The sequence below is a fragment of the Pseudenhygromyxa sp. WMMC2535 genome, from assembly GCF_011083025.2.
In genome coordinates this window covers 920717-1382089 of the sequence record NZ_JABJWV010000001.1, presented here as the reverse complement: position 1 = coordinate 1382089, position 461373 = coordinate 920717, and the positions used below count along the sequence as shown (strand labels likewise).

313 protein-coding genes, 1 tRNA gene, 2 pseudogenes and 1 CRISPR repeat array (2 of these 317 only partly in view) are annotated in these 461373 nt (G+C 70.4%); of the genes and pseudogenes, 166 read left to right on the top strand and 150 right to left on the bottom strand.

Annotation, left to right across the window (positions count from 1 at the left end):
- Both G6O69_RS05020 and G6O69_RS05015 read left to right on the top strand, forming a co-directional pair.
- On the top strand, positions 1–290 hold the 3' portion of the coding sequence (locus G6O69_RS05020) for a hypothetical protein (RefSeq protein WP_172302390.1). The gene continues 40 nt to the left of window position 1, outside the view; only the last 290 of its 330 coding nucleotides appear in the window; its start codon lies beyond the left edge, outside the window; its stop codon occupies positions 288–290.
- A gap of 112 nt (positions 291–402) precedes the next feature.
- Positions 403–771, top strand: a complete 369-nt coding sequence (locus G6O69_RS05015; RefSeq protein WP_346017004.1) for an arsenate reductase family protein — start codon at positions 403–405, stop codon at positions 769–771.
- Positions 772–852: 81 nt separating this feature from the next.
- Here G6O69_RS05015 and G6O69_RS05010 read toward each other — a convergent pair whose 3' ends face one another.
- The 5 genes from G6O69_RS05010 to G6O69_RS04990 form a co-directional block, all read right to left on the bottom strand.
- On the bottom strand, positions 853–1842 hold the full coding sequence (locus G6O69_RS05010; RefSeq protein ID WP_172302389.1) for an LLM class flavin-dependent oxidoreductase: 990 nt from the start codon (positions 1840–1842) through the stop codon (positions 853–855).
- Positions 1839–2630 carry an SDR family oxidoreductase gene (locus G6O69_RS05005; RefSeq protein WP_172302388.1) on the bottom strand — a complete coding sequence of 264 codons (792 nt, stop codon included), beginning with the start codon at positions 2628–2630 and terminating at the stop codon, positions 1839–1841. The genes G6O69_RS05010 and G6O69_RS05005 overlap by 4 nt, the downstream gene beginning before the upstream one ends.
- A gap of 44 nt (positions 2631–2674) precedes the next feature.
- Entirely contained in the window at positions 2675–4699 is a 2025-nt protein-coding gene (locus G6O69_RS05000) for a hypothetical protein (protein WP_172302387.1), read from the bottom strand.
- Positions 4700–4860: 161 nt separating this feature from the next.
- Positions 4861–5703, bottom strand: a complete 843-nt coding sequence (locus G6O69_RS04995; protein WP_172302386.1) for a hypothetical protein — start codon at positions 5701–5703, stop codon at positions 4861–4863.
- 335 nt (positions 5704–6038) lie between these two features.
- Complete coding sequence (locus tag G6O69_RS04990) at positions 6039–8075, bottom strand: hypothetical protein (RefSeq protein WP_176396635.1); 2037 nt, start codon at positions 8073–8075, stop codon at positions 6039–6041.
- A 203-nt stretch (positions 8076–8278) separates the two neighbouring features.
- Between G6O69_RS04990 and G6O69_RS04985 the strand changes: the two genes are divergently transcribed.
- Positions 8279–9562 carry a hypothetical protein gene (locus G6O69_RS04985; RefSeq protein ID WP_172302384.1) on the top strand — a complete coding sequence of 428 codons (1284 nt, stop codon included), beginning with the start codon at positions 8279–8281 and terminating at the stop codon, positions 9560–9562.
- Entirely contained in the window at positions 9555–14795 is a 5241-nt protein-coding gene (locus G6O69_RS04980) for a CHAT domain-containing protein (protein WP_172302383.1), read from the top strand. Before G6O69_RS04985 ends, G6O69_RS04980 begins: the two co-directional genes overlap by 8 nt.
- Positions 14796–14869: 74 nt before the next feature.
- On the opposite strand, the gene G6O69_RS04975 is transcribed toward G6O69_RS04980, so the two are convergent.
- The 4 genes from G6O69_RS04975 to G6O69_RS04960 all read right to left on the bottom strand — a co-directional run bounded on the left by G6O69_RS04975 (position 14870) and on the right by G6O69_RS04960 (position 19970).
- On the bottom strand, positions 14870–15838 hold the full coding sequence (locus G6O69_RS04975; RefSeq protein WP_172302382.1) for an isopenicillin N synthase family oxygenase: 969 nt from the start codon (positions 15836–15838) through the stop codon (positions 14870–14872).
- 174 nt (positions 15839–16012) lie between these two features.
- Complete coding sequence (locus tag G6O69_RS04970; protein ID WP_172302381.1) at positions 16013–16453, bottom strand: hypothetical protein; 441 nt, start codon at positions 16451–16453, stop codon at positions 16013–16015.
- A 119-nt stretch (positions 16454–16572) separates the two neighbouring features.
- Positions 16573–18312 carry a hypothetical protein gene (locus tag G6O69_RS04965; RefSeq protein ID WP_172302380.1) on the bottom strand — a complete coding sequence of 580 codons (1740 nt, stop codon included), beginning with the start codon at positions 18310–18312 and terminating at the stop codon, positions 16573–16575.
- Positions 18313–18710: 398 nt separating this feature from the next.
- The gene (locus G6O69_RS04960) at positions 18711–19970 is read right to left on the bottom strand and encodes a hypothetical protein (protein WP_172302379.1); all 1260 of its coding nucleotides are present in this window, start codon (positions 19968–19970) and stop codon (positions 18711–18713) included.
- Between the two features lie 32 nt (positions 19971–20002).
- On the opposite strand from G6O69_RS04960, the gene G6O69_RS04955 reads away from it, so the two are divergent.
- The 3 genes from G6O69_RS04955 to G6O69_RS04945 all read left to right on the top strand — a co-directional run bounded on the left by G6O69_RS04955 (position 20003) and on the right by G6O69_RS04945 (position 22238).
- Positions 20003–20503, top strand: a complete 501-nt coding sequence (locus G6O69_RS04955) for a hypothetical protein (RefSeq protein WP_172302378.1) — start codon at positions 20003–20005, stop codon at positions 20501–20503.
- An 82-nt stretch (positions 20504–20585) separates the two neighbouring features.
- Positions 20586–21263 (top strand): hypothetical protein, encoded by a 678-nt coding sequence (locus G6O69_RS04950; RefSeq protein WP_172302377.1) that lies wholly within the window; start codon positions 20586–20588, stop codon positions 21261–21263.
- A gap of 111 nt (positions 21264–21374) precedes the next feature.
- A complete protein-coding gene (locus G6O69_RS04945; RefSeq protein ID WP_255216085.1) occupies positions 21375–22238 on the top strand; it encodes a DNRLRE domain-containing protein in 864 nt (287 codons plus the stop codon).
- Positions 22239–22248: 10 nt separating this feature from the next.
- On the opposite strand, the gene lysA is transcribed toward G6O69_RS04945, so the two are convergent.
- The 6 genes and pseudogenes from lysA to G6O69_RS04915 form a co-directional block, all read right to left on the bottom strand.
- Positions 22249–23529 (bottom strand): diaminopimelate decarboxylase, encoded by a 1281-nt coding sequence (gene lysA / locus G6O69_RS04940; protein WP_172302375.1) that lies wholly within the window; start codon positions 23527–23529, stop codon positions 22249–22251.
- 31 nt (positions 23530–23560) lie between these two features.
- A pseudogene (locus G6O69_RS04935) lies at positions 23561–24100 on the bottom strand (hypothetical protein); the annotation flags it as partial.
- A gap of 31 nt (positions 24101–24131) precedes the next feature.
- Entirely contained in the window at positions 24132–25037 is a 906-nt protein-coding gene (locus G6O69_RS04930) for an alpha/beta hydrolase (RefSeq protein ID WP_172302374.1), read from the bottom strand.
- A 109-nt stretch (positions 25038–25146) separates the two neighbouring features.
- Entirely contained in the window at positions 25147–25542 is a 396-nt protein-coding gene (locus G6O69_RS04925; RefSeq protein WP_172302373.1) for a hypothetical protein, read from the bottom strand.
- A gap of 2 nt (positions 25543–25544) precedes the next feature.
- Positions 25545–26447, bottom strand: a complete 903-nt coding sequence (locus G6O69_RS04920) for a hypothetical protein (protein WP_172302372.1) — start codon at positions 26445–26447, stop codon at positions 25545–25547.
- A 78-nt stretch (positions 26448–26525) separates the two neighbouring features.
- Positions 26526–28055 (bottom strand): hypothetical protein, encoded by a 1530-nt coding sequence (locus G6O69_RS04915; RefSeq protein WP_172302371.1) that lies wholly within the window; start codon positions 28053–28055, stop codon positions 26526–26528.
- 202 nt (positions 28056–28257) lie between these two features.
- Between G6O69_RS04915 and G6O69_RS04910 the strand changes: the two genes are divergently transcribed.
- From G6O69_RS04910 to G6O69_RS04890, 5 genes are all read left to right on the top strand, one after another.
- On the top strand, positions 28258–29364 hold the full coding sequence (locus G6O69_RS04910; protein WP_172302370.1) for a hypothetical protein: 1107 nt from the start codon (positions 28258–28260) through the stop codon (positions 29362–29364).
- Positions 29365–29462: 98 nt separating this feature from the next.
- Positions 29463–31190, top strand: a complete 1728-nt coding sequence (locus tag G6O69_RS04905) for a carbon starvation protein A (RefSeq protein WP_172302369.1) — start codon at positions 29463–29465, stop codon at positions 31188–31190.
- A gap of 24 nt (positions 31191–31214) precedes the next feature.
- The gene (locus tag G6O69_RS41915; protein ID WP_172302368.1) at positions 31215–32021 is read left to right on the top strand and encodes an SseB family protein; all 807 of its coding nucleotides are present in this window, start codon (positions 31215–31217) and stop codon (positions 32019–32021) included.
- 191 nt (positions 32022–32212) lie between these two features.
- Entirely contained in the window at positions 32213–32683 is a 471-nt protein-coding gene (locus tag G6O69_RS04895) for a hypothetical protein (RefSeq protein WP_172302367.1), read from the top strand.
- Between the two features lie 179 nt (positions 32684–32862).
- Positions 32863–33270: a CBS domain-containing protein gene (locus G6O69_RS04890; RefSeq protein WP_172302366.1), complete on the top strand. Its 408-nt coding sequence runs from the start codon at positions 32863–32865 to the stop codon at positions 33268–33270.
- Between the two features lie 5 nt (positions 33271–33275).
- Here the strand turns inward: G6O69_RS04890 and G6O69_RS04885 are convergent, their stop codons facing one another.
- Positions 33276–34145, bottom strand: coding sequence for a mechanosensitive ion channel domain-containing protein (locus G6O69_RS04885; RefSeq protein WP_172302365.1), 870 nt, complete (start codon positions 34143–34145; stop codon positions 33276–33278).
- A gap of 162 nt (positions 34146–34307) precedes the next feature.
- Here G6O69_RS04885 and G6O69_RS04880 point away from each other — a divergent pair, with 162 nt between their 5' ends.
- Positions 34308–35159, top strand: a complete 852-nt coding sequence (locus G6O69_RS04880; protein ID WP_172302364.1) for a hypothetical protein — start codon at positions 34308–34310, stop codon at positions 35157–35159.
- Positions 35160–35185: 26 nt separating this feature from the next.
- On the opposite strand, the gene G6O69_RS04875 is transcribed toward G6O69_RS04880, so the two are convergent.
- On the bottom strand, positions 35186–35767 hold the full coding sequence (locus G6O69_RS04875) for a hypothetical protein (protein ID WP_172302363.1): 582 nt from the start codon (positions 35765–35767) through the stop codon (positions 35186–35188).
- A complete protein-coding gene (locus tag G6O69_RS04870; RefSeq protein ID WP_172302362.1) occupies positions 35764–38061 on the bottom strand; it encodes an RCC1 repeat-containing protein in 2298 nt (765 codons plus the stop codon). Before G6O69_RS04870 ends, G6O69_RS04875 begins: the two co-directional genes overlap by 4 nt.
- 217 nt (positions 38062–38278) lie before the next feature.
- On the opposite strand from G6O69_RS04870, the gene G6O69_RS04865 reads away from it, so the two are divergent.
- Together G6O69_RS04865 and G6O69_RS04860 are read left to right on the top strand one after the other, a co-directional pair.
- Positions 38279–39034: a hypothetical protein gene (locus G6O69_RS04865; protein WP_172302361.1), complete on the top strand. Its 756-nt coding sequence runs from the start codon at positions 38279–38281 to the stop codon at positions 39032–39034.
- A gap of 116 nt (positions 39035–39150) precedes the next feature.
- Entirely contained in the window at positions 39151–39447 is a 297-nt protein-coding gene (locus G6O69_RS04860) for an SCP2 sterol-binding domain-containing protein (RefSeq protein WP_172302360.1), read from the top strand.
- Between the two features lie 100 nt (positions 39448–39547).
- Here G6O69_RS04860 and G6O69_RS04855 read toward each other — a convergent pair whose 3' ends face one another.
- The 5 genes and pseudogenes from G6O69_RS04855 to G6O69_RS04835 form a co-directional block, all read right to left on the bottom strand.
- On the bottom strand, positions 39548–41263 hold the full coding sequence (locus G6O69_RS04855; protein WP_346017003.1) for a peptide chain release factor 3: 1716 nt from the start codon (positions 41261–41263) through the stop codon (positions 39548–39550).
- The gene (locus tag G6O69_RS41910) at positions 41161–41859 is read right to left on the bottom strand and encodes a hypothetical protein (RefSeq protein ID WP_172302359.1); all 699 of its coding nucleotides are present in this window, start codon (positions 41857–41859) and stop codon (positions 41161–41163) included. The genes G6O69_RS04855 and G6O69_RS41910 overlap by 103 nt, the downstream gene beginning before the upstream one ends.
- A complete protein-coding gene (locus G6O69_RS04845; RefSeq protein ID WP_172302358.1) occupies positions 41856–42353 on the bottom strand; it encodes a hypothetical protein in 498 nt (165 codons plus the stop codon). Before G6O69_RS04845 ends, G6O69_RS41910 begins: the two co-directional genes overlap by 4 nt.
- A gap of 263 nt (positions 42354–42616) precedes the next feature.
- A pseudogene (nth, locus tag G6O69_RS04840) lies at positions 42617–43240 on the bottom strand (endonuclease III); the annotation flags it as partial.
- Positions 43241–43249: 9 nt separating this feature from the next.
- Positions 43250–44173, bottom strand: coding sequence for a sulfite exporter TauE/SafE family protein (locus tag G6O69_RS04835; protein ID WP_172302356.1), 924 nt, complete (start codon positions 44171–44173; stop codon positions 43250–43252).
- A 95-nt stretch (positions 44174–44268) separates the two neighbouring features.
- Here G6O69_RS04835 and G6O69_RS04830 point away from each other — a divergent pair, with 95 nt between their 5' ends.
- Both G6O69_RS04830 and G6O69_RS04825 read left to right on the top strand, forming a co-directional pair.
- Positions 44269–45480 carry a PLP-dependent aspartate aminotransferase family protein gene (locus G6O69_RS04830; protein WP_172302355.1) on the top strand — a complete coding sequence of 404 codons (1212 nt, stop codon included), beginning with the start codon at positions 44269–44271 and terminating at the stop codon, positions 45478–45480.
- A gap of 104 nt (positions 45481–45584) precedes the next feature.
- Complete coding sequence (locus tag G6O69_RS04825; RefSeq protein ID WP_172302354.1) at positions 45585–46745, top strand: acyl-CoA dehydrogenase family protein; 1161 nt, start codon at positions 45585–45587, stop codon at positions 46743–46745.
- 59 nt (positions 46746–46804) lie between these two features.
- On the opposite strand, the gene G6O69_RS04820 is transcribed toward G6O69_RS04825, so the two are convergent.
- The 3 genes from G6O69_RS04820 to G6O69_RS04810 are packed head-to-tail and all read right to left on the bottom strand — an operon-like array spanning position 46805 to position 50087.
- Positions 46805–47782, bottom strand: coding sequence for a hypothetical protein (locus G6O69_RS04820; RefSeq protein WP_172302353.1), 978 nt, complete (start codon positions 47780–47782; stop codon positions 46805–46807).
- Positions 47779–48939, bottom strand: a complete 1161-nt coding sequence (locus G6O69_RS04815) for a DUF3696 domain-containing protein (protein WP_172302352.1) — start codon at positions 48937–48939, stop codon at positions 47779–47781. Before G6O69_RS04815 ends, G6O69_RS04820 begins: the two co-directional genes overlap by 4 nt.
- Positions 48936–50087, bottom strand: coding sequence for a DUF262 domain-containing protein (locus G6O69_RS04810; protein WP_172308136.1), 1152 nt, complete (start codon positions 50085–50087; stop codon positions 48936–48938). The genes G6O69_RS04815 and G6O69_RS04810 overlap by 4 nt, the downstream gene beginning before the upstream one ends.
- 160 nt (positions 50088–50247) lie before the next feature.
- Between G6O69_RS04810 and G6O69_RS04805 the strand changes: the two genes are divergently transcribed.
- Positions 50248–51561: a glycosyltransferase gene (locus tag G6O69_RS04805; protein WP_176396633.1), complete on the top strand. Its 1314-nt coding sequence runs from the start codon at positions 50248–50250 to the stop codon at positions 51559–51561.
- Positions 51562–51596: 35 nt separating this feature from the next.
- Positions 51597–53258, top strand: a complete 1662-nt coding sequence (locus tag G6O69_RS04800) for an oligosaccharide flippase family protein (RefSeq protein WP_172302350.1) — start codon at positions 51597–51599, stop codon at positions 53256–53258.
- Positions 53259–53266: 8 nt separating this feature from the next.
- Here the strand turns inward: G6O69_RS04800 and G6O69_RS04795 are convergent, their stop codons facing one another.
- Positions 53267–54691 carry a peroxidase family protein gene (locus tag G6O69_RS04795; RefSeq protein WP_172302349.1) on the bottom strand — a complete coding sequence of 475 codons (1425 nt, stop codon included), beginning with the start codon at positions 54689–54691 and terminating at the stop codon, positions 53267–53269.
- 128 nt (positions 54692–54819) lie between these two features.
- Positions 54820–54951 carry a hypothetical protein gene (locus G6O69_RS39780; RefSeq protein ID WP_255215696.1) on the bottom strand — a complete coding sequence of 44 codons (132 nt, stop codon included), beginning with the start codon at positions 54949–54951 and terminating at the stop codon, positions 54820–54822.
- Positions 54952–55131: 180 nt separating this feature from the next.
- Between G6O69_RS39780 and G6O69_RS04790 the strand changes: the two genes are divergently transcribed.
- The gene (locus tag G6O69_RS04790) at positions 55132–55947 is read left to right on the top strand and encodes a M23 family metallopeptidase (RefSeq protein ID WP_176396632.1); all 816 of its coding nucleotides are present in this window, start codon (positions 55132–55134) and stop codon (positions 55945–55947) included.
- A gap of 9 nt (positions 55948–55956) precedes the next feature.
- On the opposite strand, the gene G6O69_RS04785 is transcribed toward G6O69_RS04790, so the two are convergent.
- The 9 genes from G6O69_RS04785 to G6O69_RS04745 all read right to left on the bottom strand — a co-directional run bounded on the left by G6O69_RS04785 (position 55957) and on the right by G6O69_RS04745 (position 67625).
- Complete coding sequence (locus G6O69_RS04785; protein WP_172302347.1) at positions 55957–57702, bottom strand: thiamine pyrophosphate-binding protein; 1746 nt, start codon at positions 57700–57702, stop codon at positions 55957–55959.
- Positions 57703–57739: 37 nt separating this feature from the next.
- Entirely contained in the window at positions 57740–58144 is a 405-nt protein-coding gene (locus G6O69_RS04780; protein WP_172302346.1) for a MaoC/PaaZ C-terminal domain-containing protein, read from the bottom strand.
- A gap of 175 nt (positions 58145–58319) precedes the next feature.
- Positions 58320–59879 (bottom strand): VWA domain-containing protein, encoded by a 1560-nt coding sequence (locus tag G6O69_RS04775; RefSeq protein ID WP_255215695.1) that lies wholly within the window; start codon positions 59877–59879, stop codon positions 58320–58322.
- A gap of 63 nt (positions 59880–59942) precedes the next feature.
- A complete protein-coding gene (locus tag G6O69_RS04770) occupies positions 59943–61643 on the bottom strand; it encodes a hypothetical protein (protein ID WP_176396631.1) in 1701 nt (566 codons plus the stop codon).
- 97 nt (positions 61644–61740) lie between these two features.
- The gene (locus G6O69_RS04765) at positions 61741–62901 is read right to left on the bottom strand and encodes a 4-phosphoerythronate dehydrogenase (protein WP_172302345.1); all 1161 of its coding nucleotides are present in this window, start codon (positions 62899–62901) and stop codon (positions 61741–61743) included.
- Positions 62898–63614, bottom strand: a complete 717-nt coding sequence (locus G6O69_RS04760) for a CAP domain-containing protein (protein ID WP_172302344.1) — start codon at positions 63612–63614, stop codon at positions 62898–62900. Before G6O69_RS04760 ends, G6O69_RS04765 begins: the two co-directional genes overlap by 4 nt.
- 98 nt (positions 63615–63712) lie before the next feature.
- Positions 63713–64264, bottom strand: coding sequence for a CAP domain-containing protein (locus G6O69_RS04755; RefSeq protein ID WP_172302343.1), 552 nt, complete (start codon positions 64262–64264; stop codon positions 63713–63715).
- Positions 64265–64300: 36 nt separating this feature from the next.
- Positions 64301–65581: a cation:proton antiporter gene (locus G6O69_RS04750; protein WP_172302342.1), complete on the bottom strand. Its 1281-nt coding sequence runs from the start codon at positions 65579–65581 to the stop codon at positions 64301–64303.
- A 10-nt stretch (positions 65582–65591) separates the two neighbouring features.
- The gene (locus G6O69_RS04745) at positions 65592–67625 is read right to left on the bottom strand and encodes a serine hydrolase domain-containing protein (protein WP_172302341.1); all 2034 of its coding nucleotides are present in this window, start codon (positions 67623–67625) and stop codon (positions 65592–65594) included.
- Positions 67626–67705: 80 nt separating this feature from the next.
- On the opposite strand from G6O69_RS04745, the gene G6O69_RS04740 reads away from it, so the two are divergent.
- Positions 67706–70315 carry a VIT and VWA domain-containing protein gene (locus G6O69_RS04740; protein ID WP_172302340.1) on the top strand — a complete coding sequence of 870 codons (2610 nt, stop codon included), beginning with the start codon at positions 67706–67708 and terminating at the stop codon, positions 70313–70315.
- 57 nt (positions 70316–70372) lie between these two features.
- Here G6O69_RS04740 and G6O69_RS41470 read toward each other — a convergent pair whose 3' ends face one another.
- Positions 70373–72157, bottom strand: a complete 1785-nt coding sequence (locus tag G6O69_RS41470) for a DUF898 family protein (RefSeq protein ID WP_172302339.1) — start codon at positions 72155–72157, stop codon at positions 70373–70375.
- 275 nt (positions 72158–72432) lie between these two features.
- Positions 72433–75198, bottom strand: a complete 2766-nt coding sequence (locus G6O69_RS04730; RefSeq protein ID WP_172302338.1) for a hypothetical protein — start codon at positions 75196–75198, stop codon at positions 72433–72435.
- Positions 75199–75682: 484 nt separating this feature from the next.
- On the opposite strand from G6O69_RS04730, the gene G6O69_RS04725 reads away from it, so the two are divergent.
- Positions 75683–78193 (top strand): hypothetical protein, encoded by a 2511-nt coding sequence (locus G6O69_RS04725; RefSeq protein WP_172302337.1) that lies wholly within the window; start codon positions 75683–75685, stop codon positions 78191–78193.
- Between the two features lie 120 nt (positions 78194–78313).
- On the opposite strand, the gene G6O69_RS04720 is transcribed toward G6O69_RS04725, so the two are convergent.
- From G6O69_RS04720 to ileS, 3 genes are all read right to left on the bottom strand, one after another.
- Positions 78314–80614 (bottom strand): bifunctional salicylyl-CoA 5-hydroxylase/oxidoreductase, encoded by a 2301-nt coding sequence (locus G6O69_RS04720; RefSeq protein ID WP_172302336.1) that lies wholly within the window; start codon positions 80612–80614, stop codon positions 78314–78316.
- A 294-nt stretch (positions 80615–80908) separates the two neighbouring features.
- A complete protein-coding gene (locus tag G6O69_RS04715; protein WP_172302335.1) occupies positions 80909–81874 on the bottom strand; it encodes a hypothetical protein in 966 nt (321 codons plus the stop codon).
- 139 nt (positions 81875–82013) lie between these two features.
- Positions 82014–85367: an isoleucine--tRNA ligase gene (gene ileS / locus G6O69_RS04710; RefSeq protein WP_172302334.1), complete on the bottom strand. Its 3354-nt coding sequence runs from the start codon at positions 85365–85367 to the stop codon at positions 82014–82016.
- A gap of 174 nt (positions 85368–85541) precedes the next feature.
- Here ileS and G6O69_RS04705 point away from each other — a divergent pair, with 174 nt between their 5' ends.
- Positions 85542–86639, top strand: a complete 1098-nt coding sequence (locus G6O69_RS04705) for a purine-nucleoside phosphorylase (protein WP_172302333.1) — start codon at positions 85542–85544, stop codon at positions 86637–86639.
- 101 nt (positions 86640–86740) lie between these two features.
- On the opposite strand, the gene G6O69_RS04700 is transcribed toward G6O69_RS04705, so the two are convergent.
- Positions 86741–88207, bottom strand: a complete 1467-nt coding sequence (locus G6O69_RS04700; RefSeq protein ID WP_172302332.1) for a cytochrome P450 — start codon at positions 88205–88207, stop codon at positions 86741–86743.
- 39 nt (positions 88208–88246) lie between these two features.
- Here G6O69_RS04700 and G6O69_RS04695 point away from each other — a divergent pair, with 39 nt between their 5' ends.
- Positions 88247–88894 (top strand): TetR/AcrR family transcriptional regulator, encoded by a 648-nt coding sequence (locus tag G6O69_RS04695; RefSeq protein WP_172302331.1) that lies wholly within the window; start codon positions 88247–88249, stop codon positions 88892–88894.
- Between the two features lie 165 nt (positions 88895–89059).
- Positions 89060–90337, top strand: coding sequence for a hypothetical protein (locus G6O69_RS04690; RefSeq protein ID WP_172302330.1), 1278 nt, complete (start codon positions 89060–89062; stop codon positions 90335–90337).
- A 76-nt stretch (positions 90338–90413) separates the two neighbouring features.
- Here G6O69_RS04690 and G6O69_RS04685 read toward each other — a convergent pair whose 3' ends face one another.
- The gene (locus G6O69_RS04685) at positions 90414–92318 is read right to left on the bottom strand and encodes a serine/threonine-protein kinase (RefSeq protein ID WP_172302329.1); all 1905 of its coding nucleotides are present in this window, start codon (positions 92316–92318) and stop codon (positions 90414–90416) included.
- 342 nt (positions 92319–92660) lie between these two features.
- Here G6O69_RS04685 and G6O69_RS04680 point away from each other — a divergent pair, with 342 nt between their 5' ends.
- The 8 genes from G6O69_RS04680 (at position 92661) to G6O69_RS04645 (ending at position 101878) form a co-directional block, all read left to right on the top strand.
- Positions 92661–92840 (top strand): hypothetical protein, encoded by a 180-nt coding sequence (locus G6O69_RS04680; RefSeq protein WP_176396630.1) that lies wholly within the window; start codon positions 92661–92663, stop codon positions 92838–92840.
- Between the two features lie 509 nt (positions 92841–93349).
- Positions 93350–94219, top strand: coding sequence for a hypothetical protein (locus G6O69_RS04675; protein ID WP_172302328.1), 870 nt, complete (start codon positions 93350–93352; stop codon positions 94217–94219).
- Positions 94220–94356: 137 nt separating this feature from the next.
- Positions 94357–96207: an ABC transporter transmembrane domain-containing protein gene (locus G6O69_RS04670; protein WP_172302327.1), complete on the top strand. Its 1851-nt coding sequence runs from the start codon at positions 94357–94359 to the stop codon at positions 96205–96207.
- Positions 96208–96330: 123 nt separating this feature from the next.
- Complete coding sequence (locus G6O69_RS04665) at positions 96331–97323, top strand: MDR family oxidoreductase (RefSeq protein WP_172302326.1); 993 nt, start codon at positions 96331–96333, stop codon at positions 97321–97323.
- 648 nt (positions 97324–97971) lie between these two features.
- On the top strand, positions 97972–98922 hold the full coding sequence (locus G6O69_RS04660) for a triacylglycerol lipase (RefSeq protein WP_172302325.1): 951 nt from the start codon (positions 97972–97974) through the stop codon (positions 98920–98922).
- A gap of 2 nt (positions 98923–98924) precedes the next feature.
- Positions 98925–99827, top strand: coding sequence for a lipase secretion chaperone (locus tag G6O69_RS04655; RefSeq protein ID WP_176396629.1), 903 nt, complete (start codon positions 98925–98927; stop codon positions 99825–99827).
- A gap of 247 nt (positions 99828–100074) precedes the next feature.
- Positions 100075–101088 carry an SDR family oxidoreductase gene (locus G6O69_RS04650; RefSeq protein WP_176396628.1) on the top strand — a complete coding sequence of 338 codons (1014 nt, stop codon included), beginning with the start codon at positions 100075–100077 and terminating at the stop codon, positions 101086–101088.
- 31 nt (positions 101089–101119) lie between these two features.
- Complete coding sequence (locus G6O69_RS04645) at positions 101120–101878, top strand: DUF1295 domain-containing protein (protein WP_172302322.1); 759 nt, start codon at positions 101120–101122, stop codon at positions 101876–101878.
- On the opposite strand, the gene G6O69_RS41905 is transcribed toward G6O69_RS04645, so the two are convergent.
- A complete protein-coding gene (locus tag G6O69_RS41905) occupies positions 101866–103458 on the bottom strand; it encodes a M66 family metalloprotease (protein ID WP_172302321.1) in 1593 nt (530 codons plus the stop codon). The two genes, G6O69_RS04645 and G6O69_RS41905, sit on opposite strands and share 13 nt — an antisense overlap.
- A 324-nt stretch (positions 103459–103782) precedes the next feature.
- Between G6O69_RS41905 and G6O69_RS04635 the strand changes: the two genes are divergently transcribed.
- A complete protein-coding gene (locus tag G6O69_RS04635; RefSeq protein ID WP_172302320.1) occupies positions 103783–104061 on the top strand; it encodes a hypothetical protein in 279 nt (92 codons plus the stop codon).
- The gene (locus G6O69_RS04630) at positions 104058–105875 is read left to right on the top strand and encodes an ATP-binding protein (RefSeq protein WP_172302319.1); all 1818 of its coding nucleotides are present in this window, start codon (positions 104058–104060) and stop codon (positions 105873–105875) included. Before G6O69_RS04635 ends, G6O69_RS04630 begins: the two co-directional genes overlap by 4 nt.
- A 224-nt stretch (positions 105876–106099) precedes the next feature.
- Here the strand turns inward: G6O69_RS04630 and G6O69_RS04625 are convergent, their stop codons facing one another.
- From G6O69_RS04625 to amt, 5 genes are all read right to left on the bottom strand, one after another.
- Entirely contained in the window at positions 106100–109603 is a 3504-nt protein-coding gene (locus G6O69_RS04625) for a hypothetical protein (RefSeq protein WP_172302318.1), read from the bottom strand.
- Positions 109600–112272 carry a methyltransferase domain-containing protein gene (locus G6O69_RS04620; RefSeq protein WP_172302317.1) on the bottom strand — a complete coding sequence of 891 codons (2673 nt, stop codon included), beginning with the start codon at positions 112270–112272 and terminating at the stop codon, positions 109600–109602. The genes G6O69_RS04625 and G6O69_RS04620 overlap by 4 nt, the downstream gene beginning before the upstream one ends.
- 77 nt (positions 112273–112349) lie before the next feature.
- Positions 112350–114053: an aminotransferase class V-fold PLP-dependent enzyme gene (locus G6O69_RS04615; protein ID WP_172302316.1), complete on the bottom strand. Its 1704-nt coding sequence runs from the start codon at positions 114051–114053 to the stop codon at positions 112350–112352.
- A gap of 213 nt (positions 114054–114266) precedes the next feature.
- A complete protein-coding gene (locus tag G6O69_RS04610; RefSeq protein WP_172302315.1) occupies positions 114267–118862 on the bottom strand; it encodes a glutamate synthase-related protein in 4596 nt (1531 codons plus the stop codon).
- Positions 118859–120085: an ammonium transporter gene (gene amt, locus G6O69_RS04605; RefSeq protein ID WP_172308134.1), complete on the bottom strand. Its 1227-nt coding sequence runs from the start codon at positions 120083–120085 to the stop codon at positions 118859–118861. Before amt ends, G6O69_RS04610 begins: the two co-directional genes overlap by 4 nt.
- Positions 120086–120295: 210 nt before the next feature.
- Between amt and G6O69_RS04600 the strand changes: the two genes are divergently transcribed.
- Both G6O69_RS04600 and G6O69_RS04595 read left to right on the top strand, forming a co-directional pair.
- Positions 120296–121810, top strand: coding sequence for a sigma 54-interacting transcriptional regulator (locus tag G6O69_RS04600; RefSeq protein WP_172302314.1), 1515 nt, complete (start codon positions 120296–120298; stop codon positions 121808–121810).
- 122 nt (positions 121811–121932) lie between these two features.
- Positions 121933–122970 carry an STAS domain-containing protein gene (locus G6O69_RS04595; RefSeq protein WP_172302313.1) on the top strand — a complete coding sequence of 346 codons (1038 nt, stop codon included), beginning with the start codon at positions 121933–121935 and terminating at the stop codon, positions 122968–122970.
- Positions 122971–123082: 112 nt separating this feature from the next.
- Here G6O69_RS04595 and G6O69_RS04590 read toward each other — a convergent pair whose 3' ends face one another.
- Positions 123083–124396 carry a trypsin-like peptidase domain-containing protein gene (locus G6O69_RS04590; RefSeq protein WP_346017002.1) on the bottom strand — a complete coding sequence of 438 codons (1314 nt, stop codon included), beginning with the start codon at positions 124394–124396 and terminating at the stop codon, positions 123083–123085.
- A gap of 178 nt (positions 124397–124574) precedes the next feature.
- Between G6O69_RS04590 and G6O69_RS04585 the strand changes: the two genes are divergently transcribed.
- The 4 genes from G6O69_RS04585 to G6O69_RS04570 all read left to right on the top strand — a co-directional run bounded on the left by G6O69_RS04585 (position 124575) and on the right by G6O69_RS04570 (position 129964).
- A complete protein-coding gene (locus G6O69_RS04585; RefSeq protein WP_176396627.1) occupies positions 124575–126815 on the top strand; it encodes a serine/threonine-protein kinase in 2241 nt (746 codons plus the stop codon).
- Positions 126816–126895: 80 nt separating this feature from the next.
- Complete coding sequence (locus tag G6O69_RS04580) at positions 126896–128293, top strand: PQQ-dependent sugar dehydrogenase (RefSeq protein ID WP_172302311.1); 1398 nt, start codon at positions 126896–126898, stop codon at positions 128291–128293.
- 158 nt (positions 128294–128451) lie between these two features.
- Complete coding sequence (locus tag G6O69_RS04575; RefSeq protein ID WP_176396626.1) at positions 128452–129015, top strand: hypothetical protein; 564 nt, start codon at positions 128452–128454, stop codon at positions 129013–129015.
- Between the two features lie 166 nt (positions 129016–129181).
- On the top strand, positions 129182–129964 hold the full coding sequence (locus G6O69_RS04570; RefSeq protein ID WP_172302310.1) for a class I SAM-dependent methyltransferase: 783 nt from the start codon (positions 129182–129184) through the stop codon (positions 129962–129964).
- Positions 129965–130319: 355 nt separating this feature from the next.
- Here the strand turns inward: G6O69_RS04570 and G6O69_RS04565 are convergent, their stop codons facing one another.
- Positions 130320–130757, bottom strand: coding sequence for a hypothetical protein (locus G6O69_RS04565; protein ID WP_176396625.1), 438 nt, complete (start codon positions 130755–130757; stop codon positions 130320–130322).
- Positions 130758–130807: 50 nt separating this feature from the next.
- On the opposite strand from G6O69_RS04565, the gene G6O69_RS04560 reads away from it, so the two are divergent.
- The 3 genes from G6O69_RS04560 to G6O69_RS04550 all read left to right on the top strand — a co-directional run bounded on the left by G6O69_RS04560 (position 130808) and on the right by G6O69_RS04550 (position 134389).
- Positions 130808–130984: a hypothetical protein gene (locus G6O69_RS04560; RefSeq protein ID WP_176396624.1), complete on the top strand. Its 177-nt coding sequence runs from the start codon at positions 130808–130810 to the stop codon at positions 130982–130984.
- A gap of 142 nt (positions 130985–131126) precedes the next feature.
- Positions 131127–133292 carry a polysaccharide biosynthesis tyrosine autokinase gene (locus G6O69_RS04555; protein ID WP_217909768.1) on the top strand — a complete coding sequence of 722 codons (2166 nt, stop codon included), beginning with the start codon at positions 131127–131129 and terminating at the stop codon, positions 133290–133292.
- Positions 133289–134389 carry an NAD-dependent epimerase/dehydratase family protein gene (locus tag G6O69_RS04550; RefSeq protein ID WP_346017001.1) on the top strand — a complete coding sequence of 367 codons (1101 nt, stop codon included), beginning with the start codon at positions 133289–133291 and terminating at the stop codon, positions 134387–134389. Before G6O69_RS04555 ends, G6O69_RS04550 begins: the two co-directional genes overlap by 4 nt.
- Here the strand turns inward: G6O69_RS04550 and G6O69_RS04545 are convergent.
- Together G6O69_RS04545 and G6O69_RS04540 are read right to left on the bottom strand one after the other, a co-directional pair.
- Entirely contained in the window at positions 134305–136293 is a 1989-nt protein-coding gene (locus G6O69_RS04545; protein WP_172302307.1) for a methyl-accepting chemotaxis protein, read from the bottom strand. The genes G6O69_RS04550 and G6O69_RS04545 overlap by 85 nt on opposite strands.
- Positions 136294–136387: 94 nt before the next feature.
- Positions 136388–137746: an RtcB family protein gene (locus tag G6O69_RS04540; protein WP_255215693.1), complete on the bottom strand. Its 1359-nt coding sequence runs from the start codon at positions 137744–137746 to the stop codon at positions 136388–136390.
- A gap of 881 nt (positions 137747–138627) precedes the next feature.
- Between G6O69_RS04540 and G6O69_RS04535 the strand changes: the two genes are divergently transcribed.
- The 6 genes from G6O69_RS04535 (at position 138628) to G6O69_RS04510 (ending at position 147212) form a co-directional block, all read left to right on the top strand.
- A complete protein-coding gene (locus G6O69_RS04535) occupies positions 138628–139236 on the top strand; it encodes a thioredoxin family protein (protein WP_172302305.1) in 609 nt (202 codons plus the stop codon).
- Positions 139220–141208 (top strand): SpoIVB peptidase S55 domain-containing protein, encoded by a 1989-nt coding sequence (locus G6O69_RS04530; protein ID WP_172302304.1) that lies wholly within the window; start codon positions 139220–139222, stop codon positions 141206–141208. Before G6O69_RS04535 ends, G6O69_RS04530 begins: the two co-directional genes overlap by 17 nt.
- Complete coding sequence (locus tag G6O69_RS04525; RefSeq protein ID WP_172302303.1) at positions 141205–143343, top strand: hypothetical protein; 2139 nt, start codon at positions 141205–141207, stop codon at positions 143341–143343. Before G6O69_RS04530 ends, G6O69_RS04525 begins: the two co-directional genes overlap by 4 nt.
- Before the next feature lie 9 nt (positions 143344–143352).
- Complete coding sequence (locus G6O69_RS04520) at positions 143353–143934, top strand: NUDIX hydrolase (protein ID WP_217909767.1); 582 nt, start codon at positions 143353–143355, stop codon at positions 143932–143934.
- Between the two features lie 96 nt (positions 143935–144030).
- Complete coding sequence (locus tag G6O69_RS04515) at positions 144031–145395, top strand: hypothetical protein (protein WP_172302302.1); 1365 nt, start codon at positions 144031–144033, stop codon at positions 145393–145395.
- Positions 145338–147212, top strand: a complete 1875-nt coding sequence (locus G6O69_RS04510; RefSeq protein ID WP_176396622.1) for a hypothetical protein — start codon at positions 145338–145340, stop codon at positions 147210–147212. Before G6O69_RS04515 ends, G6O69_RS04510 begins: the two co-directional genes overlap by 58 nt.
- On the opposite strand, the gene G6O69_RS04505 is transcribed toward G6O69_RS04510, so the two are convergent.
- A complete protein-coding gene (locus G6O69_RS04505) occupies positions 147203–148657 on the bottom strand; it encodes a hypothetical protein (RefSeq protein WP_172302300.1) in 1455 nt (484 codons plus the stop codon). The genes G6O69_RS04510 and G6O69_RS04505 overlap by 10 nt on opposite strands.
- Before the next feature lie 111 nt (positions 148658–148768).
- On the opposite strand from G6O69_RS04505, the gene G6O69_RS04500 reads away from it, so the two are divergent.
- Both G6O69_RS04500 and G6O69_RS04495 read left to right on the top strand, forming a co-directional pair.
- Positions 148769–150868 carry a RecQ family ATP-dependent DNA helicase gene (locus G6O69_RS04500; protein ID WP_172302299.1) on the top strand — a complete coding sequence of 700 codons (2100 nt, stop codon included), beginning with the start codon at positions 148769–148771 and terminating at the stop codon, positions 150866–150868.
- 8 nt (positions 150869–150876) lie between these two features.
- Complete coding sequence (locus tag G6O69_RS04495; protein ID WP_172302298.1) at positions 150877–151713, top strand: enoyl-CoA hydratase/isomerase family protein; 837 nt, start codon at positions 150877–150879, stop codon at positions 151711–151713.
- 355 nt (positions 151714–152068) lie between these two features.
- On the opposite strand, the gene G6O69_RS39755 is transcribed toward G6O69_RS04495, so the two are convergent.
- Complete coding sequence (locus G6O69_RS39755) at positions 152069–152623, bottom strand: hypothetical protein (protein ID WP_255215692.1); 555 nt, start codon at positions 152621–152623, stop codon at positions 152069–152071.
- Positions 152596–152832 (bottom strand): hypothetical protein, encoded by a 237-nt coding sequence (locus G6O69_RS39750; protein WP_255215691.1) that lies wholly within the window; start codon positions 152830–152832, stop codon positions 152596–152598. The genes G6O69_RS39755 and G6O69_RS39750 overlap by 28 nt, the downstream gene beginning before the upstream one ends.
- Before the next feature lie 11 nt (positions 152833–152843).
- On the opposite strand from G6O69_RS39750, the gene G6O69_RS04485 reads away from it, so the two are divergent.
- The 3 genes from G6O69_RS04485 (at position 152844) to G6O69_RS04475 (ending at position 158532) form a co-directional block, all read left to right on the top strand.
- On the top strand, positions 152844–155573 hold the full coding sequence (locus tag G6O69_RS04485) for a hypothetical protein (RefSeq protein ID WP_172302297.1): 2730 nt from the start codon (positions 152844–152846) through the stop codon (positions 155571–155573).
- Between the two features lie 209 nt (positions 155574–155782).
- Positions 155783–157915, top strand: coding sequence for a serine/threonine-protein kinase (locus G6O69_RS04480; RefSeq protein WP_172302296.1), 2133 nt, complete (start codon positions 155783–155785; stop codon positions 157913–157915).
- The gene (locus G6O69_RS04475) at positions 157912–158532 is read left to right on the top strand and encodes a nucleoside triphosphate pyrophosphatase (RefSeq protein WP_172302295.1); all 621 of its coding nucleotides are present in this window, start codon (positions 157912–157914) and stop codon (positions 158530–158532) included. The genes G6O69_RS04480 and G6O69_RS04475 overlap by 4 nt, the downstream gene beginning before the upstream one ends.
- Before the next feature lie 81 nt (positions 158533–158613).
- On the opposite strand, the gene G6O69_RS04470 is transcribed toward G6O69_RS04475, so the two are convergent.
- A complete protein-coding gene (locus G6O69_RS04470) occupies positions 158614–159114 on the bottom strand; it encodes an MYXO-CTERM sorting domain-containing protein (protein WP_172302294.1) in 501 nt (166 codons plus the stop codon).
- Complete coding sequence (locus G6O69_RS04465; protein WP_172302293.1) at positions 159111–159941, bottom strand: hypothetical protein; 831 nt, start codon at positions 159939–159941, stop codon at positions 159111–159113. The genes G6O69_RS04470 and G6O69_RS04465 overlap by 4 nt, the downstream gene beginning before the upstream one ends.
- 281 nt (positions 159942–160222) lie before the next feature.
- On the opposite strand from G6O69_RS04465, the gene G6O69_RS04460 reads away from it, so the two are divergent.
- From G6O69_RS04460 to G6O69_RS04445, 4 genes are read left to right on the top strand one after another with little or no spacing between them, the layout of a single operon-like run.
- On the top strand, positions 160223–161707 hold the full coding sequence (locus G6O69_RS04460; protein ID WP_172302292.1) for a hypothetical protein: 1485 nt from the start codon (positions 160223–160225) through the stop codon (positions 161705–161707).
- Positions 161708–161731: 24 nt separating this feature from the next.
- Positions 161732–163465 carry a urocanate hydratase gene (gene hutU / locus G6O69_RS04455; RefSeq protein WP_172302291.1) on the top strand — a complete coding sequence of 578 codons (1734 nt, stop codon included), beginning with the start codon at positions 161732–161734 and terminating at the stop codon, positions 163463–163465.
- A complete protein-coding gene (hutI, locus tag G6O69_RS04450) occupies positions 163462–164745 on the top strand; it encodes an imidazolonepropionase (RefSeq protein WP_172302290.1) in 1284 nt (427 codons plus the stop codon). Before hutU ends, hutI begins: the two co-directional genes overlap by 4 nt.
- Positions 164745–165185: a hypothetical protein gene (locus tag G6O69_RS04445; protein WP_172302289.1), complete on the top strand. Its 441-nt coding sequence runs from the start codon at positions 164745–164747 to the stop codon at positions 165183–165185. The genes hutI and G6O69_RS04445 overlap by 1 nt, the downstream gene beginning before the upstream one ends.
- Positions 165186–165242: 57 nt before the next feature.
- Here G6O69_RS04445 and selB read toward each other — a convergent pair whose 3' ends face one another.
- Together selB and G6O69_RS04435 are read right to left on the bottom strand one after the other, a co-directional pair.
- Positions 165243–167270 (bottom strand): selenocysteine-specific translation elongation factor, encoded by a 2028-nt coding sequence (gene selB, locus G6O69_RS04440; protein ID WP_172302288.1) that lies wholly within the window; start codon positions 167268–167270, stop codon positions 165243–165245.
- A gap of 51 nt (positions 167271–167321) precedes the next feature.
- Positions 167322–167987 carry a hypothetical protein gene (locus G6O69_RS04435; protein WP_172302287.1) on the bottom strand — a complete coding sequence of 222 codons (666 nt, stop codon included), beginning with the start codon at positions 167985–167987 and terminating at the stop codon, positions 167322–167324.
- A 46-nt stretch (positions 167988–168033) separates the two neighbouring features.
- Between G6O69_RS04435 and G6O69_RS04430 the strand changes: the two genes are divergently transcribed.
- Positions 168034–169038 (top strand): mechanosensitive ion channel family protein, encoded by a 1005-nt coding sequence (locus G6O69_RS04430; RefSeq protein ID WP_172302286.1) that lies wholly within the window; start codon positions 168034–168036, stop codon positions 169036–169038.
- A 72-nt stretch (positions 169039–169110) separates the two neighbouring features.
- Here G6O69_RS04430 and G6O69_RS04425 read toward each other — a convergent pair whose 3' ends face one another.
- Genes G6O69_RS04425 through G6O69_RS41900 form a run of 4 tightly spaced genes read right to left on the bottom strand, consistent with a single transcriptional unit; the run spans position 169111 to position 173394 of the window.
- Entirely contained in the window at positions 169111–170313 is a 1203-nt protein-coding gene (locus G6O69_RS04425) for a hybrid sensor histidine kinase/response regulator (protein WP_172302285.1), read from the bottom strand.
- Positions 170310–170735, bottom strand: coding sequence for a response regulator (locus G6O69_RS04420; RefSeq protein ID WP_172302284.1), 426 nt, complete (start codon positions 170733–170735; stop codon positions 170310–170312). The genes G6O69_RS04425 and G6O69_RS04420 overlap by 4 nt, the downstream gene beginning before the upstream one ends.
- Positions 170736–170740: 5 nt before the next feature.
- Positions 170741–172000: an ATP-binding protein gene (locus G6O69_RS04415; protein ID WP_172302283.1), complete on the bottom strand. Its 1260-nt coding sequence runs from the start codon at positions 171998–172000 to the stop codon at positions 170741–170743.
- Entirely contained in the window at positions 171997–173394 is a 1398-nt protein-coding gene (locus G6O69_RS41900; RefSeq protein WP_172302282.1) for a sigma-54 dependent transcriptional regulator, read from the bottom strand. Before G6O69_RS41900 ends, G6O69_RS04415 begins: the two co-directional genes overlap by 4 nt.
- 322 nt (positions 173395–173716) lie before the next feature.
- Between G6O69_RS41900 and G6O69_RS04405 the strand changes: the two genes are divergently transcribed.
- The 3 genes from G6O69_RS04405 (at position 173717) to G6O69_RS04395 (ending at position 175928) form a co-directional block, all read left to right on the top strand.
- Positions 173717–174037, top strand: a complete 321-nt coding sequence (locus tag G6O69_RS04405) for a hypothetical protein (RefSeq protein ID WP_172302281.1) — start codon at positions 173717–173719, stop codon at positions 174035–174037.
- Complete coding sequence (locus G6O69_RS04400; protein WP_172302280.1) at positions 174034–174399, top strand: YtxH domain-containing protein; 366 nt, start codon at positions 174034–174036, stop codon at positions 174397–174399. Before G6O69_RS04405 ends, G6O69_RS04400 begins: the two co-directional genes overlap by 4 nt.
- Before the next feature lie 146 nt (positions 174400–174545).
- On the top strand, positions 174546–175928 hold the full coding sequence (locus G6O69_RS04395) for a lysophospholipid acyltransferase family protein (RefSeq protein ID WP_172302279.1): 1383 nt from the start codon (positions 174546–174548) through the stop codon (positions 175926–175928).
- A 90-nt stretch (positions 175929–176018) separates the two neighbouring features.
- Here the strand turns inward: G6O69_RS04395 and G6O69_RS04390 are convergent, their stop codons facing one another.
- The 5 genes from G6O69_RS04390 to G6O69_RS04370 form a co-directional block, all read right to left on the bottom strand.
- On the bottom strand, positions 176019–177224 hold the full coding sequence (locus tag G6O69_RS04390) for a hypothetical protein (protein WP_172302278.1): 1206 nt from the start codon (positions 177222–177224) through the stop codon (positions 176019–176021).
- A 76-nt stretch (positions 177225–177300) separates the two neighbouring features.
- Complete coding sequence (locus G6O69_RS04385; protein WP_346017135.1) at positions 177301–178032, bottom strand: polymorphic toxin-type HINT domain-containing protein; 732 nt, start codon at positions 178030–178032, stop codon at positions 177301–177303.
- A gap of 215 nt (positions 178033–178247) precedes the next feature.
- Positions 178248–179396: a hypothetical protein gene (locus G6O69_RS04380; RefSeq protein WP_176396621.1), complete on the bottom strand. Its 1149-nt coding sequence runs from the start codon at positions 179394–179396 to the stop codon at positions 178248–178250.
- A 137-nt stretch (positions 179397–179533) separates the two neighbouring features.
- Positions 179534–186757, bottom strand: a complete 7224-nt coding sequence (locus G6O69_RS04375) for an RHS repeat-associated core domain-containing protein (protein ID WP_176396620.1) — start codon at positions 186755–186757, stop codon at positions 179534–179536.
- Positions 186758–187231: 474 nt separating this feature from the next.
- Positions 187232–187741 carry a DUF2505 family protein gene (locus G6O69_RS04370; RefSeq protein ID WP_172302274.1) on the bottom strand — a complete coding sequence of 170 codons (510 nt, stop codon included), beginning with the start codon at positions 187739–187741 and terminating at the stop codon, positions 187232–187234.
- A 440-nt stretch (positions 187742–188181) separates the two neighbouring features.
- On the opposite strand from G6O69_RS04370, the gene G6O69_RS04365 reads away from it, so the two are divergent.
- The 3 genes from G6O69_RS04365 (at position 188182) to G6O69_RS04355 (ending at position 191210) form a co-directional block, all read left to right on the top strand.
- Positions 188182–189078, top strand: a complete 897-nt coding sequence (locus G6O69_RS04365) for a hypothetical protein (RefSeq protein WP_172302273.1) — start codon at positions 188182–188184, stop codon at positions 189076–189078.
- 29 nt (positions 189079–189107) lie between these two features.
- Positions 189108–189923, top strand: coding sequence for an alpha/beta hydrolase (locus G6O69_RS04360; RefSeq protein ID WP_172302272.1), 816 nt, complete (start codon positions 189108–189110; stop codon positions 189921–189923).
- Positions 189924–190076: 153 nt separating this feature from the next.
- Entirely contained in the window at positions 190077–191210 is a 1134-nt protein-coding gene (locus G6O69_RS04355) for a DUF3524 domain-containing protein (RefSeq protein WP_172302271.1), read from the top strand.
- Positions 191211–191226: 16 nt separating this feature from the next.
- Here G6O69_RS04355 and G6O69_RS04350 read toward each other — a convergent pair whose 3' ends face one another.
- Positions 191227–192444 (bottom strand): radical SAM protein, encoded by a 1218-nt coding sequence (locus G6O69_RS04350; RefSeq protein WP_172302270.1) that lies wholly within the window; start codon positions 192442–192444, stop codon positions 191227–191229.
- 113 nt (positions 192445–192557) lie between these two features.
- On the opposite strand from G6O69_RS04350, the gene G6O69_RS04345 reads away from it, so the two are divergent.
- Positions 192558–194594 carry a VCBS repeat-containing protein gene (locus tag G6O69_RS04345; RefSeq protein ID WP_172302269.1) on the top strand — a complete coding sequence of 679 codons (2037 nt, stop codon included), beginning with the start codon at positions 192558–192560 and terminating at the stop codon, positions 194592–194594.
- 87 nt (positions 194595–194681) lie between these two features.
- Here the strand turns inward: G6O69_RS04345 and G6O69_RS04340 are convergent, their stop codons facing one another.
- Positions 194682–196367 carry an ATP-binding protein gene (locus G6O69_RS04340; RefSeq protein ID WP_172302268.1) on the bottom strand — a complete coding sequence of 562 codons (1686 nt, stop codon included), beginning with the start codon at positions 196365–196367 and terminating at the stop codon, positions 194682–194684.
- 229 nt (positions 196368–196596) lie between these two features.
- Here G6O69_RS04340 and G6O69_RS04335 point away from each other — a divergent pair, with 229 nt between their 5' ends.
- The 23 genes from G6O69_RS04335 (at position 196597) to G6O69_RS41895 (ending at position 230750) form a co-directional block, all read left to right on the top strand.
- Positions 196597–197292, top strand: coding sequence for a HAMP domain-containing sensor histidine kinase (locus tag G6O69_RS04335; protein WP_172302267.1), 696 nt, complete (start codon positions 196597–196599; stop codon positions 197290–197292).
- A gap of 178 nt (positions 197293–197470) precedes the next feature.
- Entirely contained in the window at positions 197471–198745 is a 1275-nt protein-coding gene (locus tag G6O69_RS04330) for a response regulator (RefSeq protein ID WP_172302266.1), read from the top strand.
- A gap of 2 nt (positions 198746–198747) precedes the next feature.
- The gene (locus G6O69_RS04325; protein ID WP_172302265.1) at positions 198748–200463 is read left to right on the top strand and encodes a metallophosphoesterase family protein; all 1716 of its coding nucleotides are present in this window, start codon (positions 198748–198750) and stop codon (positions 200461–200463) included.
- 408 nt (positions 200464–200871) lie between these two features.
- Positions 200872–202476, top strand: a complete 1605-nt coding sequence (locus tag G6O69_RS04320) for a phage tail sheath subtilisin-like domain-containing protein (protein ID WP_172302264.1) — start codon at positions 200872–200874, stop codon at positions 202474–202476.
- A gap of 32 nt (positions 202477–202508) precedes the next feature.
- Positions 202509–203009 (top strand): phage tail protein, encoded by a 501-nt coding sequence (locus G6O69_RS04315; RefSeq protein WP_172302263.1) that lies wholly within the window; start codon positions 202509–202511, stop codon positions 203007–203009.
- Between the two features lie 19 nt (positions 203010–203028).
- The gene (locus G6O69_RS04310) at positions 203029–203880 is read left to right on the top strand and encodes a hypothetical protein (RefSeq protein WP_172302262.1); all 852 of its coding nucleotides are present in this window, start codon (positions 203029–203031) and stop codon (positions 203878–203880) included.
- Complete coding sequence (locus G6O69_RS04305) at positions 203811–204044, top strand: hypothetical protein (RefSeq protein ID WP_176396619.1); 234 nt, start codon at positions 203811–203813, stop codon at positions 204042–204044. Before G6O69_RS04310 ends, G6O69_RS04305 begins: the two co-directional genes overlap by 70 nt.
- A 5-nt stretch (positions 204045–204049) precedes the next feature.
- Positions 204050–205282 carry a hypothetical protein gene (locus G6O69_RS04300; protein ID WP_172302261.1) on the top strand — a complete coding sequence of 411 codons (1233 nt, stop codon included), beginning with the start codon at positions 204050–204052 and terminating at the stop codon, positions 205280–205282.
- On the top strand, positions 205282–206448 hold the full coding sequence (locus G6O69_RS04295) for a Pvc16 family protein (protein WP_172302260.1): 1167 nt from the start codon (positions 205282–205284) through the stop codon (positions 206446–206448). The genes G6O69_RS04300 and G6O69_RS04295 overlap by 1 nt, the downstream gene beginning before the upstream one ends.
- The gene (locus G6O69_RS39310) at positions 206448–208601 is read left to right on the top strand and encodes an ATP-binding protein (protein ID WP_217909766.1); all 2154 of its coding nucleotides are present in this window, start codon (positions 206448–206450) and stop codon (positions 208599–208601) included. Before G6O69_RS04295 ends, G6O69_RS39310 begins: the two co-directional genes overlap by 1 nt.
- A complete protein-coding gene (locus G6O69_RS04285; RefSeq protein WP_172302259.1) occupies positions 208598–208897 on the top strand; it encodes a hypothetical protein in 300 nt (99 codons plus the stop codon). Before G6O69_RS39310 ends, G6O69_RS04285 begins: the two co-directional genes overlap by 4 nt.
- Positions 208894–209580 (top strand): hypothetical protein, encoded by a 687-nt coding sequence (locus tag G6O69_RS04280; RefSeq protein ID WP_172302258.1) that lies wholly within the window; start codon positions 208894–208896, stop codon positions 209578–209580. The genes G6O69_RS04285 and G6O69_RS04280 overlap by 4 nt, the downstream gene beginning before the upstream one ends.
- Positions 209581–209595: 15 nt before the next feature.
- Entirely contained in the window at positions 209596–209871 is a 276-nt protein-coding gene (locus tag G6O69_RS04275) for a hypothetical protein (RefSeq protein ID WP_172302257.1), read from the top strand.
- Positions 209872–209903: 32 nt separating this feature from the next.
- Positions 209904–211052: a contractile injection system protein, VgrG/Pvc8 family gene (locus tag G6O69_RS04270; protein WP_172302256.1), complete on the top strand. Its 1149-nt coding sequence runs from the start codon at positions 209904–209906 to the stop codon at positions 211050–211052.
- Positions 211049–211702, top strand: coding sequence for a phage baseplate assembly protein V (locus G6O69_RS04265; protein WP_172302255.1), 654 nt, complete (start codon positions 211049–211051; stop codon positions 211700–211702). Before G6O69_RS04270 ends, G6O69_RS04265 begins: the two co-directional genes overlap by 4 nt.
- Positions 211703–211709: 7 nt before the next feature.
- Positions 211710–212177 carry a hypothetical protein gene (locus tag G6O69_RS04260; RefSeq protein WP_172302254.1) on the top strand — a complete coding sequence of 156 codons (468 nt, stop codon included), beginning with the start codon at positions 211710–211712 and terminating at the stop codon, positions 212175–212177.
- Positions 212178–212189: 12 nt separating this feature from the next.
- A complete protein-coding gene (locus G6O69_RS04255; protein WP_172302253.1) occupies positions 212190–212558 on the top strand; it encodes a GPW/gp25 family protein in 369 nt (122 codons plus the stop codon).
- Positions 212555–214954, top strand: a complete 2400-nt coding sequence (locus G6O69_RS04250; protein WP_172302252.1) for a baseplate J/gp47 family protein — start codon at positions 212555–212557, stop codon at positions 214952–214954. Before G6O69_RS04255 ends, G6O69_RS04250 begins: the two co-directional genes overlap by 4 nt.
- Entirely contained in the window at positions 214951–217458 is a 2508-nt protein-coding gene (locus G6O69_RS04245) for a hypothetical protein (RefSeq protein WP_172302251.1), read from the top strand. The genes G6O69_RS04250 and G6O69_RS04245 overlap by 4 nt, the downstream gene beginning before the upstream one ends.
- Positions 217458–220760: a hypothetical protein gene (locus tag G6O69_RS04240; RefSeq protein WP_172302250.1), complete on the top strand. Its 3303-nt coding sequence runs from the start codon at positions 217458–217460 to the stop codon at positions 220758–220760. The genes G6O69_RS04245 and G6O69_RS04240 overlap by 1 nt, the downstream gene beginning before the upstream one ends.
- A gap of 31 nt (positions 220761–220791) precedes the next feature.
- A complete protein-coding gene (locus tag G6O69_RS04235; protein ID WP_172302249.1) occupies positions 220792–224721 on the top strand; it encodes a hypothetical protein in 3930 nt (1309 codons plus the stop codon).
- 6 nt (positions 224722–224727) lie between these two features.
- Positions 224728–229398, top strand: coding sequence for a DUF4157 domain-containing protein (locus G6O69_RS04230; protein ID WP_172302248.1), 4671 nt, complete (start codon positions 224728–224730; stop codon positions 229396–229398).
- Between the two features lie 197 nt (positions 229399–229595).
- Positions 229596–230750 carry a HEAT repeat domain-containing protein gene (locus G6O69_RS41895; protein WP_172302247.1) on the top strand — a complete coding sequence of 385 codons (1155 nt, stop codon included), beginning with the start codon at positions 229596–229598 and terminating at the stop codon, positions 230748–230750.
- A gap of 9 nt (positions 230751–230759) precedes the next feature.
- On the opposite strand, the gene G6O69_RS04220 is transcribed toward G6O69_RS41895, so the two are convergent.
- Entirely contained in the window at positions 230760–231467 is a 708-nt protein-coding gene (locus G6O69_RS04220; RefSeq protein WP_172302246.1) for a PilZ domain-containing protein, read from the bottom strand.
- Between the two features lie 120 nt (positions 231468–231587).
- Between G6O69_RS04220 and G6O69_RS41890 the strand changes: the two genes are divergently transcribed.
- A complete protein-coding gene (locus G6O69_RS41890) occupies positions 231588–231980 on the top strand; it encodes a TraR/DksA family transcriptional regulator (protein WP_172302245.1) in 393 nt (130 codons plus the stop codon).
- A 59-nt stretch (positions 231981–232039) separates the two neighbouring features.
- Here G6O69_RS41890 and G6O69_RS04210 read toward each other — a convergent pair whose 3' ends face one another.
- A complete protein-coding gene (locus G6O69_RS04210; RefSeq protein ID WP_172302244.1) occupies positions 232040–232909 on the bottom strand; it encodes an MBL fold metallo-hydrolase in 870 nt (289 codons plus the stop codon).
- 444 nt (positions 232910–233353) lie between these two features.
- Between G6O69_RS04210 and G6O69_RS04205 the strand changes: the two genes are divergently transcribed.
- Together G6O69_RS04205 and G6O69_RS04200 are read left to right on the top strand one after the other, a co-directional pair.
- The gene (locus G6O69_RS04205) at positions 233354–234142 is read left to right on the top strand and encodes a 1-acyl-sn-glycerol-3-phosphate acyltransferase (protein WP_217909765.1); all 789 of its coding nucleotides are present in this window, start codon (positions 233354–233356) and stop codon (positions 234140–234142) included.
- A 110-nt stretch (positions 234143–234252) separates the two neighbouring features.
- Positions 234253–235473 (top strand): serine/threonine-protein kinase, encoded by a 1221-nt coding sequence (locus G6O69_RS04200; RefSeq protein WP_172302242.1) that lies wholly within the window; start codon positions 234253–234255, stop codon positions 235471–235473.
- 88 nt (positions 235474–235561) lie between these two features.
- Here the strand turns inward: G6O69_RS04200 and G6O69_RS04195 are convergent, their stop codons facing one another.
- From G6O69_RS04195 to zigA, 3 genes are read right to left on the bottom strand one after another with little or no spacing between them, the layout of a single operon-like run.
- Complete coding sequence (locus G6O69_RS04195; protein ID WP_172302241.1) at positions 235562–236800, bottom strand: FAD/NAD(P)-binding protein; 1239 nt, start codon at positions 236798–236800, stop codon at positions 235562–235564.
- Positions 236797–237201, bottom strand: a complete 405-nt coding sequence (locus G6O69_RS04190; RefSeq protein ID WP_172302240.1) for a MerC domain-containing protein — start codon at positions 237199–237201, stop codon at positions 236797–236799. Before G6O69_RS04190 ends, G6O69_RS04195 begins: the two co-directional genes overlap by 4 nt.
- The gene (gene zigA / locus G6O69_RS04185; protein WP_172302239.1) at positions 237198–238445 is read right to left on the bottom strand and encodes a zinc metallochaperone GTPase ZigA; all 1248 of its coding nucleotides are present in this window, start codon (positions 238443–238445) and stop codon (positions 237198–237200) included. Before zigA ends, G6O69_RS04190 begins: the two co-directional genes overlap by 4 nt.
- Positions 238446–238547: 102 nt before the next feature.
- Here zigA and G6O69_RS04180 point away from each other — a divergent pair, with 102 nt between their 5' ends.
- Positions 238548–239054 (top strand): Fur family transcriptional regulator, encoded by a 507-nt coding sequence (locus G6O69_RS04180; RefSeq protein ID WP_176396618.1) that lies wholly within the window; start codon positions 238548–238550, stop codon positions 239052–239054.
- A 42-nt stretch (positions 239055–239096) separates the two neighbouring features.
- Here the strand turns inward: G6O69_RS04180 and G6O69_RS04175 are convergent, their stop codons facing one another.
- The 6 genes from G6O69_RS04175 to G6O69_RS04150 all read right to left on the bottom strand — a co-directional run bounded on the left by G6O69_RS04175 (position 239097) and on the right by G6O69_RS04150 (position 251020).
- Complete coding sequence (locus G6O69_RS04175) at positions 239097–240026, bottom strand: hypothetical protein (protein WP_172302237.1); 930 nt, start codon at positions 240024–240026, stop codon at positions 239097–239099.
- Positions 240027–240039: 13 nt separating this feature from the next.
- On the bottom strand, positions 240040–244155 hold the full coding sequence (locus G6O69_RS04170; protein WP_172302236.1) for a DUF6531 domain-containing protein: 4116 nt from the start codon (positions 244153–244155) through the stop codon (positions 240040–240042).
- Positions 244152–245576, bottom strand: a complete 1425-nt coding sequence (locus G6O69_RS04165; RefSeq protein ID WP_172302235.1) for a hypothetical protein — start codon at positions 245574–245576, stop codon at positions 244152–244154. The genes G6O69_RS04170 and G6O69_RS04165 overlap by 4 nt, the downstream gene beginning before the upstream one ends.
- An 18-nt stretch (positions 245577–245594) precedes the next feature.
- Positions 245595–247949: a type VI secretion system tip protein TssI/VgrG gene (gene tssI / locus G6O69_RS04160; RefSeq protein WP_172302234.1), complete on the bottom strand. Its 2355-nt coding sequence runs from the start codon at positions 247947–247949 to the stop codon at positions 245595–245597.
- 404 nt (positions 247950–248353) lie between these two features.
- A complete protein-coding gene (locus G6O69_RS04155; RefSeq protein ID WP_172302233.1) occupies positions 248354–249274 on the bottom strand; it encodes a DUF6544 family protein in 921 nt (306 codons plus the stop codon).
- A 144-nt stretch (positions 249275–249418) separates the two neighbouring features.
- Positions 249419–251020, bottom strand: coding sequence for a vWA domain-containing protein (locus G6O69_RS04150; RefSeq protein WP_172302232.1), 1602 nt, complete (start codon positions 251018–251020; stop codon positions 249419–249421).
- Positions 251021–251242: 222 nt separating this feature from the next.
- On the opposite strand from G6O69_RS04150, the gene G6O69_RS04145 reads away from it, so the two are divergent.
- The 4 genes from G6O69_RS04145 to G6O69_RS04130 all read left to right on the top strand — a co-directional run bounded on the left by G6O69_RS04145 (position 251243) and on the right by G6O69_RS04130 (position 255527).
- Positions 251243–252202 carry a hypothetical protein gene (locus G6O69_RS04145; RefSeq protein ID WP_176396617.1) on the top strand — a complete coding sequence of 320 codons (960 nt, stop codon included), beginning with the start codon at positions 251243–251245 and terminating at the stop codon, positions 252200–252202.
- A 72-nt stretch (positions 252203–252274) separates the two neighbouring features.
- The gene (locus tag G6O69_RS04140; protein WP_172302230.1) at positions 252275–254044 is read left to right on the top strand and encodes a serine/threonine-protein kinase; all 1770 of its coding nucleotides are present in this window, start codon (positions 252275–252277) and stop codon (positions 254042–254044) included.
- Between the two features lie 91 nt (positions 254045–254135).
- Positions 254136–254834, top strand: a complete 699-nt coding sequence (locus tag G6O69_RS04135; RefSeq protein ID WP_172302229.1) for a hypothetical protein — start codon at positions 254136–254138, stop codon at positions 254832–254834.
- Positions 254835–254936: 102 nt separating this feature from the next.
- Positions 254937–255527 (top strand): class I SAM-dependent methyltransferase, encoded by a 591-nt coding sequence (locus G6O69_RS04130; RefSeq protein WP_172302228.1) that lies wholly within the window; start codon positions 254937–254939, stop codon positions 255525–255527.
- Positions 255528–255586: 59 nt separating this feature from the next.
- Here G6O69_RS04130 and G6O69_RS04125 read toward each other — a convergent pair whose 3' ends face one another.
- From G6O69_RS04125 to G6O69_RS04110, 4 genes are all read right to left on the bottom strand, one after another.
- Positions 255587–257833, bottom strand: a complete 2247-nt coding sequence (locus G6O69_RS04125) for a hypothetical protein (RefSeq protein ID WP_172302227.1) — start codon at positions 257831–257833, stop codon at positions 255587–255589.
- Positions 257834–258156: 323 nt separating this feature from the next.
- Complete coding sequence (locus tag G6O69_RS04120; RefSeq protein ID WP_176396616.1) at positions 258157–260379, bottom strand: hypothetical protein; 2223 nt, start codon at positions 260377–260379, stop codon at positions 258157–258159.
- Between the two features lie 244 nt (positions 260380–260623).
- The gene (locus G6O69_RS04115; RefSeq protein WP_172302225.1) at positions 260624–262993 is read right to left on the bottom strand and encodes a glycosyltransferase family 39 protein; all 2370 of its coding nucleotides are present in this window, start codon (positions 262991–262993) and stop codon (positions 260624–260626) included.
- Complete coding sequence (locus tag G6O69_RS04110) at positions 262990–264759, bottom strand: hypothetical protein (protein ID WP_172302224.1); 1770 nt, start codon at positions 264757–264759, stop codon at positions 262990–262992. The genes G6O69_RS04115 and G6O69_RS04110 overlap by 4 nt, the downstream gene beginning before the upstream one ends.
- Positions 264760–264817: 58 nt before the next feature.
- On the opposite strand from G6O69_RS04110, the gene G6O69_RS04105 reads away from it, so the two are divergent.
- The 5 genes from G6O69_RS04105 to G6O69_RS04085 are packed head-to-tail and all read left to right on the top strand — an operon-like array spanning position 264818 to position 272453.
- Positions 264818–265921, top strand: a complete 1104-nt coding sequence (locus G6O69_RS04105) for a glycosyltransferase family 2 protein (RefSeq protein ID WP_172302223.1) — start codon at positions 264818–264820, stop codon at positions 265919–265921.
- Positions 265918–266532: a class I SAM-dependent methyltransferase gene (locus tag G6O69_RS04100; protein WP_172302222.1), complete on the top strand. Its 615-nt coding sequence runs from the start codon at positions 265918–265920 to the stop codon at positions 266530–266532. The genes G6O69_RS04105 and G6O69_RS04100 overlap by 4 nt, the downstream gene beginning before the upstream one ends.
- Positions 266516–269542: a hypothetical protein gene (locus G6O69_RS04095; RefSeq protein WP_172302221.1), complete on the top strand. Its 3027-nt coding sequence runs from the start codon at positions 266516–266518 to the stop codon at positions 269540–269542. The genes G6O69_RS04100 and G6O69_RS04095 overlap by 17 nt, the downstream gene beginning before the upstream one ends.
- Positions 269539–270519: a hypothetical protein gene (locus G6O69_RS04090; protein WP_172302220.1), complete on the top strand. Its 981-nt coding sequence runs from the start codon at positions 269539–269541 to the stop codon at positions 270517–270519. The genes G6O69_RS04095 and G6O69_RS04090 overlap by 4 nt, the downstream gene beginning before the upstream one ends.
- Positions 270516–272453 carry a phospholipid carrier-dependent glycosyltransferase gene (locus G6O69_RS04085; RefSeq protein ID WP_172302219.1) on the top strand — a complete coding sequence of 646 codons (1938 nt, stop codon included), beginning with the start codon at positions 270516–270518 and terminating at the stop codon, positions 272451–272453. The genes G6O69_RS04090 and G6O69_RS04085 overlap by 4 nt, the downstream gene beginning before the upstream one ends.
- Positions 272454–272529: 76 nt before the next feature.
- Here G6O69_RS04085 and speA read toward each other — a convergent pair whose 3' ends face one another.
- Positions 272530–274500, bottom strand: coding sequence for a biosynthetic arginine decarboxylase (gene speA / locus G6O69_RS04080; RefSeq protein ID WP_172302218.1), 1971 nt, complete (start codon positions 274498–274500; stop codon positions 272530–272532).
- Positions 274501–274601: 101 nt separating this feature from the next.
- On the opposite strand from speA, the gene G6O69_RS04075 reads away from it, so the two are divergent.
- The 3 genes from G6O69_RS04075 (at position 274602) to G6O69_RS04065 (ending at position 277278) form a co-directional block, all read left to right on the top strand.
- Positions 274602–275660: a fibrinogen-like YCDxxxxGGGW domain-containing protein gene (locus G6O69_RS04075; protein ID WP_176396615.1), complete on the top strand. Its 1059-nt coding sequence runs from the start codon at positions 274602–274604 to the stop codon at positions 275658–275660.
- 151 nt (positions 275661–275811) lie between these two features.
- Entirely contained in the window at positions 275812–276231 is a 420-nt protein-coding gene (locus tag G6O69_RS04070; RefSeq protein WP_172302217.1) for a 2,4'-dihydroxyacetophenone dioxygenase family protein, read from the top strand.
- 63 nt (positions 276232–276294) lie between these two features.
- On the top strand, positions 276295–277278 hold the full coding sequence (locus G6O69_RS04065; protein ID WP_176396614.1) for a helix-turn-helix domain-containing protein: 984 nt from the start codon (positions 276295–276297) through the stop codon (positions 277276–277278).
- Between the two features lie 277 nt (positions 277279–277555).
- Here the strand turns inward: G6O69_RS04065 and trxA are convergent, their stop codons facing one another.
- Positions 277556–277951 (bottom strand): thioredoxin, encoded by a 396-nt coding sequence (gene trxA, locus G6O69_RS04060; RefSeq protein ID WP_172302215.1) that lies wholly within the window; start codon positions 277949–277951, stop codon positions 277556–277558.
- A 180-nt stretch (positions 277952–278131) separates the two neighbouring features.
- On the opposite strand from trxA, the gene G6O69_RS04055 reads away from it, so the two are divergent.
- The gene (locus G6O69_RS04055; RefSeq protein WP_172302214.1) at positions 278132–279802 is read left to right on the top strand and encodes an acyl-CoA dehydrogenase family protein; all 1671 of its coding nucleotides are present in this window, start codon (positions 278132–278134) and stop codon (positions 279800–279802) included.
- A gap of 83 nt (positions 279803–279885) precedes the next feature.
- Here the strand turns inward: G6O69_RS04055 and G6O69_RS04050 are convergent, their stop codons facing one another.
- Positions 279886–280812, bottom strand: a complete 927-nt coding sequence (locus G6O69_RS04050) for a radical SAM protein (protein WP_172302213.1) — start codon at positions 280810–280812, stop codon at positions 279886–279888.
- Positions 280813–281084: 272 nt separating this feature from the next.
- Here G6O69_RS04050 and G6O69_RS04045 point away from each other — a divergent pair, with 272 nt between their 5' ends.
- Positions 281085–282443, top strand: a complete 1359-nt coding sequence (locus G6O69_RS04045; RefSeq protein ID WP_176396612.1) for a hypothetical protein — start codon at positions 281085–281087, stop codon at positions 282441–282443.
- 239 nt (positions 282444–282682) lie between these two features.
- Here G6O69_RS04045 and G6O69_RS04040 read toward each other — a convergent pair whose 3' ends face one another.
- The 3 genes from G6O69_RS04040 to G6O69_RS04030 all read right to left on the bottom strand — a co-directional run bounded on the left by G6O69_RS04040 (position 282683) and on the right by G6O69_RS04030 (position 285557).
- A complete protein-coding gene (locus G6O69_RS04040; protein ID WP_172302210.1) occupies positions 282683–283891 on the bottom strand; it encodes an HEXXH motif-containing putative peptide modification protein in 1209 nt (402 codons plus the stop codon).
- A 9-nt stretch (positions 283892–283900) separates the two neighbouring features.
- Entirely contained in the window at positions 283901–284887 is a 987-nt protein-coding gene (locus G6O69_RS04035; protein ID WP_172302209.1) for a radical SAM protein, read from the bottom strand.
- A 76-nt stretch (positions 284888–284963) separates the two neighbouring features.
- Positions 284964–285557 carry a hypothetical protein gene (locus G6O69_RS04030; protein WP_172302208.1) on the bottom strand — a complete coding sequence of 198 codons (594 nt, stop codon included), beginning with the start codon at positions 285555–285557 and terminating at the stop codon, positions 284964–284966.
- A gap of 267 nt (positions 285558–285824) precedes the next feature.
- On the opposite strand from G6O69_RS04030, the gene G6O69_RS04025 reads away from it, so the two are divergent.
- The 7 genes from G6O69_RS04025 to G6O69_RS03995 all read left to right on the top strand — a co-directional run bounded on the left by G6O69_RS04025 (position 285825) and on the right by G6O69_RS03995 (position 292450).
- A complete protein-coding gene (locus tag G6O69_RS04025; protein ID WP_172302207.1) occupies positions 285825–287690 on the top strand; it encodes a radical SAM protein in 1866 nt (621 codons plus the stop codon).
- 98 nt (positions 287691–287788) lie between these two features.
- On the top strand, positions 287789–288292 hold the full coding sequence (gene hxsD, locus G6O69_RS04020) for a His-Xaa-Ser system protein HxsD (protein WP_172302206.1): 504 nt from the start codon (positions 287789–287791) through the stop codon (positions 288290–288292).
- Positions 288289–288516: an HxsD-like protein gene (locus G6O69_RS04015; RefSeq protein ID WP_172302205.1), complete on the top strand. Its 228-nt coding sequence runs from the start codon at positions 288289–288291 to the stop codon at positions 288514–288516. Before hxsD ends, G6O69_RS04015 begins: the two co-directional genes overlap by 4 nt.
- Before the next feature lie 13 nt (positions 288517–288529).
- Positions 288530–290041, top strand: a complete 1512-nt coding sequence (gene hxsB, locus G6O69_RS04010) for a His-Xaa-Ser system radical SAM maturase HxsB (protein WP_172302204.1) — start codon at positions 288530–288532, stop codon at positions 290039–290041.
- A gap of 344 nt (positions 290042–290385) precedes the next feature.
- Entirely contained in the window at positions 290386–290706 is a 321-nt protein-coding gene (hxsA4, locus tag G6O69_RS04005) for a His-Xaa-Ser repeat protein HxsA4 (RefSeq protein ID WP_172302203.1), read from the top strand.
- Positions 290707–290791: 85 nt separating this feature from the next.
- Complete coding sequence (gene hxsC4, locus G6O69_RS04000; RefSeq protein WP_176396611.1) at positions 290792–291859, top strand: radical SAM protein HxsC4; 1068 nt, start codon at positions 290792–290794, stop codon at positions 291857–291859.
- Between the two features lie 30 nt (positions 291860–291889).
- Positions 291890–292450, top strand: a complete 561-nt coding sequence (locus G6O69_RS03995; protein ID WP_172302201.1) for a hypothetical protein — start codon at positions 291890–291892, stop codon at positions 292448–292450.
- Positions 292451–292458: 8 nt separating this feature from the next.
- Here the strand turns inward: G6O69_RS03995 and G6O69_RS03990 are convergent, their stop codons facing one another.
- Positions 292459–293670, bottom strand: coding sequence for a peptide-N-glycosidase F-related protein (locus tag G6O69_RS03990; RefSeq protein ID WP_176396610.1), 1212 nt, complete (start codon positions 293668–293670; stop codon positions 292459–292461).
- 27 nt (positions 293671–293697) lie between these two features.
- Here G6O69_RS03990 and G6O69_RS03985 point away from each other — a divergent pair, with 27 nt between their 5' ends.
- Positions 293698–296181, top strand: coding sequence for a serine/threonine-protein kinase (locus tag G6O69_RS03985; RefSeq protein WP_172302199.1), 2484 nt, complete (start codon positions 293698–293700; stop codon positions 296179–296181).
- A gap of 15 nt (positions 296182–296196) precedes the next feature.
- Here the strand turns inward: G6O69_RS03985 and G6O69_RS03980 are convergent, their stop codons facing one another.
- Positions 296197–297333 carry a hypothetical protein gene (locus G6O69_RS03980; RefSeq protein WP_172302198.1) on the bottom strand — a complete coding sequence of 379 codons (1137 nt, stop codon included), beginning with the start codon at positions 297331–297333 and terminating at the stop codon, positions 296197–296199.
- Between the two features lie 267 nt (positions 297334–297600).
- Between G6O69_RS03980 and G6O69_RS03975 the strand changes: the two genes are divergently transcribed.
- Entirely contained in the window at positions 297601–298548 is a 948-nt protein-coding gene (locus tag G6O69_RS03975) for a hydrogen peroxide-inducible genes activator (protein ID WP_172302197.1), read from the top strand.
- 252 nt (positions 298549–298800) lie between these two features.
- Positions 298801–301113 carry a catalase/peroxidase HPI gene (katG, locus tag G6O69_RS03970; RefSeq protein ID WP_275943069.1) on the top strand — a complete coding sequence of 771 codons (2313 nt, stop codon included), beginning with the start codon at positions 298801–298803 and terminating at the stop codon, positions 301111–301113.
- Positions 301114–301164: 51 nt separating this feature from the next.
- Here the strand turns inward: katG and G6O69_RS41885 are convergent, their stop codons facing one another.
- The 3 genes from G6O69_RS41885 to G6O69_RS03955 all read right to left on the bottom strand — a co-directional run bounded on the left by G6O69_RS41885 (position 301165) and on the right by G6O69_RS03955 (position 305657).
- Complete coding sequence (locus G6O69_RS41885; RefSeq protein ID WP_172302196.1) at positions 301165–303027, bottom strand: GDSL-type esterase/lipase family protein; 1863 nt, start codon at positions 303025–303027, stop codon at positions 301165–301167.
- A gap of 9 nt (positions 303028–303036) precedes the next feature.
- Entirely contained in the window at positions 303037–304818 is a 1782-nt protein-coding gene (locus tag G6O69_RS03960) for an MBOAT family protein (RefSeq protein WP_172302195.1), read from the bottom strand.
- Positions 304819–304958: 140 nt separating this feature from the next.
- Positions 304959–305657 carry a Coq4 family protein gene (locus G6O69_RS03955; protein ID WP_172302194.1) on the bottom strand — a complete coding sequence of 233 codons (699 nt, stop codon included), beginning with the start codon at positions 305655–305657 and terminating at the stop codon, positions 304959–304961.
- 129 nt (positions 305658–305786) lie between these two features.
- Here G6O69_RS03955 and G6O69_RS03950 point away from each other — a divergent pair, with 129 nt between their 5' ends.
- The 12 genes from G6O69_RS03950 (at position 305787) to G6O69_RS03895 (ending at position 317788) form a co-directional block, all read left to right on the top strand.
- Positions 305787–306359 carry a TetR/AcrR family transcriptional regulator gene (locus G6O69_RS03950; protein WP_172302193.1) on the top strand — a complete coding sequence of 191 codons (573 nt, stop codon included), beginning with the start codon at positions 305787–305789 and terminating at the stop codon, positions 306357–306359.
- Positions 306360–306392: 33 nt separating this feature from the next.
- Positions 306393–307058, top strand: a complete 666-nt coding sequence (locus G6O69_RS03945) for a TetR/AcrR family transcriptional regulator (RefSeq protein WP_172302192.1) — start codon at positions 306393–306395, stop codon at positions 307056–307058.
- Positions 307055–307951 carry an SDR family oxidoreductase gene (locus G6O69_RS03940; protein WP_172302191.1) on the top strand — a complete coding sequence of 299 codons (897 nt, stop codon included), beginning with the start codon at positions 307055–307057 and terminating at the stop codon, positions 307949–307951. Before G6O69_RS03945 ends, G6O69_RS03940 begins: the two co-directional genes overlap by 4 nt.
- Before the next feature lie 5 nt (positions 307952–307956).
- Entirely contained in the window at positions 307957–309609 is a 1653-nt protein-coding gene (locus G6O69_RS03935) for an acyl-CoA carboxylase subunit beta (protein WP_172302190.1), read from the top strand.
- A 94-nt stretch (positions 309610–309703) separates the two neighbouring features.
- On the top strand, positions 309704–310864 hold the full coding sequence (locus tag G6O69_RS03930; RefSeq protein WP_172302189.1) for an acyl-CoA dehydrogenase family protein: 1161 nt from the start codon (positions 309704–309706) through the stop codon (positions 310862–310864).
- Positions 310861–311706, top strand: a complete 846-nt coding sequence (locus tag G6O69_RS03925; RefSeq protein ID WP_172302188.1) for an enoyl-CoA hydratase-related protein — start codon at positions 310861–310863, stop codon at positions 311704–311706. The genes G6O69_RS03930 and G6O69_RS03925 overlap by 4 nt, the downstream gene beginning before the upstream one ends.
- Before the next feature lie 25 nt (positions 311707–311731).
- The gene (locus G6O69_RS03920; protein ID WP_172302187.1) at positions 311732–313186 is read left to right on the top strand and encodes an AAA family ATPase; all 1455 of its coding nucleotides are present in this window, start codon (positions 311732–311734) and stop codon (positions 313184–313186) included.
- Positions 313183–313797, top strand: a complete 615-nt coding sequence (locus tag G6O69_RS03915) for a hypothetical protein (protein WP_172302186.1) — start codon at positions 313183–313185, stop codon at positions 313795–313797. Before G6O69_RS03920 ends, G6O69_RS03915 begins: the two co-directional genes overlap by 4 nt.
- Positions 313798–313819: 22 nt before the next feature.
- Entirely contained in the window at positions 313820–315946 is a 2127-nt protein-coding gene (locus G6O69_RS03910; RefSeq protein WP_172302185.1) for a biotin carboxylase N-terminal domain-containing protein, read from the top strand.
- An 8-nt stretch (positions 315947–315954) separates the two neighbouring features.
- The gene (locus tag G6O69_RS03905; RefSeq protein WP_172302184.1) at positions 315955–316833 is read left to right on the top strand and encodes a 3-keto-5-aminohexanoate cleavage protein; all 879 of its coding nucleotides are present in this window, start codon (positions 315955–315957) and stop codon (positions 316831–316833) included.
- Positions 316830–317399, top strand: coding sequence for a DUF1415 domain-containing protein (locus G6O69_RS03900; RefSeq protein WP_172302183.1), 570 nt, complete (start codon positions 316830–316832; stop codon positions 317397–317399). Before G6O69_RS03905 ends, G6O69_RS03900 begins: the two co-directional genes overlap by 4 nt.
- Positions 317400–317425: 26 nt before the next feature.
- Positions 317426–317788, top strand: a complete 363-nt coding sequence (locus G6O69_RS03895; RefSeq protein WP_172302182.1) for a VOC family protein — start codon at positions 317426–317428, stop codon at positions 317786–317788.
- Between the two features lie 74 nt (positions 317789–317862).
- On the opposite strand, the gene G6O69_RS03890 is transcribed toward G6O69_RS03895, so the two are convergent.
- The 3 genes from G6O69_RS03890 to G6O69_RS03880 form a co-directional block, all read right to left on the bottom strand.
- A complete protein-coding gene (locus tag G6O69_RS03890) occupies positions 317863–319005 on the bottom strand; it encodes a hypothetical protein (protein WP_172302181.1) in 1143 nt (380 codons plus the stop codon).
- 304 nt (positions 319006–319309) lie between these two features.
- On the bottom strand, positions 319310–320425 hold the full coding sequence (locus G6O69_RS03885) for a hypothetical protein (protein ID WP_172301224.1): 1116 nt from the start codon (positions 320423–320425) through the stop codon (positions 319310–319312).
- 160 nt (positions 320426–320585) lie between these two features.
- A complete protein-coding gene (locus G6O69_RS03880; protein WP_217909763.1) occupies positions 320586–321773 on the bottom strand; it encodes a hypothetical protein in 1188 nt (395 codons plus the stop codon).
- 262 nt (positions 321774–322035) lie between these two features.
- On the opposite strand from G6O69_RS03880, the gene greB reads away from it, so the two are divergent.
- A complete protein-coding gene (gene greB / locus G6O69_RS03875) occupies positions 322036–322530 on the top strand; it encodes a transcription elongation factor GreB (protein WP_172302178.1) in 495 nt (164 codons plus the stop codon).
- Between the two features lies 1 nt (position 322531).
- On the opposite strand, the gene G6O69_RS03870 is transcribed toward greB, so the two are convergent.
- The 8 genes from G6O69_RS03870 to G6O69_RS03835 form a co-directional block, all read right to left on the bottom strand.
- Positions 322532–323110, bottom strand: a complete 579-nt coding sequence (locus G6O69_RS03870) for a helix-turn-helix domain-containing protein (protein ID WP_172302177.1) — start codon at positions 323108–323110, stop codon at positions 322532–322534.
- Positions 323111–323330: 220 nt separating this feature from the next.
- Positions 323331–324365 (bottom strand): hypothetical protein, encoded by a 1035-nt coding sequence (locus G6O69_RS03865; protein ID WP_172302176.1) that lies wholly within the window; start codon positions 324363–324365, stop codon positions 323331–323333.
- Between the two features lie 311 nt (positions 324366–324676).
- Positions 324677–325915 carry a hypothetical protein gene (locus tag G6O69_RS03860; protein ID WP_172302175.1) on the bottom strand — a complete coding sequence of 413 codons (1239 nt, stop codon included), beginning with the start codon at positions 325913–325915 and terminating at the stop codon, positions 324677–324679.
- A gap of 251 nt (positions 325916–326166) precedes the next feature.
- Positions 326167–327582, bottom strand: coding sequence for a hypothetical protein (locus tag G6O69_RS03855; RefSeq protein ID WP_172302174.1), 1416 nt, complete (start codon positions 327580–327582; stop codon positions 326167–326169).
- 916 nt (positions 327583–328498) lie between these two features.
- Positions 328499–329785, bottom strand: coding sequence for a hypothetical protein (locus G6O69_RS03850; protein WP_172302173.1), 1287 nt, complete (start codon positions 329783–329785; stop codon positions 328499–328501).
- A gap of 340 nt (positions 329786–330125) precedes the next feature.
- Positions 330126–330198, bottom strand: a tRNA-Ala gene (locus tag G6O69_RS03845).
- Between the two features lie 122 nt (positions 330199–330320).
- Positions 330321–331154, bottom strand: a complete 834-nt coding sequence (locus tag G6O69_RS03840; RefSeq protein ID WP_172302172.1) for an amidohydrolase family protein — start codon at positions 331152–331154, stop codon at positions 330321–330323.
- Between the two features lie 126 nt (positions 331155–331280).
- Positions 331281–333329: a bifunctional aldolase/short-chain dehydrogenase gene (locus G6O69_RS03835; RefSeq protein ID WP_172302171.1), complete on the bottom strand. Its 2049-nt coding sequence runs from the start codon at positions 333327–333329 to the stop codon at positions 331281–331283.
- 153 nt (positions 333330–333482) lie between these two features.
- Between G6O69_RS03835 and G6O69_RS03830 the strand changes: the two genes are divergently transcribed.
- Positions 333483–333815, top strand: coding sequence for a septum formation initiator family protein (locus G6O69_RS03830; protein WP_172302170.1), 333 nt, complete (start codon positions 333483–333485; stop codon positions 333813–333815).
- On the top strand, positions 333812–336112 hold the full coding sequence (locus tag G6O69_RS03825) for a sensor domain-containing diguanylate cyclase (RefSeq protein WP_172302169.1): 2301 nt from the start codon (positions 333812–333814) through the stop codon (positions 336110–336112). Before G6O69_RS03830 ends, G6O69_RS03825 begins: the two co-directional genes overlap by 4 nt.
- A 409-nt stretch (positions 336113–336521) precedes the next feature.
- Here G6O69_RS03825 and G6O69_RS03820 read toward each other — a convergent pair whose 3' ends face one another.
- Entirely contained in the window at positions 336522–337787 is a 1266-nt protein-coding gene (locus tag G6O69_RS03820) for a VWA domain-containing protein (protein ID WP_172302168.1), read from the bottom strand.
- A gap of 209 nt (positions 337788–337996) precedes the next feature.
- The gene (locus G6O69_RS03815) at positions 337997–338527 is read right to left on the bottom strand and encodes a hypothetical protein (protein WP_176396608.1); all 531 of its coding nucleotides are present in this window, start codon (positions 338525–338527) and stop codon (positions 337997–337999) included.
- A 224-nt stretch (positions 338528–338751) separates the two neighbouring features.
- Between G6O69_RS03815 and clpB the strand changes: the two genes are divergently transcribed.
- Positions 338752–341463, top strand: coding sequence for an ATP-dependent chaperone ClpB (gene clpB / locus G6O69_RS03810; RefSeq protein WP_172302166.1), 2712 nt, complete (start codon positions 338752–338754; stop codon positions 341461–341463).
- Positions 341464–341562: 99 nt separating this feature from the next.
- Positions 341563–342375 carry a PASTA domain-containing protein gene (locus tag G6O69_RS03805; protein ID WP_172302165.1) on the top strand — a complete coding sequence of 271 codons (813 nt, stop codon included), beginning with the start codon at positions 341563–341565 and terminating at the stop codon, positions 342373–342375.
- Positions 342376–342412: 37 nt separating this feature from the next.
- Here the strand turns inward: G6O69_RS03805 and G6O69_RS03800 are convergent, their stop codons facing one another.
- Positions 342413–342643: a hypothetical protein gene (locus G6O69_RS03800; RefSeq protein ID WP_172302164.1), complete on the bottom strand. Its 231-nt coding sequence runs from the start codon at positions 342641–342643 to the stop codon at positions 342413–342415.
- Between the two features lie 129 nt (positions 342644–342772).
- Here G6O69_RS03800 and G6O69_RS03795 point away from each other — a divergent pair, with 129 nt between their 5' ends.
- Positions 342773–343258 carry a VOC family protein gene (locus G6O69_RS03795; RefSeq protein ID WP_172302163.1) on the top strand — a complete coding sequence of 162 codons (486 nt, stop codon included), beginning with the start codon at positions 342773–342775 and terminating at the stop codon, positions 343256–343258.
- 54 nt (positions 343259–343312) lie between these two features.
- Here the strand turns inward: G6O69_RS03795 and G6O69_RS03790 are convergent, their stop codons facing one another.
- From G6O69_RS03790 to G6O69_RS03745, 10 genes are all read right to left on the bottom strand, one after another.
- Positions 343313–343900, bottom strand: a complete 588-nt coding sequence (locus G6O69_RS03790; RefSeq protein ID WP_172302162.1) for an RNA methyltransferase — start codon at positions 343898–343900, stop codon at positions 343313–343315.
- A 240-nt stretch (positions 343901–344140) separates the two neighbouring features.
- Positions 344141–345310, bottom strand: coding sequence for an isocitrate/isopropylmalate family dehydrogenase (locus tag G6O69_RS03785; RefSeq protein WP_172302161.1), 1170 nt, complete (start codon positions 345308–345310; stop codon positions 344141–344143).
- A 57-nt stretch (positions 345311–345367) separates the two neighbouring features.
- On the bottom strand, positions 345368–346000 hold the full coding sequence (locus G6O69_RS03780; RefSeq protein WP_172302160.1) for a hypothetical protein: 633 nt from the start codon (positions 345998–346000) through the stop codon (positions 345368–345370).
- Positions 346001–346173: 173 nt separating this feature from the next.
- A complete protein-coding gene (locus G6O69_RS03775; RefSeq protein ID WP_172302159.1) occupies positions 346174–346461 on the bottom strand; it encodes an oxidative damage protection protein in 288 nt (95 codons plus the stop codon).
- A 90-nt stretch (positions 346462–346551) separates the two neighbouring features.
- Positions 346552–348138, bottom strand: a complete 1587-nt coding sequence (locus tag G6O69_RS03770; protein WP_255215686.1) for a glycine--tRNA ligase — start codon at positions 348136–348138, stop codon at positions 346552–346554.
- 78 nt (positions 348139–348216) lie between these two features.
- Entirely contained in the window at positions 348217–349077 is an 861-nt protein-coding gene (locus tag G6O69_RS03765) for a hypothetical protein (protein ID WP_176396607.1), read from the bottom strand.
- Positions 349074–350273, bottom strand: a complete 1200-nt coding sequence (locus G6O69_RS03760; protein ID WP_172302156.1) for a phosphatidylinositol transfer protein — start codon at positions 350271–350273, stop codon at positions 349074–349076. Before G6O69_RS03760 ends, G6O69_RS03765 begins: the two co-directional genes overlap by 4 nt.
- A 134-nt stretch (positions 350274–350407) precedes the next feature.
- On the bottom strand, positions 350408–351877 hold the full coding sequence (locus G6O69_RS03755) for an NADH:flavin oxidoreductase (protein ID WP_172302155.1): 1470 nt from the start codon (positions 351875–351877) through the stop codon (positions 350408–350410).
- A 49-nt stretch (positions 351878–351926) separates the two neighbouring features.
- Positions 351927–353288 (bottom strand): pentapeptide repeat-containing protein, encoded by a 1362-nt coding sequence (locus tag G6O69_RS41880; protein WP_217909762.1) that lies wholly within the window; start codon positions 353286–353288, stop codon positions 351927–351929.
- Between the two features lie 10 nt (positions 353289–353298).
- Positions 353299–354054: a DUF4178 domain-containing protein gene (locus G6O69_RS03745; protein WP_172302154.1), complete on the bottom strand. Its 756-nt coding sequence runs from the start codon at positions 354052–354054 to the stop codon at positions 353299–353301.
- A 238-nt stretch (positions 354055–354292) separates the two neighbouring features.
- Here G6O69_RS03745 and G6O69_RS03740 point away from each other — a divergent pair, with 238 nt between their 5' ends.
- The 7 genes from G6O69_RS03740 (at position 354293) to G6O69_RS03710 (ending at position 361542) form a co-directional block, all read left to right on the top strand.
- Positions 354293–355219 carry a thiamine pyrophosphate-dependent enzyme gene (locus G6O69_RS03740; RefSeq protein WP_172302153.1) on the top strand — a complete coding sequence of 309 codons (927 nt, stop codon included), beginning with the start codon at positions 354293–354295 and terminating at the stop codon, positions 355217–355219.
- Positions 355216–356220, top strand: coding sequence for a transketolase C-terminal domain-containing protein (locus G6O69_RS03735; RefSeq protein WP_172302152.1), 1005 nt, complete (start codon positions 355216–355218; stop codon positions 356218–356220). The genes G6O69_RS03740 and G6O69_RS03735 overlap by 4 nt, the downstream gene beginning before the upstream one ends.
- A 20-nt stretch (positions 356221–356240) precedes the next feature.
- Positions 356241–357566, top strand: a complete 1326-nt coding sequence (locus G6O69_RS03730) for a dihydrolipoamide acetyltransferase family protein (protein ID WP_217909761.1) — start codon at positions 356241–356243, stop codon at positions 357564–357566.
- 45 nt (positions 357567–357611) lie between these two features.
- On the top strand, positions 357612–359042 hold the full coding sequence (gene lpdA, locus G6O69_RS03725; protein ID WP_172302151.1) for a dihydrolipoyl dehydrogenase: 1431 nt from the start codon (positions 357612–357614) through the stop codon (positions 359040–359042).
- 668 nt (positions 359043–359710) lie between these two features.
- Complete coding sequence (locus G6O69_RS03720) at positions 359711–360184, top strand: hypothetical protein (RefSeq protein ID WP_172302150.1); 474 nt, start codon at positions 359711–359713, stop codon at positions 360182–360184.
- A 305-nt stretch (positions 360185–360489) separates the two neighbouring features.
- Positions 360490–360729, top strand: coding sequence for a hypothetical protein (locus tag G6O69_RS03715; protein ID WP_176396606.1), 240 nt, complete (start codon positions 360490–360492; stop codon positions 360727–360729).
- A gap of 378 nt (positions 360730–361107) precedes the next feature.
- On the top strand, positions 361108–361542 hold the full coding sequence (locus G6O69_RS03710; RefSeq protein WP_172302149.1) for a hypothetical protein: 435 nt from the start codon (positions 361108–361110) through the stop codon (positions 361540–361542).
- A 1-nt stretch (position 361543) separates the two neighbouring features.
- Here the strand turns inward: G6O69_RS03710 and aat are convergent, their stop codons facing one another.
- From aat to G6O69_RS03690, 4 genes are read right to left on the bottom strand one after another with little or no spacing between them, the layout of a single operon-like run.
- Complete coding sequence (gene aat / locus G6O69_RS03705) at positions 361544–362251, bottom strand: leucyl/phenylalanyl-tRNA--protein transferase (RefSeq protein ID WP_172302148.1); 708 nt, start codon at positions 362249–362251, stop codon at positions 361544–361546.
- A 10-nt stretch (positions 362252–362261) separates the two neighbouring features.
- The gene (locus G6O69_RS03700) at positions 362262–363260 is read right to left on the bottom strand and encodes an HTTM domain-containing protein (protein ID WP_172302147.1); all 999 of its coding nucleotides are present in this window, start codon (positions 363258–363260) and stop codon (positions 362262–362264) included.
- Positions 363257–363781, bottom strand: coding sequence for a hypothetical protein (locus G6O69_RS03695; protein WP_172302146.1), 525 nt, complete (start codon positions 363779–363781; stop codon positions 363257–363259). Before G6O69_RS03695 ends, G6O69_RS03700 begins: the two co-directional genes overlap by 4 nt.
- Positions 363778–366309, bottom strand: a complete 2532-nt coding sequence (locus G6O69_RS03690; RefSeq protein WP_172302145.1) for a hypothetical protein — start codon at positions 366307–366309, stop codon at positions 363778–363780. Before G6O69_RS03690 ends, G6O69_RS03695 begins: the two co-directional genes overlap by 4 nt.
- 60 nt (positions 366310–366369) lie before the next feature.
- Between G6O69_RS03690 and G6O69_RS03685 the strand changes: the two genes are divergently transcribed.
- Together G6O69_RS03685 and G6O69_RS03680 are read left to right on the top strand one after the other, a co-directional pair.
- Positions 366370–366972, top strand: coding sequence for a hypothetical protein (locus tag G6O69_RS03685; RefSeq protein ID WP_172302144.1), 603 nt, complete (start codon positions 366370–366372; stop codon positions 366970–366972).
- A 10-nt stretch (positions 366973–366982) separates the two neighbouring features.
- Entirely contained in the window at positions 366983–367831 is an 849-nt protein-coding gene (locus tag G6O69_RS03680) for a class II glutamine amidotransferase (RefSeq protein WP_172302143.1), read from the top strand.
- 57 nt (positions 367832–367888) lie between these two features.
- Here G6O69_RS03680 and G6O69_RS03675 read toward each other — a convergent pair whose 3' ends face one another.
- The 4 genes from G6O69_RS03675 to G6O69_RS41875 all read right to left on the bottom strand — a co-directional run bounded on the left by G6O69_RS03675 (position 367889) and on the right by G6O69_RS41875 (position 378361).
- Complete coding sequence (locus G6O69_RS03675) at positions 367889–372466, bottom strand: VIT domain-containing protein (protein ID WP_172302142.1); 4578 nt, start codon at positions 372464–372466, stop codon at positions 367889–367891.
- Positions 372467–372603: 137 nt separating this feature from the next.
- Entirely contained in the window at positions 372604–374844 is a 2241-nt protein-coding gene (locus tag G6O69_RS03670) for a CapA family protein (RefSeq protein ID WP_172302141.1), read from the bottom strand.
- A gap of 227 nt (positions 374845–375071) precedes the next feature.
- Positions 375072–377732 (bottom strand): primosomal protein N', encoded by a 2661-nt coding sequence (priA, locus tag G6O69_RS03665; protein WP_172302140.1) that lies wholly within the window; start codon positions 377730–377732, stop codon positions 375072–375074.
- Positions 377729–378361, bottom strand: coding sequence for a hypothetical protein (locus G6O69_RS41875; RefSeq protein ID WP_172302139.1), 633 nt, complete (start codon positions 378359–378361; stop codon positions 377729–377731). The genes priA and G6O69_RS41875 overlap by 4 nt, the downstream gene beginning before the upstream one ends.
- 386 nt (positions 378362–378747) lie before the next feature.
- On the opposite strand from G6O69_RS41875, the gene G6O69_RS41455 reads away from it, so the two are divergent.
- Entirely contained in the window at positions 378748–383139 is a 4392-nt protein-coding gene (locus G6O69_RS41455; protein ID WP_172302138.1) for an FHA domain-containing protein, read from the top strand.
- A 149-nt stretch (positions 383140–383288) separates the two neighbouring features.
- On the opposite strand, the gene G6O69_RS03650 is transcribed toward G6O69_RS41455, so the two are convergent.
- From G6O69_RS03650 to G6O69_RS03630, 5 genes are all read right to left on the bottom strand, one after another.
- On the bottom strand, positions 383289–384440 hold the full coding sequence (locus G6O69_RS03650) for a hypothetical protein (protein WP_172302137.1): 1152 nt from the start codon (positions 384438–384440) through the stop codon (positions 383289–383291).
- Positions 384441–384697: 257 nt separating this feature from the next.
- Entirely contained in the window at positions 384698–384955 is a 258-nt protein-coding gene (locus tag G6O69_RS03645; protein WP_172302136.1) for a dodecin domain-containing protein, read from the bottom strand.
- Positions 384956–385176: 221 nt separating this feature from the next.
- Entirely contained in the window at positions 385177–386232 is a 1056-nt protein-coding gene (locus tag G6O69_RS03640; RefSeq protein ID WP_172302135.1) for an ATP-binding protein, read from the bottom strand.
- A gap of 90 nt (positions 386233–386322) precedes the next feature.
- Positions 386323–387126: a hypothetical protein gene (locus tag G6O69_RS03635; protein ID WP_172302134.1), complete on the bottom strand. Its 804-nt coding sequence runs from the start codon at positions 387124–387126 to the stop codon at positions 386323–386325.
- Between the two features lie 2 nt (positions 387127–387128).
- Complete coding sequence (locus tag G6O69_RS03630; protein ID WP_172302133.1) at positions 387129–388415, bottom strand: DUF5777 family beta-barrel protein; 1287 nt, start codon at positions 388413–388415, stop codon at positions 387129–387131.
- 86 nt (positions 388416–388501) lie between these two features.
- Here G6O69_RS03630 and G6O69_RS03625 point away from each other — a divergent pair, with 86 nt between their 5' ends.
- From G6O69_RS03625 to G6O69_RS03615, 3 genes are all read left to right on the top strand, one after another.
- On the top strand, positions 388502–389239 hold the full coding sequence (locus G6O69_RS03625) for a hypothetical protein (protein ID WP_172301222.1): 738 nt from the start codon (positions 388502–388504) through the stop codon (positions 389237–389239).
- Positions 389236–389757 (top strand): low molecular weight protein-tyrosine-phosphatase, encoded by a 522-nt coding sequence (locus tag G6O69_RS03620; RefSeq protein WP_217909760.1) that lies wholly within the window; start codon positions 389236–389238, stop codon positions 389755–389757. Before G6O69_RS03625 ends, G6O69_RS03620 begins: the two co-directional genes overlap by 4 nt.
- Before the next feature lie 181 nt (positions 389758–389938).
- Positions 389939–391234, top strand: a complete 1296-nt coding sequence (locus G6O69_RS03615; protein WP_172302132.1) for a hypothetical protein — start codon at positions 389939–389941, stop codon at positions 391232–391234.
- Between the two features lie 366 nt (positions 391235–391600).
- Here the strand turns inward: G6O69_RS03615 and G6O69_RS41450 are convergent, their stop codons facing one another.
- The 3 genes from G6O69_RS41450 to G6O69_RS03600 form a co-directional block, all read right to left on the bottom strand.
- The gene (locus G6O69_RS41450; protein ID WP_172302131.1) at positions 391601–394576 is read right to left on the bottom strand and encodes a DNA topoisomerase; all 2976 of its coding nucleotides are present in this window, start codon (positions 394574–394576) and stop codon (positions 391601–391603) included.
- A 425-nt stretch (positions 394577–395001) separates the two neighbouring features.
- Positions 395002–395790: a hypothetical protein gene (locus G6O69_RS03605; protein WP_172302130.1), complete on the bottom strand. Its 789-nt coding sequence runs from the start codon at positions 395788–395790 to the stop codon at positions 395002–395004.
- A 198-nt stretch (positions 395791–395988) separates the two neighbouring features.
- The gene (locus G6O69_RS03600; RefSeq protein ID WP_172302129.1) at positions 395989–396807 is read right to left on the bottom strand and encodes a hypothetical protein; all 819 of its coding nucleotides are present in this window, start codon (positions 396805–396807) and stop codon (positions 395989–395991) included.
- Positions 396808–396925: 118 nt separating this feature from the next.
- Between G6O69_RS03600 and G6O69_RS03595 the strand changes: the two genes are divergently transcribed.
- Positions 396926–399178 carry a hypothetical protein gene (locus G6O69_RS03595; RefSeq protein WP_172302128.1) on the top strand — a complete coding sequence of 751 codons (2253 nt, stop codon included), beginning with the start codon at positions 396926–396928 and terminating at the stop codon, positions 399176–399178.
- Positions 399179–399789: 611 nt separating this feature from the next.
- Positions 399790–400028: direct repeats of the CRISPR family, unit length 26 nt; unit sequence GCGAAGAAGAAGTCGACGACCAAGAA.
- Between the two features lie 282 nt (positions 400029–400310).
- Here the strand turns inward: G6O69_RS03595 and mutY are convergent.
- A complete protein-coding gene (gene mutY / locus G6O69_RS03590; RefSeq protein WP_172302127.1) occupies positions 400311–401399 on the bottom strand; it encodes an A/G-specific adenine glycosylase in 1089 nt (362 codons plus the stop codon).
- A gap of 191 nt (positions 401400–401590) precedes the next feature.
- On the opposite strand from mutY, the gene murC reads away from it, so the two are divergent.
- From murC to G6O69_RS03565, 5 genes are all read left to right on the top strand, one after another.
- Positions 401591–402991, top strand: coding sequence for a UDP-N-acetylmuramate--L-alanine ligase (gene murC, locus G6O69_RS03585; protein ID WP_172302126.1), 1401 nt, complete (start codon positions 401591–401593; stop codon positions 402989–402991).
- 2 nt (positions 402992–402993) lie between these two features.
- Complete coding sequence (gene murB, locus G6O69_RS03580; RefSeq protein WP_346017000.1) at positions 402994–403971, top strand: UDP-N-acetylmuramate dehydrogenase; 978 nt, start codon at positions 402994–402996, stop codon at positions 403969–403971.
- 605 nt (positions 403972–404576) lie between these two features.
- Complete coding sequence (locus G6O69_RS03575) at positions 404577–404948, top strand: hypothetical protein (protein ID WP_176396605.1); 372 nt, start codon at positions 404577–404579, stop codon at positions 404946–404948.
- Complete coding sequence (locus G6O69_RS03570) at positions 404945–405907, top strand: terpene synthase family protein (RefSeq protein WP_172302124.1); 963 nt, start codon at positions 404945–404947, stop codon at positions 405905–405907. Before G6O69_RS03575 ends, G6O69_RS03570 begins: the two co-directional genes overlap by 4 nt.
- Before the next feature lie 70 nt (positions 405908–405977).
- Positions 405978–406913, top strand: a complete 936-nt coding sequence (locus tag G6O69_RS03565; RefSeq protein ID WP_172302123.1) for a hypothetical protein — start codon at positions 405978–405980, stop codon at positions 406911–406913.
- Here the strand turns inward: G6O69_RS03565 and G6O69_RS03560 are convergent.
- Positions 406910–408625: a phytanoyl-CoA dioxygenase family protein gene (locus G6O69_RS03560; RefSeq protein WP_172302122.1), complete on the bottom strand. Its 1716-nt coding sequence runs from the start codon at positions 408623–408625 to the stop codon at positions 406910–406912. The genes G6O69_RS03565 and G6O69_RS03560 overlap by 4 nt on opposite strands.
- A 39-nt stretch (positions 408626–408664) precedes the next feature.
- On the opposite strand from G6O69_RS03560, the gene G6O69_RS03555 reads away from it, so the two are divergent.
- Positions 408665–408976, top strand: coding sequence for a BolA/IbaG family iron-sulfur metabolism protein (locus G6O69_RS03555; RefSeq protein ID WP_346016999.1), 312 nt, complete (start codon positions 408665–408667; stop codon positions 408974–408976).
- A 127-nt stretch (positions 408977–409103) separates the two neighbouring features.
- Here the strand turns inward: G6O69_RS03555 and G6O69_RS03550 are convergent, their stop codons facing one another.
- From G6O69_RS03550 to G6O69_RS03535, 4 genes are all read right to left on the bottom strand, one after another.
- Positions 409104–410084 carry an SUMF1/EgtB/PvdO family nonheme iron enzyme gene (locus G6O69_RS03550; protein WP_172302120.1) on the bottom strand — a complete coding sequence of 327 codons (981 nt, stop codon included), beginning with the start codon at positions 410082–410084 and terminating at the stop codon, positions 409104–409106.
- Between the two features lie 163 nt (positions 410085–410247).
- On the bottom strand, positions 410248–410664 hold the full coding sequence (locus G6O69_RS03545) for a hypothetical protein (protein ID WP_172302119.1): 417 nt from the start codon (positions 410662–410664) through the stop codon (positions 410248–410250).
- Positions 410664–416198: an amino acid permease gene (locus G6O69_RS03540; RefSeq protein ID WP_172302118.1), complete on the bottom strand. Its 5535-nt coding sequence runs from the start codon at positions 416196–416198 to the stop codon at positions 410664–410666. Before G6O69_RS03540 ends, G6O69_RS03545 begins: the two co-directional genes overlap by 1 nt.
- Before the next feature lie 101 nt (positions 416199–416299).
- Positions 416300–417772, bottom strand: a complete 1473-nt coding sequence (locus G6O69_RS03535) for an ATP-binding protein (RefSeq protein ID WP_172302117.1) — start codon at positions 417770–417772, stop codon at positions 416300–416302.
- A gap of 224 nt (positions 417773–417996) precedes the next feature.
- Between G6O69_RS03535 and G6O69_RS03530 the strand changes: the two genes are divergently transcribed.
- Complete coding sequence (locus G6O69_RS03530) at positions 417997–419637, top strand: AMP-binding protein (protein ID WP_172308123.1); 1641 nt, start codon at positions 417997–417999, stop codon at positions 419635–419637.
- Positions 419638–419665: 28 nt separating this feature from the next.
- Here the strand turns inward: G6O69_RS03530 and G6O69_RS03525 are convergent, their stop codons facing one another.
- From G6O69_RS03525 to G6O69_RS03510, 4 genes are read right to left on the bottom strand one after another with little or no spacing between them, the layout of a single operon-like run.
- The gene (locus G6O69_RS03525) at positions 419666–420751 is read right to left on the bottom strand and encodes a hypothetical protein (RefSeq protein WP_172302116.1); all 1086 of its coding nucleotides are present in this window, start codon (positions 420749–420751) and stop codon (positions 419666–419668) included.
- Positions 420752–420764: 13 nt separating this feature from the next.
- The gene (locus tag G6O69_RS03520) at positions 420765–421640 is read right to left on the bottom strand and encodes a purine-nucleoside phosphorylase (RefSeq protein WP_172302115.1); all 876 of its coding nucleotides are present in this window, start codon (positions 421638–421640) and stop codon (positions 420765–420767) included.
- 5 nt (positions 421641–421645) lie between these two features.
- On the bottom strand, positions 421646–422491 hold the full coding sequence (locus G6O69_RS03515; protein WP_172302114.1) for a serine/threonine-protein kinase: 846 nt from the start codon (positions 422489–422491) through the stop codon (positions 421646–421648).
- Complete coding sequence (locus G6O69_RS03510) at positions 422451–422690, bottom strand: hypothetical protein (RefSeq protein ID WP_172302113.1); 240 nt, start codon at positions 422688–422690, stop codon at positions 422451–422453. Before G6O69_RS03510 ends, G6O69_RS03515 begins: the two co-directional genes overlap by 41 nt.
- 289 nt (positions 422691–422979) lie before the next feature.
- Here G6O69_RS03510 and dnaB point away from each other — a divergent pair, with 289 nt between their 5' ends.
- From dnaB to G6O69_RS03490, 4 genes are all read left to right on the top strand, one after another.
- Positions 422980–424437 carry a replicative DNA helicase gene (gene dnaB, locus G6O69_RS03505; protein WP_172302112.1) on the top strand — a complete coding sequence of 486 codons (1458 nt, stop codon included), beginning with the start codon at positions 422980–422982 and terminating at the stop codon, positions 424435–424437.
- Between the two features lie 407 nt (positions 424438–424844).
- On the top strand, positions 424845–427754 hold the full coding sequence (locus tag G6O69_RS03500; protein WP_172302111.1) for a tetratricopeptide repeat protein: 2910 nt from the start codon (positions 424845–424847) through the stop codon (positions 427752–427754).
- On the top strand, positions 427751–428722 hold the full coding sequence (locus tag G6O69_RS03495; protein ID WP_176396604.1) for a hypothetical protein: 972 nt from the start codon (positions 427751–427753) through the stop codon (positions 428720–428722). The genes G6O69_RS03500 and G6O69_RS03495 overlap by 4 nt, the downstream gene beginning before the upstream one ends.
- Positions 428723–428857: 135 nt before the next feature.
- The gene (locus G6O69_RS03490; protein ID WP_176396603.1) at positions 428858–430024 is read left to right on the top strand and encodes a hypothetical protein; all 1167 of its coding nucleotides are present in this window, start codon (positions 428858–428860) and stop codon (positions 430022–430024) included.
- A 74-nt stretch (positions 430025–430098) separates the two neighbouring features.
- On the opposite strand, the gene G6O69_RS03485 is transcribed toward G6O69_RS03490, so the two are convergent.
- Complete coding sequence (locus tag G6O69_RS03485) at positions 430099–431739, bottom strand: acyl-CoA carboxylase subunit beta (RefSeq protein WP_255215685.1); 1641 nt, start codon at positions 431737–431739, stop codon at positions 430099–430101.
- Positions 431740–431843: 104 nt separating this feature from the next.
- Here G6O69_RS03485 and G6O69_RS03480 point away from each other — a divergent pair, with 104 nt between their 5' ends.
- From G6O69_RS03480 to G6O69_RS03470, 3 genes are read left to right on the top strand one after another with little or no spacing between them, the layout of a single operon-like run.
- On the top strand, positions 431844–433121 hold the full coding sequence (locus tag G6O69_RS03480; RefSeq protein ID WP_172302108.1) for a hypothetical protein: 1278 nt from the start codon (positions 431844–431846) through the stop codon (positions 433119–433121).
- Positions 433122–433128: 7 nt separating this feature from the next.
- Complete coding sequence (locus G6O69_RS03475) at positions 433129–433641, top strand: hypothetical protein (RefSeq protein WP_172302107.1); 513 nt, start codon at positions 433129–433131, stop codon at positions 433639–433641.
- Positions 433634–434182, top strand: a complete 549-nt coding sequence (locus tag G6O69_RS03470; RefSeq protein WP_172302106.1) for a TlpA disulfide reductase family protein — start codon at positions 433634–433636, stop codon at positions 434180–434182. Before G6O69_RS03475 ends, G6O69_RS03470 begins: the two co-directional genes overlap by 8 nt.
- Positions 434183–434216: 34 nt before the next feature.
- Here G6O69_RS03470 and G6O69_RS03465 read toward each other — a convergent pair whose 3' ends face one another.
- A complete protein-coding gene (locus G6O69_RS03465; protein WP_172302105.1) occupies positions 434217–440105 on the bottom strand; it encodes an AAA family ATPase in 5889 nt (1962 codons plus the stop codon).
- Positions 440106–440585: 480 nt separating this feature from the next.
- Here G6O69_RS03465 and G6O69_RS03460 point away from each other — a divergent pair, with 480 nt between their 5' ends.
- Complete coding sequence (locus G6O69_RS03460; RefSeq protein ID WP_172302104.1) at positions 440586–457667, top strand: type I polyketide synthase; 17082 nt, start codon at positions 440586–440588, stop codon at positions 457665–457667.
- Positions 457668–457824: 157 nt separating this feature from the next.
- On the top strand, positions 457825–461373 hold the 5' portion of the coding sequence (locus G6O69_RS03455; RefSeq protein WP_172302103.1) for a type I polyketide synthase. The gene runs 795 nt beyond the window's last position; the window shows 3549 of its 4344 coding nt (coding positions 1–3549); the start codon lies at positions 457825–457827; its stop codon lies beyond the right edge, outside the window.

Below are 461373 nucleotides of genomic sequence, written 5' to 3'. Positions count from 1 at the left end.
TCGTCGACCAAGAAAACACGGGCGACCGGGGCGTCGAGATCCGCACGCGAGAACACGAGCGGAGCTGGCCGTGGAGTGGCGCTCGACTCCGCCACCTCGAAGCCGAAGAGATCACCGACAGCAGCGAGATCTCGTGCTCGGACGAGGGCGAGGACTGCTGCACGACCGAGCTTCATCGAGAGCTCCAACTCGAGACCTGGTCGCTGATCTCCGAGTCCGGCGACATCGCCTTCGAGCTCGATCTCAGCCCGGTCGATCCAGCCCCCGAGCAGGACTCGGACTGCGACTGACTGTCACCGATCGTGGGCGAGCCCAGCTCGGCGGGCCAGTACCCTCACCGGGGTCGAAAGTCGGGGAGGCGATCCACTGGACGCGGGGGGGAGGATCGGCGACAAGTCGCCCGTGAGCGCCGACAAGCCCATCGAGGTCTACCAGTACCCCAAGTGCTCGACCTGCAAGAAGGCCTTGAAATGGCTCGACGCTCAGGGCGTGGCCTACCGCAGCATCGACATCGTCGAGAAGCCGCCGAGCAAGTCCAAGCTGAAGACGGCCATGCGCCTGGCCGGGGTCGAGCTGCGCAAGCTCTTCAACACCTCGGGGCAGAGCTACCGGGGCGGGGGCTGGAAGGACAAGCTGAAGACGGCCAGCGAGGACGAGGCCCTCGCCGGCCTGGCCGCGGACGGCAAGCTGATCAAGCGTCCGCTGGTGGTCGGCGAGGACTTCGCGCTGATCGGCTTCAGGGAAGCCGAGTGGTCCGAGCAGCTGGGCTGAGCTGCGGGCTCGGGTGAGTGGGCCGAGCGATTCGGCGTCGAGCGAAGCTCGCTCGGGTCGAGTCGGGTGAGTGGGCCGAGCTCAGAGCGTGGCGCCGACCTCGGCGAGGAGCTCGTAGGAGCGCCGCCGGGCGCTGTGGTCGAAGATCGAAGAGGTGACGATGAGCTCGTCGGCCTTGGTCTCGTCGATGAAGGCGCGCATGGTCTCGCGGACGCGCTCGGGGCTGCCGACGGCGGTGCACGAGAGCACGTGCTCGAGGATCGCCTGGGCCCGCGGGGGCAAGGCGTCGAGGTAGCCGCGCTTGGGCGGCTGGAGCTCGCCGGCCTCGCCGGTGGTCCGCAGGGCCACGAAGGTCTGCTGCATGGAGGTCGCCAAGAACTCGGCCTCGGCGTCGCTGTCGGCGGCGAAGACGTTGTAGCCGAGCATGACGTAGGGCGCGTCGAGGTGGATCGAGGGCCGGAAGCGCTCCCGGTAGAGGGCGACGGCCTCCATCATCTGCTGGGGCGCGAAGTGGGAGGCGAAGGCGTAGGGCAGGCCGAGGGCCGCGGCGAGCTGGGCCCCGAACAGGCTCGAGCCGAGGATCCAGACGGGGACCTTCAGGCCCTCGCCGGGGATCGCCCGCACGCGGCGGCCGGGCTCGGGCGGCGCGAAGTAGTCCATGAGCTCGACGACGTCGCGGGGGAACTGATCCACGTCGGCGTTGAGGTTGCGGCGCATGGCCATGGCGGCGGCGCGGTCGGTCCCGGGGGCGCGGCCGAGGCCGAGGTCGATGCGCCCGGGGTAGAGCGCGGCGAGGGTGCCGAACTGCTCGGCGACCTGCAGCGGCGAGTGGTTGGGGAGCATGATCCCCCCGGCGCCGACTCGGATCTCGCGCGTGCCCTCGGCGACGAAGCCGAGGGCCACGGCCGTCGCCGCGCTGGCGATGCCGGGCATCGAGTGATGCTCGGCCATCCAAAACCGTTCGAAGCCGAGGGCCTCGGCGTGCTGGGCGAGGTCCCGGGCGTTGCGCAGGGCTGTGCCCGCGTCGCCGCCCTGGACGATCGGGGCGAGGTCGAGGACGGAGAGCTTCATAGGCTGTCGAGCACGCCGCCGTCGACGCGCAGGGCCGCGCCGGTGGTCGCGGAGGCTTGGGTGGAGCAGGTGTAGACGACCATGTTGGCGACCTCTTCGACCGTGGCCGGGCGGCGGAGGATCGACGAGGGCCGCTCGTTGACGACGAAGTCGACGGCGACCTCCTCGACGCGCTTGCCGGTGGCCGCGACCTGCTCGGCGAGCATGTCCTCGACGCCCTTGGTCAGGGTCGGGCCGGGGAGCACGGAGTTGACGGTCACGCCGGTGCCGGCGAGGCGCTTGGCGAGGCCGCGGGCGATCGAGACCACGGCGGTCTTGGTGAAGCCGTAGTGGATCATGTCGGCGGGGATGTTGAAGGCCGACTCGGACGACAAGAACACGACGCGACCCCAGCCGCGCTCGGCCATGGCCTTGGTGTAGGCGCGGGCCAGGCGGACGCCGGACATCACGTTGACCTCGAAAAAGCGCGTCCACTCCTCGTCGGGGATGTCGTAGAAGTCGTGCGGCCCGAAGATGCCGAGGTTGTTGACGACGATGTCGTAGTCGGGGTGCGCCGCGACGAGGGCGGCACAGCCGGCGGCGTCGCCGAGGTCGATGGCCGCGGCGTCGAGCTTGGCCCCGGGGACGGCGGCTTTGATCTCGGCGATGGCCGCGTCGACGCTCTCGCGGCGCCGACCGTTGACGGTGACCTGGGCGCCGGCAGCCGCCAGGCCCTGAGCGACGCCGAAGCCGATGCCCTGGGTGGAGCCGGTGACCAGCGCGCGTTTTCCGGATAGATCGATCTGCATGCGTTCGTTCTCGCGGCGCTTGATTCGTTGGTGACGCGCCACAGTTACGGGCTCGCGCGCAGGTGGATCCGCGTCCATGGCCCGCTGGTGGCGAAGCCGCCCTCGACGCTCAGCGTGCGCGCGTCGAGCCAGGCATGCAGGTGCGGATCCTCGGCGTGGCCGAGCTCGGCGTCGGCGGCGAGGGCCCCCAGGGCGCGGGCACGCATGGACCACAGGCGCTGCGCGTCCGCAGTCTCGTCTGCGTCGGACTCGTACGTGCCGCTGCTGGATGGGGCAGGGTCGAGCTTCAACAGCCAGCGCACGCGGGCGTCGCTGTCGGCGCTGAGCAGCCAGCCGCCGGGGCGCCGCGTGTGCGTGCGCTGGTCGACCAGGTAGATCGCGTCGCCTTCGAATTCGCCGCGCTCGATCTCTCCCGTGATCCCGGAGATCTCGACGGGCTTCATGCGCGCGAGGCTGGCGAGGGGGTGGACGGCGGCGGTGGCCTCGGGGCCGACGCGCGCGAAGACGACCCACTCCCAGGGCGGGGCGGCGCGGGTCTGGGCGCCGAGGCTGGTCAACGCGAAGCCGATGCCGAGGGTGTCGCGGATCAGCGCCGCGCTCGCGGTCTTGATCAGCCCGCTGGTGTCGCCGCGGGCGAGGGCGCCAAAGGTCCCCATGAGGTTTGGCCAGCTGCCCAGGACGAGCAGCAGCTGGCCGCGCTCGCCGGCCTGGCGGAGCACGCGGCTCACGGTGGTGGTGTCGGCGAAGCCGCCGCGGGCGAGGGAGGCGAAGCGGGGGAAGGCGGACGAGCCGGTGACGCGGGCGCAGGCCGGCGCCTGGTCGGCGCACAGCTGCTCGAGGCTGGGCAAGGCGTCGAGGCCGAGGTCGTCGATGGGGGCGAAGTGGGCGGCCGCGTCTGCGCTCGCGAGGCGCCAGCGCAGCGCGAGCTCGAGCTCGAGCTCGTCCTCGTCGACGCGCAGTTCGAGGTCGAGGCCGTCGAGGTCGCGCTCGGGCGGGAGCAGCTGGGTGAGGGCGCGCTCTCGCTGGAGATAGGCGCCATAGTCGAGGCGAGCTTCGTGGGCGGCCACGGCCGCGTCGGCCACGGCCTCGGTCTGGATCAGCGCGAGGGTCTCGGCGGCGAGCAGGTGGAGCGCGAGCTCGGGGGTGGTGTTTGTGGGCGTCGCGTCGCTGGCGCTCGGCTGCGCAGGCGTTCGCTGACCGCGGCGCTCGGCTGCGCGCAAGGTCTCGCCGAGCTCGTCGACGCTCGCCCCCGGATGGAACAGATAGACCGCGTCGAAGCGCAGCCGCCCATGCTGGGGATCGTCGGCGCCGCCCCAGATGATCAGCCGCGGGCCGCCGATGCACAGCGGCGGGTGGTCGAGGGCGGCGCACAGCGCTGGGTCGAGCGCTCCGTCGCGGTCTCCCGCGCCTCGAGCTGGGCTGGGGATCTTCGCCAGGGCCGCGAGCAGTCGTCGGTGGTCGGTGGCTGGCAGCTCGGCGCGCAGGTGCACGCCCAAGGTCCCCGCCCAGCTGCGCAGCTGGGCGAGGGCGGCCTCGCGCTCGGGGTCGTCTGGGCCGTGGTCTGCGGGCGCCCCGGCGAGCTCGCCCAGGCGCTTGCGGATCGCCGCGCGGCGGTGGTCGAGGGGGCGCATGGACAGGTAGATGCGGGCGTTGGCGTCGAGGCCGAGGTCGGCGAGGCGGGCCTCGGCCGCGGCGACCTCGTTGGCGCCGAGCAGCTCGACGACGCCGGTGAAGGCCGAGATCAGAGGCGAGCGCGCGCGCTCGAGCGTGGCCCCGCGGAGCTGACGACCGAGGCGGACGAGGGCGCGGGGGTCGAGGCTGGCGTGGGCGAAGGCGCCAGCCATCGGCGCGCTGGGGTCGTGGCTGTCCGGGGAGGGGAGGGGGGACGTGGCAGCGGGCGAGGCCGAGGCGGCGCGCGCGGGCTCGTGGGCCTCGCTGGTCGAGCCTGACTCGTCTCGACAGGCGAGCGCACCGGCGAGCAGTCCGGTCAGCGCGAGGATGCGGATGCGGATGCCGATGGCCGATGTTCGGCGCGGGGGCGTCCGATGCTGGTGGGGCTCGCTCGTCATGGCAGGCGAGGGATCAGCATGGTCGTCGCTCGCAGCCTTGTCGAGGTGGCCCCGCGCGGACCCGGGCGCGCGCGCGCGTCGGCGGGGCCCACACCGAGGTGTGCGGCCTCACCGACGCGCGGCTCTTCGCCCGCGGCCCCGAGGGCGACGGCCGCCCTCGTTCAGGGCCCGACGTGAAGCTGGTAGGTCGCCGACGTCGAGAACGGAGAGTCGCCGCAGATCTCACCGCCGAGCTCGATCACGTGATCGCCGGGGGGCAGCGGGTTGATCACCGCGTAGTAGCCGGCGCCGATCGACGGCATCAGCCCGCCCACGGTCCAGTCGAGCTCCCAGGCCACGTCGACCTCGAAGGGCTCGTCGACGACGAGGTAGAAGTCGTCGTCGTAGTCCTCGATGCTGTCGCGGACGTCATGCCCGTCGATGCGCAGGGTCAGCGAGCAGGTGTTGGCCCGAGCCTCGGCCCAGCTGTCGAGGAAGTAGGGAATCACAGCCGCGACCGACTCCTCGTCCGGGTAGTACTCGGGCGCGGCGATCCACCATTGGTTGACGAGGGGGAGCACGATCTTCTTGCCCGCCGGCATGTCGCACTCGCGGGTCACGGCCCCGCCGAAGGTCCCCGCGAGGTACCAGTACGGACCCGACTGGCCCATCGCGCAGTCCTCTCCGGTCAAGTCGGCGATCGGGCCGTCCTGGGGCTGTGACATCGCCCAGCGGACCCAGCCGATCAGGTGCTCGGCGTGGGGCGACTTGGCCTTGTTGGTGATCCCGCAGGCCGACGTCTGCTCGGGGATCGCCGCGCTGGACGGGGCGATGTCGAGGCCGGCCACGGCCGCGCTCGGCTGGGGCGAGGCCGTCCGCACCGGCCACTCCCCGAGTTCGGCGATCTCGGCGATCTCGGCGAGCGCCTCGGCCTCGTCGAGATCCGCGAAGTCGTCGACCTGATCGCAGGCGAAGAGCGCGAGGCAGGGGCAGAGCAGGAGCGAGAACTTGATTCGGTTGGTCATCGGTTGGGTCTTTCTTCGCGCTGCGCGAGGCCGGCATCGGCCAGTTCGGCGCGCTTCATCTCCGTGGTTCCGCGCCGCTGCCCCGGGATCACGAGAACCGCAAAAAAATCAGCGGCGAAAAGGACATCCAGTGCAGGGTCGGTCTGCTGCCCGAGTCCTGTGCACCGCACCCCCTAGGAGCCCGTGGTGGAACCCAGCGCGGCTCCTGGCGCTGGGATTTTCGTCGAGGGCGCGAAGCCAAAACGCAGCTGTACCGGGCGTACTGCAAGTTTTGGCGACAACGCACTCGGCGAAAAGACCAAGCGAGGTGTCGTGTTGGGTTTCACCACGGGCTCCTAGAGCTTGCCCAGGGCCACGCGCAAGCTCGGCCCGAGGGCGGCGCCCGAGCTCGACAGCTGGGCGCGGATCCAGCGTTGGCTCAGCCAGCGCTGGGCGAAGCCAAATTCCTCGCGGAAGTTCTCCGACACGCTGAGCAGCCGCCACAGATCCGGGATCTCCACGTAGGCCAGGGGGGTGGCGCCGTCGTCACGTGGCAGGCCGCTGAGCCAGCGCACGCGGTCGTCGCTGTCGGCGAGCATCGCCCAGCCCCAGCTGCCGGTGTCCGCCTGGGGGTCGAAGATCGCGTAGTAGTTGCCGGCGACGTCGCGATTGGGGAGCACGGTGGTCTCGACGCGGCCGGGCACGTCGGGGATCTGCGCCGGGCTCAGGCGCACGTCGATCAGCTGCAAGAAGCCCGAGAGCGCGTTGAGGTCGACGGCCGAGCTGCGCACGTAGCCGACCCAGTCGCCGGTCAGGCTCCCGCGGGTCTCCTGGAGGCTGCGCACGGACACGCCAAAGCCCAGGGCGCGGTCGGCCACGCCGAGGGCGTTTTCGATGAAGAAAGACTCGGGCGGCTCCGCGAGCTGACCGGGGAGCAGGCCGAGGGTGCCCAGGGCGTTGGGCCAGGTCTCGAGCAGCAGGATCAGCGTGCTCTCGTCGTCGTAGCGCTCGAGGGTGTCGAAGAGGGTCTCGGGGTCGGCGTAGACGCCCGTGGTCAGGGGGATGAAGCGATGGCGGGCCGGCAGCCCGCGGCTGCGGCCGCAGACCAGCGCGCCCTCGCAAAGCGCGGCCGCGCTGGGGACGTCGGCGTCGATCTCGGCCAGGGTGAACAGCTCCGCGGCGCTGGCGGGGGCGCTGCGAGCTGGGAGCCAGGCGAGCTCGGCGAAGGTCTGGCCGTCGTCGACGCGCAGCTCGAGCTTGGCGCCCTCGAAGAGCCGGCTGGTGTCGTGGAGCGAGGCGAGCGCGGCGTCGGCCTTGGCGTAGCGCTCGCCCGCGCTGGGGCCAGCCGCGATCCAGCGCGAGAGCTGGCTGGCGAGCTGCTTGGCGCGCATGGTCTCGACCATGGCCGGCGCGTGGATCAGCGCGTTGCAGTCGCCGCGCAGGGCAGCGGCCTCCGGGTCGGCGCTGGCTCGGGGGGTGCTCGAGACCGACTCGAGCGCGGCGAGGTATTCGGCGCTCTCGGGCATCCGCTCGCTGGCGAAGGTCAGGTAGAGGTCGAAGCGCACGCCACCCTCGACGTCGCGGGCGATCAGCGTGCCCTCGCCCTGGCTGCCGCACAGGCGCAGCGGCCCGTGGGTCTGGGCCAGCGCGGCGCAGACGCTCGGGTGGCCGGGGGCCTTCGAGGGGACGCGCGAGAAGGCCTGACGCAGCCCTGCGAACAGTGGCTCGAGGCGAGCGGGGTCCGTGGTCGGGAGGTGGGCGCGGACGTGGAGCCCCAAGGTCCCGAGCTGGCGCATGACCGCCTGCTGCTCGGGGCTGGGCGGTTCGGCGAGGGCTGGGTCCTCGGGGGGCGGCGTGTCGAGCTGGGTCCAGCTCTGTGGGCGCGCGGCGCTCGGCTTGGGGTCGGGGTCTGGGCGCGCGCCCGCGTCGAAGCCGAGCTCCTTGGAGGTCGCGCGCTCGCGCAGCGTGGGCAGGTGAGCGAGGACCGGGCGGATCGAGATGCTCAGCCGGGCGTCGGCTGGGATCGCAAAGTGGGCGAGGAGGTCGTCGACGCGTGGGTCCGCCCCGATCACCTCGCCGAGCTCCGCGAAGTCGCGGGCCTCCGCGGGCCCGAGGGGCAGGCTGTGGAGCAGGTCCTGGGCCAGCGCGAGCTCGCAGCTGCCGCTGGCGATGGCGCCGTCCATGAAGGCCGGCTGGATCCCCGCGGCCGGGGCCTGGAGGGCGGGGACGCGATCGCTGGTCGAGGCGTCGTGCTCGCTGTGCTCGCCGCCATGGGCGTCGCCGGCTTCGGCGTCGCCGGCTTTGTCGCCGTGCTTTTGGCAGCCGAGGGCGAGCAGGGCGGTGAGGGCCGATGCCGTGGCGAGGGCGCGCATGGGGCATGCTAGCAGGCTCATGGTGTGAGGCCGCGGCGGCGACGATAGACCGGTCATGGGACGAGGGGGATCGGCGCGCGGCACTACGAATATAGGTCGTCCTCGACTTCCGGGGGCGCCTGGTGTCGTACTCGAGCGGCCTCGCATGTGCAGGGGTCTCGCCGCAGGCGCAAGTCCGGGACTCGGTCGCGCGAAAATCAGCTCTGGGCTAGAATTACTCGCCCATGGAGCTCGACCTCAAGAGGAAGATTGTCGCCGCTTGCAAGCCGGAGGAGCCGATCCCCCCTGAGGATCCCCGCTACTACGACTTCGACCGTGCTCATCTGCGAGGTCAGCCGTGGCGAGAGTGGTTGGCCAACGAGATCCGCTTTGCCTCGGAGCCGCGCGCACAGCTCGTCACCGGGCTTCGTGGTAGCGGCAAGACCACCGAGCTCGAGCAACTCGCAACGATCCTGGGCGAGGGCTACGAGGTCGTCATGGCTGACGTCGGCGCCTGGCTGCGAGACGATGAGCCGATCACCAGTGAAGATCTGATGCTCGCCATGGTCCTCGCCATCTTCCCCGCCGGCGGCCCGCAGGGCACGGGCTGGGTCCGAGAGTATGTTCAGCGTGCCTGGAAGCTGCTCAATTCCGAGGTCGAGATCGAAGGTGGCATCGACAGCGCCAAGGCCAAGCTGACCACAGACGACACCCTCTTTCAGCGGGTCGCCAGGGCCTTGCGTCAGCGCGACGGTCTGCGTGAAGAGGTCTTCGCCGTGCTCGAGCGCGCCGCCGAAGATTCGCGCCGTGACGGTTGTGAGTTGGTGCTCGTCCTCGACGGCGCCGAAAAGCGTGCCACCGGTGAGACCTTCACCGCAGCGCGCAGGACCGAGTTCCACAACAAGTGGTTCGGTGCATTCATTCTCCGTGGCCGCGATCTCCGTCCGCCAGTGCACACGATCTACACAGTTCCTCCATTCATGGTCCGTCGCTCGGCCGAGATTCACGCGAGCTTCGGCTCTGAGCTGCAGTTCCTGCCCATGGTTCGGGTCTTCGACAAAAAGGGAGGCTTGCACGCGCCGGGGGTCCAGGCCGTGGTCGAGGCTCTGCTGCGTCGAGTCTCGTGCGAGCACTTCGAGGACCCCGCGATCCCGGCGTTCTTGGTGGCTCACAGCGGCGGATACCTTCGAGATCTGCTGCGCTTCGTCCACCACATGGTCCACAACGTCGGTGACGCGCCTCGCTTTCGCCGCAAGGACGCCGAGTTCGCGGTCAACCGTGTGCGCAACGCCTACGGCCAAGCGCTCGTCCGCGAGGACAAGCAGGTCTTGCACCACCTGCACCCCGACAAGCGCTTTCCCGACGACGAGGCCTCGCTGCTGCGGATGGACACGCTGTTGCAGGGCTTCAAGATGTTCCGCTACCACAACGATCAGGAGTGGTACGACGCGCATCCGCTGTTTTGGCCGCTGCTCGACTTTGACGAGCCGATCACCTGGGAGCAGGCCGAGGCGTTCGCGCGTGACTGAGGCCCTCGACCCGGAGTTTGCCCGCCGGGGTCACAACGCGCGCGAGTGGTCCCTACTCGCCAATGCCCTCGAGCTCGAGACCGGCTTTGCTCTCTTCATCGTGCTGGTCGCGGACAGCGAGGTCGAAGGGCGGCTAGGCGCGTTGCTCGACGCCAGGGCCAGCGCGCTCGGGCGCCGCAGCGTCGTCGTCGATGCCTCGAGCCAGGGCTCCCTGGCGCCGATACAGGTCCTGCGCCGTCTCGAGCCCACGGCGCAGGTGCTGGCGCGGATCGAGACCACGACAGCGAGTCGCCGCAGCGTCGAGGCGCTCGAGCGCTGCTTTGCCCAGCTCAATCAGTCGCGCGACTCGCTGGTCCGACGAGTTCCCGGGCCCCTACTGATCCTCCTGCGCCCCGACGCGCTGCGTCATCTGCAAGATGTCGCGCCGGACCTGTATAGCGTGCACCGTGACCAGCTGGACTTTCTCGGCTTCGCCGGGCCCGCGGTCACGCCGCACTGGTTGTTACCCTCGTATGAGCTGTCGAGGCTGCTCGCGCTCGAAGATCTGCCCCTCGTCGAGGCGCTCGCCGACATCGATCGCCCCGAGCCCGCGGGCACCCGCGCCGCCAAAATTCGAGCTGCGGCAGATGCCCTGAGGCGCGCGGCGCTGCCAGATGACGATCGTGCGCTGCTTTGCTACGCGCTGAAGCAGGGGCCTGCTCCGACGCCAGCTGACGATCGGCGGCGCCTCATCCTCGCGCTCCTCGCCGTGATCCACGGGGACTTCGACCTGTCTCGTGCGATGCTCTTGACCGCTGGCGGGGCCCTCGATGCGCCCCTCGTGGAGCTCGACGCGATCACCCGCGCTTGGCTGGGCTTGGTCGACGGTGATCACGACGCCGTCACACGAGCCTGCGCGAAGCTGGAGGGGCTGAAGCTACTGTCGATCCGTCACGAGCAGCTCCGTCTGCGCGGAGATCTGGAGGCCTGCCTAGGAGCCCGTGGTGAAACCCAGCGCGACACCTCGCTTGGTCTTTTCGCCGAGGGCTTTGTCGCCAAAACTGGCAGTACACCCGGTACAGCGGCGTCTTGGCTTCGCGCCCTCGACGAAAATCCCGGCGCCAGGGGCCGCGCTGGGTTCCACCACGGGCTCCTGGACCCTGGTCGTAGCGTCGCGGAGGCCCTGGCTCGACGACTGGGGCCCACACACCCGGCGACGGCGGCCTTCGCTGTCATTCGCGCGAAGATCTTCATGGATACTGGTCGAGGGGCCGAAGCAGAGGAGGCCGCCGAGCAGATCTGGCGAGGCTTCGAGCGCTCGTCGGATGCCCCCGAGGCGCTACTACACGCTCTCGCGCTGCTCTTCGAGCAGTTTGAACGCCCAGCGCGCGCGCGCGCGGTGCTTGGCCGCGCAAAGAGCTCGTTGGCCAGCCTTCCACCCTGGGTCCTCGAGCTCGAGCGACGCCTGCCGGTGAAGGCGCCAAAGGTCTACTTGATCTATCGCAGCAAGGACGGGCCGGCCGCGGGCGAGCTCGCCCGCGCGCTGCGAGTAGAGTGGGGCATCGATGTCTGGTTCGACCAATGGGAGATCCGCGCCGGCGACAACGTCATCGCCATGATGGAGGAAGGCCTGGCTGCCGCCGATGGCGGGCTGGTCTTCGTGAGTAGGGAAGGCCTCGAGGCTGGTTGGGCCGCCGAGGAGTACGCCGCCATCCTCACGCGCGTCATCGACGGCAAGGGCTTTATCATGCCGGTGCTCGCCGATTTCTCTGCCACGGAGGCGTTGCCACCCTTCCTCGCCGCACGCCGCCGGGTCGATCACCGCGATGTCGAGACGATCGCCAGGGAAATCTACGCCCAAGTGGGCCGCGAGTCCGGCAGTAAGCCGGCGCTCGGCGCTGCGCCAGCGCGCTTTGAGCTGCACTGTCGACTGGACCTGCGCGGTGAAGGCGATGAGCTGCTCGTCCACTACGACGGGCACGAGGTCCGCATTCCTGCGCAGAGTCTCAGTGACGCGTTCACTGGCCCCCTGGGAGAGGCCTTGGCAGCGAAACTCCACAACCATCCAGGGGACGCGGTGCTGAGCATCTGCGCCGACGATTTCGGGCTTCTGGCGCTGCCCTGGGAGGCCGCTCGACTTCCCCATGGCGCCCGCTACCGTCCGCTGGCCCTGATCCCCCGGCTCACCGTCGCTCGCACCCTCGAGTGCTCGTCACGGGTCGCTGCGCTGCCTGGTATCGACGGCCCCCTGCGTGTGCTCTTCGTGGTCGCCTCGCCACGAGATGACCACGACTGGGAGCGCGAGCAAGAGCGCATCCTCGACGGCCTCGAGCGCGCGCGCCTGGCCCGACCGCGCGTGGTCTTCGTCGAAGCGCTCCCGACCCTCGAGGGGGTGCGATGGCAGCTCGACGCCGAGCCTTTTCATGTCGTCCACTTCGTCGCTCACGGTGGGCCTGGCGAGCTCCTGCTCGAGGACGAGCGGGGACAGCCGGAGGTGGTCGACGGTCCGCGGCTCGCAGCGTCGCTCACCGACGCCGCCCACCCGCCGCTGGCCGTCGTGTTCTCGGTGAGCGCGAGCGCCGATGGGGGGGATCAATCGGCGATGGCCGGTGAGCTGCTGCGTGCTGGCGTCCCTCGAGTCATCGCGATGCGGGGATCTGTCAGCGAGGGCTACGCGAGCGAGCTCGCCGGCTACTTCTACGCCGCGCTCGCAGCGAGGCCGAGCGTGGCCCGAGCGCTCGCCGAATCGCGCCGCCAGCTCGAGGCTGCGCGCGCGCAGCGAGCACAGACATCCTCGACCGCAGCGAGCGAGCCCGAGTATGCCAAGGTCATGGCTTTCTCCCGCGCCGAAGACCTCGACGCGCCACTATACGACGTCACTCGGCCCTGGGACCCTCCCCCCGAGCCGCGCTCGCTGGTCCCCGTGCGTGGGATGGTCTCTCGCCCCGTGGGCTGGGTCGTCGGGCGTCGCGCCGAGGGGCAGACGCTATTTGCTGCGCTCACGGACCCTGGCCACGCAGGAGCGCTCGTCTGGGGCGTGGGCGGCAGCGGCAAGTCGACGTTGGCGACGAGCCTGGCTCAGCGCCTGGTCCGCATGGGCTGGGCCGTGGTCGCCGTCGTCGGGCGCTTCACCGTCGCCGACCTCGTTCGCCACGCGCGTCGACAGCTCACGGGCCAGCTGGTCGATTCCGCGGCCATTCGCGAGCTCGTCGCCATCGACGATCGGCAGCGCGCGGAGGAGTCCCTCGACGAGCAGGAGCTGCTCGCGCCGCTGGCTCGGCTGCTCTACGCCGAGCGAGTCTTGCTGCTCTTGGATAACTTCGAGGACAACCTCCCCGGCGATGCTTTGCCCGCAGATCTCTCTGGCGCAGGTGAGCGGCCCTACAGGGCGACTCCGTCTCGCGAGTCTCTGGCGCTGTTCGAGACCTTGCTACCAGCGGCCAGGGGGGCCGGCGCGGTGCTGATCACTTGTCGCTTTGATCTGCAAGAGGCTGATGAGCTCTCGCGTCTCGGCCTTGGCCCCGTCTCCCCCGCGGCCATGCGTCGCCTGCAGTGGCGCCTGCCTGGCCTGATGAACCTCAGCCCACGCGAGCGCGAGCGGACGCTGGCGCTCCTTGGCGGACATCCCCGGGCGCTCGAGTTCGCCGACGCGTTGCTGCGCACGACCTCCGGCAGGCCCGAGGCGGCATTCGTCGACATCCTGCGGCGTCTCGAAGCGCTCGCACGAGGCAGCAACGAGCAGCTGCCTGATGTGGTCGACGCGAGTCCTCGAGAGCGGGTCGAGCAAGCGTCACGACTGGTCGCCGAAGATGTCCTGCTCGAGGCGCTGCTTGCGACCCTCGACGAGGAGAGCCGTCGCTTGCTCGACGCGGCGGCGGTCTATCGCCGCGCCGTTCCTCTGGGGGCGATGAAGGCTGTGGCGGACGCGGTCGGCCTGGACTGGGACGAGCGGCGACTCCGGGAGGGGATCGAGGTCCTGGTCTCGCGTACGCTGCTGGCCGTGGCCGGGCCAGGAGCGCGCGGTAGCGGGCAGAGCTGGGTGGTGCATCGGTGGATCGCCGCTCGGTTGCAACATGAAGATGAGCGCTCGAAGTCCGCCCACCTCGCCGCTGCAAAGTGGTGGGGGGACACGTTCAGGAATGTCGATGCCATCCTGGAGAGGATCGAACATCTGATCGCAGCGCGGCGGCTCGAGTTGGCCGATGAGTTGGCGGAGCGGCTTCGGTTCTCCACATCTCGGCGCGGCCTGTCTCGTTTCGCGTACTCTCTGAGCGAGCGCATGCTGGAGGTCTTCACGGAGCCCGACCGTCGCCGAGCGCGGTGGCTGGCCAATCTCGCCGAACACACGGAGGCTCTCGTCGGCAACGATGAGGCGCTGGCGCTCTATCTGGATTCATTTCAGTTGTTCGAAGACGCGCTCGCTCGAGACCCCGAAAACAAAGAACGATTGCATGATGTGCTTGTTGGCTCGGGCAGGCTCGCAGACCTGTATCGGTCAATGGGAAAAAACGAGGATGCTCGTTCATGCTACGAGCGTGCTCGTTCATGCTACGATCGTGCTCTTTCATACTACGAGCGTGGCTTCGAGATCGCCGAGTCACTCGTTCGAGTTGCATCATCCATCGAGCAGGATGATGCCAAGCTCAACCTGGTGAAAATTCAATCCAGCCTGGGCATGCAGCTCCTGCAGTTCGGCGCGTCCGACAGGGCAGAGCAGCATTTGCAGGCGAGCCTCGACCTCGCCAACGCTCTTGCCAGGGCTCACCCTGACGAGGTCGAATTCCAACTCACGCTCGCACAGACCTACGGCAGGTTCGGAGACCTCTCTCTCGAACTGAACCGACACCAGCAGGCTCTCGAGTCATACCAGTCTTGTCGAGAGATTCTCGAGCCCCTGGCTTCGCGCAGCCCCATGCGGCTCGATATCCGGGACGGCCTTGCAGCAGCATATGAAAACTTGGGCCTTTGCCAGAAAGACATCACGCTGATCGACAAGGCAATCGAGATCTATCGCGAATGGTTCGAGCGCGAGCCCGATCGCAAAAAACTCCTCGACCAGTTGGCCCGCGCCTCGCTCTTGAAGGCCGAAATGGCCAAGCGGCTCTGCGATGAGCAGAGCCTCGTCAACGCCAGGCGCGACGCTCTCCCGCTTCTCCACCATTTCCGCGAGCTCGATCAACGCGGTGGGCTCGCAGAAGACTCGAGGGTGTACTATGAGGCCCTCGAAGGAGAATTCGGCGAAGCGCCCTCCTGACTCGTGAAACCCCCGCCAACCTCCATGGTCTCGACGACTGACGGGGGGCGCGGGAGCCGGCTACGCCCCCGCGCTCACAGCCCGAGCTCGCGCAGGCGCTGCTGCAAGAAGTCGTCGGCCAAGATCGGCTCCGGGTAGCGGTCCGGGTTGTCCGGGGTCACGCAGCCCTTGAGCGTGGCGATCTCGAACTCCGAGTTGGGGTGCATGAAGAAGGGCAGCGAGTAGCGCGGCTTGCTGCGCCACGGCTCGGGCGGGTTGACGACGCGGTGGATCGTCGAGGGCAGCACGTGGTTGGTCAGGCGCTCGAGCATGTCGCCGACGTTGCAGACGACCACGCCCTCGATGGTCGAGACCGGGATCCACTCCTTGGTGCGCGAGAGGATCTCGAGGCCGGGCTCGCCGGAGCCGACCAGCAAGGTGATCAGGTTGATGTCGCCGTGGGCTGCGGCGCGCACGGCCCCGTCGGCGCCGGCGGCCCCCTCGAGGGGCGGGTAGTGGATCGGGCGGAGGATCGAGTTGCCGTGGTCGACCTTGTCGTTGAACCAGTCGTCGGGCAGGCCGAGGTGCAAGGCGATGGCCGAGAGCATGCGCCGGCTCAGGGCGTCGAGCTCGCGGTAGAGGGTGGAGAGCGTGGTGTAGAAGCCGGGGACGAGCTCGTCGCTCGGCCAGATGTTGGGCTCCATGATCTCGCCCCAGGAGTCCCCGGCGTCGAACATGCGGCCGACGTGCCAGAACTCCTTGAGGTCGGGGACCTCGGCGCCCACGGCCTGCTCGCGGCCGAAGGCGGTGTAGCCCCGGGCGCCGCGACCACCCTCGATGAAAAAGCGCATCTTGGTCTCGGTCGGCAGCCGGAAGAAGGCGGCCAGGACCTCGTAAGCCTTGGCGATGAGGGCGTCGTCGAGGCCGTGCTCGCGGATGCCGACGAAGCCGAAGCGGCGCAGGGACTCGCCGAGGTCGGCGACGAAGCCCTCGCGGTCTGCGTCGCTGCCCTGGTCGAAGCGGCGAATGTCGAGCTGGGGGATCCGATCCGTGGAGGCGCTCACGGGGCGCTCGTTAGCACGGAGCCGGGGCCGGTGGCAGGCCCCGGGGCCGGTCGACGCAGAGCTTGCGGGCAGCGCCTGCGGGCTGCGCTCATTGCTCGGCCTCGCCCAGCCCTGTCCAGCTGCGATTTGGCCACGAAGGGCCGCTGCGGGGCGCTAGCTGGCGCTAGCCGGCGCTCACTCGGGGAGGTCCGGGAGCTCTCCGAGCTCTTCGTCCTCGCCGTCCTCGAGCTCGTCGTCCTCGCCCTCGTCGTCCTCGCCCTCGGGCGGGTCGGGCATCAGCATCCGCAGGCGCGCGGCGAGCGTCTCGTCGTCGGCCGAGAGCTCGCCGACCTCCTCCTCCTCGAGGAGCCACTCGGCGAAGATCGCTGCGCGCTCTTCGTGGGTCGTGCCGCGGTTGAGAGCGCGAGCTGCGCCCTTGGTCAGCGCGCGCGCGCCGTAGGAGCTCACGGTCTCGAGCAGCTCCTCGGCGATCAGCCCTTCGAGGAGGATGCGCGCGATGTCGAGGAGCTTCTCGTACATCGTGAAGTCAGGGTCGTGCCACGAAGGCGGTGGCTCGTACTGCGCCCCGCCCCCGCCGAGGGCTGCCTTGATCAACGCGAGCGAATCGTCGGACACCGGCGGAGCCTAACAGATTGAGGCCCGTGGTCACGGGGCTTCGGGTTTTCGTTCGAAAGGCGCCGCGCTTGCAAAGCGCGCTCCACAGCGAGGCCGCCGGGGTGCGCCTGCAAAGCGCTCTAGTCACTCGTGGGCAGGGTCGCCCACAAGATGGCGCCCCAGATCAGCGGGGCCAAGTTGATGCTCAGGCCCAGGCGCAGGTCTGTGAGCGAGCCCCGGTTGCTGCCTAGATACTGGTGGCTGAACTCGAGCCCGACGATGCCCCACAGGGCCTCGAGGGCGAGGCCGTGGCGCAGACCGTAGACGCCGGGCTCGCCGTCCTCGAGGCCCTGGTCGATGCCGCCGAGGACGAGGCGCGGGCGGTAGAAGCCCGCGATCAGGTGGGTGCCAAAGCCCAGGCCGACGCCGACGTCGAAGAGATGGCCGCCGCGGATGGGGTGGGTCTCGAAGCGATAGGCGAGCTCGGGCCAGACCCACAGCGTCGGGCCGCGATCTTTGGCCAGGGGGGCGAGCAGGGCCCCCGCGCCGACCTCGAGGGAGTAGCCGGCGACCGGATCCGCGCCGAGCGGGAAGACCACGCCGTTGTCGATGCGCGCCGTGGGCATCCAGAAGATCTGCGGGAGGTCGGCGTTGCGCTCGTGCCACTGCTCGCGGCGGAGCAGCCGGTCGAGGAGCCGGCGGTCGGAGTCGTGCAGCGGCTCGTCGTTGGTGGACTCGCCGATGGCGCGCAGCTGGTAGGAGCGCAGGTCGCGTTGGCTGGCCACCCATGCCAGATCTTCGCCCTCGTCGAGGACGATGTCGTGGACCAGGCCGACGTCGTTGGCGATCGGTACGAAACGCTCGCGCTCGAACAGCCACAGCTGTCCGCCGGCGCTGGTGATCACCCGGTCGCCTGCGGCCACGGACACGCCGGTGATCGCGGTGAAGCCCGCCGGCGGCTCGCCCTCGGCCGGGGGGCCCACGGGGATCGGGTGCTCGCGGGTGGGGACGGAGCCCGAGAGGCGCAGGTTGATCTTGGGGCCCTCGACCGGCGGCTCGCCCTCCTCGCCCTCTTCACCCTGGGCTGCGTCGGGCTTGGGCTTCTTGCTGCGCTTGCCGAGCTCGAGGCTCTGCTCTTGGGGCTCGGGGTCGGAGCGCTGCTCGCCCATCTCGACCTCGAGCAGGCGGTCGCGGCCGGCACGGATCCACAGGGTCTGGGTGACGCCGCTGTACCAGGCCTCGTACCAGGGCGCGCGCAGGGTCTCGGGCGAGAGGCCGGGGAGCAGCGGGCGGTCCCACTGGCCGTCGTCGAAGCGGACCATCATGCCGTCGCGGCCGACGACGTAGACCTGCCCGCCGGGGCTGGTCGCGGCGCCGAGGGGGTGGACGTTCTCGGGGTAGGGGTAGGCGCGCCAGCGCAGGCTGCCGCGCAGGTAGAGCGCGCGCTCGCGGCCGATGGCGTAGACGACCCCGCTGGCATCGACGGCCACGGCGACGATCTCGTCGCCCTCGAGCAGGGGGACCTGATCCGTCTCGATGCCCTGGGCGGTCCAGCGGACCATGGCGCCGTCTGCGGCGATGAACACGGCCTGCTGGCCGCCCACGGCCCGGGTGCCATCGGCGTCGACGAAGACCTCGATGTCGACGGCCTCCCGGGTCGGCTCACCCTGGCGACCGATGCGATAGAGCGAGCGGTTGGAGCCGGCGAGGAGCAGCTGGTCGCCGTCGGACCACAGCGCGCGCACGCTCTGCTCGAGGATCACCTCACCGCTCCCGGCCTCGCTCTCGGGCGACTGGGCGCGGCCGGTCTTCGGGGCGAAGAGGGCGAGGGCGAGGCCGAGGGCCGAGGCGACGCCGAAGCGGGGGCGGGAGGCGAGCATGGGCTGCCGTCGCGTAGGATTTCAGGCCGCGGGCGGCTCTGCAAGCGCTGGCCGGGGGAGGTGGCGGGCGGCGTGCTGCGAGCGCCGAGCGGGTCGTGGCGGACAGGGCTCTGACGCGGGTGTCATGGGGGAGCGGGCGGGCGCGTCTCGGTGGCCAGCGATATGGCTGTCGAGGCGCTCGCGCACCGAGGATGCAGAGCCCTTCGCGGGGGGAGCCTGTGATCCGCGTCGAAAGGGCCGAGGGAAGTCCCCGATGTGGCGGTGGCTCGCTCCTGGAAATTTTGCCCGCGCGCATCCCCCCGCGCCCGGCGATTCACGCGCGCTTTGCCCCCGGCGCTTGCAGTGTCCCAAACCAGTCGCGCCCCCCAAAAAAGCGAGGGCGAGCGAGGGGCTCGGGCTCAGCCCTGCTCGCAGATCTCGTCGGTGTCGAATTCCTGGCTGTAGTCCACGCCTTCCACGCCAAAGCCCCGGGTCCGCGCGTAGCCGGCCATGAAGCGCTCGTAGAGCCCGAGGTCGAAGTCGGCGCCCTCGTGCAGCGCGGCGAAGCGCTCGCCCAGGGCGGCCTGGACGTCGTCGGCGAGCTCGCGGTCGTCCATGCGGATCAGCCCCTCGGCGTCGGGCTCGGCCGCGCCGCCAAAAAAGTAGTCGCGGAACATGCGGCGCATGCTGTCGAGGGGGTCCTCGTGGCGATCACCCATGACCGCCAGGAGCAGGGCCATGTAGAGGGGCACGCCGGGGATGCCCCCGGAGGCCTCGGTGATCACGGCGGGGCCCTCGACGGCGAAGGCCTTCCCGCCCACGGCGCGGTCGAGCACGGCCGAGAGCGCCTGGGTGGTGTACTCGAGGTCGGCCTTGGCCAGGCCGATCAGCCCGTCGCGGTAGAGCGGGGCGTTGAGCGGGCCGCCGCGGTAGGAGATCGTCAGCAGGGTGTGGCCGTCGTCGATGAGCTCGGCCTCGAGCAGGGCGTCGATCCAGCCCTCGATCACGCGCCCGCCCATGACCCAGACGGTGCCGACGGCCTCCTCGGGGGTGCCGGGCTCGACCGCGAGCTCGAGGATCTTGGGGCCCTCGTCGCCCTCGGGGCCGGTGAAGGTCTGGATCGTCGCGGGCTTGCCCACGGGCTTGAGGGTGCTCGACACGGTCTTGCCCGTGCGCGGGTCCAGGCCGCGGGGGGCGGCCAGGGCCCAGACGATGCCGGCGAGCTTCTGCCCGGGGAAGCGCCGGCGCAGCTCCTCGATGGCCGCCGCGCGGGCGACGGGATCGAAGGCGTCGACCTTCTCGCTGTGGGCCGCGAGGCCCATGGCCCGCAGGCGGCGCTCGATGGCCAGGTTGCGGTGCCAGGCGGGCGAGCCGATCTTGCGGATCTTGTTGTTGCTCTCGGGGTTGGGCTCGGCGTCGAAGCTGAAGTTGACAGTGTGCGCGCCGTGGTCGACGGCCAGGGCCACGCGGGCGGCGCTGCCGAAGCCACCGGAGCCGCCGACGATCAGCCACAGGCCGCCCTCGCCGGGCTCGGGGGTGTGGGCGCGGGTGGCCAGGGCGCGCTCGATCATGCCCTCGGCGTCGCGCTGGGTGCCGACCGGGTGGAAATTGCCGGGGAAGATCACGTTGCCGGCGCGGCGCATGAAACGGAACTGGAACTCGGGGATGGCGAGCTTCATAGCGAGACCTCGCCGGCGTGTACCATGGAGCGGTGGCAAGGCGCTTGCGCACCGCCCTCGCGCGGCTGGGGCGACTCTCGGTCGCGGTCGCGGCCCTGAGCTCGGCGGCCGCCTGCGCCGACGAGCTCCGCGCCGTCGAGCTGCGCTGGCCGACGACCTTGCTCGGCGCGCCGACGCAGCCGGTCGGTCAGGCATCCGGGCTGCAGGCGCGGCTCGAGGCCATGCGCTGGGAGCCCGAGGGGGTCGTGGTCGAGCTCGGCCTCGACAACCTCGGGCCGGGGACGCTGCGTGTCGACCTCGACGCCTTGATGCTCGCCTGGGACGGGCTCGAGTACTCGCGGGCCGAGCGGGGGTCCTCGCGTGAGCTCGCCCTCGACGAGGGCGCGGGACAGATCGTGCGTCTGCGCTACCGCCTGGGTCGCGGGCTGATCGGCTCCGACGCGTGGCTCGTCGTGCGCGGCCTGGAGCGCGAGGGCGTGGCCGCGGTCGAGCTGCCCACGCTGGCGCTCCCGGCCAAGCCGGCGGGGCTGTGAGCGACAGGCCAGCGCGCGACAGGCCAGCGCGCCACGCATGGGCGCTGCGCTCCCGGCCACGGCGCGGGTAAGCTCGGGCATCATGACGCGCCGCCGCCCCGCCTCGCTCGCCTCGCTCGTTTCGTTGCTCGCTTGCGTCGCCTGCTCCGAGGGTCCGGTCGGCTATGGGGATCGCCAGGGCGACATGGTCTCCAACGCCCGGCCGGTGGTTGGCGGCGGGCCGATCCAGTGGCCGCGGCGCCCCGAGCCCGCGCCCGCGGCCAAGCCGGAGCCCACCCCGGCGCCCGAGCCCGAGCCCGGGCCCGAGCTCGATCCCAAGCAGGCCGCGCTGGCCGACGTCGGGCGCCAGGCCTTCGACGCCCTGCGTGAAGACGACCTCGACGCGCTCATGGCCCTGACCCACCTCGAGGGCGGGGCGCTGGCCGAGCGCTGCCCCGACAAGCCGAGCCCCGCGACCAAGCAGGAGATCGCGGCGCGCTTTCGTTTTTGCCACGACGAGATCGACTGGGAGGCCGTCGAGGAGGCGCAGATCTTCGCCGACAAGCGCAGCGGCGGGGCGGCCGTGGGCTGCGAGGCGGGCCTCGAGGAGCTCGGTCGGCTCCAGCTCTTCTTGCACATGCGCGGCGGCGCGTACTGGCGGGTCGACTTTCATGGTGCGGTGGGCGTCGACGGGAAGGCCGTGGGCATCGACGGTGGGATTTCCTGCCGCGAGGTCGATGAGGTTCCCAAGCTGCGCAAAATGCGTGATTCCGAGCCCTGACGCGCGAGATGTCGCGGATGCGCGCACGACTGGGCCCCCACTTTCGTGTTGGGTGGTGCCTGGCGAAGACGAGCTCGTCTGCGTCGCTACGTTCGAGACCTCGACGTGGCGATGCGCGCGGTCGGCCGGGATCTTTCGATACTCTCGAGTCTGATCGTGGTCATGGTCTTCGAACTCGAGCGTCGCGCCCTCGCCTCGTCTGATCGACGAGCGTGGCCTGTGCTCGTCGGTCTGGTCGCCGGCGGGGTCGCCCTCGGCGGCTGCGTGCTCGGCGAGAACCCGGACTTCGACGGCCCCGCGCTGACGAGCGAGGACAGCGTGGAGACCGGGGGCGAAGCCGACACCATGCAAGAGGGCCTGACCTGCATGGGCGGGACCCTGGACTGTGACGACATGCCGGGCTGCGAGGTCTCTGGCGACGATCCGTTGAACTGCGGGTCCTGTGGCCGCGCCTGCGAGGTCGGTGGGACGCTGATGGCCTGCTCGGCGGGCGAGTGCGAGGGCAGCCTCGAGATCGTCCTCACCGAGGACACCTACGCGCGCGAGGACCAGTCGATGAGCAACTTTGGCGGCGAGCCGTGGCTCTTCGCCGTCAACGGCCCGAGCGACGAGCGGACCTTCATCGACCTGGAGCTCGCGTCGACGCTCCCTCCGGGCGCCGAGATCGTCGGGCTCGAGCTGAGGATCGTCGCGGACTCGGCCATGGGCCCCCTCGATCTCTTCGAGGTGATGTCACCGTGGTCGGAGGACACGCTCACCTGGGCGTCGATGCCGGCGATGAGCTACGAGTTCTCGACGATGCCCTTGTCTCAGGGCGTGAACACCATCGACCTCGGCCAGCTGATCCCGAAGTGGAACGACAGCAGCTTCCGCGGCCTCGCGCTGCTGGCTCCCTCGGGCAGCGAGGCGACGATCCACAGCAGCGAGCACATGAGCCAGGACGGGCCGGTCGCCGTCGTCGAGCTGCGCTGGTAGGCGCGCGGGCTCAGAGGTCGAGGCGCAGGAGGTCGTCCCAGGTCTCGCGGCGCACGACCTCGCGGACCTGTCCGTCGCGCACGAAGACCACCGCCGGGCGCGGGACCTTGTTGTAGTTCGAGCCCAGGGAGTAGCCGTAGGCGCCGGTCACCGGGGTCGAGATGACGTCGCCGACGGCGATGTCGGCGGGGACCTTGCCCTCGCGCACGAGCAGGTCGCCGGACTCGCAGTGCTTGCCGACCAGGCGGATCGTCCGCGTGCGCTCGGCGTCGGCGCTGCGGGCCAGGAAGGTCTCGTAGCCGCTGCCGTAGAGCACCGGGCGCGGGTTGTCGCTCATGCCGCCGTTGACGGACACGTAGGTGCGGACCCCGGGGATCTCCTTGATGGTGCCGATGCGGTAGAGGGTCAGCGCGGCCGCGGCGACGATCGAGCGCCCGGGCTCGGCGGTGATCCGCGCGCGCAGGCCCTGGGCCTCGCAGGCCCGACGGATCGCCGCGCCCCACTCGCGGATGCTGCCCGAGGTCTCGCCCTCGACGTAGGCCACGCCCAGGCCGCCGCCGATGCACAGCTCCTCGAGGCCGAGGGGTGCGAAGATCGGCGTGAGCACCTCGATGACCTTCTCGAAGGAGCCGACCTCGAACACCTGGCTGCCGACGTGGGCGTGGAGGCCGACGAGGCGCAGGGCGCCCTCGGCCTCGAGGGCCCGGGCGCGCTCGATGGCCGCCTTTGCGTGGCCGACCCGCACGCCGAAGCCGAACTTGGAGTCGTCCTGGCCAGTCTGCACGAACTCGTGGGTGTGGGCCTCGACCCCGGGGGTGATGCGCAGGAGGATCTTGGGCGCGGGCAGGCCCTCGTCGCGGGCCAGGCCGGCGATCCGGTCGAGCTCGTCGAAGGAGTCGACGACCACGCGGTGGATGCCCTCGCGCATGGCGTAGCGCAGCTCGACGAGGCTCTTGTTGTTGCCGTGGAGGACCAGGCGATCCGCGGGCACGCCGGCCTGGCGGGCGACGTACATCTCGCCGCCGGAGGCCACGTCCAAGAGCATTCCCTCCTCGTGGGCGAGGCGGGCCATGGACTTGCACAAGAAGGCCTTGCTCGCGTAGGCGACCCCGTCGGGGAAGGCCTCCCGGGCCTCGCGGCAGCGCGCGCGCACGTGGTCCTCGTCGTAGACGAAGAGCGGGGTGCCAAAGCGATCGGCGAGCTCGATCGCGTCGACGCCGGCGATCTTCAGGCGGCCGTCGGGGGCGATGGTGGCGTTGTCGGGGAGCAGGTTCGCCGGCAGGGAGCTCATGGCTGGGGCACTGTACCGGAGCGCGACCCGATCAGCGCAGGCCGACGCGCGCGCGCAGCTGCGAGAGGCTCAGGCGCTCGCCGGGGCCCTCGGGGCTCGTGACGTCGATGAAGCGATCGAGGTTGTTGCGCGCGCCCTCGCCGAGGATCGCCGGCCAGGGCGGCGGCGGGCGCAGGAAGCTGCCGCTGGCGTCGCGCATGTGCCGGCGGTCGCTGTGCAGGCGGCGGCGGTACTCGGCCGCGGGGATCAGTCGAAAGCTCGGGCTGTACTTGGGCGGGTGCTGGCCGCTGCGCCCAAAGGCGAGCTCGAGCCAGCGGACCGCCGGCAGCGGCGCGCCCGCGCGGGCGTCGAGGTCCCAGGTGGTCCACGCCTCGCCGGGGCCGTGGACCAGCAAGACCACGTGATAGTCCCAGAGGATCGCCGCCTCGTCGTCCTCGGCGACGCGCTGCCCCCACATCAGGACGCGGCGCTCGGCGTTGGAGATGAAGGTGGCGTAGGCCCGCGCGTCGCCGCTGCCGTCGGGGTCGACGGCGCGCGGGTCGGCGCACAGGTGCCAGATGTTCTCCTCGCAGAAGTAGGGCCAGTGCTTCGGCCGGGGGTGGTCACGGGTCGCTCTGCTCGTTCGAGGGGTTGCTTGAAGAGGGGCGGCTCAGGAAGGGGAGCGCGACGGCGGCCACGGCCTCGGGCTCGTCGAGGTGGACGTGGTGGTGGCCGTCGAGGGTCACGAGCTCGAGCGCGGGGATGCAGGCGACGCGCGCCCGGGCGAGCGCGGCGTCGTGCGGCCAGCCCTCGCTGGCGCGGACCAAGAGCGTGGGGCAGGCGATCGCGCGCAGGAACACGTGGACCTGGGCCTCGCTCAGGCGCAGGCGCGAGTCGAGGCGCAGCTTGGCGTCGGCGCGCCAGGTCCAGCCCTCGGGGGCGGCCTCGGGCACGCCGACCATGCCGCGCGCGACCAGGGTCATGGCCGAGGCGGGGCGCATCGCGGTCGACTCCATCAGCCGCTCGGCGGCCTCCTCGATCGAGGGGTAGAGCCGGCGGCGATCCTCGAGGGCGCGCTTGCGGGCCTCGACGCGCAGGGACCGGGCGAGGCGCTTGGCGACCTGCTCGGGGGCCTCGCTCAGCGGGCCCATGCCCTCGAGCAGGATCAGCCGCTCGACCCGCTCGGGGAAGGTGCCAGCGAAGAGCACGCTGATCCCCGCGCCCATGGAGTGGCCGACGAGCATGAAGCGCTGCCAGCCCAGGGCCTCGACCACGGCGAGGATGTCGGCGACCCAGTCGACGAAGTGGTAGCTGCCGGGCTTGTGCTGCGAGTAGCCGTGGCCCGGGAGGTCGAGGCAGACCAGGCGCAGGCCGGCGGCGGCGAGCCGCGGGCCGAGGCCGTCGTAGCTCGCCGCGTTGTCGAGCCAGCCGTGCAGGGCGAGGACCGGGCGCCCGTCCGCGGGGCCCCAGGCCCTGGCCGCGACGCGCAGCTCGGGGGTCTCGATGGTCAGCTCTTCGGCTGCGGACACGGGGCCCTCATGGCGCGAAAGCTCGGGCAGCGCAAGCGCGGCGTCAGCGACGGACTCGAAGCTCGCGGGTCGGCTGCGCACGACCCGCGAGACCCGCGCCATATCGCGCTCAGTCGCGCTCGGGGTGGACCTCGACGCTGAGCGAGTCGAGGTTGCGTGGCACCGTGAGCACGCCGAGGGCCAGGGAGGTCTCGCCGTCGCGGACCTCGACCTCGTGGCGCCCCGGCTTGATCTCGAGGCCGGCGCTCGGCCAGTAGCGCCCGTCGACGAACACGCTGGCCCGGTGATCGTGGACCACGAAGCTCAGGTCCACGGTCTTGCGCTTGCGGTTCTTCTTGGCGTCCTTGCGTCGCTTGCCCCGGCTCATGCGTCCGTCGGCCTGCCACTTGGCGGCCTTGTCCGCGTCGCTGGGGTAGAGGCAGACCCGCTCGCCGCAGTCGTCCGCGCTGACGTTGGCGTTGGCGGTCAGCAGGTTGAAGAGCGTCGAAAAAATTAGCGCGTGCATGCTCAGAAGCTCCCCTGGATGGTCAGCCCGGCGCCGTGGCCGGTGTAGTAGGGCCCGACGTCGAGGCGCCTGGCCTCGGCCCCGGGGCCGGCCTGCTTGCGCTTCTTGACCCCGAGCACGATCAGGGCGACGCCGGTGGCCAAGCCCACGCCGCCGACCACTCCGCCGACGATCGCCAAGGTGTTGGCCTGCTTGCCGCGGCGGTCGAGGTCGTCGAGCTGGTCTTGCTCGGCGGGCAGGTCGAGGGTCTCGGCCTCGCGCTGCAAGGACCCGCCCTGGGCCAGGCCGACGCCGAGCACGGCCAGGCCGCCGACGCCGACGACGAGGCCCACGGAGCCCCCGGCGATCAGCCCCGTGCCGGGCTTCTTGTCGCGCTTGGGCTTCTCGGCCTTGGCTTCGCCGCCCTCGCCACCGGCGGCCAGGCGCGCGGCCTCCTCGGCCTTGCGGCGCTCCTCCTCGATCTCGGCGATCAGCGTGTCGATCTCGCGCAGGGCCTGATCCGCCTCGCCGACCAGGGCCTGGGCACGCTCGCGCTCGACGGGGTGCCAGTCGGTGGCGTCGTAGTTGCGCTCGTCGGCGAGGTAGATGGCGACGTCGCGGGCGGTCTGCGCGTGGGGCCGCGCGGCCTCGGCGAGGTCCTGGTCGCGGGTGCTCGCGGCCTCGAAGCGCAGCTTGTCGGCGGCGGCCAAGAAGAGCTCGGGATCGCCGAGCGCTTCGGCGGCGGCGTGCAGGGCCTCGGCGGCCGCCTCGGCGTCCTCGGGCAGGCTCGCGCTGACCTCGTCACGCTTGGCGGCGGCGTCCTCGGGTTCGAGGCGCCCAGACGCCGAAGCGGTCGTCGAGATCAGCAGCGCGGCCGAGAGCGCGAGGCTGGTCGCGGCGCGGGAGAAGCTTGGGTGAAGGGGCACCTGCGAATGATACGCGCAGGGCCGGGTCCGATTCTCAGCCAAAGGTGTTGGCTGAGCTACTCGATCGCCAAGTGGTGATCACAAAGCCGCGAGCCATGCCTCGATCTCGGCGACCTCGTCGGCGTACTCGGGGCCGAGATCTCGGTAGCGCTCGAGTGCCTTCTTGGCGGTCTCGGGCGCCCTGTCCTCTCGGCCTTTCGCCGCGCCGGCGCCGAGCTGGGCCCGGGCCAGCGCCCAGGCGAGCTCGGCGAGGACCTCGGGTGAGGCCGCGGAGGAGGTCGAGGTGGCGCGCTCGAGCCAGAGCACCGCGCCCCTGGGCTCGTCGCGGGCGAGCAGGACCTTGCCCTTGCCGAGCACGGTGTCGAAGAGCGCCTCACTGTCGGCGCGCGAGGACTCGAGGATGCTCAGGCCGAGGTCGAAGTCGGCCTCGGCGTCGTCGAGGCGGCCGAGGCCGAGCAGGGCCTCGCCGTGGCGGGTGTAGAGCACGCCCAGGGGGGCACCGCGCTCGCCGTAGAGCCCCTTTGCCTCGATGATCGCCGCGCGCAGGGTCTGCTCGGCGAGGGCGTGGTCGGACATCGCGAAGGCGGCCGCGGCGAGGCGCTCGTGGGCGTGCAGGCAGGCGAAGATCGGCGGATCGTCGCGGGTGTCGCATTGCTCGAGGGCGGCCTCGGCCTGGGCCTTGGCCGCCGGGGCGTCGCCGCGGGCGAGGAGCAGCCGCGCCCGGGCCAGCGCGGCGCCGACGGTGAGCGCCGGGGGGGCGTCGGGCCCGAGCGCCGCGAGTGCAGCGTCGAGGGCGTCGAGCTCGGTCTTTGCGGGCTCGAGCTGCTCGCGCTCGAGGGCGAGCTCCGCCTGGGCCAAGGTGATGTCCGCGCCCTCGAGTTTGGCGTCGGCGAGGGTCTTGGCGGCGAGCTCGAGGTCGTCCGCGGCCCGCTGGAGATCACCCGGCTCGCGGCGGCGGACCAGGGCCTGGGCGCGGGTCCTCGCGAGGGCGGCGAGGGCAGGCGCGCCCTCGGTCTCCTCGGCGCCGCGGGCACGCTCGAGCCCCGCGTCGAGCACGGCCATGGCGTCCTCGTCACGACCGAGCATGCTCGCGGTGTCCCCTCGCAGGCGGGCGCGCTCGAGCTGCTTGGTCAGGGGAACGCTCGCGCTCGTTTCGATGGCGGCCTCGGCCTGGGCGAGCAGCCGCGAGGCTCGCTCGGCGCTCGGGTCGAAGCGGGCGATCTCGTGGGCGAGGGCCAGGCGGGCGTCGATGAGCAGCTCGGGGTGCTCGGCGGCGATCGCTGCGTCCACGGCGGCCTGGAGGTGCTCGCTGGCGTCGGCGTGTCCGCGGGCGAGGGCCAGGCGGGCGCGGGTCATGGCGATCTCGGCGCGCAGCTCCGGGCCCTTCTCCTCGTCGGCGAGCGTGGCCTGGACCTCGGCGTTGGCGTCGAGGGCGTCGAGCTTGGCCGCGGCGCCGCGCGGGTCACCCTCGCGGGCCAGGGCCTCCGCGGCGGCGAGCTGCTCGCGGACCGATCGCAGCTGCGGGTCTCCAGCTTGGGTCTGACCGTCGGCGTCGGCCGGGGCTTCGGGCTTGCGACAACCCACCCCAGGCAGGCTGGTGGCGAGCACGGTGAGGGAGAGGACCCATCGACGCAGCGTCGAGCCTTTGGCTGCCTCGGGCTCAGCGAGCGCGTCGATTCGAGAGGGGGGGACAGCTTGGGGCGGCATGTCGGCGGGGAGTGGATAGCAGGGCGCTGGGCCCAGGCAAAGTGTCGTATGCTCGCGCGCACGGAGCTAGACAATGCTTGATCTAAACCGACACCACCCCCACTTGCTCACGCTCTGCTTGACGACGGGCCTGGCGGCGCTCACCGCTTGCTCCGACGACGGCACGGACGCTGGAACCACGGACGACGAGGTCGGCGAGACCGCCGAGACGAGCGCCACGGAGGAGAGCACCGACACCACCGAGGAGAGCACGGAGGAGAGCACCGACACCACCGAAGAGAGCACGGAGGAGAGCACCGAAGAGAGCACGGAGGAGAGCACCGAAGAGAGCACGGAGGAGAGCACCGAAGAGAGCACGGACACGGACTCCACGGAGGAGAGCACCGAAGAGAGCACGGACACCTCCGACGAGACCACGGACACGACCGAGACCGGTGACCCGCCGATCCTCGACAGCGACGACGACGGCGTCCCGGACCCCGACGATCCCTTCCCCGACGATCCCGACCTCCCGGGCACCGCCCAGCCCAACTTGGTCTACGCCCACACCAGCTCGCGGCTGTACACCATGGACCCCTTCACCTACGACGTGGCGGAGATCGGGCAGTTCAGCTTCGACCAGAGCTCGGGCTCGGTCACGGACATCGCCATCGATCGCTGGGGTGTGGTCTACGCGGTGACCTTCAACGACCTCTTCGTCTGCGACCCGGGCAACGGCGCGTGCATCTACCTGGCCGACCTGCCCTCGAGCTTCAACGGCCTGACGATGGTCCCGCCCGGGACCATCGACGAGGACGACGACACGCTGATCGGCATCGCCAACAGCGGCAGCTGGTACAAGATCACCGTCGAGGGTCAAAACGCGGTGCTCGAGCTGCTCGGCGAGTACGGCAACAGCATGACCTCCTCGGGCGACGTGTTCTCGATCCAGGGCACGGGCACCTACGGCGCGGTCAACAAGCCCGGGGTCAGCAACGGCGACGTGATCGTCGAGTGCGATCCGACCACGGGCATGGCCATCGACGAGCTCGCGACCACCGTGGGCTACACCTCGCTCTACGGCCTCGCTGGCTGGTCCGGGAAGATCTTCGGCTTCAACGCCGGCGGTCAGGTGATCGAGATTGACCCCGAGACTGGGACAGTCACCGAGGTCGCCGACACGGCGTTCTCGTGGTGGGGCGCTGGGGTGTTCACGATCCTGCCCCAGTGATTTTGGCCCCGTAATTGGGGCCGCGCTCGGATGCTCGGATGCTCGGATAGCCGAGCGCGGGCTTCCCTCGACAGGAGGACCAGTGTGACAATGGGCGGATGGCCGCCCTCGTCACTGCGCTGGTCCTCCTGGTCTTTGTGGCCGGCTACCGCTTCTACGCCCGCTTCATCGGCGAGCGGATCTTCCAGGATCGAGACCCGGACTTCGTGACGCCGGCCCACGCCCTCGAGGACGGCCACGACTTCGTCCCGACCAAGCGGGGGGTGCTCTTTGGTCACCACTTCACCTCGATCGCCGGGGCCGCGCCGATCATCGGCCCGTGCGTGGCGGCCTACTGGGGCTGGCTGCCGGCGCTGCTGTGGGTGGTGCTGGGCACGGTGTTCATGGGCGCGGTCCACGACTACGGCGCGCTGGTCGTCAGCGCCCGCGAGCAGGGCCGCTCGATCGCCGACGTCGCCGCCAAGGTGATCAGCCCGCGGGTCCGGCTGATGTTCCTGTTCTTCATCCTCGTGCTCAGCTGGCTGGTGCTCGCGGTGTTCGCGATGGCGATCGCCGGGCTGTTCACCTCGATCCCCAGCTCGGTGCTCCCGGTCAACGCCTCGATCCTCGTCGCGCTGGTCATGGGCTGGCTGCTCTACAAGCGCGGGATCCCGGCGCTGATCCCCTCGCTGATCGCCCTCGCGGCGCTCTACGCCTTCGTCTACCTCGGCACCAAGGTCCCGCTCTCGCTGGCCGACGTGGGCATGGCCCCCGAGCAGGCCAACTTGACGTGGATCCTCGCGCTCTTCGCCTACTCGGCCGTGGCCAGCTTGCTGCCGGTGTGGCTGCTGCTCCAGCCGCGCGACTATGTGAACAGCCACCAGCTCTTCGTCGGCCTCGGCCTGCTCTTCATCGGCCTGTTCGTCGCCCACCCGGACTTCGACGCCCCGGCCGTCCGCTGGTCCGAGGAGGGCGCGCCCTCGATGATCCCCTTCTTGTTCGTGACCATCGCCTGCGGGGCGATCTCGGGCTTTCACGGCCTCGTGGCCTCGGGCACCACCTCCAAGCAGCTCGACAAGATCGAGGACGCGCGGCCGATCGGCTACGGGAGCATGCTCGGCGAGGGCGCGCTGGCCCTGGCCAGCACCATGGCGGCGGTCGCAGGGATCTCGCTGGTCGGCTTTTGCGAGCTCGGCGGCCAGGAGATCCCCGACCTGAGCTGGGCGGTCTACTACGACACCTGGGCCCACGCCTCGGGCAACAAGGCGGCCGCCTTCGTGTTGGGGGGCGCGGCCTTCTTGCAGGAGCTCGGGCTCTCGGCGGTCCTGGCCCAGACGCTGATGGCCGTGCTCGTGATCTCCTTCGCGTCGACCACCCTCGACACGGCGACGCGGATCGAGCGGCTGATCGTCGCGGAGATCGGCGAGGCCCTGAAGATCGAGGCGCTGACCAACCCCTACGTGGCCACGCTGGTCGCGATCATCCCGGCGATCTTGCTGGCGACCCTGCGCGTCAGCGACGCCTCGGGCCAGGTGCGCGAGGCCGGCTGGGCGCTGTGGCCGATGTTCGGCGCCGGCAACCAGATGATCGCCTCGCTGACCTTGCTGGTGGTCGCGCTCTACTTTTGGCAGCGCAAGCGCCCGGTGCTCCCGCTGGTCATCCCCATGGTCTTCGTGATGATCGTGACCTTGATCTCGCTGGTCTTGCACCTGCTCGACTTCTGGGCCCACCAAAGCTGGCTGCTCTTTGGCCTGAGCGTGGTCCTGACCAGCTTGATCCTGTGGATGGGCGGCGAGTCGGTGGCGCTCTTGCTCCGGCGTCTGCGCGAGGGCTCCGCCGAGCCCTGAGCTCATTGGTGCTATCTTCGGGGGGTGCGTGACACCCCGCGACCCCCGCGCGAGCGCTTCTTGGCAGCCCTTCAGCGCCTCGCGGCCAGCCGCAGCGACGAAGCCCGGCTGGTGGTGCAGGTCGGGCCGATCTACCTGATGTCGATCGCCCGCGGCGGTCGAGGGGCGATCGTGCAGGAGGCCGTCGCCAGCGCGAGCTTGCCCCCGGCGCACAAGCTCAGCGCCGAGCGTGGCGCGCTGCTGCGTGACAAGGGCTTCGACAAGCGCGGCGGCGGTCGCCGCAACTGGCGGCGCGAGCACGGCCGCGACCTCGCCAGCCTCGAGCGCGTCGCCGACGAGATGGTCGACGTCCTCGCGCGGGTCTACGGCGTCGAAGGCGAGCCCGAGATCCAGCTCACGGAGGACGACACGGCGCACCCCCAAAACCCCGACTTGGTCACCGCGATGCGCGAGGTCGCCAAGGGCTGGGACGAGGACAAGCGCCGGGCGATGTACACCGAGCTGCTCAACGCCACCTTCCTCGTGCCCCTCGACCCCGAGGTCGGGGACGAGGTCGACGGCGGCGACGCCTTCTTGAACTTCGAGACCCACGCCAGCGGTCGCCCGACCCTCGGGGCCTTCAGTGACTGGGCCTCGCTGCGCCTGTGGGAGCCGCGGGGTTGGCCTTATGTGCCGATGCACGGCAGCGAGGTGTTCGAGCTCGCCCATGAGCGTCAGCCCGTTAGTTTCCGCATCAACCCCAACGGCGACGTGGGCGGAGAGCTCTACGGCCACGAGGTCGAGATGCTCGTTCAGGTCGTGCGTGACTTTCGGGCGCGGCGCTCGAACTAGCTGTCAGCGCTGCGATACAGCGGTTCTGGGCGTCACCTCGGCGCATCGCGGCAATGCGCATCGCGGCCTCGAACAGGCGTGTGCTGGCTCGCGCGCAGGCTTTACGCCGCGTTCGCGTCGCCGCCGGCAACCCTCGCGCTTGTTCGCTGAAAAGTCGCAGCGCAGATTGATCGCCGGAGAGGAAGACAGCCATGAGCGGGATCATCTTTGGAGTGTTCGAGAGCCGCCGCGACGCCGATGCAGCCGTCGAGGCCGTCAGCCGCGAGACCGGCCTGGAAGAGATCAACGCCGTCGTGCACGAGGAGCACCTGCGCGACGAGGACGTGCAGATGACCGGCACCGAGGCGCTCGAGGGCGCGATCAAGGGCGCGCTCTTGGTCGGCATCGCTGGCGCGTTGATCGGCGGGCTGCTGATGATCCCCCGCGCCGACCTGAGCGTCGGCTGGGCCGAGTGGGGCTTCTTGGCCCTGGCTGGCACGATCTTCGGCGTGACCGCGGGCGCGGTCGCAGGCGCCTCGGAGTCCCGCGAGGAGATCCGGGCCATGGCGGAGCACCTCGAAGCGGGAAACGTACTGGTGACGATGGATGCCGATGAGCTGCCCGCCGCGACCGTCGTCGAGATCTTCGCGGCGAACGGCGCCCTGGACGTCAAGGCCGCCTGAGAACACAGACCCCGCGCGAGCGAGCGGGACGCGTCGGCGCTGAACCGACGAGACGGCTCGCCGCGCAACACGGACCAGCAACCGACCACCGCCGTGCCAGCGCACGGACGCGAGAGGCCGCGAAGCCTGCACGGGCAGCTCGCGGCCTCGATCTCTTGGGGCTGCTACCATCGCGCTCGATGAGCGCGCAGCGCAGCGAGAGGGCGAAGACGGTCGGGGCGGTGATGACCCGGGATCCCGTGACCATCTCCTCGGATACGAGCCTCGCGGACGCGGCGGCGTGCATGGACGACCATGGCATCCGCCACCTCCCGGTGCTCGAGGGCGATGAGGTCGTCGGCCTGGTCAGCGAGCGCGACCTCGCGTTGATCTCGGGGATCCCCGGCGTCGACAAGGATGCCGTCGAGGTCAGCGAGGCGATGACCGCCCAGCCCTACGTGGTCGCGCCCGAGGCCGCGCTGGCCGACGTGGTCCGGACCATGCGCGACCGCAAGATCGGCTCGGCGGTGGTCATGGACGCGGGCGAGGTCGTGGGCATCTTCAGCGTGATCGATGCCCTCGGCGTGCTGCTGACCAAGCTCGACTAGCCCGGCTAGCCCGTCGCGCGCTCGCCCTGGTCGCTGCTGGTGTTGGCCGGGCTCGCCTGGATCTCCGCCGCGTCGGCCTGATGGAGGACGATCTGGTTAAAAGGGATGTCGATCCCGGCCTTGTCGAGGGCGTTGTAGATCGCCCGGCGGACCTGGTGCTGCATGTCGCCAAAGTCGGCGTTCTTCGACCACACGCGGACCACGAAGTCGAGCGAGCTGGCGCCGAAGGACATGAACACCGCGGCGGGGGCGGGGTCTTCGAGCACGACCTCGACGGAGCGCGCGGCGTCGAGCAGCAGCTCGGTGACCTGGTCGATGTCGCTGCCGTAGGCCACGCCGATGTCGATCACCGCGCGCCGGCGGCCGAGCACGGAGTAGTTGGTGATCGCGCCGCTGGTGATCGACGAGTTGGGGATGGTGACCCGCAGGTTGTCGAAGGTGATCACCGTGGTCGCAAACAGGCCGATCTCGTCCACCGTGCCCAGCTTGCCGCCGATCTCGACGACGTCGCCGACGGTGAAGGGGCGGAAGCTCAGCAGCATCACGCCGCTGGCGAAGTGCGAGAGGTTGCCCTGGAGGGCCAGGCCGATGGCGACGCCCGCGGCGCCGAGCATGGCGACGAGGCTGGTGGTCTCGATGCCGACGGTGCCGAGGGCGGCGATCACCGTGGCCGCGAGCACGCCGAACTGCGCGAGCGAGCCGAGGAAGCGGGCCATGGACTCGTCGAGCTTGCTCTTGCGCAGGACCTTGACGGTGAGCGAGTGCGCCCACTTGGCGACGAACCAGCCGAGCACGAAGATCAAGATCGCGACCACTGCCCCCTTGATGATGGGCATGTAGGGCTCGATTAAGGGCGGGACGGTAATCTCGGCCATCGGGGGCGGTGTAGCCCCGTGTCACCACGATGCAAGCGTTCCACGCGCCCGAGCCCGCAGGTGGGCAGGGATTCCCCCCGCGGCCGCGCAGCGGAGAACCCTCGCTGTGTTGGGGTGCATGGCCCATTTGCTCGCGGACCGAGCTTCGCTAGCCTCGACGTCATGCGCGCGCCAAAGCTCGCCGCGGTCGGCTCGTGCCTGGCCCTGGTCCTGCTCCCGGGTTGCCTCAATTGCTTCGATGAGGGCGAGCTCGAGGCGGCCTACGAGGCGGGCAAGGCCGACGCCGAGGCTGCGAACGTGGCCGAGTTCACCCGCGGCCGCGGCGACGCCTCGCGGCTGACCTACGCGGACGGCGAGGCGGATGGCGAGGTCGAGGGCTACGCCGACGGCTACTACGACGGCTACTACGGGGCGCTCGGCTACGCGCGCGGCTACGATGACGGCTGGGTCGAGGGCTACGCCGAGGGCGGCTTCGATCCCCTCGCGTGCTCCGCCGGCGCCGGCGAGGGCTACGCCGACGGCCAGGCCGAGGGGAGCGATATCGGGTGGAGCGAGGGCTACGTCGAGGGCTGGGACGAGGGCTGGTACGAGGGCTACGCCGACGGCAGCCAGGGCTGCGCGCTGCGGCGAGAAGCAAAGGCCGACCCGGAGGACCTGAGCACCTGCGAGCGCCGCGGCTACGATCGCAACGTGGATCGCGGGGCCTACGATCGCGGCTACACCCAAGGCAAGCGCGACAACCCCGAGTATCAGGCCGGCTACACCCACGCCTACGAGCTCGCCTACCTCGCCGGGCGCGTCGACGGTCAGGTCCAGGGCTACGCCGAGGGCCTCGCGGACGGCTACGCGCAGGGCTACGCGGGCGGCTACGATCTGGCCTACGCCCAGTGCTACGACCAGGCCTGGCCGCAGGGCTTCGACGCTGGCTACACGCCGGGCTGGACGCAGGGCTACGACTTTGGCTGGTACGAGGGCTACGACGTCGGCTACGGCGACGCCCTCGACGAGTGTTGAGCGCGCGCTGGCATTGGCGCGGGCGCTCACTCGCTGCGCACGGCGAAGAAGAGCGCGCGCAGGGGTCGGCCGGGCGGGCCGTAGAGGGCGAAGGTGCCGGCGCGATCGAGGTCGACGAGCCCGCCGCGGGGCGAGGCGTCGGGGGCCGGGGCGTCGCCGCCGGCCTCGGCGAGGGGCGTGAGCATGCAAGGGACCTGCTCGCGCGGAGCCTCGAGCACGGCGCGGAGCATGTCGACGTCGTCGCGCAGGGCGGGGTCGAGGGCGACGATGCGCCCGGAGTCGACGCGCAGCAAGGCGAGGGCGTCGGCCTGATCCAGGGGCAGCGCGTCGTCGAGCTCGCGCTCGTGGGTGAGCAGCACGAAGTCGGGGCTGGCGTCCTCGTCTTTGTCGCCGGCGTAGGCCAAGAGCAGCTCCCAGGTCCCCGCCTCGACCTCGAGCTCAAGGTCGAGGCCCGCGCGATCGCTGCGCATGCCCGCGAAGCGCCGGGGCAGGTACTCGACGTCGCACAAGAGCAGCGCGCCGGCGAGGGTCATGGAGCCGACGTGCTCGAACTCGAGCTCGCCGCCGAGCTCGAACAGGCCCTCGTCGCGGGGGGGCTGGGCGCTCACAGCTCGACCTCGAGGGGGCGGGCCGAGACCATGCGCCCGCCGTCGCCGAGCTGGCCGTGGGCGTTGTCTCCCCAGCAGGCGACCTCGCCGTCGCGCAGCCGGGCGCAGGCGTGGTCCTTGCCCAGGGCGAAGCTCGCGACGTCGAGGCCGCTGAGCCCGGGCCGGGGCGTGGTCGCGCTCGCGCCCGTGAACCCGCACTGACCGGCGGCGTTGTCTCCCCAGCAGGACATGCGCTGCCCCGAGGCCGCGCAGGCGTTGACCGGGCCGACGCCGATGGCCGTGAGCCCGGCGAGGTCGCGGACCGGCACGCGGCTGGTCCACACCGAGCTCGCGGTCCCGCTGCCGAGCTGGCCGAGGTCGTTGCGACCCCAGCACACCGCCTTGCCGTCGCGCTTGCGCGCGCAGCCGTGCTCGGGGCCCATGGCGATCTCCGAGGCGTCGCTGAGCTTGGCCACGGCCGCGGGCACGTTGACCGGCTGCTTGAGCTGGGCGGCCCCGGCCCCGTTGCCGATCTGGCCCTGGTTGTTGGCGCCCCAGCAGTAGACGCTGCCGGAGCGGCGCAGGGCGCAGGTGTGGGCGCGGCCGGCCGAGAGCGCGGTGGCGTCGGACAGGGCGACGACCTTGCCGCCGCGCTCGCCCGCGCCGTCGCCGAGCTGGCCCTCGGCGTCGCTGCCCCAGCACTGGACCTCGCCGGAGCGGCGCAGGGCGCAGGCGTGCTCGTAGCCCATGGCCAAGGCGACCGCGTCGCTGACCTGGGGGACCTTGGTGGCCCGGCGCAGCGGCGCGCCCTTGCTGCGCCCGAGCTGGCCGGCGTCGTTGCTGCCCCAGCAGTAGACCGCGCCGGTCTTGCTGACGGCGCAGGCCTGGGCCAGGCCGACGCCCACGGCCACGGCGTCGTCGATGCCGCTGACGGCCTTGGCCTCGGGGCGGGCGTCCTCGCCCCCCACGTCGCCGAGCTGACCTTGGTCGTTGCGCCCCCAGCAGAGCACGGCGCCGGTCTTGCTGACGGCGCAGGAGAAGCCGTCGCCGGAGCCGAGGTCGACGGCGTCGCGGACCCCGAGCACCCGGCGGGCGCCGCTGCGATCGTCGGCGCCGTCTTGCTCGCTCTCGCCCTGGCCCAGGGCCCCCTTGGCGTCGCTGCCCCAGCAGACCACCGCGCCGCTGGTCCGCAGCGCGCAGCTGTGTTGCTCGCCCAGGGCGAGATCCTTGGCGTCGCCGAGGCCGACCACGGACACGGGCTGGCTGCGGCTTTGAAAGCTCCCGTCGCCCAGGCGGCCGTCACGGTTGTCGCCCCAGCAGCGCGCGAGGCCGCTGCGGTGGCGCATGCAGCCGTGGCTGTCGCCGAGCGCGACCTCGGCGATGGGATCGTTTTGGCTGCCCGCGGCGAGCTTGACCGGCCGCGAGCTGGTCTTGCCGGCGCCGTCGTCTCCCCAGCACAGCAGCGCCTGGCTGTTGAAGGCGCAGGTCCGCGAGCCGGCCGCGGCCAGGCCGATGACCGCCGGGAGGTTGACCACCGACGAGGGCCGCTCGTGGCCCTTGGTGGTCCCGTCGCCGAGCTGGCCGCTGTCGTTGGCGCCCCAGCAGATCACGCCGCCGTTGCTGCGTCGGGCGCAGGAGTGGCGGGCGCCGGCGGCCAGGCCGACGGCGTCGGCGAGGCCACGGATCGGCGCCGGCTCGGTCCACGACTTGCGCGTGAGGTTGCCGAGCTGCCCGTCGGCGTTGGCGCCCCAGCAGACCACCGCGCCGCCCTTGCGCAGGGCGCAGCTGTGCTTGTCGCCGCTGGCGATGGCGACGGCGTCCTCGAGGCCGCGCACGCTCACGGGCTTGCGGGTGTCGGTGTCGTGGCCGCTGCCGAGCTGGCCGCTGTCGTTGGCGCCCCAGCAGACCACCGCGCCGCCGCGCCGGCGGGCGCAGGAGTGGCGCTCACCCAGGGCGAGCTCGACGGCGTCGCTGAGGCCCTGGACCGTCACGGGCTTGCTGCGGTCGTCGAGGCTGCCGTCGCCGAGCTGGCCGCTGCCGTTGGCGCCCCAGCAGGCGACTGTCCCGTTCCCGCGCAGCACGCAGCTGTGGTTGCGGCCGGCAGTGAGCGCCATCGCTGCCGACGAGCCTCCGGCCTCGCTCGCGCCGCCTTCGCCTCCCCCCGGCTGCTTGCCGCCCTTGGAGCCGCCGCCGGCGTGGGTCGAGCAGCCCGCGAGGAGCAGGGTCGAGAACGTGGCCAGGCCCAGGCCCGAGGCCTGGCGCGCCCGCTTCCCGCGAGCTCCTTTGCGCGTCTGTGGGCGCAGCTGTGGGCGCATCGGCGCGCAGGATAGCAGGCTCACGCGCGCCCTGGCCACCACGGTGCAGCGCGCTGCACAGCTGGCCCCGGCCCGCGCGGGCCACCACGGTGCAGCGGCGCTGCGTCACGCCGGCGCCGGCCGAGCCCCGTGGCCGCGCGGGGCCGATGGCCGAGACCGGTCAGGGTGTGCGCTGCTGGGCAGACGCGGCCCCGCGCGTCGCTTATGCTCCGGGGCGATGCGACCTGGCGACGCTCTGTCCGCTGCGCGGCAATACCTTCGGCGCAACCCCGAGGAACTGAGCCGCATCCTCCGCAACGCCATCGGCATGCGCCTGGGCGTGCCCCTCGGGGCCTTCCGCTGGCTCGCCGGAGAGCTCGCCGACAGCGACAAGGTCGAGGACCTCGAGATCGGGGCCGTGGCCCCGGGGCTGCGCATGGCCGCGACCTTCGACCTGATGGACACGCGGGTCCGCGCCGGGGCGGTGCTCTATATCGACCGCATCGCCCTGACCGGCGACGAGATGCGCCTCGAGCTGCGCCTCGAGGACGTGTCGCTGATCCCCGTGGAGACCAAGAAGAGCCAGATCTCCGCGCTGCTGGTCACGCGCTCCCTCGACCTCTCGCGCCCCGGCGACCTCATGCAGCACCTGCCGGACATGCCCAGCTTCATCGTCGACGCCCACGCCAACCGCGTGGTCATCGATCTGATGCGCGTGCCCAAGCTCGCCAAGGATCCGCTGATCCGCCACGCCCTGGGCCTGATGACCGCGCTGCTGACCCTCGATGGCATCGAGACCGAGGGCGATCACCTCGATCTGATGTTCAAGCCGCTGCCCCAGGGCTTCGTGGCCGCGGCCGACGCGATCGGGGATCACCTGGTCGCGCCGGTCTTGCGCCGCGCTCGCAAGGCCCTGCCTGCGCCCCTGCGCGGCGGGATGAAGCGCATGCTCAGCTTGATCGCTGGCAGCGATCCCGCGCGCTCCCGGGTTTGATCGGCCGGTTTGACCGGCCGGTTTGACCGGCCGGTTTGACCGGTTGGGGCGAACCGGGTTTACTGACGCTGCATCGTCCAGCATGGAGCTGGGCCAGGACACAGGAATTCAACGCGATGAGCCTCGAGACTGTCACCACCACCATCCGCGAGCGCGTCGGCGACGACGCTGGCCTGGGCGCCACCCTCAAGTTCAAGACCGGCGACGGCGTCGTCTTCATCGACGGCAAGTCGACCCCCAACTCCGTCAGCAACGAGGACAAGGACGCCGACTGCACCGTGGGCGTCGAGCTCTCCGACCTCGAGGCGATGATGGCCGGTGACCTGGCCCCGACCACGGCCTTCATGGGCGGCAAGCTCAAGGTCGAGGGCGACATGGGCGTCGCCATGAAGCTCCAGGGCCTGATGGGCTGAGACGCTCCGGGAGCGGGCCGACTCGGCCCGCACGAGCGACACGCTGGGCCCTTCGGGGCCCAAGCTGTTTAACGGGCCGACGGCGACGGGGCGCCGGCGCTCAGCTGTGCTCGCGCGTGGCCTCGAAGCGGATCTCGGGGAAGCGCTCCTCGGTCTTGCTCAGGTTCCAGCGGTTGGGCGCGAGGTAGACCAGGTCGTCGTGGCCGTCGACGAACAGGTTCTCCTCGCACTTGCGCTTGAAGTTGCTCATCAGCTTGTCGATGTCCTGCTTCTTGCGGCCCTCGACGATCGGCGTGACCCAGCGGGCGGTGGAGAAGTCCACGGCCTCGTAGATCGCGACCACCGAGTACTCGTCCTCGAGGCGGTGCTTCATGACCTCGAGCTGGAGCTGACCGACGGCGCCGACGACCCAGGTCGCGCCGAGCAGCGGCTTGAACACCTGGATCGCGCCCTCCTCGGACAGCTGGCGCAGGCCCTTGGCCAGCTGCTTGGCCTTGAGCGGGGTCTTGAGGATCACCCGGCGAAAGAGCTCCGGGGCGAAGCTGGGGATGCCGGTGAAGCGCAGCTTGCTGCCGCTGCTGAAGGTGTCGCCGATCTTGATCGTGCCGTGGTTGGGCACGCCGATGATGTCCCCGGGCCAGGCCTCGTCGACGAGCTCGCGGCTGCGGGCGAGGAAGGCCTGGGCGTTGCTCATGGCCACGTCGCGGCCGAGGCGGACGTGATAGGTCTTCATCCCGCGGCTGAAGCAGCCCGAGCACACGCGCATGAAGGCCATGCGGTCGCGGTGCTTGGGGTCCATGTTCGCCTGGATCTTGAACACGAAGCCGGTGAACTCGTCTTCGGTGGCCGCGACCTCGCGGGTCTCGACGGGCTCGCCGGGCTTGGGCGGGGCCGTGGCCGCGTCGCCGACGATCGCCGCGCGCTGCTGGGGCGGGGGCGCCAGGGCCACGAAGGTGCGCAGCAGCTCGCGGACGCCGAAGTTGTTCATGGCCGAGCCGAAGAGCAGCGGGGTCTGCTTGCCGGCCAAGAACAGCTCGCGGTCGAACTCGACCCCGGCGCCCTCGAGCAGCTCGATCTCCTCGCGCAGATCCTCGACGGCGTCGCCGAGCAGCGCGTCGAGCTTGGGATCGTCGATGCCCTCGACGTCGATGCCCTCGCCGATCTCGCCGCTGTCGCTGGGCTTGAACACGTGCAGCTGCTTGTCGACGAGGTGGTAGACCCCCTTGAAGCGCTTGCCCATGCCGATCGGCCACGTCCAGGGCACGCAGGGGATGCCGAGCTTGTCCTCGATCTCGTCGAGCAGCTCGAGCGGGCTCATGCACTCGCGGTCGAACTTGTTGACGAAGGTGACCACCGGCGTGTCGCGCATGCGACAGATCTCGATCAGCTTCTCGGTCCGCGACTCCACGCCCTTGGCCCCGTCGATGACCATCAGCGCCGAGTCGACGGCCGTGAGCACGCGGTAGGTGTCCTCGCCGAAGTCGGCGTGGCCGGGGGTGTCGAGCAGGTTGACGTTGGCCAGGCGGCGGAGCTCCGGGGCGTCCGCGGGCACCCCGGGGATCGGGTACTCGAAGCTCATCACCGAAGTGGTCACGGAGATCCCGCGCTCCTGCTCCATCTTCATCCAGTCGGACACGGCGTGGCGCGAGGCCTTGCGCGCGCGCACGGCCCCGGCCATCTGGATCGCCCCACCAAAGAGCAGCAGCTTCTCGGTCAGCGTGGTCTTGCCGGCGTCGGGGTGGCTGATGATCGCAAAGGTGCGGCGGCGGGCGACCTCTGCCCTGGCGATCTCGCGGGCGTCTTTGGGGGCGGACACGGTGGGCGGAGGATGGCAGAGCGAGGCGGCGCTAGCCAGGGTGCGCGCCGCGCTTTCGGTGTGGGCCGCCCGTGGACCACGGCGACGAAGTCCTCCATGTCCTTGGAGCCGATGTAGTCGCCTGCTCCGCGGCCGGCGAAGGCCTCGAGCTTGGTCGCCAAGAAATAGGGCGCCGTGACCACGCGGATCGTCTGTCCGCTGGGCAGCGTACGCGGGACCGCGGACTCGAAGGCGCCGGGGAACCAGCGGTTGGAGAAGCCGAGGATCATGGGATCCGTGGGCATGAGATCGAGCTTCACGCCCCTCGAGTCGCCGAGTCGCCAACGACACATGGGCGCGTCTTCGCTGCTGTCCTCATGAAACCCGAGGCTACGCATGCGCGAGGACAAGCCGCCGAGGTACTCGCTGCGCGTGGTCACCGACACGATCACGTCGACGTCCTTCGTCGCGCTGACCGCTGGGGCCGCCTCATCGGTCAGCAGCATGCCCGTGATCGCGCCACCGACGAATACGACCTCTTCAGTGAGGGCGCCCAGGGATCTGGCGACGTGAGTGACGAGCTCGATCGGGGGCGGTTGTTTGGTCGTGGTGGTCATGGTCGAAGCAGCTCCTCGAGCAATTCACCGGCGACGGCGCGCTCACGAGCGTTGCCGACGCGGAGGAGATCGATGGCCGCGAGGGCCGTGTACAGCTCGGGGTGGCTCGCGGCGAGCCTGGGCGCGGAGGCGTGAAGGGGCTCGAGGCCGAGACCGCGGGCGCGGCCCTCCGAGGATGGCCAGACGAAGGTGTTCCCGGCGGTGGTGGTCAGGTGCGCCGCGACTCCAGGGGCGCCCGCGCCACTCGGGACGCCGCGGACGACGGCGCTCGGAGAGGCATAAAATACGTAGCGGACCCCGTGGAGGATGAACTCGAGCAGGTTGGCTCGGAGCGGTCGTCGCTGTGGGTCGAGTAGCTTCGCTGCGCACGCGCGCTGAACGGAGCGGTGGGGGAGCGCGACGTTGGTTTGGAGGGCCTGCGCGAGCTCGGCGTAGGTGCTGGAGCCGTAGAGGGAGAGGTGCAGGCAGACGACGATGTCTTGTGGCCGGAGCACTGCCAGAGCCTATCTAAATTTCATTTTACGAAAAATGAAATTCTTTGAATTTTAAGTTCAAACGCAGTTTTATTAGCAAATTTCATTTTACGAAAAATGAAACACGCGAATCGCGCATCCTATGCGGAAGCCTTCTTCTTGGCGGCCTTCTTCTTCGCCCCCGCGCCGCCCTGTTGCGCCTTCCTGCGCGCCGCCGCGGCCTTGAGCCGCTCGCTCGCTTCCTTGCGCGCCTGATCGTTCGCGCGCCGCTCCTCGAGCACCCGCTTCTTGCTGGCCGCCCAGCCGCAGATCGGGCAGTCGGCGAGCTCGTGATACTGCGCCGGGCAGTGCTCGCGCCCGAAGTAGATGATCTCGAGGTGCGCGTCGGCCCAGCGCTCGCGGGGGAAGACTTTCTTGAGATCGGCCTCGGTTTGCTCGACGGTCTTGCCGCGTGACAGCCCCCAGCGCGCGGCGAGGCGGTGGATGTGCGTGTCGATCGGGAAGGCCGGCTCGCCGAAGGCCTGGGCCATGACGACGCTGGCGGTCTTGTGGCCGACGCCGGGCAGGGACTCGAGGCCCTCGAAGTGCGGGGGGACCTCGCCGCCGAATTCGTCGACGAGCTGCTTGGCCAGGGCCTTGACCCGCTTGGCCTTGGTCGGAGCCAGGCCCAGGGTCTTGATGTGGTTCAAGATCCGCGCCTCGGGCAGCTTGGCCATGGCGGCCGGGGTCGGCCCGTCGGCGAAGAGCGCCGGGGTGACCTCGTTGACCCTCGCGTCGGTGGTCTGGGCCGAGAGCAGCACGGCGACCAGCAAGGTGAAGGGGTTCTCGTGGGTCAGGGGGATCGGCGGCGAGGGGTAGAGCTCGTCGAGGATGCCCAGGATCTTGGCGGCCTTCTCGGCGCGGTTCACCGGCGCAGCTTACAGGCTCGAGGCGATCTCGAACACGCCGAGGCCGAAGATGATCACGAGCAGCAGGCGCTGGCCGGCGTGCTCGCCGATGCGCGCGCGGATCCGCGGGCCGAGCCACCAGCCGAGCAGCATCACGGGCACGGCCAGGGCCGCGAGCAGCAAGACCTCGGCGGTCCACAGCCCGGCGAGGCCGTGACCCGCGATGGTGATCACGCCCAGGGGCAGGAAGAAGGCCTGAAAGTTGATGCGCAGGCGCTCGCTCGACCACCCGCGCACGGCCGAGTAGGCCAGCAGCGGCGGCCCGGCGATGTCGAAGGCGGCGGAGGTCGTGCCCGTGAGCGCGCCGAAGAGCAGGTCGCGCAACCAGCCGAGCAGACCTGGGGGCGGCGGCGGGGCCTCGCTGTCGGGGGACGGCGCGGGCGACTCGGAGGGCTCGCTGGCGGGCTCGGAGGGCTCGCTGGCGGGCTCGGCGGGCTCGGAGCGCTGGGGCGGGTCGAGCTGCGAGCTGGCGGCGGGAGGCGTGATCAGCGAGGGCGGGCGCGGAGTCTTCGTCCGGCCGGCGCGCGCGAGCCGGAGCCCGGCGAAGCCGATCAGCATCGTTCCCAGGCCGCGGTGCGCCCAGGCCTCGGGCAGATCCACGATCACGTAGAGCCCCAGGGGGATCCCCGCGACGCCGCCGAGGAGCAGGCGAAGCACGGTGCCGCGCTCGATCAGGGCGGGGCGCTCGCGGAGCATGAGCAAGGACAGGCCGGTGCCGGCGAGGGCGAGCACCGGGGCGCCGCGCTCGAGGCCGATCAGCGCGGCGAGCAGGGGGATGGCGAACATCGCGTCGCCAAAGCCGAACACCGCGCGCAGCAGCATCGCGACGAAGATCACGGCGAGCACGGCGAGGATCAGGGCGGGCGCCATCGAGTTCTCGGCGGAGTGTGGCACGGCCGGCGCTCGCCGGGAACGCCGGGAGATCGCTGCTGGCAGGGGGAGGGGAACCCCGCCTTGATCCGCGCACGGCCGGGTTGTTCGATGTGCCCGTGAGCGACGAGCCGCGCGATCCTCCTGGTCCTTCGACCCTCTCGGTCCACGGCGGCGAGCCAGCGATTCGCGCCGGGCGCTCGATCACCGAGCCGGTCGTATTCGCGAGCACCTTCCCCTTCGCCGACACCGCCGAGCTCCACGCCTTCATGCAGCGCGAGCTCGAGCGCCCGGAGGAGTATGGGCGCTACGGCAACCCCACGGTCGCGGCGGTCGCGGCCAGGCTCGCGGCGCTCGAGGGCGGCGGGGATCCGGCCCAGACCGGGGTCGAGGCGGTGCTCATGGCCTCGGGCATGGCGGCGATCACCACGACCTTGCTGGCCATGCTCCGCGCCGGCCAGCACGTGGTGTTCACGGCCGACGTCTACCGCAAGACCCGGCTGTTCGCGCGCAGCTACCTCGACAAGTTCGGGGTCGAATTCGACATCGTCGAGCCGAGCCTGGCGGCGATCGAGGCCGCGCTGCGCGACGAGACCCGGATCATCTTCACCGAGGCGCCGACCAACCCCTACCTGCGGGTGGTCGACCTCGAGGGCGTGGTCGCCCTCGCCCGCGGTCGGCGGATCAAGACCATCGTCGACGCGACCTTCGCCACGCCGATCAACATGCGCCCGCTGAGCCTGGGCGTGGATCTGGTCGTGCACTCGACGACCAAGTATCTCGGCGGCCACAACGACCTGCTCGGCGGGGTGGTGCTCGGCAAAGCTGGCATCGTCGGGGCGATCCGCGAGCAGGTCGGCACGCTCGGGGCGGTCTGCGACCCGCACAACGCCTTCTTGCTCGGGCGCGGGCTCAAGACCCTGGGCTTGCGAGTCGAGCGGCACAATCACAGCGCCCTGGCCCTCGCCCGCATGCTCGAAGCTCACCCAAAGATCGCCCGCGTGTGGTATCCGCTGCTCGAGTCCCACGAAGACCACGCCCACGCGCGCGCGCTGCTGCGTGGCGGCGGCGGGGTGATCAGCTTCGAGGTCGTCGGCGGGCTCGCGACAGGGACACGCCTGGTCGACGCCCTGCGCATCCCCAAGCTCGCCCCCAGCCTGGGCGGGGTCGAGAGCCTCGTCGAGCAGCCCGCGCTGATGAGCTTCTACGACCAGGGCCCCGAGGGCCGGGCCGCGCTGGGCATTCGCGAGGGGCTGATTCGTTACGCCGTCGGGATCGAGGACCTCGAAGATCTCGAGGCCGACCTGCGCGCCGCCCTCGACCAGGTCTGAGCGTTGGACTCGGCCGCGAGCGTGTGAGCTGAGCCCGCTCGCAGATGACGGCGCTGGCTCGCTGTGGCCATGCAAATTCGGCGTTTCGGGGTACATTCCCGTGGATGTCGAGCGCCGACGAGCTGTTCAACCCCACCGAGGAACACCGCATGTTGCGCCAGACTGTGGCCGAGTTCGCCCGCCGCGAGGTCGAGCCGCAGGCGGCCGAATACGACGAAAAGGGCGAGCTCAATGTGCCCCTGTTTCGCCGTTTGGGCGAGCTGGGCCTGCTGGGCATCACCGTGCCCATCGACGACGGCGGCGCGGGCCTCGACGCCGCGGCGGCGGTCATCGTCCACCACGAGCTGTCCAAGGTCGACCCGGGCTTTTGCCTGGCCTACCTGGCCCACGCGATGCTCTTCGTCAACAACTTCTACCACTGCTCCAACGCCGAGCAGCGCGAGCGCTACCTCGACAAGGTCATCGAGGGCGAGTGGATCGGCGGCATGGGCATGACCGAGCCCGGCGCGGGCACGGACGTGATGGCGATGAGCACCGTGGCCGTCCGCGACGGCGAGCACTGGGTCCTCAACGGGACCAAGACCTACATCACCAACGGCTGCGAGGGGTACTGCTTTTTGGTCTACGCCAAGGTCGAGGGCCGGATCACCGCGTTCTTGGTCGACCGCGACTGCCCCGGGTTCTCGACCAGCAACCACATCGACAAGCTCGGCATGCGCGGCTCGACCATGTCGGAGCTGATCTTCGAGGACTGCCGGATCCCCGCCACCAACTTGCTCGGTGAGCCCGGCGGCGGCCTGACCCACATGATGCGCAACCTCGAGATCGAGCGCCTGACCCTGGCCGCGATGAGCGTGGGGATCGCGGACCGCTGCGTCGAGATCATGGTCGACTACGCGGATCAGCGAAAAGCCTTCGGCGAGTCGCTCAACCGTTTCGGCCAGATCCAGCGCTACCTCTCCGAGGGCTACGCGATGGCCGAAGCGGCCAAGTGCCTGGTCTACAACGTCGCCCGCGACGTCACCCCGGACACCCGCGCGCGCGTGGGCTGCGACGCGGCCAAGCTCTTCGCCGCCCCGGTCGGCAAGCAGGTCGCGGACTACGCCATGCAGGTCATGGGCGGGGCCGGCTACTGCAAGGAGTACCCCGTCGAGCGGCTGTGGCGGGACGCCAAGCTGCTCGAGATCGGCGGGGGGACGATCGAGGCCCACCAAAAGAACATCACGAAGGATCTGACCAAGGCCTGGAAGGCCCGTCAGGGCTGAGCGCGGCGGCTTTTGTGCGCTCTCGGGCCAGGCCTGTTCGGCCCGAGAGCGGGGAGCGCTCAGTCGGGGGTGTGGCAGTGGTCCGTGAATAGACCGATCACGATTTCACTCGCTCCACCGTCTGGGCTGGGCCGCCACAGAAAGTGGATCCGATCGGTCTCCGGTCGCAGCTTGGTGTGCCACCAAAATAGGTGGTCCTCACCCTCGTAGCGTCGGGTGCGCTCTTTTCGTGCTTGCTTGTCTTGTTTGGTGCGACCGTTTTCATCGGAGGCCGTGACCCCGAGCGCGCCCAGGCGCGCGCCGATCTCTTCGGGGTGGGTGGACATCAGGGTGTCGAAGAGCGCTGCTCCATGGTCATCGAGCGCGGCGAGGTGGCGAGTGAGCCCTCGCCGATGCTCGCCATAGGGTCGCCTGAACTTCTTTAGACCGTCCCAGACTCCCTCTACCCAGGACAGATCGGGGAAGGCCGAGGCCGCGTTCTCGGCGAAGCGGCCCTCGTCCATGTCCTCGATCTCGATGGCTTCTCGAAAGAGCGCGCGCTGTGAGGCCTCGTCAACGACGAAGTGGAGGGGCTGGACTCGTCCTCCTACGGAGACAGGGACTTGGCCCTTCCGACCGCTCGAGCGCAGGTTGAGGCAGCCCAAGGCTCTCGCCGAGGCACGAAAGGCGTGGGCGAGGGCGAGGGAAGGCGCGAATACACGCTCTGAGCCGATGAAGACATCGAGCGCCTCGACGAGCGGCAAGAGGGCTTCATCCTCGTCCCAAAAAGACAGCAGCTTGTCGAAGGCGGCGGAGAGTCTTTGCTTGAGGTCTCGATCTTCGATGGGAGAGTCCCCTGTGTAGAGGACTTCATGGAGCACGTGCTCGGCGGTGACTGGCGCATCGTAGAATTCGCTCGAGGTCGCAATCGCCTCCCCCCGCTCCCGCGCGCGCTCGAGGCGAGCGAGCAATTCTTCGAAGCATTCGGTGATCTTCTCTGGTGATCGCGAGCCGACCTGGAGTCCGCTCTCATCGACGATATGTCGTAGGTTCTTCACTGCTCTCCCCGCTCCTGATTGCGGCGCCGGGCCTGCTCGCGCTGTAGCTGCGCGAGCGCGCGCAGGTCTCGATCAAACTGATCGAAGAAGCCCTCGGGCCAGTCGCTAATCTTGCCGGACGCAGAGATCGTGCGTGTCATGAACACCCCGCGAGGATCGTCCTCTGCAAGGAAGAAGAGCAACTGGACCTGGTCGGCCGTGAGCGGGTGCTCGCGGTTTGCCACGGCGTGACGAATCCCGTTGAGCACGTGGTCGCTGTGGGTCTCGACGACGACCTGGACGCCGTCGGCGGCCACGCGGCCGATGAAGCGGCCGATCTCTGACTGTCCGGCGGGGTGCAGGTGCGCCTCGGGGTTCTCGATGATCAGCAATCCCCCTGGAGGAGCGATCAGCCCGGCGACTACCACTGGTAACGCATACGAGACACCAAAGCCCATGTTGGGCGGACGTGTCCACTCGCCATGGATGCCCGGTGTTTTGAAGCGCAGCCGGGTGATCATGGAATTGGGCACCCACTCGGCGTTCAACTGAATGGGACGGACGATGCGAGATGTCCACCACTCGGTCTGGTGGAGGAGATCCGCGAGGGGGGCCGAGTTGGGCTCGGGTGGTGTGGTCCGCCGGCCCGCGGAGACCTCCTCGCGGTCGAGGACGGCGAGGACCTGCGCGACGTACTGGCCAAAACAGCCCACGCCGAGGTGTTCGAGGCCTACCGAAGACGCGCTCAGGGCATCACGGGGGCCGAGGCGCTCGGCGCTGACGTAGGAGAAACCTCGGTTTTTGTTGGAGAAGGCGCGGGCTGCGGTTTCACTGGCGATGAGTGGAAGGTGCAGCGCGCGATCGTCAGGTACCTCGAAGGTGCAGCTCAGCGACCGAGAGCCTTCATCGACGTCGAGTTCGCACTCAAAGTGAACTCTCGACTCGCTGGCCTGCCAGTTGAGGACGTCGGCGCCTTCGCCGAGTTGAAGTCCCTCGTCGTCGTTGAGCGCGACGGTGCTCGGCGCTGCGCTACGTGACGCGCGCTGAATCATGAGCAGGGCGTGGAGCAGCGAGGTCTTGCCCGCTCCGTTGGCGCCGGTCAGCACGGTGAGGGGGCCAAAGGAGACGCGCGTATCCCGAAAGCGTTTGAAGTTGACGATATGCAGCTCGCGGATCATCCCAGCTCCTTTTGAACGATGCCTCGGACCGCCTCGAAGCGGCGCCGCACTCGGCGAGAGTCACCGGTCCCCTGGCTGATGGCTGCGAGAAAGTCCTCGTCGTCTGTCATCAGCCTGCGGGCGGCCTTGGCGATCTGGTCGGCCTTGGCCACGACCTTCTCGCGCTCGTAGTCGGCGAGCACCACCGACCAGGCTTCGAAGAGCGCGCGGTTGACGGGGTTGCGACGCTCCGAGGACAACGGCCACTTGCGAAAAGCGTGTTCTCCAAACACCGCGTGGGCGTTGTCCATGGCGCGATGAAAAGCGAAGACGAGCTCTTTGAGGTCCTTGTCGGTGAACTTCGACTCGTCATCGAGGCGCTCCGTGGCTTCGATGAGGAATGTGTCGAGGGACTTCGAGCGGTCGTAGGTGTCGAGATCGAACACTCGAAAAGCACAAAAGCGCAGGGCGACCTCTCGATCGGCCATGCGGATGTGGTTGCGCAAAGAACCCCCCGTCGCTCGATTGAAGCTCTCGCTGGTTGCGAGCTTGTGCAGGAGAGAGCGCGAGCGCCGTCGGCTCATGCAGTGGCGAATTTCCTGCGGGCTCAGCGGGCTGCCTCCCGTGTTGATGCGCCGGAAAATGTCGAATTTGACACGGAAAGGGGTCTGCGGATCAATGACGTGAACGACGAACTGCGTGTTGTGCATGCGTCGACGAAAGGCCTGGCTGAGTCCTTCGAAGGTCTTTCCGCTCAATTCATTGAGATAGCCCATCTCGCCGAGCGTGAATTTTTCTCCGCGCAAGAAATTGAATATCGTCGTCAGCCGCTGAACGCCATCGACGACTTGCATGGTTCCATCTTCGTTCTCGTTGAAGTAGAAGGTGGGGAGCGGAATTCCGAGCAAGATCGACTCGATCAGTGACCAGCGCTGTTGTTCTTTCCATACGTAGAGGCGCTGGAAGTCGGGCGCAATGTCGATATCTTCGTCCTGGATCATGTCCACGACCTGACGGAGCGAGAAGTGCTTGGTGTGCACGCGGATCCGCTCGGGGTCCCAGGGCTGGACATCGTCGTCCTGCTCGGGGTCGGTTTCTTCGACTTCGACCCCTGTCGCTTGGCTGTCGAAGTACTCCTCTCGGACGTCGTTTTCTGGTTTTTCAGTCATCTGTGCTCCCTGGGCGATGATAGCGGCCAAAGGTGCGCAGGCTCAATCCTGAGGGCGAACCAGCCTCGAGAACAAAGGGCGCACTTCTCGCTTCTTGCCAGAGAAGCTTTCTCCTGGACAAGTGACCGTCTCGTTGTCTTGGGCTACAAGTCAGGGCTGAGTGCGGCGGTTTTTGTACATCAGCCCCTTCTTCCCGCCGATGACGCGGGTCGGGGCCCTGCGCCCGCTGAAGTTCGCCCGCCACCTGCCGGCGAGCGGCTGGGCGCCGGTGGTGCTCAGTGACCTGCGCCCGGGCGACGACGTCGACCCGCGCCTCGAGGCGGCCGTGCCGGCGTCGACGATCGTGATCCGCGACTACGGCCGCGCGGCCAGTGAGGTGCGTCCGAGCGCGGGCCGCCCCAAGGCCGCGCCCCAGCCCCAGCCCCAGCCCCAGCCCAAGCCCAAGCCAGGCTTCTTCGCGCGCCGGGCCGAGGACCTCAACCCCTTTGGCGCCCACGTGTTCGGGGTCGGCCATGCTCTGCGCGCGGCTCGGGCCGCGCTTCGAGCTCACCCCTCGTGCGAGGCGATCATGGTCAACGCCGACCCCTACGCGGCCATGCTCGTCGGGGCGCGCCTGGCCAGGGAGAGCGGGCTGCCGCTGATCCACGACCTGCGCGACCCCTGGTCGTGCTGCGAGCTGCGTCGCGGCCTGCGGCCGGCCCCCCAGCGCGCCCTGGTGGACCGGGCCGAGCGCTGGGCCGTCGAGGCGGCGCACACGGTCATCCTCAACACCAAGACCGCCTGCCGCGACTATCGGCGCCACTACGCCGACCTGCCCGCGTCGCGCTTCACCGCGATCTACAACCATGGCGACCCCGAGCTGCTGCGCCTGGGCCAGGCCGACGCCGAGGGCGGCGCGCTCCTGGATCCGCCGCGCTTCGTGGTCTTGTTCATGGGCAACTTCCGGCGCTTCGTCGAGGGCGCGGCGGTGATCCAGGCCCTGGCTCGGGTGCGCGCCGCGGGGGTCGGCCCGGACCAGCTCGGCCTGGTGATCACGGGCACGCTGCCCGCCGAGCTGCGCGAGCAGGCCCGGGCCGCGGGGGTCGAGGGCATGCTCCACGATCACCCCTTCGTCCCGGTGCTCGAGCTCGGCGCGCTCATGGATCGGGCGGACCTGCTGCTGTCTTTTTCGCACCCCACGGCCCAGCGGATCCCCGCCAAGATCTACGACTATTTGGTCAGCGACCGCCCGCTGCTGGTGATCGCCGACAACCCCGAGCTGCGCGAGCTGGTCGCGGCCGCGGGCGGCGGGGAAGTCCACGCTCTGGACGCGCCGGAGGCCGTGGCCGACGCGATCCTCGCGGCCCACGCTGCCGGGCGCGGGCGCCGGATCGAGCGCCGTCTAGTCGAAGGCACGGACTCCCCCGGGGCCGCCAGGCAGCTCGCGGAGATCCTCGAGCGGGCTGCTGGATCCTCGCCCCGGCGGGGCCCCTGAACCCGGCTTGCGGGCGTGGTAAGTAGCTGCCTCGAGTGAGCAACATCGGCGATCCAGGCGAGGCGACGCCCGACCACCCCTCCAACCCCGGCCCCAACCCCGGCCCCAACCCCGGCCCGGAGCGGGACCGCGGGCCCGAGCCCGAGCCCGGTCAGGGCCCGGCCCCCCGCAAGAAGCAGAGCGAGGCCGAGCAGGCCGGCGTGCTGGTCTGGGGAAAGATCACCGCCTCGCTCGCCGAGGTCCTCGCGCCCCTGCTGATCGTCCGCCTGCTCGGCAAGGGCGAGGTCGGGGCCGTCGCCGGCTTGCTGCTGATCTACGCGACCCTGGCCACGGTGCTCACCGCGGGCTTCCCTCGGGCCACGCTCTACTTCCTGGCCGAGCGCGAGCGCGCCGAGCGACGCGCCGTGGTCATCAAGCTCGTGCGGATCATGGCCGTGCTCTCCGTGGGCATGGGGATCATGCTCGCGCTGGTCGGCTGGCTCGGCGACGACGTCCTGCGCGTGTTCGGCGAGCTGCTCTCGGGCGAGGCCGCCCGCGAGGACGACGAGCTCGTCGACTCGCTGAAGTATCTGCCGATCCTCGGGCTCTACGCCCTCGTGGATCTGCCCACGCGCCTGCTGCCAAACATCCTCGTCGCCGAGGAGCGAGCCCGGGCCTCGGCCGGCTTTGGCGTGGTCCGCTCGCTGGTCACGACCGTGGCGATGATCATCCCCGCGAGCCTGAACATGGGCGTGCTGGGCATCGTCACGGCCACCGCCGTCGTCGGTCTGCTGCCCTTTTGGCTGTTCATCCGTCACCTGTGGCGGCTCTACGCCGACGCCGGCGAGCCCGCGCAGCCCGTGGCCTCCTCGCGCGAGCTGATCCGCTACTCGATCCCCCTGGGCGTGACCGACATCGTCAGCATGCTCAACGCCAGCGTGGACATGTGGCTGATCGTCGCGCTCTTCCCGGCGGAGATCGTGGCTCTCTACCGCGCCGGCGCCTTCCAGATCCCGATCGTGACCACCGTGGCCTACTCCCTGGGCGCGGTCTACCTGCCCCGCTTCACGCGGATGCACCGCGAGGGCGAGTACCGCGAGGCCGTCGAGATCTGGCGCAACTCGATCATCAAGGTCTCGCTGATCGTCGTCCCGACCTCCATGGTCTTCTTCGTCGGCGCCGACCAGTTCGTGACCTTGGCCTTCACCGAGGACTACGCCGGCTCGGCCCCGGTGTTCCGCTTTTACTGCCTGCTGATGATGGCCCGGATCAGCGCCTTCGGCAGCTTCATGCTCGCCGCCGGCAAGCCCGACTTCGTCATGCGCTCGGCGCTGCTGACCCTGGGCGCGAACATCGTGATCAGCGTGCCCCTGGCTCTGGGCGTGGGCTTCATCGGCCCGGCCATGGGCACCGCCGTGGCCTTCGTGCCCACGCTGCTCTTTTACTGCTGGTACATCGCCCGGGCCTGGAAGGTCCGGCTGCGCGACACCTTGCCGCTGCTCGGCTACCTGAAGGTGGTGGCCGCCGCGGCGCTGCCCGGCGCGGCGGCGTGGTGGCTGACGGAGCAGCTGGCGCTGGGGTCGGTGCTGGCGCTGGTCGTGATCACGCTGGTCGTGATGCTGGGCTTTGCGCTGGTCGGGACGCTCTTTGGGCTGATCGACGGGGAGGACTGGCGCTTCGCCTGGAGCTGGGTGCGGCTCAAGGTGCTGCAGGACTGATCTGGGCCTCAGCCTCCGTTGGCGTAGCGCACGATGTCGGCGAGGGTCAGGGGGCTGTCGCCGGCGATCTTGGAGTCGGGGGTCCAGCCGGGGGTGGTCAGGTAGCTATCGCAGCGCAGCAACATCGTGCAGAAGGTCTCGAGCAAGATCGCCGAGGCCACCGGTCCGAGGCGATCCCCACCGCGAACGCCGGCCTCGCGCAGGATGTAGAAGAACAGCGGCGTGTGCTCTTCGAGCCTGGCGCGCTCTAGCTGGGGGAGGTTGGTCCAGCCGGGGATGTCGGCGAAGGCGAGGTCCTGGTCTGGATTCGAGGGATAGCCGGCCTCGGCGAGGGCGCGCGCGGCGGCCTGACCGCTGGGCAGCCCGAGCACGTAGCCACGCAGGAGGTTGCGGAAGGCCAAGGAGCGGTCGTTGTGGTCTTCGGGCTCACCGACGACTGGCTTCGGGAGCGCGAACAGCTCGCTCGTGAGCAGGTGGTCGATGGCGTGGGCGCGGGTCGGCTCGACGGTCTCCGAGGTCGGCAAGAGCAGGCTCCAGTCGACGGCGAAGGCTGGATCGACCTGGCGAAAGCCGAGCGTTCCAGCCTCCTCGTCGAAGATCTCGACGCGGCGGTGCGCCTCGTTCACGGGGTAGTGGGTGCGCACCAGCGAGTGGCCGAAGCGATAGGCCGCGCCCGAGAACTCGACCGGGATGCAGATCCGTCCGCAGGCGTCGACGATTTCGAAGAGCGGGTATGTTTCATCCCGCAGCCGGCCACGGACGAATTCATAGATTTTCGCGTCGCAGATCCGCGCGAGCAGGTCGTTGAGGACGACATATTGGTAGTGGTTGCGGCAGTCGGTTCGCGCCCTCGAGAAGTCGCCGTCGAGATCCTTCAGGCGGCGGTTGTGAAAGCGCAGGAAGACCAGCTGGAGCTGGGAGACGAACAGGTTCTCGTCGTTGCGGGGGTCGCCGATCAGCGCCCGCCCTTGCGCGTTGCGGGGCAGGTCGTCGGGGTTGGCCGCGTTGCCGACCAGCAGCGCGCTGGCGAAGTCCCTGTTGCCCTTGCTCTCCTCATCGTAGAGGTGCGGGCTCACTTCGGGCCCAAAGCCATAGACGCAGTCGAGGTCCAGCGAAGCCGAGCGCATGTTGGGCAGCTTCGTCGGATCTTGGGTACTGCCGTGGAGATCGGACTCGGTGTCGAGGGTGATGTCGTGGTCCACGAATTGGGCGAAGAAGGTGTAGCCGGAGGGCAGCGGGATCTCCCTGGATGCGCCTTGCTGGTCGTCCATGACGCCACCCTCGCCGCCGAGCAGCTTGGCGAAGGCCTCGGCCTCGTCTCGGTCTGCGCCGATGTCGTCGGCCCAGCTCGAGGTATTGAACATCTTGCAGAAGTTGCCCAGCCGCATGTGGCTGCAGCCGATTGCCTTGGTCGTACCGTGGTGGGTCGTCATCGCTTGGCTCGCTCTCTTTGCCTCGAGGAGCGCCCGCTCGATGTGGGCCCATGCCCACGCGAGCCGCGCTCGGGTTCACGGCAGGATCTGTCCCGCGTGGCCAGCGATGCGTTCGTATTTTCTCGGCGTCAGCGAGGACGGCGGACCCCCGCGGGCTCGGGGTCGAAGCGGAAGGTCCCCGGGTGCACGCGCCCGGACGCGTCGTGCGGGTAGGTGCCGCCGAGGGTCAGGCTGCCGATCAGCGCGACCAGGAGCAGCACGCCAAAGGCCAGCGCGAGGGTGTGGGGGGAGCCGCCAGCGCGGGCTGCCTTGGGTCGAGTCGGCCTTCGCGTATCGCCCGGTCAAAAGCCGCGGCTCGCGCAAACTCCCGGCCGAGTGGCCGCCGGTGCGCAGCCTTGGCGCAGGAGGTCGGGCGACTCTCGCTCGCGGCGGCCGCTTCGATGGCCTACCCTGTCACCATGCGAGCTTCGCTCTTTGCAGCCCTCGCCCTGGTCAGCGGCCTCGCCTGTAGCGCCGAAGAGGTGGTCTGGCCGATCTCCAAGTCCGACGACCTCGACGCGGACCACATCTCCTCGCCCTTTGGCCCCCGGGATCAGAGCGGGACCTACGACTTCCACGCGGGCGTCGACTTCCCCGTCGAGGAGGGCACCAAGGTCCGCTCGATCAAGGCCGGGACCGTCGAGAAGATCGAGGTCGACGACGGCGGCGCGGGCAACTGGGTGCTGGTCGACCACGGCGAGGGCGAGAAGTCGGCCTATCTGCACTTGAGCAAGATCCGCTGCAAGGCGGGCGACGAGCTGCGCGCGGGTGACCTCGTCGGGCTCAGCGGCAGCTCCGGCGGGACCACGCCCCACCTGCACCTCAACTACATGGTCGGCGTCGAGCGGAACGGGGCCGACGAGGCCATGGCTCGCAACGCGCTCGAGATCCTGCCGCATACGCAGATGCCGGACCCCGAGGTCGAGTGGACCGCGGAGGGGGTGATCTTGACGGTGGCGGTCGCGCCGATGACGGTCCAGGCCGTGCGCCTCGAGGGCGAGGGGCAGGTCGTGGAGGTCGACTATGCCGACATCGTGGCGCGCGGAAACCCGGCGCGGGACTATCACAATCAAGGCGGGCTCTATATCGACGTGAACAAGGTCGACAGCGAGCACTTCGCGTTGACCCTCGAGCCGAGCGAGAACGCCTTCGTGCCGGATCAGGTCGTGCTGACGGACTACTACGGCGAGCGGCTGTTCAGCGCTGCGCGCGAGTGAGCCCGAGGCTCAGATCGAGATCGAGCCCTTGCGAAAGTCGGTCTTGCCGATCATCGCGTTGATCACCACGGGCTTGCCGGCCTTGGCGATCGCCTGGGCCTCGCGGATCGTCTCGCTGATCTTGGCGGGGTCGTCGAGCACCAGGCCCTTGCCGCCGTAGCCCTCCGCCACCGTGTGGTAGGCGGTGCGCAGCAGCTCGGTGCCGCAGGCGTCGCCGAGCAGGTCGACCTGGTCGCGGGCGATCTGCTGCCACGAGCCGTCGTTGCCGATCAGCATGATCGGGGCGAAGCCCTTGCGCACGCAGGTGTCGATCTCGGCCAGGGAGTAGGCCGAGGAGCCGTCGCCGTAGACCAGCCAGACCTCGGCCTCGGGGCGCACGGCGCAGCTGGCCACGGCGAAGCCTCCGCCCACGCCGAGCGTGCCGAATACGCCGGGGTCGAGCCAGGACAGGGGGCGGCGCGGGCGGAGGGTGTAGGCGGCCGTGGCCACGAAGTCGCCGCCGTCGACGACGAGCACGCTGTCGTCGGGGAGCATGGCCTCGAGCTTTGTGAACAGGTCGATGGGGTTGACGCCCTCGACCTCGGCCTTGGCCTGCTCGAGGATGTCGGCGTCGCGGGCCTGCTCGCGCTCGCGCAGCTCGGCGAACCATGTCGACCACCGACCCTCGGCCTCGCCTTTGCTTCCGAGCTGGTGGGCGAGCTGCTGGATGAAGCGCCCGGGGTGGGCGTGCACGCCGAGGCTCGGGCGGCGGTTTTTGGTCAGGGCGTCGAGCTCGAGGTTGACGGTGACGAGCTTGGCCTTGCTCGAGATGCTGCGCCCGTAGCCGAGGCGAAAGTCGAGCGGGAAGCCGCAGACGATCACCAAGTCGGCGGCCTTGAGGGCCTTGCTGCGGGCGTGGCGAAATTGCAGGGGGTGCTGGTGGCCGAGCAGGCCGCGGGCGCCTCCGGCGAGGTAGACCGGGACGCCGAGGCGGCCGAGGGCCTCGACGGTGGCCGGGACCTCGCCGGCTGGGGCCACGGCCTGGCTGCTGAGCACGAACACCGGGCGCTCGGCCTGGCGCAAGGCGCCGGCGACCTTGGCGAGCTCGCGGGCGCTCGCGCCGAGCAGCTCGCCGATCACGGGGGCCTGGGCGGCGGGGCCCGGGGCGCCCCAGAACTGCCGGGTCAGGTGCTGCTCGAGGTAGGCCCGGGTCGCGTAGCCGGCCAGGTTCTTGGGCTTCTTGACCCCGCCTTGATCGATGTACCACTCGCGGACCGTGGCCTCGGGGTAGAGCAGGTCGACGGGGGCCTCGATGAACACCGGGCCGGGCACGCCCTCGCGCGCGGTCTGGAAGGCGGCCTCGAGGGTGGGGACGAGCTGCCTGACCGAGCGCGGCGTGAACACCCGCTTGACGTGGGGCTGCATCAGCGCGACCTGGTCGATGTCCTGGAGCGCGCCGCGGCCCTCGAGCACCGTGGCCGTGGCCCCGCCGATGACGATCACCGGCGACTGGGCGAGCTGGGCGTTCTTGACGGCGGTGATCGTGTTGGTGAGCCCGGGGCCGGCGGTCACGGCCGCGACCCCGGGGACGCCGGTCATGCGCGCCGTCGCGTCGGCCGCGAACACGGCGCTGGCCTCGTCGCGGACGTCGACCACGTCGACGCCGCTGCGCTTGGCCGCGACGAGGATCGGCGAGATGTGCCCGCCGCAGAGGGTGTAGAGCTGCCGAACGCCCTGACGCTCGAGTACGCTAGCGATGATCTCTCCGCCGTTCATTGTTTGCCTCGTTCCTGCGCGATGGGAGTGGTGATGGTCATGCGTCCTCGAGCACGTGGTGGTCGAGGACGAAGCACACGAAGCGGCCCTCGAACACGAGCTTGGCCGAGACCCTCGCGCGGACCGAGACCTCGCGCTTGCGGGCCTTCTCGCCCTCGACCTCGGCCCTGAGCTCGACGCGCTCGCCCACGCGGACCGGGGCCGTGAATCGGACCTCGGCGCTGCCGAGGACCACGTTGGGGTCGTCGACGGCGAGCATCGCCGCGTAGTCGGCGGCCCCGAACACGAAGCCGCCGTGGACCAGGCCGCGCGCGTCGGCGGCCATGCGCGCCTCGGTGTGCAGCTCGACTACGGCGCGGCGACCGGGCTCGATCTGCCTGGGCTCACCGCACAAGCTATGATCGATGGCCAGGTGGGTGTGCGATGGCGGGGCGTCGGACATGGCGATGCGGGGAGCGTGCCATGTCGAGCGGCCGGGTAAAAGCTGCGAAGGGGGCGACGCGGCGGCGAGCGTCGAGGTGCCATGCGGCGCGCGGACGCGAAGAAGCCCGCCGTGGTGCGTGGCGGGCTTCTTCGCGGTAGCAGCAGCAGCAGCAGCAGCAGCAGTCGCGCTGGCGTCAGTCCTCCGGCCAGGGATCCGGCGGCACCGGGTTGGGCGTGTTGATCGCCCCGCCGGCCTCTTCGATGTTTTGGATGAACAGCCGGATGTAGAACAGATCGTCCTCGATGTCGGCGTCGGGGTTTTGAGCCAGCCAGCCCTCGACCGAGTCGACCAGGGGCTCGAGCACCGTGAGCGCGCCGGCGTAGTCGCCCCCGGCGGCCCGGGTCGCGGCCATGCGGAAGCCGACGTAGATGTTGAGCATCACGAAGCCCTTCTCCACGGAGGCGTCGGTGAAGAAGCCGTCCTCGGGGGTCTCCCACGCGGCCAGGGGCGAGGTGATGTCGACGCTCTGCTCGACGATGTCCTCGGTGCCGGGGACCTGGTAGGCGAACTCGAGCCGGCCGACCTCGCCGGGGTCCTCGCCCGTGGGCAGGAGCTCGAAGACCATGGCCCCGCCGCCGCCGCGCCGGCCGTTCTCGTTGTCGTCGTCGCTGACGCGGTGGGCGAGCTGGAGGATCGGGATGTCGATGTGGGCCTCGTTGCCCCAGGTCTCGGCCTGCTTGGTGCCATAGACCGAGCGCAGGTCGTAGCCCTCGAACACCGTCGCGTCGATGGTGACTTCTTCGGCCAGGGGCACGGTGAAGGCCTGGACCTCCTCCTCGAACACCTCTTCGACGGCCTGGGGATCTTCGATGTAGTAGAAGGAGCCGCTGCCGAGCTCGGAGAGCGTGCGCATCAGGTCGACGTCGAAGTCGTTGCCGATCCCGATGGTGGTCAGGCCGTAGCCGGCCTCGCTCCACGCGCTGGCCAGGCCCTCGATCTTGTCGCTGTTGGTGATGCCCGCGGTCGCCACGCCGTCGGATACGAGGATGACCCGGTTTTGCCAGCCCTCCTGGGCGAAGGCGTCGACCTCCTCGAAGGCGGTGCGCAGGCCGGCGTAGATATTTGTCGAGCCCGAGGGGATCAGCGAGGCGATCGCGGCGGCGAGCTCGGCCGAGTCGCCGGGGGCTTGCTCGATCAGCACCTCGGCGTTGTCGCCGAAGCCGACCAAGGTGATGCGGTCGTCGGCCTCGAGGCTGTCGCGCATGCGCAGCAGACCCTCGCGGACCCGGGCGATCGGCTCGCCGTCCATGGACTGGCTGAGGTCGACGGCGATCGTCAGGTTCAGGGGCGGGCGCTCGAGCACCGCCGGGTCGATGGGCGTGTTCATGCCGACGAGCACGAGCGTGCAGTTCGAGCCGTTGATCATGTTGCCCATGACCCCGAGCATGCCGTGGATGCACACGTCCTGGCCGCAGTCGGCGGCGGGCAGGTCGATCTTGTGCTCGGCGAAAAAGCCCATGTCGTCGATGGTGTCGGGCCCGGGGATGCCGCCCTCGAGCAGGATCTCGCGGAACAGGCCGAAGTCCTGGGCGCCGCCCTGGCCGACGCCGGAGCCGAGCGAGGAGCCGCTCTCGTCGCCGCCCAGGGCGGATTCGTCATAGGCGGCAGAGCAGCCGGCGAAGGTGAGGGGGGCGGCGGCGGCCAGCAGGGCGCCGAGGGTCCAGGTCATGAAGGGGCGGTTTGCGGAGGTCATGTCGGGCTCGCTCAGGTGTGGAGGTGGTCTCGCTGGGGCTGTGATTGGTTCACGGATCCGGGTTCACAGCGGCTCGACGATTACGGCCATGTCGATGTCGTAGCTGAGCTGGTCCGCGCCTTCGGAGCAGGCGTAGTCGAGCAGGGCGCGAGCGCGGGCGTAGGCGAGGATCGCGGTGGTGTTGGTGTTGCTGGCCTCTTCGGCGAAGCTCATCGGCACGCCGACCTCGACGAAGTCCTGATTGCCGTTGACGACCAGGTCGACGCCGCGCTCGACGGTGGCGCAGCCGTCCTCGACGAGGAAGGGGCAGGTGGTCTTGTCGACGGCGACGACGTTGCGGCCGAGGGCGTTGCCGAGGTTCGAGGGCTGGCCGCCGCGCAGGTAGTGGACGGTGAGCACGGCCTCGCCCTCGTCGTCGACGGCGGGGCTGAGGTCGCCGGAGTCGAGCAGCTCGATGCTGAGCTGGGCGTCCGTGGCGCTGAAGGTGTTGTCGCTGATGCGGATCACGTCGTCTTGCACGAAGGGCATGGCGGCCGCGGGGACGCACATGTACCAAGTCGAGGGCACGCCGAGCTCGAGGACTTCGTTGTCGAGCAGCTCGAGGGCCTGGAGCTCGAGGGCGTAGCAGCCGTCGAGGCCGGACTCGAGCGACTCGATGCGCAGGCCGGCGGTGCTGAAGGGCGCGGAGGACCAGTCGAGGCGGCTCTCGTCGCCGTCGGCCTCGCAGCTCTCGGGCTGCTCGGGGGCGTCGTCCCGCGGGGTGAAGCGGACGCTCTCGCCGCCCACCCAGTCGGCCCCCGCCTCGTCGAAGACGATGGCCATGCCCGCGCGGCCGAGGTCCTCGGTGCTGAAGGTCTGACCGCTGAACCAGGTCTGGGTGTACTCGGCGCTGGTGAAGAACAGGATCTGCGGGGGGATGCCCTCGCCGGACACGAGCGCGGCCGCGCAGCTGCCGTGGAAGTCGAGGTCGACGCCGACGTTTGTCTGCGGCGGGAGCGACCAGACCTCGGCGGTGTCGAAGGCGGCGTCGGGCAGCAGGCGCCCGGGGTCGGCCTCGATCGCGGTGCAGTCGAGTTGGAGGTCGGCGCGCAGCGGCCGGATGAACAGCGAGATGTCGAAGTCGTTGGCGTTGTTGATGTAGAGGTTGCCGGTGATGTCCTGGTACCACTCGCTGTCGGAGTCGATGCCGGAGTCGATGTCCGAGGTCGCGACCGTCGACCACAGCCCGAACACGCTGAGGCCGGCGACGGCGGTGCGCTGGAGCGGGACGAGGGCCGGACGCTCGCCGCTCATCTCGGGCGCGAGCAGGCGCCAGGCGAGGACGAGGGCGGGCAGGGCGATCAGGTCGGTGGGGTCGCAGGTGATCGCCCAGGGGTGACCGAGCAGGCCCATGAGCGCGCTCCACTGGCCGGCGAAGGCGGGCGAGAGCTGGATGCCCGTGAACACGGCCGCGACGGCGAGGTGGCAGGCGAGCAGGCCGCGGCGGGTCTGGACGCGCAGCAAGGTCGCGAGCAGCACGGGGGCGACGAGCATGCCGGCGAAGTCGCTGAGCTTGCCGGTGAGCTCGCCGGGGAGCAGGCCCGAGCCCTTGAGCCAGTGGTCGTTGGCGACCAGCAGGGCGAGGGCCCCGACCCATGTCGGGGTGAGCAGAGCTCGCGCGGGGCGCAGCGAGCGATCGGAGGCGTCGGTGCAGGGCAAGGTCGTATCGGGCATCGTCTCGTCCGGGTGCTCGGGGGTAGTCTCGAAGTGTCGTGGTCGGTTCACCGCGCAGCCGCATCCAGGAGGTGCGGCGGCGGCCCGGGTCCATGGCTCGCGCCCAGAAGATGCGTGGGCGGCTGGCTGGGCGGCCCAGTGACAGGCGTCAGGCGCCGCGCAGGCCCAAATTTCGCAAGATCGCGTCTGCCGCCGGGTCCCCGAGGGGGGGCGGCTGACAGGATCGGAACTCACGTCGGAGCCGATAGCCGCGGCGCAGGGCCTCGAAGGCGGGGGCCCGCGCGTCGTCCGAGAGGGCCGCGAGGGCGCGGACTCGCGCGTCGTCGCCGGGCAGGTCCACGACCTGATGGAGCAGCTCGAGCAGGGAGCCCGCCGGCGCGAGCGCGACGGGGGGGAGCAGCTCCGCGCCCGCCCAGCTCGGCGCGACGCCCAGCCAGCTCGACAGCGCGCGGTGCATCATCGCCGTGGCGCGGACCTTGCCCTCGAGGCTGTAGCCGGCGACGTGGGGCGAGGCCAGGTGTAGCCGGGGATCCGCGAGGCGCCGCGCCGAGATCGTGGGCTCGCCGGCCCAGACGTCGAGGATCAGCCCCGCGAGGTCGGGGCGATCGAGGGCGCGGTCGGGGACCACGGGGCCGCGGCAGGTGTTGATCAGCAGCTTGGGGCCCGCCGGCGCCGGGTCCTGGGGGGTGATCATCGCCAGGGTCTGGTCGCGGCCCTCGCGGATCAGCGGGACGTGCAGGCTGACGATGGTGCAGCGCCGCCACAGCGTGGGCAGGTCGACGAACTCGAGGTCGAGCTCGGCGGCGAGGGCCCGCGCGCGCTCGGGTCGCTCGCGGACCAGGGGGGGATCGCAGGCGATCACCGCGTAGCCGAGGGCGACGAGGACCCTGGCGACCCGCGAGCCGACCTCGCCGAGGCCGACGAGGCCGACGAGGCCGATTGGGCCGGTGAAGATGGCGTCGTCGAGCTGGCCGCGGGCGCGGACCGTGAGCAGGGCCGTCGCGACCCACTCGGCCACGGCGCGGGCGTTGCAGCCCGCGGCGCTGGCCACCTGGACGCCGCGCGCCGCGAGGGCCGGACGCTCGAGGTGATCCACGCCGGCCGTGGCCGTGCCCACGAAGCCGAGCCCGGGCGCCGCCGCGAGCAGGGCCGCGTCGACGCGGGTCACGCTGCGCACGATCAGCGCGCGGGCGTCGAGCTGCGCCAGGCGAGGGCCGGTGATCTCTGCGGCCGGGAGCCGGTGGAGCTCACCGAGGCTGGCGAAGGCTCGCTCGGCGTGGGCGATGGCGTCGTCGACGACGAGGATCACTGCGCGCCCATGACCTGGGTCCAGTGGTTGCTGTCGCCCCAGTAGCCCACGCCGAGCTCGTTGGCGTTGGGGTTCATGATGTTCGCGCAGTGTCCGGGGCTGTCCATCCAGCCCGCCATGACGGACGCGGGGTCGGGGTAGCCCCAGGCGATGTTCTCGCCCACGGCGCTGCCGGTGTAGTCGGTGAGGTCGACGCGGTCCCAGGGGCTGAGGCCGTCGGGGTTGGTGTGGTCGAAGAAGTCGCGCTCGTACATGTCCTTGGAGTGCAGGCGCGCGGCGCAGCGCAGCTGGGCCTCGGCGACCATGGGCCCGGCTGGGTCGTAGCTCTCGTCGCCGCAGGTGGCACCCGCGGCGCGATACTCGTTGACGAGCACGAGCACCTCGTCTTCGAACTGCGCCCACTCGGGGTCCCACTCGGCCTGGGCCTGGCAGTGGTCGTTGAATTCCTCGTTCCCCCCGCTCTCCGTGCTCGTGGACGTGTCGCCGTCGGTGGTGCTGGTGTCGCTGGCCGAGTCGGTGTCGTTGGCGTCGTCGGCCGAGCTGGCGTCATCGGCCGAGCTGGCGTCGTCGGCCGAGCTGGCGCCGTCGGCCGAGCTGGTGCCGTCGGCCGAGTCTCCGGTGGCGTCGCCGACCTCGTCGGGGAGGGGGACCTCGTCCACGCCGCAGGCGGAGAGGAGGGGGGCGCAGATGGTCAAGCAGAGCAAGCGTCGCATGGCCGGAGCTTATCAGCCGGCGGGGGTGCCGAGCGGCGCTTCGCTGCGCTGTGTTGCGACTCGCTCGAGCCGCTGCGATCCGACGTGCTCGCGGCCAGCTACTGCGCCTGGCCCATGACCTGCGTCCAGTGGTTGCTGTCGCCCCAGTAGCCCACGCCGATCTGGTCGGCGTTGGGGTTCATGATGTTCGAGCAGTGCCCGGGGCTGTCCATCCAGCCCGCCATGACGGCCTCGGGGTCCGGGTAGCCGTAGGCGATGTTCTCGCCCACGGCGAAGCCGGTGTAGTCGGTGAGGTCGACGCGGTCCCAGGGGCTGAGGCCGTCGGGGTTGGTGTGGTCGAAGAAGCCTCGCTCGGACATGTCCTGGGAGTGCAGGCGCGCGGCGCAGCGCAGCTGGGCCTCGGCGACCATCGGCCCGGCGGGGTCGAAGCTCTCGCTGCCACAGGTGGCCCCGGCCGCGCGGTTTTCGTTGACGAGCACGACGACGTCGGCCTCGAACTGGGCCCACTCGGGGTCCCAGTCGGCCTGGGCCTCGCAGTGGGCGTTGAACTCGCTGCCGCCCTCGTCGGCCGGGTAGCCTTCGTCGGCGGTGCCCTCGTCGGTGCAGGCGGCGAGCAGCAAGGTGAGGGCGAGCAGGCTAGGGCGGCGCATGGTCGGATGATAGCGCGGCGCGGGGGAGCGAGGGGCTCAGGGCTGGGGCGCCGGGGGCTCGGGCGCGCTGGCACGATGGGGCGCGGGCAGGTGCGCGGACCAGGCCGAGAACAGGCGCTGGAGGATCAGCGGCGAGAGGATCGCCGAGCTCGCGCTGACCAGGACCAGCGCCCCGTAGAGCCGGTCGGGGACGGCCCACTCGCCCAGGCGGTTGCCCATGCGCGCGACGACCAGGGCGATCTCGGCACGGGGGATCATGCTCACGCCCATGACCGCGCCCACGCGCCAGCCATACTCGCGCTGAGGCGCGACGACCCCGCCCACGCCCACGAATTTGCCGAGCGCCGCGAACACCAGCAGCAGGGCCCCGAGGCCGAGGGCGCCCGGGAGGATCGCCAGGTCCACGGCGAAGCCGATGTCGAGGAAGAAGAAGGGGGTGAGCAGGGCGTGGATCGGCTCGAAGCTCGACTCCGCGCGCACGGCCTCGGGGTCGCGGGAGAACATCAGCCCGGCGAAGAGCGCCCCGACGGCGGCCGAGAAGCCCAGGGACTCGGCCAGGGCGGCGATCGCAAAGCAGGTCCCGACCAGGAAGAGCACCGCGGTGGGGCCGCTGGGCTTGTCGTCCTCGGTGCTGCGTCCGTGGATGAACAGCCGGCTCAGGCGCTCCTCGAGGTAGCGCGAGAACAGCCAGCAGGCCGCCGCGAAGATCAGCACCTTGGCGAGCATCCAGCCCATGGTCGCGGTCAGGGCGAGGAGGTCGACGTCGCCGGCGGCGAGGGCCGGGGCGGCGACGATCAGCAGCGCGGTCAGCAGCACCGCCGAGAGGTCGTCGAGCTCGGCGACGTCGATCAGCAGGGCGCCCAGGGGGGTGTCGAGGCGCTTGGCGTCCTGCCAGACCGAGACCGACAGGCCGATGCTGGTCGCCGAGAAGGCCACGGCCACGAAGAGCGCGGGCACGAGCTCGAGGCCGAGGAGCCTGGCCCCGAAGAAGCCGAGCAGGGCCGAGCAGCACACGTCGCCCAGCCACACGAGCAGCGCCCGAGGGAGCTCGGCGAGCAGGCTGGACAGCTCGCTCTCGAGGCCCACGCGAAAGAGCAGGGCCGCGACCCCGAGCTCGCCGAGCAGCTCGAGCAGCGCGGCCGACTCGGGCGAGACCAGGCCAAAGGCGCCGTCGATGCCGCGTAGGCCGAGGCCGAAGAGGATGTAGCCGACCGCCGGGGGGATGTGGATCTTGCGCGCGGCCTTGGTGATCAGCAAGGCCGCGAGCACCGCGAGGGCGACGAGCAGCAGGGGAGAGCCGAGCGCGGACTCGTTCACGGCGACCGTCTTACCAGGCCCACAGGCGCAAGCCGATGATCCCCTGGCTGGCGAGGTAGACGGTCATCGCAAAGCAGGCGAGGGCGCCCACCAAAGACAGCGCTCGGGTCGAGCCGGGGATCTGCTCGTGGGAGAGCGAGCGGATGGCGCGGGTCAGGGCGACGCCGGAGCACAGCGCGAAGGCCAAGGTCGCCAGGCACAGGCCCATGGTCCAGGGGTTGAGCGTGCCAAAGCAGCGCTGCGCTGCGATCTCGCCGACGACTTTGACGCTCGCCCAAAAGCACAGGCCAGCCGCGGCCGGCCAGGCGACGAGGGCGATGTGTTCGTTGTGGAGCGCGCGGTCCTGGGGGTCGAGGGGGCCGTCGCGGAACCGGCGGATACCCTGGGTTGCGATCAGGCCGAGGCCGCGGAACATGGACATGCGGATCAGCCACGCGCAGGCGATCACCAGCCACAGCCGCGCCGAGGCCCACGAGCGGGAGCCGGCCTCGAAGTAGGCCATGCCGGACACGATGATCCGCTCGCCCGCGGGGCTCTGGGTCAGGCGCAAGCTGGTGCCGCTGTGGCTGGGGTGGCGCAGGCCGCCCTCGCCGGTCGAGACCAGGTCGAGCTCGCCGCCGAGCAGGGCCTCGATGCGGGCGCCCTCGGCCGTGGGCTCGAGGCTCACGCCCCCGAAGATGCGGACGATGAAGGCGAGCAGGGCCACGCGGGGGTTCTCGAGCTCGTAGTAGCCGGCCGCGGCGGCGATCGCCTCGGGGTCGGGGCGAAGGGGCGGGGGCTCGGGCAGGGCGCGGCCGCGGCTGAGGTAGGCGAAGAGCAGGGCGCGGACCTCGGCCACGGCGCGCGGCGAGTGGCTGGCGTTGAAGAGCGCCACGTAGCCCACGCCGAACTCGGGGAAGTACTGGTAGCTCGAGGCGAAGCCCGGGAGCCCGCCGTCGTGGCCGCGGGCGGGGGCCGGGAGGCTGACGTCGCCGTAGTTGCCCAGGCCGTACTGCTCGTCGGTCAGCGCGTAGGGCAGGGTCTCGCTGCGCTCGATGCGGTCGAGGCTGGCGGGGCCGACGATCCGCGGGCGCCCGGCTCGCTCGCCGCGGCGCAGCCAGAAGTGGACGAGCTCGCCGAGCTCGCGGGGCGAGGCCATGAGCGAGCCCGCGGGCTTGTGGGCGATGGGCGCGAAGGGGATCGGGCGGCCGTCGGCCTCGTAGCCCACGGCCAGCCGCGCGCGGATGCTCTCGTCGCGACGCAGCCGCGCCGCGGGCATGCCCATGGGCTCGAGGACCTCGCGGGTGACCACGCGATCCCAGGGCTCGCCGGTCGCGACCTCGATGGCCCGGCCGGCCATGGTGTAGCCGGGGTTCGCGTAGGACATGCGGCTGCCCGGGCGCCAGCGGGCGACCCGCGAGCGCGGGTTGATGGCCAGGGCCTGGGCGGGGGTGGTCTGGTCGTCGGCGAACCACTCGTTGAAGCGCATGTCGTCGAAGCCGGCGCTGTGCTCGAGCACGTGGGCCAAGGTGATCGGGGCCTGCTCGGCCCAGGGGTTGTCGAATTCAACGTCGGGGACGAGCGCGCGCATGGGCGCGTGGAGATCGAGGCGGCCGCGCTCGACCAGGCGCATGACCGCGAGGGCGACGAGGCTCTTGGTGATCGAGCCGACGCGAAAGGCCGTGTCGGCGTCGACGGGCCGCCCGCGCTCGACATCGGCCAGGCCCACGCCGCCGGCCCAGCGCACGCCCTGCTCGTCGACCACGGCCAGGCCCACGCCGGGCACGCCCTCGCGCGCGAGGACCTCGGCGACCCGGGCGCGCAGGTCTTCGATGGAGGCGGGCGAGTCCGGTCCGTCTGCGGCGCGGGTCTGCTCGGCCTGGAGCCGCGCCGCCTCGGCGTGCAGGCGCGCGCTCGAGCGCGCCTCGTCGAGGAGTGTGCGCTCGAAGGCCTCGGTGTCGGGGAGCCTCCCCGCGTCTGGGTCCACGAGCATCGACGAGCTCGTGACCGTGACCAGGGCGAGGAGGGCGAGCAGACTCCAGAATCTCTGGTACGAGCGGGCCATCCTCGCCAGTCTCGCAATTTCACTCGGCGACTGAAAGGCGCATCGAGTGCCTCGGTTGGTGACATGTGAAAGTCGAGGTCATGCTTGGGTCATTTTTCGCCGAGCGTCGCCGAGGGCGAGGATGCCCGCGCAGGAGCTCGACGATCCTCGCTGTCTTGCTGCTCGCGTGGGTCTGTGCCTGCGCTCGGGTCGAGATTCCACACCTCGCAGCCAGCGAGCAGCCGGGGTCGCAGGCCCCCGGTGAGCCGTGGTCGAGCTTCGGCGTCGCGCCGATCCTCGACGACGACCCGCGAGGAGAGTTCGCCTACACGAGCCCGGGCGAGCTCCCGCGGGTGACCATGGTCGGGGCCGAGGGCGCCCGCGAGTTCTTGCCTCTCGAGCACACCGACGTGGCGGCCGAGGTTCGCGGGCACGTGGCCCAGGTCAGGCTGCGCCAGCGCTTCGTCAACACCCGCGAGCACCCGATCGAGGTCACCTACACCTTCCCCCTGCCCGAGAACGCCGCCGTCGCCGACATGCGGATGACCATCGGCGAGCGGGTGATCCAAAGCGAGGTCGCCACCCGCGAGGAGGCTCAGCGCCGCTTCGCGGAAGCGAGGACGCAGGGACATACGGCGGCGCTGCTCGAGCAGGAGCGCCCCGACGTGTTCACCCAGTCGGTGACCAACGTCCCCTCAGGCGCGGCGATCGAGGTCGAGCTCGGCTATCTCCAGACCCTGACCCAAGACGGTGGGCGCTACGAGTTCGTGTTCCCCATGGTCGTTGGCCCGCGCTTCGTGCCGCCGGGGGCCGACGCCCTCGACGCCGAGCGGGTCAATCCGCCGGTGGTCGGCGAGGGCACGCGCAGCGGCCACGACCTCTCGCTCTCGCTCGTCGTCCAGGCCGGCGCGCGGATCGATCGCTGGCAGGCGCCGACGCACCGGGTGGTCGGCGAGGCCACGGCCGAGGGCTTCGCGGTGCGCCTGGCCGACGCAAAGACGCTCCCCAACCGCGACTTCGTGCTCCGCTGGCAGACGACTGGCGCCGCGCCTCAGGCCAGCTTGTACCTCGGGCCGGTGGGTGCCGACGGCCGCGGCTACTTCAGCTTGCTCGTCGAGCCGCCGGCCCTCGACCTCGACGCCCTCGTCGGTCGCCGCGAGATGATCTTCGTGGTCGATCGCTCGGGCTCGATGTCGGGCGTCCCTCTGGCCCTTGCCAAGCAGGCCATGCGCGAGGCCCTGGGCCGGCTGCGCCCGGTCGACACCTTCGACGTCGTCGGCTTCGAGTCCGGGACCGAGCGCCTGTTTGGGACGCCGCGCCCGGCCAACGAGCACAACCTCGTGCTCGCCGAGCGCTTCATCGACGGCATGCGAGCGGGGGGCGGGACGATGATGGCGGGGGCCGTGGACGCGGCCCTGGCCCCGCCGGTGGCCGCCGGGCGCCGCCGCTACGTGTTCTTCTTGACCGACGGCTACATCGCCAACGAGGCCGAGATCTTCGCCGCGACCGCGGACCTGGTCGCGCGTGCCGAGGCCATGGGGACGCGGGCGCGGGTGTTCGCCGTGGGCATCGGCGCGGCGCCGAATCACCACTTGCTCGCGGGTCTGGCCAGCCACGGTGACGGCTTGGACGTGGGGATCGTCAACCGCGAGCACCCGGGGCCGGCGATCGATCGCATCTTCGGCTACGTCGACCACGCCGTGCTCGAGGACCTGCGCGTCGACTGGGGTGGCCTCGAGGTCGAGGCGCTCAGCCCAGCCGCGCTGCCCGACCTCTTTGCCAGCCACGCCGTGGTCCTCGTCGGGCGCTATCGGGATCCGCGAGGTCGAGAGATCGCGCCGGTGGTCCGCGGCGGACGAGCGGGCGGCGCTGGAAGCCTGGCGCTGCCGGTCGCGCTGCGGCGAAGCGACGCGGGAGACCGAGTGCTGAGTACGCTGTGGGCACGGGCGCGGATCTCCGAGCTCGTCGCGGCCGGCATCGATGGCGCGCTCGGTCGAGACGAGGTCGAAAAAAAGATCACCGGCTTGGGTCTAGAGCACCACCTGGTCACGGCTTTTACGAGCTTGATCGCCGTGGATCGCGGCCGCGTGGTCGAAGGCGGCGAACTCGAGCGCATTCGCCAGGCCGTGGATGGGCCCGAGGACGTCGACGCGACCCTCGCAGGGGCGCAGCGCATGGCGGGTTCGCGGGACTTCACGGCGATCGTCGACCTCGCCCCGACGCAGACGGCCGACGCCGCCGGGATCCCGCTGGCGGGGGCGACGGGAGCTGCCTATGTCGCAGACGCCTGTGTGCGTCGCTCGATTTTGAGCACGGAGTTTCGCAGCGGGCCGAAGATGTGGCTGACGGACGGCCTGGTCGGGCCGACGAGCTGGCCCGAGACCGCGCGCTTGCGGATCCGCGAGCTCGAGGCCGACGAGGGCGGGGACCCCCGAGCCCTGCGCAGGGCCCTGCGCGAGCGCGCCGGCATGTTCGAGGCCTGCTACGTCCAGCACGACCTCGAGGGCAAGCGGCGCCTGAAGCTGCGCCTGCGCTTCGACGCGCGGGGGAGGCTCTCGGCGGTCGAGCTGCTCGACGGGGGCACGGGGGTGGAGGGCGCCCAGCGCTGCCTCGAGGCCGTGCTCTCGAGCGTGGACTGGCGGGGGGTCCCCGAGGGAGGCGGGGCGGTCGAGGTGGTCCTCGAGCTGCGCGGAGGTCGGGCGAAGCACTAAAAAAGAGCGCCCAGCTCCTTGGCTGGGCGCTCTTTTTGGTGCGCGTGGGTGCGGGGCTCAGTGCCCGTAGGGCTGACCGGGCCCGCCCATGGGCTGACCGGGCCCGCCCATGGGCTGAGCTTGGCCGAGCTGACCCATCGGAGGCTGGCCGGGGTAGCCTCGACCGGGGCCCATGGCGCCCATGCCCGGTCCTGCGCCGATCGGCGCGCCGGGAGACATGCCCGCGCTGAGCTGACCCGCCGGCCCCTCGGCGAAGATCTCCAGGTTCGAGAGCCCCCACTGGAGGAGCTTGGGGATGAACCAGAACACGTAGATCCCGAGGGTGATGATGCTCAGCAGGTAGCCGACCAGGACGATGACGAAGAGCTCGCCTCCTTGGCCGGAGAAGCGCATGCCGAGGCGCTTGCCCTCGATGTCGATCTTGGCGTGGGCCGCGTTGAACTGGAGCAGCTTGACCTGGAACCAGGCCATGTAGATGCCGAGGGTGACGATCGTGAGCAGGTAGCCGACGATGAAGGTCACCAGGAGATCCCCGCCCTCGGCCGGGAAGTCGAGGCCGCCGACGTCCTGGCCGCCCTTGGTGATCTTGGTGTGCTGGGCGAACCACCGGGTCATCTTGCAGATGAACCAGGGCGCGTAGATGCCGAGGGTGACGATCGTGAGCAGGTAGCCGAGGATGAAGGTGACGAAGAGCTGGCCGCCCTCACCGTCGAAGCGCGGCTTGTACTCCTCGCCCGAGTCGGTGAGCACCGTGAGGTTGTCGGTGTAGAACTTCTGCAGCTTGCAGATGAACCAAGGCGAGTAGACGCCGAGGGTCACGACCGTGAGCAGGTAGCCGAGGATGAAGGTGACGAAGAGGTCGCCGCCCTCGCCGTCGAAGCGCAGGCGCACGCTGCCCTTGGGGGTGGGCCCAAAGGTCACGCGCTGGGCGATGAAGTTGGCGAACTTGCAGAAGAACCACGGCCCGTAGATGCCGAAGGTGACCATCGTGAGCAGGTAGCCGACGATGAGCTCGCCGATGAGCTCGCCGCCGGTGCCCGAGAAGCTGCCGCGGGCGCCGCTGGGGCCGGGGCCGCCCATGGGCCCGTGTTCCATGCTCATGCCGGGCGGGGGCGCGCCGTAGCCAGGGGGAGGGCCGCCAGGGCCACCGGGAGGAGGCGCGCCGTAGCTGGGGGGAGGACCGCCGGGACCACCGGCGAAGCCGCCGGGGGGAGGACCACCGGGGCCACCGGGAGGGGGCGCGCCGTAGCCCGGGGGAGGCCCGCCGGGGCCGCCGGGGGGAGGCCCGCCGAAACCACCAGGGCCACCGGGGCCGCCGGGGGGAGGCGCGCCGTAGCCCGGGGGAGGCCCGCCGGGACCGCCGGGGGGAGGGCTGCCAGGGGGAGGAGCGCCTGGTCCGCCGTAGCCGCCAGGCGGCCCGGGAGGGGGCGCACCGGGTCCAGGGGGCGCACCAGGTGGGCGACCGAAGGGCGGCGCGCCCGCTGGCCGGGGCGGCATGCCGCCCATGGCGATCATGGTCTTGCCGCCGCCGGGCCGGTCCTGGGGGAGGTTGACGGCCATCAAGGTCAGGACCGTCTGGCCGATGGAGAAGCCCTGGCCAGGCTGAAGCGCGAACTGCTGGGAGCGCGTGCCGTTGTAGAAGGTGCCGTTGGTGCTGCCGAGGTCTCGGACCTCGATGCTTCCCTCGACAAAGTGGATCTCTGCGTGGCGACCGGAAGACTGCGGATCACCGAGGACGATGTCTCCGGCTTCGCGTCCAATGGTCGTCACCTTCGCGCCGATGTTGCGGGTCTCGGGGGGCTTGTTGACGTACTGGATCTTGAGAACGTAGTGGCTCGACACTCACGGCCTCCGTGGTTGGGCGGAGTCTAACTGGTTTTGACCCCCTCGGGGGGTGTGGGGGTTGGGGACCACTGGCGGTCTCGGGCGGGATGGTTGGTGGTGCTCGCTGAGCACGTGGTGATCCCCAAGGAGGGGGCCTGGTCTCCGCTGATCTTTTGACCTCCCTCGTAGCGGGGCGGGGGGAGGAGGTGGTCTTCGCTGATCTTTTGATCTTCCTCGTTGAAGAGGAGAGCGCAGGAGCACACTGAAATTATGTGGACTTGCAGCAGCAGGGTTCACTTTGGCCCCAGGTTGGCGCGGGCTTCGATGGCGAGGCTCAGGCGTGATTGGTCACCGATGCGGGCGAGGTGGGCGATCCAGGCGTCGTGAACTCGGGGCTGGTCAGGGGTCCGCTCGAGCATGGTGGGCAGGATCCACTCGGCGAGGTTGGGGTCTGCAGCGGCCGCGGCGTAGAGCCTGGGTCGGGGGGGCAAAAATTCTGGTTCGATCTCGTAGGCCGCGAGGTGATGGGCGAGGGCGTCACGTGTTGGCGGGGTGTCCGTGGCCGCGAGCGTGGATGCTCGCAAGATGGCGATCTCGCCTTCGAGGTAGCTGGCGAGGGCCGCGGCGAAGCGAGCGGAGCGCTGGCGCAGGGCGGCGTGGGCTCGAGGGGAGGCGGTGACGAGGGGGTCGGGCCAGGGGACGCGGTGGGCGAGGATCCGCTCGAGGTTCTCGGCGCCGGTGAGCGGGCCGACCTCGGCCCTGGGCGCCCACAGCTCGACGCGGGGATGGAGGTCGTCGTTGACGGGGCCCTCGCCGGCGAGGGCGGCCAGGGCCGCGCGATCGAGCATGTAGCCGGCGAAGAGATCGTCGACCTGGGTGAGGGCGAGGGGGGCGTAGAGGTCGGCGTTGGCGGGGTCTTCGAGGCGCGCCCGCAGGCCCTCGAGGTCGATCCGCAGCGGCTCGACGCTGCCGAAGAGGCCGAGCGCAGGGGTGGAGGCGTTGTAGAGGGCGAGCATGGCGTGGGCCTCGGGGAGCTCGGCCAGGAAGCTGCGCGAGATGGTGGCCAGGCTCTCGGCGTCGAGCTGATGGAGGGGGAGCCACTGCACGAAGAGGCCGCCAGGGGCGAGGCGATCCCGGGCGGCGGCGAAGTGCTCGCGGGTGTAGAGCCCGCCCGCGCCGTCGCGCGCGGGGTGGAAGAGGTCGGCGACGATCACCTCGTGGCGCAGGTGGGGGTCGTCGGCGAGCAGCACCCGGCGCGCGTCGGCGGCGAGCAGGCGCGCGCGCGGGTCATGGGCGAGGCCGGCGTTGACGGCCTCGAAGTAGGGGAGCATCTCGAGCACCTCGGGGACGAGCTCCACGCCGGTGAGCTGACCGACGCCATAGGGACCCAGGCCGGCGCCCGCGGTCGCGCCGGTGCCCACGCCCAGGAAGAGCACGGAGCTGGGGAGCGCACGGCGAGGGTCGAGGCCGAGGAGCAGGGGCAGGTGACCCATGCGGCGCTCGCCGATGCTCATCGCGCCGCCCATGCGGTAGTAGCGATCCACACGCAGGCGCCGGAGGGGAGGCGGCGAGGTCTCGCTGACGCTGACCACCCCCAAGGCGGCCTCGCGCCGCTCGAGCAGGGTCCAGCCCTCGCCTTCGCTCTCCTCGGTGTCGATCAGGACCAGCGAGCCGGCGGCGGCCGTGAGGCCCATGACGGAGGCGCCGCCGAGGGCCGCGGCGAGGGCCAACTGGCGGCGAGGGAAGCGGCGGAGCCAGGCGACGGCCAGGGCGAGGAGCAGGTAGCCCCAGGCGACCACGGACCAGACCTCGAGGTAGCTCAGGCGTCCGAGCAGGCCGAGCCCAAAGAGGGCGGGGGCGACCGCGGCCGCGAGGGCGTTGATGGCCAGCGCGCCGCCGATCGCCCGGGGCACGCCCGGGGTCGACGCGCCGTCTGTGGTGGGGGCGGCCAGGAGCGCCAAGAGGTGGGCGAAGCACAGGCCCATGACGAGGGTGACCGGCCCGAGGACCAGCGCGGCGACGCCGACCTCGGCGAGCTGCCGGCGCGCCCAGTCGGAGCTCGGTGGCACCAAGCTGGCGAGCAAGGTCGGGCTCGCCGTGGCCACCCAGGCCGCGAGCGCGACGAGGATCGCCTGGGCGAGCAGGAGGACGACGAGCACGGTCGCGGGGCGTCGGCCGAGCAGGGCCCGGCTCGCGCGGGCGTGCAGGCCGGCGCCGGCGGCCGTGCCCAGCAGCCAGACCGCGAGCAGATCCGCGAAGCTGTAGATGGTGCCCGACAGGCGCTGCGCGAGGACGCGGACGGCCACGACCTCGAGGCCCAGGCCGAGCAGGCCGGTGAGCGCGATGGCCAGGTAGAGCAGCCAGCGCTCGCGCAGCAGGTGATCGTCGGGATCTCCGTCGCCCACGCTCGGGGTCGGGGAGGTCCCGGAGGGCGAAGGGGAGGGGGAGGGAGCGGGCGCTGCGATCAGGGCGAGGCCCGCGGCGCCCAGGCTCAGGGCCGCGGCGACCAGGGAGGTCATGGGGACGCCCAGCTGTGGGAGCAGCAGGTGGATCGTGACGAGCACGCCCAAGGTCGCGCCCAGGGTGTCCATGGCGTAGAGCCGCGCGAGGCCGCGGGCGTCGTCGGTGGTCTGCCGCCGGCGCAGCTCGATCAGCGCGGGCAAGGACGCGCCGACGGCCGCCGTGGCCGGGAGCAAGATGGTGGCCGCCGAGAGCACGGCCAGCCCCGGCCTCGGCGCGAGGCCCAGGTAGGCCGGCAAGACTCGGCCGAGGGCCGTCAGCAGACTCGGCGAGGCCGCTGCGTAGCCCGCCGCGACGAGCTGGAGCCCCGCGAACACCCAGGCCGGCCGGCGCAGGCGCGCCGCGAAGCGGTGGCTCAGGCCCGCGCCCGCGGCCAGACCGGCGAAGAAGCCGGCCAACACCGAGAGCACGCCGAGCTGCTCGTGGCCGAGGGCGAGGCCGAGGAGGCGGGTCCACGCGGTCTCGTAGGCGAGGGCCGCCGCACCGGCGAGGGCCGCCGTGAGGGCGAAGGCGACCTCGCGTACGCGCTGGGCTTGCACCTCGGGGAGGCTATCAAGTCGAGGATCGCGCGACCACGCGGGGCGCTCGCACGGCCAGTCGGCGGGCCAGCGTCCCGTCGCATCTCGAGCCTCAAGACACTGAAATTCCAAGTTAATCTCAATGGAGTCCCCCTCGTCCGAAGGCCAGCCTTGCGCCCCGGCTGGGTGATCCGGGTAGTGACCATCGCGTGGGTGAAGGGTCCCCCGTCGTGCTGAGGGACCACCAGCGCATGAGACCGATCGAGCTCACGAAGCGCCGCCGTCAGTCGACGGGTCATGGGTACCTGCCGGATCTTGTCGTGCTTGCTCACGCCGAGGCGAGGGCTACCTCTTCGTCCGAAGGGGGCGCTCGAGTCTGGGACAGTTTCCAACTGTCAACATAAAAACACATTAAAATTGGCTACACTCTTGCGCGTAATCGAACTTTGATCTCATATGCTCAGAGCATGTCAAGTGACGCGAGAGGGCCATGCGGGAGCTCTAGATGGCCATTCAGTCAGGAACCGCAGCGCTCTACAACCAACCTCCCAACTACCGCTGGGAGGCCTACAACCGCGACGGAAAGATCTACGCGGTCCTCTACTCCCAAGACGACACCACCCAAAAGGTCATCGACTGCGCGCCGGGGTGGGACTGCTACAAGTCCGCCCCCGCGATCCGGGCGACGCCGATTGACCCGAACGCGGTCAACCCGAACCAGCGCGCCATCGACGTGTTCTTTGCGACCGCTGACTCCCGCCTGGCCATCGCGCGGATCACCTTCGACTATACCCCCGGGGGGGCGCCCTCGAACCCCACCTCGCAGGTCACCAAGCTCTGGTACGACCAGGACGGAGACGGGAGCGACTCGACGCTGCCGACGACGGGCGTGAGCGTCTCGCCCATCGATGGAGGCGTCGTCACGATCACCCGCAACGGCGCGAAGAACAGGAACCTCCTGTGCTTCTTCTCCAACGAGGACCTCGCGGACCTCGGCAGCAGGGTGGTCGCTTCCCAAGCCCACGAGCTCGAGACGCCGGACGGGTCGCTCAACCTCGATCGCACCATGGGCACCATCATCAACGGCGTGCAGACCCTCGCCAACGGCGAGGGCTACGCCGCGACGAACATGCTCGTACTCGGCATCAAGGCGACGTCTGGAAGCCCGGGGATCTACGCCGTGGAGTACTACCTCGGCAACGACCAAGGCGACGCCTTCGCGCCTTCACTGCTCGGGTCGCGCACGGAGCTCCTCACAGCCAACATCTCGTCCATCGCTACCAATCGCCCCAAGGTCCAGACCGCGGTCGACGGGCGCGTCTACATCTCGTTTTACCAAGACGACGACGGCGACGCGACCGTGACGCAGTTCGTCCGCCACGGCACGGGAGATCACGGAGAGGACCGCAGCTGGAGGCAGGTCGAGCACGCGTTCCCTGGCGTCGCGGAGCTCAGCAACGTCACCATGTGGACCTCGCCCGGGCTCGCGTACCGCTCGGAGCAGTCCAACGACGAGATTCAGACCCAGCAAGAGCTCGAGAACCTGACGACGCAGGTGTTCCCCGTGACGCGAAGCTGCAGCGTGGTCTACGGGAGCGGAGGCCTGTCGCTGCAGACCGACATCTTTGGTCACCTGCGCCGCGAAGCGCTCCCCGTGGTCAGCGCGATGGTGATGCCGCCGGTGCTGCTCGGGGTGGTCCGCGGCGCCCCCCCGATGTCGAACACCATCATCACTCAAAACCCGGGCCGAGCCGGCTACCAAAAGTCCTCGGTGAAGATCGTGCAGTCCGAGTCCGTCCTCGCCGAGACCGAAGTCTCCGCGCAATTCGGCGCGTCCCTCAACGTCGGCGGCGCGGTCTCGTGGGGGGTCGGGGTCGAAGAGATCGCGGGCACGAAGAAGACGCTCTCCTTCTCCATCGCCCTGGGCGCGATGTTCAGCAGCGTCTACCAGCAGATGGACCGGATGAGCAGCGAACTCACCATCGACACCGCACAATACCCCCTAGACCCCATGGGAGGCGGCTACTTCGTCCCGCCGTGGGGCTACGCCTACTTCATGCTCGCCGGCCTCGCTGGCTACGCCTACTACTTCGTCGACGAGTCGACCTCGGACTACGACTCGGACGACACCCTGCCAAACCTGCCGATTGACGCTACCGTGCTCTACGAGTACGCCTCGGTCCGCAAGGAGTACGTCGCGCTACCCTTCGACATGCGCCCGGATTGCGAGTGGAACGGCATCCCCGCGGCGGTCCCTGGAGATCTCGGCGCATACGCCGAGGACGCTCGCTACACCGCGCTGAGCGAGCAACCTCAGCTCTCCTTCGCCTCGTCCCAGGGGAGCCCTCAGGTGGGGTGGGCCATCGGAAACGCATCCGCGACGACCGTCGACTATGAATTTGCCCACAGTGACCGAAACGTGAGCCGGCACAGCATCAGCATCGACGCCGCGATGCGCTTCGCCTGGAAGACCCGCGTGAAGTCCAACATCGGCGCGCTCGAAGCCAGCGCCTACGGCGAGGTGGGGGTGTCCTTCGCCTACGCCCAACAAAGCGCGAGCGAGACCGCCTCGACCTTCACCCTCGAGTCCAGCCTCGACATGCGCGCCGCCACCGGCCCCGGGCAAGCGATCCCGTCGAGCTATACCTCGCAGATCTTCATGGTGAAGGCGGAAGACTTCTCGCCCCAGTCCCAGGAGATGATCAGCTCTTGGGTCGCCGAGCTCGAGGCGAACGACACCCCCTTCAACGCGATCATCTTGGGCCTGGTGAAGCACCAGGATCCGGAAGCCGAGGGGAGCCGGATCGACTCTTCGAACCCCTTCTTCATCGACTACGCGGTGACTAGCATCACCCCGACCGGGTACCAAGAGCAGGTCGAGACCCCCTTCGACCTGTTCGTGGAGCAGGAGAGGGCGTGGCTCGAGGCGCAGGCCGACTCCCCCGGGGGAGAACACGCGACCCGGATCTTCGGTCTACGGGACGCGGTCGAGATCCACCGCCGGTTGAGGTCCTGACCCCGCCCGTTGCCCCGCGGCGCTGGTCCCCTTGCCCAGCGCTCGGGGCGACCGGTGGTGTTCAGGCGCACTCGAGCCGAGCCCCCTCCAACCGAGCCTCCAACCGAGGCCCGGAGACTCTCAGCTCTCGCCGCGCCGCGAGGCGACGAGGTCTGCGGATGACCGCCCCGCGAGGTACTGATCGGGCCAGCGCAGCTCGCGATGCCAGCCCTGCTCGGCCGCCGCGTGGAGCGTCAGGTAGGGGTCGTAGAGGTGCGGCCTGGCGAGGGCACAGAGATCCGCGCGGCCCGAGACCACGATGGTGTTGATGTGATCCCAGCCCTGGATGTTGCCCACGGCCATGGTTGCGACGTCGCGCAGCTCGTTGCGGATCCGATCGGAGAAGGGCGTCTGAAACATCCGCCCGTAGATCGGCTTCGCGTCGGGGTGCGTCTGCCCGGCGGACACGTCGATGAGGTCGCAGCCGTGGCTGTGGAACAGCCGCGCGACCTCGACCGCCTCGTCCTCGCTCAGGCCACCGGGCATCCAGTCGGTGGCCGAGATCCGCACGGACATCGGCCGCTCGCTCGGCCAGACCTCGCGGCACGCGTCCCAGATCTCGAGGGGGAAGCGCATCCGCCCCTCGAGCTCCCCGCCGTAGGTGTCCTCGCGCTGGTTGGTCAGCGGCGAGATGAAGCTCGACAGCAGGTAGCCGTGGGCGGCGTGGAGCTCGAGCAGATCGAAGCCCGCCTCGGCCGCGTGGCGCGTGGCCTGGACGTACTGGGCTCGGATCTCCCGCATGTCGGCGCTCGTCAGCGCCCGGGGGGTCTGAGAATTCTGATCCCAGGCGAGAGGAGAGGGCGCGACGAGCTCCCAGGCCTGATCCGGCGGCAGCGGGCGTCCCCCCTTCCACAGCACCTCCGTGCCGCCCTTGCGCCCCGCGTGGCCGATCTGGACGCCGATCTTGGCGTCGCTGTTGGCGTGGCAGAAGTCGACGACCCGCCGCCAGCCCTCGACCTGGGCCTGGTTCCACAGCCCAGCGCAGCCGGGGCTGATCCGCGCCTGCGGGGAGACGTCGGTCATCTCACAGATCACCAGGCCCGCGCCGCCGATGGCTCGGCTGCCGATATGGACGAGGTGCCAGTCGTTGGGCACCCCCTCGCTGGCCGAGTATTGGCACATTGGGCTGACGACCACGCGGTTGGAGAGGGATAGCGCGCCGACCCGAAAGGGCTGGAACATCGGCGGCGGGACCGGCTGCTCCGCCGCCACCGGGTTGCCGACGTGGGCCGCGAACCAGCGATCCAGGCCGTCGACATAGCGAGGGTCGCGGACGCGCAGGTTCTCGTGGGTGACTCGCTTGCTGCGGGTCATCATGCTGACCACGAGCTGCTGCGGCTCGAAGTGCTCATAGCGCGAGATGTCCTCGAACCACCGCTGGCTGACCCGGGCCGCGCGCTGGAGCTTGGCGACGTCGAGGCGGCGACGCTCCTCGTAGATGCCCAGGCGCTCGCGCACGGGCAGCTCGGGCGACTCGGTCAGCGCCGCGACCAGCTCGATGGCGTCCTCCATGGCGAGCTTGGTGCCCGAGCCGATCGAGAAGTGAGCCGTGTGTGCGGCGTCGCCGATGATCACGATCGGCGGGAGCCCCTCGCCCTCGGCGGGGAGGTGCCGCCACGACCCGCAGACAAGCTCGGGGAAGGACAGCCAGCGCGAGCGGTTGCCCATGAGCTTGGCGCCCGCGAGCTCCGGCGCGAAGAGCTGCTCACAGTAGGCGATGCTCGCCGCCTCGTCCGCTTCGTGGAGCCCCGCGTTGCGCCACGAGGCCTCGTCACACTCGACGATGAAGGTGCTCGTGTCCGTGTCGAAGCGGTAGGCGTGGACCTGGAACAGGCCGTGCTCGTTGTTGCGGATGATGAAGGTGAAGGCGTCCCACAGGCGATCGCTGCCCAGCCAGATGTAGCGTGAGCGACCGGTGGTGATCGTCGGCTCGAAGCTCTCGCTGAAGCGGGCGCGAGCCTTGGAGTTCACGCCGTCGGCGGCGATGATCAGGTCGCAGCCGGCGAAGTCCTCGAGATGCTCGAGCTCGCTGCCAAAGCGCAGCGTCACCCCGAGTTCGCGGGCGCGCTCCGTGAGGATGTTCAGCAGGTGGACCCGACGGATGCCCGCGAAGTCGTGGCCGCGGGAGGTGATCTTTTCGCCCTTGAAGTAGGTGTCGATGGCGTCCCAGCGCGAGAAGGCGCGGGAGATCTGCACGAAGCTCTGGGCGTCGGCCTCGGCGAAGTGGCCCATCGTTTGCTCGGAGAACACCACCCCCCAGCCCCAGGTGACGCCCTCGGGGTTCTTCTCGACCACCGTGACCTCTGCGGTGGGCAGGGCCTTCTTGAGAAGAATCGCGCTGTAGAGCCCCGCGGGGCCGCCTCCGACGATACCGACCTTCATCTCCTCGGCAGTCTGCCATGTGGACGAGGACGCAGGTGCCTGCAAAAGCGAGCGCTCGGGTGCGTCAGGCAACGTCGCGCCCATACATCGTGAGCTGCCTCGCGCAGAAGGATGCGCGCTCTCGGAGCCCGTGGTGAAACCCAACACGACACCTGGCTTGGTCTTTTCGCCGAGGGCTTTGTCGCCAAAACTTGCAGTACGCCCGGTACAGCGGCGTTTTGGCTTCGCGCCCTCGACGAAAAACCCGGCGCCAGGAGCCGCGCTGGGTTCCACCACGGGCTCCTAGGTGTGACATCAGGGCGCCTCGAGGGTCTCCGCAGTAAAGACGTCCGTCGCATCGTTGGCGAGCTTGGCTCGATCTCGCCAGCGCTCGAGCTGCGTGAGCTCGCTGCAAGCGATGACGCGTTCGCGCTGCGCGTCGGAGAGCGCGAGGCCGCGCAGCTCGAGGATCGTCAGCACCAGCTGCTGTAGACCCTTTGCGAGGCCCTCGTCGAGCCCCTTGGCGCGGCCCTCGTCGAGCCCCTTGGCGAGGCCCTCGTCGAGCCCCTCCGCGCGTCCGTCATGAAAGGCCACGCTGCGCCGTTCGATGTCACTGATCTCGTGTGTCTGCATGTTCATCGCTCCCAAGATGAGCTCGCGGTCGTCCTCGTCGAGGGCCGAGAGCATGTACGAGGCATATCGCCAGCGGCGCTGGTCTTCGAGACGCAGCACCGCCTTCAACGCTACGGTAAAGGGCTCGAGGTTGCCATGGGCGGCGTGGATGATGCCCGAGAGCATGGCCCAGCCGGGGCGCTGGGGATCGTCGACGGTGGTGACGACCGGCATGTTTTGTCGGTCGACGACGAGCAGGGCGTCACGGGGCGGGAGCTGGCGCTTGCCGAGGCCGCGGGCCCAGGCAGAGACCTGGTCGGACAGGGCGATGACCAGGAGGGCGGTGACGTAGCCGAGCTCCTCGGCGACGAGGGCCCAATAGACCCACAGGCGAGCGGCCTTTTGGCGGTCGGGTCTGCGCTGGGCCTCGATGACGATGCCGACGCCACCGTGCGGATCCGTGGGGTGGTCGCCACAGAGGACGCCGTCGGGGCGAAGCTCGTGCGTATCGCCAAAGCATGGGGCGAAGCGGTCGATGACGCTGTGGCGGGCGCGGAGGTCCCGGAGGGCGGGGAGGTCGAGGCCGAAGAGCTCGCGGAGGATGCGAAAGGCGAGGGGCGGCTCGTCGATGAGGATGCGGGCGATGCCTTGGTGGAGGGTGCTGGGCATGGGTGAGGGCATCGCAAGGCTCGGGCCAGGGGAAAGTGAAGTGATATCAAAGGGACGTAGATATGCAGACGGCCAGTCAGCGGGACAGGGTCCCGCCGACTGGCCGTTCTCCTTTGAGGCGACTGGCTGACGCGTGCGCTCAGGCGCCCGCGCGGCTCAGCGAGAGGGTGAGTGCCTCGCCGTCGATCTCGTCCTCGAGGCTGTGTCCCTCTCCGGAGGCGTCGGCGACGACCTCGAGCTGGGCGCAGAGCGTCTCGCTGGCGACGAGCTCGTGGAGCTCGGCGCGGGCCATGGCAGCGCCGAGCTTGGGCCCGCAGGCCACGCGCAGCGCGATGCGATCGCTGACGTCGAGCTCGGCGGTCTTGCGCAGGCCCTGGACGCGGTTGATCAGCTCGCGGGCGAGGCCCTCCTGCTCGAGGGCCTCGTCGACGTTGGTGTCGAGGACCACGGTGATCCCCGCCTCGCTCTCGGCCACGCGCCCGGGCAGGGGATCGCGGCGAAACACGAGGTCGTCGGGGCCGAGGGTCTCGCCCTCGAGCTCGACGCTGCCGCCCTCGAGCACGCTGCGCAAGGTCGGGCCGTCGAGGGTCTCGACCGCCTTGGCGACGACCTTCATCTTCTTGCCAAGGCGGCGGCCGAGGACCTTGAAGTTGGCCTTGGCCGAGAGCGCGACCAGGCTCGAGTCATCCTCGGCGTAGGCCACGGACTTGACGTTGAGCTCGGCGAGGACGTCGTCCTCGAAGGCGCGCACGGCCTCGCGGACGGCGGCGTCGCGGCTGGCCACGGTCAGCGAGGCCAGCGGCCGGCGCACGCCGATGCGCTCGCGCTCGCGCAGGCCCATGGCCAGGCCGACGACCTTGCGGACCAGGGCGACCTGGGCCTCGAGCGCGGGGTCGATCCGCGCCTCGTCGACCTCGGGGAAGGGCTGGAGGTGGACCGAGTCGCTGTCTTTGCCCGTGGCCAGGCCGAGGTCGACGACCAGGCGCTGGTAGAGGTGCTCGCAAAAGAAGGGCAGGACCGGGGCCATGCAGCGAGCGATGGTCACGAGCACGCGGTAGAGCGTGGCGTAGGCCTCGCGCTTGTCGCGGTCGTCCTCGCTCGCGCCGCGCCAGTAGCGTCGCCGGCCGCGGCGGATGTACCAGTTGTTGAGCTCGTCACACATGCCCAGCCAGGCCGGGACCAGGTTGTCGAGGTTGTAGGCCTCGAACTCCCGGCGCAGCTCGGACACGAAGCTCTGGACCCGCGAGAAGATCCAGCGGTCGAGCTTGCCCGCGGGCGCGCCCTCGAGGTCCTCGGGTGCGGGCGTCCACCCGTCGGCCCGGGCGTAGGTGACGAGGAAGTTGTAGGCGCTGAAGAGCGGGAGGATCGCCGCCTTGACCATGTCGCGGACGACCAGACCTTCGCTGTCCTTGGCGTCGCGACCGAAGCGCATCGGCTCGGCGCGGACGACCGGCCCGGAGATCAGGTAGGCCCGCAGGGCGTCGGCGCCGTAGCGCTCGACCACGGTCATCGGGTCGGGGTAGTTCTTGAGCCGCTTGGACATCTTCTTGCCGTCGGCGGCGAGGATCAGCCCGTTGACGACGACGTTCTCGAAGGCCGGCCGGCCGAAGAGCGCCGTGGCCAGCACGTGCAGCGTGTAGAACCACCCGCGCGTCTGATCGAGGCCCTCGGCGATGAAGTTGGCCGGCAAGTTCGACTCGACGTAGGTCTTGCGCGCGGCGTCGAAGGGGTAGTGGTTTTGCGCGTAGGGCATCGAGCCCGACTCGAACCAGCAGTCGAACACCTCCTTGACCCTGCGCATGGTCCCGCCGGGGGTCTTTTGCGAGGGGAAGGTGATCTCATCGACGCGCTCGCGGTGGAGGTCGTCGATGGTCCCGGGCTCGAGGCCGGCGAGGCCCTCGAGCTCGGCGATCGAGCCCACGCAGACCATGTCCTCGGGGTCCTCGTCGCAGCGCCACACCGGCAGCGGCGTGCCCCAGTAGCGGTTGCGGCTGAGGTTCCAGTCGCGGGCGCCGGCCAGCCAGTTGCCGAAGCGGCCGCTGCCGACGTGCTCGGGGACCCAGCGGATCGGCTCGTTGTTGGCGATCAGCTGGTCGCGGAGCTGCTCGACCTTCATGAACCACGTCGAGATCGCCATGTAGAGCAGCGGTTCGTCGGTGCGGTAGCAGTGCGGGTAGGCGTGGACCAAGGTGTCCTGGTCCACGAGCTTGTCCTCGGCCTTGAGCCTGGCGAGGATCGCCTTGTCGGCGTCCTTGGCCCGGAGCCCGGCGAACTCGCCGACGCGCTCGTCGAACACGCCGTTCAGGTTCATCGGGCGGATCAGCGGGAGGTCCTCGGCCTGGCCGACGAGGAAGTCGTCCTCGCCGAAGGCCGGGGCCTGGTGGACGATGCCGGTGCCGCTGTCGGTGGTCACGTACTCGGCGGCGACGACCCGAAAGGCCCAGCGCGAGCCGTCCTCGCGCTCGCGGTGATCGGCGAAGAAGGGCAGCAGCGGCTCGTAGCGCAGGCCGACGAGGGCGGCGCCAGGCTTGCGGGTGAGCTCGCGGGTCTCGCCGATGCGCCCGCGGGCCTGGTAGTCGGCGAGGCGACCGGGCTCGATCCACGCGCGCTCACCGGTCTCGGCGACCTCGACGAGGGCGTACTCGACCTCGGGGTGCACGGCGAGGGCGAGGTTGCTGGGCAGGGTCCAGGGGGTCGTGGTCCACGCCCACAGGTAGACCTGGCCGTCGGCGCTCCCCCCGGCGCCGTCGGGGGTCCCGGGCTCCACGCGAAAGCGCAAGGTGACGCTGGGATCCTGGCGCAGCTTGTGGCCGTCCTTGCCGGTCTTGGGGTTGCGCTCCTGGGGCCCCTGGGCGACCTCGAAGTTGGAAAGGGGCGTGCCGAGCAGCGGCGAGACCGGCTGGACGCGGTGGCCCTCGTAGATCAGCCCCTTGCCCCACAGCTGGCTGAACACCCACCACACGCTCTCCATGAACGAGGTGTCCATGGTCTTGTAGTCGTTGTCGAAGTCGACCCAGCGACCCATGCGCTGGACGACGCTGCGCCACTCGGCGGTGTAGCGCAGCACCCCCGCTCGGCACGCGGCGTTGAACTCGGGTACACCGAGGGCCTCGATCTCGGCGCCGCCATGGACGTCGAGCTGATCCTCGACGAGGCTCTCGATGGGCAGCCCGTGACAGTCCCAGCCGAAGCGGCGCTCGACGTGGTAGCCCTTCATCGCCCAGTAGCGGGGGATCACGTCCTTGATGGTTCCGGCGAGCAGGTGCCCGTAGTGGGGCAGGCCGGTGGCGAAGGGCGGGCCGTCGTAAAACACGAATTCCGGCTTGTCGGCGGGGGTCTCGTCGCTCGCCTCGCCCTCACCCTCGCCCTGGCCGTGTAAGCTGCGAGCCTCGACCCGGTTGTCTCGCCACAGCGCGAGGATCTCGTGCTCGATGGCCGGAAGGTCGAACTGTGCAGGGGGCGCCTCGAACCCAGTCTCGCGTGGCTCTTCCATGGTGGTCGGGCCACGCTAGCCGGCTGCTAGGCCAGCGGCAACGCGGGGCAGCACGTGACTCAAGGCACGATCTCGCCCAAAACCAACGTGCGCCCAGCCCAACCCAAGCAGCCGACCCCTGGCTATGGCATCCTGGCCCATGGACCGCTATCCTGCCCCCTCGGAGTCCCCCCAATGACGAAGCGACTGCTCCCCTTCCTGTTGCTGGCTTGTACCGCTGTCACCCTCAACGCTTGCTCTGACGACGGCAGCGAGATCGGTGACGGTCTAGAGATCTTCATCGACGATTGGGAGGAGGTCCTGCGCGGCCCCGCCGACTCGGTCGAGACCCTGTCGATCGGGGACCAGCTGACCAGCGACAACTTCGCCAACCGCGGCGACATCGAGGTCACCTACGTCGAGGGCGCCACCGAGATCGTCGTCGAGATGCAGCGCTTCACCGTGGCCAAGTCCCAGGGGCAGGCGGACGAGGCCTTCGGCCGCATGGCGGCCTGGACCTACGACATCTCGAGCCCGAGCAAGCCCGATCCGACCATGGACGAGGCGCTGTGCTTCGCCGAGGAGACCGAGGACTGCTACGTGCGGACCTACTACGACGGCCAGATCCAGCCGACGCGCGACGGCGCGAACTTCCGGGTGAGCATCCCCGTGGGCTGGGACGGCGACCTCGTCCTGGTCACCGAGGACAACCTGGGCCAGGGCAACTACCCCGATCGCAGCGACGTCAGCGTCATGGGCCTGGCCGGCAACCTGGAGGTCACCCTCGACTCGGGCAACGTCGCGGTCAAGCTCGATCCGAGCATGCAGCACTACGCCGGCTGCGGGAGCAACGACGCCTGCGAGGAGATGGACCACGCGCCGGACTGTGGCTGCACCGAGCCCACGAACATCGTGGTCGAGAACGAGGCCGGCCAGTCCTCGAACGTCACCGTCGACCTCGCGGATCCGGACAAGTGGTACACGGTCCAGCTCGAGAACAAGGGCGAGTTCTCGGCCAGCGACGACTTCATCTGCACCGCGACCATCGACTGCTCGGCGTTCGCGGACTGCCTCATCGATCCCGACTTCGAGAACGTCGACTACAAGCAGTGGGCGGAGATCAACTACCCGGGTGAGCCGGCGATCGCCGGCGCTGGCCTGCGCATCGACGTCGCCAGCGAAAACTGTGAGAACGTCGAGTTCGTCGACGACCCCACGGGCTTCGACATCGAGAACGGCGTCCCCGAGATCGAGAAGCGCGGCGACCTCAACGTCTGCGTCAACTGCCTGTAAGCCCGACTGCGGGCACGAGCTGCGCCCCGGCGCCGTCTTCGACGGCCCGGGGCGTGTTCGTTTTGGGGCCCGAGCGGGCTTCGGGCCTCGGGCTTCGGGCCTCAGACGGGGCGGTGGCTCAGGCGCATCTTCAGGCCGTGGCGAGGCCGCAAGGTGACGGAGGGCTCCGGGCGCAGGTCCTGACCAGGGAGCAGCTCGAAGCGGAAGCGCTGGATCAGCGTGGCGAGGACCAGCTTGGCCTCGTAGCGCGCGAAGTTGAGCCCGATGCACTGGCGCGGCCCGCCGCCAAAGGGGAGGTAGGCGTAGCGCGGGCGGCCCTGGCTGCGCGCCTCGGTGAAGCGATCTGGGTCGAAGCCCTCGGGGTTGTCCCACAGCCGCGGGTGCCGGTGCAGGGTCCAGGGGACGATCGCTATCATCGTCTCGGCTGGGATGAAGTAGCCGCCGAGCTCGAGGTCGACCTTGGTCAGGCGCTCGAAGATCCACGCCGGCGGGTACAGGCGCATGCTCTCGTCGATGACCCGCCCGGTGTAGGCCAGGGCGTCGAGGTCGGCCATGGTCGGCGGCCGATCCCCGCAGACCTCGCGGACCTCGTCGACCAGGGCGCGCTCGACCGCGGGGTGCTGCGAGAGCAGCATCAGCGTCCAGCTCAGGGCCTGGGCGGTGGTCTCGTGCCCGGCGAGCACCAAGGTCATGATCTCGTCGCGCAGCTCGACGTCGCTCATCCGCTCGCGCCCGGTCTCGTCGGTGGCGCGCATCAGCATGCTCAGCAGATCATTGGGCAGCGCGGCCTCGTCGTGATCGGCCAGGGCTCGGCGCTCGCGGATGATCCGCTCGACGACGTCGTCGAGCACGCGCTTGGCCGCGTTGAAGCGGCGGTTGCGGGGCGTGGGCACCCAGGGCGGGGGCGCGAGCTGCATCGAGGCGATCGTGAAGTTGGCGTGCTCGAGCACCGTGGTCAGGGCCGGGCCAGCGTCGCCCGCGTCGTGGGAGAGCTCCGTCGAGAACAAGGTCAGGCCGACGATGCGGAAGGTCAGGGCCATCATCGCGGCGTGGACGTCGACGGTCGCGTCGGCCGGGCCTCGACCGGCGCTCGTCGACAGGCGCGTGGACCAGCCCTCGCCGAGGTCCACGGTGCAGCGGACCATGGTGTCGCACAGCTCCAGCAGGCGCTTGTGGTGAAAGGCCGGCGTGGCGAGCTTGCGCTGGCGCTTCCAAAACTCGCCGTCGCTGGTCAGCAGGCCCTGACCGAGGACGAGGCGCAGGCCCTCGTAGTTGGGGCTGCGGGCCATGTCGCCGGCGCGCTCGAGCAAGACCGTGCGGATGTCCTCGGGGCGGTGGATGGCGACGAGCTCGAAGGGCCCCAGGCGATAGCGGACGGTGTCGCCCTGCTCGAGCAAGCCGCGCTCGAACATCGCCAGGGCGTCGTCGTGGATGTCCAGGATGCTGCCGACCAGCGGCAGTCCCGGGTGGCGAGGGGGGAGCTCGCGCGCGCCGAGCTCGCGTCGACGCTTCCAGGTGCGGGCGAGCGCGTCGAAGAATTGAGACTGGGAAGCTGAGGATGTCCTCATGTTTGACAGGATGAGAGGATTTCCTCAGTTTTTCAAGCTGTGCCGAGGGCGAAGAAAGAGCGCTGTCTCCCCAAGCAAGAGCGGAGTCGACGTCGCTACGAGGCCATCGTCGACGCGGCCGCGGAGCGCTTTGCGACCCTGGGCTTCGACGCGACCACGATGGACGCGGTTGCGAGCGACGCGCAGACCTCCATCGGCAGCGTCTATCGCTTCTTTCCCGACAAGCACGCGCTGTTTCGGGCCGTAGCGGAGCGGGCCATGGCCCACGTGGAGCAGACTTTTCGCACGGCAGTGGCGGGGGCGGGCGCGGGGCAGTGGCGAGCGCTGCTCGAGCGCAGCATCGACGCCTTCGTCGAACTCCACGAGCGCGACTTCGCGGCCCGGGCGGTGCTGACCAACATGCAGCTCTACGGCGAGTACGCCGAGGCGGACCAGGCCATGAGTCGGGCCTTCATCGTGACCACGGCGGCGCTGGTCCGCAGCTGGGCCCCGAGCCTCGACGATGGCCAGGAGGATCCGGCGCTCCAGCCCTCCAAGATGCTGGCCACGGTGATCATTCAGACCGTGTCGAGCATGCTGATCTACAGCCAGAGCGAGACGCCTGCGGTGCGCGTGGCCCTCTTCGAGCACTGCAAGTCGATGATCTGCGGCTACCTGGAGCCCTTCTTGGGCGGCTCGCCGGGCTGAGGCCGAGGACGCGCCGTGCCAGGGGGGCACGGCTGGTCACTTTGGACACGTGCGGGAGGGCCAGCGTGTGCTACGCGCGTTGGCGATTGGGTTTTGTGTGCGCGCCTCGAGCCGAGCCGGGCGAGCGCCTCTTCGAGCGCCGAGAAAGGGCGTAGGCTCGCGCTCATGACGTTGTACTTCGAGCCAAGGCTCTTCATTCGGGAGGGCGCGCTCGCCCTCGGCTTGGTCTTCGTGCTCTCGGCCTGCTCCGACGACGGCGGCGTGGACGACGATGTTGGCGAAGGCGAGACGGGCGAGACGGGCGAGTCGGGCGAGACGGGCGAGTCGGGCGAGACGGGCGAGACCGTCGATCGAGACGAGCTGATCGCCGAGCTCGCGGCGCCGGGACCCTACGCCGTCGGCCACCTCGAGGTCGAGGTCAGCCACCAGGCGGTGGGCGTGGACGAGGCGCGAGTGCTGCCGGTGCACGTGTGGTACCCCGCCGCGGACGCCGAAGGCAGCGCGACCAGCTACGACCTCGCCGGCGTGGTCACGGTGCCTTCGCCGCTGGCCGTGGAGGCGCCCACGGTGGCCGAGGGCAGCTTCCCCGTGGTCATCTACTCCCACGGCTCGGGCGGCGAGGGCATGCTCGCCTATCCCTACGCCGAGCGCTTCGCCTCTCACGGCTGGGTGGTGCTCTCGCCCAGCCACGTCGGGAACACGACCAGCGACGCGGTCGCCGGGACCTCGGACGATCTGCTGATCGCCGGCGTGAACCGACCCCAGGACATCTCGGCGGTGCTCGACGCCGCGGAGCTCGGCTTCCCCGAGGCCCCGGCCCTCGACGGCGCCATGGACTTCGAGCAGGTGTTCATGTTCGGGCACAGCTTCGGCGGCTACACGACCTTGGCGATCGGCGGCGGCCTGCCCAACTACGACCTGCTGCTCACGCTGTGCACGGCCAGCGAGTGTGACTTCCTGGCCCAAGACGATGTCGAGGCGGCGATCGAGGCTGGCTTCGCGGACCCGCGGATCGACGCGATCTCGCCCCAGGCGCCAGCGCGCACCGACCTCTTTGGCGACGAGCTCGCCACCCTCGCGCCGACCTTGCTGCAAAGCGGCGAGCTCGACATCACCACGCCGGAGGCGAGCTCGGCCACGCCGGCCTGGGCTGGCCTGGCCAACCCCAGCGACCTGTGGATCGACCTGCCCTACGGGGCCCACTACTCCTTCATCACGATCTGCGACGACATCGACCCCGAGCTGCTCGAGCTCTTCGTGCCCGGGGTCAACATGGACGGCTGCGGCGAGGGCTTCACCCCGACGAGCGAGCTCGTGCCCGTGCTCGCGACCTACACCCTGGCCTTCGCCAGGGCCCACGTGCTCGGTGAGTCCCGGTGGCTGGCGGTGTTCGAGGGCGAGGCGCTCCACGAGGACATCGAGCTCCACGCGCACGGCGAGTGAGCCATGAAAAACACGCCACCAGCCAGAGCGCTGGTGGCGTGTTTGCGCCTGGGCTGCGGCCTGCTGGCCGCGCCGCTCATACGACGCCGGTTGCGACGGCGCCGGAGCTGGCGAGCATGCGCTCGATCAGGCGGCTGCGCGAGTTGTCGACCTCGAGGGTCAAGAGCACGCGACCCTTGGCGAGCTCCTCGCGGAGGCGACGGAGCTTGACGTGGGTGCTGGCCGCGCCGGCGATGCCCGCCGCCACGCCGCCAAAGAGCGCGGCCGCGAGGCAGAGCAGGGCGAGGTCCATGGGATCCGAGCCGAGGATCGAGCTCGGCCCGCCGATGCCGGTGAACACCCCGGCCATCATCAGGCCGAAGCTCAGGCCGAGGCTGAGAGCGACGAGCAGGCCGCCGACCACGGCGGCGCGCAGAGAGAAGGTGCCCGAGGGCGGGAGCTCCAGGTTGAGGATGTCCCGCTCGTGGATCGCGGCGCTGGCAAACTCGCGCTCGAGCTCGCTGACGCTGGCCCGGGCGCCGAGGGTGTCGAGGGCATGCTCGGCGCGGGCGCGCTGGGGAAAGAGGGCATAGACGAGGTTCATGGTGGCTCCTTGAAGTTTGGGGTTGAGTGTTTCGATGTGGCTCGGGCGTGTCGTTTGGGCACGCTCGCGGAGGACCGCTAGGAGCCCGTGGTGAAACCCAACACGACACCTGGCTTGGTCTTTTCGCCGAGGGCTTTGTCGCCAAAACTTGCAGTACGCCCGGTACAGCGGCGTTTTGGCTTCGCGCCCTCGACGAAAAACCCGGCGCCAGGAGCCGCGCTGGGTTCCACCACGGGCTCCTAGCGGCGCCGATTCGCCCGTGTTCAGGCCTGGCTCCTGGTTCGAGGCTGGGTCTGAGTCCTGAAGTCGTGCTTGGTCGCGCTCGCGCCTGGGGATCCCCGCCGCGCGCGGCGCCTGGCCGCTGCGCCGAGCAGGATCCGTCAGCTGGACCACGCCCTGGATGCGCGTGGGCTGGGCGGCCGGCTCGCGGGTGGGGGCGCCGAGCTCGGAGAGGGTCGCCAGCCGGCGCAGGTCATCGGCGAGGGCCGCCGCGCTCTGGTAGCGCTCGTCGGGGTTCTTGCTCAGGGCGCGGGCGTAGATCGCCTCGAGGCCAGGCGGGAGCTCGACCCCCGCGGCCTCGGCGAGGCGCTCGAGGCTGCGGGGCGGCTCGTAGATGTGGGCCGCGAGCATCGCCGAGGGGGTCCGGGCCTCGAAGGGGAGGGCGCCGGTCAGCATCTCGCCGAGGATCAGCCCCGCCGAGTAGATGTCGCTGCGCCGATCCACGGCCTCGCCGCGCGCCTGCTCTGGCGACATGTACTCGGGTGTGCCGAGGATGTGGCCTTCCATGGTCAGGCGCTCACCGAGCGTGTCGTCGAGGCACAAGGCGATGCCAAAATCGACCAGCCGGATGGACTCGTGTCCGTCCTCGAGCACGCGGAAGCAATTGCCCGGCTTGAGGTCGCGGTGGACCACACCTTCGCGGTGGGCGACCTCCAGCCCGGCGCAGATCTGGAGCATCAGCGCCAGGACGCGCGACCAGGGGAGCGGCCCCTCGCGCTCGAGGGTGCGCCGGAGATCCTCGCCATGGAGCAGCTCCATGGTCAGGTAGACGACCCCGGCCCTGCTCGAGCCGAAGTCGAGGACCTCGACGACGTTGGGGTGGCGCATGCGGGCGACGACCTGGGCCTCGCGCATGAAGCGACGCAGCAGCTGTGGGCGGTTGGAGCTCTCCTCCGTCAGGACCTTGAGCGCGACCATCCGGCGCAGGCGGATGTCGAGGGCGGCGTAGACGCTGGCCATGCCGCCGCGGCCGATCTGGCGCAGGACACGGTATCGGCCGGCGATCAGCGGCCTGCGGGAGGGATCGTCGCCGACGCGCTCGAGCTCGCCGAGCGAGGGCTCGCGGACGGTCGGGGTGTCGATCGGCCGGGTCTGCTCTTCTCCCCGATCTCGGGGCACCACTTTGTCGACCGGTTGGTCGAGCTGGTGTTTATTGAGGAGGTACTGCAACCGGGATGACTTAGGTGCAAAGCCCGGGCCAGGTCGCTCGACCGTGCTCGACCGACCCGAGCCAGCCGCGCTCGCGGGCGAGGCGCTCGCGGGTGACCAGGTCGAGCACGACTGCGCCGTGAGGGCGGGGCGCTCGCGGTGGGCGACCAGGCCGAGCGTGGCGAGGGGAGCGGTGCGCTCGTGGGTGGGCGACCGAGAGAGGAGAGTGAGGAGAGGAGAGTGAGGAGAGGAGAGTGAGGAGAGGAGAGTGAGGAGAGGAGAGGAGAGTGAGGAGAGGAGAGTGAGGAGAGCGTGGCGGTGGAGCACGAGCGCGGGGAGCCGTCGCTGGAGCGAGCTGCCGTGGGCGTAGTGTCGTCGGATCACGGCCCGCTCGAGTGCGCCGTGCCGCGGCACCTCGAGCAAGCCGCGGGCTCCGGGGAAGCGCAGCGCGTCGAGTTATCGGGCCCGGAGCACCGGAGCACCGGAGCCTGACTTCGTTGCTCGTCGGTCACTCGTGCTCGACAAACTCCCTCCTCGCGTCTCGTCAGCAACCGGCGGTCCGGCGCCTGAGACCCGTCAAGTCCTCTGTATCGCGCACTAGCTGCTTTGAGCTGGTCGGACTCGGGCCGCGCCTTCTCTGGCGTGGCTGCGTGCTGTGCTGGTGGTGTCCTCGAGGCCGCGGTCGGGCGGCGTCGAGGGGCGCTCGCTCGGTCGTGGCTCAGGGCCTCGCTGAGCCAAATAAACCTCGTTCTTCGCGCTCTTCGAGCATAGGTGTGCTCGCGGCTTCGCGGGGATCGTGTGCGCAGCAAAGGCCCGTGCGCGCAGCTTCGCAGCAGGTGACATCCATGCGGACGTGTGAGCGCGGACGTTGATCGATCACGCAGAGCGAGGTTTGGGTACGGGTCCCGGTGAACTAGTTGTTTGCGCGGGCGAGTCGGTGGTATTGGAAGTCCATGAAGCGCAGTGCCCTTGGTTTCCTTTCTCTGTCTCTAGTGTTCACGATGGCAACGCTCGGCTGTAGCGACGACGCCAGCTCGGAATCGAGCGGCGACGAGGTCGACACCGGGACCGACGACACCGCAGGCGATGAAGTCGACACCTCCACCTCTGGTGAGGAGGCATCGACCTCGGCGGACACCTCGTCGGAGGAGACCACCGATGGCCCGCCTCCCGACGAGGACGAGGACGGCGTCGCTGATGAAGAGGACAACTGCGTGTCCACGGCCAACCCCAACCAGCTGGACTTCGACGGCGACGGCATGGGGAACGCCTGCGACACCACGGTGATGTCGATGGCTGGGGGCACGGCGGCGACCACGGGCTCCGCGGACGCAGGGCTCGCTGGCAACTGCGAGATCCCCTTGGACCTCGAGGTGACCGGTGGCGAGGTCGAGCTGCGATTCGATGACGACGCCTCCTTGGTCGGCGTCCAGATCCTCTCGCTGACTTTCGCCGATGTGCTCGATAAGGAGTGCAAGCTCAACGCCGCGATCACGGCCAACGTGTCTCTGACGGATCTGAACATGGTCAACGCCGGGAGCGAGTTCCCGGTGAGCTTCGCCCACAACCTCGCGGATCACGACGCCGGCGTGGCCGTGGGCACGACCAACATCCCGCACCCGGTGCTGACCACGGGCGTCATCGAGGCCGCGCTGGGCGAAGACGAGCCCATGCCCAGCGACCTCGAGCTCGACGGCAACCTCCCGCCCATGGATGTGTCGGTTCAGAGCGCTGGCGCGACCTTGGACCTCACCTTCAACAACGAGAGCTTCGTGATCGCCACGGACACCTTCACGGTCACGGATCCGATCCAGATCGACATCGAATTCGAGCTGCGCGGGCTCGTCGGCACCATCAATCTCACGCCCTGAGCGCGCTATCTCGTCCCTCTGGCACCACGCCGAGGGGAAAGAGGGCCCACCCATTTGGTGGGCCCTTTTTGCGCGCGCGGGCGGCCCATCCGCGCGCGGCGCTGGACGGGATCGAGTGAAGTTGTAGGCTCCGCCTCATGTCCGAAGCCGAACCTGGCACCGGGGCCGTGGAGGAACGCGCGAACGTCGATGAGCTGCCGCCGTGGAAGCGCCTGGCCCGGCTCTTCGCCTACGCCAAGCCCTACCGCGGCCAGCTCTTCGTCGCGCTCGGGGCCCTGCTGTTCACGGCGGCCGGCGGCCTGGCGGTGCCCTGGTTCTTCGGCAACTTGATCGGCGCGGCCTTCGACGAGGGCACCCGCGACGCCGCGAGCCTCGACCGGACCACGCTGATCTTGCTCGGGCTGTTCGCCGTGCAGGCGCTGTTCGTGTTCATCCGCCACTACCTGATGAGCTGGGTGGGCGAGCGCGTGGTCGCGGATCTGCGCATGGAGGTCCAGCGCCACCTGCTGACCATGACCCAGGGCTACTTCCACGCCAACCGCACCGGCGAGCTGCTCTCGCGCCAGTCCGACGACGTCACCCGCCTGCAGAGCGTCATCGGCCAGGACCTGAGCCTGGCGCTGCGCAACGTGTTGTCGCTGATCGGCGGGATCGCGATGCTCTTTTATGTCAGCCCCTCGCTGACCATCCGGGTGCTCGCCGTCGTCCCGCCCCTGGTGATCGCCGCCAACTTGTGGGGCCGGGTGATCCGCCGACTCGCCCGCCAGGCCCAAGATCAGCTGGCCAAGGCCTCGGGCAAGCTGCAAGAGGGGCTCGCCGCCGTCGACACGGTCCAGTCGTTCACGCGCGAGGACTACGAGGGGGCGCGCTACGGCGAGACCGTCGAGGGCGCCTTTCAGCTCTTCGTCAAGCAGATCCGCGCGCGCAGCTGGTTCATGTCGGTGTCGAGCTTCATCGCTTTTTGTGCCGTCGCCGGCGTGTTTTGGCTGGGCGGCCACATGGTCCTCGACGGCGACATCGAGGCCACGGAGTTCGGCAGGTTCGTGCTCTACACCCTGACCGTCGCGGGCGCCGTGGGCAGCCTGGCCGGCGTGGTCGGCAGCTACAACCAGGCCCTGGGCGCGACGGCGCGGCTGTTCGAGATCCTCGACAGCGAGCCCGAGATCAAGGACACCCCCGGCGCGATGGTGCTCGAGCAGCCCCGCGGCAAGATCACCTTCGAGGACCTGCACTTCGCCTATGGCGACCGCGAGGCCCAGGTCATCGAGGGCCTCGACCTGAGCATCGAGCCCGGCCAGACCTGCGCGCTGGTCGGCTCGAGCGGCTCGGGCAAGACCACCGTCGGCCGCCTGCTCCAGCGCTTTTGGGATCCGCAGGTCGGGCGCGTCACCTTCGACGGCCACGACCTGCGCGCGCTGAGCCTGAGCTCGCTGCGCGGGGCCATGGCCGTGGTCTCTCAAGACCCGGTGCTGTTCTCGGGCAGCATCCGCGAGAACATCCGCTACGGCCGCCTCGAAGCCAGCGACGCGGAGATCGAGGCCGCCGCGCGCGACGCCAACGCCGACGGCTTCATCCGTGAGTTCCCCGAGGGCTACGACACCATCGTCGGCGAGCGCGGGGTCAAGCTCAGCGGCGGCCAGCGCCAGCGCGTGGCCATCGCCCGGGCGATCCTCCGCGACCCCAAGGTCCTGCTCCTCGACGAGGCGACCTCGGCCCTCGACAGCGAGAGCGAGCACGCGGTCCAGGCCGCACTCGAGCGCCTCCAGCAGGGGCGGACCACCCTGGTCATCGCCCACCGCCTGAGCACCATCCGCGACGCCGACCGGATCGTGGTCCTCGACCACGGCCGGGTCGTCGAGCAAGGTCGCCACGACGAGCTGATGGCGCTCGACGGGACCTACGCGCGGCTGGTCGCCCGCCAGGCCGCGCTCGAGCCCAGCGCGAGCGGCGACGCCGAGCTCCCCTCGGCGGACGCCGTGATCGCCTAATCGCGGCGCCGCACGACCCGCGCGACCGCACGAGGCCGCGCTCGGCAAGGTCGCGCGGCCTCGCGTCCGCGCCGTCGAGGCGCGCGCGCGGGTGGCATCATGTGGTGAGCGAGGAGAACTATCGTGTACGACGCAATCTTGATCGAGAAGGACGACGGCGCCCAACGGGTGGCGCGGAGGTCTGTCAGCTTCGAGGACCTGGGCGATGGCGAGGTCGCCGTCGACGTCGCCTACTCCACCCTCAACTATAAAGATGCGCTGGCGATCACTGGGAGCTCGCCCGTGGTGCGCAGCTTCCCCATGGTGCCGGGCATCGACTTCTCCGGGGTGGTCGTGGAGAGCCGCGACCCGAGCTACGTGCCCGGTGATCGCGTGGTCCTCAACGGCTGGGGCGTCGGCGAGAAGCACTGGGGCGGCCTCGCGCGTCGGGCCCAGGTCCGGGGCGAGTGGCTGGTGCCGCTACCCGAGGGCATCTCGCTGCGCCAGGCCATGGGTATCGGCACCGCGGGCTATACGGCGATGCTCTGCGTCATGGCCCTCGAGGCTGGGGGCGTCAGCCCCGAGGCCGGGGAGGTCGTCGTGACGGGTGCCTCCGGCGGAGTGGGCAGCGTGGCCACGGCGCTGCTGGCCGCGGGCGGATACACGGTGATCGCAGCCACCGGGCGGCCAGAGGGGGCCGCCTACCTCGAGGGCTTGGGCGCCAAGGGGATCATCGAGCGCCACGAGCTGACCGGCGCGGCCCGCCCCCTCGCCAAGGCGCGCTGGGCTGGCGCCGTGGACGTCGTCGGCGGAGAGGTGCTCGCCAACGTGCTCTCGATGATGCAGCCCCGCGGCGTCGTGGCGGCCTGCGGCCTGGCTGGGAGCATGGCCCTGCCCACGAGCGTCGCGCCCTTCATCCTCCGCGGCGTCACGCTGCGAGGGGTGGACAGCGTGATGTGTCCAAAGCCAGAGCGCGTCGAGGCCTGGCAGCGCCTGGCCAAGACGCTCGACATGGACAAGCTCGAGGCGATGATCCGCGAGGTCGCCTTCGACGATGTGGTCGCGGCCGCCCCGGACTTTCTCGAGGGCAAGGTGCGCGGCCGCATCGTCGTGCCGATCGCACCCGAGCTGAGCTGAGCTCAGCCGAGCTGGGTCGAAGCACAGGGCCGAGACAGCCGACCTCGCAAGGTGGCTGTCTCGGCCGCTTCGCATCTGGAGCTCGAGCGTGGCCACGAGCCGGCTGCGGTCCGGGGGCGAGAAGGTAGAAGAAGGAAGCAGGACGATGCGGTGCGGTGCCGGCTTCGCAGTCGTCGCTGCGAGGAGGCGCGCGCAGCGGTCCCGCTGCGTTGGTCCGTCTGCGCCGAGGCCCGTCGAGCGAGGGCGACGGGCGAGGAAGGTTCGCCCTGCGGGTGCGTTTGCCAGTTCGCGCCAATGTCCCTTGGACCATGGACACGCAGCGTGGCGGGGGAAGATGGGCAATTCATGCAGCGCGATCAGGTATGGGTAAAAGCATTCTGAACATTGTTATTTCGATTCTTCGCGCGGTTAAACATTGTTTCGGTGTTGGCTGGTGGTCCTCGTGTGATTGCGTGAAAGTCGCTCTCTTCGCGAGTGCCTTTCATGAAGTTACATTGAGCATGCTCAGCGTCGCGCATTGATAAAGGTGACCTTCTACGGTCTGGGCCACAAAAGGTTCACGATCGAAAGAAAATTATCCTTTTCACTGGACGGCGAAGGGAACCGTGTTGTAAGGCTATTTTTGTCGTTTTCTGGAGGTTCGGACAGATGAAGGTTCGTTTGCGTGCGCTCGCATTGGGCGCTGGATTGAGTGTGTTTGCTGGCCTGGGGCTGACCCCAACCGACGCGAAAGCGTGGGGGACAGACAACTATACGGATACAAAGTATCCAATCGTGCTCGCCCACGGGATGTCGGGCTTCGACCAGCTCTTTGGCATTTATCAGTACTTCTACGCGATCCCGAGCGCGCTGGAGAGCAGCGGCGCGGACGTCTACGTCACCGAAGTCCCGCAGTTCAACGCCACGGAGGCTCGCGGAGAGGTGCTGCTGGCTCAGGTCGAGGAGATCCTCGCGCTGACGGGGGCCGAGAAGGTCAACCTCATTGGCCATAGCCACGGCGGCCTCGACGTGCGCTATGTGGCCAGCGTGGCCCCGGAGCTGGTCGCCTCGGTGACCTCGGTGGGCAGCCCCCACGGCGGCGCCGAGCTGGCCGACTTCCTGCGCAACAACCTCAGCGAGGGCGGGTTTGGGGAGGCCGTGCTCAGCATCTTCGCGAACAGCCTGGGGGACATCCTCTCGCTGCTCTCGGGCACCTCCAACGAGCAGGACTCGATCGCCGCGCTGTGGTCCCTGTCGAGCATGGGTGCGGTCGAATTCAACGCCGCGCACCCGGCCGGGCTGCCCGGGAGCTGGTGTGGTGAGGGGCAGGCCGTGGTCGACGGCATCCGCTACTACTCGTGGTCGGGGGATCGGGCGCTGACCAACGCGCTCGACGTCTCGGACCCGCTCCTCGGCCTGACCACGCTGGTCTACGACGAGGACAACGACGGCCTCGTGGGCGAGTGCAGCTCGCACCTCGGCGCCGTCATCCGCGACGACTACCGCCTCAATCACCTCGATGAGGTCAACCAGGCCTTTGGGCTGGTCCACCTGTTTGGGCCCGATCCCAAGAGCCTGTTTCGCGCCCACGCCAACCGCCTGAAGAACGAGGGGCTGTGATCATGAAGCGCCACATGCGATCCCTTTGCACCTTGCTGAGCGCCACCTTGGCCGTGGCCACGCTGGCGACGGCCTGCGCCGACGAGTCCGAGACGCGCGAGTTTGGCGACGTCCCGCGCTCCTTGGCGGGCACCGAGGCCGACGGCCAGTTCAGCTTCGATGGCGCGGGCGCCTTCGTCTTCGACGAGCAGGCCAGGCTGGCCTTCGACTACTTCTCGACCGCGGACGGCGAGCTCTCGCCGGAGGCGCTCGACGCCTGGGTCTCGACCGAGGTCCGCGAGCTAGTGGGCGACGCCGACGCCCACGCCCAGATCATGGCGGCCTGGACCGCCTACCTGAGCTTCAGGGCCGAGGCCGCGGCCGCGCTCGAGGTCTCGGCGAGCGCTGACATCGAGGCGCAGCTCCTGGCCAGCCTCGACGCGCACTTCGGTGAGACGCCCTTCGCGGTCGCCGAGCGCGAGCGGATCGTGCAGGGCTTCGATCTGCACGCCGCCTACGCGATCACCGACGAGGCCGCGCGGGCGGCCGAGCTCGCGCGGCTGAGCGCCGACGAGGCCGAGCGCTTCGAGCAAAGCCGCGCCGGTCGCTTCCTCGCCGGGCGGCGTGCGGTCGAGGCCGCGCGGGTCGAGGGGGCGAGCCCAGAGGCGGTCGAGGCCCTGCGCGTGGAGCACTTCGACGCGCTCGAGCCGGGTGCGGCGCAGCGCCTGGCGGCCCTCGACGCGCGCCGGGCCGAGTGGGCGCGGCGGGTCAGCGAGTATCGGGCCGAGCGCGACGCGCTGCGCGGGGAGCTCGTGGGCGCCGCGGCCCCCGAGCTCGACGCGGCCGTCGAGGCCCTCGAGCGAGACCGCTTCTCCGCGGCCGAGCGCCGCCGGCTTCACGCGCTCGACGACATCGCCTCGGAGTAGCTCGAGTCGCGCGGGCGCTCGGGCTCCCACGCGCCATCATGAAGGAGAGGTCTCGGGCTCGCGCTCGGGGCCTCTTCTTCGCGGCGGTCATGCGCCGTCGTCGAGGCGCCAGATACCAGATAATTGCCCCCACGGACCCTTTCGTCCTTGCAAGGAGGGCGAGCGCTGTCGCAAGCTAGGCGCAGCCGCGCCGCCCTGCGCCGAGAGCTTCTCGTCAGGGGTCTCGGCTGGATATGCCGGGGATGCGTTGACCGTCGTCGTTACTGGAGCATCGGGACATGTTGGGGGCAACCTCGTGCGGGCGCTGGTGGCCGCGGGCCGAGAGGTTCGGGTCCTCGTCCGCGAGGACACGCGCGCGCTCGAGGGCGTGGCCGTCGAGCGCGTCCGCGGTGACGTTCGCGACCCGGACTCGCTGCGCGCGGCCTTCGAGGGCGCGCAGGTGGTCTTTCACCTCGCCGCGCTGATCAGCATCGTCGGTGACCAAGGTGGGCTAGTCACGCAGACCAACGTCGAGGGCCCGCGCAACGTCGCGCGGGCCTGCCTGGACTGCGGCGTCCCGCGCCTGGTGCACACGAGCTCGATCCACGCCTTCAACCTGCGCTCGCGCGAGGGGCAGATCGACGAGGCGGGGCCGCGCTCGTCCGGCTCGCGCTTCAACCCCTACGACCGCTCCAAGGCCGCGGGCGAGGTCGAGATCCGCAAGGCCATCGACCAGGGTCTCGACGCGGTGATCGTCAACCCCACCGGGGTGATCGGTCCGCTCGACTACAAGCTCTCGCGCATGGGCGAGGTCTTCTTGCAGCTGTCCCAGCGCAAGCTGCCCTCGCTGATCGACGGCGGCTTCAACTGGGTGGACGTGCGCGACGTGGTCGCGGGCCTGCTCGCGGCCGAGACCAAGGGGCGCAGGGGCGAGAGCTACATCCTCGGCGGACGCTGGGCCTCGGTGGGCGAGCTCGCGAACATCGCCGAGTCCGTGACCGGCGTCCGCGTCCCGCGGATGACCTCGCCGATGTGGCTCGCGCAGGTCGGGGCGCCCTTCATGGAGGCGTGGGCCAAGCTGACGAAGACGACGCCGCTGTACACGGCCGAGGCCCTCGAGGCGCTGCGCGCCAACCCGCGGGTCTCGATCGCCAAGGCCGAGCGCGAGCTCGGCTACGCGCCGCGCCCCCTCGAGGACTCGGTGCGCGACATCTACACCTGGTTCGCGGAGCAGGGCCGCCTCGGCCCGCTCGCGCACGCCAACTTCGCGCCGGCCAAATGAGCGCCCGCGAGAGCCACGAACAGGCGCGCCGATGACCGAGCCCGCGCTCTACGACAGCCTGCTGTGGGCGACCTTCGGCTTCGCGGTGGTCACCGCCTTGGCCCTGATCTTCATCTCTGCGCCCTATGGTCGCCACCTCCGCGGCGGCTGGGGCCCGACGATCCCCAGCCGGATCGGCTGGATCGTGATGGAGCTGCCGGCGGTCGTCGCCTTCGTGGGCATCTTTGCTCGTGGAGAGCACGCGGGCGAGCTCGCGCCGCTGGTCTTGCTGGGGATCTGGCAGATCCACTACGTCCACCGCACGCTGATCTTCCCCTTCCGCATGCGGGCGACGGGCAAGCGCATGCCGCTGCTCGTCGCCTGCCTGGCGATCGTCTTCAACACCCTCAACGCCTACCTCAACGCGCGCTGGATCTCCCACTTTGGGAGCTACGCGACCAGCTGGCTCGCGGACCCGCGCTTCATCGCCGGGGCGGCGGTCTTCGCCCTCGGCTTCGTGATCAACTTCCGCGCCGACTCGACCCTCTTTCGCCTGCGCAAGCCTGGGGACACGGGCTACAAGATCCCGCGCGGGGGCCTCTACGAGCGGGTCACCTGCCCCAACTATCTCGGCGAGCTGCTGGAGTGGACGGGCTGGGCGATCGCCACCTGGTCCTTGGCGGGCGTCGCCTTCGTGGTCTACACCGCCGCGAACTTGATCCCGCGGGCGGTGACGAACCATCGCTGGTATCGCGAGACCTTCGCCGACTACCCAGAGGATCGAAAGATCCTCATCCCCTACCTCTGGTAGCCGCCGGGGCTGGGGAGCACGACCTGCTCGCGGCGAGCCGTGAAGGCGCGAGCGCGGCCGTCGACGCCGACGAGCGCGTCGACGCCCTCGAGCTGGGCGTATGCCGCGGGCAGCTCGGCGACCAGCCAGGTCGTGGCGGGGTCGCTGGCGTGCACCAGCTGCGCGGGCAAGCTGGCGAGGGGCTCGCCCGCCGCGTGTAGCTCGATGCGCCGCGCCTGGTCTGGGTGGTCCCCCTGGTCTGGGTGGTCCGGGGCGTCGCCTCGGGCGACGAACCAGTAGCTGTGCCGCGCGCCACCAGGCAGCTCGGTCGTGGCCGCGACCACCAGCGGGCGCAGGCCGCCGCGGGCCTCGTTCCAGCTGGTCAGTCGGACGATGCGCTGCTGCGTGAGGGCCCAGCTCCACGGCGAGACCCACGAGGGGTTGCAGTAGCTCATATAGTCCCAGTGGTGCGCGGGGTCGTAGAGCGCTCCGCTGACGAGGCCGTAGCCCCACGCGCCGATCAGCCCGTCTGTGTAGGGATAGTCCGGCTCCGGGCTCGAGGCGCTGGCGTAGGGGCAGGCAACGTGGGGCAGGCCCTGGTTGTGGCCGAGCTCGTGCACGACGGTCCCGGCCGTCTCCTCGGGGTCGCTGCCCTGGGCCGTGGCCGAGACGCGCTCGAGCAGGTTTCCCTTGCCGCCGCCGGCGATCATCCCGATCCCGCTCGCGCCCGCGATCGCGCCGCCGGGCGCGGGGAAGAGCGCGTGATAGTAGAGATTGGGGAAGGCGAGCTCCTGATCGCGCAGGGCCGCGAGCGGGCCGAGCAGCGCGCCGAGGTTAGCGAGCGGGCCGTCCCATTGCTCGGGCGCGTGGATCTCCCAGACCAGCTCGCTGGTCGGGTTTTGCTCGTAGAGCGCGTCGAGGATCGGCTGCATGGCCGTGTCGGAGGTGTCGGCGAGGCGGTCGATGCCCTCGTCGACGTGGCGGTAGGGGACGAAGACCACGTGCAAGGACGCGGGCTCGGGCTGGACGCCCAGGCGCTCGGGCTGCGCGGGGCTGCGCCACAGACCGGGCTCGAGCCCCGCCGCGTCGGCCGTGGCGCCCTCGTCGAGCTCGCGCAGCTCGACCTGGAAGCGGCTCTCGGGCGCGACGAGGCCGGCGCTCGCGGGCAGCTGAAAGTCGAAGGTCGAGGCGAGGTCGCCGCTTTGGCTGGGGGCTTCGACTGTGCGGACCTGCTCGAAGACCTCGAGCGCGCCCTCGTCGGACTCGATCGTCAGCTGGGCCGAGAGCGGGCGGGCGACCCAGCCGGGATCGAGCGCGACGTAGACGCGGATGAGGGTGTCGCGGTCGCGGACCAAGGGTCCGAGCCTGCCGTCCGCGCCGATCCACGCGTCTGCCTCGGTCAGGGGGATCGCCGTACCTTGGTTGGCTTCGACCCGCGTGATGTGGATCCCCAAGGCGCCGAGAGCGGGCTGCTGGGCGCCGTCCTCCGAGCCCCCCTTCTGCCCGAGCTCGTCGTCTTCGCTCGGGCCGCTGGCGGTGCCGCAGCCAACGAGCAATGACCCGATCATCGCTAGCGAGCACAGCAGGTCCGAGCCGGACACGAGCTCATTTTATGCTACGTCGACCGTGGAGATCCAGGCGTAGACCCATTCCACCGGCTTGCATTTTGTGTGTTTGTGAGATCGATTGGGCGCGCCCGGGCTGAGGGGGTGCATGGACGCCGAGGGCGCGAAATCGAGTGCGCGGCATTCGAATGGTCGCAAATTCGCGCTGTCGAAATGGCCAGCACCCTGTGCGAATGACCAAATTATGGGGCGAGAGTGTGAACCAAAAGTAAGTAATTGCGCCTGAACAGTGATCGTTGCGATCTTCGCTGCACACATTTCATTTGACCGCGCTTCGCTCGGCTGAAAACCTACTCTTCGGTGAGCACGAGCGCAGAGCTGGCGATGTTGGTGCTCGGTGCCTTCGTGTTGGGCGCGGCGCACCGCAGTCGCGACGAGCTGATGAGGCTGCACCGCTGGCGGCTGCTGTTCGCGGCCTACATGGCCGTGCTGCTCGGGTGGGTGGCGACCACCCTCGAGGGGCTGGTCGACGCGACCTGGCTCAACACCCTCGAGCACGCGGCTTATGCCGTCGGCGGGATCTGTGTCGCGCTGTGGTGCTGGCGCGCGCCAGAGGTGCTGCAGCGGGAGGGGTCGTGACCGCGATCTCGATCATGGACGCCGTGACCACGCTGGCCTGGGCCTTTGCCGGGCTGGTGATCCTCGCGCGCTGGCGCAGCTCGATGCAGCGGAGCCTGCGTCCGGCCTTCCTCGGGCTGGCGGCGGCCTCGGTCGGCTATGGCGCGTGCCTGCTCGCGGAGTGGTCGCAGCTGACCTCCGCGCTCGAGTGGACCGAGGACCTGTTCGGGGTGACCTTGCCGGTGTGGTGGCTCTTCGTCGTGTTCAGCGTGGCCCAGCGGGCGCAGCTCGAGCAGATCGAGCAGCAGTCGCGGGAGTTTTCGTCGGTGCTCGACAACTCCTTTCAGCTCGTCGGCAAGCTGTCCGTCGACGGCCGGGTGCTCATGGTCAACGCCCGCGCCCGCGAGTTCATCGGCAGCGACGGCGAGGCGGAGCTCGGTCAGCCCTTTTGGGAGACGCGCTGGTGGGCGCACTCCAAGGCGCTGCAAAAGCGGGTGCGCGCGGCCGTGAAGGCGGCGGCCGAGGGCGAATTCGTGCGCTTCAAGACCTCGCACGTCGACATCCGCGAGAGCGTGCGCGCGATCGATTTTTCTCTGCGCCCCCTGGTCGACGACGCCGGCCAGGTCAGAGCGCTGATCGCCGAGGGCCGAGACATCACCGACAGCGAGGCTGCCAACGCCGAGCGCGAGCGCCTGCGCGAGGAGCTCTTGCAGTCGCAGAAGCTCGAGATCGTCGGCCGCCTGGCCAGCGGGGTGGCCCACGACTTCAACAACCTGCTGACCGTGGTCATGGGCAACACCGACCTGCTGCGCAGCGAGTGCCCGGAGGATCCCGAGATCCAGGCAGCCCTCGACGCCATGGACGCGGCGGTCGAGCAGGGCGAGGGCGTGGCGCGTTCGCTGCTGAGCTTCGCCCGCCCGACTCGGCCGCGGCGCGAGCGGGTCGACCTCGGCGAGTGTGTCGAGATCGTCTGCCGGCTGCTCCGGCGGATCCTCCCCGACTCGATCTCCCTCGAGGTCGACGTCCAAGAGGGCGTTTCGCTGTGCATCGACGGCGACGACTCGCAGCTCCAGCAGCTGCTGATGAACCTGTCGATCAACGCCCGCGACGCCATGATCTCGGGCGGTCGCCTGCGCATCGAGCTGGGCCGGCGGCTCTCGCCCCACAACCGCCGCGAGGAGGTCGTGCTCACGGTCAGCGACACGGGAGTGGGGATCCCGGAGCGCCTGGTCGAGCGGGTGTTCGAGCCCTTCTTCACGACCAAGGGGGACGCCGGCACGGGGCTGGGCTTGGCGGTGGTGCGGACCATCGCCGAGAGCCACGGGGCGGCGCTGACCCTCGACTCCAAGCCGGGGCGGGGGACGGCCTTTTGCGTCGCCTTCCCGCTCGGGGTGGCGTGCGAGGCCTCGGCGGAGATGTCCTTGGAGGACATCAAGATCGGCCAGGGGGAGCACGTCTTGCTGGTCGAGGACAACCCCTCGGTGCGCGCGCTGATGGCCAAGGGGCTGCGCAGCCACGGCTTCGTGGTCACGGAGCTCTCGGACGGGGTGGAGGCGCTGAAGCTGCTGCTCGGGCGGGGGAAAGACGTCTCGGTGGTGGTCAGTGACGTCGATATGCCGGGAATGGACGGGATCAGCTGTATGGAGCGGGCTCGGGATGGGGGGGTCGATGTGCCTTTTGTGTTGATCTCGGGGCGGAGTGTGGATTTTCGGGGGCAGGTCGAGGAGGAGGTTGGGGTTCGGTTGTTGGGGAAGCCGTTTCGGGCGGTGGAGTTGGCTTGGGTTGTCTATGAGGTTTTGATGGAGAAGGATACTCTGGTGCGGTCTGTGCTTTGATTGGTTTTTTGCGAGGGGCCAGCAGGGGACCCTCTGGGCTCAGACAGGTTGCTGACTTTGGAGGGAGTGTTGTCGAAAGTGGGGTTGGCCTATTTGGGAGGGTGTTTTGTCGAAGGTAGGGAAGGTACGCAAAGCTCGCCCAGAGGGTCCCTTGCTGTCCCTCTCGTGCGTGTCTTTGGCGAGGGGGGTCTTTGTCTCGGAGAGGGGGGCGGGCTGGGGGCGGGTCAGCCTTGGGCGAGCTCGAGCAGGCGCCAGAGGGCGACGCTGAGGTGTTCGGGGCCCAGCTCGAGGTCTTCGCGGCCGCGGGCTTGGTGGAAGAACTCGGTGACGACGAGGAGGCCGGCGAGCAGGGCGGCGCGGCGGTGGGTGGGGGGGTCGAGCTGGTGGTCCTCGTCGAGGGCGCGCTGGATCCAGGCGTTGCGGAGGCCGAACTCGAGCTCGAGGGCGCCGTCGCGGTGGCGCTTGCCGAGCTTGGCGGCGCGCCAGGACAAGATGGCGGTGTCGAAGCGGACGTTCATGGCCAGGCTCTGGCTGACGACCTGGGCGAGCAGGGCTTCGCGGCGGTGGGGGAGGGGGCGCAGGGGGGCGGCCTCGAGGGACATGCGGCGCAAGCTGGCGATGCGCTGGTCGTGGCCGGGGGTGGGGGCGATGCCCAGGGGGGCGGCGAGCTCGAAGGGGTCGCCGGCGCGGACGCGGGCGCGGGCGTAGTCGATGAGGTGGTCGAGGCGCTGACGCTGAGGGCCGAGGGGGGAGAGCAGAGCGCGCTGGTGGAGGGCGTCGGCGAGGAGGTCGCGGGCGTGGGTGGTGATGATGCGCTCGAGGCTGTCGGGGATGGTGCGCTCGAGCTTGGCGCCGAGGGTGGTGAGGACGAGGCGGCCGCTGACGCGGCCGAGGGGCTCGGGGAGCTCGAGGGTGCGGCGACGCAGGCCGCCGGACCACAAGGAGATGCCGGTGGAGCTGCCGTCGGCGGCGATCTGGAGCGTGCCGATGGCTTGGGGCGTGGCGAGGGTGGCGGCGAGGAGGGGCGGTGCGCTCCGGGCTCGGCGGCGGACGGGGGCCTCGAGGCGGGGCTCGGGATCGTGGGCGCGGGCGCTGAGGTGGCCGGCGGGGGGCTCGAGGCTGGCGCCTTCGAAGCCCAGGGCGCCCATCAGGGCGGCCTGGCCGGGGGTCGCGGAGATCACCGGGGCAGGGAGGCCGCGGTGGACGGCGCCCGGCGGGACGAGGGGAGGGCGGGGCTGCTCGCGGGTCGCGGCGTCGAGGCTGACCAGCGAGGTCGAGGTCATCGCCCGCGGGTCGTAGCGCAGCAGCAAGGGCACGCCCTCGAGGCCGAGGGTGTCGCGGCCGAGGACGCGGGCGACGAGGAGGTGGCCGAGCAGGCGCAGCCGGGCAAATTCGTCGTTGGGTGCGTTTTGGAGATCCGTGTTGATCAGCGCCCGGTCGCGCAGGAGCACGCGCTGCTCCTCGGCCGCGGCGACGAGGGGGTAGGCGTCGGGCGCGGTGGGCATGTCGAGCAAGCTGCCAGGGCCGAGCACGCGCTCGAGCAGGGGGCGCGACCAGGACGGGAGCTGCCAGGGGGCGAGCTGGGGATCGCTCGAGAGCAGGGAGGGGTAGCGCTGGCGCGGGTGGGCGACGACGATGGCCCCGCGATCTCGCAGCTGGCGGAGGGCGTCGCGGAGGTCGCGGGTCGGGGAGCCGGAGTCGCTGGGGTCGCGCAGCCTCCCGACCTCGACGCCGAGCAGGGCCGTGTCGCGCCAGCTCAGGCGCAGGCCGGCGTCGGTGCTGCGGTAGCACAGGCCGAGGCTGGGGCCGTTGAGCTGGTCCAGGGCGCCGCGCAGCAGGGGCGTCTCCCAGGCCTGGGCGCGGCGCATGACGTGGGCGATCACGGCCTCCCAGTGATCCAGGGCGCGCTGGCGCGTGGCCGCGGCCAGGGCCGTGACCGCGGCCTGGTCGCGGCGCAGGGCGGCGACGCCGAGCTCGGGTGAGTCGACGTCGGGGCTCACCCGGCACAGCAAGGTCATGCCGGGGAAGACCAGGGCGCGCTCGGTCAGCTGGGCGACCCGGCGCTCGTAGGCGAGGATCGAGATGAAGCCCATGGTCGCGGTCTGCGAGCGGTGCACGTAGGCCTCGACGGAGATGCGCACGCGCGCCGGAGCCTCGCCGTCGCGGGCGGGGAGCTCGACGGGGGCGTCGCGGACGAGGACCAGAGGGTCGTGGCTGCCGGCGCGCAGCGAGCTGAGATCCTCGGGGTCGAGCCTGCTCTGGTCGCCCAGGGCCTGGAGGGGGACGAAGCGCGCGTCGGGGAAGGCGGCGCGCAGCGGGGCGAGGGCCGAGGGCCACAGGCTGAGCACGCGCTGGCGGGCGGTGTAGGGCAGCTGGGCGGCGCGGTGGCGCCACACGTAGACCAGCTCGCGGCCGCGCCGGACCTCCTCGGCGAGCTCGGCGTGGCTGCGGGGCTCGCCGGCGGCGGTCTCGAGCTCCGCGAAGGGGTCCTCGGGCCAGCGGAGCGCGCTGCCTGTGCTGGCCTCGGCGTCTCGAGCTCGCTCGGTTTCTTCGCCTCGCTCGCCCTCTTCGTCTCGCCCGGCGTCTAGAGCTCGCTCGCTCGCCTCGACCGCCTGGCTGCGCCGGTGGGCGTACTCGCCGAGCCAGGCGAGCAGGAGATCGAAGTTGGCGTCGTGGACGATCGCGCGCTCGTCGGCGGTCAGGCGCAGGCTCGGGCAGTCGATCCACCCGTGCTCGATCTGAGCCATGCCTGCGGCGGCGAGGTCATTGCTGATCGAGAACGAGATGACGCCGTCGCGGACGAGCAGGACCTCCTTGGAGAAGGGCGCGTTGTGGCGCAGGTAGTGCAGCGCGGGGCTCAGCTTCGCGCTGCGCTCGTAGGGGATCGTCGGGCCGATGCGCGCGTGCTCGCCCAGGGTCAGGGGCTCGGCGAGGTAGTCGGGCGCCAAGGAGAGCTGGCCGTGCTCGTCGACCGCCGGCGGGTGGCGGCCGTCCTCGCGCAGGCGCCAGCGCGCCCACAGCTCGGCGATCACCTCTTCGGGGCGCGTGCGCCCGCGGACCCAGCGGCCCAGGCGAGCGCCGATGCCCGCCCGCGGACGCAGCAGGCGGATGATGAAGCGGCTGTGTGTGTCGAGGCCCGGCAGCCGCGCCTCGGTGTAGGGGTCTCGGTCTGCGCTGACCTGCTCGCGGCGTTCGAAGCGGCGCCCGCCGACGCCGGTGTGCAGCTCGACGGCCAGGGGGGCGCCGGCGAGGGCGTCGTTGATCGCCCGCCCGATCAGCATGCGAAAGCGTCGGTATCGCAGGTCGTCGTCGAGCAGCTCGGGGCGCAGGGGGGCGCCGAGGTCGGGCTCGAGGGCGCCGGCGAGCAGGTCCTGGAGCTCGAACGCGGCGAAGGAGAAGCCGGGGACGACCACGTCGATGGCGATGACCTCGACGGCCTCGTCGCTGGGATCCTCGCTGAGCTCGACGTGGACATGTGCGCGCGCGTGCTCGCTCAGGGCGTTGGCCGCCCGAACCACGGCCAGGGTCCACAGCCACTCGTCTTCGTCCACCGCCTTGGCGCGGGCGAGGGCCTGCTCGCGCAGGCGCAGCAGCGCCTTCTCGCGGGAGACGGTGAAGTGGCGACGCGGGGCCCCGGGGCGAGGGGCTGGGCCGCCAGGCTCGACGCCGGTGAGGCGCCGGAGCGCGAGCAGCTCGGTGACCGCCGGATGCAAGGGCGCGCCGCTCACGACGAGGCCCCCGAGCTGCGCGCCCAGCTGCGGTCGAGGCGATCGGCGACCTTGGCGAGATCGGCGGGCTCGGGGCCCTCGTCGAGCCCCGCGAAGATCGCCGCGGCCAGGGAGCAGGCGGCGATCAGCGGGCGCTGGGTGAAGCTGACGAGCGCGACCTCGACCAGGTCGTTGTGGCGGTTGAGGGTCAGCGCGCGCGGGTGTCGGCTCGAGCGCGGCAAGCTGGTGTTGGCGTGGAAGGCCAGGGGGGTCGCCGCGCCGCTGATCTCCATGCCAAACACGGGGCCGCGCTCGGGGCGGCCGCGGGCGTCGCAAAAGCGCCCGACCTGCACGTGCAGCCGCTCGTAGCCCAGGCCGTCGAGCATGCCGAGGAGCAGACCGCACAGGCCCCTGGCCTCCTCGGCCTCGATCTCGACCGTGGCCACGGCGCGCTCGAGGGCGACGAGCTCGAGCTCGGCGAGCTCGGCGAGCGCGCGCAGCCAGGGGCCGTCGTCGCCGAGGTCGCCGGCGATCACCGGGAGCTGGGTGGGCGCGAGCGCGGCCAGCAGGGCCTCGATGCCCTCGGCCAGGGAGCGGGGCCCCTGCGTCGACTCGGCGCTCGGCTGGGCGTCGGCGCGGAGCAGGGCCGGCGGGGTCGCTACCAGGAGCGGGCGCCCTGCCATGCGCTCGGCCGCCGTCGCCAGGCTCAGGCCGCGGGCGTGGGCGAGATCGCGGAGGATCACGGCCTCGCGCGGGCGCACGCCGTGGGCCCCGAGCTCGAGGCCGAGGTGGGCGTGCAAGGTCGCATGGATCGCGTGGCGCTCGCGGGTCCAGGCTGGATCCGTGGGCCCCTCCCCGGCTTCGGCCGGGTCCGGGCCGCCGACCTCGACCTGCTCGACGAGGCGGGCGATCAGGTCTCGGCGGAGCTGCTCGACCAAGAGGAGCAGCTGGCCCTCGATGGCCTCGCGGCCGTGGTTGTCGACGACCTTGTCCCGGGCCAGGGTCGTGTGCAGCTGGGGGCTGTCGGCCCAGACCTGGAGGTGCTTGGCGCTCTCCCCGAGGGATCGGACCATGTCGGGGCGAAAGATCGCCTGCGGCCCGCCCTCGGCGAGGATCAGCCCGCGACGCAGGAGCACCACGTTGGGCGGCGTGGCGAAGGCGACCCGCAAGGTGGTCTCCCCGCGCAGCTCCGCGCGGCTGACGAGGCTGTTCTCGGCGAGCTCGGGGCTGTCTTGGATCAGCTCCGGGGGATCCTCGCCGCTGAGATCTTCGAAGCTGAGCTCGAGCGGGCAAAACCGGCACCAGCGCCACAGGCTGTCGCGGATCGCCTCGGCGATGGCCTCGCGCTCGCTCGCGCGGCCGCGGCGGAACAGGCTGACCGTCGTGCCCTCGACCGGATCTTCGAGGGCGAGCTTCTCGAAGCTGCGATCGGCGTGAAAGACCAGCTCCCAACACTCGCCGTCGCGGCCCGTGTGCAAGAGCACCGCCTCGGGCTGCCAGGCGAACACGCTGACGAAGCCCACGCCGAAGCCTCCGGCCATGGTCTGGTCGCCGTCCTTGCCCGAGGAGAACAGCCGGGTCAGCTCGCGGTCGATGATCGCCTCGTCCATGCCCCCGCCGGTGTCGAGGATGACGAGCTCGAAGACGACCTCGTCGTCGCCAGCGCCCCCCGCGTCGACCCCGAGCGCCGCGAGCGGGTGGGCCTCGAGGGTGACCTCGACCCGGTCGCTGCCGGCGTCCATGGCGTTTTGGACGAGCTCGCGCAGGAAGTCGTAGGGGGACTCGAACTGCGCGACCAGTCGCTCGAGCAGCGCGTCGACTTCCGCGGCAGACATGGACGGCCGCGAGTGTGCCAGAACCACAGGATTTTTCAGGCCCTGGGTCGAGCGCGGCGCCCCTGGCCGCTCACCGCCGCGTGAGCACGAAGAAGGTGTACCCGTAGCGGTCCCCCCAGCGCTCGAAGGTAGCGATTTCCTCCTCGGCCTGGGCGATGACCGCGAGCATCGCCGCCGAGGCGCCTGGGCGCAGGGCCGCGCAGCGCTGGCGCAGGGGCTCGTAGTAGTCGTCGAGCCACGACGCGCGCGGGAGCCTCCGGGTCGCGCGCAGCTCGTAGGCGCCGATGCCCTCGATCCGCGCGGCGAGGCCGGCCTCGTCGAGGAGCTGGGGTAGGCGCGGCGCCAGAATTCGACGAGCGCGGGCGGGCGCTGGTCCGCGGGCACGAACCAGCACGCCTCGGAGAAGACCACCGCCGCGCCGGGGCGCAGGCAGGGCGCCCAGCTGCGCAGGGCCTGCTCGACACCGACGGTGAACACGGCGCCCTCGGACCAGATCAGGTCGAGCTCGCGCAGCGCGAGCGTGTCCATGGACGCGCGCTGGGTGTCCACGCGATCGCCGAAGCCGGCTCGCGCCGCGTCGGTGCGCAGGCGGGCGAGGAGCTCCTCTTGCACGTCGACCCCCGTGGTCCTGGCCGTGGGCAGCGCCTCGGCCAGGACCATGAGCGCGGCCCCGGAGCCGCAGCCGGCGTCGACGATCCTGGGCGCGGCGGGAAGCGAGGGGACGAGCTCGAGGATGGCCCTGGTGGTGGCGGCGTCGCCGGGGCCCTGGCGGGGGAGGCCGCCGAAGAGCTCGAGGAAGGCCGCCCAGGTCGGGTCGTCCTGTGCTGGGGCGGGTTCTCGACGCTCGTCGTTCATCGCCGCCGATGATGCCTGCGAGGACGAGGAAGGACGAAGGGCAAATGCTGTGAGCCAGTGGCGTACGAGTGGGTCGTTCAGCCCAGCGCGAGATCGAGGTCCTCGAGCAGCGCCTCGACGCTCGCGCGGTGCGTCCGAAAGCTCATCACGCACACCCGCAGCGCCACGGCCGGCCCCTCGCTCGTCGGGAGCTTGGTGCTCGACAAGAACGCGCGGTTACGGGCGTTGATCCCCGCGAGCAAGGCGACGTTGCGGCGGTCGAGGGCCTCGAGGGACTCGCCCTCGCGCCGGCGCAGGCGAACGGCCAGCGTGGACAGCTGCGGCCAGGCGACGAGCTCGAGCGGGGCGCCTGCGCGGATCCGGGCCGCGATGCCGTCGGCGCACAGCTGGGCCAGGGCGAGCTTCTCGAGCGCGGCCTCGCGGAAGGCCGCGGCGCCGTGGAGCATCAGCGGCAGCCACAGGCGCAGGCCTCGGAAGGGGCGGGAGAGCTCGGGGCCGAGCTCGGCGGGGCTGGGCAGGGCGCTGGCGTCGACGTCTCGCAGGTAGTCTGCCTCGCCCATGTGCGCGGCGGCCAGGCGGGCGCCCTCGCGGACGAGCAGGCAGCCGGTCCCGTAGGGCAAGAACATGCCCTTGTGGGGGTCGAAGCACAGCGAGTCGGCGGCCGCGATGCCGCGCAGGCGTCGGCGGCCCTCGTCGCAGAGCACGAAGCCACCGCCGTAGGCCGCGTCGACGTGCAGCCACAGATCTTCGCGGGCGCAGAGCTCGGCGATCTCGGGCAGGGGATCGATGGCGCCGGTGTTGGTGGTGCCGGCGGCCGCGACCACGCAAAAAGGTCGCAGGCCGCGGTGGCGGTCGGCCTCGACGCGGCGGCGCAGATCGTCGAGGTCGAGGCGGTAGAGCTCGTCGACGGCCACGCGGCGCAGGTTGGCCCGAGGGATCCCGGCCATGGACGCGGCCTTGGCCACGCTGTGGTGGGCCTGGCTCGAGGTGTAGATCGTGGCGTGGGCGTAGTCGCCGGTGTCGCCGAAGTGGTGGTGGCGGGAGGTGACGAGGGCGGTGAAGTTGGCCATGGAGCTGCCGCTGAGCAGCAGGCCGCGGGCCGCGGGGCCGTAGCCGAACTCGCCGGCGAGCCAGCGCAGGACCTCGTCTTCGAGGCCGACCCAGCCGGGCGCGGCCATGGCCAGGCCGGTGAAGCGGTTGCCGACGTCGGCGATCAGGTCGGCGAGGGCGGCAGCGTAGAGCCCCCCGCCGGGGACGTAGGCCATGTAGCCGGGCCCGGCGGTCTCGAGGCCGTGGTCCATGGTCGCGGCGATGTGGGCGAGGGCCTGGTCGAGGCCGCCGGGGAGGGGGCGCTCGGGGATGCCGGGGGCGGGCGGGCCGTCGACGCGGGTCGCGGGCTGCGGCGCTCGGGCCCCGCCGCCGGCCGGGCGCTCGGGGATGGTGCGCAGCAGCTCGAGGACGAAGCGTCCGGCCGTGTCCATCCACGCGGCGGCGGTCCCCGATTCGGGCTCGAGGCCGCCGGGCGGAGGGTCCGTGGGCGGGTCGAGGCGGGCCTGGAGGGGCTGCGGGGCAGGTGCGTCGGCGCTGCCTCCGACGCCGGCGCTGGGGGCCTGGTCGACGCTCGCCGCCGCGTCGTCGATGCGGTCGATCAGGCGCGCGGGGGGAGCGGGCGCCTGCGCTGCTTGGTCCGCGCGCTCGCTCGCTTCGTCGGCCGCGCGCGCGTCGGCGTCGGCGGGCGTCGGCGAAGGTGGCGTGCGGATGTCGTCGGGATCCAGCGGCATGGGCCGGCGAATCTAGCAACTCCGCGCGACCGGGCCCAAGGGCGGCAGGGCAACGCCAGCGATTGGCTGGGCTGGGCTGGGCTGGGCTGGGCTCGGCAAGCCTGGCGGGCTCTGCAAGCCTGGCCGACGAAGAGGGCTTCGCCTGCGCGACCAGCCGCCCGAGCCCGATGTCGATCGAGCTCGGTCGGCGTGGCGTGGTTCAGCCTGCGCGGCTCAGCCGGCCGAGCGCACGTCGTCGGACGCGGCCGCGGCCTTGGTCCGCGGCCGCCCGCGGAAGAAGCTGCGCCGGGTCTGCTGCCAGTCGGCGAGGGCGGCCTGGGCGGTCGCCGAGCCGGTGCGCTCGACGTGGCGCTCGAGCATCGCCCGCAGCTCGGCGGCGGCCTCGTCGTCGAGGGGGTCGAGCTGGAGGTACTGCGCGTTGATCTTCTCGGCCTCGCTGGACCGGAGGTAGACCACGCCGCCGGTCAGGCCGGCGCCGAGGTTGTCGCCCACGGCCCCGAGGATCGCCACGCGGCCCCCGGTCATGTACTCGCAGGCGTGCATGCCGGCGCCCTCGATCACGGCCTCGGCCCCGGAGTTGCGCACGGCGAAGCGGTCGCCCGCGCGGCCGCGCAGGTAGAGCGCGCCGCCGGTGGCTCCGTAGAGCGCACAGTTGCCGATCAGCACGTTGTCCTCGGCCACGAAGCGGGCCGTGGGCGCGGGCACGATGGCCACGGAGCCGCCGCTCATACCCTTGGCAACGGAGTCGTTGGCCTCGCCGCGCAGGCGGACCTCGAGGCCGCGGACCAAGAAGCAGGCGAAGCCCTGGCCGGCGCTACCCTCGAACTCGAGCTCGACGCTGCCGGGCTCGGGCAGGTAGCAGGCGCGGTCGGGATCCTCGAGGGTCCGCGGCTGGCGAGCCAGTGAGCGCATGCGCTCACCGTGGGCGCGCAGAGCCAGCTCGCCGGAGAGGCGCGCGAGCACGGCGCGGTCGCGGGTGGTGACCGGTAGCGTCAAGCTGGCCGGCTCGCGGCGGAGGATCTTGGGCCACAGCTCGTCGAGCAGGCGGCGGTCGAGCTCGCTAGGGCGCTCGCGCGGCGCCGGGAGCCGCGCCGTGTTCGGCTCCTCGGCGCCGGCGAGCAGGCGCGATAGATCCAGGCCACGCTCGATCAGCAGCTCGCGGTGGCGGCGAGCGGGCTGGAGCGCCTCGCTGCGCCCACGCAGGGCGGCGAGGGAGCGCAGGCCGAGGCCGGCGAGCAGCTCGCGGACCTCGTCGGCGAGCGCGACCATCGTCGCGACGATCGCCGCCGGAGAGCCGCGATACTTGGCCTTGAACTTGGGGTCGTGGGTGGCGATGCCCCGGGGGCAGCGGTTGTTCTCGCAGATCCGGGCCATGATGCAGCCCTCGGCGATCAGCAGCAGCTTGCCGAAGCCGAACTCGTCGGCGCCCAGGGCCGTGGCCACGAGCACGTCGAAGCCGCGGTGGAGGCCGCCGTCGACGCGCAGGCGCACGCGCTCGCGCAGGCCGTTTTGGGTCAGCGCGGCGTGGACCTCGGCGAGGCCGAGCTCCCAGGGCAGGCCGGCGTGCTTCATCGAGCTGATCGGCGCGGCCCCGGTGCCGCCGTCGCCACCGGAGATCTGGATGACGTCGGCGCCCGCCTTGGTCACGCCCACGGCGATCGTCCCGATCTCGGCGCCCGAGACCAGCTTGACGGCGATGCGCGCCCGCGGATTGACGGCGCGCAGCTCGTAGATCAGCTGCTTGAGGTCCTCGATCGAGTAGATGTCGTGGAGCGGCGGCGGCGAGATCAGATCGACCCCGGCCTTGGCGTGGCGCGCCTGGGCGATGGCGGCGTCGACCTTGATACCCATGAGCTGGCCGCCCTCGCCGGGCTTGGCCCCCTGGGCGATCTTGATCTCGATCTCCTCGGCGCAGGCCAGGTACTCGGCGTCGACGCCGAAGCGGCCCGAGGCGACCTGCTTGGTCGTCGCGGTCGTCCCGTCGACGAAGTACCACGGGTTCTCGCCGCCCTCGCCGGAGTTGCTGCGCCCGCCGATCTGGCGCATGGCCAAGAAGATGTCGCGCTGGGCCTCGGCGCTGATCGCCCCGAAGGACATGGCCCCGGCGCCGAAGGTCGCGAGGATCGTGGCGTTGGCCTCGACCTCGTCGAGCGTGAGGGCCTCGCCCAGGGGGCGCAGCTCGAAGAGCTCGCGCAAGTTGACGGGGTCCTCGTGCTCGCCGGCGGCGACGTAGGTCCGCCAGGCCTCGGCGCTGGGATCGCTGCTCGCCGCGGGGTCCTTGGGCCGCGCGCCCAAGGTGCCGATCTCGTGGACGAGCTTGGCCCGCGCGGCGGTCATCGAGTGGGCCTCGCCGGCGCGCCCGCGCGGGTGCTCCTTGAGCAGGTAGTTGCTCGGGAGCAGCTTGCCCTCGGCCGCGCGCGCGGCCGCGAGGGTGCGCAGCATGTCGGCGCCGATCGCCGAGAGGTCGAGGCCGCCGACGGGGCTGTGCAGCCCGGGGAAGTAGCGGCGCAGCAGGTTCTGGGACAGGCCGAGGCTCGTGAACAGCTTGGCGCTCTGGTAGCTGCGCACGACCGAGATGCCCATCTTGCTCATGACCTTGAGCAGGCCGGCCTCGAGCGCGCCGAGCAGCCGGCCCTCGGCGGCGTCGGCGTCGGCTTCGCTCTCGCCGGTCTCGCGGGCCAGGGCGCAGGCCAGGCGCGGGCACAGGGCCGTGGCCCCAAAGCCGACGGCGCAGGCGAGCTGGTGGGTGGTCCGCACGTCGCCGGTGTCGAGGACCAGCGAGGACTCGAGGCGCAGGCCCTCGCGGTTGAGGGCGACCACGGCGGCGCGCAGGGCCAGCAGGCTGGGCAGGGGCGGGCGCTCGTAGCTGGCCGCGCGGTCGCTGAGGATCACGATCCCGCGCCCGGCCTCGGCCGCGGCCAGGGTCTGCTGGGCGATGCTCTTGAGCGCGGCGTCGAGGGCCGTGCGCGGGTCGGCCGCGAGGGCCTCGGCGTCGACGCAGATGTCGATCTCGCGCGCGCGGATCCGCGGCTCGGTGGGCCGCTCGTGCTTCGGCGCGCTGTCGCACATCCGGCGCACGTAGGCCAGCTGCGCGAGGCTGAGCACCGGCGTGTCGAGGCGCAGGCCGGGGGCCTGGGGCAGCAGCTCCTTGGCCGCGAAGATGTTGGGACGCTTGCCCAGGTAGGTCGACAGATCCGTGACGCTGCGCTCGCGGATGTAGTCGAGGGGCGGGTTGGTGACCTGGGCGAAGGTCTGGAAGAAGTAGTCGTAGAAGCTGCGCGGCAGCCTGGAGAAGAGCGCTGGTCGGGCGGTGTCACCCATGGAGCCGATCGGCTCGCGGCCGTCGGCGATCATCGGGCCGAGGATCTTGTCGTGCTCTTCTTTGCTCAGGCTGAAGAGCGCGGCGAAGCGCCGGGCGTCGCCGAGGGTCGCGGCGTCGATCAGGGGCCGCACCGGCGCGGGCAGGCGCGGCGGATCTTGCGTCTCGCCGCGCCCGCCCGCGTCGGGGCCGAACTCGTGTGATGGGGTGGAGGCGGCGGACGCAGCCTTGGGCGAGGAGATCGGGAAGTCGATCAGCCGCGCGTCGAAGCGCGCGCCGAAGTTCTCGCGCGAGACCGAAGGATCGCGGAAGTGGACCTCGCCCGAGTCGAGCGAGACCTTGATGCCCGAGCCGGCGCCGACCATGCCCTGGGCCTCGATGGCCGCGGGGTCGAGGCCGAAGATCCCGGCCTCGGAGGCGAGCACGAAGCGGTCGGGGGTCATGGCCCAGCGAGCCGGGCGGAAGCCGTTGCGGTCGAGGCGAGCCCCGAGCGCGCGGCCGTCGGACCAGGCGATCAAGGCCGGGCCGTCCCAGGGCTCCATGGCCCGGCCCCAGAAGCTGTAGAAGTCGTTGCGGACCCCGGCGGTGGGGATGGTGATCGCCAGGATGTCCTCGATCTGGGGGATCGAGGAGCGCGCGCGCAGGGCCTCGACTTGCTCGTTGAGGTTGCCCGAGTCCGAGACGTCGCGGTGGGTCAGCAGCTCGTTGGGCGCCAGGCCGAGGGCCTGCTCGCGCGAGTAGGACCAGCTGCGGTTGCCGGCGATGGTGTTGATCTCGCCGTTGTGGGCGATCAGCCGGAAGGGCTGGGCCTTGTCCCAGGTGCTGCGGGTGTTGGTCGAGAACCGGCGGTGAAAGAGGGCGAAGCGCGTGACGAAGCGCGGGTTGACGAGGTCCGGGTAGAAGGCGGCGAGCTCGTCGGCCCGGGTCAGGGCCTTGTAGACCACGGTCCGACACGACAAGGAGGTGAAGAACAGGCGCTCGCGGGTGCGCGGGCCCAGGCGCTCGCGCAGGCGGGTGCGCGCGCGCTGCTTGGCCTGGTAGAGCCGGGCCTCGAAGCTGGCCTCGGTCCGGCAGTCCTTGGGTCGGCGGATGATCACGTGGAGGATCCGCGGGCGCGCGGCCGCGGCGATCGGGCCGAGCACGCCCGGGCGGATCGGGACCTCGCGGTAGCGCAGCACGTCGAGGTCGAAGACCGCGAAGGTCCGCTCGAAGATGCGCAGGACCTCGCCCTCGTCCTCGGCGTCGACGAAGAGGCAGCCGAGGGCGACGGACTGCGGCGCCTCGCCGAGCATCGCCCAGGGGATGTCGACCATGATGCCCGCGCCGTCGCTGCTGCGCCCGTCGGCGGCCACGGCCCCGCGGTGCTCGACGGCGGCCAGGGCTCGCAGGGCGCGCTCGAGGCTCTCGTGGCTGGCGACGCCGTCGCGGGCGGCGAGCAGCCCGACCCCGCAGGCCGAGTGGTCACGAAGGGGAGGCCAGGCGCCGCTCATCCCAGACCCCCGAGGCCGACGTAGGACTGCGAGCCGTGCTCCTCGATGTCGAGGCCGCGGCGCTCTTCGTCTTCGCTCACGCGCATGCCCATGGTCAGGTCGAGGAGCTTCATGCTCCCCCAGGCCGTGGACAAGCTCAGGGCGCCCACGGCGACCACGCCAGCGAGCTGGTGGAGGAAGGATACCTCGGCGGAGAACAGGCCGACGGCCAGGGTCCCCCACACGCCACACACGAGGTGGACCGAGATCGCGCCCACGGGGTCGTCGAGGCGCAGGCGGTCGAGGAGCATCACGGCGAGCACGACCAGGATGCCCGCGGCCAGCCCGACCTCGAGGGCCTGGCCGATCTCGAGCAGGTCGGCCCCGGCGGTCACCGCCACGAGCCCCGCGAGCGCGCCGTTGAGGCCCATGGACAGGTCGGGCTTGCCCTGGACCATCCACGAGGCCGCGACGGCGGTCACGATCCCGCCGGCGCCGGCGATGCAGGTGGCGACCAGGACCTTGGAGATCGCGCCCGGGTCGGCCGAGAGCACCGAGCCGCCGTTGAAGCCGAACCACCCGAACCACAGCAAGAACACGCCGATGGTCGCCAGCGGCATGCTGTGGCCGCGGATCGGGACCATCTTGATGGCCACCCGGGTGTCGCCGCTGGCCTCGTCGTGGATTCGCGTGGGCCGGTACTTGCCGATGCGCGGGCCGAGCACGATGACGCCGGCGAGGGCACCCCAGCCGCCGACGCCGTGGACGATGGTCGAGCCGGCGAAGTCGTGGAAGCCGAGCTCGGCGAGCCAGCCGCCGCCCCACAGCCACATGCCCGCGACGGGGTAGACCAGGGCGACGAAGAAGGTGGAGAAGATCAGGAAGCTGCCCAGGCGGACGCGCTCGGCGACGGCGCCCGAGACGATCGTGGCCGCCGTCGCGGCGAACATTCCCTGGAACAAAAAGTCCGTCCAGTAAGTGTAGGCGCCGTTCGCGTAGGCGATGTCGTTGGCCTCTGGCGGGGGCTGAAGCCCGAATCCCGCGAAGCCCGCGACCCCGCCCGCGAAGTCGGCACCGGGGTACATGAGCGAGAAGCCTACGCCGGCGTAGGTCAGCAGCCCGATGGCGATGATGCAGAGGTTCTTGAAGAGGACGTTGACGGTGTTCTTTGCCTGGGTCAACCCGGCTTCCAGGGTGGCGAAGCCGAGGTGCATGGCAAACACCAAAATCGTCGCCAGTATCATCCAAACGTTGTTCACGAAGAACAGCGCTTGCTCTCCGGGGTCCACCGGAGCGGTCTGGAGCAGGATTGGGGAGAGATCCATCTCACGAATATTCACGCAAGCCTCATTCCGTCCGCAATTCTGGAAAAGTTTAGTGAATTCAACAATGTACGATCACGCGCATGCCTACGTTTGCGTAGGATTATGGATCCATCCTACATTTTTGTAGGCATGACCTCCACTTCTGGCCCCACCGAGCGCATGGATCTGCGCGACGCCATCGACGGGATGCTGCGGATCCTCGCGGAGCGCCCGGGGATGGCGCATCCCTACCTGACATTGGTGGATCCCGAGAGCGGTGAGATCCGCATCGAGGAGGCGGTCGGCCTGACCGAGCAGCAGGTCCGCAGCGGCCGCTATCGCTTTGGCGAGGGCATCGTCGGGCGGGTGTTCGAGAGCGGGCGGACGCGGGTCGTGCACGGCTCGAGCCCCAAGTTCCTCAACCGCCTCGGGCGCACGCAGCCCGAGGGCATCTCCTTCATCTGCGCGCCCGTCCGCCTCGCCGACGGCCAGGTCGTGGGCACGCTCTCGGTCGACCGCCACGCCGCCGACCCGCGCGTGCTCCAGGCCGACGTCGAGCTCGTCGAGGTCGTGGCCGAGATGTTTGGTCGCGCGCTGCAGCTGCGCGGTCGGGCGGTGGAGCGCAGGCGGGAGATCGAGGCCGAGAACCGCCGGCTCCAGGCCGAGCTGCGCGGGCGCTTCCGCATCGCCAACATGGTCGGGAGCGACAAGTCGATGCTCGCGGTCTACGAGAAGATCGCCCGAGTCGCGCCGACCAACACCACGGTGCTGCTGCGTGGCGAGAGCGGGACCGGCAAGGAGCTGGTGGCCAGGGCGATCCACTTCGCGTCCAAGCGAGCCGCCGCGCCCTTCGTGGCCATCAATTGCGCGGCCCTGCCCGAGGCGACCCTGGAGAGCGAGCTCTTTGGCCACGAGCGCGGGGCCTTCACCGGGGCGATCGAGACCCGCAAGGGTCGCTTCGAACTCGCCAACGGCGGGACGATCTTCCTCGACGAGATCGGCGAGCTGCGACCGGCGACCCAGGTCAAGCTGCTGCGCGTCTTGCAGGAGCGCTGCTTCGAGCGCCTGGGCGGGACGCGGACCTTGGCCTGCGACGTCCGGGTGCTCGCGGCCACGCACATCGACCTCGAGGGCGCCCTCGCCCAGGGGCGATTTCGAGAAGACCTCTATTACCGACTCAACGTGTTCGAGATCGTGCTCCCGGCGCTTCGAGATCGTCGCTCCGACATCCTCGAGCTCGCCAATTTTTTCGTCGATCGCTACGGCGCCGAGCAGCAGCCGCCGGTCACCCGAATCTCGCGGCGCGCCGCGGATCTGCTCTACGGCTGGGACTGGCCGGGCAACGTCCGCGAGCTGCAAAATTGCATCGAGCGGGCCGTGCTCCTGGCCAACGGAGGCGTGCTGCGAGTCGAGCACCTGCCGGCGACGCTGCGCGGTCGCGAGGTCGACGAGGGGGAGGCGGCCGCGGACGCGAGCGAGCTGGCCTTCACCCCGCCCGCGGGGGCGACCCTCGACGAGGCCCTCGAGGCGCTCGAGGCCCGGATGCTGCGCGAGGCGCTGGCCGCGAGCGATGGCAACCGGGCGGCAGCGGCGAGGGCGCTCGGGATCAGCGAGCGACGAATGGGCCTGCGGGTTCGAAAGTACGGGCTCGAGAATGGCGATTGATTGACGACACCGACCAATCCGCGAATGACCAGGCTTGGAATCGCTCGGGCGGCGTAAATTTCGAGTCGGCGAGATATTTCAACCCTATAGTCATCGCAGTGGAAATGCACGGGAGCGAACAGTTGGTCGCATCCGAATCGCGCGAGCGCGTCGAGGCTCGGGTGCACCGCAGGATTCAACTCAAGCGCTGGCTGGGCATGCGCCGGGCCGTCGAGATGCTCGGCGAGATCGAGGACGAGGACGAGCTGCTCGCCGCCGCGGCCAGGCTGCTGGTCGATGAGTTCGGCATGGTCGACTCGGTCGTAGCGATGATCGACGCGAAGGCGGGGGTGCTGCGTCCACGGGCGGCCGCGGGGGCGGCCGAGCGCTCGCCAGAGGTCAAGGAATTCCCCCTGAAGAAGGGCTTCATGAAGATCGTCGACGTGGCGATCACCGGGGAGCCGGTGGTCATCCGCGACGCGGTCGCGCGCGCGGACGCGGAGGGCTGGGGTCAGCTCGCGCGCGAGGCCAAGCTGCGCAACGCGATGATCACGCCGATCCGCGTCGGCGACACGATCCACGGGGTGATCGCCGCGGGCCAGGCCGAGGTCGACATCGGCGAGGACGACGTCGTCATGATGGTCACCTTCGGCTGTCAGCTCGCGCTCGCGCTCTCGCGCCTCCGGGCCGATCGCGACCGCCAGCGCCGCGTCGAGGAGCTCGAGGCCGCCAACGCGCGCCAGGCCAAGCTGCTCGAGACCGTGCGCGAGCTGTCGACCCCGGTCGTCCCCGTGCACGACGGGATCCTCGTGCTCCCCCTGGTCGGGACGATCGACACCGACCGCGGCGAGCAGCTCATGGAGGTCCTGCTCGCGGCCATCGGCCAGGCGCGGGCCGAGGTCGTGATCTGCGACGTGACCGGCGTGCCGGTGATCGACTCGGCGGCCGCCGACATCCTGCTCCGGGCGATGCGGGCCGGGAAGATGCTCGGCGCGAAGGGCATCCTCGTGGGTGTGTCGCCGACCGTCGCCCAGACCCTCGTGGGCCTCGGCGTCGAGCTCGAGGGGATCGTGACCTGTAGCAACCTCCAGGCAGGGATCGCCAGGGCGATGACCATGCGCGGGCGCGAGCGACCGAGGCGTGCGCGGACGAGCGGGCGCTCGCTCGGCGAGCTGCGCTGACGCGCGCGCGTCGGACCGAGGCGCGCGCGTGGGCCACCGGCCTCGAGCCGCGCACCCAGCTCGTCGGCGGCGCGCCAGCTCGTCGCCAGCGAGCCCGCTCGTGGGCTCGCGCTCAGTCGCCCGAGACGACCTCGAGGACGGCCTCGATCGCAAACACCTCCCCCGCGCGCTGGACCTTGACCGCCACGCTGTCGCCGGGCTCGAAGTTGTCGAGGGCGTTGAAGAGGTCGTCGAAGCTGGCCACGGCGTAGTCGTCGATGCCGACGATCACGTCGCCGAGGAGGATGTCCCGGCCGCGGCGGCGCAGGCCCTGGAGGCCGGCCTGGTGCGCGGGCCCCTGGGGCGAGACTTTTTCGATGATCACGCCCTGGATCTTGGCCCGGGCGGCGAGGCGATCGGGGACGACCTCGATGCCGAGGGAGGCCCGGCGCGGCTGGCCGTACTCGATGATCTGCGGGACCAGGCGGGTGATGGTGTCGACCGGGACGGCGAAGCCGATCCCCGCCGAGGACCCGGTCTTCGAGTAGATCATCGTGTTCATGCCGATCAGCTGGCCGGCGGAGTCGAGCAGCGGCCCGCCGGAGTTGCCGGGATTGATCGACGCGTCGGTCTGGATCATGTTGCGGATCGTGACCCCGCCGTAGCCGAGGACCTCGCGGTCGAGGGCCGAGATCACGCCCACGGTCAGGGTGTGGTCGAGGCCGAAGGGGTTGCCGATCGCCAGGGTCTTTTGACCGACGATCAGCGGCTGGCCCTTGGCCGGTCGCGCCACCGGGGTCAGCTCGGCGGCCGCGTCCGCGTCGAGCTCGAGGGCGAGCACCGCGATGTCGCGCTTGGGGTCGCCGCCGACGAAGCGCGCGGGCACGGTGCGATCGTCGAAGAGCGTGACCGAGAAGCTGTCGCCGCCGGCGACGACGTGGAAGTTGGTGACGATGTGGCCGCGCGCGTCCCAGATGAAGCCGCTGCCGGTGCCCGCGGGGATCTGGTCGACGCGCAGGGTGAAGCGGTTGCGGACCAGCTGCGACTGGGTGATGAACACCGTGGCCGGGGCGGCGGCCTCGAACACGGAGATGGAGTTGCGCTCGTCCTCGATGGCGGCGCCGGCCGAGAGGCTCGGGACGAGGGTGCTCGCGCCTGGCTGGCCGGGCGCGGGCTGCTGGGCCGGCTGGGCGTCCGCGCGTGGGCTGGGCCGTGGCTGGGTGCTGGGCGGGGCGCCCTGCTCCGGCGCGGGGTCCTGGCTGGGCGCGCTGGGTGGGGCGGCCGCTCGCGCCTGGTCGGGCTGGGCGGGGCTGCCTGTGGCTCGCGGGTCGTCTTTGTCCGGGGCCGGCGGACGCTCGGTGTCGCAGGCTGCCAGGCACAGCGCTGTGCTCGAGAGCAGGGCCGCGAGCGCGGCCCGGGGCCGAGTCATGGCGATCTTCGGGCGCACGACAGGGACCATAGCCGAGGGCTCCGGCCCAGGCACGCGAGCCCCGGGCTCGCCGCGGCCGCGGACGCGCGCCGCGGGGGGTGGACCTCGCGGGGAGGGCGAGGTGCACGGGGAGCACGCGTGAGGGGGCCTTGGGCCCAGGCTCGCGCTCGGTGAGCGCGGCCACGCGGCCGCCTGCGTGGTGGATTCAGGCCCGGGCTGCTATATCTCCAGGCTCATGGGCGAGGCCGGGAAGCCGCTCGAGGCGTGCCCTCACTGCGGGGCGAACCACCCCGAAGAGATCCTGATCTGCCCGAACACCAACCGGGTGCTGGCGCTCGAGGGTCGGGTCCTCGATCACCGCTTCCGCTTCGTGCGCAAGCTCGGCGAGGGCGGCATGAGCACGGTGTGGATGGCCGAGAACTATCGCGTCCGCAAGCGGGTGGCGATCAAGCTCATGCACCCCGAGTACGCCCGCAACCCGCGGACCTTGCATCGCTTCCAAAACGAGGCGACCTCGGCCGGGCGCATCGGCAACCCGCACATCTGCGACATCCTCGACCTCGGCGAGTCGCCGCTTGGCCCCTACATCGTCATGGAGATGCTGGTCGGGCAGAGCTTCGCCGAGCTGCTCGAGAGCCAGGGGCGCATCGACCCCTCGCTGGCCGTGCTGATCATCCGCGAGGCCCTCGTCGGCCTCGAGGCGGCCCACGCCGCGGGCATCATCCACCGCGACCTCAAGCCCGAGAACGTGTTCCTCCACGAGCCCGAGCCCGGGCGCATGCTGGTCAAGCTGATGGACTTCGGGATCTCGAAGTTCACCGAGGATCCCGGCGGCGGGCGGACCGGCGCCAACGTGGTCATGGGTACGCCCGAGTACATGTCGCCGGAGCAGGCGGCCGGGGCCGCCAACGTCGACGCGCGCACGGACATCTGGGCCATGGGTGTGATGCTCTACCGGGCGATCGCCGGGCTCGAGCCCTTCCGCGGCAAGACCATGGCCGCGCTGCTCCTGGCCCTGTCCACCGAGGAGCCCGAGCCGCTGCGCAAGTACGCCCCGGAGCTCCCCCCGGGGCTGATCGCCGTCGTCGAGCGCTGCCTGCAAAAGCAGCCCGACCAGCGCTACCAGACCGCCAGCGAGCTCCACGAGGCGCTCGCGCCCTTCCAGCAGATCGTCGCCGAGGGCGAGCGCCCGGCCGCGCCGGTGCGCACGGGCAAGACCATGGCGATGGCCCTGGACCCCTCGGCGGCCGCGGCCATGGCTGCGATCCACCAGGCCCAGGCGGGGGACCGGCCGCCTGCGGTCACGCCCGTGCAGGGCAGCATGGCCATGACCTCGGCGGGGACCTCGGCGGGGACCTCGGCTGGGCTGGGGACGCGCGTGCCCGGCTCGGATCCAGCGCTCGCGGCCACGGCCGCCTTCGAGCCGCCGCAGACGCCGACGAGCGCGCCAAGGGCTCCGACGGTGGCGCCTGGCTCCGCTCCCATGGGCACCATGGGCGGCGCGACCATGGGCTCGGCGCAGACCATGGCGACCTCCGCTGGCTTTCACGCCGGCGCCCCAAACCCGACACGGACCACGCACCCGGGCGCTCAGGCGCAGGGGCAGACCTGGTCCACGGAGCTCGACCCCAACCTCGCCGGGCCGGATCAGAGCTGGTCCATGGGCAGCAGGGGCAGCTTTGGCGACGGCGACGAGCGGCCCGATGGCCGCGGTGGCCGCCGCCGCAAGCGTGGCTGGGTCGGCTGGGTGGTCGGCCTGGGCATGCTCGGGCTCCTCGGGGGCGGCGCGGCCCTGGCCTGGTCCATGGGGCTGATCGAGTTCGGCGGCGAGAGCACGCAGGAGGTGGTCGTCGCGGGCAGCGAGAGCGGCGAGAGCGGTGAGCCGCTCGCCGACTTGCCGCTCGAGACCGAGGGGACCGACGAGAGCGGGACGGCGGGCAGCGAGACCGCGGACGAGGGCAGCGAGACCGCGGACGAGAGCGGCGAGAGCGAGACCGAGGCCGGCGAGGGCGACGACGAGGGCTCGAGCTCGAGCAGCGGTGGTTCGAGCTCGAACTCGAATTCGAATTCGAACAGCGGTGGGTCGAACTCGAACTCGAACTCGAACTCGAACAAGACCAAGCCCGATCTCACCAAGGTCTACCAGGCCGGCACGCTCTACACGCCCAAGTCGCGCGGGCCCAACGGCTCTTACACCTTCGCGCGCAGCTACTGCGCCAAGCTCAAGCGCGCCAAGACCAACGGCTTCAGCAAGTGGCGCATGGCGAGCGCCTCGGAGATCCAGAGCTTCCGCAACGTCGGGGTCGACAAGCTGCTGTACTGGACCAAAGAGACCGAGGGGGTCAACGCCAAGGCCCTGGAGATGCTCAGCGGCCGCGTGCTGCTCAAGCCCCAGGTCAACAAGTCGCCGCGGGCGTTTTGCGTGTCGACCAAGTGAGCGCGCGCTGGTTCGTGTCTGCTTCGCGTCTGCTTCGTGTCTGGGCTGCGAGAAAGTCCCCGGGCTGCTAGCGTGCGCGCATGCGTACGAGGCTTGCACTCACCCTCACGCCCAGCCTGACCGTGGCGCTCGCGCTCTTCGCCTGTGGCGACAGCGGCTCGAGTGACGAGGAGATCGGGGAGAGCGGCTCGTCGACCACCGCCGACACGGGCACGGACTCGAGCACGGGGGACACCAGCGAATCGGGCTCGACGAGCGCGGGCGAGTCGGGCAGCGAGACCGCCGACACGGACAGCGAGACGGACACGGACACGGGCACGACCGGCGAGGACATCCCGCCTTGTCCCTACGAGCCCGTGGACGGCGACCCCGAGGTCGAGCTCGAGCTCGTCGCCGAGAACCTGAGCGCGCCGACCTTCGTGATCGGCCACCCCGAGCAGCCCGATCGCCTGTTCGTCACCCTCAAGAGCGGCACGGTGGTGATCGTCGAGCCGGGCAGCACCACGGCGAACGCCGAGCCCTTCTTGAGCGTGGAGGTCAGCGACTTCTCGGAGATGGGCCTCTTGTCCATGGACTTCCACCCGGACTTCCCCGAGGACCCGCGGGTCTACGTGCACTACAGCCCTTCGGGGGAGCTGCGCTCGCGCGTGTCCGAGTTCAGCCTCGACCCCGAAAACCCCGACGCGGTCGACCCGGACAGCGAGCGGATCATCTACGAGAAGTCCCAGCCCCTGGGCAACCACAACGGCGGTCAGGTCGCGTTTGGACCCGACGGCTACCTCTACTTCTCGATCGGCGACGGCGGGGATCAGGGCGACCCCAACAACCGCGCGCAAGATCTGAGCACCTACTTTGGCAAGATCATGCGCGTCGACATCACGCCGAGCGGAGACGAGGGCTACTCGATCCCCGCCGACAACCCCTTCGTCGACGATGCGGACGTGCTGCCGGAGATCTGGGCCTATGGGCTCCGCAACCCCTGGCGCTTTGGCTGGGACCCCGCGACCGGGTGGATGTACGCCGGCGACGTCGGGCAAAACGCCTGGGAGGAGCTCGACATCATCGAGCCCGGGAAAAATTATGGCTGGCGCCCGATGGAGGGCAACCACTGCTACGGCCAGGACGACTGCGACACCACGGCCGATCCGAACACCGCCAACGTCGACGGCTACATCGCGCCGATCTACGACTACGGCGGGGCCCAGCGCTCGATCAGCGCCGGTTACGTCTATCACTCCTGCGAGGTCCCGGCCTGGGACGGGCGCTACTTCTTCGCGGACTACGTGCTCAACAGCATGTGGGCGCTGGTCTGGGACGGGCAGAGCGTGGACTTCCTGGGCGAGGTCGCGCAGCCCGAGAACATCTCGACCTTTGGGACCAACGCCTGGGGGGATGTGTATTTGGCGGAGACGATCCTCGGGTTGGTCCCGCCGCATCCGGAGAGCTCGCGGATCTGGCGGGTCGCGCCTGCGGGCTGAGGAGCCACCCGCGCTCTGAGGGCGCTCGGAGCGTCGCCCTGCCGCGCCTCTTCGACGTCGCCCATCGCCCGTGTGGCGGCGTCGAGGGGGAGGCCTTGCCCGGCGATGGCACCTCGTGGCCGCCCCTCGTGGCGGGTCTGCGCTGCTAGAGTTGGATCATGATGATCCATGACATGCGAGCTTGGGTAGTTGGTGCGGGCCTATGGATGTTGCTCGCCGGTTGTCCCGCAGACGGGGTCGACGATGACGTGGGCTCGTCCACCGAGACCACAGAAGGTGAGACCACGGAAGGTGAGACCACGGAAGGTGAGACGACGGGCGAGGGTGAGACGACGGGCGAGGGTGAGACGACGGGCGAGGGTGAGACGACGGGTGAAGGCGAGACGACGGGCGAAGGCGAGACGACGGGCGAAGGCGAGACGACGAGCGAAGGCGAGACGACGAGCGACACCAGCGAGAGCGTGTCTTGTGGTGAAGACACCTGCGTCGGTGGGGACATCTGCGTGGTGCCTGGGCTCGATTGTGACTATGATCCCTGCTACGAGGGAATGGAGGCCGAGTTCTTCTATCCCGACCCCTTTTGTTCGCCGGTCCCCGCGGGCTGTGATCTCGACGATACGCCGTGCCTGGAGGATGCGCTGTGCGTGGGTGGCTACGACGACGGCACCTTCGAGGACGGCAAGCTGCACTGCGCCGTCGTTGCGCTCGACTGTTTTTGCTGACCCTCGAGCTTGCGCCTCCTCGTTGGGCTCGAGGCGGCTCGTGGGCTGACGCCAGGTGTCTCGACTCGAGTGCCCCTGGTCTCGGAGGGGTCTTCGTAGACGGCGCCCGAAGACATTCCGCGTATCTTCGCGAGCCTGTGGTCGGCGCAGCGCGTATGCTCGAGCCATGCCTCGCCTCCATCTGATCGAGCTCCACGAACAGCCCTGGTGTCCCCGCGTGCTTCGGGACGGCATGCGGGCCGTGCTTCAGCAGATCTCGAGCACGCTCCCGGCCTACGACGCCGTCATCGAGGTACTGCTCCGTGCCATGCAGGCGAGCGGGACGACCAAGGTCCTCGATCTCTGCTCTGGCGCCGGAGGCCCCTGGGACCGCCTCGCCTCGCGGGTCGCCGACGATCCGCGCATCGACCATGTCCTCCTGACCGACCTCTACCCCGACGCCGAGGCGATGGAGGATCTACAGCGGGGCACCGGTGGCCTGTGCTCTCCCCATCTCGAGCCCGTCAACGCCCTCGACGTGCCCGAAGACATGCCGGGCTTTCGCACGCTCTTCATCGCCTTTCACCACTTCGACCCCGAGCAGGCCAAGCGCGTGCTCGCCAATGCCGTCGCCGCGGGGAGAGGGGTCGGTGTCTTCGAGCTCACCGAGCGCCGCCCCTACTCGACCTGCTTCGTCTCACTGACCATGTTCCCCCTCGCCCTCGCCTTGCTGCCTTTCGCCCAGCATCGGCGCGCGGGCTTCTTCGTGTTCACCTACCTCTTGCCGCTGATCCCCGCGCTCACGACCTTCGACGGCATGGTCTCTTGCATGCGCTCCTATCACCCCGAGGAGATGCTCGCGATGGCGCGCGAGGTCGGCCCCGACTACGAGTGGCAGGCGGGGCGAGTGCGCTGGCCGTCGAGTCCGGTGGCGGTCGTCTACCTCACCGGCGTGCCACCTTCGCGCTGAGCTGAGGCCCAGAGCTGGCAATTGGGGCGGAGGTGGCGATCGAAGTGACACTCGGATCGGCAATGTCGACGCACTCGATGGGCTTGTTTCACCGTTTGGGCGCGAGTCGACCACCTGCCCCGAGGCTCAGGCGCGGAGCTGCCCGAGGTGGCTTGCGCGTGGCTCCTAGGGCGAGGCGCGATGTCGAGCAATGACCGCCCGCCCCCCCGGGCGGGGTCTCCACAGTGTGGAAGCTCGCCACGATGACGCGGCGCGCTTCGTTTTTAGCCTGGCTTGGAGACACAAATGTCGACGCGCCCCCGCCGCTCGGGTGTCGCCTACCCGGAGAAGGGGCCGGTCGCAGGCGCGCTTGCGCTCAACCCGTGGACACGGGCTGCGCCGCGCGGGCGTCGATCTGTGCCTGAATCGCCGCTTCGAATTCGTCGCGATTGGCGAAGCTCTTGATCTTCGGGCCGATGGTCGCGTTGACCAAGGCCGCGCCCATCATCACCAGGCGCGAGCTGAACAGCAGATGAACGTCGTCGAGCTGCTCTTTGTTGTCGCGCATCCAATCGGTCCACCGCCGGCGGAATTCAGCCTCGAAGAAGGCGAGATCCGTGGCGTCGATGGCCATGCTGACGCGGTGGCCTTCGGCGATGCGTTGGTCAAAGCGCTTGGAAATCGGATCGACGACGATCACGGACGCGGTGCCGTAGTAGCGGGTCACAAACACCCCCGGGGCCCTCTCGTGGACTTCGACGTGGCCGTGGGTGTGCTCGATCAGCATGCGATGCTCTTCTTCGCTGATCTGCATGGGTAAGTGGCGAGCGAGCTTCCTCGTCGAGGTTAGCAGTCTGAGCGTGGGTGCGTAGTGAAGGCGGCCGCCAGGCGTCGATCTTGGCCGCTTCTCGCCCGGCTCGTGCCCGCCCCTCGCTCTGTTCACACATTCAGCCCCGCGCGGCCGAACGCCTGGTCATGGCCAGGCGCCCGCGCCGGCGAAGGATCCGCGCGGCTTTGGACATGTCCCCCGAGCCCACCTAAGCTCGACCAAGCGATGGAGCAGCCGCCTTTTTCGCCCCAGACAGCCGTGTCGGGGAGCACACTCGGACCCCAGGGTAATACGCCCGGTTCGAGTGATCCCCACGCCGAGGGCTCGGGGGCGACGGACGCTCTGGACGCGCTGATGAAGGTGCTCGGGATCCTCGGCCGGCGCTGGCTGGTGGTCCTGGTGACCACGGTGCTGGCCGTGGCCGTGGGCGTGCTGATCGCGTCGATGCTCCAGCCCCAGTGGCGCGCGACGGCGACCCTGGTGGTCAACCCGGGCGGTTCTCAGGTCCTCGACAAGGTTCGCGGGGTCACGGAAGAAGACGACCGTGATCGCTTCGGCTACCAGCAATACTTCGAAACCCAGCGCGAGATCATCCTCAGCCGCAAGGTCGGCAAGGCGGCGCTGGCGGAGCTGGGCCTCGCCGACGACCCGACCTTCCTGGGGACCGAGGGGATCCGTGACGCGCGCCAGCGCGAGGAGGCCGAGCAGGCCACGGACCCGGTCCGCCGGCTCCAGGGCATGGTCAGCGTCGAGGAGGTGCGCGGCTCACGGGTCATGGCGGTGGCGGCCGAGTACCCCGATCCGATCGTCGCCCAGGACATCGCCAACGCCGTGGTCGAGGCCTACCTCGAGCACATCAACCGGCGGCGCTCGGACACCGGCGACAAGGCGCAGACCGACGTCGAGGCCGAGCTCGCCAAGGCCTCGACGGCGCTCGAGGAGGCCGAGCGGGCGCTCGAGAAGTTCAAACGCGAGAACAAGATCACCTCGATCTCCCTCGAGGATCGCCAGAACCTGATCGCCCAGAACATCTCCACGCTCTCGTCGGCGGCCAAGACCTCCCAGGCCGATCGCATCGCGATCGAGGCGACCTTCAAGCAGGCCAAGCGCCTGCAGTCCGAGGGCAGCCTGGCAGGGGCCTCGCTGCTCGGCTCCGGCGAGCGGATCATCTTCGACAGCATGCTCGCCGAGCGCATGGAGGCCGAGCGCGACTTCAACGAGCTCGACTTGCGCTACGGCGAGAAGCATCCGCGCTGGCAAAAAGCCAAGCGCCGCCTCGACCTGATCGAGGAGCGGATCGCGTCGGAGAACAAGGGCCTGGTCCGCAGCCTCGAGGCGCGCAACAAGGCCGCCCAGGAGACCGAGACGCGGCTCGAGGCTGCGCTCGAGAACGAGCGCGAGCGCGCCCTGGAGCTCGGTCGGCTCGAGCCGGCCTTTCGTCAGCTCGAGCGCGAGGCCGAGGGCGCGGCCGAAGCCTACGCCAAGCTGCGCACCCGGGCCGACGAGATCGGGGTCAGCAACCGCGTCGAGATTCCCCCGGTCGAGATCCTCGACGAGGCCACCCGCCCGGAGCGGCCGATCCGCCCGCGCAAGGGCCTGCTGATCGCCGTGGCCGCGTTCGCGGGCTTGATGATCGGCAGCGTCGCGGCGGTGGTCGTCGACCTCCGTGACCACCGGATCCGCAACGTCGCCGACCTCGAGCGCGCGCTCGCGGGCTTCGGCCTGCCGACCCTGGGCCAGCTCCCGCTGCTGCCCGCGGACCCGGCCCTGGGCGTGGGCAACATCCGCGCCCAGCGGCGCCGCCGGGACCTCTACACCCACCTCTTCCCGCAGTCGCTGATGGCCGAGCGCTGCCGAGGCATCCGCACCGGCCTGGCCTTCACGTTGTCGAGCGACAAGCCCACGGTGCTGCTAGTGACCTCGCCGGCGTCCTCCGAGGGCAAGAGCTCGACGGCGATGAACCTGGCGCTGAGCTACTGCCAGGCCAAAAAGAAGGTCTGCTTGGTCGACGCCGACATGCGGCGGCCGCGGCTGCACCAGGTCTTTCCGCAGGCCGTGGGCAAGGAAGAGTACGGCCTGGCCACGGTGCTCCAGGACGAGCACGAACTCGTCGAGGTGCTCCAGACCGATCTCGAGGGCGCGCCGGAGCAGCTCACGGTGATCACCTGCGGGCGCGTGCCCGAAAACCCCGCCGAGCTGCTCGACTCGCCCTCGGCGCGGCGGACCCTGGCCGAGCTGCGCGAGCGCTTCGACGTGGTGATCATCGACTCGCCGCCGGTGCTCCCGGTCACGGATCCGCTGATCTTGGCCCCGCGGGTCGACGGCGTCGTGCTCGTCGCGCGCTGCCGGGCGACCACGCGCACGGACGTGATCCGGGCGCTGACGACCCTGCGCCAGGGCGACACCAACTTGCTGGGCGTGGTCCTCAACGAGCTCGACGCCCGCGACGAGGGCCGGCGCTACACCTCCGAGTACTACACCTACCGGGCCGACGAGGCCCCAGAGGCATCACGCGCGTGACCGCCACCATCGACACGGTTCATCACACTCTGCGCGCCGAGCCCCGGACCTGGCTGGTCACGGGCGCGGCCGGCTTCATCGGCTCGCACCTGTGCGAGCACCTGCTCGCCCTCGGCCAGCGGGTCATCGGCCTCGACAACTTCGACACCGGCAAGCGCGAGAACCTCGACGCGGCGATCCGCGGGGCGCAGGCGCGGGGGGCCGAGGACGCCGCTGGGCGCTTCGAGCTGGTCGAGGCCGACGTCCGCGACGCGGGGGCCTGCGCGGCTGCCTGCGCGACGGCGGAGCACGTGCTCCACCAGGCCGCCGTGGCCTCGGTGCCGCGGACCCTGGCCGAGCCCGGCCTCGCCCACGCGGTCAACGTCGACGGCGTGTTCAACCTGCTCGAGGCCGCGCGCCTCGGCGGGCGCGTGCGCAGCTTCGTCCAGGCCTCGTCCTCGGCGGTCTACGGCGACTGCCCCGGCGAGGCCGAGACCGGGGCTCAGCGCGAGGCCGTGATCGGCCGGCCGCTCTCGCCCTACGCCGGGCAAAAGCGCATCGCCGAGGTCCTCGCCCAGACCTGGACGCGGACCCACGGCCTGCCCACGGCCTCGCTGCGCTACTTCAACATCGTCGGTCCGCGCCAGGATCCCAACGGGGCCTACGCGGCGGTGATCCCCAAGTGGGTGGCGACCTTCGCCGCGGGCGAGCAGCCCAAGATCTTTGGCGACGGTCAGACCAGCCGCGACTTTTGCCCGGTCGAGGACGTGGTCCAGGCCAACTTGCTGGCCGCGACCTGGCCCGAGCGGGTCGACGCGGCCGGCCGCGAGCGCCCGGCGGATCCCAGCGAGGGCGTGTTCAACGTCGGCCTCGGCGGGCGGACCAGCCTGCTCGAGCTCTACGCGATGATCCGCGCGGGCATGGCCGAGCTCGGCCACGACGTCGCCGAGCTCGAGCCGCGCTTCGAGGACTTTCGGGCCGGAGACATCCGGCACAGCCGGGCGAGCATCGAGCGGGCCCGGTCCGCGCTCGGCTACGAGCCGCGCATGGCCATGCGCGACTCGCTGAGGGCGACCATGCACTGGCTGGCCGAGGGGTCGTCGCCGGCGTCGAGCTGAAAGCGTCGGGTCAGACGCTCGAGCTCGAGGGCCTCCGTGTGCAGCGACTCGGCGACGGCGCGGGTCTGGGCCAAGCTCGCGACTGCGGCGCTCAGGCCATGGGCGGCGGCGTCGATGTCCCTGGCGACGATCTGCGTCTCCTGGCTCTGGCATTCGGTCACGGTCGAGATGCTGCGCGCGGCCTCGAATACGGCGTGGGCGAGCTCGATGCTCGCCTGGGTCGCGGCGGCGGTGTCTTCGCCGGCGCGCTCGATGGTCACGAGCCGATCTCCGACGCCGTCGACGGCCGCGGACACGCGCTCGGCCAGGCGGCGCATCTCGGCCGCGACGATGGCGAAGCTGCGCCCGGCCTCACCCGCGCGGATGGCCTCGAGGGCGCCGTTGAGCGCGAGCAGGTCGGCGCGTTCGGCGACCTCGCGGATCAGCACGAGCAGTTCGGAGATCCCCCCGGTCTCGCGGGCGAGGCCCTCGAGGGCCGTGGACATCTCCTGGGTTCGGTTGAGGGCGAGGTCGGCGTTGTCGCGGACGCCGACGGCGGTGTGGTCGATGTCCTCGGCGGCGCGGGCGAGGGAGGCGACGGCTCGGCTGACGGTCGCGATCCGTTCCGACTGCACGCCGGCGGCCTGCTCTTGGCTGGCCGTGACCGCGAGCAGCTCGGCCGCGGTCGCGCTGAGCTCCTGGGCCGTGACGCGGATCTGCCCGACGACCTCGCGCAGGCGATCGACCATGGCGCGCACGGAGTCGTAGAGGTCGCCCTCGCCCTCGAGCTCGACGCGCAGGTCGCCGTGGCCGACCTGCGCCGAGGCGCGGGTGAGCTGCTCGAGCAGGTCGAGAAGATCGTTGAAGTTCTCGCTGAGCTGCCCGTGCTCATCGCCGCGGAGCACCGGGACGCGCTCACTGCCGAGCAGCTTGCCCGAGTCGATCAGCGTGCGGATGCGCGCCGCGATGTCGGCGTAGGGGGCGGTGTGCGAGCGGGCGAGGTTGCGGCCGTGGGAGATCCCGCGAAACCAGGCCATCACGAAGATCAGGGCGAGGGTGCCGAACAACAAGTCGAGATCCTCGTCGGGCTTCGCGGTGCTCAGGACCCAGCGCCCGTCGGGGAGGGGGGCGGCCACGAGCACGCGCGCGTTGGCCGGATCGATGTGCGAGCGCATCCCTCGTTCGTCTTCCTCTTCGAGCTCGGGCGGGAGCTGCTCGGGCGCGAGGATCTGGATCTGTGGGTCGACTGCGTCCTCGGCCCCGAGCTCGATCTGTGTGCGCGCGAGCTCGACGGCGGCCGTGCGAGTCATCTGCTCGCGCTGGCGCTCGGCGTAGACGTGGATCAGGCTGCCGCTGATCGCCGTGGCCTGCGAGATGAAGAAGAGCAGGCCGAAGACTGACAATGTCAGCTCGCGCTCGCGAGATCTGGCGCTGCGTTCGACGCGGAGCGTGGGCTGCTCGATGCGCGCGACGACGGCTCGCCACGGCTCGGCCACGCCGCCCTCGACCACGCTGCGGATCACCGTCCACATGCCCACGACCACGGCCATTCCGGCGAAGCAGACCAGACCGATCTCGGCGAAGCCCACGGGCATGCGCACAGCGCCATGGATCGCCGCGAGGGCAAAGACGGCGGCCCACGAGAGCACGTAGACCGGGACGAAGCGATCGGCCAGCCGGGTGAAGGCAGCGTCGAGGTTGAGCAGGGTCGCCTGGCTCGTGTCTTCGTCGATGCTGGTGATCGGGAAGAGCTCGTGCAGCCACCACAGCCAAATCGCCATGCGCGAGCCGATCAAGACGAGGAGCAGCGGCCAGGTGAGGACGTCGACGAAGAGCAAGAACACGCCGATGAAGGCGAGCGCCGACAGGTCCGTGCGGACCATGAAGCGGGCCACGATCGCAAAGATGTTCAGCCTGCCACGCATCGCCAAGGGCAAAGTGAGCATAACGCGCACTTGCCCTGTTTGGCCATCTTCGTGGTTAGAGAAGGGGGCTCACAGACCCCGAGGAGGGCGCGCGTCAGTCGGTGCCTTTGATGTTGGCGACGGGGTAGAGGCGATGCGCGACGCGGGCGATGCCCTCGGTCTCGAGCACGGCGAGGACCTCGTCGAGATCCTTGTAGACGTGGCCGCACTCGTCGAGGGGCGTGCGCGCGGTGTTGCCGATGACGCCGGTGATCGTGACACCACCGCGGCCCTCGGCGTCGGCTCCAAAGGTTCGGGTGACGCTGCGCATCTCCTCGTCGATCTCGTCGTGGCGGGCCGCGAGCTCGCGCTTGGCCTGGCCGCGACCGAGCACCCGCCCGGAGCCATGGTTGACCGAGCAGCCGCTGCGGTAGGCCCCCGCGAGCGGGAAGAGGATCGCGGCCCCGCTGAGCATCGATCCGGGGATCAGGCAGGGGTGTCCGCTGCCCGCCCAGCGCGTGCCCGCGAGGTCGGGGTGACCGGCGGGGAAGGCCCGGGTCGCGCCCTTGCGGTGTACGAAGCCCCGGGTGGTGCTGCCGTCGGGGAGCACCAAGGTCTCCTCCTGCACGAGGTTGTGGCTGATCTCGTAGTAGACCTCGCCCTCGGTCGTGAAGACCTCGCGCAGGGCTTCTTGGACCCCGCGCACGATGGTGTGGCGGTTGGCGATGGCGTAGTTGGCGGCGCTGTTGTGGTGGGCCCAGTAGCGCCGCCCGAGCGGCTCGTCGGCGTAGAGGTGGGCGCGCTCGCGCGCTTTCTTGGCCAGCCCGCGGAGCTCGGCGCCCGCATGAAAGAAGTGGTTGGCGGTCTGCCAGCCGTAGCCTCGGGATCCGCAGTGGACCATCACCCACACGGAGGCGTCGGCGACGTCGACCTGCATCTCGATGAAGTGGTTGCCGCCCCCCACCGAGCCGAGCTGGGCAGTGCACTTGCAGCGGGCCTTGGGGATCGACTCGAGGTCGACCTCGTCGGGCACGGGGATGTACTGGCGCTCGCAAAGATCCGCGGAGACGCCCAGGGCCTTGGCGCCGTAGCGCAGGATCTCGTCCATGTCGTGGCCGCGGACGTCGGGGGCGAGGGCGGGGCGGTGGTTGCCGATGCCGGTGGCGATGCGACGCTCGACCTCGTCGACCCAGCGCTGGCGCAGCTGGGGGTCGGCGACATCGGCCGCGCTCAGGGGCGTGCGCATGTAGATGACGCCGCAGGAGATGTCGTAGCCGGAGCCGGACTGGATGATGGTCTCGTCGGTGACGACGACGCCGCCGACGGGGATGCCGTAGCCGAGGTGGGTGTCGGGCATCAGGTAGACGCCGCGGACGCCGTCGTAGCTCGCGGAGGTGACGGCTTGCTGCCAGAGTCGGTCGTCGGTGGCTTCGAAGAGGGACTCGGAGAGGAAGGCGTGGACCTCGGTTTGCATGGTGGGGAGGCGGGGGAGGATGTAGTGGGCTTCGCTTTGGCGTTGGGCTCTTTCTTTCAGGGACATGGGGGGGGATAGCAGATTGGATGGTTTTTGGAGGAGGGTTGGATGGTTTTTGGAGGAGGGTTGGATGGTTTTTGGAGGAGGGTGGGGTGCTCGGCGGACACGCGCACGGGGCAGCAGGGGACCCTCTCCGCTCGGACAGCTCGCTGACTCAGGAGAGGGTATGGGTTGCGGTCGGTGGCGTTGGTGGGGGGTGTCGCGTCGAAGGTGCAGTACGTACGCGAAACTCGCTGAGAGGGTCCCCTGCTGCCCCTTTTGTGCGCGTCTTTGGCGGGAGGGAGGCTCCGTCGCAGGCAGGAGTAGAGGGGGTCTTTGGAGGGGCTCATCTGCGTCGCGGGCGGGAGTAGAGGGGGGTGTCTTTGGAGGAGCTCATCTGCGTCACGGGCGGGAGTAGAGGGGGGTGTCTTTGGAGGAGCTCATCTGCGTCACGGGCGGGAGTAGAGGGGGGTGTCTTTGGAGGGGGGTCATCTCCATCGCGGGCAGGGGTAGAGGGGTGTCTTTGGAGGAGGGGTCATCTCCATCGCGGGCAGGGGTAGAGGGGGTCTTTGGAGGAGGGGCTCATCTCCGTCGTGGGCATGGGTGCGGCAGGTCGAGGCGTCTTTGGTGGGAGGGTTCGCTCGAGGTGGGGGTGGTCTTCGTCGCGGGTCGTTGCTGCTGTGTTGGGCGTGGGGGTGAGTCCTCGGGGGTGAGTCCTCGAGGGGGAGTGGTTGGGGGCGGTTTTGGGACTCGGGGAGGGCGCGAAGTCCGCTGGGGAGGGCTGGGCTGGGGGCTGCGGTGTCTGCGGGGGTTCTTTGGGGAGGGGGCACGTAGCGGTGATCGTGTTATCTTCCCGTACCTTGCGAGCCCTGCCCGCCGTCTTGGTCTTTGCTGCGCTGGGCGCAGTCACGAGCGCATGCACGCAGTCGCCTCAGCGGGCGGGTGAGGGGGAGCGCGCTGGTGCCTCGCCGTCTCAGGAGGTTGCGGGGGCCGAAGTCGAAGTCGAAGCCGAGGCCGAGGCCGAGGCGCCTGCGCGGACGGCCACGATCCCCGCGCAGGGGTGGAACGACGAGATCGCCTGGCGGGGGCTCGACGAGGGGCTGGCCGAGGCCGAGCGGACGGGGCGGCCGGTCATGCTGGTGGTGCACACGTCGTGGTGCAGCAAGTGCCGGGCGCTCAAGGGCGAGTTCAACGGAAACGCGTCGATCGAGGAGCTCTCGCGGGAGTTCGTCATGGTCCACGCGGATCAAGACGAGGTGCCCGAGATGGCGCTCTATGCCCCCGATGGCACCTACATCCCGCGGGTGATGTTCCTGGATGCGCAGGGCAAGCTCGACCGAGAGCTCGCCAACCCCAACCGGATCACCCGCTATCGCTACTTCTACACCCCGCAAGAAGACCTCGTGGGCACGATGCGCGAGGCTCTCGACCGACATGGGAACAAAAGCTAGCCGGTTCATCAGCCGGTCGTTCACGGCGCTGACCGTCGCGGGCGCCCTCGCCGGGCTCTACGCCGGGTTTTGGGCCATGGGCGACGCGATCGCGGGTGAGACCAAGACCGAGGCCCAGGACAGGAAGAAGAAGACCGCGCGCGACCCCGAGCTTCGCCGCCGGCCGGGCAAGCGCACCGGGGATCCCGAGATCATCCCGGTCGCGGACATCAAGCCGGGCATGAAGGGCTACGCGCTCACGGTCTTCTCGGGGGAGACGCCGGACAAGTTCGAGATCGAGGTCGTCGACGTGGTCCACGACTACGTCACCGGTCAGGACGCGGTGCTCTTCACCTCGCCGGATCCGCGCATGCAGCACTCGGGGATCGTCGGCGGCATGTCGGGCAGCCCGATCTACATCGAGGGCAAGCTCGCGGGGGCGCTGGCCTATGGCTACCGCTTCAACAAGGACCCCCTCGGGGGCATGACGCCGATCGAGAACATGCTCGAGATCGCCGACCTGCCCTACCGCCCGGAGGTCCAGCCGCACGCGCCCAGCTCGACGGGGGCGCGGGGTCGCCAGGGCACGGCGGCGTGGGCGGATCAGATGCTGGCCCTGGACACGGAGCCGCTGCCGCCGCGCCAGCGCGTCGACGACATCCCGGGGCCGAGCGGGGCGCCCTCGGGCGGGCTCGAGGCCATCGGCGCGCCGATGTCCGTGGCCGGGCTCGGCCCGCGGGCGGCGCAGTTTTTGGCCGACGCGACCGGGCTGATCCCCGTGCACGGCGGGGGCTCGCACCAGGCCAAGGCGTCCTCGGGCCAGGCGGCCGAGGGCGGCAAGAAGCACCAGTTCAAGGGCGGCGACTCGGTCTCCGTGGTGTTCATCGCCGGGGACAACGGGGCCGCGCCCAACGGCACGGTGACCTGGGTGGGCGGCAAGCAGAGCCAGCAGCTGCTCGCCTTTGGCCACCCAATGTACGGCGAGGGGCCCACGGCGATGCCGATCGCCAACGCCCACGTGCACACGATCCTCAACAGCGTCGAGCGCTCGGTCAAGCTGTCGAGCGCCCTCGATGTCCAGGGGACCATGGTCCAGGATCGCCAGCCGGCGATCTACCTGCGCACCGACGTGCAGGTCCCGATGATCCCCGTGATCACCTCGGTGGTCGGGCCCGACGATGCGCTCGCGCCGCGCCGCTATCACAGCAGCGTGGCCACCAACCAGACGCTCACGCCGCCCCTGGTCGCGACTTTGCTGCTCGACGCGGTCGAGGAGGCGGGCAACGACGCGGTCGAGGTCGTGCTCGAGACCGAGCACCGCATCGAGCTCAAGACCAGCGAGGGGCCGCGGACCCTCGAGATCCAAGAAGAGACCTACTACCCGGGCGGGGTGATCCGCGGGCTCATGGCCCGCAGCCGCGCGCTGATGGTGCTCATGGCGGCGCTCGACAACCAGTTCGAGATCGCGCGGATCATCTCGGTCGAGCAGACCGCGCGGATGCACTACGGCGCCCCGCTCGAGACCATCGATCGCATCCGCCTCGCCGACGACGAGGTCCGGGCCGGCGAGCTCGTCGAGCTCCAGGTCGACTTCCGCCCGCCCCGGGGCCCCGCGCGCACCGAGACCATCAGCCTGCGCATCCCCGAGGACGCCGGCGGCGAGCGGGTCGTCATCGAGCTCATGGGCGGCGAGTGGGTCATGCCCTACGCGCCGCTGCCCAACTCGGTCGACGAGCTGCTCGACAACCTCACGCTCAGCTACCCGGCGCGCAGCATCGTCGGGACGATCTACCGCCCGGGCGAGGGCCTGGCCACGGAGCAAGGCATGCTCGACGAGCTGCCCGAGAGCGTGCTCCAGACCCTCAGCCCCGGAGGCAGCAACCGCAAGGCCGTCCACTTCAAGCAGGTCGCCCGCCGGGTGATCCGCACCGAGGGCATCATCCAGGGCGAGGCCAGCCTGGAGATCGACGTGCTGCCCAAGAAGAGCCTATGAACCCCACGCGCTCCTCGCTCCTCCCCCTCGTCGCCCCCCTCGCCCTGATCGCCGCCGCGGCCCTCGGCCCGGCGTCGTCTGCCCGCGCCGGCGGGACCGAGGTCCACGACGTGTCCAGCTTCTCCGACTTCGACGCCGGCGAGGTCGAGGGCGCGGCCATCGAGGCCAGCGGCAAGCTGACCTTGGGCTACGCCAGCGCCAAGGCCGAGATCAGCCACAGCACCACCTTCAGCTGCCTCGTCGACGGCAAGCAGGCCTGGGTCGGGACCGCCGACAAAGCCACCATCCAACGCGTCGACCTGCGCGGGGACACGCCGGTAGTCGAGGAGCTCGCGGCCCTCGAGGGCGTGGTCGTCAGCGCCATGGCGCGGCTGCCCGGCGGCGACCTGGTGGCGGCGACCTTGCCCGGCGGCAAGCTCGTGCGCGTCGACAAGAAGGGCGAGGTCAGCGACTTCGCCGAGCTCAAGGACGTCGAGCAGATCTGGGCGCTGGTCCCCCACGAGGGCCGGCTGCTCGTGGCGACCGGCCCGCGTGGCGAGCTGTGGGCCGTGGGCCTCGACGGTAAGGATCCCAAGGTCGTCCTCGACGTGCCCGAGAAGAACCTGCTCTCGGTGCTCGCCGTCGGCGACGAGGTGTTGGTCGGGACCTCGCCCAAGGCGCGGCTCTACCAGCTCGTCGAGGGGAATCCCGAGGGCGTGCTGATCCACGACTTCGAGGGCGACGAGCTGCGCGCCATGGCGCTCTCGGGCGCGAGCTTGGTCGCCGCGGTCAACGAGTTCGAAGACCGCAGCGTGTCGAGCCGGGTGGCCCTGACCAAGCAGCTCAACCGCGCCAGCCTGACCGGCGACAAGCCCGTCGACAACAACACCTCGCGCGCTCGGGCCGACGCCGACACTGCGCTGTGGGCCGTGGATCTCGGCGAGCGCCGCGACCTCCAGCGGGCCCAGGACGCCGCCTGGGATCGCTGGCTGACCAAGAAGGGCCAGTACTTCATCGACCTCGTCGCGCTCGACGATCGCGGCACGGTGCTCGCGGCCAGCTCCGAGGGCGGCAAGATCTACCGCGCCCGCGGCCGCCGCGACGTCGCCGTGATCGCCGACTTCGAAGAGCGCCAGGCGACCAGCTTGTGCGCCCTGAAGGAGGGCGAGGTGCTCGCCACCGCCGGCGACGGCTCGGCCGTCTACACCCTCGGCCAGGCCCCGGCCAAGTCCGCGCGCTGGGTCAGCGACGTCCTCGACGCCAAGCAGCCCGCGCGCTACGGGACCTTCGCCCTGCGCGGCAAGGGCACGCTCCAGCTGCGCGTGCGCACCGGCCCCGGCGACGAGGTCGACGAGCGCTGGAGCGACTGGCGCAAGGTCGAGCTCGGCCGCGAGAACGACGAGCTGCGCGGGAGCGCCGACCTCCCGCGCCGCCGCTACATGCAAGTCGAGGTCGGGCTCGCCTCCGCCGACGCCGAGCTGCGCGAGCTGACCGCCTTCTACGGCCCCGAGAACCTCGCGCCGATGCTCGAGGAGGTCGGCGTCAAGGCCCCCAAGGTCTCCGCCAGCAGCGACACCGAGTCCAAGGCCGAGCTCACCTTGGAGTGGGACAGCGACGCCCGCGACGGCGACGACCTCAGCTACGAGGTCTGGATCCGCTCGACCGGTGCCGGGACGGGGAAGGGCAAGAGCGGCGGCAAGGAGGGCGCGTGGATCTCCTTGACCCCCGACGGCCCGATCTCCAAGACCGAGCTCGAGCTCGACCTCGACACCCTCGCCGACGGCCTCTACGAGGCCAAGGTCCGCGTCAGCGACGAGCCCGCCAACGGCTCCGCGGCCGCGACCTTCGACGAGCTCGTCTCGGATCCCTTCGTCATCGATCGCACCCGGCCGAGCCTCGTCGACATCGAGGTCGTCGGCGGGCGGATCACCGGCGTGGCCAGCGACGTGGGCAGCTACATCCACGACGTCGCCTACGCCGTCGACGGCAAGGACTTCCGCCCGGCCTCGGCCAGCGACGGCCTCTTCGACGGCGGCCGCGAGGGCTTCGAGGTCGTCTTGCCCACGCTCGACGCCGGGGCGCACCGGGTGGTGATCCGGGCCCGGGACGCGCGCGGGAACATCGATACGGCGGCCCTCGAGGTCAGCGGAGGCTGACGGGTCGACGTGGACGCGAGCGAGGACCCCGAGCTCGCCTGGACCATCGTCGCCCGCGGCGAGGTCCAGGACTTCCGGGTCTTCCGCGCCCGCACCCACCGTGCTCGCCACGCGTCCAGCGGGGCCGAGGGCGAGTTCTCGATCATCGAGGCCCCCGACTGGGTCAACGTCCTCGCGCTCACGCCCGCCGACGAGCTCGTGCTCGTGCGACAGTTCCGCCACGGGGTTCAGACCACGAGCTTGGAGATCCCCGGCGGCGTGGTGGATCCGGGCGAGGACTTCGTGGCCGCCGGCGCCCGCGAGCTCGCCGAGGAGACCGGCTTCGTCGCAAAGCAGCTGCGCCTGCTCGGGGTGGTCGAGGCCAACCCGGCGCTGCAGACCAACCGCTGCGCCACGCTGCTCGCCCTCGATTGTGTCTGCGAGCAGGCGCCCGCGCCGGACGAGCACGAGCGCCTCGCGGTGACGCTGCGGCCGCTGGCCGAGGTCGCGGCGCTGCTGCGGGCGGGGGAGATTCGCCACGCGCTGGTGGTCGCGGCCTTTGCCCAGCTGATGCTCGCGGCGGGCGGCGAGCTGCGCCGGCCGCTGCCTTGAGCGCAGGAGAGTCGAGCCAGCTGGTCTGGACGGAGCTGGTCTGGACGGAGCTGGCTCGGGCTTGCTGGGGATCTGGGCGACCCGTAGACTCGTCCAGTGAGCACCACGCAGACGCCACAGCAGCAGGTCTGGGCGGAGCTCTACGAGCGCTTCGACCCCGAGCGCCCTGCTCGTGAGAAGGACTGGCGGGTCGCGCGGGACTATAGCCCCGCGCGCGAGATCTCCCGGGAGCTCGCGCGGCCCATGGGCGGACACAAGCGCTTCATGCTCCTCGGCGGCTTGGGCAGCGGCAAGTCGACGGAGCTGTTTGGGATCGCCGAGGAGCGAAGCGCCGCGGGCCCTGTCGTCTTCGTCGATCTCGTCCATCACTTCGAAGAGCGGGTCAACGACCCCGCCGCGCTCCAGCGCGTGCAGCCCTGGGAGGTGCTCTTGGTCATCGGGCTGGCCGTGCTCGAGGCTGGCCGCACGTGCTTTGGGCACGAGTGGTCCAGGGCCTTGATCCAGCGCTTCGACGCCATCGGTCGCCAGTTCGAGGGCGCAGACGACGACGGCCCGAGCTTCGACGCGGCCAAGCTGGCCGCGGCGGTCGCGGTGCTCGCTGGCGGAGCCCTGGCGGCAGCCGGTGGTCCCGTGGGGATCGGCGTCGGTGCCGGGCTCGTCGCCATGGGCCAGGCTGGGGGCGCGGTCCAGTGGCGCTTCAAGCTGGCGACGCCGGGCAGGGCGAAGCGCAGCGACCAGGACCGCGACGTCCAGAGCCTGCTCGGTGTCGTCAACAGCCTGATCGGCGAGCTGCAGGCCTACGGCTGCAAGCTCACCCTCTTCGTGGACGGCCTCGATCGCATCGACGACCGCGAGCGCATCCGGGCGCTCTTCGTCGAGTCGGCGCTGCTGGGCGGGCTGAGCTGCGACGTGGTGCTGACCGGTCCGATCGCGCTGCACTGGGGCTCGCTGCGCAAGCACGTCCGCAAGTTCACGACCAAGATGCTGACGAACGCGCCGGTCGTGGACCGCGAGGATCCATGGCGCTGGGAGCCCGGGGGGCGCGGCATCGATATTTGTGTGGAGGTCTATCGCAGGCGCAGCGAGGATCTCTCGCCGACGCTGATCCCCGAGGCGCTGCTGCGCAAGCTCGCCTACTACTCGGGCGGACGCATGCGCGAGTTCGTCAAGCTGATCCGCGAGCTCACCGGGCCGGCCTGGGATCGGAGCTTGGAGCAGGCCGACGAGGCCGTCGTCGAGCACGCGATCGAGACCATGCGCGAGGTCAGCGAGGGCGGGCTGACCTCTGGACACCTGAAGATCCTGCGCCAGTTGCTCGACGATCCCAGCCAGCTCCCCAACGACGAGCTGGTCGCGGAGATGCTGGATCTGTGCATGATCCTCCCTTACCCCAACGAGAGTGAATGGTACCTGCCGCACCCCCTGCTGCTGAAGGTCAAGCTGCCGAAGATCGGTGGCTGAGCGAGCTGCGGCGCTGGCTTCACCTCGGGCGCCGAGGGGTGATCATTTTGGTCCGCGACGCCCGGCGGGCGCGGCTTCGGGCGTTGGTCGAGACGCTCGAGGCCGTCGACCCGAGCCTCGAGCTGGTCACGGATCCAGGGGTGCTGACCGAGCTCGAGCCCGGCGCCCTGGTGCTGCTCGTGCTTCGTCGCGCGACCCTCGACTGGCTCAACCTCAACCGGCCGCTCTTCGCCGCGCGCTCGCTGCGGGTTGTGCTCTGGGCCGAGGGGGAGCTCGGGACCGAGCTCAAATTCCTCGCGCCGGATCTCCACGACTGGGTCTCGCACTTCGTCACCTGTCCGCCGGGGGTGCCGGACTTCGCCGTGGAGGGTCTCGCGCAAGGCCTGGGCTGGTGGCCTGGGGTCGCGTGGACCGGGGAGGGGCTCGAGCTGGCGCTCGGGCGCTTGGAGGCGGAGCGCGAGTGGGTGGGCCCGCTCTCGCCGAGCGAGGACTACGCGCGCCTCGTCGAGGTGCTGACGGGCGCGGGCGAGCGAGGCGTCGTGTGGCGTTCGGTCGACACGATGACGGCGCTGTGGCGGCTTCGCTGGGCGATCGCCGAGGCCCGCCACCGTGGTCCGCACGTCCTCGACAACCCGGAGATCCGCGCGCCCGGCTGGTATCGGGTCGACGCGGGGCAGCTGAGCATCGACGAGGTGCTGGCGCTGCCGGGGGTGGACCTGCGCGCGGCGGTGGCCGTGGAGCTCGAGCCTGGGGTGTTGGCGGAGGGGGATGGCGAGGTCGAGGAGGACGCGCGCATCGAGGAGGTCGGGCTGCTGCGCGCGGTCGGGCCGGTGATGCGAGGGCTGCATGACTCGGAAGAGGTGGCGCGCTGGCGGAGGAAGCGGATCGCCGAGATCCGTGAGCGCGCGGGCAGCCGGTCCCGCGATGAGCAGGCGCTCTTCGCTTCTCTCGAGCGTGATCGTGCCCAGTGGCCAAGGCTTTGGGGATCTTCGTGGGCGTTGTTCGACTGCGAGTATTTGCTGAGGCGCGGCGAGGGAAACCTCGACATCGACGATATGGTGTCCATCGCAGAGGGTCTTGGACTGCGAGATGTTGCCGCGCGCTGGTGTGAGACGCGGGGGGGCGAGCGGCCGATGGCGATCCCCCACCCCGTCAAAGACATCTCCGAGATCGACAAGGAAATGCCCGTCACAATCAGCGGGCGCGTTGACGGGGCGGGCATCGAATCGAGCGAGCGCTCCATCATGGTGACAGGTGAGGTCGTTGGTTGGGAGATGTCTCGTTCGTGGCGACTCGCGCTGATTCATGCCCTAGGAGTGGGAGTCAACGCGCCAGAGCAGCTCTTGCCCTTCGCCGTCGAGGTGCTCGATTCAGCCCGCGCTCAGCTCGGCGAGGCCGACCCCCACTACCTGTTCATCGGCCGGATCCTCGGCCTCGTCGCCGGAGCCTTCGGCGAGCTGGACTGGGCATACGCCGTGCTCCTCGATGTCGCCGAGGTCGCGCTGCGGGAAGACTATCCGCTACTTCGCGGCGCGGACCTCGAGTGCTCGGTGGTCGTCGCGATGCGCGGCAGCTTCGAGCAGGCCCTCGACATGGTGGCTCGCTCTCCCGTCGAAAACGAGGACGCACGGCGAGCCTTCGAGGACTTTCACCGGCTCACCCGGGCGGCCCTCGGCGAGCCGACAGCAGCGACCCCCGAGGGCCCACTGGCCGCGGGCGAGCCACTCTTCGACGCGCTCCAACGCGAGGGGCGGATGCTCCTGCGCATGCGCGCCGAGGGGATCGGAAATCTCGCCGCCAGGATCGCTCAAGGCTGAGCGGGGCTGGGCGCGCTCGCCTTCGCCCGCCCCATCAGCGCCTCCACCCCATAGCGCTTCGCCGGCAAGATCAGCGCCCCCATCCAGTCGACCATCGGCACGGTCACCGCGTCCACGTCGATCGCCCGCACCTTCAGCGCCCCCGCGCCCAGCTCGATCGTCGCCTCGTAGTGGGCCTCGCCCAGCGAGCCCTCGTGGTTGAACTCCGCCTCGTCCTCCATGTCCTCGAACAAGATCGTCCGCGCGTAGCGAAAGCGATGGATCACCGGCCGCGTGCACGCGGCCCCTTCGGGGAAGCGCCCGCAGATCAACAGGCTCTCGGTCCGCTCGTCCTCGACCTCGTTGAGGCCCATGTCGCTGTCGGTCCGGGCCTTGCTCAGGCGCAAGACCAGCTGGGCGCCGGCGGCCTCGCCGAGCAGGGCCTCGAGCGTCCCGGGCTGGAGCTCGGCCTCCTCGTAGATCCCAAAGGCACCGGGGTTGTAGAGGTCGAGGACCGAGGTGAACACGGTCCAGCCGGCGTCGGTGTGCACGACGGGGAAGTAGGCCTCCTGCAGCGGGACGCCCTCGGTCTCGAGGCGGATCAGGCCCCAGCTCGGGTCCGCCTCGGGGGCGGCGAGCAGCTCGGGGGCGCAGCGGCAGGGCTCCTCGGGGTTCATGCTGTAGTCCTCGCAGGCCTCGGCCTCGACCCGGGCGCAGGCGGCCGCGAGGTCGGGGAGGTCGCGGGCGTAGGCGGGCAGGCCGGTGGTCACGGCGGCCTCGAATTCGGCGCGCCGCGTGGCGGCGATCTCGACCCGGGCGCGGCTTTGCTCGACGGCGGCGAGGCGCTCGCGGACGCTTTTGTTGTCGCGGCGGGCGAGGGACTGGCGGTAGCGCTCGGCGGCGGCGTCGAGCTGGCCGCGGTCCTCGTCGATGCGCCCGAGGTTGTAGAGCAGCATGCCCAGCTGGCGGTCTTCTCGGGCGAAGCGCAGGGCGGCGATGGTGCTGCGGTGGGCGAGCTCAAGGTCGCGGGCCTTGTAGGCGGCCCAGCCGAGCTCGGCGAGCACGGAGACGTCGGAGGCGTCGACGGCCAGGGCCTCGCGGTAGCGGGCGATGGCCGCGGCGTAGTCGCCGGCGCGGGTCAGCTGGCGGCCCTCGTCGAGCTTGCTGAGGAGGGTCTTGCGCAGGGTCCGGGCCTGCTCGGGGCTGGGCTTGGCCGGCTCGCTGGGGCGGGGGGCCGGATTTTTGGCCGCGGGCTCTGCGGGCGCGCCTGGATCCGCGGCCGCGGGATCCTTGGCCCGGGCGGCCGGGTCCGCGGCCGAATCCGCGGCCGAGTCGGGCTCTGCGGGCGCAGCGGCGAGATCTCCCGGTGCGGGCTCGGATGCGGCGCTGGCGTCGGTTTGGGCCGAACCCGCGGGCTGGCAAGCCGCGAGCAAGAACAGCATGATCTCCGGGGCGCGGATGCGCATGGCGGCAAGCCTACGCCTGGCTGACGCGCAGCGCGACCGCGGCGAGGCCCCGACCTCCCGGTCGGTAATATGTCTGCACGCGCCGGCGCCCGCGGCCGATACCCAAGCATCATGTCCGATCCCCAAGCCAAGCCCCCGGCGCTCGAGCCCCCGCCCTGGCTCGACCTCCCCGAGGACGCCTGGCTCGACGAGCCTCCGCCGGAGGACCTCGACGAGCTGGCTTCAGGTGGCCCGCAGTCGGCTCGCCCCGCGCGTCCGCGCGTGGCCGATGCCCTGGTCGCGCCCCTGGACGCGGGCGGCTTCGACCTCGACGCGGCCCTGGCCTTGTTTGGCCACGAGCAGTTCCGGCCCGGCCAGCGCGAGGCCGTGGAGACCCTGCTGGACGCCGGCCGCCTGCTCCTGGTCGCGCCCACGGGCGGCGGCAAGAGCCTCACCTACCAGCTCCCGGCCACCTTGCTGCCCGGGACCACGCTGGTGATCTCGCCGCTGATCGCCCTGATGCACGACCAGGTCCAGAGCCTCCAGGCCCTGGGCATCCCGGCCACCTTCCTGGCCTCGACCCTCGACAGCGACGAGATGCGCCGGCGCATGCGGGACATCGCGGCGGGGTCCTACAAGCTGATCTACGTGTCCCCGGAGCGCCTGAGCTTCGCGGGCTTTCGCGCGCTGCTCGGTCGCGTGGCCGTCCCCCTGGTCGCCGTCGACGAGGCCCACTGCATCTCCGAGTGGGGCCACGACTTTCGCCCGGAGTACATGCAGATCGGCGAGTTCATCCGCGGCCTGCCGGGCGAGACGCGGGTGCTGGCGTGCACGGCCACGGCCACGCCGGTGGTCCGCGACGAGATCATGGCCAAGCTCGGCCTCGGTCCGCAGACCCGGCAGATCGTCCGCGGCTTCGCCCGCCCCAACCTGCGCCTGCGCGCGGTCGAGGCCGGGCGGACGCGGGACCGCCAGGCCGAGATCGACGGCCTGCTCGCCCAGGCCCTGGGCCGCCCCGGTCGGCCCGAGCTCGGCAGCGGCGCGGCGATCATCTACGCGCCCACGCGCAAGATCACCGAGCAGGAGGCCGAGCGGCTCCAGCGGCTCGGCTGGGCCTGCCAGCCCTACCACGCGGGCCTCGACCCCAGCACGCGGGCCGCGGTGCTCGAGGCCTTCTCGGGCGGGGCCGTGCAGGTGGTGGTCGCGACCAACGCCTTTGGCATGGGCATCGATCGCGGCGACGTGCGGGTGGTGATCCACTGGGCGCCGCCGGGCTCCGTGGAGGCCTACTATCAGGAGGTCGGCCGCGCCGGGCGGGACGGCGAGCCGGCTTGGGGCCTGATGATGTTCTCGGCCCAGGACCTGCCGCTGCGCCGGCGCCTGCTCGAGCTCGACATCGACGGCCGCCGCCCGGACCCGGAGGTTGTCGAGCACAAGTGGCAGATGTTCCTCGAGCTGATCCGCTGGGCCGAGGGCGGGAGCTGCCGCCACGACGCGATCCTGCGCTACTTCGGCGACGAGGACGAGCTGCTCCAGGGCTGCGGTCACTGCGATATCTGCGAGGCCCTCGAGGGCGACCCCGAGGGCGCGGAGCCGGAGTTCGACGAGGAGCAGACCACGCTGATCGTCCGCAAGGCGCTCTCGGGGGTCGCACGGATCCACGGGCGCTACGGGCTCTCGGCCGCGGTCAACCTGCTCGCGGGGGTCGCTGATCCTCGCCTCCAGCGCTCGGGCCTCGACAGCGTCAAGACCTTTGGGATCCTCGCCGAGCACGACGCGCAGTGGGTCAAGAAGCTGCTCCAGCGCTGCGTGGCCGCGGGCTGGGTCGAGTACAGCCCGGGCGACCGACCGCTGGCGCTGCTCAGCGACAACGGCGTGGCCGTGATGAAGGCCCAGCGACCGGTGCGTCTGGTCCTGCCGTCGACGCAGCTCCAGCGACCGCGGCGCAGCGGGAGCGCTTCGGGCTCGCGGGGCACCAGCGAGCGCGTCGAGCTCGAGCTCGACGCCGACGCGCAGCGCCTCTTCGAAGCGCTCCGTGCCCACCGCCTCGAGGTCTCGCGCGAAGAAGAGGTCCCGCCCTACGTGGTGGCCAGCGATCGCACGCTGCGAGAGATCGCGCTGCTGCGCCCGCGCAGCCTCGACCAGCTCCAGCAAGCCCACGGCATCGGCCCGAGCAAGGCCGAGCGTTTTGGTGAAGGTCTGCTCGAAGTGATCCGCGCCCAGGGGCTATAAACCCGCGGATGACCCTCGACGATCTCGCCCCCCTGCATCCCCGGCTCGACGCCGAGCGCCAGCTCCTGGTCCTGGAGCTCGACCACGGCAAGGCCAACGAGATGGGCTCGGAGCAGCTCGCCGCCTTCGAGCGGCTGTGCGCATATATCGAGGACCCGGCCCGCGAGCAGGCGATCACCTGCTTGTGCACCACGAGCCGGCGTCGCAGCGCCCGCGGCAAGGCGCTGTTCATCGCTGGGGCCAACGTCACCGAGCGCGTGGGCTGGGATGACACTCGGGTCAAGGCGCACGTGATCCGCCAGCGGCAGCTGATGCAGCGCCTGCGCCGGCTGCCGATCTTCAACGTGGCCGTGAGCGCGGGCGTCACCTTGGGGTGGGGCGCCGAGTACATGCTGACCACCGACTACTCGCTGGCCGCCGACGAGGCTCGCTTCGCCCTGCCCGAGACCGGGCTGGGGATCATCCCCGGCGCACGCGGGACGGCCGAGCTCGCCAGCTTGGTCGGCCCGGCTCAGGCGCTGCGCCTCGGCTGCGTGGGCGAGCAGATCGACGCCGACGAGGCGCTGCGCATCGGCCTGGTCCAGGAGCGCGTGGCCGATGTCGACGCTGGCCTCGCGCGGGTCGAGGCCATGGCCGAGCAGCTGCGCCGGCGCTCACCCCTGGCCATCGCGGCCTTCAAGCACGCGCTGCTCGAGGGCCTGGGTCGCGCCGAGGCCGAGCGACTCGCGCTCGAGGCCGCCGCCTACGAGCGCTGCGTGGATAGCGGAGAGGCGGCCATCGGCCGGGCCAGCTTCGCCGAGATCCGCGAGGGCAAGACCCCAGCTTGGGGTCGGCACCGTGGCTGAGGCTCCAGTTCGGGCGCTGCGCACCCGGAGCACGCTTTTGCGCCTCGCGTCGGCTCCGCCATCGAGCGATAGTGAGCGACTCACAGTGCCATGCAATCCCTGTAGTTGGCCTAACACTTCACCGCGTGACTGGTGAGACTTGCCCCGCATGATTGGGTTTTTCCTCCCATTTCGAGTTGTCTTTTGAACAGGATATCGTCCTTTGGATCAGCCCATTTCAACCCACTTTTACTGTACGCGTGATCTACTGGCGCAGTAATTTGATTGGTGTAATAAGGGTGATCCGAGCCAACACCAATGACCCCTTTCAAAGGCCACCTCGAAGCGCCAGTGTTGTGCCGGCGATGCGGCGTGGCTACAGTCCGGCCGCGGCGAGCGCAGCTACGCGTTGATGAGCGAGATCCCGAAAAAGATCGCGGGGCGCTACCTCGTTAAGGAGCTCCTCGGGAAGGGAGGCTTCGGCGCCGTCTATCGCGCCGAGGACGAGCTCGAGGATCGCGAGGTGGCGCTCAAGGTCATCCGCTCGGATGCGAGCATGGACCCGCGTGGGACCCGCGCGAAAGGGCTCGACAGCGCGTCCTCGTCCTCGCGCTCGCGCTTTGGTCGGAGCCGGCGAACCAGCCGGATGAGCCGCAACTTTGGGACCGGCTCCTCCACCCAATCCGACGACGTCACCGAAGCCTTCAAAGAAGAGTTTCGGCTGCTCACGCAGCTGCACCACCCGAACTTGGCCTCGGTCTACGAGTTCGGGCGCTGCGACGAGTTCGAGGGGGTGTTCTTCACCCAGGAGCTGGTCGAGGGCGTCTATCTCACGGACTTCCTCGAGGGCAAGCCGCGCGAGGTCGTCGTCGACGTGTTCGTGCAGCTCGCCCGGGCGCTCGACTACATCCACGCCCTCGGCCTGGTCCACGAGGACATCAAGCCGACGAACGTGCTGGTCAGCACCTCGAACGACGGCCAGGCCGAGGCCAAGCTGATCGACTTTGGCCTGGCGCGGATGCTGCGAGGCGGCGAGCCGGGGGCCGAGGACGAAGAGGAAGAAGAGACGGTCCTGGGCACGCCGGGCTTCTCGGCGCCAGAGAAGGTCCGCGGGCACAAGACCGACAGCCGCTCGGACATCTACTGCGACCATGTACACGGCGATCCGCGGCTCGAAGCCCTTCCCCTCCAGGGACTTCGAAGAGGCCCTGCGCGCGCAAAAAGACTGGCGCCCCGAGCTCGCCGGCAGCCTGCTCAAGCAGGCCGGGCCGGTGGTCGCCGAGCTGATCGGGCGCATGCTCAACCCGGACCCCGAGCGTCGGCCGCAGAGCGCCCGCAGCATCGTGCTCGAGCTGCTGCGCCGCGAGCCCTCGCATATCCGCGACCGCCAGGACAGCAAGGAAGACCGGTCCGGCTTCGCGCGGGTGCTGGTCGAGCACCTGCCCTTCGCGGACCGCAAGAGCTACCTCGACCTGCTGCTGACCCGGGCCACGGACGTGCTGCTGCCGGTCGACGCGGCCGAGATCAGCCACCCGGGGACCCGCGCTCGGCTGATCCGCACCGTGGTCATCGAGGCCCCCGAGGGCATGGGCAAGAGCCGGCTGCTCATGGAGCTGCGCCGGGAGATCCAGCTGGGCGGCGGGCTCTTCGTCGAGAGCAGCTGCTGGACCAACGAGTACACGGCGCTGGGCGCCTTTGGCCCGGTGGTCCACCAGCTCGCCACGGCCCTCGGCGAGCGCTCGGAGGTGGTCGCCGAGTACGCCGACCTGGTCCGCCTGGCGCGGGATCGCGGCTCCGACGAGCGCGCGGCCGGGCAGCTGATGGAATTTCTGATCGCGGCCTGCCGCGAGCGGCCCTTTTGTCTGCACCTCGCCGAGCTGTCCAAGGGCCAGGTCGAGTTCGTGCGCTTCGAACAGCTCGCGCGGGCCATCGACCTCAACGAGGCCCCGCTGCTGCTGTGCGCGACCACGACCCCGCACACCAAGCTCGGGCCGCTGCTCGCGACCTTGGCCCGGGATCAGCTGGCCGAGACCTGGCACCTGCGGCCGTTCACGCGCCGCGAGATGTTCACGATCCTCCAGGGCGTGCTCGGGGACTCGCCCTCGATCACGGAGCTGATCAAGGCCCTCGACAACCTCACCGGCGGCCACCCGCTGAGCTTCCGCGAGACCCTGCGCGTGCTCATCGAGGAGGGCATCCTGATCCGCGACGCGGACAACTGGGTGTTCCGCTCGTCCTCGCCGGCCGCTCAGAACCTGCACCAGACCCTGGCCCAGCGCTCCGAGGCCCGGCTCGACGCCCAGGGCGTGAGCGCCTGGGAGCTGGTCAGCATCCTCTACCTGATCGAGGCCCCGGTCGACCAAGAGCAGCTCGCCCAGCTCACGGACCTGCGCAAGAGTCGCTTTCGTCGCACGGTCGATCGCCTCGAGGGCGAGGGTCTGATCCTGCGCAACGCCTCGTCGGGCTCGAGCCTGATCTCCTTGGCCCACGAGTCCGTGCGCGAGGCCGTGCGCCGGCGCTACGCCGACTCCCTCGACGAGGCCCGCCTCGACCTCGCCGCGAGCATCGATGACCTCGAGATCATCGACAGCAACTTCGTCTACCTCAAGGTCCGGCTGCTCGACGACGCGGCCCAGGGCCTCGAGGCCGTCGACCAGCTCGAGGAGGCCGCGGCCGGGCTGTTCGCCGTGGGCCAGATGCAGCTCGGCGCGGCGGTGCTCGAGCGGCTGATCCGGCGCCTGCGTCAGCACGGGGGCACGGCCGCGATCCCGCGCCTGCTCGAGGCCAAGCTGCTGCTGCTCAACCAGGGCTCCGGTGCCCTCGACGCCCGCCACGAGGCCGCGCACTACGAGGCGGGGATCCTGCTCGCCGAGCTGATGCGCGACTTCCGGGCCCAGGCGCTGTTTTGGCTCGGCCTCGCCGATCGCCCGGCGGCCGAGGCCGCCGACGACATGGAGCTGACCCTCTACCGCCTCGACCGCGCGACCGAGGCCGCCCAGGCCGCCCGCGACCGCGTGCTCGAGCTGCGCATCGCCAACCGCCGGGCCGAGGTCCTGCTCCAGTCCGGGGAGATCGAGCAGGCCGGGTCGCAGTCGCGCAAGGCCATGGAGATCCTCGACATCGAGGAGGCCAACGACGTCGACGTCTGCCACATCATCGGGGTGCGCCTGCGCTGCCTGTCGCTCTCGGGTCAGCTCGGCGAGGCCCGGCGCCTGCACGAGATGGGCAAGCCGATCGCCGCGCGGGTGGCCGTCAACCAGCGCCAGAGCTACCTCTCGGGCATCGCTTTCTTGGCGGTGCTCGGCGGGGATCCGGAGCGGGCCATCCCCGAGACCGAGGACGCCATCGAGCAGCTGCGCGCGGCCAAGGTCCCGCGCATGCTCCACACGCCGCTGCACAACCTCGGCGACCTCTACCTGCGCAACGGCCAGCTCGAGGACGCCGCCGAGGCCTTCCGCGAGGCGATCAGCATCGCCTCGCTCTTCGGCCTCGACCAGGCCGTGCACCTCAACCGCGGCTTCTTGGGCTACACCCTCGCCCGCCTCGGCAAGGTCGACGAGGGCGCCGAGCTGCTCGCCGCGGCGCGCAAGGGCATGCAGCAGCTCGGCGGGGATCAGGTCACGCTCCAGCAGCTGCGCCTGCTCGACGCCGAGGTCGCGCACATGACCGGCCAGACCCCGCGAGCGCGGCGCGAGCTCGAGGAGATGCTCGCCGACTTCCACTCGACCAACGAGATCTCCTTCGTGCACTGGGCACAAGACGCGCTCGCGCGGATCGAGCGAGACATCGGGACCAACTTCATCGAGGCGAGCTCGATCACCGAGCCCGACTTCAACGGGAACCCCGACGAAGATACGGTGCGCACCCGGCCTATTGGCTGAGGCTGGGCTCTGCGAGGAGCCCGCCGAGCGATCTTGGACGGGGGAGACGCGCCTCACGTGGGGTTTGCGCGGACGTCTCTGCGTGCCGCGTTTGTAGTCGACTGGCAAAAACGGCCGGCCAGGCGCTTTTTTGGGCGCCTTTCCTCCATGAGCACACCTCGCGGGGGGAGACATGCAACTCGTCGCTTCGGATAGTATCTAAGCCCCAGGTGAGCGAACCGGCGAAACAGGTGGAGGAGCTGGAGGCGTTGATCGGCACGACGATCGCCGAGCGCTACCGCATCGACGCGCTGCTCGGCGTCGGCGGGATGGGGGCCGTGTTCCGTGCTCACCACCTGCTGCTCAAGCGCGACGTGGCGGTGAAGGTCCTGCACCGCGAGCTGGTCGCCAACGAAGACATCTCGCGACGCTTCGACCGCGAGGCACAAAGCGCCGCGCGCCTCGACCACCCCAACGTCATCCCGGTCACCGAGTTCGGCTCGACCGACTCGGGCATGAAGTACATGGTCATGCAGCTGCTCGAGGGCCAGGAGCTGAGCTACATGCTCACCGAGGGGCCGCTCGATCCGATGCGGGCGATCGAGCTCGAGGTGCAGATCCTTCGTGGTCTGGAACACGCTCACAACAAAGGCGTCATCCACCGCGACCTCAAGCCCGAGAACGTGTTCGTGACCACGGACCACGAGGACGAGGAGGTCCTCAAGCTGGTCGACTTCGGGATCGCCAAGATCGTCGACGAGGACGACGAGGACGACGCCAAGCCGCTCACGCGCATGGGGCTGATCTTCGGCACCCCGCACTACATGAGCCCAGAGCAGGCCACGGGCTCGATCATCGACCAGCGCACCGACGTCTACTCCGCGGGCGTGCTGCTCTACCAGATGCTCGCCGGCCGCGTGCCCTTCGACCACGAGGATCCGGTCTCGCTGGTCCGCATGCAGGTGACGGTCGAGCCGCCGCCGCTGCCGCCTCAGGTCCCGCCGCAGCTCGTCAACGTCGTCCAGCGGATGATGGCCAAGGAGAAGGACGTCCGCTATCAGGACGCCCGCTCGGCGCGCAAGGACCTCCAGGCGGTGCACTCGATGCTCTGCGCCGAGACCGGCGTGCCCATGCGCTTCGCCAGCGAGGACACGGGCGTCGTCGACCCGCGCGACATCTACGGCTCGGGCGGCGTGCCCGGGTCGACCCTGAGCGCGAGCGGGTCGGCGCCGGTCTTCACCCAGTCGACCCTCGACTCGAGCAACCAGGGGCTGTCGACCTCGCCGACCATGGTGCCGGTGGGCACGTCCAACTTCCCGGCCGTGGGCACGTCCAACTACCCGGCCGTGGGCACCACCGGCTACCCGAGCGTCGGCCAGTCCGGCCACGGCTCGCTCCAGGCCATGCTGGCCAGCATCCCCCGCAAGTGGCTCTACGCCGGCGGCGGCTTCATCGGCCTGCTGATCCTGATCGCGCTCTTGCCCCTGGGCGGCAGCGACGAGGACGAGGCCGACGCCGGGGGGGAGCAGGGCGGGGGCCTGGGTCTGGTCGTCGCCGAGCGCGGCGAGGACGAGGGCGGCGAGGACGAGGTCGAGAAGCCCGGCGCCAGCAAGGAGACGCTGATCTCCATCGACCAGGCGCTGACGAGCAAGAACGAGGACGACGCCCTCGACGTGATCCGCCCGGCGCTCGACCAATTCCCCGAGGACCCGCAGCTTCTGTGGCGCGAGGGCAAGGCGCTGTCGATGAAGCGCGCGCGCAGCAGCCGGCTGACCGCGCTCGAGCGCTACGGCGACGCCCTCGACCACGACCCCAGCCTGATCGAGAACCCCGACTTCTACGCCGAGCTCTACACGCTGCTGCGCAACCGCAGCCTCGAGGAGCAGGCCATCAACCTCGCGGTCCAGAAGCTCGGCCCCGGCGGGCACAAGTTCCTGCTCGAGCTCGTCAACGTCGACGATCCCAAGAAGACCTTGAGCTGGATCGACCGCCACCGCGTGCTCAACGTGCTCGGCGAGGACGAGGACGCCAGCAAGCTCGTCGACTGGAACCTCAACCTGGCCCGCGACCTCTACCAGTCCGACGAGGCCCCCAAGCCCTGCATCGCGTTTAGCGACACGCTCAACTCGGTGCTCGCGGCGCACGACGTCTACTTCGTCGAGCACCTGTTCAACGACAAGCTCGAGCCCCCGGAGTTCAAGACCAACGACGCCGAGGACGGGGAGGCCTGCGCGCTGCTCGAGGACAAGCTCGACAACGTCCGCAAGCTCTACATCGCGTCCTTCCCCGACGAGACCGCCGAGTACGCGAAGTCGAACAAGAAGCGCTCGACCAAGAAGTCGAGCAAGAAAAAGAAGAAGTGAGCGCGGGGCTGATCCTCGCCAGCACTTCGCGCTGGCGCGCCGAGCTGCTCGCCCGCCTCGAGCTGGACTTCGAGAGCCTGGCCCCGGACTTCGACGAGCGCGCCCACGACGGGCGCTTCGCCGAGCTCGGTCCGCGAGACTTTGCCCTGCTGCTCGCGCGCGGAAAGGCCGAGAGCCTGGTCGCCAAGCTGGGCGCGCGCGCGGCCTGGGTGCTCGCCGCCGATCAGATCGCCGTGCTCGACGAGGGCGCCGGCCCGGTCCTGCTACACAAGCCGGGCAGCGCGGCCAAGGCCGTCGCCCAGCTCATGCGCCTGCGCGGCCGCAGCCACAGCCTGGTCACCGCGGTCGTGCTCGCGCGCGTCGCCGGCGGGCGGGTCGTGGGCGAGCCGACCTGGGCGATCGACGAGCAGCGCCTGACCATGCGCAGCTTCGCCGAGGCCGAGGCCGCCGACTACGTGGCCCGGCACCGCCCGGTGGACAGCGTCGGCGCCTATCACATCGAGGACGCGGGGATCCGGCTGTTCGAGCGGATCGAGGGCGAGGACTACACGGGGATCATCGGGCTGCCCCTGCTCGCGGTCTGCCGCCTGCTGCGGGCGCAGGGCCTGCTGCCCTGAGCCCCCTCGAGTCCGTCGTGCATGTCGCTGGGTCGGGCACCCGCGTAGTTCGTGCACAGGGCCTGCTGCCCTGAGTCCCCGCTACGAAGAATCATCGCCGTGACGCGTCTGCCTGCGGCGTGTTCGAAGCAGCGCGAACAAGGCGAGGAACAGACAGGCGCTCGCGGGCGTGGGTTCGCTGACATGGCACCCTTCGAGGGCCTCCGCGTCACAAGGGGGGCTGTCTTCGCCCATCCACGAGAGTTCATCTCGCGCCCACCATACGCCGGGGAGCCAGGTCCCGGCCTCATAGTGCTCCAGACAGTCGTTCGAGTCGGCCTCGAAGGTTGCGGCCAAGGCCTCACAGCGTTCGTAGAGCCGCTCGTTGAGCTCGTCGTGGCGTGACTGGGTCTCGAACTCCTCTTCGGTCAGGCACAGGCAAGCCGTGGCGGAGCGCCCGCTGGCGTCGACGATGACCCGTGACTGGCCGTCCTCCCAGTAGACCCGACCGCCGGCCATGAGCATGCAAGCTCGTTCACGGTCGTCTGCTTCGTCTTCCAGCTGACGCTCCGCGCAGCCAGAGAGGGCGAGCGAGGCGATCAAGGAGAGAAGATGAAGCGGCGCTCGATCCATTGTCCGTCCCGTGTGAGCCCGAGGGTGAGAGTCTTTGCGTGCTCGTTGTCGACGTAGACAACGAGCCCTGCTTCGGGGCCGTCTATCAGGTGTCCGTTGACGGTCTCGATGATATCTCCCGAGCGCAGGCCGAGGGCATGGGCAAGTGAGCCTGGTCGCACGTGGCTCAGGACGAAGCGCGCGTGGTCGGCGTTGAAGATCAGGCGGGCGTCATCTGTGAGGAGCTGCTCGGGGTCTGTCCAGAGCGCGTGGGCGAAGTCCCTCACAATCGTGCACTCGTCGCCTTGGCAGGTGATCTGCTGGGTGAGATCATCGAAGCGCTGCGTCTCCTCGTCGCCGTCGTCGTCTCCAAGCTCGTCACCTCCGACGTCGTCATCGCCGCCGTCGTCATTGCACTCCCAAGGATCTGGATCTTCGGGACAGTCCTTGCCCAGAGGGGGGTTGGCGTAGGCACAAGAGCCGAAGCAGTCCGAGCTGAGGCCATCCGCGGTCGGGACGCCGAGGGAGGGGGCGTCGGGGCTGTCCTCGTCATAGCAATTGTGGGCGTAGCCCTGGGGAACCAGCAGATGACACTCGTTGCGAGCGGCTTCAGCGAGCTCGGCGTGGAGCTCCGCGAGCTTGTCTTCAGGGAGCTGAGTATCGAGGATGTCGTGCTCCGCGGCGTTGAAGCACCTGCACCCGAGCGGTGGGCCGCCTTCTACAGCGTAGACGGGGACGGCAGCCTCGGGCTCGCCGGGCGGCCACATGCGAGCGCCGTCTATGTAGCGGCACCAGTCCCGGCCCGCCGTACGGATCATGATGCAGTGGTCAGGATAAATACAGCCTGGCTGCGAGACTACCGAGGTCCCGGCTCCAAGGAGAAGCGCCACACCCAGGATGAGTGACTTTGGCGCATCTTTTCGAGTCATCCTTCGCACCCTAACACGATGATGCCGAAGGTCTGGTCGCGGCTACCGGAAAGGTCTCCAAGCGCAGCCGTGGAGATTTTGTTGGACATGGGCTGCGCTTCTCGCGGTGGTGACTCGAACTAGCGCACAGGTTCGTGCACCTGCCGGCGGCGCCTGCTACATGACGATCGATGCGACGCGTCGGAGTCATCGCGCTCGGCCCCTTGGCGAAACTGGCGGCGACACTGGTGGCGACCCTGGCGCTGCCGGGCTGCTGGAACCGCGAGGCCGTATGGGAGGCCCAGGACGCCCACCGTGCGTCCGTGGCCCGCGAGGGTGAGAGCGAGGCCGAGCGTCTCTATCGCCACGGCCGCGACTGCATGGACACGCTCGAGCGGGACGACTGCGCGATCGACTACTTCGAGCAGCTCGTCGCCCTCGAGCCCGACCGCCGCGACCTCCTGGGCGACGCGACCTTTCGCCTGGTCGAGCTCTACCGTCGCCACGAGCGCGAGGAGCAGGCGACCTTGCTGCTGCGCAAGTTCTGGGAGCTGGGCATGGACCGGGGCAGCGCCGGCGTCGTGCCCTATGGCACGCGCTTCGCCCCGCCGACGCTGACCTCGATGTTCATGGTCGACGTCGACCGCCTCGAGGCGAGCTCGCTGCACGCGGAGCTGCCCGCGGACGCCAAGGACATGATGTTCACCTGCGACGAGGCGCGCCGCGAGCAGCTGCGCGAGGAGGTCGCGGCTCGTCGGGCGCAGCGGCGCGAGCAGGAGCTCGCGGCCATGACCCCCGAGGCGCGCGAGGCCTCCGAGCGCGACGCGGCCAAGCGAAAGGCCCGCTACGAAAAGCAGCGCGAGGCTCGGGGCGACGACGAGCGCAGCTCGATCTACAGCGAGGGCTTTTGTCAGGTCGCGGCCGCCCTGGCGCTGACCGACACCCGCGACTTTCAGCTCTTCTTGGGCGCCAGCCACCACGAGGACGCCCGCCAGTCCATGGGCCTGGTCCGGGTCGAGGGCCTCGAGGACAAGCTCGGCGCGGCGGTCACGGACGGGCGGCTGATCCTCGAGCCGACCCCCGAGATCCCCGAGCGCAACCTCGACGCCATGCCCCAGCGCATGCGCGACAAGCTGCGCCTGTGGACCATCGCCGGCGTCGAGTACGAGGGCGCCAAGGTCCAGGTGATGAGCTTCGATCGCGACGAGCTGATCGTCGCCCCGCAGGCGCTGGCGACCGAGCTGCTCGTCGCCCGCGCCCACGACGACGACCGCCTCGACCCGCAGCTGCGCAAGCTGCTCGAGCAGGTCCCCGCCGACGTGGCGTTCATGTCGGTGATCACCCCCGACGCGATGCAGGACTTCATGGGTCGAGCCGGCGCGATGGCCAAGCTGCTCCCGGACCCCGAGGGCCTGATGATCGCCGCGGTCGTCTACGACTACGCCGGGCTGTTCGTGCGCGTGCCGACGGAGGACTCGGTCAAGGGCTGGCTGGTGCTCAGCATCGCCCGGCGCATGCTCGAGGAGGGCGACGACGAGGCCAGCGCCGATGGCGGGGAGGGCGAAGACGACGAATTCATGGCCAACCTCGACATCTCCCAGGCCCCCGACGGCAAGGCGCTGCTGATGTCGAACATCCTCACGCGCGCCGCGGTGCTGCGCATGTTCATGGGCTGAAGGATGCTTGCTACCGTCTAGGGGATGCCTGACATCCGTGCTCCCCGAGGTTCGACGCTGACGTGCAAGGGCTGGGTCCAGGAGGCCGCCCTGCGCATGCTGATGAACAACCTCGACAACGAGGTCGCCGAGCGCCCCGAAGATCTGGTGGTCTACGGCGGCACCGGCAAGGCCGCGCGCTCGTGGCCCGACTACCACCGGATCATCGCCTCGCTGCGCAGCCTCGAGGACGACGAGACCCTGCTGGTCCAGAGCGGCCGCGCCGTGGGCATCTTCAAGACCCACGAGGACGCGCCGCGGGTGATGCTCGCCAACTCGCTGCTGGTCCCCAAGTGGGCGACCTGGGAAGAGCACAACCGCCTCGCCGCCCTCGGGCTGACCATGTTCGGGCAGATGACCGCGGGCAGCTGGATCTACATCGGCACCCAGGGGATCTTGCAGGGCACCTACGAGACCTTCGCGGCCTGCGGGCGGGCGCACTTCGGCGGCTCGCTGACCGGCAAGTTCGTGCTCACCGGCGGCCTGGGCGGCATGGGCGGGGCGCAGCCGCTCGCGGCGACCATGGCCGGGGCCTCGATCCTCTGCGTCGAGGTCGACCCCGAGCGGATCCAGCGGCGCCTGGATCACAAGTACCTGATGAAGGCGACCCGCGACCTCGACGAGGCGATCACCTGGATCACCGACGCGCGCGGCCGCGGCGACGCGATCAGCGTGGGCCTCGAGGGCAACTGCGCCGACGTGCTCCCCCAGCTGGTCACGCGCAAGATCATCCCCGACATCGTCACCGACCAGACCAGCGCCCACGACCCGCTCGAGGGCTACGTGCCCGGGGGCATGAGCCTGGCCGAGGCTCGGGCGCTGCGCGTCGCCGACCCCGACGAGTACGTGCGCCGCTCGATCGCGTCCATGGGCGTGCACGTCCGAGCGATGCGCAACCTCCAAAACGCCGGCGCGGTGACCTTCGACTACGGCAACAACATCCGCGCCTACGCCGTCGAGGCCGGGGTCGAGGACGCCTTCGAGATCAAGGGCTTCATCCCCGAGTACATCCGCCCGCTCTTTTGCGAGGGCAAGGGCCCCTTCCGCTGGGCCGCGCTCTCGGGCGACCCCGAGGACATCCGCAAGACCGACCAGGCGATCCTCGAGCTCTTCCCCGAAGACGAGCACCTGTGCCGGTGGATCCGCCTCGCCGGTGAGCAGGTCGCCTGGCAGGGCCTGCCCGCGCGGATCTGCTGGCTGGGCTACGGCGCGCGCGCCAAGGCCGGGCTGAAGTTCAACGAGATGGTCCGCAACGGCGAGCTCTCGGCTCCGGTGGTGATCGGCCGCGACCACCTCGACTGCGGCTCCGTGGCCTCGCCCAACCGCGAGACCGAGGCCATGAAGGACGGCTCCGACGCCATCGCCGACTGGCCGATCCTCAACGCGATGATCAACACGGCGGCCGGGGCCAGCTGGGTCTCGGTCCACCACGGCGGCGGCGTGGGCATGGGCTACAGCATCCACGCCGGCATGGTCGTGGTCGCCGACGGCAGCGAGGGCGCCGAGCGCCGGCTGAAGCGGGTGCTGACCACGGACCCGGGCATGGGCATCGTCCGCCACGTCGACGCCGGCTACGAGGAGGCGCTGGCCTTCGCCCGCGAGCACGGCGTGAAGATCCCCGGGGCCACGGTGCTCACCGACCCCGTGCCCGACGGCCCGCCCGCGGCTGATGCCGGTGATGGCAGCGGTGGCGGTCAGGGTCAGGGAGGGCAGGCGTGAGCGCGGGTAGCTTCGCCCTCACTCGCGCCGCGCAGGTCCTGACTCTCCACGATCCCGAGGGACCCCGGACCGCAGCGCGGCGCGGCGCGGCCATGGCCGAGCTCGGGATCCTGCGCGACGCCAGCGTGGTCGTCGACGCGGCGGGGGAGATCGAATGGATCGGCCCGCACACCGAGCTGACCGCGCTGATGGATCGCGGCGAGCTCAGCGTCGAGCGCGTGCACGACTGCGCCGGCGAGGTGATCATGCCGGCCCTGGTGGATCCGCACACGCACCTCGTGTGGGCCGGGGACCGCCGCGACGAGCTCGAGCTGCGCCTCGGCGGGGCCGACTACGAGGCGATCTTCGCCGCTGGCGGGGGCATCTTGTCGAGCGTGCGCCAGACCCGGGCGGCCAGCGACGAGCAGCTCTACGCCCAGAGCCTGCGCCGGATCGAGCGCATGCGGGCCTGCGGCGCGACGACCTTCGAGATCAAGAGCGGCTACGGGCTCGAGCTCGAGGCCGAGCTGCGCCAGCTCCGGGTCGCCCGGCGCCTGCGCGACGAGGCTGGCGTGCGCGTCAAGACCACCTGCCTGGCCGCCCACGCCTTCCCCGAGACGGCCCGCCGCGGGCCACAGGCGCGGCGTCGCTTCGTCGACGAGATCTGCGAGCAGATTCTGCCGGCCGTCGCGAGCGAAGGCCTCGCCGACTACGCCGACGTCTTTTGTGACCGCGGCGCCTTCACCAAGGACGAGGCCGCGCGCGTGCTCGATACGGCCCACGCCCTCGGGATGGGCCTGCGGGTCCACGCCAACGAATTCGGCCACACCGGGGGGGCCGAGCTGGCCGCGGAGTTTCGGGCCGCGTCGGCGGATCATTTGCTGCACATGAACGCCGACGAGCGCAGCGCGCTGGCCGAGGCCGGGGTCGTCGCGACTTTGCTCCCGGGGACCTCGCTGGTCCTGGGCAAGCCCTTCGCGGACGGGCGCGCGCTGATCGACGCGGGCGTCGCGGTGGCGATCGCCAGCGATTGCAACCCTGGCTCTTGCGCCCTCGAGAACCTGGCGATGATCCTCGGCCTGGCCTGCTACGGGTGCAAGCTCGCGCCCGCCGAGGCCGTGGTCGCGGCCACGCACAACGCGGCGGCTTCCCTGGGGCTGGCCGCCGAGGTCGGCCGCCTCGAGGTCGGGATGAGCGCCGACCTGCTCGTGCTCGCGACCGACGACTACAGGGATCTGGTCTATCATGCTGGCTCCCCCCTGGTCCGCGAGGTCTACAGCCGCGGCCACCGGATCAGCTGATGAGCACCTCCACACGTGGTCCCGAGCAGCTCTCTCGCTTCGCCCTCGAGCCGCGGCGCGCCGTCGGGCCGCTGCGCTTCGGCGCGGCGGTGGTCGACTACCCCGACTTGCTGATCCCCGTGGTCATCGACGCGGTCGAGCGCGAGGAGCTCGAGTACGACGAGTACGCCGTGGTTGGCCTCGAGGAGGCGCTGGTCGTCTACGCCGACGCCGAGGGGCGGATCGACTCGGTCAGCTTCTACGAGTCGTGCCTCGTCGATGGACGCGAGCTGATCGAGATGGGGGTCGGTGAGCTGCTCGTGGTCCTCGGCGCGCCCGATGACATCGAGGCCGAGGACATCGGCGACGAGCTCGAGCTGCTCTACGCCTACGACAGCCTCGGGCTGACGATCTGGACGGTCGACGGGCGCGTCTGCGTGGTCCAGGCCTCGGGCGGCTGAGCGCGGGTCTCAAGCGCAGCGCGGGTCTCAAGCGCAGCGCTCGAGCAAGCGAAGCGCTCAGGCTTTGGGCCCGGGCAGCCGACGGTCGCCCGCGCGGCGCGTGACCCCGAGGCGATCGAGGTGCTCCATCCACGGGACCGCGAACTTGCGCGAGAGCCCCGTCATCCCCTTGAGCGCCTGGACGTCGAGCTCGCCGTGGGCCGCGAGGTGCTCGCGGACGGCGGTGAGCAGCTGGGCGTGGGCCTCGGGGGCGTAGGACAGATCGTCGTTGATCTTGATCAGCAGCTCGCTGCGCTGGAGCACGCCGACGCGCTCGAGCACGGCCTTGGCGTCGAGGCCGAGGGCCTCACCGAGGTCGCGGAGGGTAGGGGGGCTGATGCCCGCGTGGCGGTAGCGCTCGACCACGTCGTGCAGGGGCGGCGGGAGGTCGTTGGGGTCGAGGGTGCCCTTGCCCGGACGCGCGAGGCTGCCCGAGCGATCCGCCACGCGCAGCTGAGCGCGGGCGAGGGCGAGATCGACGGCGGCCGTGCGCAGGGCGGCGGCGCTCGGGCCGGCCTGGGCGAGCGCCCCCTCGAGGGTCGCGCGGGCGAGGCCGGGCTGGAGCGGGTGGGCGGCGTGGAAGCGATCGACCTCGGTGACCGCCGCGCGCAGGAGCGGCTCGAGCAAGGCGCGGGCAAACCATCGCCCGCCGAGCTCGATCAGCGGCCCGCTCTCGACGCCCATGCGCCCGAGCAGCTTGGCCGCGTGGATCACCCCCGCGCGCAGGGTCAGGGCCTCGAGCGTGACGCCGCTGGCCCCCGCGTCCTCGACGAGGGCGCGGACCTTGGCCGAGGCGTCGTCGCCGAGCAGCGCGCGGGCCAGGGCCACGCGGCGAGCGGGCTGGCGGCGCTCGGGCAGCGGATCCACGACCACGCCGCCGCCGATGGTCAGGCCATCGGTCTGCATGTGCGCCGCCGAGAAGGCGCGGAGGATCAGCCGCTGGCCGGCCCAGATCGGCAGCGGGACGTCGAGGTAGAGCCGCGCGAGGCCGGCCTGGCCGGGGCCGATGGCGATCTTGCCGACAGGGTCGAGGAGCGCGCCGGTCTCGGGGTCGGCGAGGGTCAGCGGGACCAGGTGCGCGGCGGTGCTGGCCGTGCCCGCGCACAGCTGCAGCGAGGTCCCGCGAGTCCACGGGCGCGCGCCAAAGTCGAGCTGCTCGACGCGGGCGAGCAGGCGATCGCTGGCCACGACGGCGAGCCCGCTGGTGAGCACGTCGCCGCGCTCGAGGGCCTCGACGCCGACCTTGCCGAGGTTCAGAGCCGTGCGCGTGCCGGCGCGCGAGCGCGTCGCCTCTTCGCCGTGGACTTGCATGCCGCGCACGCGGACGGAGAAGGGCTGACGCCCGAGGCCCTGGGGCACGAGCGTCAGCTCGGTGCTGCCCTCGCGCAGCTCGAGCTCGCCACACAGCAAGGTCCCGGTGATCACCGTGCCGTGGCCGCGCATGGTGAACACGCGATCCACCGGCAAGATCGGCGGCCCCTTGCGCTCGCGCCCCGGCAGGCCGCGGATCATCCCTACGACCGCGGCGCGGAGCTCATCGAGGCCCGCGCCCTCGGTGGCGCTGACCGGGATGATCGGCGCGTCGGCGAAGCTCGTGGCTTCGAGCTCGGCGCGGACGTCCTCGCGGGCGAGCTCGAGCAGCTCCTCGCGCTCGCTCGGATCCTCGCCCAGGCGATCGATCTTGGTCAGCGCGACCACGGCGTGGCGCAGGCCGAGCAGGGCGCAGACTCGCAGGTGCTCGCGGGTCTGAGGCATGACCCCGTCCTCGGCCGAGATCACCAGCAAGACCGCGTCCATACCCCCGGCGCCGGCGACCATGGTCCGGACCAGGGCCTCGTGACCGGGGACGTCGACGATGCTCACGGCCAGCCGCTGACCCTTGCCAGCGTCGAGCTGCCAGCGCGCAAAGCCGAGCTCGATGGTGATCCCCCGGCGCCGCTCTTCGGGCAGGCGATCCGTGTCGGTCCCGGTCAGCGCGCGGACCAGCGTGGTCTTGCCATGATCGATGTGTCCAGCAGTGCCGAGGACGAGCTCGCGGGCGCTCACCGGGCGCAGGGTAGCGCGGTGAGCCGCCCGCGACGACCGCGGGGGAGCGGATCACATCGGCGCGAGCACCAACCATGGGAAGGTCGCGCGGGGATCGAAGATCCGCTCGGGCTCGCCCTCGCGCGCGAGGGCGCCATGAGAGCCGGTTCGCAGCGCACTGCTGGGGTGTGGCGCGCTGCGGGGTGCCGAATCGTCACGCGGCGTGTCATTGCTGCTCGGCGAGCGGGCGGCGGTGGGGCGCGGGCCCATCTCGTCGAATTCGCGCAGCGCCGCGCACAGCTGCTTGCGGCGATCCTGGGCCAGAGTCTCGAGCGCACGCAGGACCTCGGTCGTGCTCAGATCGGGGACGTAGAGGCCGATGCGCGGGCTGAGCTGCTCGAGCTGGAGATCCACGGCCTCGGCGGTAGCGAGGATGGCCTCGAGCATCGCCTCGAGCCTGGTGCCGGTCGCACACTCGAAGGGAAAACCGCCGCCAAGGCGGACGTGGACGTCGAGGACGCCCTTTTCGTCTTCACGCTCGAGGTAGCAGGTCAGCGCGTCGATGGTTCGCCGCTCGCGGCTGGCGAGGAAATTTGTCAGCGAGCTCAGCCCAGGGTCGACGCGCTCGACCTCGACGCTGATCTGCCCGTAGCGCAGCTCATGGTCATGTAGCTGATTGATCGTATGTGTGAGGATCTGTCGAATGTTGCTGGCGGTCATGGCGCGAGAAGATTGCATGAGGCGTTCCAGGTCCTTGGTACGCGTCCTGCACTGACAACCATGTGTGTCCCCTTCCTCGATAATTTCATCCACCTCGATCCCCGAGGCGATCACCAACGCCTTCAGTGGTTTGACCGAGAAGCTCAACGGCTGGCTGGAGACCGCGATCCAGATGGCCCCCAACCTGCTGATCGCGGCGCTGGTCCTCGCGGCCTCGATCTACGCCGCGCGCTTCCTCTCGCGCTGGGTCGAGCGTGCCTTGCTGCGCTTCACCGACAACTCGGCGATCGCCGGCCTACTCGCGGCGGTCGGCCGCGTCGGCGTGATCGCCGGGGGCGTGTTCGTCGCCCTCGACGTGCTCCACCTCGAGAAGACCGTGACCTCGCTGCTCGCCGGCCTCGGGGTCGTCGGCTTGGCCTTGGGCTTCGCGTTCAAGGACATCGCGGCCAACTTCATGTCCGGCGCCCTGCTGGCCTTCCGCGGGCCGTTTCAGACCGGCGACATCATCGAGGTCGACGGCAAGATCGGCACCGTCGAGTCGCTACAGCTGCGCCGCACGGTGCTGCGGACCTTCGACGGGCTCAACGTGATCCTCCCCAACCGCGAGGTCTTCGAGCAGACCATCGTCAACTACACGCGGACCAACGAGCGCCGCGTCGAGGTCGCCGTGGGCGTGTCCTACTCGGACCCCCTCGATGAGGTGCTCGAGGTCCTGCCGCCGGCGCTCGAGGACATCGAAGGCCGCGACCCCAAGCGCGAGGTCGAGGTGCTGTTCACCGGCTTTGGCGAGAGCTCGATCGACTTCGTGGTCCGGCTGTGGCTCGCGCGGCCGGATCAGCGCGAGTACCTGCGCGCGCGCTCGGAGATCGTGATTCGGACCTCCAAGGCGTTGACCCGAGCCGGGCTCACGATCCCCTTCCCGATCCGCACCTTGGACCTGGGAGATCGTGGCGAGCTGCCGATCGCCATGGAAGCCGGACGGGGGAAGCCGCGGATCGTCGACGCGAACGAGGATGATGCGCGAGATAGCGCGAGCGAAGGCGAGGGTGATGCGGCCCAGGCGAGCTGAACGCCCGCAGGCTCGGGCCCAGAAGGAGGGGGTCAGAAGGAGGGGGTCAGAAGGAGGGGCTCCGCGGGAGGCTCAGCTCGCGGCCTCTTCGCCCTCGAAGTCGCTCGCAGACTCGCCCGCAGTGTCGCCGCGCTGGCCCGGCGTCGGCGCGGGCGCGGGGATGCGAAACCAAAACCGCGAGCCGCCGTCCTCCGGGCACTCGACCCCGATCTCCCCGCCGTGGGCCTCGGTGAAGCCCTTGGCGATGGCCAGACCCAGGCCGACGCCGCCGGCTCCCTTGGGCCGGCCCTCGCCGCGCCAGAAGCGGTCGAAGACGTGCTCGCGGACCACGGGCTCGATGCCCGGGCCCTGGTCGCGGACCGAGAACTCGACCGCGCCGCTCACGTTGCGCAGCGAGAGCACGATCGTCCCGTCCTTGGGGCTGTGCGAGATCGCGTTGTCGAGCAGGTTGTCGAGCACCTGACGCACGCGGTGGTGGTCGGCGAAGATCTTGTCGAGGGCGTCGCCGTGCTCGATCCGCAAGCTCGCGTCGCTGCGCGCGAGCACGGGCTCGAGATCCGTGACCACGGCCTGGGCGAGGGCGAGGGGGTCGAGGGGCTGGCGGTCGAGCTCGATCTCGCCGTCGAGGCGGCTGATCTCGAGCAGGTCGCCGATCAGCTGGTTGGCGCGGTCGACGGCCCGGCGGACGCTGCCCACGGCGAGGTCGCGCTGGCGAGGCGTCGCGTCTTGCTCGATCAGGCCGAGGGCGAGCTGGATGTTGTTGAGCGGACGGCGCAGGTCGTGGGAGACGACGGCGAGCACGCTGTCGCGGGCGGCCACGGCCCGGCGCAGCTGCTCGACCAGGTCGCGCAGCTCGGTCTCCGCGGCGATGGTGCGCTGGCGAGCGTCGAAGATCCGCCGGGCGGCGTCGATCTTCGACGCGAGGATCAGCGGGTCGAGCTTGGCCTTGGGCAGGTAGTCGTCGGCCCCGCGGCGCATGGACTCGACCGCGAGCTCCTCGTCGCCGAAGCCCGTGAGCATGACCGTGGGCACGTCGATGTCCTGCTCGCGCAGACGCGAGAGCACCTCGAGGCCGTTTTGTCCGGGCAGCGAGAAGTCGAGCAGCAGACAGTCGACCCGCCGACCCTGCGCGCGCATGCTGCGAATGCGCTCGAGGCCGGCCTCTCCCGAGTCGCACTCTTCGATGGCGAAGTCGCGGCCGGTCTGGGTGAGCGCGCGGCGCAGCGCGTGACGATCGAGCTCGTCGTCGTCGATGACGACCAGCGTCAGGCTCATGGGAACTCCTGCATGCGCCAGTAGCTCTCGATGACCTTCATGATCTTCACGAACTCCTTGAAGGTGACGGGCTTGAGGATGTAGCCGGCGACGTTGAAGCCGTAGGCCTGGACCTTGTCGCGCTCGCTGTCGGAGGTCGTCAGCACGACCACGGGGGTCGACGAGTGGGTCTCCTCGTTGCGCAGGGCCTCGAGGAACTCGATCCCGTTCATGCGCGGCATGTTGAGGTCGAGGAGGATCACCGTGTGCTCGAGGGACTGGGCGCCCGAGCGGATGCGATCGATGGCCTCCTGGCCGTCTCGCGCGACGTCGAGGGTGATCGGGCGCTCGCTCTCGATCAGGGCCCGGCGGACGTTCTCGGCGTCGATCTCGTCGTCTTCGATCAGGAAGATGCGCAGCTTGTGCGGTTGGAGGGGGTTCATGGCGGTCACGTAGGGTCGGGCCAGGTGAAGTAGAAGGTCGCGCCTTCGCCAGGGGTCGACTCGAGGCCGACCTCCCCGCCGCGCTGCTCGACGATCTTGCGTACCAAGGACAGTCCGATGCCCGTGCTCTCGACTTGGTCCCTGGGCTGGAGCACCTGGAAGATCTCCCAGATGCGGTTGTGGTAGCGCGGATCGATGCCGGGGCCGTTGTCGCGCACGAGCAGCCGCCAGGCCTTGGGCAGGCGCTCGGCGCTGAGCTCGACCCTGGGCGCGTCGTTGATCGCGTACTTGACCGCGTTGGACATGAAGTTGGCGTAGACCTGACGCAGGAGCAGCGAGGGCCCCGTGAGCGTGGGCAGCTCGCCGAACACCCACTCGACCTTCTTCTCGGTGTCGACGAGCTCGGCGATCTCGCGGGTGAGCGCGCCGAGCTCGACCTGCTCGTCGGGGGTCGCCTTGCGGCCGACGCGAGAGTACTCGAGCAGGCCGTTGATCAGCCCCTCCATGCGCTCGACCCGGCCCTGCATCATCTCGAGGTAGCGGCGGGTCTCCTCGGTCAGGTGGGGCTCGAGGTCGTTGCTCAGCCAGCTCGAGAGGTTGGCGATGCCGCGCAAGGGGGCGCGCAGATCGTGGGACGCGACGTAGGCGAACTGGTCGAGCTCGCGGTTGCGCCTGCGCAGCTCCTGGGTGAGGCGCTCGAGCTCGGCGGCGCGGGTCTCGGCGGCCTCACGGGCGATCTCGGCGCGCAGCAGCTGGTTGCGCTGGTGCTCCTGGCGCTCGCGCTCGGCCACGCGGCTGAGGATGGTCGCGATGTTGGTGAGCAGCTGCTCGAGGTGCTCGGACTTGGCCTGGCCGGTGCTCGCGGACAAGAACTCGAGCCCGGCCACGACCTCCTCGCCGGCGACGATCGGCAAGCTGAAGTAGGAGACCTGGTCGCGCTTCATGACCACGGGCCGGCGCTCGCTGACGAGGCGCCCTCGGGCCGCGAGCAAGCTGGGCTCGTCGAACTCGGGCTCGGACTCGGGGTCGGCCTCGAAGGCGTCGCCCATGGGCGCGAGCTGGCCGGTGGTGTTGGCCAGGACGCGGCCGAGCTCCCAGTGCAGGTGCTCGCAGATCATGTCGGTGGCCTCGCTGAGGGCGGCGCGGAGGTTCTCCGACTCGTTGGCGGTCTCGGCGACCGCGAACACGAGCGCGAGCTCGTCTCGGTAGCGTTCGAGCGAGGCGCGGGTCTGGGCGAGGCGGGGGTTCTGGCGAACTTTGCTCAATCGTTGGCTCCTTCGGAGTCGTCGTCTTTCTCGGCGTCGGGCCCGTCGAGACGCTCGAGCTTGCGGTAGAGGGTGCGCCGCGCGAGGCCGAGGATCTTGGCGGCCTGGGTCTTGTTGTCCTTGACGGCGTGCATGACCCGGCGGATGTAGCGGGCCTCGAGCGCGGCCAGGGTCGGCATGTCCTCGGGATCGTCGGCGCCGATCACCATCTCGTCGGGGGTGTAGCGGCTGATCTTGTCGGGCAGATCCGCCGAGGTGATCTCGTCGTAGCGGGCCAGGGCCATGGCCCGCTCCATGCAGTTCTCGAGCTCGCGGACGTTGCCCGGCCAGTCGTAGTTCATGATCTTGTCGGCGACGTCGGGGGCGAGGCCATGCACGGGCTTGCCGGTGCGCTCGGCGATGCGCGACAAGAAGTACTGGGCGAGCAGCAAGATGTCGGCTCCGCGGGCGCGCAGCGGGGGCACGTGCACGTTGACGACGTTGATGCGGTAGAAGAGGTCCTCGCGGAAGCGGCCCTCCTCGACCTCGGCCTCGAGGTCGCGGTTGGTGGCCGTGACGATGCGCGCCGAGAAGGGCACGGTCGCGTCGCCGCCCACGGGCCGGACGCGGCGCTCTTGCAGGGCGCGGAGCAGCTTGGGCTGCATGTCGAGGGGCATCTCGCCGATCTCGTCGAGGAACAAGGTCCCGCCCTGGGCGCGCAAAAACAGGCCCTCGCGCGAGCGCCGGGCGTCGGTGAAGGCGCCGCGCACGTGACCGAAGAGCTCGCTCTCGAGCAGGGCCGTGGGCACGGCCGCGCAGTTGATGGCCACGAAGGGCTCGCCCTCGTCAGCGCCCAGGCGGTGGAGCTCGCGGGCGACGAGCTCCTTGCCGACGCCGCTCTCACCGCTGACGAGCACGGGCACGTCGGACTCGGCCACGCGCCTGGTCAGGGATCGGATCCGGGCGATCGCCGGGCTCTCGCCGATCATCACCGAGCGGCCGTCGTCCTCGTCGAGCGCCCGCTGGAGCCGACGGACCTCGCGCTCGAGCTCGCGGTGACGGATGGCCTTGGAGACCCGGTGGAGGAGCTGCTGGAGCGATACCGGCTTGGTCACGAAGTCGTGGGCGCCGGCTCGCAAGGCCGCGACCGCGCTCTCCATGCTCGCCTGCCCGGTCATCACGATCACGGGCAGGTTGGGATGGATCTCGCGGATGCGAGCGCATAGCTCCGTACCGAGCATCCCCGACATGTGGATGTCGGTCAGGACCACATCCACCGAGAGGGTCTCGAGGGCGGCGAGGGCCTCCTCTGCGCTGTTGCGGGTCTCGATTTGGTGGCCTGCGTTGGCCAGCCCGGCTTCGAGGAGCGCGCAGGTATCGGGGTCATCGTCGACGATTAAAAGGTGACCGGGCACGGGTCCGGAACATAACCCATTTTGTAGGAGAATCGAGCCGGGAGGGGGGTGTGTCCGATCGACACGCGTCGATCCAAATCAGCACGGTCGCGGTGAACCAGCGCCCGCCTCTGCCCGCCATTGATGGGGCTCGAGGGCGCGCGAACGACCCCCGGCGAGCGCGGGCGCAGGTTGGATCGCGGCTTGCAATCTCGTCTGGCGAAATCAATCTGGCGAAATCAAGCCGCCGAGGCGGACACCGCCGGACCGCTGCCCGGACCACCACGAGGCATTGGGACGCGCCGCGAAAGCCGACTCGGCACCCACCTGGAGATGAACTGAGATGAACGCAGAACCCACTCCGATCAGAAATCGGACCGACGTCGAAGAAGGCGAGCCCATCGAGGCGAGCGAAGACGGCGAGCACGGCGAGACCGAGGCCAAGACCGGCATCGGAGAGCGCCTGCTACATGGCGCGGCGGAGGTCGTCCGCCGCTACCCCTTGCCGGCCGTCGGCGTCGGCTTCGCTGCCGGCTTCATCATCGGCAGCGGGACGCTCAAGTTTGCCGCACGGACCGCCGTGTCCATGGGCATCCGCACCGTCGGCCTACGCATCCTCAACGACATCCTCCCCACCATCACCGCAAAGCAGGAGACCCCATGAAGCTCGACAACATCACCAACAACCTCCCCAACGTCAACCTCCCCAACGTCGACATGCCCAAGCTATCCGACATCTCGGATCTGACCCGCCTCGACATCGCGCGCGCCCTGGGCGTCGCCCCGCGCCCGCGCGACTACATCTTGCCGGCGCTCGGCGTGCTCACGGCCGGCGCGGTGATCGGCGCCGGCGTGGCCCTGCTCTTCGCCCCCAAGTCCGGCGTCAAGCTGCGCGAGGACATCGGCGACAGCCTGCGCACCCGCGTCGACGAGCTCGAGAAGCTCTACGCCCGAGTCAGCTCGAAGCTGAGCTCGAAGGTCTCCGAAGTTGAAGAGGAGATCGAGTCCTCCGTCGAGGCCGCCTGAGCATCGGCCTCGGCGGGAGACTCGGGACACTCGGCCACGGCTTCTCGATCGAGCTGGACACACAGCGCGACCGTCACCTCTGGTGGCGGTCGCTTTTTTGCGACATCTCGTCCCTGCGCACGCGCTAAACTGGCCGGCCCGAGCCCGTGCGCGCCCTGTTCACCGCCCTTTGCAGCCTGCTGCTGCGGATCTTCTTTCGCCGCATCGACAGCGTCGACATCGACCGCGTGCCGCGCTCGGGGCCGCTGCTCTACGTGCTCAACCACCCCAACGGCCTGCTGGATCCGCTGTTCATCCTCTGCGAGTCCCCGCGCCCCGTGACCTTCCTGGCCAAGGCGCCGCTCTTCGACACCTTCGTGGTCAAGCGCTTCGTGCGGGCCTTCGAGTGCCTGCCGGTCTACCGCGCCCAGGACGGGGCCGACACCAGCCGCAACCGCGAGGTCATCCTCGCCGCCATCGAGCTGCTGGCCGGCGCCAAGGTCCTCGCGCTCTTCCCCGAAGGGACCTCACACAGCGACCCCAAGCTGCGCCCGCTCAAGACCGGCGCCGCGCGCATCGCCTTGGGCGCGAGCGGAAGGTCCCCGAGCGCGGCCGGGACCAGCGACCCGGTGCGCATCATCCCGGTCGGCATCGACTACAGCCAAAAGACCATCTTCCGCAGCGACGCGCTGCTGGTCTACGGCGAGCCGATCGTCGCGCCCCAGCTCCGGCTCGACGAGGACATGCGCGCCCCGGCGAGCGCCGTCGAGGCCCTCAACGCAGAGATCGCTGCGGGTCTCGGCCGGGTCACCTTGCAGGCCGACGACGCCCCGACCATGCGCCTCGCCGACCAGGCCGCGCGGATCCTCGCGGGCGCGCGCGAGGACGCCGGCGAGCTCCCCTTCGATCCCTTCGACCTGCGCCGCCGGCTGATCCAGGGCTACCGACGCCTGCGCGCCAGCGACCCCGCGCGCCTCGACGCCCTGGCCGAGCAGGTCCGCCGCTTCGAGGCCGAGATGTCGATGCTCGGCCTCCCCCTCGACCACCCTGGCGCGCTCCCGGCCCGCGCCATCCGCCGCTACGTGCTCGAGCACGCCGTGGTCATGCCGCTGCTCCTGGCGCCCGCCCTGCTCGGGCTGATCACCCACTACCCCGCCTATCGCCTGGTCGGCTGGCTGAGCCTGCGGATGTCCAAAAAGGAGGCCGAGGGCATCGAGGGCGTGGACGTGGACGAGGCTGTGACCGCCACCTTCAAGCTGATCGCCGGCTTCTTGCTGTTCCCGCTGACCTGGCTGGTCCTGGGCGCCGCGGTGGGCGTCGCGCTGCGCTGGACCTGGGGCCTGCTCGCCCTGGCGTTGCTGCCCTTCGCGGGGCTGTGCGCGCTGCTCTTCTTCGAGCGCCTCGACGACATTCGAGCGCGGGCGCGGGGGCTTTGGGTGCTGACGACGAGGACGGCGCTGACGCGGCGCCTGGTCGCGGAGCGGCGGGAGATCCACGACGCGATCGTGGCGCTGGCCGAAGAGGCGTGGGGGCGAGGCCGGCGGAGATGATCTCGGTGGAGAAGCGGGTGCCCTCGTAGGTGAGGGAGTCTGGGATGGCGGCGAGGGTGAGCGGGAGAAAGTTCTGAACTACTTGTCTATTCAGATCTTTCGTGCATGTCGCTCATAGATATAGGGCTGAGGCTCGAGGGAGATGCAGTCTTTGAACCCATCAAAAGGTTGATTGTAGGTGAACAGGAGATTTTGGCAGTAGCCGCTTTCGTGTTCGAGGTGCATCTGAATGGCCGAAACGGTGCGGCCATCTACAGTGTGACTCGTTGGTCGGGCAATGCCGCCTGCGATTGAGACTGTCAGCGCCTCAATTTTGAAAGTGCGCTCTATATCCGTGACGATGTCTTCCTCAGTCTTAGTGAGGAGTATGGCTTGTTGTAGTTCGTGATTGACGACGCGCTCTCGTTTGTCCATCCGCGCTGCGAGCGGCCTGTGAAGTTTGCCTGTTGTCAGCGCGGCGCTGACCCGGTCTTGCAGGTTGGACTTCAGCGCCTCGAGTGCTCGCTGGGGGTCGATGGCTGGGGCAACTTCACGATGCTGAATCTCGAATCGTGGTGCATGATATGTGGAGCGCCTGGGCTTGTAGAACGCATCCGCGCCGAGGTGCTCTTTGACACGCTCTCGAGTTTTGTGCACGTGCTCGTAGTCGTGCTCGAGATCAAAGAGTGAGCTGGTGAGCTGGAGAAATATTTGGCCGCTGGGAGTTTCCCAGACACGGTGAGCTGGCGCGCTGAGCAGTTTTTCTCGTCCAAATAAATCTATATACGGGCTTCCGAAGACCATGCCCCAGTGAATGTTGGGAAGCTGTTTCCTGAGAGAGCGTGTGCTCCAGTGCATGCTATAGCTTGGTATGCGCTGGTCGACAACGCTGACCTCACCGGAAAGTGTGCCTCTTTCTATGTCGGTCTTTGTTAGGAGGTGGATGTATCCAATGTCAGCGAGTGATGATGTTGACCATTGTTTAAATATCGAAACAAGTGTTTTTTCTTGGTTCTTTTCATGCTGAAGTACCCAGAGATCGACTCCGCTATGGGAGGGGAAGGCTCCCGTTGGAGAAGAGATGGTAATAAAACCCTCGGCCTTTGGTTTTTTTGTTTTCCAAATTACTTGATTTTTCCAGATTAAAGATGGTTGCTGAGGGGAGATGAACTTGGCTTTGACAGGCTCGTAGTTGCCTATTTTGGTGGGGCGAAGGCATGACGAAGGAACTGTGAGTGGTTGAAGAAGCGTGTCTGCCCAGTTGGCTGAAGAAATGTCCTCTGGGGTCAATACTTGAATGGTGATACCTCCGATCACTGTATGATCTCCAGAATCTCAACGTTCTCGGGATTTATGCGAAATAATTGTCCTCCCCGAGCCTCGACGGAGGCTTTCAGAGGCTTGGTGACATGCGTTGTTCGGGGGATATGTAGACGTTGAAGGGAACGCCCAGTTGCTCGGCCACGTCCGCCTGAATCTGCATTTGACGCGTATTGCTCACGACCATCCGATTCTTGATCTCGCCGACTTCGGCGCCCATTATATCAGGGATGGTGTTCCCCGCACGCCCGTTGAGCGCCGTTCCGCGGACCTTTGTCGTATTCTTGACCTTGCCGAGCTGCTTCAAGACCGCCTGCTCGAAGGCCCGCCCCAATCGATAGTTCGCAGAAAGCCGCGCAGCGAGGTCGGAGCATACGCCATTGTGCACCAAGACCGCCGGCCCATCACCAACTGGCGCGGCGAAGTAGTTGTGCGCGTCCTCGACGGAGAGGTTGAAGACCTCGAATTCACCTTCGCGTCGCGCGATCTGCTCGACCACGGCGAGCTGGCCGTCTTCGAGCAAAAGCTGGTCTCCCAGGGCGAGCGCGGCCACCTGGAGGTAGGCCTGGTATTCAGGCGCAAAGAGCGGGTGATCGGGCGTCAGCTCGAGGGTGGCGCGCTCGCCGGTTTCAGTGAGGTAGCGCAGATCGATGATCTCGGAGATCTCGCGAACCGAGATCGCTTCGATCACGCGAGGAACCAAGCGCAGCTCGCCGTCGATCCACACGCCGGCGAGGACCTGATCCCCGGGGGTGGCGGCGCCTTCGGGGGTGCGGACGCGGGTGCCGGGGACGAAGCAGCCGATCGCGGCGATGCCCTCGAGGCCGGCGCGGACGCAGTTTCCGCGGTAGGCGCTGAGGGTGCGGCCGAGGCCGGCGCGGACGCTCTGGCTGGCGGTCTCGGCGAGGCCAGCGAGGCCGGCAGAGATCAGCTCGGTGGAGAAGCGGGTGCCCTCGTAGGTGAGGGAGTCTGGGGTGGCGGCGAGGGTGAGCGGGAGAAAGTTCTGAACTACTTGTCTATTCAGATCTTTCGTGCATGTCGCTCATAGATATAGGGCTGAGGCTCGAGGGAGATGCAGTCTTTGAACCCATCAAAAGGTTGATTGTAGGTGAACAGGAGGTTTTGGGAGTAGCCGCTTTCGTGTTCGAGGTGCATCTGAATGGCCGAGACGGTGCGGCCATCTACAGTGTGACTCGTTGGTCGGGCAATGCCGCCTGCGATTGAGACTGTCAGTGCCTGAATTTTGAAAGTGCGCTCTATATCCGTGACGATGTCTTCCTCAGTCTTGGTGAGCAGTGCGTCTTGTTGTAGTTCGTGATTGACGAGGCGCTCTCGCTTGTCCATCCGCACTGCGAGTGGCCAGTGAAGTTTGCCTGTTGTCAGCGCGGCGCTGACCCGGTCTTGCAGGTTGGACTTCAGCGCCTCGAGTGCTCGCTGGGGGTCGATGGCTGGGGCAACTTCACGATGCTGAATCTCGAATCGTGGTGCATGATATGTGGGGCGCCTGGGCTTGTAGAACGCATCCGCGCCGAGGTGCTCTTTGACACGCTCTCGAGTTTTGTGCACGTGCTCGTAGTCGTGCTCGAGATCAAAGAGTGAGCTGGTGAGTTGGAGAAGTATTTGGCCGCTGGGGGCTTCCTGGACAAAATGGGCGGGGGCGCTCAGGATTCGGTCTCGGCCGAAAAAATCAATGTATGGTTTTCCAAAGACCATTCCCCAGTGAATGTTGGGTATGTACTTCCTTAGAGTGTGTGTGGTCCAATACATTCCATAGCTTGGGATGCGCTGGTCGACGACATATGTTTCTCCGAATTTCCAGCTCTCGTGTATGTCGGGATCGCTAAGGAGCTGAATGTATCCAATGTCTGCTTCGCTGTGTGATGACCAGGTGTCAAATAACCGACTGATGGCTTGCTCGGGGTAGTTCCGGTACTGCTCGATGGTAATGCCAATGTCATCATGAATGGTGACTGGCCCTATGGCCCCTCGGGCATGGACGTAGCCAGAACACCGTGGTTTTGCTGACTTCCACAGGAGTGGAGGACCCCATATCTTGGCTGCATCGGCCGGTGTGCGATATCGCCTTCGAATAGGCTCATAGTTGCTGATCCGGGTTGGTGTTAGGGGGGGGATAGAAGATCCAGCGGGGAGAGGAGAGTAGATGCCCAAGAAGGAAGAGATAGGTCCAGCGGGGAGAGGACCTGGATAAATACTCCGTAGCTCATTTTATAGGTGTTTCGGACGCAGGACTGATGGCTGTCAACGATGCTCGAGGTGAGGCGAGTATGAGGTGCTATGAACACCGGTCACGGAATGAACTCCGAGAGCTCTCCTGTCTCAGGGGTGACACGGGTGATCTTGCCTCCGAGACGGTCGACTGCTTGTTTTAGTGTGTTTGTAATATGTTTCGTTCGGGGTGATACATAGACGTTGAAGGGAACGCCCAATTGTTTGGCTACGTCCGCCTGAATCTGCATTTGACGCGTATTGCTCACGACCATCCGGTTCTTGATCTCGCCGACTTCGGCGCCCATTATATCAGGGATGGTGTTCCCCACACGCCCATTGAGCGCCGTTCCGCTGACCTTTGTCGTGTTTTTTGCGACGCCGAGCTGCTTCAAGACCGCCTGCTCGAAGGCCCGCCCCATTCGATAGTTCGCAGAAAGCCGCGCAGCGAGGTCGGAGCATACGCCATTGTGCACCAAGACCGCCGGCCCATCACCAACCGGCGCGGCGAAGTAGTTGTGCGCGTCCTCGACGGAGAGGTTGAAGACCTCGAATTCACCTTCGCGTCGCGCGATCTGCTCGACCACGGCGAGCTGGCCGTCTTCGAGCAAAAGCTGGTCTCCCAGGGCGAGCGCGGCCGCCTGGAGGTAGGCCTGGTATTCAGGCGCAAAGAGCGGGTGATCGGGCGTCAGCTCGAGGGTGGCGCGCTCGCCGGTTTCAGTGAGGTAGCGCAGCTCGATGATCTCGGAGATCTCGCGAACTGAGATCGCTTCGATCACGCGAGGAACCAGGCGCAGCTCGCCGTCGATCCACACGCCGGCGAGGACCTGATCCCCGAGGGCGAGGGTCTCGATGGTGGCGGATCCCTCGGGGGTGCGGACGCGGGTGCCGGGGACGAAGCAGCCGATCGCGGCGATGCCCTCGAGGCCGGCGCGGACGCAGTTTCCGCGGCAGGCGCTGAGGGTGCGGCCGAGGCCGGCGCGGACGCCCTGGCCGGCGGTCTCGGCGAGGCCAGCGAGGCCGGCAGAGATCAGCTCGGTGGAGAAGCGGGTGCCCTCGTAGGTGAGGGAGTCTGGGGTGGCGGCGAGGGTCTCGCTGCCGAGCATGCGGCCGATGGCCTCGCGGGCTGCGGCGGAGGGGTTGCCGTTGGTGGCCCAGTAGGCGGCGACGACGAAGGGGATGGTGGGCGGGAGGAAGGCGATGACGCCCCCGCCGACGACGGCGCTGCCGGTGTTGGCGAGGCCGTCGAAGAGGCCGAGGCCGATCTCGGTGGGGGTGCTGGTGTTGCTCGAGGGGTTGGGGGCCTGGGCGCGGGCGTCGTTGGATGGGCCGAGGTCGGTGCTGGTGCCGGCGCTGCTGCCCTCGCGCTGGGCGGTGACGGTGAGGGTCATCTCGAAGCCGCCAAAGGGGTTGGCGCGGATCTCCGAGGCGGTGACGGTGGTGCCGCCGGAGCCCTCGCTGTCGTCGCTGCCGGCGGGTTCGGGGGCGAAGCCGCTGGGGTCGATCTGCGAGAGCGGATCGTTTTGGACGTAGGCGAAGCGGTTCCAGCCCTGGGCGGTGTAGGCGTCGACGATCAGCGGATCCGCGGAGGTCATGCGGCCGAGCTGGGGGTCGTAGAGGCGCCCGCCCATGTCGACGAGGCCGAGGTCGGCGCGGGACTGGTGGCCGGTGTAGCCGCGGGCGACGGCGGCGAGGACCGAGAATTCTTCGGGCGCGCTCCAGTCGTCGGGGTCGCGGTCGCGGCCCCAGGCATCGAAGGACAGGCGCTGGACGAGCTCGCCCTGCTCGTCGGTGACGATGTCGGTGGAGCCCTGGTGATCGTCGTGGAGGTAGCGGGTGCGGGCGGAGAGTATCTGCTGGCTGTCGAGCTCGTGCTCGATCTGGGCGACGACGCGGCCGCGGCCGTGGATCAGGTAGCGGTGGCGCTCGCGGCCCTGGTCGAGGTCGCGCTCGCGCTCGTAGATGTTTGCGAAGCTGCGCAGCTGGACGTTTTGGAGCTCGTCGACGCGCAGGACCCTGCGCTGGTCGGCGTCGTATTCGAAGCGCAGCGTCTCGCCGGTGCTGGCGGCGATCTTGGCGGGCTTGGCGAAGCTGGTGTAGGCCAGCCAGCGCTCCTGGTCGGCGTTCTTGGTGTGGATCAGGCTGCCCTTTTGATCCCAGCTCAGGCTCTGATCCCCGGCCCAGGTCAGCAGGCCGCGGGCGTCGTAGTCGTAGTCGCCGACGTCGCTGGCGTGGACGAGGTTGCCGAGCGGGTCGTAGGCGAACCAGCGCTCGTGGTGGTGATCGTCGGGGCCGCTGATCTCGAGGTGAGCCAGGCGCAGCAGGCCGTCGTAGTCGAAGTCCTCGCGCTGGCCGACGCGCAGGTCCTCGCGCCAGGCCAGGGTCTGGTTTGGGCTCCAGCCGTAGCGCAGGTCCTGGAGCGGATCCGTGTCGGTGTTGGCGTTTGGGTCGAAGGTCCGCAGGCCGATCAGCTGGCCGAGGGCCGGGTCCCACTCGCGGGCGCTGACCAGGCCGTTGGCGAAGCGCTCCTCGGTGATCCGCCCAGCTTCGTCCGCTTCGGTGATCGACCACAGGGCCTCGGGGTCGTCGCCGAGGTGCACGGCGCTCAGGCTGCCGTCGGCGGCGTAGCGGTTCTCGACGCGGATCTGCGGCAGGTTGGGGTGCTCGGGGTAGCGCAGCGCGCTCGGGCGGCTGTAGGCGTCGTAGTCGATCTCGAGCGCGAGGGCGTCGTCGTCGATCCACTGCTCGATCCGGCGCAGGCGGCCGAAGCTGTCGTAGTCGTAGAGATCCGCGACGCCGCCGGGAGTCTTGGTGCTGCTCAGGTGGCCGGGGAGCTGCGCGTCCCAGATCCACCAGCTGTCGCCCTCGTCGTCGCTGCGCCGGATCTGGCGGCCGAGGGCGTCGTAGGCGTAGGTCACGAGCTGGTCCTCGCCGTCGAGGGCGGCGATCAATCCGCCCCAGGCGTCGTAGGCGTAGTCGCGCAGGCCCTCGGCGGGGTCGTGGCTCGAGACGAGGCGGCCGAGGCGGTCGTAGGTGTAGCGCTTGACCAGCGCCGGGGCCTCGCCGGCGGTGGCCTCGGTGTTCGTGCTCTCGCCGATCGGGTCGTCCTCGACGCAGCTGGGCCGGGCGGCGACGAGCCACGAGAAGTGGGCGTAGTCGAGGCACAGGCGCTCTTCGTCGGCGGTCCCCGGGGCGCTGATCGTCTCGACGACTCGACCGGCGCCGTCGCGGCGGATCTGCCTGCGCCGACCTTCGAAGCCGACGTGCTCGACCGCGAGGCCGGCGTGGGTCCAACGCTCGACGCTGCCCTCGGCGAGGGTGTGCTCGATGACCCGACCAAAGGCGTCGTGGCGCCAGCGCTCGCTGCCGAGCTCGGGGCCGTCGAGGCGGTGGGCGAGGCTGCGCTCGACGAGCTGGCCCTCGCCGTCCCAGCGCTGCCACTGCCGGCGCGGTTCACCGTCGGCGCCCAGCCAGCGCGCTTCGGTCTCGCGGCCGAGGCGATCGAAGGCGCGGGTCAGCTCGCCGTGGCCGCTGACCTTGGCGAGGATCTGCAACCCGCCGGCCGCGGGATCGAGGGCCGGGAGGTAGTGGATGCTGAGGTCGTCTCCGCGGGCGAACCACTGCGAGAAGGTGCGCGCGCCGGTCAGCCGGCCAAAGCCGTCGTAGTCGAAGACCTGGCGCTGGCCGTCGATCGTCACCAGGGTGTGGGGGACGCCGAGGTCTTCGTGCCAGGCCAGGGTGCTGACGTGGCCGAGGGCGTCTTGGATCTTCACGGGGAAGAGCCCGCGCTCGTCGTAGGCGATCGTGCCCCCGCGGGCCTGGGCGTCGGCGTCGTAGCTGGTCACGGCCACGCGGTTGCCGAAGGCGTCGTACTCGTAGGTGGTGTGCAAGAAGAGCGCGCTGTCTTCGGACTCGGGCTCGCGCAACTCGCTGAGCAGCGCGCCGGTCTCGGCGGCGTAGCCATGGACCCAGCGCCGCTCGATCACCTGGCTGTCGTGGATCCCCGCGAGGCGCTCGTCGACGACCTGATCGAGCAGCCAGCGCTCGAGGTCGTGCTCGACCACGCGCCGACGATCGAGCACGAGGCTGGGGCCGTCCTCGACGGCCGTACTCATGCGCTCGTGGGTGGGGTGGGCGAGGGCGTCGCGGGTGAACACGGTGCTGACTTGAGAGGTCAGCGGGTCGTGGTCCTGGACCTCGCTGAGTCCGCAAAAGCCCGCGCAGTCCCACAGCTCCCAGGTCCGCGCGACGCTCTGGCTGTCGGCGGCGTGGTAGCGGCCCGGGCCGGTGTGCAGCACGTCGTGGACGATGGTGGCCAGGCTCACGCGCACGCGCCCGTCCTCGGGGTCGCGGCGCTGCTCGAAGATCATGGTGGTCAGCCCGGCCGTGGGCGCGGCGGCGAGCTCGGGGTCGTAGTCGAGGTTGCCGGTGTACTCGCTGCGCTTGGCCAGGGCGACGCGCTGGCCGTCGCGCCACACGAACTCGGTCTGGTCGTGGCGGTGAAAGCCGAGGCTGCGCTGCGCGAGGCGATCGCGGCGCAGGCCGGCGTAGCGATGCTCGAACTCCCGCGCGCCATCGTCGAGGCTCGCGCCCAGGCCGGCGTCGAGGCGGTGGCGGGTGACGACGACCACGGGCGCGCGGCCGCAATCAAAGGGCCACGCGCAGGTCGCTTGCGGGCCGTCCTCGTAGAGCTCGGGGCGCTCGTAGTCGGTGATCGCGGCGTACTCGAGCTCGATCACCTGGCCGAGGCCGTCGCGGATCCTCGCCACGCGATCGGGCTGCTCGCCGCGGCGGCGCCAGATGTCCCAGACGCCGCCGAGCTCGTAGCTCCAGTACACCGGGTCGTGGAGCCCGTCGCCGTCGACGTCCATGGCCGCCAGGGCCCGGGTCGGGACGCTCGCGTTGTTCTGCCAGGCGGGCGCGTCGACGAGCGGGGCGTTGACGAGGGTGCCGTCGCCCAGCGGACGCCACTGCTGCCAGGTCCCGGTGGCGCTGTCGGGGATCATCAGATCCGCGACGCCGTCGCCCTGGAGATCCAGGACCGCGCTGCTCACGAATTCACGAAAGAGCGCGTCGCCGGCCTCGCCGGTGGTCAGCCAGCCGCCGTCGACGAAGCGGCCGCCTTGGTTGATCCAAAGCCGCAGGCCGCCGAGCTCCTGCGAGGGGGGATCCACGGGCAGCACCGCGGCGGCGATGCTCGAGCTCTCGTCCACGTCGTCGCCGGACTGGAGCTGATAGCGGACCAGATCCGGGAGCCCGTCGCCCTGGACGTCGAGCACGCGATCGATGCCCAGGTTGGAGCCGTGGGAGGGCGCGCCCGCGTCGGGGACGTTGAGGGTGCCGTTGGTCAGCGAGGGCCGCCAGCGCTGGGCGACGTCGGGGGGCAGGCCGGTGTCGACGAGCGCGGCGCTGTCCCAGGTCGGGGCGGGGCGCAGGGCCTTGTAGTTGCCCCATTTGGTCACCGGCAGATAGTCCTGGGTCAGCGCGGACCAGCGCGGGATGACCAGCAAGGAAGCCACGCCGTCGCCGTCGTGATCCAGGATCAGCAGGGCGTCGCGGGCCGAGCAGCCGACTTGGGTGTCGACGCGCGCGGCCACGTCGAAGCCGAGGCCGGGCTCGTTGACGAGCAGCTGCCAGGTCCCCACCCAGGTGCTCTGATCGTCGATCTCGAGCTCGCCGCCCCAGCAGTAGAGGATGTCGCTCAGGCCGTCCCCGGTGAAGTCGGCGGCGGCGTAGGTGTAGGCCGGCTTTTGCAATTCGCCGACGTCGATGTGCTGCTCGACAACGCCCTCGAGGCCGGGCTCGACGATCGCGAATTCAGTGATCGCAAAGAGCATCGCGCTGCCGCCGAGCGGGGCGATCGCCTCGTCGCTGCCGTCGGCGTCGTAGTCGATCGCGAAGAGGGGCTGGTCGAGGCCGGTGAACTGCGGGTTTGAGGTCGAGAGGATCCCGGCGCGCGGGCCCTCGATCAGCGAATAGATGCCCTCGGGGCACTCGCTGGGATCGGGGAAGTCGTCGTTGAGGCTGCAGATCTTCCCGGTCACCGTCACGGCCTCGGGCTGGGTCCGCCAAAACTCCCAGCCGCGGTCCTCGGAGGCCGGGAGCCCGCCGTTGCCGTTGGCGGCGAGCAGGTCCGAGCGCCCGTCGCCGTCGCCGTCGAGCACGACCTGGCCGAGCAAGCTGGGGTCGTAGGTCTGGAGGTCGAAGCCGTTGGGGAAGGGGGCGCCGCCGAAGGACCAGGCCTCGGCGGGCATGTCGTCGGCCCCGTCTTCGCCGAGGATCCACTCGAAGGTGGTGGGCGCCCGGCAGACCCCGTCGGCGGCGCACTCGCCCACGGAGACCAGGCGCGAGCGCCCGGTGACGCTGGCGGGATCGGGCTCATCGGGCGCATCGGGGTCATCGGCGTAGGCCAGCGGCCAGCGGCGCACGAGGGTCTCGTCGACGAGGCTGCGCAGCGCGGCGAGGCGGTAGCTGCTGCGCGTGGGCAGGCCCGCGAAGTAGCCGCGGCGGGGATCCGGGCGCGGGGCCCAGTCGAGGACGATGGAGCGCGTGGGCGGGAGCGCCGGAGCCTGGGCGTGGGCGCCGTAGTGGATCGCCGCGAGCCGGTGGTCGACGCGGGCCCAGCCGTCGTCGAGGGTCTCGTGCTCGTAGGCGTATTCGTAGCGGATCGTGTTGCCAAAGCGGTCGGCGCGGCTCGAGCGAGCCCAGCGGCGCACGCCGAGGTGCGAGCTGAGCACGGCGTCGTCGCTGCACCCGTAGGTGTCGATCAGCCCGTCGCGGCGGCGGACCTCGAAGGTCAGCGCGCCCGGGCACTTGCTGGAGCCGAGGATCCGGACGCGGGAGAAGTCGTCGCGGCGGGGTCGATACTCGGCGCCGGGCTGCCAGGCCTGGCCCGCGCTGAGCAGCAGGCGCTCGCCGTCGAGGCACAGGGCGTCGTCGTCGCTGAAGTCGACCGGTGCCACGCGGCCGTCCACGGCCAGGGAGGGGGCGCAGCGCTCGATGGCGGACTCGCCGACGAGGCGCCAGCCGACGCCCAGGGGGCCGTCTCCGGCGGCGCTGTCGTAGCGCAGGGCGAGCTCGGGGACGAGGGCGCCGGTGGCCGGGGGGAGGCTCAGGGGGAGGTGGTAGACGGCTGCGCCGTCCTTGCTGACCTCGAAGTGAGCCTGGAGCGCGCCGACGGGGGCGGTGGGGGTGCGCGTGGGGCCCACGGCGCCCAGCGGCAGGCCAGGCAAATGTTCCAGTATTCTGTTTGTATATGTGCCTGATATTGCGTTGGCCGGTGAAGACGCGAGGAATGCGGCCATGCACAGCGTGAATACAGACGAGAGGTTGTGAAGTTTGCGACGCTCTACCATGGCAACGACGCATGCACTCTCTCAGAGTCGAGGTGGCCGTGTCATCTGATTAAATCATGCAAACTGCCGTGTCGCGAAACGGATTACATGCATTTTCGCGAGGGGTATTACATGGATATCGGCGGGAGAGGAGCGCGAGGGTCGCGAAAACAACATGATCACCCGGCGATGCCGTGCAGATCTGTCGAATCTTCAGGGCGGGTGTTCAGGGCGCAGATGTCGCGACAGCTTGTCGCGAAATGCCCTACATTCTAATCGCCAGAATCATGTAAGCTGCGTCGCGACAAGTCGCGAAACGTGATTATCACACGTTCATGTCGCGACATGGATTACATGGCGCGAAGGTCGCGACACGCAAAGAGGGCGACCGGGGACGGTGCCCCGCGTCGCCCTCGCGCGTCATCTGGGTGGTGCTCGCCGGGCTCAGCTGGCCTCGGGGTGCGCGGGGAACCACTGGTTCCAGTAGTTGCTGCACAGCGGCCAGGACTTGTAGATGTTGTGCTCGACGGCGCGCTCGAGCAGCCCGCCGACGCCGAGGATCTTGCACTCGATGGTCAGCGCGCTGTGCCAGCGCATGCGGTCCTCGCCGAGGGGCTCGGTCCACATGCGGCCGCGGATCCACAGGCGGTCGCCGAACACGGTGGTGCGGTGGCGAAAGTGGAAGATCTGGGTGGCCTTGTCGAAGCGGCCCCACTCCTGGTAGCCGAGGCGCTCGCCGATCAGCTTGGCGACCTTGCCTCCGACCTCGAGCTTCGGGTGCGCGGCGATGTTGCGGATGATCTCGCGCTCATCTTCGCGGAACTCGGTGATCGTCGGCTCGTCCCAGCGCAGGCCGTGGAGGAAGGTCTCGCGGTTGAAGTCGGCGTCGAAGTAGAGCGGCCAGAAGCGCTCGGGGGTGCAGCGGACCTCGTGGGTGATGTCGCACTCGCGCATGGGCGGCGCATGTTAGACCGCGGGAGATCCCCCAGCGCACCTTCGGAGCCGAGCGACCTCCCGCGGCCGAGAGTGTTCCCTCATTGTCGGGGAGGGCGCGCTGCAATTCCAAGCAAAATGCGCAGCTTGCGGGCAGCAAAAATCGCTCATTTTTGCGCCTAGGAGCCCGTGGTGGAACCCAGCGCGGCTCCTGGCGCCGGGATTTTCGTCGAGGGCGCGAAGCCAAAACGCTGCTGTACCGGGCGTACTGCAAGTTTTGGCGACAAAGCCCTCGGCGAAAAGACCAAGCCAGGTGTCGTGTTGGGTTTCACCACGGGCTCCTAGGGGGCGGAATTGGGCGAGATGATGAGTCTGCGTGAGGTGCGCGACATGGCATCTCGGGCAGGTCGCGCTCGGGTCGAGTGAGCTGAGCGGTGATGCGCACGGTGTAGAGTCGCCGGGTGCTCGGGCTCACCTTGGCCGTCGTCCTCGCCTCGAGCCCCGGATCTGCGGGCGAAGATGTGCTCTACGCACCCGTCGCGGACAGCCCCGAGGCCGAGCCGGAGGGCGTCGAGCAGCCACCGAGCGAGCAGCCATCGGGCGAGCCGACGAGCGAGCAGACGGCGAACGAGCGGCTGTCGGGCGAACAGCCATCGGGCGAGCAGCCATCGAGTGAGCAGCTCGGCGCCGTCGAGGACGGCGTGAGCGAGGCGGGCACGGGTGCGCCGGTGCCAGCGCTCGCGCCCGTGTCCGCGGGCGTGGTCGCGCCCGATCCGGCGCCGAGCTTGCCGGTCCTGCCGCCCATGGAGCTCCCGCCGCCGCCACCACCACCAGACGGCGCGGGGCGGCTCGTCGGCGGGAGCGTGGCGATCGCCCTGGGCCTGGGCGCGGTGTCGGTGGTCGGATACGAGGCAAGCCGCGAGGACGGCAACCCGGGCGTGGTCGCGGGCACCTTCATCCCCCTGGGCCTCGCGGGCCTGGGCGTCGGCGTCTACCTGCTCATTCGCGGGGCCAAGGCGCGGGCGCGGCTGCTCGAGTGGCGGTCCTACGCCGAGCAGCGCGGGCGCCCCTCGGGCAGCGGGATGGTCGTGGGCGGGACCATGAGCGTGGCGATCAGCGGCGTCACCTTGGTCGCCGCGGCGGTCCAGTCTCGAGATGTGGACACGCGCGGGCGCCCGCTGAACACGGCGCTGTGGACCGTGGGCGGGGCAGGCCTGGCGACCGGGGCGGCGCTTTTGAGCACGGGCCTCGTCCGCCGCAAGCGCTACCAAGCGTGGCGCCAGCGCACCTTCTTGGCGGCGCCCGTGGTCACGCGTTTGCCCGGTGGGTTTGGGCTCGGGGTCGCGGGCCGCTTTTGAGCGGCCAAGCTGGCTGCTACACCTCTCGCGTGCCCTACACCCTCGGCCCCGGCGAACACCGCATTCACTTTCGCGAGCTGGGCGCGGCTTCGCGTCCGACCATCGTGCTGATCCAGGGTCTGACCCTCGACGGGCGGTTCTGGTTCGACCTCCCGCAGCGCCTGGCCAAGGATCCCGAGCACCCCTGGCACGTGCTCGTCCCCGACAACCGGGGCGTCGGGCTCAGCGACCTCCCGGGGCGGCCGTGGACCATGGCCGACATGGCCGACGACGTGGCGGCCATGCTCGACGCGGTGGACGTGCGTCAGGCGGTGGTCGTCGGCATCTCGATGGGGGGCATGATCGCGCAGCAGGTCGCGCTGCGGCACCCGGAGCGCGTCGCGGGCTTGATCTTGATGGCGACCTGGCCGGGGCTGCCCTACGGCAAGCTGCCGCCGCTGCGCTCGCTGGGGGATCTCGTCGGCTCGTCGGTGGTCCAGCGCGGCAACATGGACGCGGTCGCGCGGCTGATCTTGCCGGACTCGAGGCGCGACGACGCGCGTGAGCTCCTGCGCGGCTGGTTTGGGCTGATGCGCGAGCGCCCGCCGCAGCGCCAGGCGGTGCTCGGTCAGCTGGGCGCGATCGCGAGTCACTCCACCGGTCATCGACTGGGGCGAATTCAAGCGCCAACGCGAGTGATCACAGGCGCCGAAGATCGTCTGATCCCACCGATCAATGCCGAGCGTCTCGCTGCGCGCATTCCTGGTGCAGGGCTCGAGATCGTGCCCGACGTGGCGCACGCCATCCCGCTGCTCGATCGCAGCGTGGTCCACCGCAATCTCGCTGCGCTGGGTATGTGGGGGTAGATCGAGTCGTCACAAACCGGCCCACCGGCACGAATAGTGACCGCAGTCGCACTTTAAACATGCGCAATCCACGCAGATCGCTGTTTGGATACTTGCGCAGCTTCGCAGGCGAGGCTGCGGCCGCGGCCGTGGGCGAGTAAGCTACGCGCGGGTATGCGCGTGCTCTATCTGGAGCCCTTCGAGGCTGGCTCGCACGAAGCTTTCGGGCGCGCGTTGACCTCGGCGCCATGGGCGGAGTGGATCCCTCTGACCTTGCCGGGTCGCTACTGGAAGTGGCGCATGCGAGGCAGCGCGGCCTACTTTGCCCAGCAGCTGCTGCACCTCGATCTCAGCCGCATCGACCTGCTCTTCGCGAGCTCTTACCTCCCCCTGGCGGAGCTCGTGGGCATGGTCCCGGAGCTCGCGGCGATGCCGCGCGTGCTCTACTTTCACGAAAACCAACTCGCCTTTCCGGTTCGCGACAGCGCCAACCAAGACCCCGCGCGGGACCTGCACTTTGGCTTCACGCAGCTGGTCTCGGCCCTGGCCGCCACGCGCTGCGTGTTCAACAGCGCCCACAACCGCGACAGCTTCCTCGAGGCTGGGCGGGTGCTGCTGCGGCGCATGCCCGACGCGGTGCCGCTGGGTTGGATCGAGGCGATCGAGGCGCGCAGCGAGGTCCTCGGCCTGCCCCTGGAGCTCCCGGAGATCGCCAACCCGCGCGAGCTCGAAGACCTCCCGGCTCACGCCCGCGACGAGGGTCCGCTGATCTTGTGGAACCACCGCTGGGAGCACGACAAGGGCCCCGACGCCCTGGTCCGGATCCTCGACGCGCTGCTCGAGCGCGGGCAGATCTTTCGCCTCGCGGTCTGCGGCCAGCAATTTCGCCGCCGTCCGCCGGAGCTGCTCGAGGCCGAGCCGCGCCTGCGCGCGGCGCTCGGCGATCGCCTGGTGCAGTGGGGCTTCGTGCGCACGCGCGAGGACTACCGCGAGCTGCTCAGCGACGCGCAGATCGCCCTGTCCACCGCCAAGCACGAGTTCTTCGGTGTCTCGATGCTCGAGGCCGTGCACTGCGGCGCCCGGCCGCTGGTCCCCGACGCGCTGAGCTACACCGAGCTCTTCCCCAACGAGTTTCGCTATGGCGACGAGGCCGAGGCGGTGGTCGAGCTCGAGCGGCTGATCTGGGCGTGGGGCTCGGGGCTGATCGACCTGCGCGGCAACCGACGTCAGCTGAGCATGCCGTGGTCGAAGACGCTGATGCTCGAGCGCTACCGCGAGCTCTTCGTGCGCTTGATCCGCAACAGCTGACTCGCCCGCGTGGTGCTCAGCCGTCTGCGCTCGGCTCGCCCTCGCCCAGGCCCTGGCTGACGAGCTTGGTGTCCTCGAGGCCGACGCCGTACTTTTGCGCCTTCTTGGCCTCGGCCTTGCGCTTGGACTCGAACAGCCGGCGGCTCTTGTCGGTGACCTTGCCGACCTTGACCAGCCCGGGCTCGCGCATGGTCTCGGGCGGGCGCTCGGACTTGCGGTGCTCGGGGTTGCTGGGCCGCGGCGGCCCGTCGAAGCGGCGCTTCCACTCCTCAAGGCTGAGCTTGGCGAAGCTCGGGTCCCGGGGGTCGCGGAGGATGGCTTCGACCACGGCGTCGCGGTCGACGAACACCGGGTGGAGCTCGGCGGGGTCGTAGGCCTCGCCGCGGTCGAAGAGCCCGCCGCAGATCGAGCGCAGCGAGCACTGCGAGCAGACCTCGGCGTAGAGGTGACCCCACTCGGTCTGGCGCACGGTCTGCTTGTCGTCGAGGAAGTGGACGATGCGCTCCTCGCTCTTGACGATCTTGCGGGTCTCGGTGCTCGCCCACGCGAAGTCGGTCATGTAGCACAGCGGGACCTTCTCGACGCGGAAGGTCCGCCCGCTGCGCTGGAGCAGACGCAGCGCGCGTTGGAGCGAGAGCTCGAAGTCGGCCAGCCGGGGCGTGAACTGATCTTGGTTGACCTCGGCCCGGCCCATGGAGGGGTCGAGGTTGTTCCACACGAAGTGGCGAATATAGGGGTGGTGCTCGATGAAGTAGCGAATGTTGCGATCGAGGTGATCCGCGTTGAGCTTGTTGATCACGCAATTGATGTTGATCTCGATGCCAAATTCGTTGGCGTTGTGCAGCGCCTTCAGGGCGATCGGCAAGGTCCCGGGGGTCCCGCGCAGGCGATCCTCGACGGCCTCGACCACCGAGTAGATCGAGATGTGGACGAGCTCGAGCCCGGCCTCGGCCATGGCCTGGGCGAACTTGCGGTCGGCCAGGCGCGTGCCGTTGGTGATCATCCGGACGTGCAGGCCGGCCTCGCTGGCGTAGCGACAGATCGCCGGGAGCTCGGGGTGTAAGCTGGGCTCACCTCCGGTCAGGATCACGCCGAAGTAGCCGCGCGCGACGAAGTCGTCGACGAGCACGCGCATGGACTCGAAGTCGTGAGTGTAGGGCGTGGTCGGGTTCGAGCAAAAGCCGCAAAAGTGGTTGCAGTGCCGGACGACCTGGATGTAGCCGATGTTCGCCACCGCGTGCAGCATAGCCCATGCGGGGGAGGGGGAGCGGGACCGAGTGCCCGCGCCGGGCGCTGGGCGCTGGTGCGCCAGCAGGCCCCGTGTTAGGCCAGCACGCGAACACCGCCATGACCTCTCTTCAGCGCACGATCACGACGCAGGGCCTGACCTTGGCCCTGGCCCTGACCACCTCCTTGACGGCGGGCACGGCCCACGCAGACCCGATCTTCGAGTTGATCGACGGGGCCCTCGACCCTCAGGCCTGCGGGGGCGCGGGCTGCTGGACCAACCACATGCGGGTCACCGACATCGACAACGACGGCGACCTCGACCTGCTCTTCGCCAACTACGCGGACTTCTTCGGCGGCGACGACTCGCCCCAGCCTCTGGTCGTCTACCTCAACGACGGCGCGGCCAACTTCAGCGACAACTCGAGCGCGGCCTTCGGCAACTACGAGGGCAACCTGCGCCAGATCGCCGTCGGCGACGTCGACGGCGACGGCGCCCCCGACATCTACGCCCCGAGCGGCTCCGGCGACGCCCACGTGCTGTTCATCAACGACGGCAGCGGGCTCTTCGTCGACGAGGCCGACGCCCGCCTGCCCGACGACTACCCCGCCGGCGCGGCCGCGCGCATGGCCGACGTCGACAACGACGGCGACCTCGACATCTTCGCCGCCGACGCCTACGCCGGCGACGGTCCGCCCTACGGCCGGCTCTATATCAACGACGGGGCCGGGGTGTTCACCGAGGCCGAGGGGGCGCTCCCCGTGGCCATCGCTGGCCAAGACATCGACGACGTCGAGTTCTTCGACGCCGACCGCGACTTCGACCTCGACCTGGTCGTCAACGCGCACTCCGGGGGCATCGGCGCGCTGTGGCTCAACGACGGCAGCGGCGTGTTCACGGCCGGGGGCAGCCTGGCCGCGCCGGCCACGGGCAACTTCCACTACAACGTCGCGCCCTGCGACGTCGACGGCGACGGCGACCTCGACCTGTGGATCGACAACATCGGCGGCAGCTTCACCGAGCAGCTGCAGATCAACGACGGGACCGGCGTCTTCAGCGACGAGACCGACACGCGGGTCAGCGGCAACCCCGGGGCCGACGACAACGGGGTGGCCTGCGTCGACCTCGACGACGACGGCGACCTCGACGGCGTGGTGCTCTCGCTGGCCTCGGCCGAGCGCCTGCTCGAGAACGACGGCGCGGGCAACTTCAGCTACGTCGCGGACACCTTCCCGCCGCCCACGGACTGCACCTTGTGGGGGGAGTTCGGCGACCTCGACGGGGACGCGCGCGTCGACCTGGTCACCGCCCAGGGCGAGTGCTCCTCGTCCAACGAGGTCTACCTGGCCGGGGATGAGGTGCCCGTGGACTCGCGCGCGCCGGTGATCGTCGCGACCGAGGGCCTGCCCGTGGAGCCGCCCGCCGAGGGCCCCACGCTGCGCTTCGCCGTGGCCGACCGCACGCTCAGCGACGAGGGCCCGCGCCTGGCCCGGGCCTACGCGGTGATCGACCCGGAGGGCGTGAGCGAGGAGTTCCCGGCCTGGTACATGGGCGGGGACCTCTACCGGGTGGTGCTGCCGACGGTGGGCGAGGGCGAGGAGGTGGTCTTCGAGCTGTGCGCCGAGGACCGCGCTGGCAACATTGGCTGCGGGGAGACCCAGAGCTACGAGATGGGGGCGGGGGAGACCTCGACGGATACGGACACGGACACCGAGACGACGGGCACGGATACGGACACCGAGACGACGGGCACGGACACCGAGACGACGGGCACGGATACGGACAGCGAGACGGGCACGGAGACGGAGACGGGCAGCGAGACGGGCACGGAGACGGAGACGGGCAGCGAGACGGGCACGGAGACGGAGACGGGCAGCGAGACGGGCACGGGCAGCGAGTCGGACAGCGGCGAGGACGAGGACAGCAGCGGTAGCGCAGACAGCTCGAGCGCCGACGAGAACTCCGGCGAGGACTTCGCCGACGAGGACAGCGAGGGCTCCGGGGGCGACGAGATCGGCGCGGACGAGGGCAACGTGGGCATCGACGACGGCTGCAATTGCAGCAGTGCGCCCGCGCGCCCGGGGCCGAAGGGGGCGCTGGGATGGCTGGCGCTCGCGGCCTTGGGCATGGGCCTGCGCCGTCGCCGGGACCGCTGACGCACCGCTCGAGCGGATCGTACAAAACGCGAATGGGGTGAGCGGGGGCGTGGATGCCTCCGCTCACCCCATTTCGAGGTGGGGCGCTCAGCTCAGTGCGGGCAGCTGGCGGAGGTTGGCCGCCAGGGCCACGGCTGCGCTCGAGATCGGCGCGCTGGGATCGGCCTGAGGATCGAGGTCCTCGATGGTCCGGGCGACCCGGCGCAGGCGATGGAGCGCGCGCATGCTGAGGTTGCGGCGCAGGCCGAGGCCGTTGAGCAGGCGCTGGGCCGCGGGGTCGAGGGGGCACAGCCGCTCGATCGCCGCGCCGCCTGCGGGGATCTCGGCGTTGCGTAGCCAGGGCGTGTGGTCCAGGCGCGCGCGCTGCCTGTCGACGGCGGCGAGGATGCGCGCGCGGACCTGGGCGCTGGGCTCCCCGGGGCTCGCCCGCTCGAGCTCCGCGCGGCTCAGCGGGGTGACCGGAACCACGAGATCCATGCGATCCAGGAAGGGCCCCGAGACCCGGCCCTGGTAGCGCTGGATCGCCGCGGGGCTGTCGACGCAGACCCGCTGGGGGTGGCCGAGCCAGCCGCAGGGGCAGGGGTTCATGGCCGCCATCAGCTGAAAGCGGGCCGGGAAGTGCAGGGCGTAGCTGGCCCGGACGAGGTTGACGGCGCCGTCCTCCAGCGGCTCGCGCAGGCCCTCGATGCAGGCGCGCGGATACTCGGGCAGCTCGTCGAGGAAGAGCACGCCGCGGTGGGCGAGGCTGACCTCGCCGGGGCGCGGCGGGTTGCCGCCGCCGAGCAGGCCCGCGACGCTGACGCTGTGGTGCGGCATGCGAACCGGCGGCCGGCGAATCAGCCCGTCGGGGACGCGCTGACGGGCGACGCCGTGGATCTTGGTGACCTCGAGGGCCTCCTCGTGCTCGAGGTCGGGGAGCAGCCCGGCCACGCGGCGCGCGAGCATGGTCTTGCCCACGCCGGGCGGCCCGTGGAGCAGCAGGTTGTGGCCGCCGGCGACCATGATCTCCACGCCGCGACGCGGCAGGGCGAGGCCGCGGATGTCGGCGAGGTCCAGGGTGGGGCCGCGCCAGCGCTCGCTCGCTTCGCCCCCTGCGGCGGCGCGGTGCGGATCCCGAGCTGGGGTCGAGCTTCTTTGGGGATCGTCGGCCTCACCCTCGGGCGCGCCGTCCTCGGGCGCGCCGCCGCAGACGATGAGCAGGCTGGCCGGAGGCGCCGAGGTGGGTGGCGTGCCGCCGGAGGGCGCGGCGTTGGGCAGGGCTCGCTCGCCGCGGAGGTGGGCGATCACGGCCGGGAGGTCGGCGATCGCAACGACCTCGAGGCCGGGGATCATCGCGGCCTCTGCCGCGTTGGCCTGGGCCACCAGCACCCGCTCGAAGCCAGCCGCGCGGGCCGTGTCGGCGACGATCAGCGCGCCCGCGGCGGGACGCAGGCGACCGTCGAGGGCGAGCTCGCCCCACAGCAGGGTCTTGGCCAGCGCTTGGGCGGGGACGATCTCGTGGCTCGCGAGCAGGGCGCAGGCGATCGCGAGGTCGAGGCCGGGGCTGTCCTTGCGCACCTCCGCCGGCGCGAGGTTGACGACCTGCTTTCGCGGTGAAATCGCATGGCCACAGTGGCTCAGCGCAGCACGCACGCGTTCTCGGGCCTCATTGAGCGCACCGCTGACGCGACCGACGATGGTCAAGCAAGGCAGGCCGAGGCCGACGTCTGCCTCGACTGTGATGATGTAGCCCTCGACGCCGAGGATCCCTGCGGAATAGGTTCGTGTGAGCATGCCCGAGGACATAGCGAAGGCCGTGCCACGGTGTGATCGAGTGATCACGCGTAGTTAGAGCGGAGAGCAAAGGTGGGCTCGGCCAATGTGCAGGACAGTGTCCCGTGTGCTGGCCACCCAATCTCGAGGACAGGTCGAGAATGGTCGGCGTTCGATGCAATGTTTTCGCTTATGAAAATGAATGCTCGGTCTCAATCTGCGGGTGTTAGCTTTCGTAACCAAGTTCATCATGAATGATCGATTACAAATGATGCAGATCCAGACCTCCGAGTTTTCGCCGCCGCAGCGGCCGCCGTCGAGCGCCTGGGTGCTGTCCGCGATCGTTCACGAGCTTCGCCAGCCGCTGTCCAACCTGCTCGCGGTGCTCGAGCTCGGCTGCGAGGGGCGCGGGCTGGACGCGGGCGACCTCGAGGCGCTGCTCGGGGAGGTCAAGCGCATGGGCGCGCTCCTCGATGGCACGCGCGCGCTCGTCCGTCCTCTGCGCGCGCCTCCTCAGGACGTGGGTGGATCCCTCGCCGAGCTCGCCGGGCTGTTCCGCTGGCGCGCCGCCGAGCTCGGCCTCGGCCTCGATGTCCAGGTGGCGCAGCTCCCCGCGCTGCCCTTCGACGCCGCGCTCCTGCGCACGCTGCTCTCGAATTTACTGACCAACGCCTGTGAGGCCTGCGACGTCGGTGGGCGGATTCGCGTGGAGGTCGGCTTCGACGCGAGCGGCCAGGCCCTGCGCCTGGCGGTGATCGACGACGGCTGCGGCATGAGCCCCGCGCAGATCGCCCGCTGCCGCCAGCGCTACGTCACCGACAAGCGCGGCGGCACGGGGGTGGGCCTCGCCTTGGTCCAAGAGCTCGTCGGCGACGCCGGCGGAGCGCTGCGCATCACCAGCAAGGTCGATCAGGGGACCACGGTCGAGATCGTCTTGCCGATCTAGCGCGGCAATCAGGCCGAGGCGATATCGCTCGCGCCTCGAGGGTGCGAGCAAAAAATGGGTGTTTCGTTTTTCGTCAATGGACATAGAGATCATTTGCCGGCCAGAGATCCAGGCCGAGCGGCCAGTTTTCGACCCTGCCAAATCGTTGCATGCTGGCCAGAGAGTGGATCACCCAGTCATGCAACGTGTGCTCGTGGTCGAGGACGAAGCCTTGCTGCTCCAGGTCATCAAGACCGCGCTCTCGTCGATCACTGGCGTCACGATTCGCGGCGCGCGGACGGTGGCCGACGCCCTCGAGGAGATCGAGATCGGGCCGCCGGATCTGCTGATCACGGATCTCTCGCTGCCCGACGGCAGCGGCCTGCAGGTGATCGAGCGTCTCGAGCACATCGGCCGCTGCGTACCGGTGATCATCCAGACCGGGGTGCTCTCGCAATTTCGCCAGTCGCTGCCGCCCAACGAGCGCCTGGTGGTGCTCGAGAAGCCGATCTCCATGAAGGAGCTGCGCGACCAGGTCGGCGTTCAGCTCGGGGAGCGGCGCGGCCAGATCGCGCCCTTTGGCGTGGTCGACTACCTCCAGCTGGCCAGCTTTGGCCGGCGCTCGCTGCTGTTGACCGTGCGCCTCGCCGACGAGCGCGAGGGCTTCGTGAGCATCATCGAGGGCGACGTCTGGCAGGCCAAGCTCGACGAGCACGTCGGCGTCGACGCGATCGCGACCATGGTCACCAACAACCTGACCCGGGTCGAGGTCAACGAGCTCGAGGCCACGCCGGAGCGCCGCGAGATCCTCGTGCCCATGCAGGTGCTGCTGCTCGAGCTCGCCCGCCTCGACGACGAGTCGAAGCACCTCGGGGTGGACCTCGACCCGGCGTCGAGCGGCGTGTTCGCGATGCCCAAAGACGACGATGACGATGACGAGGGGGGCGATGCGGGCTCCGAGGGTCTGGACTGGTCCGACCTCGTGGAGACCGACGCCCCCAGCTCCAGCTCCAGCTCCAGCTCCTCCTTTTCGCCAACCGAACCCGAACCACCACGAGAGGAAAATTTCATGGCCACCATCAACCAAGTCTGCGAGGAGATCGTCGACGACGTCCAAGACGCCGTCGCCTGCGGCGTCGTCGATCTCGACACGGGGATGCTCATGGGCGTCCACCACACCATCGCCTACTTCACTCAGTCCTACCTCGACGCGGTCGCGGCCGCGGCCGTGGACATGTTCCGGGGCAAGAACGTGCGCCGGGTGGAGAAGCTGATCTCCAAGCACCGCGGTGAGGAGATCACCGACGCCTTCGAGGAGATCTTCATCTCGTCGAAGGCCGTGTTCCACTTCATGAAGCTGATCCCCGGCAAGAGCGCGGTGGTCGTGCTGGTCACGCGCAAGACCACGAACCAGGGCATGGGCTGGTCGTCGCTGCGCATGGCCATGGACCAGATCATCGAGTCGCTGCCCTGAGCGTGGTCGAGGCCGCACACCCGTGGTTCCCGCGTCCGCAGGGGCCGGGAGACCTGCGTCCGCTGGGGCCCAGCGGCGAGCTGGGCGTCGACGAGCTCTTCGCGCTGCTGCGCGCGCCCTCGGCTCGCGAGTGGCGGGACAAGGTCGGCGTCAGCTCGCCGGCCGACGGCTCGGCCAAGGCCTCCACGCGCTTGCTGGAGTCCTCGGGTTGGGTGTTCAAGACCGACCTCGGCCACGCCGAGGCCGAGCGCGCGGGGCCCCAGGCGCGCCTCGCCAAGCAGCTGCAGCTCGCCGCCAGGGTCGAGCTGTGGCACCCCGACAAGTGCTGGTTTTTGATGTGGGCCCAGGGGCGCTGGTGGCCGGTGAGCGTCTGCCCGCGCCTGAGGACGCTGCGCTCTCTCGACGGCTGGGCTGCGATCGAGGCGGCCTGGGCCGCGACCCTCGAGCAGGCGCTGGCGCTCTCGGATCGCCACGGCGTCGGCCTGGATCTCAACCCCGCGAACTTTGGCTTCGGGCGGAGGGCGGAGGGCGGCGGGGCGCGCGGTCCGATCTGGTACCTCGACGACGAGGTCTACTCGGCCCTCGAGCTGTCCGATCTCGCCGCGGCCGTGGTCAGCCGGATCTCCGAGTACCCCGAGGTCGACGAGGCGCGCTGGCGGAGCTTTGGTCAGCGCCTGCGCGCGCAGCTGGGCGCGCGCCTGGGCGCGTACTGGTGGCGACACAGCGCCAGCGGGGCGCCAGCCGAGGGCGCCCGCCCCGGGGTCGGTGAGGCGCGTGCCTGGGCGGCGCTGATCGAGCAGGTCGCCGATGTCCCGCTCGCGCCGAGCTGGGAGGCGGCGCGCGCGGCCTTGAGCGCAGGGCTGCGCGCACGGCCGCGGGTGGAGCTTCGCCAAGACGAGGGCGCGCAGCTTGGGGCGGGCGCAGCTTTGCCGGCGAAGCTGACCGCGGTGATCGCCGATGTCCACGCGAACCTCGCGGCCCTCGAGGCGGTGATCGAGGCGGGTGAGGCCGCCGGCGTCGACAGCTGGCTGTTCCTGGGCGACGCCGTGGGCTACGGCCCGCAGCCGCGCGAGGTGATCGCTCGCCTGGCCGAGCTCCCGCGCCTCGAGGGGATCCGCGGGAACCACGACCACATGCTGTGCTTTGGCGGCGACTACGAGGCCAACCGCATGGCCCGGGAGTCGCTGCGCTACGCCAGGGAGGTGGTCGGGGAAGACGAGCGCGCGTGGTTGATGGCCCTGCCCGTCGAGCGCGAGGGGGTGCTGGGCGCGGCCCCGGGGGTCGAGCCTGGACGCTGGCTGGCGGTCCACGGCGCGCCGGTGGACCCCGCACGCTTTCGTGCCTACGTCTATAGCCTGAGCTATCGACCCAACCTCGAGCACCTCGTCACGCTCGGGACCAACTTGTGCTTTCACGGCCACACCCACGTGCCCATGGCCTACCGCCTCGGTGTCGAGGCCGAGGCCGAGCCCGAGCAGCTCGAGCTGCGCGAGGGGGGCACGCTGTCGATCGATGGCGCGCGGGCGCTGCTCTTCAACCCCGGCTCCGTGGGCCAACCGCGCGATGGTGATACGCGGGCCAGCTTCGCGCTGTGGGATCGGCCAGGCCGGAGCCTGAGCCTGCGACGCGTCCGCTACCCCCTCGCCGAGACCGTGGCCGCGCTCGACGACGCGGGCCTGCCCGAAGACCTGATCGCGCGCCTCGAGCTGGGGCGCTGACCCACAGCCCACCGCCCACTACCCACGACCCACCAAGTCGCGACGATGTCCCAACTACGCCTCGGGCGTGTCGGTCGGGATATGAAAATGCGAGGGCGGGGAGATTCGCGACACATCAACTGGTGTGTCGACATGCACATGGCCGACTGTTCGAGGTGACATCGTGTTCTTTGTGTTGGGTGTCGTATGTATAAATGTCAAAATGTCCTCCTGAGACATATGCAGTGATTTGAATGGGGAGGTCGGCGCCCCTTCGGGGAGTTGGCGCTTTAGCGCACGGTTGAATGTGAATGTTTTTGTTGCATCGATCGCATGAGTCGCGCACTGTGTCTGGGCAATGTTCGCTGCGGCTGAAGTCTGCACTGTGCATTGTGAAGTGTCACAATCTCCAGTTTCAGGAAGGTCGTAATGACGGCGTTGCTCCATCCAGGTGTGTTCGTGCAGGAGGTCCCCGGCGGGGTCCGTGCCATCGAAGGGGTCCCGACCTCAACTACCATTTTTGTCGGCGAGACCGAGCGCGGTCCGCTGACGCCGACCAAGATCAAGGGCGTCAGCGACTACGAGCGCTTGTTCGGCGGCTATCTCCGGCCAGGCTCCGCGCGGGTGACCACCCGCTATGCCATCGACGCCTTCTTCCGCAACGGCGGGACCTCGGCTTACGTGCTGCGGGCGATCGACGGCGACGCGGTCACGGCTCGGGGCGGGTACACGGACACCGTGCCCAATGCGGAGATCTTCCCTGTCGAGGCCTCGAGCCCGGGCACCTGGGGCAACGGCCTGAAGGTGATCTTTGGTGACTCGAGCGACGGCGACACCTCGCGCTTTCGACTGATCGTGTTCGCCGAGGACCTCGCGACGGGCGAGACCAACTTCGTCGAGGACTGGGACCGGCTCTCGCTCGACACCAGCGACGAGAACTACGTCGGCGACGTGCTCTTGCGCAGCACCTACATCCGCTGGGTCGACGGCGCTGGCTTCAGCCTGACCGCCTTCAACGACGGGGCGGCCGGGTTCTCGGGCAGCCCGGCCAACTGGGACGTGTCCGCCGTGCCGGCGATGACCGGCGGGACCCTGGGCGCGGCCTCCTACTCCGCCGACGCCGAGCTCGGCGCGCTGCTCCCGGCCCTCGACGGCATCGAGGACGCGGCGCTGATCGTCGGCAGCGCGGACATCTGGGCCGCGGACTCGGCCCCGGACGAGGCCGCGGCCGCGGGCTACTACGAGAGCCTGCGGACCTACGTCGACGCCCGCCCCAAGCGGGATCTGTTCTACATCGCGGATCTACCCAACTACGCCGGGAGCGCGACCACGGCGGTCGCGGCGACCTCGGTCACGACCCTGGTCGACGGTGGCGGCGAGACCTTCAGCCGCAGCGACATGGCGGGGGTCTACTGGCCGCACCTCGAGGTCAACGATCCGGTCGGCGCGACGAGCTCGTCGACGATCATCTTGCCGCCCTCGGCGACGGTCGCCGGGCTCTACGCGCGCACGGACAGCCGGCGCGGGGTGTGGAAGGCCCCCGCGGGCACCGAGGTCACCGTCGGCGGGATCTCGGGGCTTAGCTGGGACGTGCTCGACAAGCACCAAGACGACCTCAACCCCCGGGGCGTCAACGCGATCCGGGTCATCCCCGGGGCGGGCACGGTGGTCTGGGGCTCGCGCACGCTCAAGCCGAGCAGCGAGTGGCGCTACATCCCGGTCCGGCGCACGGCGATGTTCCTGCGCAAGAGCATCTTCAACGGCATCCAGTGGGCGGTGTTCGAGCCCAACGGCGACGATCTGTGGGCCAGCTTGCGCGCGACGATCGGCGCGTTCATGGAGACGCAGTTCCGCAACGGCGCGTTCGCGGGCACCACCTCGCGCGAGGCCTACTTCGTCAAGGTCGACTCCGAGACCACCACCGAGATCGACCAGGCGGCGGGCATCGTCAACATCCTGGTCGGCTTCGCGCCGCTGCGGCCGGCGGAATTCGTCGTCGTCAAGCTCAGCCAAAAGACCGCGAGCGCCGGCTGAGCCGCGCGTTTTGATCCGAGGAGAACCGAACAATGGCGCAATTCTCAACCAACAGCCACCGCCAGGACCCCTACAAGAACTTCAAGTTCAAGGTCAAGTGGGACAACCGCTACGTCGCCGGCCTGTCCAAGCTCTCGGCGCTCAAGCGCTCGACCGAGGCCATCGAGTGGCGTGAAGCCGGCGGCCCCTCGATCGTCCGCAAGCTGCCGGGGCGCAGCAAGTTCGAGCCGATCAGCCTCGAGGCCGGCCTGACCCACGACAAGCAGTTCCTCGAGTGGGCCAACCAGGTCAACAGCCCCGAGGGCGACGGCGCGGTCTCGCTGCGGAACTATCGCAAAGAGGTGACCGTGGAGGTCCTCAACCTCCAGGGCCAGAAGGTCATGGCCTTCACCCTCAGCCGCGCGTGGCCGAGCGAGTTCCAGGCCCTGCCCGAGATGGACGCCAACGCCAACGCGGTGGCGATCCAGACCCTCAAGCTCGAGTTCGAGGGCTTCAAGCTCGACGAGAGCGTGACCGAGCCGAGCGAGAGCTGAGCACGAGGAGCCCGCAGCCGTGAAGTCGACACCACAGACCGCCGCCTCGCTGCGTGATCGCAACCCCTTCGCGGCGCTCGCCGAGTCCGTTGTCGTGACCAAGGCCGATCAGGTCGTGGTCGACGACGGGCTCGAGCTGGGGGAGCGGCGCGAGGTAGGCGAGGGCTCGCGGGTGCCGGAGGCCAGCGAGCGCGAGCAGGCGCTGCGCCCCGCACAGCGCCTGGACGCTCGGCTGCGGGCGATCACCGGCTACGAAGAGGAGCTGCTCGAGGGTCGGCGCTTCGCCGACAACAGCGCGGCGCTGTGCAACGAGCTGATCGCTCGCTGCCTGGTGCCGCCGGGGGCCGAGCCGGGCCGCGCCCGCGAGCTGGTCGCGGGCCTGAGCGTGGCCGAGCGCGACCTCGCCCTGGTCGCGCTGCGCCGGCTGAGCTTCGGCGACCGTGTGGAGACCCTGGTCGACTGCCCGCGCTGCGGCGAGACCAGCGAGATCGACTTCGACCTCGGCGAGCTCTCGCTCGCGCTCGCGGATCTGCCCGAGCGCCTCGAGCTGCGCCTGGCGGACGGCCGCCAGGCGAGCCTGCGCTTGCCCAGCGCGGGGGATCAGGCCGAGCTGATCGCGGCGCGGCTCGACAGCCCGGCGCGGCGGCGCAGCTGGCTGCTCGCCCGGGCCCTGGTGCGCCTCGGCGACGACGAGGCGCCCTTCGATGTAGAGGTGATCCACGCGCTGCCCAGCGCGCTGCGTCGCCAGCTCGAGCAGGCCCTCGACGAGGCCCTGCCCGACTTCGACCTCGGCGTGGACGTGTGCTGCTCCGCCTGCGGGCACGAGTTCGCCGCGCCTTTCGAGATCGATGGTTTTTTTTTGCTGAGCTGAAGACCGCGGCCGCGCGCCTGCGCGCCGAGGTCCACCGCCTGGCCGCGACCTATCACTGGAGTGAGCCCGATATCCATCGCCTGAGCCGGGCTCGGCGGCTCGCTTACCTGGCCTTGATCGAGGCCGACGAGGACGCCGACCTCCTGGCCACCTTTCGCGGATGAAGTCCATGTCCAAGCCCGACGCCCTCGATCGCCTGACCCGCGGCCCGCTGCGAAGCGGACGCGTGGGCCTGCGCCCGCGCGTGGGTCCGCAGGTCGGGGACAGCCCGCGCGCGCGGCCGCTCGCGGGTCTGCACGCGCTCGGTCGGCGAGAGGGTGCCCGCGCGGCGTCGCCGAGCGTTGGGCCGAGCATCGGGCGGAGCGAGGGCTCGCGCGCCGACGCAGGCGAGCGGCGGGCGAGGGTGAGGGCTGCTCGAGAGGTGGCCGAGCCGCGGGGGCGCGCGCAGCTGCGGGCGGTCGCGGGGCCGAGCCGAGAGGAGACCTCGCGCGGCGTCTCGCGGGCGGTTGGCCGCGAGCTCCAGCGGCCGCGTGCGGGGCGGTCAGGAGCCACGGCCCCGCGCCTCGTCGAGCGCATCGAGCGGGTCGAGCGGCTGCGGACCAGGGTCGAGCGAGTCGAGCGAGTCGAGCGGGTCGTCGAGCGGCTGATCTCGCCGGGCGTGGCCCCGACGCGGGCGCGCCCGACAGCGCCGCGAGGGACGCTCGCGCGGGCCGAGAGCGCGACGCGGAGGCGTGGGCCTTCGCCAGAGGTGAGCACGAAGGCGAGCACGGGCGAGGGCGCGGCGCGGCGCGGCGCGGTGACGCGGGCGAGCGCGGAGGCGCCTTCGAGCCGACGTGCGCGCTCGCCTCGAGCGCTGGACGCCGCGTCGGCACAGCGCGCGGCTGGGCGGGGGCGTGTGCGTCCGCCCAGCGCCAGGGTCGACGAGCCTCGCACGCGGCCCGAGCCCGCGCGCAGCGAGCCCAAGCCACGCAGCGAGGCGCGCCCGCGCGAGGTCGAGGTCGAGGCGCGGCGGCCCACGCGGGGCGCCGAGCCGAGGCGGCGCGGCGCCGCGGAGCCGCGCGCAGCCAAGTCGGCGGCGGTCGGTGGTCGCGACCTCCCAGGTGGTCGCGAGCGCGGCGGCGCGGCGGCCCAGCCAAGCCGAGCCCGCGTCCGCGCGAAGGCGCAGGCGCCAGTTCCCGCCCCCCAACCACCACGCGAGCCGGCCGCGGCCCAGCTGCGCCCGGCGGCGCCCCGCGAGCTCGCGCAGCCTCGCCCCGAGCGCCCGCGCCAGGCGAGCGTGCGGATCTCCGTCGGCCACGTGGAGATCCGCGCCAAGGCGCGCGAGCGCAAGCCGGCCGCGCCCACGCGGGGGGCTGGGCCGCGCGGCCACGCGATCTCGCTGCGCCTCGAGGGAGTGTCCTGATGGCTGTGTTCAGCAACCTCCACCACGTCGGCGAGGTCCTCGTCGAGCTGATCTCGGACAACCTGCCCTCCGTCCCCACGGGGACGGTGCAGGTCGGTCCGCCCCTCGACACGGCGACGGGCGCGGCCGAGGACGTGCGCGTGACCATGCTGTGGGTCACGCCCCAGCCCACGCACCGCAACGACGGCTGGGAGCGCACCCCCGAGGGCGGGCTGCGGCCGCCGCCGCTGAGCCTCTCGGCCTTCTTCATGGTCACGACCTACGGCTCGTCCGCCGAGGACCCGATCCGCGCCCACGAGCTGCTTGGGAACGTGATGCAGATCTTCCACACCCAGCCCGAGCTGAGCCTGCCCCTGGCCGCGCTCGCCGACCGCGGCGAGGGCTCGCTGCGCGTGGTCCAGGTCCCGACGGCAGCGGACTTGATGGAGAAGATCTACTCGCCCATGCAGCTCAAGCACCGGGCCTGGGTGCTCTTCGAGGTCGGCCCGATCCAGCTGCCCATGGACGTCGACGACGCGACGCCCGGGCCGGTGGTCGCCCCCGGGGGGATCCGCTTCGAGGGCGTCGAGGTGCTCTCGCGCCCGCGGATCACCCGGGTCACGCCCTCGCGCCAGGCCCAGGGCGGGCGCGTGCGCGTCGACGTCGAGCTCTTCGGGCGCAGCCTCGCGCAGATCCTCGCCGAGGGGATCGCCGTGCCCCTGGCGAGCCTGGACGCGCTCACGGCGGGGAGCGCCTACGCGCTGACGCTGCCGAACGTCGACCCGGAGGTCGTCGCGACCGGGACCCGGGCGCTGCGCCTCGAGGTCGGCGACGCGCAGCTCGACCCGCCCCAGCAATTTTCTGTCCGCGAGCAGATCACGGTGCTCGACGCGAGCACGCCGACCCTCGACGCGCCCACGGTCGCGAGCCACAGCATGGCCGGTGATCTGGTCCTCGACGGCCGCGCGCTCGGCAGCCTCGGCGCCGTGGTCCTGTGGCCGGACGAGGGCATCGCCGATCCCTCGGCGGTCAAGACGATCACCCCGGCGAGCTTCGACGCGACGAGCGTGACCCTGAGCGCGGCCGAGCTCGCGGGGGCGGGCCTGAGCGCCGGCAGCTGGCGGATCAGCGCGCGCATCGGCGACCACGTCTACACCCCCTACGTGCTCCTGGAGCTGACGGCCTGATGACGACGGACGACCAAGAGCGCCGCCTCGAGGACCTCGACTTCGCCGAGGTCGCCGCGGAGATCGACGCGAGCGTGGCCGAAGAGCAACGCATGGCGTCGGTGCGCTGGCGGGCCGTCGAGCTCGCCCGCGAGCTGGCGATGCTCGGGGCGCGCAGCCTGCTCGAGAGCGACCCGGACGCGCTCATCGACCCCCACCTGGGCTTCGAGGTCCACGTCGAGGCCTGGCTGCGCCTGGGGGATCGCATGCGCGACTACCTCGAGCTCGAGTCGCGCTGGCTCGACGAGGACGACCTCTCCCTGCGCGGGCGCCTGCTCGATGACCTGGGCCTCGACGAGGCCGAGTTTTGGCTGACCATGCTCGCCGCCGCGGCCGAGCTCCACCCCGAGGTCGCGGCGGCGCTGAGCATCCTCGCGGAGGACGAGCGCGTGGCTCTGCCGACGCCGAGCAGCGCGGCGCGGCTGCTCGCGGCGGCGCTCGAGCGTCCCTACGTCGAGCTGCTCGCGGCCGGGCTGAGCGGGCGCTGTGCGCCGCTGCGCCTGGGGCTGCTCGAGGTCGTCGAGGTCGTCAGCGGGCGCCCGCGGGTCGACCAGGGCCTGCGCCTGGCCCCCGGTGAGCTCGCCGGGCTGCTCGAGGCGCGCGGCGAGCTCGGGCGCGGCGAGGCTGGTGAGCTCGACGTCGAGCGCCACGCCTGCGCCGAGGCGCCGATCCACGACCAGCGCCTGGTCGCCGGGGCGGCGCGCTTGCTCGACGTCCGCGGGCTGCTGTGCGTGCGCGCCGATTCGGCCCGCGCCGCGCGTCAGCTCGCCCTCGATCTCGCCTGCGTCGAGGAGCGCGAGCTCGGGGTGGTCAGCGCGGGCGCGGGCGAGCTCCCGGGCGCGGCGGGCCTCGAGCGCCTGGCCGCCGAGGCGCTCCCGGTGCTCGATCTGCGCGCCTGGCCGGACAACCGCGCGCTGCCGATCTCCAGCCTCGAGCGCCTCGCGGACCGCCTCGGCGACCCGGGGCTGATCGTGCTCGTCGGCCCGCGCGCCGAGTGTGGGCGCCTGGCGAGCGTGGACGTGCCGGCCCTCGGCGTCAAAGAGAGCCAGCGGATCTGGGCGCAGGTCTGCGCGGACGAGCTGGCCGCGGCCGGGCTCGCCAGGCGCTTTCGCGTGGGCCTCGACGAGGCGCGCGGCGCCGACGCGGAGGCTCGGGATCGCCTGGTCCTCTCTGGAGAGGCGCGCGAGCCCAAGCTCGAGGAGCTGGCCGCTGCGCTGCGCGCCCGCGGTGCCCGACGCATGGGTCGAATGGTCGGCTCGCTGCCCACCGACACCAGCATCGAGCGCCTCGTCGTCCCGCCGGGGATCCGTCGTCAGCTCGACGACATCGTCGGCTGGCGGCGCGCCAGCGTCGACGTCGAGCGCGAGTACTTCCCGGGGCGCGAGGGCCTCGGCCGCGGGCTGAGCTGCCTGTTCTCCGGGCTGCCCGGGACCGGGAAGACCTTCGCGGCGCAGTGTCTCGCCAACGCCCTGGGCCTCAACCTCTATCGCATCGATCTCTCGCAGGTCGTGTCGAAGTGGCTGGGCGAGACCGAGAAGGCGCTCGCCCAGGTCTTCGACGAGGCCGAGGCCGGTCACGGGCTGCTGCTCTTCGACGAGGCCGACGCGCTCTTCGGCAAGCGCACCGAGGTCAAGGACGCCCACGACCGCTACGCCAACGTCGAGGTCGGCTACCTGCTCCAGCGCATGGAGTCGTTCACGGGCGTGGCGATCCTGACCACCAACTTGCGCAGCAACATCGACGCGGCCTTCATCCGTCGGCTGCGCTTCGTGATCGAATTCCCGATGCCCGACGTCGCGCGCCGCGAGCAGCTGTGGGCGCAGGCCCTGCCGACGGCGGACAAGCGCGCCGCCGACCTCGGCCCGACCCTGGCCGCGCTCGTCGAGCGCTTTCGGCTCTCGGGCGGGCACATCCACAACATCGGCCTGGCCGCGGCGCACCTCGCCGCCGCCGCGGGCCGTCCCCTCGACGCCGAGCTGCTCGTGCGCGCGACCTTCCGCGAGCTCGAGAAGGCCGGCCTGGCCCGGTCGCCGGCGGACTTTGGCCCGCTCGCGCGCTGGCTCGACGAGGACGAGCGCGGGGGCTCGAGGCGCGCCCGAGGGGTGGGCTCATGAGCCGCGAGATCCCCACCGAGCTCACCCTCGAGATCGCCAGCCTGAGCGTCTCGACGAGCCTCGAGCGCGAGCGCGCCGAGGGCCTGGGGCCGGCGCTCGAGCGCGCCTTCGCGGCCCTGGCCGAGCGCCTGCGCCAGCTCCCCGGCGGCGAGCAGGCCCGCCTCGACGCGCTGCTGATCGAGCGCCTCGAGCTCGAGCTCGACGACGCCGAGAGCCTGCTCGGCCCCGGCGGCCCCGAGGCCCTGGCCGAGCGCCTCCTCGATCGACTCCTGACCCAAGCCAAAGGTGGAGCATGACCAGCGACGACACCCGCTACCTGCGTGGAGCCTTCATCGCCTACGACCCCGGGGGCTACCCCGACGACGACGACAAGAAGCGGACGATCCCCTTTCGCTTCAACCCCGAGGGGCTGTCGCGGAGCATGGAGATCGAGCAGGCGCAGGGCGGCCAGGGCACCCAGGGCGCGTCGAGCGGGGGGAGCAGCAGCCAGTCAGAGCAGAGCGCAGACGCGGCCAGCGGCGCGCTCAAGCAGAGCTTCGACCTGCTGATCCGCCTCGACTTTGCGGATCGCCACCAGGCCTCCGGCGAGCTCGACGACGAGCTCGGCCTGCTCCCGGAGATCAGCGCGCTCGAGGACCTGCTCTACCCGGCCGAGGACGAGGCCGACGAGGCCGCCGATGATCAGGAGCCCGTCGAGCAGCGGGCGCCCCGGCCGACGGTGCTGTTCGTGTGGGGGCGCAAGCGCGTGTTCCCGGTCCGGGTGACCTCGATGACGGTCAACGAGACCATGCACGACAGCCAGCTGGTCCCCGTCCGCGCCGAGATCGAGATCTCCTTGGAGGTCGTCAGCGAGTCCGAGGCCCGCGACAACCGGGCGGTTCAGGACGCGCTCGCCTTCCAGGCCCGCAACCGCAGGCGTTGGGCGCGGATGTTCCTCGACCGCACGGCCCAGCAAAACACCAACATCTTGCCGCTCTGAGCCGAGGCCACACCGATGATCAACAAGCGCTCACGCTACGCCAAGACCGGGACCGTCGAGGTCTCCGACGCCGCCGGGCAGGCCCGCGAGCTCGTCGACCTGCGCGTCGTCGCCGACGCCGACGCGGTGCTCGAGATCGTCCCGCGCCCCGGCGAGCGCCTCGACCACCTCGCGCACCGCTACTACCGCGACCCGACCCGCTTTTGGCGGATCGCCGACGCGGCCGACGCCCTCGATCCCTTTGACGCCGTCGTCCCCGGCGAGGCCCTGGCGATCCCGCCGCGCCGCTGAGCCCCGCCGGCTGCCATCGGCTCCCATCGATCATGCCCTCGCCCAAGCTCAACGTGCTGCTCGACGACGACCGCCTCGACGCGGGCGTGCTCGCGCTGATCTCCCGGCTGGAGGTCCGCGAGGGCGACGCGGGCCCGAGCGTGCTCGCGCTGCGTCTGCGCATGACCCAGCTGCCCGGGGGCGAGTGGGCGCCGATCGACGACGCCGACCTGTTCAGCCCCGCGCGGGCGATCGCCGTCGACATCGAGGCCCCCGGCGGCCTGCCCACGCGGATCTTTTCCGGTCACGTCAGCCACCTGCGCCCGCACTTCGAGTCCGTCGAGGCCAACTGCTACGTGGAGCTGATCGCCCTCGGCGTGGGCGCGCTGATGGACGTCGAGGAGCGCGTCGAGGCCTGGCCGGACAGGCGCGACGACGAGGTCGTCGGCGAGATCTTCTCGCGCTGGGAGGTCGATGCGGCGGCGGTCGAGGCCTCGGAGATCTCCAACGCCCAGGACGAGCGCCTGCTCGTGCAGCGCGAGAGCGACTGGCGCTTCGTCCAGCGCCTGGCCAGGCGCAACGGCTTCGTGGCCTGGGTCGAGCTCGACGACGCGGGCAAGCCCGCCGCTTACTTTGGTCAGCTGCCCATCGACCGCGAGGTCCAGGCCGACCTGACGATCCTTCGCGCTGGCGACAACCTGGTGTGGTTCGACGCCCAGCAGCTCGCGCTCGCGCCCACGCAGGTCCTGGGCGCGAGCTTCGACCCCCTGGCCAAGGAGCTGATCAGCGGCGAGGGCGAGGGCGAGCTCGAGGCCATGGGCGACGAGGGGCTGATCGACGCGATCGAGGCGGGCGCGAGCGCGGCCAAGATCGAGGCGACGACCCGGCTGCTGCGCGACTGCTGGCCGACGAAGGGCGCGATCATGGCGAGCTCGCGCGGGGCCACGGACGCGGCGCGCTTCGTGATCGAGGGCCGGGGCGAGCTCGATCCCAGCCTCTACCGCGGGCTGCTCCGCGCCCACCGCCCGGTCCTGGTCAAGGGCGTGGGCCGGCGCCTGGCCGGCAAGTGGTGGGTCCACGCGGTGCGCACGACCTTCGAGGAGGGCGTGCTGCGTCAGACCTTCGTGCTCCTGCGCAACGAGCTCGGGCCGGCGGGGAGCGAGGACTTTGGCCAGAGCGCAGAGGAGGTCGACCCGCAATGAAGGCAGGCAAGGACACGGTCGAGCAGCTGCGCGAAGACTTCGACGCGCTCGTGCGCGGGCGCTTCTACGGCAAGTACGCCGGGGTGGTCAGCGACGTCGAGGATCCGATGGCGCTCGGCCGGCTGCGCGCCAAGGTCCCCGCGGTGCTCGGCGAGACCGTCGAGAGCGGCTGGGCGCTGCCCTGCGCGGCCTTCGGCGGCGGGGCTGACCGCGGCGCCTATGCGCTGCCCGAGGTCGGCGACAACGTGTGGATCGAGTTCGCCGAGGGCGACCCCAGCCGGCCGATCTGGACGGGGAGCTTCTGGAGCGCGCCCCAGGGCGAGAGCGAGATCCCCGAGCACGCGGCCCCCGGCCAGCTCGTGGTTCGGACCGCGGCCGGGCACACGATCCACGTCGACGACGAGGGCGGGACGATCGTCATCCAGGCCAGCGACGGCGCGACCACGCTGACCATCGACGCCGCCGGCAAGGTGGTGATCGACGCCGCGACCATCGAGCTCGGGGCCGGGGCGAGCGAGGCCCTGGTGCTCGGCAACGCCTTCATGCAGCTCTTCAACCAGCACACCCACTCGACCGGCGTGGGCCCTTCGGGGCCGCCCACGCCGACGATGACCCCCAGCCAGCTGTCGAGCGTCAGCTCGAGCAAGTGAGCCCGCGATGCTGATCCCGATCACCTTGGCGCAGGGCCTCGAGCAGCAGTGGCTGAGCGGGGAGGGCTCGAGCAACCCGAGCTCGGTGAACGAGTCGGGCCAGCGCTTCGCCGACGTGGTCAGCCAGTGGTTCTCGTCGGCGATGGCCCTGACCTTCCCCTGCACCACGGCGCTGGCGCGCAAGGCCCAGCTGGCCACGCTGGCGGGCTCGGCCCTGGCCTCGCCCTCGGCCGCGGTGGCCGGGGCGCGCCTCGGCCAGGCGTTGAGCGTCTACATGACCGGGCAGAGCTTCGGCGCGGGGGTCTCGGGGGCGCCGGTCGGCGCGGCGGCGGCCGTGGCCGCGTTCGCGGCGGTGTTCGCCGACCTCGAGGCCGCCCCCGAAGACCGCGCCTTGCAGCTCGCGCTCGGGACCTGGGGCCTGGCCCTGAGCACCCAGGTCCTCGGCCCTCCGCCCTTCCCCGCGCCGATCCTCTGAACAGGAGCACCCATGTCCGAGCGCTTCCTCCATCAACCCCTTCGCTTTGGTCGCCAAGGCGGCGTCGCGGTGACCGACGACGCCGAGCGCCACCTCAGCGACAAGATCATGGCGGTGCTGTTCACCGCCCCCGGCGAGCGGGTCAACGCGCCGGACTTCGGCGTGGGCCTCAACCGCGTGGTGTTCGAGACCCTCGACCCGCTGACCCTCGCGGCGCTCGAGTTTCGGATCAGCGAGGGGCTGGCCCGCGACCTCGGCGACGAGATCAAGCTCGAGGGCGTGGACCTGCGCGACGAGCCCGAGCGCGGCGAGCTGATCCTCGAGATCAGCTACCGCCGCCGCGGTGAGCGTCAGCCCCGGCGCCTGGAGGTCGAGCTGTGAGCGCGCCCGAGCTGAGCTGGGACGAGGCCGTGTTCGCCGGCGGCGACTGGCAGGGGATCCGCTACATCGAGCTGGTCTCGCCGACCCTGGTCTACGTCCACCTCGCGCGCCCGGCCGCCGGCCTGACGGCCAACGAGGTCGTGGTCACCGGCCCCGACCCGATCGAGTACAGCGTCGACTTCCCGGCCGCGGACGAGTACCGCGTCGACCTGAGTTTCACGGCGACCGGCGGCCACGGGTCGTGGTACGTGGGCCTCGAGCCCGCGGCGGGGGTGATCCTCCACCCCTTCTTCAGCCTCGCCAAGTTCGTGTTCGCGATCGACTGCGAGGCCGGTGACTGCCGGGAGAGCGGGCAGGAGGCCGAGCGCGCCCTCGGCCCCGAGCCCGAGCTGGACCTGCTGAGCAAGGACTACGCGGGCTTCATGACCCTGCTGGCCGACGCCGTGCGCGTGCGCAACCGGGCGTGGTCCGACCTCAGCCCGGCCTCGCTCGAGCGCGTGCTCGTCGAGCTCCTCGCCCACCACGGCGACATGCTGTCCTACTACCAGGACCGCGTGGCCGCCGAGGCCTTCATCGACACGGCCAGCCAGCGCTACTCCCTGGCTCAGCACGCGCTGCTGCTCGGCCAGACCCTGCGCGAGGCCCAGGCGGCGAGCTGCCTGCTCGCGGTGCGGGCGAGCGTCGCCGGCGAGCTCCCGGCGGGGGTCCAGGTCCGCATGCCTCGGCGCCCCGGCGAGGCCGCGGTCGTGTTCACGGTCGCGAGCGACGCGTGGATCGACCCCCTGCTCGACGCCGAGGACCTGCGCCCGGCGCAGTGGCCGGGGGCGAGCACGGCCACGATCCCCGCGGGGGCCGAGCGCCTGCTGCTGTGGGGACACCATGACGGCCTGCTCGTCGGGGATCAGCTCGCGCTGGTCCAGGGCTCGGTCAGCGAGGTCGTGGAGATCGCGGCGGTCGAGCTGGCCAACGAGCCGGGCTGGGTCGCGGATCCAGGCGACGCGCTGAGCACCGCCGAGGCCGAGGTCACGCGGGTCAGCCTGAGCGCCGCGCTGCGCGAGAGCTTCCGGGCCTGGGACGAGGACCAGCCGCTGACGATCCACGCCAACCTCGTCGAGGCGCGGGCCGGGGCCCTGCGTCGCGCGGTGCTGCCGAGCTCGGCGAGCGCGACGCTGCGCCGCGAGGAGGTGCTGATCCGCCTCGGCCGCAACACCGCCGTGGTCGCCCGCGACGGTCGCTCGGGCGCCGTCCGCTACCTGCTCCGGGCGCTGCGCGTGCCCGAGGCCCCGCTGCTGTGGGACCTCGACGAGGACGGCGAGCAGGTCCCCGCCTTGCGCGTGGAGATCGACGGCGAGGCGTGGACGCGCGAGCCTCACCTGCACCGCTCGCGGGCCTACGACCAGCACTACACGGTCAGCACCGACAACGAGGGCGGGCTGTGGCTGCACTTTGGCGACGACCGCCGCGGCCGAGGCGTGGTCCTCGAGCTCGAGGAGGACGGGGCGATCGCGGACGCGGTCCCGGCCCTCGAGCTCGTGCTCGAGTATCGCGTGGGCCAGGCGACCGCCGGCAACATCGCGCTGGGCAAGCTCAGCGAGATCGTGCCTCCCGTGGATCCGGAGAGCCCGCTGCTCGGCCAGCTCGCGGCCCTCGGAGAGCTCGCGCTCGTCAACGTGACGCCGGCCAGCGGCGGGCGCGAGGGGGAGAGCCTCGACGCGATCCGCGAGACCGTGACCGCGTCGCTGCGCAGCGACACTCTCGAGCGCGCGGTGACCCTGGCCGACTACGCCAAGGTCGCCGAGCAGGCGGATCCGCGGGTCGAGCGGGCGGCCGCGCGGGCCCTCGGCGGGGTGTTCAACACAGTCATGGTGCTCGTCGACGAGCGTGAGGCCGAGACCCTCTCCGATGAGCTGCGCGCGGTCGTCGAGGACGCCTGCGAGCGCATGCGGATGACCGGCCGCGAGGTCGTGGTCCGCGGCCCCGACTACGTGCCCCTCGACGTCGAGCTCGCCCTGTGCGCGGACATCGGGGTGCCGCGTCACCGCCTGCGCGCGCGCGTGCTCGCGGCGCTGCGCCCCGGGAGCGCCGACGCGCCAGGGTGGTTTCACCCCGACAGCCTGAGCTTTGGCCAGGACCTCGAGCTCGGCGAGCTGCTGGCCTTCGTCCAGCGCCTGCCGGGCGTGCGCTCGGTCAAGGCGCTGCGCTTTCGCCCGCTGCGCGAGCCGCCGGGCGTCGAAGTTCCCCAGCGCATCCAGCTCGCGCCCGCCGAGGTCGCGCGCCTCGACGCCGACGACCTGCGCCCCGAGAACGGCCGCCTGCGCGTGCGCGTGGTCGGCCTCGAGCCGGACCTCGACAGCTCGGCTTGGGACATCGAGCAACCCCTGGAGGACAGCCCGTGAGTCGACCGCCGCGCCCATACCCCGAGCAAGCGCTCCAAGACGAGCTGCTGGTTCGCAACGATCGCCTGCGCCTGGTGCCCCAGGGCTTCGCCGAGTTCGTCGCCCTCGAGGCCGAGCTCGCCGAGGCCGAGCTCGACCTGCGCCCGCCGGGCGGAGACGACGAGTTCACCCAGACCCTGTTCGAGCTCTCGGCGGCCCTCGGCCACGTGCTCGCTCGCCACCAGGATCACTACGGCAGCGAGGCCTTCTTCTCGACGGCGGCGACCACCACCAGCTTGCTGCGCCACGGCCGGCGTCTGGCCTACACCCCCGACCCCGGGCTCTCGGCCACGGGGGTGGTCTCGCTCACCGTCAAGGACGGGCTCGCGGGGGAGATCGCGGCTGGCCTGGCCCTGCGCAGCGCCGCCAGGGGCGAGCGCAAGTCGCAGATCTTCGAGACCCTGAGCGCGCGCAAGGTCGAGGCCGCGTGGAACCAGATCCTGCCGCGCGACGCGAGCGAGGCGATCGACTACTCGGCTGGCGTCGAGGCGATCGAGCTGCGCGGCCTCGGCCTCGACCTCGAGCTCGGCGAGCTGCTGCTGATCCGCGACCCCGAGTCGAGCGCGGCCGGCTACGCGCGGAGGATCGTCGAGCTGGTCGAGGACGAGGACGCCGAGACGACCCGCGTGGGCCTCGACGAGGAGATCGCCGACACCGACATGAGCTCGAGCTGGCAGGTGCTCGCGCGCCCCAAGCTGAGCAGGCGGCTGTTTGGCTGGGACGCGGATCCGCGGCGCTTCCCCGCCCAGGCGCTGCACGAGACCTCGGTCAGCGACGCGCTCGGGTGCGCGCCCTCGTGGGCGTGGACGAGCGTCGACTACGCCGACGGTGGCGAGGCCTCGGACCTCGACGTGTTCCTGGCCCGGACCGTCGAGGACAGCCTCGACGACGCGCCGCTGATGATCGCCCTCGACGACCAGCTCCACGCCGCGCGGGTCGAGGCCGGGAGCCAGCGCGACGTCTCGCTGCGCTTCGCCTGCACGCAAGGCGAGAGCTTCCCCAACCCGCCCAACGATCCGATCGAGTACGAGGCCGAGTACGCGATCGCGGCGAGCACCACCCGGGTGCGCCTGATCGACGAGAGCGGGTCCACGCTGGCCCGCAGCGCGAGCGCCCTCGACCCGCGCGCGCGCTTGCTCGGCGAGTTCGAGCTCGAGCTCGAGCTCGCCGAGAGCCGGGCGAGCGAGGTGACGGTGGGGACCGGCGAGGCGCTGATCCTCGACGCCAGCTACGCCCTCGAGCCCGGCATGCTGGTGGTCTTCGAGGACCTCGTGGGCGAGGCCGCGGCCCTGCTCGAGATCGATCGCGTCGACGAACTCGTCGCGGGCGGCGAGAGCTACACGACGATCACCTGCTCGGGGGTCAGCGCCGAGGCGATCAGCTTCGCCCTCGGCGACCTGCGGATCCTCGCCAACGTCGCCGAGGTCTCTCACGGCAAGGCGCGCGAGGAGTTCCTGACCGACTCCGACGGGATCACGCCCCACCACCGCGCGACGCTGAGCAAGTCTCCGGTCAGCCAGCTCGCGGGCATCGACGGCGCCGAGCCGGCGCTGGTCGTGAAGGTGAGCGAGGTCGAGTGGACGCGGGTCGTGGACTTTGGCGAGAGCGGGCCCAACGACCGCCACTATCGCGTGGCGCTCGACGCCGAGCAGCAGCTCAGCGTCGTCTTTGGCGACGGCCGGCGCGGGGCGATCCCCGCCAAGGGGCGGCGCCAGCTCGTCGCCAGCTACCGCGTGGGCCTCGGCGAGCAGGGCAACCTCGCCGCCGGGGAGCTCGCCGCGCTGGCCCAGGCGCACCCGCTGGTCGCGGCCGTGCGCAACCCGCTGGCGATCACCGGGGGCAGCGAGCCGGCCAACGACGCGGCCCTGCGCCGCGAGGGCACGCGCTACATCCGTACCTTCGATCGCGCGGTCTCGGCTCGGGATCACGCCGACCTCGCGCTGCTCTACCCGGGGGTCGCTCGGGCCAACGCGAGCTGGGACTCGAGCCAGGGGGTGATCCTGGTCGCCGCCGGCGAGCAGGGCGACGCGCTCGCGGACGCCCGCGACCTCGTCGCCTTCCTCGACGCCCGCCGCGACACCAGCGTGGCGCTGGTCATGCGGGCGCCCGAGGCCCTGGCGCTGCGCCTGCACCTGAGCCTGGAGATCGACGCGGCCTACGAGCTCCAAAACGTCGAGGACTCGGTCCGCGCGGCGCTGCTCGGTGAGGGCGACGAGGACAGCGGGGTCGCGGCGGGGCTGTTCACCTTCGCGGCCCGCGAGTTCGGCGAGGGCGCGCACCTGAGCCAGGTCTACGCCGCGCTGTCCGGGCTCCCCGGCCTCGAGTACGTCGAGGTCACGCACTTCGCCTACGTCGAGCCCGAGCCCGCGGTCGTCCGCGACGTGCTCCTGGCCGACACCCACCAGTGGCTGCGCCTGTCGCCGGCAGACCTGGTCCTCAGCAGCGCGAGCGTGGAGGTACCGTGATGAGCTCTTGGCCCTACGACCCAGACACCCGGGCGCTGGTCGCCCGTCGCCTGTGGCAGCTCCTGCCCGCCTTCTATCGCGTCCAGGACGAGGCGCCGCGCGGCGACGACGAGCTGCGCCGCTTCCTCGCGGTGCTCGGCGCTCCCCTGGCGGTGGTCCGCCAGAGCGTCGATGAGCTCCACGCCAACTTGTTCATCGACAGCTGTGGCCCCGACGCGATCGGCCTGCTCGCCGAGATCGTCGGCACCCGGACCTTGTTCCCGGACGCCGACACCAACCGCCGAGACGTGCGCGGGACGATCGCCTGGCGGCGGCGCAAGGGCACGCCGAGCATGCTCGAGGAGATGGCGCGGGAGCTCGCCGACGAGCTCGTGGTCCTGCAGGAGGGCTGGCGCCACGTCGCCCTCAGCCAGGACCTCGACCTCCTGCGCCTCGAGCGGGTCGCCCCCGAGCTGCGCCCAGTGATCGTCGCCGAGACCGGGCACGGGCCGCTCGATCGCATGCACCACGCCGTCGACATCCGCTCGATCGCCGAGTGGACCGGGAAGTATCACCCGCGCCAGGTGACCTACTGGCGCCACCCGACCACGACCTGGCCGGTGGTCGAGGGCACGGCGGCCTACCGCGGCGACCACGAGAGCCCGCGGACCGGCGCGGTGACCAGCGGCACGGACCCGGACTGGCGCTTTGCGATCCACCCGCTCGCGGCGCGCTGGGCCCTGCTCGCGCGCGCGACCGGGGTCGCCGACGCGCTGCGCAGCGATCGCATCCCGGCGATGCACTTTGCGAGCGAGCCCGAGCAGTGGTTCGACCGCGAGGGCAGGTTCACGATCCACGTGGCCTCGCTGCCCGCGGCCGTGGCCGATCCCGAGGTCGACGCCCGCCAGGCCAGCGATCGCCTCGTCGCCCACGAGCTCGCCGAGGGCAGCGTCGACCTGCGCGTGCTCGAGCGCGAGCGCGAGCGCTGGACCTACCCGGTCGAGCTCGCGCTGTGCGTGGTCGACCTCGTCGCCGAGGTCCCGGACACGGTCGGCCCCGGGACCGTCGAGGTCCGCAGCACGATCGAGTTCGACGCCGGCAGCGTGGGCGCGGTGAGCGTGAGCAACAGCGGCGCGGTCACGACCACGGACACGGTGGTGATGCTGCGCCTGACCCCGGTGGGCGCGGGCGGCTGCTTCTTCCCCGGGGCGAGCGTGGCGATCTCGGGCGGGCGGCCGGCGGCCGCGCTCGCGGCGGACAGCGAGGGCCTGGCCCAGCGCGGCTTCCTGGCGGGGGCGATGGTCGTCGAGCTCCCGCCGACCTGGGTGTTCGGCGAGCGCTGGCTCTACCTCGCGGCCGACGGCAGCGTGGTCTCGGCGCAGCAGTCGGGCAGCGGGGCGGCGGACGTCGCCCTGGCCGACGACGGAGGCGAGCGCGTGCTCGACCTCGACACCCTGCTGCAGCTGGGCCCGGGCGCCGCCTGGCCGCCGCGACCGGCGACGAGCAGCGTCGATCGCCTCGATCGCCTGCCGCCCTCGCCCGGGCGCGGCCCCAACCTGCTCCACGGCGGCCGGGTCATCAACCCCGCGGACGCCCAGGCGGTCTCCGGTGGGATCGCTTGCGCCCTCGAGCTCGCCGCGCGCAGCATCGACGCGGGCGTGGTCGAGTACCGCCCGCTCGTGCGCCTGAGCTGGACCGACGACGATCCGAGCGCCGCGACCTGGGAGGCCCTCGACGACGGCGGGGCCGCGAGCTCGGTCGACGCCCGCTTCGCCGAGATCGCAGCGTGGCGCGACGAGGGCCCCTCGGGCCTGCGCCTGGCCGTTCGCTTCGTGTCCAGCCTCGAGGGCGCGCGCATGAGCCCCAGCGAGCTGGCGTGGACCAGCTACGACGGGCGGACCACGCTGATCCATCTTCCGCAGCTCGACGCGAGCGCGAGCGAGGCGATCGCCACGTGGGCCAGCGACGCCAGCTACACCAGCTACTCGCGGGTGGTCGAGCCGGCCGAGGACGGCGCGAGCTGGTGGGCCGGCGGCGAGGGCCTCGCCCGCTTCGCCGAGGGCTCGGTCGCGCCGCTGCGCCCCTACCTGCCCCACCTGCGTCGGCGCCTGCGCTGGCGCAAGCTGTGCCCCTGGGACAACGAGGTCTACCCGGGCGAGGTCCTGCCCGGGACCGAGCTCGGCTACCTCGACGTCGACGTCGAGCACGGGCTCTTCGCCCTCGCCCTCGCCGAGCCGCCCCAGCCCTGGCCGGTGGGCCCGAGCTCGACGGCGCAGCCGCCCAACGTGACCGTCGACTTCGAGGACGGCTACAGCGATCACGTCGGCGCGCGCCCGGCCAGCCGCGAGGCCGAGCTCGACGCGCGCCTGCCCGCGCCGACGCGGCTGATCTCGCGCTCGGGCACGCTCACGCGGCCCAACGAGCTCAGCCTCGACAGCGTCCCGCGCTACCGCAGCCTCACGGCGGCGCTCGCCGACATCGCCGCGGATCCAGCCGAGGTCGAGGTCGTGCAGTTCGAAGACAGCGCGAGCTACGGCGACGACCCCCTCGAGCTCGAGAACCCGGCCTGGCCGGCGGGCGTCAGCGAGCTGGTCATCCAGGCCGCCGAGGGCCACCGCCCGGTGCTCCGCCTGAGCAGCTTCACGCTGCCCGGCGGCCTGAGCTACGCGGCGCTGACCCTGCGCGGCCTGGCCTGGGTGGGCGCGGACCTCGAGCTGCCGGCGAGCGAGAGCCTCGCGCTCGAGTGGTGCTCGATGCTCGCCGCCGACGAGGTCTTGACCCTGAGCATCTCGGAGGGCGCCGAGGCCCGCGTCGACCACTGCCTGTGCGCGGGGATCTCCGCGAGCGGCACGGGCACGCTGGGGATCTTCGCCAGCGCCGTCGACAGCGGCAAGGGCTCGGGCTTGCCGGCGCTGAGCCACGCCGAGGGCACCCTCGAGATCGAGCGCAGCACCGTGGTCGGCGAGGTCGCTGCCCAGGTGCTCCACGCCAGCGAGGTGCTCTTCGTCGACCTGGTCACGGTCACGGATCGCTTCAGCGGCTGCATCCGCTACAGCGGCGTGCCCGAGGGCTGCACCTTGCCCCGCCGCCACCGCGTCGTCGAGGGCGAAGCCCCGCGCTTCGTCTCCTACGACCGGCTCGCGCCCGGACACCTGCGCCTGTCGACTCGCTGCCCCGAAGCCCTGCGCCTCGGGGCCGAAGACGGCGACGAGATCGGCGTATTTCATGACCTTCAGAGCGCGAGGCGGCGTGAAGCACTGATCCGCCGCCTCGACGAAGCAACCCCCGTGGGCCTGACCTCTGGTCTGGTCCGTGTCGATTGACCCGCAGCGCGGCCAGTCAGGAGAGAACGATATGAAAGGCGACTTCACCCGAGGCTTTCAGCCCGATCAAGCCCGCGGCAAGCGGTATCGCAGGGTCCTGCTCCAGCAGGGCCGCGTGCTGCTCGACAGCGATCACGCAGCCCTCGTCGACGCCACGGATCGCAGCTTGCGCGAGCTGGCCGTCGATCTCGGCTGCCGCGCGGGGAGCCCCGACTACGGCTTCCTCACCACCCCGGGCGTGCTCCGCCGGGTGTTCGACTCGCTCACGGGGGTGAGCGCCGACGCCAGCGTCGCGGCGCGCCTCGACTACGAGCATCGCTACGACAAATTTCCCTCGCTCTATCTCGAGGGCAGCGGCGGCGGCGCTGGCGTGGTCAGCATCGACCTGATCCCCAACGCCGAGGACAGCGACGCGCTGGTGCTCTGGGTGCGGGTCGAGGGCGGCACCACCTTCGGGGTCAAGCGCCCGGAGGACGCCGCGTTCACGGACATCGGACCGGTGACCAGCACGAGCTTCACCCGCGTCGAGCTCGGCTTTGGTGAGACCGACACCCTGGAGATCGAGCTCGACCCCGGCGAGCGCGTGTGGATCGGGCTGATCGAGACGAACTCGGGCGTCGCGGAGCGGTGGTTGAGCGTCGCCGCCGGCCGCTACTACCTGGGCGGGATGGTGCTCGAGAACCCGAGCATCGCCCCGTGGCCGGCGCAGGCCTTCGTCACGCCGAGCGAGGGCGCGCTCACGCCGATCTCCGACCTGATCGGCGGAGACGACGGCTACGTCCTCGCCTACCTCGAGGGCTGGGAGCGCCTGCACACTCGCCACCAAGATCCGGGGATCCTCGAGCAGGCCCTCGGCGGCGAGCTCGACACCACCGTGCGCAGCGAGCTCGTCGGCCAGGTCAAGATCATCCCGCTGAGCTCGCTTCCGGATGAGGACGTGCTCTACGCCGCGTTCATGAGCCCAGACCGCGGCGACGGCGAGCTCAGCGTCGACGTGGCCGCCGAGACCGTCGACACGGACCCCTGCGCCGTGCCGGTCGAGGGCGGCTACACCGGCCGCGACAACCGACTGTATCGCTTCGAGGTCCACGCGGCCGAGAGCACGCTGGCCTCGACCTTGCTCAAGTGGTCGCGGGACAATGGCTCGGAGCTCGAGGCGATCGTCGGCCTCGACGGCGCCGAGGTCACGCTCTCGACGGCGACCGAGCTGCGCGACGGCGACCTCGTCGAGGTCCTCAGCGAGGTCATCGCGCTCGGCGACGAGTCCCTGGCCAGCTACGCGAGCGAGAGCTTGCGCCCGGCGCAGCGCATGGTCGGCGAGCTCGCGGTGCTCGTCGAGCAAGAGCCCGACAGCAACGGCCGCCCGGTCTTTCGCCTGGGCCAGCTCGACGCCCCCGACACGGCGATCAGCCTGCCCGAGGCGCGCTACGGGGCGCTGGGCGCCGACGCCCAGTGGCTGCGGCGCTGGCACGGCATCGTCAGGGGTGAGGACGGGGCCAGCCACGACATCGAAGATGGCATCGCGATCACCTTGTCCGGGGAGGACTTCGAGGTCGGCGCGTGGTGGAGCTACGAGGCGCGCACGCTGACGGCCAACGCCAACGGCGAGTGGCAGTCGACGCCCCACGGCCCCGAGCGCCGCTTCGCGCCCCTGGGCATGTTCTCGCTCCCGGTCAACTCCGGGGACCCGCTCACGCTGGTCGGCTGGGCCGACGACCGCTTCTCCAACCTGTGCTCGACCAACGCCGACGACATCCCCTACGACGGCGACGGCGTGTGCAGCGACGCGGCCACGGTCCAGGAGGCCATCGACGAGCTCTACCGCAAGTCGAGCTGCTGCGAGCTCAAGTTCGGGCCCTGCCACGCCGCGCAGATCCCCGACGAGCAGCTGATCGCCGAGCTGATCACCAGCGAGCTGCAAGACGGGGGCGTGCTCTGCCTGGGCGCGGGCCTGTACAGCTTCGAGAGCCCGCTCGACATCGACGCGCTCGGCCTCGGCGGCGAGCTGACGATCCGCGGCTGCGAGGGCGCGGTGATCGAGTCGACCGGTGACCACCCGCTGTTCACGATGAAGAGCGGTCAGCTGACCCTCGAGAACCTGATCCTCGTCAACCAAAGCGACGGGACCGCGCACCAGGTCGAGCTGCTCGAGGTCGCAAAGCTGGTCGCCCGCGACGTGGCCTTCGTGGTCGCGAGCCCAGACGGGGCGGCGCTCTCCGACGGGAGCTCGAGCGCCGTCGAGCCCAGCCCCGACGTGCTGCTCGGCGAGCCCCTGGGCGACGGCAACCCGAGCCCGCCCTCGGACGGCCCGAGCGTCGCGCTGCACGGCTGCACCGTGCTCGCCGGCGACGGCCTGCGCTTTGGGGTGCTCGCGCAGCTCGAGCTACGCGACTGCGCGCTGCGGGCCGTGGGCGCGGCCGTGTCGGCGACCTGGGTCAGCGAGCCGCAGATCCACGACAGCGTCGTCACTGGCCTGCTGGCGGTGGCCTCCGACATCCCGAGCACCCAGAGTCTGCGCACGAACCCCGGGGCCAGCCTGGCGATCGCGCGGGACTTCGAGGGCTACAGCGGCGGCGTGGCGCTGAGCTGCATCTACACCCTGGGCGGAGAGGTCGCCAACAACCGCATCGCCGGGGCGCCGGCGATCTTCGTGGACTGCGCCTGGCGGACCCGCTTCGCCGACAACACGATCAACTGCGGCGAGCTGGCGATGATCCTCAATCAGAGCGTGGCCACGGGGATCATCGCCAACCAGGTCGTCAGCGAGGGCGCTGGCCTGCGGGTCGGCGTCCTCGCGCGCTTCTTGACCATCGAGGGCAACCTGCTCGCGTGCACGGGCGGCTACGGCATCGCGCTGTGCGAGTCGCCCGGGGATCTGAGCGCAGAGCTTCACAGCGTCCGCGTGTCCAGCAACCAGGTCTCGACGAGCGCGACCGCGCTGTCGATCTGGCCGGACACGGGCGCCGACGGCAAGTGCGCGGACGTGGTGATCTCCAGCAATCAATTCAGGGGCCCGAGCAGCGGGAGCTACGGGGTGCGGCTGAATCGCTTTGGCTCGGCGAGCGAAGGGGTCGGGGTGAGCTTCATCGACAATCACATCAGGCAGTCCACGGGGATCGTCCTGGAGCTCCAGGGCGAGGGGATCGTCGCGCAGGGCAACTACTTCTCGTTGGGCTCGAAGGGCGGGGTCATCTATGCCCACGGCGCGCCGGGGGTGAGCATCACTCGCAACCGCCTCGACCTCGTCGACTGTGACGAGACCACCGTGGCGCTCGAAATTGCCGAGAGCGACCGGGCGCAGATCTCTGGCAATCAGTTCGAGCTGGTCGGTCAGAGCAGCGAGCCCGTGCCGATCCGCGCGCTCAAGGTGGGGGACCGGGTGACCATCTCGGACAACCAGGTGTGCGCGGGGCAGTCGCTGATCTCCAGCTGCACGCGGCTGCGGGTCATCGACAACACCATGCAAGGGAGCTTGATGATCTACGGGGCGAGTGACGGCGAGGTGTGTGGAAATCGCGCCGAAGGAGTGTTCGATTACGAGGATGAGTACGACAGCCCGATCGAGTCGATCTTGATCCACACGGTGCAGGGCCACTGGCGGGTCTGCGACAACAAGTGCCCAAACGGCGCGCTGCGCCTGATGCCGGCCGTGGAGGACGGTGGCCTCGAGGTCGCCTACAAGGCCATCGTCACCGACAACCTCGCGGCTCGGCTCCAGGTCGGGTGGCTCGGCGACGTGAACGTCGAAGCCGACATGATCTCGATCTTCGAGGACAAGAACTACATCCGCTCGGACGAGACCGCGGTGATCATCACCGAGAACATCTGCACGGATCACTTCGTCTCGAACGACTACTTCAATCACTCGATCAGGACGCACAACATCGCCCCGAAATTCTTCGCCAACTTCTCCACGAACCCGAGCGCGAGCGGCTACAGCGGCGAGAACGTCGAGGGGTGATCGGCGATGGCGAAGGCAGGCAAGCGCTCCGAGTCCAAGGCCGCGTCGAGCCAAGCTCGGACGCCCCGCGCGGCCCCAGCGGGCCCCAGCGTGAGCGTGGCTTCGGCCAGCGATCACGCCTCGGCGGCGCTCGGCCGGCTGACCCAGGGCGCGACGCTGCCTCGATCCACGCGCGCGCGCATGGAGTCCGCGTTTGGGCGCTCGTTCTCGGACGTCCGCGTGCACACCAGCGCGGCGGCCAGCGACCTGACCCGGGCCCACGCGGCCGAGGCCTTCACCGTCGGCCGGAACATCGCCTTTGCCCCGGGCATGTATCGCCCGGGCACCGCCAGCGGTGACCACCGCATCGCCCACGAGCTCGCCCACGTCGCGCAGCAGGGCAGCGGCGCGATCTCGGGTCAGGCGCGCACGGTCCACTCGTTGTCGAGCGAGCCCGCGGAGCTTCAGGCCGAGTCGGCGGCGGCGGCGGTCATGCGCGGGCAGAAGGTCTCGATCTCGGCCGGGGCCCACGCGGCTTCGACCCGCGGGCGGATCATGCGACGCGCGCGGATGGGCGCCCGCTCGTCGCTCGCGGCGCTGAGCTTCTCGACGCCGATCCCCGGGAGCGGTGAGCGAGGCAGCCAGGCCGCGCCGCGGCGTGGCGAGAGGCCGACGCGGGCGAGCGCGAACACGGCCATGGGGCGGCCCTCGGCCGTGACCAGCTCGAGGGTCTCGCCCACGGCCAGCGACGCCAAGACGAAGGTGCAGGTCGGCGAGCTCGGGCCGCGGCGGGTGGGCGTTGGACCCGGAGCGCGCGCGCGGGCGGCCGAGGTCGGTCGCCAGGCCGAGGCGCGCAGGCCGACGCCGGATCAGGCACAGACGGCGCAAGGTGAGATCTCACCGCCTTCGCCCCCGAGCGCGATGTTGGCTGGGGCCTCGGCCGGCGCGAGCGCGAGCTCGGACGACGCGAGCGCGAGCAATGAGGCGCGGCGCGAGGGGAAGGACAAGGGCAAGGGCAAGGGCAAGAAGAAGGGCAAGGGCAAGCAGGCCGATGACGCGCGCGCGCGCAAGAAGGCCGAGGGCGAGCGAGCCGAGCAGGGGAAGGGCGGCCAGGGGAAGGCGGGGAAGCGCAAAGGCGGAGGCGGAGGCGGAGGCGGCGGAGGTGGAGGCGGCGGTGGAGAGCGCAGCTTTGGCTGCAAGGACCGGGACACGGGCGCGGCCCAGGCCGAGCAGGCGATCGCGCGGCTCGAGCGGCGCAGCGAGGCCCAGCGTCACCACGAGCCCGGGAGCACGCGCATCGATCAAGCCCGCGCCGCCGTGCAGCCGCCCGCCAACGAGGGAGAGTCGCGCGCGCAGGCCTCTCAGGTTGCGACCGTGGCCGCCGCGGAGGCGCCGACGCCCGACGCCTCTGCGGTCCAGAGCGCCGCCGCTGCGGCCAGCGACGCCGCCGCGCCGCGGACCTTGGAGGACCTCGACAACCTGCCTCGGAGCAGCCGCTTCGACGGCGTGCGTAGGCAGATCAGCGCAGACGTGGGGCGCCAGGCCGGGGCCGTGAGGGCGACGATGAGCCAGGTCAGCAGCCCGCCGGCGCCCGAGCCCAGCCCCGCGCCCACGCCTCAGCCGGCGCCCGAGGCCGCGCCGACGACCGAGGCGCCCAACATCGGCGCCGCGACGCCACCGCAGGCGCCCTCGGAGTGCCTCGATGGCACCTCCTACTCGCGCGACGCCAGCGCGGCGCTGAACAGCGCGGGCATCGACGAGCGGGAGCTCGAGCGCGCCCGCGAGGAGCCCTTCGTCGAGCTGCGCTCGCGTCAGGAGGGCCTCGACGAGCAGGCGGAGGCGGCCGAGGACAACTACCGCCTGCGCGAGAGCCCGGCCCTCGGGGCCGCGCGCAGCCAGCTGGCCGGTGCCGAGCAGACCGCCGACAGCCAGATGACCCAGACCCGCAACGCCGAGCAGGCGCGGGTCAGCGGGCGCCAGGACCAGCTGCGCCAGGGCGAAGAGAGCGAGCGCAGCCGCGAGGCGATCGAGATCACGGGGATCTATCAACGGGCCGAGAGCGCCGTGAACACGCGCCTCGACGGCCTGACCGAGGCCGCGGTCGCGCGCTTCGACAGGGCCCAGGGCCGGCTGCTCGACAGCCTCGAGCGCGGGGTCAACAGCGACCTGGCGGCCTTCAAGCGCCGCCGCTACAGCGGCGCGACCGGGACGGCGCAGTGGTTCGTCGACCTCTTCCTCGACCTCAACGACCTGCCCGAGGTCAAGGCGATCTTCGACCGCAACATGCGGATCTACAAGGAGCGCGTCGACGGGCTGATCGCCGATATCACGGCCGACACCAACCGGACGATCGACGACTGCCGCAAGATCCTCAGCGACGCGCGGGCCGAGCTCGAGGCGAAGATCGCGGCCATGGGCCCGGCCGAGCGCCAGCGGGCCGAGGCGGCGATCAACGCGGCCAACGCCGCCTTCGAGGCGATGGAGCGCAACATCGAGCAGGCCGCCGAGCGCACCCGCAACGCGCTCGAGGCCGCCCGCGAGCGCGCCATGGAGCAGGCCAACGCGGCCATGGACGAGATCCGCTCGAGCCTCGAGGGGCCCTTTCACGGGATCACCGAATTCATCGACTCGATCCGCCAGGCGATCGGCGAGTTCATGGCGCTCGCGACCAAGATCGCGGCCATGGGTCTGGGCGAGTTCATCAGCCAGGCCGCCGCGCAGGCTGGCGATGGGCTGCGCAACCACCTCTGGGACGCGCTCCAGGAGGCCTTCAAGCAGTGGCTGTTCGCCAAGGTCCCCTTCTTGGAGCCGCTGCTGAACCTGCCCTCGGACTGGCCGGAGAAGCTGATCGAGGCGGCCACGGGCCTGCCCGAGATGCTGCTCCAGGTCTGGCAGGAGTCGCTCCCCGGCATCGCTCAGGCCGCGGGGATCTTCATCGCCACGCAGCTGGCGATCAAGCTGATCCCCGGCGCGGGCGCGATCATGGCCTTCATCGACGGCGTGCGCGCGGCCTATGCCCTGATCCAGAGCTTGATCTCGGCGGCCTCGAACTTCATCCAGTTTCTCAATACGGTCGCCGGCGGGGGCAACGGCGCGCCGGCCTTCGGCAGGGCGGTGGCCCACGGCATCGTCGCGGTGATCGACGCGCTCTTGACCTTCCTGGGGGTCGACCGCCTGATCGGCCGGGTCGGGCGGGTGATCGCGCGGCCCTTTGGGCGGCTGTTCAAGGGGATCATGCGCCGGCTCAAGCGTCGCCGCGGGCGGCAGCGAACGCAGCGGCGACGTCAGCAGCGGCGGGACGATGACAATGATCGTCGTCACCAGCGGCGAGACGACGACAATCACCGCCGGGGAGACGAGCGCTCGGGGAGGGAGGGACGCGATAGGCGTCGAGAGCAAAGCGAGCGAGACAGTCGTCGCTCGCGGCGTCGCGAGCAAGATCGCCGGAGGCGAGATGACCGGGATAGCGGTCCGTCGCGACGCCGCGGCCAGGACCGACGACGCGAGGGGGGACGGGATCGGCGAGAGGACAGGCGTCGGGAGCAGCGCGAGCGGGAGGAAAGGCAAAGGCTCAGGCGAGATCAAGAGCGGCGGCTGCGAAGGGCTCGCTCGGCGATTCGACGTTACCTCGGCCGGGGCAAGCCCGAGCGCGCCGCTCGCTCGCGGATCATGTCCATCGCAAGCCGCTTTGGGGTGAGCGCGCGCCTCTCTCGTGGAGGAGGCCGCTTCGTCCTGACGCTGAGCATCAACCCGAGGCTGCAAGACTTCTTGTCTGGTGAAGACTTGGCCGAGGCGAAGCGGAAGATTCGCCGGGCCAACGTCACCAAGCAGTCCGTCGACGCGCAGCTGAGCGCCTTGCTCCGCCAAATACGTGCTCGCAATCGTCGCTCTGGGGGAGCTGGTGGGCAGGGGATGAGCTTCAACGACGCTCATCAGGCCGCGCGCGAGCAGATCAGCCAGTTCCTCCAGGGGGACACGTTCCTGGACCGGTTCCTCGACCGGCGCGGACACGCGCTCGACGCTCCGCTCAACCCCTCGGAGGCAGGGGAGCTGTTCGAGCAGGCTGGCCAGCAGACCTTTGCGGGCCTCGCTGGTGAGGACGAGTCCGTGATCGGGTCGAGTCGCGGCAGCGGACTCGACGCTGCGATTGTCGGGCCTAATCGAGTCGTCGCAGGAGAGATCAAGCGCGGACAGCTCAGGGTGTTCAATCAGGTGAGCAGCGCCCGGGTTGGGCGAGGAGAGGCCCCGCGGATCAGCGTCGACGCTCAAGGTCAGAGCAACGCGAGCGCGGTCCGAGAGCTAGCGAAGAGCAACGCGGGGGAGATCGTCTCGGGTCATGTCCCGCGCGTCGAAAATGGGGGCAACGTCAATGAATATGAGCTACAGGTCTCGGCGATCACGTCGAACCTCATCCGCAACCTCGAGGGGGTTCGCGATAAGCTGATGGTGGCGCTATCCGACGCTCCGAATCAAAAGATTCGCGGCGACGTCCAGGCTCAGATCAGGAATATCAATAATATTTTGTCTGGGAATGGCGGACTGTTGCAGGTCGCCGTACTCGGGAGGCACGTCGTCTCTGACGCAGAAAAGGCCGCGCTCGAGTCTCTGCTCAACGAGGTCAAGAACCGCCTCGGTCGCGTGCGGATCGAGCCGATTTACTATCAGCTCAACGCCGAGGGCACTCAGATCGTCTCTTAGACGTGCGATGCGGAGGGTCCGGCGGGTCTCTGCCCCAGACTGGTGCTCCAAGCCGGAGACTCGTCGAGTCGTCCTTTGCAGTCAGTGCCTCGAGGCGCTCCGTCGTCGGTCTCTAGTCCGGTCCAGTTCGGGGTGCTAGGCTAGGACATGGTCGGCAATTTTTTCTGATCCTGGAACCTCCCGTCGCCTATCAGAGAGTGGAGGACACGCTGCTCGCGCTCGGCTGCGAGTTCGCCCACGTCTTCGAGCAGCCCGAGTCGAGCTTCTACTATCGAGTCTATGATCAGGGCGACGGCCGAGCGGTGCGGCTGATCGATGACACCTTCGTCGATATCACCTCGTTGATCATCGACACGGGTGAGGGGGCCGAGGCGCTGGCAGAGAAGCTGCACGCCGAGCTGCCCAGCTCCACGCTCGACGAGCTGCGAGCCAGCTTCGCGCAGGCGAGCGGAGAGGACCGCGACTTCGCGCTGCGCGGTCTCACGGCCGCGAACAGGGGGCCCAAGTCCATGCCGCTCTTCGACGAGGTCATGGCCGCGGCGCGGGCGGAGGACCCGGAGCTTCGCCACACGGCGGTCACGTGCATGGGTCGTCTCGGCTGGAAGGAGCTGTTTCCGGCGGCGCTGAAGCTGGCCGAAGAGGACCCCGATGAGCAGGTCCGCGAGAACGCGGCTGACATCTGCGAGCTGATCGAGCAGCTCGCCGGTGGGGTGATCGAGGACGGCCCAGACGAGCAAGACGAGCAGGGTCCCGTCGACGTGCGTGGCGCCATGGCCGAGAGTACTCGTGCGAGCGGTGAGTATGTGCTCGTGCTCAACCCTTCGGTGGGCTTCAAGGAGGCGGACGAGACCTTGCAGGGGCTCGGCTGCGAGGTTGGACTGGTCTTTGGCCCGCCGGAGTCCGACTTCTACGAAAGGATCTACGAGTACGGGGTGCTCCGTCCTCTCCGCCTCAAGGAGGATGACCTCGTCCAGATCAAGTACATCAGCATCGAGGCCGGAGAGGGCGCCGAGAAGATGGCCGAGAAGGTCCTTCACGACCTGCCCAGCTTCAGCGTGCAAGATCTACGCAAGGTGCTGAGCAGGACGGGCGAGGCGGTCCGCAAATTTGCGCTGCGCGGTCTCACGGCGATCAGCGAAGGGCCAAAGGCCCAGCCGCTCTTCGACGAGGTCATGGCCGCGGCGCAGGACGAGGATGCAGATCTGCGCTACACGGCGGCGCTGTGCATGGCTCGGCTGGGCTGGGAGGAGTTTCGACCAATGGCCGCACAATTGGCCGAGGAGGATGATGACGAGGACGTCCGAGACTATGCGAAGTGGGTCGCCGAGGTCTTGGACGAGCTACACGGTTGAGGCTGCGCGCTAGCGCCCCGAGCCCTGCTCGTGCCAGCGCACGAGCGCCGAGACCCGCGCCGCGACCTCGCGCTCGCCGACGCGGAACTTGACCCCAAAGCCCCGCTTCCCATGGCTGCGGCCGATCCAAGCGACCACGGCGGTGACCCGCAGGGGCGGGGCGCTCTGGCTGCTCGCGTCCTCGATCTCGAGCTCGATGCTGCTGCCCACGATGGGCGGGGTGCGAGAGCGCAAGAACGCGCCGCCGCGGCTGATGTCGGCGATCTCGGCCCGCTGCGGGCCCAGGCTGCTCGACCAGCGCGCGGGGATCTCGACGCAGGCGCGGCGAGAGGCGCGGGCGCTGGCCTTGCGCTGGTGGGTGAGGACGTCGTGGAGGTAGCGCAGTTGGTCGTCGTGCTCGCCGCCGAAGCGCAGCTCGAGCAGGGGCGCGCGCCCGGCCCTGTGTTGGCGGCTTGCGACCTCGCCGAGCAAGACGAGCTCGTCGGCGAGGGGGCCAAAGCTGATCTCCACGCAGACGCTGTCGCCGATCGCGACCTCCTCGCGGGAGGGGAGCACGATCCGCCCGCCCGCTTTGGGGCTCGCGAGGTGGAGCATCTTGGCCAGGCGGTCGTCGGCGCGCAGGCGCAGCAGGCGTTGTGGCTGGGCGCTCGCGCTCGGCGGGCGATCGACCTGCCAGCGGGCGCCGCTGTGCTCCGCGTCGAATTCCGAACCATCCACGGACCATTACGATAGACCCGCGGGGAGGGGGGCCGCCACATCGCAGGTCGCGCACCTTTTTGCTGGCCGACGCAGCGTTGGGGTCTCGACGCGGGCGAGCTCGCGCTACACTGGCCAGACGTGAACGCCGCGCGACAAGCCCAGCTACGCGAGCGCCTCGAGACGCTGCGCGAGGAGCTGCTCGCCGAGGGTCGCATGGCGATCCCTCCGGCGCGCAGCGACGCCGTCAGCCAGCCCGACGAGGACGAGGCGCCGCTGACGGAGATGACCCAGTCGATCGCCTCCAATCGCAATCGTGAGCGCAGCGAGCGGCTCGAGCAGATCGCGGAGGCGCTCGCGCTCTTGGCCGAGGACCCGGAAGACTTCGAGTCTTGTGAGGGCTGCGGGGAGAACATCGGCCGCCGCCGCCTCGAGCTCATGCCCTGGGTGCGCCTGTGTGTCGCGTGCCAGGAGAAGATCGAGCGAGACGGACACGTCCCCGGGAGCCGGCGCAACCTGACGGACTACCGCTGAGGCGGGGAAGGAGATGGCCCTACGCGAGCGCGGCTTCGAGCCCCCGCGCGAGCGCGGCGTCAAGTCCAGTGCAGGTGCTCGAGGGTCTCGACCGCGCGGAACTTGCCGCGCTCGTCGACGGCGACCTTGGACGCCGCGATCTTGGGGTCGTGGGTGTAGAAGGCCCAGCCGTCCTCCGCGATCACGCCCTCGAGCATGGCGCGCTTCTCTTCGATCAGTCGCTCGGGGTAGCGGTCGTAGCCCATGGTGATCGGCAGGTGGACCCAGGGCGCGCCGGGGATCAGGTCGCCCATGAAGGTGATCGGCCCGCGCGGGCTCTGGACCCGGGTCAAGGTCAGCCCGGGGGTGTGGCCCTCGCTGTAGCTGAAGCTGTAGTTGGGGCCGAGGGTGTCCGAGCGCTCACCGCTGACGATCTCGACGCGGCCGGTGCTCTCGAGCAGCGCACACAGCCCGGGGATGAAGCTCGCGCGATCGCGGGGATGCGGCGAGAGGGCGCGGGCCCAGGCGTCCTCGCCGACGACGTAGGTGGCGTTGGGGAAGGCGAGCTCGAGGGCGCCCTGAGTCTGTGACCACGGCAGCAGCAGGCCGCCGGCGTGGTCGAAGTGCATGTGCGAGAGCACGATGACGTCGATCTGCTCGGGGCGCAGGCCGAGCGCGGCGAGGGAGCGCAAGAGCACGTGCTCTTCTTCCTGCACGCCGAAGCGCTCGCGCAGCTTGGGCTCGAAGAACGCGCCGATGCCCGTCTCGAGCAGCACCGCCCGCGAGCGGCCCTCGTGCTCGTCGCGGATCAGCAAGCAGCGGCACGCGAGGTCGATGCGGTGGAGCTCGTCGGCCGGGGCCCAGCGCTCCCACAGGGCGCGGGGGCAGTTTCCGAACATGGAACCGCCATCGAGCTTTTGAGTGTTGCCTTCGATGGAGTCGAGCTGCATGGGCGCAGTTGAGCACGTTTTGAGGTCCCGTGCTCGCCGCCCGAGTCCGCGGTGAGGAGGGGCGCAGGCAGGGGGGAGCGCGGGCGCGGCGGTCGACGGCTGCGCGGCGGGTTCGTGCGGATAGATCCGCTCTGGGGGGCCAGCGCCAGGTGCGCTTGGTCGAGGCCGCGGCCAGTCGGATCGGCGCTGTGCGTCCGCAGCTTCACTGCCTGTGAATCGAAGTTTGCACGTTGGCGAGTCGAAGATTCACAATCGACAGATGATGATTCGTCGGCGCGATGACCTGCGCGCAGGCGACACGATTGTCACCTCGTGGAGCGCGGCTGTGGCTTAGAATGCGGCATGGGGCGCAGGCGCAGCGAGAGGGGGAGCGAGCCACTCTCGACGCTCTCTCCCCACCCGGGGCGCCCGAGCCCCAGGGCGCTGCGGGTCCTTCGTCGCTACGTGCGACCCTTCACGCGGCTGATGCACCGACCGCGGCTCGAGGGGCTCGAGCACCTGCCGCGAGATCGACCCTTCCTGCTCGTGGCCAACCACTCGGGCGGCATGGCGCTCGCGGAGCTGAGCAGCTTCGCGGCGCTCTACGCCGAGCGACTCGGCGGCGAGCCGCCGCTGGCGGGCTTCGCCCTCCCGCTCGGATTTCACGGGCCCATGGCTCCGCTCCATCGCGCCCTGGGCTCGGTGCCCTCGACCTACGCGCACGCCTACGAGGCGCTCGAAGGGGGAGCGTCGCTGCTGGTCTTTCCGGGCGGCGACCACGAGGTCTTGCGCCCGATCTGGAAGGCGCACGAGGTCGACTTCGCGGGCCGCGTGGGCTTCCTGCGCATCGCCAAGACCGCCGGCGTCCCGATCGTGCCGATGGGGATCCGCGGGAGCCACTTCAGCGCGCCGATCTTGCTGCGCTCCAAGGTCTTGCCCTGGCTGCTGGTCTTTCCGCGCCTGCTTGGGCTGAAGCGCTTTGCGATCAGCGTGCTGGGGATCCTCGGGGCGCTCCCGATCCTGTTCTCCCCGCTCGCGCTGGGCTGGAAGATCGTCATCGTTTGGCTGTGGATGGGCTCGCCCGTGACCTTGCTGCCGATCATCCCCTCCACGATCCGCTTTCGGATCGGCGCGCCCTTGCTGCCCGAGACGCTGTTCGCGGGGGAGGGCGACGAAGACGAGCTGCTCGAGCGGGCCTACCCTCGCGTCGTGCAGACGGTGCAGCAGCTGGTCTCGGACCTGGGCGAGGGCTGAGAGTGGCGAGCTGCGAGAGCTCGGCTCAATCGTCGGGCCCTCGGAGCGATTTGTAGCCGGTTGCCACGCTTGCCACCCGAGTCCGCGGTGACCTAAGCTCGCGCTCACTCATGGCGCCGCCCGTCCTCATTTTGATGGTGATCTTCGGCTCAATCACCATCTGGCGGCTGATGGCCATGCGCCACAAGGAGCGCATGGCGGTGCTCAGGCAGGGGCCCGACGGGGCGAAGATGCTGATGGCGGCCGATCAGGCCTCGCGGCTCCCCGCACATCAGCGCGGCCAGGGGGACCCGCGGGACAAGACCATCGCCGAGCTCGAGGAGCGAATTCGCCACCTCGAGACCATCGTGTGCAGCGTCGACTTCGAGCTCAACGCCAAGCTCAACCGCCTGGCCTCGCGGCAGATCCAGCTCGACGACACGGCCCTGCTCGCGCTCGGGGAGGGCTCGGGGAGCGCGGGCGGGGCGAGCACCAGCGGCGCCGGCTCGCGCAGCCGGGCCAAGGCGCTGTTCACCCTCGAGCCCGGCCAGCAGCTCTCGGGTCGCTTTCGCATCGAGCGGGCCCTGGGCCAGGGCGGCATGGGGGCGGTCTACCTGGCCTTCGACGAGCAGCTGCGCGAGCTCGTGGCCCTGAAGATCATGCACGGCATGGCCCTGCTCGATCCCAAGGCCGAGGACCGCCTGCGCCGAGAGGCCAGCGCCGCGCGGCGGATCAGCCACCCCAACGTGGTCAAGATCTACGACGTCGGCGAAGATCAGGGCCACCTCTACTTGTCGATGGAGTACGTCGAGGGCGCGAGCTTGGCTCAGCTCGTGAGCCGCCACGGGCCGCTGTCGGTCGAGCGCGTGCGCGACTACGTGATGGAGATCTGCGCGGGCTTGGCCGCGGCCCACGAGCAGGGCGTGGTCCACCGCGACCTCAAGCCCGCCAACGTGATCGTGACCAGCGGGCAGCAGGTCAAGATCATCGACTTCGGCCTGGCCCGGATCGCCAGTCTCGAGGGCATGACGGCCACGGGCATGCTCATGGGCACCCCCGAGTACATGGCGCCCGAGCAGATCAAGGGCGGGCCCAACGACGCGCGCACGGATCTCTACGCCCTCGGGGCGCTGACCTACCACCTGCTCACGGGGCGCCCGCCCTTCACGGGGGAGACGCCGATCGCCGTGAGCCTGGCCCAGGCCACGGAGACGGCCCAGCCCCCGAGCGCGCTGCGCCCGGGGCTGGACACGGCTTGGGACGGCTTCGTGCTTCGGGCGCTGAGCAAGGACCGCGGCCAGCGCTACGCGTCGGCCCAAGAGATGCGCGACGCGTTGCCGCCGGCGGCTTGAGCCCGCGGCCGAGCGAGATGACGCGGGTAGGCTCGAGCGATGGGTCGCGCAGCCGTGGTGGCGCGTCGGCGAGCTCGCGCGGGACGACTCAGGAGACCTTCCGCGCGGCGGCGGAGCGCTTTGGCGGCGCCGCGAGGTGTGCGAGGAGCCGATCCCCCGCGCGGCGAGCCCCGGCGATGTTCCTCGACACGGGGCCGAGCTCGAGCTCCGCGAGCGGCCCGGTCACGTACACCCTGGGGTGCCAGCGCAGCGCCTCGTCGACGATCGGGTAGCCACAGCTGGCGCAGGGCAAGCTCGCCGAGGCGACGAGCGCGTCGATCATCGCGCCGCCGGGGCGCTGCGGGGCGAAGCCCGTGGCCAGCAGGACGCGCTGCACCTCGAGGGGGTCCGACGTCGCCAGCTCGAGGCGCAGCGGCGCCTCGCGGCCCGCGGTGAGCGCCTCGACCCTGGTCTGGTGCCAGCTGACCTGGCCGCTGTCGATGGCGTGGACGAGGGCGCGGTGAACGTCCGGGGGCACCGAGCCGCGGTGGCGAGCGCCGCGGATCATCGCGCGGCGACGATCCAGGTCGGGCTCCTGGCTGAAGCCTCTCATGAACCTCGGCCCCAACCATCCGGGGTCGCTGTCGAACTGGTGCTCGCGCAGGGCGTGGCGCGAGACCAGGTGGACGCGGTGGCCGTCATCGACGAGGCGCAGGGCGACCTGGGCGGCCGTGATCCCGCCCCCGACGACGGCGACGGTCTCGCGCTCGGCCGCGCTCGGCCAGGCGCCGAAGTCCGCGGCGAAGATGTGCTGAATCCTGGCGTCGTCGCGCGGCGCCCAGGCTGGCCAGTGCGGCTGCTCGCTCGCGCCCATGGCGAGCACGAGGTTCTCCGCGCGCAGCTCGAGGCCGCCGGCGGTGTGCAGCTCGACGCCCTCGCAGGTGAGGGCGCAGCGCGTCGCGCGATCACGAAGGTGGCACGCGTCGAGGCCAAAGCGCGCGATCACGTGGTCGCAGTGCGCGTCGAAGACCGCCAGCGAGGGGCGGTCGTAGGGCGGGGCAAAGAGCGCGGGCTCGCCCGGGAGCTGGCCACGCTCGTCGGTGAAGCGGCGCAGCGCCCAGGGGCTGAGGCCGAGGTGGTGGACGCAGGGCGAGCGCAGGTGGGTCATGCCCGTGGTCGCCGTGCACTCGCGCCAGCGCGCGAGCAGGCGAGCGGCCGGGTCCACGATGCGCACGCGCTCGGGCGGGACCGCGGCCTCGCCGATCAGCCGGGCGGCGACGTGGACCCCGTGGATCCCCCCGCCGATGATCAGCCACTCGAGCTCGCGGTCGAGGCTGTCGGCGCTCATGCGCACTCCTCTGATCGGCAGCGAGAGGCGCGGAGGTTGAGGGCGTGCCCCAGCACGATCAGCAGCCCGGAGGCCACGCCCACGGCGGTGCCGGCGAGGCCCGAGGCGTCGGCGTGGAGCTGCTCGCTGTTGTCCTCGAGGGCGCGCGAGGTCAGCAGCCCGACGACGCCCGTGATCAGCAAGGCCGCGACGCGACGCGAGCGATGGCGACGCCAGCTGATCACCAGCGTCGCCGCCGCGAAGACGATCGCCGCGGCGATGAACAGCCACTCGCTGTGGTGACTCAGCAAGAAGCTGCCGCCCAGGGCGCCGAGCAGCGCGGGGAGCAGGGCCGCGATCGCGCAGTGTACGGCGCACAGGCTGCTCGCCAGCACGCCGAGGCGATCCACGCCGGCGCTCACTGTGGGGCCTCGGCCAGCTGAAGCTCGGGGAAGGGGTTGGGCAGCTTCGACCACGCCCGGCTGTCGGCCGAGGCGAGCGCGTCGTCGAGCAGGCAGGCGTCGAGGCGCGCCCTGGCCGTGGCCTCGTCGAGGCCCTGGCCGATGAACACGAGCTGCTGCGCGCGGTCGCCAAAGCGCGGGTGCCAGCCGGGCTGCTCGTCGGGGCGCAGGCCCTCGGGGTGCGGCCAGTGCTCGCGGGGCACGGCCGCCCACCACATCCCCGCCGGGTTCACGCTGCTGACCCCGCCGGCCTGGGCCCACTCGTAGGCCGCGCGGTGGTCCGCCGCGATCCAAAAGAAGCCCTTCGAGCGCAGCACGCCGCGCCAGACCGATGGATCATGGAAGAAGTCCCACAGCTTCTCGGCGTCGAAGGGCCGAGACGCGCGGTAGGTGAAGCTCGAGATCCCGTAGGTCTCGGTCTCTGGCGTGTGCTCGCCCTGGAGCTCGCGGATCCACCCCGCCGAGCTCGCGGCCTTGTCGTAGTCGAACAGCCCGGTGTCGAGGACGGCCTCGAGGGGCACCTGGCCGCGGGTCGCCAGGAGCACGCGCGCGCCGGGGTTGAGCGCCCTGATGATCGCCTCGACCTCGCTCGCCTGGTTCTTGCTCACGAGGTCGAGCTTGTTGAGCACGATGACGTCGGCGAACTCGATCTGGTCGATGAGCAGGTCGGTGACCGTGCGGTGGTCGCCCTCGCCGAGGGACTCGCCGCGCTCGTCGAGGGCCTCGGCCGCGTCGTAGTCACGCAGGAAGCTCGCGGCGTCGACCACCGTGACCATGGTGTCGAGGCGGGCGACCTGGCTGAGGCTGACCCCGTCTTCGTCCTCGAAGGTGAAGGTCTGGGCCACGGGGATCGGCTCGGAGATCCCCGTGGACTCGATCAGCAGGTAGTCGAAGCGACCTTCCTGGGCCAGGCGCGAGACCTCGGCGAGCAGGTCGTCGCGCAGCGTGCAGCAGATGCAGCCGTTCGACATCTCGACCAGCTTCTCCTCGGTGCGCGAGAGCTCGGCGCCGCCGCGCTCGACCAGCGCCGCGTCGATGTTGACCTCGCTCATGTCGTTGACGATCACCGCGACGCGCCGGCCCTCGCGGTTGTTGAGCACCTGATTGAGCAGCGTGGTCTTGCCGGCGCCGAGGAAGCCCGAGAGCACGGTGACGGGGAGGCGCGCGTTGGCTCGAGGGGGGGCCTGGGGGTGAGTTGGTGTCATGGTCTGTCCTGCTCCGAACCGGCGATATTTGAAGCGCCGTGCAACTTTCCCAAGTTGGATGCTTCTACAAGCTGATTGCACGAGCATATATATGCAAGCAGATTGCACAAGCAAGCCCCTTCACCTACCCTGGTGAGGTCGGCCGCGCAGCGGCCCCAGGGCGCCATGAGCATCACCAAAGACGAGGCACGAGCGCTGCTGCGCGAGCGCGAGCTACGGGCGACCGGCCCGCGCATCGCCGTGCTCTGCGTGCTCGCCGTGTCCGAGCGCCCGCTCTCGCACAGCGACGTGCTCGCGGAGCTCGGCGACACCGACTGGGATCCGGCGACGATCTACCGCAACCTGGTCAAGCTCCGCGACGCTGGCCTGGCGCCGGTCAGCCGCGTCGACGGCATCGATCGCTACGCCTTCATGCGCGAGGACGGCGACGAGCACCACCACCCGCACTTCGTGTGTGAAGACTGCGGGCGGGTGGCTTGTCTGCCCGCCGCGCTGACCGAGTCGCTGTCGATGGAGGGGCCGTGGGCGGACTCGATCAAGCAGGCGGTGGTCCAGCTGCGCGGGGAGTGCCCGGACTGTCTGGCCGAGGGCGGCGGGTCTTCGGGCTGACCTTCGGCTCGCGTGCTCGCGGCCTTCAGTCGCGAGCAAAGCTCAGGAAAAGGCGATGTCGAGGACCTCGAAGCCCTTGGCCTCGAAGCGCGCCTCGAGCTCCTTTTTGAACGGACGTCCGCAGTGAAGCACGCTCAGGTGCGTGAGCTCGGGGGCCTCGAGCAGGGCGTCGAGCTTGGTGAGCTTCTTCGAGTTGAGCACGACGAGCTGCTCGAGCGCGGGCAAGCTGGCGAGCATGCCACAGTCGATCTCGGTGCGGATGGCGTTGAGCCGCAGCCCGCGTATGCGGGTCAGGCGGACCAGCCCCGCGAGGCTGAACTTCAGCTTGGAGGTGCGCAGCGACAGCGCTTCGATGTGCTTGGGGAGGTCGTCGAAGATGTCGCTGTGGTTGGCGATGTCGGCGAGCTCGACGTGCCGGAGGCTGGCGAACTCGGCGACGGCGGAGCGCACCTGGCCCGCGGGATCGAGCTCGCAGCTGAGGAACTCGAGGCCGGGGACCTGGGCGGGCTGGAGGCCGAGGTCGATCCAGCGCGTGGTGCTCTGCGAGGGGCCGACGAAGTAGAGGCCGCGCAGGTCGGGGAGCGAAGCCTGTGGCCAGCGCAGGGGCTTGGGGCCGCGCTCGAGCAGCGCGGGGTCGAAGTCGAGCTGAAGGGTGGACAGGGAGGGGGGCAGGCGGGCGGGATCGTCGAGGGCAGCGACCAGCGGCGCGGGCATGGCGAGTCGCCGCAGCGCCGTGGCCTGGGGGAGGTAGTCGGGCAGCGCGGGCTTCTTGAGCGTGCGCGCTGGCGGGAGCAGGTGGAGTACGCGGAGCTCGGCGAGCGCGTCGGGGGGCTCTCCCCAAGGGGCATGGGCAGCGCCCTCGTCGATCAAGAACCGACAGGCGCTCTTGGAGCCGGTGCACGCGAGACCCTCGGATGATGGGTCGACGTAGCGGGCACGGTCGCTGTCGAGGAAACCGTGGGGGCGAGTCATGAGATGGAGCCTACTACTTGCAGGTGGTGCGGCGCTTCTTGCCCGAGGCGTTGTGCTGGCTGATGAGGTCTTCTGCGTGGGTCCGCTTGGCTGCGCTTTGGACGCCATCTCCGTTGAGCATGTTGAATCCACGCGCCTGTTGTTTTTGGAGCTCCTGGGCCTCGAAGAAGCGCAGGATATTGTTGCGATCACTCCCAGAGGTCGCGGTGCCGAGGTCCACGCGGACATACTGAACCGTGGTTCCTGGCTGAGACAGCAAGTTCTGGGCCTTGGTGTGGCTGGTGGACGAAATGCGCGTGTTCATGCCTTGGGCGCCGATACCCGCGCTGCCAACGTAGGAATCGTTGCCATTTGTCAGAATATAGATACCTGGCTCATCGGGCAGAGAGCTGGGCGCCTTGACCAGGCCGAAGGGGTCGAACCACGTCAGGGGATCATGGACGTAGGCGTAGGCCCTCAGACCGCCGCGGACACCCAGAGGGTCGCGGCTGATATAGGCTCCGATGCTCGGGTCGTAGTAGCGAAAGCGGTTGTAGTAGAGGCCGGTCTCCGAGTCCTCGTACTGACCGGGCCAGCGAAATGGACAGTCAGAAGGCTCTCCGCGCGTCGTCTGTGGGGAGCCGTAGCCGTCGAGCTCGCTCATCCAGGTCAGGGCGCCGCGCTCGTCGAGGCCGGCCAGGGGGGTGCCGAGGTGATCGGTGACGATCGAGAGCCGGGCGTCGGGGCCGAGCTTGGCGATCGGCGTGAGGGTCTCGGGTTCGAACAGCCAGGTGGTGACCGCGTCTGGCGAGCGCCACTCGTGCAGGGGGACGTCGTTGTCCCAAGCCCAGCGAGTGCTGCCCTCGGGCCCGTGCTTGGCCACGCGTCGGCCCAAGCCGTCGTATTCGAATTCGATGCGCTCGCCGGCCGGTGTCTCGACGCTGAGCAGCATGCCCGCGACGGACCAGACATAGTGCCATCGGCCCCCGTCGGGGTCGTGACGCTCGACGAGGTGGCCGTCCTCGTCGTAGTGAAAGCGATGCTCTCCGTCTGTGTCCTCGAGCCGGCGCAGGGCGCCTGCCTGGTCGTACTCACGATCTTTCAGGTCGGCGCGCGCGTGGAGGTTGCCGACGGGATCCGCGAGGCGCAGCTGGATGGACTCGGTGTTCGCGCCTCGGGCGTTGCGGAGTATCGATAGCCCCGCGCGTGCGTCGTACTCGTAGCGGGTCTCTCGCTGAGTGACCTCATCGATGCGCGCGGCGATCTGTCCCGAGCCGGTCCATTGATAGAAGGTGCTGCGCTGGATTGTGGCGCCGTCCCAGAGCTGATGCTGTCGGGGTAGGCCCGCGGAGTCGAAGGTCCAGCGCGAGCGCACGCCGCCAGGAAGCTGGCGATCGACGACGTCACCGGCGGCGTTGCGGATGAATTGTGCCTGCCAGGGGCGAGCTCCCGTATCTGCTGCTTCGCCTGTGTTGGGCGCAGCGCAGCGCAGCTGCGTCGCCTCTCCGTGTGCATCGCGCTCGATGTCGAGCTGAGCGCCGAGCGAGGAGCGCAGGCCGAGGCGATTGCCCGCGAGATCGTAGCTGGAGTCGACGCGGATATCGTTGCAGCGCTCGACGAGCACGCGTCCGAGCGCATCTCGCTCGAAGGCCAGGGTCGTCGACTCGTTGGTGATCTCGGCGAGTGTGCCGTCGGCCCGGTAGCGCATGGCTTGGCTGCGCCCGTCGGAGTAGGCGACCGCGGTCAGCCGGCCGGCGTCGTCGTACTCGCGGGTCTCGGACGCCCCGGAGGGCAGTGTGACCTTGGTGACCTGCCCGGCCGCGTCGCGCTCGTAGCTGCGCCGGGCGCCGTCGAGCTCGATCTCGCTGCGCACCAGCCCGCGCGCATCGAGCTCGAAGTCGTGGCGTTGCCCGAGCTCGTTGACGAGCGCGACCAGTTCGCCCTCCCCGTCGTATTCGTAGCCAACGACCTGCCCGCCCTCGCGCCGCGTAGCGAGCCAGCTCGAGCCGGTATATGTGAATTCGACGGACTCGCCCGCGTCGCTGATGCACGTCAGCATGCCCTCCGCGTCGTGGCTGAAGCTGACGGGGCTCGCGCCTCGCCGATGCAGGTGGAGCAGCCGGCCCTCGCGGTCATAGTCGTAGCGAAACCCGGCGTCCTCGGGCCCTCGCTGGTGAACGCGTCGGCCGAGCGCGTCATGCTCGAACTCCAGCACGGCGCCAGTCGGGCTGCGCAGGGTGTTGATGAGACCCTGTGGGCCGTAGCTGAGCTGGGTCGTGGCGCCGTTGGGCTCGATGACGCGGGTCAAGTGCCCGCCGCTGTGATCGAAGCGAGTCGTCCCGCCATCGGCGGCCTTCGACTCGACGAGCTGGCCGTGGATGTCGTGGGTCCACGACCATTCGCCTCGCAGCGTGTCGATCGTGGTCAGCGGGAGCCCGCGATGATCGTGCACATAGGCGAGCTCGTGGCCGTCGGGGGTCGTCAGCGTTTCGACGTCGCCGCGTGTGTCGAGGGTGCAGGCCGTTCGCCGGCCGAGCTCGTCGGTCTCTGCGAGCAGCCCGAGGGTCGTGGGGTCGTACTCGAGCTGATATTCGCCGCCGAGGGGATCGACGATCTTCACCACCTGCCCGACCAAGTTCATGTGGTACCGGGTGGTGTGCCCGCGCGAGTTGGTCACGTAGGTGACCTTCTCGTGCTTGTCGTAGGCCAGCGCGTGGTCGTAGATCCCCCCGTCACCCCAGGTCCGCACGCACCACGCGTCCTCGCCGAGGCCGTCGTAGGCGAAGTGAAAGCTCAGGCCGTTGCGGTCGGTCTCCTGGCTGAGCAGGTGGGTGACGTAGGCGAAGCGCCAGCGCTCGCCGAGGGCGTCCTCGACCTCGACGAGGTCGGCGTCGTCGTCGAGGGTGTAGCGACGGTGGCAGTCGTGACCTTCGCCCTCGGGCTTGGGCAGCCATAGCTCGTGCAGGTGGCCGTCGCCGCCGTGGCGCAGGCCGATCATCCGCCCGGCGCTGTCGCGGACCCACTCGAGCAGCCCGCGCTCGCCGTAGAACCAGCGGATCTCGTGAAAGCCACAGCGCGAGCGCTGACGCTGGATCATCGCCCGGTCTTCGCGCCCCGGGACCGGGGCAAACTCGCGCACCACGCCCTGGCTGTCGGTCAGCTCCCAGCACCCCTCGGGCTTGCAGCGCAAGGTCGCGCGCTCGATCGGGTTTTGGACCTCCTGACCCGGGGCGATCGCGTGCCCGGGGAGGTCGAAGGTGTCGAATTCGATCTCGCGCCCGTCCTCGGCCAGGACCACGACCTTGCCGCGCTCGCGCCAGATGGCCTGGTCGAGGGAGAAGCTCCAGCCGTGGCCGAGCGGGCCGTCGCGCGAGGCGAAGGCCGAGGAGTAGCTACGCTCGATGGTCAGCGGCATCGGCCCGGGCAGCTCGACATCGACGAAGCTGGTGACGACCTTGCCCGAGGCGACGTCGACGGGGTGGCCGGTGAAGAAGCAGACCGCGCGATGCAGGAGGTTGCGGAAGCGGCTGGGCTTGAGCCGGCTGACGAGGGCGTGCAGCGAGTCCGAGACGAAGCGGGTGCGCAGCGCGGCCATGATCGCGGACATGATGTCCAGCGAGGGCGGGCCGCCGATGAGGATCGGCGCGCCCTTGGGGATCGCGAGGACCACGGACGAGGGCAGGCGCAGGGGCTCGGAGCAGCTCAGGGCGATGTCGCCGAGGCGCACGGCGTTGCTGCCCATGACCGTGACGGTCTTCGAGCCGAACACGACGACGGCGTCGTTCTCGGGCTTGATGGGCAGGCCCGGGGTGGGCGTCTCGCCGGGGTGAATGACCGGCTTGGGGGTCTTGGGGAAGGGCGCCCAGGCGACGCCCGGCGGGAACAGGATGTGGCCGGGGATGTGGATGGCCTCGGTCCCGGTGTTGGTCGCCGGGAAGGCGGTCCAGTAGAGGACGGGGCCCTGAAAGGGGGCTCCGACGACGGCGCTGATGGCCGCGCCCAGGGCGATGCCGCAGGCGAGGCCGATGGGATCGAAGACGATGCCGATGAAGGGGTTCGGCAGCGGGACGGGGACGGGCGCCGGCGTGGGCACCATCTCGAAGTGGATGTCGATGCCGAGCACCGGATCCAGGAAGCTGCTGGCGATCATCCGGAGCTCGCTTCCTCGGCGTCGGCGAGCGCCTGACTCTCCTGGCTCTCGCCGCTCTCCTGGTTCTCCATGCTGTCGGCCAGGGCGTGGAGCGAGGCGGCCTGGGCGGGCATCTGATGGCGCTCGTAGACCGTGGCCAGGCTGCGCGCGGCCTCGGGGGCGCCGGAGGCCGCGACGCGCTCGGGCTCGGTCGCGCCGGCGATGCGCAGGGCCTGGGCGAAGGCGTCGACGGCCGCCTGATCCTGGCGCAGCGAGGCGGCGAGGGTGCCGGCCATGCGCCAGCCCTCGATGGCCAGCTCGGGCTCGCCGCCGGCCTCGGCGGCCTGGGCCGAGGCGACGTAGGCCTGGGTCGAGGCCGCGTGGTCCTGGTCGAGGTTGTGGATCAGGCCGAGGGCGAGCAGGGCCTGGCTCTCGCCGCGGCGCAGGCCCTTCTCGCGGGCGAGGCCGACGGTCTCGTCGAGGACCTGCTTGGCCGCGGCGCGCTGCCCGAGGCCCGAGAGGTAGGCGGCCAGCGAGGTCTGGGTGATCAGCTGGAGGTCGACCTGCCCGAGGCTCGCGCAGAGCTGGCAGGCGCGGCGCTGGTGCGCGATGGCCTCGGCGCCGCGGCCCTCCTGCATGGCCAGGGCCGCGCGCAGGCTGGCGTCGCGGAGCTGCGGGGCGCCGTCGAGCATCGCGGGATCGATGCCGGCCTCGCGCAGGGCCTGGTCGCGGGCTGGCTTGGGCAGCGGGGGCGGGTCATCGACGCGCGGCGGCGGGGTCACGCCCACGGGCCAGGCAGCGCCGAAGTGCTTGGGGTCGGAGCCGCCGAGCATGGCCGCGAGGTCGCGGCGCTGGGCGTCGGGATCGACGACGCAGATGGTGGTCTGCGCGTAGTCCTGACCGAGGGCGTCGAGCAGCGCGCGGGGTGGCTCGACGTCGACGTCGAGGACCAAGATCCAGCGGCAGCGCGCCAGGTCCGGCTCGGCGAGCAGCGCCATGAGATCGGCCTCGAGGGCCGCGCCGTCCTCGACAATGGTCGGTGCGAGCACGAGCACCAGGCCGTCGAGGGGCGGGGCCATGACCTGGGCGATCAGCGTCGCGGTCGCGCGGAAGTCCGCGAGCTCGTCGCCGAGGCCCTGCTGCGCCCAGGCGTTGCCCTGCTCGACGCCGTCTTGGGCGAAGGCCTCGACGCGGCGCTGCCAGTCGGCGGCGAGGTTGTTGGCGCGCAGCTGCCAGCCGCCGTCTTCGTGGGTGTGCGCGTCGAGGAGCAGCGGCCAGGCGCTGCGGTTGTCGTGGTGAAATTCGAACTTGGGCAGCAGGTCGATCACCGGCTTGCGCAAGTTGGCGTCGCAGCGCACGAGCCACAGGCGAAGCTCGTGGGCCCGAGCGAACCACGAGCCGTCTTCGTGCAGCGCGTTGAGGGGGTCGGAGATGGACTGCACGCTGGGCCCGCCTGCTGCTCAGTTGATCTTCACCAGGCCGCCGGAGACGTTGACCATGCCGCCGGACACGTCGACCTTGCCGCCGGCGCAGGTCACCCCGGCGCCGCTCGCCTCCACGCTGCCGCCGCCGCCGGCCAAGGTGGAGGTCGGGGCCGAGACCGTGGCCGTGCCCGGGCTGTTCATCAGCGCGTTGGCGTCGAGCAGGACCTTGCTGCCGCCGCTGCTCTGGGTGAGCGCGTTGCTGTCGAGCAGGACCTTGCTGCCGCCGCTGCTCTGGGTGAGCGCGTTGGCGTCGAGCAGGACCTTGCTGTTGCCGCTGCTCTGGGTGAGCGCGTTGGCGTCGAGCAAGACCTTGCTGCCCGCGGAGGAGTGCATCAGCGCGTTGGCGTCGAGCACCAGCTCGGCCTTGCCGCCGGCGCTGAGGGTGATCTTGCCGGGGACCATGGTCAGCGTGCTGCCGCCGCAGGTCAGCTTGATGTGCGTGGGCGCCTGGATCTCGATGGTGTTCGAGGCGTCGACCTCGTAGTCGCCGGTGATGTCGAGCTTCGAGCCGCTGACCCCGTCCTCGGGCGCGGCGCCCGAGATGCTCACGCTCTGGCTGCCGGTGATCGTGACCTTGCGGTTCTTCTCGACGCTCATCGTCTGCTTGCCGGTGATCGCCTCGGTCTGATCTCCGGTGACGGTGTTGCTCTGATTGCCGCCGACGGTGTTGCTCTGGTCGACGCTGACGTCGGTGCTGTGGTTGTTGAGCACGACCTCGTCGAAGTCTTTTTGGGCGTGCAGGAACACCTGCTCGCTACCCTTGGCGTCCTCGAAGCGAAACTCGTTGAAGCCGCCGCCGCCCGGGGAGCTGTCGGACTTGATCGTGCTCTTGGTCTTCTCGTCGGGCAGGGTGTAGGGCGGGGTGTGGGTGCCGTTGTAGACGCAGCCGATGACCAGGGGGCGATCGGGGTTGCCGTCGAGGAATTCGACGACGACCTCCATGCCGACCCGGGGGATGAACACACCGCCCCAGCCGTTGCCCGCCCACAGCTGGGCGACGCGGACCCAGCACGAGGCGCTCTCGTCCGCGGGCGAGAGCCGGTCCCAGTGGAAGCGGACCTTGATGCGCCCGTGGGGATCGGTGTGGATGTCCTCTGCGGGGTTGTCGGGCGGGCCCATGACGATCGCCGTCTGGGCGCCGTAGACCCGGGGCTTGGGCGTGCGCACAGCCGGGCGGAAGGGCACGTCCTCGAGCAGACACTCGAACTCGTTTTGGTAGCGCGGCCCCTCGGCAGAAGACTCGCCGCGCTCCTCTTCGGGGGCCTCTCCGCTGTGGATGACGCGGGTCAGCAAGAAGCGCTGGTGCGCGAGGGCGTCGTGGCGGTGGTCACCCAGGGTGAAGCGCCGGCCCGCGCCAAAGCCGGTCACGTTGGCGCTGCCGGCGGCCGTGTGATCCCAGCGACGCTGGAGCTCGTGGTGGCGCTGGGCCGCCGGGCCGCGCTGCTCGACGGCCTCGCCGGTGAAGCTCTGGGCTTGGGGATCCCCCATCGGGTCATCGACGATCTGGCGGCGATCGTCGAAGAGGTAGAGCTCGCGGGTTCGACCGCGGGGATCGTCGGCTTGGGCCGAACCCTCGTCGAGGGCGTCGGGCACCTTCCAGTTGAAGCCGCGGGTTGCGACCTTGGTGCTGCGCTCCCGCAAGCTGCGCTCGATGCTGCGCAGGGACTCGAGCTCGGCTTGCTCCGGGCGATCGACGATCACGGGGACCTCGTCGCCGAGCAGGACCTCGACCTCGGGGTAGCTCTCGACCGTGTCGATCAGCACCAGCTTCTCGCGGGTGTTGTCGACGTCGGCCTCGAAGGTGTAGGCGATGCCTTCTTCCTCGAGCAGGCGCTGGCAAAAGTCGAGGTCGGACTCGCGGAACTGCACGCAGCAGTCGCGGGCCTCGTACTGACCGGTGAGCGCGCTGGCGACGTCGACCTCGCGCTCGTACTCGGCCAGCGGCGGGCCGAGGACCTCGGCGACGATCTCGGGCACGGTCATGCCCTGGAAGATCCGCGTGTCGACGCGCTGGGCGAGCAGGGCCACCGCGGGGACGATGTGCACGCGGATCCCCAGGCGATCGCCGATCTCGCCGAGCTCGTCGACGCGGCGGATGACGCCGTAGGCCCAGTGGCTCAGGCCCTGGCGCTCGACGATCAGCTCGACGCTCGCGCCGAGCAGGGCGTCGATGTCCGCGCCGAGCTCCTCGCTGAGCAGCTCGAGGGTGATGGTGTAGGGCTCCGAAAGCGCCTCGGCCCAGCGCAGCCTGCGGACATGCCAACCCGAGTCCGCGCTGTCGAGCACGGTGAAAACGAAGACCACGGGGTCGAGGCGGGTGATGTCAGGCACGAGAAGACCCGTGTGAGCGAGGCGTCATTCGCTCGCTCTGGAAGTCTTATCGACCGCTCGCCACGGCGCAACAATCAGCTGAGCCGGCCCGATGACCCGCTTGAGCGGAGCGTGAGCTCGGCTACCGGGAGGGCGAGTTCCTAGGGCTGATCCCGGGTGCTCTCTCGTCGAGCTCGACTCTAGGAGCCCGTGGTGAAACCCAACACGACACCTCGCTTGGTCTTTTCGCCGAGGGCTTTGTCGCCAAAACTGGCAGTACGCCCGGTACAGCGGCGTTTTGGCTTCGCGCCCTCGACGAAAATCCCGGCGCCAGGAGCCGCGCTGGGTTCCACCACGGGCTCCTAGTGCACGAGCGCAGTGAGCTGCTCTCGCGCGGTGAACTGCTCGCTCCAGCTCACAGACGCTCAGCCCTGGTTCTGGGACTGGGCGTCGCCCTGAGCTTTGTCACCCGCGGCGCCCCAGCGTCGGGGGACGTCGACCTCGACCGCTTCGATGGTCATGCGGACATGTGGGAAGATCGTTCCCTCTTGCTCCCACTCGGCCTCGACCTGGGTGGGAAGCTGGAGCTCGCCGAAGCTGCGGTGCTCGGCGTAGCGGACCCGCCAGATCGCCGCGCCCGCCTTGGGCTGGAGGCCGGGGGCCGTCGCCCGGGGGCGGTCGAGGGTCTCGAAGGCGACGATGTTCCCGAGCTCGTCGAAGCTGAAGTCGCCGCCGATCTCGAGCTCGCCGTCGCGGAGCAACACCCTGGCGCGAGAGTCGTCGATCGCCTCCCAGCGCAGGTTGTCCCCAGGCAGCAGGGCCGGGGGCAGGAGCGCGAGCTCGGCGAGGTACTGGACCAGGGCCGAGCGGCGGGTGGCGTCGTCGCTGGCGTCGATGGTGGACACCGAGCTCAGCAGCTTGCTGCGCAGCTGGGCCCGGCCGCGCAGGTAGAGCTGGCGGGTGTCGATCCAAACGATCGGCAGCGGGCGGAGGCGGCCGAACCACAGCATCGCCGGGCTGCCGGTCACCAGGTAGGTCTCGCCGACGTACTCGGTCCACGGCTGGCCGGGGCGCTCACGCATGTCACCGCGCTCGCGGGCGCGGAGGCAGGAGGGGTGGGGCTGACCTTCGTGCAGGTTGCGGCGAATGAAGCGCTCCACGGGGGAGGGCAAGTTGGCGAGCTGCTCGGGCGAGAAGTAGGTCGGCATGGTCTCGACCTCGGAGAAGAGCTCGGCGACCTCGGCGTCGACCTGGCGTTCGAAGCTGTTGCGGTTGAGCAGCACGCCGAGGGTCAGGCCGGCGATCAACGCCGCGAAGGTGAAGGTGAGCAGGGCGAGCAGGGGCATCGCAGGTCTGGAGCTACCACAGGGCCCAAATAGATGCGAGAGCGAGGCGAGGCGGCGACTCTCGGAGGGGGCGCCCGAGGCTTCGAAACAAATCGCGGCCCGGGAGCGAGTCGCTCCGCGGGCCGCGAGGGCAGGCTGGGGAGTTCAGCGGGCGAGTTTCGCCGTGCTGCGCGGCTTTTCGCACACGCCGCCCTGGCCCTTGCCCACGCTGCGGATCGCGTACTGCTGCTCGGCCTCGACGCGCTTGCCGGAGAGCTCCGAGCGGACCGCCCGGACCATCAGCGGGGCGAGCTGCTCGACGGTGTAGCAGGGGATGTGCGGCTCGGCGTGGGGGTTGCCGACGCCGGAGTCGTCGGTGAGGAAGAGGTACTGGGCGCCGGTCAGCAGCGCGGCGGAGCGCATCACGAACTCGGCCTCCCCGGCGACGCCGGAGCTGGCCACGGGGTAGACGGCGACCCCCTTGGCGCGCAGGCCGTCGACGGCGTCGAGGGTGTCGTCGACCTTGTTGGCGTGGGGCGGGGCGTCGGCGACCAAGAAGGTGACCCGGGCCGTGCCCGCGCCGCGCCAGCTGAGCTGGGCGGCGGCGTCCATGGCGGCGTCCATGGCCTCGGGGTAGTCGCCGCCGCCGTTGGCGGATTGGTCGGCGAGGTCGGCCTGGAAGGCGTCGAGGTTGCCGGTGAAGTCGAAGGTCCGGGTCACGTACTGGTCGCCCTGGTCGCGGTAGACCACGAGGGCGTAGCGCTGGTCGACGCCGGGGAAGTGGTGGGCGATGGCCTCGGCGATGTCGCGGATCTCGACCTTGAGGTACTCGAGCTCGTCGCCCATGGACCCGGTCGCGTCGATGACCAGGGCGATGTCGAGGCGGCTGGGCAAGGTCCCGGGCTCGCCGTCGACGACCACCATCTGCTCGATCTGATCTTTCTTGATGTCGACGACCTTGCGGGTCTCACCGTGCTGGATCACCGCTCGGCCCCGGCCCTGGCGGCCGCTGTCCCAGCCCTCGACCCAGACCACTCGGCCGTCGCTGCGGCTGGTCATCTGCTTGCCGTCGATGGTGACCTTGGCGTCGGCGACGGGGCGGCCCTGCTTGTCCTGGACGCGCAGCACGGTGCGGGACGAGGCGAAGCTGTTGGCGATCCTCGCGAGGTCGGGCTGCTGGCGGGCCTCGTCGACGAAGCGGTCGAAGACCCAGGGGTTGAGGTTGTCGTCGAAGCTGCCGGCGGTCAGGGTGCCGCTTTGGATGTTGCGATCGGCTCGCTCGCGCTTGGCGATCTTGGCGGTCTCTTCGCCCGCCTCGAGCTCGTCGCGGGCGATCGCGGCGTCGGCCATGGGCGACTCGGCGTCGGCATCGGCCGCGGCGCGCTTGCCCTTGCCCCTGGCCTTGGCGCTTCGGCTGGCGGTGGTCGGGCGACCGGAGGAGCCGCCCGGCGAGGCCTTGGACGCCGCGCCGCCGAGGGCCTCGCCGCCATCGGCAGGGGCGGGGGCGGGGGCGGGCTCGGCAGGCGCCGCGCTGATCTCCTCGGCCGCGGCGATGTCCTTGTCGTAGCTGTAGTCGTCCGCGGAGGCGACCTCGGTGACCACGGTGGCGTCGCCCTCGGGACCGGCGTAGCCGGACCTGTCCTCGGCGTAGTGATCACCCGCGGCGTAGTCGGGCGTGGACTCGGCGTCCATGGACGCGCTGCAGCCCAGGCCGAGGGCGGGGAGGAGGGCGAGGAGGGCGGAGAGCTGGATGGTGAGGCGGCGCATGGTGGCTTCGTTCCCTTGAGTCGGGGCGCGGAACGGGGCCTGAAAAGACCTGCTTACAGTCTTTTTGCTGCGATCTTCGCGAGCTGGAGCCGAGCCCAGGGCCCGGCTGGGAAGCCGGTGCGCGGCCCGAGTTCGCCGCTGCAGGCGAGGCGGGCCCTCGCGGGGCATGGGATGTCGGTCTTGACTTCACTGTGGGTTGCTGATGACCTCCTGTGAGCCTGCATGGCCCATCTACTCGCACCTTTGTTGGCGCTCGTCCTCGCCCCCGCGTCCGAACGCGCGAACTACGAAGAAGCCCAGGCTCAGCTGAGCGATGCTGTCGCCAACGCCACCTCGGTGGCGCACGACGAGGCGCTCGCGGCGCTCGAGGCGGCTCTGGAGGAGGTCTCGGGCTACCCGGGCGAGGCCACGGCCGAGCTCCCCGAGACCGAGCTGCGGGCGATGGTCATCCTCGTGCGCCTGCACCTCGCCGAGGGCGACGACGCGCAGGCTCGCGCGGCCATGGACGCGCTGATCCGCCGGGATCCAAACCAGCGCGCGCCGGTCCAGTCCTTTGGGCGCGCGGTCGCGGAGCTCCACGCCGAGCGCCTGGCCGCGCTCGAGAAGAGCGGCCGGGGGACCTTGGTCGTCGAGTGCGAGGTCGCGTGCGAGATCGTCCTCGAGGGTCGGCGGCTCGAGGGCCGCGAGCAGCCGCTCTTGCTCGGGACCTACGCGCTCTGGGTCCGGGCGCAGGGGAGCGAGCTGCCCTGGGAGCGCCGTGAAGTGAGCCTCGAGCAGGCCGACGCCGTGGCCGAGGTCCGCTACGAGGATCCCTTGGCGGGGCAGAAGCCCGAGCACGTCGAGGCGCCCTCCGAGCCGCTCGACCGGGGCGAGAAGCCCAAGCGCCTCCTGCCTCGGGGTGTAGAGATCGCCGGTCTCGCGGCGGGCGTGGGCATGGTCGTCGCTGGCGCCGTCTTGCTCTCCTTCGACGGCAAGTGCAGCGTCACCAAGGAGCCGCCCACGGACGACTCGACCGCCGACAGCTGCGGCAACATCTACGAGAGCACCGTCGCCGGCGCGACCTTGCTGGGCGTCGGTGGCGGAGTTCTCTTCGTATCCGGACTCACGCTCGCGGTCGACGAGGTCCGAGTCGGTCGCGCTCGCGGCCGTCAGGTCTCCCTCGGCCTGACTCTGCGCTTTTGACGCTGTCAGGAAATGCTCTGTAACTTTGTTCAGGCATGGCCCGAGCCGAGCTCGATTTGAGACTCTCTGGTCGTGCAGCGCCTCGGCAACTACACGCTCTCTCGCCGCCTCGGGGTCGGCGGCATGGGCGAGGTTTGGATGGGGCAGCGCGAGGCCCTCGGCGGGGCCGCCAAGAAGGTCGCGATCAAGGTTCTGTCCGCAGACAAGGGCCGGGATCCCATGGCGCGGCGGATGTTCCTCGACGAGGCGCGGCTGTCGATGCTCCTGCACAGCTCGAACATCGTGCAGGTCTTCGACGCCGACGAGGCCGAGGACAGCACCTGCTACATGGTCATGGAGTGGGTCGACGGCCTCAACTTGTCCGAGCTGTGCGCGAAGCTGCGCGAGTCGGGCGAGCAGCTCTCGGACACGATGAGCGCCTTCGTCATCGGCGAGGTGCTCAAGGGCCTGGCCTACGCCCACGAACTCCACGTCGAGGGCGAGATCAGGACCATCGTCCACCGTGACATCTCGCCGCAAAACGTGATGATCTCGCGCTCCGGCGAGGTCAAGATCATGGACTTCGGCATCGCCCGGCTGGCCAGCGAGGACACCAGCGGCATCCACGTCAAGGGCAAGCTGCGCTACATGCCGCCGGAGCAGCTGCGCGGGGAGACGCGCGAGCCCACCCTCGACCTCTTCGCCGTCGGGGCGATGCTCCACGAGCTGCTCGACAACCAAAAATTCAGGGGCGGGGTCGTCGACGAGGGCCGGCTCTTCGGGGTGATTTTCGAAGGCCAGATCCCGCCCATGACCCGGGATCCCAAGACCATCCCCTACGAGCTCGACGAGCTGCGCAAGGATCTGCTGGCGCCCGATCCCAGCCAGCGGGTCCAACGCGCCCGCGATGCCTTTCGTCGCCTCGCGGGCTGGTCGGGCTACCGTGACGTGCGCTTCGAGCTCGACGAGCTCATGCGCCGCTACCTCGGGTCCTCGGCGAGCATGTCCGTCCCCGTGGTCCCCCGGGCCGCGCTCGGTGACGTCGAGATCGGCAAGTCCGACCCCGACGTGATGCGTGGCGCGAGCGCGAGTGTGAGCGCGAGCGTCTCATCGGCCTCGAGCTCGGGGCGCATCGACGACAGCGAGGCCACGGAGCTGATCCGCGAGGCCAGCGACACGGACGTCGGCCGGTTGCAGGCCAGCCCGCCCGCGGTCGCGGTGCCGCGGGCGAGCGGGGGCGGAGATCGCCGCCGGCTCGTGGTCGTGGGTGTCGCCTCACTCGGGGTTTTGCTGACCCTCGCGGGCGTGATGACGCTGATCGGGAGGACCAGCGAGGAGCCGGGCGCGGACGACGAGGTGGCGCAGGGAGCCGCCGAGGTCTCGGTGCTCGCGCCGGCGCCGAGCGAGCCCGAGCCCGAGCCCGAGAAGGGGACGGTCGCGGGAGCGGCTGCGCCAGGCGAGGTTGCGCCGGAGGTGCCCGCGCTCGACGCTTCGGCAGATACCGGTACCGACACCGCGGACCCGGTCGCAGATCCGGTCGAGGAGGTGGTCGAGGAAGCGGTCGAGCCGGCGGTCGCCAAGCAGCCGACCAAGGGGCGCCGCAAGAAGCCGGCCGTCAGCAAGAGCAAGGTCTCGGTCTCGCTCGGCTCGGGCGTGACCTGGGCCGAGGTGAAGATCGGCGGGCGGACCATCGAGCTCGACGCCTTCGAGAGCAAGCAAGCCTCGACCCACCTGGCGCCAGGGCGCTACTCGGCCTCCTATCGCACCAAGGTTGGCAGCAGCATGAAGTCCGCGGGGCGGGTGACCATCCCCGACGAGAAGGCCAGCATCGTCGTGAGCAAGACCGGCCTGGTCGTGAAATAGCGCCAGCGGCTTCGAGCCGAGCGGGTGTGAACACATGGCCAGAGCCGCGCTGGGTTTCACCACGGGCTCCCAGGCACGGTAGAGTCCCAGCATGAACCCCGGGCTCTTCCTCATCGTCGGCGGGCTGGTGTTGCTCCTTGGTGTCTTGGTGTGGCTGCGGATGAGCGGGCAAGGCGAGGGTCGGGGGGCCAAGGCGCCCTCCGAGGACGACGAGACGGTGCTCTTCGAGCGCCCGCGCCCGCCCGGCGGCGGAACGGGGACCGAGATCATGTCTCGGCCGGTCCGCGGCGCCGGAGACGAGGCGGGCACGGAGCTGCTGGGGCGGCCAGGCGAGCGGGGGCCCGGAGAGGTGGCAGGCACGGAGCTGCTGGTGCGGCCGGGCGAGCAGGGGGCTGGGGACGAAGCAGGCACGGAGCTGTTGGTGCGGCCAGGCGAGCAGGGGCCTGGGGACGAAGCAGGCACGGAGCTGTTGGTGCGGCCAGGCGAGCAGGGGCCTGGGGACGAAGCAGGCACGGAGGTGCTGGTGCGGCCAGGCGAGCAGGGGCCCGGCGAGGCGGCAGGCACGGAGCTGCTGGTGCGGCCCAAGCAGCAGGGGGCCGGCGAGCCGCGGACGGAGGTGCTGGTGCGGCCCAATGAGCAGGGGGCTCGAGCGGGGGTCGAGCCGCGCACGGAGGTGATCGTGCGCGTTGGGCCCGACGCTGACCCGCGGGCTGCGCTGCCCTCGAGGGGCGCCTCGGGGGACGAGCAGCGCACCGAGTTCCTCGCGCGCCCCAAGCTCGATCAGGACTGAGAGTCGCCTCTGGGCCCCGACTCCGAGGCGGCGTCTCGGGCTGCGCTCGATTGACGCAGCCGCGCCCGCCCAGGGGTGTTGGGAGGGCTATCCTCCAGACCAATGTGGGACAAACGCTACGCCGAAGAGGAGCTCGCATATGGGTGCGAGCCCAACGACTTTTTGTGTGAGGTCGCGGGTCAGCTGCCCGAGGGCCCCGCGCTGTGCCTGGCCGAGGGCCAGGGGCGAAACGCGGTCTTCCTCGCCCGCGGGGGGCGCTCGGTGACCGCGGTGGATCTCTCGCCGGTGGGCCTCGAGCGGGCCGCCCAGCTCGCCGCGGAGGCGGGCGTCAGCCTCGAGACCGAGATCGCCGACCTCGCGCACTTCGAGATCGCCCCGGTGGCCTGGTCCGTGGTCGTCTCGATCTGGGCCCACGTACCTTCGGAGGTGCGCCGGGGGCTGCACCGCCGGGTCGTCTCGGGCCTTCGTCCTGGCGGGGTGCTGGTGCTCGAGGCCTACACCCCCGACCAGATCGGGCGTGGCACCGGCGGCCCGCCGAACCCCGACTTCACCATGACCCTCGCGGGCCTGCGCGAGGAGCTGGCCGGGCTCGAATTCGAGATCGCGCGCGAGCGCGTCCGCACCGTCCACGAGGGCCGCTATCACAACGGCGAGTCGGCGGTGGTCCAGGTGCTCGCGCGCAAGCCCAGCTGAGCAAGCCCCGCGGGGGAGGACCAGCCGCGGGCACGGGCCGCGGCTGGTCTGCGCGCAGGTCAGTGCACGAAGCGCTGGGGAGGGCGCGAGAAGTTGGTGACGTCGGTGCTCACCGCCAAGTCAGGATTGACGAGGTCGGTGCGCAGCTCGAGCACTTGCATGGCCACGTCGAACTCGAGGATCGGGCCGATCGGGATGTCGAGCCCGGTGTCGGGCGTCAGATCGACGGGCACGCCGCCAAATTCGAGGAAGCCCTCGAGCAGCACCTCTGGATCGATCTCGATGACGTCCGAGCACAGCGCGCAGGCGATGCCGTAGAGCCGCTCGAAGCGGCGGTGGAGGTCCGCGTAGGTCCAGTCGGGGATCGAGCCGCCGAATTGTGGATCCGAGACGGGGAAGATGCTGCCGCTGCCGCCACCCGTCATGAAGTCGGACAAGCTCGCTGGGCTGACCGTGGGATCGATGTGGAAGAACTCGGTCGCGGTGTCGCCGTAGTGGCAGCCGTTGCAGGTGTTGACCGAGAATTCGTGGCGCGCGCAGGCTTCACGGTTGATGGAGGGGTCCATGGTGCTGACCTCCCAATACTCGGGCCCGGTGTTGGAGGTGAAGGCGTTGCCGCCGCGGAAGGGAGTCTCCTTCTTCTCGTCGGGGTTGTAGTAGGAATAGGGGACCGTCTCGTAGCTCGAGCTGCAGTCGTCGGGCAGCGTTGGCACCTTTTTCCTCACGAGCGGAAGGACCTCGGCCTCCACGAACAGGTCCACCGTGTTGTTCGGGGTGGGGTGGAACTTCGTGTCGTCGGGGGTCATGGCCACGGTGTGTGAGCGCAGCGGGCCGTTGCTCGGGGTGTCCGTGTCGTCTGCGGGAACCTCGTCGGTGAGCGTGAACTCGAGCAGCTCCCACTGCCACTCTTCGATGAACTCGTTGGTCCGGATCTGATTGAGCGCGCTCTCGTTGCCCTTGTCCGGGGCCGCTCCGGACAGCACGACGCTCTCGGTCAGGGCCTCGAGGTGCGCGCGCCAGGCGTCGCCAAAGCGGACGCCCAGGCTCGCGTCGTTGAGGTAGGTCCACTCTTGGGCCCACTCGCGGACGGCCTCGCAGCCCTCGATCGGCACGCCGTACTCGAAGATCACCGACATCTGGAGGGGCTCACAGCTGTCGAGGTCCGCGACGCCAAACACGAAGCGCAGCTCGCCGGCGTCGAGCGGGGCCTCGTTGGAGCCGACGTTGTAGCCGCCCGAGCCCTTGCTGGTCTCGCCGAGGTCGATGCGGTTGACGAGCGCCGCGAAGGTGAAGGGGGCGATGTCGAGGTCGAGCTCCCCGTCTTCGATGATGATCTTGGCGCTCTCGCCGTCGGACTCGAAGCTCGCCGTGACCCCGCTGGCGTTCGCCCAGGGTACGACCACGCGATCGAAGAGCTCGGGCCGGGCCGGGACGAGGTCGCTGTTGATCTCCCTGTCCTCGAGCCACAGCGCGAGCCAGCTGATCACGAAGTCGTGGGTGCTCAGCCCCGAGAGGATGGCCATCTCCTCCATGAGGTGCTTGAAGGTCCAGACCCCGTTGGGGTTGCCGTCGCCCGTGCAGGGGTCGAAGGTCCGCTCCGGGTCCTCGACGACCTCGAGGTCGGTGATCGCCAGCGACTCCTCCCAGCGCTCGAGCTTGGAGGTGGCGGTGAAGGGGCAGGCGCCGAGGGGGACGACTCCTCCGTCGAAGAGCTGGTCCGTGTCGATGGCGATGCCAGTGGTCAGGGAGATCGGCGTGCGGCCGTTGAAGACGAGGTGGGTCTCGCTGGGCTCCTCGACCTCGGCGAGGGCGGCCTCGGCCTCGACGCGGTGGTTGATGTCGTCGTCCTCGACGCGCACGAAGGTGGTGAAGAACTCGTCTCCGGGGCTCTCCGTGATGACCCCCGCCTCCTGGAGGAAGCTCGCGCGGAAGAGCACGATCGGGCTGTCGAGCTCACCGACGACGCGGACCAGGCTGTCGTCGAGCTCGGCGTTTTGAGCCGCGGGCAAGAGCACGTGCAAGGCCGCGTTCTCCCCGGAGGGGAGGGGATCCGGGAGGAGCTGAAGGAAGGTCTGGGCCGACTCGATGCCGTCGACGAAGGGCAGCTCGTCCGTGGACATGCTCTGCGAGTCTTCGCTGGCCGTCGGCGTGGCCGACTGCGAGCTCTGGACCTCGCCGCCGGTGGGCGTGTCGAGGGCGAGCTCGTCGCTGGGGTTGTCGAGATCGGTGCAGGCTGCGATCGACGACGCGCAAGCGATCGTCAACAGGGCTACGCCGAGTGAGCGGTTCATTTGATATGTGGTCATCGCTGTCTCCTGTCCAATCGTGGTGACACATTGGAGTGCGGGGGAGGTATATGACAAGGTGGTTTTTTGTGGCTGGTGAATGTTGGTTCTGAATGTTGTTATGTCGGCCTTTATCGCTGGCGCACGGAGGCATATGGCACCCCGGCAATGTGGTGTCAGCGGCGTGTCCTGGTTTTGTTGATATTTCAGAATGTCCAATCTGAAATCTCGACGTGTTTTGACCTGTCCTTTGAATCGTCCAGTGCATGTAAAAGGACCGCGGCGCATCCGGGCGCCGCGGTCCTCGGGGATCATGCTCGCGCCTCGCGTGGAGGCGCGTCGGATCAGTGCACGAAGGTCTCGCGCTTGCGCACGATACCGCCGAGCTCGACGTTCTCGATCGCGTCTTCGTTGGCGAGCTGATGACTCAGCTCGATGAGCTCCTTGACGACCCCGAGATCGGTGATCGGCCCGATTGGGAGATCGAGCTCGGGATCGATGGCCGGGTCGATGGGCACGACCCCGGACAGCTCGAAGACGAGCTCGACGAGATCCTCCTTCTTGCCGATCCGCTTACCGCAGGACGAGCAGGCGATCTCGTACAGCCGCTTGAAGCGGAAGTCGAGGTCGCTGAAGGTCCAGTTGGGGACCGTGCCCGGGAACTGCGGGTCGGGCACGCTCCAGATCCCCGCGGTGCCGCCCGTCATGAAGTTCGAGAGCGAGGCCGGTTTGACGGTCGGGTCGATGTGGAAGAACCTCGTGGCCGTGTCCCTGAAGTGACAGCCGTTGCAGGTGTTGAACGAGAACTCGTGACGCGCGCAGGCCTCACGGTTGTCGAGGGAGTTCACACTCGCGTTCCAGTGGGTCGGGCCGGCGCTCGCGGTCAGCGAGTCGCCGCCGCGGAAGGGCTCTTCGAGGTAGAGCCAGGGGACGGAGAAGGACGATGAGCAGTCCTGGGGGAGCGCCGGGACGCTGGCCGGGACGCTGGGGAGGACCTCGTCGAACACGAAGCTGTCGATCATCCCGTTGGGGGTCGGGTGATAGACGGTGTCGTTGGGGGTCATGGCCACGGTGTGGGGCCGGAGCGGGCCGCTGACCGGGGCGTCGGTGCCGAGCTTGGGCTGCTCGTTGGTGAAGGTGAACTCGCGCAGCTGCCACTGCTCGTCGAGGGCGTTCTCGTTGGTCCGCAGCTGGTTGAGGGCGTTCTTGTTGCCCTTGGCCGGCGCGGCGCCCTCGAGCACGACGCTCTCGGTCAAGGTCGCGAGGTGCTTGCGCCAGTCGTCGCTGAAGGGGGCGGCGATCGACGCGTCGTTGAGCTCGGTCCACTGGATGGCCCAGTCGCGGACCTTCTCGCAGCCCTCGATCGGCACGCCGTACTCGAAGATCACCGAAAAGGGCATCACGGTGCAGGTGTCGAGGTTTTGGACCCCGAACACGAAGCGCAGCTCGCCGGCGTCCGCGGGCAGGGCGGTGGAGCTGCCGCCGTAGCCGCTGACCCCGTCCTCGGTCTCGCCGAGGTCGATGCGGTTGACGATCGCCGACAGCCGGAAGGGGGCCTTGTCGAAGTCGAGCGAGCCGTCGATCTTCAGCATCGGGTCGCTGTTGGGGTCGAAGCTAGCGATGGCGCCGCTGACGTCGGCCCACGGCTTGATCACGAGGTTGAACATGGCGGTCCGGGGCGCCAGGGTGTCGGCGTTGACCGTGTAGCTGTCGAGCCAGCGCGACAGCCAGTCGACGACGAAGTCCTCGGTGCTCATCCCGGCGCCGTTGGCCATCTCCTCGACGAGGTGCTTGAAGGTCCACACGCCGTCGGGGTTGCCCCCGCCGCAGGCGTCGTTGGTCCGCTCGGGGTCCTCGACGACCGCGAGGTCGGTGATCGCCAGCGACTCCTGCCAGCGCGCGAGCTCGGAGGTCGGCGTGAGCTTGCACGGCCCGAGCGGGACGATGTCGCCGTTGACGAAGCTGTCCTTGTCGATCTTCACGCCCGTGGTGACCGCCACCGGGGTGCGGCCCTCGAACAGGATGATCCTGTCGCTGACCTTCTCGGCCTGCGAGAGCTTGGCCGCGACCTCCTCGCGCAGGGCGAGCTCCTGCTCGATGTCGAAGACCGCGAAGGTGGTGAAGAAGCCGTCTCCGGGGCTGGCCGCGATCATCCCGAGCTCGACGAGGGCGTCGGTCCTGAACAAGATGATCGGGGACTTTGGGTCGCCGACGATGCGGACCAGGCTCTCGTCGAGGTCCTTGTTGAGCGCCGGGGGCAGGCGAACGTGGAGGGCGACGTTCTCTCCGTTGGGGGTGGACTCGGGCAGGCGCTGGATGAAGGTCTCGGCCGACTTGAGGGTGTCGATGAAGGGCAGGGACTCGGGGGAGATGCTCTCGCCTTCGAGCTCGTCCTCGTCGGCGACGGTGACGGGCTGCTCGGGCGGCGCGAATTCGCCCTGGCTGGTGCCGTCGACCTGGGCCTCGTCCATGATCTCGTCGGCGTCGGTGCAGGCCAGGCTGGTCAGACCACAGGTAAGCGCCAACACGGCCGCGGTGAGCGGCATGCTCTTTTCATATGCGTTCATTTTCGATCTCCAATTCGAGAGGGGGGTGGAGACAATTTGCAGATTGACAAATGTTTTACAAGGTCTGGTTTTACTCCCATTCGCCAATATGGTTGTCGAGTCTCCCGTCACGGTGTCACCCCGAGGCAAGTGGCGCGCATGCGACAATGTCATGATGTGAAACTTCATAATGTCTATATGCTTTGGGTGATTCGATTTGAAAGTATGGTGAATCTCCGTCTGTCCAGTTGGTGTCTCGACGCGCTCACTCGGGGGCTGTCGACCATAGCCACAGGTCATCGGCCAGGATGCCCGCCTCGGCGCTGGCGTCGATCAGCACCAGGCGGACCCGGGCCCCGGCGCGCTCGGGGGGGACTCGCCAGCGCACGGGCTCGAGGCCGGCGCCGGTGTCGGGGACGGGCAGCTCGGTGAGCACGGCTTCGCCCTCGTCGACGAAGACCAGGCGGGCGGCGAGGCCCTTGGTGGTCCCGACGCTGCCCAGGAGCAGCTCGAGGGCGCCGCCTTCGGGCAGGCTGAAGACCGGGGAGCGGACCTCACCGCGCAGAGAGGTCGGGGACTCGCGGTTGCGGCCGCGCACGCTCGAGAGCAGGCGGGCGCCGCCGTGGGGGCCAAAGGGGGGCAGGCCGGGCTCGAAGGTGCGCGCGGCGTTGCGGCCAAAGGCAGCTCCTTCGCCGAGCTCGAAGCCCTCGAGGCGTCCAGACTCGAAGTCGGCGATCACCTCGACGCCCTCGGGGACCTCGCGGGGGGCCTGGCGAACCAAGAGCAGCTGCTCGCCGCGCCAGGGCGTGACCATGCCGGCCTCGGACATCCAGCCGCTCATGGGGCGGACTCGGTCCTCGCCGCGCAGGCGCAGGTCGACGCTCCACCCGCGCGAGAGCTGGCCGCGCAGCCAGGGGGGCACGCCGCCGTCGATCCACAGGGCCGAGAAGCGCCCGGCGGCGAGATCCTCGCGCAGGGCGTCGAGCAGGATCCGGCGCTGCTCGGGGGAGACGTCGTTGATGCCCATGGCGCCGACGTGCCCGCGGCCACCGGCGAGGATCGGCCACCAGGCCCGGTGCAGGGCGAGCAGCTCGCCGCCGCGCTCGCTCGGGGTGCGCTCGATGGTCTCGCGCAGGCGAGCGGCGGCCTGGCGGCGGGCGGAGCCGGGGAGGGTGCGGCGGGGGTCTTGCCAGGCGTAGCTGTCCGCGAGGCCCTCGCTCAGCCCGCGATCTTGGATCGGCTGGTAGATCGGCTCGACGGCGAGGGCGAAGATCAGCTGGGCGGCGATCAGCGTGAGGCCGGCGAGCTCGAGCACGCGCCGCGGGGCCTGGAGCCCGGGGTAGGCCGGCTGGGTGGCGTCGGGGACGGCCACGCCGAGGAGCGCGGCGCCGAAGCAGACCCCGGGGATGAAGGCGTTGGGCTCGGCGAACTGGGTGGCGTAGCCGAGGGCGCTGACGACCAGGGCGGCGAGGGCCAAGCTGGCCCAGTAGAGGTGGCCTCGGCAGGCGCGCAGGCCCAGCCACAGGGCGCCGAGGCGGGCGCGGAGCGGCCCGTGGACGCTGCGGCGCTCGCCGATCACCCGCCTGGCTTGGCGGACGCGTCGCAAGACCACGCCCACGCCGGCGCCCGCGAGGGCCACGCTCAGCGCGGCCAGGAAGGGCGCCGCGTGCAGGAACATGCCCCAGGTCTTGCGACGGAAGCGCTCGGCGTTGAAGGCGTGGCTCTGGTGGGTCTCGTAGATCCACGTCCACAGCCAGCCCTCGGTCAGCCACTGGCCGAGCAGCACGCCGCCGCCGGCGACCAAGGCGATGGTCCCGGCGTAGGCCCAGACCTGGCGGGGCGCGACGAGCAGGCCGACGAGGCCGCTGGCGAGCACGAACACGAAGGCCGTCTGCTTGGTCCAAAAGGCGGCCGCGACGAGCAGGCCGGCGAGCACGGCCCGGCGCCAGCCGAGCTTGCCGGGGCGCTCGCTGTGGCGCAGCAAGGCGAGGCCCCAGGTCAGCAGGGCCAAGAAGAGCGCGTCGCCGCGGGCGACGTCGAGCCAGCGGAAGCTGAACACGTAGCCGGCGAGGAACAGGCCCACGGCCATGGCCGCGTGGCTGCGCGGCTTGTGCTCGCGGCGGACCAGCCACCACAGCGCCGCGCAGGTCGCGAATACGGCGAGGATCGAGACGCCGCGGCCGAGGGCGTAGTCGAGGGGGAAGACGCGGCCGAGGACGCTGAGCAGGTAGGGGTAGAGCGGGGTGTAGAGGAAGGGGACGAAGTCGGGGCTCGGCGGGCCGTAGACCGGCAGGCCCTGCTGCACGCGCCACGCCTGCTGCAAGCTCCCGCCCTCCATCCACTCGAGCTCGAGGGGGAAGCTCACCCGGGCGGCGAACACGAAGACGATGACCGCGGCCCACAGAGCCGAGAGCCCGGCGACGAGGCGGCGCATCCAGGTGATCGCCCTCGTCGCGGGCAAGCGGGGCGAGGGCGGGCCGGCGTCGCGGGTGCCGGAGGTCTGTTTCGCGGTCGGGAGGTCCTGAGGGTGCTCGGTGTGATCAGGGGACTCGGTCGCGCCGGCGCTCGGGAAGGCGATGACCTCGGCGCCCTCGGGTTGCGACGCCTCGGGCGTGGACTCGTGGCGCTCGCTCACGGCGCGTCTCCTCGCTCGGGGTCGAGGTCCTCGAAGCGATCCCGCGGCCGCAGGCAGCAGTAGTAGCGGCTCGTGTCGTCTGCGCTGGGATCGGCGTGAGGGTCGAGGTGGCGCGGGGGGATCGGCCCGGTCGACACGCAGGCCCAGGCCCAGCCCGGGCCGGCCCGCCGCCGGGCGTCGCGGGAGGTCGGGGCGAGGGCGGCCTCCCAGCCGATGTGGCACATCAAGTCGGGCTCGCGGCCGAGCATGTAGGCGAGCGGGGCGTAGAGCTGGTGTCCCGGCCGGGCGCGGCGATCCACCAGCGGCTCGGCGGCCCCGAGCACGCCGGGGTCGACCAGGCCGTAGGCGTCGTAGGCCGGCAGCCGCGAGGCGTAGGGCAGGGCCCCGGCGGCGCCGACGGTGATCCAGGTGTCGGGCGGGACGCGCTCGGCGAGCTCCTCTCCGGCGGCCAGGCGCACGGCGGCGAAGCGGTCCATGGCGCGGACGCCCTCGAAGCCCGGGGTGTCAGGGGTCGGCCGGCCGTCGTCGCCGTAGGTGAGGTGGAGGTGGGCGTGGTCGCGGTCTTCGGCGACGCGGGCGGGGACGCGGGCGAGCTGGTAGCCGAGGCCGAGGGCCGCGGGGGCGGCCCAGACCAGCGCGGCCAGCCACGCGCGCCCCGGCCAGCGCCGCGCGAGCTCGTCGTGGGTCTCGGCGAGCAGCCAGCCGACGAGCAGCGCGAGCAGGGCCGTGGCCGGGAGCAAGAAGCGGCCGTAGGCCATGAAGTCGCCGCCCACGGACCAGGCGTAGGCCACGACCGCGGCGCAGGGGGCCAGGAGCACGAGGTGGCGCGGGCGCAGCAGCACCACCAGCGGCACGAGGGTGGGCAGGCGCAGGCGGTCGACCCAAAAGCGCAGGTAGCCAAGGCCCCAGCGCTCGCGCAGCAGCGCGCCGTGCTGCTTGACGGCCCAGGTGTTGGGCAGCCACTGGCCGTAGTAGAGCCGACGAAACAAGGCGTGCCCGCCGATCAGCGCCGCGAAGATCCCCAGGGCCACGGCCAGGCGCTTCCACGGCAGCGCGGCGAGCTCGAGGGCGCCGCGCGTTCGCCAGCGTCGGACCGCCGCGACGCCCAGCCAGCCCAGGCCGAAGCAGGCGATCCAGCTCAGGGCGTCGGGCCTGGTCAGCCCGGCCAGGGCCGCGAAGATCGCCGCGAGCTCGATCCGCGCGTCGAGCCACGCCCAGATCGCCGCCAGGCCCAGGGCCAGGGCGAAGCTGGTCTCGAGGCCGCCGCTGCCCCAGACCACGAACTCGGGCACGGCGGCGAGCAGCGCGGGGGCGAGGAGGTCGAGGGGCTGGAGGTCGCGCCACGAGCTCGGCGCGCGCTCGGGCTTGGCGTGCTCGAGGGGCGCGAGGTGTCGGCGCAGCTGCGCGCCGATCAGCGCGATCAGGGCGAGGCTCGCGAGGCCCGCCGCGCCCGTGAGCAGGGGCGCGAGGCGATCGGGCGCCAGGCCCAAGCCGGCGCCCGCTGCCAGGATCAGCACCCACAAAAAATTGGTGTAGCCCTCGACGCGCTCGAGGGGGTCGAGGTTGTAGACCAGCGCCCCGTGCTCGCCGAGGTTTTGGGCGTAGCGGAAGCTGATGAAGGCGTCGTCGCAGGCGAAGGTCCACGCGCGCAGGTGGACCAGGTAGCCCAGGCCGATCAGCGCCGCGATCACCACGGTCAGCGACGCCGGCGCGCGCCCCTTCGCCTGTCCCGGGGTCAGGGCCCCCTGCGCCTCGCGCTCTCCCATCTGCGGCGTGCATGGTAGCCGCCAAGGGCGGTCATGGTAAAAGCGCGTGCTGCACCCGATGCGTTCGCCTCCCCCCAGCACGGCGCCCTCGCCCCCCAAGCTGATCATCCAGATCCCCTGCCTCGACGAGCGCGAGCACCTGCCGGGGACCTTCTCGGATCTGCCCCGGGCGATCCCCGGCGTGGGCGAGATCGAGGTGCTGATCATCGATGACGGCAGCCGCGACGGGACCAGCGAGGTCGCCGCCGAGCTCGGCGTGCACCACATCGTCCGCTTCCCCCACAACCGCGGCCTGGCGGCGGCGCACATGGCCGGCCTCGACGCCTGCCTGCGCCTGGGCGCGGACCTGGTCGTCAACACCGACGCGGACAATCAATACCGCGGCTCGGACATCGCCCGGCTGCTCGCGCCGGTGCTCGCCGGGGCCGCCGACATCACGGTGGGCGACCGCCAGACCGACAAGATCGCCCACTTCTCGTGGATCAAGCGCGTGCTCCAGCGCTGGGGCTCGGCCCTGGTCCGCCGGGCCTCGGGCACGCCGGTGACCGACTCGACCTCGGGCTTTCGGGCCATGAACCGCAAGGCCGTGTCGACCCTCTTCGTCCACAACCGCTTCACCTACACGCTCGAGACGCTGATCCAGGCCGGCAAGGCCGGGCTCGTGGTCGAGAACGTGACCATCGAGACCAACCCCAAGACCCGCGAGTCGCGGCTGTTCTCGTCGATCCCCGAGTACCTGCGCCGCAACGGCCCGGTGATCTTCCGCGCCTACGCGATGTACTGGCCGGTCCAGACCTTCGGCTTCTTGGCGCTGCTCCTCGTGCTCCTGGGCCTCGGCCTCGGCGGGCGCTTTTTGTACTTCTATCTGCTCCAGCCCGACATCTCGGGGCATATCCAGAGCCTCCAGGTCGGCGTGGGCGCGGTGGTGCTCGGCTTCGTGGTCGGGCTGATGGCGCTGCTGGGGGATCTGCTGGCGACCAACCGCCGGCTCAACGAAGAGCTGCTCGCGCGGGTGCGCCGGCTCGACGCGGAGCTGGCCATGGATCGCCGCGGGCGCGGCGAGGCGGTCGAGGGCGTGCTGTCCACGGGGGCGCCGAGCTGGCTGCCCGAGCCCGAGCCCGAGCCCGAGCCGAAGTCACAACCCGAGGGGAACCCAACATGAGCGCAGCCAAGGGCAACGTCGTCGGCAATTTCGAGGACAAGTACGCGTCCAAAAACCCGCTCGCGCGCATGCTGGTCCACGGCTTCCTCGACGCGGTGACCGAGCTGCTGGTCCTCGCCCAGCCCGGGGGCAAGACGATCCTCGAGGTCGGCTGCGGCGAGGGCAAGCTCGCCGATCACCTGGTCCGCAACGTGCCCGAGCCCGCGCGCTACCTGGCCACGGATCTCAGCTTGGAGCGCCTCGTGCCCAATTTGGATCCGCGGGTCGAGACCGGCCGGGCGTCGGTCCACTCGCTGCCCTTCGCCACCGACAGCTTCGACATCGTGGTCTGCTGCGAGGTCCTCGAGCACGTCGACGACCCCGGCGGCGGCCTGGCCGAGCTCGCGCGGGTGGCCCGGGAGCGGGTGCTGATCTCCACGCCCTGGGAGCCCACGTGGCGGCTGATGAACATGGCCCGGGGCAAGTACCTGCGCTCGCTCGGCAACACGCCGGGCCACGTCCAGCACTTCACGCGTCGCGAGCTCGAGCAGCTGGCGGCGCGCTGGCTGGGGATCCACGCCGTGCGCAGGCCCTTGCCGTGGACGGTGATCTTGGGTGAGCCGATTGACTGAGCCGCCCGCGGGCGCGCGCAGCAGGGCGCTGGCGTGGCTGATCCGGGTGGCGCCGGCGGTGGTGGTGATCCTGGTCGCCGCGGCCGTGCTCTGGCCGGTGCCGGCCGGGCGCATGCCGCTGTCGGCGGACCACACCGTCCACCTCACGCGGATCGTGCTCACCGGGCGACGCCTGGTCGAGCAAGGCGCGCTCTCGGGCTGGGAGCCGACTTGGTTTTTTGGCTTCCCCCTCGGCGAGCTCTACCCGCAGCTGGGCGACCTGCTGATCCTGGGCATCCGCGCCCTGAGCCTGGGCAACCTCGAGTGGTCGCAGGCCTACGCCCTGGGCTTCTTCGTGGTCTTCGCGCTCCAGGGCCTGGCGCTCCTGCGCGTGGGGCGGCTCTTTGGTCTCGGCCCGTGGCCGGGGCTGATCGCGGCGCTGCTGGTCCTGGTCGACCCCGGCTTCACCCGCGAGGGCGGCTGGCTGTACACGGTCTACTTCGGGGTCTGGCCGCAGGCGCTGGCGACGAGCCTGGCGTGGCTGGGCCTCGGCGAGATGGCGCGGGCGCTGGGCGTGCGGAGCTCGGCGACGCTCGTCGACGCCGCGGGTCCCGAGCCGAAGTCCGAATCCGGGTCCGGGTCCGGGTTCGGGTCCGATGGCGACGACGCGGCCAGGCGGGCCACGCTGTGGGCCGGGCTGTGCTTCGCCGCCGCGCTCTTGGCCCACCCCATCGCTCTGCCGACCCTGGGCATCGGCGGGTTGATCTTGGTGGCCACCGTGGTCCCGCGCGGGCCCACGCCCTGGCGCGTCGCCCTGGCGCGCTGCCTGGTCGGGGGGGCCATCGGCGCGCTGGCGGCCGCGTGGTGGTGGCTGCCGATGCTCCAGCACCGGGCGTGGATGGCCAGCTATGGCTGGTTGCACGCCTCCCTGGACGCGATGCTGCGCTGGGCGTCGCGCGACGGGGCGCTGGCGCAGCGCATGCCGGCGGCGGTCGGCTACCTGGCGATGCTCGGGCTCGTGCTCGCGGCGCTGGGGCTGACGGGCGCGGGCGCGGGCGGGGGCGCGGGTAGGGGAGAGGGCGAGGGGAGGGGAGAAGGGTCGGGTGCGGGTGTTCGGCGGGCGCCGGGTCGGGCCGGGGTAGAGCAGGTCGCGGGGCGAGCCATGGCGACGCGAGGAGGCGCGAGCTTCGCTCGCTTCGTGGCCCTCTTCGCCCTCGCGCAGTGGCTGCTCGCGAGCAGCGACGTGTTTTGGCTGCTGCGCCTGGATCGCCTCAGCGAGGGCTTCACCCACATCCAGTGGCAGCGCTTCTTGATCGGCGCCAAGCCAGGGCTGTTTTTGTGCGCCGGCCTGGCCGTGGTCGCGCCGGCGGCCTGGGCCAGGCGGCTGGTGCTCCGGGCGCGCGCGGCTGGTGGGGCAGACAAACACGCGGGCGGCCTGCGCTGGGCGTGGACCCTGGCCGCCCTCGCGCCCACCTTCGCAACCCTGGCCGCGGCCGCGTGGCTGCTCGACGACTCGAAGGCGGCGATGCGCGAGCACGAGGTCGGCGCGGTGCAGATCGAGCGCATCCCTGGCGAGCCCCAGGCCGAGCGCGACTATCGTGAGTTCCTCGCCTGGGCCGGCGGGCGCTGGGAGGCGCGCGAGGGCGACTATCGCCTGGCCGTCCGGGCCGCGCGCAACAGCCACTGGTTCATGGACGCGCCGGTGTGGACGTCCACGCCGCAGTACAAGCTCGGCTTCACCCCCGGGGACAACTTCGTGCACAAGCCCGAGTCCGGGCGCCGCGAGGTCCTCGACGCCCTGGGCGTGCGCTGGATGGTCAGCCGCGAGCGAGGCTCCCGGGCGCGCCCCGGGGAGGTCGCGCGCTTCGGCTCGATCGTGGTCCGCGAGCGCCAAGGCGCGCGGCCCTGGCCGCTGGTCGAGGTGGTCGAGGGCGGGCGCGTCGAGCTGCTCGCGGCCGACCTGCGCGCGGGCGTGGTTCGAGCGCGCCTCGAGGCCGCGCCGGGCGAGGACCTCGCGGGTCGCCAGCTTCGCTTTGCGATCGCGGGCTACCCCCGCTGGCAGCTTGTCGTCGACGGTCGCCCGCTCGAGTGGGTCGAGGTCCCCGTGCACGGCGACGCGGCGCCGGCGACCCAGGCCGCGCGCCGGGCCGGGCAGCTGCGCGGCGGAAAGGCCGAGGGAGACGACGGCAGCGAGCCCACCTTGATCGCCGCGACCTTGCCCGAGTCCACGGGCGCTGGCCCCGTCGAGGTCGAGCTGCGCTACCGAGGCCGCGGCGCCCTCGACCTCGCCGCGCAGCTGTGCTCGCTGTTGACCGTGGTGTTGGTGTGGATCTCCCTGAGCCAGGGGCCGGGGGGGGGGAGCGGGGCGGAGAGTGGAGCAGAGAGCGGGACGGAGAGCCGCTGGCTCGAGCGCCTGCGCGCCGTGCCGGGGCGGCTGCGCCGACTCCTGGGTCGCGCGGAGGCGGGCCTCGCCAGGGCGCTGCACCCGATCGTCGTCGGGGCGCTGCTCGTCTCGCTGCTCGCCCTCGCCGGGCAGCGCTGGTGGAGCGCCGCGCAGCGCGAGGCCGACACCCTGCTGGGCTGGGTCTCGTCCGGCGTCGTCAGCGTGAACGAGCGCGCGACGCCTGGTCCGGTCAAGACCGACATGCTGATCCGCCCGGCCGTGCTGCTGCGCCCGCGCCCGGATCGGCCGGCGCGCGTCGAGCTCGAGCTGCCGGCCATGCCCGCGCGCCTCGAGGGCTGGCTGGGCCTCGACGACGATCAGGCCCAGCAGCGCGGGAGCTGGGCGCGCCACGAGCTGCGCGTGGAGGTCCGCGCCCTCGGCGACGCTGGGTCCGCGGACGAAAGCTGGAGTACGCTGCGGCACATGTCGGTGGCTCACGAGCCCCAACAGGTCCCCTTCGTGATCGAGGCCGGCGCCTTCGCGGGCCAGCCCGTGCGCCTGCGGATCATCGACGAGGTCCGAGGCGAGCGCGTGCCTCGACTGGGCATCGAGCTCGAGCTCGGGCAAGCGCACGAGGTGGCCCCATGAGCGAAGACCCGCGCGGCTCCGCCGTGCCGCGGCCGGTGAAGCGCGAGCCCTCGATGCTCTTTCGGATCCTGCGCCCGAACAGCGCGGTGATCCTGCTCGGCCTGGTCTTTGGCCTGGCCGTCGTCGAGCTGCTCGCGTCCTTCCTGGCCTACGACGAGAGCATCGACGACGCGGACTGGCGGGGCGTCGACGCCAAGCTCACCGGTCACGAGGACGAGCCGCTGCTCGTGGCCTCCGACTGGCTGGGCGCGCGGGCGAGGATGGAGCTGCCCCACGCCCGCAGCCCCGCGATGATCGGCGCGCCGGATCTGCGCGGCGAGGCCCGCTTTTGGCTGCTGACCCACGCCCGCGAGCGCCCCTGGGGCGAGGGCCTGCGCGCCGAGCTCGAGGACCTGCCCGAGCCCGAGCTGGTCGCGGTGCACAGCTTTGGCGAGCTGGTGCTGCGCGAGTACGTGCTCGCGGACGCGGCCAGCGAGCGCCTGTCCATGCTCGACGCCCTCGCCGAGGCCGAGGTCTCCTCGGACGCGGGCGCCTGCCGGGGCACCGGTGACGCCTGGCGCTGTAAGGAGGGCCGGCTGAGCCGGCGCCTGGTCGAGATCGACTACCACCCGCGGGACTGCCTGGCCGTCGAACTCGGCGGCGGGGCCCAGGCGCGCGTCGACCTCGGCCGCGTCGAGCTCGGGGATCGCCTGCGCGGGCACGTGGGCTTTGGCGACTTCAACGCGCGCCTGCGCAGTGACCCCGTGGGCATGGTCGAGGTCTGGATCGACGGCGCCGCGGCGGCGCGCTGGCTGTTCACCGATGACCAGGGCTGGGCGGCCTTCGCCCTGGAGACGCCGCCCGGCGAGCACGCGCTCGAGCTGCGCCTGAGCACCAGCGTGCTCGGGACGTGGCAGGCCGCGGGCTACGAGGGCCAGCCCAACGACGTGTTCTGCGTCGAGGCGCGCAGCCTGCTCGAGGAGGCCGAGCCGTCATGAGCGAGGCCGAGACCAAGACCGAGGCCAAGGCCAAGGCGAGCTCACGACCAACGCTGTTCGCCCGGCTGCGCGAGCTGCTCGCGGCGCCCTGGCTGCTCGCCTTCTTGCTCGCGCTGCTCACGATCTCGAGCCTGCTCGCCAACGAGCAGGGCGTGGGCTACGTGCGCGACGAGGGCGTGTACTTCGAGGCCTCCCGGCGCTACGCGGCGTGGGTGGCGGAGGGCGAGGCCGGTCAGGGCGAGGCGGGAGAGGAGCGCGAGGCCCGGGCGGCCCGCCGCGACCGCTACTTTGGCTTCAACCACGAGCACCCCGCGCTGATGAAGCTCGCTGCCGGGGTCTCGGCGCGGCTCTTTGCCAAGCCCCCGGATCCGGCTTACGTCGAGGCGGCCGAGGCACGGCTCGCGCGGATCAAAAACCCGACAAAGCGGGCCTTCGAGCGCGAGGTCGCGGCCCTCGAGGGCGGGTGGATGCCGCGGCTGCGCGAGGGCGCGGCCATGCGTCTGCCGGCCGCGCTGCTCATGGGCCTGACCGTGGCCCTGCTCTTCCTCACCGGCCGGCGCCTCGGCGGCGGGGTGCTCGGCGGGGTGCTCGCGGCCGGCTGGATGGTGCTCCTACCGCGGGTGCAATTCCACGCCAGCTTGCACTGCTTCGACGTGCCGATCGCGGCGCTGACCTTGATCATGGCGCTGGCCTGGCTGCGCTCGCTGGCCGACTGGCGCTGGGGCCTGGCCCTCGGTCCGCTCCTGGGCGTGGCCATCGCGGTCAAGCACAACGCGCTCTTCTTGGGCCCGCTCTTCGCCCTGCACCTGTGGCTGTGCCTGGGCCTGCGCTGGTACCAGGAGGGCGAGCGCCCGCGCGCGGCCCAGCTCTTCCCGCTGCCGCTGGTCAGCATGGCGGTGCTCGGCCCGCTGGTCGCCGTGGCCCTGTGGCCGTGGCTGTGGACCGACACCTTCGCGCGGATCACCGAGTACTTCGCCTTCCACAGCGAGCACAGCTACTACAACATGGAGTTTTGGGGTCGGAACTACAACCGCCCCCCGCTGCCCATGGCCTACCCCGCGGTCATGACCTGGGCCACGGTGCCCAGCGTGCTGCTGCTGCTCTCGGGCCTCGGCGTGCTCTTGGCGATGCGGACGCTGCGGAGCCCCGCGGCCCTCGGCGCGCTCGGCTGGATCTGGGATGGAGATGGGGATGGAGATGGGGATGGAGATGGGGATGGAGATGGGGATGGAGATGGGGGAGGGAAGGGCTCGGCGCCGCGGGCTCGCTGGCGCGCGCCCCTGCCGGCCTTCGACGGCCGCGAGGAGCCGCTGCTCTACGTGCTCCTGGCCGCCTTCCCGCTGGTGCTGATCACCCTGCCCGGGATCCCGATCTTCGGCGGGACCAAGCACTGGCTGACGGCCTACCCCTTCTTGGCCATGCTCGCGGCCATGGCCTGGGGGCGGCTGTGGATGCGCGCCGACGGGCTGCTCGTGCGCTGGCCGTGGCTGCTGCGCTACGGCCCCGTGGTCGTGCTCGTCGCCACCCTCGCCCCGAGCACCTGGGCGTCGATCAACGGCCACCCCTTCAACCTCTCGCAGTACGCCCCGCTCGCCGGGGGCCCGCGCGGGGCCGCGGAGCTCGGGCTCAACCGCGGGTTTTGGGGTCACGCCCTGGTCCCGCTGCTCCGCGACGAAGATATCGGCCCCGGGCCGATCTACGTCCACGACGTCCACGCCCTCGCCGTCGAGCAGTACCGCCGCGAGGGTCGGTGGCCCGAGAGTTGGGCGCTGCAAAATCGCGGGCGCGCCGAGCTCGGGCTCTACTTCCCCGAGCTGCACATGCGCAGCGACGAGATCGCCTTGTGGGAGCGCATGGGCACGACCGCGCCGACGATGATGCTGACCCTCGACGGGGTCCCCGTGGCGCTCGTCTACCGGCGGCCGCAGCCCTGAGCGGGCGCGGCCGCCCTGTTGATCACGAGTTGATCACGAGCTGACCACGAGCTGATCGCCCCGAGCGGGATCCGGCTCAGGTCCGGATCAGGTAGGGGTACTCCTGGAGCAGGCCCATGGCCCAGGGCTGACCCAAGGTCGTGCTCACGTTGAGGTGGCGATCGCGGATCATCTGGGTGATCGACTCCACGTCGTAGTCCATCTCCGCGAGCATGTCCTGCACGCTGTAGCCCGACTTGACCTCGAGCCAGACCTCGTCGTCGTAGTCGACGCATTGGCTGCCGAGGATCACCCCTTCCTCATCGGTGCCGCGGACGATGACCTCGTGGCAGCGCCCGAACAGGTTGTGGGCGTTGCCGAGGCTGTCCTGGTAGGCGCCCGTCATGAAGAAGCCGAGGTAGTAGGGCTCGCCGCTGCGGGCCGGGGGCTCGTGCAGGGGCAGCGCCTTGAGGTTGTCCTCGGGGTGGGCGAAGGTCGTCACGCAGCCGTCGCTGTCGCAGGTGATGTCGACGATCTCGGCGTTGATCGTGGGCACCGAGCCGTGGCCCGAGAGCGGCGCGGCCGGGAACACGTGGTCGATGGCCCAGTTGTCGGGCAGCGACTGGAAGATCGAGAAGTTGGCCAGGTACTTGACCTGCGCGCGCCCGAGGTAGGTGACGATCTCCTCGGGCGGGTGGCTCATCTGGGAGATCAGCCGGGCGCACTCGAGGCGGATGCGCTGGAACAGGCCCTCGGCGCTGGCCCGGTCCTCGAGGCTGAGGTAGCCGCGCGAGAACAGCTGCAGGGCCTCGTCGCGGTAGTCGACGGCGTCGTGGAAGTACTCCTCGATGTTCTTGGTGGTGATGTGCTCGAGGGTGTCGCGCAGCTCGGAGATCAGCCGGTCCTCGCGCTCCGAGGGCGTGGGCACCGGGAGCAGCTCGCCCTGGACCTCGCGCAGATCCGCGATCGTCACGGCGTGCTTGGCCACGAGCACCCGCCCGCTCTCGGTGACGATCGTCGGGGCCGGGAGCTCGAGCTCCGAGACGACCTCGTTGATCTCGAACACCACCTGGCTGGCGTACTCCTCGATCGTGTAGTTGGCCGAGCTCGGGTAGGAGGTCCGGCTGCCGTCGTAGTCCACGCCCACGCCGCCGCCGAGGTCGATGTAGCGCAGCCCCGGGCAGCGCGCCCGCAGCGAGCACCACAGCCGGATGCCCTCGCGCACGGCGGTCTTGATCCGCTTGATCTGGGTGATCTGCGAGCCGATGTGGAAGTGCAGCAAGGCGAGCTTGTCGACCTGGCCGGCGGCCTCGAGGCTGCGCACGACCGAGAGCATCTCGGCGGTGGTCAGGCCGAACTTGGCGCGCTCGCCCCCGGAGCTCTGCCAGCGCCCGCTGCCCCGGCTGTAGAGCTTGGCGCGCATGCCCACGTGGGGCACGGAGCTCCACTCTTGCTCGTCGAGGATGTCGAGGTAGCGCCGGACCTCGCGCATGCTCTCGAGCACGAGCACGACCTCGTGGCCGAGCTCGGCGGCGTGGAAGCCCAGGCGGATGAACTCGCGGTCCTTGTAGCCGTTGCAGATCAGCGGCGCCGGGCTCACGGGCTGAGCCATGGCCAGGAGCAGCTCGGGCTTGGACCCGGCCTCGAGGCCGTAGCCGCAGGACTCGCGGGCCGAGACCACGGTCTCGACCACGCTGCGGCGCTGGTTGACCTTGAGTGGAAACATGCCCACGTGGCCGCCCTCGAAGTCGTACTCCTGGGTCGCCGCGACGAAGGCGTCGTGCAGGCGCTTCATGGAGGCGACGATCATCGAGGGGAAACGGACGATGAAGGGCGAGTGTATGCCGCGTTCGCGCAGGACCAGGGCGATCTTCTGGAGGTCGACCTCGGGCAGGCCCGAAGCGCGGAAGGTCAGCCGACCCTCGGCGTTGACGCCCAAGAAGCCCTCGCCCCACTTGTCCACGCCGTAGCGCTTGAGTGAGTTCTCCAGGGCCCAGGACTTCTTGGCGCGGGCGGTGCCGGCGGCCGGGGCGGTATTTGCGGCGGTTTTTGGCTCGCTGCTGGCCATGAGGGCGGATTGTCGGGCCGAACTCCAGGCGGGTAAAGCCCGGGGCACTTTCCTTGCACCGGGACGCAAAAACGCGGCGTATCATGGGCTCCGTGCGGTGGATGGGCCTCCCAAACGAGTGTTTCGCGCTCTTTGCGTCGGCGCTCGCGCTGGCCTGCGTCGAGCAAGGTCGGCCCGGGGAGCTCGGCAGCGACGAGGCTGGGGAGACCCTCGGCGAGGGGACTGGGGAGGAGGACACCGAGCCGAGCGAAGCGACGGAGGACACGGCGGACGGGCAGGCCGAGACCGACGCCGACACGGATGACTCGGTGTCCACGAACGGGAGCGAGCCGTTTTGCGGCGACGGGATCGTCGACGACGACGAGCTGTGCGACGACGGCGAGAACAGCGGAAACTACGGCAGCTGCAAGCCCGACTGCAGCGGGCTCGCGGCGCACTGTGGCGACGGCGAGATCAACGGCCCCGAGCAGTGCGACGACGCCAATACCGTCGCGACCGACGGCTGCCTGAGCAACTGCACGATTCCGCGCAGCTGCCTCGAGATCCTCGAGGCCGACCCCGAGGTCGGCGACGGCGAGTACCCCGTGGCCCCGCGCGGCCCCGGCTACCTGTTCAACACCTTCTGCGACATGACCACCGAGGGCGGCGGGTGGACGCAGATCAGCCTCCCGCACCTTTGCAACGACGATCTCGAGGTCGTCATCACCGCGGTCGAGGCCGCGCCCACCGAGGGCGTCGACGAGGCGTGCCGGCCCTACACCCTCGATGGCGAGGGCAACCACACCTACACCCTCGACGTCCTGTTCCCCTCGGGCTTCTCGGCCTTCTACACCGAGGGCATGATCATGAAGGCCAACGCCGCGCTCGAGAACACCAGCGACATCGGCCCGAACTTCACGCAGAGCGTGTGGACCAAGGCCTACGGCGGCGGCGGCACGGTGTCCTTTGGCTCGGGCTCGGACGCGGGGCCGGTGATCGCCTACAACGCCTTCTTGGCCGAGAGCGTGAACTGCCAGGCCTGCGAGCTCGCCTTTGGCGGCGACGGCACGATCCATGCGGTCGGCTCGATCTCGACGCTCTTTCGCGTGGGCTGGGGAGAGTCTGGTCCAGAGTTCGAGGGCTGGTATCCGTGGTGGGCGGGGGTGGTCTATCTGCGATAGCGGCGCCTCGAATCGATAGTGGGACGATTTGCCCCGGCTGTGGCGAATGGCCGCTCCCGCGTCGGAGCGAGTCAAGCCGCTGGCCTCGATGAGGCAAGAACACGGCGACGCGGCTGCGATAGGCTGGTAGTTCACCACCCAGGAGTTCGTGATGAAGACCGAGAACCCACCCGATATTCTCTGCCAGACCGCCAAGCTGCCGTGGATCGAATTCGGCGCAGGCATCCACTACAAGGTGCTGCGCACCAGCGCGGAGACCGGAGACTGGACCGTCATCTTTCGCTGCGCGAAGGGGTCGGGCTTCCCGCCGCACTACCACCACGGCGCTGGCGAGTATCTGATGCTCGAGGGCGTGATGGACTACCGCGCCGGCAAGGCCGTGGCGGGCGACTATGGCTACGAGCCGCTCGGCGTCTACCACGAGTCGACGACCTTCCCCGAGGACAGCGAGCTGCTGTTCACGAACCATGGTCCGGTGGCCTTCGTGAACCCCGACATGTCGATCTCGATGATCCTCGACTGGAAGTTCTTCGCCGAGAAGCAGGCGGAGCACGCAGCGGGCGCCGCCTGAGCGCACGCAGCCCGGTCACGAGGCGATCGGGCGACGGCCAGGCGTGATATCGTCGAATGCCTGGTGCGCGATGTATTGACGACAGCTAGCTTTCCGACCGCGCGCCAATACGACGCGTGGCGGGAGGCGGTCTGTGCCACCCACGAGGCCTGGGACATGCCCTCGCAGCGCGTGGCCGCCTTCCACGGGACCGTGCGCAGCCGCAGCGTGGGGGCGACGGAGCTCATCGTATGCGAGAGCGACCCCTGCTCGGGGCGACGCGGCGCGGCCGAGCTCTCGGCGAGCGCGCGCGAGATGACCGGGCTGCTGTTCATCCTCGAGGGCAGCGAGCAGCTCTCGCACCCCGAGGGCGACACCTTCTTGCGCGCCGGCCAGTTCACGTCGTGGGAGAGCACGCGGCCGCTGGCCTTTTGTGTGCCCGGGCGACTGCGCAAGCTGACCTGGATGCTGCCCTCGGAGCTGGTCTCGCCGATCCTCCGGCCCTACGAGCGCTACCTCCACCACACCTTCGACGCGCGCGGCGGCTGCGGGGCGCTGCTGCTCAATCAGCTGCAGGCGATGGTCGAGCTCCCGGGCGAGCTCGGCCCGCTCGGCGAGCAGGCGGCGGTACACAGCGGCCTCGAGCTGCTCGCCGCGGCGATCGCCGGCGAGCTCGGCAACCCCTCGCGCGAGGCCGAGCGCCTGGTCGCGCGGGCCGAGGACTACATCGCGCGCCGGCTCGAGGACCCCGCGCTGTGCGTCGAGCTGGTCGCCAGCGCGCTCGGGGTCACCCGCCGCCGCCTGGAGCGGGCCTTCGCGGCGGCCGGGCACAGCGTCAGCCGGAAGATCTGGTCGGACCGGCTCGAGCGCTGTCGGCGAGACATGCTGCTCGAGCCCGAGTCCTCGCTGTCGGAGATCGCCTTTCGCTGGGGCTTCTCCGACGCGGCGCACTTCAGCCGGGCCTTTCGCGCGGCCTTCGGCGCGGCGCCTTCTCGCTACCGGGCCGAGCGCCTCGACGCGAGCGACGAGAGCCTGCGCTGTCGCGTGGCCGCGCGCTGCCAGACCTGAGCCCGCGCCCTCGGGGACGCCCGGACGCTCGAACAAAGAGGGCGACGCGAGCTCGCTCGCGTCACCCTCGATGGTCGACGAACCAACGGATCGAACGAAGGACGCCCGCGGGCGCCTAGGAGCCCGTGGTGGAACCCAGCGCGGCTCCTCGCGCCGGGATTTTCGTCGAGGGCGCGAAGCCAAAACGCCGCTGTACCGGGCGTACTGCAAGTTTTGGCGACAAAGCCCTCGGCGAAAAGACCAAGCGAGGTGTCGTGTTGGGTTTCACCACGGGCTCCTAGGTCTCGGTCTCCGCGGCCCCGTCGCCCTGGGCGGCGTCGGCCTCGGCGATCTGCCTGCGGATGTCGTCCATGTCGAGCTTGCGGACCTCTTCGATCAGCTTCTCGAAGGCCGGGGGCGGCAGGGCGCCGGCTTGGTTGAAGACCATGATGTTGTCGCGAAAGACCATCAAGGTGGGGATGGCCTGGATGCCAAAGGAGCCGGCGAGCTCGCGCTGCTCCTCGGTGTTGACCTTGGCGAAGGCGATGTCGGCGTGCTTGGTCGACGACTTCTCGAATACCGGCGCGAAGGCGCGGCAGGGTCCACACCAAGTCGCCCAAAAATCGACGATCACGATGTCGTTGTCGTTGATGGTCGATTCGAAGTTTTCCTTGGTCATCTCGAGGACGCTCATGCCTGTCTCCTTGCTCTCGTCGCGTGGGTGTGTACGCGACGCAGCTCTCTGCGTTACCTGGCCTGGGGACGCAGGTCAAACGCTGGCCGCGAACCTGCAAAAGTCGTGGTGTGTGCCTGGTCCTGGGAACGCGCCGAGCGCGGTCTCGCTGGGCTCCCGGGGGCCGAGTACACTACGCCCATGCCCCACCTGCGCCCGTTGACGGAGCTCCCCACGCACGAGGTTCGCAATCAACCCCCGGTGTTTGCGAACGTCAATTTGTGGTCCAGCGACCTCGCGCTGCGCGACGCCGCGCTGCGTGAGGCCGGCGACGACGAGGCCTGGCTGGCCGATCAGGTCGAGCCCTTTGGCGCGCGCACGGGCTCGGCCGAGGTCATCCGCTGGGGCTTCGACGCCAACCGTCACCGGCCGGAGCTGGTCAATTTCGATCGCTTCGGCCAGCGCGTCGACGAGGTCCGCTTTCACCCCTGCTACCACAAGCTGATGGCCCTGGCCGTGGAGGTGGGCATGCCCTCGGTCGCGTGGACCGAGACCGAGCGTCCGGGGCACCTCGCCCACGCCGTGCTCGAGTTCCTGATGAGCCAGGCCGAGCCGGGGGTGTGCTGCCCCCTGTCCATGACCTACGCCGTGGTCCCGGCCCTGCGCCACCAGCCCGACCTCGCGGACGAGCTGCTGCCCAAGCTCACGGCTCGGCGCTACGACCCGCGCTTCATGCCGATCGGCGAGAAGTACGGGCTGACCATGGGCATGGCGATGACCGAGAAGCAGGGCGGCTCGGACGTCCGCGCGAACACCACCAAGGCCACGCCCCTCGGCGGGGGCGAGTACGAGCTCCTCGGCCACAAGTGGTTTTGCTCCGCGCCGATGAGCGACGGCTTCCTGGTCCTGGCTCAGGCGCCGGGCGGGCTGAGCTGCTTCTTCGTCCCGCGCTGGCGCCCCGACGGGATCCGCAACCCCTTCTACGTCCAGCGCCTCAAGGACAAGCTCGGGGATCACGCCAACGCCTCGAGCGAGATCGAATTTTATGGGACGTGGGCGCGCATGGTCGGCGAGGAGGGCCGCGGCGTGCGGACGATCATCGAGATGGTCCACCACACGCGCCTCGACTGCGTGGTCTCGCCGGCGGCCTTCATGCGCCAGTCCGTCGCCAACGCGTGCTGGCACGCCGCCCACCGCAGCGCCTTCGGCAAGATCCTCATCGACCAGCCGCTGATGCGTGGGGTGCTCGCGGACCTCGTGCTCGAGAGCGAGGCGGGGACGATCCTCGCCATGCACGTGGCCAAGAGCTTCGACGACAGCAGCAAGGAGGGCGAGGTGGGCGTGCGCGCGCGGCTGCTCTCGCGGCTGATGACCCCGGTGGCCAAGTACTGGCTCAACAAGCGCCTGCCCGAGCTGGTCTACGAGTCGATGGAGTGCCACGGCGGCGCCGGCTACATCGAGGAGGGCGTCATGGCTCGGCTCTACCGCCAGTCGCCGCTCAACTCGATCTGGGAGGGCTCGGGCAACGTGATCTGCCTCGACGTGCTCCGAGCCATGGGCCGCGAGCCGGCCTGCGTCGAGGTCATGATCGACGAGCTGCGCTCGGCCACGGGATCCGACAAGCGCTACGACCAGTTCGTGGCCGGATTGAGTGATCGCCTGACCAAGCCGGTCGAGCAGGCCGAGGCCCGCCAGCTGTGCGAGTCCCTGGGCCTGGCGCTCCAGGGCTCGCTGCTGCTGCGCTACGCCCCCAGCTTCGTCGCCGACGCCTTTTGTGCCGGGCGGCTCGAGGGCGAGGGGCGCTGCTACGGCACGCTCCCCGCGGGCGTCGACGTCGGCGCGCTGCTCGAGCGCGGTCGCCCGGCGGTCTGAGGCGCGGCCCAGGCGTTGGGTGTCGAGGAAGGGCAATGGGCGATTCCGCTCATTGCCCTTCGAGATCTCTTTTCGGCCTTCTATTAAAGAAGGTCGAGGTGATGCTTGCCGCGGACGCTGGGGCTGACCCCGCGGACCGCGGCCACCTCCGCATCGCCCAGGGCGTCGAGGTAGTCCCGGCGCAGCCCCGGGCAGAGGTCATCGAAGCGACAGTCGGTGCAGGCGGGGACCCGGCTCTGGCCAGCCAGGCGGCTCTCGCTGAGTTCGAATGTCGCCTCGGGGGTCACGACCATGACGCGCTGAGAGCCGGGGTCCCAGGCGTGGGTCCAATCCTCGCCGAGGAGGCAGCGGGGGACGTGGAGCGATTTGACCACGACCCCGCGCGCTCGGCCCACGGCCATGGCCGCGCGCATGTGCGGCACGGCTGCGCGCATCGGCGGGAGCGAGCGCCAGTTCTCGGCGTTTTGATCGGTCAAGGACACGTACCAGAGGTGGATCTCGCCGACGCCGTGGTCGGCGATCCACGCCGCCGCGTCCGGGAGGTCGGTCATGCTGTCCGCCTTGACGATCAGATCCACGACCGTGGGCAGGCCCGAGGCGACGGCGTTGCGCAGCCCGGCGGCCATGAGCGGAAAGCTGCCGGGACGGCGGACCAGCGCGTCGTAGTTTGGCTCACGGTGACTGTGGATCGAGACGTGAAAGCGCGAGACCCCGGCCGCGACCAGACGCTCGATGTTGCCCGGGGTAAACAGCAATCCGTTGCTCTGGACCTTCACGTCGGCGAAGCCGAGCTTTCGGGCGGCCCGGACCAGACCGACCAGGTCGGGGCGGATCGTCGGCTCGCCTCCGGTGAAGGCGATATGGTCATAGTCGCGCATTCGACCCAGGCGCATGGCCTCGAGCAGGGCCGCCCGGTCGAGCGAGCGCTCGCGCATGCTCGGGGAGATCGTGCAGTAGTCACAGGCTAGGTTGCAGTCGTAGCCGAGGATGACGTCGAGCAGGCCGGGCATGGGCTGGCACTCAGGATAGAGGAAGAAGCGCGAGCGTGGCTGCACACTTTGGTCGCCACGCTCGCGGAGAGTACGCGTCAATGGGCAAGATGGGGGCAAGCTGGGGGCAAGCTGGGGGCACGCTGGTCCGTGAGTGAGGTGGCCCTCTCGTTTTCATGACCCGTGTGCCGAGCGTGAAAAGCGCTCTGACAGATGTGTGATCGAACCCCTACATCGCTCCAGTTTCTGGTATGAGTAGGAAAGTCCTCCGGTTGACTGGAGTCGGTCCTCAAATGTCCTCTCGTGCGATCCCTACCAGCTTGATCCTGTCCCTCGCGTTTGTCGTCTCCGCCTGCGGTGATGATGCCGGGACAGAAACTTCCACGTCCTTCAGCTCTGCGAGCACCACCGGCGATGATTCCGTGGATGGTACCGGGAGCTCCGACGAAATTGGTGACACCGGCAGCTCGACCGGCTCCGATTCGACCACGTCCAACGCGGACATGGATGAGTCGACCACGTCCAATGCGGACATGGACGAGACCGCGAGCACGACCACGGAGACGGATACGGAGACCACCACCGCTGCGGAGTGCCTCGACCTCGACCAAGACGGTTACGGCGAGAACTGCGAGATGGGGGCGGACTGCGACGACAGCGACTACAACAACCACACCGACGAAGGCTGCGCCAACTGCATGGACGCCGACGGTGACGGTCAGTGGGTCGGCTGCGACATCTTCGACGAGAACAAGCCGGGCGAAGACTGCGACGACAACGACTACAACGTCTTCACCCCCTCGGGCTGTGCGAACTGCTCCGACGAGGACATGGACAACTACTGGGTCGGCTGCGACCAGTACGGTGACGCCAAGCCTGGCCCGGACTGCGACGACGGCAACAGCAGCGTCGGCGTCGACGATGCCGTCGAGATCTGCAACGGCCTGGCGGAGAACTGCGCCGGCGAGGTCGACAACGCCTCGCCCGACGAGATGTGCCCGACCGACGGCGCGGACATCCCCAACGTCAACCCGATGAACGGCTGGAACTGCAACCCGCCGGCGCCCGGCGAGGACGGCTGTGAGATCGCCTCCTGCGTCGAGCAGTTCTTCGACCTCGACGGAGCGATCCCCAACGGCTGCGAGTGCGCCGGCACCCCGCGCACGGACAGCCTCGCCGCCTGCTCCGGCTCGCCCCAAGGTGAGCTCGGCAGCGTCGGCGAGGGCGAGCAGCTGACCGACCTCGTCGTCGGCACCGTCCCGCTGATCGACAACGGCGTCGGCAGCGGCCGCGAGGACTGGTTTTGGGTCGAGTTCCCCGAGAACGACGCCACCGGCGTCCGCCCGGTGACCGGCAGCATCCAGGTCAGCTTCATCCAAAACGACAACAGCGACTACCGCTTCGAGGTCTACCGCAGCTGCAACGGCGTCGCCTTCGACACCAGCCTGGCCACGGCCTTCGGCTCCGGTGCCCCGCCCGCCCGCGAGTGGTGGTTCTTCGACAACCACACCGCGGCGATCGACATGCCCGTGCCCGCGCTCTACACCGACAACGTCAACTGGCCGGACCTCGTGTACATCCGCGTGTTCCGCGTGCAGAACGACCTGACCTGCAACAGCTACCAGCTGCAGGTCAAGCGCGTGTCGAACTGAGCGGCCGGAGTCCAGCGAAGCTGGACGGAGGCCGCGCAAGTCGACGAGCACGGCCGCAGGCCGAGCGCAGTCAACTGACAAAGAAGAGCTCCCACCCCGGGGGCTCTTTTTTCATGTCAGCCAAGTTCATGTCAGCCAAGTCGATCAGAGAGCTCCCTCCCGGGGCCTCTTTTTTCATCCCTCCGCGGCGCGCCCAGCAGAGCCGGGCTGTGATCGCCACGCACTCGGGCGAGCGAAGCTCAGACCCCCCAGTCCCAGTCATCCCACCGACGGATCTCCTCGAGCACGCCACGACCCACGGCCGTCGGCTGGCCATGCTCGAGCAGCACCTGCGACCCCTCATGGTTGCCCGCGACGATCTGCCGGTAGCGGCGATCGAACTCCGGATGCTCGGCGATCGGATCCCCCCCCGCGCGCATCAGCTGATACAGCCGCGCGACCGGGACGAAGGCGTGGACCGCCAAGAGCACGCCCTGCAGCGGCCGCGGATCCGGGCGCACGGGCGAGGCGTAGAGCGGCGAGAAGGCGTTGTGGAGCAGGGGATCGAGCTCGAGCAGCGCGTGCAGCTTGTTGTGCTGGAACTCGTGGATCGTGGCCTCGACCATGGTCATGTGCTGCGGGTGCAGGCTCATGTAGATCGTGCCGATGACCTCCTGGTAGGAGGCCGAGAGGTGGGCGTGCTCGTCGTAGCCGACGGGGACGATCTGCTGGAGGTAGAGGTCGATCTCGCCGCGCAGCGTGGGCATGTAGCGGCCGATCCGCGCGAGCGCGTCGGCGATGCTGGCGGTCCACTCGCTGGCCGGACGCCCGCCGAGCTCCAGGGCGTTGCCCTGCTTGTCGGGGTGCGCCTCGGACATGGCCAGGGGGTTGTTGTCGACGAGGGCGAGATCGAGGGTCGGGGTGATCGCGGCGAAGGCCGGGCTGGGGTCGAGCTGGGCGGGCTGGTCGAGCGTGATCTCGACGACCTGTGGTTCGCGGCCCGCGTCGAGCTGAAAGCGGAGCTTGGCGTTTTCGATGGTCAGCCCGCGGGCGCCCGCGGGAACTTCGATGCAGCGCCGCGCCGCGCGGCTGACGATCCGCTTGGGCAGGCGCTGGAAGCTGAGCGGCGCGGGCAGGGCCCCGAGCACGGCGAGGTCGGTGGCCAAGGTCGCGAGCAGCTCGGCCACGCCGGCGTCGAAGTCGACCTCGGGCGCGCGGCGACGCAGGCAGCGGAGCAGGCCGCCGATCGTGGGCGCGCGCAGGGCCGAGACCAGGGCCCCGGGGGCGCGGGCGAGGAGCTGCTCGAGGCTCGGCTTGAAGGCCTGAAGCTGCGGATCCGCGAGGCTGCAAAGCCGCATCAGATCCCGCAGTGAGCGGCGCAGGGCCAAGGAGAGCGTGTCCCGGGCCGTGCTCGATTCGTCCTCGGGGACGGTGATGTCTCGGGGCGTGGCGATGCTCGGCTTGGACATGGCGCGGGGCTACTGTGGCTCAGGGCCGCCGGAGTGTGCGAGCACGGGGAGCCGGCGATGTTTGCCGCCGCCGGTGTCAGCCTTGGCCGGCGTCCACTCGACGAGGGCGCCGACGCCCACGAACATGCGCGTGAGGGCGCCTCGATGTGGATCCTCGGCGGGCGCGATGTCTTGGGCGCGGGCCGTGAGCTCGCGTGCGCCGAAGGCCTCGAGGTAGGCCGCGTCGACCCCACAGCAGCGCGGGCGCATGGCGCAGGGCTCACAAGCGGGGGCGTAGCTGCGCGGCGCGTCGGGCAGGGCGACGCGGGCGAAGGGCCCCAAGGTGCAGCGCGGCACGCCGCGGATCCACGCGGGCAGGTCGTTGCGGCGGGCGAGCTCGAGGGCGTGCAGGGCGTAGGGCACGGCCATGCCCAGGCGCGGCACGACGCGGGGGAAGTGCTCCGCCGCGCGCCCGTAGGGCCGAGGAAATTCCAGCAGCCAGGCCGCGACGCCGCGCGGCTTGAGCAGCGTGGGCAGCTTGGCGAGCTCGCGGAAATTGGAGCGGGTCAGGACCGTGGCCACGACCACGCGCAGGCCAGCTCGCTGCGCGCGGGAGAGCAGCGCCATGTTGGCCGCGAAGCTGCCGGGGTGGTCGCTGTGATAGTCGTGCGTGGCCGCGTCGGGGCCGTGGATCGAGAGGTGGAGATCCGTGAGCCCGGCCGCGGCCAGGGCTTCGGGCTCGCAGGCGTTGGCGTTGGTCTGCACGCCGACGCGACGAAAGCCGCGGGCGCGCGCGTCTGTGATCAGCGCGGGCAGGCGTGGATCCAGGCAGGGCTCGCCGCCGATGAAGGTGAGCTCGTCGGCCTGCTCGCGCAGGCCCTCTAGCTGCTCGGCGATGTCGGGGGCATCGGGAGCATTGGGGGCATCGAGCTGCTCGACCTGCGCGGGCGCCTGAGCACAGAACACGCAGGCGTTGTCGCAGTCGAAGCTCAGTCGCAAGGTCGCGCGGCGTGTCACGGTTCGAACATGCAAAAGCCCCGAGTGAACGGGGCTGTGGAGGGGCCGGAGCCCAGAGGAGGTGAGGGGCTCTCGCTCAGCCGAGCACGCCGTACTGGCCGAGGGGGTGCTGGGCCGCCCGCTGCCGGAAGGTCAGGAGCTGGGGCAGGGGCGCGCCGCTGCGCTCGGTCCGGCTGAGGTGGTGGGCGAGGACCTTGGCGCCGCGGGCCTGGAGCTCGTCGGTGCTGTGGCTGCCGTCGCCGTTGTTGGCCACGAACACGCTGAAGTGCTCACTCTCGCCGACGCCGCTGACCCCGGGGTCGCGGGCGAGGATGTCGAGCTGGAAGGCCTCGCCGGAGTGGGTGCGCATGACGACCGCGATGGCGCCGAGCTTGGTGCCGTGGACCCGCTCGAGCGTCCACTTGCCCATGTCGAGATCCGCGGGGATCAACGCAGCGACCATGGCGGCCTCGCGCTCGGCCTCGCCGAGGCGCTCGGACGCGGCGACGGCCTGCTCGGCGGTGACGGTCTCGCCCTTGGCGATGGCTTGCTCGGGCGCCTGCCCGGCGTGGGCAGTGCCGATGCCGAGGATGCCGACACCCGCGATGGCGGTGGCGATACCGGCGAAGGTGCACAGGGCTTGACGGCGGCCGATCAAGTTAGGCTCGTGGGTCGTATGCTCGTTCGACATGGGACTCCAGCGGTTTTGACGCTATCCCGGCGGCACCCCTCACGTCAAGGAAGTTCGCCGCCCGAGGGGCCCCTCGGATGCCTTTCGGTGCCCCGCTCTCGCGTCGGTTTCGCGCTAGCCTCGCGGCCGTCTGGGGGACCGTCCTGGTCGGGCTGGGGCCGCGCGAAGTGTGATCGATTCTGCCGAGGGTGGTCACTGCGCGCGGACATACCGCTTCGACCCGCCTGGGGCTTTGCTGTGGCCGCCGAGCCGCTACACTGCGCGGGCGTGGGTGAGAGCAGTCAGCGGGTGTCCTCCGGCAAAGCCCTGATCAAGGTCGGCTATGCCTGCAATGAACACTGCTCTTTTTGTCATACCCTCGAGGTCCGCCATATCCAGGGCTCCACGGCGGAGGTCGACGCAAAGATCCGGCGCGCGGCGGAGCTCGGCCACGAGATGGTGGTGCTCTCCGGGGGCGAGCCGACGATCCGGCCAGAGCTGGTTCATTGGGCGGGGCTGACGGCCTCCCTGGGCATGGACTTTGGCCTGGTCACCAACGGCCAGATGCTCGCTTACGAGCACGTCGTCGAAGAGCTGCTCGAGCGGCGGCTGCGCTACGTCTACCTCTCGCTCCACGGGGGCACCCGCAAGATCCACAATTTGATGGTGCGCAGCGACGCCTTCGACGCGGCCTTCAAGGCGGTCGAGAACCTCGCGGGCCGCGGCCTCGACTTCTCCGTCAACTGCGTCATCACCCGCCACAACCTCGAGCACCTGACCGGTCTGGTCGACGCGCTGATGCCCTTCCCCGACCTGACCGTGAAGTTCTCCATGGTCGAGCCCAAGGGCGGCGGGGACAAGCTCTTCGCCCACCTGATGCCGCGCATCGAGGACGTGGCCGAGAAGGTCATCGCGGCCATCGAGTACGGCGAGGAGCAGGTCCGCTGGCAGGGCCAGACGGGGCCGCGCTTCACCCACGGGGCGATCCCCCTGTGCCTGCTGCCCGGCTACGAAGATCGCTACGACGACCTCAAGACCCACGCCTACCGCACGATGATCGAGGTCGGCGAGCCCGACTACTTCCCGGTCGACGACCTCAACAAGACCCAAGATCCGCTGTGCCGCGGCTGCTCGCTCTCGGGACCCTGCCCGGGGCTCTACACCGGCTACCACGAGGTCTTTGGTCCCGCCGAGTTGCGGCCGATCCGCGATCGCCCGCGTTCGAACTCGTTCAATTACGAGCTCCAGCACATGGTCGAGCTCGGCTTCGTGGGCGAGGAGGCCGAGGGCTGCCCGCTGCGTCGCGGCATGGGCGTGACGCCCTGGGACTACGGCCGAGATCTCTTCGTTCGCAATGGGACCCGGGTCGCGCGTTATCGCGCAGAGAGCCGAGACTTCTCGGATCAAGAGATCGCCGCGGTCAAGCACGGCCTGGGTCAGGTCTATGTCGACGTCTCGAAGAAAGCGGCACCAGACGACTTTGCCCGCGATCTGATCCAGCTGGTCCGCAGCCGCGTGTGCGCGAGCTGCCCCGAGCGCGAGCGCTGCACGGGGATGTTCGAGCCGCTGCTCGAGGACGTGTTCACCCGCGACGACGCCGAGGTCCGCGAGGTGATCGCCGGGCTGCGCGGTGACGTCCTCGATCTCGGCTGCGGCGAGGGGCCCTACGCCGCGCTTTTGGCGCCTCTCGCCCGGGCGGGGACCATTCGCTACCTGGGCGTCGATCCGCACGCCCAGGCGATCGCGGACCTGCGCCAGCGCTGGCCGTGGGCCGAGCTGCTCGAGGCCGACGGCGAGACCCTCGAGCTCGCGCCTGATCGTCGTTTTGATCATGTGCTGATATTGCGAGCGTGGAATCACCTTCGCGATCCGGCGGCGGTGTTGGCCCGCTTGATTCCGCGCCTGCGTCCGGGTGGCAGCTTGACCCTCGTCGACAACGTCGCCTTCGGGCTCGCGCGCGGCCGGGCGCAGACCCACCGTGGCGAGCGCTCGCGGGCGATCTTCGAGCACTACCGCAACGACACCCTGGCCGACGCCGAGCGCATCGCGGGGCCGGTGGTCGAGGCGCTCGGCATGCGCGCGCTGTCGCGGCGCGAGGTTGGCCCCGAGCGCAGCAACCAGTGGCTGCTGCGCTACGAGCTGCCCGCGGGCTGACCTCCGGGTCGCGGTGTGTGAGCTTCCCGCCGGGCAGCGCAGTCGTGGATGCTCTCCAGCCGCAATGCTGATAGGCTGCGCGACCGGAAGAGCTTTTGATGAGCGACGAGAACCAGACCTCCGTCCCCGATATCCCCGAGGCCCTCGTCGGCGTCGACCTCGGCGAGCAATCCGTGAGCATGACCCTCGACGCCGAGCTCTACCCGCTCCAGGCGGTCTACGGCGCGGCCTATATCTTCATCGATCGCTGCTACGTGTTCATCGATCGCCCCGAGGCGGGTCGCTTTCGGGTGACCTTGAGCGCCAAGCAAGGGGTCGAAGAGATCGCGGCTCTGCGCGCGCTGATCGGCGAGTTCGCCAACGAGCTGCTGTCTTGTGCCTGGCGCCACCAGATCACCCAGGACAACCGCGTGGCGATCGAGACGGTCACCGTCCAGGCCATCGCCGGCGCCATGGGTGAGCCCTCGCTCGACGACCTCGCCGACTTCGACTTCACCGATGAGGCCCTCGACGATCCCCTGGGCATCGCCCAGTCCTGGGAAGAGAAGCACGGGCGCAAGGACCCGGCCGAGGGCGCCGAGTCCCAAGGGGGCTCGGCGTGAGCCGGGCGCTCCGTTTCCCGCGGACCGTCTACGTCGGCGAGGCCGTCGACGAGGCAGTCAAGACCTGGTCGCGCTTCGCCGAGTTCGAACTCGCCGAGACCGACGATCACTGGGTCGTGACCATCTCCCCCAAGCACGCCGAGGCTGCGCGGCAGATCATCGGCGAGTTCGCCAACACCGTGCTCGGGCTGACCGTCGACCGCGGCGGCGTGGCGAGCGAATAGAGTCGAGAGCGCCATGCAGCCGATCAACCTGGCCCAGATCCAGCCCCGCCCCGGCACCCAGGCCTTCTTTCGTTGGCGACAGATCGCCGACGACGCCGTGCTGATCACCAACTACGAGGGCAACTTCTTGATCCTCACCGGCGAGGAGTTCGCCAGCTACGCCCGCGGCGACATCGCCCCGGACAGCGAGCTCCACGCCCGGCTCAGCGAGCACAACTTCCTGCGCGCCAGCTACGACGTGCAGGCCGCGACCGAGCGGGTCAAGGCCCGGCGCTACTTCGTCCACGGCGGCCCGCTGCTCCACGTCATGGTGGTCACGCTGCGCTGCAACGAGACCTGCGTCTACTGCCACGCCTCGCGGGCCAACATGGACGCGGTCGAGACCGACATGAGCGTCGAGACGGCGCGCAAGGCCGTCGACCTCGCGCTGTCGAGCACCAACGGCTTCGTGACGATCGAGTTCCAGGGCGGCGAGCCGCTGGTCAACTTCCCGGTCGTCAAGGAGATCATCGAGTACGCGACCAAGCGCAACCAAGAGGTGGGCAAGCGCCTCGAGTTCACGATGGTCTCGAACTTCGCCCTGCTCGACGAGGACAAGCTCCAGTACCTGCTGGCCAACAAGGTCCAGCTGTGCACGAGCATCGACGGCCCCGAGCAGCTGCACAACGCCCAGCGCAAGCTGCCCCAGAGCCACAACGCCTTCCAGGCCGCCGCGCGGTGGATCAAGCGGGTCAACGAGGCCTACGAGGAGATCGGCCTCGACCCGACCCTCTATCACGTCGAGGCCCTGCTCACGACGACCAAGGCGACCCTCGACCAGTGGAAGGAAGTGGTCGACACCTACGTCTCGCTCGGCTGCAAGACCATCTTCTTGCGGCCCATCGATCCTTTCGGCTTCGCCGAGCGGGCGCGCCTGCGCCTCGAGTACCCGCGCAGCGCGTACCTCGAGTTCTACCGCAACGCCGTCGACTACATGATCGAGCTCAACAAGCAGGGCGTGGAGATCCTCGAGCGCTACGCGGCGATCTTCCTGACCAAGATCCTGCGCGGCGAGGACCCCAACTTCCTCGACAACCGCAGCCCCGCCGGGGCCGGGATCGGCCAGCTCGCCTACAGCTACGACGGCAAGGTCTACACCTGCGACGAGGGCCGGATGCTCGCGGCAATGGGTGACGACGTCAGCTTGCTCGGCGACGTCGACACGCCCTACCGCAAGATCGTCGGCCACGAGACGGTGCGCGCGATGACCATCGCCACCAACCTCGACCAGCAGCCGGACTGCGTGAGTTGCGCATATCAGCCCTACTGCGGGACGAACGCGGCCTACAACTACAAGAGCCAGGGCTCCGTCTTTGGCCGCATGCGCGACAACAACGTGTGCGCGGTTCACAAGGGGATCCAGGACTATCTGTTCGAGAAGCTCGCGGAGAACGATCCCCAGGTCATGGAGATCTTCCAGCGCTGGACGACGATCCGGCCGCGCGAGCACTTCGTCCAGGAGCCGCCGGTCGGCATCGAGTCCTGAGCGCGGCCGCGCTCGAAATTGGCCGGGACCTCGTTCAGGGGCTCCCGGCCGATTTTTTTAACCCGAGTGTCCCGAGTCGAATGGGGTCTGGCGCCCGCCTCTGCTCGGCGGCGGGGTGTGGCAATTGCTCGGGAATTCGAATCGAGTGACCGGCTGGGCGGACAGGGCCGGGCGGGGGAGCTGGATGGGGGTGTGAGCGCTCGAGCGCGCTACCGAGCATCCGCGTTCGCGCGTTACGCGGTGCCGCGAGCCTGGCCAGAGAGAGCTATTTGGGCGCTTCGAAGCGCGATCAAATCACGACAAGCACCCCGCGCTCGTGTTAGTGTCCTCGGCAGGATCCTGACATGGCAAACGATCGCGATTCGAAGAAACCCGCCGAGCTCGACCTCCCCGTCTTTGGGCGGAAGGCCAGCCCGCTGCTCAACGCCGAGCAGCGCGAGATTTCCGACAACGCGGTGGCGTTCGCCGACACCTCCCGCACGGTTGCGATGTTCGACGCCCCCGGCGACCCCGGCCACGGCTCGCATGGTTCGCACGGCAGCCACGGCTCGCACGGTTCGCACGGCAGCCACGGTTCGCACGGTAGCCACGGTTCGCACGGTTCGCACGGCAGCCACGGCTCGCACGGCAGCCACGGCTCGCACGGCAGCCACGGCTCCTGGTAAACCCGAGCCAGGCCCGGCCTGCGCCGAGGCGATGATCTTTCTAGGCGAACGCAGGCTCCCTGCGTTCGCCTTTGGCGTGTGAATGATGCTCGACCACCAGTCCAAGTCCGCCGCGACCGAGACCCTCGCCGAGGGTGAAGGGAGCGAGCGCGCCGGGGTGGCCGAGCGCATGGCCGAGCGCGCGGCCCGGGTCCACATCCTGACCGGGGCCGTGTGCAACAACAACTGTGTGTTCTGCATGGAGGAGGATCGCGAGCAGCGCTACGTGACCAACTCGCAGACCACCGACGAGACCGTGCGCTGGATCCTCGGCCAGCACGAGCAATTCGAGGAGGTCTGCTTCACCTCGGGCGAGCCGACCACGAACCCGCGCCTGCATCATTGGGTGAAGATGGCCAAGCAGGCCGGAGCGCGGCGGATCTCGATGATGACCAACGGCCGGGCACTGAGCCACGAGCAGTACGCGAAGCGGCTCATGGCCCTGGGCATGAACCGGTTCTACATCTCGATCCACGGGCACACGAAGAAGCTCCACGAGGGCCTGACGCGGACCCCGGGCTGCTTCGAGCAGACCGTGGGCGGCCTCGACACCATCGCTCGCTTCAAGCGCTACGGCATCGAGCTGCACACGAGCACGGTGATCACCAAGCGCAACCTGCCGCACATGGGCGAGATCTATCGCTTCTTGCGCAGCCACGGCGTCGACGAGGTCGTCTTCAACGTCATGCAGGCCAACGGCCGCGCCGACACCTACTTCGACCTGATCTTCCCGACCTATGTGGAGATCGCCGCGGTCGCCCGGGCCTTCTTCGCCGAGCAGAGCCAGCGCGAGGCCGAGGTCTCGGCCGTGCTCGTCGACATCCCGCTGTGCACGACCGAGGGCATCCCCGATCCAAACCGCGGCTACGTCGAGAACTACGTGCACTACGAGCACGAGGACACCCACGGGCTGCTCAGCGAGGAGATCCTCGGTCAGCGCGCGGGCGGAGCCTCGGGCGAGCTCGTGCAGATCCGCCGCGGCGACCTCGACGACAACGCCCGTCACAAGCGCGAGGCCTGCCGCGGCTGCAAGTACGACGCGGTCTGCGAGGGCGTGTGGGGCAACTACCTGCGCCGGCGCGGCTGGGATGAATTCGAACCGGTGCCCGCGTAGCCGGGCGCGGTGGAGCCGGGGGTGGCGGTGATGCCCGTGGCAGGACCGGACGCGCCGGAGGTCAAGATCCTCGCGCATAACGCGGGCTTCGAGATCGTCGCCAGCGCGGACCGGGCGTGGTGCTTCGACCGTCGCACGCGTGGCCCGGGGATCGCCGCGGCGGTCTCGGGCGGGCTCGCGGGCGTGCTCTTCGTCAACGCCGCCGTCGCGCTGGTGCTCGCCCTCGGCGGCGGCGCGATCGGGCCGTGGTGGCTGCCCCTGCTCGAGGCCGGCCTCGGCGTGATCGCGGGGCTGGTCTGCAAGTTCAGCTTGAACCTCCGCCAGGCTCGCTTCGCCTGTGAGCGGGCCAAGCTGCGCCCGCTCGTGGTCGTGGATCGCCACGCCGGCTTGGCCTACGACGCCGACGGCCAGGCGCTCGCGCGGACCGATGAGATCCCCGCGCGCAAGGGCATGCTGATCGACTCGTCTGCGCCCGCGCTGCGCCTGCTCCTGCCCTCGGGCAAGCGCGTCGAGGTGTTTCGCGGCTCGCTCTTTGGCGGGGGGATCGAGGCCGGGCTCGAGGCCTTGCGCGAGCTCGGCTTCGCCAAATAGCGCGTGGATCAGCCGACGTCGCGGTAGGCGATCAGCAGCGCCGAGAGGTCGTAGATCGGCGGGGTGTGGCTGCCGCCGTCGTACTCGCAGCTGGTCCCCAGGGCGCAGCCGGTGCACTCGGGGGTGTCGGGGCGGCAGCTGTTCTCGTAGGCCTCGACGTCGTAGACCACGCTCGCGCTCTCGCCGGGGACCGCCGCGGCGCTGATGTCCTCGAGCCAGGGGATGACCTCGGCGCCGGGGCACCAACCGGCGCGGCTGTACTGCCAGGTGCCCTGCTGACCCTCGACCGGGGTCTCGCTGCAGTTGTCGCGCCAGATCTGGCGCACGAAGGGCTGACCGGCGACCAGGAAGCCGTGGGTGCGGGGGCAGAACTCGGCGCAGTTGTTGAGGTTGCCCTGGCCGTGGCCGGTGATGATCGCCCGCAGCGCGAAGGCGTCGGCTTCGGCCGGGAGCTCGATGGTGGTCTCTGGCACCGAGTCCGCGATGGGCTGGGCCGGGTCACCATAGGTCACGGTGCGCAGATCCCAGATCGGCGTGGCGGAGATCGGCACGCGGGTGGGGGCGCCGCCGATGAAGTCGAAGCGCGCATCGACGACCCAGCCGTCGCCGCTGGCGTGACCCGGGCCGACCCAGGTGTCGATGAACACGCGCATGGTGAGCGGGCCGGCGAGCAGCGGGCGCAGCTCGCTGACGTCGATGATGTGCTGGGCCCCGACCCCGTAGGGGGTCATGAAGCGGGCGACCTCGATGATCGACTCCTCCTCTGCGCCGTGGTTTTCGACGATGCCGAGCCAGCCCTTGCGGTCCCAGGCGTCGCAGCTGCCGGCCCCGTTTGGGCAGCTCAAGGTCAGGTCGAGCAGGATCTGCTCGTAGGCGAGGGCGGCCTCGGGGAAGTCGAGCTCGACGTCGACTTGGCGCTGGTTGTCTCCGCCCAGGAAGTAGACGGGGGTGTGGTCGAAGGCGAGGACCGAGGTGTCTTCGCCGACCTCGGGGGTGAAGGGCGTCCCGTCGGTGTCGGTGGTGTCGTTGGTCTCGCCCGTCTCGTCGGTTGCACCGAGGCTCGTCTCGTCGGTCGTCGAGCTCTCGTCGCTGTCGTCTCCGGTTGGGTCTCCCTGCCCCGCGCACGCGAACATTGGCGCTAGTAACGCCAACGCGGCCGCGAGCGATCCGAAGTTGCCCCGAGCGCGGGCATGGCTGGCGTTGTCGAGAAGCGAGATCATGACACGCACAGTACGATGATGGAGGTGGTGACGGGGAGTTCAGAGTTTGGCCCGAGGGGGGAGCTCGGTCGTCACTCGGTCACACTCGCGCGCTACATCCTCCTCGATCGCTGCGGCGCTGGGAGCGTGGGCGTGGTCTTTCGTGGCTACGATCCGCAGCTCGATCGTCAGGTGGCGATCAAGCTGCTGCGGGCGCACAGGCGCTCGCGGCGACGAGAGAGCCTGCTGCTCTACGAGGCCCAGGCCATGGCTCAGATCTCGCACCCCAACGTGATCGGGGTCTACGACGTGGGCTCCTACGACGAGGAGGACCTCGGGCGTGGCTCGAGCGAGGAGCTCGGCTTGCTCGGGATCCCGAGCTGCGGCGTGTTCGTGGTCATGGAGCTGATCGAGGGCTGGGACCTGCGCGAGTGGCTCGTCGCAAAGCGCCGCGACTGGCGGGAGATCGTCGAGGTGTTCACGGCCGCGGGCCGCGGACTGGTGGCCGCCCACGAGGTCAACCTCGCGCATCGAGACTTCAAGCCGACCAACGTGCGGGTGAGTCGAGACGGGCGCGTGTGCGTGCTCGACTTCGGCCTGGCGCGCTCGGAGGAGGGCGCCCCGGGCGGGCGCAAAGGAGATGGCCGGCTCGCGGGGGAGGGGGCGCGAAGCGGGGAGGGGGCGCGTAGTCGAGACGAGCCTCAGGTGGAGGCGCAGCTGCTGCGAGCGAGCGCGCGGCGGCGGCGGATCGTGGGCACGCCGCTCTACATGGCGCCCGAGCAGCACCGAGGCGAGGACGCCGGCGTGCTCGCGGATCAATACAGCTTCGGGGTCGCGCTCTACGAGGCCCTCGCCAGGGCCGAGCCCTTTCGCGGCAAGCTCGAGGAGATCGCCGCGGCCAAGCACCTCTCGGCCTGGCCGGAGCCGGAGGACTCGGGCGACGCGCCGGCGCGGCTGTGGGCGGCGATTCAGCGCTGCATGAGCGTCGACCCGAACGCTCGCTTCCCCTCGATGGCCGTCGCGCTCGAGGAGGTCGAGGCCTGCCTGGTCCCGCGTCGCCGCTACACCCTGTCCTTCGTGCTCGGCGGGCTGCTGTGCGTGGGCGTGGGCGTGGGCCTGGCGCGGGCGCGCCTGCTCGATCCTCTCGAGGACCCCTGCGCGGGCGGAGAGGCGCGGGTCGCCCGGGTGTGGAGCGACGCGGCGCGCGGGCGGGTCGAGTCGGGACTGCGGGCCTCGGGGGCGCGCTACGCCGACACGACCTGGACCGTGGTCGCGGCCGAGATCGACGAGTATGGCGCGGCCTGGGTCCGCCAGCATCGCACGGCCTGCGAGGCCAGCCGCCTCCACGGTGAGCAGTCCGAGGCCTCGCTGGATCTGCGCATGGCCTGCCTGGACAGCCGCCTGCGAGAGCTCGACTTGTTGATCGAGACCCTGGCCGAGGCCGACGCCGACGTGGTCGAGAACGCCGTCGAGGCCGTCCACGCCCTGAGCCCGGTCGAGCGCTGCGAGGACCTCGACGCGCTCGGCGAGCGAGCTGCACGCGCGCGCACGCCAGAGGAGCGCGCCAGGCTGGCGCGCGCCCACGACAGGCTCTCCGAGGCCAAGATCAGCGAGTCCGCGGGTCGCTACGAGCGGACGCTGATGATCTGCGACGCGCTCGAGGCCGAGGCCGAGGCGGCGGGCGACCGGGCGCTGCTCGGGGCCGCGCTGCTGCGTCGCGCGGCGGCGTTGGAGGGGCGAGGCGGCTTCGAGGCCGCCCGCGAGGCGCTGCTCGAGGCCGGGGCCGCTGGCGAAGCCGGGCGCGACGACGCCGTGGTCGCCGACGCCTGGATCCGCATGGTCTGGGTCGTCGGGGTCGAGCTCGCGCGCACCGCTGAGGGCGAGATCTGGCGGCGCCTGGCCGAGGCCGCGCTCGAGCGCCTCGGCGCAGACCCGCTGCGCGAGGTCGAGCTGCTCCACAACCGCGCCGGCCTCGAGAACGCCCACGGAGACCACGAGGCGGCCTTCGTCGACTACGAGCGGGCCCTCGAGATCCAGCTGCGCCTGTTCGGCGAGCACGACCCGGTCGTGGCGCGCACGCTCAACCATATCGCCAACGTGCTGATCAACATGCGTCGCTACGACGAGGCCGAGCGCTACGCCGAGCGCTCCTTGCACATGCGCGCGGCCAGCTTGGGCGCCGAGCACCCCCTGGTTGCTGCCTGCTACAACAACATCGCGGTGATCCGCCGCCGCCAGCGTCGCCCGCTCGACGCCCTCGACTCGGTCCAGCGCGCCATGGCGATCGTCGGCGGCAGCGGCACGCGCCTCGAGGTGGTCTCGCTGCTGATCTCGCGCGACATCTACAGTGATCTCGAGCGCGACGAGGAGCGCCGCGAGCAGCTCACTCGCCTGCTCGAGCTGCCCGCGGACCTACTCCCGCGCTGGGACAGCCGCGAGGGCATCGAGGCCGAGCTGCTCCAGGTCGAGGCCAAGCTCGCGGGCCAGGGCGAGGCCCTGCCCGCGGTTCCCAGGGGCTTCTTGCCGCGCTGACGCGGCTGGTCGTCGCTATTGGGGGTTGCCGCAGAAGTCCTGGGGCTTGACCCAGCCGATCATCTGAACCCAGAAGGACTGGACGTCGGCGTAGCCCTGCCAGTCGCTGTCGAAGGTGATCCACTCGTCGCCCCAGACGACCACGCGCCCGCCCTCTAGGCTCTCGTGCGCCAGGCCAGCGTCGCCCTGGGCGACGGTCGCGAAGATCTCGGAGCTGCCCTGGTTCTCCTGGTCGGCGGGCGCGATGCCGCCGGCGTAGTTGACGTCGCTGATGCCCATGGAGATCGGGTGGGCCTGGTCGAAGATCGGGGTCGTGCCGCCGCTGGTGTGCAGGTAGCCGCCGACGTAGGCCAGGCCGAAGGGATCGAGGACCGTGTTCGCGCGGTCGCGCTCGGGGACCGGGTTGCTGCTGTCGAAGTTGTAGCCGATCAGCGTGATCATCCCGCGGCCCTCGGTCTTCACGAAGGCCTCGATCGCCGCGGCCTCGTCCTCGCTCAGCCCACGCTGGATGCGGTCGATGATCAGCACGTCGTAGACCGAGAGGAAGTCGGCGTCGACGATCCCCGGCTGATCGACGATCAGCGTGCGGGTCACGCTCGTGCCCTGCTCCTCGAGCCAGGCCTCGAAGTCGGAGGTCGGCGCGAAGCCGGTGTCGCCGAGGATGCCGATGGACAGGCAGTCGCAGATCCCGTCGTTGGCCACGTCGACGTCGTCGATCTGGCCGTCGCAGTCGTTGTCGATCAGGTCGCAGGTGACCTCGATGGCCTCGTCGGGGACGCAGCCTCCCTCGGTGTCGGTATCGGTATCGGTGTCGGTATCGGTATCGGTATCGGTATCGGTATCGGTATCGGTGTCGGTCCCCGAGTCGGTCTCGGTGCCGGCGTCGGTCTCGGTGCCGGCGTCGGTCTCGGTGCCAGCGTCGGTCTCGGTGCCAGCGTCGGTCGTGCCGGCGTCGGTGTCGGTGTCGGCGTCGGTCTCGGATGAGCTCGTGCTCGCGGCGTCGGCGGACTCGTCCTCGGCGGACTCGCTCTCGCTGCTCTCGGAGCCGACCTCGTCGGCGGCCTCCTCTCCGCTGCTGTCGCCACAGGCGAGGGCAGGGAGGAGGAGGGCGGAGGACAGCAGAAAGCGAAGCTTTTGGTAGTCGATGCGCATCCGCAGATCGTCGCGAACTTTTTTGAGGGGAGCTCGAAAGTGAAGCACAGGCCGCCGAGGTGGCGCTGTGGGGCCTTTTGGGGCCCAGCGCGGACGGGGCGCGTGGGCACGGGCGTGCGCGCCCCCTTCGCGGCGCGGCCGTTGAGCGTTGGCACTTTGCAACAAATCGTCGATCTCGATCGTGTCATTTCTCGACCGCGACATTGGAGCGGGGCGCCGAAGAGTTGCTGACAAGGGCCGCGCGAGGCGGGACAATGTCCGCCCCCCGTGCCGACCATCTCGCAGCTCGAGTACATCCTCGCCGTCCACGAGACCGGGCACTTCGGCCGCGCGGCCGCGCTCGCGGGCGTCTCGCAGCCGACCTTGAGCACGCAGATCCAAAAGGTCGAGGCCGAGCTCGGGCTGACGATCTTCGACCGTCAGGCCAAGCCGATCGCCGTGACGCCGCCGGGGCGGGCGTTGATCGAGCACGCGCAGGTGGTGATCGACGCGCACCGCAACCTCCTGCGCCACGCGGCCGGCCACTTCGAGGCGCCCGCGGGGGAGCTGGTCCTCGGGGTGATCCCGACCCTCGCGCCCTACGTGCTCCCCTGGTTTCTCAGGCGCTTCGCCAGCGAGTACCCCTCGATCACTCTCGAGGTGCTCGAGCGGCCCACGGACGAGCTCGTCGCCGAGATCAACCGCGGGCACGTGGACGCGGCGATCTTGTCGACGCCCCTCGACGAGGGCGCGCTCGAGGAGCGCGTGCTCTTCTACGACCCCTTTTACCTCTATAGCCACCCCGAGGAGCCGCTGATGCGCGCGGCGGAGGTCGACGTCGACAGCCTGGATCCGCGCAAGCTGTGGCTGCTCGAAGACGGCCACTGCGTGCGCGCCCAGGTCACGAGCTTCTGTGGGCTGCAAGAGCGCGAGCACCTCGGCTCGGTCCGCTTCGCCGGCGGCAGCCTCGAGACGATCTGTCGGCTGATCGACGCCTCCGAGGGCTACACGCTGATCCCCGAGACCTGCGCCCAGACCCTGAGCAAGGACGTGCGGGCTTGCTGCGTGCGGGCCTTCTCGGGCGGGGTCCCGACCCGGGAGATCAGCCTCGTGCATCACCGTCGGTCGTGGAAGGTCGACCTGATCGAGGTGCTCGAGGTGGTCGTCCGCGCTGGGATCCCCCGGGTGCTGGCGAGCGTCGAGCCCGACGAAGACATGATCTTGCCGGTGCGCTGAGTGACGCGCCGGGTGCCTGTGACCCCAGGCTTGGGGGGCGAGGGCGACAAGGCGAGGGCGAGCGCCGGCGGCCGATCGGGACGACTCGAAGGTCACTGTTTCTCGTGTGGGTCTCCGCACTGGAGATAACGCCATTCGTATCTAGTTATGAACCTGTCAGGTCGTGACATAGAGCGCAGCTATCGGGTGATTGGCAGCATCGATTAGACCGCTGCCCAGCCGAAGAATAGGAATGAGAGAGGAGGTATGTAGATGACGCACAAACCAGGACTCTCTCGACCCTTGTCTTTGACCGCGCTGATCGGCTGGTCGGCGCTGATGATCGGCTGCTCGGCCCCGGCCAAGGGGGGAAGCTCGAAGGAGCCCACGGCCGAGGGCGGGGCCGTGGTCAGCCAAGAATGCGTGTCCAAGCCCAGCGCGCCCTACACCAACGACGACTGGTGGCCGGAGCGCCTGGACCTCAGCGTGCTCGCCCACCACGCGCCGACCGGCGACCCCGTGGACGAGGACTTCGACTACGCCGCGGCCTTCTCGAAGCTCGACCTCGACGCGGTCAAGGCCGACATCGAGAAGCTGCTGACGACCTCGCAAGAGTGGTGGCCGGCGGACTACGGCCACTACGGCGGCCTGATGATCCGTCTGGCCTGGCACAGCTCGGGGACCTATCGGACCTCCGACGGCCGCGGGGGCTCGGGCGACGGGGCGATCCGCTTCGCGCCGCTCAACAGCTGGCCCGACAACGCCAGCCTCGACAAGGCCCGGCGGCTGCTGTGGCCGGTCAAGCAAAAGTACGGGCGCAGCCTGTCGTGGGCCGACCTGATCGTGCTCTCGGGCAACGTCGCCTTCGAGTCCATGGGCTTTGAGACCTTTGGCTTCGGCGGCGGGCGCGAGGACATCTACGAGCCGCGGGACATCAACTGGGGTCCGGAGACCAAGTGGTTGACGGACGAGCGCTTCACGGAGGACGGGCACCTCAAGATGGGCCTGGGCGCGAGCGAGATGGGGCTGATCTACGTCAACCCCGAGGGCCCCGGGGGCGAGCCGGATCCGCTGCTGGCCGCGAAGCACATCCGCATCACCTTCGGCCGCATGGCGATGAACGACGAGGAGACGGTCGCGCTGATCGCTGGCGGGCACACCCTGGGCAAGGCCCACGGCGCGGCCCCGGCCAAGGGCCACCTCGGCCCGGAGCCCGAGGCCGCGCCCCTCGAGCAGCAGGGCCTGGGCTGGAAGAACAGCCACGGCACCGGCAAGGGCGGCGATGCGATCACCAGCGGGCTCGAGGGCGCGTGGACGATGACGCCGGATCACTGGTCCCACGACTACTTCGCCAACCTCTATGAGTACGAGTGGGTGCTGATCGAGGGCCCCGGCGGCGCCAAGCAGTGGGAGCCCACCGACGAGAGCAGCAAGGTGGTCCCCGACGCCCACGACCCGGGCAAGGTCCACAAGCCGATGATGTTCACCACGGACCTGGCCCTGAAGATGGACCCGGCCTACGCCAAGATCTCGCGGCGCTTCTACGAGCACCCCGAGGAGTTCGAGGCGGCCTTCGCCAGGGCCTGGTTCAAGCTCACGCACCGCGACATGGGCCCGCACGCGCGCCTGCTCGGCCCCGAGGTCCCGCCGCCGCAGATCTGGCAGGACCCGGTGCCCGCGGTCGACCACCCGCTGATCGACGCCAAGGACGTGGCCGCGCTCGAGAACCAGGTGCTGGCCGCGGGGCTGTCCTCGGCCGAGCTGATCAAGCTGGCCTGGGCCTCGGCGTCGAGCTACCGCGAGACCGACATGCGCGGCGGGGCCAACGGCGCGCGCATCCGCCTGGCGCCGCAAAAGGACTGGGAGGTCAACGAGCCCAAGCTGCTCGCCGAGGTGCTGCCCGCGCTCGAGAAGATCCAGGCGGACTTCAACGCCAAGCAGCGCGGGGGCAAGCAGGTCTCGCTCGCGGACCTGATCGTGATCGCCGGCAACGCGGCGGTCGAGGACGCGGCCAAGCGCGCCGGCGTGACGGTCGACGTGCCCTTCGCTCCGGGCCGCAGCGACGCGACCCAGGCGATGACCGACGCCGAGTCCTTCGCCCCCCTCGAGCCGCACGCCGACGGCTTCCGCAATTACGTGGGGGATCTGGGCGAGGACGCCGGCGAGCCCCTGCCGGAGCTGCTCGTCGAGCGCGCCGACATGCTCAGCCTGACGGCGCCGGAGATGACGGTGCTGATTGGCGGGCTGCGCGTGCTCGGGGCCAACCACGGCGGCAGCCAGCACGGCGTGTTCACGGACCAGCCGGGCGCGCTGACCAACGACTTCTTCGTCAACCTGCTCGACATGAGCGTGGAGTGGAGCAAGTCCGAGGCGGTCGAGGGCCTCTACGAGGCTCGCGACCGCAAGACCGGGGACGTGCGCTGGACGGGCACCGCGGTCGACCTGGTGTTCGGCTCGAACTCGCAGCTGCGCGCGCTCGCAGAGGTCTACGGGGGCGACGACGCCAAGGACAAGTTCGTGCACGACTTCGTCGCCGCGTGGACGAAGGTGATGCAGCTCGATCGCTTCGACCTGGCGAAGGGCTGAGCTCGGTCGGGCGCTCGGCCGGGTCGGGGTCGACCTGGCCGGGCGCCGAGCTCAGTCTGGCTGGGCCGGCTCTGGCTGGGTGGTCATCGGCTGCCCAGCCTGCGCGCGTCGAAAGTCGACGTAGCCGGCCATCAGCGCGCGGTAGACCATGGCCCCGAGCAGCGCGTGGCCCTTGAAGCTGGGGTGCGAGAGGTCGCCGCTCATCAGGCTCTCGCTCTTCCAGCGGGCCACGGCTCCGTCGCCGCCCATGGCCGCGAGGGTGTCGAAGAAGGCGCAGCCCTCGGCGAGGGCGACCTCGCGCTGGGCCGTGGTCATGCGCGCGACGATCTCGCGGCTGACGACTCGGCCGCCCACGCGCTCGCCGTGGTCGACGGGGCCCATGATCAGGCAGGCGGCCGCGGGCCGGGCCTGCCTGAAGCGGCGGATGACCGCGGCGTAGTCCTCGACGTAGGGGTCCATGGTCTCGCGCAGGTCCGCGCGGGTCATGTCGTTGCCGCCGAAGGTGAAGACCATCAGGTCGAGGCCGCGGTGCTCGAGCTGATCGTGGAGGTGGGCGTCGTCGAACTCGCCCAGGCGCTTGGTGAACGCGCCGATCAGCGCCATGCCGTCCCAGACCACGCCGGGCCCCTCGCGCTCGAGCACGACGCCGTAGGCCCGGACCAGCCCGCCCCCGCCGGCGCGGACCTCGACGCGGTGCGGGCCGTCCTCGAGCTCGATGCGCTCCCAGGCGTCGACCTTCTCGAGGCCTTGGGCGAGCTGCGCCTCGCTCAGCGCGGTGTCGACCACGACCTCGCTGCCGCCGCGATCGGGCCCGCCGTCGATGCGCACGCGCAGCTTGCCGCCCTTGTCGCGGCGCATGAACCACAGCTCGAAGTCGGAGATCCGCAGGCCGACCGGGCCCTTGCTGGGGGTCTCGAACTCGCTCGCCGCCCCGCCCGTGGACCACACCGTGACCCCGCCGTAGCCGTAGCGCCCGTCGGTCTTCATGCAGCGGTTGCGGATGAAGCACAGCTCCCAGGGGCCCGCGCCCGCGCTCTCGAAGCGCACGTTTTGGTGGCGGTAGCTGGCGTCGTAGCGCTCGAGGGCGTGGAAGCCGTGGCCGGCGTCGCCGAAGCGGGCCTGCATGCGCCGGCGGATCGCCGAGGTGATGCCGTCGTTGCCGAGCACCGAGTCGCCCCAGTGGCCGACGCGGGTCAGCGCCCCGGCGTAGCCGAGGTCCGTGCGCGTGAGCGCCTCGTAGAAGGGCGCGAGGGCGGCGGGGTTCTCGATGGCGCGCTCGAGCTCGGCGGGATCGGGGTCGAGCGCGTGGGCGGCGTAGTCGGGGTAGCGAGCCCCGCCCTCGCTGTCCGGGGGCGGGTCGACGACCTCGCGCTCGGCCACGGGATCGACGACCTCGTCCACGGCGCGCTCGGCCAGGGCGGCCATGTGCGCGGCCGCGTCGGCGTCGGCGTCGGCGGCTGCGCCCTGGCCCATGAGCTCGCGGCCGATCACGTTCCAATAGGGCACGTAGTCCTCGCCGGCGCGCCACGGCTGGGCCCACTCGAGGGGGATCAGGTAGCTCGCGGCGACCAGCGCGGCGAAGGTCGCTAGGGCCGAGAGCAGCTTGGCGAAGGTCGAGATCGGCAGCGGGGCGCCGGCGGTGACGTCGTCTTCGCCGAGCACGACCTTGGAGACCTGCTCCTCGACGTCGAGCAGGCCCAGGTGGGAGTCGGGGGCCCGGTGCTCGCCGATCTCCGGCGTCGGCGAGCTCGAATCGGGCGCAGAGTCAGGACTGGAGTCAGGACTGGGGTCGGGCTCGGGCTCGGGCTCGGGATCCTCGGGCGAAGCGTCGCCCGTAGACGCCGTCTCGGGCGCGTCCGCGGGCGTGTTTTGGGCCTTCGTCTCGGCCGGGGTGCCTTCGTCTTCGTGGCGCACGCGCAGCTCCTAGAAGGCGAAGTAGATGTTGGCCCGCGGGCCGTCGAGGAGGTGGAGGAGCAGCAGGCAGAGCAGCGCGTAGGCCAGGCCGATGGCCGGCCCCGGGAGCCTGCAAAAGGCGCGCTGGAGGTGCTCGTCGACCCAGCGCCGCGGGGTGAAGTGGTAGGCGATGCCGAGCACCATCAAGATCAGCAGGCCGTACTCCACGAGGCCGAGGGCGGCCTGGAACCACCCCGCGCCCGCGTCGAGCTGCCCGGCCTCGGCGCGCGCGCGCAGCCAGTCGTGGGCGCCCTGGATCCGAAACAGCCCCTCGCGCACGCCCAGGGCCTCGAAGTCGAGCAACTTGGCGATCATCGCCTTGGCCCGGTCGAGGTCCTCGGCGCGGAAGAACACCCGGGTCAAGGTGGAGAAGTGGAAGGTCGAGAAGATGTGGATCGGCACGACCCAGGCCAGGCCGGGGCGGTCTTCTTTGCGGGTCCGCGGGGCCTGGGGCAAGAGCACGATCAGCGCGAAGATCAGCGCCGAGCCCCCGGCGAGGATCCCCGCCTTGGCCACGGGCAGGTCGAGCACGCTCAGGCCAAAGCCGTAGATCGCCAGGGCGAAGAGCGGCAGGCCCAGGGCCCACAGGCCGATCGCTCGGGCCACGCTGCGCTCGCGCAGGCGGTTCCAGCGGTTGAAGAGCACCGCCCCGCCCTGGAGGTTGCTGTAGATCACGAAGTTCCAGCTCGCGCCGTGCCACATGCCGACCAAGAACATGGTCAGCCACAAGTTGAAGTAGGTCCGGCCGTTGCTGCCGCGGCTGCCCCCGAGCGGGAAGAACAGGTAGTCGCGCAGCCAGGTCGACAAGGTCATGTGCCAGCGTCGCCAAAACTCGCCCACGTCCCGAGCCTGGTAGGGGCGGTCGAAGTTCTCGGGGATCTCGAAGCCCATCAGCTTGGCGACGCCGATGGCGATGTCCGAGTAGCCGGCGAAGTCGGCGTAGATCTGTAGCGTGAACGCGTAGAGCGCGAGCAGGCACTCGAGCGAGGTGAAGTCGCCCGGGGTGTCGAAGACGATGTCGGTGAAGTAGACGGCGATGAAGTCGCCGAGCACGACCTTCTTGATCAGCCCCTTGAACACGCGAAACAGCCCCTGCTCCACGGCGCTCGCGCTGACCGTGGGCTTGCGGTGGAGCTGGGGCAGAAACTCGCTCGCGCGGACGATCGGCCCGGCGACGAGCTGGGGGAAGAACACCACGAAGAGCGCGAAGCGGCGAAAGCTCGGCTCGGGGGTCAGGCGCTGGCGCCAGACGTCGATGGTGTAGCTGAGGCTCTGGAAGGTGTAGAAGCTGATGCCGATCGGCAAGATCGCGGCGATCACCGGCGCGCTCATGCCATCGACGGCGCCCGGGGCCACGGCGCTCGCGATGTCGAGGCTCGCCTGGATGAAGAAGTTTGCGTACTTGAAGTAGCCGAGCAGCCCGAGGTTGCCGAGCAAGCTGACGAGTAGCCACGCGTTGCGCCCGCGCCTGGCCTGGGCGGCGATCGCGGCGTCGGGGCTGGCGGCCGCGGCGTCGCGGCGGTGGATCTCCCGCGAGGCGACGTAGTCGAGGACCGTGGAGATCAGCAGCAGCCCCGCGAAGGTCCACGGGGGCGAGAGCGCGCCCTCCGGCGGCCGGGCGCTGGCCATGTAGAAGAAGTACGAGGCCGCGATCAGCAGCAGCACTCGCGCCCTCGGGTGACTGCGCAGGGCCCAGAAGGCCAGCAGCACCGGGACGAAGAAGAGGAGAAAGTCGAAGCTGGCGAACAGCATCGGAGCAGGCGCGAGAGGCCGAAGCTACCGCGGGGATCCGGCGGTGGCGACCTTCGTGCGCTCGGCCCCCGACGCGGCGGCTAGGGCGGTCATTCCAGCACAGCCTACGCGCGAGCTCCGCTCGCTCGCTCGCTTCGGGCTCAGGCCGCGGCGCGGATGCGGGTCGTGCCCTTCTCGAGCGCCCCGACGTTCTCGACCTGGGCGGGGTCCACGGCGAAGTGCGCACGGACCTCCTCGAGCGGCTTGTCGAGCCAGGACGTCCAGTCGACGCCGACGAAGGACTTGGCCTGCTTGCCCATCTGCCAGCCGAGGGCGACGGCCTCGAGGCGCCGGCTGATGTCGCGCTTTTCGAACAACAGGCCGTTGAGGAAGCCGGCGGTGATGATCGCCATGGCGGCGGGGCTGTCGAACTGGGCGCCGTAGAAAGCCTGGAGCCCGAGCTCGCTGGCCACGTCGGTGCCGAAGCCCGTGAGCACGTGCCACAGGTCGTGGCTGCGCTGGAGGTGGACGCGGATGCGATCGAAGGCGGTCTGGGGGGCCTCTTGGCGCTTGAGGGACTCGGGGTCGAGGCCGCGCTCGTCCAAGAAGGAGATCAGCTCGCGGCCGAGGCTGCCGGCGGGCAGCCGACGCAGCGCCGGGGGACGCAGGCTCAGGGGCGGGATGTCGCCCGAGGCGACCGGGCCGAAGTCCGGGCGCGAGAAGATCTCGTCGAGGAGTCCTTCGTCGTCGTTGGCGTCGATGCCGTCGATGAGCCGGAACACCCGATCGAGCTGGTTGGGGTTGCGCGTCATCGACGCGAAGGCCGCCAGGAAGCGAGCGCCGCTAATCAGCTTGGTCACGCTGTTCATGCCTACAAATATGAGCTACCACTCATATTTTGGTACTCGCTTATGGTTCAGAAAACCCGAAGCTCAAAAAGGCGCGCTAGTGGTCGTCGAAAGCCCACTCAGGCACGATCGAAGGCGACCGTGGAGGCGATACTGGTCGCGACTGCTCAGATTCTCGAGCGCGAGGGACCCGAGGCGGCCACGACGAACGCCATCGCGGCCTTGGCCGGGGTCAGCATCGGGACGCTCTATCAGTACTTCGAGGACCGCGAGGCGATCATCGAGGCCCTGGCCGAGCGGCACATCGAGCAGCTGCGCGCGCTGCTTTCGGAGGCACTGGGTGATCTCATGCAGCCCTCGCTGGAGGACGCGATCACGGGGCTGATGGACGGGCTGATCGCGGTGCACGAGGTCAACCCGCGCCTCGACCAGGCGCTCTTTCGCCTCGAGCCCCTGTCCGAGGTGGCGACGGCCGACGAGGTCCAGGCCTTTGCGACGACCATGGCCGCGGCCGCGCTGCGCATGCGCCCGGACCTGGAGATCGAGGATCCCGAGCGGGTGGCCTACATGCTGACCGCCGCCGTCGGTGGCGTGATTCGCGGCACATTGCGCCAGCGCCCCGGGGAGATCCACGAGCCCGGGTTTCGCCGCGGCCTCGTGGATCTGGTCATGGGCTTCCTCGAACGCCGGCGCAAACGCGCGGATCCGCCTTGACGAGGGAGCCGGCGCTAGGGCACCTTTGGGGAGGTGACTGACAGTCAGTCACATAGCCAACCCAAGAGTCGTCGGCGCCAGCTGCTGTCCACGGCCAAGCGTCTGTTCCTCGAGCGAGGCTTCGAGCAGACCAGCGTGTCGGCGATCGTGCGCGAGGCCGGCGTCGCCCAGGGGACCTTCTACCTCTACTTCAAGAGCAAGCAGGCGCTGCTGCCCTACCTGCGCGGCGAGGTGCTTCAGCACTACCTGCGCGCCTTCGACGAGCCCGAGGTCCAGCTCGAGCTGCCGGCGGACGCCCGCCTGGTCGCGGTCCTCGACCGGATCCACGCGAGCATGGCCGAGCAGGTGCCCATGGTTCAGGTCCTGCGCCGGGCGACGAGCTCCGAGGAGGTCGAGCGCATCTGGCTCGAGGGCCGCGAGACCCTGGCCAAGCCCCTGGCCGCGTTGATCGCCGACGGCCGCGCGCGCGGCTGCTTCGTGGTCGACGACGACCGCATGGCCGCGCACCTGGCCCTGGCGCTGCTCGATGATCTGCTCTTCGAGGCGATGGTCTGGGAGCGCCCGGCCCCGCCGGCGCGGACCTTGCCCCTGGCGACGCGCTTTTTGCTGCGCGCGCTGGGCAGCGCGCCCGAGCGCATCGACGCCCTGGTCCCCGAGCCCGCGCCCGAGCCCGCGCCACAACCGGAGTCTTCCCCATGAGCACGCACTACCGCTCCATCTTTCGTCCCGACCTCTTCGCCGGCCAGACCTTCGTGGTCACCGGGGGCGGCAGCGGCATCGGTCGCTGCACGGCCCACGAGCTCGCCTCCCTCGGCGCGCACACGGTGCTGATCGGCCGCAAGCTCGAGAAGCTCGAGCGGGTCATGGCCGAGATCCTCGACGATGGCAGCCAGGCCAGCTGTCACAGCCTCGACATCCGCGACGAGACCAATGTTCGCGACACCGTCGCGGCGGTCCTCGAGGCGCGCGGGGCCGTGGCCGGGCTGGTCAACAACGCCGGCGGCCAGTACCCGGCGCCGCTCGAGGCGATCAATCAAAAGGGCTTCGAGACCGTGGTCCGCACCAACTTGGTCGGCGGCTTCCTCATGGCCCGCGAGCTCTTCACCCAGCACTTCAAAAAAGCTGGCGGCGCGGTGGTCAACATCGTCGCCGACATGTGGAAGGGCATGCCGGGCATGGGCCACTCCGGGGCGGCGCGGGCCGGGATGATCAACTTCACCAAGACCGCCGCCGTCGAGTGGGCCCAAAATGGGGTCCGGGTCAACGCTGTGGCCCCGGGGTGGATCGCCAGCTCCGGCCTCGAGACCTACCCGGAGATGGTCCGCGCGATGATCCCCAAGCTCGCCCAGGGCGTGCCGCTCAAGCGCCTGGGCAGCGAGGCCGAGGTCTCGGCGACGATCTGCTTTTTACTCTCGCCGGCGGCGAGCTTCATCACCGGCGAGACCCTGAGCGTGGACGGCGGGGCCCCGCTGATGCCCCACCACTGGCCGATGCCCGACCACGATCGCTCCCGGTCCTACGCGGGCTTTCACCGCGACACCTTGCCCACCGAGCTCGCGGCCCTCGCCAAGCCCGAGCAGGGCCAGGACTGAGACCCATGCCCATCCTCCCCTCCAAGCTCGACACCCGCAGCGAGACCTATCAGCGCCAGCGCGCCGAGATGCTCGCCCTCGTCGAGGGCTTTCGCGCCCTCGAGGCCAATGTCCGCGCCCACGGCGAGGCCAAGCGCGCGAAGTTCGAAAAGCGCGGGCAGCTGACCCCGCGCGAGCGCGTGGATCGTCTGCTCGACCCCGGCAGCCCCTTCCTCGAGCTCTCGACCCTCGCCGGCTACAAGCTCCACGACGACAACGGCCGCCGCGACACCCTGGGCGGGGGCAACATCACGGGGGTCGGCTTCGTGTCCGGGGTGCGCTGCATGATCTCGGCCAACGACAGCGCGATCAAAGGCGGCTCGATCGCCCCCATGGGCCTGCAAAAGAGCCTCCGAGCCCAGCGCATCGCCCTCGAGAACAAGCTCCCGACCATCGGCCTGGTCGAGAGCGGCGGGGCCAACCTCAACTATCAAAGCGAGATCTTCGTCGAGGGCGGCCGGGTGTTCTGCAACATGGCCCGAGCCTCCGCCGCCGGGATCCCGCACATCACCGTGGTCCACGGCTCGTCGACGGCGGGCGGCGCCTACCTCCCGGGGCTGAGCGACTACGTGATCGTCGTCCGCGACCGCGCCAAGGTGTTCTTGGCCGGGCCGCCCCTGGTCAAGGCCGCGATCGGCGAGGAGGCCAGCGACGAGGAGCTGGGCGGGGCGCAGATGCACGCCGAGGTCTCGGGCCTCGCCGAGTACCTGGCCGAGGACGACGCCCACGGCGTGCGCATGGCGCGTGAGCTCGTCGCCAAGCTCGGCTGGAACGACCCGCTCGGCGGCGGCGGGGCGGGCCTGGCCGCGCGGTCCTTCAAGCCCCCGCGCTACGACAGCGAGGAGTTGTGTGGCCTCGTGCCCCCCGACCCGCGCCACCCCTTCGAGATCCGCGAGCTGATCGCCCGCCTCGTCGACGACTCGGACTTCCTCGAGTTCAAGGCGCGCTGGGGCACGGACACGGTCTGCGGCCACGCGGCGATCGAGGGCCACGCCTGCGGGATCGTGGCCAACGCCGGGCCGATCATGCCCGAGGGCTCGTGCAAGGCCGCGCAGTTCATCCAGCTGTGCTGCCAGGCCAACGTGCCGATCCTCTACCTGCAAAACACCACCGGCTTCATGGTCGGCAAGGCCGTCGAGCAGCGCGGGGCGATCAAGCACGGCGCCAAGATGATCCAGGCCGTGGCCAACGCCAGCGTCCCGCAGATCACCTTGATGATCGGCGGGGGCTACGGGGCCGGGAACTACGGCATGTGCGGCCGGGCCTTCGACCCGCGCTTCATCTTCGCCTGGCCCAACGCCAAGGTCGCGGTCATGGGCGCCGAGCAGATCGGCACGGTCATGGAGATCATCACCACGGCCAAGTTCGCCGCCACGGATCACCTGCTCGACGACGCGGCCAAGGCCGCCCGCGACGACAACGTCCGCATGATGCGAGAGGTCCTCGTCGCCAAGATCGAGGCCGAGTCCACGGCCTTGTTTGCGACCGCGCGGCTGTGGGACGACGGGATCATCGACCCTCGCGACAGCCGCCGCGTGCTCGCCATGGCCCTGTCGACCTGCCGCGAGGCCGCCGCCCGCGAGCTGCGACCCAACACCTTCGGGGTCGCGCGGTTTTGATTTCCCCCGCTTGTTCTCGCCCCGCCTGTTTTCGTCCCGCCTGTTTTCGTCCCCTCATCCGCCACTGTCACCGCGTCCTCCTGGGAGCCCGACCATGAAGTTCACCGAAGAGCACGAGCTACTGCGCAAGACCGTCAACCAGGTCATCGACAAATACGTCAACCCCCACGTCGACGGCTGGGAGGCCGAGGGCGCGTTCCCGGCCCACGAGGTGTTCAAGCGCTTCGGCGAGCAGGGCCTGCTCGGCCTCAAGTACCCCGAGGAGCACGGCGGCGCGGGCCTCGACTACTCCTACACCGTGGTCATGGCCGAGGAGCTGGCGAACATCGACTGCGGCGGCGTGCCCCTGGCGATCGGCGTGCAGACCGACATGTGCACCCCGGCCCTGGCCCGCTTCGGCAGCGAGGCGCTCAGGCGCGAGTTCCTCGAGCCGAGCATCGCCGGTGACCTGGTCGGCTGCATCGGCGTGTCCGAGGTCGGGGCCGGCTCCGACGTCGCCGCGATCAAGACCCACGCCCGCAAGGAGGGCGACGACTTCGTGATCAACGGCGGCAAGATGTGGATCACCAACGGCCACCAGGCCGACTGGATGTGCTGCCTGGTCAACACCGTCGAGGGCGCCCCGGCCCACAAGAACAAGAGCCTGATCGTCGTCCCCCTCGACGCCAAGGGCATCGACCGCTCGACAAAGCTCGACAAGCTCGGGATGCGCTCCTCGGATACGGCGCAGATCTTCTTCGAGAACGTGCGCGTGCCTCAGCGCAACCTGATCGGCCAGGAGGGCTTCGGCTTCTTCTATCAGATGCTGCAATTCCAGGAGGAGCGGCTGTGGGGCGCGGCGCACTCGGTGCGCTCGATCGAGCGCATGCTCGAGTGGACCATCGACTACACCCGCGAGCGCAAGATCTTTGGCGGGAGCGTGCTCGACAACCAGTGGGTGCACTACCGCATCGCCGAGATGACCACGGAGGTCGAGGCCCTCAAGGCCCTGGTCTACCGGGCCACGGAGCTCTACGTCAGCGGCAAGGACGTGACCAAGCTGGCGTCCATGGCCAAGCTCAAGTGCGGGCGGCTGTGCCGCGAGGTCGCCGACTGGTGCGTCCAGTTCCACGGCGGCATGGGCTACATGAACGAAAACAGGATCGTCCGCGCCTTCCGTGACGCCCGCCTGGTCTCGATCGGCGCCGGCGCCGACGAGGTGATGATGGGCATCATCTGCAAGTACCTCGAGATCCTGCCCAAGCGCCGCAAATGAGCCACTTCGAACTTCCCAAGACCGAGCACCTGAAGCTGCGCCTCGAGGGCGCGGTGCTCCACCTGAGCCTCGACCGACCCGAGGTCCGCAACGCCATGAGCTTCGCCATGGTCGAGGAGCTGATCGCGGTCTTCGACGCCCTCGAGGACGCGGCCGAGAGCGACGCGCCGGTGCGCGCCGTGGTCCTGCGCGGCGCGGGCGGCCACTTTTGCGCCGGCGGTGACGTCAAGGACATGGCCAAGGTGCGCATGACCTCGCCCGAGGAGCCCGGCGGCCCCGACGATCCCCTGGTCGCCGGCAACCGCCTGTTCGGGACCATGCTCAGCGTGGTCGAGGCCGCCCCGCAGGCGGTCATCGCCGTGGTCGAGGGCGCGGCCATGGGCGGCGGCTTCGGCCTGGCCTGCGTCGCCGACGTGACCCTGGCCCGGGCCGACGCCAAGTTCCGCCTGCCCGAGACCTCGCTGGGCATCCCCCCGGCACAGATCGCGCCCTTCATCGTGCGCCGCATCGGCCTGACCCAGGCCCGCCGCCTCGCCGTCACCGGCGGCCGCCTCGACGGCGACCAGGCCAAGGCGATCGGCCTGGTCCACGAGAGCTACGCTAGCGCCGAGGCGCTCGAGACCGGCCTGGCCCAGACCCTCGCCGACCTGCGCCGCTGCGCCCCGGGGGCCGTGGCGGTGACCAAGGACCTGATGATCTCGGCCCTGTCCGAGAACCTCGAGGTGCTCCTCGACCGCGGCGCGCGGGACTTCGCCCGGGCGATCCGCGGGCCCGAGGGGGTCGAGGGGACCATGGCCTTCGTCGAGAAGCGCGAGCCCAAGTGGGCGCGCACGGACGCCTGAGCGCGTAAAAGGGGTAAACTTCGACATGCTCACGCGGCTAGAGGTCGATGGCTTCAAGAACTTGCTTGGGTTCGAGGTCGATTTCGGTCCCTTCACATGTATCGCGGGGCCAAACGCCGTGGGGAAGTCGAATATCTTCGACGCCATCGAGTTCCTCAGCGCGCTGGCTGACCATGCGCTGCTCGAGGGGCCCAACCTCGTGCGCGCGACGAACAAGCGGGTGGGGGATCCTCGGGAATTGTTTTGGACAGACGGAGGTGTTCGGGCTCGAGACATGCGCTTCGCCGTCGAGATGATCGTTCCGGATAGCGTCGAGGACGACTTTGGTCGCGTCGCGGAGCCTTCGACGACCTACATGCGTTACGAACTCGAGCTTGGCTACGAGGGCCCGGTGGGGATGGACACCCAAGGGCGGCTGGTGCTCCGGCGAGAGCAGCTGGCACACATTACTCGGGACGAGGCTCGGACGAAGCTGCGCTTCGAGCACAGCGCTGGGAAGTTTCGCAATGCTGTGCTCAAGGGGCATCCGACCGGCAAACATCCCTTCATCTGGACCGAGACGGATGCCGATGGCCAAGTCATCATTCGAGTCAGCCAGGACAAGCACGGAGGTCGGCCCTCGCCCTTTCCTGCGTACAATGCGAGGGCGACGATCATCAGTAGCGCGGCGACGACCGAGTACCCGACGATCCTCGCCGCGAGGCGAGAGATGCAGTCTTGGCGTCGCTTGGCGCTCGAGCCGGCGGCAATGCGTGAGCCTGACGAATTCTGGGCTCCAAAGAAGGTGGCCCCAAACGGAGCAAACGTCGCGGCGACCCTCTATTCGCTCGCCAATTACAGCGGTGAGGGCGCTGAGCCAGATCCAGACGGCGTCTACGCCGAGCTGGCAAACCGCATGTCTGCGCTGGTTCCTGTCCGTGGGGTGCGCGTCGATCGAGACGACAAACGGGAGCTGCTCACCATCGAACTCGAGGGGAGCGCGGGAGGGTTCTTGCCCGCACGTGCGCTCTCGGATGGGATGCTGCGCTTCCTCGCGCTCGCTGTGCTCGATATTGACCCCAGCGTCCGCGGGGTGCTGTGCATGGAGGAGCCTGAGAATGGAATTCATCCAGCGCGGCTAGAGGCGATGGTCGATCTGGTCTGCGGCTTGGCGATCAGGGCAGAGGAGCCCCCTTCGGCCCTGAACCCGCTGCGTCAGATCATTGTCAACACTCACTCTCCTGGCCTGGTTCGCTTTGTCCACGCGCGTAATCCTGGCTCGCTGCTGATCGCCAAGCTCGTGAGCATGCGAGGTCCATTCGAAAAGGAGACCCGAGCGCTGCGTCTCCTCTCGCTCTCCCGAACCTGGCGGACCGAGCACTCGCAAGATGAGGGCCTGGGTCTGGCCGATCTCATCGACTACCTGAGCCCTTCTGAGCGACACTACGAGAACCCTCCTGGCGCGCAGCTGGCCTTGCTGGCACAGGAGGGTGAGCCGTGAAGGTCAACTTTCTTCTCATCAGCGAGGGGTCGAGCGAGGAGCCCCTCGTCCTGCACTTGGAGAGCCTCTGCCTCAGGGCGGGGGCGATGGAGGTGTCGGGTCGTTGGGTGGATTTTGGGAAGTACCCCAACCCGCCAGGCAAGAAGATCGGCGCGCAGTTGAAGTGGGTGATGGCGCACTTTCGAGACTATAATCTCGTCTTCATTCATCGTGACGCTGATGCGAGAGATGACGCGGATATCCGTGACGTGATCACCAGGGGAGTCGAGGAGAGCGAGCTTCCCGTCGCGTGTGTGGCGCTCGTGCCGATTCAGGAGCTCGAGGCCTGGTTGCTCCTCGATGAGAGCATGATTCGTGCTGTCGCTGGAAACCCAAGGGGAAGGGCCCCGTTGGAGCTGCCAGGGACAAAACAGGCGGAAGAGCGCGCAAATCCCAAGGAGATACTCCAAGCGGCGCTCTCGAAGGCAGAGAAGCCCGGTCGTCGGCGAAAGTCTTTTCAGTCGATGCGGAGAACACTGCTCGAGCGCTTGGATCTCGATGGCGAGATAAACCAGCTCCGTGCCTGGCAAAGACTCCTCGTTGACCTCCGACAGGCTCTCGAAGCCCTCTGAGTCCTCCTTCCACTGAATCCCCATGCCCAGCTTCAACAAGCTCCTCGTCGCCAACCGCGGAGAGATCGCCGCCCGGGTGATCCACACCGCCCGCGCCCTCGGCTACCGCACGGTCGCCGTCTACTCCGACGCCGACGCGCGCGGCCGGGCCGTGGCCATGGCCGACGAGGCCGTGCGCATCGGCCCGGCGCCGGCGGCCGAGTCCTACCTCGACGTCAAAGCCATCCTCGCCGCGGCCGCGCGCACGGGGGCCGACGCGATCCACCCGGGCTACGGCTTCTTGTCCGAGAACGCCGAGTTCGCCCAGGCCTGCGCCGACGCGGGGATCGTCTTCGTCGGCCCGCCGCCAGCGGCGATCGCCGCCATGGGCGACAAGGCCGAGGCCAAGGCGCGGATGATCGCCGCCGGCGTGCCCACGGTCCCCGGCTTTCAGGGCCCGCCCGAGGCTCAGACCCCCGCGCGCCTCGAGCAGGAGGCGGCGCGGATCGGCTACCCGGTGCTGCTCAAGGCCACGGCCGGCGGCGGCGGCCGTGGCATGCGCCGCGTCGACGGCCCCGAGCAGCTCGCCGCGGCGATCGAGAGCGCGCGCAGCGAGGCCCAAAACGCCTTTGGCAAGGGCGACCTGCTGCTCGAGAAGCTGGTCGAGGGCGCGCGTCACGTCGAGATCCAGGTGTTCGCCGACGCCCACGGGGCGGGGATCCACCTCGGTGAGCGCGACTGCTCGGCCCAGCGCCGCCACCAGAAGATCATCGAAGAGTCGCCCTGCCCGGTGGTCGACGCGGCTCTGCGCGCGCGCATGGGCGAGGCCGCCGTGGCCGCGGCCCAGGCGATCGGCTACGTCGGGGCCGGGACCGTGGAGTTCCTGCTCGCGGCCGAGGGCAGCTTCTACTTCCTCGAGATGAACACCCGCCTGCAGGTCGAGCACCCCGTGACCGAGTGCGTCACCGGCCTCGACCTCGTGCAGTGGCAGCTCGAGGTGGCGGCGGGGGGCGAGCTGCCGCTGATCCAGGATCAGGTCGTGCTCCAGGGGCACGCGATCGAGGCCCGGCTCTACGCCGAGGATCCGGCCGCGGGCTTCATGCCCCAGACCGGGGAGCTGCTCGCCTGGCGCCCGGCCGAGGCCGAGGGCCTGCGCGTCGACCACGGGCTGCGCGTGGGCGTGGGCGCGGGTCAGCACGTGGGCAGCGACTACGATCCAATGGTCGCCAAGGTCATCGCCCATGGGGCGACCCGCGAACAGGCCCGACGCCGGCTGCTGCTCGGCCTGCGCGACACGGCGCTGCTCGGGCCGCGGACCAACAAGCGCTTCTTGATGGACCTGCTCGAGCACCCGGCCTTCGTCGAGGGCCAGGTGACTACGGCCTTCGTCGAGTCCGAGCTCGAGACCACGGGCTCGCTCGGGCGGCCGAGGACGGCCGCCGCGGCGCTCGTGGCCACGGCCGCGATGATCTGGACCGAGACCGTGCGCGAGGGCGGCCACGGGCGCCCGGGCTTCGAGCCGGGCTGGCGCAGCGCGCACCAGGGCGCGAGCGTGATCGAGCTGCGCTTCGAAGACGCCGGCGGCGAGCAGCTGGTCCGCGCCGAGCTGCGGCCCACGGGCGGCGGCGTCGGCCCGGTGCGCTGGTGGGTCGGCCTGCGCCGGATCAGTGATCCCCCGAGCGACCCCGAGGTCGGCGCGGAGGCGGGCGAGGGCGAGGCGCTGTGGATCCGCGCCGAGCACAGCCTGCGCTCGCTCGAGCACGACGGCCTGCGCCTGCGCGTGGACGTGGACGGCCTGCAGAGCAGCTGCGTCTACGCCTGGACCGCGGCCGGCGAGCTCCAGCTCGAGCACGACGGCCTGCGCCTGCGCTTCGCCGAGCACCGCCCCCACGAAGACATGGCGCAGGGCAGCGCCGACGGCAGCGACGGGGTGATCCGCGCGCCGACCATGGGCAAGATCCTCTCCGTCGACATCGCCGAGGGCCAGAGGATCGGCGCCGGCGAGCGCCTGCTCGTGATGGAGGCCATGAAGATCGAGTCGACCCTGCTCTCGCCGATCGCGGGCACGATCCGCGAGCTGCGGGTCGGCGCCGGCGAGCAGGTCGACAACAACCAGGTGCTCGTCGTCATCGAGCCCGAGCCCGAGCCCGACCCCGAAGTCAGCGAGTGAGCGAGACCATGAGCAACCTGCGAGACAAGGCAGCCCTGACCTGCGCCATCACTGGCGTGCTCACCAACCCCAAGCAGCACCCGGTCCCGGTGACCGTGGCCGAGATGGCGCAGTCGGCCAGGCAGGCCTTCGACGCCGGGGCCGCGATCATGCACGTGCACTTTCGCAGCCAGGCGCCGGGCATGGGCCACATGCCCTCGTGGGAGCCCGAGATCGCCGGCGAGATCATCGAGGCGATCCGCCAGGCCTGCCCCGGGGTGATCATCAACATGAGCACCGGGGTGGTCGGCGCGGACATCTCGGGCCCCGAGGCCTGCATGCGACGGGTCCGCCCGGAGATCGCGGCCTGCAACGCGGGCAGCCTCAACTACCTCAAGGTCCGCAGCAACGGCCAGTGGGCCTGGCCGCCGATGCTCTTCGACAACCCCGTGGCCAAGGTCGAGAAATTCCTGAAGGTCATGGCCGAGACCGGGGCGATGCCCGAGTTCGAGTGCTTCGACGTCGGCATCGTCCGCTCCATCGAGCTGTTCGTGAAGGCCGGGCTCACGGATCACCCCGACTACAACTTCGTGATGGGCGTGGCCTCGGGCATGCCCGCGGATCCCCGCCTGCTCGAGCTGCTCGTCGACTACCGCCTCGATGGCAGCACCTGGCAGGTCACGGCGATCGGCCGCGAGGAGGTCTGGGCGCTGCACCGGCGCACGGCCGAGCTCGGCGGCCAGCTGCGCACCGGGGTCGAGGACACCTTCTACCTGCCCAGCGGGGACAAGAGCTCGGGCAACGGGCCGCTGATCGAGGCGCTCGCGACCTGCGCCCGCGAGGCCGGGCGCGAGGTCGCCTCGCCCGAGGAGGCGCGGCAGATCTACGGGCTGCGGCCGTCCGCATGAGCGCGCCCGAGCTCGACTTCGACACCCCCGCGGCCCAGCGCGAGGTCCGGCTGCGGACCTTGGCCTGGGTCGAGCGCGTGGTCGTCGGCCTCGACCTGTGCCCCTTCGCCCGCGGCCCCGTCGAGGCCGGTCGTCTGCGCATCGCCGTGTGCGCGAGCCGAGACCCCCTCGAGCTGCTCGCGGCCCTCGACGATGAGCTGGCCGCGCTGCTCGACACCCCGGCGAGCGAGCGCGAGACCAGCTTGCTGGTCCACCCGCGCTGCCTGCTCGACTTCGAAGACTACAACGACTTTCTGGCCGAGGCCGACGGCCTGATCGCCGCGCGCGAGCTCGAGGGGGTGGTCCAGATCGCCAGCTTCCACCCGGACTATCGCTTCGCCGACGCGCCCGCCGACGACCCGGCGAACTACAGCAACCGCTCGCCCTTCCCGATGCTCCACCTGCTGCGCGAGGACAGCATCAGCCGCGCGGTGGATGGCCACGTCGATATCGAGGGCATCCCGGCACGCAACGTCAGCCTGCTGCGTGGGCTGAGCGCTGCGGCCCTGGCTGCGCTGCTTGACTGAGCCCAAACGCGGGGCGAGAAGAGGGCGTGCACCTTCACCACGCCATCGACTACATCGAGATCTGCGTCGGGGACCTCGCCGCGGCCACGCGCTTTTATGGTCAGGCCTTCGGCTGGGCCTTCAACGAGTACGGCCCGGCCTACGCGGGGATCCGCAAGCAGGACGGGGAGATCGGCGGCCTGCGCCAGGTCGAGGGCTACAAAGGTGAGGGCGGCGGGCCGCTGGTGATCCTGTTCTCCGAGGATCTCCAGGCCAGCCTCGCCGCCGTCGAGGACGCCGGTGGTGTGGTCGTCGAGCCGCCCTTCGAGTTTCCCGGAGGGCGGCGCTTTCACTTCAGTGACCCGAGCGGGAACGTGCTCGGGGTCTGGGCCGAAGCCACGTCGCCCTGAGGGCGAGGGGCGATCGGCTGCCGGCGTGGCTCGGCCCAGGACCATGAACGAGACTCGAAGCGCGCACGGCCAGCTCAGATCTCGCAGATGTTCGCGAGCTCGTTGACCGCGTCGGTGAAGAAGCCGGTGTAGTTGCCCAGGCAGACGTCGTCGACGAGGCCGGGGAAGGACATGCTGAACTCGTTGAGACGGACGGCGGCGAGGGCCTCGGACAGGATGTCGAGCTCGAGGCCGAGGACCTCGAGCAGCTGGAGATCGAGCTCGAGCAGGCCCACGCACTCGTTGGGCTCGGGCTGACCGAGCAGGCTGAACACGTTCACGCCCACGTCCTCGAGCCCGGGGATGTCGACGAGCTGGCTGACCCAGTCCAGCGGGTCGCCGAGGGTGCCGTCGCCGTCGATGAGGTCGTCGTCTTCATCGGCGATCAGGAAGACCACGAGCTCGGAGCCCTCCTGCAAGAAGCCCTCGTTGACCCCGCCCACGCCGGTCTGCTCGAGGGCCTCGAGCAGCGAGTTGACCGGCTGCTCGGCGGCGCCGTCGAGTAAGCCGACGTCGAGCAGGCAGGTGGCCTCGGCGACCACGCCGAGGTCGATTTCGCTGCCGACGAAGTTCATGAAGCCGGAGCCGCCGCCGTTGCAGGGCAGGAGGTCGGAGCTCAGGGCGTTGAGCACCGAGTCGTTGGCGCTGATCGCCCCGAGGTTGAACACGGTGTCGGGGAAGGTCTGGCTCAGCATCGTGAGCAGATCCTGGACGGCGTCGAGGACCTTGAGCTGCTCGGTGACCATGCTGGTCGAGGAGTCGATCACGAACAGGATGTCCATGTTCGAGCAGGGCACGTCCACGACACCGCCGCTGTCATCACCCTCTTCGCCGCCCTCGGCTTCGCCGCCCTCGGCCTCGCCACCATCTTGGCTGCCGCCATCTTGGCCGCCGCCCTCGGCCTCTCCCTCTCCCTCTCCCTCTCCCTCTCCCTCTCCCTCTCCCTCTCCCTCGGCTCCACCGTCGCCGTCGGTGCCATCGGACGGCCCGTCTTCCCCGTGGGTAGGGTCGCCTTCGTCCATGGCTCCGTCGCCGTCGGTGCCTCCTTGTTCGTAGATCTCGCCCTCGACTTCGATGTCGGCGCCAAAACTACAGCCCGCGAGAGGTGTAGCCACGAAGGCGCCGAGGCAAGCGAGGGTCAGGCCGTTGATGATGTGACTGCGGTGTCCAGCGTGCATGCACTCAATATCCACTGGTTGAGGAGGAGTGCAACAGTTAATCGGGTTATTTTTATTCGCGCATTCGAGCACAAATGCTCTAATTCAATATGCATGTAATTGCGTCGCCCCTCGAAGAATCAAACCTTCGAGGGGCGACTTGTTGGAAGCGCTAGCGAATCGTCGAGATCAGCGATCGCAGGGTGATCGGGCCGCGAAGCGGGGTCTGGGCCGAGGCCGTGTCGCCGTCGGGGAGTACGGCGAGCCACTCACGGTGGAGCTCGGCCCAGGGCCGCGCATGGCGGCAGTGAAGGGAGCGCGCAACTCAGCCTCCGCAGATATCGGCGAGCGCCGCCGCAGAGGTCACGAAGAATTGCGCATAGCTCGGCTGACAGACGTCACCGATGACCCCGGGGTATTGCTCGGCCAGCGCCCTGAGCCGCGTGCCGGGCTCGGAGGCGGTCAGCAGGTCGACGTCGAGGTCGAGGAGGTCGAGCCCGAGCAGGTCGAGGTCGAGGTCGAGGAGCCCGCAGGCGTTGGGCTCGGGCTGGCCGATCAGGCTGATCATGCTGGTGGTGGGCATGAGGCCCTCCTTGAACAGCGAGAGCGAGGCCCCCCAGATGTTGGGGGCGCCCGGGGTGCCGTCGTTGTCGTCGAGGTCGTCGTCCTCGTCGGCGATCATCACGACCACGAGGTCGGCGTCCTGGCGCAGGAAGCCCGCGTTGAGGCCACCTTGTTGAGACTCGGACAGGGCGGTGAGCATGGTCTGGACGGGTCGCTCGGCGGAGAAGTTGATGATCCCGACTTCGACCCGACACTGGATCTCGGCGAGGGTGGACAGGCTGATGTCGTCGCCCGTAAAGCTGGTGTAGCGCCCGCTTTGGCCGCTGCAAGGCAGGAGGTCGAGGCCCGTGTCGTTCAGCGTCGGATCCTCGCTGCCGACGGCGGCGACGTGGAAGCTGGTCTCGGGCAGGTTCTCGCCCAGGGCGGTCACGAACTCGCCGACCGCCGCGTGCAGCTTGGCCTGCTCGATGATCATGCTCGCCGAGGTGTCGACGACGAAGAGGATGTCCATGTTCGAGCAGGCCTGGTAGAGGTCGCCGCTGCCACCGTCGCCACCTTCGGCGCCGCCGTCGCCGTCGCCGTCGCCGTCGCCGTCGCCACCTTCGGCGCCACCGTCACTGCCGCCATCTTGGCCACCATCTTGGCCATCTCCGCCATCGCTGTCGGCGCTGCCGCCGTCCTGGCTGCCCCCCTGGCCTTCGTCTTCGCCGATGTCATCGGCGCCCTCACTGTCGGCGCCGCCTTCGGTGCCCATGGCGTTGCCCGAGTCGAACTCGCCGTCGGTGTCGAAGCCACAGGCCGAGATCGCGGCCACGGTTGCGAGGCCGAGCCCCGCCCGGCGTAGGAGTGAGAAAGTGTGATTGAGAGGGATGTTCATGGTTTCCTTCCTAAACTCGGTGAAGGTGAGTGGTGTGGTGGAGAACAAAGGTGGCGAGCTTGCGGAGGCTGGCCACTCCGCAAGCTCGCCGCTCGCGTCAACTCTGTCGGCCGTCTCGTGACGAGCGCGGGGACCAGCTGCGCTCGCCTGGCCGGCGCGCTCAGTCGAGGGCGCAGTAGCTCGCCAGCATCTCGACGCTGGCGAAGAAGGCGTCGCCATAGTCCGCGACGCAGGCGTCCTCGAGGTAGTGGCGGGGGAAGGCCTCGACGAGCTCGGTCAGCCGAGTGGCGGGCTCGGTGAAGTCCGCGTAGGCGGGGAAGTCGTCGATGTCGCCGCTGCCGACGAGATCATCGATCTCCGCCTCCGGGGTCTCGGGGCAGGCGTTTGGCTCGTCGCGGCCGAGGATCCCCAGCACGCTGAGGGTGTCGGCGCCGCCGCGCATGGCGATCATCTCGCTCACCCACTCGGCGGGGTCGCCCGAGGAGCCCTGCTCGCTGTCGGTCAACGCGTCGTCCTCGTCGGCGACGAGCACGATCATGAGCTCGGCGTCCTCGCGGATGAAGCCGGCGTTGTAGCCCCCGGGGTCGTTGGCCTGGAAGCTGAGGCCGGCGAGCATGGTCTTGGCCGGCCGCTCGCCCGCCTCGCCGCTCACGCCGACGCCGTCGAGGGTGCACGCGAGCGCGTCGCTGACGGACGCCAGCATCGGGCCGCTGTGGATCAGATAGTTGGGCGAGGCGGGGCCATAGCAGTTGAAGTGGTCGGAGTCCTGCTCGATGAGCTGCTTGTCGTCACTGGCGAGCATGCCGATATGCCAGGAGGTCGCTGGCAGCTCGGCGAACAAGGAGATCAAGAAGGGGTCGAGGGACTCGGCGATCCGCTCGTGCTCGCTCATCATGCTCGCGGAATTGTCGATCACGAAGAGCAGATCGATCTTGTCACAGGTCTCGAATGGCTCACCACCATCGTCAATGCCTTCATCTTCGCCCCCATTGTCTCCGCCGCCGTCGGCATCGGCGTCGCCATCGTTGCCTCCGTCGCCGCCGCCTTCGATGGTGCCGCCAGCGTCACCATCGCCATCGCCATCGCCATCGCCATCACCGTCGCCGTCGCCATCACCGTCGCCAGTGCTGCCGCCCTCATCCATGTCTTCGCCCTCCCCGGCCCCGCTCCCCCCGGCCTCGGCGTCGCTGCCATCCGCGCTTCCGGCCTCCGCCTCACCAGCGGTCTCTCCCGCCTCGTCTCCGTCACCTTGGGTGACGCCATCGTCGCCACATCCATCGGCGATGAACAGCAATGAGCCAAAAGTGAAGACTTTTACAATGTCTTTGTTTGCAATTGGATTGAGCATTGAATCCTACCTCTGTTCACATGTATGGGCGGTAGGCTCAGTGAGCAAATGAGCGCGCGATCACGCGCGTGATCCAATGATCGAAAAGTCGAGATGTGTCGCGTGAAACGCGCTACGGTGCGCGTTTTCAAAAGTGAAAATATTTTTGCTCAGCGCACGAGTGGCTACTCTTCTTGGCTGGATTCACGTTAATTGCCACGGTCGAGATCGTCGCGCCGCGCTTGGCATCCGCGCGCGGGGCTGGCAGGCTCCTGTGCCGCCCATGGCTGCCCTCGACAAGCTGATCACCCCCATCGGACACGCCAAGCTGCAGGCCGAGCTCGAGCAGCTATGGAAGGTCGAGCGCCCGCGGGTGACCGATGAGGTCGCGGCCGCGGCCGCCCTCGGTGACCGCTCGGAGAACGCCGAGTATCAGTATGGAAAGCGGCGCCTGCGGGAGATCGACCGCCGGGTCCGCTGGCTCAACAAGCGCCTGGGGGAGCTGAAGGTCGTACGCACCGCCCCGAGTGACGGCAGGGTTCACTTTGGGATGTGGGTGACCGTCGAGGACGAGGCGGGCGAGCGCAAGCGCTGGCAGCTCGTGGGCGGCGACGAGTTCGACGTCGACGCCGGCAAGATCAGCGTCAACTCGCCGATCGGAAAGGCGCTGCTCGGCAAGGAGGTCGGCGACGACGTCGAGATCCGCAGGCCGCGGGGCGACCTCGAGCTGGTCATCGTCGCCGTCGAGCAGCCGAGCTACCCCGAGGGCGAGGGCTGAGTCAGCCCGGGGCGCGGGCCCCCGGTGAGGCGAAGGTGACCACGCTGTGGGCGACCGCGCGGCCGCGGCCGACGTTGCGGTAGGCGTGGTGCTGGTCGCCGGCGAAGACGACCACGTCACCAGCTTCGAGGCGGAAGCTGCGTCCGCGGACGCTGAGCTCGATGCCGCCGCGCTCGCAGGTCAGGTACTCGCGGGTGCCCTGGGTGTGGGGTACGCCGACGAGGCTGGCCCCGGCGGGGATCTCGAAGCGCTCGATGTCGAGGCCGCGCAGGCCCTCGGGCAGGAGCTTGCGGATCGTCACCGCGCCGCGCTTGTGAACCTCGAGGCTGCTCGCCGGGTAGAACCTGCCGGTGCCCCGGGGCGTGGCCAGCAGCTCCTCCACGCGCACGTGCAGCGCCGCCGCGACCTTGAGCAGCACGGCCAGGGTCGGGTTCGCGCTGCCCGACTCGATGTTGGTCCAGGTCGGCCGGGGGACGCCGGCGAGCTTGGCGACCTGCGCCTGCGATAGTCCACGAGCTTCCCGCAGCTGACGGACGTTGTGGCCGAGGTTGCTGGCCGTCTCCTCGTGGGCGTCGTCCATGGCCCGCGCAGTCTCGCGGCCCGCAGCGTATGGGTCAACACGTTGGCAGGATGGATACTATGATGTCGATGTGAGGATATGGTCGGGCTCGCCGACGCGCGGACTTGCGACCGCGTGTCGGCGAGCCCGTCGCCAGGCCCGGCTGCCCTAGTGTGCGGCCGGTGCTCCAAGCCTGGGGCCCTTCAAGTCCTCTGCCGCGCACACTAACGGGGCCGGCGCGCTAGCAGGGCTTGTTGCCGGACACGGTGACGGTCCCGCCGACCTGGACGAGCTGGGCCACGAAGGCCTCGGCGTCGCACTGCGGGAGCTCGGGGTTTCCGGCGATGAGCAGGTTGCCGCCGATGCTGAGCTGTCCGCCGATGTCGATGCTCTCGAGGTAAGGCTCGTCGGCGATGTCGATGCTGCCGCCGATCGTGGTCAAGCTCGGGAACCCGACGAGGTCGACGATGCCGATCGAGGACAGCGAGAGCCCGCCCGTGACGGTCTCGAGCGCGGTGAAGCCGGAGATATCGGTGAGCGAGTAGAGCGCGTTGATGGCGAGGTCCCCGTCGAAGGTCTCGAGCGCGTTGAAGCCGGACAGCAGCTCGACGTCCATACCCTCGAGGTGGATGACGCCACCACCGACGGTCTCGAGCGCGTTGAAGCCAGACAGCGATTGAATGTCCGACTCGTAGATCCACAGCTCGCCGCCAATGGTGGCGAGTGACTCGAAGCTCGGGAGATCCGAGGTCTCCGAGCTGAACAGCGCGATCTCGACGTCTCCGCCAACGGACTCGAGGCTCGGGAACGCCGCGTTGGCGCTGAAGATCGCCGTGTCGATGGTGAGGCTGCCACCGACGGTCTCGAGCCCCTCGATGGTCTCGACGGTGATCTCCCCGCCCTCACCGAGGATCTCCAGGTTGCCAGTGACCTCCTTCAAGCAGCTGCCGGTCGCGGCATAGTCGATCGGTGGGTAGGTGAAGGTCAGCGAGCCTTCGATCTTCGCGTAGTCGTTGAGCGCCGCGATGTCGGCCTTGCTCGTGACGTTGTAGTTGCCAACGTAGACCGCGTCGCTGCAAGCGGAGACGACCGCGGGCTGAGGATCGTCGCCGACGGCCGTGTTGACCGAGGCGGGTGAGGTCCCCGCAGCTGGTTGAGGCGCGGAAGTGAGCGCGAGCTCGTCGACGAGTTCGGGATCGTCGCAGGCCACGAGGCCCGCGCAGGCGAGCAGCGCGAAGGTGGAGGAGAGGAACGTGGGTGCAATTGTATGTTTCATGCTGGCTATTCCTGTTGACCCAATCACGCCCATCACGCGCACGGCGCGTGGGTGGGATCGGTCTAGATACTCGAGCCTGGTCGATTCGGGGCCGTTCAGCGCATGGGCGACCACTCTCGAGTGAAACAATAATAGAAAGACCAATGGCTCGGTGCAACAGTTCTGGTTGATTTAAATACTAATTATCCGAAGGCAGAGCGAAGAACTGGCATCAATTGCGATTTGTCATTGGATGGTGTGGCGCGATCGTCGAATTCGCGAAAAAACCGCGCTGCAAGTTCGACTTGCAGCGCGGCTTGTTCGCGACGCGATCAATCGCAGGCTTCGTTGTCCGCGATATACGCAGACCCACCGAGGACGTCCAGCTGGTTCACGAGCGCGTCGACGTCGCAGGTCGACAGCGAGGGGTTGTCGTGGATGTCGACGTCCTCGCCAACGGCGATCAGCGCGTCGAGGCCGAGCTCGTCGAGCGCGTCGTTCTCGGAGATCGACAGGCTCCCGGAGACCGTGGTCAAGGAGCTAAACCCGATGATCTCGGACAGGCTGGCGTTGTCGTGGATCTGGAGATCGCCGCCCACCGTCGTGAGGACGTCGAAGGCCTCGATGTTGCTGGCGGCGAGTCCGTCGAGGATGATGCTCCCCCCGACGCTCTCGAGCACGAGGAAGCCCTCGACGTACTTTGTGTCGCTGCTGCTCGAGATCTCGAGGTCGCCGGCGATATGCTCGATGCCGAAGAATGTCCACTCGCTCATTGGGACCCAGGTGTCGGTGTAGCGCATGTCTCCGCCCACGTAGGCGAGCGCCGTGAGCCCGTCGTTGTGGACGACTTCGACGTCGTTGAAGTAGAGGTCACCATGGAGCGTCTCGAGCGCGACCAAGGAGAAGTCGATCGCGCCGGTGTGCTCGAAGCTGATGCTGCCGATCTCCACGAGGCTGTGGAGACCGCCGAGCAGGATCTCGTCCGTGTCGTAGGCCCTCAGCTGACCTTTGATCGACTGGAGATTGGCCATGGTGCTCCAGTAGATGCTGACGGGAACATCCGAGTGGAAGGTCATGGCGCCGATCTGCTCGAGCGCGTCGAAGTCCTCGACGGTCAAGCTGCTCGTCTGTGAGCTGTTGTAGTCGAAGAGCAGCTCCCCGCCGATCCGCTGGAGGCCGTTGAAGCCCTTGAGGTATTTCAGGTAGGCGTTCTCGGTCACGACGAAATTGCGCGTGACCTCCTCGAGGCAGTCGGGGCCGTTGATCACGGACAGATCGGTCATGATGTACAAGTTGCCGTTGATCTTCGAGTAATCGGCGAGCACCTCGAGATCTTCGGGGGTGTAGACCTCGAAGTTGCCCTCGTATGTTCCTGCGCTGCAGGCCGTCACGAGGGCGGTGTTTGGCTCGTCGCCTGCTGCGGGTTCGACGGAGGCCGGAGGTGGGGCGGAGGCGTCGTGAAGGGGCGCGAGGGCCTGCTCCTCGATGAATTCCGAGTCGTCACATCCGCACAACGCCGCGCAGGTGAGCAAGGCGAGACCGGTGGAGATCGTGGTGAATGTCGTTGCCATCGTTGGTGTCATATTCTGCTGGTCATGGTGAGATAATCTCATCTCGCAAGCGGCGAGAGAGCCATGATGTGCAGAAGATGAATTTAATGACTCATACTTTGTATGGCGCGAGGTGCCGATGGTGGATAGTGGTCAACGTGGGAGTCCGACGGGTCCAGCACCGAACTCGAGTCGTGTCCGGTGCTGGCGAAACGGGGAAGTGATGCGCCGTTTTGTGGCTGGCGAAGTCGGCGCTCGTGGCTCTCGGCCGCTCAGCAAGGGCCGTTGTCGGACAAGGTGATCGTGCCGCCGACCGAGCTCAGCTGATCGACGAAGTCCTGGACCGCGCAGCTCGAGAGCGCGGGGTTATAGGAAATCGACAGGTCCCCGGTGACGCTGAGCGCGGTGTTGATGTGGATCTGCTCGAGCGAGATGTTCTCGACCAGGTCGAGGTCCCCGCCGACGCTCTCGAGCGCGTAGAGGCCGTCGAGGTCCGTGATCTCTCCCAGCGAGATCAGCTGCAGGTCTCCGCCGACGCTCTCGAGCGCGGCGAAGGCCGAGAACTCGATGAGCTGGGGAAAGCCGAAGAGCTGAACGCTGCCGCCGACGCTCTCGAGCTCCCCGAAGCCGGACAGGGACTCGATCGACACGCCCTCGGACTGGATGCTGCCGCCGACGGTCTCGAGCTCGTCGAAGCCGGAGAGCTCGGAGATCTCGATCTCCGAGAGCAGGATGTCGCCGCCGAGGCTCTCGAGGGCTTGAAATACGGACGTCGGGGGGGCGCCGCTGGCGATGTGCTCGATCCGGATATCGCCGCCGATGGACTCGAGGCTGGGGAAGTCGAGGGCGCCGGGGGCGAAGGAGACCTCGTCGAAGCTGAGGCCGCCGGAGATCGACTCGAGCGCGCCGAGGCCGTCGGCGCTGATCGTCTCGACCTCGAGGAAGGACAGCCCGCCCTCGACGAGCTCGAGCGAGTCGAGGCCGTCGAAGTGGACGCCCTCGACGAGCTCGAAGCTCGCGCTGCCCATGACCTCGAGGCCGTCGAGTCCGGGGAAGTAGAGCTGGCCGGACTCGAGCGCTTCGATCCCGCCGAGAGACTCGAGGTTGTCGAGGCCCTCGATGGTGATCGTCGACTCGACCACGATCGAGAGCTTCGCGCCGACCTTGGCGAGGCTCTCGAACCCGTCGACGGTGATGTCGCCGCCGTTCTCCACGAAGCTGATCCCCCCGCCGATCTTGGTCAGGCCGTCGAAGCCGGAGATCGAGGTCAGGGCGCCGTTTTCGACGAAGCGCAGGCTCCCGGAGAGCTGCTCGAGGCAGTCGCTGCCCACGAGATCGATGATCGCGGTGCCTTCGATGACGATGTCTCCGTCGACCTTCAGGTAGTTCTCGAGGTCCAAGAGGTCTTGTTCGTCTTCGATGAAATAGTCGCCCTCGAAGGTCTGGTCGCCGCAGCTCGGGACGAAGACGAGCGCCGGTGAGGGGGGCGCGCTCGCGCTGGCGACGAGGCTGGCCTGTGACGCTCCCGCGCCGGGCTGGGTCGAGCCCTGCCGAGGCTGGTCGTCGGCCAGGGAATCGACGCCCCCGACCTCACCGCTCTCTTCGCTATCACAGGCTGATGTGGATACGCAGGTGAGTAATCCAATGCCGAATGTGAAAGCTCTGAGTGAGAAGTCAGTTTGTTTCATTGTCTTCGCCAAAACATGGCGAGAGCATAGGTGTGAAAGAACCTCGGGCAACTGATTAAAGTGACAAAAGCACTGCTCTTGGGCGTCGTGAAAAGGAGTGCTCGAATACAAAAGAAGACCCATGGTGGCCGATTGTCTCGGTCACCATGATGTATTTATTCGTTGATTGGCATGGGCGAGCACAGACCACGCGGGCGCTCGCTAGCGGCGCGCACGATGGCTAGGAGCCCGTGGTGGAACCCTGCGCGGCTCCTGGCGCCGGGATTTTCGTCGAGGGCGCGGAGCCAAAACGCTGCTGTACCGGGCGTACTGCAAGTTTTGGCGACAAAGCCCTCGGCGAAAAGACCAAGCCAGGTGTCGTGTTGGGTTTCACCACGGGCTCCTAGACGCCTAGCCGTGACTTCGGGGGGAAGCGTGTTGGGAGGTCGGCGGCTCAGCTCGGTCGAAGCGGCGGAGCGCAGGGCCCACGCGGGCGGCCTGGAGGCGCCCAGGGCTGGGGGCCTTTGTAGGGGATCATGAAGGTCCGCATCATCTCGCCATGTGCGCGGGCGATGGTGGGAGCGCGCGCTGATCGAGGGGCGGGGCTTGGTGGCTGCTCGGAGGCTGTGTCATGTCAGCGCTCGGATGGCATGCAGGGGCGTGTAGGCGCGAGGGGGGCTCGAGTCATCGATCCCGTAGTCGATCTAACAGTCGCCACGAGGTGGCCGACTCGGTTCAACTAATTTTGGGTTTGCAGCGAAAATATGGTTTTGCGAGAGATGCGCGGGACTCAGTGACATCGCTGCTGGGCCTCGACGCAGAGGCGGGCGCGGACATCGAGGTCCACGCCCGCCTCGCCCGGTACAGCAGCGTTTTGGCTCCGCGCCCTCGACGAAAATCCCGGCGCCAGGAGCCGCGCTGGGTTCCTAGGCGTCTCCTAGCACGAGCCGTTGCCGGAGATGGTGACGCTGCCGCCGAGATTGCTGAGCTGGTCGACGAGGGCCTGGGCGTCACAGGTCGAGAGCGCGGTGTTGTCGATGATGACCACGTTGCCGCCGACGTTGCTGAGCTCGCCGAGCCCGAGCTCGGTGAGGCTCTCGTTCTCGGCGAGGGTGAGGTTGCCCGAGATCTTGGCGAGCTCGTCGAGGCCAGTGATCTCGGTGAGGTTGTAGAGCTCCCACAGGTTGAGGCTGCCGCCCACGGTCTGGAGCGCGCCGAAGGCCGACAGGGTCTGGAAGTTGGCGCCGTCGATGGTCAGCGAGCCGTTGATGCTCTCGAGCGCGTCGAGGCCCGCGAAGTCGGTGACGGTGTTCCCGTAGGCGCGCAGATAGAAGCTGCCGAGGGACTCGAGGCTGGGCAGCGCGGTGGTCTCCGGGTAGAGGGAGACCTCGTAGAAGTAGAGCGCGCCGCCGATGGACTCGAGGTTGGCGAGGCCGTCGAGGTAGACCCCGCTGGGCTCGATGAACTTGGCCGCGCCGGTGATGGTCTCGAGCGCGGTGAGTCCGTCGATGTAGATGTTGTAGGTCAGCGTGAAGTTGATGTTGCCGAGGGTCTCGAGGCTGTTGAGGCCGGACACGTAGATGTTGGTCGACTCCGACCCGCCGAGGCTGCCGAGGGTCTCGAGGTTGTCGAGCCCGTCGAGGTAGAAGTTCACGCTCGAGGTGATGGAGATCTTGTCGAGGGACTCGAGGTTGTCGAAGCCGCTGACGCTGAACTGGGCGCTGGTCTGGAACCCGTTGTAGAGGAAGTCCATGGTCCCGCCGATGGTGGTCAGCCCGGCGAAGCCCGAGACCGTCTGTGCGTAGCCGTTCTCGGTGAACGCGAGGTCGCCGGTGATCTCCTCGAGGCAGTCGACGCCGACGATGTCGACGATGTCCGTGAGGTAGAAGACGACGTCGCCTTCGACCTTGGCGTAGTTGTTGAGGGCGTCGAGGTCGGCCTGCGTCTCGATGTAGTAGTCGCCCACGTAGACGTCGGTGCTGCACGTGGGGATGGGGACCGCGGCGGGGCTCGGGTCGGTGCCCGGCCTCAGGGCGTCGGCGCTGGCCGAGCCGTGGCCCGCGGCCTGCGACTGAATGTCATCATCGTAGGGGTACTCCGCGTCGTCGCACCCGGCGAAGGCAATGCACGAGGACAGCGCGAGCGCAGACCAGGAGGTGACTGATGTGAATAGGGGCTTTGTGGACATCTCCGGGTAGTTGCCGCCGAGGCCGAATCGGCTCAACTATTTTTTTTTTTTGGATAATATCGGTGTCATTTTAGTTCGCGTGAACCTCGTGTGTCCATTGTCTCATCATGCCGATTCGAGGGCGAATGGGCTTGCACGGTCGCGGGGAGAAGTTTCCATTTTTCCAGGAAACGAATGCGTGATTCCACTATTGAGATTCTTGCGGGGGTGTCGAGTCGATATGCGCATATTGTTGATGTGTGCATACTGCGATTCCCCAACGTGGACGCCATCCTCGCAGGCGGCGACGGAGCGCGACGCGAGCCAGAGCGGAAACCCGAGTCAGAACCACGAAAGAAGAAGGGCAGCCAGGATGACCTGGCTGCCCTTCTTTGGTTGGAGGCAAAGGGACTCGAACCCTTGACCTTCGCACTGCCAGTGCGATGCTCTCCCAGCTGAGCTATGCCCCCTGAGATCCCGACCCGCCACAGCGAGCCGGGAGCGGGTATCTAGCCCGGCAGCCCATGCTCGTCAAGGCTGGAGCCCATGTGAAGGCTCCAGCAAAGATGAGCCTGCGCACACGCGCTTCGCGCTAGTCGAGCTTGAACACCCTGCGGGCGTTCTCGGCCAAGAACAGGCGCTGGGCCTCGTCGTCGAGGCCGAGGGCGTGGAGGCCCTCGAGGCAGTCCTTGGGCGAGATCATCGGCCAGTTGGAGCCGAAGAGCACTTTGCGCCGGCCGTGGCGGCGCATGTAGTCGACCAGCGAGGGGGGCAGGCGGGACAGCTTGTAGGCGCTGGTGTCGATGAACACGCGCTCGTACTTGGTGGCCATGGCGATGATCTCGTCGGTCCAGGGGTAGCCGACGTGGCCGCCGATGATGGTGAGCTCGGGGAAGTCGAGGGCGACATTGTCGAGGTAGGGGATCGGGCGCCCGTAGTCGGAGCCACGCAGCGGCCCGGTGTGCCCGACCTGCGTGCAGAAGGGGACGTCGAGCTCCACGCAGGCGGTGTAGAGCGGGTAGAAGAGCCGGTGGTCGGGGGGCAGCTCCCACAGCCAGGGGAGCGCGCGGATGGCCACGAAGCCGAGCTCCTCGACGCAGCGCCGGACCTCGCGGATGGCGGCCATGGGGTGGCGCAGGTCGACGGAGCCGACGCCGATGAGGCGATCGGGGTGGGCGCGGGTCAAGGCGGCGACCTGGTCGTTGCTCAGCAGCGCGCCCTGGGGCCCGACCCAGGCCGAGATCAGGGCGCGCTCGACCTTGGCGGCGTCGAGGGCGGCGAGGGTGAGCTCGGCGGGGATCTGCGCGGGGACGCTGTCCATGCGGATCCACCGGCGCAAGGAGGCGAGCATCGGGTCGTTCAAGAACGCCGGGGTCGGGTGCTGAATCCAGGCGTCGATGATGGGCGGCGATGCGGAGGTCGACATGGCTGCCGCCAGTGTTGATCGCGTCGGCGCTGCGCAGGGTGTTCACGCGCCAACGGCCGCGCAGATCGAGCTGCGCGGCCGTTGTCGCGTGAGACCAGAGGCGCCGCGTCAGCGCGAGGCGCCGCGTCAGCGCGGGGAGGCGGCGATGTTGCCCCCGTCGACGGTCAGCACGCAGCCCGTGGTGCTCTGGGCGAGGGCGAGGTGCAAGAAGGCCTCGCCGACCTCTCGGGCGCTGACCTCCCGGGCGAGCAGGTTGGAGCGGAAGTAGGCGTCGACCTCGAGGCCCCGGGCGGCGGCGCGGCGCTCGACGTCCTCGGCGGCGAGCAAGCTGGTGCGCACGCGGTCGGCGTTGATGGCGTTGGCGCGCACGCCCAGGGGGCCGCCCTCGAGGGCGTACTGCTTGGTCAGGGCGATCAGCGCGGCCTTGGGCAGGGCGTAGGGCCCAAAGTTGGGTCCGGGGTTGAAGGCGGCCTTGGACGCGTTGAAGAGCAGGAAGCCGCCGATGCCCTGGCGCGCGAAGATCCCCATGGCGTGGGCGGCGATCCACTGGTGGGCGAAGAGGTTGACCTCGAAGCTGTGGCGCAAGAGCGCGGGGTCGCAGGTGGCGATCGGAGACTGCGGGGCGACGCCGGCGTTGGAGACCACGCCGTCGAGGCCACCAAAGTGGATCTCGCAGCGGGCCATGCTCGCGGCCACGGCGGGCTCGTCGGCGACGTCGAGGCCCTCCCAGGCGACCTCGCCCTCGCCGATCTCGTTGGCGAGCTGCTCGAGGGCCTCCGTGTCGCGGTCGACGAGGTAGAGGGCCGCGCCCGCCTCGGCGAACACCCGGGCCGTGGCCGCGCCGATGCCCCGGGCGGCGCCGGTGATGTAGACGATCTGCCCCGCGAGGGGCTTGGGCGCGCGCTTGCCGAGCTTGGCTTGCTCGAGGGACCAGTACTCCATGTCGAAGAGGTGGGCCTCGGGCAGCGCCTGGTAGCGGCCAACGACCTCGGCGGCGTCGATGACGTCGATGGTGTGCTCGTAGAGGTCGGCGGCGACGCTGGCGGCCTTGGGCGAGGCGCCGACGCCGATCAGCCCGTGGTTGCGGACCAAGATGACGCGCGGATCGGGGTCGAGGGGGGTGATCGTGCGCTCGGGGTGGGCGGCGATCTGGCGCTCGACGTAGGCCCGGTAGTCGGCGCGGAAGCTGTCGAGGGCGGCCTCGATGTGCGCCTGAGATTGCTCCGGGGTGAGCGCGTCGAGATCGAGGAGCAGCGGCTTGGCCTTGGTCCGGATCACGTGGTCCGGCGTGGCCGGGCCGCGCTGGCTGAGCGCGTCGAGCTTGGGGCTGGAGACGAAGCGGCGGATCCTGTCGCTGGCCCGAAAGTGCAGGAAGTAGCGGCGCTCGCCCTCGCCGAGGCGGCCGCGCAAGGTCGCGGCGTAGACGGCGAGGTGCTCGCTGCCCGGGAGCTTGGGCACGAGGTGCTCGCCGGACTCGGCCCGGGTCTTGGCGATGAAGCGCTCGGCCTGGTCGACGGCCTGGACGTGGCGCTCGTAGGACTCGCGGGCGCTCTCTCCCCAGGTGAACAGGCCGTGCTGGAGCAGCAGCATGCCCTCGGCGGCAGGGTTGGCCGCGGCGACCTCGGCGGCGAGCTTGGCGAGGGCGAAGCCAGGCATGACATAGGGGACCACGGCCAGGCGCTCGCCGTAGACCTCGCGGCACAGCGCTTCGGCCTCGGGCTGGTCGACGAGGGCCAAGATCGCGTCGGCGTGGGAGTGGTCGATGTACTTCGCCGGCAAGAAGGCGTGGAGCAGGGTCTCGACCGAGGGGTTGGGGGCGCTCGCGTCGAGCAGGCGCGTGCGCTGAGCGTTGACCATGTCCTCGTCGGAGAGGCGCTCGAGCTCGCGCAGGCCGCTGAGCGTGGCCAGGCGGACCGCCGGCAGCCCGGCGGGCTCGATGTCGCCGAGGTCCCAGCCGCTGCCCTTGACGCACAGCACGTCGACGAGCTCGCCGCTGTCGTCGACGAGGCGCGTCTTGACCGAGGTGTTGCCGCCGCCGTGGAGCACCAAGCTGGGCTCGCGGCCGATCAGTCGTGAGCTGTAGACGCGCAGGGCGATGTCGCGGTTGCTGCGCGGCGCCTCGGCGTAGCGCGCGATGGTGGCCTGGGCTTCCTCTTCGGACCAGCAGCTGTCCATGGCCCCGGTTGTACCCGAAGCGGCGCGCGAGCAGCTCGGGGTGTCGAGACCGGCCGCGCGGCTGGGTCCACCTGAACGCGCAGGCAGTCCAGCGCGTCCCGGGCGTTTTTTTGCGGCCTGGATCGCGTCTCCGTAGGGTGCCGGTTACGAGCGATGAGCTGGCTGAACCGCATCCTGCTGGCCCTGTTCATCACCGCGGCGATCGCCTTCCTGCCCAGCTACGAGCACTTGGGCGCGGAGGATCTCGCCCGGGTGCGGGCAGAGCGTGACGCGTTGGTCGAGGGTAACCAGACCCTCGCGCGCGAGATCCGTCTGCTCGAAGCCGAGATCGAGGCGCTGCACGTCGACCCCGAGGATCCGCGCTCCAACGAGCGCGTCGATCGCGAGCTGGCGCGTATCGCCCGAGAGGACCTCAACATGATCATGCCGGGCGAGCTGGTGTTCGAAGTTCACCGAGTCGACGACGCGGCGGGGGCCCAGCGATGACGGCCCTCGCGCGTACGATCTACCGCGCCCGCAAGCAGGCCACCGAGTGGTGGGGCCTGATCGTGGTCGTGGCCTTCGCCTACCTCCTGGCCATGGGCCAGTTCTCGGCCAAGCGGCTGTGGTCGGGGGATCTGCTCGTGCTCACCGGGCTGGTGATCTACGCGGCGACGCTGATCCGCGCCCTCGGCCGCGAGCTCGGGCCGGTCGGCGCGCTCGCGGGTCGCGGCCAAGACGGCGGCCTGCGCCGGCGCCTGGGCTCGGGGCGGGTCGTCGAGCTCGGCCAGGAGCTCGAGCTCGGCCTGCTGCTGATCACCGGGGTCTACATCTTGATCGTCGCCACCGGCGGCCTGGCCAGCTTCCTCTACCCGCTGGTCTACGCCCTGGTCTCGTTCTTGTTGATCGTCAACAAGCGCCGGTGGATCGCCGGGGTGTGGCTGGCCGCGACGGCCCTGCTCGAGCTCATGGTCGGCTTCGCCACCGTGCGCGCGGGGGCCAGCGGGGTGTGGCCGGCGGTGGCCATGCACCTGACCTACCTCGGCTTCTTCGCCGCCGGGAACCTGATGATCCTGACGAGCCTGGCCAAGCGTCTGCGCGGCCAGCACGAGCACTCGATCACCAGCGAGCTCGCGCGCATTCGTCAGGAGGCCCGGGACTTCCGGCTGATCGCCTCGCAGCTGCCCCTGGCCAGCCGGGCCGCGCGCAGCCGCGAGGACGAGGAGCTGCGCATGGCCCAGGGCGCGGTTCACCACATCCACGAGCAGCTCTTCTTCACCATCGACCTGCTCGGCGTGTCCTTGGATCTCAACACGGCGGCGCTGCTGTGGATCCAGCGCGACGAGGAGCGCAAGGTCGCCGGCGAGCGCAAGGACTCGCGCAAGACCCCGACCCTGGTCATCAAGGAGATGGCCACGAGCTCCGAGATGGCCCGGGACAACCCGGTGATCGAGGCCCCGGGGGTGCTCGCGGCGGTGCTCCGCGATCCCAAGGCGATGCGCCTCAAGGCCCTCGGCGGCCGCCGGGTCCCGCCCTACTACCAAGGGCCGGAGCCGGTCAGCGATCTGTGCGTGGTCCCGATGGTCGAGGGCAAGGTCGTGCGCGGGTTTTTGTGTGCCGACCGCGTCGACGATCGCCCGTTCACGGATCAGGAGCAGGACACCCTCGAGAAGGCCGCGGCCCAGTGCATGCGGATCATCGAGCAGGAGCGGGCCTTCGCGGCGGTCGAGCGCGGCAAGTACGAGCAAGAGCAGTTCTATCGCGCCAGCGAGCTGCTCAACCAGGCCCTGACCCTCGAGGACGTCTACGCCAAGACCTTCGCGGCGCTCTCGGCCATGGCGCCCTACGAGCTCGCGGTCATCACCCGCCACGACCCCGGGGCCGGGCGCAGCCAGCACGAGGTCCTGGCCGTGCGCCACGCGGCGCAGGATCGTGACCCCGAGTCCTGGGACAAGGACGAGCAGCACTGGGCGGAGCTCGCCCAGGGCCTCGAGGGCAAGCGCTTTTGTGACGGGGTCTGCCTGGTCTCGATGGCGGTCAAGAACCGGCATCACATGCCCGCCAACGGCGAGTACAACGACAGCGCCGTGGCGGTGTTCGACAAGGCCACGGCGCTGACCCGGGCGCGCAGCGTGCTGGTGCTCCCCCTCGTGCGCGGCGAGCAGGTCCTCGGCACGATCACCGTGGCCAGCTCGCGGCCCAAGGCCTACCCGCCGGCGGCCCGCGAGATGCTGCGGGTGATCAGCCACCAGGTCGGCGTCAGCTTGCAAAACGCGCGCATGTACCAGTCCATGGAGGAGCGCGCGACGACCGACGGCCTGACCGGGCTGACCAACCACCGCGCCTTCCAAGAGCGCCTCGAGCAGCTCCACGCCCTCGCCGAGCGCACCGGCCAGAAGTTCTCGCTGATCCTCACGGACATCGACCACTTCAAGAGCGTCAACGACACCTACGGTCACCCCGTGGGCGACGCGGTGCTCAGGCGGGTCGCGGCGATCTTCACCCGGCGCGCGCGCAAGGTCGACATCGTCGCGCGCTACGGCGGCGAGGAGTTCGTGCTCGTGCTCCCCGACACCGACGCCGAGGGGGCCGCCGTGTTCGCCAATCGGCTGCGCGAGGAGATCGCCGCCCAGACGATCAGCTCGGAGCACGGGAGCTTCTCCGTGACCCTATCGCTGGGCGTGGCCGAGTACCCCCGCGACGCGACCAAGCGCCACGAGCTGATCGAGCTGGCGGACCAGGCGCTCTACTACTGCAAAGAGCACGGCCGCAACCGAGTCACCAAGGTCAGCGAGCTGCCCTAGGAGCCCGTGGTGAAACCCAACACGACACCTGGCTTGGTCTTTTCGCCGAGGGCTTTGTCGCCAAAACTTGCAGTACGCCCGGTACAGCGGCGTTTTGACTTCGCGCCCTCGACGAAAATCCCGGCGCGAGGAGCCGCGCTGGGTTCCACCACGGGCTCCTAGTGTGCGCGGCAGAGGACTTGAAGGGCCCCAGGCTTGGAGCACCGGCCGCTGACTTCGTTGCTCGTCAGTCATTTGTGCCCGACAAACTCCCTCCTCGCGCCTCGTCAGCAACCGGCGGTCCGGCGCCTGGGACCCTTCAAGTCCTCTGCCGCGCACACTAACCGCCCACCGGGATGGTTCGGAACCAGAAAAAGAGCCCGAGGCAGCTGCCCCGGGCTCTTTTGCTGGTTGACTCGCGGAGGCGGAATCAGCCGGCGGGCGGGCAGCCGTAGGTGCCGTCGAAGCTGGCCGCGCCGCTCTTGAAGTCTTCGCAGTAGGAGCCACAGAAGGTCATGATCTCGCCCTCGGTGACCCAGGTCCAGCCGTCCTCGCTGTCGCAGTCGTCGACCTTGGGGACCTCCTCACCGCCGACCTCGAACTCGACGTAGGGGATCTGCTGCGAGTCGGGGGCGCCCTCGTCGGTCATGGTCAGGTCGATGGTGCAGTCCGTGACCTCGCCGAGGATGGCCTCGATGGCGTCGATGAGCTCCTGCTGGTTGGTGGTGTTGAAGAACTTCTCGGCGTCCATGCCCTCGTTCTTCGGCGCGCCACCGGCGAGGGCGACGTCGTTGAGGCGCTCGTAGGGGTTGGCCTCGGGGGCGCCGTCCATACCCGCGCCCAGGAGCTGGTCGACGATGTCGATGCCGACCACGAAGGTCGTGATCCCGTCGTCGTCGTAGGCGGCCTGGACGGTGGTCGGGAGCGTCTCGTCGTAGAACTCGATGTAGTCCGGGAAATCCAGCGTCGTGTTGCAGTTGGCCGCGCCGTCGGTGATCAGCAGAATGTAGTTCGGGTTCGCGCCACCTTGGGAGAGCAGGTGGTTGACCGCTGAGTTGATCCCCTTGGTCGCCGGGGTGCCACCGACGACCTCGGTGTTACCGGCGTCGGGTCCGGGGATCGCCGCGAGGATCGCCGCGCCGTTGTCGAGCGCGACGCCGACCTCGGGCGTGGTGTTCGTGGTGCACGAGTCGATGTTGTAGCAGGCGGAGTTCTGCGGGGTGGCGTCGGGGCAGGCGTCGGACGAGGGGAAGCGCTGGATGCCAGCGTACATCGCCGAGCCGAAGTTCTGCATGACGGTGTCGACCACGCCGTGCAGGGTGTTCCAGCGCGTGACGTCAGCGGTGTTGTCGTCGAGGTCGTGATCCCAGACGTTGTTGACCATGCTGGCGGAGGCGTCGACGACCATCACGATGTAGGGAGGGATATAGGTCGGCACGATCGAGACCTCACCGCAGTTCATGCCGTCGCTGCTGGTGGTCGTGCCGTCCGCTGTCTCGGAGGAGGTGTCGAGGGTCGTCGCCGAGGTGTCGAGGGTCGTCGAGACCTCGTCCTCTCCGGTCGATGACGTGGAAGTGCTCGTCACGCCGATGCCGGTCTCGTCGTTGGCGTCGTCGCTGGGGGCATCGTCGCTCGGACAACCAGCCAGGGCCGCGACCAGCGGGATGCTGGCGTACATGATCATGCTACGGTTCATTCTTCTCAGGCTCCTCGAAGGGGTGACGCGTTGGTAGTTGCGTCTTCGTACTGCCTTCATCATAACCGATCTTTGGGTGCGATGTCGCCAAATGGATCGCCGAACGCAGCGCCTGGTGGGCTCTGGTGGTACCTACGCCGAGACCTGCGTGCCGCCCGCTGGCAACGAAGCAGTGGGGAATGAGATCTGGGGACGTTGGGAATTTCAGCCTAGAAGCGAAGCTCTAGAACCAGGCCGCCACCAGTGGGCGCACCCAAGCGCTGTCGCGGACGCGCGAGCCAAGGGCGGACGCCAACGAGGCGCGGTTCCAAGCCTGCGCTTCCACCTGCCTGCCAGCGAGTGTGGCGATTGCGCTGACTCGCGCCGATGCTCAGATACACGATGCCGATGATGGTCAGCGCGCCTCCCTCGGCGACGCCATACCAGCCAAAGCCACCATAGGCCTGGCAGTCCGAATCGCTCGAGGCTGGGCAGAGGTTGGGCTTCGACGCCATCCAAACGGTTACCGCGCCCGCGCCCGCGCGGATCAGCCCGAGGGAGAACAACACGGAACCAATGGTCAGCTCCTTGTCGCCCGTCGGGGGCTCTTGGTGCTCGCGGGTCTCGGCGAGGCTCCAGTAACCGCCGGGGGGTGCCGCTTGTGGAGGAGGTGGCTCCGCGGCGAGCAGGCCGGCGAGCGAGGCGCTGAGGAGGGTGATCACGCGGACGCGAAGCATGGACTCGTGCGAAGAGCGACGCAAGACCGCGGGAGGGTCGAGTCTTGGCTCACGGTGTACGCCGAGCGGACGCGAAGCGCGGGGGGTTGCGGAGCTGGCGGCCGTGCGCAGGTTGGCGCCGCGGGTGGGAGACCCCCGCACCGCACGCTCTCTCCACTCATCCCACGAGTTCCTCAATCCGTTCACCGCCCCCCAGCGCTTGGTGGGGCGCCCCGCGCTCGGACGAGCGCCGTAAGGAGAACAAGAACATGGCAGCTTTCAACCCCGAGCAGGCAACGGTCAAGACGCGCCACGCGGTGGCCCACGCCCAGGCGATGGCCCGCGATCTGGGTCACCCCGAGATCGACACTTTGCACCTGCTCATGGCCACCATTCAGCAAGATGGTGGCCTCGTGCGCCCGCTGCTCGAGCGCGCCGGGATCCACGGCGCCGCCGTCGAGCGGGCGCTGGCCCAGGAATTTTCAAAGCGTCCCCGGGTCGACGGCGGGGACGTGGGCGTGGCCCGCGAGCTGCGGACCGCCCTCGATCTCGCCGCCGACGAGGCCGCGAGCCTCAAGGACAAGTTCGTCAGCACCGAGCACCTGGTGCTCGCCTTCCTCTCGCCCAAGGCGGACAAGGCGGGGATCAAGGCCGGCAAGCTGCTGCGCGAGCTGGGCGCTTCGCGCGAGCTCGTGCTGTCCGCGCTCCAGGAGATGCGCGGTAACCAAAGCGTGACCTCCGAGGATCCCGAGGGCACCTACGAGGCCCTCGACAAGTACACCCGGGATCTCACCGGCCTCGCCCGCCAGGGCAAGCTCGACCCGGTCATCGGGCGGGATCAGGAGATCCGCCGGGCGATCCAGGTGCTCTCGCGGCGGACCAAGAACAACCCGGTGCTGATCGGCGACCCCGGCGTGGGCAAGACGGCCCTGGCCGAGGGCATCGCGCTGCGCATCGCCGCGGGCGACGTGCCCGAGTCGCTCCGCGACCGCCGGCTGCTCCAGCTCGACCTCGCGGCGCTCGTCGCTGGCGCGAAGTATCGCGGCGAGTTCGAGGAGCGGCTCAAGGCCGTGCTCAACGAGGTCTCGAGCTCCGAGGGCCAGATCCTGCTGTTCATCGACGAGCTGCACACCCTGGTCGGGGCCGGCGGCAGCGAGGGCACCCAGGACGCGGCCAACATGATCAAGCCGGCCCTCGCCCGCGGTGAGCTGCGCTGCATCGGCGCGACGACCCTCGACGAGTATCGAAAGTTCATCGAGAAGGACAAGGCGCTCGAGCGTCGCTTCCAGCCCGTGATGATCGACGAGCCCTCGGTCGAGGACACCGTCGCCATCCTCCGCGGCCTGCGCGATCGCTTCGAGGCCCACCACGGCATCGAGATCGAGGACGCGGCCCTGGTCGCGGCCGCCAACCTCAGCAACCGCTACATCCAAAACCGCTTCTTGCCCGACAAGGCCATCGACCTGATCGACGAGGCCTCGGCGCGGCTCAAGATGGAGGTCGAGAGCGTCCCGCTGCCCATCGACGAGCTCGAGCGCAAGATCACCCGGCTCGAGATGGAGCGCCAGGCCCTGGCGCGGGAGCAGGGGGGCGAGGGCGGCGGCTGGCGTGACAAGCTCGGCGCGGTGTTCGGCAAGGACGAGGCCGACGACGCCTCGCGCCAGAAGTCCGAGCGTCAGGGCGTGCGCCTGCGCGAGCTCGAGGCCGAGCTCGCCGGCTTGCGCGAGGAGGCGGCGGCGCTGCGCGGGCGCTGGCAGGGCGAGCGCGACCGCTTCGCCGAGATCAAGCAGCTCTCCGAGCAGATCGAGGCCACCAAGTCCGAGGCCGAGCGAGCCCAGCGCGAGGGCAACCTCGAGAAGGCCTCGCAGCTCACCTACGGTGCGCTGCGCGAGCTCGAGGCGCGGCGCCAGCAGGCCCGCGAGGCCCTCAAGAAGGCCCAGGCCGAGGGCTCCTTCCTGCGCGAGGTCGTGACCGACGAGGACGTCGCCGAGATCGTCTCGAAGTGGACCGGGATCCCCGTGTCCAAGATGCTCCAGGGCGAGCAGGAGAAGCTGCTCGAGATGGAGGGCAAGCTCCACGAGCGGGTCATCGGCCAGCAGGAGGCCATCGAGGCGGTCTCGTCCGCGGTCCGCCAGGCCCGCGCCGGGCTCTCGGACCCCGAGCGGCCGATCGGCTCCTTCCTCTTCCTGGGCCCCACGGGCGTGGGCAAGACCGAGCTCGCCAAGGCCCTGGCCGAGTTCCTCTTCGATGACGAGCGCAACGTCGTGCGCATCGACATGAGCGAGTACATGGAGAAGTTCTCGGTCTCGCGGCTGATCGGCGCCCCGCCCGGATACGTGGGCTACGACGAGGGCGGCCAGCTGACCGAGGCCGTGCGCCGCAGGCCCTACAGCGTGATCTTGCTCGACGAGATCGAGAAGGCGCACCCCGAGGTCTTCAACCTGCTGCTCCAGGTCCTCGACGACGGCCGGCTCACGGACAGCCAGGGGCGCACGGTCGACTTCCGCAACACCATCGTGCTGATGACCTCCAACATCGGCTCGGAGCTCCTGTCCCGGGGCATGCCCGCGGACGAGCTCGCGGTCGCGCGCGATCGCCTGCTGCGCCAGCACTTCCGCCCGGAGTTCCTCAACCGCCTCGACGGGATCCTCCAGTTCCACCCCCTGGGCCGCGAGCACATGCTGGGTATCCTCGAGATCCAGCTGCGCCGGCTGCAAAAGCGCCTGGCCCAGCGCGAGCTTCAGCTGGCGGTCTCGGACCGGGCCAAGCGGTGGCTGGCGGAGAACGGATACGAGCCGGAATTCGGCGCGCGACCGCTCAAGCGCCTGCTCCAGCAGCGCATCCTCGAGCCGCTCTCGCGGGCGATCCTCGCGGGTGATTTCGGCCACGGCGACACCGTGCTCGTCAACTACGACGAACCGTCCGATGGGCTGGTCGTCGAGGCCCAGAGCGCGCCGCTTCGGGCCGCCGTGAGCGCCTGATTCGAGGGTCCCGGCTTTTTCGCCATTTGTTCACAAACGCGATATTCTGAGCGGCGCGGCGGACCTCGTGGTCCTCGCGCCGCTTCAGGATCCGGGCTCGTGCAGGAGTATCTCAAGATCTTCCTGATCTCACTCGTCACCTCGGTCGTGGTGCTCTTCGCCCTCGGCCCCGTGATGATGAAATTGCAGGCACCCTCCGACGCGCAGGCGCAGGTCGAGGTGCCGGTCTCTGGTCAGCAGGAGCCCGCGGACACGCCGGCGCAGCCTGCCGCCGAGCTCACGGCGCCCAACCTCCACGGGCTGGAGCTGCGCGAGGCTCGGGAGCGCTGGCGCGCCCAGGGCATCGTGATCATCGAGGACAGCCAGCGCGTCGACAACACCGTCGAGGCCGGGACGATCCTCTCGCAGTCCCCCGACGGCGGGGCGCCGCTGCAGACCAAGGAGATCCGCGTGGTGGTCGCAGCCGCGCCCGAGATGGTCACGGTCCCCGGCGTGCTCGGCAAGGACGTCGCCGAGGCCACGGAGGAGCTCGTCGCGGCCGGCTTCGAGGTCCCGGCGCCGACCAAGGAGAGCGCCAAGGGCAAGCTCGGCGCGGTCTTGCGCCAAGAGCCCAACGCGGGGAGCAAGAGCGAGAAGGGCTCGCTGGTCCGCCTGGTCATCGCTGGCGAGGCCCCGGCGGAGGGCAGCGAGGGCGAGGCGCAGCCCGAGGTGGTCGAGGTCCCCAAGCTGCGCGGGATGCCGCTGCCGCGGGCGCGCAAGCAGCTCGAGTCCGCGGGGCTGACGGTCGGCTCGGTGCGCGAGCGCGAGGACGAGGAGCTGAGCAGCCAGCGCGTGCTGTCTCAGGAGCCCGATGGCGGCAGCGAGGTCGCCAAGGGCAGCAGCGTCGACCTCGTGGTCGTCGCCCCAGACTGAGCGGATTGAGGGGACCGAGCGGCGGGATCCGGTCGCTCTAATTTACGAGCGCGGGCTTGGGCTCGGGGCAGGGCGGGTGCTTGGCCTGGGGAGACTCCAGGCGGTGACAGGCGCGGGTCAGGACCTCGGTCAGCGAGGCCAGGGCTTTGGGTCGCACGCGCAGGGTCACGGGCCCGACGTCGACGTGGACGACGTCGCAGTCGCGGCAGATCTGAACGAGGTAGCCGTGGTCCGCGGCGAGGAGTTCGAGGGCGTGTCGGTGGCTCACCTCTTCTTTCTAAGGAAAATGAAAACTGTTTTCAAGAACATAATTTGCGAGAAAAATGCATCTGGTGTGAAAATTGAGCCTCCAAATGAAAAATAGAGTCGAATTGGAGCGTGCCCTATGCTCAGCGCCATGAGTGAGCCCCGGCCCTTCCGAGTCCTCGGTCTGCAACAAGTCGCGATCGGCGGCGCCGACAAGTCGGCCCTGCGCGCGCTGTGGGTCGACCTGCTGGGCGTGGCGCCCGTCGGGAGCTACCGCAGCGAGCGCGAGAACGTCGATGAGGACATCCTGCGCCTCGGCGAGGGTCACGCCTACGAGTGCGTGGAGATCGACCTGATGCAGCCCATCGATCCCGCGGCCAAGCCCAAGGTCGACAGCCCGGCGCTCAACCACATCGGGCTGTGGATCGACGACCTCCCGGCGGCGGTCGCCTGGCTCGAGGGCCAGGGGGTGCGCTTCACTCCCGGCGGCATCCGCAAGGGCGCGGCGGGCCACGACGTGTGCTTCATCCACCCCAAGGGCAACGCGGACAGCCCAAAGGGTGGGGAAGGCGTGCTGATCGAGCTGGTCCAGGCGCCGCCGGAGCTGCTCGTCGACGCCGAGGGGAACTATTCTTGAAAACCGGCCCGCTGGGACCCCGCGGCGGCTTCGCTGACGCGGGAGAAGGGCCCTTCAGCCGCGGCGCAGGCCAAAGAGCAGCACCGCCGAGGCGGCGGCGACGTTGATCGAGTCGGCGCTCTCGACCATGGGGATGCTGACGCGCGCGTCGGCGGTGGCCAGGGTGTCCGCGGGCAGGCCGGCGCCCTCGTTGCCGACGAGCAAGAGCAGGCGCGCGGGCGCTGCGTATTCGCCGAGCAGGTGCTCGCCGCTGGGCGTGGCGGCGACGAGGCTCATGCCGAGCTCGCGGCGCAGCTGGGCGAGGGTCGCCGGGAGGGCGTCGCTGACCCACAGCGGGACGCGAAAGACGTTGCCGACGCTGGCGCGGATCGCCAGGCGCGAGAAGGGGTCGGCCCCGGCGGCGTCGACGATCACGCCGTCGGCGTCGAAGGCCGCGGCGTTGCGGATCAGCGCGCCGAGGTTGCGGGGATCCGCGAGGCCGCTGGCGGCGATCAAGGTCAGCTGCGCCCGGCGCTCGAGGGCCTCGAGCTCGTGGGCCAGGAGCGTCTGGCGCAGGGCGGGGCGGCGGGCGCAGGCGAGCACGCCGCGGTGAAAGTCGAAGCCGACGAGGTCGACGATCTGCCGGCGCTCGAGCTCGAACACGGGCAGCTGCGCGGGCAGGCGCCCGGCCAGGCGGGCGTGGTGTGAGGGCGTGCAGACCAGCGACTCGATCTCGAGCTCGCTGGCCAGCAGGCGCTCGACCGCCAGGGCGCCCTCGACGATGATCGTCTCATTGGCGACGCCCCCGGCTCGACCCTTGCTACCCGCGCCAGCAGGCAGCGCGCGGTAGGGGTCGAGGCGAGGGTCGTCGAGGGCGAGTGTGGTTGGCGAGCTCAGCGGAGCTCACCCGAGCTTGCGCGCGGCGGCCTCGGCGATGGCCGTGCCGACCTCGCTGCACTTGGCCGCGGCTTCGTTGCCCACCAGGTCGTAGGTCAGCGGCTTGCCGGCCTCGAGGATCTCGACCACGGCGGCCTCGACGGCGGCGGCGGCCCGGGTGAGCTTGTCGTCACCCTTTTGCCCGCCGAGCCACTCGAGGCCCTCCTTGACGGAGAGCACCATGGCGATCGGGTTGACCTTGTCCTTGCCGGCGTGCTTGGGGGCGCTGCCGTGGATCGGCTCGAACATCGCGTGGTCCTTGCCGATGTTGGCGCCCACGGCCATGCCCATGCCGCCCTGGAGCGTGGAGGCCAGGTCGGTGACGATGTCGCCGAACATGTTCGTGGTCACGCAGACGTCGTAGTACTCGGGCTGGCCGATCAGCCACTGGGTGAAGGCGTCGACGATCGCCGTGTCCTTCTCGATCTCGGGGTACTCCTCACCGATCTCGAAGAAGATGTCGCGGAACATCTGACAGCCGTGGAGCACGTTGTCCTTGATGATCGCCGTGACCCGCAGCTTGCCGTCCTTGGGCGCGCCGCCGGTGCCCAGCTCGCCGCGACGCTTGCACAGCTCGAAGGCGTGACGGATGACCTGCTCCGAGGCGCGGCGGGTGATCACGCGGGTGTCGATGGCGACGTCGGCCTTGCCGCCCGGCGAGAGCTTGCCGCCGGTGGGCGCGTAGAGCCCCTCGGTGTTCTCGCGGATGATCACCATGTCGACCTTGCCAGGCTCCCAGACCTGCTTGTGGCCGCCGTGGATGCGGTGCGAGACGCCCGGGTAGAGCTTGATCGGGCGGACGTTGGCGTAGAGGTTGAGCTTGATGCGGTTGCCGATCACCGGCGAGAAGCCGGCCATCTTGTTGTCCTTCATCAGCACCGGGCCACCGGTGCCCTCGGGGTCGGGCCAGCCCACGGCGCCGAGCAAGATCAGATCGGCGGCGGCGCAGCGGCCCTGAGCGTCGGCCGGCCAGTCGAGGTCCCCGTGCTCGAGGTAGTACTGGCCGCCGCAGGGGATGTCGTCGATCTCCCACTCGATACCCAGCGGCTTGGACACGGCGTCGAGGACCTTCAGACCCTCGCGCATGACCTCCGGCCCAGTTCCGTCTCCTCCCAACGTGACGAGCTTGTACGGCATGGGCGGGACGTTAGCCGCTGGCGAGCTGCGCCGAGACCACCGCTTCGGTGAGCAACGTCACCGCGGCTGCTCTGTCTGCGGCAGCGGCCGCGGCCGCGGCTGATAGCGAAGCTCGAGCTGGCGATAGCGCAGCTCGTAGCGCAGCTCCCAGCCGCCCGCGAAGGTCCGCCTGCGCTCGACGATCGCGGCCTCGAGGCCCTCGGCGCCCGCGAACACCATGGCCGTGGGGACCAGCCCGAGCCACGCCCCGCCGACCCACTCGTCGACGCCCAGGGGCAGATCCCCGATCCGCGCGCTGAAGCTGCCGAATTCGTTGTGGTCGATCGTGACCCGGCCGAAGCTGACGTAGCGCTCCCACAGCGAGGGGACCGAGCGCAGGAAGGTGGGCGGACTCTTGGCCCACAAGAACGCCCGGTGTGTGCTGGTCAGATCACGCAGGGCGATCTGGCCCCAGACCTCGCGGGCGATGGTCTCGACGCTGTCGGTCCCGCGCAGGCGAAAGGCCGCGCGCTCGATCACGAGCAGCTGCGGGCGAAGGTCGTACCACTCGTGCGAACGCAGCTGCTCGGGCCAGTGCGGCGCGTGCCGGCGCAGGGTCTTGCGTGTCCAGGCCTGGCCGAGGCGCCTGTCGAGCCACTCGCTCATGGTGAGCACGGCGGCGCCCTTCGTCTTGACTCCATCGATCGCCATGATCCTGTGATGTCACAGGGGCGCAGACCAGGCGAGTCATCGCCGACTGCACTCGTTCCATCATCGTTCAAGCCGCGCTCGCTCGCGCGGGTCGATTCGATCGAGAGCTGGACGCGCAGATGTGCGCTGCTCGGGCCCGCGCACACAGCCCGGGCTCGATGGCTCGAGGGCGCTCAGCCCTCCGGGCGCCAGGCCGTGTCGGCCATGTCGCCCTCCTCGAAGCCGAAGAAGACCTTCATCTGGCGCTCGAGGAAGTCGCGGCCCTCCTGGGTCTGGAGGTCCAGGCGGTAGGTGTTGATGTAGCGCGGGGACTCGCGGATCCACATCTGCCAGGCCTGCATGGACACGTTGTCGTAGATCAGCTGGCCGAGCTCCGTGGGCAGGGGCTTGAAGGGGATGCCCGGAAGCTCCTGATCGAGCTTCTTGCAGTGGACCATGCGTGGGGTCTGTCCTTGGCTCATCGCTATCTCCGTGGGGCGGCGTGCGCGGGGGCAGCGTCCCCCCCGTTGGCCAGGAAATCAACCCTGGCCGGGGGCTCGCTGCCTGCGTGCTTACTCTCGGCCCTCGCGCAGGGCCTCGCGGATCACGTCCACGGCGGCGTCGACGGCCACCCGCTCCTGGCGGCGATCGTCGCGGTAGCGGAGGGTGACGGTGCCGTCCTCGCTGGTCTGGCCGTCGACGGTCAGGCAGTAGGGCGTGCCGATCTCGTCGTGGCGGGCGTAGCGGCGGCCGATGGCGTGCTGCTCGTCGAGCTTGGCGTTGACGCCCTGGCGGAAGAACTGATCCGCGATCTTTCGCGCGACCTCGGGCATGCCCTCCTTGCGGACCAGGGGGAGCACGGCGACCTTGATCGGGGCCAGGCGCGGGTGCAGGCGCAAGACCGTGCGCGCGCCCTTGCCCGCCTCGTCGCCGGGCTCCTCGTCGTAGGCGCCGCAGAGCACCGCGAGCACGCCACGGGTCGCGCCGGCGGCGGGCTCGACCACGTGGGGGACGTAGCGCCACGGGGCCTTGCCGGTCTCGGGATCCTGGGCCTCGGGGTCGGTGTAGAAGATCTTCTTGCCCGAGCCGGCCATGTGCGCGTTGAGGTCGTAGTCGGTGCGCGAGGCGATGCCCTCGAGCTCGTCCCAGCCCCAGGGGAACTCGTACTCGACGTCGAAGGTGCCGTCGGAGTAGTGGGCGAGCTCGCTGGCCTCGTGCTCGCGCAGGCGCAGCTTGTCGGCGGCCAGGCCGAGGCTCTGCCACCACTTCATGCGCGTCTCCTTCCAGTACTCGAGCCACTCGCGGCCCGAGCCGGGGGCGCAAAACCACTCCATCTCCATCTGCTCGAACTCGCAGGAGCGGAAGATGAAGTGCTCGACGGTGACCTCGTTGCGGAAGGACTTGCCCATCTGGGCCACGCCAAAGGGGATCTTGGCGGCCATCGACTGCTGGATGTTGAGGAACTGGACGAACATGCCCTGGGCGGTCTCGGGGCGCAGGTAGACCGAGGACTCGGCGAGCACCTCCTCGACGGCGGCGCGGATCGCCTTGGCCTCGTCGCCGCGCTTGGTGCCCTCCTGGACCGCGGCGATCACCTGGGCCATGGGGTCGACGGCGCCGAGGTTGGTGCGGAACATGCCGTTGAAGTCGCGCTCGGCCGACATGAAGGGCGAGCCGCAGTTGGGGCAGACGTAGCCGCGATCGCCGGCCTTGGCCCCGAGCAGCAGCTTGCCCTTGCGCTCGAGCTCGATGCCGGCCTCGGCGAGCTTGGCCAGGGCGGCCTTGGCCCGGCCCTTGTCGGCGAGCTCGATCGGCGCGTCCTCGCCCTCGGCCGTGCGCGGGGCCTTGTCGGCCCGGAAGCGCTCCTGGCAGACCTGGCAGTCGACCAGCGGGTCGGTGAAATTCGCGAGGTGGCCGCTGCTGCGCCAGACCTCGGGGTGCATGATGATCGACGCGTCGAGGCCGTAGATGTCCTCGCGGCTGTGGACCATGGCGGTCCACCACTCGCTCATCAGGTTGCGCTTGAGCTCGACGCCCATGGGGCCGTAGTCGTAGGCGCTGCGCAGGCCGCCGTAGATGTCGGAGCTCTGGAACACGAAGCCCCTGCGCTTGCACAGGGACACGATCTTCTGCATCAGTTCGGGCTCGGCGGTGGCCATGGCGCGCCGGTTTAGCACGAAGCCGGGCGGGGGTGAACGGGCGGCGCCGGGCTTCGCGCGGCTCAGAGTCTGTGACTCTCAGTCGGCCGTGGCGCGCAGACGCTCGAAGAGCGCGCGGCTGGCAGCGTCCACATCTTCTCGCGGTCCTGGGGTGATCACCAGGCGGCCACCGGTGATCGGCTCGAGCACGGTGGCCACCATCAGCGCCTCGGCGCCCTCTCGGGGCTCGACTTCCTCCGTGGTGAACAGAGCGAGGCGGTCGCCGAGCTCGGCCTCGCTCAGGGCCTGCAGGGCGCCGCGTTGGGCCGCGCTCAGCGAGAGCTGGACGAGCTGCCAGTCGGTCTCGGCGACGAGCTGGATGCGCGCGCCTGCGTCGAGCTCGAAGCCGCGCTGGGGCTCGACGAAGTAGATCCGCCAGCCGACCGCGGCGCCGCTCTGATCGCGCTCTGCCGCCCAGATCGGGCGCAGGCCGGGGGAGAGCGGGTGCGCAGCGGTGTAGTCGCTCAAGGCCTGCTCGAGCAGGCCGCGCTCGTCGGCGCGCAGGATCGGGTCGGGGCGGCGCTCGCCCGCGCGGCCGCCTCGCTCGCCGAGCTCGGCCTCGACGCCCTCGACGGGGTGGAGCTTGAGCGCGGTGATCAGCGCCATCACCCAGGGGTGGCGGTCGGCGACGGGGGCGAGGCTCAGGGCCGTGCCCAGCGGGGCTGGGTCGGCAGCGTCGACGTTGGTGTCGGCGCTGGCGCGGGGGTCACCGAGGCCACAGCCGCCCTCGCAGCCAGTCAGCCCGCCAGCGAAGGCGAGGGCGAGAGCGAGGGGGAGGGGGAGAGGGAGGGGGAGAGGGAGAGGGAGAGAGAGAGGGAGAGGGAGAGAGAGAGGGAGAGAGAGGGCGAGGGCCGAGGCTCGGCTCGGCTGGCCGCGTGAGGGCAGCGGCCGGGCGCTCACTCGCACAGGTTCCCCAGCCCCTCGAACTCGTCGATCAGCTCCTGATAGCTCTGGATCGTCCGCCCGCCGTTGGGGTCGTCGAACTCGATGAAGATCCGGTGATCGAGGGGCTCGATGCCCGCGTCTTCGTAGGCCGCGGCGTCGCTGTCGGTGTTGCCGAACACGTAGGCGGGGATCAGCCCCTTGTCGGCGAGGCGCTCGAGCTCGTCGCTCTTGTAGGTCTCGGCCGCGCTGCCGAGGGCGCCCTCGAACCACAAGGTGGTGTGCACGAGGCCCGGCGGGAAGCCGCGGACGTCGAGGAACTCGCGGGTGCGCTCGACCAGCCACTCGGGCCGCGCGGTCAGGTACATGGCGTGGTAGCCCTTGTCTTGCAGCGCGCTCAGGGCCGCGGCCGCGTAGGGCCGGGCGTCGGGGACCGTGCCCAGGAGCAGGTCGACGAACTCCTCGGACTCGTAGGTGGTCAAGGTCCCGTCGATGTCGCTGAGGAAGAGCGGGGTGCCGGGCTCGACGACCTCGATGAAGCCGTCGGCGCTGCTGAGGTCGCCGCGCACGACCATGTGGACGCGGTGGCGGCCGAGCTCGAGCTCCTGGCCGGCGGGGATCTCGAAGTAGACCCAGCCGCCGGTGTCCTCGACGCCCTCGACCGTCGCGTGGGCCTCCTCTTCGGTGGTCCAGGCCTCGCCGAGCAGCTCCCACTCTCCGCTGCACCCGCGCAGGACGTAGACGTCGACCTGCTCGTCCTTGAGGTCCTTGTCGATGGTCCCGTAGGCGAACTTGCCCAAGAGCCACTGGGTCTCGCCGGGGACGTAAAAATTGTCGCGCACGCGGTGGTTGGGATCGCCGGCGAGGACGATCACGTTGCTGTCGAGGTGCTCCCAGCCGAGCTCGGAGGGGGTCGGGGGCGCGGGCGCGTCGCAGGCCGGGGGCGGGTCGCACCACGGGCCAAAGCCGGGGTCTTCGCTCGTGTCGGAGGTGTCGCTGGTCTCGGCAGTCTCGCCCGCGTCGCTGGTCTCGGAGCCCGCGTCGCCGCCGGAGCCCTCGGTCTCGCTGACCTCATCGAGGCCCCCGGTCTCCGTGCCCAGGGTCTCACCGACCTCCTCGAGGCCGTCCATGGTGTCGTCGTCCTGGCTGGCCTCGGCGACGCAGGCCAGGGCGAGGAGGGCGAAGGCCGGGGGGCCCAGGTGGGTCTTGCGCATCGGCAGACGGTAACAAAAAAGCCCCGGGTGAGGCTGAGCCTCACCCGGGTACCCCCTGTTCCCGATGCATGTCCACGCTCACTGGTTCGACCATGGCCCGGACATGTTGGGGGTACGCCCGCCCCGAGTCGATGTTACGGCCAGGCGGGCGCGAGCAAGCGGCGCCGCCCGTCGCGGCTCAGGGGCACGTCGGGGGCGTCGAGCTCGACGCGATCCCACAGCTGGCAGGTCACCTGCTGGTGCCGGGTATCCAGGGCTTCGCAGTAGTTCGTGAACTTGCAGCGGCGGATCTCCGCGCCCCGACCCAGGCGCATCTTCAGCCACCAGTCGGGGTCGGCGAGGCTCTGGCGTGCAGCCGCGATCACGTCGGCCTCGCCGCGCGCGAGGGCGGCCTCGGCGAGCTCGAAAGAATTGAAGCCGCCGGCGGCGACCACGGGGATCTCGAGGCCGGCGTCGCGCAGCTCGGCGCGGACGCGCGCGGCCAGCGGGAGGTTGCGCGCGAAGGGGCCGCGGGCGTCGGAGTAGACCGTGGGCATGCACTCGTAGCCGCTGCGCCCGGTGTAGGGGTAGACGGCCTCGCCCACCTTGGGCTGCTTGGCGTCGTCGAACTTGCCGCCCTTGGACACGCTCAGGAAGTCCATGCCGGCCTGGGCGAAGGCGCGGCCAAAGTGCGCGGCGTCGTCGAGATCGCTGCCGCCGGCGATGACCTCGTCGCCGAGGAAGCGGCAGCCCAGGGCATAGTCCGCGCCGACGGCCGCGCGGGCGGCCGCGAGCACCTCGAGGGGCAGGCGCAGGCGACCCTCCCGCGAGCCGCCGTAGCCGTCCGCGCGGGTGTTGGTCCGCGAGAGGAAGCTGGCCATGGTGTAGGCGTGGGCGTAGTGGAGCTCGACGCCGTCGAAGCCGGCCTCCCGGGCCCGGCTTGCGGCGGCGGCGAAGAGCGGGGGCAAGCTGCGCGGGAGCTCGCGGATGTGCTCGAGGTGGAGATCCGTGACCCGCTCGCGGTAGCCCACGCGCAGGTCCTCGCGCTCGCGGGTCGTGAGCGCGGCGTCGTGGAGGGCGTCGTCGCCGGCGGCGAGGCGCTCGCGGACCTCGGCCTCGGGGGCGTCGCGCCAGCGCGCATCACCCAGGTGGGCGGCGAGGCGCTCGCGGTGACCGGCGTCGAGGCGCAAGAAGCGAGCGAAGAATTTATCGGGCGGCGGGCGGCGCTTGAGCGCCAAAAAGTCGATCAGCTGGATCAGCAGCTTGGTCTCGCCCTCGCTGGCCTCGCGCACGGCCGCGACGATCTCGCGCAGGCCGGGGATGAAGCGATCGTCGCCGATGCGCAGCAGCGGCCCCGAGGGCACGTCGCGGATCCCCGTGGCCTCGATGACGATCGCCCCGGGGCGGCCGGCGGCGAAGCGGCGATACCAGGCGATCACGTCGGGGCTGGCGAAGCCCTCGGCGGTCGCGCGCCAGGGGACCATGGCCGGGACCCAGGTGCGCGTGGCCAGGGTCAGCGGGCCGAGCGAGACGGGGGAGAAGAGCCGGCTGGAGGCGGCCTGCGCTCGGCTCGGCCACGCGGTCGCGGGGATCGGGTGACGCACGCGCTCCGGAGGGGTCCACATCGCCCGCACGGTAGCACTGGCGGCCGATGGGACGCGCTCGCGGGCGGGCTCAGTCTTCGACGATGACGCCGCGCAGGTCCGCCGGGCGCCCGCGCTGCTGCTGAAAGAGCCCGCCGTTCCAGCTGAGCAGGCGCCGGTTGAGGCGCGAGGACACCCGCGCGCCGACGAAGCTCGCGCCGCTCGGGCGCGTGCCGAGGTCGCTGATCACCCCGCGCAGGTCGGCGCCGTCGAGCACCCAGCCGGTGAGGTTGGTCTGGCGCAGGTCACAGCCGCGCAGCTTGGCCTCGATCGCGGTCTGCGAGGGCGGCAGGGGCGAGGGGTTGACGGGCAGCAGCCTGCTGAGATCGAAGCCGGAGAGGTCGCGGCTCGAGAGATCCGTCCACCGCGGGGTGACGCTGGCCAGGCGCGGGGCGGACAGGTAGCGCAGCTCCGGGGCCGCGAGCAGGGGCTCGGGCAGGCCGAGGCCCGACCACGCGTCGCAGTCGCTGCTCGCGAGCAGGCGGACGATGAAGGGGCCCACGCGCTCGGCCCACAGCTGGACGCGGAAGCGGCCGCGCTCCTCGGGGGCGAGCGGCTCGGAGATCAGGTCGACCACGTCGAAGTCGCGGCCAGAGGCGTCGACGAAGGCGAGCATGCGCCGCGGTCGAGGCAGGGCCCGCAGGCGCTCGGCCTCGCGCTGCGAGTAGCCGCGCTGCGTGGGATCGTGCAGCGCCACGGCCAGGCTCTCGCCCAGGGGATCCCCGCGGCCCTGGAGCGCGTCGGCGACCACGGACCAGTGCTGGGGTGTGGCCACGCCCGCGTCGAGGGCGTCGACCAGGGCGCGCTCGCTCGCGCTGGGCAAGGGGGCGCGGGCGGCCAGGCAGCGGTGCGCGCGGAGCCAGCCGAGCTCGCTTTGGTTGTCGCCCTCGCCGGCCGGATCTCCGAGCGAGGCGCGGGCGGCGAGGGCCTCGGGCCCCTCGAGCAGCACCCGCAGCCCCGGCCGCGCGCCTCTGTCGACGAGCCAGCTCGCCAGCTCGTCGGCCCAGCGCTGCCCTCGACGCGGGCTGCGGGCGAGGGCGACGTGGAGCTCGCCCTTGGGGTTGTTGACCTCGCCGTAAGGATCGAAGGTCCGATCCCCGCGCTGGAGGGCGAGCTCTTCGGGGCGGCAGCGGGCCCAGGGCTGGTCCTCGTCGGGATCCCAGGGCCACAGCCACCAGACCTCGCGCGCGGCGGCGTCGACGTCGACGCGCGCGCCCCGGGCAAAGCGCAGCGAGACCACGCCGCGGCCGGCGTCTCCCTCCGTCGGCGCCGCGGGAGGTCCCGACGCGGATCCCGACGGCCGGCGCTTGAGCAGCCCGCGGACGACGCGGACGAATGCCAGCGGCCGCCCACACAGGGACTCGATGTCGGCGGGGGAGATCGGCTGGCTCACGGCCGCGCGCTCAGGAGCCAGGCAGGAAAGACACCGCGTGGCGAGCGAGGATCAGACCCTCGCCCATGAGCACCGTGCTGCCCCAGCGCTCGAGCCACAGGAGATCGCGGGCGCCCGCGCGGTAGACATAGGTGCCGACGCGCGAGCCCGCGGGCCGGCCGTGACCGCCGATCGCGGCGACGCTGGCCTGGCCGCGGCGCGAGAGCCCGTAGACCCGGGGCGGCTCCGTGCGCGGCTGGATGTTGCGGGGCGGCTCGCCGGCCAGGCCGTGGCCCTCGACCGGCTCGACGACGAACCAGTCTTCGAGCTCGCGCCCGCCGATCAGCCAGCGCCTGCGGCCGCCGTCGGCCATGACCACGACCACCGTGGTCGCGCCGCCCTCGCGCAGGCGCAGCAGGCCCTCGACGACATAGTCCCCCTCGACCCGGGCGTCGCTGGCCTCGATCAGCACCACGTCGCCCACGCGCAGACCGTCGATGTCGAGGTCCTCGGCGCTGCGTGGGGCGTCCGCGGCCGCCGCGGCCATGCCCTGGCCGGAGGCGAGGGAGGCCTGGAGGCGCTCGGCGACGCGATCTCGGACTTTCTTCACAGAGGGGTTCGTGGAGGGGGCGCCGCCGCTGGGCCCCGCGGGCAGGGCGAGCTGGGCTTCCCCGGCGTCGAGGGCCCGGTTGCTGTCCCCCCAGTCTCGCAGGCGGCGAGCCGCGAGCACGCCAACCCAAAAGGCACCGGCGATGGTCATGGCCGCGAGCAGTGAAGGGATGAACATGTCGGTCTTCGCGCTCTCACGCAAGCGCCTGGGGCAGGGAGTGGGGGCGTGTGTGTGAGCGGGGCGTGAGAAGGGTCCTGCGCACCCGCGCCGCGAGGCCGGGCGCTCCACGAGCATACACCCAGCGCGCCCTGGGGCCACGCTTGACCCCACCGGGGCCCGGTGGATACAAGCCCTTCGGCGTCATCGCGGGTTTTTGGGCTCCTCGGCCCACCTCGTCGATGGCCAGCGAGCGCACATGCAACCGACTGCCTGGGAACCCGAAGGGATCGAGGCCCTGCTCGACTCGAAGGGGGCGTTGGCCGACCCCTCTGCGGTCAGCGGGCTCGATCTGCGCGCCTACTACAAGAAGTTGGTCGCGGCGCGCATCTTGGATCTCAAGCTCGGTCGCCTCGAGCTGCCCATGTGGGCCTCGGCGGCCGGCGAAGAGGCGGTGTCCGTGGCCATCGGCGAGCTCGCCGGTGCGCAGGACTGGATCTTCGTCGGCAACCGCGACGCGGCGGTGGCCCTGCTGCGTGGCGTGCCGCCCACCGAGCTCGTGCGTCAGCTGCTCGGGCAACCCAGCGCCGGCACCCGCGGGCGCGGGCTGCCCGGCTCGATCGACGCGCGTGCACAGCGGATCGTCGGCGCCAGCGAGAGCCTGGGCATGAGCCTCGGGCTGGCGGTCGGCCACGCCCATGGGCAGCGCCTCTTCGGCCGCGGCCCGGCCAGCGTGGTCCTCTTTGGCGAGGGCCAGACGACCACGGGCGCCTTCCACGAGGCGCTGGCGTTGGCCCTGGCCCACGACGCGCCGGTCGTGTTCGTGTGCAAGTCGCAGCTGTGGCCCGAGGGCGCGCCGGCCGAGGCCGGGCTGCTCGGGGACAGCGTTGCCGAGCGCGCGGCGGCCTGCGGCCTGTGGTCGCGGCGCTGCGACGGGGCCGACGCCCTGGGCGTGCGCCGGGCGATCGGCGCGGCGCTGCACCGGGCCCACGACGGCGCCGGTCCGGGCCTGGTCGAGGTCGTGGTCACGCCGCTGAGCCAAGATCCCCCGGCCGAGCGCGACCCCGTCGAGCGCATGCGTCGGCTGCTCGACGCGCGCGGCGAGTGGACCCAGCCCTTTCAAGACGTGACCGAGGCCGAGATCCACGGCCTCGTCGACAAGGCGATCGCGGAGGTCAGCCAATGAGCGCGCTCGTCCCCCTCGCCCGCACCGTCGCCGCGCTCTTGCGCGAGGACGACCGCCGCTGCCTGCTCGGCGAAGACGTGCGCAACGGCGGCCTGCTCGGGCTGTCGCGCGCGGCCGCCGAAGACGAGCGCCTGCGCCCGCGCCTGCTCGGCGGGCCGCTGACCGGCGCCGGCCAGCTGATCCACGCCGGCGGCCTGGCGCTCTCGGGCCTGCGCCCGATCGTGCTCCTGCCCTCGGCCGCGGCCCTGCTCGAGGGCATGGCCGCGCTGCGCGAGCTCGGTCGCCTGAGCTGGCGCAGCGGCGGCGACGCCCCGGAGGACCAAAGTGAGCGAGCGGGCGTCGAGCTCCCGCTGCTCTTCGTCGCCCCCAACGGCCCCGGCTTCGGCCTGGGTGGCGAGGCCGCCGAGTCCGTCGAGTCGGCCCTGGCCGCGATCCCCGGCCTCGAGCTGTGGTCCGCGGGTCGGGCCACGCAGCTTTGCGCCTACCTGCGCAGCGCCGCCGAGACGCGCCCCTTCGCCGGGCCGCGGGTGCTGCTCTTGCCCCGCGCCGAGGTGGTCAGCGATCTCGACGTCGACGTCGATCTCCACGCGGGCCTCGATCGCCCGCTCACCGCCACGCTGCGCCGGGGCGACCGGGCCACGGTCTTCGCCTGGGGCGCTGCCCTCGAGCCGGCCCTGGCCGCGGCCGAGGCCCTCGCCAGCGCCGAGCAGCTCGAGGTCGAGGTCGTCGAGGTCGGGCGGCTCTCGCCCCTCGACGAGGACGTGCTCGTCGAGGCGGCCGCGCGCACGGGCAAGCTCGTCATCGCCCACGCCGGCCCGCGCCGCCACGGCCTCGGGGCCGAGCTCGCCGCGCTCTTTGCCGACCGCGCCATCCTCCACCTCGACGCGCCGGTGCTGCGCGTGACCGGCGAGGGAGCCCTCGTCGCCGGCCACGAGGACGCCCTCGCGTGTCCGAGCGCCGCCGCCATCGCCCAGGCTCTCGTCGACGTCATCGACTACTGACCCCGTCCCTCCAGATACCCATGATCGAATTCAAGCTCCCCGAGATTGGTGAAGGCGTCATCGAAGGCGAGATCGTCCAGTGGCTGGTCCAGCCCGGCGAGTCCTTCGCGGCCAACGACGCCCTCGTCGAGGTGATGACCGACAAGGCCACCATCGAGATCCCCGCGCCCTTCGACGGCGCCATGCAGACCCACCGCGCCGCCGAAGGTGACGTCTGCGCCGTGGGCTCGGTGATCGCGACCCTCAGCGAGGGCGCGAGCGCGCCCGCGCAGGCGAGCGCGCCCGCGGCCAACGCCCCGGCGCGAGCCAGCGCGCCCGCGGCCAACAGCCCGGCCAGCCCTGCCCGCACCGACGCGGCGATCCTCGCGACCCCGGCGGCCCGGGCCCTCGCCCGCGAGCACGACATCGACCTCGCGAGCCTGCCCGCGAGCGAGCGCGGGCGGATCACCAAGCGCGAGGTGGTCGCCGCCAAGCAGCAGGGCCTGAGCGGCCCGGCGCCCCAGGTCATGTCGGCGCCGCCGCCCATGCCCACGCCCGCGCCGGTGGCCGTGCCCGCCGGCATGCCCACGCCCGCGGCCCGACCCGCAGCCCAGCCGGCCGTCGCGGCCCAGCCGGTCGCGCGCGCCGACGCGAGCGCGCGCACCGACGAGTACCTGCCCTTCCGCGGCATGCGGCGCAAGATCGCCGAGGGCATGTCCAGGGCCTACTCGACGGCGGTGCACTACACCTACGTCGAGCAGATCGACGTCACCAAGCTCGTCGCCCTGCGCAACCAGGCCAAGCGCTCCGCGGCCGAGCAGGGCGTGTCGCTGAGCTACCTGCCCTTCATCGTCAAGGCCGTCTGCCACGCGCTCAAGCGCTACCCGATCGTCAACGCCGAGCTCGACGAGGCCAACAGCCGGATCGTGCTCAAGAAGCGCTACCACGTGGGGATCGCGGCGGCCACGGACCAGGGCCTGATGGTCCCCGTGATCAAGGACGCCGACCTGCTCAGCCTCCTGGACGTCGCCCGCGAGATCAAGCGCCTGGGCGAGGGGGCCAAGACCGGCAAGCTCTCGCGCGACGAGCTGACCGGCTCGAGCTTCACGATCACCAGCTTGGGGACCATCGGCGGCGTGCTGGCCACGCCGATCCTCAACTACCCCGAGGTCGGGATCCTCGGCGTGCACGCGATCCGCAAGGTCCCCGTCGTCACCGAGGACGACGAGATCGCGGTCGGGCACATCATGAACCTCTCGGTCTCTCTCGATCACCGCATCGTCGACGGCTTCGAAGGCGCGAGCTTCCTCCAGGAGGTCCGCCGCTACCTCGAGGATCCGACCTTGCTGCTGCTCGCCGGGATCTGAGCCCGGCGCCGCCCAACCCACCAAGCCAAGCGCGAGCCCACCACCATGGCCACCATCAAGAAGACCGCACTCATCATCGGCGCCGGCACCGGCGGCTACCCCTGCGCGATCCGCCTCGGCCAGCTCGGCGTCGACGCCATGCTCGTGGAGAAGGCCGAGCCCGGCGGCGTCTGCCTCAACTGGGGCTGCATCCCCAGCAAGGCGCTGATCTCCGCGACCAAGCTCTATCACAAGGCCCAGCACGCCGAGCACATGGGCGTGAGCTTCCAGAGCCCCAGCGTCGACATGCCCAAGATGCAGGGCTGGAAGGCCGGGATCATCAAGAAGCTGACCGGCGGGGTGAAGACCCTGGTCAAGGGCGCGGGCACCGAATACGTCACGGCCACCGCCGAGATCCTCGGGCCGGGCCGGGTCAAGCTGGTCTACCCCAAGGACGAAAAGGGCGTGGCCAAGCCCGACGACATCGTCGAGTGCGAGCACCTGGTGATCGCCACCGGCTCGCAGCCGATCGTGATCCCCGGGTTCGAGATCGACCAGGACAAGGTCCGCGACAGCACCGGCGCCCTCGAGCTCGACTTCGTGCCCGAGCACATGGTCTGCATCGGCGGCGGGATCATCGGCCTCGAGCTCGGCCAGACCTTCCAGCGCCTCGGCACCAAGCTGACCGTGCTCGAGGGCATGGACCGGGTGCTCGGGCCCTGCGACGCCGACCTCGCCAAGCTCGTCGCCCGCAAGATCAAGCAAGACGGCGGCGAGGTCGTGACCAAGGCCATGGCCAAGGGCTACGAGACCCGCGAGGGCAAGCTGTGGGTCCGCGCCGAGGTCGGCGGCGAGACCAAGGAGTACCCCGCCGACGTCGTGCTCGTGGCCGTCGGCCGCCGCCCGGTGACCAAGGGCTTCGGCCTCGAGCGCCTCGGCGTGACCATCGACGAGCGCGGCTTCGTCAGCGTCGACGCCCGCCAGCAGACCAACGTGGCCAAGGTCTACGCCGTCGGTGACGTCTGCGGCCAGCCGATGCTCGCCCACAAGGCCAGCCACGAGGGCGAGGTCGTCGCCGAGGTCATCGCCGGCAAGAAGACCGTCAACGACGCGCGCTCGATCCCCAACGTGGTGTTCACCGAGCCCGAGATCGCCTCGGCGGGCATGGGCGAGGACGAGGCCCGCGCCGCCGGACACGAGATCGAGATCGGCAAGTTCCCGTTCTCGATCAGCGGCCGGGCCATGGCCATCGACGAGACCGATGGCTTCGTCAAGGTCATCATCGACAAGCAGGACACGCGCGTGCTCGGCATTCACGTCGTCGGCCCCGAGGCCAGCGACCTGATCAGCGAGGGCTCGCTGGCCATCGAGATGGGCGCCTTCGCCGAGGACATCGCGCTGACGATCCACCCGCACCCCACCTTGGGTGAGGCGGTCATGGAGGCGGCCAAGCACGCGATCGGCGAGGCCATCCACGTCGGCAACCGTCGGCGCTGAGCACACGCGCGCGCGAGCGCGGAATCGGTCCTGAACCAAGATTTCAGGTTTCAGAGCTGGCCCACGGGCCGGCTCTTTTGTCATGTCGGCGTCGGGGCATTCGTCAATTTCGACAGTTGATTGAAAAAGGGGGCAAAACGCCACGCCACAGGCGACATGAAGTTCGGGTTTCTTCGTGGCCTGAGTTTCTCTGTGTACGCCCCCGAAGCGCGCCACCGGGGCCGGCCTGGGCTCGTCAAAATGCGTGCTGAGACGGTCTGAGGGCGGCTGGAGCGGGGTTTTGCCTAGATCCGACAAAGCGCCCGCGCCGGCCCTGGCGCCCGCGCCGAGCTCGAGGGGCTGCCTTGCAGGGCCAAGGTCCGGGGCTACGATAATTGTGTTCACAATCGAATGCGTCAACGACCCATTCGCAATCGGTGAATCAACTCTAGTGTGCGCGGCAGAGGACTTGAAGGGTCCCAGGCGCCGGACCGCCGGTTGCTGACGAGGCGCGAGGAGGGAGTTTGTCGGGCACAAATGACTGACGAGCAACGAAGTCAGCGGCCGGTGCTCCAAGCCTGGGGCCCTTCAAGTCCTCTGCCGCGCACACTAGATGCTCTTTCGTGTGTCGCGTTCAGCCAGCTGTCTGGCTGACCACGGGGGCGTCTCACAACCAGAGGGCCGAAGCCATGTCGATCACATACGCACGATTCAAGAGCCACGAGCTCGCCCGCAGGGCGTCGAAGGTGCTACGTCGTAGCAGGGAGCCCGCGCGGGTAGACCTGCTGTGGAGCCCCGAGCGCCTGTCTCACCACGCGATCCCCCTGCACATGACCGCGGCGCGCAGCGGCGTGCTCGTGGGCAGCGTGATGGCCGGGCTCGGGGCGATCCTGGCCCTAGCTGGGGCGCTGTGGCTGACCGGGGTCGGTGGTGAGGGCGCGCTGATCGGCGCTCGAGGCACGCTCACGCTCTTCGTCGGGCTCTCGGCGCTCTTTGGCGGCCTCGCGGGGGCCCTGTCCTTTGCCTCGGACAATGGGATCAAGGTTCAGCGCATGCGCAGGTGGCTGAGCGCTGGGGACCAGGTCGTCATCGTCGAGGCCAGGCGCGACCACGAGGACATCCTGCGTGGCCTCGGGGCGGACCAGGTCGGGACCTTCGCCTGAGTGAGTGAGATTGAGATGGAGAGGAGAGAAAACTCGAGTACGCGGACGCGAAGCAAAGGACACGAATCACTGCGGATAAACCGAGACACAACGCCGCGAACCCCAAAAATCAAGGAGCAGACCCGCCGCTGAGCAGGCGAGAAATCACCAAGAACACAGCCGACAAACCGACAAAACGCGAAACCGATAAACCAGCGAAGGGCCGGGCACAGGCCGGCCACCCAACTGACCAAGCACAAACAGCCCAAGCAACAACCACTGACACGGGCCAACCACCTACACCCAGCAACCACCAACAAGGAGTGATGCCACACACAATCGACATCGTCGCCACCGCTTCGGGGATCTTCTCAGTCTTCTTCGTCGCGTTCGCTTGCCTGATCCAACACGGTCGCCGCGGCGGTGGCGGCGGGGTCGACAATCGAGTGTTTCGTACGGGAGCCATGAAAACTCGGCAGATCCGCCCTCAGCTGCGTCGGGCAGCACAGGGCGTCACCGAGGGCAGCGTTAGCGGCCAGAGCCAGCCACGACTGGCGGCCTGCTGAGCGAGTCAGGAGGTTAGCTAGGAGCCCGTGGTGAATCCCAGCGCGAGGAGCCGCGCTGGGTTTCACCACGGGCTCCTAGTGCACGGCTGTGGGGCGTTCGGGCATGAGAACATAGGATTGCGTTTTTTGCGCAAATGGTCCATGCCCGAACGCCGACCACCATTTGATAATTCGCTTAAGCGCCTGTTCGTGTGAGCAGTATTAGATGCTTCAGGTGTTGAGATGTTTCGAAAATACCCATGGAAGGCGATTAATCGAGTTTGGTGGGCCGGGACATTGCAAATTCGCCTAGTACGAGCCGTCACGAAATGCCGCGATAACGACAAAAGTTAGCCCACCCCATTTTCATCAGCGCACATATGATGCATATGAAGGGTCATGACCAACATCGCCGACATCGCACGGGCAGCGCTCATCGAGGTCATCTCCAACAATCCCAAGATCACCGTCAAGCAGCTGCGCGAGCTCGTGTCCGAGACGCCCGCCCTTGGCGACGTGACATTGGCGGATCTGCTCGGAGAGCCGGCAAAGGGCAAGAAGGGCAAGCGTCGCAAGGCTGGCGGGCGCGCCAGGGCTGCGGACAAGTCCACGCAAAAGCGCAACGTCCGGACCGAAGAGGGCCGCGATGCCTTCGACGCCGAGGTCCTCGGCGCGCTCGAGAGCCTCGGCGGCCAGGAGCTGTCGGCGACGGCCGTCCGCGAGGCCATCGGTGCTGACCCCATGCAGCTCCGCGCTTCGCTCAATCGCCTGATCGAAAAGGGCGCCGTGACCTTCACTGGCAAGGCCCGCGGCACCCGTTACACGCTGCTTTAGTTTATTGGGGCGTGAACCCGGGGTCGAAGCGCCAAGCGCCCTCGGGGCCCATGCGGGGGAGCTCGCGCAGGCGCGCGAGCTCTCGCAAGAATCGGGGCCGCGGCCACTCCACGGCCCCAAATCGCTCCAGGTGTGTGGTGTACACCTGGCAATCCACGAGCTCGCAGCCCCATCGCTCGAGCTGTCGGATCAGCCAGACGAAGGTGACTTTGGAGGCCTCGGGGGCCAGGGCGAACATCGACTCGCCGCAGAACAGCCCGCCGACGGCCACCCCATAGACGCCGCCGACGAGCTCGTCGGCCAGCCAGGCCTCGGCCGAGTGGGCGTGGCCGAGGGCGTGGAGGCGCTCGTAAGCTGCGATCATGTCTTCGGTGATCCACGTCCCATCTTGGCCGGGGCGGGAGACCTCCGCGCAGCGTCGGATGACCTCGCCAAAGGCCTCGTCGAGGGTGATGCGAAAGCGTCCCCGACGCAGGCTCTTGGCCAGGCTGCGGTTTATCCGCAGCTCGCTCGGCTGAAGGACGAAGCGTGGGTCTGGTGAATGCCAGAGGATCGGCAGCCCCTCTTCGTACCAGGGGAAGATCCCCCGGCCATAGGCGTCGAGGAGCCGGGAGACCCGGAGATCTCCACCGACCGCGACCAGGCCGCGGGCGTCGCTCTGCTCGGGATCTGGCAGCCCTTGGTCTCCGCGGATCAGGCGCACGGGCATTGGGATCGACTCAATCGTTCTCCTGCGGGAGCAGGCGTATCAGGCGAGGGCGGGCGAGCATCCAGCTGGCGCGACGCAGGCGAGCGCCAAGCCGCCGGGCCGGCTCTTCGATGGCGAATAATGGGGCAAAGGCCACGGCCGAGAGTGGGTAGGGGAACATGATGGCCATGATCATCAATACTCCCAGGTGGAAGCTCCACATACCCACGGCCCACGGCCAGGCCAGCTTGCGATGAATGATGGCCAGGGGCGCGCCGAGCTCGAGGACCATGCTGGCCCAGGCCAGGGGCACGAAGATCGCGGGATAGCGCGATAGCCACGCGCCCAGGGGCGAGTGGAGGTCGCCCAGCTCGATCTTGCGGAGGTTGTCCCAGGCCACGTGCGAGAGCAGGACCTCGCCCTCGAGCCAGGGCGCGCCGGCGTTGCGAAGCTTGGCGACGCCGGCGATCAGGTAGGCGAGCACGGTCACGGTGGCCATGAGCTTGGGCCCCCAGCCATAGGCGGGGCTCGCAGCCGGGGCCGGGCCGCCGCGGCGGCGAGCGTCGAGGGACCAGCTGTCGCTGGCGGGGGTCAGCGCGAGGATCAGCGCGTGGAGAACCACGAGGTTCTCGGTGTGGAAGATCATCCCCCAGGAATTGCGGTAGCTGGTGACCCAGAGCAGGCCGAGGGCGAAGAGCGGGCCGCTCACGCGGAAGCGCCAGCCGAGCAGGGCGGCCACGCCCGCGGCGAGGGTCGCCAGCCACAGGCCGACGACGAGGGCGGCGGGGGGCGGCGCGGAGAACATTGCGAGCACGCCGACGGGCTCGAAGCGCGCGGCCGGGAAGCGGAGGTTGGCGGTCAGCAGCGGCCCGAGGATCCCCAGCCAGGTCAGCGCGAAGGCGGTGACCAGCACGCGCAAGCTGGCCAGGCGCAGGGCGGGGGCCGTGGGCAGCCACCAGCGCTCGAGGGCCGCGAGCGGGCCGCCGCGGCCCGAGGTCGAGGCGGGGGAGGTCGAGGTCGCGGCGCTCATGGTCGTGCTCCCGCGCTGGCGCCGGCGCTGCTGGCCATATTGGCGACCTCGCAGCGCGCCCGCACGCGCACGCGCAGCGGCTCGCGCCCGGCCGCGTCGACGAAGTAGGTGTGGGGATCGAACTGCCGGCTCTGGACCTCGAGGCGGACGATCTGCGCGTAGTCGGGGTCGCCGGCGATCGTCTCGGCCACGCGCGTGCACAGCTGGTCGGCGCGCTTGCCCCGGATGGCCTTGCGCACAGTCTGGGCGGCCTGCATGACCTCGGCGTTGCCGATGGTCCGCGGGGGCATGGGCCGCAGCCCGCCCTCGGCGTCGACGCCCATGACCACGTGGATCCACGAGGTCGCTCGGACCGTCGAGAACATCGGGTAGTTGGACAGGGGAAAGGAGTCCTTGGGGGGGTCGCGGAACATCGGCCAGAGGGTGGCGGCGATGACCGCGAGGCCGACGAGCAGCGCCGGGGCCCGGTGAAAGGTCCGGGTGGGCCGGGCGAGGGCGGCCGCGGGCTGGCTCGTGCTCATGGCGCGCGCTCGCTGGTGTCGAAGACCTGCGCGCCCCCGTGACCGAGGGCCGCCCACGCGTGCTGGGTGTAGTCGATGCGGATCTCCGGGGCGCCCATGGACTCGGAGAAGCCGCCGATGACCTGGCGATCCCGGACGCAGGCGAAGCAGTTGCGCGGGTTCCACTGCTGGCGGACCAAGAAGCCCAGCACCTCGCGCATGCGCGCCTGGTCGGCCGAGACGTCCTCGCCCCGGGCCCGCTTGATCGCCATGGCGGCGGCCAGCCCCTCGCCAAAGCCGGCGCTGGGCGTGTTGACCGGGACCAAGATGTTGCCCATGGAGTAGCCGCCGAGAAATTCCGGGTCCACGCGGCTGTCTTCGTCGAGGACGGGGCGGGCCTTGAAGGCCATGTAGTCGAGGCAAAACTGCTCGTAGTCGGGGTTGCGGTGGTGGCCCAGGGACGCGCGCGCGGCCAGGCAGTGCCAGTTCTCCTCGAGCCAGAAGAAGTCGCGCAGGATGTTGTCCCAGTAGGGGCCGGCGTAATAGTTCATCGCCCGCTCGACGGCGTCGGCGAGGACCTCGGCCGGGGGCAGCTGGACCTCGGGGTCGTCGACCAGCGCGGGCTCGTCGCGGGCGAGCTTCTCGGCCAGGCTCAGCGCGAAGATCGCCTGGCCGCCGGCGTACATCGGCTCGGGCCCGTCGATCGGCGCGCCCGTGGCGACGTCGTACTTGGGGTAGAAGCTGCCGTCCTCGCGCTGCATGGCCATCAAAAACCGGCTCATGTCGGCGATCAGCGCGTCGTGCTCGTCGCCCACGCGCGCGCGGCAGCGGGCGAAGGCGATCGCGGGCAGGGCCGTGGAGCCGAGGTTGGCCGCATCGCTGTCCGCGTTGCGGATCAGCGCCTGGACCTCGCCGCTTTGGCGGGCGTGCTCGGCCATGTAGGCCAAGGAGCGGGCGGCGACCTCCTTGGTGCGCGCGGCGTCGCGACCGAGCTCGCAGGTCACCAAGGTGGTGCCGGCCTGGCGCGGCAGGTTCCAGGCCTTGGTCCGGCGCCGGCCGGTGAAGGGGTCGAGGGTGTAGGTGAAGCGGCCCTCGGGCAGCTGGGCCGCGGCGATGTAACGCTCGGCGCTGTCCTGGGCCGCGCGCAGGCGCTGCTCGTCGAGGGCGGCGCCCGGGCGCTCGTGCATGCGGATCATCGAGATCGGGCCGCCCTCGGCGTCGATGAGCAAGCTGGTGGTCTCGATGCGCAGCAGGCCGTCGAGGTGCGTCCAGGCCTCGGCGCCCTCGGGGCGGATCAGCGGCTGGTCGCGCTCGGACTTCTTGCGCGTCTTGGGCCGACGCAGGTGGCGATCCCAGGTCTGGATCTCCTTGGAGATCGGGCCGCCGAGGGCCCGCTGGAGGCGCACGGGGGACACGCCAAAGCGAAAGTCGGGGATCCACGGGACCGGCTCGTTGGACACGAATTGATCCGCGGCGACGAGCTGCCAGGGCATCAGGCAGCGCTCGGCGTCGCAGATCCCGTCGCGGCCCGGGCGGAGGGCGAGCATGTCGAGGACGAAGTCGCGGTCGTGGAGCATGACCACGCTGCGCAGCAGGTCGATCTTCACGGGCCCGCGCGCGGCCTCGCTGCGCAGCTGCTCGGCGATCGCCGCGGGCAGCTGCGCGGCCGGGGCCTCGACGCAGCGGCTGACGACCTCGAGGGGGGCGAGCTTGCGCCCGGCCACGCTCCGCTTGCGGTGCTCGAGGGTCTTGGGCCCCGCCGGCACGAGGTAGGTGAGCACCGCCCGGGCCTGGTCGCGCTCGGGGTCGGTATAGTCGGGCACGCAGGCCACGGGCTCGAGGGTGTGCAGGGGCGGGAGCTCGGGGACGATGCCGGCACGCTGTGGCCAGGGCGGGGCCGGGGCCTCGGCGAGCTCGTCCCAGCTGGGCAAGGCGGCGATCACCGCGGCCTCGCCGGGGCCTCGGGCCGGCAGGTCTTCGCCCTGGTCCCCGCCTCGAGCCCCGCTCGGCGCCGCGGGCAAGGGCAGGGGCGTGGGCCGGGCGGCCTGGGCCGTGCGCCAGGCACCGACGGTCCAGATCAGCGTGAGCGCGGTCGCGGCGGCGCCGGCACCCCGGTTCCAGCGGCGCTCCCAGGTGGCCGCGAGCCCCCAGGCCGAGAGCGGCAAGGTCAGCACGGCCAGCAGGCCGATGATCGCCAGCATCGCCGCGCCCAGGCCCTGGCCGAGGTCGCCGTAGAGCCCCGCGAGGTAGCTGGCGGCGCTCGTCAGCTCCCAGCTCAGCCAGCCGAGCACGGCCAGGGCGAGCAGCGAGCTCAGCCGCCACGCCCAGATCAGCGGCCGGCGCAGCTTGGCGGCGGCGCACAGAGCCGTGGCGAAGTGGCCCAGGGCGAGCAGCCAGGCGAGCAGGGCGAAGCTCGACCACTCGCTCCAGGGCAGCTGCGCGCCGGCCCAGGCGAAGATCAGCCCGTGCAGGCCAGCGACCACGGCCAGCCCCCAGCGGGGAAGGGGGCCGGCTTGAGAATTGGAGGCGGGGAGGTCGGCCTTCGCCATGGGCGCGAAGGATAACAGCCGGGCGTGGTCAGCCCCTCGCGCTCCTGTTAACTTGGGCGCGTGAGCGCTCCAGGTGTTCGCGCGAGCTACCTTCGCCTCTTGCTGTCGCGCTGCGACGAGTTCGGACCGCCGGCCGCGGAGATCCGCGAGCGCCTCGGCGACGAGCACCTGACGCATATCGAGTGCGCGGGGCCCATGGTGTGGCTGCCGGTCGAGACCGACATCGCCTTGCAGGTCGCCCTCGACGAGGTGCTCGGGGGCACGCGCGCCCGGGAGTTCGCCCTCGCCAGCTTGCGCGAGGTCTGGGCCGGCTCCTTGCTTCAGCCGCTGCTGATCACCGCCGTCGGCCTCTTTGGCCTGCACCCCGGCTCCTTCGCCAAGCTCATGCCCGCGGCCTGGGGCCTGCTCTACCGCGAGTGCGGGCGCTGGGAGGTGGGCGAGACCATGCGCGTGGCAGGTGACGCGGCGGGCAGGCGCGGGGTCGAGCTGCACCTGCGCGAGCTCCCCGCGGACTGTGTGGCCGCGCAGCCGTGGCTGGGCGCGGTCGAGACCGTGCTCCACGCGCTGCTGATCCTCTGCGACGTCGAGGGCGAGGTCGAGCTGCGCGAGCGCGAGCCGCTCTCGGGGACGGCCAGCTTCTACTTGTCGTGGGTGTTATCCTGAACCCTCGCCCATGTGCAGGATCTTCGGATTTCGCTCGGTGATGCAGAGCCAGGTGCATCGCAGCCTGGTCAGCGCCGACAACGCGCTCATGCACCAGAGCGAGCGCAACCCAGACGGCTGGGGCGTGGCCTACTACCTCGCGGGGGCGCCCCACGTGGTCAAGAGCGTGGCCACGGCCGTGTCCGACGAGATGTTCCGCCGGGTCTCGGGCGTGGTCACCTCGGAGACCGTGCTGGCCCACGTGCGCAAGGCCACCCAGGGTCAGCTGAGCATCCTCGACACCCACCCCTTCCAATTCGGCAACTGGGTGATGGTCCACAACGGCAACATCGCCAATTTTCCCGAGCTGCGCGATCGCCTGCTCGAGCAGATCCCCCCGGTCTACAGCCGCTTCATCCTCGGGCGCACCGACTCCGAGCTGCTCTTCTATACGCTGCTCGCCAAGATGGCCGAGCGCTGCGAGCTCGGGCGCCGCGGCTACCCCCTCGAAGATCTGGCGGCGGCGGCCCGCGAGGCCCTGGCGGCGATCACCGAGCTCGCCGGGGAGCTGTGCCCGGACACCCACGCGGATCCGCTCAGCAATAATTTTTTGACCTTCGTGATCACCAACGGCCAGACCATGCTCGCCCACCAGGGCGGCAAGCAGCTCCAGGTCTCGACCCACAAGGCCAACTGCCCCGAGCGCGACAGCTGCCCCTACTGGGCCAAGGAGTGCGAGCGCCGGGTCGAGACCGGCTTCGTCAGCCACCTCGTGTTCTCGAGCGAGCCGCTGCTCGGCGACAACGTGTGGGAGCCCATGCGCTTCGGCGAGATGATCGGCGTGGACTGGCGCATGCAGATGCGCCGCTTCGAGCCATGAACGGCGTGGTCTGGCGAGGCGCCTCGGGTTCGCGCCTCGCCCACCTCGCTCGCTCACTCACTCGGGGGTGGCGTCGCCGCTGTCTTGATCCTGGTTCTGATCTTGGTCGCGCTCGCGCTCGCGCGCGGCCCGGGCGGGGATCGTCCCGGCGTCGGTCTCGACGCTGAAGGTCTCACCATCCCAGCGGATCTCGACGCGCTCGAAGCTCACCGCGCGCGGCGGGATCTCGCCGCGGTGGCGGACGGCGAGCTCGCCGAGGCCGCCGCGCTGGACGGCCCACAGCCCGGTCTCGCCGGCCCACAGCCCCCCGCGGGTCAGCGCGCTGGCCCGCTCGGCCGCGGCCGAGGAGGCGGTGGCCTCGGGCTGCGCCGAGAGGCCCATGGTCAGCTGCTGATCCAGGTCGCGCCAGAGCAGGAAGGTCCAGGTGGTCGGCGCGTCGAAGAGCTGCAGGCGCTTGAGCTCGCGGGCGAGCTTGTCCGCGGGCAGGCCCTCGGGAGCGGCGAGCATCTGCGCGAGCAGGGCGGCCGCGTGCAGCCGGGCCCAGCGGCGCGGGTCGTCCACGCCCGGGCGACCGTCGCCCATGGAGACCTGCCGCAGCAGCCGCAGGGCCTCGTCGACGCGGCCGGCCCCCGCGGCGGCCTTGGCCAGGCGGATCGTGTCCTCGGGCGCGCCGCTGAGGGCGACGAGATCGCCGTATTGGCGATAGGCCTCCTGATACCAGGCGTGGCGCAGGAAGATGTCGCCGAGCAGCCGGCGGGTGCTCGCGCTCTCGGGGTCGTACTCGACGATCTCCGAGTAGACCCGCTTGGCCTCGTCCTCCTCGCCCTTGGCGACGAGCAGCTCGCCGAGGCGCTCGGCGAGGGCCGGGGTCATCAAGTTGCGCTCGCGCAGCTTGCGACCGGCGGCGATGGCCTCGTCGAGGCGACCCATGGCGTAGAGCAGGTCGAGGTGAATCAGGTCGAGGTGCAGGCGCTCGGCCGGGGGCACGCTCTGGTAGCGCTCGAGGGCGTCGCGCACCAGCGCGAGGGCCTCGGCGTCGGTCTTCGCGGTCGCGACCGCGTCCGCCAGGCTGCCGAGGTCCACGGAGGCGCCAAAGAGCGCGCGCTCGAGGGCGTGGATCAGCTGGGGATCCACGAGCCGGCGCTGGAGGGCCTTGACCACGAAGGCCTTGGCCTCGGCCTCTTCCCAAAAGTGGGCGATGAGCAGCTGGATCTCGGCCTCGGTCTGGGCGCTGGCCTGGAGCAGGTCGAGGTAGACTCGCTGGTGTCGCCAGCTGTCGAGCTCGCAGGCGGCCGCGGCGGCCTCGTAGGCGGTGAGGCGCTGGCGCATGTCCGGGGCGCGAGCGAGGCGGTCCTCCCACAGCACCTTGCGCTGGCTCAGCGGGCGAGACGAGGCGTCGCTGCACGGCAGGGTCTGGTTGCGGGCGATCTCCGACTGGGGCGGGCGATGGTTCTCGAGCGGCTGCCAGCGCCGCGCCTCGGACGGCCGCTCTGGGAGCGCGATTTTGCGGCGGGTATCGACGACTGCGGTCGACTTGCTGATGTCCTGCTTGGTGGCGGGGGGCGGCGCGAGGGCGACGTTGGCCTCCGCCAGGTCGTCTTCGAAGTCGAAGCTGGGCTCCGCGGGCTCGCGCTCCTCTTCGATCGGGGAGCGCGACTTCTTGGCGCGGCCCTTGGCGCGCGAGCCGTAGGCTTCGCTCGCCCCCTCGCCGATCAGGCCGGGCAGGCTGCCGGGCGCGCCTCCGGCCACGCCGCCGGGGATGTCGCTCGGCATCGCCTCGCCCGCAGCCGCGCCGATCTCGGCGCCCTCTTCAATGAAGCCGGAGCCCCCGGTGGGCTTGGCCGACTCGGGCTCGGGCGCGGCCGCGGGCGCGGCCATTTCGTCCTTGCCCATGTCGTCGTCGGCGCGGAGGCTCTGCTCCGTCACACTCGGCCCGCGCTGTCGCGCCTCTTCGCGCTCGAGCGGCGCCGCTTCGCTGGCGGGGGCCTCATCGGCGGCCATGTAGCAGCCCATGGGCGCGCTCAGGGCTCCGAGCAGGAGCTCGCCGACCTCGGGGCCGTCGAGGGTCTCGGCCGCGCCCGTGATCTCGCGGGTGTGCGGCAGGGCGTCGCCGAGGAGCTGGCGATCCCAGGGGCGATCGCGGCGCTCGATCCCCTTGCGGGCGTAGGCGCGCTCGCTGTCGAGGGCCAGGAAGGAGGTGAAGGGGGTCATCAGCCCGTACTCGAGGCCGAGGGCCAAGACCTTGCCGCGCACGGCCTGCGGCCCGCGGCCGTCCCCGAGCAGCCGCTCGATGCGGGCGGCGGCCCACAGCTTGGGGATCACGAAGTCGAGCACGCTGCGCTCGCGGACCAGGGGGATCGGATCCGGGGCGTAGTCCTGGCCGCCGAGGCGGTAGCGCAGCGAGACCTCCTTGGGCAGGTCGGCGTGGGTGCGGGCGAGGATCACCAGCTCGCGGCCGCGGGCGAGCTTGCCCGTGGCGTTGTCGAAGCGATCGTCGAGGCCCGCGCCGAGCTCGAGCTCGAGGTCCGTGAGCGTGGGCGTCTTGATCGCCCCGGACAGCTCGAGGGCACGGACCACGGCCTGCTCGGGGGCCTCGACGCGGAGGCTCTCGCCGCCGCCGACCCGGGCGAGGCGGGCGAGCAGGCGATCGTCCACGGCCGGGCCCACGCCCACGGTGAACAGCCGCGCCCGCGAGCCGGTCAGCGCCCGGCGCAGGCGCTCGGACAGGGCGTCGGCGCCCCGCTCCCCGGAGGTCGCGAGGCCGTCGCCGATGTAGACCACCGCGGGCTGCTCGGCCGCCTGAACGCGGTTGAGGGCGCGCTCGAAGATCGCCCCGAGATCCGTGGCCCCGCCGTGGCGGTGGCTGGTCAGGGCCGCGAGCGCGGCGTCGACCTCTTCTTTGGTCGCCGGGCTCAGGCCCTGGGCGGGGTAGAGGACCTCGGCGCCGAGGTCGGCCGCGACCACGGCGAAGTGGTCGTCGGCGGACAGGCTGCGCAGCAGGGCCTCGGCCACGGCGACGCGGCTCTGGTGCTCGGCGTCGTCGCCGAAGGCCGAGGTGTCGACGACCACGACGACGTCGGCGCGCGGGGTCTCGATGGCCTGAAAGTCGACCTCGGGGCGCCAGCGCAGCATCACGAAGCGGGCCTTGTCGCCGCCGGCCTGGTACTCGCTCAGGCGCAGGGCCGGGGCGTCCGCGTGGGCGCCGTCGTGCTTGCGGGTGAGCTCGAGCTCGAAGTCGGCCCGGGGCACGAAGCCGCTGCGCCGCATGCTGACGAGGCGGTTGTCGCCGGACACGCTCGCCTCGCCCAGGGTCGAGACCGCGTAGCGCTTGGCGAGGTCGCCGCGCAGCTCGACGGCGAGGGCGAACTCCTCGATCGCCGGGGTCTCGAGCTCGGCGGGGGCGGCGAGCGGGTAGGTGTAGCGCAGCTTGTCGTCCTGCTCGTCGAGGCGCTGCTGATAGCGGACGACGATGCGGCGCTCGCCCATGGCCGGGACCGGGTAGATCTTGGCCCGGACCGTACGCGCGTCGATCCACTCGAGCAGCGCCGGGTTGTCGTTGCTGACCTTGGCCGAGGCGTAGGTCGCCGCGGCCTGCTGGCGCTCGACGATCTCGCCTTTGACCAGCTCGCCATCGGTCTCGAGCTCGAAGCCGACGAGCATCGCGCCTTCGGGGATCGTGAACCAGTACCAGCCCTCGACGGGGCGCTCGGAGGGGTTGTAGAAGCGCTGGTCGACGCGGGTCTCGGCCAGCTCGTCCTCGATCGCGACGTCGACGATCTGCTGGGCGATGCTCAGGGGCAGGGCCGGGGTCCCGGGGGGCGCGGCGTCGTCGACGGCGTAGAGCGCTCCGGACCCGCCGCCGACGCGCCCGCCCGCGCTGCGGTCGGCCATGCCGCCGGTCCAATCGTCCCAAAAGGGCTCGGGCTCGACGACCGGCGCGGCGCCGTCGCTGGCCACGGTCGCGCGCTCCCCCGTGCGGACCTCGGCGCGGCCCTGCTCGCTGGACACGGTTGCGACGCCCTTGGCGACGTAGATCCGCGCGCCTCGATCCTCGCCGACGCTGAGGTCCGCGCCGCCGTCGCTGAGCACGACCTCGGCCGGCCCGGCGCGGTGCGTCGCGGGCTGGCGGTTGGCGTCGAGGGGCGGGACCTCGAGCCACAGCTCGCCGGCGAGGAGCTCGACGCCGGCGTCCTCGCCCAGCTTCAGCTGGGTGTCGTCGCGCAAGAACACGCGGCTGCCGTCGGCGAGGCGGACGAGCGCGCGGGCGTCGGTGCCCGTGCGCAGCGTGGCGCGGCTGGGCAGCGGGGTGCCCGAGAGCAGGCGCTCGGCCTGGCCCTCGCCTTCACTCTGGCCTTCGCCAGCGAGCAGCAAGACCTCGCCGGCGGCGAGCTCGAGCTTGGCGGAGATGTCCTCGGTGCGCTCCGGCGCCGGGTTGCGATGCATCGCCCGATAGGCGAACAGCCCCCCGACGGCGAACAGCCCGACGATCACGAAGGCGCCGAGGATCTTGAGCTTCTCGAGGCCGCCGAGGCGCGCGGGCGGGGGCTCGGACTCGGTGGCCGCGAGCTCTCGCTCGGCCATGGCCTCGAGCTCGGCGTCGAGGTCGTCGGTGGGCTTGGCGTCTTGCTTGCTCATGACAGCGTCTCGCGTGCGCCCGCGGGCGCGTCGGCCACGCATGATAGCGCATTGGCGCAGCGAGCGGCCAAACGCGTCGCGCCCCGACCGGGTGATCCGGCCGAGGCGCGAGGGGGGGATGGGGAGCAGGCGAGGGCCTACTCGTAGACGCGGTGGAGCAGGTTCATGGCGAGCTCGTCGGTGTTCGACTCGCAGCGAACGGCGTCCCAGCCGTTGGGCGTGGGCAGGTAGACCCCGCTGGGGTCGACGTCGAGCTCGCTCGGATCCCACTCGATGATCGAGATGTCGTCGAGGAAGACCTCGCCGTCGCCCCCCTCCGCCGGGGGGTAGTGGCGGAAGTAGACCTTGAGCTTGTCGGAGCCGCTGGGCGCGGTGACGTCGATCTCGAAGGGCGACCACTCGTAGTCGCTGGCGAACTGCTGATACTGGGTGGTGTGGCTGACCGTCGAGCCCGAGCTGTTCATCCAGCGCACGGTCACGCGGAACTCTCCGGCGTTGTCGCCCTTGTGCCAGCCCTTGATCGTGTACTTGCGGCCGGCGGTGATCTCCATCATGTTGCCCATCCACAGGCTGGTCCGGCTGCTGTAGGTGGACTTGCGCAGGAGCACGACGGCGCCGGTGCCCGAGTGGACCTCGCTGTTTTGGACGTAGCGGCTGCTCGACTGGACCCACAGCGGGTTCTCGTTCGACTCGTCGTCGACGTCCTGGTCCTCGAAGTCACCGATGAAGAGCAGGTCGCGGCCGAGCTCGCAGCTCGAGTTGCTGCCGGTGGCGAGGCCCGCGAGGGCGTCGTTGTGCGCGAAGGGCTCGATGTCGATGGCGCCGGTGCTGTTGTCGGACAGGGTCAGGCTGCGCGAGTCGAGCAGGTCGGTGGTGGTGACCTCGGACTCGTCCATGGCGACGCGCAGGCGCCCGCCCTGGGCGTAGACCACGGCCCCCTCCCAGCCCGCGTCGGCGCCCTGGGCCTCGGCGGTGGACATGTGCGCGACGTGGCGGCCCATCTTGGCCAGGGCGTCGCCGGCCAGGAAGCGCGGCGCGTAGTCGTCGAGGCGGAAGGGCACCAGGCTCATGCGCTCGACCTCGGGGCCCTTGGACCCGTCGATCACGTCGACCACGGCGAGGTAGGAGCGGAAGGTCTCGTAGACCTCCTGGTCGAACACGAAGTTGCCCAGGGAGCCGATCACGTACTTGGGCCCGTCGCCGCCGTCGTAGGTCGCGATGCCGTGGACCACGTGGGGGTGGTGGGCGACGACGATGTCGGCGCCGTGCTCGATGGTCCGCGCGAAGTCGGTGCGCATGCCCGAGGTCTGGGCGTAGGCGTACTCGGTGCCGCCGTGGATGATCGGCACGACGAAGCGGCCGGCGTCGGACTCGTCGTCGACGAAGGCGTCGAGCTGCGAGCTGTAGGAGGGCAGCGCGCCGGCCTTGTCGGGGTCGTAGGCGATGACGTGGAGCTCGTCGTCGCCGTAGGAGCTGCCGATGAAGTTGGAGAAGCCCTGCAGCGACATGTCGACGCCGTTGATCGTCGAGCGGAACGCCGTGTCGCTGGCGCCGCTGCGGCTCATGCCGGCGCCGTAGTGGGTCAGGCCGATGTTGTCGAGGTGGATCAGCGAGTCCGAGAGGCCGTCGGTGAGGAAGTCGAAGATGTGGTTGTTGCCCAGGCTGACCGAGTCCACGCCGACCTCGGGGAGGACCGCCGCGCTGTCCGAGTAGGCGTGGAAGACGTAGGACTTGGTCGGGTGCGGGGTCAGGGGGCTGTCGGTGACCGGGGTCTCGAGGTTGATCGCCGTGTGATCGTCGGCGTGGAGCAGCGGCTCGACGAACTCGAACAGCGCCTCCGTGTCCTTGCCGAGGCTGTCGAGGTGGAGGAGGTCGCTGGACTCGCCGAGCAGGCCGTCGGCGTCGGCGTCGAGCATGCGCCGGCCGAACATCGCGTCGCCGCCGAAGGTCATGCGGACGCGGCCGAACTGCTTGGCGATCAGCTGAATGTCACCGAGCTCGACCTCGGTCTGGTCGAATTCGACCTGGAGGTCGACCGGGATGATCTCGCTATAGTAGCCGTCGAGGCTGACCTCGAGCAGCACCGAGCGCCGCGCCAGACCGCTGAGGCTGAAGCTGCCGGCGGACCAGCTCGAGGTCGCCTCGCCGTCGTTGGCCAGGCTGTCGCCGAAGCCGATCAAGCGCAGCTGTGCGTCCTCGAGGGGGAGGCCTTGCTCATCGATGATGCGTCCCGTGAGCTCGACGGGCTCGGCGAGGTAGGCGCTTTGAAAGTCGGCCTCGACGGTGTCGAACTGGTAGGCATGGCTGGTGAGGGGGGCCAGACCGAGGGCGGCGAGCCCGGCCAGGCTGATGAGGGGTACACGCTTGATCATCGACATGGTGAGTGGGGAGTGCGCAATTGACGGGCTTTCAATCGCTTGATCACTCGTATTCGAGATTGCTCTTTTGGACAGGAATTAGCAAGAGGTGTCAGAGCGCCAAATTGCTGTATTTTTGTGAAGAATAGGCGTTGTAGCCGCAAAAGCCGACCTGTGGGGGAGTGTCCCAAGTTTCCACAGCGTCCCTCCAAAGTACCAAAGCCAGAGCTGACATGTAATTCACACCCCTATAGCAATCCGTAGGGGTCCACGTCTGCACGCGCGATTGTGCTCTTTGCACCGTGACCTTCGCTTCCCAGCCGATGGCGCAGGTGTTTGAGCACCCAGCGAAGGGGGGCACGCGAGGAAGAACGCAACAAGATCTGAACACGGTGGCGACGATTGATGCGTTCGATTGGGGAGTCCACGGGTCCGAGGACCACAATGGGGGGTTCTACCCCCATTTGATCTCCAGCCACCCTCGCCGCGAGGTCGCGAGCAAAGTGACCCAGCTCGCCGGCGCGGGCGTCGACCCGTCCGCGGACCTCTCCGCTGATCCGCAGCAGCGCGAGGTGGCCGATCGGGGGGTTGCCGGCCCTGGCTCGGGCGGCGAGCTCGTAGGCGGCGAATCCCTCGTAGTCGTGCTCGCGGGCGTAGCGGATCGCCGGGTGGTCGGGCGCCCAGGTCTGGATCACCACGCGGCCGGGGCGGTCACCTCGGCCGGCTCGCCCGGCGACCTGGGTGAGCAGCTGAAACACGCGTTCGGTCGAGCGGAAGTCGGGCAGGGCGAGGCCGTGGTCGGCCCGCAGCACGCCGACGAGGGTGACTCCCGGGAAGTCGTGGCCCTTGGACAGCATCTGCGTGCCGACGATGACGTCGGCCTCGCGGCGGCGGAAGCGGCCGAGGAGATCGAGCAGCGCCTTGCCGCGGGAGGTGTCGCGGTCGAGGCGGAGCACCCGGGCGCCGGGGAGGTCGGCGGCGATGGCCGTCTCGACCCGCTCCGTGCCGGCGGCGCCGTGCTCGAGCTCGGCGCTGCCGCAGGCCAGGCAGCGCTTGGGCGCGGCCTCGATGTGCCCGCAGAGGTGGCAGACCAGGCGGTTGCGGCTGAGGTGGTAGGTCATCGAGGGCGCCGAGCAGTCAGGGCACTGCTGCAGCGAGCCGCAGGTCTTGCAGCTCAAGGCGGTGGTGTAGCCGCGGCGGTTGAGGAAGAGGATCGCCTGCTCGCCGGCGTTGACGACCTCGATGAGGCGCTGGCGCAGGCGGGCGCTGAGCAGCGTGTCGGGGTCGGGCATGTGCTCGCGCAAGCTGACGACCTCGACCTCGGGCAGCGCCCGCTCGCCGCCTTCGAGATCCGGGCGGCGGGTCAGCGTGCTCAGGCCCAGGCGGCCCTCGTGGACGTTGTGCCAGCTCTCGAGCGAGGGCGTGGCCGAGCCGAGCACGACGACTGCGTCGAGGCTGCGGGCGCGGACCATGGCGACGTCGCGGGCGTTGTAGCGCACGCCCTCCTCTTGCTTGAACGAGCCGTCGTGCTCCTCGTCGACGACGATCACCCGCAGCGCGGGGACCGGGGCGAAGATGGCCGAGCGCGCGCCGATGACGATCGGTCGCCGGCCGGCCCGGATATGCCCCCAGCTGTCGAGGCGCTGGCGGTCCGTGAGCCCGCTGTGGAGCACCGCGACCTCGTCGCCAAAGCGCTGGCGAAAGCGGCGGGCGAGCTGCGGGGTCAAGGCGATCTCCGGGACCAAGATGATCGCGCCGCCGCCCTCGGCTCGGGCCGCGGCGATCAGCCGCATGTAGACCTCGGTCTTGCCGCTGCCGGTCACGCCGTGGAGCAGGGTCGAGCGGTAGCGCCGGGCGGCGAGGGCCTCGAGCAAGCTGGCGAGGGCGCGGTCTTGTTCGTCGGTGAGATCGAACTCCGGGTCGGCCTCGCGGGCGTCGGCGGGCTCGTCGGCGAAGGGATCGAGCTCGCGCAGGCGCTGCTCCTCGATGACGAGGCCGGCCTCGAGCAGCGGGGGCAGCAGCTGGCGCGCGCGCGGGAAGGGCCCGCGCAGCTGGGACAGGGGCGTCCACACCCCGGGCGGGTGGAGCTCGAGGGCGTCGAGCAGGGCGCGGCGCTGCTTGCTGCGGCCGACGGCCTGGCGCAGCGCGGGCTCGTCGGTGCTCGCCCCGCGCAGGCGATCGGTGCGGCGGTAGTGCGGCTCGGTGCGCGCGGCGTGGGCATCGGCCTCGCCAGTGTCGAGGGTGACCAGGCCGGCCTCGGCGAGCTCCTCGAGGCGGCGCAGGAGCGCGGGGATCGGCGGGGAGAGCTTGCGCAAGCTGGCCACGGCGATCGCCTCGCGGCGCTTGCTGGTCGCCTCGGCGAGGCGCTCGAGCACGCGCAGGTCCGCGTCTTCGAGGGGCCGCGAGAGCGGCTGGGCGTCGGCTGAAGAGGGGGGGGGAGAGGGGGAGGGAGAGGAGGGAGAGGAGGCAGCGGCGAGCAGCTCCCCGGACGTCGCCTGCAGGGCCGCGCGCCCGGCCTCGCTGAGCGCCGCTCGCCTGGCGTCGACGCCCATGGACGCGCCGGGCAGGGCCAGGCGGCAGACCTCGCCGATCGGCGAGACGTAGTAGTCGGCGATCCACTCGCATAGATCGAGGAGGTCGTCGCCGAGGGCCGGGCGCTGCGGGGGATCGAGGACGTCGATGATCTCGCGCAGCCGCGGGCCGCCCTCGGAGAAGGCGTCGGCCGGCTGACGACGAACCACGCCCACGAGCACCCGGCGGCCAAAGGGCACGACCACCCGCGAGCCGGGCGTGGGCGGGGCGAGGTCCGCGGGGAGGCGGTAGCTGAACCCGCGATCGAGGGCGACGGGCACGGCGACGGAGATCGTCGTCGCGCGCTCGTCGTCGTCGTTGTCGTCGGCTTCGCTCACCGCTTGCGGCCCCGGGCCTGCGCTCGGGCGCGGGCTTGGGCCCGCGTCAGGTGCAACCCCTGCCACAGTCGGCGCGCGCTGGCCAGCCGCTCGAGGGCGCCGAGGCCCGCGGAGACCCCGAGCAACAGCCACAGGCCGCGCCAGGTCCACTCGGTCCACAGCGAGATCAGCCCGCCCGCGCCCGCGTCGACGCTGCGGGCGGCTCCGGCCAAGGCGGGGCGCAGGGCCGCGAGGACGATCGTCAGCGCGAGGGCGCAGCTCGCAGCGGCGGGCAGCCAGGGCAGGCGCGGGTCGAGGCGAGCGTGGGCGCCGAGGCCCGCGGTCGCGCGGCGTTTTTTCCTGGTCGCCCAGACCGCGGCGAGGACCAGCCCCGCAGCGAGCGCCGCGAGCAGGGCGAGGGCGAGGGCGGGGAGCTCGGGTCGCCACAGCCCGCCGCTCGTCTCGTCGGTGGCGAAGAAGACGGCGTCGAGCCAGCGCGCGAGCTCTTCGGGCCCCCGCGCGGCGGCGCCTCCAAGCAGCGAGAGCCCTGCCGCGACGCCGGCGAGCCCCCACCAGCGCGAGCGCGGCCGAAACCCTGCCGCGCGGGCCTGGTCCCGGCGGCGGCGATCTGGAGGCGAGCGCTCTGGCACGCCCCGGTGGTCGCAGCTGAGCGCAGGGTGGGCAAGAAAGTCACGAGCAGATGCGGGCGGGCGAGGGCGTGGGCGTGGAGCACGCTCACTCCCTCCCTCTGGCTCCTGCGGCACCCAGTCACGAGGGCAGGCGAGGGGAGGGCACGAAGGAGCGCCCCGGCGTGGTCTTTGCCGACTTTGATCACCGCTCGCGCATGAACCATGGTCTCATCGACCGGTCGAGTACCACCGCGGGCTCCCGGCACCATTTTTGGGCGCGCAGCGGCGACTACATTCGAAACACGCCGTCTCAGGCAGCGCGAGGTGGCCTCGAAGCGGCCGCGCGTGGCCTTGTTCGAGCATGTACCGCGGGGGGCATAGTTGCTAACCTCGTCACCGACCAAGCCATGATTCGCATCTCGCTCAGCGAAGAGGGCAAGCCGCCGCGGCTGATGACCTTCGAGACCCCGGCGGTGACCATTGGGCGCCGTGAGGGCAACGACCTTCGCCTGCAGACGGCAGGCATCTCCGGCAAGCACTGTCGGATCAGTCGGGTCCAAGGGGGCTTTCAGATCGAGGACCTCGGCTCGACCAACGGGACCTACCTCAACCGGCGCAAGGTCGTACAGGCGACGCTCTTGCAGCCCGGCGACGAGATCGTCGTGGCGCGGTGGACCATGCGCGTGCTCCCTGACGAGGGCGCAGAGCAGCGTCCCGAGGGCGGCCCGCCGGGAGGTCGTCCGTTGGCGCAGCCGATCATCAACCGTGGGGGGCCTGGAGGTCCGCCGCCAGGGAACATGCGCGGCCCCGGAGGTCCGCCGCCGGGGAACATGCGTGGCCCCGGCGGTCCGCCGCAGGGGAACATGCGCGGCCCCGGCGGTCCGCCGCCGGGGAACATGCGCGGCCCCGGAGGTCCGCCGCAGGGGAACATGCGTGGTCCCGGCGGTCCGCCGGGGAACATGCGTGGCCCCGGCGGTCCGCCGCCGGGGAACATGCGTGGCCCCGGCGGTCCGCCGCAGGGGAACATGCGCGGCCCCGGAGGCCCGCCCGGGAGCCCGCCGGGTTTTGGGGGACCACCTGGAGGTCCGCCCGGGAGCCCGCCTGGCTTTGGTAGCCCGCCCAGCAGCTCGTCCGGCTTTGGTGGCCCACCTGGAAATCCGCCCGGGAGCCCGCCTGGCTTTGGAGGGCCGCCGGCGTCGGCTGTCCGTGGACCCAGCGGCCCGCCGCCTGCACGCGGGACGAGCGGCCCGCCCTCGCTGGGCGGTCCGCCGCCGTCGATGGGCGGTCCGCCGCCGTCAATGGGCGGTCCGCCGGCGATGGGTGGCTTCGGCGAGCCGCCTCCCTTTGGTGGTGGAGGGCCTCCCTCGCTGAGCGGCCCGCCCTCTTTCGCAGAGGGGCCCGCGCCCTCCGATCGCATGGGCGGCAAGACCTTGCCGCCCATGATGGGTGGTGGCGGTGGCGGTGGTGGTGGTGGACTGGGCGGCGGCGCGACCTCGCCTCCGCCTTCGCTGGACGGGCCGCCCTATGGCGACGGCCCCCAGCCAACCTTGCCGCCGCCCCTGGCGAGCGGCGCGTCGCCTTCCTTCGGGCCGGCCTCCTACGGCAACACCCCCTCGCTGTCGGCCGGGCCGATGACCGAGGAGCAGCGCGAGGAGGCGACGATGCCCCCCGAGATGGCGCTGCCTTCGATGCGCGATCCAGGCATGGCGCCCTCGCTGGCGGGTGGTCCGAGCTCCATGGCTGGCGGCGCCGCGCCCTCGTTGGCCGGCGGCGCGGCGGGTGGCGGGGTGCCCTCGTTGGCGGGCGGCATGGGAGGCGGCGCGTCGATGGGAGGCATGCCTTCCCTGGCTGGCGGCGCGGCGCCCTCGCTGGGCGGCGCAGCGGCGGGCGGGGTGCCCTCGTTGGCCGGCGGCATGGGTGGCGGCGCGGCGGCGGGCGGGATGCCCTCGCTGGCCGGCGGCATGGGAGGCGGCGCAGCGGCGGAGGGCGCCAAGCAAAAGATCCCCACGCGGACGGATCGACGCCGACCCGGCGAGCCCGACGACGACTACCAGCGCTGGGACGAGCTCGCCAACGCCTGGGACGACTCCGGGCGCCTCGACACCCTGCTGGTCTCGGGCAAGAGCATCAAGGAGGCCGAGGTCTGGTACGCCCGGGCGCGCAACCGCGACCCCAAGCCCACGGCGCTGCACCGCGAGTTCATCGAGGCCAGCAAGGGTCTCAAGCGCAAGCGGCTGATTCGCATCGGCGCCTGGGTGGGCGCTGGTCTGGGGACGATCCTCGCGGGCGTGCTCCTGGCCAAGCTGCTCCTGGGCAGCAGCGGTGGGCCGGGTGAGGACAAGGAGGAAGACGGCGAGAAGAGCTCCGAGCTCGTCGAGCCCGACATCTACGTCCCCGCCAACAAGGCGGCCGCGGACGCCCAGGCCATGGTCCCCACGGATCCGCGCCTGGCCGTGCTGATGGCGGCCTCCGCCGTGGAGCTGATCTCCGGCACCGAGCCCTACGCGGGCTCCGACCCGGACAACGCCCTGCGCACCTCCTTGGGCAAGGTCCGCGGCCGGGCCCTGGTCACCGAGAGCGGCACCGCGGGCGGCGGCGAGCCGGTGCTCGCCGTGGCCCTTTCCAAGGCCGGCGAGAAGGCGATCGCGGCCGTGGGCAGCGACGTGCTGGTCTGGGACCTGGCCACGGGCACGCCGATGCCGATCTACCTGCGCGGGCACCTCAGCGCGGTCAAGCTCGCCACGGTCAGCCCCGACGGGCACTGGCTGGCGACGGCCGCCGAGGATCGCTCGGTCCGCCTGTGGAACCTGCGCCTCGACGATCCGAGCACCGACTCCAAGACCCTGCGCGAGCACACCGGCGAGGTCGACAGCATCGTGTTCTCGGCCGACGGGCGCTGGATGGTCAGCTCGGGCGAGGACGCGCAGCCGCGGATCTGGGATCTGGAGAGCGACGACGTGACCTCCTCGGTAGGCGTGCTCGCGGGTCACGAGGGGCTGGTCTCCGACGTGGCCATCGCCGCCGACGGCTCGGCCGTGTACACGGCGAGCGACGACATGACGGCGAAGATCTGGCCGCTCAAGGACGGCAAGCCCGGCCGCGGAAAGACCCTCTCGGGTCACGAGGGGCCGGTGCTCTCGGTCGCCGCCAGCGCGGACGGGCACTGGCTGGTCACGGCCAGCCAGGACGGCACGGCGCGGCTTTGGGACCTGAGCTCGGCGGCGCCGTGGCGCAAGCCGATCGTCCTCCCTGGCCACCGCGGGCCCGTGACCCTCGTCGAGATCAGCCCCGACTCCAAGCTCGCCGTGACCGCCGGCAGCGACAAGAGCCTGAAGATCTGGGAGCTCGGGGCCAAGGACCCCGCGGCCACCGGCGTGACCTTCACCGGCCACGAGGACAAGATCGTCGACATCGAGATCGACGCCTCGAGCAGCTGGGTGGTCAGCGCGAGCAAGGACAAGCAGACCATCGCCTGGAACCTGGCCAAGCGGGCGATGATCGTCGAGAAGTTCGAGTTCACCGAGCACACCCGCGCCGTCGCCGACATCGGCCTGTCGGCCGACGGGCGCTGGGTGATCTCGGGCGCCGCCGACGGCACGGCCTTCGTGTGGGACTTCAAGGGGAGGGCGACCTCGAACTCCTTCGTCGCCCGCGACCACGTCAGCCAGATCAACGACATCGACACGGTCCGCGACGGCAAGCGCTTCATCACCGCCGGCGGAGACGGCCGCGCGGTGCTGTGGCGCTTCGAGCAGAGCGGGCGCCCCGAGCCCGACCTGACCATGACCGGGCACGAGGGCCAGATCAACGCCGTCGCGCTCAGCCCGGACGGGCGCTGGGCCGCGACCGCGGGCCAGGACCAGATCATCCGCCTGTGGGACATCAACAAGCCCGAGCCCGAAAAGCACGTCAAGGTGCTCGAGGGGCACACCGGCGAGATCACCGAGCTGCTGTTCAGCAGCGACGGCGGCAAGCTGCTCTCGGCCGGGACCGACCGCTCGGTGCGGGTCTGGGAGGGCGAGGCGGGCTGGAAGGCCAAGGTGCTCGACAAGCACCACGACGAGGTCGTGGCCCTCGCGCGGACCCCCGACGATCGCTTCGTGTTCTCGGCCGACCTCAGCGGCAAGCTGCTGACCTGGGACATCGAGTCGCCGCTCTCGGAGACCAACCCCAAGGCGCTCGTCGCCCACGAGCGGGGGATCTGGGTGCTGGCCGTCAGCGCCGACGGCCGGCGGATGGTCTCGGGCAGCGACGACCGCAACGCCAAGGTCTGGGCGATCTCCCGCGAGGGCATCAGCAACGCCCACATCACCTTGCGCGGGCACAGCGACACGGTCAAAGCCGCGGACCTCTCACCCAACGGCAGGTGGGTGGCGACGGGCAGCCGCGACGGCTCGATCCGCCTGTGGGATCTCGAGTCGGAGCACCCCGAAGAGGACGCGCGCCAGTTCGACATGCCCGAGAGCGCGGGCGTCGAGTGGCTGAAATTTTCCCCCGACAGCGACCGCCTCTACGCCGGCAACGGCGACGGCAGCCTGCACGTATGGTTCCCGAGCCCGCTGACGGGGCGCGGGGATCACCAGGTGCTGTCCGGCCACAACAAGAAGATCTCCGCCATGGTGATGCCCGTGGACGGGCGCTTCTTGCTGACCGGGAGCTACGACGGGACCGCGCGGGTGTGGCCGATGAACCCGCCGCAGATGGTCAAGCTCGCCTGCGCGACGGCGGGGCGGAGCCCGCGTGAGGAGGAGTGGAAGGACTGGATCGGCGGGCAGCCCTACAAGGCTTTTTGCGGGTGAGGTGTCGACGGTGCCCCGCTTGGGGCATGTTTGACTGACGACATGAGATCATCATAGTCAATCGCGCGCCGGCACCACGCGCCCTTTGATGTCGCTGTCGGATGAGTGACATCGCTACATTTGCGCGGAGCCGTGCTCGCCCGCTGCGGCTACTGGCAAGCCGCGATCTCCGGCCCCGGCTCGGCGTCGACGCTCGGGTCGTCGCAGCTGCCGTCGGGCGAGGTCTCGTGGGTGAAGCACTCGCCCGGGTGCTCGTCGCAGTAGCCCTGGCAGGTGTCGACGTTGCACGAGCGCCAGTTGAGGGTGTGGAAGTTCGAGTCCATGGCCTTGCCCCAAAAGAAGGTCTGGCAGCCCTCGGCAACGATCGGGCCGCAGTGTCCCTGGCAGCGCATGACGCCGTCTTCGTCGGGGGCACGCTCGGAGACGAAGGCGTCGATGACGTCGGCACAGGTCGCGCCCCCGCCCTCGCCCTGGACGTTCTCGCCGCAGCGCCCAAATGAAGCGTGGGCGCCGTTCTCCGCGTCGTACTGGGCCTCCGAGTTGGCGCACTCGTGGCAAGCGGTGCACTCGACCATGGGCGGGAGGCCGGCGGGCGGGCACTCGACCCAGCCCTCCTCGCAGGCCCGCTTTCGCCAGTAGTTGATGCGCTCGACGCAGCTCGTTCCCGAGGTCTTCCAGGTCGCCTGGGTGGTGTGCTGGGGCGGACACTCCCACTCGCAGGCCTGATCGAGCTCCTTGGGCACGCACGGGCAGATCGCGGCGTAGCGCTCACCGAAGCAGTTGGCGTTGCCGGGGTGGACGTCGCAGGCGAGGGTCGACTCGGTCGGGAAGAAGCAGGTCTTCGAGCCGTCCTCGTCGGTGTCGATCGAGACCAGGTGGAGGTTCGAGATCGGGGAGTCCGGCCACTTGCACGCGCCCTCGCGGCAGCTGAAGCCCAGGCCCTCGGCGACGGGCGCGAAGCTGTCCATGTCCGGGTAGCTGAGCGGACGGCCGTGATCGCAGGCGATGTACTCGCAATTCTCGGACAGCGCGTTCTCGCAGACGGACTTGCAGGTCGGCCCGTTGGTGTTGCCGTCGTCCTTCATGACCCAGACCACGTCGCTCTCGGGGTCGGGCCAGCAGGTGTAGCCGGCGGCGCACTTGGTCCCGTCGGGGGCGACGGTCCCGGTGTCCTCAGCGTCGTCGTCGCCGTCGTCGCCGCCCTCGTCGGCCTCGTCGGCGAGCTCGTCCGTGGAAGATTGATCGTCGCCAGGGCAGCCCGTGAGCAGGGCCAGCGAGAGCGCGAAGACACCCGTTCGCATCGCAGCGTAATCCATCAGTCCGACGAGCATGCACGAGGCCGCTTTGGGTGTCCGTCAGCTGCCCTACAGGCCCGACCGCACGCGGCCGAGTGACGGGGCTTGGCGCCCGCCGAGGCGCAGTCCTCGGGCTCGTCGGGGGGGGGAGTCAGCCAGGCCGAGGGCGCGGTGTCACCGGGTGAGCCAGGCCAGAGGCGTCGACTCGCGCGGGTTGGGGGCGCTCACAGCCTGCCCTGCCCTGGCCTGGACGGCTGTCGGCGCTAGTGGTCGTGGTCGTGTTTGTGCTTGCCGGCGACGTCCATCACGACCTGGAAGATGGTGACCTCACAGCGGTTGTCGTCGTGCTGGATGATGCCTTGCATCTGAACCACCTCGAAATTGGTGAATCGCAGGCTCTGGTGGTGGTGGCCAGAGACGAGCTGTCGAACCCCGTTTTGTACGGCCTCATCAAAGCTCTTATCCGAGCTGGCGAGGATGCGAATGATGTCTTGGTGCTCGTTGCTGTTTGTAGTGTGCATTGTTCTGAACGCTGATTCGTTGCTGGATTCAATTCAATGATCGATATCTACATTTAACGAGCGGCGGGGGCAATGTAATTATTATGTGACGGACCGTTCGTTCGTCATCATATGTTTCATGTCCGCCCGCGTAGGTCATCCATTGGGGCTAGAGCGGCGATCAGACGCACCTGAGGGCGCACCTTCAAACCGATCGCCGCTCTAGTGGGAGATCGCCAGCTCTAGTGGGTGATCGCCAGCTCGCCCTGATAGAGCTCGATCCGCGCCGAGTCGGGATCCCGACGCAGCGTGACCACGCTGCCGAGCTCCGCGGCGTGGGCGAGCATCGGGCTCGAGGTCGCGAGGATCCACTGCGCCTTGGGCAAGATCCGCCGCAGGCTGGAGGGCAGCTCGTGCTGCACGGGGATCGACTGGTGGAGGTCGAGGTCGTCGATCGCAATTACGCCCTCGCACGCGCGCGGGTCGGCCCCGCGGTTGGCGATCCACAGCTGGTGGACGCTGATGGCCGCGAGCGCGACGAGCTCGCGGGCCTGGGAGGAGAGCGCGTCGAAGGGGACGACCTCCGCGCTCGGGAGCTCGAAGCGCGGCTCGAAGTTGCGCGGGCTGAGCCCGCGGTAGCTGTGGCCGATCAGCCCGAGGAGCTCGCCGAGGGCCTCGTCGAGGGCGACGCCGAGGCTGCGCGGGTCGACGCTGCTCTGCCCGCGGGCGTGGCCGGTGAGCGCGGCGGACAGGCCGGCGTAGGCCAAGATCAGCTTGATCGCGCGGGTCAGGTCGACGCCCGAGGCGTCTTGAAAGCCGGGCGCGCCGCGGACGTCGGGGCGGAGCACGGTGCGGCTCGGGTCGCCGATCACCAGGCTCGCGCGAGGGTAGCGGCGCGTGCCGGGCATGCCGACGAAGGCGAAGCCGCCGTGCTCGTTGTGGCGGCGGTCGAAGTGGGCGAGCTCGCGGCGGCGCAGCTGCTCCTCCTTGTCGTCGGACATGGCGCTGAAGCCCGGGGTCGCGACCTCGAGGGGGTGGGGGCGCTCGGGGTCCTCGCTGCCCAGGCGCCAGGCGCAGACGGTGTGTGGCGAGGCGCCCGGTCGGCGCCAGACCGAGGTCTGGACGATGTGGTGGGCCGGCCGGGTCGCGGCGATCGCCGCGAGCAAGGTGGTCTTGCCCGTGCCGCCCTCACCGTGGATGACCGTCAGCGGCCGCGGCTCGCCGGGGCGATCACAAAAATCGACCTCGATCTGATCGAAGGGCCCGAGACCAACGATGCGCACGCGTTCGAGGAGCATCGGCCGTGACAGGCTAGCAGGCTAAGAGGGCGTGGTGAAACCCAGCGAGGTCGCGGCCCCGCGCGGCGCCGCGACCTCGCCCTGGGCGGGCTACTCGAGGGCGCCGCCGAGGATCCAGTTGTAGATCGTCTGGAGCTCGGACACGCACAGCGAGCCACCCAGGGGCATGGGCGAGCCGCTGCCGCCCACGAGGGCGTGGGTGCCGGCGAGCTTGTGCCACAGGTAGCTGTTGTCGGGGGTGTCGGGGTCGACGAGGGGCATGGCCACGACCAGGCTGTCGATCCCGACGATGTTGGCGTAGGCGCTGGCCTCGTCCGCCATGGTCGGGAAGGTGCTCGCGTGACAGCCCGCGGTGGCGCAGCGGGCCTCGAGCACCGGCCAGACATCGGAGAAGGCCGCCATCTCGGGGGCGGACTCGATGTAGCAGTCGCTGGCGCCGGTGTCGGAGCTGTCCTCGCCCTCGGTGCCGGTGTCGCCGCTGCTCTCGCTGTCGAATTCGACGCCGGCGATCCAGCCGACGATCACGGCCTTGTTGACCTCGTCGTTGTCGCTTTGCGGGCTCAGGGGCATGGGCTGCCCGGTGATCTCGGGGCTGGCGAGGATCTTCTGGGCCAGGTAGGAGCCCTCGACGTCGCCGAATACGACCAGGGGCGTGCCGGTGGCGCCGCTGAGATCGAGGATCGCCGCGCTGTCGCCAGACAGCAGCGAGATCGAGCCGGGGGCCTCGCCGTGGCAGCCCGAGGCGCCCGCGCAGGACTCGTCGAAGGCGAGCTGGACGGCCGCGGGGATCGGGTCTTCGTCACCGCCGTCGCCGATCGGCTCGAGGCCGCAGGCGACCGTGGCCATGGCGAGCGAGGCGGGGAGGAGCAGGTGAGTGGTCAAAGACGCGCGCATGATCAGAGCTTCCACTTGCGGGTGATGTTGAAGCCGAAGAAGAACTCGCCGAAGGGCGAGAAGGGGTTCTTCGTGTCGCCGCCGGGGGCGACGAGGTTGGTGTGGATGTTGCGCGTGTTGGTCACGAACACCTGGAAGACGTGGAGGCCCGTGCGGGCGGACCAGCCGAGGGCCCACGAGCCGACCTTGGAGCCGTTGGGGTTGGCGTTGCCGCCGTTGTAATAAAAGACGTCCGAGGGGATCGGCAGCTGATACTCGAGGTCGATGCCGTGCTTGCGCTTCTTGCCCAGCCACAGGGTGCTCGCGAGCCCGAGGTTGAGGGTGCCGCGGTCGTCGGTGACCGCGTCGGCGACACCGTCGTCGTCGATGTCGACGCTGACCGAGGGCGCGTGGTTGGTCAGCGCCGAGTAGTTGACGGTCAGCTGCGTGCTCCAGCGCTCGAACCACAGCCGGCTGAGCATGACCTGGAAGTTGCCGGTGAAGCGGTTGGCCGAGGACGAGGTGGTGGTCGTCAGGGCCTCGCCGCTGGCGTAGACGCCAAAGGACAGCGGCATGCCCTCTTCCTGGCGGATCGGCACGTACTTGAGGCCCAGCTCCCAGCCGAGGCGCGCGGTGGTCCAGCGCGCGAGCACGTCGAGGCCGTCGATGATGCCGTACTCGGCGCCCATGCTCATGACGGCGCCGTTGGCCATGCCCAGGTAGTTGCGGTCTCCGGGCGTGCCGACCAGGCCGAAGCGGTGGTGGATGCGAAAGGAGATCGTCTTCTTGCCCAGGGTGGTGGTGGTCTGAAGGTTGATCTGGTGCGAGCCAAAGAAGGGCTGCTTGGGCTTGCGCTTGGGCGGGACGATGGGCGTGTCCGCGGGCGGCACGGGCATGCCCTCGCCAGCTTCGCCCGCGGGCGCGGGCGCAGCTTCGCCAGCTTCGTCCGTGCCCTCGCCAGCGGGGGGCGCGTCCTCGGCCGGGGGCAGCGAGGCGATCCAGCTCTGGACCACGCTCAGCTGTTCGACGGGCAGGGGGTCGTCGCCCATGGGCATGGACTCGCCCTCGATGCCCTCGGCGGCGACCATCTTGAGGTAGAGGTAGCTCTCGTTGGGCTTGCCGGGTTCGATCAGCGCCATGCCGGTGGTGCTCGGGCGACCGACGAGGGCGCTTGGGTCCTCGAGGTTGAGCATGTCGTCGCTGGCGTCGTGGCAAAGGGTGCAGGACTCGTCGAAGATCTCCTGCACGGCGGCCAGATCGCCCTCTGGCGGCGCAAAGGCGAGGGGGAGCAGCAGTGAAGCTAAAAGCATGAGCGCGGCAAGCTTACGTCAGCTTCGCCACGATCGCAGCGTTTTCGACCCTTCACCGCGCCTGTCATCGTGGGTAGCATGGCGGCATGCAGCGTCTTCCCGCCGCTTCCCTCGTCGTGCTCCTGACCTCGCTCTTGGCTGCCGCGCCAGCTTGTAAGGGCGATCGCGCCAATGACAATGCGACCGGGGACAAGCCCGATAGCCCCGCCGCCGAGGCAGGTGAAGGGGCTCCCACCGCAGAGGCCGGTGCAGCGGAAGCAGGCGCAGCGGAGGCCGGCGCAGCCGAGGCAGGCGAGGCTGAAGCAGGCGCGGCCGAAGCAGGGGCAGAGGCCGGCGAAGCCGCTGCAGAGACGAGTACCGGCGGCACAGGTGCCGAGGACACGACTGGCGCGGCGGAGGCCGGCGCGACGGAGACCGGCGAAGCGGACCCGGCCCAGGCGCTGCTCGAGTCGGTCAAGACCCTCGACACCGAGGACGACGCCGCCAAGAAGGCGCTCGGCGACGCGGTCGCGGCCGGTGCGTCCAAGCTCGACGCGGCCAAGATCGCCAACGAGCGCGGCGAGGCCCTGCTGACCAAGGGAGAGAGCGAGCGCGCCGAGGTCTTCTTCGTGTGGGCGAGCGAGGCCCACAAGCTCTACGCCGAGCCGGTCTTCAACCTGGCCAAGCTCGACGCCTACGCCGGGGACCTCGAGGCCGCCAAGGAGCACCTCGTCGAGCTCGAGAAGCGCGGCAACAAGAAGCTGATGAAGAAGGTGGGGGTCGATCCCGCGTTCACGCCGCTGCTCGACGACGCCGACGTGCGCAAGATCTACGAGGTCCAGTGAGCAGCGCGGGCGAGGGCGGCGACGCGCGGGTGGGCGTGCTCTTCGTCTGCTACGCGAACGTCTGCCGCTCGCCCCTGGCCGAGGGCCTGTTTCGCCACCTCGCCGAGCAGCGCGGCGTCCTCGAGGCGCTGCGCATCGACAGCGCCGGGACCGCCGCGATGGAGGGCTCGCCGCCGCATCGACTGTCGCGGGAGATCGCCGACGCCCATGGTTTCGCGCTGACTGGTCACGCGCGACAGCTGGTCCGCGACGACCTCAGCCGCTTCGATCACGTGGTGGTCATGGACCGGCAAAATTATGCGACCTTGGAGCGCCTCGCCGCGCCCTCGGCCTTTGGCTCATTGGCTAATTATCGGGCCAATATTCGCCTGCTGCGGGCGATCGCCGAGCCCCGGGCGAAGGGTCGAGAGCTCGACGTGCCCGACCCCATCGGCGGGGGCGCCGAGCGCTACGCCAGGGTCTACGAGCTGCTCGAGCGTGGCTGCGCGGCGCTCCTCGACGAGCTGAAATTGGCTTAGCTCGTTCGCGCGCATCGAGACAATCGCTGGGTGATCTGCTGGACGCGCTCGGCGAGAGCGGGCGCGTGTGCTTGGCTCTGGGAGGGCGCCTTTTCCCATGCTAGCTTGGCGCAGCTGTCAAGCGATGGAGATCACGATGCACGCCAAATACCCGCTCATTTCCTTGATCACCTCATTTGCCGTGATCACCTCGTCCCTCGCATGTAGCGACGACCAAGGCGGGGGAGACGACGAAGTCGGCGAGGGCTCCGAGACCGAGGCTGGCGCGGCGGAGGCCGAGGACAGCAGCGAGGGCGAGAGCCTGTGCGAGCCCGGGGCCGAGCAGGCCTGCAGCTGCGACGCGGGCACGGGCGGGACGCAGGTGTGCGCCGAGGACGGTGAGAGCTGGGGCGAGTGCGTGTGCGAGGCGAGCTGCGGCGACATGATCTGCGACGAGGCCCTTGGCGAGAGCTGCGAGAGCTGCGAGGCCGACTGCGGGCTGTGCCTGGACTGCGAGGAGGCGCCGAGCTGCGAGGGCGCGGCGATCCCCGGGGCGATCGAGACCCACCTCGAGGTCCTCGACGTGCTGCCCGAGGGCGAAGACGAGGAGATGGGCTTCGCGCCGGCGAGCCTCGAGGACCTCGGCGCGCGCGTGGCTCGGGGCGATCTCGGCGTGCGCACGGTCGCGGCGGCCCTCTCCCCGCAGGTGGAGATCGGTGAGCATCCCTTCGTCACGGCCTTGCGCGGGGTCTTTGCCGAGTACCCCGAGCAGGCGCAGATCGTCGCTCGCCAGCTCGCGCGCGCCGGCCTCGAGGACGCGAGCGACTACCGGCGGCGCTTCCCGGATCCCAAGGCGCCCGTGCCCTTCGCCGCGGGTCAGGACTTCGGCCCGCGACCGGCGGCCGGACCCGAGAGCTGCGAGGACCCCAAGCTGCGCGTTCGCCTGGCCAAGATCATCGTCCACAACGAGGCCGACCTGATCAACAAGGACGAGATCTACTGCGCGGTGATCAGCGAGGCGGCCTCGGGCTCGGAGATCCGCGTGACCCCGCGGACCTTCGCCCTCGATAACGACGAGGAGTACACCTACGCCCTGGCCGAGGGCGTGGTCTGGGGTCAGGCGGGCGAGCCCGTCGCGCCCAAGGGCAACCTCTCGCTGACCTACAACTGCCTCGAGTCCGACGGGGTCACCGCCTTCGAGGAGTTCCTGGGGGCGATCGCCGACGCGGCGGAGGAGGCCGGGGGGACGGCGTGGACCTACGGCTGGGTGTTTGGCGTGGTCGGCCTGGCCGCGGACATCATCGGGGCGGCGCTATCGCTGGAGAAGGACGACCACCTGTTCAACGCGTCGCAGATCGTCCCGGCGGCGCTTCAGCTCGAGATGACGCAGGGCGTGTGGTGGTCGGTGCAGCGCTCGGGGACCTTCAATCTGAAGAACTGGCATTGGGAGCTGCGCATGGAGGCCTGGGGCTGCACCGACGACGGAGGGCTGCGATAACCCCCGCGGGGGTGGTGCTTCTAGCCGCAGCGGACCGCTAGCGCGGTCCTCGAGACGGCTGCTTTGGCCCCCGCGGGGGGTGGTGCTTCTAGCCGCAGCGGACCGCTAGCGCGGTCCTCGAGACGGCTGCTTTGGCCCCCGCGGGGGTTGGTGCTTCTAGCCGCAGCGGACCGCTAGCGCGGTCCTCGAGACCGCTGACGCGGTCCTCGGGCGGGTAGGCATGTAGAGGGCGAGAGCACGTAGTGACCCCCAGAGGGGGTCTTTGTCTCATTTGTTGGGGGGCGGGTTTTTGGGGGGCTCGAATGCGAAGACCCCCAAGGGGTGGTCCTTGGGGGTCTTTGTGGAGGGGGGAGGTTTGGAAGGGGGTCAGGCGGCTGGTTGGGGCGAGGATGGGGAGGCGCCCTCGCGGAGCTCGGCTGCGGCCTCGGGGTGAACCTCGAGCTCGGCGACGCCGCCGGGGAGGAGCAGGGTGCTGACCGGGGTGCCCTCGGGGATCACGGAGCCGTCGTGGCGGCGGATCGGGGGCAGGGGGTTTTGCTTCTCGTGGGCCTCGAGCTCGGCCTCGAGCTGGGTGCGGCGGTCCTCGTCGACCTTGGTCCAGGCCATGCGGCCGCGGCACTTGGGGAAGCGCGAGCAGCCCAGCCAGGGGCCGCGCTTGCCTCGGCGCAAGTTGAGGTCGGCGTCGCACTTGGGGCAGCGCAGGCCGCCCTCGCCCTCTTCGGCGGGGATCACCAGCGGGGGGATCGAGGGGTATTTGACGTTGCCCTTGCGGTCGAGGTTGAGCACGAAGCTGCTCTCGCTCTTGGGGAAGTTCTCCGAGGCCAGGAAGGGTCCGAAGCGGCCGTTGCGGAGCTCCATGCTCGAGCCGTCCTCGGGGTTGACGATGTCGACGCGCTCGGGGAGCAGGGGGCGGCCGCGGCGGTCGATGGGGGCCGCGTAGTCGCAGTCGGGGTAGGCCGAGCACGACAAGAAGCGGCCGTTGCGGCCGAAGCGGTAGCAGGTCCGCGAGCCGCACTTGGGGCACTTGTAGATCGCCGGCTGGATCTCGGCCTTGGCGTGGGCCATGCCCTCGTGGGCTTCTTCGAGGGCCGTGGAGAAGCCGGTGTAGAAGCGGCGCAGCATCGCCACCCAGTCGACGGAGCTGTCCTCGACCTCGTCGAGCTCGCGCTCCATCTGGCGCGTGTAGCCGACGTCCATGAGGTCCGGGAAAGCTTCGATCAGCTTGTCGGTCACGACCTCGCCGAGGTCCGTGGCGTAGAAGCGGCGGTCTCGCTGCTCGACGTAGTTGCGATCCTGGACGACCTGGATGATCGAGGCGTAGGTCGAGGGTCGGCCGATGCCCTCGGACTCGAGCGCCTTGACCAGCGAGGCCTCGGTGAAGCGCGGGGGCGGGCTCGAGAACTTTTGCTGGGGGTCGACCTCGAAGGGCGCGTAGACGTGGCCGGGCTCGAGCTCGGGCAGGGTCTGCTCGTCGCTGGCCAGGGGCACGCCGGTGGCGCGGTAGAAGCCGTCGAAGGCGAGCACGCGGCCGCTGGCCTTGAGCACGGCGCCGGTCGACTCGTCGCTGCGCGTGAACAGCACGGTGGTCGAGTCCCAGCGCGCGGCGGTCATCTGGCAGCCCACGAAGCGGCTCCAGATCAGCTTGTAGAGCTTGTAGTGCTCCTCGGCCCGGGGGCCCTTGAGCTTGGGGCGGATCTCGTCGGGGTGACGGGCGACGTCCGTGGGCCGGATGGCCTCGTGGGCCTCCTGGGCGGCCTTGTTGCTCGAGCTGTAGCTGCGCGCCTTGCCGGGCAGGTAGGCCTTGCCGTAGCGGTCGTCGATGAAGCCGCGCACCGAGTCGATCGCCTCCGGCGAGAGGTGCGTGGAGTCCGTGCGCATGTAGGTGATCAGCGCGACCTGACCCTCGCCGGCGAGGTCGACACCTTCATAGAGGTCCTGGGCCAGACGCATGGTCCGCTGGGCCGAGAAGCCCAGGGCGCCCGAGGCCGCCATCTGTAGGGTCGAGGTGATGAAGGGCGGAGAGGGCTTGGTGCTGGTCTGGCGGGTCTTGATGTCGCTGACCGTGTAGCGCGCGTCGAAGTCGACGACCCCGCGCAGGCTGCGGACGTAGCGGGCCGGGCCCTTGCCCTCGGGGTCCTCGACGGTGTCGATGACGACCTCGCGCATGCCCACGGCCTCGGCGACGGCCGTGATCTCCGCCGACAGGTCGCGGGGTTCGTCGGCGTTGCAGCCGAGCTTGAAGCGCTCGCCCTCGACCTCGTAGAGCTCCGTGAGCAGCGAGCCCTGCTCGGCCATCCACCGGTTTTGGGTGCGCTTGTTGGGCCCGCGGCCCTTGTCGTCGAGGGTGCCCAAGAAGTCGCGCCAGCGCTCGGCCAGCTCGGGGGCCAGCTTGGGCTCGCTGGCCAGGCGGACCTCCACCTTCCAGGTCTCGTCGGGGACGTGGGCCTCGATGGCGCGCTCGCGCTCGACGACCAGGCGCACGGCGACGGACTGCACGCGCCCGGCCGAGAGCCCGCGGGCGACCTTCTTCCACAGCAGCGGCGAGGCCTGGTAGCCGACGATGCGGTCGAGGATGCGCCGGGCCTGCTGGGCGTTGACCTTGTCGAGGTCGATGGAGCGCGGCTTGGAGAAGGCGCGCTGGATCTCGTCGCGGGTGATCGCGTTGAAGACCACGCGCTTGGCCGTGACCGGGTCGACGTCGAGGATCTCCGCGAGGTGCCAGGCGATCGCCTCCCCCTCGCGGTCGAGGTCCGTCGCGAACCAGACCACGTTGGCGGCCTTGGCCTCGCGCTTGAGCTCGGCGACCGTCTTGGTCTTCTGGCTGAGGATCTCGTAGGTCGGGCGGAAGTCGTTGTCGAGGTCGACGCCGGGGACCGGCTGCTTGCTGCCCCGCGGGGCGCGGCTGGGCAGGTCGCGGACGTGGCCGACCGAGGCGCGGACGACGAAGTCCTTGCCCAGGTACTTGTTGATGGTCTTGGCCTTGGCCGGACTCTCGACGATGACCAGCTGCTTGCCGGCGGCCACGGACTTGCCGGGCGCGGCGCGGACGGTCTTGACCGTCGACTTTTGGCTGGTCGACTTCTTCTTGGCGGCCTTCTTCTTGGTGGTCGCCTTCTTCTTGGTGGTCGACTTCTTGGTGGTCGACTTCTTGGTGGTCGACTTCTTGGTGGCGGCCTTCTTCTTGGTGGTCGCCTTCTTCTTGGCGGCCTTCTTCTTGGTGGTCGCCTTCTTCTTGGCCGCCTTCTTCTTGGCCGTCGCCTTCTTCTTGGCGGCGGTCTTCTTCTTGGTGGTCGCCTTCTTGGCGGTCTTCTTGGCGGTCTTCTTGGCGGCTTTTTTGGCCATGGAGCTCAGCTTTCGCGCTGGCCGAGGGTGGGCCAGCGTCACTCGCGCCGTTCAAATTGTCGAGTTGCGCGGGGTCTTGGCGCGGGCGCAGGGCGAGCCGCGATTGCAGATCGGCGGCCCTTGGCCTGGCATCGATGCGCCGGGTGACCTACCGCTGTCAACCCTGAGGGCACCCTTGCCCACTGGGCGCGGGCTCACCTCTCGATCTGGGGAGAGCGCCAAGTTCGCACAGCGGAGTTTGCGCGGGTGGCGCAGCGTGGCAGTACGGAGAAGATCTGCGCATGTGCCGCTGTCTCGCCACCTTCGCGCACCTGCGTGTAGCGAGGTCCAAACTGATTACCGCTCTAGGGTGAGAACGCGGGCTCGACGACGCGAAGTCGGTCGCGAAGTCGGTCGCCGAGCCGCGCAGAAGACGACGCCGGGGCTCAGCAGCCGCTGAGGCCGTTGGCGATGTTGAGCTCGTCGCAGGCGTCGACGTAGCCGGGGTTGTCCAGGGGACAGGCCGTCGCGCCCAGACAAAAGCCGCGCTGGTCGGCGACGGAGAGCCGCCTGTAGCAGGCCTCCTCGACCGCGGATTCGGAGACGCCGTCGGGCAGGGTGGTGGCGGCGACGAAGGTCTTGCAGCCCTTGCCCAGGGGATCTTGGTGCGTGGCGTGGTCGGTGGTCAGCCAGGTCGAGACGTTCAGGCCACCGAAGTTCGTGATGTCGTTGCCGGTGACCGGGCGATAGCAGCCGTTGTCGCCGAGCGCGGGATCGAGGGCGCAGTCCTCGGGCTCGAGCTCGATGGTCTGACAGCACACGGCACCCTCGCCGCACACGGCCGAGATGTCGCTGTCGCCCCAGGTGGGGTTGCAGGGCATCGGGCAGCCGATGGCGCCGGTGAGGATCGCCGCGTCCGAGGGCACGGTGCCCGACTCGATGCACATCCCCGAGGTGCCCAGGTTGTTGGCGCTCGCCGAGAACAGGGGCGTCCCCGTGCCGTTGCTGTTTTGATAGTTGGGCAGGACGTAGGCCTCGAGATCATTGAGGTCGAGGGCCGCGGGATCGTCCGAGCAGCACAAGTAGTCCTTGGAGTCGGGGCAGGCCGACGCGCCGTCGGAGGGCCGGCAGCGAAAGCCGGTCGACGGGTAGTCAGGATCGCATGCGAGTGTGAGCGAGACCGCGCCGATCAAGACGCTGCCATAAACCGCGAGGACCTTGGTCCAGTACGACACGGCCAACAACTTAACAGCTTTGGGCCCTCACCACCACTGCTCGGCACATTCAAGTGCCCCCACTCCAGGGGCCGTCCGCGATGGGAGCCGTGGGCGCGCGCGGCCCACGAGCGCGCACACGCTTCGGGCCCGCTTGGGTCCACGCATGGACACCGAGCGGGCCCGGGGGGGCGATCTCAGCTGGGCGCGGGGCGCCGCTCAGCCGCAGCCGCTGCGGGCCTGGGCGTCGTTCATCTGCTCGCAGGCGTCGCGGTACGAGCTCTGCGCCAGGGGGCAGGCGTTGACGCCGGTGCCACCGAGGCAAAAGCCGCGCTGGTTGCCAACCGTGAGCCGGCGGAAGCAGGCCGCCTTGAGGTTGTCTTCGGTGATCCCGTTGGCCTCGAGGACGTCGGAGCCCACGCCCTCGGCGAAGGTCCGGCAGCCGACGCCACCGGGATCTTGGTTGGTGCTGTGTTCGTTGGCCGTCCACGAGGTGACCTCGAGGCCGCCGAGGTCGACGATGTCGTTGCCCGTGGCGGGGCGCCAGCAGCCGGCGTCGCCGATGTCCGGGTCGAGCACGCAGTCGTCTGCCTCGAGCTCGACGGTCTGGCAGCAGATCGAGCCCTCGCCGCAGATGTCATCGACGTCGCCGCTATCCCAGGTCGGGTTGCAGGGGACGGGGCAGCCCGAGGCGTTGACGTCGGCCAGGGCGCCCGCTGCGGGGACGCTGCCGCTCTTGATGCACATGCCCGAGCGGCTGATGGGGTTGTTGACCCCCGAGAAGATTGGGCTGCCCTCGCCGTCGCGCCCGGTGTAGCGCGGCGTCACTTCGGCGGCGAGATCGCCGAGCTTGATGGCAGCCGGGTCGTCGGAGCAGCACTGGTACTCCTCGCCGCCCTGGGTGGGACAGTTGGGGGAGGCCCCGGCCGGCGAGCAGCGGAAAGCCGTCGTCGGATAATTCACGGTGCAGGACGATGCGACCGCGGCGGCAATGCCAAAGACCGCGACGTGAGCAAGAACGATTTTAAGCAGGCGCAACGCTTCCGGCCTCCGTGGAGCGGCTCGAAAGGTGGCACGGGCGCCGACGCTTGTAAAGTTCTCCGAGTGCTGGATTTTTCGCAGGTTTTGGCTCGTCGGGGGGCCGAGAGTTAAGCTGATGACCGTGCCCGCAAACGGCGCCATGAAACCCCGCGATCTCCTCGTGCAAGCCCGAACCTGGGTGCCTGCGCCACGGGGCACTCGGCGATCTCGCTGGACCCGAGTCCTCGCGTTCTCGACAGCTGCGCTCGTTGCGGCATGCTCCGGTGATGGCGCCCGCGAGGAGCCCGTCGATCCCGCACGTGGAGCCGCCAACGAGGCGGAGGACGAGGACCAGGCCGACGGCGTGAGCTCCGAGTCCGCCTGGGCCAAGACCCTCGACCCGGGCCCCGCGACCAAGACCAGCGCCCGCGAGCACGCGCTCGGCGAGGCCTGGATCATCGACCCCGAGCGCCTCGAGGAGCCGCGCAAGTTGGCCATCGAGCAGGCCGAGGCCCGCGGATACACGGTCATCGACCTCGGCGACGGCTGGCGGCCCTACATCTTCAGCCACAAGACCCCGGGGGTCGAGGACCGCAGCGAGAACGACTACGCCGCGCACTACACCGGCCTGGCCAACGACTGGATCAACCACGACGGGGATCCTCTGGCCGCGCACGAGCACAACTACCTCGAGCTCTACGGCATCCCGCCGGCGCTCTCGGTGGTCCTCGACGAGTGGCGAGGCCTCGAGGAGATCGAGCAGTGCCTCACGGACGCCGGCTACGATGGCGAGGTCTTCGACCCGGCGATCGGGAGCATCGTCTTCAAGAAGAAGGCCGGGCAAAAGCGGCTGCGTTCGTGGCGGTGGGCCAAGTCCCGGCTCGAAAAGCAGATGCGCAAGGCCGGCATGGCCGAGGCCGTCGCGGCCGGCGACTACGCGGCCGCGGCGAGCAGCGAAGACCCCGACCTCGTGCGCAGCTACGAGTACTTCCGGGACTTCGACCGCGAGGTCCAGGTGATCCGCAACGCGCAGATCCGCTTTCGCTGCGAGAAGCTGTTCGACATCGCCGACGGCCTCGGCAAGTTCGACGCCGGGGACTACGACAGCGCCACGCACCACGCCCTCGCCAACTTCGAGAAGAAGCACGACATCATGGGCTGGGGTCACTTCACGGCCGACAACATCGGCTACCTGGCCCTGAGCCCGCGCGAGGCGGTGCACCAGCGCCTGGTGCGGGTGCTGAGCGAGCGCGTGGTCTCGGGCGCGGGCATCGTCGAGGACGGCTCGGCCCGGGACTGGAAGCCCGACTTTCGCTTCACCGACGCCGAGGGCAAGGAGCACGCCCTGCGCGACCTGAGCTCGGAGTTCACCGAGGCCGCGATCGAGACCCTGGGCCTCGGGGATCCGGACACCGCTCTGGCTCGGCTCGAGCAGCTCCAGGCCATGGCCGTCGCCGACCCCGAGCACCCCGAGGGCTTCGGCGAGCTGCTCGTGGCCCTGCGCCTGCCCGCGCGCCCGGCCTACTACGGCGACGACATGCAGTTCTCCACGGTCATCGACCGCGGGGACGTCTGGTACGACTTCCCCTGGGACGAAGAGGGCAACAAGCACTCACAGCCGCGCAAGCGCTACCCCAAGATCACGCTCTACGTCGACTACGAGGGCCAGCGCATCCCGGTGATCCACTGGCGGACCACGATCGGCTCGTGGCGCTCCGAGCTCCACGAGGGCCAGGAGTACTACGCCTACAAGAACTCCGACGTCGGGGATCGCGTGTGGAAGACGATCATGGCCGCGCCGGTGTGGATCCCGCCCAACGGCACGCCGGTCGGCTCGCTGACCAAGCTCAAGCGCGTCGACGGGCGCCTGCGCCGGGTGGTCAACTACGACGAGACGGGCCCCGGCTACATGTCCGCCTACGGCCTGGTCGCGGCCTACCACGTCAAGCTGGTCGAGCGCAGCGACGGCTCGGTCTCGGTGTTCGACAACCAGATCCGCACCCACGGCAGCGTCGACTACATGTCGATCCTGCGCCGCTACTCCCACGGCTGCCACCGCCTCTACAACATGAACGCGGTGCGCATGTTCTCGATGATCCTCCAGCACCGGCCCTACACCCGCGAGGGCCAGACGGAGCTCGGGGCCGGGCGGCGCTTCGACTACAAGGGCAAGACCTACTCGATGCGCCTCGGCACCCGGGGCTATAAATTCGAGCTCGACGAGCCGATCCCCGTCACGGTCACCGAGGGCCGAGTTCGAGGCTCGCGGCGTTCGCCGGTGACCGAGATGATGCCCAAGCCGGGGGTCGAGTACGGCGAAGTCGGCCCGGATGGGGAAGAGGAGGCGCCGCCGGTCCCTGGCGAGGCCTCGGGCGCGGTCGGCGAGTGAGCGCGAGCGCGGGCGAGCGATCCAAGGGCCAGGAGGGGCTGGAGGGGCGCTAGAACGCGCGCAGGAACCGGTTTTACTCCAGTGGTCTCGCCGCGTGCGTCGCGGGGGCGAAACATCGACGCCCTCACCCGTGTCGCCGCGGCGATGCTGCTATATAGTCGCGCGCCGTGTCGCGCCAAGACAGCAGGTTTCAGCAGGCCTACAAGGGCCACCTCCTTGCCGAGCAGCGCCGAGAGGTGCTCCGTGTGCTTCGCGAGAACCTCGACTCCGAGACGACCCTCGGCGAGATCGTCGACGCGGTCGAGTCCCTCGGTTGGGGTGAGCCCTTCGGCGACATGAGCCTGGCGGAGATCGCCGAGGGCCTGCTCGCGGCTCAGGCCGCGGCGCTCGCCGCCGATGAAGACGAGACGGAGGCGGCCGACGAGGTCGTCGTCGACGAGGCCGACGGGGACGAGACGGAGGCGGCCGACGAGGTCGTCGCCGACGAGGCCGCGGCCGACGAGGACGAGGCCGAGGCCGATGAGGACGAGGACGAGGACGAGGAGCGCGAGCAGCTCGACCTCGGCCTCGAGGACGACGAGGACGACGAGGACGACGAGCCGGTGAGGCCGGCCAAGAAGAAGAAGGCCGCCAAGAAGAAGGCCAAGAAGGTCGCCAAGAAGGTCTCGAAGAAGGCGGCGAAGAAGAAGTCGACGACCAAGAAGAAGGTCGCCAAGAAGGCGGCGAAGAAGAAGTCGACGACCAAGAAGGCCGCCAAGAAGAAGGTCGCCAAGAAGGCGGCGAAGAAGAAGTCGACGACCAAGAAGAAGGTCGCCAAGAAGGCGGCGAAGAAGAAGTCGACGACCAAGAAGGCCGCCAAGAAGAAGGTCGCCAAGAAGGCCGACAAGAAGTCGGCGGTCGCCAAGAAGGCCGACAAGAAGTCGGCGGTCGCCAAGAAGGCGGCGAAGAAGAAGTCGACGACCAAGAAGGCCGGCAAGAAGAAGGCCGCCAAGACCAAGCCGGTGACCAAGAAGAAGGCGGCCAAGAAGAAGGCGGCCAAGAAGAAGACCGCCAAGAAGAAGCGCTGAGGCGCCGACTCGAGCGCGCACCCGGGGCCGAGCGGCTCCGGGTGTTTCGCGAGCGCAGGGCGAGCTCAGAGCTTGGCGAGGAGCTTGCGGGTGAGGGTGGGGATGCCCCCCGCGGGCGTCTGATCCGCCTGCATCCAGGCCAGCTCGCGGGCGTCGTCGCGCTTGCGCAGGCGGGGGGCTCGGCGGGCGCGGGCGGGCCAGGGCAAGAGGTGCCAGACCCGGTGCGTGAACACGTGCTTGACCTTGCCGGCGGGTTTGTCGGTGAGGGTCATCGGCACGCCCAAGGTCTCGCTGGCCGCGGCCGCGAGCTTCTCGGGGTCGCGCTCGTCGAGGGGGCGCTCGAAGAGGGGCAGGCACCACATGCCCGCGAGCAGGCTGCCCTCGGGGCGGCGCTCGAGCAGCAGCCGCTCTCCCCAGCGCAGGGCGAGGGCGTAGTAGCCGTGCTCGGGCGAGGGCTTCTTGGTCTTGACCGCGGGGATCTCGTGCGCGCGGCCGAGGGCTTGGGCGCGACACTGGGCGCGCAGCGGGCAGCTCGAGCAGCTCGGGCTGCGGGGGGTGCAGACCGTGGCCCCGAGCTCCATCAGCGCCTGGGCGAGGACGCGCGGGGAGCCGTGAGCGAGCACCTCGCTGACGAAGTGCCAGTGGTCCTCGGCCTTGGCGTCTTGCTCGACGGGATCCTCGATCGCCTGCAGGCGGGCGTGGACCCGGGCGACGTTGCCGTCGACGAGGGGGACGGGCTGATCGAAGGCGATCGACGCGATCGCGCCGGTGGTGTAGCGGCCGACCCCGGGGATCGCTCGGATCTCGGCGGGGGTCTCGGGCAGGGCGCCGCCGTGCTCGGCGTGCACGTGGCGAGCGCCACGGTGGAGCAGGCGAGCGCGGCGGTAGTAGCCGAGCCCGCTCCAGGCCTCGAGCACCGCCTCTTCGTCGGCGGCGGCGAGGGCCTCGACGCTGGGGAAGCGGTCGAGGAAGCGGCTCCAGTAGCGCTCGACGGTGTCGACCCGGGTCTGCTGGAGCATGATCTCCGAGACCCAGATGGCGTAGGGGTCGCGGGTCCTGCGCCAAGGAAGATCGCGGGCGTGCTTCGCAAACCACGCGCTCAGGGCGGTGGCGACTGCCTTGGTGTCGAGCTGCTCGGGCGCGCGCAAAGCCACGGGCGGAGGGTCCCAGCGCGGGGGCGCCCACGCAAGCCCGCGCGCGCCCACGCAAGCCCGCTCGCGCGCGCGAGGTCGCGACGCTCGGAATCTGTCGCGCGGCCGCCCCGTCGGGGAGCCGCGGCCGGCGCGGTGACGGTTGCTCGGGCCCTGGGCCTGTGTAGAGTGCCCCCTTCGCCGATCGAGCAGGCATGTTCCGCAAGCGAGACACACACATTCACTTCGTCGGCATCGGCGGCATCGGCATGAGCGGCATCGCCGAGGTCCTCGTCAACCTCGGCTATCGCGTCACGGGCACGGACCTCGCGGACACGGAGATCACCCGGCGCCTGGTCGGCTTTGGGGCGACGATCCACCGCGGCCACGGGGACCAGTACCTGGGCGACGCCGACGTCGTCGTGATCTCCAGCGCGATCCGCCCGGACAACCCCGAGGTCGTCGCCGCGCGCGCGCGCAAGATCCCCGTGATCCCCCGGGCCGAGATGCTCGGCGAGCTCATGCGCCTCAAGCAGGGCCTGCTCGTCGCCGGCTCCCACGGCAAGACCACGACCACGAGCATGGTCGCCGCGGTGCTCCACGAGGCGGGCCTCGACCCCACGGTGGTGATCGGCGGCAAGGTCAACGGCTTCGACTCCAACGCGCGCCTGGGCTACGGCGAGGTCTTCGTCGCCGAGGCCGACGAGAGCGACGGCAGCTTCCTGGTGCTCTCGCCGACCCACGCGATCATCACCAACATCGACGCCGAGCACCTCGATCACTACGGCTCTCTCGACAGGCTGCTCGACGCCTTCGTGGGCTTCGCCAACCGCGTGCCCTTCTACGGCATGGCGGCGATCTGCGTCGACGACCCCAACGTGCGCGCCGTCGCCTCGCGCATGGTCAAGCGCACGGTCAGCTACGGCATCGACAGCGAGGACGCGGACTACCGGGCCACGCAGCTGCGCGCGGCCGGGGGCCACAGCTACTTTCGGGTGCTCGCCCACGGCGAGGACCGCGGCGAGTTCGAGCTGTCCATGCCCGGGCGCCACAACGTGCTCAACGCCCTCGCGGCGATCGCCTTGTGCGACGAGCAGGGCGTGTCGACGGCGGTCAGCCGCAAGGCTCTGCGCGAGTTCGCGGGGGTCCAGCGCCGCTTCACCTGGCGCGGCGAGGTCGATGGCGTGGCGGTGATCGACGATTACGGCCACCACCCCACGGAGCTGCGCGCGACCTTGGCCGCGGCCCGCGACGCCTACCCCGAGCGCCGCCTGGTCGCGGTCTTCCAGCCCCACCGCTACTCCCGGGTCCGCGACCACCTCGAGGACTTCGCGGCCTCCCTCGACGCCGCCGAGCTCGTGGTCTTCACCCCGATCTACCCGGCCGGCGAGCGCCCGATCGAGGGCATCAGCAGCGCCCGCCTGGCCGAGCTCGCCCGCGCGCGTCGCCCTGGGCGCGAGGTCCTCGTGGTCGAGGCCGGTGACGCCGACGCGCTGATCCCCGCGACCTGCGAGCTGCTGCGCGCGAGCTGCCGCGCTGGAGACCTGGTGCTCACCTTGGGCGCTGGCAGCATCACCCGGGTCAGCCACGCGCTGGTCGAGGGTCGGGGGGTCTGAGCGTGGAGGCGCGCGGCGCTGGGCTGCTGGCGCGGCTGCGCGAGCCGAGCGGGCCGGGCCAGCCGGGCTTGCGCGAGGACGATCTCGCGGCCATGGAGCTGCGCCTCGACGAGCCCATGGCCAAGCACACCACCTTGCGCCTGGGCGGGCCCGCGGATCTGTGGGCCCGGCCGCGGACCATCGCGGCCGCCCGGGCCCTGCTCGCGGCCTGTCGCGGCGCCGAGCTCCCGGTGCACTTCGTCGGCAGCGGCACCAACTTGCTGGTCCGCGACGGCGGCCTGCGTGGGGTGGTGATCAACCTCGGGCGCATCAATCGGGTGTGGCGGCCCGCGCCGGACCAGCACCCGACTCGCGTGGACGTCGAGGCCGGCGCGTCCACGGGCCGACTGCTGACCCAGGCCACGGCCTGGTCGCTGGGCGGCGTCGAATTTCTGGGCGGCGTGCCCGGGAGCGTCGGCGGCGGGCTGATCATGAACGCCGGCACCTACCTGGGCGAGTTCACCGACGTCGTCACCGAGGTCCGCAGCCTCGACCGCGACGGCCGCGAGATCACCCGCGACCACGCGGCCTGCGGCTTCCGCTACCGGGCTTCGGAGCTCCCGCGCGAGGAGATCGTGATCGCGGCGACCCTCGAGCTGCGCCCGCGCCCGCGCGAGGAGATCGAGGCCGAGGTCGCCGGCTTGCGCAAGCGTCGACACGAGCGCGAGCCCAAGGGCGTGCCCAACAACGGCAGCACCTTCAAGAACCCCGAGGGCGACTACGCCGGCCGGCTGATCGAGGCCGCGGGGCTCAAGGGCGCGCGCCGGGGCGGGGCGGTGGTCTCGACCAAGCACGCCAACTGGCTGGTGGTCGACCGCGAGGTCGCGCCGGCCTGCACGGCCGCGGATCTGCTCGCGCTGATCGAGCACGTGCGCGCCGAGGTCGAGGGACACAGCGGCGTCCGGCTCGAGACCGAGGTCGAGATCATCGGCGAGGATTGAGCCCGCTGGCACCGAAAGGGTCGCGTAAACTGCGCGGCCTCTGTCGAGCATTTGATGTCTGGGACATCACCGACTTCGCGAAGGGGTGGGTGGACGGAGTATCAGGGTGTGCGTATTTCGCGCGGCGTGTTTGGGGTATGGCTTTGGTCGTCGATTCGCGAATGCTCTGTTTGCTCGGGTACGTCTTCAATGCCGAGCACTGTGTGCCCACATTCGCGGCCACGACCGAGACGAGCGCGCGGGGGGACAGGGTGAAGATCGCATGAGGAGCGCGCTCGAAGGTGTTTCAGCGCCAGAGTAGCTCGTCGACCAAGCCTCCCGGCCTTGGCCTTGGTGGGGCGATATTGGGGCATTGTGCACCATGTGCCCGAGTGTCAAATGTTCGTACTGTCCGACCGGTGAACGAGTCCGAGTCTTCTAATTATCTTAATCTTTTTTCGCTCACTCTTTTATTAATAGAAGGGGTTGGCGTGAGGTGGAGGCCCATTTTTGTGGATCTGAGGTAGGTCGAGAGTGATAACTTTCCAGCTGTGGAAAACGCCGAGATTTTATCTCCCGGTGCCGCCGGGCCGACGCATCGATATTTGATATTCGGTGACAAGTGGGTGGTCTCGTTGACCCAGTTTGGGTCGAAGACCGTCCCGGCTGAAGAGTGGGACGAGTTCGTCGAAGCGCTCGACGGGATCGAAGACCTTCAGTGTGTCGTGGGGGTGTCCCAGGGAGCCGTTTCATTGTCCAGCACGCAGCGCAAGCGGGTCGCGGACGCCCTCGCCAAGTCTGGCGGCAAGTCGGTGGTGCTCACCGACGACCGCATGGTCCGGGGCATCGCCACCGCCGTGTCGTGGTTGGGTATCAACGTCGTCGCCTTCCGCTGGAGTCAGCTCGACGAGGCCATGACTGCGACCGGCGCTCCGCCAGCGATCGCGGATGAGATGGCCAAGAGCATCCTCGAATTCCGGGACCGGCAGGGCTCGTGAGCCGCTGCGACGACAAGGAGGTCGTCGCGCTGGAACTCCCCAAGCTGGGCAGCCTCGAGTCTCTGGACCGAGGTGAGCGAGAGGAGATCTTGGTGCTCGCCCGGGCGGCGCACGCGAGCGCGAGCGAATTTTGCTCGCGGCATGGGTTCTCGGCGCTGGTCTCGACCCGGTCCTGGCCGCTGACCTCGATGTTGGCGTGCTGCTACCGCGAGCTCGGTGCGGCCGAGCTCGCTCGGCTCACGCAGTTCGTGCTGTGGATCTTCGCCCTCGACGACGCGATGGACGAGGCCGAGCGCCCGCTCTCCGAGCTGGGCGAGATCGCCGTGAACATCGAGCGCGTGCTCCTGTTGCGGGAGGTCAGGCCGGCCGCCGGCGAGTCGCCGCTTTGTAGGAGCCTCGTCGAGCTGCGCGAGAGCCTGCCCGAGACGCTCGACCCCACGCTGGTCAGCGAGTGGGTGCGGACGACCAACTACATGGTTCGCGGCATGCTCGTGGAGGCCTATTGGCGCAAGCTGCAAGCCGTGGCGACCGCGAAGCGGGGGCTGCCCTCTTTCGAGGACTACATGAGCGCGGCCTGGTACAGCGTGGGCGTCCCGCCCATGGTCAAGCTGGCGCTGGCGCTGCTCGGCGCGGAGAGCCCGCTCGAGCACGGCGTCCTCGAGCGCGCCGTGCTGCATGCCTCGCGCGCCGTTCGTCTGGCGAACGACCTCCAGACCTACGAAAAGGAGCTCGCGGAGGGCTGCGCGAACGCGGTGACGATCCTGGCGCAGCGCGTGGGGGTGGACGCCGCTCGGGCGCGGATCGCCGAGGAGATCGCCGAGGAGCTCCAGGCCCTGGAAGCCTGCGCGTCTGGGGCTGGGGTGGTCGAGAACATGCTCGCCCGAACGGGGGTGCTGCTCTGCGACTTCTATACTCGCCACGACTATCACACCTTCGGCTCTTCCTCGCCGGGGGCGTGAACAGGGCGCCGCTGGCCGCCGATCTCGCGGCCAGTGGATTCCCGACAGTCGGTGCTCTAGCATGAGGGCGATGCGTCGGCTGAGCCGAGGAGGGTCGTCGCTGCGTGGGCTCACCCTGGCGCTGAGCGCTGCGTTGGTTTTTGCGTCGGCGCAGCGGCCAGCGCTGGCCGAAGGGCCTGCGCTGGCCGAGGGTCCCGCGCCGGGCGAGGCGAGCGAGCCTTCGCCTGGCTCCGTCCCCGCCGAGCCCGAGCCCGAGAGCGAGCCCGAGGGCGAGCCAAAGGGCTCGCCGGTGGAGGGCGCATCGCCGCCGCCGCCCTCGCTGGTCGCCCCCCAGGCCGAGGCGAGCCCAGGCATCGAGTTCGCCCCGCCGCCGCCCGAGGAGGAGAAAGAGGAGCCCGTGGCGAGGCAGCCGCTCGCGCAGCCCTACTTCCCCGATCCCGGCACGGCCCCCAACGACGGCGGCAGCATGCTGGCGCTCAGCTCCGCGACCATCGGCCTGACGGCCGTCGGCGCGAGCGTGGCGTTGGTCGCTGGGCTGCGCAACGACACGGATCTGGCCTGGCTGCTGCCCTCGGTGATCATCCCCTCGGTGGGTCTGCTCGCCTTCGCGGGCGGCGGCCTCTACCTGGGGATCAAGCGCGCCGGCGTGCACCGGCGCTGGGCGATCGGCCATCGGGTGATCGGCCTGCCCCAGGGCGGGGGCGTGCGGGTGATCGGCTCGCTGACCTTGCTGGTGGCCCTGGGCGGGATCCCGGGGGGCATCGTGGCCCTGCGCAACGACCAGCTGACCCTCGGCGCGACCACGCTGGCGATCGGCTCCGCCGCGGCCGTGGCCACGCCGGTGCTGCTCGTCTTGGGCGCTCGCCGCCAGCGTCGCTACCAACGCACCGGCGGCTGGAAGCGCAAGCCCCTGCCTCCGATGCCGCCCTCGGCCGGCCTCGTGCTCTCGCCCCGGCTGCAGCTGCTCCCCGGGGGCATGGGCGTCGGCGTGGGCGGAAGCTTTTAGGCGAGCGCCGCGAGGATCAGCCGCGCGACCGGGGAGGGCGGCGCGGCGGCGAGGTCGATCGCCCGCTCGAGCTCGATGAGCGGGTTGACCATCCAGCGCGGCTGCTCGCGGAAATTGGGCGTGGTCCCGTGCAGGGTCAGCGGGTGGAGCAAGAAGACGTCGCCCACCTCGCCGGTGAGCTCGATGGGCGCGCGGGTGCAGGCGGCCGCGAGCGCGCGCCCGGTCGCCTGGTCGTCGAGATCGAGGGGCCCCTCGGCGAGGGCGCGGGCGACCACGCCGGCGGAGCCCGGGATGGCCAGGGTCCCGCCGCCGCCGGCCTCGACGTCGGAGAAGAGCATCACCCCGATCAGCCCGTTGGTGATCTCTCGCAGCGAGCGGACCCCGGGCGGGTGGTCGACGTGCACGCTGTCGGAGCTCGCCTGGGCCGAGGCCTCGCGGGGGAAGAGGTTGACCTTGAAGTTGGCGGCCCAGCGCGTGGTCTTGGGCTCGGCGCTCGGGCCGAGCAGCTCGAAGATCGCGCGCCACAGCCTCGGCATGACCGCGGCGGCGTCGTAGCCCTCACCCTCGACGTGGCTGAAGTAGGGCAGGGCCACGGAGCGGGCGTGGGCGGGGTCGAGCTGCTCGAGGCCGTGGTTTGCGGGGCAGCGCTCGACGCTCGCGCTGGGGTCGGCGCGGATCTGGGCGACGGCGCGCGCGATCCGAGCCTGGGCCCAGGCGCGGTCGAAGCAGGCGGGGACGCGGACGTAGCCCTCGCTCACGAAGCGCGCGAGGGCGTCGTCGTCGAGCACGGGCGCGCCCCGGGAGCTGGGCTCGCCCGCGAAGCAGACGTCCTCGATGCGCTCGCGCGGGCGCGGGCGCAGGGCCGCGGGGATCGGCGCGCGCGGGGTCCCGAGGCGCACGCGGGGGTTGGGCGCCGGGAGCACGGTCCACTTCGTGGACGCGAAGTAGGGCAGCGGCGCGCGCAGGCCGAGGGCGCCGCCGATGGTCTGCCAGGCGTGGGCGATGAGCTCGTCGTCGCGGCGGTGGAGCTCGGCGAGGCCGGGGCCGGAGCGCTCGAGCAGCGCGTGGGCGGCGAGGTGCTCGAGGATCGGGGCGAGCTCGCGGGGGGCGGCGCCGCCGTCGAGGTAGCTGGGCTGGGCGAGGGCGTCGCAGGCCCAGGCGAGCTCGGCCGGGGCGAGCTCGTCGCGCAGGAGCACGAACACGCGGGCGGCGATCTCCGGGCAGCCGCGCCGGGCCTGGGCGCAGGCGAAGCGCAGCCAGGCCTCGGGGTGCTCGCGCTCGTCGACCTCGCGGGCGAGCTGCTCGAGCGAGGGCGCGGGCTCGGGCTGCTCGCGCGGCGCTCGACGAGGGGGCGGGGCCGCGTCGCAGCCGAGGGCGTCGCGGAGGTAGCGGGCGCGGTTGCCCGCGCGCTCGGCCGCCGGCCCGCGGCCGTCGGCGAGGGCGTCGAAGCGGCGCAGCGCCTCGGGGTACTCGCGGCTGACCATGGCGTGGATGCCCACGGCGTACTGAAGCCAGGGGTCGGGGCTCGCCTCGGCGCGCCTGCGGTCCTCCCGGGCGGCCTCGACCCGACCGGCGCGCAGGCGGATCAGCCCGCGCATCAGCGCCGGGGCGCTCGCCTTGCCCGCGGCCGCGCGCGTGACCGCGGGCGTCTCACCGCGCTCGATCAGCGCCCGCGCGTAGGCGACGAGGGCTTTGGCGGGGAGCGAGGCCATCGCCCGAGTCTAGCAGCCCGCGGTGGAAGCCATGCGATCGTGCGCACGCCTCCGGGCGCGAGCTGGTCGACTGCGCGCCGCGGCCGTGCCATGCTGCCGGCCATGAGCGCCGAGGCGATCGCCAAGCAGCTCCACGACGCCGTCGTGGCCAAGCTCCCCGACGCGAAGGTCGAGGTCGAGATTGGGAGCCCGGGTCACTTCACCTTGACGGTGACCTCGGGGGCCTTCGCGGGCAAGACCCCGGTGGCCAAGCAGCGCCTGGTCTACTCGTCGATCTCGCACCTCATGGCCGGCGACGCCGCGCCGGTCCACGCGATCGACCGGCTGAGCACGCTGCTGCCGGAGGCCTGAGCGCGGGCTCGAGCCCCGTGGGTTGTCGTCGGCGCCCTCGCGCGAGCGGCTGCGCGAGCAAAGGCTCGGCCCGAGCCGCGCGCGACTCGGGCCGAGGGGAAGGGGATAGTGACGGTCAGCGCGCGCCTCAGAGCTCGCAGCAGCGCATGCCGAGGCTCGAGGCCCGGAGGTTGCGCGGGCGCAGCGAGTCGATGGCGCAGCGCACCGTGGGGCCGTCGCTGAAGTAGGAGCCGCCCCGGCGCCGGCACTCCTGCTCCTCGTCGGGGACGTCCTCCTCGGCGCAGGACGACGTCCACTCCCACACGTTGCCGCTCATGTCGAAGAGCCCGTCCACGCCGCCTTCGCAGTCCGCCAGCGAGCCGACCAAGGTGAGCTGGCCAAAGCCCGCGTCCGCGCCGTTGCAGGCGGTCTCGTCGTAGAGGACGCCGTAGGGGTAGATCTTGGCGCCGAGCTGGGAGCAGGCCCGGAACCATTGGTTGTTGATCGGGTCGTCGACGCTATCGGGCGAGGCCGCGCTGCCGTCGACGTCGCCGCACAGGCGCATGCCGGCCCACGAGCAGTAGGCCCAGGCGTCGCACCAGTCCACGCCGACCACGGGCAGCATCTCGGGCTCGTCGTCCCAGGGGTTGGGGACGAAGTCGCCCTCCTTCCAGGCGCAGACCTCCGGGATCCAGCCGGCGAGGAAGTCGGGGTCGAAGTTCTCGGCCAGGAATTGCGCGTAGCTGGCGTTGGAGACCTCGGTGGCCATGATCTGAAAGCCGCCGCCGTCGACCATCGGATCCCCGGGGCAGGGCAGGCAGCCCGGGCTCCCGCACGAGCCGCTGCAGGCGTCGGGATCGCCGGTCTCGGTCTCGGTGGTCTCGGTCTCGGTGGTGGTCTCGGTCGTGTCGGTATCGGTCTCGGTGGTGTCGATGTCCGTGTCGGTCTCGGTGTCCGAGTCGCTGCCCGAAGACCCGGACTCGGACTCGGCGGTGGTCTCGGCGGTGTCGGACTCGGACTCGGCCGTGCCGCTCGCGGTGTCGGTGTCGCCGACGCCGCCGTCGTCGGAGCAGGCCGAGGAGACGAGGGTCAGGGCCACGGCGACATGAGGGAAAAAGTCGAAGCGCATGAATTCAGAGTGCACGATTTTGCGACGCGCGTGGCCGCGAGTCTGCGCGCTCGGCCGCGCGGTCTGGCCTCGGTGGGCGCGAGAACGAGCGCCGGCACTCGGCGCGGTGTCGTCTCGGTGAGCCCGGTGACGGCTCGGGCGAAAGCGAGGGCGATTGCGGCGCTCAGGCCCGGCGCGGCGGCTGGGACATGCCGCGGCGCACGGCGGCCTCGAGGGCGAGGGCGTGCTCGCGGTCGAGGGCGAAGACCTGGATCTCGAGGCCGCCCGCTGGCGAGGCGTCGATCTCCGGGGCGTGCTTGAGCGCGGCCCAGTGCGAGCACATCGCGAGCTGCTTGACGCGCTCGATGGCGTGCAGGGGATCTTCGGCGTCGGGCAGTGCGAGGGTGAAGGCGTGGCGGTGGACGCCCTCGTCCTTGGCCCTTTGGCGCGCGCCGCCGCGGGTCAGCGCGGCTGGGCGCTCACCAAAGGGCGGGAGCCGAAGCAGCCACAGCAGGCCGGCGACGGTCGCGGCGAGGACCGGGAGGCCGACGAAGATCAGCAGCAGCCACCAGCCGAGGTCGGCGAGCTCGAGCATCAGCATCAGAGCACCCCCCGCTCGCGCAGGGCCGCGACCACCAGGTGGTGGACGTAGCGGTTGATCTCGAAGGTGCCCTGGAGGTCGACGACGAGCAGGCCGGCGCGCTGGAGGGTCGAGAGCGTGCGCTCGAGCCCAGCCTCGTCGAGGCCGGTCACGCGGGCGAGGCGGGCCCGGGTCAGGCGCTTGTGGACGATGAACTGCAAGAGCAGGGCGACCCACTCGATGCGCAGCTCGGCGAGGACCTCGGAGTCGACCGCGCTCGGCCGGCGCAGCTGGAGGCGGTCGCCGCTGATGCTCTCGATGTGGGTGATCCAGCTCTGCAGGGCCACGCCCACGTAGCCGCCGCTGCTGTCGAAGTGGTGGGTGAACAGCCGGGCCTTGTTCCAGGCCGGGAGCGCCTCCTCCTCGCGCTCGTCGAGGCTGTAGCGCAGGCCCGTGGAGCGGTGGCGGATCTCGATCAGCTCCTTGAGCTGCTCGGCGGGGAAGGGCTGACACTCGACCACGGCCAGGGCCTGGTCGCCGATCCCCGTCAGCCGCCCGAGGAAGTCGAAGGCGTGGACGTCGAGCTCGAGGATGAAGCACAGCCGGTCGCCCCAGCGGGCGATCAGCTCGCCGAGCTTGTCGATGACCGCGGCGCCCTCGGGGCTGCGCTCCCACCACAGCTCGAGGTCGTGGATCATGATCACGCTGCCCGTGGGCACGGCCCCGAGGATCTCGTCCCAGTCCCGGGCGATGTCCGCGGACAGCTGGAGCTCCTTCTCGAGCCGGGCCTTGAACAGCCCGAGCTCCGCGCTGCCGCCCCGGGGCGGCAACAGGCTGTACTTGCTGCGCTTGTCGAAGTGCTTGCGGGCGGTGAAGCGGGCCAGCGAGGTCTTGCCGCTGCAGCGCTCGCCGACGATGACCAGGGCGCCGGGGTGGTCCTGACGCCAGTTGCGGATCGCCTCGGCGATCTGCTCGAGCTCCTGCTCGCGGCCGATCCAGAATTCGACGCTGACCCGCGCCTGGGCCAAGAAGGGCTGGGAGTAGTAGAAGGGCAGGGACTCGAGCAGCTCGGGCGAGGGGCTCGAGGCGTTGACCATGGCCAAGGTGCGCTCGACGAGGTTGTCGGGCCGGGGCTCGCGGCTCTTGCGGGCCTCGACCACGCTCGCGCTCCAGCGGTAGAGCAGGGCGACCAGCGCCCGCTTGGACAGGGCCTCGGCCCAGCGCGTGACCACGGTGACCCGCGAGAGCGCCCCGCCGCCGCCCTGGTCGTGGCGGACGTAGAGCTTGAAGCTGTCCTCGGAGCCGGTGATCGCGTAGGCCTCGGTGCGATCGAGGATCTTGCCGAGCTGGGCGCCGATGCGCTCGGCGAGGCCCGTGGTCAGGCGACGCAGCTGGCGGAGCTCGCCGTCGAGGCGGGCGAGGCCGGCGTCGACGACGGGGCCGATGCGATCGGCGAGGCCGATGTGCTCGAGGGAGATCGCGCCGCTGGTCTCGCCGCTGACGCTGACGGGGATCACCGTCGCCGGGCTCGCCGCCTCGCCGCCGCGCTCGTGCTCGTACTCGCTGAGGTTGAAGGAGATCAGGTGGAGCACGTCCTGGGCCACGCTCACGGCGCGCTGCTCGGCCATCGCCGCCCGCGAGGTGTGCTCGCGCAGGCCGTCGATGAACTCGGCCTGGACCAGGAAGTCGACCAGCCGGCGCAGGGAGATCGTCAGGACCTCGCTGTCCTCGAAGGGGTGCTCCTCGAGGTCGGTGAGCGCGTCGTCGCCGAGCACTTCGATCGCGTCGGGGAGCTCGGCGCTGGCGATCTGCGCCTCGCGGGCGAGGTCTTCGACGACCTTCTTGTCGTCGAAGCTCGCGCGCAGCTCCTGGCTGAGCTTGAGCTTGGCGAGCAGCTCGAGGCCAGGGTTGGCCTCGGTCTCGCCGGGGCTGGCCTCGCCCGCCTGGTCTGGAGTCTGGCGGTGGTCTTGGCCCGGATCCTGGGTCTGGGTCTGGGTCTGGGTCTCGTCGCGTTCGGGGCCCTCGGGCGCCGCGCTCAGCCGCCGCCGGGCCTCGGCCAGGTAGCCGCGCAGCTCCTCGCAAGAGCGCAGCACGCCGCGCTCGATGCCCTGGGAGATCGCCTGGGTGCTGCGATCCACGATCGCCCGCAGGCGGTGCTGGAAGCCGGCGTTGTGCAGCTCGAGGGAGGCGCGGTTGAGCAGCAGCTTGCGGTTGTGCTGCCAGCGCGCGGCGACGTCGGGCAGGCCGCCGGTGAGGGCCTCGGCCTGCTTGGGCAGGCGGCGCTCGCCGAGCAGGGCGTGGACGTCGAGGCGATCGATGTCGTCGGCGAAGCTCTGAGCCAAGGTCCGCGAGGCTCGCATCAGCAGGTCGTGGCTGCGCTCGGTCTGCTTGCGGGTCCGGGTCGCGAGCTTGTCGAGGCGGGCGAGGACGAGCTCGCGGCGCTCGTCGATGCGCGCGGCGAGCTCTCCCTTGGCGCGCTCGCTGGCCTCGCCGGTCGGCAGCTCGACGAGGCGCAGGGCGAACTCGTCGAGGGCGTGGCGGGCCTCGGAGATCGAGCGCCCGAGCTCGAGCATGGCCTGGTAGGCGTCGCCGGCCATGTCGGCGAGCGCGGCCTCGAGCAGCGCCGGCGAGCGCCAGCGCAGGTAGTAGGTGTAGAGCGGCGCGACGGGCACGTTGTAGCTGAGCTGCGCGCCCTGGAAGAGGTGGCGGCGACGCAGGCGACGCTTGGCCCGGCGCAGGCTCGGCGAGTCCTCGCGCGAGGGCGCGAGCGCGGCCGGGTCGCGGGTGACGATCAGGGTCTTGGGCAGCTCGCGCTCGAACTCGGCGAGCTGCTCGAGCCAGCTCTCGACGCGGCGCTCGATCGCGTCGACCTGGGCGCCGAGGCGGTCGCTCTCGAATTCGCTGAGCGCCCGCCGGGCCTGGAACAAGAACCCGCTTTGGATCTTGTTGAGCTGCTTGCGCTGGCGCAGCGTCGCGCGCTCGCGCAGGGCCTTGCCGAGCTGGTCGAAGGCGCGCTCGACGACCCCGCGCAGCTGCTCGATCAGCGCCGCGTCGTGGTTGTAGATCAGCCCCAGGCAGTCGGTGTGGAACTCGCGGGCGAGCTCGTCGTGGGTGGTCGAGAGCTCGCGCGCGGCGGCGGCGAGCTCGATCGCCTCGGGGGCCTCGAGCGGGGCGAGCTCGAGGTCCTGCTCGCCGCCGTCGAGGGGCACGAGCTTGCTGATCTCGCGGCGGGTGTCGACCGGGGCCTGGCCGAGCAGGCTGGGGAAGTGACTGCCCGCGCGGCAGACGATCACGCTGCCGATGTCGGCGAAGAGCGCGTCGAGCTCGTCGATGTGCTCGGGGCGCTTGGCCAGGCGCCCGGGGGGCAGGCCCATGACCACGAGATCGGCCTCGCTCGACTCCTGGCGGACCCAGTCGGCGAGCGGGCGGTTGCCGATCGCGTTGTTGAGCACCTTGACCTCGGCCTGGACGCGGGCGTCGTCGAGGGCGCGCTGGGCCGACTTGAACAGCGCGTCGCCGCGGCTGGGGTCGTCGTTGAGCAGCAAGAAGCGGACCTTGGACCGGCGCCAGTCGTCGGACAGGCTCAAGAAGCGGATCAGCGCCACGCCGAGCTCGAAGCTGCCCTGGCCCGGGGACCACCACAGATCGATGCGCTCGCGCTCGCCGAAGTCGCGGTGCTCGTCGCGGGCGAGCAGCAGCAGGTTGTAGTCGAGCTCGACGAGGGCGTCGATGGTTGCGATGAAGCCGGGCTGGTCGTGGCGGTGCTCCGCCCAGCTCATCAGCACGGTGTTGGGCTCGAGGCCGGCGAAGCCGTGGAAGCGGGCGATGGCCTGGGCGGCGGACCAGGGGTCCTCGGTCTCCAAGGTGCGCTCGAAGAGCCCGGCGATCGGCGCGTCGCTGGCCTCGCCCTTGATCCGGCGCGCGACCTTGCTGGCCCGGGCCGAGCGCGACCAGCTCGCCGACCAGCTCGCGGACAGGCTGGCCGAGCGCTTGCGGCTGGCCGAGCGCGCGCTCGGGACGTCGTCGCGCGAGCGCTCCTCGCTGTCCTCGCGGATGCGCTCTTGCTCCTGCTCGCGCCGGGCCTCCTTGGGCGTGCGCAGGCGAAAGTCCGTGAGCACGCCGCGGTCGCGGATCAGGTCGACGCCAAAGCCGAGCAGCGGCCCGCGGTCGTCGAGCTCGCGCCAGCTCAGGGCGATCACGTTGGGTCGCCAGTTGCGCTGGATCCCGCCGCTGCCGTACTGGAGCTGCTCGAGGCCCCAGCGGACCAGCGAGGACCACACGCCCTCCCAGGTGTCGCCGGACTCGAGCGCGAGCTCGCGGCGCTTGAGATAGAAGAACAGCCCGGCGAAGAGCAGGGTCGCCGCGGCGGTCGCGGCGATGTCGAGCTGGACCATCATCAGCATGCAGGTCGCGGCACCGATCACGCTCACGGTCCGCGGGATGCGGAACTCGGGGCGGAAGTCGGTGCTCGCCCAGCTCTCGATGGCGCAGCTGATGTTCAGGAACCCGTAGGTGGCGATGAAGAAGATCGAGACCACCCGCGCGATGACGTCGAGCTCGCCGATGAGGATCCCGGCCTCGCCGATCAAGAAGGCGATGACCAGCGCGCGCCGCGGCTCGTTGTCCTGGCCGTGACCCTTGGCCAGGAACACCGGCATCACGCGGTCGCTGGCCAGGGCCTGGAGGATGCGCGGGGCGCCCATGATGCTGCCCAGGCCCGAGCTCAAGGTCGCGCCCCAGACCCCGCCGATCACCGCGATCGGGACCACCGCGATGTCCGAGAGCACCGCGGTGTTGGACAGCATCTCGGCGACGGGGACCTTCCAGGCCAAGAACACGGCCAGCCCGACGTAGGTGACCAGGCCCACGCTGATCGCGGCCATGGTCCCGACCGGGATGGCCTTCTTGGGGTCGCGCAGGTCCCCCGACATGTTCACGCCGGCCGTGAAGCCGGTGACCGCGGGGAAGAAGATCCCGAACACCTCGGCGATCGACGCGCCGCCCTCGGGGGCGTGGAGGTGGAGCTCGGCGTTGGCCGGCTGGGACGAGAGCAGAATTGAGACCAGCGAGGCCACGATCAGCCCCATGATCACGTACTGGGTCTTGATCGCGAAGCTCGTGCTGATCAGCGTGACCACCGTCAGCCCGATGATCGTCGCCGTGCCGTAGAGCCGGATGTTGTCGATGTTCGGCTCGATCTCCCAGTAGGCCAGGAAGCTCTCGCAAAAGCCGATCACGTACAGCGAGATCGAAAACGAGAGCCCGACGAAGAGCGCCAGGCCCAAGGTCCCGCCGATCGGCAGGCCGAGGCTGCGCGAGACGATGTAGTAGGGGCCGCCGGCGCCGACCTTCTTGTCGGTGGCGATCGAGGAGATCGACAGGCCCGTGGTCACGGAGATCACGTGCGCAGCAGCGATCACGCCGAGGCCGACCCACAGGCCCGCGTTGCCGATCACCCAGGGCAGGCGCAGGTACATGATCACCCCGAGGATCGTGAGGATCGATGGGGTGAAGACACCGCCGAAGGTGCCGAACTTGGTGCTCTTCTTGGCCATGCGGGCGGGCTGAATTTACCGGTCTGCGGGCGAATGAGATAGCCCCGCCCGCTTGTCCAGGCGTTCAGCGCCCCCCTGTGCCTCGCGGCCCCGACTCGTCGCTAGCGTAGATCGCGGGTCAGATCGCCGAGATCCTGTGCCAGGTAGCCGCGCGCCTCGATCTTCTCGCGCTGCGCCGCGGACAGCGAGGGGGCGAGGGCGACCCGCTCGACGGTCCAGTCGGCGAAGCGCCTGGGGTGGAGCCCGACGAAGCGCTCGATGTGGCCGTCGTAGCTGGGGAGGTCGGCGAGCAGCTTGTCGGGGTTTCGTTTGCAAGACGCGATGCGGACGCGTCGCTCGTCCTCGTTGAGCGCGACGAGGTCGAGCTCGGTGCCCTTGCGATCCCAAAAGCCGACGATGCGCTCGCTCATCTCGAAGTCGCCGACGCCGGCGCGGCTGCGCTCCGCGTAGAGCTGGGCCACGAGCTTCTCGAAGCTGAAGCCCTCGACCTGGGCGAGGTGCTCGCGCGCCTGCTGGACGAGCACCGGCTCGGGGCGGAAGTTGATCGCGGACACGGGGCTGTGCAGCGCGCCGAGCCAGCTGCGCAGGAAGTTGTCCCGGATGTAGTAGCGACCGTTGCGTGCGCTCGGCTTGGCGAAGATCGGGAGCTTGCGCTCGACCATGCGGAACTTGCCGGCCAGCGCCTGGATGTATCCGCCGACCTGCTCCGAGCCCTGGGGGTTCACGCTCTCGACGTAGCTGCGGATGTCGCCGTTGGTGCACCCGGGGTTGCGAGAGATGTACTTGAGGATGACGTCGTAGCGGCCCCTGAGCTCGTTGAGGAACCAGTTGTCGGCCTCGCCCCGGAGCGGGGAGGAGCTGCGGAAGAACATGGCGCGGAGCAGCTCGTCGCGTTCAGCCGCGAGCGCGCCCTGCTCGAAGCAGTCGCGGTAGAACTTGGGGACGCCCTCGAACAGGCTCCACAAAAAGAGCAGGCGGTGCGGGTCGAAGTCGCCGACGTGGGCGTCGAGGATGTCGAGGATCGAGGCGACGTCGAGGTGCCCGAGCTCGATGTTGTCGGTGGTTCGGTTGTAGAGCGGGGCGGAGCGATCCTCGAGCAGCGCGACGAGCTCCGTGTGCAGCGAGCCGAGCACGAAGAGCCCCCCGGGGACCTCGCTCGAGCGGCGCGCGAGCTCGTCGACGACCGCCTGGAGGTGCGAGGTGAACTCGAACAGGTGCCTGCGCGCGAAGTACTGGAATTCGTCGAGGACGACGATGTAGCCCGCTCGGGCCATGTCGCCGACGGACTGGGCGAGCGCGCGAAGGTTCGTGGGCGGGGCGAAGCGTGCAGGGTCGACCTCGAAGGTCTCCATGGCGTCGGTGACCGCGGACAAGACCCCCGCGGGCGCCGAGTCGGGGATCTGGACGTAAAAGCATTTGCGCGCTGGCCCCCGCCCGAGCGCCTCCTGGATCAGCGTCGTCTTGCCGATCCGTCGACGGCCGGTGATGCGGGCAAAAAACCACCGCCGACGGTCGAGGATGGCCGCGAGCTCGTCGCGTTCTTGCCTGCGGCCGTAGAACCTCCAGGGCGTCATCTCTTCTAAGGTAATTTTTTTTACCTTATCAGGCAAAATTTTGTATCTACTTGAAAATAAAGAGATATTTTCATGCCCGTCCGGGCTCCTGGCGGGGTGGCCCAGAGCGAGGGCAGGGTCGACTGAACGCTGTTTTGGATCTTCGACGCCGAGCACCGAAGCAGTTGGCGCTCGTCTCCACTCGCCCCGTGGCCGGGCTGCTAAGCTCGAGCGACAGCGTGAGCATGGGCATCTACGATCGCGACCTCGACCAAAACCCCGCCAACTACCAACAGCTGACGCCGCTGAGCTTTCTGGCGCGCTCTGCCCTGGTCTTCCCGGAGCACCCGGCGATCATCCACGACGGGCCGAAGGCCAAGCAGCGCTGGACCTACGCCGAGCTCTACGCCGACGCCCGGCGCCTGGCCGCGGCGCTGCGCGGGCGGGGGATCGAGCGCGGGGAGACCGTCGCGGCCATGCTGCTCAACACGCCGCCGATGCTCGTCGCGCACTACGGCGTGCCCATGGCCGGGGCCGTGCTCAACGCGCTCAACGTGCGCCTCGACGCCAAGGCGATCGCCTTCATCCTCGAGCACGGTGAGGCCAAGGCGGTGATCGTCGACGCCGAGCTCGCCCCGGTCGTGCGCGCGGCCCTCGAGCTGATGACTGGGCCCAAGCCGTGGGTGGTCGACTACGTCGACCCCACCCTCGAGGCGCCGGGCGAGCCGCTCGGCGGGCTGGACTACGACGCGCTGCTCGCCGAGGGCGACCCCGAGTTCGAGTGGTTGCGGCCCGAGAACGAGTGGGACGCGATCTCGCTCAACTACACCTCGGGGACCACGGGCAACCCCAAGGGCGTGGTCTATCACCACCGCGGGGCCTCGCTGCTGGCCACCGGCAACGTGGTGACCGCGGCCATGGGCAAGCACCCGGTCTACCTGTGGACCTTGCCGATGTTCCACTGCAACGGCTGGTGCTTCCCGTGGTCGCTGAGCGTGGTCGCGGGCACCCACGTGTGCCTGCGCCACGTCCGGGACGACGCGATCTGGGACGCGCTGGCGGAGCACGGCGTCACGCACATGTGCGGCGCGCCGATCGTGATGTCGGTGATCTCCGGCGCCGACGAGGCGACAAAGCGACCGCTCGAGCGCGTCGTCGAGTTCTTCACCGCCGGGGCGCCGCCGCCCGAGGCGACCTTGGCAGCGATGGCCGCGGCCGGCTTCAACATCACCCACCTCTATGGCCTGACCGAGAGCTACGGCCCGGCGGTGGTCAACGACTGGCACGCGGCCTGGGACGCGCTCGACGCCGACGCCCAGGCGCGGATGAAGGCCCGCCAGGGCGTGCGCTACCAGGCCCTCGAGGGGCTCACGGTCATGGACCCCGAGACCATGACCACGGTCCCCGCCGACGGCGAGAGCCTCGGCGAGGTGATGATGCGCGGCAACGTGGTCATGAAGGGCTACCTCAAGAACCCGCGCGCGAGCGCGGAGGCCTTCGCGGGCGGGTGGTTCCACACCGGCGACCTCGCGGTGATCCACCCAAACGGCTACATCCAGCTCAAGGATCGCTCGAAGGACATCATCATCTCGGGCGGCGAGAACATCTCGTCGATCGAGGTCGAGGACGCGCTCTACAAGCACCCGGCGGTCAGCGCCGCGGCGGTCGTGGCCATGCCCCACGAAAAGTGGGGCGAGACGCCCTGCGCCTTCGTCGAGCTGCGCGCGGGGGCCAGCGCCGAGGCGAAGGAGATCATCGCCTGGTGCCGCGAGCAGCTCGCCCACTACAAGTGCCCGACCAAGGTCGTGTTCGGGGCGCTGCCGCGGACCTCGACCGGGAAGATCCAGAAGTTCAAGCTGCGCGAGCAAGCCCGCGCGCAGGCCTGAGCCGTGGCGCTGGGCGGACGAGCCGGGCTCAGGGGCGCGGCTCGGGCAGCCCCGGGGGCAGGCGCTCGACGAGCAGGGCGCCGTGGAGCTGGCGATCGTCGCGGCGGCGCGGGACGTCGCGGCGGGGGGCGCCGAAGCGTACGCGGCCGTGACCGGGCGGGGCGAGGTGGGCGAGCAGGGCCTCGGCCCGGGCCGTGATGGCCTCGCCCTGCACGGGCTGGATCAGCAGCATCGGCCCGAGCGTGGGCGTATCGGCGCTGGCGTCGAGATCGGCGTCGGTGCTGGCGTCGGTGCTGCTGTCGAGCGGGGCGAGGCGAAACAAGGCCGGGGCCAAGAAGCGCTCCTCCGGGGCGTCGCTGCGGATCAGCGCGCCGCCGGGGCAGATCGTGGTCACCCCCTCGCGGGCGCGCCACAGCGCCTCGGCGGCCAGAAACTTTTCGGCTCGGGCGGCGGTGACGGGGCCCGAGAAGGCCTGATCATCGTCGACGGGGCCCATGCGCGCGCCGATCCACAGCCGCCTCAAGGTCCGCTCGAGGCGCTCGCTCGAGCCCTCGACGATGACCCGATGGACCACGCGGGGATCGAAGCCCGTGCGCCGCAGGCAGGCGCGGGCGAGCAGGTAGGCGGCGAGCTCGTGGTCGGCGTCGGCCTGGACCAGGGCGACGCGCTCGCGCCGAGGGCTGACGCCGATCTGCGTCCACGCGGCGTTGGGGTGGTCGAGCTGGCCGGGCGTCGAGGTCGCGAGGGCCTGGCCGCCGAGCAGCTCGCCCACGTCACGCAGCAGACGAAAGACGGCGGGGCAGGCCCCGGCTTCGCTCTCGACGTGGACCCGGTGGCCGCGCTGGAGCGCCTGCCAGGCCAGGGCGAGGGCCTCGAGGGGCTGCTCGCGGAGCTCGCGGATCCGCACCGGCTGGCCGCCGATCTCGTCGAAGCGCCGCTCGCTCAGAGCCTGGAGCTGCTGCTGGGCCGCGCCGATCTGCTCCTCGCGCTCCCAGGCGACCATGCCCATGCGCGCGCCGAGGTCGTCGGCGATCTCGTCCGAGCTCAGGGCGAGGGCCTCGAGCAGCTCACCGAGGAGGTGGCGGGCGCTCGCCGCGAGGTGCTCGGGGCTCATGGCGGATCGAGGATCACGCTGGCGTCGGCGACTCGCTCGCGCCGGCGCGCAGGAGCAGCCCGCGGACCAGGGCGGCCAGGCGCCCGCGGGCCTTGTTGGACTCGACGAAGACCTCTTCGTGGGACAGGTCGTCGGCCCCGGCGGCGTTGGTCACCAGGCCCAGGCCGCAGGTCGGCACGCCGTGGGCCGCGGCGAGCACGGCCTCGTAGGTGGTCGACATGCCGACGACGTCGCAGCCGAGGCTGCGCAGGGCCGCGACCTCGGCGGGGCTCTCGTACTGCGGGCCGCGGGCGTGGCCGTAGACGACCTCGGGCAGCTGGCTGGGGTCCTCGGCGAGGGCGCGCAGCTGGGCGCGGAGCGTGCGGTCGTAGAGGTTGGAGCAGCCCACGAAGGCCGGGCCGCGCAGGGGCGTGGGCCCGAACAAGTTGAACTGATCGCGGTAGCTGACGATCGCCCCGGTGCGCAGCTTGGGGTCGATGCCGCCGACGGCCGAGGTCAGCAGCAGGCGGGCGCAGCCGAGGGTGAGCACGGCGCCCAGCGGGGCCGCGGACACGGACGCGGGGTGCCCCTCGTAGGGGTGGATGCGCCCGGTCTGCACGCACACGCGCAGCGGCGCGCCGCCCTCTCGGGCGAGCTCGCCGAACACCAGCTCGGTGCCATGGCCGGCGACCGAGGGGACCGGGAGCTCGAGGTCGGCGAGGGCGACCCGCTCGCGGATCTCGAGGCCGAGGGCGTGCTCGCCCTGGTCTTCGACGAGCGGCTTTCCGATGCCCGAGCCGCCGACGATCATCCAGTCGACGGGGCCAGCGGCGAAGTAACCAGGGATGCGCTTGTCGAGGGCCGCGGCGCAGGCCGCTCCCTCCGGATGCCAATTGGGGTCGAATTTCATGGGGCTCAGTTCACCAAGAACATGATGATCATCGCCCCGATCACGCCGAGCGCCACGCCGATGGCGACCGCGACGGCCAGCGTGCGTCCGCCGAGGGGGCTGGGGGCGTTGCCCGGGCCTTCGGCCTTGGAGGGGGCGGGGTCGTTGGCCGGGGCGGGCGGGGTGTCGGAGGTCAGCTCGACGGCCATGTGCCGCGGCGGGATCTCGCCGCCGAGGTGCTCGACGATGGGCGGGAGGATCCGGATCAGCTCCTCGAGGTCCGGGCGGACGTCGGGGCGGCGGCTCATCATCCGCCGGCACAGATCGCTGAGCGGCTCGTCGAAGCCCTCGATCTGCTGCTTGAGCACGGGGCGCTCGGCCTTGAGGTGGCGGCGGACCACGGCGGTGTAGTGGTCGTCGCTGCCGCCCTTGCGGAAGGGCGGGTTGCCCGTGCACATGTGGTAGAGCGAGCAGCCGAGGGCGTAGACGTCGGCGCTCGAGTCGACGTCCTCGCCCATGGCCTGCTCGGGCGCCAGGTAGTCCGGCGTCCCCACGAACACGCCCGTGGCGGTGATCGAGAGGTCCTCCTGCAGGGCCTTGGCGAGGCCGAAGTCGGTGACCTTCACGTCGCCGACCTTGGTGATCAGCAGGTTGCTCGGCTTGACGTCGCGGTGAACCACGCCGGCGCGCTTGGCCTCGAGCAGGCCGACGGAGGCCTGGCGCACGACCTCGGCGGCGTCACCTGGACGCAGCGGCCCGTTCTTCTTGAGCAGGCCCCCGATGTCATCGCCGTCGAGGTACTCCATGGCCATGAACGGCCGGCCCTCGAATTCACCGATGAAATAGATCTGAACCACGTTGGCGTGGTTCATGGAAGCGAGCGAGCGAGCGACCCTCACGGAGGAAGCGCTCCTTGAATTCGCTGGACTCCTGGTGCTTTCGACCCAGGACCTTGAGGGCGACGCGGCGGTTGAGGCCGGGGTCGCGTCCTTCGTAGACCTCGCCCATCGCGCCCTTCCCGAGCAGGCCAAGGACGGTGTAGTGGCCGATCTTCTCCGGCAGCCGCGCCATGCGGCGCAAAACCTATCATGGGAGCGGCTAGCAGCCCATCGGCCAGCGCAGGTGGAGTCACGATAGAAAGTGCGCTTACTCCGCTTGGTCGAAGTCGCGCGTCGATTTCCCCGGTCCCGCGCGGGGCGCGGGCGGTCACGGAGTTCCAGGGGCCACCTGGCAAAGAAAAAATCCTCTTTCAAATCATAGTGATAGAAAGCCACCGGTGCCGCCGAGGGATCAAAACAAGAAGTCGAAATGGCCCGGGGACAAGCAGCGCGGGGGTAAAGTATCTGGCCCCGGGAACGCCATGGCCGAGCTTCGCACCCTGCCCCACCGAGCCGAGGCCGAGAACGCGGTGCTCGGCGGGATCCTCCTGCGGGGTCGCGACGCCCTCGGCGAGGTGCTCGAGCTGATCACCGAGGAGGACTTCTACCAACCTCGGGCCCAGGCCGTGTTTCGAGCCATGCGCATCCTCGAGGAGCGCGGCGAGCCCATCGACGTGATCACCCTCGAGGCGCAGCTGCGGCGGACCGGGGAGCTCGAGCTCGTCGGCGGCATCGAGGGACTCGCTCGCTTCGACCGCTATGCCACGGCCCACAACATCAAGGCCCACGCCGAGCTCGTGCTCGAGTCGTCGCGGATCCGCAACCTCGTCGTCGTCGCCCGCGAGATCGCGGAGGAGGGCATGCAGGAGGTCGAGGACTCCAAGGCCTACGTGGACACGGCCGAGCAGCGCGTGCTCAAGGTCAACGAGCGCGGGCGCAAGAGCAGCTACCGCAGCTCCCGCGAGCTGATGCTCGAGGTCTTCCAGGGCATCACCGAGCGCCAGCGCCAGACCGACCCGATCACCGGCGTGTCGACGGGCTTCATCACCCTCGACGAGATGACCGCCGGGCTCCAGCCGAGCGACCTGATCATCCTCGCGGCCCGCCCGTCCATGGGCAAGACGGCCTTCGCCCTCAACTTGGCCCAAAACGCCTGCATCATCCCGGCCAAGTACGCCAACGCCCCCGCCGACCAGCGCCCGGCTCGCTACCCGGTGCTCTTCTTCTCGCTCGAGATGGGCGCGGCCCAGCTGATCGAGCGCGTGCTGTGTAGCGAGGCCCGGGTCGACTACGCCCAGCTGCGCCGCGGCGGGCGGATGATGGAGCAGGACTTCCGCGGGCTGATCAACGCGGCCGACCGCATCTCCAACGCCCCGCTCTACATCGACGACAGCGCGGCGCCGAGCATCCTCGAGCTGCGCGCTCGCGCCCGCCGCTGGCGCGACGACCGGACGATCTTCCCCGAGCCCGACCCCGACGACCCCAGCGCCAACCACAAGCAGCTCGGCCTGGTCATGGTCGATTACCTCCAGCTCGCCCGCGGCGGCAAGGCGCGCTACGACTCGCGCGAGCAGGAGATCTCGGAGATCTCCCGCGGGCTCAAGGCCATGGCCAAGGAGCTCAAGGTCCCGGTCATCGCCCTGTCTCAGCTCAACCGCGCCGTCGACTCCCGCGCCGACCACCGCCCGCAGCTCTCCGACCTGCGCGAGTCCGGGGCCATCGAGCAGGACGCCGACGTGATCATGTTCATCTATCGCGAGGAGCGCTACCTGGCGCCGGACGCCCCGGAGGAGAAGCGCCGCGAGGTCGAGAACAAGGCCGAGATCATCATCGGCAAGCAGCGCAACGGGCCGATCGGCGCGGTCGGCCTGACCTTCATGAAGAAGTTCACCCGCTTCGAGAACCCGGCGCCCGAGTACGAGGGCGGCGGCGGGTTCTGAGCGGGAGGCGCCCTCGAACTCGGGCGCCGACGCTCGCCTCGGGGCCAGCGCGGCCACCATGGGATAGCGCCGTGGTGGACCGCGGCGCGACCTTCATGGCGGCCGCGAGGTGAGGCGCCCTGGGAGCCCGTGGTGAAACCCAACACGACACCTCGCTTGGTCTTTTCGCCGAGGGCTTTGTCGCCAAAACTGGCAGTACACCCGGTACAGCGGCGTTTTGGCTTCTCGCCCTCGACGAAAATCCCGGCGCCGGGAGCCGCGCTGGGTTCCACCACGGGCTCCTGGTGCCGGGCCGAGCTCCGGGCGCGGGCGCGGGGGTGGGGCGCGAGGGGGGGCGCGAGGTGGGGTCGCGGTGTCGGGCTCGCGTCAGACATGACCCCCGTCGGCGCAGCCCCTATGATGGCCGCGTGAGCCGAAGTCCGCCCAGCGGCGAGGTCGTCGAGCATACGGTCGTCGAGATGGGCGACGAAGGCTTCGACGGCGAGGGCGCGCTGCCGGGGCGAGGGCGCTGCGTGGGTCGCTATGTGCTCTTGCGCCGCCTCGGCGCCGGGGGCATGGGCGTGGTCTGGGCGGCCTGGGATCCGGAGCTCGACCGCGAGGTGGCGATCAAGCTGCTGCGCCCGCGGATGACCGGCGAGAAGGCGCGTGCCCGGCTGCTGCGCGAGGCCCAGGCCATGGCGCGGGTGACCCACCCCAACATCATCGCGGTTCACGACGTCGGCCTCGTCGAGGGCCGGGTGTTCGTGGCCATGGAGTCGATCCGCGGCGAGACCCTGCGGGCCTGGCTCGACGCCGAGCCGCGGCCGTGGAAGGCGATCGTCGCCGCCTATCGCCAGGCGGCCCTCGGCCTGGCCGCGGCCCACGAGGCCGGGCTCTTGCACCGGGACTTCAAGCCCGAAAACGCGATGATCGACGGCTCCGGCCGCGTGCGGGTCATGGACTTCGGCCTGGCCACGGCCCACGAGGGCCGCGAGGACGAGCAGGTCCACGACCTCGGGCCACGAGAGCTGCGCCAGCTGGCCACGGATCACTCGGCCAGCGGCGGGCTGCTGGCCACGCCGCTGACCGAGGTCGGGCGAGTCGTGGGCACCCCGGCCTTCATGGCCCCCGAGCAGCTCGCGGGCAAGCGCGGGGGCCCGGCCTCGGATCAGTTCTCGCTGTGCGTGGCGCTGTGGCAGTCGCTCTACGGCGAGCGGCCCTACGCCGGCGACGACCTCGAGGCGCTGATGAGCTCGTTTCGCGACGGCCGGCTGCGCTCACCCCCGGCGCGCTCGAAGGTCCCGGCGAAGATCCGCAGGGTGGTCGAGCGCGGGCTGGCCTACGACCCGCGCCATCGCTGGCCCGACATGGCGGCGCTGGCCGAGGCCTTGGGCGCCGCCGAGGCCCGGCGGGTGTGGCCGTGGGTGCTCGGTCTGGGCGCGCTGCTCGTGGCCGTGAGCGCGGGCCCGCTGTGGCTGGACCAGCGCCAGGTCGAGCGCTGCGCGGAGCGGGGTGGCTTCGCGCGAGACTGGGACGCCGCCGCCCAGGCCGAGGTCGCCGCGGCCCTGCGCGAGGCCGGCCCCCACGGCGAGCCGGTGTGGACGCGGATCCAGCCGCAGCTCGACGCCTGGGTCGCGGGCTGGTCGGCGGTCTCGGGCGAGGCCTGCCGCGAGCGCGACGGCCTGCCGGGGGCGCTGCGCGTGGCCCAGGCGCTGTGCCTCGAGCGGGAGCGAGACGCCTTCGCGGCGACCTCGGGGCTGCTGCGAGAGGCGGACGCCGAGGTCGCGGCGCGGGCCGTGGACATGGTCGAGGCCCTGCCGGCGCCCGAGCGCTGCGCCGACGCGGAGGTGCTCGCGCGCCTCGACGGCCGCGCGCCGCCTCGCGACGAGGCCGCGGCCGAGCACGTGCGGCTGGCGCTGGCTCAGGCCGAGGCATTGCTGCTCGCGGGTCGCTACGCCGAGGCCCAGGTCACCCTCGAGGCGCAGCGCGAGCGCGCGGCCGGCCTGGGCGCCCCGGCCCTCTACGGCGAGCTGCTCGCGGCCCTCGGTCGCGTCGACGAGCGCCTCGGCGAGCTCGAGCGCGCGGCGCAGCGCTCGGGGGCGGCCTATGTCGAGCTGCTCGGCGCCGGCGAAGATCTGGGCGCCGCCGAGGTCGCGACCACGCTGCTCGTGGTCTACGGCAAGCTCGCCAAATTCGAGCTCGCCCGGACCTGGGAGCTCCAGGCTCGGGCGCTGCTCGAGCGCAGCGAGGCCGGCCCCGAGCCGCGCGCTGCCCTGGTCCTCGCCCTCGCGGGCCTCGCCGGGACCGAGGGCGAGTACCGCGAGGCGCTGGCCCTCTACGAGCAGGCCGCGACCTTGCTCGAGGACGAGCTCGGTGAAGACAGCCTCGCGCTCGCGCGCATGCTCGGCGAGATGTCCTCGATCCAACGCAGCCTCGGCCAGCTCGGCGAGGCCGAGGCGACCGGCGCCCGCGGCCTCGAGCTGCTCGCCGAGCGCCTCGGCCCCGAGCACCCGGAGCTCGGCGGCGTGCACCTCGAGCGCGGCAACACCTCCTATCGCCAGGGCGACGTCGAGGGGGCGCGCCGGCACTTCGAGCGCGCCGTCGAGATCGTCGAGCCGGCCATGGGCAGCCAGCACGCCACGGTCACCGCCGCGCGCACGGGCCTGGGCGCCGTGGCCCTCAGCGAGGGCGAGGACGAGGTCGCCGCGGCGCTCTTTCGCCAGGCCCTCGCGGGCGTCGAGGCGCGGCTCGGGGACCACCACCCGGACCTCGTCCCGCCCCTGGTCAACCTCGGCGTCGCCCAAAAGCGCGCCGGCGAGCTCGAGAGCGCCGAGGCCAGCCAGCTGCGCGCCGCCGAGCTGATGGCGGCGCAGCACGGCCCCGACCACCCCAACTTGCAGGCGATCTTCGACAACCTCGGCGAGCTGCGCATGCTCCGGGGCGACCACGAGGGCGCGCGCGAGGCCTACGCGCGGTCCTTGAAGATCGGCGAGACGGCCCTCGGCGAGGATCACCCGGAGCTCGACTATGCCCTGGTCGGTCTGGGCGAGGCAGCCCTGGCCGAGGGCGAGGCAGCTTTGGCCGAGGGCTACTTCGAGCGCGTGCTCGCTTCGCCGGAGGCCGAGGGCAAGAACCAGACCCAGGTCGCGCTCGCGCGCTTTGGCCTCGCCCGGGCGCTCGCGGCTCGCGGCGAGTTTAGTCGGGCGCGGGCCGAGGCCGAGCGGGCGCGGACGATGATGCGCGCCGGCGAGGCTGGGGATCCGCAGGCGCTCGCGCGCGTCGAGGCCTGGCTGGAGGAATCAGAGTCCGCGGACCGCGGTCAGGAGGCACCACGATGAGAGGCGAGGTTTCGAGAGACGAGTTGATCGCTAGCTTCGAAGAGCCGCGCAGTACGCCGCGCTTCGAGTACACCGGCTCGATCGAGGGCCTGCGCGCGCGCTGGGACGCGCTGTGCAAAGTCCCGCGTCACGGCCGACGAGCGCGAGAGCTGCTCGGCAAGGTCGCGGTCCTCGTGGCCATGGTGCTGGTCGCCCTCAACTTGGCGTGGGTCGGCGGGATGTTCGAGCTGGGACCGCTGGAGGCCGCGCCGCAGTGGTTCTTTCCCGTGCTCACCTCGGTGTTCGTCGCCGGGGGCCTGCTCGCGGTCTCGGACAGCCTTGGCTTGCGCGCGCCGGCCCTCGACGCGCGCAAGCTCGGCCTGGCGCACGAGCTGGTCTGCCACCTCGAGCGCAGGCTCTGCTTGACCGACGAGCTCGAGCTGCGCGTGGACTTTGGTCCGAGCTGCCGCGACCGCAGGCCGCCGAGCCCAGACCCGGTCCTCGACTGGTGCGCGCTCGCCCTCCCGGACGCGGAGCCCTCGCCACACGACTGGCTCTACCTGTACGCGCGCGTCGACGGCCGCGAGCTTCGGGTTCGCCTGCGCACGCTGTTTGGGCGCTGGGGCGAGGAGCGACGCCTGCGTGACGAGCTCGCCGTGGACATCCGCGGGCAGGGTCTGGCCACCGCGCGCACGCTCGCGCTCCCGGACGCCGCGGAGACCGAGCTGATCGCCGAGTCGCTCGCGGCTGATCACGTGCAGCTGCTCTTTCGCGGTCGCGGGGCGGCGCGCCACTGTCCGCCGTCAGTCGATGAGCTGGAGACGGGCTGGCCGACCGAGTTGAAGAGGGACCATCTCAACATGAGGAGGTACGAGTTGACGGATCACTACGAGGACATCGAGTGGTTGCTGGGGGGGCGGGCGTTGGTCGAGCACGTCGAATTTGCGCTCGCGGTGGCGCGCGGCGTTGACGGCGCTGGCAAATCATAGAGTGCGAAGCGCGAGGAAATTACATGGTTGGGCGTCCGCGCCGCTGATAGCTTGAGACGCATGAGAGCACTCTCGAATGTGATTCCATCCGCGAGCTGCGTCGTTCTGGCGCTCGCGTGCGGAGATCGGGGCGAGATGGATGGCGCCGTCGGTGGCGATGGAGACGAAGTCGGAGCCGATACCTGGCAAGCCCCCGAGGCGAGCCACGAGTGCGCGAGCCCCTTGGATAGAGCTGGCTCGAGCAACGACGAGGCGCGCGCGCTGGAGGTCTTCGACGATGGCTCTTTCGTCGTGGCAGGAGCAATCCTCGATGACGACGAGAGCGGCCAGATGGGGTGGGGGGCTGGGTTCGACGCATCGGGGGCCTCGCGCTGGGAGCTGAGCTTGCCTGCGAGCCAGGGCTCTTCGCGGATCCTCGCGCTGGCGAGGCGCGAGGGAGACGGGGGGTTGTGGGCGTTGCTCGAGACGGGGAACGATGAGGTCCTCTTGCGCCTATCGGTCGAGGGCGACATCGAGGGCGAGCTCCTGCTCTCCGAGCGCATCGACGACGCCGAGCTGGGGGTGAGTATCAAAGACATGAGCGCGGTCGAGGGCTCGGTCTGGCTGACGGGGAGGTTGGGTGGGGATCTGTGGGTCGGGCGCCTGGACCTCGAGCACGACGAGCTCGAGACGGTCCTCGTCGAGGATCAGCTCGGCTACATCGACACGGGGATGCGCCTCGCCCGAGCGGCCGATGAGTTGGCGGTCGCGGCGAAGATCGAGAGCGGGCCGTCCTCGGACGGGGACCTCATGCTGGTCCCGCCTTCGCATGTGCTGCTCGTACGCTTCGACCTCGATGGGCATGAGCTCGGACGCACCGCGCTCGGTGAAGGCGAGCCCCTGCTCGCCGCCGATATCCACGCCCTGGTCGCGGACGGCGAGGGGAGCTGGGTGGTCGCGGGCGTCCGCCGGCCCACGAATGAGCTCCTCGATCTCGGGGAGGCCTGGGTCGAGGCAGTGGGCGCCGAACAGGCGTGGGAGTGGACGCGGACGAGCGTGCTGGAGGACGAGGTGCGCGTCGAGGCGCTGCTCGCCGGGGACGGGGAGGTCTTGGCGCTCGGTAGCGAGAGCGGGCAGGCCTGGGCGATGGGGCTGGGGCGAGATGGTGTCCCGCGCTGGGAGTACGGCTTCGATGACGAGGGCTTCGACAGCGTGGAGCTCCTGGTTGCAGCCTGGGATCCGCGCGGTTCCCTGCGTACGGGCGGACGAGCCTGGCTCGGCCAAACACCGAGCTTGCGGACTTGCCTGGTGGTCCCGCCCTGAAGGCGCGCTCGCCCCAAAGAAGAGGGGCCGTGCGCTGATCCGCACGACCCCGAATTCTCGAGCGCTCGAGATTGCTAGAGCGGGATGTTCCCGTGCTTCTTAGGCGGGTTCTCCTGCCGCTTGTTCCGCAGCATGTCGAAGCAGTCCGCGAGCACTCGCCGGGTCTCGGCCGGCATGATCACGCGATCCAGGAACCCGCGCTCGGCCGCCTTGTAGGGGCTGGCGAAGAGCCGGCGGTAGTCCTCGATCAGCCGCGCGCGCTCGGCCTCGGGGTCCTCGGCGTTGGCGAGCTCGCGGCGGAAGATGATGTTCACGGCCCCCTCGGCACCCATCACCGCGATCTCGGCGGTCGGGTAGGCGAGGTTGATGTCGCCGCGGATGTGCTTGGAGGCCATCACGTCGTAGGCGCCGCCGTAGGCCTTGCGAGTGACCAAGGTGACCTTGGGGACGGTGGCCTCGGTGAAGGCGTAGAGCAGCTTGGCGCCGTGGCGGATGATCCCGCCGTACTCCTGGTCGGTGCCGGGCAGGAAGCCGGGGACGTCGACCAGGGTCAGCAGCGGGATGTTGAAGGCGTCGCAGGTGCGGACGAAGCGGGCCGCCTTGACCGAGGCGTTGATGTCGAGGCAGCCGGCGAGGCCGCCCTGGGGCTGGTTGGCGACCACGCCGATGCTGTGCCCGGCGATGCGGATGAAGCCGCACACGATGTTGGGGGCGTAGTGCTCCTGGACCTCGACGAACACGCCCTCGTCGGCGACGGACTCGATGATCTTGCGGATGTCGTAGGGCTTGTTGGGGTTCTCGGGCACGAGCTCGGCGAGCTCGGGGCACTCGCGGTCGGCGGGGTCGCTGGTCTCGCGCCGCGGCGGGGGCTCCATGTTGTTGCTGGGCATGAAGCCGAGCAGGGCCCGGGTCATGGCCAGCGCGGCGGCCTCGTCGTGGCAGGCGAAGTGGCCGACGCCGGACTTCTCGTTGTGGGTCCGCGCGCCGCCGAGGGCCTCCTTGGTGACCTCCTCGTGGGTCACGGTCTTGATCACGTCGGGGCCGGTGATGAACATGTAGCTCGACTCCTCGACCATGAGCACGAAGTCGGTGAGCGCGGGCGAGTACACGGCCCCGCCGGCGCAGGGGCCGAGGATCACCGAGAGCTGGGGGATCACGCCGGAGCTGAGCACGTTGCGCTTGAAGATCTCGGCGTAGCCGCCGAGGGCCGCGACGCCCTCCTGGATGCGCGCGCCGCCGCTGTCGTTGAGGCCGACCACGGGGCAGCCGACCTCCATGGCGAGGTCCATGACCTTGCAGATCTTCTCGGCGTGGGCCCAGCCGAGGCTGCCGCCGAACACGTCGGGGCGCTGGGCGAACACGAACACGCGGCGGCCGTCGACGGTGCCGTAGCCCGTGATCACGCCGTCGCCGTAGACCTGCTTGTCCTGCATGCCGAAGTCGGCGCACTGGCTGGTCACGAAGCGGTCGAGCTCGACGAAGCTGCCCGCGTCGAGGAGCAGCTCGATGCGCGCGAGGGCGCCCTGGCGACCGACCTTCTCGAGGCGCTCGTGGGCGGCCTCGGACTTTGCCGCGAGCTTATCGATGGCGCCGTCGCCGTCTTTTTCGTGGGCGCGGGCGACGAGGGGGCCACCGCCGAGGGCGGCGACGCGGGAGCGCAGCTCGAAGGCGTCGACGGAGTGGCGCGGCTTGGGGGCGTCGGAGTCCTTGGCCATGGGGCTGGACTGTAACAACGGTTGGGGGCTGGCGGAATCGCTAGCCGCGCACCTGCGAGCCTGTTTCACCACGCGCATCGGGCTTCGTGGCACACTCCCGGCTCATGGCCTTCGCTCACGCTCCCCTCGAGGCCGCGGCCCTCGGGCCGATGGCCGGCAAGTTCGTCGGAGACGGCGCGCCCGACAAGATGCGCAAGATGGTGGCCTCGGGCATGGCCCCGCTGCCGCCGCGCGACATGCTCGTGGCCCTCTACCAGCTGTGGGTCATCAACGACGACGAGGTCTCGGATACCGCGGGCAAGACCGTGGAAGGCCTGCCCGAGGCGGTGCTCGCCGGCGCCCTCGGGGACCGCCAGCTGCCCGCGGGGGTCTTGGACCTCCTCGGCCGCAAGCTGGTGCGCAAGGAGGCGGTGATCGAGCAGGTCGTGCGTCACCCCCAGGTCGACGACGAGACGCTGATCGGCGTGTCGCGGGTCTGCTCCGAGCGGATCTGCGACATCCTCGCGGAGAACGAGACCCGCTGGCTGGCCTGCCCGGGCATCGTCGGCGGGCTGTTCCAAAACCGACACTGCCGCATGAGTGTGGTCCACCGGATGATCGAGCTCGCCGAGCGCGAGGGGGTGGAGCTCAACTTGCCGGCCATGGAGGAGATCCGCGCAGCCCTCGCCGAGAGCGGGCCGGTCGACGAGAGCCTCGACGCGGCCTTCAAGCAGATCACCCACACCCAGGCGGCCGTGGAGGCCGAGGCCGCGGCCCTCGACCTGCTCGGCGCGGCCGAGGTCGACGACGACCTCGAGCTCCCGGACTTCGACGACGCGAGTGAGGCCTTCGAGGGCGAGCTCCCGAGCGAGGCCGAGCTCGAGGCGGCCGCAGCCGCAGCCGCAGCCGAAGCCGAAGCCGCGGCAGAGGTCGCGGCCGAAGCAGCAGCTGACGCAGACGCGAAGAAGGTGACCCAGGAGACGGCGCCCGAGAGCCCCGAGCGTCGCCTCGGCCAGCTGCTCAAGATGCGCCCGATCGAGAAGATCCGCGCGGCGATGATGGGCGACAAGTACGACCGCTCGATCCTCGTCCGCGACTCCAACAAGATCGTCGCCATGGCCACGATCAAGTCGCCCAAGGTCCGCGACAACGAGGCGATCGCCTTCTCGGCCAACCGCGCCCTGTCCAACGACGTGCTGTCCTACATCGCCAGCCGCCGCGACTGGATCAAGCTCTACAAGGTCAAGCTCAACTTGGTGATGAACCCCAAGACGCCGATGGCGCGGTCCATGGCCCTGCTCAACCACCTCAACCGCAGCGACGTGCAAAAAGTCGCCCGGTCGAAGGGAATTCCCTCGGCGTTGGCCACGGCGGCGAAACGTAAGGCCCAGTCCCGGGGTTAAACCAAGCGTGCTCACCACACTACAGCGCTGGGGGGGGATCCTGATCCACCCCAAAGTCACCCTCGCGGCCATGCGTGACGGGAGCCTGGCCGCGGGCCGCTGGGACGGCTGGTTGCTGCCCCTGGTGTTCGTGCTCGGCTGCCAGACCCAGCAGGTCGTCGAGGTCTTCGCCCGCTTCGTGCGGATCTCGGGGGTGCTCACGCTGATCGGCGGCCTGGCCATGGTCCTGCTGGTGCCGATCTTCGCGGCCTTGCTGCTCGAGGGGCTGATCGGGTCGTCGCGGGCGCGCTACCGCCACCTGCCCCTGGTGCCCCTGGTCCTGCTCGCGACCCTCGGTAACCTGCTGCGCCAGCTCGGCGTGGCGCTGCCGGGGCCGCAGTATCTGCCGGAGATCCTCGGCACGCTGTGGGGCGTGGGCCTGGCCGTGTGGATCCGCCAGGTCATGCCCGAGGATGCGGATGCGGATGCGGCTGCGGCTGCGGCCGCGGCCGAGCCCGCGAGCGAGGTGCAGCATGGTTGAGGGGACGCCCGAGCGCATCGTCGGCGCGCTCTTGTTGGTCCTGGTCGCCGTCGCCGGGGCCCTGGATCTGCGCACCGGGATCACCAACTGGGACAGCTATGGCCCCGTGGGCGTCGACGAGCCGCTGCCGGAGTTCTTCGTCGAGCTCAGCGACGGCGAGCAGCTGGCCAGCGAGGACCTCGGCGGCCAGGTCAGCCTGATCACCTTCTGGGCGACCTGGTGCCACGCCTGCGGCCTCGAGATGCCGGCCCTCGCCGCCCTCGAGGACCGCTTCGCGGGCACGCAGCTGCGCATCTACGGGGTCAACCGCGACGACGAGCCGATGACCCGGCGCGCGGCCATGGTCGAGGCCTACATGGGCGAGCGCGGCATCGAGTTCCCGCAGATCTACGACGACGGGAGCATGGCCCGGGCCTTTGGCGTCGAGGCGATCCCGCACATGGTGATCGTCGGCAAGCAAGGGCGGATCCGCCACGTGCACCTCGGGCGCACGAGCGAGCGGACCTTGGCCAAGGAGATCGAGGCGCTGCTCGACGAGTGAGCGAGTCGGCGCCCGCTCACTCGCCGACTCGGAGCTACTCGTCGAGGGCCTCGCGGACCTTGCGGGCGAGGGAGTCGCGGGTGAAGGGCTTTTGCAGGAACGAGCGGGTGCCCGCGTCGACGCCCCTGCGCATGATCGAGTCGTCGGTGTAGCCCGAGACGTAGAGCACCGCCATGTCGCGGAACTTCTCGAGCACCTTGTCGGCGACCTCGCGGCCGCTGATCCCCGGGAGCACGACGTCGGTGAGCAGCAGGTCGATCCAGTCGCACTCGGCGGCGAGCTTGACGGCCTGCTCGCCGTCGGCGGCCTCGAGCACCGTGTAGCCCTGCTGGCTGAGGATGGTGCGCATCAGCTTGCGGACGCTGGCCTCGTCCTCGACCAGCAAGATTACCTCGCGGCCGTGGGGCAGGGCCTCGGACTTGGCGGCGTGGGAGGACTCGAGGCTGCCGCGGACCACGGGGAAGTAGACCAAGAAGGTGGTCCCCAGGCCGGGCTCGCTCTTGACCTCGATGAAGCCGCCGCTTTGCTTGACGATGCCGTGGACCGTGGACAGGCCGAGGCCGGTGCCCTTGCCCGAGACCTTGGTGGTGAAGAAGGGATCGAAGATCCGCTCGCGGGTCAGCGCGTCCATGCCCACGCCGGTGTCCTCGATCTCCAAGGTCACGTAGAGCCCGGGCTCGAGCCCGTCGTGGCGCCAGATCTTCGCGGGGCTGAGCTCGCTTTGTGAGGTCCGCACGCGGATCTCTCCACCGTGGGGCATGGCGTCGCGGGCGTTGACGACCAAGTTGAGCACGACCTGCTCGAGCTGCCCGGGGTCGACGCGGACCCAGCCGAGGGCGTCCTGGAGATCGAGCACGAGCACGAGGTCCTCGCCGATCAGCCGGCGGAGCATCTTGGCCATGGCGTTGACGCTCTCGTTGAGGTCGAGGACCCGGGGCTGGAGGACCTGCTTGCGGCTGAAGGCGAGCAGCTGCCGGGTCAGGCCGCTGGCCCGCTCGGCCGCGCTCATGATCTCGTCGAGGGCCTCGGGGGCGGGGTAGAGGCCGTCGCGGGCGAGCTCGGCGCTGCCGAGGATCACGCTCAGCAGGTTGTTGAAGTCGTGGGCGACGCCGCCGGCGAGGGTGCCGACCGCCTCCATCTTCTGCGACTGGCGCAGCTGGCCCTCGAGCTGGCGGTGCTCGGTGTCGTCGTTGCTGATCAAGGTCGCGCGCACGACCTCGTCCTGGCGGAGGATCGGGCTCACGCGCGTGGTCCACCAGCGCCGCAGGTTGGTCTTGGCCAGGACCTCGGCCTCGAAGCTGGCGTTCTCGCCGGTCTCGAACACCTCGGCGATCGCCTCGATCACGCGCTCGCGATACTCGGGCGCGAACAGCGAGGTCATCTGCTTGCCGAGCAGCTCGCGGCCGTCGGACTCGACGCCGCGGTTGATGAAGCGGATCCGCCCGTCGGCGTCGACGATCGCGATGTTGTCTGGGGCGTGCTCGACGAGTGAGCGCCACTGGGCCTCGCGGCTGCGCAGGGCGTCGAAGAGCCGGGCGCTCTGCAACGAGATCGCCGCCTGGGCGGCGAGGTGCTCGAGCAGCTCGAGGCGGTCGGGGGTGAACACGCCGGAGACCAGGCTGTTTTCCAGGTAGAGCACGCCGCCGACCTGGTTTTGGCTGAGGATCGGCACGCAGGCCACGGACAGGATCTTGTTGGCCGCGGCGAAGGAGTCGCTGGCCAGGCCGGCGTCCTCGCGGGCGTCGTTGATGATCCGCGACTCGCCGGTGCGCGCGACCAGGCGGACGAGCGAGGTCGGGAGCAGGCCGTCGGCGTCGGACAGGGGCAGGGGCTCGGAGATCCGCCCGGTCGAGCCCTCGCCGTTGTTCTCGACGACCACGTAGAGCGAGCCGTCGAGCTGCTGGATCAGCACGCCGCGCTGGGCCCCGGCGTTCTCGATCGCCGTGGCCAGGACCCGCGAGACCACGTCGTCGTGGCTCTGTCCGCGGGTGATCCCCAGGGTGCTCTTGAGCACGCTGGCGACGTCGAGGGAGGCGCTCATCGCCGAGGTCGTCGACGACACGGTCTCCTGGATGGTGTAGGGGATGGCCGAGTGCGAGCGGTCGTGGCGGAGATCGGGGAACTCCTGCTCGATCTGCGCGACCTTGATGGCGGCGCCCCAGGCCTCGTAGCCCTCGAGGGCCAGGCGCATCGGCGTCTGGGCGAGCTCCTCCCAGCCGCGGGCGATCATGAAGCCGGCGAGGCGCTCCCAGGCCAGGGCCTCGATGTGCGGGAAGGACTGAGCTGCCGCGCGCGCGGCCTGGCCGTAGAGGTCGAGGCAGCGCTCGTTGTGCCGTGCGTGGCGGGCGAGCTCGGCCTCGAGCAGGCGCACGTGAGGCCCGAGGTTGTCGGCGTAGACCGCCGCCCACTTGGCGAGCTTGCGGTGGTTGTTGCGCAGGGTCTTGAGCAGCCTGCGCTCGCTTTGTTCGCAGGGGCCGTCGAGGCACATGGCCGCGGCCATCGCCCGGTAGAACACGAACTCGGGGTAGAGGTAGAAGCCGAACAGGCCCTCCTGGGCGCTGCTGGCGATGCTGTCGGAGAGCGCGAGGGCGCGCTCGGGCTGGGCGAGGAAGATCAGCGGCTGGATCGCCCAGTTGACGGCCACGCAGCGCGGGTAGAGCAGCTCGAAGCTGTCGGGGTCGAACTCGCCTTGGGTGCTCAGGCCCTCGAGCAGCTCCGACATGCGCACGCGGGTCTGGGCGGCGCGGGAGAACTCGGACATGCCCGTGTTCGCGGCGAAGCGCGCGGCCTCCTGGGCGTCCCTGCGCACGACGTCGAGGGGGCGACCGAGGGCCGACTGGTAGGCGGCGCGGTGGACGATGGCGTAGGTCGCGTACTCGAGGTCGCCCTCGGCCAGCGCGAGCTCGAAGGCCGAGACCACGCCCTCGTAGCAGTCGGCGTAGGGCCGGGTCCAGTGCAAGCTGATCGCGTAGGCGAGCAGTACGGTGATGCCCTTGCGCTTCGCCCCGGGCTGGTGGACGAGCTCGAGGCTGAAGTCGGCGAGCTCGGCCGCGCCGTGGTGGTCGCCGAGCACCCCGGCCATCAGCATGCAGACCAACGCTAGATAGAAGGCGATGCTCGGGGTGCGCCCGACATGCAGGCTCTCGAGGGCGGCCTCGACGACGATCACCGGGACCAGGTTGCCGCCGACGACATACGCGGGCCCGACGATGCGCGCGAGCAGATCCATGCGCAGTTGAGCGACGGGATCTTCGCAAGGGGGCAGCTGATCGAGCTGCGCGCGGACCTTGGGCCGGAAGGCCCACTTGAGTCGGAGCAGGGAGACGAGCACCCGATGGACGCCCGGGGCGCGGGGAATTCGGACGCCGAGCTTGGCGAGGCCGGCGAGGCCCCAATGGATCGCGTCCTCCTGACGGCTGGCGATGGTGCAGGCTTCGAGGCGGATGAAGGCTGTCTCGGCGTACTCGAGGGGCTCGAGCGGCGCGGCCATGATCGCGTCGAAGAGCGTCGAGGCCTGCTCGTAGTCCCCAGCCAGGGACACGCAGCGCGCGTGCTGGACCCCGAGCGCGAGGGCGAGGTCGCGGTTGCTGCCGCGGGCACCGGTCGAGCTCTGGCCCTCGAGGATCTCGGCGCGGGTGACCGCGCGCAGGCCGGCCTCGAGGTGGCGGGCGGCCATCGCAGAGGCCGAGGCGCGCAGCCCCGCCTGACCCGCCTGGAGATCGAGGCTGGCGATCTCCCACAGCTTGTCGGGATCCTCCTCGCTGTCGATGGTCCAGTTGAGGTGATCGACGACGTCGTAGAGGCGCTCGGCGAGCTGGCCGTCGGGGGCGCCCTCGTGGAGGTAGCTGCCGATCCGCCGGTGGTAGGCCTGCTCGAGCACGGGGTCGAGCCAGTGGCGCGCGCCTTCCTCGATGCGGTCGTGGGTGAAGCAGACCTCGGAGTCGGAGAGCGCGAGCAGGCCCTCGTCGGCGAGCGCGGCGACGTGGGGCAAGACGTCGGCCGGGCGCATCTCGAGGGCCGCCGCGAGCCCGTCGATCTCGAAGCGGCTGCCCACGCAGGTCGCGGCCGCGAGGACCTCGCGCTGGGCCGGGGACAGGCGCGAGAGCTTGGCCTTGATCATCCCCAGGGCGTCGCCGGGGATCCCCGACTTGCGGACCGCGTCGGGGCTCCACGTCCAGCCCTCGGGGCCACGCGAGAGCGCGCCCTCCTGGGCGAGCAAGGTCAGCAGCTGGCGGATCAGCAGGGGGTTGTTGTCGGTCCGGCCCTCGAGCGAGGCCGCGAGCTCGCTGGCGTCGTAGCGGTCGACCTTGAGCGCGTCGCAGATCAGCTCGGTGACCGCCGAGGTCGACAGCGGCATCAGCGGGAGCTCGGCCACGCCGACCCGGCGGGCGAGGCCGGTGAGCGGGTGATCGTCCTCGACCTCGTCGCTGCGGTAGGCGCCGATCACCAGCAGGCCGCGGGCGTCGCTGGCCGTGACCAGCTGCTCGATCACGCGCAGGCTGATCGGGTCGCTCCACTGGAGGTCGTCGAAGAAGAGCACCACGGGGTGCGCGGGCGCTGCCAAGGTCGCGGCGAGGCGGCCGAGCGCGACGAGCAGGCGGTTGCGCGACTCGAGGGCGCCGAGCTCGACGGGGTCCGGCTGCGGGCCGACGAAGTGGACGAGCTCGGGGATCAGCGGGACGAGGACCGCGGCCGAGGACTCGAGCTTGGTGCGCAGCTGGTGGCGCCACGACTCGAGCCGCTCCTCGTCTTCGATCAGCAGGCGGCTGACCAGGCGCGAGAAGGCCTGGGTCACGCCGAGCAGCGGCACGTTGCTGCGAAACTGCTCGAACTTGCCGGTTGCGAAGTAGCCCTCGCGGTCGGCGAGCTGGGGCTGCAAGGACTGGATCAGCGCGGTCTTGCCGATGCCCGAGGGCCCGTGCAGGAGCAGCAGCTCGACGCCCCCGCGGGCCGCACGATCGAAGGCCACGGACAGGCGCCGGGCCTCGGCCTTGCGCCCGTAGAGGCGATCGGGGAGCTCGAGGTGCTCCGAGGCGTCGCCTTGACCCAGCTCGAAGGTGGGGATCTCGAAGCCCTGGCGGTCTCGCTGACAGCGCTCGAGATCGTGCAGCAGCCCGCGCGCAGACTGGTAGCGATCGATGGGATCTTTGGCGAGCAGCCGGGCGACGAGCGCGGACAGGACCTCGGGGACGCCGCGGCGACGCTGGCTCAGCGGGGCCGGCAGGCGCGCGAGGTGAGCGTGGACGAGCTTGAGCGGCTCGGTCTCCGTGAAGGGCGGCTGACCCGAGAGCATCTCGTAGAAGGTCGCGCCCAGGGAGTAGAGGTCGCTGCGGTGATCGACGGGGCGGGTGGTGCGGCCGGTCTGCTCGGGGGCGAGGTAGGGCAGCGTGCCCGAGAGCACCCCTGGGTCGTAGATCTCTCGGTGGTCGCGCTCGAGGGCGACGGAGATGCCGAAGTCGGCGAGGCAGACGTCGAGCTTGTCGCCGTCGACGAGCACGCTGGTCGGCTTGAGGTCGCGGTGGATCACGCGGCGCGCGTGGACCTCGACGAGGATCGCCGTGAGCTTGACGGCGATCGCCAGGAAGGTCTCGATGTCGAGCGGCCGCCCCTTCATGAACTGGTCGAGGTCGACCCCGGGGAAGCGCTTGAGGATCAGGACGTGCTGCTGACCGGCGCGCAGCAGGTCGACGGCCTCGACGGCGCCAGCGACTCCGAGCTTGCTGAGCAGGCGGTATTCGTGTTCGAAGTGCCCCTCGGCCGCGTCCTTGTCGGCGAGGTAGAACTTCGCGATCACCTCGAGGCCATCACGCTTACGGGTCGCGTGATAGACCGCCGTGCTCCGGGTCTTCCGAAGCAGCCGTTTTAGCTCGTAGCCATCGAGGAAACCTTGCGAGAGCTCCCTCCGCGCCTCAGCCTGCGTCATTACCCTCTTCCGCGGATGAGAAGTGTATCCCCCTTTTCCAGGGTCAAGAAGGGCTTGTGATGCGTCGATGCGCCGGGGCTGAGCGCGCGGGCAAGTTGCGCGGGCACGCCCCCGGGTCGGGCGTGTGTCGATGTCTAGAGGGGCGCGCCAGCGTCGAAGGCGCTAGCCCGCCATGGACGGAACCCTTCGCGCCGCCTCGCCTGGTCTGCGCGCCGACGGCTTCGTCGCCGAAACTCGCGGTACAACCGGTACAGCGGTGTTTGGGCTGCGGGCCGTCGATAAAAATACTGGCGCGAGTCGACGCGAACGCGCAGGTCATGAGTCATGCGGATTGAGCCGCGCGCGCCTGGGAACCGGGTCACCGCTTGACGCTCGCCGAATGTGAGGCAGGGTCATCGAAGTAAGCTTCTCAGCGTGAGTGGACGGGCAAGGAACGCCCGAAGCGAGTTTGACGCAAGCACTGCGATGGCTGATGCGCCGGTGAACCAATCTGCCCCACTGTGGCGGTGGATTCTCGAACAAGTTGCAAGCCTCCTCGACGTCCCCGTCGAGCGCATTGATCCACATACTCGCCTGCGAGATCAGGGCTTGGACTCGGTGCTCGCCCTCGCCTTGCTCGCCAAGCTCGAGGCTCGGGTCGGGCGCTCTTTGCCCAAGACGCTGCCCTGGCGCCATCCAACCGTGAGCGCGCTAGCGCGCTATCTGGAGGACGGCTCCTCGGGGTCTGTCGCCAGTGATCGGCCGGTCGTCACGGGCGAGCCCGTGGCGATCGTCGGGCTGGGCTGCCGCTTCCCGGGGGCGAACACCCCCGAGGCCTATTGGAAGCTGCTCCTCGATGGTGTCGACGCGATCACCAAGGTCCCGCTCGAGCGCTGGGACTCGGAGCGTTGGTACGACGCGGATCCGCAGGCCGCCGGCAAGGCGGCGACGCGCTGGGGAGGTTTCCTCGATCAGGTCGATCGCTTCGACCCGAGCTTCTTTGGGATCTCGTCTCGCGAGGCGCGCGAGATGGATCCGCAGCAGCGCCTCTTCCTCGAGGTCGCGTGGGAGGCGCTAGAGAGCGGAGGGGTGATCCCGCGCTCGCTGATCGACAGCCAGACGGGGGTGTTCGCCGGGGCGATGTGGAATGACTGGGACCGGGTCGTCGGCGACGATCCCACCCGCGTTCGCCAGCACAGCGCGACCGGTCACGACACGGGGATCATCGCGGGGCGACTGTCCTATCTGCTCGGCGCGCGCGGCCCTAGCCTGACGGTCAACACCGCCTGCTCCTCGTCGCTGGTCGCCGTGCACCTCGCGGTGCAGAGCCTGCGCCGCGGGGAGTGCACCCTCGCCCTCGCCGGCGCGGTCAACCTGCTGCTCTCGCCGCTGAGCTCCGTGGCGATGACCAAATTCGGGGCGATGGCCCCCGACGGGCGCTGCAAGGCCTTCGACGCCCGGGCCAACGGCTACGTCCGCGGCGAGGGCGTGGGCGTGGTCGTGCTCGAGCCCCTGTCGCGGGCGCTCCAGCGCGGGGCGCCGATCTTCGCGCTGATCCACGGCAGCGCGATCAACAATGACGGCTACTCCAACGGGCTGACCGCGCCCTCGGGGGAGGCGCAAGAGCAGGTGCTCTCGCGGGCGTGGTCCGTGGCAGGGATCGCGGCCGAGGAGGTCGACTACGTCGAGGCCCACGGCCCGGGGACCTACCTCGGGGACCCGATCGAGGCCGAGTCGATCGGGGCCGTGTTCGCGGGCGAGCGCGGCGAAGACAGCCGCCTGCTGCTCGGCTCGGTCAAGACAAACCTCGGTCACCTCGAGGCCGCGGCGGGCATGGCCGGGCTGATCAAGACGACCCTGGCGCTGCACCACGGCCTGGTCCCGCCCAACCTCCACTTCGAGACCCCCAACCCCAACATCGACTTCGAGCGCCTGCGCCTACGCGTCCCCACGCAGGTGACGCGCTGGCCGACGCGGGATCGCCGGCGCCTGGCTGGGGTCAATTCGTTCGGGTTCGGGGGGACGAACGCTCATGTTGCGCTGAGCTCTGCGCCGGGTGTGCTGGGCAAAGTCGCTCCTCTGGCGAGGAGCGATGGGATGAGCGTGGTGGCGACGGACGAGGCGAGGCCCTTGATCTTCGTCTTCCAAGGTCAGGGCGGGCAGTGGGCGGGTATGGGCCAGGCGCTCTTGCATCGAGAGCCGAGCTTTCGCACGGCGGTCGAGGCTTGCGACGCCGCGCTCGGCCCCGTCTTGGGGTGGTCGGTGTCGGCGCGCCTGTGCGAGGGGCAGTTCCTCGAGTCGCCAGCGGTCATTCAACCGCTGATCTTCACTGTCCAGGTCGCGCTATGTCGCACCCTCGCCAGCTACGGCGTCTCGCCCTCGGCGGTACTCGGACAGAGCATGGGGGAGGTCGCCGCGGCGCACGTCGCGGGGCATCTCTCGCTCGCGGACGCGGCGAGGGTGATCGGTACGCGAGCGAGGTTGGCCACCGATCGCCTGACGGGGGAGGGGGCGATGGCCGTCGTCGAGCTTGGTGTGGAGGCGCTGGCGACCTTGCCTGCGGGGCTTTCCATCGCGGGGGTCAGCTCGCCGCTGCGCACGCTGCTCGCGGGCGAGGCGGATGCCATCGAGGATGCCGCGCGAACCTGGGAGGCGCAGGGCGTGCGTTGCAGTCGCGTTCGGGTGACCTACGCGTCCCACTCACCGAGCGTCGACCCGATCCTCTCTGAACTCGAGCGCGCGCTCGAGGGGCTTCACCCGCGGGCAGGCTCGATCCCGTGGTGGTCGACGAGCGAGGGCGGATGGGTGGGGCCTCAGAGCGCGGATGCCCGCTACTGGGTGAGGAACCTGCGCGCGCCCTTCGACGTGGTCAGCGGGCTGCGTGAGCTCGGCCGTGAGCGCGAGCCGGTCTTCGTCGAGCTCGGCCCGCACCCGGTGCTCGGCTCGGCGATCCGCGAGTCCATCGGCCGGCCGGTCGAGGTCTTCGCCGGGATGTTCCGCGAGCAAGACGAGCACGCGGACTTCCGCGCGCTGCTCGACACGCTGCGAGCGCGCGGCCTGGTCGGCCCGGAGCACGAGCCGCGCTCGACCATCGTCCCGCTGACCGCGACCAGCAGCGAGGGCCTCGAGCAGGCCGCCCTCGCAATGCAGGGCTTCTTGGTCCGCAACCCACAGATCGGCGTCGAAGACCTGGGCTGGACGATGCTCGGCCACCGCCCGCACCATGCTCACCGCGCCGCGCTGGTCGTCGACGATCGTGAGCAGCTGCTGCGCGCGCTGGCGGTCCTCGGCGGTCAGGGGGCCGAGGGGCGGGCGCGTCTCGACGCTGGCGCCGACGATGGTGAGCGACCCGAGGCGCAGGGAGTCGTCGCCGACGGCAAGACGGCCGCGGGCGAGGGAGAGGGCGAGGGAGAGGGCGAGGGCGAGGGCGAGGGCGAGGGCGAGGGCGTGGGCGAGAGGAAAGCCGCGAGCGAGGCCGTGGAAGGGGGCTCGCCCGAGCGAGGCGCGGCGCAGCTGCGGCCGCGCAAGGAGCTCCCGGTGATCCACCGCGGGCGGACCCACGAGGGGGGCAACGTCGCCTTCGTGTTCCCCGGCCAGGGCGGGCAGTGGATCGGTATGGGTCGGCGCCTGCTGGTCAGCGCGCCGGCCTTCGCCGAGGCCCTCGAGGCCTGCGATCAGGCCCTGCGCCCGGAGACGGGCTGGTCGGTGCGCGAGGTCCTGCTCGGGCTCCCGCGCGCGCCCTCGCTCGAGCGCATCGAGGTCATCCAGCCGACGCTGTGGGCGGTGATGGTCTCGCTGGCGGCGCTGTGGCGGTCCTGGGGCATCGAGCCCGACATGGTCATCGGCCACTCTCAAGGCGAGATCGCGGCGGCCTGTGTGTCCGGGGCGCTGTCGCTGGTCGACGGCGCCCGGGTGGTCTCGCGGCGCAGTCGTCTGCTGCGGCGGATCGCCGGGCGCGGGACCATGGCCGCCGTCGGGCTCAGCCTCGAGGCGCTGATGGAGCTGCTGCCCGACGCGCTCAGCCTCGCCGTGGTCAACGGCGGCGAGAGCAGCGTGGTCGCTGGCGAGCCCAAGGCCGTGGCCGCCTGGGTCGAGGTCCTGCGCGAGCGCGGCGTGTTCGCGCGCATGGTCGACGTCGACATCGCCTCGCACAGCCCGCAGATCGATCCCCTGCGCGGCTTCTTGCACTTCGAGTTCCGCGAGCTCGAGCCTCGGCGCGCGCGCGTGCCGATGATCTCGACGGTCTTCGATCGCGAGTTCGCCGGCGAAGAGCTCGACGGCTCGTACTGGATCGAGAACCTGCGCCGGCCGGTGCGCTTCGATCGTGCGCTGCGCCGGGCGATCCAGTCCGGCGCCCAGACCTTCGTGGAGATCTCGCCGCACCCGATGCTCACCGGGGTGATCGAGCGCGGCCTGGCCGAGCTGGACCACCCGGGCACGGTGGTCTCGAGCCTGCGCCGTCAGCACGACGACCACGAGGTCCTGCTCGACTCGCTGGCCGAGCTCTTCGTCGCGGGCGTGCCCGTGACCGCGGACGCGGTGATCGAGCAGGGGCGGATCGTCCAGGCCCCGGCCTCGGTGTTTCGCCGCGAGCGCTTTTGGCCGCCGCCCGCCTCGGCGACGGCGGCCGCGGGCCCGCGGCCCACGGCCCACGGCGGCTGGAACCTCGAGCTCGAGATCGACCCCAACCGCGAGCCGTGGCTGGCGGACCACCGCGTCCACGGCGAGGTCGTGGTCCCGGGTATCGCGATGATCTCGTGGATGCTCCAGGTGCTCGCCCAGGCGCCGGGCAGCTGGGCGGTCGAGGACGCCGTGCTCGAGACCCCGCTGGTGCTCGAGGGCCGCGCGCGCACGCTCCAGATCTCGGCGCAGCGCGAGGACGAGGGCTACTCGGTCGAGGTGTTCGCGCGCAAGGGCGAAGGCTGGGTCCGCCACGCCAAGGCGCGCCTCGCCCTCGGGGTCGACTTCCCCGTGGGCGAGATGCCGATGCTCGACGAGGAGGCTGCCGAGCCCCCGCCCTACGCCGCGTGGGCCGAGCTCGGCAACGACTACGGGCCGAGCTTTCGCGGCATCGAGCGCTTTGTTCGGGTCGAAGATGAAGATGAGGGTGTGGGCGGGGGTGAGGGCAAGGGCAATGGCGAGGCAGGGGAGGGCGCCGGGGGGCGGGCCGCGCCCGGGAGTGAGCGGATCCTCGCCGACGTCGCGCTGTCCGAGGCCGCGGTTCACGAGGTTCAAAACGGCCTTCATCCGGCGCTGCTCGACGCGGCGGTCCAGACCCTGCTGCTCGACGCGCCCACGGACCGGGCCAACGCGCTGTTCACCGCTGACCTGCGCGTGTTTCGAGGCCGAGCGCGGCGGGTCCGGGTCGAGACCCGGCGCCCGCGCGGGCCGCTGGCTGGTGACATCACGATCTGGGATCGCAGCGACGGCGGGCTGGTCGCGCGGCTGAGCGAGGTCTCGCTGCTGCCCGTGGATCGCGAGGACCTCGACGCCGGGGCCCCGGCCGCGGCCCTCCAGCTGAGCTGGCGCCCCGAGCCGATCGAGATGGTCGGCCCCTCGGAGCGCTGCGTGGTCGTCAGCGACGGCCCGACGAGCTTCGCCGAGGGCCTGGTCGCGCAGCTGCGCGAGGCCGGGGCGGCGGTCGAGCTGGTCTCGCGCGAGGGCCTGCGCGGGGCGCTGTTCTCGGGCGAGGCGGTCCACGTGATCTCGCTGTGGGAGGCGCCCGAGGGCCCGGCCGACGTCGCCGCGCTGAGCCTGGCCGGGGCCGCCGTCGAGGAGCTGCGCGTGGTCGTCGACGCGGGCGCGCGCTCGACCTGGGTGACCCGCGGGGCCCAGGCGGTGGGCGGCCAGGGCGGGACGCCGGCCCTGGCCGCGCTGTGGGGGCTGGGCCGGGTGCTCCAGCGCGAGCACCCGGAGCTGCGCCACCGGCTGATCGACCTCGACGAGTCCTGCGCGCTCGCGCTGCTCTCGGACGCGCTGCTCGTCGACGACCGCGAAGATCAGGTCGCCCTGTCCGGGGGCCGCCGGCTGGTCCGTCGGCTCGCGCCGGTCCGCGACGCGCCCGAGTCGAGCTGGCCCGGCGGCGCGGTGCTGATCACCGGCGGCACGGGCTTCGTGGGCCGCCAGCTGGCGCGCTGGCTGCTCGAGCAAGGCGGCGCCGAGCAGGTGATCCTGGTCGGGCGCAGCGAGCCCTCGGCGGCGGCCCGCGAGCAGCTCGAGGATCTCGGCGAGGCCGTCCGCTTCGCCCGCTGCGACGTGACCGACGGCGAGGCGCTCGCGGCCCTGCTCGCCGAGCTGCCCCCGCTGGCCGGGGTGATCCACGGAGCCATGGCCCTGCACGACGCCCCGCTCGCGACCATGAGCGCCGCGGCGCTCGCCGAGGTCATGGCCCCCAAGGTCAAGGGGGCGGTGCTGCTCCACGAGCTGTGCCGCGACCACGGCATCGAGCGCTTCGTGCTGCTCTCGTCCATGGCCTCGGTGCTCGGCAACCCGGGGCAGGGCGCCTACGCGGCGGCCAACGCCTTCCTCGACGCCCTCGCCGAGCAGCGCCACGCCGCCGGCCTGCCCGCGCAGAGCCAGAGCTGGGGGATCTGGACCAACCAATCACAGCGCCTGCGCGAGCACGACCGCGAGCGCTTCCGTCGCTCGGGGGTCCGCCCCCTCGACGCCGAGGAGGGCGTGCAGTGGTTCGCCTCGGCCTGGCGCCTCGACGCCCCGCACCTGGTCCTGGTCCCCGTCGACTGGGATCAATTCTCGCGCGCGCTGACCTGGACGCCGCCGCTGCTCGAGGAGCTGGTCTCGAAGATCACCCGGCCGCCCGCGGCCCAGCACGCGAGCGCGGCCATCGACAGCGTCGCGGCCCTCGAGCGAGAGGTCGAGCGCGAGGTCCTGGCGGTGCTCGGGCACAGCGCGGACCGCCAGCTCGAGCGCGACGTTGGCTTCGCCGAGCAGGGCCTCGACTCGCTGATGGCCGTGACCCTCAAGGGCCGCCTCGAGCAGCGCCTCGACCTGCGCCTGCCCGCGACCATCGCCTTCAACTACCCCACGCTCACCCGCCTGGTCCGCCACCTGGCGAGCATGCTCGGCCTGGCCGCCGAGCGCCGGGTGACGCGTCAGGTCGTGGCCAGTGACCGCGCCGCGATCGCCGTGGTCGGCATGGCCTGTCGCTTCCCCGGGGCCGACTCCCCCGAGGAGCTGTGGTCGATGCTGCTCGCGGGCATCGACGCCGTCGAGCCGATCCCCAAGTCTCGCTTCGACATCGAGCCGTGGTACGACCCCGACCCCGACGCCCCGGGGCGGACCTACGCGCGCACGGCCGCGCTGATCGACGAGGTCGACGCCTTCGACCTGCCCTACTTTCAAATCTCCCCGCGCGAGGCCCAGACCATGGATCCGCAGCAGGGCCTGCTGCTCGAGGTCGGCGTCAGCGCCCTCGACGACGCGGGCCTGGCCGTCGACGCCCTCGCGGAGACGGCCACGGGGGTGTTCGTCGGCGCGCTCAACTACGACCACGGCGCGCGCTTGCTGGGTCGGGCGGACGCGGAGTGGGTCGACGGCTTCGTGGCCAGCGGCACGCGCAGCTCGGTGCTGTCCGGGCGCATGAGCCACTTTCTGGGGGTGCACGGGCCCTCGCTGACCGTCGACACGGCCTGCTCGTCCTCGCTGACGGCGATCCACCTCGCGGTCCGTAGCCTGCGCGCTGGCGAGTGCGACGTGGCGATCGCCGGTGGGGTCAACGCCCTGCTCTCGCCGCTGACCCTGGTCGAGCGCAGCAAGAACCGCATGCTCTCGCCCACGGGCCACTGCCGGCCCTTCGACGCCGGGGCCGACGGGATCGCGATCGGCGAGGGTTGTGGGGTGGTCGTGCTCAAGCGGCTCAGCGACGCGATGCTCGCGGGGGATCGCATCCGCGCGGTGATCCGCGGCTCGGCGCTCAACCACGACGGGCGCACGAGCGGGCTGACGGTGCCCAGCGGCCCGGCCCAGCGCGCCCTGCTGCGCGCGGCGATCGTCGACGCCGGGGTCTCGCCTGAAGAGGTCGGCTACGTCGAGGCCCACGGGACCGGGACCGCGCTCGGGGATCCGATCGAGCTCGAGGCCCTCGCCGGGGCCATGCGCCTGGCCGACGACACCCCGCTGTGGGTGGGCTCGCTCAAGGCCAACCTCGGCCACCTCGAGTCGGCCTCGGGGGTCGCCGGCTTCATCAAGGCCGTGCTCGCCCTCGAGCACAAGCTGCTCCCGCCGCAGATCCACTTTCGCCAGGGCAACCCGCTGATCCCCTGGGAGAGCACGCCGCTGCGCGTGCCCGAGGACGCGACCCCGCTGAGCTCGCACTACGCCGGGGTGAGCTCGTTTGGGTTCAGCGGGACCAACGTCCACGTGATCCTCGAGCGCGGGCTCTCGGCCGAGGAGACCCCGGCGGCGCCCCCGGAGCAGCCGCCGCTGCTGCTGCTCTCGGCCCGGGACGAGCGCGCCCTCGAGCTGCTGCGCACGCGCTGGACGGTGCTGCTCGCCGGGGATCACCCACCGCTGGCCGACCTGTGCTCGACGGCCGCCCACCGCCGGGCCCACCACGTGTGGCGGCTGGCGGCGGCCGGCGGCGACGCCCGCGAGCTGCGCGAGCGCCTGCGCGCGGCCCCGGCCGTCCGCGTCAACCGCTTCGCCGCGCCGGTGGTGTTCGTGTTCGCGGGCCAAGGCGGCGCGTGGCGGGGCATGGGTCGGGACCTGCTCGCGTCCTCCATGGAGGTCCGGCAGATCATCGAGGACATCGACGGCCTGGTGCTCAGCTTCGGCGGGGCCTCGGTGCTCGACGCCCTGCGCGACGCCGAGCTCGACGCCACGGAGCTCGCCCAACCGGCGATCTTCGCCCTCGAGGTCGGGCTGGTGACCTGGTTTGCGGCCCAGGGGATCCGCCCCGACGCCGTGCTCGGGCACAGCGTCGGCGAGCTCGCGGCGGCCTGGGCCTGCGGGGCGCTGCCGCTCTTCGAAGCCTGCCGGATCGTGGTCGCCCGCGCGGCCGTCATGGCCAGCTCGCGGGGGAGCGGGGCGATGCTCGCCGTCGGCCTGAGCGAGGCCGACGCGGAGCAGCTCGACCACGCGGGGGTCAGCGTGGCGGCGGTCAACGGGCCCTCGTCCTGCGTGCTCGCGGGCTCGCTCGCGGCCCTCGAGCGCGCGCGCGAGGAGCTCGAGGCCGCCGGTCGCTTCGCCCGCTGGGTGTCGCGGGACTACGCCTTTCACAGCCCGGCGATCACGGCCGCGAGCCTGCGCCTGCCCCAGCTCGTGGGCAGCGTCGAGACCGGGCCGGCCGAGGTCCCCTTCTACTCGACCGTCGAGGGCGGGCGCCGAGACGAGCCGCTCGACCTCGGCTACTGGGTGCGCAACATGGCCCAGCCGGTGCGCTTCGCCGACGCGGTCGCGGCCGTGGCCGCGGACATGGACGCGGTCTTCGTCGAACTCGGCCCGCACCCGGCGCTGCGCGTGCCCGTGACCCAGGCCCTCGTGGCCCGCGGGGTGGCCCACCACAGCGCGAGCGCGGCGGTCGTGTCGACCTTGCGCCGAGGGGGCCGCGGCGGCCTCGAGCTGGCCGAGGCCGCCGCGCGCCTGCACAGCCTCGGCGTGCCGGTGGCGCTCGAGCGCCTGGTCCCGCGGGCCGGGGTCGTCTCGCTGCCGGCCTACCCCTGGCAGCGCCAGCGCGCCCTCCCGCCCACGCCCGCGCGGGCGCCCGGCGAGCAGGCCCGGGCGCCTGGAAAGGTCCTGCGCGCGCCCCCGGGCTGGGCCGAGCTCATGCGTCTGGATCAGCCGCGGCCGACCTGGGAGGCCCACCTGGCCTCGCCGGGGCCGCTGACCGCCGGCGCCCTGATCTCGCTGCTCCTCGCCCTGGTCGACGCGCCGGTGATCGACGCGCTGCTGGCCGCGAGCGTGTCGGCGGTCGAGCGCGTCCACGTCGCCCGCAGCCGCGCCGGCGTCGAGGTCTGGGCCCGCGAGGTCGATGGTGAGGGCGATGGCGAGGGCTGGTGCGAGCTGCTCAATGCCAACATCGGGGCCAACATCGGGGCCAACATCGGGACCACGGCCCCGCTCGGCCCGTGGTCAGCGAGCGAGATCGCCTGGGAGCCCTGCGAGCGGGAGGTGCTCGCGGCCGAGCTCGAGCTCGTCGGGCATCGCCTGGGTGCGGGCGTCCTCGACATCGAGCGCGGCCCCTCGAGCTGGCGCCTGGGCCTCGACGGGGTCTCGCGCCAGCGGGCCTTCGAGCTGGTCCGCGCGCTGGCCTCGCTGATCCACGGTGAGCCCAGGACCCTGGGCGGCTGGGGGCGGCTGGTGGGGCGGGCCGCCGAGCTCGAGGTCAGCGCGCTGATCGTCACCCACACCAAGGTCGCGATGTTCGACGTCGAGGGCCGCGCGCTGCTCAGCGTCGAGGCCACGCAGTGGGAGCCGGACCTCGCCCCGCCGCCGGCCCCCGAGCAGCCCGAGCGCGAGCCGGCCGCGACCAGCTTGATCGCCGAGCTCGAGGCGCGGCCGAGCGGCGAGCGCGAGTCGACCCTCGCCGACTGGATCGAGCGCCGCGCCCGAGAGGCCCTGATGATCCCCGAGGAGCTGGCTCGCGACGAGGGCCTGTTCTCCCTGGGCATGGACTCGCTGCTCGCCGTCGAGCTGCTCGCGGCCCTGTCCAAGGGCCTGCGCGCCTCGCTGCCCAACACCTTGGTGTTCGAGCAGCCGACCATCGAGCGCCTCGCCCGGGCCGCGCTCGGCTACGCGAGCTTGCGCGCGTTCGAGACCCTCGCGCCGGCGCCGGGCGAGGCGGAGGACGGAGGGAGGAGGGCGCCCCGAGCCGAGGCTGACGCCGGGGCGCGCGTCGACGCGGCGCTGGCCGAGGCGCGCGCGCGGGCGGTGATCGTGCGCGAGGCCGAGCTCGAGGCCCGCGAGCGCAGCCTCGAGCTCGACACGGCGGTGGAGGACCGCCTGGCCGAGCCCATCGCGATCGTGGGGGTCGCCTGCCGGCTCCCCGGCGCCGACTCGCCAGAGGAATTTTGGCGCCTGCTAGAGGGGGGCGTCGACGCGGTCTCGACCGTGCCCGCGGATCGCTGGGACGCCGAGGCGTGGACCGACGCGGATCCGGATCACCTCGGGCGCATGGTGTCGGCAGCGGGCGCTTTCCTCGACGACGTCGCGAGCTTCGACCCGGCCTTCTTTGGGATCTCGCCGCGAGAGGCCGAGCGCATGGATCCCCAGCAGCGTCTGCTCCTCGAGGTCACGCATGAGGCCCTCGAGAAAACCGGTTGGCCGGCTGCGTTACTCAATGACACGCGCACGGGCGTGTTCGTGGGCATTGGCACCGAGGACTTCGCGAGCTTGCAGTTTCATGGCGGCCCGGCCGAGGCCATCGGCGCCTATGACTTCACGGGCGTCGACACCTCGGTGGCCGCCGGTCGCATCGCCCACACCTGGGGGCTCCAGGGGCCGTGCATGGCGATCGACACGGCCTGCTCGTCCTCGCTGGTCGCCCTGCACCTCGCGGCCCAGTCGCTGCGCCTCGGCGAGTGCGAGCGCGCCCTGGTCGGCGGCGTCAACGTGATCTTGGCGCCCGAGCTCGGCGTCTACCTCAGCCGCGCGCGGGCGATGTCGCCGAGCGGGCGCTGCCGGACCTTCGACAGCGCCGCCGACGGCTACGTGCGCGGCGAGGGCTGCGTGGTGCTCGCGCTGCGCCGGCTCTCGGAGGCCGAGCGCGCGGGCGACCGCGTGCTCGCGCTGCTGCGTGGATCCGCCGTGCTCCACGACGGCCGCGCGAGCGGGCTGACCGTGCCCAACCCCGCGTCGCAGAGCGCGGTGATCCGGGCGGCCCTCGAGCGCGGGCGCGTCGAGCCCAGGGAGGTCTCGCTGATCGAGGCCCACGGCACGGGCACGCCGCTGGGCGACCCGATCGAGGTCCGGGCGCTGGGCGAGGTGTTTGGCGGCCGCAGCGAGCGGCTGTGGCTGGGCTCGCACAAGACCAACTTGGGGCACCTCGAGGCCGCCGCTGGGCTGACGGGGGTGCTCAAGGTCGTGCTCGCCCTCGAGCGCGGCGTCGTCCCGCCGCACCTGCACCTCGACGCGCTCAACCCCGACGTCGACCTCGCGCCGCTGCGCGCCGAGATCCCCCAGCGCGCGCAGCCGTGGACGACCCGCAGCGGGCGGCGGATCGCGGGCGTGAGCGCCTTTGGGCTCAGCGGCACCAACGCCCACGTGGTCCTCGAGCAGGGCCCGGCCGAGGTGGCGGCGCGTCCTCGTTCGCGCGAGCACGGTTCGCGCGAGCACGAACGCGTGGGTCCGGGCGGGCGCGCGGGCGGGCGGGGCCCGTGGCTGCTCCCGGTCTCGGCCCGCTCACCCGCGGCCTTGCAGGTCCGCGCCGAGGCCCTCGCCGCGCTCGTCAGCGAGGCCGACGCCGACACCCTCGACGACCTCGCCGCGACCCTCGGGCGCCACCGCGACCACTACCCGCTGCGCCTCGCCGCCGTCGGCGATCCCCAGGCCCTGGCCGCGCGCCTGCGCAGCGGCGAGGCCTCGAGCGTGGCTCGGCGCCCGCGGCTGATCTTCTTGTTCTCGGGCCAGGGCTCCCACGCCGCGGGCATGGCCCGGGCGCTCTACGCCGACGAGCCGGGCTTTCGCGCGGCCTTCGAGGCGCTCGACGAGGCCTTCGCCGAGGTCCTGGGCTGGTCGCTGATCGAGGCGCTGCACGCCGACGAGGCCGACGCCGAGCTCGAGCGCGCCGAGATCGTCCAGCCGCTGCTCTGCGCCGTGCAGATCGCCCTGGCGCGGACCCTGGAGGGCTGGGGCGTGTGCCCCGACGGCGTCATGGGTCACTCCATCGGCGAGATCGCGGCGGCGGCGATCTCGGGGGCGCTCGAGCTCGGCGAGGCCGCGCGGGTGATCGAAGGACGCAGCCGCCTGGTCGCCGAGCAGGCTCCGCCCGGGGGCATGGCCCTGGCCGAGCTCTCGCGCGAGGAGGCCGAGGCGGCGCTGGCCGAGCTGCGCGACAGCCTCGGCAGGGACGGGGGAGGGGGGACAGGAGGGGGGACAGCAGGAGGGGGGACAGCAGGAGGGGGAGCCGCGCTCGAGCTCGCCGCCGTCAACGGGCCGCGCAGCGTGCTGATCGCCGGAGACATCGAGGCGCTCACGGCCCTCGGCGAGTCGCTGGCCGAGCGCGGCCGCTTCTTTCGTCGGGTGGCGATCGGCTACGCCTCGCACAGCCCACACATGGACGGCTTGCTCGGGCAGCTGCGCGAGGCGCTGGCCGACCTGCGCCCGCGGCCGACGGCGATCACCATGTACTCCACGGTCCGCGGCCGGGCCGTGGGCGGCGGCGAGTTCGACGCGGACTACTGGTGCGACAACCTGCGCGAGGGCGTGCGCCTCGACGAGGTCGTGCTCGATCTCCTCGACCGCGGGCCCGTGACCTTCGTGGAGATCAGCCCGCACCCGGTGCTCGGCTACGGCGTGCGTCAGTGGTGCGCCGCCCACGACGAGCGCAGCGCCTGCCTGGGCAGCCTGCGCCACGACCTCGACGATCGCAGCAGCCTCTTCGAGCTGCTCGCGCGGCTCTACGAGCGCGGTCACGAGCCCGACTGGGCGGCGCTCTATCCCGAGGGGCGCTTCGTCGATCTTCCGACCTACCCCTGGGATCGCCAGCGCTACTGGCCGCAGGTCCGGGCCCGCCGGGCCGCCGGCGCGGGCTGGACCGTGGCCGAGGCCCGCGGCGAGGGCACCCGCGTGCTCGCCCTCGAGCTCGCGGCCGAGGGCTGGCTGGCGGATCACCGCGTCGGCGAGCTGACGGTCGTACCCGGGGCGGCCTATCTGGTGTGGACGCGCGAGGCCCTGGCCGCGGCCGTGGGCGACGCGCTGCTCGAGGTCCACGGGCTGCAGGTCGAGGCGGCGCTGATCCTCTCGCCGGGCGAAGACGTGGCGGTGCAGGTCGTCTGCCGCGAGGTCGAGGCGCGCGCCTGGGAAGTGGAGGTCCTTTCGGCGAGCGAGGGCGGCTGGACCTTGCACGCGCGGGCGCGGGCGCGGGCGCTGGCGGACGGGGAGGCGGGAGCGGAGGCGAGCGGCGCACGGAGCCTGGCCAGGGCGCGGGCGCGCTGCGTCGAGCAGCTGAGCGGCGAGGCGCTCTACCAGCGCCTCGCCGAGGGCGGCCTGCCCTACGGCCCGGCCTTTCGCGGCGTCACGCAGCTGCACACCTCGGGGGCTGGCGAGGGCACAAAAGAGGCCGTGGCCGAGCTGCGCGCGACCGAGGTCGTGGCCGCGGCCGAGGGCCTGCACCCCGCCTGGGTCGACGCGGCCCAGCACGCCGTCGCGCCGCTGCTGCCGGCTGGTCGCTGGATGCCGGTGAGCGTCGAGTCCTTCGCGCTGCGGGGCGAGGTCCCCGTGCGCGTCAGCGTCCACGCCAGCTTGCGCACCCTCGCGGCCAGCGAGGCCGTGGCCGACCTGGAGATCCACACCGAGGACGGGCGGGTGCTGGGCCGCATGCGTGGCCTGAGCCTGCACCTGGTCGCGGCCGCGGCCGCGCCCAAGGACGAGCTGCGTCTGTTCGAGGACACGTGGATCCCCGCGCCCCTCGAGGGCGCGCGGGCGGGACGCGAGGGTCTCCAGGGTCGCTGGGTGATCTGCGGCGGCGAGCTCGACCTCGCCCGGGAGCTGCGGGAGCTGCTGCGCGCCCGCGGGGCCGGGCCGATCTCGTGTCTCGAGGGCGAGGCCGCCCTCGAGCTCGCGGGCGTCGAGCCCGACAGCCTCGCGGACGCGAGCTTCGTGCTCCTCGTCGACGGCCCGCTCGCGACCACCTGGAAGCCCCTGCGCGCGCTGGCCCGGTCGAGCGTGCAGCCGCGGCGCGTGGTGGTCGTGACCCGGGGGGCCTTCGCCGTGGGCGGGAGCGCCGAGATCGATCCCGCCGCCCGGGCGGCCTGGGGCATGGGCAGGACCTTGCGCCACGAGCTCCCGAGCTGGGACCTGCGCCTCGTCGACCTCGACCTCGACGGGGACGCGCGGGCGCGGGGAGCCCTGGGCGCGCTCATCGATGTCCTGGGCGAGGGGTCGAGCGGGGGGCAGGCGGACGCCGAGCGCGAGCTGGCGATCCGCGGGGGCGAGCGCTGGGCGGCGCGCTGGCGCGAGCGCCCGAGCCCGCCCGCACCGCCGCCGCGCTTCGCCGACGCCGGGGAGCGAGCCTTTTGCCTGCGCGCCGACAAGCCCGGGGATCTCGGCAGCCTCCGCCTGCGCCCGCTCGAGCGGCGGGCGCCCGGACCCGGCGAGGTCGAGATCGCCGTCGAGGCGGCGGGCGTCAGCTTCTCCGACGTGCTCAAGGCCCACGGCCTCTATCCGGGGGTCGACGGCCCGCCGGCGCTGGGGGTCGAGTGCAGCGGCCGCGTGGCGCGGCTCGGCGAGGGGGTCGAAGGCCTGGCGGTGGGCGACCCCGTGATCGCGATCCTCGACGGCGGCGGCTTCGCCAGCCACGCGATCGCCCGGGCGAGCCTGACCGCCCCGCGCCCCGAGAGCCTCGACGCGGCCGCGGCCGCGACCATCCCCGGCGTGTTCCTGACCGCCTACCACGCCCTCGTGACCCTCGCGCAGCTGCGCCCCGGAGAGCGCGTGCTGATCCATACGGCGAGCGGCGGCGTCGGTCAGGCGGCCGTGCAGATCGCCCTCGACGCGGGGGCCGAGGTCTGGGGCACGGCCGGGACGCCGCAAAAGCGGGCCGTGCTGCTCGAGCTCGGCTGCAAGGGCGCCTGGAGCTCGCGCACCCACGACTGGTACGCGGGCGTGCTCGCGGCCACCGGGGGCGAGGGGGTCGACGTCGTGCTCAACACCTTGCCCGGCGAGGACCTGCGCCTGGGCGTGGAGCTGCTGCGCAGCGGCGGGCGCTTCCTCGAGATCGGGCGCACCGACATCTACGCCAACCGCCGCCTGGGCATGCAGGTGTTCCGCAAGAACGTGGCCTTCTTCGCCATCGACATCGGCGCGCCGGCGCTGCTGGCCTCGGCCGAGCTCTCGCGCAGCTTCCACGAGCTCACCGCCCGGGTCGCGGACGGCCGCTACCGGCCCTTGCCCTGCTCGACCTGGACCATCGACCGCGGCCCCGAGGCCCTGCGCGAGATGGCCCGCGGCCAGCACACCGGCAAGCTGGTCTTGCAGGTCCGCGACGCCGAGGGGGCGGCCTCGCGGGTGCTGCTGCCGCTGCCGGGCTCCGTCGAGCTCGGGCTCTTTGGCGGGGTGTGGATGATCGTCGGTGGGACCGGCGGCCTGGGCCTGCGCAGCGCCGCGCTGCTCGCCGACGCCGGGGTCACGCGGCTGGTCCTCGTCGGCCGGCGGGCGCCAGCGGGCGCCGCGGAGCAGGCCATCGCGAGCTTGCGCGCGCGTGGCCTCAGCGTCGAGTTCGCGGCCTGCGACGTCGCGGATCGCAGCTCGCTCGCGGCGCTCTTGTCTGGCTACGAGCGCGAGCTCGAGGGCGTGATCCACTGCGCCGGCGTGCTCGACGACGCCCTGCTCCCGGACCTCGACGAGGCCGCCGTCGCCCGCGTGCTCGCGGCCAAGGTCGAGGGCGCGGCCAACCTCGACGCGCTCACCCGCGCGCTGCCGCTGATGCACTTCGTGCTCTTCTCCTCGCTCTCGGGGGTGCTCGGCTCGCCGGGGCAGAGCGCCTACGCCCTGGCCAACGCCTACCTCGACGGCCTCGCCGAAGAGCGTCGGCGGGCGGGGCTCCCGGCGCTGGCGATCGCCTGGGGCGCGTGGCGAGAGGTCGGCTTCGCGGCCGAGGACGCGCGCCGTGGCGCTCGCCTGGCTCGCCGCGGCCTGCCCTCGGTGGGCCCCGACGCCGGCGCCGAGATGCTCGCCCGCCTGCTCGACGACGAGACCACGCCGGCCTGCGTCAGCGCCACCCCCCTCGACTGGCCGCGCTACCGCGAGGCCCAGCCGGAGATGGCCGCCACGCCGCGCTTCGCCGCCCTCGATGCCGCGAGCGCGAGCGCGAGCGCGGGTGTCGGCGCTGGCGCGGGCGCAGCCAGGACTGAGCTCGGCGCGCTCTTCGAGGCGGGCCTCGGCGCGCAGGAGCGCGAGCGCCGAGTCGAGGCCTGGATCCTCGAGCGCGCCGCGGGGGTGATCGGGGTCTCGGCCGCGCAGATCCGCCGTGACCAGCCCCTCGCCGAGCTCGGCCTCGACTCGCTGATGAGCCTCGAGCTGCGCAACCAACTCCAGGCCCTGGTCGACGCCAAGCTCCCGAGCACGCTGCTCTTCAACTATCCGACGATCGCCGCCTTGGCCGGTCACCTGCTCGAGCGCGCGGGGGTGGGCGATGACGCATCGACGAGCGCGGGTGAGGTTCGCGAGCGCAGCGAAGAGAGCGCGAGGGAGGCTGGGCTCGAAGCCGCGCTGAAAGACTCGACGCGAGATGTGTTCGAAGACGACGCGCTCTCGGCCGCGCTCGAGGCCGCACTCCTCGCGGAGCTCGATAACGCCCTCGAATACACCGCGCGAGCGAGCGCGCGAGGAGCCGCGAAGGCCACGCCAAGCAGTGACGATGAGGTCATGGCTGCGCTCATGCGAGAGCTCGCGGAGCCGATGCCCTGAGCGGGTCGCTGCTATGTCGCGAGGGCCTCGACTCGGTGTAACCTCGCCTGTCTTCGCTCGAGTTTTCGTGGCTTTGAAAGTCCATGGTGCACGCTGAAATCGAGGCCTGCCCCGGGCTCGACCGCCCCGCTCGCGCGCGGAGTGCATCGAGATACGCATGGATAAGTCGGAGCTGTTGCGTCAGTCCTTGGCGAGGATTCAGGCCCTCAAGGCGCGGGTAGCCGAGCTCGAGGCGCCGCCCGAGCCCATCGCAATCGTGGGCATGGGCCTGCGCTTCCCCGGCGGCCTCGACGACCCGCGATCGTTTTGGGCAGGGCTGCGCGCGGGGGTCGACGTGATCCGCGAGATCCCCGAGTCGCGCTGGCCCGAGGGTCGGGCCGAGGCGCGCTTCGCTGGCATGTTGGATCGCGTCTACACCTTCGAGCCGGGCTTCTTTGGGATCTCCGAGCGGGAGGCGCGGATGATGGATCCGCAGCAGCGCCTGATGCTCGAGGTCGCCTGGAGCGCGCTGGCCGACGCCGGGCTGCCCCTGGACGTGGTCCGGGGCAGCCGCGCGGGCGTCTTCGTGGGCGCCTCGGGCTTCGACTGGGCGCTGCTCGCCTTCGCCGAGGCGAAGATCGACGCCTACGCTGCGACTGGATCCAGCCACGCGATCCTGGCCAACCGCCTGTCCTATCTGTGGGATCTGCGTGGGCCGAGCTTGAGCGTCGACGCGGCCTGTGCATCCTCGCTGGTCGCCCTTCACCTCGCCGTCGCGGCCCTGCGCCGAGGTGAGTGCGACCTCGCCCTCGCGGGGGGCGTGCAGCACCACCTCGTCCCGCACACCACCTTGTCGCTGGCGCGCTTCGGGATGATGGCCGCCGACGGGCGCTGCAAGGCCTTCGATCACCGCGGCGACGGCTTCGTGCGCAGCGAGGGCTGCGGCGTGGTCGCGCTGCGTCGGCTCGCGGACGTCGACCCGGCGCGGGATCGGATCTACGCGTTGATCCACGGCACGGCGATCAACCAGGACGGGCGCAGTAACGGGCTGACAGCGCCCAGCGCCCTCGCCCAGGCCAGGGTGCTGCGGGCGGCCCTGGCCGACGCGCGCGTGGAGCCGGCGCGCGTCGGGTTGATCGAGACCCACGGGACCGGGACCGCGCTCGGAGATCCGATCGAATTTCAGGCCCTCGCCGAGGTCTACGGCGGCGCGGCCGAGTCCCGCGGGGGCGTCGACGCGGGCCTGTGCGCGCTCGGAGCCGTGAAGACCAACCTCGGGCACACCGAGGCCGCGGCCGGGGTCGCGGGGCTGATCAAGACCGCGCTGGCGATCCACCACCGGGAGATCCCCGGCAACCTTCACCTCGAGCGCGTCAACCCCGACGTGGACATCGAGGGCACGCGCTTTTACCTGCCGCGCGAGGCCGCGCCCTGGTCCGGGCCAGGGCTCGCCGCGGTCAGCAGCTTTGGCTTTGGGGGAACCAACGCCCACGCGATCTTGGGCCCCGCGCCCGGGCACTTCGGGCAGGGCGAACACCAGCGAGCGGGCGTGGACGCGAGCGCCGGGTCGAGCCGCGCCCTCGTCGAGCGCCCGCGCCCGCTGCTGATCAGCGCGGCCACCCGCGAGGCCTTCTTTGCCCGGGTCGAGCAGCTGCGCGAGCGCGTCGAAGCGCCCGCGAGCGCCCTCGACGACCTCGCCTACACCCTGGCCGAGCGCAGCGCTCACCTGCCCTGGCGCGGCTACGCCGTGGGCGACGATCGCCAGGCCCTCGTCCGCGCCCTGAGCCTGGCGCACCCCGTCGAGGCCGGGCGCGCGCCGGCGCGGGTCGTGTTCCTGTGCTCGGGTCAGGGCGGCCAGTGGCTCGACATGGGCCGGTCCCTCGCGCGCTGGTCCGCGGCCTTTCGCGACGCCCTCGCGCGCTGCGAGCAAGCCATCGACGCGGTCGCCGGGTGGAGCCTCTCGGCCGCGCTCGCCGACGCCGACGAGCTCGCCCGGGTCGACCGCGTGCAGCCGGCGATCTTCGCCATGCAGGTCTCCCTGGCCGCGCTGTGGCGCAGCGCCGGCGTCGAGCCCGACGTGGTCCTGGGCACCTCCATGGGCGAGGTCGCGGCGGCGCAGATCGCCGGGCTGCTCGGCCTCGAGGACGCGGCGCGGGTGATCACCACGCGCAGCCGACTGATCGCCGAGCGCCTCGATCGCCCCGGGGCCATGGCCAGCGTCGCGCTCTCGGAGGCGGCGCTGCGCGAGCGCCTCGCGGGGCACGACGGCGACCTCGAGATCGCCGTCGTCAACAGCCCCGACAACGTCGTCGTCGCCGGCTCGCCGGGGCCCCTGGCCGCGCTCATGGCCGCGCTCGAGGGCGAGGGCGTGTTCACCCGGCGGATCCAGGTGGACTACGCCTCGCACTGCGCCCACGTCGAGGTCCTCGCCGAGGCCCTCGAGGACGCGCTCACCGGCCTGCGCCCCGGCGACGGCCCGCGGGTGCCGATGTTGTCCACGGTCACCCTCGAGTGGCTCGAGGACGCGACCGCGCCGCGCTACTGGCAGGCCAACTTGCGCGAGAGCGTGCGCCTGTGGCCGGCGCTGAGCGAGGTCCTGCGTCCGGGCGAGGACCTCTTCGTCGAGCTCTCTCCGCACCCGGTGCTCGCCGTGCCCCTCGAGGAGCCGCTCGCCGCGATCTCGCCGGCGGCGACGCTGACCTGCGGCATGGCGCGCGGGGGCGGGCCGGCGGCCTTCATCGAGGCGATGGCGAGGAGCTGGGCCCGGGGCGCCGCGCCCAGCTGGGCCGGGCTGTGGCCGGCCGCGGACGAGGGCGCGCCGGGGCGGGTGACGAGCCTGCCGCGCTACCCCTGGGCCGGGCGACGCTACGCGCCGACGGCCGCGCTCGAGGACCCGCGCGCGGGGGGGTCCTCGCCCGAGTCGGCGAGCGGCGCGGGCTCGCGCGAAGACAGGGACGAGGCGAGCGCGGTCGATGGCGCCGGCAGCTCGGCCGCCTCTGGCCTCGGCCTCGGCCTCGAGCAGCTCGTGCTCGAGACCCTCGCGGTCGAGCTCGGGACCCCGGCGCAGGCGCTGCGCATGGACGTGCCGCTGCGCGAGCTCGGCCTCGACTCGCTGATGGCCTCGCACCTGCGCGGGCGGGTGAAGGATCGCGGCGTCGAGCTCGGCCTGCTCGACGTGCTCCAGGCCGAGAGCATCGCGGCCCTGCTGGCGCTGGTCCGCGAGCGCCAGGCGAGGGGCGCGGTCGCGAGCGCGCCGGCGGGCGCAGCTGGCCGGGCGCGCCCCCTCGACGCCTGGTTCGTGCGCCCGCGCCCCAAGGCAGCTGCCGAGACCGAGACCGAGACCGAGGCCGAGGTGGTGCTCTACTGCGTCCCCTATGGCGGCGGCGCGGCGGGGGCCTTTCGACCCTGGGCCGAGCACATGCCCGCGTGGCTCGAGCTGCGCGCCGTCGAGCCGCCGGGCCGCGGGACTCGCCTGGGCGAGGCCTGGCCAGAGAGCTTCGACGCCCTCGTCGACGCCCTCGTCGAGGCGCTCCTCGCCGACCTCGTCGAGTTCGCGGCCAGCGGCCGCCGCTTCGCGCTCTACGGCCACTGCTCGGGCTCGCTCGTCGCCTTCGAAGTCGCCCGCCGCCTGGTCGCCGCGGGCAAGGTCCCCGCGCACCTGTTCGTGGCCGCCCTCGGCCCGCCCTCGCGCTATCGCCTCGACGAGCTCGTGGCGACGGTCGAGGGC

Coding starts and splice junctions, on each gene's coding strand:
- hxsB (WP_172302204.1), top strand. CDS start 288,530: ATGCAGCCGATCAACCTGGCCCAGATCCAGCCCCGCCCCGGCACCCAG.
- G6O69_RS04790 (WP_176396632.1), top strand. CDS start 55,132: ATGGCCTACCCTGTCACCATGCGAGCTTCGCTCTTTGCAGCCCTCGCC.
- G6O69_RS04670 (WP_172302327.1), top strand. CDS start 94,357: ATGTCCGAAGCCGAACCTGGCACCGGGGCCGTGGAGGAACGCGCGAAC.
- G6O69_RS04885 (WP_172302365.1), bottom strand. CDS start 34,145: ATGGCCGAGATTACCGTCCCGCCCTTAATCGAGCCCTACATGCCCATC.
- G6O69_RS04485 (WP_172302297.1), top strand. CDS start 152,844: ATGTACACGGCGATCCGCGGCTCGAAGCCCTTCCCCTCCAGGGACTTC.
- G6O69_RS04435 (WP_172302287.1), bottom strand. CDS start 167,987: ATGCAATCTTCTCGCGCCATGACCGCCAGCAACATTCGACAGATCCTC.
- G6O69_RS03980 (WP_172302198.1), bottom strand. CDS start 297,333: ATGCGCATCGACTACCAAAAGCTTCGCTTTCTGCTGTCCTCCGCCCTC.
- G6O69_RS03835 (WP_172302171.1), bottom strand. CDS start 333,329: ATGGACAGCTGCTGGTCCGAAGAGGAAGCCCAGGCCACCATCGCGCGC.
- G6O69_RS03520 (WP_172302115.1), bottom strand. CDS start 421,640: ATGAAATTCGACCCCAATTGGCATCCGGAGGGAGCGGCCTGCGCCGCG.
- G6O69_RS03565 (WP_172302123.1), top strand. CDS start 405,978: ATGCGTCGGCTGAGCCGAGGAGGGTCGTCGCTGCGTGGGCTCACCCTG.
- G6O69_RS04990 (WP_176396635.1), bottom strand. CDS start 8,075: ATGAGCCTGCTAGCATGCCCCATGCGCGCCCTCGCCACGGCATCGGCC.
- G6O69_RS04775 (WP_255215695.1), bottom strand. CDS start 59,879: ATGACCTCCGCAAACCGCCCCTTCATGACCTGGACCCTCGGCGCCCTG.
- hxsA4 (WP_172302203.1), top strand. CDS start 290,386: ATGGCAAACGATCGCGATTCGAAGAAACCCGCCGAGCTCGACCTCCCC.
- G6O69_RS04170 (WP_172302236.1), bottom strand. CDS start 244,155: ATGATCGCCAGCAGCTTCCTGGATCCGGTGCTCGGCATCGACATCCAC.
- G6O69_RS04570 (WP_172302310.1), top strand. CDS start 129,182: ATGCCTCGCCTCCATCTGATCGAGCTCCACGAACAGCCCTGGTGTCCC.
- G6O69_RS03825 (WP_172302169.1), top strand. CDS start 333,812: ATGACGGCCCTCGCGCGTACGATCTACCGCGCCCGCAAGCAGGCCACC.
- G6O69_RS04960 (WP_172302379.1), bottom strand. CDS start 19,970: ATGAAGCTCGCCATCCCCGAGTTCCAGTTCCGTTTCATGCGCCGCGCC.
- G6O69_RS03760 (WP_172302156.1), bottom strand. CDS start 350,273: ATGCGCAAGACCCACCTGGGCCCCCCGGCCTTCGCCCTCCTCGCCCTG.
- G6O69_RS03525 (WP_172302116.1), bottom strand. CDS start 420,751: ATGAGCCCCGAGCACCTCGCGGCGAGCGCCCGCCACCTCCTCGGTGAG.
- G6O69_RS03775 (WP_172302159.1), bottom strand. CDS start 346,461: ATGAGCCAAGGACAGACCCCACGCATGGTCCACTGCAAGAAGCTCGAT.
- G6O69_RS04315 (WP_172302263.1), top strand. CDS start 202,509: ATGGCGCAATTCTCAACCAACAGCCACCGCCAGGACCCCTACAAGAAC.
- G6O69_RS04145 (WP_176396617.1), top strand. CDS start 251,243: ATGGCCCATCTACTCGCACCTTTGTTGGCGCTCGTCCTCGCCCCCGCG.
- lysA (WP_172302375.1), bottom strand. CDS start 23,529: ATGAGCTCCCTGCCGGCGAACCTGCTCCCCGACAACGCCACCATCGCC.
- G6O69_RS03540 (WP_172302118.1), bottom strand. CDS start 416,198: ATGGCCAAGAAGAGCACCAAGTTCGGCACCTTCGGCGGTGTCTTCACC.
- G6O69_RS04465 (WP_172302293.1), bottom strand. CDS start 159,941: ATGATCCGTACGGCGGGCCGGGACTGGTGCCGCTACATAGACGGCGCT.
- G6O69_RS03885 (WP_172301224.1), bottom strand. CDS start 320,425: ATGAACATCCCTCTCAATCACACTTTCTCACTCCTACGCCGGGCGGGG.
- G6O69_RS03785 (WP_172302161.1), bottom strand. CDS start 345,310: ATGCCGTACAAGCTCGTCACGTTGGGAGGAGACGGAACTGGGCCGGAG.
- G6O69_RS41455 (WP_172302138.1), top strand. CDS start 378,748: ATGATTCGCATCTCGCTCAGCGAAGAGGGCAAGCCGCCGCGGCTGATG.
- G6O69_RS03595 (WP_172302128.1), top strand. CDS start 396,926: ATGACCGTGCCCGCAAACGGCGCCATGAAACCCCGCGATCTCCTCGTG.
- G6O69_RS04690 (WP_172302330.1), top strand. CDS start 89,060: ATGACGTTGTACTTCGAGCCAAGGCTCTTCATTCGGGAGGGCGCGCTC.
- G6O69_RS03650 (WP_172302137.1), bottom strand. CDS start 384,440: ATGCGAACGGGTGTCTTCGCGCTCTCGCTGGCCCTGCTCACGGGCTGC.
- G6O69_RS04030 (WP_172302208.1), bottom strand. CDS start 285,557: ATGTCGAACGAGCATACGACCCACGAGCCTAACTTGATCGGCCGCCGT.
- G6O69_RS04335 (WP_172302267.1), top strand. CDS start 196,597: ATGAATGATCGATTACAAATGATGCAGATCCAGACCTCCGAGTTTTCG.
- G6O69_RS03855 (WP_172302174.1), bottom strand. CDS start 327,582: ATGAAACAAACTGACTTCTCACTCAGAGCTTTCACATTCGGCATTGGA.
- G6O69_RS04525 (WP_172302303.1), top strand. CDS start 141,205: ATGAACCCCACGCGCTCCTCGCTCCTCCCCCTCGTCGCCCCCCTCGCC.
- G6O69_RS03510 (WP_172302113.1), bottom strand. CDS start 422,690: ATGGCGCGGCTGCCGGAGAAGATCGGCCACTACACCGTCCTTGGCCTG.
- G6O69_RS04375 (WP_176396620.1), bottom strand. CDS start 186,757: ATGGCCGCATTCCTCGCGTCTTCACCGGCCAACGCAATATCAGGCACA.
- G6O69_RS04275 (WP_172302257.1), top strand. CDS start 209,596: ATGATCAACAAGCGCTCACGCTACGCCAAGACCGGGACCGTCGAGGTC.
- G6O69_RS04055 (WP_172302214.1), top strand. CDS start 278,132: ATGCCCCACCTGCGCCCGTTGACGGAGCTCCCCACGCACGAGGTTCGC.
- G6O69_RS04260 (WP_172302254.1), top strand. CDS start 211,710: ATGCTGATCCCGATCACCTTGGCGCAGGGCCTCGAGCAGCAGTGGCTG.
- G6O69_RS04135 (WP_172302229.1), top strand. CDS start 254,136: ATGAACCCCGGGCTCTTCCTCATCGTCGGCGGGCTGGTGTTGCTCCTT.
- G6O69_RS03905 (WP_172302184.1), top strand. CDS start 315,955: ATGAGCAACCTGCGAGACAAGGCAGCCCTGACCTGCGCCATCACTGGC.
- G6O69_RS03780 (WP_172302160.1), bottom strand. CDS start 346,000: ATGGCGATCGATGGAGTCAAGACGAAGGGCGCCGCCGTGCTCACCATG.
- G6O69_RS04675 (WP_172302328.1), top strand. CDS start 93,350: ATGGCAACGCTCGGCTGTAGCGACGACGCCAGCTCGGAATCGAGCGGC.
- G6O69_RS03630 (WP_172302133.1), bottom strand. CDS start 388,415: ATGCTTTTAGCTTCACTGCTGCTCCCCCTCGCCTTTGCGCCGCCAGAG.
- G6O69_RS04175 (WP_172302237.1), bottom strand. CDS start 240,026: ATGACTCGCCCCCACGGTTTCCTCGACAGCGACCGTGCCCGCTACGTC.
- G6O69_RS04825 (WP_172302354.1), top strand. CDS start 45,585: ATGTCGAGCGCCGACGAGCTGTTCAACCCCACCGAGGAACACCGCATG.
- G6O69_RS04340 (WP_172302268.1), bottom strand. CDS start 196,367: ATGCTCACACGAACCTATTCCGCAGGGATCCTCGGCGTCGAGGGCTAC.
- G6O69_RS04345 (WP_172302269.1), top strand. CDS start 192,558: ATGACCTCTCTTCAGCGCACGATCACGACGCAGGGCCTGACCTTGGCC.
- G6O69_RS04540 (WP_255215693.1), bottom strand. CDS start 137,746: ATGCAAACCGAGGTCCACGCCTTCCTCTCCGAGTCCCTCTTCGAAGCC.
- G6O69_RS04155 (WP_172302233.1), bottom strand. CDS start 249,274: ATGCCCCTGCTCGCCCTGCTCACCTTCACCTTCGCGGCGTTGATCGCC.
- G6O69_RS03735 (WP_172302152.1), top strand. CDS start 355,216: ATGAGCGCGCTCGTCCCCCTCGCCCGCACCGTCGCCGCGCTCTTGCGC.
- G6O69_RS03795 (WP_172302163.1), top strand. CDS start 342,773: ATGAGTGAGCCCCGGCCCTTCCGAGTCCTCGGTCTGCAACAAGTCGCG.
- G6O69_RS03890 (WP_172302181.1), bottom strand. CDS start 319,005: ATGCACGCTGGACACCGCAGTCACATCATCAACGGCCTGACCCTCGCT.
- G6O69_RS03545 (WP_172302119.1), bottom strand. CDS start 410,664: ATGCTGATGCTCGAGCTCGCCGACCTCGGCTGGTGGCTGCTGCTGATC.
- hxsD (WP_172302206.1), top strand. CDS start 287,789: ATGAGCGACGAGAACCAGACCTCCGTCCCCGATATCCCCGAGGCCCTC.
- G6O69_RS03770 (WP_255215686.1), bottom strand. CDS start 348,138: ATGGCCACCGCCGAGCCCGAACTGATGCAGAAGATCGTGTCCCTGTGC.
- G6O69_RS04645 (WP_172302322.1), top strand. CDS start 101,120: ATGACCGAGCCCGCGCTCTACGACAGCCTGCTGTGGGCGACCTTCGGC.
- G6O69_RS03720 (WP_172302150.1), top strand. CDS start 359,711: ATGTCGATCACATACGCACGATTCAAGAGCCACGAGCTCGCCCGCAGG.
- G6O69_RS04050 (WP_172302213.1), bottom strand. CDS start 280,812: ATGCCCGGCCTGCTCGACGTCATCCTCGGCTACGACTGCAACCTAGCC.
- G6O69_RS05000 (WP_172302387.1), bottom strand. CDS start 4,699: ATGACGAGCGAGCCCCACCAGCATCGGACGCCCCCGCGCCGAACATCG.
- G6O69_RS03470 (WP_172302106.1), top strand. CDS start 433,634: ATGGTTGAGGGGACGCCCGAGCGCATCGTCGGCGCGCTCTTGTTGGTC.
- G6O69_RS03865 (WP_172302176.1), bottom strand. CDS start 324,365: ATGAAACATACAATTGCACCCACGTTCCTCTCCTCCACCTTCGCGCTG.
- G6O69_RS04425 (WP_172302285.1), bottom strand. CDS start 170,313: ATGAGCCTGACGCTGGTCGTCATCGACGACGACGAGCTCGATCGTCAC.
- G6O69_RS03730 (WP_217909761.1), top strand. CDS start 356,241: ATGATCGAATTCAAGCTCCCCGAGATTGGTGAAGGCGTCATCGAAGGC.
- G6O69_RS04330 (WP_172302266.1), top strand. CDS start 197,471: ATGCAACGTGTGCTCGTGGTCGAGGACGAAGCCTTGCTGCTCCAGGTC.
- G6O69_RS04720 (WP_172302336.1), bottom strand. CDS start 80,614: ATGAAGGTCGGTATCGTCGGAGGCGGCCCCGCGGGGCTCTACAGCGCG.
- G6O69_RS04405 (WP_172302281.1), top strand. CDS start 173,717: ATGAACGCAGAACCCACTCCGATCAGAAATCGGACCGACGTCGAAGAA.
- G6O69_RS04090 (WP_172302220.1), top strand. CDS start 269,539: ATGAGCGAAGACCCGCGCGGCTCCGCCGTGCCGCGGCCGGTGAAGCGC.
- G6O69_RS04085 (WP_172302219.1), top strand. CDS start 270,516: ATGAGCGAGGCCGAGACCAAGACCGAGGCCAAGGCCAAGGCGAGCTCA.
- G6O69_RS03995 (WP_172302201.1), top strand. CDS start 291,890: ATGCCCGTGGCAGGACCGGACGCGCCGGAGGTCAAGATCCTCGCGCAT.
- G6O69_RS04985 (WP_172302384.1), top strand. CDS start 8,279: ATGGAGCTCGACCTCAAGAGGAAGATTGTCGCCGCTTGCAAGCCGGAG.
- G6O69_RS04780 (WP_172302346.1), bottom strand. CDS start 58,144: ATGTCCGACGCCCCGCCATCGCACACCCACCTGGCCATCGATCATAGC.
- G6O69_RS04370 (WP_172302274.1), bottom strand. CDS start 187,741: ATGCGCGAGTGCGACATCACCCACGAGGTCCGCTGCACCCCCGAGCGC.
- G6O69_RS04230 (WP_172302248.1), top strand. CDS start 224,728: ATGGCGAAGGCAGGCAAGCGCTCCGAGTCCAAGGCCGCGTCGAGCCAA.
- G6O69_RS39310 (WP_217909766.1), top strand. CDS start 206,448: ATGACGACGGACGACCAAGAGCGCCGCCTCGAGGACCTCGACTTCGCC.
- G6O69_RS04270 (WP_172302256.1), top strand. CDS start 209,904: ATGCCCTCGCCCAAGCTCAACGTGCTGCTCGACGACGACCGCCTCGAC.
- clpB (WP_172302166.1), top strand. CDS start 338,752: ATGGCAGCTTTCAACCCCGAGCAGGCAACGGTCAAGACGCGCCACGCG.
- G6O69_RS04895 (WP_172302367.1), top strand. CDS start 32,213: ATGAGCGGGATCATCTTTGGAGTGTTCGAGAGCCGCCGCGACGCCGAT.
- G6O69_RS04105 (WP_172302223.1), top strand. CDS start 264,818: ATGCGTTCGCCTCCCCCCAGCACGGCGCCCTCGCCCCCCAAGCTGATC.
- G6O69_RS04905 (WP_172302369.1), top strand. CDS start 29,463: ATGGCCGCCCTCGTCACTGCGCTGGTCCTCCTGGTCTTTGTGGCCGGC.
- murC (WP_172302126.1), top strand. CDS start 401,591: ATGTTCCGCAAGCGAGACACACACATTCACTTCGTCGGCATCGGCGGC.
- G6O69_RS04760 (WP_172302344.1), bottom strand. CDS start 63,614: ATGCGACGCTTGCTCTGCTTGACCATCTGCGCCCCCCTCCTCTCCGCC.
- G6O69_RS03860 (WP_172302175.1), bottom strand. CDS start 325,915: ATGGCAACGACATTCACCACGATCTCCACCGGTCTCGCCTTGCTCACC.
- G6O69_RS04925 (WP_172302373.1), bottom strand. CDS start 25,542: ATGCACGCGCTAATTTTTTCGACGCTCTTCAACCTGCTGACCGCCAAC.
- G6O69_RS04045 (WP_176396612.1), top strand. CDS start 281,085: ATGTCCTCTCGTGCGATCCCTACCAGCTTGATCCTGTCCCTCGCGTTT.
- G6O69_RS03715 (WP_176396606.1), top strand. CDS start 360,490: ATGCCACACACAATCGACATCGTCGCCACCGCTTCGGGGATCTTCTCA.
- G6O69_RS03820 (WP_172302168.1), bottom strand. CDS start 337,787: ATGAACCGTAGCATGATCATGTACGCCAGCATCCCGCTGGTCGCGGCC.
- G6O69_RS04510 (WP_176396622.1), top strand. CDS start 145,338: ATGGTACCTGCCGCACCCCCTGCTGCTGAAGGTCAAGCTGCCGAAGAT.
- G6O69_RS03465 (WP_172302105.1), bottom strand. CDS start 440,105: ATGACGCAGGCTGAGGCGCGGAGGGAGCTCTCGCAAGGTTTCCTCGAT.
- G6O69_RS03710 (WP_172302149.1), top strand. CDS start 361,108: ATGACCAACATCGCCGACATCGCACGGGCAGCGCTCATCGAGGTCATC.
- G6O69_RS03700 (WP_172302147.1), bottom strand. CDS start 363,260: ATGAGCGCCGCGACCTCGACCTCCCCCGCCTCGACCTCGGGCCGCGGC.
- G6O69_RS04300 (WP_172302261.1), top strand. CDS start 204,050: ATGTCCAAGCCCGACGCCCTCGATCGCCTGACCCGCGGCCCGCTGCGA.
- G6O69_RS03695 (WP_172302146.1), bottom strand. CDS start 363,781: ATGAGCACGAGCCAGCCCGCGGCCGCCCTCGCCCGGCCCACCCGGACC.
- G6O69_RS04200 (WP_172302242.1), top strand. CDS start 234,253: ATGGCGCCGCCCGTCCTCATTTTGATGGTGATCTTCGGCTCAATCACC.
- G6O69_RS05010 (WP_172302389.1), bottom strand. CDS start 1,842: ATGAAGCTCTCCGTCCTCGACCTCGCCCCGATCGTCCAGGGCGGCGAC.
- G6O69_RS03640 (WP_172302135.1), bottom strand. CDS start 386,232: ATGCTCCTCGAACGCGTGCGCATCGTTGGTCTCGGGCCCTTCGATCAG.
- G6O69_RS04295 (WP_172302260.1), top strand. CDS start 205,282: ATGGCTGTGTTCAGCAACCTCCACCACGTCGGCGAGGTCCTCGTCGAG.
- G6O69_RS03645 (WP_172302136.1), bottom strand. CDS start 384,955: ATGCACACTACAAACAGCAACGAGCACCAAGACATCATTCGCATCCTC.
- G6O69_RS04125 (WP_172302227.1), bottom strand. CDS start 257,833: ATGACCACATATCAAATGAACCGCTCACTCGGCGTAGCCCTGTTGACG.
- G6O69_RS04070 (WP_172302217.1), top strand. CDS start 275,812: ATGAAGACCGAGAACCCACCCGATATTCTCTGCCAGACCGCCAAGCTG.
- G6O69_RS04460 (WP_172302292.1), top strand. CDS start 160,223: ATGCGACGCGTCGGAGTCATCGCGCTCGGCCCCTTGGCGAAACTGGCG.
- G6O69_RS04965 (WP_172302380.1), bottom strand. CDS start 18,312: ATGCTCGCCTCCCGCCCCCGCTTCGGCGTCGCCTCGGCCCTCGGCCTC.
- G6O69_RS03670 (WP_172302141.1), bottom strand. CDS start 374,844: ATGTCGATGATCAAGCGTGTACCCCTCATCAGCCTGGCCGGGCTCGCC.
- G6O69_RS03535 (WP_172302117.1), bottom strand. CDS start 417,772: ATGACGCCCTGGAGGTTCTACGGCCGCAGGCAAGAACGCGACGAGCTC.
- G6O69_RS04130 (WP_172302228.1), top strand. CDS start 254,937: ATGTGGGACAAACGCTACGCCGAAGAGGAGCTCGCATATGGGTGCGAG.
- G6O69_RS04740 (WP_172302340.1), top strand. CDS start 67,706: ATGCTTGGGTCATTTTTCGCCGAGCGTCGCCGAGGGCGAGGATGCCCG.
- G6O69_RS04725 (WP_172302337.1), top strand. CDS start 75,683: ATGGCCATTCAGTCAGGAACCGCAGCGCTCTACAACCAACCTCCCAAC.
- G6O69_RS04265 (WP_172302255.1), top strand. CDS start 211,049: ATGAAGGCAGGCAAGGACACGGTCGAGCAGCTGCGCGAAGACTTCGAC.
- G6O69_RS04280 (WP_172302258.1), top strand. CDS start 208,894: ATGACCAGCGACGACACCCGCTACCTGCGTGGAGCCTTCATCGCCTAC.
- G6O69_RS03755 (WP_172302155.1), bottom strand. CDS start 351,877: ATGTGGACCCCTCCGGAGCGCGTGCGTCACCCGATCCCCGCGACCGCG.
- G6O69_RS04700 (WP_172302332.1), bottom strand. CDS start 88,207: ATGAGGACATCCTCAGCTTCCCAGTCTCAATTCTTCGACGCGCTCGCC.
- G6O69_RS03920 (WP_172302187.1), top strand. CDS start 311,732: ATGCTCACGCGGCTAGAGGTCGATGGCTTCAAGAACTTGCTTGGGTTC.
- speA (WP_172302218.1), bottom strand. CDS start 274,500: ATGGCCAGCAGCGAGCCAAAAACCGCCGCAAATACCGCCCCGGCCGCC.
- G6O69_RS03485 (WP_255215685.1), bottom strand. CDS start 431,739: ATGGCCAAGGACTCCGACGCCCCCAAGCCGCGCCACTCCGTCGACGCC.
- G6O69_RS04795 (WP_172302349.1), bottom strand. CDS start 54,691: ATGACGACCCACCACGGTACGACCAAGGCAATCGGCTGCAGCCACATG.
- zigA (WP_172302239.1), bottom strand. CDS start 238,445: ATGACACCAACTCACCCCCAGGCCCCCCCTCGAGCCAACGCGCGCCTC.
- G6O69_RS03550 (WP_172302120.1), bottom strand. CDS start 410,084: ATGCGCTTCGACTTTTTCCCTCATGTCGCCGTGGCCCTGACCCTCGTC.
- G6O69_RS04715 (WP_172302335.1), bottom strand. CDS start 81,874: ATGCCCAGCACCCTCCACCAAGGCATCGCCCGCATCCTCATCGACGAG.
- G6O69_RS04195 (WP_172302241.1), bottom strand. CDS start 236,800: ATGAGCGCCGACAGCCTCGACCGCGAGCTCGAGTGGCTGATCATCGGC.
- G6O69_RS04355 (WP_172302271.1), top strand. CDS start 190,077: ATGCGCGTGCTCTATCTGGAGCCCTTCGAGGCTGGCTCGCACGAAGCT.
- hutU (WP_172302291.1), top strand. CDS start 161,732: ATGCCTGACATCCGTGCTCCCCGAGGTTCGACGCTGACGTGCAAGGGC.
- G6O69_RS04545 (WP_172302307.1), bottom strand. CDS start 136,293: ATGCGTGGCAGGCTGAACATCTTTGCGATCGTGGCCCGCTTCATGGTC.
- G6O69_RS04420 (WP_172302284.1), bottom strand. CDS start 170,735: ATGAACCCCCTCCAACCGCACAAGCTGCGCATCTTCCTGATCGAAGAC.
- G6O69_RS04500 (WP_172302299.1), top strand. CDS start 148,769: ATGTCCGATCCCCAAGCCAAGCCCCCGGCGCTCGAGCCCCCGCCCTGG.
- hxsC4 (WP_176396611.1), top strand. CDS start 290,792: ATGCTCGACCACCAGTCCAAGTCCGCCGCGACCGAGACCCTCGCCGAG.
- G6O69_RS03740 (WP_172302153.1), top strand. CDS start 354,293: ATGCAACCGACTGCCTGGGAACCCGAAGGGATCGAGGCCCTGCTCGAC.
- G6O69_RS04655 (WP_176396629.1), top strand. CDS start 98,925: ATGAAGCGCCACATGCGATCCCTTTGCACCTTGCTGAGCGCCACCTTG.
- G6O69_RS04995 (WP_172302386.1), bottom strand. CDS start 5,703: ATGACCAACCGAATCAAGTTCTCGCTCCTGCTCTGCCCCTGCCTCGCG.
- G6O69_RS03495 (WP_176396604.1), top strand. CDS start 427,751: ATGAGAGGCGAGGTTTCGAGAGACGAGTTGATCGCTAGCTTCGAAGAG.
- G6O69_RS03690 (WP_172302145.1), bottom strand. CDS start 366,309: ATGGCGAAGGCCGACCTCCCCGCCTCCAATTCTCAAGCCGGCCCCCTT.
- G6O69_RS04860 (WP_172302360.1), top strand. CDS start 39,151: ATGAGCCTCGAGACTGTCACCACCACCATCCGCGAGCGCGTCGGCGAC.
- G6O69_RS41910 (WP_172302359.1), bottom strand. CDS start 41,859: ATGACCACCACGACCAAACAACCGCCCCCGATCGAGCTCGTCACTCAC.
- G6O69_RS04810 (WP_172308136.1), bottom strand. CDS start 50,087: ATGACTGAAAAACCAGAAAACGACGTCCGAGAGGAGTACTTCGACAGC.
- lpdA (WP_172302151.1), top strand. CDS start 357,612: ATGGCCACCATCAAGAAGACCGCACTCATCATCGGCGCCGGCACCGGC.
- G6O69_RS04880 (WP_172302364.1), top strand. CDS start 34,308: ATGCGCGCGCCAAAGCTCGCCGCGGTCGGCTCGTGCCTGGCCCTGGTC.
- G6O69_RS39750 (WP_255215691.1), bottom strand. CDS start 152,832: ATGTCCGAGCGGCTGTCGGTCTTGTGCCCGCGGACCTTCTCTGGCGCC.
- G6O69_RS04110 (WP_172302224.1), bottom strand. CDS start 264,759: ATGGGAGAGCGCGAGGCGCAGGGGGCCCTGACCCCGGGACAGGCGAAG.
- G6O69_RS04120 (WP_176396616.1), bottom strand. CDS start 260,379: ATGAACGCATATGAAAAGAGCATGCCGCTCACCGCGGCCGTGTTGGCG.
- aat (WP_172302148.1), bottom strand. CDS start 362,251: ATGCCCGTGCGCCTGATCCGCGGAGACCAAGGGCTGCCAGATCCCGAG.
- G6O69_RS03625 (WP_172301222.1), top strand. CDS start 388,502: ATGCAGCGTCTTCCCGCCGCTTCCCTCGTCGTGCTCCTGACCTCGCTC.
- G6O69_RS03530 (WP_172308123.1), top strand. CDS start 417,997: ATGGGCATCTACGATCGCGACCTCGACCAAAACCCCGCCAACTACCAA.
- G6O69_RS04075 (WP_176396615.1), top strand. CDS start 274,602: ATGGGCCTCCCAAACGAGTGTTTCGCGCTCTTTGCGTCGGCGCTCGCG.
- G6O69_RS04610 (WP_172302315.1), bottom strand. CDS start 118,862: ATGAGCGGCGCCTGGCCTCCCCTTCGTGACCACTCGGCCTGCGGGGTC.
- G6O69_RS04705 (WP_172302333.1), top strand. CDS start 85,542: ATGACGAAGCGACTGCTCCCCTTCCTGTTGCTGGCTTGTACCGCTGTC.
- G6O69_RS03935 (WP_172302190.1), top strand. CDS start 307,957: ATGCCCATCCTCCCCTCCAAGCTCGACACCCGCAGCGAGACCTATCAG.
- G6O69_RS04865 (WP_172302361.1), top strand. CDS start 38,279: ATGCGACCTGGCGACGCTCTGTCCGCTGCGCGGCAATACCTTCGGCGC.
- G6O69_RS03840 (WP_172302172.1), bottom strand. CDS start 331,154: ATGTCGACCTCCGCATCGCCGCCCATCATCGACGCCTGGATTCAGCAC.
- trxA (WP_172302215.1), bottom strand. CDS start 277,951: ATGAGCGTCCTCGAGATGACCAAGGAAAACTTCGAATCGACCATCAAC.
- G6O69_RS03480 (WP_172302108.1), top strand. CDS start 431,844: ATGGCCTTCGCTCACGCTCCCCTCGAGGCCGCGGCCCTCGGGCCGATG.
- G6O69_RS03910 (WP_172302185.1), top strand. CDS start 313,820: ATGCCCAGCTTCAACAAGCTCCTCGTCGCCAACCGCGGAGAGATCGCC.
- G6O69_RS03990 (WP_176396610.1), bottom strand. CDS start 293,670: ATGATCTCGCTTCTCGACAACGCCAGCCATGCCCGCGCTCGGGGCAAC.
- G6O69_RS04555 (WP_217909768.1), top strand. CDS start 131,127: ATGAAGGTGCTCGGGATCCTCGGCCGGCGCTGGCTGGTGGTCCTGGTG.
- G6O69_RS04945 (WP_255216085.1), top strand. CDS start 21,375: ATGCGCGCGGTCGGCCGGGATCTTTCGATACTCTCGAGTCTGATCGTG.
- G6O69_RS04620 (WP_172302317.1), bottom strand. CDS start 112,272: ATGAACGACGAGCGTCGAGAACCCGCCCCAGCACAGGACGACCCGACC.
- G6O69_RS03900 (WP_172302183.1), top strand. CDS start 316,830: ATGAGCGCGCCCGAGCTCGACTTCGACACCCCCGCGGCCCAGCGCGAG.
- G6O69_RS04210 (WP_172302244.1), bottom strand. CDS start 232,909: ATGCAGCTCGACTCCATCGAAGGCAACACTCAAAAGCTCGATGGCGGT.
- G6O69_RS03745 (WP_172302154.1), bottom strand. CDS start 354,054: ATGTTCATCCCTTCACTGCTCGCGGCCATGACCATCGCCGGTGCCTTT.
- G6O69_RS04495 (WP_172302298.1), top strand. CDS start 150,877: ATGACCCTCGACGATCTCGCCCCCCTGCATCCCCGGCTCGACGCCGAG.
- greB (WP_172302178.1), top strand. CDS start 322,036: ATGGCTGCCCTCGACAAGCTGATCACCCCCATCGGACACGCCAAGCTG.
- G6O69_RS41450 (WP_172302131.1), bottom strand. CDS start 394,576: ATGGCCAAAAAAGCCGCCAAGAAGACCGCCAAGAAGACCGCCAAGAAG.
- G6O69_RS04400 (WP_172302280.1), top strand. CDS start 174,034: ATGAAGCTCGACAACATCACCAACAACCTCCCCAACGTCAACCTCCCC.
- G6O69_RS04580 (WP_172302311.1), top strand. CDS start 126,896: ATGCGTACGAGGCTTGCACTCACCCTCACGCCCAGCCTGACCGTGGCG.
- G6O69_RS04505 (WP_172302300.1), bottom strand. CDS start 148,657: ATGCGCATCCGCGCCCCGGAGATCATGCTGTTCTTGCTCGCGGCTTGC.
- G6O69_RS04815 (WP_172302352.1), bottom strand. CDS start 48,939: ATGATCCGCGAGCTGCATATCGTCAACTTCAAACGCTTTCGGGATACG.
- G6O69_RS04240 (WP_172302250.1), top strand. CDS start 217,458: ATGAGCTCTTGGCCCTACGACCCAGACACCCGGGCGCTGGTCGCCCGT.
- dnaB (WP_172302112.1), top strand. CDS start 422,980: ATGGCCGAGCTTCGCACCCTGCCCCACCGAGCCGAGGCCGAGAACGCG.
- G6O69_RS04600 (WP_172302314.1), top strand. CDS start 120,296: ATGACCTCCACTTCTGGCCCCACCGAGCGCATGGATCTGCGCGACGCC.
- G6O69_RS03930 (WP_172302189.1), top strand. CDS start 309,704: ATGAAGTTCACCGAAGAGCACGAGCTACTGCGCAAGACCGTCAACCAG.
- G6O69_RS03680 (WP_172302143.1), top strand. CDS start 366,983: ATGTGCAGGATCTTCGGATTTCGCTCGGTGATGCAGAGCCAGGTGCAT.
- G6O69_RS03925 (WP_172302188.1), top strand. CDS start 310,861: ATGAGCCACTTCGAACTTCCCAAGACCGAGCACCTGAAGCTGCGCCTC.
- G6O69_RS03635 (WP_172302134.1), bottom strand. CDS start 387,126: ATGCGCGCGTCTTTGACCACTCACCTGCTCCTCCCCGCCTCGCTCGCC.
- G6O69_RS04565 (WP_176396625.1), bottom strand. CDS start 130,757: ATGCAGATCAGCGAAGAAGAGCATCGCATGCTGATCGAGCACACCCAC.
- G6O69_RS04660 (WP_172302325.1), top strand. CDS start 97,972: ATGAAGGTTCGTTTGCGTGCGCTCGCATTGGGCGCTGGATTGAGTGTG.
- G6O69_RS03870 (WP_172302177.1), bottom strand. CDS start 323,110: ATGGACGACGCCCACGAGGAGACGGCCAGCAACCTCGGCCACAACGTC.
- G6O69_RS04575 (WP_176396626.1), top strand. CDS start 128,452: ATGATGATCCATGACATGCGAGCTTGGGTAGTTGGTGCGGGCCTATGG.
- G6O69_RS04890 (WP_172302366.1), top strand. CDS start 32,863: ATGAGCGCGCAGCGCAGCGAGAGGGCGAAGACGGTCGGGGCGGTGATG.
- G6O69_RS03940 (WP_172302191.1), top strand. CDS start 307,055: ATGAGCACGCACTACCGCTCCATCTTTCGTCCCGACCTCTTCGCCGGC.
- katG (WP_275943069.1), top strand. CDS start 298,801: ATGACGCACAAACCAGGACTCTCTCGACCCTTGTCTTTGACCGCGCTG.
- G6O69_RS03515 (WP_172302114.1), bottom strand. CDS start 422,491: ATGAACCACGCCAACGTGGTTCAGATCTATTTCATCGGTGAATTCGAG.
- G6O69_RS04285 (WP_172302259.1), top strand. CDS start 208,598: ATGAGCCGCGAGATCCCCACCGAGCTCACCCTCGAGATCGCCAGCCTG.
- G6O69_RS04785 (WP_172302347.1), bottom strand. CDS start 57,702: ATGAACGGCGGAGAGATCATCGCTAGCGTACTCGAGCGTCAGGGCGTT.
- G6O69_RS04755 (WP_172302343.1), bottom strand. CDS start 64,264: ATGCGCCGCCCTAGCCTGCTCGCCCTCACCTTGCTGCTCGCCGCCTGC.
- G6O69_RS04320 (WP_172302264.1), top strand. CDS start 200,872: ATGACGGCGTTGCTCCATCCAGGTGTGTTCGTGCAGGAGGTCCCCGGC.
- G6O69_RS03560 (WP_172302122.1), bottom strand. CDS start 408,625: ATGGCCTCGCTCCCCGCCAAAGCCCTCGTCGCCTACGCGCGGGCGCTG.
- G6O69_RS03830 (WP_172302170.1), top strand. CDS start 333,483: ATGAGCTGGCTGAACCGCATCCTGCTGGCCCTGTTCATCACCGCGGCG.
- G6O69_RS03490 (WP_176396603.1), top strand. CDS start 428,858: ATGGATGGCGCCGTCGGTGGCGATGGAGACGAAGTCGGAGCCGATACC.
- G6O69_RS04100 (WP_172302222.1), top strand. CDS start 265,918: ATGAGCGCAGCCAAGGGCAACGTCGTCGGCAATTTCGAGGACAAGTAC.
- G6O69_RS04255 (WP_172302253.1), top strand. CDS start 212,190: ATGTCCGAGCGCTTCCTCCATCAACCCCTTCGCTTTGGTCGCCAAGGC.
- G6O69_RS03675 (WP_172302142.1), bottom strand. CDS start 372,466: ATGAGCAAGCAAGACGCCAAGCCCACCGACGACCTCGACGCCGAGCTC.
- G6O69_RS04530 (WP_172302304.1), top strand. CDS start 139,220: ATGGGAACAAAAGCTAGCCGGTTCATCAGCCGGTCGTTCACGGCGCTG.
- G6O69_RS04235 (WP_172302249.1), top strand. CDS start 220,792: ATGAAAGGCGACTTCACCCGAGGCTTTCAGCCCGATCAAGCCCGCGGC.
- amt (WP_172308134.1), bottom strand. CDS start 120,085: ATGATACTGGCGACGATTTTGGTGTTTGCCATGCACCTCGGCTTCGCC.
- G6O69_RS04150 (WP_172302232.1), bottom strand. CDS start 251,020: ATGCGCCGCCTCACCATCCAGCTCTCCGCCCTCCTCGCCCTCCTCCCC.
- G6O69_RS04445 (WP_172302289.1), top strand. CDS start 164,745: ATGAGCACCTCCACACGTGGTCCCGAGCAGCTCTCTCGCTTCGCCCTC.
- G6O69_RS04745 (WP_172302341.1), bottom strand. CDS start 67,625: ATGGCCCGCTCGTACCAGAGATTCTGGAGTCTGCTCGCCCTCCTCGCC.
- ileS (WP_172302334.1), bottom strand. CDS start 85,367: ATGGAAGAGCCACGCGAGACTGGGTTCGAGGCGCCCCCTGCACAGTTC.
- G6O69_RS04870 (WP_172302362.1), bottom strand. CDS start 38,061: ATGCGCCCACAGCTGCGCCCACAGACGCGCAAAGGAGCTCGCGGGAAG.
- G6O69_RS03880 (WP_217909763.1), bottom strand. CDS start 321,773: ATGCTCAATCCAATTGCAAACAAAGACATTGTAAAAGTCTTCACTTTT.
- G6O69_RS05005 (WP_172302388.1), bottom strand. CDS start 2,630: ATGCAGATCGATCTATCCGGAAAACGCGCGCTGGTCACCGGCTCCACC.
- G6O69_RS03960 (WP_172302195.1), bottom strand. CDS start 304,818: ATGCTGTTCGCCAGCTTCGACTTTCTCCTCTTCTTCGTCCCGGTGCTG.
- G6O69_RS04950 (WP_172302377.1), top strand. CDS start 20,586: ATGACGCGCCGCCGCCCCGCCTCGCTCGCCTCGCTCGTTTCGTTGCTC.
- G6O69_RS04615 (WP_172302316.1), bottom strand. CDS start 114,053: ATGCCGCTGGATCCCGACGACATCCGCACGCCACCTTCGCCGACGCCC.
- G6O69_RS04040 (WP_172302210.1), bottom strand. CDS start 283,891: ATGTCCAAGCCGAGCATCGCCACGCCCCGAGACATCACCGTCCCCGAG.